Source organism: Chryseobacterium joostei (assembly GCF_003815775.1).
GTDB lineage: Bacteria > Bacteroidota > Bacteroidia > Flavobacteriales > Weeksellaceae > Chryseobacterium > Chryseobacterium joostei.
In genome coordinates this window covers 2,364,526-2,825,898 of sequence record NZ_CP033926.1, presented here as the reverse complement: position 1 = coordinate 2,825,898, position 461,373 = coordinate 2,364,526, and the positions used below count along the sequence as shown (strand labels likewise).

Annotated in this window: 395 protein-coding genes, 13 tRNA genes, 3 rRNA genes, 1 other RNA gene and 1 riboswitch (2 of these 413 cut by a window edge); of the genes, 224 read left to right on the top strand and 188 right to left on the bottom strand. The window is 34.9% G+C overall.

Features of this window, described 5'->3' with window-relative positions:
• The 22 genes from EG359_RS12830 to EG359_RS12725 form a co-directional block, all read left to right on the top strand.
• Positions 1-1,087 carry the 3' portion of a hypothetical protein gene (locus EG359_RS12830; protein WP_076356811.1) on the top strand. The gene continues 62 nt to the left of window position 1, outside the view, so 1,087 of the gene's 1,149 nt are visible here — the last part of the coding sequence; the start codon falls outside the window, past its left edge; the stop codon is at positions 1,085-1,087.
• Between the two features lie 54 nt (positions 1,088-1,141).
• Positions 1,142-3,703: a type I DNA topoisomerase gene (topA, locus tag EG359_RS12825; protein ID WP_076356809.1), complete on the top strand. Its 2,562-nt coding sequence runs from the start codon at positions 1,142-1,144 to the stop codon at positions 3,701-3,703.
• Positions 3,704-3,852: 149 nt separating this feature from the next.
• Positions 3,853-4,923 carry a formimidoylglutamase gene (locus EG359_RS12820; RefSeq protein ID WP_076356807.1) on the top strand — a complete coding sequence of 357 codons (1,071 nt, stop codon included), beginning with the start codon at positions 3,853-3,855 and terminating at the stop codon, positions 4,921-4,923.
• Between the two features lie 3 nt (positions 4,924-4,926).
• Entirely contained in the window at positions 4,927-5,928 is a 1,002-nt protein-coding gene (locus EG359_RS12815) for a glycosyltransferase family 2 protein (RefSeq protein ID WP_076356805.1), read from the top strand.
• Positions 5,929-6,035: 107 nt separating this feature from the next.
• Positions 6,036-7,154, top strand: a complete 1,119-nt coding sequence (locus EG359_RS12810) for a glycosyltransferase family 4 protein (protein ID WP_076357167.1) — start codon at positions 6,036-6,038, stop codon at positions 7,152-7,154.
• 28 nt (positions 7,155-7,182) lie between these two features.
• Positions 7,183-8,043 carry a polysaccharide biosynthesis/export family protein gene (locus EG359_RS12805; protein WP_076356803.1) on the top strand — a complete coding sequence of 287 codons (861 nt, stop codon included), beginning with the start codon at positions 7,183-7,185 and terminating at the stop codon, positions 8,041-8,043.
• A 3-nt stretch (positions 8,044-8,046) separates the two neighbouring features.
• Complete coding sequence (locus EG359_RS12800) at positions 8,047-10,539, top strand: exopolysaccharide transport family protein (RefSeq protein WP_076356801.1); 2,493 nt, start codon at positions 8,047-8,049, stop codon at positions 10,537-10,539.
• A 213-nt stretch (positions 10,540-10,752) separates the two neighbouring features.
• The gene (porG, locus tag EG359_RS12795) at positions 10,753-11,643 is read left to right on the top strand and encodes a type IX secretion system protein PorG (protein WP_076356799.1); all 891 of its coding nucleotides are present in this window, start codon (positions 10,753-10,755) and stop codon (positions 11,641-11,643) included.
• Position 11,644: 1 nt separating this feature from the next.
• Positions 11,645-12,394: an isoprenyl transferase gene (locus EG359_RS12790; protein ID WP_076356797.1), complete on the top strand. Its 750-nt coding sequence runs from the start codon at positions 11,645-11,647 to the stop codon at positions 12,392-12,394.
• 28 nt (positions 12,395-12,422) lie between these two features.
• On the top strand, positions 12,423-14,957 hold the full coding sequence (locus EG359_RS12785; protein ID WP_076356795.1) for a BamA/OMP85 family outer membrane protein: 2,535 nt from the start codon (positions 12,423-12,425) through the stop codon (positions 14,955-14,957).
• Between the two features lie 8 nt (positions 14,958-14,965).
• A complete protein-coding gene (locus EG359_RS12780; protein ID WP_076357165.1) occupies positions 14,966-15,520 on the top strand; it encodes an OmpH family outer membrane protein in 555 nt (184 codons plus the stop codon).
• 65 nt (positions 15,521-15,585) lie between these two features.
• Positions 15,586-16,089 (top strand): OmpH family outer membrane protein, encoded by a 504-nt coding sequence (locus EG359_RS12775; protein WP_076356793.1) that lies wholly within the window; start codon positions 15,586-15,588, stop codon positions 16,087-16,089.
• A gap of 70 nt (positions 16,090-16,159) precedes the next feature.
• A complete protein-coding gene (locus tag EG359_RS12770; RefSeq protein WP_076356791.1) occupies positions 16,160-16,645 on the top strand; it encodes an acyl-CoA thioesterase in 486 nt (161 codons plus the stop codon).
• A gap of 48 nt (positions 16,646-16,693) precedes the next feature.
• Positions 16,694-17,557 (top strand): dTDP-4-dehydrorhamnose reductase, encoded by an 864-nt coding sequence (rfbD, locus tag EG359_RS12765; RefSeq protein WP_076356789.1) that lies wholly within the window; start codon positions 16,694-16,696, stop codon positions 17,555-17,557.
• A 4-nt stretch (positions 17,558-17,561) separates the two neighbouring features.
• A complete protein-coding gene (locus tag EG359_RS12760) occupies positions 17,562-18,239 on the top strand; it encodes a hypothetical protein (RefSeq protein ID WP_076357163.1) in 678 nt (225 codons plus the stop codon).
• A gap of 921 nt (positions 18,240-19,160) precedes the next feature.
• Positions 19,161-20,677 (top strand): 16S ribosomal RNA (locus EG359_RS12755).
• Between the two features lie 197 nt (positions 20,678-20,874).
• Positions 20,875-20,948: transfer RNA gene (locus tag EG359_RS12750), tRNA-Ile, on the top strand.
• Between the two features lie 87 nt (positions 20,949-21,035).
• Positions 21,036-21,109: transfer RNA gene (locus EG359_RS12745), tRNA-Ala, on the top strand.
• Between the two features lie 204 nt (positions 21,110-21,313).
• A 23S ribosomal RNA gene (locus tag EG359_RS12740) occupies positions 21,314-24,076 on the top strand.
• A 144-nt stretch (positions 24,077-24,220) separates the two neighbouring features.
• Positions 24,221-24,328: ribosomal RNA gene (rrf, locus tag EG359_RS12735) — 5S ribosomal RNA — on the top strand.
• Together the 16S, 23S and 5S rRNA genes with 2 tRNA genes alongside form the textbook arrangement of a ribosomal RNA operon.
• Positions 24,329-24,839: 511 nt before the next feature.
• Positions 24,840-27,731 (top strand): SusC/RagA family TonB-linked outer membrane protein, encoded by a 2,892-nt coding sequence (locus EG359_RS12730; protein WP_076355244.1) that lies wholly within the window; start codon positions 24,840-24,842, stop codon positions 27,729-27,731.
• A gap of 16 nt (positions 27,732-27,747) precedes the next feature.
• Positions 27,748-29,643, top strand: coding sequence for a SusD/RagB family nutrient-binding outer membrane lipoprotein (locus EG359_RS12725; RefSeq protein WP_076355242.1), 1,896 nt, complete (start codon positions 27,748-27,750; stop codon positions 29,641-29,643).
• Between the two features lie 112 nt (positions 29,644-29,755).
• Here EG359_RS12725 and EG359_RS12720 read toward each other — a convergent pair whose 3' ends face one another.
• The 10 genes from EG359_RS12720 to EG359_RS12675 all read right to left on the bottom strand — a co-directional run bounded on the left by EG359_RS12720 (position 29,756) and on the right by EG359_RS12675 (position 45,146).
• Positions 29,756-30,331, bottom strand: a complete 576-nt coding sequence (locus EG359_RS12720; RefSeq protein WP_076355240.1) for a hypothetical protein — start codon at positions 30,329-30,331, stop codon at positions 29,756-29,758.
• A 9-nt stretch (positions 30,332-30,340) separates the two neighbouring features.
• Positions 30,341-30,865, bottom strand: a complete 525-nt coding sequence (locus EG359_RS12715; RefSeq protein WP_076355238.1) for a hypothetical protein — start codon at positions 30,863-30,865, stop codon at positions 30,341-30,343.
• Positions 30,862-33,597, bottom strand: a complete 2,736-nt coding sequence (locus EG359_RS12710; protein ID WP_076355236.1) for a hypothetical protein — start codon at positions 33,595-33,597, stop codon at positions 30,862-30,864. The genes EG359_RS12715 and EG359_RS12710 overlap by 4 nt, the downstream gene beginning before the upstream one ends.
• Entirely contained in the window at positions 33,590-34,396 is an 807-nt protein-coding gene (locus EG359_RS12705; protein ID WP_228435069.1) for a WxL protein host-binding domain-containing protein, read from the bottom strand. The genes EG359_RS12710 and EG359_RS12705 overlap by 8 nt, the downstream gene beginning before the upstream one ends.
• 102 nt (positions 34,397-34,498) lie before the next feature.
• On the bottom strand, positions 34,499-35,077 hold the full coding sequence (locus tag EG359_RS12700) for a hypothetical protein (protein WP_076355234.1): 579 nt from the start codon (positions 35,075-35,077) through the stop codon (positions 34,499-34,501).
• Between the two features lie 183 nt (positions 35,078-35,260).
• On the bottom strand, positions 35,261-37,609 hold the full coding sequence (locus tag EG359_RS12695; RefSeq protein WP_076355232.1) for a phosphocholine-specific phospholipase C: 2,349 nt from the start codon (positions 37,607-37,609) through the stop codon (positions 35,261-35,263).
• 82 nt (positions 37,610-37,691) lie between these two features.
• Complete coding sequence (locus EG359_RS12690; RefSeq protein WP_076355230.1) at positions 37,692-39,212, bottom strand: SusD/RagB family nutrient-binding outer membrane lipoprotein; 1,521 nt, start codon at positions 39,210-39,212, stop codon at positions 37,692-37,694.
• 19 nt (positions 39,213-39,231) lie between these two features.
• On the bottom strand, positions 39,232-42,390 hold the full coding sequence (locus EG359_RS12685) for a SusC/RagA family TonB-linked outer membrane protein (protein ID WP_076355228.1): 3,159 nt from the start codon (positions 42,388-42,390) through the stop codon (positions 39,232-39,234).
• A 257-nt stretch (positions 42,391-42,647) separates the two neighbouring features.
• A complete protein-coding gene (locus tag EG359_RS12680; protein ID WP_076355226.1) occupies positions 42,648-44,252 on the bottom strand; it encodes an autotransporter assembly complex protein TamA in 1,605 nt (534 codons plus the stop codon).
• Between the two features lie 105 nt (positions 44,253-44,357).
• Positions 44,358-45,146, bottom strand: a complete 789-nt coding sequence (locus EG359_RS12675; protein ID WP_076355224.1) for an SDR family oxidoreductase — start codon at positions 45,144-45,146, stop codon at positions 44,358-44,360.
• Positions 45,147-45,541: 395 nt separating this feature from the next.
• On the opposite strand from EG359_RS12675, the gene EG359_RS12670 reads away from it, so the two are divergent.
• The 3 genes from EG359_RS12670 (at position 45,542) to EG359_RS12660 (ending at position 51,868) form a co-directional block, all read left to right on the top strand.
• Positions 45,542-48,430, top strand: coding sequence for a SusC/RagA family TonB-linked outer membrane protein (locus EG359_RS12670; RefSeq protein WP_076355222.1), 2,889 nt, complete (start codon positions 45,542-45,544; stop codon positions 48,428-48,430).
• 27 nt (positions 48,431-48,457) lie between these two features.
• Positions 48,458-49,966: a RagB/SusD family nutrient uptake outer membrane protein gene (locus tag EG359_RS12665; RefSeq protein WP_076355220.1), complete on the top strand. Its 1,509-nt coding sequence runs from the start codon at positions 48,458-48,460 to the stop codon at positions 49,964-49,966.
• Between the two features lie 75 nt (positions 49,967-50,041).
• On the top strand, positions 50,042-51,868 hold the full coding sequence (locus EG359_RS12660) for an alkaline phosphatase (RefSeq protein WP_076355218.1): 1,827 nt from the start codon (positions 50,042-50,044) through the stop codon (positions 51,866-51,868).
• Between the two features lie 158 nt (positions 51,869-52,026).
• On the opposite strand, the gene EG359_RS12655 is transcribed toward EG359_RS12660, so the two are convergent.
• From EG359_RS12655 to EG359_RS12630, 6 genes are all read right to left on the bottom strand, one after another.
• Positions 52,027-53,025, bottom strand: coding sequence for a phosphatidylinositol-specific phospholipase C (locus tag EG359_RS12655; RefSeq protein ID WP_123867380.1), 999 nt, complete (start codon positions 53,023-53,025; stop codon positions 52,027-52,029).
• Between the two features lie 160 nt (positions 53,026-53,185).
• Positions 53,186-53,869, bottom strand: a complete 684-nt coding sequence (locus EG359_RS12650; protein WP_076355216.1) for a hypothetical protein — start codon at positions 53,867-53,869, stop codon at positions 53,186-53,188.
• Between the two features lie 16 nt (positions 53,870-53,885).
• The gene (locus EG359_RS12645) at positions 53,886-54,374 is read right to left on the bottom strand and encodes a hypothetical protein (protein ID WP_076355213.1); all 489 of its coding nucleotides are present in this window, start codon (positions 54,372-54,374) and stop codon (positions 53,886-53,888) included.
• An 83-nt stretch (positions 54,375-54,457) separates the two neighbouring features.
• Positions 54,458-55,681: a 3-phosphoshikimate 1-carboxyvinyltransferase gene (locus EG359_RS12640; protein WP_076355209.1), complete on the bottom strand. Its 1,224-nt coding sequence runs from the start codon at positions 55,679-55,681 to the stop codon at positions 54,458-54,460.
• Positions 55,682-55,774: 93 nt separating this feature from the next.
• On the bottom strand, positions 55,775-56,101 hold the full coding sequence (locus EG359_RS12635) for a nucleotide pyrophosphohydrolase (protein WP_076355206.1): 327 nt from the start codon (positions 56,099-56,101) through the stop codon (positions 55,775-55,777).
• Positions 56,101-57,510, bottom strand: coding sequence for a hypothetical protein (locus EG359_RS12630; RefSeq protein WP_076355204.1), 1,410 nt, complete (start codon positions 57,508-57,510; stop codon positions 56,101-56,103). The genes EG359_RS12635 and EG359_RS12630 overlap by 1 nt, the downstream gene beginning before the upstream one ends.
• A 185-nt stretch (positions 57,511-57,695) precedes the next feature.
• Between EG359_RS12630 and EG359_RS12625 the strand changes: the two genes are divergently transcribed.
• The 8 genes from EG359_RS12625 (at position 57,696) to EG359_RS12590 (ending at position 66,217) form a co-directional block, all read left to right on the top strand.
• The gene (locus EG359_RS12625; RefSeq protein WP_027375398.1) at positions 57,696-57,947 is read left to right on the top strand and encodes a type B 50S ribosomal protein L31; all 252 of its coding nucleotides are present in this window, start codon (positions 57,696-57,698) and stop codon (positions 57,945-57,947) included.
• Positions 57,948-58,049: 102 nt separating this feature from the next.
• A complete protein-coding gene (locus EG359_RS12620) occupies positions 58,050-59,210 on the top strand; it encodes a putative sugar nucleotidyl transferase (RefSeq protein WP_174567028.1) in 1,161 nt (386 codons plus the stop codon).
• A 99-nt stretch (positions 59,211-59,309) separates the two neighbouring features.
• Positions 59,310-59,819 carry an RNA polymerase sigma factor gene (locus tag EG359_RS12615; RefSeq protein WP_076355200.1) on the top strand — a complete coding sequence of 170 codons (510 nt, stop codon included), beginning with the start codon at positions 59,310-59,312 and terminating at the stop codon, positions 59,817-59,819.
• Positions 59,794-60,465 (top strand): hypothetical protein, encoded by a 672-nt coding sequence (locus tag EG359_RS12610; protein WP_174567027.1) that lies wholly within the window; start codon positions 59,794-59,796, stop codon positions 60,463-60,465. The genes EG359_RS12615 and EG359_RS12610 overlap by 26 nt, the downstream gene beginning before the upstream one ends.
• Before the next feature lie 48 nt (positions 60,466-60,513).
• Positions 60,514-61,794: a DUF4252 domain-containing protein gene (locus EG359_RS12605; RefSeq protein ID WP_076355198.1), complete on the top strand. Its 1,281-nt coding sequence runs from the start codon at positions 60,514-60,516 to the stop codon at positions 61,792-61,794.
• Positions 61,795-61,804: 10 nt separating this feature from the next.
• Positions 61,805-62,305, top strand: coding sequence for a DUF4252 domain-containing protein (locus tag EG359_RS12600; protein ID WP_076355288.1), 501 nt, complete (start codon positions 61,805-61,807; stop codon positions 62,303-62,305).
• A gap of 213 nt (positions 62,306-62,518) precedes the next feature.
• Positions 62,519-63,979 (top strand): IMP dehydrogenase, encoded by a 1,461-nt coding sequence (gene guaB, locus EG359_RS12595; RefSeq protein ID WP_076355196.1) that lies wholly within the window; start codon positions 62,519-62,521, stop codon positions 63,977-63,979.
• Positions 63,980-64,351: 372 nt separating this feature from the next.
• Positions 64,352-66,217 (top strand): GEVED domain-containing protein, encoded by a 1,866-nt coding sequence (locus tag EG359_RS12590; RefSeq protein WP_076355194.1) that lies wholly within the window; start codon positions 64,352-64,354, stop codon positions 66,215-66,217.
• A gap of 115 nt (positions 66,218-66,332) precedes the next feature.
• Here the strand turns inward: EG359_RS12590 and EG359_RS12585 are convergent, their stop codons facing one another.
• The 4 genes from EG359_RS12585 to EG359_RS12570 form a co-directional block, all read right to left on the bottom strand.
• On the bottom strand, positions 66,333-67,016 hold the full coding sequence (locus EG359_RS12585; RefSeq protein ID WP_076355192.1) for a T9SS type A sorting domain-containing protein: 684 nt from the start codon (positions 67,014-67,016) through the stop codon (positions 66,333-66,335).
• A 10-nt stretch (positions 67,017-67,026) separates the two neighbouring features.
• Positions 67,027-67,620 (bottom strand): phage tail protein, encoded by a 594-nt coding sequence (locus EG359_RS12580; RefSeq protein WP_084180470.1) that lies wholly within the window; start codon positions 67,618-67,620, stop codon positions 67,027-67,029.
• Positions 67,621-67,726: 106 nt separating this feature from the next.
• On the bottom strand, positions 67,727-69,589 hold the full coding sequence (locus EG359_RS12575; RefSeq protein WP_076355190.1) for an AAA family ATPase: 1,863 nt from the start codon (positions 69,587-69,589) through the stop codon (positions 67,727-67,729).
• 14 nt (positions 69,590-69,603) lie between these two features.
• The gene (locus EG359_RS12570) at positions 69,604-70,674 is read right to left on the bottom strand and encodes a DUF4407 domain-containing protein (RefSeq protein WP_076355188.1); all 1,071 of its coding nucleotides are present in this window, start codon (positions 70,672-70,674) and stop codon (positions 69,604-69,606) included.
• Between the two features lie 223 nt (positions 70,675-70,897).
• Here EG359_RS12570 and EG359_RS12565 point away from each other — a divergent pair, with 223 nt between their 5' ends.
• On the top strand, positions 70,898-72,811 hold the full coding sequence (locus EG359_RS12565; protein ID WP_076355186.1) for a zinc-dependent metalloprotease: 1,914 nt from the start codon (positions 70,898-70,900) through the stop codon (positions 72,809-72,811).
• 31 nt (positions 72,812-72,842) lie between these two features.
• Here the strand turns inward: EG359_RS12565 and ruvC are convergent, their stop codons facing one another.
• From ruvC to EG359_RS12550, 3 genes are all read right to left on the bottom strand, one after another.
• Positions 72,843-73,397 (bottom strand): crossover junction endodeoxyribonuclease RuvC, encoded by a 555-nt coding sequence (ruvC, locus tag EG359_RS12560; protein WP_076355184.1) that lies wholly within the window; start codon positions 73,395-73,397, stop codon positions 72,843-72,845.
• Positions 73,398-73,519: 122 nt separating this feature from the next.
• Complete coding sequence (locus EG359_RS12555; protein ID WP_076355182.1) at positions 73,520-74,044, bottom strand: 2'-5' RNA ligase family protein; 525 nt, start codon at positions 74,042-74,044, stop codon at positions 73,520-73,522.
• 106 nt (positions 74,045-74,150) lie between these two features.
• Positions 74,151-75,257, bottom strand: a complete 1,107-nt coding sequence (locus EG359_RS12550) for a serine hydrolase domain-containing protein (protein WP_076355180.1) — start codon at positions 75,255-75,257, stop codon at positions 74,151-74,153.
• A 175-nt stretch (positions 75,258-75,432) separates the two neighbouring features.
• On the opposite strand from EG359_RS12550, the gene EG359_RS12545 reads away from it, so the two are divergent.
• Entirely contained in the window at positions 75,433-76,839 is a 1,407-nt protein-coding gene (locus EG359_RS12545; protein WP_076355178.1) for a pyridoxal phosphate-dependent decarboxylase family protein, read from the top strand.
• A 31-nt stretch (positions 76,840-76,870) separates the two neighbouring features.
• On the opposite strand, the gene EG359_RS12540 is transcribed toward EG359_RS12545, so the two are convergent.
• The 4 genes from EG359_RS12540 to EG359_RS12525 all read right to left on the bottom strand — a co-directional run bounded on the left by EG359_RS12540 (position 76,871) and on the right by EG359_RS12525 (position 82,496).
• On the bottom strand, positions 76,871-77,581 hold the full coding sequence (locus tag EG359_RS12540) for a Dph6-related ATP pyrophosphatase (RefSeq protein WP_076355176.1): 711 nt from the start codon (positions 77,579-77,581) through the stop codon (positions 76,871-76,873).
• A 60-nt stretch (positions 77,582-77,641) separates the two neighbouring features.
• On the bottom strand, positions 77,642-78,334 hold the full coding sequence (locus tag EG359_RS12535; protein ID WP_076355174.1) for a hypothetical protein: 693 nt from the start codon (positions 78,332-78,334) through the stop codon (positions 77,642-77,644).
• Positions 78,335-78,551: 217 nt separating this feature from the next.
• Complete coding sequence (locus EG359_RS12530; protein ID WP_076355172.1) at positions 78,552-79,130, bottom strand: hypothetical protein; 579 nt, start codon at positions 79,128-79,130, stop codon at positions 78,552-78,554.
• Positions 79,131-79,148: 18 nt separating this feature from the next.
• Positions 79,149-82,496, bottom strand: a complete 3,348-nt coding sequence (locus EG359_RS12525; RefSeq protein WP_076355170.1) for a methylmalonyl-CoA mutase family protein — start codon at positions 82,494-82,496, stop codon at positions 79,149-79,151.
• Positions 82,497-82,753: 257 nt separating this feature from the next.
• Between EG359_RS12525 and EG359_RS12520 the strand changes: the two genes are divergently transcribed.
• The gene (locus EG359_RS12520) at positions 82,754-83,086 is read left to right on the top strand and encodes a hypothetical protein (RefSeq protein ID WP_076355168.1); all 333 of its coding nucleotides are present in this window, start codon (positions 82,754-82,756) and stop codon (positions 83,084-83,086) included.
• A 39-nt stretch (positions 83,087-83,125) separates the two neighbouring features.
• Here the strand turns inward: EG359_RS12520 and EG359_RS12515 are convergent, their stop codons facing one another.
• On the bottom strand, positions 83,126-84,232 hold the full coding sequence (locus EG359_RS12515) for a DUF3667 domain-containing protein (RefSeq protein ID WP_076355166.1): 1,107 nt from the start codon (positions 84,230-84,232) through the stop codon (positions 83,126-83,128).
• A 345-nt stretch (positions 84,233-84,577) separates the two neighbouring features.
• On the opposite strand from EG359_RS12515, the gene rplM reads away from it, so the two are divergent.
• From rplM to rpsB, 3 genes are all read left to right on the top strand, one after another.
• Positions 84,578-85,033, top strand: coding sequence for a 50S ribosomal protein L13 (gene rplM / locus EG359_RS12510; protein ID WP_047385928.1), 456 nt, complete (start codon positions 84,578-84,580; stop codon positions 85,031-85,033).
• A gap of 6 nt (positions 85,034-85,039) precedes the next feature.
• Positions 85,040-85,426, top strand: a complete 387-nt coding sequence (gene rpsI / locus EG359_RS12505; protein WP_034706090.1) for a 30S ribosomal protein S9 — start codon at positions 85,040-85,042, stop codon at positions 85,424-85,426.
• A gap of 183 nt (positions 85,427-85,609) precedes the next feature.
• On the top strand, positions 85,610-86,371 hold the full coding sequence (rpsB, locus tag EG359_RS12500; RefSeq protein ID WP_045501217.1) for a 30S ribosomal protein S2: 762 nt from the start codon (positions 85,610-85,612) through the stop codon (positions 86,369-86,371).
• A 120-nt stretch (positions 86,372-86,491) separates the two neighbouring features.
• Here rpsB and EG359_RS12495 read toward each other — a convergent pair whose 3' ends face one another.
• The 9 genes from EG359_RS12495 to tsf all read right to left on the bottom strand — a co-directional run bounded on the left by EG359_RS12495 (position 86,492) and on the right by tsf (position 101,198).
• Positions 86,492-86,929, bottom strand: coding sequence for a DUF6759 domain-containing protein (locus EG359_RS12495; protein WP_076355164.1), 438 nt, complete (start codon positions 86,927-86,929; stop codon positions 86,492-86,494).
• A gap of 2 nt (positions 86,930-86,931) precedes the next feature.
• Complete coding sequence (locus tag EG359_RS12490) at positions 86,932-87,615, bottom strand: DUF6759 domain-containing protein (protein WP_076355162.1); 684 nt, start codon at positions 87,613-87,615, stop codon at positions 86,932-86,934.
• A gap of 18 nt (positions 87,616-87,633) precedes the next feature.
• Positions 87,634-88,311, bottom strand: coding sequence for a tRNA (guanosine(46)-N7)-methyltransferase TrmB (trmB, locus tag EG359_RS12485; RefSeq protein WP_076355160.1), 678 nt, complete (start codon positions 88,309-88,311; stop codon positions 87,634-87,636).
• A 97-nt stretch (positions 88,312-88,408) separates the two neighbouring features.
• On the bottom strand, positions 88,409-89,182 hold the full coding sequence (locus EG359_RS12480) for a DUF6759 domain-containing protein (RefSeq protein ID WP_076355158.1): 774 nt from the start codon (positions 89,180-89,182) through the stop codon (positions 88,409-88,411).
• A gap of 260 nt (positions 89,183-89,442) precedes the next feature.
• A complete protein-coding gene (locus EG359_RS12475) occupies positions 89,443-90,234 on the bottom strand; it encodes a hypothetical protein (RefSeq protein ID WP_076355156.1) in 792 nt (263 codons plus the stop codon).
• Between the two features lie 194 nt (positions 90,235-90,428).
• The gene (locus EG359_RS12470; RefSeq protein WP_076355154.1) at positions 90,429-93,824 is read right to left on the bottom strand and encodes a T9SS type B sorting domain-containing protein; all 3,396 of its coding nucleotides are present in this window, start codon (positions 93,822-93,824) and stop codon (positions 90,429-90,431) included.
• A 113-nt stretch (positions 93,825-93,937) separates the two neighbouring features.
• On the bottom strand, positions 93,938-96,748 hold the full coding sequence (locus EG359_RS12465) for a T9SS type B sorting domain-containing protein (protein ID WP_076355152.1): 2,811 nt from the start codon (positions 96,746-96,748) through the stop codon (positions 93,938-93,940).
• 78 nt (positions 96,749-96,826) lie between these two features.
• Positions 96,827-100,174 carry a T9SS type B sorting domain-containing protein gene (locus EG359_RS12460; protein WP_076355150.1) on the bottom strand — a complete coding sequence of 1,116 codons (3,348 nt, stop codon included), beginning with the start codon at positions 100,172-100,174 and terminating at the stop codon, positions 96,827-96,829.
• A 196-nt stretch (positions 100,175-100,370) separates the two neighbouring features.
• Positions 100,371-101,198 (bottom strand): translation elongation factor Ts, encoded by an 828-nt coding sequence (gene tsf, locus EG359_RS12455; RefSeq protein ID WP_076355148.1) that lies wholly within the window; start codon positions 101,196-101,198, stop codon positions 100,371-100,373.
• 143 nt (positions 101,199-101,341) lie between these two features.
• Between tsf and EG359_RS12450 the strand changes: the two genes are divergently transcribed.
• Positions 101,342-102,124, top strand: a complete 783-nt coding sequence (locus EG359_RS12450) for a DUF6759 domain-containing protein (RefSeq protein ID WP_076355146.1) — start codon at positions 101,342-101,344, stop codon at positions 102,122-102,124.
• A gap of 53 nt (positions 102,125-102,177) precedes the next feature.
• Here EG359_RS12450 and EG359_RS12445 read toward each other — a convergent pair whose 3' ends face one another.
• The 18 genes from EG359_RS12445 to pdxA form a co-directional block, all read right to left on the bottom strand.
• Complete coding sequence (locus tag EG359_RS12445; RefSeq protein WP_076355144.1) at positions 102,178-103,134, bottom strand: acetyl-CoA carboxylase carboxyltransferase subunit alpha; 957 nt, start codon at positions 103,132-103,134, stop codon at positions 102,178-102,180.
• Between the two features lie 49 nt (positions 103,135-103,183).
• The gene (gene gltX / locus EG359_RS12440) at positions 103,184-104,692 is read right to left on the bottom strand and encodes a glutamate--tRNA ligase (protein WP_076355142.1); all 1,509 of its coding nucleotides are present in this window, start codon (positions 104,690-104,692) and stop codon (positions 103,184-103,186) included.
• Between the two features lie 220 nt (positions 104,693-104,912).
• Positions 104,913-105,785: a glycosyltransferase family 2 protein gene (locus tag EG359_RS12435; protein WP_076355139.1), complete on the bottom strand. Its 873-nt coding sequence runs from the start codon at positions 105,783-105,785 to the stop codon at positions 104,913-104,915.
• Positions 105,778-106,794, bottom strand: a complete 1,017-nt coding sequence (locus EG359_RS12430) for a hypothetical protein (protein ID WP_123867378.1) — start codon at positions 106,792-106,794, stop codon at positions 105,778-105,780. The genes EG359_RS12435 and EG359_RS12430 overlap by 8 nt, the downstream gene beginning before the upstream one ends.
• Positions 106,795-106,799: 5 nt before the next feature.
• A complete protein-coding gene (locus EG359_RS12425; RefSeq protein WP_076355136.1) occupies positions 106,800-107,837 on the bottom strand; it encodes a glycosyltransferase family 2 protein in 1,038 nt (345 codons plus the stop codon).
• Between the two features lie 6 nt (positions 107,838-107,843).
• Positions 107,844-109,034: a glycosyltransferase gene (locus tag EG359_RS12420; protein WP_076355134.1), complete on the bottom strand. Its 1,191-nt coding sequence runs from the start codon at positions 109,032-109,034 to the stop codon at positions 107,844-107,846.
• Complete coding sequence (locus tag EG359_RS12415) at positions 109,035-110,021, bottom strand: glycosyltransferase family protein (protein ID WP_076355132.1); 987 nt, start codon at positions 110,019-110,021, stop codon at positions 109,035-109,037. It lies immediately after the preceding gene.
• A gap of 4 nt (positions 110,022-110,025) precedes the next feature.
• Positions 110,026-110,772 carry a glycosyltransferase family 2 protein gene (locus EG359_RS12410; RefSeq protein ID WP_076355130.1) on the bottom strand — a complete coding sequence of 249 codons (747 nt, stop codon included), beginning with the start codon at positions 110,770-110,772 and terminating at the stop codon, positions 110,026-110,028.
• A gap of 53 nt (positions 110,773-110,825) precedes the next feature.
• Positions 110,826-111,590 (bottom strand): polysaccharide deacetylase family protein, encoded by a 765-nt coding sequence (locus tag EG359_RS12405; protein WP_084180468.1) that lies wholly within the window; start codon positions 111,588-111,590, stop codon positions 110,826-110,828.
• A gap of 1 nt (position 111,591) precedes the next feature.
• Positions 111,592-112,374, bottom strand: coding sequence for a glycosyltransferase family 2 protein (locus tag EG359_RS12400; protein ID WP_076355126.1), 783 nt, complete (start codon positions 112,372-112,374; stop codon positions 111,592-111,594).
• The gene (gene rocD, locus EG359_RS12395; RefSeq protein ID WP_076355124.1) at positions 112,375-113,622 is read right to left on the bottom strand and encodes an ornithine--oxo-acid transaminase; all 1,248 of its coding nucleotides are present in this window, start codon (positions 113,620-113,622) and stop codon (positions 112,375-112,377) included.
• A gap of 363 nt (positions 113,623-113,985) precedes the next feature.
• Positions 113,986-115,017 (bottom strand): MAC/perforin domain-containing protein, encoded by a 1,032-nt coding sequence (locus EG359_RS12390; protein ID WP_084180466.1) that lies wholly within the window; start codon positions 115,015-115,017, stop codon positions 113,986-113,988.
• Positions 115,018-115,150: 133 nt separating this feature from the next.
• Positions 115,151-115,702, bottom strand: a complete 552-nt coding sequence (locus EG359_RS12385; RefSeq protein ID WP_076355120.1) for a YdcF family protein — start codon at positions 115,700-115,702, stop codon at positions 115,151-115,153.
• A gap of 84 nt (positions 115,703-115,786) precedes the next feature.
• A complete protein-coding gene (gene accC, locus EG359_RS12380) occupies positions 115,787-117,142 on the bottom strand; it encodes an acetyl-CoA carboxylase biotin carboxylase subunit (RefSeq protein WP_068944864.1) in 1,356 nt (451 codons plus the stop codon).
• 91 nt (positions 117,143-117,233) lie between these two features.
• Positions 117,234-117,713 (bottom strand): acetyl-CoA carboxylase biotin carboxyl carrier protein, encoded by a 480-nt coding sequence (accB, locus tag EG359_RS12375; protein ID WP_076355118.1) that lies wholly within the window; start codon positions 117,711-117,713, stop codon positions 117,234-117,236.
• Positions 117,714-117,840: 127 nt separating this feature from the next.
• Complete coding sequence (gene rpmF / locus EG359_RS12370) at positions 117,841-118,044, bottom strand: 50S ribosomal protein L32 (RefSeq protein ID WP_076355116.1); 204 nt, start codon at positions 118,042-118,044, stop codon at positions 117,841-117,843.
• Between the two features lie 67 nt (positions 118,045-118,111).
• On the bottom strand, positions 118,112-118,648 hold the full coding sequence (locus EG359_RS12365) for a YceD family protein (RefSeq protein ID WP_076355114.1): 537 nt from the start codon (positions 118,646-118,648) through the stop codon (positions 118,112-118,114).
• A gap of 84 nt (positions 118,649-118,732) precedes the next feature.
• On the bottom strand, positions 118,733-119,824 hold the full coding sequence (gene pdxA, locus EG359_RS12360; protein ID WP_076355112.1) for a 4-hydroxythreonine-4-phosphate dehydrogenase PdxA: 1,092 nt from the start codon (positions 119,822-119,824) through the stop codon (positions 118,733-118,735).
• 48 nt (positions 119,825-119,872) lie between these two features.
• Here pdxA and EG359_RS12355 point away from each other — a divergent pair, with 48 nt between their 5' ends.
• The 3 genes from EG359_RS12355 to EG359_RS12345 are packed head-to-tail and all read left to right on the top strand — an operon-like array spanning position 119,873 to position 122,620.
• Positions 119,873-120,457, top strand: a complete 585-nt coding sequence (locus EG359_RS12355) for a riboflavin synthase (RefSeq protein WP_076355110.1) — start codon at positions 119,873-119,875, stop codon at positions 120,455-120,457.
• Between the two features lies 1 nt (position 120,458).
• Positions 120,459-121,913, top strand: coding sequence for a sensor histidine kinase (locus EG359_RS12350; RefSeq protein ID WP_123867376.1), 1,455 nt, complete (start codon positions 120,459-120,461; stop codon positions 121,911-121,913).
• Positions 121,913-122,620, top strand: coding sequence for a tRNA1(Val) (adenine(37)-N6)-methyltransferase (locus EG359_RS12345; protein ID WP_076355106.1), 708 nt, complete (start codon positions 121,913-121,915; stop codon positions 122,618-122,620). Before EG359_RS12350 ends, EG359_RS12345 begins: the two co-directional genes overlap by 1 nt.
• A 42-nt stretch (positions 122,621-122,662) precedes the next feature.
• Here the strand turns inward: EG359_RS12345 and EG359_RS12340 are convergent, their stop codons facing one another.
• Both EG359_RS12340 and rpmH read right to left on the bottom strand, forming a co-directional pair.
• Complete coding sequence (locus EG359_RS12340) at positions 122,663-123,373, bottom strand: cell division ATP-binding protein FtsE (RefSeq protein WP_076355104.1); 711 nt, start codon at positions 123,371-123,373, stop codon at positions 122,663-122,665.
• 154 nt (positions 123,374-123,527) lie between these two features.
• A complete protein-coding gene (gene rpmH / locus EG359_RS12335) occupies positions 123,528-123,686 on the bottom strand; it encodes a 50S ribosomal protein L34 (RefSeq protein WP_034701860.1) in 159 nt (52 codons plus the stop codon).
• Positions 123,687-123,921: 235 nt separating this feature from the next.
• On the opposite strand from rpmH, the gene EG359_RS12330 reads away from it, so the two are divergent.
• On the top strand, positions 123,922-124,926 hold the full coding sequence (locus EG359_RS12330) for a DHH family phosphoesterase (protein ID WP_076355102.1): 1,005 nt from the start codon (positions 123,922-123,924) through the stop codon (positions 124,924-124,926).
• Between the two features lie 90 nt (positions 124,927-125,016).
• On the opposite strand, the gene EG359_RS12325 is transcribed toward EG359_RS12330, so the two are convergent.
• From EG359_RS12325 to tilS, 5 genes are all read right to left on the bottom strand, one after another.
• Positions 125,017-125,829 carry a patatin-like phospholipase family protein gene (locus EG359_RS12325; RefSeq protein ID WP_076355100.1) on the bottom strand — a complete coding sequence of 271 codons (813 nt, stop codon included), beginning with the start codon at positions 125,827-125,829 and terminating at the stop codon, positions 125,017-125,019.
• Between the two features lie 62 nt (positions 125,830-125,891).
• Positions 125,892-126,674: an alpha/beta fold hydrolase gene (locus EG359_RS12320; RefSeq protein ID WP_076355098.1), complete on the bottom strand. Its 783-nt coding sequence runs from the start codon at positions 126,672-126,674 to the stop codon at positions 125,892-125,894.
• Between the two features lie 124 nt (positions 126,675-126,798).
• Entirely contained in the window at positions 126,799-127,323 is a 525-nt protein-coding gene (locus tag EG359_RS12315) for a biopolymer transporter ExbD (RefSeq protein WP_076355096.1), read from the bottom strand.
• A gap of 276 nt (positions 127,324-127,599) precedes the next feature.
• Positions 127,600-129,666: a protein-disulfide reductase DsbD family protein gene (locus EG359_RS12310; protein WP_076355284.1), complete on the bottom strand. Its 2,067-nt coding sequence runs from the start codon at positions 129,664-129,666 to the stop codon at positions 127,600-127,602.
• Positions 129,656-131,005, bottom strand: a complete 1,350-nt coding sequence (tilS, locus tag EG359_RS12305) for a tRNA lysidine(34) synthetase TilS (RefSeq protein WP_076355094.1) — start codon at positions 131,003-131,005, stop codon at positions 129,656-129,658. The genes EG359_RS12310 and tilS overlap by 11 nt, the downstream gene beginning before the upstream one ends.
• 87 nt (positions 131,006-131,092) lie before the next feature.
• Between tilS and EG359_RS12300 the strand changes: the two genes are divergently transcribed.
• Positions 131,093-131,926: an OmpA family protein gene (locus EG359_RS12300; RefSeq protein WP_076355092.1), complete on the top strand. Its 834-nt coding sequence runs from the start codon at positions 131,093-131,095 to the stop codon at positions 131,924-131,926.
• Between the two features lie 65 nt (positions 131,927-131,991).
• On the opposite strand, the gene EG359_RS12295 is transcribed toward EG359_RS12300, so the two are convergent.
• The gene (locus EG359_RS12295; RefSeq protein WP_076355090.1) at positions 131,992-132,240 is read right to left on the bottom strand and encodes a hypothetical protein; all 249 of its coding nucleotides are present in this window, start codon (positions 132,238-132,240) and stop codon (positions 131,992-131,994) included.
• A 166-nt stretch (positions 132,241-132,406) separates the two neighbouring features.
• Here EG359_RS12295 and EG359_RS12290 point away from each other — a divergent pair, with 166 nt between their 5' ends.
• The 5 genes from EG359_RS12290 to EG359_RS12270 all read left to right on the top strand — a co-directional run bounded on the left by EG359_RS12290 (position 132,407) and on the right by EG359_RS12270 (position 135,854).
• Positions 132,407-132,565, top strand: a complete 159-nt coding sequence (locus EG359_RS12290) for a CCPGW family putative bacteriocin (RefSeq protein ID WP_109622380.1) — start codon at positions 132,407-132,409, stop codon at positions 132,563-132,565.
• A 113-nt stretch (positions 132,566-132,678) separates the two neighbouring features.
• Entirely contained in the window at positions 132,679-133,326 is a 648-nt protein-coding gene (locus tag EG359_RS12285; protein ID WP_076355088.1) for an O-methyltransferase, read from the top strand.
• A gap of 87 nt (positions 133,327-133,413) precedes the next feature.
• Positions 133,414-134,130 carry a C40 family peptidase gene (locus EG359_RS12280; protein ID WP_076355086.1) on the top strand — a complete coding sequence of 239 codons (717 nt, stop codon included), beginning with the start codon at positions 133,414-133,416 and terminating at the stop codon, positions 134,128-134,130.
• Positions 134,131-134,133: 3 nt separating this feature from the next.
• On the top strand, positions 134,134-134,604 hold the full coding sequence (locus EG359_RS12275; protein ID WP_076355084.1) for a DUF1648 domain-containing protein: 471 nt from the start codon (positions 134,134-134,136) through the stop codon (positions 134,602-134,604).
• An 11-nt stretch (positions 134,605-134,615) separates the two neighbouring features.
• Entirely contained in the window at positions 134,616-135,854 is a 1,239-nt protein-coding gene (locus EG359_RS12270) for a 3-deoxy-D-manno-octulosonic acid transferase (protein WP_123867374.1), read from the top strand.
• Here the strand turns inward: EG359_RS12270 and EG359_RS12265 are convergent.
• Genes EG359_RS12265 through EG359_RS12255 form a run of 3 tightly spaced genes read right to left on the bottom strand, consistent with a single transcriptional unit; the run spans position 135,846 to position 138,230 of the window.
• On the bottom strand, positions 135,846-136,472 hold the full coding sequence (locus tag EG359_RS12265; protein WP_076355080.1) for a calponin homology domain-containing protein: 627 nt from the start codon (positions 136,470-136,472) through the stop codon (positions 135,846-135,848). The genes EG359_RS12270 and EG359_RS12265 overlap by 9 nt on opposite strands.
• The gene (locus EG359_RS12260) at positions 136,472-137,227 is read right to left on the bottom strand and encodes a glycosyltransferase family 2 protein (RefSeq protein ID WP_076355078.1); all 756 of its coding nucleotides are present in this window, start codon (positions 137,225-137,227) and stop codon (positions 136,472-136,474) included. The genes EG359_RS12265 and EG359_RS12260 overlap by 1 nt, the downstream gene beginning before the upstream one ends.
• A 25-nt stretch (positions 137,228-137,252) precedes the next feature.
• Positions 137,253-138,230, bottom strand: coding sequence for an acyltransferase family protein (locus EG359_RS12255; RefSeq protein ID WP_076355076.1), 978 nt, complete (start codon positions 138,228-138,230; stop codon positions 137,253-137,255).
• A gap of 199 nt (positions 138,231-138,429) precedes the next feature.
• Here EG359_RS12255 and EG359_RS12250 point away from each other — a divergent pair, with 199 nt between their 5' ends.
• From EG359_RS12250 to EG359_RS12190, 13 genes are all read left to right on the top strand, one after another.
• Entirely contained in the window at positions 138,430-138,909 is a 480-nt protein-coding gene (locus EG359_RS12250; protein WP_076355074.1) for a lipocalin family protein, read from the top strand.
• A 181-nt stretch (positions 138,910-139,090) separates the two neighbouring features.
• Positions 139,091-141,904 carry a leucine--tRNA ligase gene (gene leuS / locus EG359_RS12245; RefSeq protein WP_076355072.1) on the top strand — a complete coding sequence of 938 codons (2,814 nt, stop codon included), beginning with the start codon at positions 139,091-139,093 and terminating at the stop codon, positions 141,902-141,904.
• Between the two features lie 240 nt (positions 141,905-142,144).
• Positions 142,145-143,008, top strand: coding sequence for a MotA/TolQ/ExbB proton channel family protein (locus EG359_RS12240; protein WP_027375464.1), 864 nt, complete (start codon positions 142,145-142,147; stop codon positions 143,006-143,008).
• Positions 143,009-143,069: 61 nt separating this feature from the next.
• The gene (locus EG359_RS12235) at positions 143,070-143,678 is read left to right on the top strand and encodes an ExbD/TolR family protein (protein ID WP_076355070.1); all 609 of its coding nucleotides are present in this window, start codon (positions 143,070-143,072) and stop codon (positions 143,676-143,678) included.
• 11 nt (positions 143,679-143,689) lie between these two features.
• Complete coding sequence (locus EG359_RS12230) at positions 143,690-144,256, top strand: ExbD/TolR family protein (RefSeq protein WP_076355068.1); 567 nt, start codon at positions 143,690-143,692, stop codon at positions 144,254-144,256.
• A gap of 29 nt (positions 144,257-144,285) precedes the next feature.
• Positions 144,286-145,125, top strand: a complete 840-nt coding sequence (locus EG359_RS12225; RefSeq protein WP_076355066.1) for an energy transducer TonB — start codon at positions 144,286-144,288, stop codon at positions 145,123-145,125.
• Positions 145,126-145,202: 77 nt separating this feature from the next.
• Positions 145,203-145,400, top strand: a complete 198-nt coding sequence (locus tag EG359_RS12220; RefSeq protein ID WP_174567026.1) for a DUF308 domain-containing protein — start codon at positions 145,203-145,205, stop codon at positions 145,398-145,400.
• Entirely contained in the window at positions 145,390-146,262 is an 873-nt protein-coding gene (locus EG359_RS12215; RefSeq protein WP_076355062.1) for a PstS family phosphate ABC transporter substrate-binding protein, read from the top strand. The genes EG359_RS12220 and EG359_RS12215 overlap by 11 nt, the downstream gene beginning before the upstream one ends.
• Positions 146,263-146,353: 91 nt before the next feature.
• Positions 146,354-148,006: a tetratricopeptide repeat protein gene (locus EG359_RS12210; RefSeq protein WP_076355060.1), complete on the top strand. Its 1,653-nt coding sequence runs from the start codon at positions 146,354-146,356 to the stop codon at positions 148,004-148,006.
• Between the two features lie 81 nt (positions 148,007-148,087).
• A complete protein-coding gene (gene bshB1, locus EG359_RS12205) occupies positions 148,088-148,804 on the top strand; it encodes a bacillithiol biosynthesis deacetylase BshB1 (RefSeq protein ID WP_076355058.1) in 717 nt (238 codons plus the stop codon).
• A gap of 38 nt (positions 148,805-148,842) precedes the next feature.
• Positions 148,843-148,918 (top strand) — tRNA-His (locus EG359_RS12200).
• A gap of 335 nt (positions 148,919-149,253) precedes the next feature.
• Positions 149,254-149,688 carry a hypothetical protein gene (locus tag EG359_RS12195; protein ID WP_076355056.1) on the top strand — a complete coding sequence of 145 codons (435 nt, stop codon included), beginning with the start codon at positions 149,254-149,256 and terminating at the stop codon, positions 149,686-149,688.
• 26 nt (positions 149,689-149,714) lie between these two features.
• Positions 149,715-154,760 (top strand): DUF4132 domain-containing protein, encoded by a 5,046-nt coding sequence (locus EG359_RS12190; RefSeq protein ID WP_076355054.1) that lies wholly within the window; start codon positions 149,715-149,717, stop codon positions 154,758-154,760.
• Between the two features lie 127 nt (positions 154,761-154,887).
• Here the strand turns inward: EG359_RS12190 and EG359_RS12185 are convergent, their stop codons facing one another.
• Positions 154,888-155,223 carry a DUF3276 family protein gene (locus EG359_RS12185; RefSeq protein WP_034679055.1) on the bottom strand — a complete coding sequence of 112 codons (336 nt, stop codon included), beginning with the start codon at positions 155,221-155,223 and terminating at the stop codon, positions 154,888-154,890.
• 99 nt (positions 155,224-155,322) lie between these two features.
• Entirely contained in the window at positions 155,323-156,984 is a 1,662-nt protein-coding gene (locus tag EG359_RS12180; protein WP_076355052.1) for an ABC transporter ATP-binding protein, read from the bottom strand.
• Positions 156,985-157,075: 91 nt separating this feature from the next.
• Here EG359_RS12180 and EG359_RS12175 point away from each other — a divergent pair, with 91 nt between their 5' ends.
• From EG359_RS12175 to EG359_RS12145, 7 genes are all read left to right on the top strand, one after another.
• Positions 157,076-157,981: a transcription antitermination protein NusB gene (locus EG359_RS12175; RefSeq protein ID WP_076355050.1), complete on the top strand. Its 906-nt coding sequence runs from the start codon at positions 157,076-157,078 to the stop codon at positions 157,979-157,981.
• 1 nt (position 157,982) lies between these two features.
• Positions 157,983-158,495 (top strand): DUF1573 domain-containing protein, encoded by a 513-nt coding sequence (locus tag EG359_RS12170; protein WP_076355048.1) that lies wholly within the window; start codon positions 157,983-157,985, stop codon positions 158,493-158,495.
• 4 nt (positions 158,496-158,499) lie between these two features.
• Positions 158,500-158,853 (top strand): preprotein translocase subunit YajC, encoded by a 354-nt coding sequence (yajC, locus tag EG359_RS12165; protein ID WP_076355046.1) that lies wholly within the window; start codon positions 158,500-158,502, stop codon positions 158,851-158,853.
• Between the two features lie 98 nt (positions 158,854-158,951).
• Entirely contained in the window at positions 158,952-159,686 is a 735-nt protein-coding gene (locus EG359_RS12160; protein ID WP_076355044.1) for an SDR family NAD(P)-dependent oxidoreductase, read from the top strand.
• Between the two features lie 395 nt (positions 159,687-160,081).
• A complete protein-coding gene (locus tag EG359_RS12155) occupies positions 160,082-160,936 on the top strand; it encodes a mechanosensitive ion channel family protein (RefSeq protein WP_076355042.1) in 855 nt (284 codons plus the stop codon).
• A gap of 145 nt (positions 160,937-161,081) precedes the next feature.
• Positions 161,082-161,651, top strand: a complete 570-nt coding sequence (locus EG359_RS12150; protein WP_076355282.1) for a Crp/Fnr family transcriptional regulator — start codon at positions 161,082-161,084, stop codon at positions 161,649-161,651.
• 207 nt (positions 161,652-161,858) lie between these two features.
• Complete coding sequence (locus EG359_RS12145) at positions 161,859-163,127, top strand: adenylosuccinate synthase (protein WP_076355040.1); 1,269 nt, start codon at positions 161,859-161,861, stop codon at positions 163,125-163,127.
• Between the two features lie 25 nt (positions 163,128-163,152).
• On the opposite strand, the gene EG359_RS12140 is transcribed toward EG359_RS12145, so the two are convergent.
• The 3 genes from EG359_RS12140 to EG359_RS12130 all read right to left on the bottom strand — a co-directional run bounded on the left by EG359_RS12140 (position 163,153) and on the right by EG359_RS12130 (position 166,077).
• Positions 163,153-163,770 (bottom strand): hypothetical protein, encoded by a 618-nt coding sequence (locus EG359_RS12140; RefSeq protein WP_076355038.1) that lies wholly within the window; start codon positions 163,768-163,770, stop codon positions 163,153-163,155.
• Positions 163,771-163,826: 56 nt separating this feature from the next.
• Positions 163,827-165,581 (bottom strand): aspartate--tRNA ligase, encoded by a 1,755-nt coding sequence (gene aspS, locus EG359_RS12135; protein WP_076355036.1) that lies wholly within the window; start codon positions 165,579-165,581, stop codon positions 163,827-163,829.
• Positions 165,582-165,717: 136 nt separating this feature from the next.
• Positions 165,718-166,077 (bottom strand): ankyrin repeat domain-containing protein, encoded by a 360-nt coding sequence (locus EG359_RS12130; RefSeq protein WP_076355034.1) that lies wholly within the window; start codon positions 166,075-166,077, stop codon positions 165,718-165,720.
• Positions 166,078-166,188: 111 nt separating this feature from the next.
• Here EG359_RS12130 and EG359_RS12125 point away from each other — a divergent pair, with 111 nt between their 5' ends.
• Both EG359_RS12125 and EG359_RS12120 read left to right on the top strand, forming a co-directional pair.
• On the top strand, positions 166,189-167,583 hold the full coding sequence (locus EG359_RS12125; protein WP_076355032.1) for an MATE family efflux transporter: 1,395 nt from the start codon (positions 166,189-166,191) through the stop codon (positions 167,581-167,583).
• 125 nt (positions 167,584-167,708) lie between these two features.
• The gene (locus tag EG359_RS12120) at positions 167,709-167,828 is read left to right on the top strand and encodes a 30S ribosomal protein THX (RefSeq protein WP_076355030.1); all 120 of its coding nucleotides are present in this window, start codon (positions 167,709-167,711) and stop codon (positions 167,826-167,828) included.
• A 60-nt stretch (positions 167,829-167,888) separates the two neighbouring features.
• On the opposite strand, the gene EG359_RS12115 is transcribed toward EG359_RS12120, so the two are convergent.
• The 3 genes from EG359_RS12115 to EG359_RS12105 all read right to left on the bottom strand — a co-directional run bounded on the left by EG359_RS12115 (position 167,889) and on the right by EG359_RS12105 (position 170,391).
• Positions 167,889-168,536, bottom strand: coding sequence for a DUF937 domain-containing protein (locus tag EG359_RS12115; RefSeq protein ID WP_076355028.1), 648 nt, complete (start codon positions 168,534-168,536; stop codon positions 167,889-167,891).
• A gap of 83 nt (positions 168,537-168,619) precedes the next feature.
• Positions 168,620-169,879 carry a protein O-mannosyl-transferase family gene (locus EG359_RS12110; protein WP_076355026.1) on the bottom strand — a complete coding sequence of 420 codons (1,260 nt, stop codon included), beginning with the start codon at positions 169,877-169,879 and terminating at the stop codon, positions 168,620-168,622.
• Between the two features lie 2 nt (positions 169,880-169,881).
• Positions 169,882-170,391 (bottom strand): DUF2480 family protein, encoded by a 510-nt coding sequence (locus EG359_RS12105; RefSeq protein ID WP_076355024.1) that lies wholly within the window; start codon positions 170,389-170,391, stop codon positions 169,882-169,884.
• Positions 170,392-170,548: 157 nt separating this feature from the next.
• Here EG359_RS12105 and lpxB point away from each other — a divergent pair, with 157 nt between their 5' ends.
• From lpxB to EG359_RS12055, 10 genes are all read left to right on the top strand, one after another.
• On the top strand, positions 170,549-171,652 hold the full coding sequence (gene lpxB, locus EG359_RS12100; protein WP_076355022.1) for a lipid-A-disaccharide synthase: 1,104 nt from the start codon (positions 170,549-170,551) through the stop codon (positions 171,650-171,652).
• 37 nt (positions 171,653-171,689) lie between these two features.
• On the top strand, positions 171,690-172,781 hold the full coding sequence (locus EG359_RS12095) for a glycoside hydrolase family 99 protein (protein ID WP_076355020.1): 1,092 nt from the start codon (positions 171,690-171,692) through the stop codon (positions 172,779-172,781).
• A 152-nt stretch (positions 172,782-172,933) separates the two neighbouring features.
• Entirely contained in the window at positions 172,934-174,706 is a 1,773-nt protein-coding gene (locus EG359_RS12090; RefSeq protein ID WP_076355018.1) for a ComEC/Rec2 family competence protein, read from the top strand.
• Positions 174,707-174,853: 147 nt separating this feature from the next.
• Positions 174,854-175,516 (top strand): succinate dehydrogenase cytochrome b subunit, encoded by a 663-nt coding sequence (locus tag EG359_RS12085; RefSeq protein ID WP_076355016.1) that lies wholly within the window; start codon positions 174,854-174,856, stop codon positions 175,514-175,516.
• Between the two features lie 15 nt (positions 175,517-175,531).
• Positions 175,532-177,544, top strand: a complete 2,013-nt coding sequence (locus EG359_RS12080) for a fumarate reductase/succinate dehydrogenase flavoprotein subunit (protein WP_076355014.1) — start codon at positions 175,532-175,534, stop codon at positions 177,542-177,544.
• A 24-nt stretch (positions 177,545-177,568) separates the two neighbouring features.
• Positions 177,569-178,336 (top strand): succinate dehydrogenase/fumarate reductase iron-sulfur subunit, encoded by a 768-nt coding sequence (locus EG359_RS12075; RefSeq protein ID WP_065395283.1) that lies wholly within the window; start codon positions 177,569-177,571, stop codon positions 178,334-178,336.
• A 310-nt stretch (positions 178,337-178,646) separates the two neighbouring features.
• Complete coding sequence (locus EG359_RS12070) at positions 178,647-180,176, top strand: TlpA family protein disulfide reductase (protein ID WP_076355012.1); 1,530 nt, start codon at positions 178,647-178,649, stop codon at positions 180,174-180,176.
• 159 nt (positions 180,177-180,335) lie between these two features.
• Positions 180,336-181,742, top strand: coding sequence for a 23S rRNA (uracil(1939)-C(5))-methyltransferase RlmD (gene rlmD, locus EG359_RS12065; protein WP_076355010.1), 1,407 nt, complete (start codon positions 180,336-180,338; stop codon positions 181,740-181,742).
• A gap of 29 nt (positions 181,743-181,771) precedes the next feature.
• Positions 181,772-182,248: a DUF6452 family protein gene (locus EG359_RS12060; protein ID WP_076355008.1), complete on the top strand. Its 477-nt coding sequence runs from the start codon at positions 181,772-181,774 to the stop codon at positions 182,246-182,248.
• Positions 182,214-182,879 (top strand): DUF6048 family protein, encoded by a 666-nt coding sequence (locus EG359_RS12055; protein WP_076355006.1) that lies wholly within the window; start codon positions 182,214-182,216, stop codon positions 182,877-182,879. The genes EG359_RS12060 and EG359_RS12055 overlap by 35 nt, the downstream gene beginning before the upstream one ends.
• Before the next feature lie 71 nt (positions 182,880-182,950).
• Here the strand turns inward: EG359_RS12055 and EG359_RS12050 are convergent, their stop codons facing one another.
• Positions 182,951-183,400, bottom strand: coding sequence for a hypothetical protein (locus EG359_RS12050; protein WP_076355004.1), 450 nt, complete (start codon positions 183,398-183,400; stop codon positions 182,951-182,953).
• A 96-nt stretch (positions 183,401-183,496) separates the two neighbouring features.
• On the opposite strand from EG359_RS12050, the gene EG359_RS12045 reads away from it, so the two are divergent.
• Together EG359_RS12045 and EG359_RS12040 are read left to right on the top strand one after the other, a co-directional pair.
• A complete protein-coding gene (locus EG359_RS12045) occupies positions 183,497-185,512 on the top strand; it encodes a M43 family zinc metalloprotease (protein ID WP_084180464.1) in 2,016 nt (671 codons plus the stop codon).
• Between the two features lie 290 nt (positions 185,513-185,802).
• Positions 185,803-190,977 carry a fibronectin type III domain-containing protein gene (locus tag EG359_RS12040; protein WP_084180462.1) on the top strand — a complete coding sequence of 1,725 codons (5,175 nt, stop codon included), beginning with the start codon at positions 185,803-185,805 and terminating at the stop codon, positions 190,975-190,977.
• A 295-nt stretch (positions 190,978-191,272) separates the two neighbouring features.
• Here the strand turns inward: EG359_RS12040 and coaE are convergent, their stop codons facing one another.
• The 4 genes from coaE to ruvB are packed head-to-tail and all read right to left on the bottom strand — an operon-like array spanning position 191,273 to position 194,460.
• Positions 191,273-191,899 (bottom strand): dephospho-CoA kinase, encoded by a 627-nt coding sequence (gene coaE / locus EG359_RS12035; RefSeq protein WP_076354998.1) that lies wholly within the window; start codon positions 191,897-191,899, stop codon positions 191,273-191,275.
• A 9-nt stretch (positions 191,900-191,908) separates the two neighbouring features.
• Positions 191,909-192,775, bottom strand: coding sequence for an MBL fold metallo-hydrolase (locus tag EG359_RS12030; RefSeq protein ID WP_076354996.1), 867 nt, complete (start codon positions 192,773-192,775; stop codon positions 191,909-191,911).
• Positions 192,776-192,788: 13 nt separating this feature from the next.
• Positions 192,789-193,400, bottom strand: coding sequence for an FMN-binding negative transcriptional regulator (locus EG359_RS12025; protein WP_076354994.1), 612 nt, complete (start codon positions 193,398-193,400; stop codon positions 192,789-192,791).
• Positions 193,401-193,437: 37 nt separating this feature from the next.
• Positions 193,438-194,460, bottom strand: a complete 1,023-nt coding sequence (gene ruvB, locus EG359_RS12020) for a Holliday junction branch migration DNA helicase RuvB (RefSeq protein WP_076354992.1) — start codon at positions 194,458-194,460, stop codon at positions 193,438-193,440.
• A gap of 323 nt (positions 194,461-194,783) precedes the next feature.
• On the opposite strand from ruvB, the gene hutI reads away from it, so the two are divergent.
• The 3 genes from hutI (at position 194,784) to EG359_RS12005 (ending at position 198,493) form a co-directional block, all read left to right on the top strand.
• Positions 194,784-196,010, top strand: a complete 1,227-nt coding sequence (hutI, locus tag EG359_RS12015) for an imidazolonepropionase (RefSeq protein ID WP_076354990.1) — start codon at positions 194,784-194,786, stop codon at positions 196,008-196,010.
• Between the two features lie 130 nt (positions 196,011-196,140).
• Positions 196,141-197,067 carry a formimidoylglutamase gene (hutG, locus tag EG359_RS12010; RefSeq protein WP_076354988.1) on the top strand — a complete coding sequence of 309 codons (927 nt, stop codon included), beginning with the start codon at positions 196,141-196,143 and terminating at the stop codon, positions 197,065-197,067.
• 133 nt (positions 197,068-197,200) lie between these two features.
• Positions 197,201-198,493, top strand: coding sequence for an aldehyde dehydrogenase family protein (locus tag EG359_RS12005; RefSeq protein ID WP_076354986.1), 1,293 nt, complete (start codon positions 197,201-197,203; stop codon positions 198,491-198,493).
• A gap of 113 nt (positions 198,494-198,606) precedes the next feature.
• Here the strand turns inward: EG359_RS12005 and pyk are convergent, their stop codons facing one another.
• Genes pyk through EG359_RS11980 form a run of 5 tightly spaced genes read right to left on the bottom strand, consistent with a single transcriptional unit; the run spans position 198,607 to position 202,787 of the window.
• Positions 198,607-200,052 carry a pyruvate kinase gene (gene pyk, locus EG359_RS12000; protein WP_076354984.1) on the bottom strand — a complete coding sequence of 482 codons (1,446 nt, stop codon included), beginning with the start codon at positions 200,050-200,052 and terminating at the stop codon, positions 198,607-198,609.
• The gene (locus EG359_RS11995; RefSeq protein ID WP_076354982.1) at positions 200,045-200,518 is read right to left on the bottom strand and encodes an IPExxxVDY family protein; all 474 of its coding nucleotides are present in this window, start codon (positions 200,516-200,518) and stop codon (positions 200,045-200,047) included. The genes pyk and EG359_RS11995 overlap by 8 nt, the downstream gene beginning before the upstream one ends.
• Positions 200,496-201,260: a ribonuclease III gene (rnc, locus tag EG359_RS11990; RefSeq protein ID WP_076354980.1), complete on the bottom strand. Its 765-nt coding sequence runs from the start codon at positions 201,258-201,260 to the stop codon at positions 200,496-200,498. The genes EG359_RS11995 and rnc overlap by 23 nt, the downstream gene beginning before the upstream one ends.
• 9 nt (positions 201,261-201,269) lie before the next feature.
• Complete coding sequence (gene fabF / locus EG359_RS11985; RefSeq protein WP_076354978.1) at positions 201,270-202,514, bottom strand: beta-ketoacyl-ACP synthase II; 1,245 nt, start codon at positions 202,512-202,514, stop codon at positions 201,270-201,272.
• 33 nt (positions 202,515-202,547) lie between these two features.
• Positions 202,548-202,787, bottom strand: a complete 240-nt coding sequence (locus EG359_RS11980; RefSeq protein WP_002976354.1) for an acyl carrier protein — start codon at positions 202,785-202,787, stop codon at positions 202,548-202,550.
• A 662-nt stretch (positions 202,788-203,449) separates the two neighbouring features.
• Between EG359_RS11980 and EG359_RS11975 the strand changes: the two genes are divergently transcribed.
• The 11 genes from EG359_RS11975 (at position 203,450) to EG359_RS11930 (ending at position 219,812) form a co-directional block, all read left to right on the top strand.
• The gene (locus EG359_RS11975; protein WP_076354976.1) at positions 203,450-204,754 is read left to right on the top strand and encodes a phage integrase SAM-like domain-containing protein; all 1,305 of its coding nucleotides are present in this window, start codon (positions 203,450-203,452) and stop codon (positions 204,752-204,754) included.
• 16 nt (positions 204,755-204,770) lie between these two features.
• Positions 204,771-205,322 (top strand): hypothetical protein, encoded by a 552-nt coding sequence (locus tag EG359_RS11970; protein WP_139325902.1) that lies wholly within the window; start codon positions 204,771-204,773, stop codon positions 205,320-205,322.
• 67 nt (positions 205,323-205,389) lie between these two features.
• Positions 205,390-205,674: a helix-turn-helix domain-containing protein gene (locus EG359_RS11965; protein WP_076354972.1), complete on the top strand. Its 285-nt coding sequence runs from the start codon at positions 205,390-205,392 to the stop codon at positions 205,672-205,674.
• A 2-nt stretch (positions 205,675-205,676) separates the two neighbouring features.
• Entirely contained in the window at positions 205,677-207,005 is a 1,329-nt protein-coding gene (locus EG359_RS11960; protein ID WP_164463066.1) for a DUF3987 domain-containing protein, read from the top strand.
• Between the two features lie 125 nt (positions 207,006-207,130).
• A complete protein-coding gene (locus tag EG359_RS22460; RefSeq protein WP_164463065.1) occupies positions 207,131-207,286 on the top strand; it encodes a hypothetical protein in 156 nt (51 codons plus the stop codon).
• Positions 207,287-208,074: 788 nt separating this feature from the next.
• A complete protein-coding gene (locus EG359_RS11955; protein WP_076354968.1) occupies positions 208,075-208,812 on the top strand; it encodes a hypothetical protein in 738 nt (245 codons plus the stop codon).
• A 110-nt stretch (positions 208,813-208,922) separates the two neighbouring features.
• The gene (locus EG359_RS11950) at positions 208,923-210,488 is read left to right on the top strand and encodes a VPA1262 family N-terminal domain-containing protein (RefSeq protein WP_076354966.1); all 1,566 of its coding nucleotides are present in this window, start codon (positions 208,923-208,925) and stop codon (positions 210,486-210,488) included.
• Entirely contained in the window at positions 210,481-211,071 is a 591-nt protein-coding gene (locus EG359_RS11945; RefSeq protein ID WP_076354964.1) for a hypothetical protein, read from the top strand. The genes EG359_RS11950 and EG359_RS11945 overlap by 8 nt, the downstream gene beginning before the upstream one ends.
• 5 nt (positions 211,072-211,076) lie before the next feature.
• Positions 211,077-213,026, top strand: coding sequence for a hypothetical protein (locus EG359_RS11940; RefSeq protein ID WP_076354962.1), 1,950 nt, complete (start codon positions 211,077-211,079; stop codon positions 213,024-213,026).
• 26 nt (positions 213,027-213,052) lie between these two features.
• Entirely contained in the window at positions 213,053-214,126 is a 1,074-nt protein-coding gene (locus EG359_RS11935; RefSeq protein ID WP_076354960.1) for an SMEK domain-containing protein, read from the top strand.
• An 82-nt stretch (positions 214,127-214,208) separates the two neighbouring features.
• The gene (locus EG359_RS11930) at positions 214,209-219,812 is read left to right on the top strand and encodes a reverse transcriptase domain-containing protein (protein ID WP_076354958.1); all 5,604 of its coding nucleotides are present in this window, start codon (positions 214,209-214,211) and stop codon (positions 219,810-219,812) included.
• Positions 219,813-219,911: 99 nt separating this feature from the next.
• Here EG359_RS11930 and ssrA read toward each other — a convergent pair.
• Positions 219,912-220,313, bottom strand: a transfer-messenger RNA (tmRNA) gene (gene ssrA, locus EG359_RS11925).
• Positions 220,314-220,969: 656 nt separating this feature from the next.
• Here ssrA and rpsU point away from each other — a divergent pair.
• From rpsU to EG359_RS11715, 42 genes are all read left to right on the top strand, one after another.
• Positions 220,970-221,167 carry a 30S ribosomal protein S21 gene (rpsU, locus tag EG359_RS11920; protein ID WP_045501128.1) on the top strand — a complete coding sequence of 66 codons (198 nt, stop codon included), beginning with the start codon at positions 220,970-220,972 and terminating at the stop codon, positions 221,165-221,167.
• A 75-nt stretch (positions 221,168-221,242) separates the two neighbouring features.
• Entirely contained in the window at positions 221,243-222,130 is an 888-nt protein-coding gene (locus tag EG359_RS11915; protein WP_076354956.1) for a tyrosine-type recombinase/integrase, read from the top strand.
• The gene (locus tag EG359_RS11910; RefSeq protein WP_076354954.1) at positions 222,127-222,417 is read left to right on the top strand and encodes an HPF/RaiA family ribosome-associated protein; all 291 of its coding nucleotides are present in this window, start codon (positions 222,127-222,129) and stop codon (positions 222,415-222,417) included. Before EG359_RS11915 ends, EG359_RS11910 begins: the two co-directional genes overlap by 4 nt.
• Positions 222,418-222,526: 109 nt before the next feature.
• Positions 222,527-222,600 (top strand) — tRNA-Thr (locus EG359_RS11905).
• Positions 222,601-222,618: 18 nt separating this feature from the next.
• Positions 222,619-222,699, top strand: a tRNA-Tyr gene (locus EG359_RS11900).
• 88 nt (positions 222,700-222,787) lie between these two features.
• A tRNA-Gly gene (locus EG359_RS11895) sits at positions 222,788-222,860 on the top strand.
• Between the two features lie 89 nt (positions 222,861-222,949).
• A tRNA-Thr gene (locus tag EG359_RS11890) sits at positions 222,950-223,023 on the top strand.
• Positions 223,024-223,043: 20 nt separating this feature from the next.
• Positions 223,044-223,124 (top strand) — tRNA-Tyr (locus EG359_RS11885).
• 85 nt (positions 223,125-223,209) lie between these two features.
• Positions 223,210-223,282, top strand: a tRNA-Gly gene (locus EG359_RS11880).
• 41 nt (positions 223,283-223,323) lie between these two features.
• A tRNA-Thr gene (locus tag EG359_RS11875) sits at positions 223,324-223,395 on the top strand.
• Between the two features lie 233 nt (positions 223,396-223,628).
• Complete coding sequence (locus tag EG359_RS11870; protein WP_076354952.1) at positions 223,629-224,309, top strand: response regulator transcription factor; 681 nt, start codon at positions 223,629-223,631, stop codon at positions 224,307-224,309.
• A 4-nt stretch (positions 224,310-224,313) separates the two neighbouring features.
• Entirely contained in the window at positions 224,314-225,678 is a 1,365-nt protein-coding gene (locus EG359_RS11865) for an ATP-binding protein (RefSeq protein WP_076354950.1), read from the top strand.
• A 220-nt stretch (positions 225,679-225,898) separates the two neighbouring features.
• On the top strand, positions 225,899-227,140 hold the full coding sequence (locus EG359_RS11860) for a TolC family protein (protein ID WP_084180460.1): 1,242 nt from the start codon (positions 225,899-225,901) through the stop codon (positions 227,138-227,140).
• Between the two features lie 4 nt (positions 227,141-227,144).
• Positions 227,145-228,230 carry an efflux RND transporter periplasmic adaptor subunit gene (locus tag EG359_RS11855; RefSeq protein WP_076354948.1) on the top strand — a complete coding sequence of 362 codons (1,086 nt, stop codon included), beginning with the start codon at positions 227,145-227,147 and terminating at the stop codon, positions 228,228-228,230.
• Positions 228,231-228,290: 60 nt separating this feature from the next.
• Positions 228,291-231,389, top strand: coding sequence for an efflux RND transporter permease subunit (locus EG359_RS11850; RefSeq protein WP_076354946.1), 3,099 nt, complete (start codon positions 228,291-228,293; stop codon positions 231,387-231,389).
• Between the two features lie 255 nt (positions 231,390-231,644).
• Positions 231,645-232,856 carry an elongation factor Tu gene (gene tuf, locus EG359_RS11845; RefSeq protein WP_034687396.1) on the top strand — a complete coding sequence of 404 codons (1,212 nt, stop codon included), beginning with the start codon at positions 231,645-231,647 and terminating at the stop codon, positions 232,854-232,856.
• 55 nt (positions 232,857-232,911) lie between these two features.
• Positions 232,912-232,982: transfer RNA gene (locus tag EG359_RS11840), tRNA-Trp, on the top strand.
• A 12-nt stretch (positions 232,983-232,994) separates the two neighbouring features.
• The gene (gene secE, locus EG359_RS11835) at positions 232,995-233,201 is read left to right on the top strand and encodes a preprotein translocase subunit SecE (RefSeq protein WP_002976410.1); all 207 of its coding nucleotides are present in this window, start codon (positions 232,995-232,997) and stop codon (positions 233,199-233,201) included.
• A 19-nt stretch (positions 233,202-233,220) separates the two neighbouring features.
• A complete protein-coding gene (gene nusG / locus EG359_RS11830) occupies positions 233,221-233,763 on the top strand; it encodes a transcription termination/antitermination protein NusG (RefSeq protein WP_065395256.1) in 543 nt (180 codons plus the stop codon).
• Between the two features lie 590 nt (positions 233,764-234,353).
• Entirely contained in the window at positions 234,354-234,974 is a 621-nt protein-coding gene (locus EG359_RS11825; RefSeq protein WP_076354944.1) for a hypothetical protein, read from the top strand.
• Positions 234,975-234,985: 11 nt separating this feature from the next.
• Positions 234,986-235,627: a hypothetical protein gene (locus EG359_RS11820; RefSeq protein ID WP_076354942.1), complete on the top strand. Its 642-nt coding sequence runs from the start codon at positions 234,986-234,988 to the stop codon at positions 235,625-235,627.
• A 6-nt stretch (positions 235,628-235,633) separates the two neighbouring features.
• Complete coding sequence (locus tag EG359_RS11815; protein WP_076354940.1) at positions 235,634-236,302, top strand: hypothetical protein; 669 nt, start codon at positions 235,634-235,636, stop codon at positions 236,300-236,302.
• A 499-nt stretch (positions 236,303-236,801) separates the two neighbouring features.
• The gene (rplK, locus tag EG359_RS11810; RefSeq protein ID WP_034723381.1) at positions 236,802-237,248 is read left to right on the top strand and encodes a 50S ribosomal protein L11; all 447 of its coding nucleotides are present in this window, start codon (positions 236,802-236,804) and stop codon (positions 237,246-237,248) included.
• A gap of 11 nt (positions 237,249-237,259) precedes the next feature.
• The gene (rplA, locus tag EG359_RS11805; RefSeq protein WP_076354938.1) at positions 237,260-237,952 is read left to right on the top strand and encodes a 50S ribosomal protein L1; all 693 of its coding nucleotides are present in this window, start codon (positions 237,260-237,262) and stop codon (positions 237,950-237,952) included.
• A 17-nt stretch (positions 237,953-237,969) separates the two neighbouring features.
• Complete coding sequence (gene rplJ, locus EG359_RS11800) at positions 237,970-238,554, top strand: 50S ribosomal protein L10 (protein WP_076354936.1); 585 nt, start codon at positions 237,970-237,972, stop codon at positions 238,552-238,554.
• A gap of 46 nt (positions 238,555-238,600) precedes the next feature.
• Positions 238,601-238,966 carry a 50S ribosomal protein L7/L12 gene (gene rplL / locus EG359_RS11795; protein ID WP_047493581.1) on the top strand — a complete coding sequence of 122 codons (366 nt, stop codon included), beginning with the start codon at positions 238,601-238,603 and terminating at the stop codon, positions 238,964-238,966.
• A gap of 272 nt (positions 238,967-239,238) precedes the next feature.
• Positions 239,239-239,751 carry a hypothetical protein gene (locus tag EG359_RS11790; protein ID WP_076354934.1) on the top strand — a complete coding sequence of 171 codons (513 nt, stop codon included), beginning with the start codon at positions 239,239-239,241 and terminating at the stop codon, positions 239,749-239,751.
• A gap of 131 nt (positions 239,752-239,882) precedes the next feature.
• Positions 239,883-241,010, top strand: a complete 1,128-nt coding sequence (locus EG359_RS11785; protein WP_076354932.1) for a hypothetical protein — start codon at positions 239,883-239,885, stop codon at positions 241,008-241,010.
• Positions 241,011-241,047: 37 nt separating this feature from the next.
• Positions 241,048-243,645, top strand: a complete 2,598-nt coding sequence (locus tag EG359_RS11780; protein WP_084180458.1) for a T9SS type A sorting domain-containing protein — start codon at positions 241,048-241,050, stop codon at positions 243,643-243,645.
• Between the two features lie 277 nt (positions 243,646-243,922).
• Complete coding sequence (locus EG359_RS11775) at positions 243,923-246,226, top strand: DUF11 domain-containing protein (protein WP_076354928.1); 2,304 nt, start codon at positions 243,923-243,925, stop codon at positions 246,224-246,226.
• 13 nt (positions 246,227-246,239) lie between these two features.
• On the top strand, positions 246,240-246,773 hold the full coding sequence (locus tag EG359_RS11770) for a hypothetical protein (protein WP_076355278.1): 534 nt from the start codon (positions 246,240-246,242) through the stop codon (positions 246,771-246,773).
• A gap of 428 nt (positions 246,774-247,201) precedes the next feature.
• On the top strand, positions 247,202-251,023 hold the full coding sequence (gene rpoB, locus EG359_RS11765) for a DNA-directed RNA polymerase subunit beta (RefSeq protein ID WP_076354926.1): 3,822 nt from the start codon (positions 247,202-247,204) through the stop codon (positions 251,021-251,023).
• Between the two features lie 83 nt (positions 251,024-251,106).
• Positions 251,107-255,369 (top strand): DNA-directed RNA polymerase subunit beta', encoded by a 4,263-nt coding sequence (rpoC, locus tag EG359_RS11760; RefSeq protein ID WP_076354924.1) that lies wholly within the window; start codon positions 251,107-251,109, stop codon positions 255,367-255,369.
• A gap of 87 nt (positions 255,370-255,456) precedes the next feature.
• Positions 255,457-255,762 (top strand): DUF3467 domain-containing protein, encoded by a 306-nt coding sequence (locus EG359_RS11755; protein WP_002976436.1) that lies wholly within the window; start codon positions 255,457-255,459, stop codon positions 255,760-255,762.
• Positions 255,763-255,957: 195 nt separating this feature from the next.
• Positions 255,958-256,608, top strand: a complete 651-nt coding sequence (locus EG359_RS11750) for a Crp/Fnr family transcriptional regulator (RefSeq protein ID WP_076355276.1) — start codon at positions 255,958-255,960, stop codon at positions 256,606-256,608.
• Between the two features lie 126 nt (positions 256,609-256,734).
• Positions 256,735-257,577: a DUF5777 family beta-barrel protein gene (locus EG359_RS11745; protein WP_076354922.1), complete on the top strand. Its 843-nt coding sequence runs from the start codon at positions 256,735-256,737 to the stop codon at positions 257,575-257,577.
• Between the two features lie 2 nt (positions 257,578-257,579).
• A complete protein-coding gene (locus EG359_RS11740) occupies positions 257,580-257,927 on the top strand; it encodes a hypothetical protein (RefSeq protein WP_076354920.1) in 348 nt (115 codons plus the stop codon).
• 10 nt (positions 257,928-257,937) lie between these two features.
• Entirely contained in the window at positions 257,938-258,483 is a 546-nt protein-coding gene (locus tag EG359_RS11735) for a YceI family protein (protein WP_076354918.1), read from the top strand.
• Positions 258,480-259,004 (top strand): ankyrin repeat domain-containing protein, encoded by a 525-nt coding sequence (locus tag EG359_RS11730; protein WP_076354916.1) that lies wholly within the window; start codon positions 258,480-258,482, stop codon positions 259,002-259,004. Before EG359_RS11735 ends, EG359_RS11730 begins: the two co-directional genes overlap by 4 nt.
• Before the next feature lies 1 nt (position 259,005).
• Positions 259,006-259,752: a T9SS type A sorting domain-containing protein gene (locus EG359_RS11725; protein ID WP_076354914.1), complete on the top strand. Its 747-nt coding sequence runs from the start codon at positions 259,006-259,008 to the stop codon at positions 259,750-259,752.
• Between the two features lie 262 nt (positions 259,753-260,014).
• Entirely contained in the window at positions 260,015-260,857 is an 843-nt protein-coding gene (locus EG359_RS11720) for a GNAT family N-acetyltransferase (RefSeq protein ID WP_076354912.1), read from the top strand.
• 94 nt (positions 260,858-260,951) lie between these two features.
• Entirely contained in the window at positions 260,952-262,235 is a 1,284-nt protein-coding gene (locus tag EG359_RS11715; RefSeq protein WP_076354910.1) for an alkaline phosphatase family protein, read from the top strand.
• 101 nt (positions 262,236-262,336) lie between these two features.
• On the opposite strand, the gene EG359_RS11710 is transcribed toward EG359_RS11715, so the two are convergent.
• Positions 262,337-263,215 carry an NAD(P)H-binding protein gene (locus EG359_RS11710; RefSeq protein ID WP_076354908.1) on the bottom strand — a complete coding sequence of 293 codons (879 nt, stop codon included), beginning with the start codon at positions 263,213-263,215 and terminating at the stop codon, positions 262,337-262,339.
• A gap of 171 nt (positions 263,216-263,386) precedes the next feature.
• On the opposite strand from EG359_RS11710, the gene EG359_RS11705 reads away from it, so the two are divergent.
• Complete coding sequence (locus EG359_RS11705) at positions 263,387-263,755, top strand: winged helix-turn-helix transcriptional regulator (RefSeq protein WP_076355274.1); 369 nt, start codon at positions 263,387-263,389, stop codon at positions 263,753-263,755.
• Positions 263,756-263,932: 177 nt separating this feature from the next.
• Here EG359_RS11705 and EG359_RS11700 read toward each other — a convergent pair whose 3' ends face one another.
• Positions 263,933-264,985, bottom strand: coding sequence for an NAD(P)-dependent alcohol dehydrogenase (locus EG359_RS11700; protein WP_076354906.1), 1,053 nt, complete (start codon positions 264,983-264,985; stop codon positions 263,933-263,935).
• A 29-nt stretch (positions 264,986-265,014) separates the two neighbouring features.
• Positions 265,015-265,419 (bottom strand): cupin domain-containing protein, encoded by a 405-nt coding sequence (locus EG359_RS11695; RefSeq protein WP_076354904.1) that lies wholly within the window; start codon positions 265,417-265,419, stop codon positions 265,015-265,017.
• A 131-nt stretch (positions 265,420-265,550) separates the two neighbouring features.
• On the opposite strand from EG359_RS11695, the gene EG359_RS11690 reads away from it, so the two are divergent.
• The 3 genes from EG359_RS11690 (at position 265,551) to EG359_RS22455 (ending at position 268,245) form a co-directional block, all read left to right on the top strand.
• The gene (locus EG359_RS11690; RefSeq protein ID WP_076354902.1) at positions 265,551-266,453 is read left to right on the top strand and encodes a helix-turn-helix domain-containing protein; all 903 of its coding nucleotides are present in this window, start codon (positions 265,551-265,553) and stop codon (positions 266,451-266,453) included.
• Positions 266,454-266,585: 132 nt separating this feature from the next.
• Positions 266,586-267,929 (top strand): carboxylesterase family protein, encoded by a 1,344-nt coding sequence (locus tag EG359_RS11685; RefSeq protein ID WP_076354900.1) that lies wholly within the window; start codon positions 266,586-266,588, stop codon positions 267,927-267,929.
• Between the two features lie 148 nt (positions 267,930-268,077).
• Positions 268,078-268,245, top strand: a complete 168-nt coding sequence (locus EG359_RS22455; RefSeq protein WP_164463064.1) for a hypothetical protein — start codon at positions 268,078-268,080, stop codon at positions 268,243-268,245.
• Positions 268,246-268,316: 71 nt separating this feature from the next.
• Here the strand turns inward: EG359_RS22455 and EG359_RS11680 are convergent, their stop codons facing one another.
• The 6 genes from EG359_RS11680 to lpxK all read right to left on the bottom strand — a co-directional run bounded on the left by EG359_RS11680 (position 268,317) and on the right by lpxK (position 273,923).
• Positions 268,317-269,777, bottom strand: coding sequence for an alpha-amylase (locus EG359_RS11680; protein WP_228435065.1), 1,461 nt, complete (start codon positions 269,775-269,777; stop codon positions 268,317-268,319).
• 57 nt (positions 269,778-269,834) lie between these two features.
• Entirely contained in the window at positions 269,835-270,932 is a 1,098-nt protein-coding gene (gene dinB, locus EG359_RS11675) for a DNA polymerase IV (RefSeq protein ID WP_076354896.1), read from the bottom strand.
• Positions 270,933-270,974: 42 nt separating this feature from the next.
• The gene (locus tag EG359_RS11670) at positions 270,975-271,430 is read right to left on the bottom strand and encodes a GNAT family N-acetyltransferase (protein ID WP_076354894.1); all 456 of its coding nucleotides are present in this window, start codon (positions 271,428-271,430) and stop codon (positions 270,975-270,977) included.
• Positions 271,431-271,450: 20 nt separating this feature from the next.
• On the bottom strand, positions 271,451-271,966 hold the full coding sequence (locus EG359_RS11665; protein ID WP_076354892.1) for a TlpA family protein disulfide reductase: 516 nt from the start codon (positions 271,964-271,966) through the stop codon (positions 271,451-271,453).
• Positions 271,967-272,098: 132 nt separating this feature from the next.
• The gene (locus tag EG359_RS11660) at positions 272,099-272,914 is read right to left on the bottom strand and encodes a purine-nucleoside phosphorylase (RefSeq protein WP_076354890.1); all 816 of its coding nucleotides are present in this window, start codon (positions 272,912-272,914) and stop codon (positions 272,099-272,101) included.
• Complete coding sequence (lpxK, locus tag EG359_RS11655) at positions 272,898-273,923, bottom strand: tetraacyldisaccharide 4'-kinase (RefSeq protein WP_076354888.1); 1,026 nt, start codon at positions 273,921-273,923, stop codon at positions 272,898-272,900. Before lpxK ends, EG359_RS11660 begins: the two co-directional genes overlap by 17 nt.
• A 109-nt stretch (positions 273,924-274,032) precedes the next feature.
• On the opposite strand from lpxK, the gene truA reads away from it, so the two are divergent.
• The 3 genes from truA to EG359_RS11640 all read left to right on the top strand — a co-directional run bounded on the left by truA (position 274,033) and on the right by EG359_RS11640 (position 277,064).
• Positions 274,033-274,764, top strand: a complete 732-nt coding sequence (gene truA / locus EG359_RS11650) for a tRNA pseudouridine(38-40) synthase TruA (RefSeq protein WP_076354886.1) — start codon at positions 274,033-274,035, stop codon at positions 274,762-274,764.
• Positions 274,765-274,797: 33 nt separating this feature from the next.
• The gene (locus EG359_RS11645) at positions 274,798-275,142 is read left to right on the top strand and encodes a hypothetical protein (RefSeq protein ID WP_076354884.1); all 345 of its coding nucleotides are present in this window, start codon (positions 274,798-274,800) and stop codon (positions 275,140-275,142) included.
• 164 nt (positions 275,143-275,306) lie between these two features.
• Positions 275,307-277,064, top strand: a complete 1,758-nt coding sequence (locus EG359_RS11640; RefSeq protein WP_076354882.1) for an ABC transporter ATP-binding protein — start codon at positions 275,307-275,309, stop codon at positions 277,062-277,064.
• A gap of 96 nt (positions 277,065-277,160) precedes the next feature.
• Here EG359_RS11640 and EG359_RS11635 read toward each other — a convergent pair whose 3' ends face one another.
• From EG359_RS11635 to EG359_RS11610, 6 genes are all read right to left on the bottom strand, one after another.
• Positions 277,161-278,945, bottom strand: coding sequence for a M43 family zinc metalloprotease (locus tag EG359_RS11635; RefSeq protein WP_076354880.1), 1,785 nt, complete (start codon positions 278,943-278,945; stop codon positions 277,161-277,163).
• Between the two features lie 58 nt (positions 278,946-279,003).
• Positions 279,004-279,621: a class I SAM-dependent methyltransferase gene (locus tag EG359_RS11630; RefSeq protein ID WP_076354878.1), complete on the bottom strand. Its 618-nt coding sequence runs from the start codon at positions 279,619-279,621 to the stop codon at positions 279,004-279,006.
• A complete protein-coding gene (locus tag EG359_RS11625; RefSeq protein WP_076354876.1) occupies positions 279,618-280,208 on the bottom strand; it encodes a hypothetical protein in 591 nt (196 codons plus the stop codon). Before EG359_RS11625 ends, EG359_RS11630 begins: the two co-directional genes overlap by 4 nt.
• Positions 280,198-280,668: an RNA polymerase sigma factor gene (locus EG359_RS11620; RefSeq protein WP_076354874.1), complete on the bottom strand. Its 471-nt coding sequence runs from the start codon at positions 280,666-280,668 to the stop codon at positions 280,198-280,200. The genes EG359_RS11625 and EG359_RS11620 overlap by 11 nt, the downstream gene beginning before the upstream one ends.
• A complete protein-coding gene (locus EG359_RS11615; RefSeq protein WP_076354872.1) occupies positions 280,668-281,519 on the bottom strand; it encodes an alpha/beta fold hydrolase in 852 nt (283 codons plus the stop codon). Before EG359_RS11615 ends, EG359_RS11620 begins: the two co-directional genes overlap by 1 nt.
• A 202-nt stretch (positions 281,520-281,721) precedes the next feature.
• Complete coding sequence (locus EG359_RS11610; RefSeq protein ID WP_076354870.1) at positions 281,722-282,396, bottom strand: DUF4919 domain-containing protein; 675 nt, start codon at positions 282,394-282,396, stop codon at positions 281,722-281,724.
• Between the two features lie 225 nt (positions 282,397-282,621).
• Between EG359_RS11610 and EG359_RS11605 the strand changes: the two genes are divergently transcribed.
• The gene (locus tag EG359_RS11605) at positions 282,622-282,837 is read left to right on the top strand and encodes a hypothetical protein (RefSeq protein ID WP_047494121.1); all 216 of its coding nucleotides are present in this window, start codon (positions 282,622-282,624) and stop codon (positions 282,835-282,837) included.
• Between the two features lie 57 nt (positions 282,838-282,894).
• On the opposite strand, the gene EG359_RS11600 is transcribed toward EG359_RS11605, so the two are convergent.
• Positions 282,895-284,187 (bottom strand): MFS transporter, encoded by a 1,293-nt coding sequence (locus tag EG359_RS11600; protein ID WP_076354868.1) that lies wholly within the window; start codon positions 284,185-284,187, stop codon positions 282,895-282,897.
• 109 nt (positions 284,188-284,296) lie between these two features.
• The gene (locus EG359_RS11595; RefSeq protein ID WP_076355272.1) at positions 284,297-285,049 is read right to left on the bottom strand and encodes a DUF3575 domain-containing protein; all 753 of its coding nucleotides are present in this window, start codon (positions 285,047-285,049) and stop codon (positions 284,297-284,299) included.
• 166 nt (positions 285,050-285,215) lie between these two features.
• Here EG359_RS11595 and EG359_RS11590 point away from each other — a divergent pair, with 166 nt between their 5' ends.
• Positions 285,216-287,300: a TonB-dependent receptor domain-containing protein gene (locus tag EG359_RS11590; protein ID WP_076354866.1), complete on the top strand. Its 2,085-nt coding sequence runs from the start codon at positions 285,216-285,218 to the stop codon at positions 287,298-287,300.
• A 75-nt stretch (positions 287,301-287,375) separates the two neighbouring features.
• On the opposite strand, the gene ribB is transcribed toward EG359_RS11590, so the two are convergent.
• The 22 genes from ribB to EG359_RS22450 form a co-directional block, all read right to left on the bottom strand.
• A complete protein-coding gene (gene ribB, locus EG359_RS11585; RefSeq protein WP_076354864.1) occupies positions 287,376-288,023 on the bottom strand; it encodes a 3,4-dihydroxy-2-butanone-4-phosphate synthase in 648 nt (215 codons plus the stop codon).
• 92 nt (positions 288,024-288,115) lie between these two features.
• A riboswitch (FMN riboswitch) is annotated at positions 288,116-288,241 on the bottom strand.
• A gap of 197 nt (positions 288,242-288,438) precedes the next feature.
• On the bottom strand, positions 288,439-288,927 hold the full coding sequence (locus EG359_RS11580) for a GDYXXLXY domain-containing protein (RefSeq protein WP_076354862.1): 489 nt from the start codon (positions 288,925-288,927) through the stop codon (positions 288,439-288,441).
• Positions 288,914-289,981: a DUF4401 domain-containing protein gene (locus EG359_RS11575; RefSeq protein ID WP_076354860.1), complete on the bottom strand. Its 1,068-nt coding sequence runs from the start codon at positions 289,979-289,981 to the stop codon at positions 288,914-288,916. Before EG359_RS11575 ends, EG359_RS11580 begins: the two co-directional genes overlap by 14 nt.
• Positions 289,971-290,927, bottom strand: coding sequence for a DUF2157 domain-containing protein (locus EG359_RS11570; protein WP_076354858.1), 957 nt, complete (start codon positions 290,925-290,927; stop codon positions 289,971-289,973). Before EG359_RS11570 ends, EG359_RS11575 begins: the two co-directional genes overlap by 11 nt.
• A 163-nt stretch (positions 290,928-291,090) precedes the next feature.
• On the bottom strand, positions 291,091-291,837 hold the full coding sequence (blaCHM, locus tag EG359_RS11565; protein ID WP_076355270.1) for a CHM subclass B1 metallo-beta-lactamase CJO-1: 747 nt from the start codon (positions 291,835-291,837) through the stop codon (positions 291,091-291,093).
• A 357-nt stretch (positions 291,838-292,194) separates the two neighbouring features.
• Positions 292,195-292,608 carry an NAD(+)--rifampin ADP-ribosyltransferase gene (gene arr, locus EG359_RS11560; RefSeq protein WP_076354856.1) on the bottom strand — a complete coding sequence of 138 codons (414 nt, stop codon included), beginning with the start codon at positions 292,606-292,608 and terminating at the stop codon, positions 292,195-292,197.
• Between the two features lie 43 nt (positions 292,609-292,651).
• A complete protein-coding gene (locus tag EG359_RS11555) occupies positions 292,652-293,155 on the bottom strand; it encodes a DinB family protein (protein WP_076354854.1) in 504 nt (167 codons plus the stop codon).
• A 31-nt stretch (positions 293,156-293,186) separates the two neighbouring features.
• Entirely contained in the window at positions 293,187-293,570 is a 384-nt protein-coding gene (locus EG359_RS11550) for a 5-carboxymethyl-2-hydroxymuconate Delta-isomerase (protein ID WP_076354852.1), read from the bottom strand.
• A gap of 11 nt (positions 293,571-293,581) precedes the next feature.
• A complete protein-coding gene (locus EG359_RS11545) occupies positions 293,582-294,034 on the bottom strand; it encodes a nuclear transport factor 2 family protein (protein WP_076354850.1) in 453 nt (150 codons plus the stop codon).
• Between the two features lie 575 nt (positions 294,035-294,609).
• Positions 294,610-295,149 (bottom strand): dihydrofolate reductase family protein, encoded by a 540-nt coding sequence (locus EG359_RS11540; RefSeq protein ID WP_076354848.1) that lies wholly within the window; start codon positions 295,147-295,149, stop codon positions 294,610-294,612.
• 77 nt (positions 295,150-295,226) lie between these two features.
• Positions 295,227-295,946: a phosphodiester glycosidase family protein gene (locus tag EG359_RS11535; protein ID WP_076354846.1), complete on the bottom strand. Its 720-nt coding sequence runs from the start codon at positions 295,944-295,946 to the stop codon at positions 295,227-295,229.
• Between the two features lie 15 nt (positions 295,947-295,961).
• On the bottom strand, positions 295,962-296,903 hold the full coding sequence (locus tag EG359_RS22760) for a DUF6985 domain-containing protein (RefSeq protein WP_076354844.1): 942 nt from the start codon (positions 296,901-296,903) through the stop codon (positions 295,962-295,964).
• Positions 296,904-296,911: 8 nt separating this feature from the next.
• Positions 296,912-297,577, bottom strand: a complete 666-nt coding sequence (locus EG359_RS11525) for a hypothetical protein (RefSeq protein WP_076354842.1) — start codon at positions 297,575-297,577, stop codon at positions 296,912-296,914.
• A gap of 15 nt (positions 297,578-297,592) precedes the next feature.
• On the bottom strand, positions 297,593-297,871 hold the full coding sequence (locus tag EG359_RS11520) for a hypothetical protein (protein ID WP_076354840.1): 279 nt from the start codon (positions 297,869-297,871) through the stop codon (positions 297,593-297,595).
• Between the two features lie 43 nt (positions 297,872-297,914).
• Positions 297,915-298,340 carry a DUF1801 domain-containing protein gene (locus EG359_RS11515; protein ID WP_076354838.1) on the bottom strand — a complete coding sequence of 142 codons (426 nt, stop codon included), beginning with the start codon at positions 298,338-298,340 and terminating at the stop codon, positions 297,915-297,917.
• A gap of 22 nt (positions 298,341-298,362) precedes the next feature.
• Positions 298,363-299,733: a hypothetical protein gene (locus EG359_RS11510; RefSeq protein ID WP_076354836.1), complete on the bottom strand. Its 1,371-nt coding sequence runs from the start codon at positions 299,731-299,733 to the stop codon at positions 298,363-298,365.
• 90 nt (positions 299,734-299,823) lie between these two features.
• Positions 299,824-300,231, bottom strand: a complete 408-nt coding sequence (locus EG359_RS11505; RefSeq protein WP_076354834.1) for an NUDIX hydrolase — start codon at positions 300,229-300,231, stop codon at positions 299,824-299,826.
• A 60-nt stretch (positions 300,232-300,291) separates the two neighbouring features.
• A complete protein-coding gene (locus EG359_RS11500) occupies positions 300,292-300,735 on the bottom strand; it encodes a hypothetical protein (protein ID WP_123867372.1) in 444 nt (147 codons plus the stop codon).
• Between the two features lie 294 nt (positions 300,736-301,029).
• Entirely contained in the window at positions 301,030-301,596 is a 567-nt protein-coding gene (locus tag EG359_RS11495) for a hypothetical protein (RefSeq protein WP_076354830.1), read from the bottom strand.
• A 179-nt stretch (positions 301,597-301,775) separates the two neighbouring features.
• Positions 301,776-302,276, bottom strand: a complete 501-nt coding sequence (locus EG359_RS11490) for a DUF2004 domain-containing protein (RefSeq protein ID WP_076354828.1) — start codon at positions 302,274-302,276, stop codon at positions 301,776-301,778.
• Positions 302,277-302,476: 200 nt separating this feature from the next.
• On the bottom strand, positions 302,477-303,001 hold the full coding sequence (locus tag EG359_RS11485; protein WP_076354826.1) for a hypothetical protein: 525 nt from the start codon (positions 302,999-303,001) through the stop codon (positions 302,477-302,479).
• 136 nt (positions 303,002-303,137) lie between these two features.
• The gene (locus EG359_RS22450) at positions 303,138-303,281 is read right to left on the bottom strand and encodes a hypothetical protein (protein ID WP_164463063.1); all 144 of its coding nucleotides are present in this window, start codon (positions 303,279-303,281) and stop codon (positions 303,138-303,140) included.
• A 352-nt stretch (positions 303,282-303,633) separates the two neighbouring features.
• Between EG359_RS22450 and EG359_RS11480 the strand changes: the two genes are divergently transcribed.
• Positions 303,634-303,942 (top strand): helix-turn-helix domain-containing protein, encoded by a 309-nt coding sequence (locus EG359_RS11480; RefSeq protein WP_076354824.1) that lies wholly within the window; start codon positions 303,634-303,636, stop codon positions 303,940-303,942.
• Positions 303,943-304,036: 94 nt separating this feature from the next.
• Here EG359_RS11480 and EG359_RS11475 read toward each other — a convergent pair whose 3' ends face one another.
• The 10 genes from EG359_RS11475 to EG359_RS11430 all read right to left on the bottom strand — a co-directional run bounded on the left by EG359_RS11475 (position 304,037) and on the right by EG359_RS11430 (position 315,473).
• On the bottom strand, positions 304,037-304,927 hold the full coding sequence (locus EG359_RS11475; protein WP_076354822.1) for a hypothetical protein: 891 nt from the start codon (positions 304,925-304,927) through the stop codon (positions 304,037-304,039).
• A 326-nt stretch (positions 304,928-305,253) separates the two neighbouring features.
• On the bottom strand, positions 305,254-306,303 hold the full coding sequence (locus EG359_RS11470) for a DUF4917 family protein (RefSeq protein WP_076354820.1): 1,050 nt from the start codon (positions 306,301-306,303) through the stop codon (positions 305,254-305,256).
• 474 nt (positions 306,304-306,777) lie between these two features.
• Complete coding sequence (locus EG359_RS11465; protein ID WP_076354818.1) at positions 306,778-307,734, bottom strand: hypothetical protein; 957 nt, start codon at positions 307,732-307,734, stop codon at positions 306,778-306,780.
• 177 nt (positions 307,735-307,911) lie between these two features.
• On the bottom strand, positions 307,912-308,811 hold the full coding sequence (locus EG359_RS11460; protein WP_076354816.1) for an alpha/beta hydrolase family protein: 900 nt from the start codon (positions 308,809-308,811) through the stop codon (positions 307,912-307,914).
• Positions 308,812-308,891: 80 nt separating this feature from the next.
• Positions 308,892-310,517: a chaperonin GroEL gene (gene groL / locus EG359_RS11455; protein WP_076354814.1), complete on the bottom strand. Its 1,626-nt coding sequence runs from the start codon at positions 310,515-310,517 to the stop codon at positions 308,892-308,894.
• A gap of 96 nt (positions 310,518-310,613) precedes the next feature.
• Complete coding sequence (locus tag EG359_RS11450) at positions 310,614-310,892, bottom strand: co-chaperone GroES (RefSeq protein WP_034696138.1); 279 nt, start codon at positions 310,890-310,892, stop codon at positions 310,614-310,616.
• A gap of 470 nt (positions 310,893-311,362) precedes the next feature.
• Positions 311,363-312,082, bottom strand: coding sequence for a DUF3108 domain-containing protein (locus EG359_RS11445; RefSeq protein ID WP_076354812.1), 720 nt, complete (start codon positions 312,080-312,082; stop codon positions 311,363-311,365).
• Positions 312,083-312,163: 81 nt separating this feature from the next.
• Positions 312,164-313,384 (bottom strand): cation:dicarboxylate symporter family transporter, encoded by a 1,221-nt coding sequence (locus EG359_RS11440; protein WP_076354810.1) that lies wholly within the window; start codon positions 313,382-313,384, stop codon positions 312,164-312,166.
• A gap of 91 nt (positions 313,385-313,475) precedes the next feature.
• Positions 313,476-314,762 (bottom strand): CitMHS family transporter, encoded by a 1,287-nt coding sequence (locus EG359_RS11435; protein WP_076354808.1) that lies wholly within the window; start codon positions 314,760-314,762, stop codon positions 313,476-313,478.
• A gap of 18 nt (positions 314,763-314,780) precedes the next feature.
• Positions 314,781-315,473 (bottom strand): DUF2490 domain-containing protein, encoded by a 693-nt coding sequence (locus EG359_RS11430; protein ID WP_076354806.1) that lies wholly within the window; start codon positions 315,471-315,473, stop codon positions 314,781-314,783.
• A 517-nt stretch (positions 315,474-315,990) separates the two neighbouring features.
• On the opposite strand from EG359_RS11430, the gene EG359_RS11425 reads away from it, so the two are divergent.
• Positions 315,991-316,731, top strand: a complete 741-nt coding sequence (locus tag EG359_RS11425) for a sensor histidine kinase (RefSeq protein WP_228435061.1) — start codon at positions 315,991-315,993, stop codon at positions 316,729-316,731.
• Positions 316,731-317,429 (top strand): LytR/AlgR family response regulator transcription factor, encoded by a 699-nt coding sequence (locus EG359_RS11420; protein ID WP_076354804.1) that lies wholly within the window; start codon positions 316,731-316,733, stop codon positions 317,427-317,429. The genes EG359_RS11425 and EG359_RS11420 overlap by 1 nt, the downstream gene beginning before the upstream one ends.
• Before the next feature lie 84 nt (positions 317,430-317,513).
• Here the strand turns inward: EG359_RS11420 and EG359_RS11415 are convergent, their stop codons facing one another.
• From EG359_RS11415 to EG359_RS11405, 3 genes are all read right to left on the bottom strand, one after another.
• Entirely contained in the window at positions 317,514-318,404 is an 891-nt protein-coding gene (locus tag EG359_RS11415) for a hypothetical protein (protein ID WP_076354802.1), read from the bottom strand.
• 20 nt (positions 318,405-318,424) lie between these two features.
• Positions 318,425-320,809, bottom strand: coding sequence for a M1 family metallopeptidase (locus EG359_RS11410; protein ID WP_076354800.1), 2,385 nt, complete (start codon positions 320,807-320,809; stop codon positions 318,425-318,427).
• 67 nt (positions 320,810-320,876) lie between these two features.
• Positions 320,877-321,455: a HupE/UreJ family protein gene (locus EG359_RS11405; RefSeq protein WP_076354798.1), complete on the bottom strand. Its 579-nt coding sequence runs from the start codon at positions 321,453-321,455 to the stop codon at positions 320,877-320,879.
• Positions 321,456-321,592: 137 nt separating this feature from the next.
• On the opposite strand from EG359_RS11405, the gene EG359_RS11400 reads away from it, so the two are divergent.
• Both EG359_RS11400 and EG359_RS11395 read left to right on the top strand, forming a co-directional pair.
• Complete coding sequence (locus EG359_RS11400; protein ID WP_076354796.1) at positions 321,593-324,826, top strand: S8/S53 family peptidase; 3,234 nt, start codon at positions 321,593-321,595, stop codon at positions 324,824-324,826.
• 82 nt (positions 324,827-324,908) lie between these two features.
• A complete protein-coding gene (locus tag EG359_RS11395) occupies positions 324,909-325,424 on the top strand; it encodes a DUF6702 family protein (protein ID WP_076354794.1) in 516 nt (171 codons plus the stop codon).
• Here EG359_RS11395 and EG359_RS11390 read toward each other — a convergent pair.
• The 4 genes from EG359_RS11390 to radA form a co-directional block, all read right to left on the bottom strand.
• A complete protein-coding gene (locus EG359_RS11390) occupies positions 325,421-326,014 on the bottom strand; it encodes an acyl carrier protein phosphodiesterase (protein ID WP_076354792.1) in 594 nt (197 codons plus the stop codon). The two genes, EG359_RS11395 and EG359_RS11390, sit on opposite strands and share 4 nt — an antisense overlap.
• On the bottom strand, positions 326,011-326,718 hold the full coding sequence (locus tag EG359_RS11385; RefSeq protein ID WP_076354790.1) for a VanW family protein: 708 nt from the start codon (positions 326,716-326,718) through the stop codon (positions 326,011-326,013). Before EG359_RS11385 ends, EG359_RS11390 begins: the two co-directional genes overlap by 4 nt.
• Entirely contained in the window at positions 326,715-327,386 is a 672-nt protein-coding gene (locus EG359_RS11380; protein WP_076354788.1) for a class I SAM-dependent methyltransferase, read from the bottom strand. The genes EG359_RS11385 and EG359_RS11380 overlap by 4 nt, the downstream gene beginning before the upstream one ends.
• 105 nt (positions 327,387-327,491) lie before the next feature.
• Complete coding sequence (radA, locus tag EG359_RS11375; protein WP_076354786.1) at positions 327,492-328,841, bottom strand: DNA repair protein RadA; 1,350 nt, start codon at positions 328,839-328,841, stop codon at positions 327,492-327,494.
• Between the two features lie 133 nt (positions 328,842-328,974).
• Here radA and EG359_RS11370 point away from each other — a divergent pair, with 133 nt between their 5' ends.
• Positions 328,975-329,541, top strand: coding sequence for a YceI family protein (locus EG359_RS11370; RefSeq protein ID WP_076354784.1), 567 nt, complete (start codon positions 328,975-328,977; stop codon positions 329,539-329,541).
• An 87-nt stretch (positions 329,542-329,628) separates the two neighbouring features.
• On the opposite strand, the gene EG359_RS11365 is transcribed toward EG359_RS11370, so the two are convergent.
• From EG359_RS11365 to EG359_RS11340, 6 genes are all read right to left on the bottom strand, one after another.
• On the bottom strand, positions 329,629-331,329 hold the full coding sequence (locus tag EG359_RS11365; RefSeq protein ID WP_076354782.1) for a bifunctional alpha/beta hydrolase/class I SAM-dependent methyltransferase: 1,701 nt from the start codon (positions 331,327-331,329) through the stop codon (positions 329,629-329,631).
• Between the two features lie 3 nt (positions 331,330-331,332).
• Positions 331,333-332,703: a phosphatase PAP2 family protein gene (locus tag EG359_RS11360; protein WP_123867370.1), complete on the bottom strand. Its 1,371-nt coding sequence runs from the start codon at positions 332,701-332,703 to the stop codon at positions 331,333-331,335.
• Positions 332,616-333,371 carry an SDR family NAD(P)-dependent oxidoreductase gene (locus EG359_RS11355; protein ID WP_076354778.1) on the bottom strand — a complete coding sequence of 252 codons (756 nt, stop codon included), beginning with the start codon at positions 333,369-333,371 and terminating at the stop codon, positions 332,616-332,618. The genes EG359_RS11360 and EG359_RS11355 overlap by 88 nt, the downstream gene beginning before the upstream one ends.
• A 114-nt stretch (positions 333,372-333,485) precedes the next feature.
• Positions 333,486-334,529: a patatin-like phospholipase family protein gene (locus EG359_RS11350; RefSeq protein WP_076354762.1), complete on the bottom strand. Its 1,044-nt coding sequence runs from the start codon at positions 334,527-334,529 to the stop codon at positions 333,486-333,488.
• A gap of 4 nt (positions 334,530-334,533) precedes the next feature.
• Positions 334,534-335,337 carry a phosphatidate cytidylyltransferase gene (locus EG359_RS11345; RefSeq protein WP_076354760.1) on the bottom strand — a complete coding sequence of 268 codons (804 nt, stop codon included), beginning with the start codon at positions 335,335-335,337 and terminating at the stop codon, positions 334,534-334,536.
• Positions 335,327-335,929 carry a CDP-alcohol phosphatidyltransferase family protein gene (locus EG359_RS11340; protein ID WP_076354758.1) on the bottom strand — a complete coding sequence of 201 codons (603 nt, stop codon included), beginning with the start codon at positions 335,927-335,929 and terminating at the stop codon, positions 335,327-335,329. The genes EG359_RS11345 and EG359_RS11340 overlap by 11 nt, the downstream gene beginning before the upstream one ends.
• A gap of 153 nt (positions 335,930-336,082) precedes the next feature.
• Here EG359_RS11340 and EG359_RS11335 point away from each other — a divergent pair, with 153 nt between their 5' ends.
• Positions 336,083-337,690, top strand: coding sequence for a CTP synthase (locus tag EG359_RS11335; protein ID WP_076354756.1), 1,608 nt, complete (start codon positions 336,083-336,085; stop codon positions 337,688-337,690).
• A gap of 178 nt (positions 337,691-337,868) precedes the next feature.
• A complete protein-coding gene (gene yidC / locus EG359_RS11330) occupies positions 337,869-339,668 on the top strand; it encodes a membrane protein insertase YidC (RefSeq protein ID WP_076354754.1) in 1,800 nt (599 codons plus the stop codon).
• Positions 339,669-339,751: 83 nt separating this feature from the next.
• Here the strand turns inward: yidC and EG359_RS11325 are convergent, their stop codons facing one another.
• The gene (locus EG359_RS11325) at positions 339,752-340,336 is read right to left on the bottom strand and encodes a ribonuclease HII (RefSeq protein WP_076354752.1); all 585 of its coding nucleotides are present in this window, start codon (positions 340,334-340,336) and stop codon (positions 339,752-339,754) included.
• Between the two features lie 631 nt (positions 340,337-340,967).
• Here EG359_RS11325 and EG359_RS11320 point away from each other — a divergent pair.
• From EG359_RS11320 to argS, 4 genes are all read left to right on the top strand, one after another.
• Entirely contained in the window at positions 340,968-344,048 is a 3,081-nt protein-coding gene (locus EG359_RS11320; protein WP_076354750.1) for a SusC/RagA family TonB-linked outer membrane protein, read from the top strand.
• A gap of 11 nt (positions 344,049-344,059) precedes the next feature.
• On the top strand, positions 344,060-345,487 hold the full coding sequence (locus EG359_RS11315) for a SusD/RagB family nutrient-binding outer membrane lipoprotein (RefSeq protein ID WP_076354749.1): 1,428 nt from the start codon (positions 344,060-344,062) through the stop codon (positions 345,485-345,487).
• A gap of 168 nt (positions 345,488-345,655) precedes the next feature.
• Entirely contained in the window at positions 345,656-345,790 is a 135-nt protein-coding gene (locus EG359_RS23000) for a bacteriocin-like protein (RefSeq protein WP_423775415.1), read from the top strand.
• Positions 345,791-345,973: 183 nt separating this feature from the next.
• Positions 345,974-347,734, top strand: coding sequence for an arginine--tRNA ligase (gene argS, locus EG359_RS11310; protein WP_076354747.1), 1,761 nt, complete (start codon positions 345,974-345,976; stop codon positions 347,732-347,734).
• 59 nt (positions 347,735-347,793) lie between these two features.
• Here the strand turns inward: argS and EG359_RS11305 are convergent, their stop codons facing one another.
• The 5 genes from EG359_RS11305 to ccoN all read right to left on the bottom strand — a co-directional run bounded on the left by EG359_RS11305 (position 347,794) and on the right by ccoN (position 359,579).
• On the bottom strand, positions 347,794-348,741 hold the full coding sequence (locus EG359_RS11305) for a YihY/virulence factor BrkB family protein (RefSeq protein ID WP_076354745.1): 948 nt from the start codon (positions 348,739-348,741) through the stop codon (positions 347,794-347,796).
• A 1-nt stretch (position 348,742) separates the two neighbouring features.
• On the bottom strand, positions 348,743-351,070 hold the full coding sequence (tamL, locus tag EG359_RS11300; protein WP_076354743.1) for a translocation and assembly module lipoprotein TamL: 2,328 nt from the start codon (positions 351,068-351,070) through the stop codon (positions 348,743-348,745).
• Positions 351,070-356,100: a translocation/assembly module TamB domain-containing protein gene (locus EG359_RS11295; protein WP_076354741.1), complete on the bottom strand. Its 5,031-nt coding sequence runs from the start codon at positions 356,098-356,100 to the stop codon at positions 351,070-351,072. Before EG359_RS11295 ends, tamL begins: the two co-directional genes overlap by 1 nt.
• 293 nt (positions 356,101-356,393) lie before the next feature.
• Positions 356,394-357,281: a cbb3-type cytochrome c oxidase N-terminal domain-containing protein gene (locus EG359_RS11290; RefSeq protein WP_076354739.1), complete on the bottom strand. Its 888-nt coding sequence runs from the start codon at positions 357,279-357,281 to the stop codon at positions 356,394-356,396.
• Between the two features lie 18 nt (positions 357,282-357,299).
• Positions 357,300-359,579, bottom strand: coding sequence for a cytochrome-c oxidase, cbb3-type subunit I (gene ccoN / locus EG359_RS11285; protein ID WP_076354737.1), 2,280 nt, complete (start codon positions 359,577-359,579; stop codon positions 357,300-357,302).
• A 185-nt stretch (positions 359,580-359,764) separates the two neighbouring features.
• Between ccoN and EG359_RS11280 the strand changes: the two genes are divergently transcribed.
• Entirely contained in the window at positions 359,765-360,061 is a 297-nt protein-coding gene (locus tag EG359_RS11280) for a helix-turn-helix domain-containing protein (protein WP_076354735.1), read from the top strand.
• Positions 360,062-360,081: 20 nt separating this feature from the next.
• Here the strand turns inward: EG359_RS11280 and EG359_RS11275 are convergent, their stop codons facing one another.
• Entirely contained in the window at positions 360,082-360,891 is an 810-nt protein-coding gene (locus EG359_RS11275; RefSeq protein WP_076354733.1) for a hypothetical protein, read from the bottom strand.
• Between the two features lie 178 nt (positions 360,892-361,069).
• On the opposite strand from EG359_RS11275, the gene EG359_RS11270 reads away from it, so the two are divergent.
• The 5 genes from EG359_RS11270 to EG359_RS11250 all read left to right on the top strand — a co-directional run bounded on the left by EG359_RS11270 (position 361,070) and on the right by EG359_RS11250 (position 366,164).
• Positions 361,070-362,488, top strand: coding sequence for an amino acid permease (locus tag EG359_RS11270; protein WP_076354731.1), 1,419 nt, complete (start codon positions 361,070-361,072; stop codon positions 362,486-362,488).
• Between the two features lie 194 nt (positions 362,489-362,682).
• On the top strand, positions 362,683-363,471 hold the full coding sequence (locus tag EG359_RS11265) for an AraC family transcriptional regulator (protein WP_076354729.1): 789 nt from the start codon (positions 362,683-362,685) through the stop codon (positions 363,469-363,471).
• Between the two features lie 104 nt (positions 363,472-363,575).
• Positions 363,576-364,190: a hypothetical protein gene (locus EG359_RS11260; RefSeq protein WP_076354727.1), complete on the top strand. Its 615-nt coding sequence runs from the start codon at positions 363,576-363,578 to the stop codon at positions 364,188-364,190.
• 4 nt (positions 364,191-364,194) lie between these two features.
• Complete coding sequence (locus EG359_RS11255; protein ID WP_076355266.1) at positions 364,195-365,298, top strand: agmatine deiminase family protein; 1,104 nt, start codon at positions 364,195-364,197, stop codon at positions 365,296-365,298.
• 233 nt (positions 365,299-365,531) lie between these two features.
• Positions 365,532-366,164, top strand: a complete 633-nt coding sequence (locus tag EG359_RS11250; RefSeq protein WP_076355264.1) for an HdeD family acid-resistance protein — start codon at positions 365,532-365,534, stop codon at positions 366,162-366,164.
• Between the two features lie 82 nt (positions 366,165-366,246).
• Here EG359_RS11250 and EG359_RS11245 read toward each other — a convergent pair whose 3' ends face one another.
• Both EG359_RS11245 and EG359_RS11240 read right to left on the bottom strand, forming a co-directional pair.
• Positions 366,247-366,810 (bottom strand): DUF6705 family protein, encoded by a 564-nt coding sequence (locus EG359_RS11245; protein ID WP_076354725.1) that lies wholly within the window; start codon positions 366,808-366,810, stop codon positions 366,247-366,249.
• A gap of 12 nt (positions 366,811-366,822) precedes the next feature.
• Complete coding sequence (locus EG359_RS11240; RefSeq protein WP_123867366.1) at positions 366,823-368,106, bottom strand: hypothetical protein; 1,284 nt, start codon at positions 368,104-368,106, stop codon at positions 366,823-366,825.
• A 145-nt stretch (positions 368,107-368,251) separates the two neighbouring features.
• Here EG359_RS11240 and EG359_RS11235 point away from each other — a divergent pair, with 145 nt between their 5' ends.
• From EG359_RS11235 to EG359_RS11210, 6 genes are all read left to right on the top strand, one after another.
• Complete coding sequence (locus tag EG359_RS11235) at positions 368,252-368,440, top strand: hypothetical protein (RefSeq protein WP_076354723.1); 189 nt, start codon at positions 368,252-368,254, stop codon at positions 368,438-368,440.
• Between the two features lie 1,163 nt (positions 368,441-369,603).
• The gene (locus EG359_RS11230; protein ID WP_076354719.1) at positions 369,604-371,115 is read left to right on the top strand and encodes a hypothetical protein; all 1,512 of its coding nucleotides are present in this window, start codon (positions 369,604-369,606) and stop codon (positions 371,113-371,115) included.
• A 1,560-nt stretch (positions 371,116-372,675) separates the two neighbouring features.
• A complete protein-coding gene (locus EG359_RS11225; RefSeq protein WP_076354715.1) occupies positions 372,676-373,056 on the top strand; it encodes a hypothetical protein in 381 nt (126 codons plus the stop codon).
• A 764-nt stretch (positions 373,057-373,820) separates the two neighbouring features.
• The gene (locus EG359_RS11220) at positions 373,821-374,165 is read left to right on the top strand and encodes a hypothetical protein (RefSeq protein ID WP_076354713.1); all 345 of its coding nucleotides are present in this window, start codon (positions 373,821-373,823) and stop codon (positions 374,163-374,165) included.
• Positions 374,158-374,445, top strand: coding sequence for a hypothetical protein (locus EG359_RS11215; RefSeq protein ID WP_076354711.1), 288 nt, complete (start codon positions 374,158-374,160; stop codon positions 374,443-374,445). Before EG359_RS11220 ends, EG359_RS11215 begins: the two co-directional genes overlap by 8 nt.
• 242 nt (positions 374,446-374,687) lie before the next feature.
• Entirely contained in the window at positions 374,688-375,926 is a 1,239-nt protein-coding gene (locus tag EG359_RS11210; RefSeq protein WP_123867364.1) for a hypothetical protein, read from the top strand.
• Positions 375,927-377,206: 1,280 nt separating this feature from the next.
• Here EG359_RS11210 and EG359_RS11205 read toward each other — a convergent pair.
• Together EG359_RS11205 and EG359_RS11200 are read right to left on the bottom strand one after the other, a co-directional pair.
• On the bottom strand, positions 377,207-377,518 hold the full coding sequence (locus EG359_RS11205) for a DUF6922 domain-containing protein (RefSeq protein WP_076354705.1): 312 nt from the start codon (positions 377,516-377,518) through the stop codon (positions 377,207-377,209).
• Between the two features lie 40 nt (positions 377,519-377,558).
• The gene (locus EG359_RS11200) at positions 377,559-378,242 is read right to left on the bottom strand and encodes a nucleotidyl transferase AbiEii/AbiGii toxin family protein (RefSeq protein ID WP_076354703.1); all 684 of its coding nucleotides are present in this window, start codon (positions 378,240-378,242) and stop codon (positions 377,559-377,561) included.
• 797 nt (positions 378,243-379,039) lie between these two features.
• Between EG359_RS11200 and EG359_RS11195 the strand changes: the two genes are divergently transcribed.
• Entirely contained in the window at positions 379,040-380,206 is a 1,167-nt protein-coding gene (locus EG359_RS11195; protein WP_076354701.1) for a hypothetical protein, read from the top strand.
• A gap of 363 nt (positions 380,207-380,569) precedes the next feature.
• Here the strand turns inward: EG359_RS11195 and EG359_RS11190 are convergent, their stop codons facing one another.
• Complete coding sequence (locus EG359_RS11190; protein ID WP_076354699.1) at positions 380,570-380,914, bottom strand: helix-turn-helix domain-containing protein; 345 nt, start codon at positions 380,912-380,914, stop codon at positions 380,570-380,572.
• An 827-nt stretch (positions 380,915-381,741) separates the two neighbouring features.
• On the opposite strand from EG359_RS11190, the gene EG359_RS11185 reads away from it, so the two are divergent.
• From EG359_RS11185 to EG359_RS11170, 5 genes are all read left to right on the top strand, one after another.
• Positions 381,742-382,557, top strand: a complete 816-nt coding sequence (locus EG359_RS11185) for an RNA polymerase sigma factor (protein ID WP_084180452.1) — start codon at positions 381,742-381,744, stop codon at positions 382,555-382,557.
• 1 nt (position 382,558) lies between these two features.
• Positions 382,559-383,653 carry a hypothetical protein gene (locus tag EG359_RS11180; protein WP_076354695.1) on the top strand — a complete coding sequence of 365 codons (1,095 nt, stop codon included), beginning with the start codon at positions 382,559-382,561 and terminating at the stop codon, positions 383,651-383,653.
• 438 nt (positions 383,654-384,091) lie between these two features.
• Positions 384,092-384,253 (top strand): hypothetical protein, encoded by a 162-nt coding sequence (locus EG359_RS22445; protein WP_164463062.1) that lies wholly within the window; start codon positions 384,092-384,094, stop codon positions 384,251-384,253.
• 45 nt (positions 384,254-384,298) lie between these two features.
• A complete protein-coding gene (locus tag EG359_RS11175) occupies positions 384,299-385,873 on the top strand; it encodes a recombinase family protein (RefSeq protein ID WP_076355262.1) in 1,575 nt (524 codons plus the stop codon).
• 143 nt (positions 385,874-386,016) lie between these two features.
• Positions 386,017-387,471: a tyrosine-type recombinase/integrase gene (locus tag EG359_RS11170; protein ID WP_076354693.1), complete on the top strand. Its 1,455-nt coding sequence runs from the start codon at positions 386,017-386,019 to the stop codon at positions 387,469-387,471.
• Positions 387,472-387,871: 400 nt separating this feature from the next.
• Here EG359_RS11170 and EG359_RS11165 read toward each other — a convergent pair whose 3' ends face one another.
• Positions 387,872-388,459 carry a recombinase family protein gene (locus tag EG359_RS11165; RefSeq protein WP_076354691.1) on the bottom strand — a complete coding sequence of 196 codons (588 nt, stop codon included), beginning with the start codon at positions 388,457-388,459 and terminating at the stop codon, positions 387,872-387,874.
• Between the two features lie 59 nt (positions 388,460-388,518).
• Entirely contained in the window at positions 388,519-389,061 is a 543-nt protein-coding gene (locus EG359_RS11160) for an antirestriction protein ArdA (RefSeq protein WP_076354689.1), read from the bottom strand.
• Between the two features lie 398 nt (positions 389,062-389,459).
• Between EG359_RS11160 and EG359_RS11155 the strand changes: the two genes are divergently transcribed.
• From EG359_RS11155 to EG359_RS11085, 15 genes are all read left to right on the top strand, one after another.
• A complete protein-coding gene (locus EG359_RS11155) occupies positions 389,460-391,355 on the top strand; it encodes an HsdM family class I SAM-dependent methyltransferase (RefSeq protein ID WP_076354687.1) in 1,896 nt (631 codons plus the stop codon).
• A 1-nt stretch (position 391,356) separates the two neighbouring features.
• Complete coding sequence (locus EG359_RS11150) at positions 391,357-392,391, top strand: restriction endonuclease subunit S (protein WP_076354685.1); 1,035 nt, start codon at positions 391,357-391,359, stop codon at positions 392,389-392,391.
• Positions 392,392-392,795: 404 nt separating this feature from the next.
• A complete protein-coding gene (locus EG359_RS11145) occupies positions 392,796-393,212 on the top strand; it encodes a hypothetical protein (protein ID WP_076354683.1) in 417 nt (138 codons plus the stop codon).
• Positions 393,213-393,217: 5 nt separating this feature from the next.
• Entirely contained in the window at positions 393,218-393,538 is a 321-nt protein-coding gene (locus EG359_RS11140) for a hypothetical protein (protein WP_123867360.1), read from the top strand.
• A gap of 349 nt (positions 393,539-393,887) precedes the next feature.
• On the top strand, positions 393,888-395,360 hold the full coding sequence (locus EG359_RS11135) for a hypothetical protein (protein ID WP_123867358.1): 1,473 nt from the start codon (positions 393,888-393,890) through the stop codon (positions 395,358-395,360).
• Positions 395,360-396,463 (top strand): hypothetical protein, encoded by a 1,104-nt coding sequence (locus tag EG359_RS11130; protein WP_076355260.1) that lies wholly within the window; start codon positions 395,360-395,362, stop codon positions 396,461-396,463. Before EG359_RS11135 ends, EG359_RS11130 begins: the two co-directional genes overlap by 1 nt.
• A 4-nt stretch (positions 396,464-396,467) precedes the next feature.
• The gene (locus EG359_RS22645) at positions 396,468-397,739 is read left to right on the top strand and encodes a TreTu family toxin (protein WP_076354675.1); all 1,272 of its coding nucleotides are present in this window, start codon (positions 396,468-396,470) and stop codon (positions 397,737-397,739) included.
• Positions 397,740-397,741: 2 nt separating this feature from the next.
• A complete protein-coding gene (locus EG359_RS11120; protein WP_076354673.1) occupies positions 397,742-398,029 on the top strand; it encodes a hypothetical protein in 288 nt (95 codons plus the stop codon).
• A gap of 28 nt (positions 398,030-398,057) precedes the next feature.
• Positions 398,058-398,579 carry an O-acetyl-ADP-ribose deacetylase gene (locus EG359_RS11115; protein ID WP_076354671.1) on the top strand — a complete coding sequence of 174 codons (522 nt, stop codon included), beginning with the start codon at positions 398,058-398,060 and terminating at the stop codon, positions 398,577-398,579.
• Between the two features lie 10 nt (positions 398,580-398,589).
• Entirely contained in the window at positions 398,590-398,895 is a 306-nt protein-coding gene (locus tag EG359_RS11110) for a hypothetical protein (RefSeq protein ID WP_076354669.1), read from the top strand.
• Between the two features lie 101 nt (positions 398,896-398,996).
• Positions 398,997-399,242, top strand: coding sequence for a hypothetical protein (locus EG359_RS11105; protein ID WP_076354667.1), 246 nt, complete (start codon positions 398,997-398,999; stop codon positions 399,240-399,242).
• Positions 399,243-399,416: 174 nt separating this feature from the next.
• A complete protein-coding gene (locus EG359_RS11100; protein WP_076354665.1) occupies positions 399,417-399,776 on the top strand; it encodes a hypothetical protein in 360 nt (119 codons plus the stop codon).
• On the top strand, positions 399,776-400,354 hold the full coding sequence (locus EG359_RS11095; protein ID WP_076354663.1) for an ABC-three component system protein: 579 nt from the start codon (positions 399,776-399,778) through the stop codon (positions 400,352-400,354). The genes EG359_RS11100 and EG359_RS11095 overlap by 1 nt, the downstream gene beginning before the upstream one ends.
• Positions 400,341-400,859 carry an ABC-three component system middle component 5 gene (locus EG359_RS11090; RefSeq protein WP_076354661.1) on the top strand — a complete coding sequence of 173 codons (519 nt, stop codon included), beginning with the start codon at positions 400,341-400,343 and terminating at the stop codon, positions 400,857-400,859. The genes EG359_RS11095 and EG359_RS11090 overlap by 14 nt, the downstream gene beginning before the upstream one ends.
• The gene (locus tag EG359_RS11085) at positions 400,849-402,774 is read left to right on the top strand and encodes a coiled-coil domain-containing protein (protein WP_076354659.1); all 1,926 of its coding nucleotides are present in this window, start codon (positions 400,849-400,851) and stop codon (positions 402,772-402,774) included. Before EG359_RS11090 ends, EG359_RS11085 begins: the two co-directional genes overlap by 11 nt.
• A gap of 87 nt (positions 402,775-402,861) precedes the next feature.
• Here EG359_RS11085 and EG359_RS11080 read toward each other — a convergent pair whose 3' ends face one another.
• The 6 genes from EG359_RS11080 to EG359_RS11055 all read right to left on the bottom strand — a co-directional run bounded on the left by EG359_RS11080 (position 402,862) and on the right by EG359_RS11055 (position 406,756).
• Entirely contained in the window at positions 402,862-404,391 is a 1,530-nt protein-coding gene (locus EG359_RS11080; protein WP_076354657.1) for a hypothetical protein, read from the bottom strand.
• A gap of 71 nt (positions 404,392-404,462) precedes the next feature.
• The gene (locus EG359_RS11075; protein ID WP_076354655.1) at positions 404,463-404,885 is read right to left on the bottom strand and encodes a hypothetical protein; all 423 of its coding nucleotides are present in this window, start codon (positions 404,883-404,885) and stop codon (positions 404,463-404,465) included.
• A 71-nt stretch (positions 404,886-404,956) separates the two neighbouring features.
• A complete protein-coding gene (locus EG359_RS11070; RefSeq protein ID WP_076354653.1) occupies positions 404,957-405,277 on the bottom strand; it encodes a helix-turn-helix domain-containing protein in 321 nt (106 codons plus the stop codon).
• Positions 405,278-405,456: 179 nt separating this feature from the next.
• Positions 405,457-405,726 (bottom strand): helix-turn-helix transcriptional regulator, encoded by a 270-nt coding sequence (locus tag EG359_RS11065; RefSeq protein WP_076354651.1) that lies wholly within the window; start codon positions 405,724-405,726, stop codon positions 405,457-405,459.
• A gap of 699 nt (positions 405,727-406,425) precedes the next feature.
• A tRNA-Gln gene (locus EG359_RS11060) sits at positions 406,426-406,496 on the bottom strand.
• Between the two features lie 189 nt (positions 406,497-406,685).
• A tRNA-Gln gene (locus EG359_RS11055) sits at positions 406,686-406,756 on the bottom strand.
• 99 nt (positions 406,757-406,855) lie between these two features.
• Here EG359_RS11055 and EG359_RS11050 point away from each other — a divergent pair.
• The 5 genes from EG359_RS11050 to EG359_RS11030 all read left to right on the top strand — a co-directional run bounded on the left by EG359_RS11050 (position 406,856) and on the right by EG359_RS11030 (position 410,816).
• Positions 406,856-407,884 carry an AMP-binding protein gene (locus EG359_RS11050; protein WP_076354649.1) on the top strand — a complete coding sequence of 343 codons (1,029 nt, stop codon included), beginning with the start codon at positions 406,856-406,858 and terminating at the stop codon, positions 407,882-407,884.
• A 43-nt stretch (positions 407,885-407,927) separates the two neighbouring features.
• On the top strand, positions 407,928-408,320 hold the full coding sequence (arfB, locus tag EG359_RS11045) for an alternative ribosome rescue aminoacyl-tRNA hydrolase ArfB (RefSeq protein ID WP_076354647.1): 393 nt from the start codon (positions 407,928-407,930) through the stop codon (positions 408,318-408,320).
• Between the two features lie 45 nt (positions 408,321-408,365).
• Positions 408,366-409,010 (top strand): hypothetical protein, encoded by a 645-nt coding sequence (locus EG359_RS11040; RefSeq protein ID WP_076354645.1) that lies wholly within the window; start codon positions 408,366-408,368, stop codon positions 409,008-409,010.
• 294 nt (positions 409,011-409,304) lie between these two features.
• Entirely contained in the window at positions 409,305-409,685 is a 381-nt protein-coding gene (locus EG359_RS11035) for a GreA/GreB family elongation factor (protein ID WP_076354643.1), read from the top strand.
• Between the two features lie 156 nt (positions 409,686-409,841).
• Positions 409,842-410,816 (top strand): deoxyhypusine synthase family protein, encoded by a 975-nt coding sequence (locus EG359_RS11030; RefSeq protein WP_076354641.1) that lies wholly within the window; start codon positions 409,842-409,844, stop codon positions 410,814-410,816.
• A 262-nt stretch (positions 410,817-411,078) separates the two neighbouring features.
• On the opposite strand, the gene EG359_RS22440 is transcribed toward EG359_RS11030, so the two are convergent.
• The gene (locus EG359_RS22440; protein WP_164463061.1) at positions 411,079-411,225 is read right to left on the bottom strand and encodes a hypothetical protein; all 147 of its coding nucleotides are present in this window, start codon (positions 411,223-411,225) and stop codon (positions 411,079-411,081) included.
• A 91-nt stretch (positions 411,226-411,316) separates the two neighbouring features.
• Between EG359_RS22440 and EG359_RS11025 the strand changes: the two genes are divergently transcribed.
• Complete coding sequence (locus tag EG359_RS11025) at positions 411,317-411,613, top strand: MGMT family protein (RefSeq protein ID WP_076354637.1); 297 nt, start codon at positions 411,317-411,319, stop codon at positions 411,611-411,613.
• A 107-nt stretch (positions 411,614-411,720) separates the two neighbouring features.
• On the top strand, positions 411,721-412,518 hold the full coding sequence (locus tag EG359_RS11020) for an alpha/beta hydrolase (RefSeq protein WP_076354635.1): 798 nt from the start codon (positions 411,721-411,723) through the stop codon (positions 412,516-412,518).
• Positions 412,519-412,582: 64 nt separating this feature from the next.
• On the opposite strand, the gene EG359_RS11015 is transcribed toward EG359_RS11020, so the two are convergent.
• Positions 412,583-412,987 carry a helix-turn-helix domain-containing protein gene (locus tag EG359_RS11015; protein WP_076355258.1) on the bottom strand — a complete coding sequence of 135 codons (405 nt, stop codon included), beginning with the start codon at positions 412,985-412,987 and terminating at the stop codon, positions 412,583-412,585.
• A 427-nt stretch (positions 412,988-413,414) separates the two neighbouring features.
• Positions 413,415-415,307, bottom strand: a complete 1,893-nt coding sequence (gene htpG, locus EG359_RS11010; protein WP_076354633.1) for a molecular chaperone HtpG — start codon at positions 415,305-415,307, stop codon at positions 413,415-413,417.
• Between the two features lie 81 nt (positions 415,308-415,388).
• Here htpG and EG359_RS11005 point away from each other — a divergent pair, with 81 nt between their 5' ends.
• Positions 415,389-416,885: a hypothetical protein gene (locus EG359_RS11005; RefSeq protein ID WP_164463060.1), complete on the top strand. Its 1,497-nt coding sequence runs from the start codon at positions 415,389-415,391 to the stop codon at positions 416,883-416,885.
• A gap of 55 nt (positions 416,886-416,940) precedes the next feature.
• On the opposite strand, the gene recA is transcribed toward EG359_RS11005, so the two are convergent.
• The 3 genes from recA to EG359_RS10990 all read right to left on the bottom strand — a co-directional run bounded on the left by recA (position 416,941) and on the right by EG359_RS10990 (position 420,184).
• The gene (gene recA, locus EG359_RS11000; RefSeq protein WP_076354629.1) at positions 416,941-417,942 is read right to left on the bottom strand and encodes a recombinase RecA; all 1,002 of its coding nucleotides are present in this window, start codon (positions 417,940-417,942) and stop codon (positions 416,941-416,943) included.
• A gap of 180 nt (positions 417,943-418,122) precedes the next feature.
• On the bottom strand, positions 418,123-419,307 hold the full coding sequence (locus EG359_RS10995) for an oxygenase MpaB family protein (RefSeq protein WP_076354627.1): 1,185 nt from the start codon (positions 419,305-419,307) through the stop codon (positions 418,123-418,125).
• 79 nt (positions 419,308-419,386) lie between these two features.
• Positions 419,387-420,184 carry a helix-turn-helix transcriptional regulator gene (locus EG359_RS10990; RefSeq protein WP_076355256.1) on the bottom strand — a complete coding sequence of 266 codons (798 nt, stop codon included), beginning with the start codon at positions 420,182-420,184 and terminating at the stop codon, positions 419,387-419,389.
• A 198-nt stretch (positions 420,185-420,382) separates the two neighbouring features.
• Here EG359_RS10990 and EG359_RS10985 point away from each other — a divergent pair, with 198 nt between their 5' ends.
• On the top strand, positions 420,383-422,173 hold the full coding sequence (locus EG359_RS10985; protein WP_123867353.1) for a hypothetical protein: 1,791 nt from the start codon (positions 420,383-420,385) through the stop codon (positions 422,171-422,173).
• 78 nt (positions 422,174-422,251) lie between these two features.
• On the opposite strand, the gene gap is transcribed toward EG359_RS10985, so the two are convergent.
• From gap to EG359_RS10965, 4 genes are all read right to left on the bottom strand, one after another.
• Positions 422,252-423,256 carry a type I glyceraldehyde-3-phosphate dehydrogenase gene (gene gap / locus EG359_RS10980; RefSeq protein WP_076354623.1) on the bottom strand — a complete coding sequence of 335 codons (1,005 nt, stop codon included), beginning with the start codon at positions 423,254-423,256 and terminating at the stop codon, positions 422,252-422,254.
• Positions 423,257-423,289: 33 nt separating this feature from the next.
• Positions 423,290-424,276, bottom strand: coding sequence for a 6-phosphofructokinase (gene pfkA, locus EG359_RS10975; RefSeq protein ID WP_076354621.1), 987 nt, complete (start codon positions 424,274-424,276; stop codon positions 423,290-423,292).
• Positions 424,277-424,359: 83 nt separating this feature from the next.
• Positions 424,360-425,232, bottom strand: coding sequence for a DUF4846 domain-containing protein (locus EG359_RS10970; protein WP_076354620.1), 873 nt, complete (start codon positions 425,230-425,232; stop codon positions 424,360-424,362).
• A gap of 114 nt (positions 425,233-425,346) precedes the next feature.
• On the bottom strand, positions 425,347-425,691 hold the full coding sequence (locus tag EG359_RS10965; RefSeq protein WP_076354618.1) for a winged helix-turn-helix transcriptional regulator: 345 nt from the start codon (positions 425,689-425,691) through the stop codon (positions 425,347-425,349).
• Between the two features lie 96 nt (positions 425,692-425,787).
• Between EG359_RS10965 and EG359_RS10960 the strand changes: the two genes are divergently transcribed.
• Complete coding sequence (locus EG359_RS10960) at positions 425,788-426,429, top strand: peroxiredoxin-like family protein (RefSeq protein WP_076354616.1); 642 nt, start codon at positions 425,788-425,790, stop codon at positions 426,427-426,429.
• Positions 426,426-427,226 (top strand): DNA alkylation repair protein, encoded by an 801-nt coding sequence (locus EG359_RS10955; RefSeq protein ID WP_076354614.1) that lies wholly within the window; start codon positions 426,426-426,428, stop codon positions 427,224-427,226. The genes EG359_RS10960 and EG359_RS10955 overlap by 4 nt, the downstream gene beginning before the upstream one ends.
• A 969-nt stretch (positions 427,227-428,195) precedes the next feature.
• On the opposite strand, the gene EG359_RS10950 is transcribed toward EG359_RS10955, so the two are convergent.
• Genes EG359_RS10950 through EG359_RS10940 form a run of 3 tightly spaced genes read right to left on the bottom strand, consistent with a single transcriptional unit; the run spans position 428,196 to position 430,681 of the window.
• Complete coding sequence (locus tag EG359_RS10950; protein ID WP_076354612.1) at positions 428,196-428,954, bottom strand: TIGR03915 family putative DNA repair protein; 759 nt, start codon at positions 428,952-428,954, stop codon at positions 428,196-428,198.
• 36 nt (positions 428,955-428,990) lie between these two features.
• On the bottom strand, positions 428,991-429,419 hold the full coding sequence (locus EG359_RS10945; RefSeq protein WP_076354610.1) for a hypothetical protein: 429 nt from the start codon (positions 429,417-429,419) through the stop codon (positions 428,991-428,993).
• A 2-nt stretch (positions 429,420-429,421) separates the two neighbouring features.
• Positions 429,422-430,681: a putative DNA modification/repair radical SAM protein gene (locus EG359_RS10940; protein ID WP_076354608.1), complete on the bottom strand. Its 1,260-nt coding sequence runs from the start codon at positions 430,679-430,681 to the stop codon at positions 429,422-429,424.
• 156 nt (positions 430,682-430,837) lie between these two features.
• Here EG359_RS10940 and EG359_RS10935 point away from each other — a divergent pair, with 156 nt between their 5' ends.
• The 7 genes from EG359_RS10935 (at position 430,838) to EG359_RS10905 (ending at position 437,963) form a co-directional block, all read left to right on the top strand.
• Positions 430,838-432,166 carry a hydroxymethylglutaryl-CoA reductase, degradative gene (locus EG359_RS10935; protein WP_076354606.1) on the top strand — a complete coding sequence of 443 codons (1,329 nt, stop codon included), beginning with the start codon at positions 430,838-430,840 and terminating at the stop codon, positions 432,164-432,166.
• A 166-nt stretch (positions 432,167-432,332) separates the two neighbouring features.
• Positions 432,333-433,421 (top strand): hypothetical protein, encoded by a 1,089-nt coding sequence (locus EG359_RS10930; RefSeq protein ID WP_076354604.1) that lies wholly within the window; start codon positions 432,333-432,335, stop codon positions 433,419-433,421.
• Position 433,422: 1 nt separating this feature from the next.
• Positions 433,423-433,809: a DUF423 domain-containing protein gene (locus EG359_RS10925; RefSeq protein ID WP_045500850.1), complete on the top strand. Its 387-nt coding sequence runs from the start codon at positions 433,423-433,425 to the stop codon at positions 433,807-433,809.
• A gap of 69 nt (positions 433,810-433,878) precedes the next feature.
• Positions 433,879-434,562: a hypothetical protein gene (locus EG359_RS10920; protein ID WP_076354602.1), complete on the top strand. Its 684-nt coding sequence runs from the start codon at positions 433,879-433,881 to the stop codon at positions 434,560-434,562.
• A 79-nt stretch (positions 434,563-434,641) separates the two neighbouring features.
• Positions 434,642-435,919: a chloride channel protein gene (locus tag EG359_RS10915; protein WP_076354600.1), complete on the top strand. Its 1,278-nt coding sequence runs from the start codon at positions 434,642-434,644 to the stop codon at positions 435,917-435,919.
• A 277-nt stretch (positions 435,920-436,196) separates the two neighbouring features.
• The gene (sucC, locus tag EG359_RS10910; protein WP_076354598.1) at positions 436,197-437,387 is read left to right on the top strand and encodes an ADP-forming succinate--CoA ligase subunit beta; all 1,191 of its coding nucleotides are present in this window, start codon (positions 436,197-436,199) and stop codon (positions 437,385-437,387) included.
• A 78-nt stretch (positions 437,388-437,465) separates the two neighbouring features.
• The gene (locus EG359_RS10905; protein ID WP_076354596.1) at positions 437,466-437,963 is read left to right on the top strand and encodes a hypothetical protein; all 498 of its coding nucleotides are present in this window, start codon (positions 437,466-437,468) and stop codon (positions 437,961-437,963) included.
• A gap of 157 nt (positions 437,964-438,120) precedes the next feature.
• Here EG359_RS10905 and EG359_RS10900 read toward each other — a convergent pair whose 3' ends face one another.
• Positions 438,121-439,008, bottom strand: coding sequence for a mechanosensitive ion channel family protein (locus EG359_RS10900; RefSeq protein ID WP_076354594.1), 888 nt, complete (start codon positions 439,006-439,008; stop codon positions 438,121-438,123).
• 96 nt (positions 439,009-439,104) lie between these two features.
• Between EG359_RS10900 and EG359_RS10895 the strand changes: the two genes are divergently transcribed.
• Positions 439,105-439,740 carry a peroxiredoxin gene (locus EG359_RS10895; RefSeq protein ID WP_076354592.1) on the top strand — a complete coding sequence of 212 codons (636 nt, stop codon included), beginning with the start codon at positions 439,105-439,107 and terminating at the stop codon, positions 439,738-439,740.
• Between the two features lie 98 nt (positions 439,741-439,838).
• On the opposite strand, the gene EG359_RS10890 is transcribed toward EG359_RS10895, so the two are convergent.
• From EG359_RS10890 to EG359_RS10880, 3 genes are all read right to left on the bottom strand, one after another.
• Positions 439,839-440,429 carry an outer membrane beta-barrel protein gene (locus tag EG359_RS10890; RefSeq protein ID WP_076354590.1) on the bottom strand — a complete coding sequence of 197 codons (591 nt, stop codon included), beginning with the start codon at positions 440,427-440,429 and terminating at the stop codon, positions 439,839-439,841.
• Positions 440,430-440,739: 310 nt separating this feature from the next.
• A complete protein-coding gene (locus EG359_RS10885) occupies positions 440,740-441,255 on the bottom strand; it encodes a hypothetical protein (RefSeq protein WP_076354588.1) in 516 nt (171 codons plus the stop codon).
• Positions 441,256-441,344: 89 nt separating this feature from the next.
• Complete coding sequence (locus tag EG359_RS10880) at positions 441,345-443,582, bottom strand: TonB-dependent siderophore receptor (RefSeq protein ID WP_076354586.1); 2,238 nt, start codon at positions 443,580-443,582, stop codon at positions 441,345-441,347.
• 182 nt (positions 443,583-443,764) lie between these two features.
• Here EG359_RS10880 and EG359_RS10875 point away from each other — a divergent pair, with 182 nt between their 5' ends.
• Positions 443,765-444,820 (top strand): Gfo/Idh/MocA family oxidoreductase, encoded by a 1,056-nt coding sequence (locus tag EG359_RS10875; protein ID WP_076354584.1) that lies wholly within the window; start codon positions 443,765-443,767, stop codon positions 444,818-444,820.
• Positions 444,821-444,886: 66 nt separating this feature from the next.
• Here the strand turns inward: EG359_RS10875 and EG359_RS10870 are convergent, their stop codons facing one another.
• The gene (locus EG359_RS10870) at positions 444,887-446,782 is read right to left on the bottom strand and encodes an ABC-F family ATP-binding cassette domain-containing protein (protein ID WP_076354582.1); all 1,896 of its coding nucleotides are present in this window, start codon (positions 446,780-446,782) and stop codon (positions 444,887-444,889) included.
• A 203-nt stretch (positions 446,783-446,985) separates the two neighbouring features.
• On the opposite strand from EG359_RS10870, the gene EG359_RS10865 reads away from it, so the two are divergent.
• Together EG359_RS10865 and EG359_RS10860 are read left to right on the top strand one after the other, a co-directional pair.
• Positions 446,986-447,498 (top strand): 5' nucleotidase, NT5C type, encoded by a 513-nt coding sequence (locus EG359_RS10865; RefSeq protein ID WP_076354580.1) that lies wholly within the window; start codon positions 446,986-446,988, stop codon positions 447,496-447,498.
• Positions 447,499-447,643: 145 nt separating this feature from the next.
• A complete protein-coding gene (locus tag EG359_RS10860) occupies positions 447,644-449,293 on the top strand; it encodes an alpha/beta fold hydrolase (protein WP_076354579.1) in 1,650 nt (549 codons plus the stop codon).
• Between the two features lie 82 nt (positions 449,294-449,375).
• On the opposite strand, the gene EG359_RS10855 is transcribed toward EG359_RS10860, so the two are convergent.
• Complete coding sequence (locus tag EG359_RS10855) at positions 449,376-450,239, bottom strand: glycoside hydrolase family 25 protein (protein WP_076354578.1); 864 nt, start codon at positions 450,237-450,239, stop codon at positions 449,376-449,378.
• A 65-nt stretch (positions 450,240-450,304) separates the two neighbouring features.
• Here EG359_RS10855 and EG359_RS10850 point away from each other — a divergent pair, with 65 nt between their 5' ends.
• The 5 genes from EG359_RS10850 (at position 450,305) to deoC (ending at position 454,790) form a co-directional block, all read left to right on the top strand.
• A complete protein-coding gene (locus tag EG359_RS10850; protein ID WP_076354577.1) occupies positions 450,305-451,567 on the top strand; it encodes an NAD(P)/FAD-dependent oxidoreductase in 1,263 nt (420 codons plus the stop codon).
• Positions 451,564-452,235, top strand: coding sequence for a tRNA (guanosine(37)-N1)-methyltransferase TrmD (gene trmD / locus EG359_RS10845; RefSeq protein ID WP_076354576.1), 672 nt, complete (start codon positions 451,564-451,566; stop codon positions 452,233-452,235). Before EG359_RS10850 ends, trmD begins: the two co-directional genes overlap by 4 nt.
• Positions 452,236-452,608: 373 nt before the next feature.
• Entirely contained in the window at positions 452,609-453,544 is a 936-nt protein-coding gene (locus tag EG359_RS10840; protein ID WP_076354575.1) for an endonuclease/exonuclease/phosphatase family protein, read from the top strand.
• Between the two features lie 27 nt (positions 453,545-453,571).
• Entirely contained in the window at positions 453,572-454,042 is a 471-nt protein-coding gene (locus EG359_RS10835) for an Lrp/AsnC ligand binding domain-containing protein (RefSeq protein ID WP_047379047.1), read from the top strand.
• A 4-nt stretch (positions 454,043-454,046) separates the two neighbouring features.
• Entirely contained in the window at positions 454,047-454,790 is a 744-nt protein-coding gene (gene deoC / locus EG359_RS10830) for a deoxyribose-phosphate aldolase (protein ID WP_076354574.1), read from the top strand.
• Between the two features lie 60 nt (positions 454,791-454,850).
• Here the strand turns inward: deoC and dusB are convergent, their stop codons facing one another.
• Positions 454,851-455,846, bottom strand: coding sequence for a tRNA dihydrouridine synthase DusB (gene dusB / locus EG359_RS10825; RefSeq protein WP_076354572.1), 996 nt, complete (start codon positions 455,844-455,846; stop codon positions 454,851-454,853).
• 218 nt (positions 455,847-456,064) lie between these two features.
• Positions 456,065-459,292: a hypothetical protein gene (locus tag EG359_RS10820; protein WP_084180444.1), complete on the bottom strand. Its 3,228-nt coding sequence runs from the start codon at positions 459,290-459,292 to the stop codon at positions 456,065-456,067.
• Between the two features lie 150 nt (positions 459,293-459,442).
• Here EG359_RS10820 and EG359_RS10815 point away from each other — a divergent pair, with 150 nt between their 5' ends.
• The 3 genes from EG359_RS10815 to EG359_RS10805 form a co-directional block, all read left to right on the top strand.
• Positions 459,443-460,198, top strand: a complete 756-nt coding sequence (locus EG359_RS10815; RefSeq protein WP_076354570.1) for a T9SS type A sorting domain-containing protein — start codon at positions 459,443-459,445, stop codon at positions 460,196-460,198.
• 92 nt (positions 460,199-460,290) lie between these two features.
• Positions 460,291-461,094, top strand: coding sequence for a T9SS type A sorting domain-containing protein (locus tag EG359_RS10810; RefSeq protein WP_076354568.1), 804 nt, complete (start codon positions 460,291-460,293; stop codon positions 461,092-461,094).
• A gap of 180 nt (positions 461,095-461,274) precedes the next feature.
• Positions 461,275-461,373: the beginning of a lamin tail domain-containing protein gene (locus tag EG359_RS10805; RefSeq protein WP_228435059.1), read on the top strand. 714 nt of this gene lie beyond the right edge of the window; only the first 99 of its 813 coding nucleotides appear in the window; the start codon lies at positions 461,275-461,277; its stop codon lies off the right edge, out of view.

Here is a 461,373-nt window from a genome sequence, read left to right as displayed (position 1 = left end):
AATAACAGCTATTTATACCCTTGCATTTACATTGGCATTTAACCTTAAAGACGATGGGTATATTTTAGCCGACTGGCTTATCAATTATGAAGATGGGGGCTTCAAAAGAAGAGGATTATCCGGGAGCTTTTTTTTTATTCTTCAGGACATAACAGGATTTAGTCTTAATTATATTGTGTACTTCTTTCAGTTTACGATCATTTCCCTGTTCTTTTGGCTTTATACAAAAATCATAAGATATAAAGTTACAGATCTTCTTTATCTGTCATTATTGTTGTCATCCATAGGTTTTGTAGGGCTTCTTAATACAGTAACCTATGTAGGAAAGAAAGAATTCATTGTTTTTCTTTTGTTTACTTACTTCGTGTATCTTTTAGATAATAACAGGCTTACAAAATATAAGGAATACATTTTCTGTATTCTGTTGTTCATAAGCACATTGCTTCATGAAGTAACACTATTCTATACTCCATACTTTGCCATTGCATTATATGTAAAGAGTGGAAAGATTGAGGTGAGAAGATATATCAAGTTTTTTCTTTCCGTATTCATTCCTGCTGCTGCTATTATTTTATTAGGGAAAAATGTAAATGAGGGAATGTCTCTGGAAATTTTAAGCAAGAGAGGAGTACATCCTACTTACGGAATCTTCTATTGGAATATTGATGAAAGACAATATATTAAGGAACATCTTAATGAATATCTGCTTTACTTTATAAGTTTAGGAATAAGTATTGTACACATCGCCTATTATTTAAAATATCTAACTAACAGAAAGATTCTATTTATTTTATTATCCGGAGCTTTTATATTCTCTTTACCCTTATTTTATCTGGCAATAGATTGGGGAAGATGGATGTATATTCATATGATGTTATTGATTGTTCTTTTTGCCCTCTTACTGAAAAAAGGAGACTCCATATATGTCTATGAACCAACACTTATCAATAGGAAATTTTACATTACCATGGCCTTCATAATACTCTCTTTAATTTACAGAGTTGAGATGTCCGGAAAGGGCTTTACATTTGAGGGAATCCTGTACAGACTGTTTGTTGCCCCTCTGGAATTATTAAATAAAATGTGATTTCAAAAAAGGATATAATAAAAAAGCTTTACTTTTGCAAAAAAATTTTTTAGAATGTCGAAAAATTTAGTAATCGTAGAGTCCCCGGCAAAAGCAAAAACTATTCAGAAATATCTAGGTAAGGATTTCGAAGTAAAATCCAGTTTCGGTCACATCCGAGATCTGCCTAAAAAGGGTATGGGAATAGACCTTGCCACCTTTAGTCCTGATTACGAAGTTTCAGCAGACAAGAAGAAATTGGTGACAGAATTAAAGGCTGCAGTAAAGAAAGCAGAAATGGTATGGCTGGCTTCCGATGAAGACCGCGAGGGAGAAGCTATTGCATGGCACTTAGCGGATGAATTGAAATTGAAGCCTGAAAACAGAAAAAGAATTGTTTTCCACGAGATTACTAAAAATGCCATTCTAAAAGCAATTGAAAACCCTAGGGATATTGATCAAAACTTGGTAAATGCCCAGCAGGCAAGAAGAGTACTGGACAGAATTGTAGGTTTTGAAATGTCTCCGGTTTTATGGAAAAAAGTAAAACCAGGACTTTCAGCAGGAAGAGTACAATCCGTAGCCGTAAGATTAATTGTTGAAAGAGAAAAAGAAATCCGTGAATTTACCCCAAAGGCAAGCTTTAAGCTAGACGGAATCTTCTTAAACAATAATGAGCAGGAAATTGCTGCAAAGCTTAAAAAAGACTTTGAGAAAGAGGAACAAGCAGAAAAATTCCTCGAGCAGGCAAAAACTACAGAATTTAAAGTTCTCAATGTTGAAACAAAACCTGGAACTCGCTCAGCATCTGCCCCCTTTACTACTTCTACACTACAGCAGGAAGCTTCATCAAGATTAGGGTATAATGTGACCAATACCATGCGTCTGGCACAAAGACTATACGAAGAAGGGTTCATTACCTATATGAGAACAGACTCCGTAAACCTTTCTCAGGAAGCAATTGAAGGAGCAAAAAAACAGATTATTTCAGAATATGGAGCAGAGTATTCTTCTCCAAGAAACTATACTACAAAATCTGCATCAGCACAAGAAGCTCACGAAGCAATTCGTCCTACAGACTTCGGTGTGAAAAGCATAGGAGATGCTCAGTTGAATAAGCTGTACCAATTGATCTACAGAAGAACATTGGCATCCCAAATGTCCAATGCGAAGATTGAAAAAACAGTAATTGAGATTGGAAACGCTTCATTGCCACATCACTTCGAAGCACAAGGAGAAGTGATCATCTTTGATGGTTTCCTAAAGGCTTACGGTATTGTAAAAACCGAAGATGAAGATGAAGAAAACAATGAAAAACTATTACCAAAGGTAAAAGTTGGAGAAGTATTAAGCTATAAAACCATCACTGCTACTGAAAAATTCACAAGACCAAGTGCAAGATATACTGAAGCCGGATTGGTTAGAAAATTAGAAGAGCTAGGGATTGGTAGACCATCTACCTACGCACCAACAATTCAGACCATTCAGAACAGAGAATATGTGGACAAGCGTGAAATTGAGCCACAAACTCGTCAGGTGATCAAAATGTCTTTAGTAAAAGACAGTATCAAAAAAGTAGTTCTTGATGAAAAGTTTGGAGGCGATAAAAATAAATTTATTCCTACAGATATAGGAGAAGTTGTAAATGACTTCCTTACCGATAACTTTAAGGAAATCCTGGACTACGGCTTTACCGCAAGAGTAGAAGAAGGTTTCGATGAGATTGCAAACGGAGATCAGAAATGGAAGGAAATGATGACAGACTTCTATTCAAAATTCCACCCAAGAATTGAAGATGTAGAAGAAAATGCAGACCGTGCAACAGGAGACAGACTTTTAGGAGTTGATCCAAAAACAGGGAAAAATGTTCACGCCAGAATCGGAAGATTTGGAGCTATGATTCAGATTGGAGAAACAGATGATGAAGAAAAGCCAATCTTTGCTTCATTAATGTCCGGTCAGAATATTGCAACCATTACTTTTGAAGAAGCGATAGAACTGTTTAAGCTGCCTTTTGATCTGAATGAATTTGAAGGACATCCGGTTTCTGTTGGAGTTGGAAGATTCGGACCTTATGTGAAATGGGGAGAAACCTTCATTAGTATTCCCAAAGGTGAAGATCCGCTTTCAATCAATCAAAACCGTGCAGAAGAAATCATTAACGAGAAGAAAAAGGCAGATGCACCCATTGCAACTTATAAAGGAGATCCTGTAACCAAAGGAACAGGTAGATTCGGACCATTTATCAAATACAAGGATCTTTTCATAAACGTTCCGAAGAAATATAACTTTGATAATCTTTCTCAGAGTGACATCAACGAATTGATTGATGCCAAGCTGGAAAAAGAAGCCAACAGATACATCCAGCAATGGGAAAAAGAAAAAATTTCCATTGAAAACGGAAGATGGGGACCTTTCATCAAGTTTGGAAAAGCAATGTTTAAAATTCCAAAGAAAAGTGATGATACCAAATATGATGGAGAAGAATTGAAAGATATTTCTCTTGATGAAGTTAAAAAGTGGATCACTGATCAGGATAAAAATGCCTTTGCGGAAAAGAAAAAACCAGCTGCAAAAAAAGCAACCACTGCCAAGAAAACTACAGCTGCTAAAAAACCAGCTGCAAAAAAGAAATAATATTAAAATAATTATACATAGCCGTTAACTAACAGTGTTAACGGCTTTTTTTATGAATAAAAAATACCACAGCCTAGTCAGTTGTGGTGTTTTTTTGTATGTTTGTTATATCAAGAAATTAATAAAATAGCACATTCTTAAATTAAAATATGGATTTTGAAGACTTTATCATTTCACCAAGAAATTTCAAAACAGAAAGCTGGCAGATTGGAAGTCGGATCACAAAGGATATAAAAGAAGACAGTATCGTTCTTTTATTTGTGTCAGATTACAGAGGAGCAGGCGGAGATGCAGAAGTACAAGATTATACAGCAGTTAGAAAGGAATTTTATAAGCTTGCACAGTTGGATTTTGAAATTCCGATTGTAGACCTTGGCGATTTGGTTTCCGGGAAGTCTGTTCAGGATACCCACTATATTTTGCAGGAAGTTTTATCTGCATGCCATTATAAAAGAGCACTTCCGGTAATTATCGGTGGTTCTAATGACTTTGCTTTTTCATTGTTTTCTGCAATAAATTTCCATCAAAAAAGTCTCAATTATACCCAAGTCAGCAATATTATTTCTCTTAAACAAGGGGAAGAAATTAATGAACACACTTTTTTAAGCAAGATTTTTGGGGCCAAGACTTTTTCTATTAAAAACTATCACCATTTAGGGTATCAGAAACATTTAAATGAGATGGATTCTGTAAAGCTGATTAAGGAAGTGGAGTTTGATATCATCCGTTTGGCTGAAATGATGAATTCTACAGAAAAAACAGAGCCTTTCTTCAGAAAAGCAGATCTGGTTACGGTAAACTGTGATGCGATAGAAAGCTTCAGTGAACCTTTTTCAGTAAATCCGCAGGTTAATGGGCTTAATAGGAGAGAAGTTTGTGCCTATATGAAAGAAATAGGGCTAAGCGAAAACCTGAAATCTGTAGGCATTTTTAATTATAATATTTACTCAGAGAATCAGCTGAATCATCAGCTATTAGCCCAAATGCTCTGGTATCTCATTGAGGGAATCAACATTCAGAGATCTCACCCTAAGGAAAGACACTATGAATTGTTCTATGTTTTAATAGATGACAGACAATTTGCTTTTAAGCGCGATACTTTCAGTAATTTGTGGTATTTTGGCGATGATGAAAATATAGAAAATTGCATTCCATGCTCAAGAAAAGATTTTGATGAAGCCAAAAAAGGCTGGCTGAATGCAAGACTGATGAAATTTTAATATATGACGAACGTTCCCTCAAGAATTTCCATTATTGTTCCCGTTTATAATGTCGAAAACTATTTGACAAAATGCCTTGACTCCTTAGTGAATCAAAGCTACCGAAACATTGAGGTTCTTGTAGTGGATGATGGAAGTAAAGACAAATCTGCGGAAATTATCAAGAGTTTTGCCCTGAAATATCCGGAGAAAATAAAGGCTTTTACCAAGGAAAACGGAGGATTAAGTGATGCACGGAACTTTGGTATTGAGCGGGCAACAGGAGATTATATTGGTTTTGTAGATAGCGATGACTATGTAACGGAAACAATGTTTGAAGAAATGTTGCTGCTGGCAGAAAAACATCAGGCAAAAATGGTGATCTGCAATATTCAGAAAGTAAATGAAAATGGACAGGTAACCCAAAAGCTGACTCAGCTGCCCAATATGCAGGAAAAAATTAATCTTGAAGATCATTTTTCTGTTTTTTCGGATATCAGTTATTTTGCTTGTAATAAATTGTTTAGAAAAGAACTTTTTGAGCATAAAAGATTTAAGAAAGGAGTTCATTTTGAGGATATTCAACTCATTCCACAGCTTTTATTGGAATGTGAGATCATTGCACAGACTCAGAGTTTTCATTACCAATACCTTGAGCGTACCGATTCTATTACAAAGACGCATACAGAAAAGGGGCTTGACATATTGAAAGCGGTGCAGGATGTAGAAAATGAGTTCAAGGGATCCAGATATTCCAATAAAAAAATAGAATTGAAGAACTTTCAGATCTTTGAGGGAGTTTATTCTTTTCTGGCATATCTGGCGTTTGTGAAGAATGAAGAGATGTTTTACAAAATGTCTGATAAACTGACTGTTTTTATGAAAGAAAGACAAATAAAAATTCAAGATATATTAAGGTATAGTCGTTTTGGTAAGAATTATCTTTTATCTTTGCCGGTGAAAAAAAAGATTTTTTATCTGTTATTTTTTGCCGGACAGAAAAAGTTGATAAGAAAATTGATATAAACACAAATGTAAGTACTATTGTTTCGGACAGTAGAACATGAGATGAAGCACATGTTTGCATCATTGGTTCTAATTGAAGGGAGAATATGTACTGGATAAGAAAAAGAATGAAAAATTTTGAATTGTTCTTAAGCGGATCGGGGATACCTATTTTCTATATAAAAGTAGGATTAGGTTTCGTGTTCTCCTTTTTAATTACTTTTTTCTCCATACCTACTATTGTAAAGATCTCCAGAAGAAAAAATCTTATGGATGAACCGGGAGTTAGAAGTTCACATCTCAGAAAAATTCCTAACCTAGGTGGTATTGCCATATTTTATTCCATTGGGATATGTGCCTCTATTTTTGCCTACGAGCTATTTGACCTCTATAAATTTCTGTTTGCATCACTCATCATACTCCTTTATATAGGTGTAATGGATGATATTGTGGTCATGAGGGCCTATAAAAAACTTGTGGCGCAGATTCTTGTGTCCTCATTGGTCGTAATTGGTTCAGATATTAGGATCAGAAGCTTATTTGGAATCTTCGGGGTGTATGAACTTAGCTATCTTGTGAGTGTTCTATTCAGTATTATTACTTTCATTATTCTGATTAATGCATTCAACCTTATTGATGGGATTGATGGGCTTGCAGGAGGTTATTCTGTGATCTGCAGTGCATTGTTTGGAATAAGCTATTACAGGTTGGGAGAATATAACTATCCGTTGGTTGTTCTGTCTGTAGTTATCATTGGAACTGTTTTGGCATTTTTATATTACAATCTTTCTAATTATAGAACCAATAAGGTGTTCATGGGAGATACAGGTTCCATGCTATTGGGCTTTCTCTTAGCTTTTACTTCCATTTGCTTTATTGATATTTTTATTGATAAAAAGCTTATTGACGTACCAAGATATCACTTGCAGTCGGCTCCGGTTGTGGCTGTGGCAATTCTTATTTTGCCTATTGTAGATACTTTGAATGTGATTTTTGTAAGACTTTACAATAAAAAATCTCCCTTTGATGCCGATAAGAACCATATTCATCATAAGCTGCTAAAACTTGATCTTACTCACAGAAGATCTACATTCTATATTATTGTTTATTACTTAATGATTGTAGCGGTAGCCTATTATTTGAGACATATTAACGTGAACCTATTATTGCTGATTGTTGTTTCATTAGGTTTTTTGGGGGCTTATTTGCCGGATTTGATATATCGATTAAGAAATAACAAAAATTAAATATTACTTTTGTAACCAATATTCAAATATGATGAAGAACTTTAAGTATTTATTTTTAATATTATTACCTTTCCTGGTTACCTCGTGCATCACTACAAAAGATGTAAGATATTTACAGCCAAGTGAAAGTCTTGTAATTAACGAAGAAGGTCTTGTTCCCTACAATATTCCTATCTACAGAATTACAAAAAATGACATCCTTAACCTTAATATTGTTACCACTCCCAAAGGAGATGCTGCACAGTTTTATTCTTCCCTGAATACTTCTGGAGGAGCAGGTGGAGGAGCCGTGAGTAATGTTACTTCAGGAGGAGCAGGTGGCGCATCAGGCGCCGGAGGAAATGTCAATTTCTATTTTAATGGTTTGAAAGTGGATTCCAACGGCGATATTAATGTATTCGGAATAGGATACATCAAGGCTGAGGGAAGAACGCTTGATGATATCACAAAAGAAATACAAGGTAAGGTAAACGAAAACTTCCAGGAGGGAAAATCTGAAGTAAGATTAAATACTGACGGAATCACTTATTATATCCTTGGTGATGTGGAATCAACAGGACTTTCAGGTGAAAAAGTGGCTCATAAAAATACCCTTACCATTACTGAGGCATTAGCTATCAACGGAGGTTTGAACAGAACTATCGACAAAAAAGATGTTGTTATTCACAGAAAGCTTCCGGAAGGAATCAAAATAGCTAAAATAGATCTTACCCGCGAAGACCTGATGAATTCTCCATACTACTATATTCAGAATGGAGACGAAATCTATCTTAATACAAGAAAGAAAAGCTTGAACGGATTCGGAAAAGATCCTATACAGACTTTATTGACAGGTGTTACAGCAATTACGACGGCATTAACTTTATATACAATCCTACAAAGACTTTAATCCATGATTCCAGGAAAAGAAACTCAAGTAGGAAAAAGTGAAACCCCAAAAGAAAAGTATGGGTCTTTTGCATTGTTTGATATTGAACATTTTTTAAGAAGAATACTTAAAAATTGGTATTGGTTTGTTTATATGTTTATTATAGGCTATGCCATTTCTTGGGTATACAGTAAATACTATGCCCAGAATGTATACTCTTCAGAGCTATCTCTGAGTATATCCAATAATACATCAAGTTATTTTAGTCCCAATCAGTCAATTAACTTCATCTGGGGACAGGGAGGAAACCAGGATGGGGTCTACCTGAAGAAAATGCTTTTTTCAAGATCGCACAATGAATTTTTGGTTAAAGAATTAAATCTTTTTGTGAACTATTCTACCAAGGGTCTTATCAAATCTACTTATTTGGATAAGGATGATTCTCCGGTTTTTATTGAAGTTGACAAAAAACATCTTCAGCAAGTTAACTATCCGATTACGTTGGTCCCAAAAGGTAATGGAGCCTATGAAGTTGTACTTCCGAAAGAGGGCCAGTCTACAAGCTTGTATAGCTATGAAACAGAGGGGTTTCAGAATATTACCCCCTACAACAGACCGGGAAATAAGATCGTAAAAGTTAACGAATGGTATAACTCTCCCAATCTAAGATTCAAGCTAATTCAAAATCCGGTTACGCCTAATATTAAACAGGATAATATTATTATTAATCTAAGTCCAATTAACCAAAGTGTTACCGATATTGTATCAACCATATCTGTAAATTTTGACAAAGAGATTAGCACCATTATGGTAATCACCAAGAAAGGGTACAATCTTAACAGTACTGTAAACTTTCTTAATAAATCAGTTGCAGAACTTCAAAAAAAGAGACTGGAGGATAAAAACATTGTTAATAAAAATACAACAGCTTATCTACAAAATAATCTAAACGATATTCGTAAGAAACTGGACTCAGCTGCCGTTGTCTTAAACTACCTGAAAACATCAGAGAAGCTATACAATATTAAAGACAGAGATGAAAAATCTCTGGAAAAAATAAAAGATCTTGAAGCGAAAAAGGCAGATCTTGTAAGTAAAATAAGTTCGCTGAATAATATTAAAAATACACTTCAGTCTCAGAACTTTGATAAAATGATTGCTACCAATGCAGCAGGTTTTGAAGATGGAATGTTTTCTGCCTCTGTAAGCGAACTTAAGGCTCTATATACCAAGAGATCAGAATTGGCATCAATCTACAAGCCAAATTCTGAACCAATGAAAGAGGTGAACAGGCTTATTAATGAAGCAAGAACCGGATCTTTCAATAGTTTAAAAGGGTATTACACTAAATATTATGATGAGATCAACAGAATTGATCGTGAAGTTTCTGGTGCAAATTCAGATTTGACAACCTATCCTGAAAAGGAAAGAAAATATCTTGATGCAGAAAGAGGCTATAATATGATTGAAGCTACATACAACAGTCTTTTGAATAGACAGAATGAGGCACAACTGAATGTAGCAACAAACCAGTCTGACATTAGTGTAATTGACCCAGCCAAGAATTTAGGACAGGGACCTATAAGCCCGAACGTTAAAACAACAAAGGCTGGAATAATATTTGGAATGCTATTGCTTCCTATATTATTTATTTTAATTGGTGAACTGCTTGATAATAAGATTAGGAATATTAAGGAATTACTAAGCGCAACGAAAATTCCACTTCTTGGAGTGATCGGAAACAACAGTAATGAAAATATGCTGACGGTTTTGGAACAGCCAAAATCGTCTGTTTCAGAAGCCTTTAGAGGTATCAGAGCGAGCGTTAGATTCCTAATGACCAATGAAAGTGAAAAAGGTAAGGTAATCCTGATAACATCTTCCGTAGGGGGTGAGGGGAAAACCTATGTATCCATCAATCTTGCATCGGTACTAGGACTAAGTGACAAAAAAACAATCCTATTGGGAATGGACCTTCGAAAGCCTAAAATCTTTGGAGATTTCAAAATTGATAATAAATATGGTATTTCAAACTACCTTACGGGAGAAGTGGATATTGACCAGATCGTGAATAAGACTAAGATACCAAATCTTGATGTTGCAACTTCAGGACCTATTCCACCCAACCCGTCAGAGTTATTAATGAGCCAAAGAAATATTAAGTTTATAGAAAAGCTGAGAGAAATATATGACTTTATTATCATAGATTCTCCGCCAGTGGGATTAGTAGCAGACTCCTATGAACTTATGAAATATTCCGATGCAAATATTTACATTGTTCGCCACGAGTATACTGAAAAGTATATGCTAAGAATGATTACAGAGAAATATCATAATAATGAGATTGAGCATTTAGGACTTATTTATAATGATTATGCTACGAAGCAGGGATATGGCTATGGATATGGTTACGGCTATGGTTATGGATATGGCTATTTTGATGAAGATAAAAATTACAAAGAACCACTGTTAATCAGAATACGGAACAGGATGCAAAGAATGTTTAATAAAAAATAGAGCCTTAAACCCTCATTCGATGGGGGTTTTTTCATACTTTATTTTTTTTCATTCTATGAAAAAAAGAATATTTTTGCCACTTTGCCGTTTACTTTATAACAAATTATGTTTTTTTGTTTATTTTTAACTAAACATTAAGATTATCATTAATATAAAAATGTTTTATATTTGCAAAAATTAAATTTTAAAATAACCATAAATCCATATTCTTTTATGAATAAAAAATTATTGTTTAGCTTCCTTGCCTTCCTTGGAGTGGTGAGTGTTAAAGCTCAAAGAAACGAATTGGGAGTTCGTCTAGGTATGAGTAACCTAGTGGGAGATGTAGGAAGAACAAATTATATTTTACAAAAGCCGTTGGATTTAAATAGAATATCGGATTGGGGTATCCCATTTTATGGAGGAATATTATATAGATTTAATTTTAACCCGCATCAAACTATTAGATTGGATTTAGGATACAACCAAATTCAGTTTAGTGATAAAGCTGCGAAAGAAGAATATAGAAGAAATAGAAACTCATACGGTAAAAATAACGTGTATGAGGCAAGTTTAATGTTTGAATATAACTTTTTCCCTATAAATAACGAACAGGTAAGTATGGTAAGCCCATATATTTTTGGAGGTGTAGGTGCCTTAATGTTTGATGCACCTAAAGCTAATCTTGTGAATGACTTCAGAAGAGATGCAGATGGTGTGGCGCTAGCTCCAATCAATGAAATGGACTTTAAAACAACAACCGAATACACGTTAGGAAAAAAAGTTACCATGCATATCCCTTTTGGGGTAGGTTTAAAGTATAAATTTAACCATACTTGGGCTATATTTGCAGAAGCAACCTTTAGATATACATTAACAGATCAGCTTGATCACAGTAAGATCCTTTCCAGTGATGTAAAGAATTCATTTAATGCCGATATCTTGGATCCGGCTACAGGGGGTTCCTTATTACAGTCAGGTAATTATTATGCTGTTGCTAAAGAAAGAGAAGAAGAGTTTATTAAAAAGAGAAATATTGGAGATGATAGATCTAATGACTGGATGAATACATTCAGTTTAGGATTGACTTTCTCGTTTGGAAGACCTCCATGTTATTGTGATTAATATGTCGTTGATTAAAAATAAAATAAATTCTGAGAATTTACCGAAACACGTAGCCATCATTATGGATGGCAATGGAAGATGGGCAAAATCTCGTGGCGAAGACAGAACCTTCGGTCACAAAAATGCCATTAATGCTGTAAGAAATGCAATTAATGCATGTAATGAGATCAATATCCCCTATTTAACACTTTATACGTTCTCTTCAGAAAACTGGAGTCGTCCGGCTGAAGAAGTGAGCACCCTTATGAATCTGCTTGTAGAAACTTTACTGCTTGAAGCAGAAGAGATCTTTAGCAAAGGGTTAAGAATGCATGTAATAGGAAACCTGAATAAACTGCCTACTTTAGTAAGAGAGCAGTTGCAGCGTGTGATGGATCTTACAAAAGAAAACACAAAAGGAAACCTTGTATTAGCGATAAGCTATGGCTCACAAAATGAAATACTGGAAGCCGTAAAAAATATAAGTTCTGATGTAAAAGAAGGAAAAGTAGACGTAGAGAATATTGATGAAAAACTATTCGAAGATTATCTCTATACCAAGAATTTTCCTCCAGTAGATTTACTGATCAGAACAAGTGGCGAAATCAGGATAAGTAACTTCCTCCTTTGGCAGATTGCTTATGCTGAATTACAGTTTTTAAATGTTCTATGGCCGGATTTCACTAAAGATATTTTCTTCCAATGTATTGTAGATTATCAAAATAAGGAAAGAAGATACGGATTAACCGGAGAGCAGATACAAGGCCAATAAATTTAAAAGAAAAGAAAGACTCGATAAAATGAAGTTTAGACTATTACCCATCATTATGTTTGCTGCTTCTGCGCATTTTTATGGACAAGTAACTCCACAGGACAGCACCAAAGTAAGTAATGCTGTACACACAGAAAATGAGGTAGGCACTTATACACTTAAAGACATCGTTGTAGATGGGGTGAAAAAATATACACCAGCTCAGATCTTAAGATTTACAGGCTTATCTAAAGGAGAAAGCGTAGACATTCCAGGACAGAAGATCAGTAATGCTGTTAAAAAGCTTTGGGATACCCAATCTTTTTCTGAAGTGGAAGTATACGTTCAAAGTATTGAAGGACAGACAGTCGTTCTTAAATTCTATCTTCAGGATCTGAAGGAACTTGGAGAAGTAAAATTCAAGGGCAAAGGAATAGGGAAATCTAAAAATGAAAAACTAGCTAAAGACAACAATCTGAAGCCGGGAACAAAGATTACTCAAAACCTCGTTTCAAGTCTTAAGACGAACATCCCAAAAGACTATATTAAAAAAGGTTTTGCTGACGCAAAAATCAGTATCGAGGATAAAATCAATGCCGGAGATCCTTCTTTGGTAGATTGGACCATTAATGTAGACAAAGGAAGAAAGATCAAAATTGATCATATTGAATTTGAAGGAAACACAAGCGTAACCGATAGAAAGCTTAGAAATAAAGCTTTTAAAGAAACAAAACAAAGACGTTTCGGAATTGGTGGGATCTTGAAGTCTTCAAAATTCATTGAAGAAAAATATCAGGAAGATAAGCAAAGCTTGGTTAATTATTATAACTCTTTAGGGTATAGAGACGCAAAAATAGTTTCTGACTCTGTATGGAGAAATAAAAGAAATAACTATGAGATCAATGTAAAGCTTAACGAAGGTAAAAAATACTATATCGGAGACATTACATTTACAGGTAATACAGTATACTCTACAGAATATCTACAGAGACTGCTGGGATATAAGAAAGGAGATATTTACGATGCAGTAGGATTCAACAAAAAAGTAGGAGAAGACGGTGGTAAGGAAGATGATTCTGATATCAAGTCAGTATACATGAATAATGGTTATCTTTTCTCCAACGTAACACCAGTTGAAAAATCAGTTTCAGGAGACGCTGTAAACCTTGAAGTTAGAATTAACGAAGGAGAGCAGGCAACTTGGAATAAAGTAACATGGCAGGGGAATACAACTACCCATGACCACGTAGTTCTTAGAGCTTTAAGAACAAAACCAGGTGAGCTTTTCAAAAAAACAGAAATCAAAAGAACGTATTTTGATTTGGCAGGTATGTCATTCTTTGATCCACAACAGGTGGGACAAGATATTCAGCCTAACCAACAGGATAATACTGTAGATATCAATTGGAAACTGGTAGAAAAAGGATCTTCTCAGGTTCAGCTTCAGGCTGGATATGGAGGAAATAGTTTTATCGGAACCTTGGGGTTAACGTTTAATAACTTCTCATTAAGAAACTTCCTTAAATTTAAGGATTTTAAACCAGTACCACAGGGAGATGGGCAAACTTTCTCTATTCAGGTACAGGCAGGACAATATTTCCAGAACTACGGAGTATCATTTACGGAACCTTGGTTGTTCGGTACAAGACCAACTGCACTTTCTGTAAGTTTGAATAACTCAAGAGTAAAATACAGCGACGGACTTGGAGGATCCCAGAAACTAAATATATTCTCGGCATCAGTAGGTTTAAACAGACTATTGAACTGGCCGGATGATTATTTCTCCCTATATACAGGAATACAGTTCCAGAAGTATGACTTTAATAATTACCCATTCCAGTTTGGGGAAACTACAGAATACTATGGAAATGCAAATAATTTCAGTATCAATTTAGGTTTAAGTAGAAACTCTGCTGGGATAGACCCTATCTTCCCAACAATGGGTTCCAATATTGAACTTTCTGCGAAGTTAACGCCACCATACTCATTGTTCAGCAATAAAGATTACTCTACAATGAAGCCTGTTGACAAATATAAGTGGATGGAATTCTACAAAATTAAGTTCAAGGCTGATGTATATAACGAAATCATCGGAAAATTGGTATTAAGATCTTCTGCTGAAATGGGATTCATGGATGGTTACAACAAAAACCTTGGTGCACCGCCATTTGAAAGATTCTATGTAGGAGGTACAGGATTATTCGGAGGTAGATATGACGGTAGAGAGCTAATTCCTTTAAGAGGATATGAGAATGCCAGTACATACGGTGGAGAATCAACTGATATTACCCAAAAAGGTGGGGGTACAATCTATAACAGATTTACACTGGAATTAAGATATCCGATTTCATTGAACCAAACGGCTAAAATTTATGCATTAACTTTTGCAGAAGGAGGTAACGTTTGGAACTCTTGGGGTAATTATAACCCATTCCAGCTGAAAAGATCAGTAGGGGTCGGAGTAAGAGTTTATATGGGAGCATTCGGATTAATCGGATTTGACTTCGCTTACGGATTTGATAAAACTCTATCAGGAGATCCATCTGGATGGAGAAACCACTTCTTGATGAACCAATCGTTATAATTATTAATATGAAGAACTTTAAAATAACCATCACTTTTGTATTACTTTTGCTTTTTGGATTTTCAAATGCCCAAAAAATAGGAGTAGTAGATACTAATGAAATTTTAAATAAATTACCTCAGTATAAAGAAGCCGAAGCGAGATTGAATTCTCAAATTGATACCTGGCAGTCTGAACTTCAGAACATGCAGTCAGAATATGAAAGGAAAAAAGCGGCATTCGAAAGTGAAAAAGTGTTATTGATAGGGGATCAATTAAAGCTTAGAGAAAAAGAGGTTGTAGACCTTGATAAAAACATCAAAACAACTACAAGCTTACGTTTTGGAGCCAACGGTGAAATTACGAAACTAAGAACAAACCTTGTTTTACCATTTCAGGATCAGATATGGGGAGCAATTAAAACAATGTCCGAAAAAAACGGATTGGGCATAGTTCTTGATAAAAGCAATAACATTAGTGTTATTTTTCTTCAGGGAAAATATGATTATACAGAAAAAGTATTAACTATTTTACTGAAAGGAACAGATAAGAAAGATAAAACTAGTACCAAAAGTAAAAAGTAATTTTTTAATTAACTTTTACTTAAATTTAAAATCTAAAAACAAATTAAATTATTTATTTACCAATTATGAAAAAATTAAGTGTATTATTTGCAGCAGTGATGATGTTTGTTTCTGTAGGTATGGCAAAGGCTCAAAAAATGGCTACTTTAGATGTATTGGGAGTTCTTAATGCAATGCCTGAAAAGAAAAAAGCAGATGCTGATCTTAAGACATTCTTAGATACTAAGCAAGCTGAGATTAAGAAAAAAGCAGATGCTGGACAAGCCAAATTAAAGCAGTATAGCGAAGAAGCTCCAAAGAAAACTGCAGACGAAAACAAAGCTAGAGAAGCAGAATTACAAAAAATGCAGGAAGAAATAGCTCAAATGCAGGACAAAGCTCAAAAAGACCTACAAGCTAAACAAGAAGTAGCTTTCGGACCGATTGAGAAAAAATTGAACGATGCAGTTGAAAAAGTAGCAAAAGCTAATGGTTATGACTACATTATGGATGCAAATTCACCAGCATTCCTTTACAAAGCAGGAGCTGATGCTACTGCAGCTGTTAAAAAAGAATTAGGAATTCAATAATTTCAGCAAATTAACAAAGATTTATAAAACCAACCGTCTCTTTTAGAGGCGGTTTTTTTATTTTTGCGGAATGGAAAAAGAAGTATCAACTACGGTAAAGGTTAGGTTTAGTGATTGTGATCCTATTGGACATCTGAACAATGTGAAATATCTTGATTATATGTTCAATGCCAGAGAAGATCATGTAGAGACATTCTACGGATTTACTTATGAAGAATATACCAAGCAGACCGGCTGTACATGGATTGCAATTCAAAATGAAATTGCCTACCTGAAAGAAGTAAGATACAATACCCAAGTAGTCATCAGTAGCAAGACTATCGAAATACAGGATAGAACAGCCAAGGTTGAAATTCTGATGAAAAGCTTAGACGAAAAAACAGTTCATGCTGTACTTTGGGTAACCGTTATTTACTTTAACTTGAAAACCAGAAAATCAGAAGTACATCCGGAAGACATAAAAGAAACATTCCACAAATTTTATGTGGACCTAGCTCAAAAAGACTTCCAGTCAAGAGTGAAGTTTTTAAGATCTCAAAATGCGAAAAATTCTTAATGAATATCTTTATAAAGAATTTTTTGACAATTTAAAAATTAATAGTATATGAAAAAAATAGCAGTAGTAGGCAGCAACGGTCAGTTAGGAAACTGTATCAGGAAAATAGCTCCCGATTTTGAAAACCAATACGAGTTTTTATTTACAGACTCTACAACCCTGGATATTACAAACCAAGATCAGGTAAACGACTTTTTCTATGATAACAAACCAGACTATTGTATCAATGCCTCTGCATATACGGCAGTAGATTTGGCAGAAAAAGAAAGAGAAAAGGCATTTGCTGTAAATGCAGACGGAGTAGCCAATCTTGCTCAGGCATGTACAGATTTTAAATCTATCCTGATCCACGTCTCTACAGACTATGTTTTTGATGGAGATACAAATCTGCCTTATTCAGAAGATGATTTTACAAATCCAATCGGTGCTTATGGTGAATCAAAAAGAAAAGGAGAGGAGTTGGCATTAGAAATTAATCCGAAGACTATTATACTAAGAACTTCTTGGCTTTATTCAGAATTTAATAAGAATTTCGTTAAAACCATGTTGAACTTATTCTCCCAAAAAGAAGAATTAGGAATCGTAGCCGATCAGTTTGGGCAGCCTACCAATGCCAATGACCTTGCCGAGGCAATCATGAAGATTATTGAAGCACCCCATAAAACTTTCGGAATATTCCATTTCTCAAACTATCCTGAAACAACTTGGTTTGAATTCGCCAAAAAAATTGCTGAATTTTCAAAATCTTCAGTAAAGCTAAATCCTTTAACTACTGAGCAGTATCCGACACCAGCAAAAAGACCTGTTAGAAGTACCATGTCATTGGATAAAATAGAAGAAACCTATAAAATAGAACCAAGACACTGGGAGCATAGCCTTGAAGAATGTGTTGATGTTCTTTCACAGCAATAATATTATGAAGAATATAGCCATCATCTTTTCCGTATTGTGTATCCAGCTTTGGAGTGCACAAAATGTCTATCTGACCAAAGTTGAAAAGACAAATGATAATTCAGATAAGTTCTTATATAAAAAAGATGCAACGGAGACAGATGCAATCTACTTAGGTGAAGTAGAAGTTCAGGGGTTTTCAAAAGATGATGCAATGGTATTTTCATTGGTCTATAAAAAAGCAAAAGAAATTGGGGCTAATACTTTTGGCATAAAGCCTTTTGAAAATATTGATGGTTCACCCCAGGAATTTAATGCTTCTAATTATAAAGTAGCCCTATATTATACTCCAAAAGATAAACTGACCGGTCAAAATGGAGCAATGTACATATTTGCGTCTTCAGATAAAGATCAAAAAATAAACGTGAATAGAAAAGACTATACTTTATCACCTCGATCTTTTTTTAAATTAAAAATTATTCCTGGAGAAGTTTATACAATTTCTACTAAGAAACTTTTAGGTTCAACTATAAAAGTTCAACCTAAGAGCAATGATGAAAATTTGTATTTTCAGATCTCCTCCCTAAAAATTAAACCAGATACTTCTGGAGTAGGAGGTCTAAACTTTAAATCAGGTGATGTTGTAGGCTTAGAGAAATCTTACGCAGAGTTTTTAAGCGCTATTTATAAAGAACAACAATAGTAAATATAACGATAGCCTTTCTTTCAAGTCTGTAGGTCTTGAAAAAAATATAATCTCACTTATAAAAATTCCGTGGAAATCCTAAAAATTGAAATTTCCACGGAATTTTTTATTCACTGTCTACTATAGTATATATTGTGAACACCTAGCCTATCACTTATATAAAATCCCCATCAAATTTGGCCCTAGTCCCGCCTAAAAAATAAAAACGGCATCCCGAGAAGTAGGAGAGGGATTATTACCAACCTCCTTATATACTATAATAGGATATCTTCCATTACCCATTACCCATTACCTATTCCCCATCCCTTATATAATGACTGCAAATGCCCCCGTTTCTCCCCACTTGCCCTCCTGCCTCCAACCCTCCCACACTTCCCTTCGCTCTTCCAAACAAATGTTTAAAATTTTTGTCCCTGCATTCCAGGGGCTTATGGAAAAAAGGGATGCAAATATGAACTTTATGTTAAATAATCTTGCGGGGTATGGTATAAGTTTCTATCTTTGCCCCACTGAAAACGAGAGTACATTCAGTAGCGCAGAGAGCCCTTTGATGGGCATAAACATTATACACTACGAGAGAGACAGGCGAAAAAAAAACTTTCAAGTTTTAGTCAATAAAACTTGCGGGATAAAAAAGAGTTTGTATCTTTGCAGTCCCAATAAAACGGGAGCGCAGGAGTAGGTTGATTGAGGTTTAGGATAAAGTTTAGGGTTACTTAAAAAACTTTAAATTTATTTCAGAAACATTTGGTCATTACAAAATAAAGTTTTACTTTTGCACTCGCAAATATGGGGCGCCACTGACAGAGAAGAGTGCTTCATTAAAAAGCGGAAGATATAAAGATCATTGACATACAATATAACAACCAAGTAAGGAAAAACTAAAGCGTCAAAACTTTGAGTGAGTCAGACAAACATACAATGGAGAGTTTGATCCTGGCTCAGGATGAACGCTAGCGGGAGGCCTAACACATGCAAGCCGAGCGGTAGAGATTCTTCGGGATCTTGAGAGCGGCGCACGGGTGCGGAACACGTGTGCAACCTGCCTTTATCTGGGGGATAGCCTTTCGAAAGGAAGATTAATACCCCATAATATAAGAAACGGCATCGTTTTTTATTGAAAACTCCGGTGGATAGAGATGGGCACGCGCAGGATTAGATAGTTGGTGAGGTAACGGCTCACCAAGTCAACGATCCTTAGGGGGCCTGAGAGGGTGATCCCCCACACTGGTACTGAGACACGGACCAGACTCCTACGGGAGGCAGCAGTGAGGAATATTGGACAATGGGTGAGAGCCTGATCCAGCCATCCCGCGTGAAGGACGACGGCCCTATGGGTTGTAAACTTCTTTTGTATAGGGATAAACCTTTCCTCGTGAGGGAAGCTGAAGGTACTATACGAATAAGCACCGGCTAACTCCGTGCCAGCAGCCGCGGTAATACGGAGGGTGCAAGCGTTATCCGGATTTATTGGGTTTAAAGGGTCCGTAGGCGGATCTGTAAGTCAGTGGTGAAATCTCACAGCTTAACTGTGAAACTGCCATTGATACTGCAGGTCTTGAGTGTTGTTGAAGTAGCTGGAATAAGTAGTGTAGCGGTGAAATGCATAGATATTACTTAGAACACCAATTGCGAAGGCAGGTTACTAAGCAACAACTGACGCTGATGGACGAAAGCGTGGGGAGCGAACAGGATTAGATACCCTGGTAGTCCACGCCGTAAACGATGCTAACTCGTTTTTGGGTTTTCGGATTCAGAGACTAAGCGAAAGTGATAAGTTAGCCACCTGGGGAGTACGTTCGCAAGAATGAAACTCAAAGGAATTGACGGGGGCCCGCACAAGCGGTGGATTATGTGGTTTAATTCGATGATACGCGAGGAACCTTACCAAGGCTTAAATGGGAAATGACAGGCTTAGAAATAGGCTTTTCTTCGGACATTTTTCAAGGTGCTGCATGGTTGTCGTCAGCTCGTGCCGTGAGGTGTTAGGTTAAGTCCTGCAACGAGCGCAACCCCTGTCACTAGTTGCCATCATTAAGTTGGGGACTCTAGTGAGACTGCCTACGCAAGTAGAGAGGAAGGTGGGGATGACGTCAAATCATCACGGCCCTTACGCCTTGGGCCACACACGTAATACAATGGCCAGTACAGAGGGCAGCTACACGGTGACGTGATGCAAATCTCGAAAGCTGGTCTCAGTTCGGATTGGAGTCTGCAACTCGACTCTATGAAGCTGGAATCGCTAGTAATCGCGCATCAGCCATGGCGCGGTGAATACGTTCCCGGGCCTTGTACACACCGCCCGTCAAGCCATGGAAGTCTGGGGTACCTGAAGTCGGTGACCGTAACAGGAGCTGCCTAGGGTAAAACAGGTAACTAGGGCTAAGTCGTAACAAGGTAGCCGTACCGGAAGGTGCGGCTGGAACATCTCATTTTAGAGCGTCTTTGGACGATAAACAAAATTAGTATCGCAAGATACACGCACTTGCTTAAAGAGAAGCTTTAGTTTTTTATTTGGTTGATATATATATAAAATACAAAACCCACTAGAAATTAGTATTAGGGAAAGAGATTGGGAAGTGAATGTATGAATTGGGAATTTCCTTTTACACATCACTCACTACCATAACAAAGTCTCGTAGCTCAGCTGGTTAGAGCGCTACACTGATAATGTAGAGGTCGGCAGTTCGAGCCTGCCCGAGACTACTAATTATAAGACGGGAAGACATCAGATATGAGACGTCAGACATTTAGGTCTAAAGTCTGTAATCTGACATCTGAAGTCTACTAGAGGGGGAATTAGCTCAGCTGGCTAGAGCGCCTGCCTTGCACGCAGGAGGTCAAGGGTTCGACTCCCTTATTCTCCACAGTTTTGGAAGTTTGATTTAAAAGTTACGGATAGAGCCAAAAACAATATCTGTTCATCAGACGGACAAGAAGACATTAAGATCATTGACATTAACGGTAAAGACATCACAAAGAGATAACCGAGCACTTTCGAGTGCCGAGTTTATAAAAATATCGATAAATGAGAATTTATCAAAAAATACTGAACTAATATAATTATTAGGAAAGAAATCGTTAAGGGCGTATGGCGGATGCCTAGGCTTTCAGAGGCGAAGAAGGACGTGGTAAGCTGCGAAAAGCTGCGGGGATTGGCACACACGAATTGATCCGCAGATGTCCGAATGGGGCAACCCGTCTGGTTGAAGACCAGTCACTCCAATTTATTGGAGAGCAAACCCGGAGAACTGAAACATCTAAGTACCCGGAGGAAAAGAAATCGAAGAGATTCCGTAAGTAGTGGCGAGCGAAAGCGGATTAGCCCAAAAGCTAATTTATGTTTAATAGAACGTTCTGGAAAGAACGGCCGTAGAGGGTGATAGCCCCGTATATGAAAGGCATATTTAAGTGATAAATGAGTAGGGCGGGACACGTGAAATCCTGTCTGAATATGGGGGGACCATCCTCCAAGGCTAAATACTCCTGAAAGACCGATAGTGAACAAGTACTGTGAAGGAAAGGTGAAAAGCACTTCGAATAGAAGGGTGAAATAGAACCTGAAACCGTACGCCTACAAGCGGTCGGAGCACCTATATGGTGTGACGGCGTGCCTTTTGCATAATGAGCCTACGAGTTAATTTTACTAGCGAGGTTAAGGTATTAAGTACCGGAGCCGGAGCGAAAGCGAGTCTGAATAGGGCGCTTAGTTAGTAGGATTAGACGCGAAACCTTGTGATCTACCCATGGGCAGGTTGAAGCTCTGGTAACACAGAGTGGAGGACCGAACCGGTTGACGTTGAAAAGTCTTCGGATGACCTGTGGGTAGGGGTGAAAGGCCAATCAAACTGGGAGATAGCTCGTACTCTCCGAAATGCATTTAGGTGCAGCGTCGTATATAAGTTTATTAGAGGTAGAGCTACTGATTGGATGCGGGGGTTTCACCACCTACCAATTCCTGACAAACTCCGAATGCTAATAAATGTTCTACGGCAGTGAGGGCATGGGTGCTAAGGTCCATGTCCGAGAGGGAAAGAACCCAGACCAACAGCTAAGGTCCCCAAATATATGTTAAGTTGAAGCAACGCGGTTGGACTGCATTGACAGCTAGGATGTTGGCTTGGAAGCAGCCATTCATTTAAAGAGTGCGTAACAGCTCACTAGTCGAGCGGTCCGGCATGGATAATAATCGGGCATAAACATATTACCGAAGCTATGGATTTGTACTTTATAGTACATCTGGTAGGAGAGCATTCTATTTGCGCCGAAGCAGTACTGTGAGGTATTGTGGAGCGGATAGAAAAGAAAATGTAGGCATAAGTAACGATAAAGCGGGCGAGAAACCCGCTCACCGAAAGACTAAGGTTTCCTCAGCCATGCTAATCAGCTGAGGGTTAGTCGGGACCTAACGCGAACCCGAAAGGGGTAGTGGATGGACAATGGGTTAATATTCCCATACTTGCTCACACTAAAAAGGGGACGGAGTGCCGTACCTGCTGGAGACTGACGGAATAGTCAAGGCCTAGCCTTCGGGCGAAGCTGCTGCAGGGAAAGTGCTTCCAAGAAAAGCCGAAGTGAAGCAACCCGTACCAAAACCGACACAGGTAGTCGAGGAGAGAATCCTAAGGTGCTAGAGTGAATCATGGTTAAGGAACTAGGCAAAATAGTCTCGTAACTTCGGGAGAAGAGACGCCATCAGCAATGGTGGCCGCAGTAAAGAGGCCCAGGCGACTGTTTATCAAAAACACAGGACTCTGCAAAATCGAAAGATGCAGTATAGGGTCTGACACCTGCCCGGTGCTGGAAGGTTAAGGAAGGTGCTTAGGGTTAAACCGAAGGCATTGACTGAAGCCCCAGTAAACGGCGGCCGTAACTATAACGGTCCTAAGGTAGCGAAATTCCTTGTCGGGTAAGTTCCGACCTGCACGAATGGTGTAACGATCTGGGCACTGTCTCAACCATGAGCTCTGTGAAATTGTAGTCTCGGTGAAGATGCCGAGTACCCGCAATGGGACGAAAAGACCCTGTGAACCTTTACTATAACTTCGTATTGACTTTGAGTAAGTAATGTGTAGGATAGGTGGGAGGCTTTGAAGCGGGCACGCTAGTGTCTGTGGAGCCGACGTTGAAATACCACCCTTTACTTACTTGGAGCCTAACTTCTTTTAGAAGGACATTGCGTGGTGGGTAGTTTGACTGGGGTGGTCGCCTCCAAAAGAGTAACGGAGGCTTTCAAAGGTACCCTCAGCACGCTTGGTAACCGTGCGTAGAGTGTAATGGCATAAGGGTGCTTGACTGTGAGACCTACAAGTCGATCAGGTGCGAAAGCAGGACATAGTGATCCGGTGGTTCCGTATGGAAGGGCCATCGCTCATAGGATAAAAGGTACTCCGGGGATAACAGGCTAGTCTCCCCCAAGAGCTCACATCGACGGGGAGGTTCGGCACCTCGATGTCGGCTCGTCACATCCTGGGGCTGGAGAAGGTCCCAAGGGTTGGGCTGTTCGCCCATTAAAGTGGCACGCGAGCTGGGTTCAGAACGTCGTGAGACAGTTCGGTCTCTATCTATTGCGGGCGTTAGATGTTTGAGAGGGCTTGATTCTAGTACGAGAGGACCGAATTGAACAAACCTCTGGTGTATCAGTTGTACCGCCAGGTGCACCGCTGAGTAGCTACGTTTGGAAGAGATAAGCACTGAAGGCATATAAGTGCGAAACTCGCCTCAAGATGAGACATCTTTTAAGGGTCGTTGGAGATGACGACGTTGATAGGCTACAGGTGTAAAGACAGTAATGTCATAGCCGAGTAGTACTAATTACCCGTAGATTTATAGCCTAATATGGCGCACGGAAGTGCAGCAAGGTTACCTCTTTGTGAAGGTTTTTATCGAATATAAACCAGGTAGCAGATGTTGGCTATTAGGAAGCAGGATAAGCCTGCATCCCTTTGCCTCTAACCTGCAACCTTATATACAGCCTTTAGGGTGGTTTTAGCGGTGGGGCTCACCTGTTCCCATTCCGAACACAGAAGTTAAGCCCACCAGCGCCGATGGTACTGCTAACGCGGGAGAGTAGGCCGCCGCCAGTTTTTATTTTATTTTTAAAAGTCTCATACAGTAGTGTATGAGACTTTTTTTTGTGCCATACCATAAAAATGGACAAACGAACTAGAGCCCACTTCTATTGGATGATATGATTGGGAATCCCAATCATTACTCATTATACCATTTATTCATTGCCTATCACTAGCCCCGATAGAAACGGTTACCCCACAGCAGGACGGCAGATAGGGACAGGGAATGGAAAGGCTGTGGCGCGAGGAGTATGAGTGGATAGCGGGATAAAGCTCCCTATATTTAATTCGATTGATTGGCCCACTTTTGTAGATTTTATTTTTTAAAGTAGATCTTATTTATCATTGACATTTTTTGCATTCTGGAATCTCAGTTTTTCTTGAAATTCAATGTAAATCAATTAACATTTATAACCTTAAATTTCATAATATCAATTATATTTTTATTATTTCTATTTGTTTTTTAGTATTGTGTTGCTAAATACTGTTAAAATATTATATTTGTAATAAAAACATTGATTGAATTATGAATAGAACATTTATTAAGATAGGACTTCTCCCATCTTTATTTTTTTGCTTCAATGGACTGTATGCACAAAATACAGATTCTGCAAAAGTATCAAAGATTGGCGAAGTGGTTGTAACTGCCTATGGCGTTAAAAAAGAAAAGAAAGCCTTGGGATATTCTTTCCAAGATGTCAAAGGTCAAACACTTGTTGACGCTAAAGAGACAAATGTAACAAATGCTTTAGCCGGTAAAGTGTCGGGACTTCAAGTAATAAAGGCTGGCTTTGGGCCAGCATCTTCATCAAGGATTAATCTGAGAGGATTCAATTCATTTAAAGGAGATAATCAACCTTTAATTGTAGTTGATGGAGTGCCATTAAGTAATAATTTAGGTACTAAGCCTAGAAAGAATGATGGCAATTACAATAATGACTTTTGGAATCCAGATTTGGATATGGGAAATGGTCTCAGTGATCTAAATTCTGATGATATAGAAAGTATTTCCGTCCTTAAGGGAGGTGCTGCTTCTGCTTTGTATGGTTCTAGAGGGGGTAATGGGGTTATTTTGGTTACAACGAAAACTGGCAAAAAGAAAGGAGGATTAGGTATTAATTATTCTACAAGTTTAGGCTTTGAAACTATTTTTATGAAGCCAGATATGCAGCATAACTTTGGGAGGGGAAGTAATGGAGTGTATGACCCTAATAAATCTGAAAACACATCATCATGGGGACCTACTATCCAAGGAAAAGTTTACGATAATCTTAATAGCTTTTTTAAGACAGGTGTTAATTCACAACATAATTTAAGCTTCCAGAGTAATTTGGGAGAAGGCACAAGTTTGTATACTTCTGCTGCTTACTTGAGTGACAATAGTCAGATTCCAAATTCAAAATACGAGCGATTCAATTTTATGGCCAAAATGAATTCAACTTTTGGAGCTAATAAAAGATGGACCTCAGAAATGAAAGCACAATATATCAGTACTAAAGCTAAAAATAGACCTTCAGGTGGTCAGGGTGAGGGGAATTATTACCCAAATTTGTTGCTTATGCCTCAAGATATTGATATAAGGGATTATCGTGAAGGACAGACTCAGAATGAGGTAAAATCTCGTTGGATTACCCCTAGTGGTATTAATCCTTATTGGACTGCTTACAATGCGCTTAATGGGGACAAAAAAGACCGTTTCGTTTTAAATGGTTTTCTTAAATATCAATTCAACGATTGGCTAAGTGCAGATGTAAGAGTTGGAACTGATTTTTATTCTTTAAATTCTGATGCTCGAGTTTGGACAGGAACTTCTCGTAGAAATTCATATGCTACCAATGAAGAAAAATTTTATGAAAATAATTATATAGCAAGTCTTACAGCTAAAAAAGATAACCTTTTTGGAAAATGGGGAGGATCTGTCTCAGTATACGGACAAATGATGGAGAGTAGAACTAAAGCTATATATTTTTCTACTCAAAATCTGATTCTACCAAATGTTTTTAGTGTAAGTAATACGAGTGACCTGGCGGCAATAGCAAATAATGAAGTTGATTTATGGAAGAAAATTAACTCGGTTTTTGCTTCTGCGGAAATAAATTATGATGGTTATTTTTTCATTAATACAACTGCAAGGAATGATTGGTCTTCTACTTTAAGTCTAGAAAATAGGTCTTATTTTTATCCTTCTATAAGTACTTCACTCGTATTGACAGAAATGTTGAATAAGATGAGTGGCACAACTTCTAAAGTTCTGACTTTTGCTAAACTGCGTGCTGCCTATGCCATAACTGGAAATTCTCTCAATCCATATGAACTGTATAATGATTATGTGCCTTCAACGGATCCTAATGGGCATATTATATTGAGCAGGAAAAAAATTCTGTACAATGCAAATTTGCAAGCTGAGAAATTAAAGACATTTGAAGTTGGATTTGATCTTAAATTCTTTGACAGAATTTCTCTGGATGTAAGTTATTTTAGTAATAACGCTACAAAGCAGCTGATTGATTTGCCAATGAATCCACTTTCAGGATATGAAAAAATGAAGATCAGTTCTGGAGGACTTCATAATAGCGGGATAGAAATAGTTGCGAATTCAGATATTTTTAGGAATGAAAATTTCAAATGGAATATCAATGCTAACTTTTCTAAGCTAAAAAGTGTGATAGATGAGATTAATGACCAAGTAAATATATATCCTTTAGGAGGATTTGATAATGTAGGGTTCTTTGCAGAAGTAGGAAAGCCTTATGGGGCTATTTACGGAACAAAGTTTTTAAGAGTAGAAGATGCTAATAGTCCTCATTTTGGAAAACTTATTGTAGACAAGAATGGATTACCTCAGGCAGGCAGTATCGGATATTTGGGAGATCAAAATCCTAGAGCATTGTTTGGAGTTACTAATAGTTTTGTCTATAAGAACTTTGGACTTTCTTTTTTAATTGATGGTAGAATAGGTGGGAAATTTTTCTCATCAACTCAGCTTGCTCTACAACGAGCAGGGCTTGCTGCAGACACGGCTCCTGGAGGCAAACGAGATAATTTTGTTGTTGATGCAGTGATGGAACAAGGAAGTAGCTATACTACTAATACCAAAGAAGTAACTCAACAAGACTATTGGGCTGCAGTAACCAATGGAAATCTTGGGATTACAGAAGAGAATATTTATGATGCCACCAATATCAGATTAAGAAACATTCAGGTCTCTTACAGCTTTCCTAAAAGTATTTTTCAAAAGCTAGCTTTACAAAGTGCTAAGGTTTCATTCACAGCAAATAACGTATGGATGATTTATAGCAAGGCTAAAGGGATAGATCCAGAATCAGTATTTGCAATTAACTCAAATGCTGTTGGATTTGAAAACCTTGCATTTCCTACAACAAGATCATATTTATTTACAATTACACTAGGCTTTTAATATCAAAATTAACATCATGAAAAAATATATTCTATCTTTAATAACATTGGCAGCTGTTTGTACTGCGTGTAATGATTTTGAAGACATCAATAAGGATCCTTTCTCTGTTGATGTCGGTAAATCTGAACCAGAGTATTTTTTAAATAACTCTATTTTAGGTGCACAGCAGGATCCTAATATTGCAGAGCGAGTGTTTGTTCTTTATTGGAAAACTGCAGCAAGACAACATCTTACCACAGGGATTGCAGGGGGATCATATGATGACTCATGGAGCTCAGAGTACTGGAAGTACATTTCTGAATGGTTAAACAATGCAAATGCTGCAATTCAGATTGCCAATGAAAAGAAGGCTTTAGGACAAAGCAAGCCTTATTATGAGAATATTATTCAAGTTTCCAGAATCTGGAGAGCTTATCTAATGAGTGAATTTTCCGATAATTTTGGGCCACAGCCTATTCAGGCATTTCAGGGTATAAACCCAACGTTCAATTCGGAAAAAGAAGTGTACTATTTTATTTTAGATGAACTGAAAGATGCAGTTGCTAAAATGGATACCAATCAAGGTACTCCAAGTAATCCAAACGCTTATGATATGGTATATGGTTTTAATTGGAGTAAATGGGTAAAATATGCCAATTCAATGAGAATGAGAATGGCTATGAGAATTGCTGAAGTTGATCCTGCAAAAGCGAAAGCTGAATTTGAAGCTGCCGCCAATTCCAATATGTTGATCACTACAAGTGCAGAGAATTTTACGGTGGCCGAAAAGCCGGGATGGGATGCTTTGACAGGAGTTATGTCTAGAGAATGGAACTCTCAAATTTTATCAGCAACCCTTAATAATATGTATATTGGGTTAGGAGGAATCAATTCTACAGATCAATTACCTGCAGCTCAGCATACAGCAGTGAAAGCTTCCGATTATGTTGGAATAAAATATGATCAGCAATTCACTACAATGACGAATGATCCAAGTGCCGGATATTGGCTGGATGGTTTACCGAATAAAATAGACCCGAGAGCTTATAAAACATTTTATATTCCCGGAGATCTTACAAGTCCTATCTATTCTTTATATCCAAGCTATACCAATCAGGCTACAACAAACTATGGTGATCTAACCTTTGCAGACAACTCAAAAATTACAGTGAATGCAGTAAATACCTGGAATGCTTATACCATTGGAAACTGGGGGGTAAAAGGGCAAAGAAATGCATTGAGAAACGTGGTTGGGTGTATGCCTGCTCTAGGTAAACAATATAGAGAAAGTGGAAACTCAAGAATATTTTTTGCAAGCTGGGAAACCTATTTCCTGATGGCTGAAGCAGCTTTAAAAGGCTGGGCAGTTCCAATGAGTGACGAAGCGGCTTATAATAGAGGAATCCAGGAAAGCTTTGCTTATAATGGCGTTTCACAATTCTATGGACAATATATTATCTCAACAGATTATAACAGGGACGGAACTTCTGTTTCATACAGTCATATTACAGAGCCGGGACTAAGCCATACGATGAAATATAAAGATCCTGCTACAGGAAACTTGGTTTCAGTAGATATTAAATATCCGGTCAACACTATTTATAAAAATGGATCGGTGAAAAATGATAAATTAACGAAAATCATTACGCAGAAATACATTGCCAATATGCCATGGCTTCCGTTGGAATCGTGGAGTGATCAAAGAAGATTGGGATTACCATTCTTTGAAAACCCAGCGATAGAAACGCCGTTGGTAAACCTACCTAATCTGAATTCGGGAAATTATATGGTCAATTCTATTCAGAATTTCCCTCAAAGATTAAGGTACCCAAGTACATTCAGAAATACTGACCAGGTCGGATATGATAAGGCTGTTCAGCTACTGGGCGGAGCTGATGCTGTATTAACTCCTCTTTGGTGGGCGAAACATTAACTGTAAAGTATAGAAGAAAAAATCCTTTTCAAATTTTGAAAAGGATTTTTTTTTTAGGTAATCATTTGAAAATATAACTTTAAATTCTCATTATTTTCCTTTATCACTGGTATTAATTTGCCACAATGGTGAAAACTATTCGTGCACTATAGGTAGTTGCAGGAATTGTAACCGAAACACCAGATAACTGTATGATCAGGTTAATATCCGAGAAATTTGCGGTATTATTAATCCCTAAAAGTCCACCAAAGGTTAAAGTGACTAAAGTTGAATCTGACATTTGTTGTATGGGAACAAAGGCCGCTCCTCCATTGATTGTAGCTGAACAGATAAGACAAAATCCGGAGACCGAACCCGTTCCCCCAGTTCTCCTGGCAGCAAGACCTAAAGAGCTGTGCCAGGCATTGGTAGTATAATGCATGGTCATTTTTGCACCTGTACCTGAAAGAAGATTGAGGAAATTTCCGGGTAGTGTAGCTGATAGTGTTATTGGATTAATAGTGGTGGTAGTATTATCATAAGTTCCAGTATAATTATTCCCTGCCTCTGTAATGACTGGCAGGCTGGGATTCCAGTTTCCGGAAACCGTTACTACCTGTGCTCTTAGGTAGTTGCTAATGATTAAAAGAATAATACATAGATACCTTTTTACGAAGACTTCTCTGAGAAAGGGGGTATTCATTTTCATGTTTCAGTTTTATTCTGTGATGGTATAGACTATGGTAATCACGGTGTTAGCCTGGGGGGATAAATTGGCATACGTACCGGGAACCAGAGAAATAGTGAGACGATGCCCATTATTGACTCCATTACCTGTGTAAGCACCCCCAATTCCACTTATGATCGTGATAGGGGTAGTGGTAAGGGTTACCTGTGCTGAGGGCGTCCCTAATGCACCTCCTCCTGTTCCGGATGCTGTCGCTGCCTGCAGTCTGATATTCACGCCGGGGATAGGCTGGTTAATAAGCGCTGCTGTAATTCTTCTGGAAAGTCCTCCGGTAGCAATTGCAGAAGTATAATTGATCCATTTTGATGTATTGGGAGTGGGGTTTACAAGTGGGTTTCCTGCTTCAGTAGGAGCTGTAAAGTTTAAGGTCATATTTCCTGCAGGTTCTACATCCATTAAAGTTACAACAGGTAGGGTGAAAGTGACCGTAGCCTGGGAATACAATAAACCAGAGAAAATAAAAAAGATTAATAATATGGAACGGATCAAAATCATTTCTTACTTTTTATTTCATTATATCCAACCTTTAGAGTTTCCTGCTGGTATTTAATCTCTAGTTGTTGTTTGACTATTTGGATGTTTATTTTTTTGATTTCCGCAGGTTTTAAACTAAACTGAAATTTATCGGTTGAAATCTTATACCGTTTGTCAAGGCCATTTCTGTAGATTTTAACCGTCCAGTCTCCGGGCCGGAGATAAGTAAAATCAAACCCCTCACCTATGAAACATATTTTACGATAAGTCTGATCATCACTTACTACTTCCACAATGATGCTTTCTTTTTTCTTTTTATCTTTCAGAGAAGAGAATGGTTTAGTATCTGTTTCCTGTAAATGAATGTGTCCCTGTAAATTAGCAGCAGAAGTTAATCCGAAATTAAAAACATTTTCTTTATTGAAAAGAGAAAGAGCTGCCGGAAAAGCCGATGTTGAAATATCATTGATTTCTGTTGTCGACCGATCTATTTCCAGGAAATAATTTCCGGGAATAACATTTTTAAATATGTAATTTCCCTCTTTATCTGTGACGGATAAATAACTCCCAAGCATTAATCTTATGCCCTCTGTTCTTTTTATCCCAAGATTACGGATATTCCCGGATAAAGAAATATATTCTGCCACTTTCTGTACCGGAATATGAGGACGCCAGGTGTATCGTATTGAAAATATAAAATCTTTATTGCCTATTTCACCCCTTTGCAACGAATATCTACCCGAGAGATCCAGCTCATTTCCAGGAAATAGCTGTTGATGGAATAACAGTTCAAACAGATTTCTATCTTTGAAATATTCTTCAGGTACATAATTATTCTGGTAAAAGATACTTAAGCTAGTCTTTTCAGAAAATTTGCTGAAAACCCTTGCTCCGTAATAGAGCTGTTTTTGGTTTTGCAGCTGATATCGGGAAGTAATGGCATAGCTTCCAAAGATATTAAAAGAGGTTCTGAATTTTTCAAATGAGAGGTTAGCCGAATAGAAACTGGAATTGCCATTAAATCCGGTTAGATAATTGTCTGTTTTTCCAATTTGCCCCTCAAAATTGATTTGGAATATTCCGATCTGTTGATTCAGACTTACTCTGAAAAAACGTTCATAATAATCAAATTGTCTGGGCTCCAGGCGATCCTGATATTTCTGATAGCCGTTATTAAGCATGATAAGGCCATTAGGAAGATATTTATACTGTATTCCATATTGGAAGTATTGTCTGTAGGGAGCGGCCAGGAATAGAGTATCCCGCTCAAAATTTTTAGCATCTTGCGTATAAGTGGCCAATACACTTATTTTCTTAGATAATCTGTATTGAATATTTCCGTTAAAAGTATTGGTGTTGGTAAAATATCCTGCAAACATCGGGCTTGCTCTCATATACATTAGATTTCCACTAAGCTTTTCAAAATTCACTTCAGACTGCAGCTTATACGCTGTCCCATCAGTCTGTCTGGTGTTGCTGTAAGCAAATTCTCCGGAAACATTAATGTGTCTTGATATTTTGAATTTTCCTTTGATATAAGGAAGATGAGCATCAGAATCTAATCTTACATCTCCGAATCTGTTTTCTTCCTTTCTTGGAGTTTTGTAAAGATATCCTGCAGAAATTTCAGACTCTTTCCGGATCTTAAAAGTTGAATAGACATTCAATTCATCTTTTATATCTCTGAAAAATCTGGGATGATTATAAAAGCCACCCAGGCTTACTCTGTTAAAATCATATCTGATTTCTGCTCCACGGCCATACCTTGCAAACTCAGTTAAATAAGAAGAAGAATACATTTTGTCCCCAAGATGAATAAAAAAATGATCCCGTTTATAATTAACAAAATATTCTTCGTACGGAGTGAATGAATTTAACTCAATAGGATTGCGTGTCAAGGCACGAAATTCAACCTGGTTTTTACTGTCTTTATCCAGAGTTCCTTTTCCGTAAATTTCTCCCTGGAATCCATCGTGGTAAACACCCATATTCTGCATTCCAATAAAAGATAATGAAGCAGCAACAGGAAGTCTGTGATAAATGTCGTTTTCTGATGGTTTTACTGATATAATCTGAGTACTTACATAGACGATTTGATTTTCTTTAGGGTTGTCTTTTGAATATACCGAAAGATTAAGATTCTGAAACTCATTTTGTCTAAGCTCAGAATCAGTTACCTTATGTATAGTAATCACTTTTGATTCATTAGGAGCTAAGATAAGGGAAGCATCATGATCAACAATGGCATTTTTACTTTCCAGAACAAGCGTTTCCGTTACATTTCCATTATTTTTTAAAAGAAATGAAGCCCGTATTGTTTCTCCTGCTCTTGTAAACTCGGGCGGGTCTAATACCGTTACGGAAACTTTTCTGTTTCCGGAAACTGTTATCTGTGAGCTTTTAGTAAAAATAATTCCATTACTGAGGTCTGTAATATTCAGCGTTATGGAGTAGTCTCCTTGAGGTGTTTCTGATGCAATACGCAAGGGAACCAGGTAGACCGAAGTCTCATGATGGGCAATTGGAAATTTGCCTTTTGATAAAATAGGGGTAATCTGCGGACTGGATGTGAGAACTGAAATGTCATAGACTTTGTTTTCCCCGGAACTGTTTTCTAATGACAATGGAATAGAAGTAGACATTCCCGGCATTAGGCTATCTTTTTTACTGATCAATCGGTCTGATTGCTGCTGAGAAAAAGTAAATACCGGGAATAATAGTATGATAATAAATAATGTCCAAGTTTTAATCATTTTTCACTTCTAATTCCACATTAAGTGCAAAAGCATTTTCCTCTTCGTCTGTGGTCATTATGGTAGCAGTATATTTATCCGGTGGTACCTTACTGATATCAATGCTAAATGTTTTAGAGGTAGAAGGCAGCAGACTCATCGTTACACTTGAGTAGGTTCCTATTTTCTGTCCTGTTTTACGGTTAAAAATCTCAATAGATGCTGTAGGTTTGCAATAAAGAGTTCCGGTATTGGCTATGGCAATTTTTACGGTTTGTTTACCTTCCTCTTTTTCTACTTTTACACTTTCAAATGTAAGATCCGGTTTGGCCTTTTCTGTTTCAAAATCTGTAATCACCTGAATCGCATATCGTATTACAGAAGTGATGTTCACTCCTGGTTTATTGTCGCTTGGCTTTATATCCTCTACAGGTTCTACGATAATTACACTCCAATAGCTGCCGGGATCTACCGTTTGATTAGGAACCGTAATTTCATAAAATACTTCAGTTTTTTCTTTGGCTTTTAGGGTAACTAAATTTGTATTGAGCTTGATCCAGTCTCCATTTGTTCTTTTATTGGTTCGTATTGTCGTATAATTGATTGTTCCATCAGCATGATAACTTAAGTCCTGTAAAAATAGTTTTACATTCTGAGAGCTGTTGCCTGTATTTTCAATCGCAATTGTTCCCTTGTAAACTTTTCCGTTTTCTATCTTGTAGGAATGCGTAAGCCCGTTGAGAACTACAATACCGGCATGTAAAAAGCTGAACTGCAACATCAGGGTGATCAAAAGAAGAATACGCTTTATCATCATCATTATTTAAAGTTTGGAGTTAATCATTAATAATACAAAAGCAGGAAGAAACTGAATGCCAGCTTCTTCTTGTTTTTGAATGCAGAAAAGAATTTTATTTAAATTCTAATTATCTGATATTGTATACGTAACGGTAGCTACTGTAGTGGCTGTTGCCTGTAAATCTGCGTAAGCTGCCACCCCTCCAGGGCCGCTTCCCGCAGCAAGAGCATACGTAAGGTTGTGTCCGTTATTGGCACCATTTCCTGTATAAGCACTTCCGATACCTGAAATAATCGTTTGGCCGGCAGCACTTAAAGTCAATAGACCTGCGGATGTTCCTAATGTACCAGCTCCGGATCCGGTAGCTGCAGCAGCAGTTACATGAAGATCAACTCCAGGGATGATAGCATTCATGCTTACACTTACATTACGGGTAGGATCTGCAACAGATTTGATGGAAGAATAATTAAGCCATAAGGTAGTATTGGCCGTAGCTGGAATAATAGGATTCCCGGCTTCTGTAGGAGCTGTAAATCCAAGGGTAATATTTTTTGTGGCCGCAGGTTCAATATCTACCAAAGCAACTTCAGGGATAGAAATTGTGACTGTATGGTTGTCTGTATTGGTATCCTGCGCGCTTAAATTTGTAGATGCAGCAACTGCAAATAGTGACATTGCGATCGTTAAGTTTAATTTTTTCATGATGCTATAATTAGTTAAGTGAATATAACAAAATTCAACATATTATGAAAAAAATATATTATAATTTTTATATTGTTGATTATTTGATTTTTTTAATGCATTATAATTGTGAATTATTATATATTTGGAAATGAAAAATCCTGTACTGAACGTACAGGATCTTTAGTCTTTATTGAAATAACTCTAAGCCCAATGAGGGTCCGAAACAGAAACTTTACCTGTTTCTATTCTGCCTGCAAAATGCCAGATATGATTTTCAAGAGTGACTTTAAGGTCGTACCAACCCTTGTATTTACTAAGATCAATCATTATTTTCTCTTCAGGCTTCTGTACAGATATCGTTTTTTTACTTCTCTCATACAGGTTTTCCAGCGTTAGATTGATATTACTTTTTTTATGATTCTTAAAGATTAATTCAACCTGGCTTTTTGAACTGTTATTAATCAGAATAGCCTCAATTTCCGGTTTTTGGGTTCCCTTGAACTTTCGGAAAAAGCCATTAGGACCAAATACTTCATAATCATATGTTCCGGACTGTACCACGGGATGTGATAATTCCTGCTTGGAGTATAATGCATAGGAAAAATAATAGTTATTACTGTTCAACTGTGTTCTATTATAAAGATGAAGCGGAACCCCGTTTTCCTTTACATTGGTCATCTTAATCTTATCTCCATCCAAATTCACATAGAAATCATAAGGAAGCGGATTGGATGGTTTCATTCCCTTTTCCTGAATATCAAGCAGACTGTTATTAAGCTCATTTTCAGAATACCATTTCAGTTGGGGAACAGGTTTGTTTTTGGCAGCATTAATGGTTTTCGCAAAATCCTTTTGATCCAGATAATCCATTTGTGGAGCCTTTACATTTGGTGTGTTGAAAGCAGAAGTCAAATCTCCGCAAACAGCTCTTCTCCAGTCGCTGATATTATCCACATGAACATTTTTATTAAACTTCTTCATGATAAATTTCTCCAGAAACTGCAGCACAGAGGTATGATCTGAAACCTCAGAGTTGACAAAGCCTCCCTTAGTCCATGGAGATGCAATAATCATTGGAACCCTGTAGCCAAGGCCAACAGTTCCTTCTGTTTTTTCATAATCCTTTAAGGTAGGATCAGACATATATTCCTGTGACTTGTCCACATATTCAACTCCATCTTTTCCGTTTATATCAACTGGTTGACTTGGGTTCAAAGGAGGAGCAAAAGGGATCACGTGGTCAAAATAACCGTCATTTTCATCATAATTGATAATAAAAATAGTTTTTTTCCACGTTTCAGGATCTTTAGTCAGAATATTTAAAACCTCAGAAATATACCATGCTCCATACCAAGGGGAACCAGGATGATCAGAGAAATGTTCGGGCGCCACCAGCCAGGAAACCAACGGAAGCTTTTTCTCTTCCACATCCTTACGGAACTGAAACAAAACATCACCCTTCGGAACGACCAGTCTTTCTCCGTTTTCATCTTTACCAATTTCCAGATTGTGATAATCGGGATCATTTGAGTTGGTAGTGAAGGCATTTTCATGGAGGTTTTTCTCCTGTTGTGACAGCTTTGAATAATTATCCGGATGATAGGTTACCTGATCTTCCTGAAGTTCAGAAATGATTGCTTCCAGTCTTTCTTTTCGGGTAGGGTTTTGTACGATTTCCTGTTTCAGTGAAGCAATCATTTTGGGAATATTCTCGTAATATCCCTTTGAAAATTTTACATTATATTTTGAAAACCACTCAATCGGGTTGTCTGTAAAGTTGCTTAGCCATGCTTCCTGCTCTCCGGACATTCCTTTCGGCAGGCTGATTTCATTTTGGTAGATACGCCATGATACGTTTTGCTCTTCTAAAATCTCAGGGAAACTCTTCCATTTTGCCTGTCTGGCTTTATCATAATCAATATCATCATTAACAACATTGGCCTTTGATTTACCGTTTTGCTGCTCTCTTAAAGTTCCGGACCAAAGAAATAATCTGTTGGGGGTGGTTCCCGTAAGTGAAGAACAGAAATATTGGTCAAATATGGTAAAAGCATCCGCCATTTGATAATAAAAGGGAAGATCTTCACGGTTGTAATATCCTAGAGTAAGCGGAATATTTTTATAATCCTTATTTCCGGAAGCCTTTGCCTGAAGCCACTGGTCATATTTTCCTTTATTCAATGCGTGTTGTTGGTTTTCCCAAGAATGGGGAAGCGAGCTCATCCATGTAGACTTGGTGTTTCTAAGATCCAAACGAGCCGGTGAGGCATATTTTCCACTATTTTCCTTTTGAAAGAAAACAGAATGCCCATCCTGTTTTACAAAAGCTCTTTTATCTAGAAAACCTCTCACTCCTTTTAAGGCACCAAAAGCATGATCGAATGAACGGTTTTCCTGCATTAGGATAACCACATGCTCAGCATCATAAAAAGTAGATTGTGCGGCCGGATCAATAGCTAGGGCCTTTAAGATTGCAGGATGAAGAACACTTGAAGTTCCTAGTCCGGCTAATAAAATACTTGATTTTTCTAAAAATTCTCTTCTGTCCATGTTCAGTCGTAATAAGAAAGAAACCGCAAGTTAATAGGATTTTCTTGCGATTTCTTTGTTTTGTTTAAAATAAATCAGATTTCTACTGTAGCCACCAAGGTTTAGAGTTAATATTATCATTTCCCCCATACTGAGTGGTAAGTGCTGCCTTTAAGTTCGCGTTGTTATAGCTGTATTCTGATTGAGGATATCTAAATCTGAATGGTGCCGGAACTCCTGCCTTTAAAGGATAATTTGGATATCCTGTTCTTAAATAATCATAATAAGAAGTCCACTGGGCCTGATGGAACATGGTCATGTACTTTTGAGTGATGATTTTTTCCACTTGAGTTTCTAATGGGGCAGAATTATTATATACTACCAAAGGAGTTGTAAGGTATTGGTTTACATCAAAACCTGTGAAATATTGCCCAGGGTTTTTTACATATGTTTGATAGAAAGTAAAGCTTGCCTTGATCGCATTATCGTAATGTGTTTTTGCAGATCCGGAAATCCATCCTCTGGCAGCTGCTTCTGCTAAAATAAATTCTAATTCTGAATAGCTTAATACTGATGCTGGTTCGTTGGTAGCATCTTTATAAAAACGATCATTTACCTTAGAAATATTTTTCGCTGTGATTAACGCGGCATTATCAGAGTAGGGTGATGTAGGATTTCCTCCATTGTATCCTGTGAAATCTGTAATCGCTTTTCCGGCTTCTTTGGCACCGGTAGTTTGTGCTGCAAATGTGAATAAACGAGGATCATGTCTGTCTTTAAATAGATTAATGAAATAATCAGCCATGTATAAACTAGATCCATAACCACTGTTGTTGAACATGCTATATCTGCTGTCTGCAGCATCGGCAAATTTAAGTTCTCCGTTATCTGAAATAGAAGTCATCAAAGGCTGGCTGGCTGCAATGGCTGCAAATTCTGTTGCAATATTATAGCTTCCAACTGTTGTTTTTTTAGATAAAGTAATCAGTATTTTCAAACGGAAAGAATTGATCAGTTTTTTCCATTTTAAAGCATCACCACCGAAAACAATGTCTCCCTCAATTTTATCATTGGTATTGATCAGATCATTAGCTTCCTTTAATTCTGATAAGATTCCGGACATAATAGCATCCTGAGTATCGTACTTGGGTTGTGTAATTCCGGATTCACCCTTTGCCGCTTCAGAATAGGGCGCACTTCCTACCTTTAGGCTTATGTTGAAGAAATGATAAGCCCTGAAAAACTTACCGATGGCGATATAATTTTTATTATTGATCTTCTCCGCTTCCTGAATCATTTTTCCTGTATTCAAAAGGCCTTTGGTATAAACCTCGAAAGAAGCATCATTCCATTTCATATACTGATACGTGTTTTCACCATCTGTACCAATCATCATTCTGGAAGCATACATATTATCACCATCTACCTGAAAAGTATATTTTGAAACAAACGTTAAAAGATATTTAGGATCAATACTGGCTGGGTCATTTGGATTTTCATTGATGGTATCCAGACTAGATTCGCACGAAGTTAATGCTAATGCTCCTGCAAGAAGTATAGATTTTATATTGAACCACTTTGCAGTTTGTCTTGCTCTGGCAATTACATTTATATTATTTTTCATTGTATAGACGTACTTTTAATTAAAACTTAAGATTGAATCCTATTCCAAACCATCTGCTTGATGGATCCTGAATATCATTCGTGATGTCACCCGTTCTTCCCGATCTGATTTGGAAGTCAGGATCAGAATATAGATTCTTGGATTTCTTCCACATGGCAAGGTTGTAGGCAGAAATATTTGCGGTAAAACCTTTGATCATTCCCTTTGGATTCAATAAAGAAGAGAAATTGTATTCTAATACTACAGATCTTAGCTTGATGAATGTTCTGTCGAAAACATTTGCAAATTCTTCACTTTCATCCTGTGTTACCCTTGCCTGATAAGGATAATTTTGTGCCCAGTCCTGGAAGCTGATGGCCTTTGTGTGTGGAGTATAAAGCCCTGTAGTAGGATTGTAGTTTACCCCATCCGGTACAAAATAATAACTTCCTGGGTTAGCATATTCAAGATCTCTGTAGGCTACAGAATTAGGATGTTTCCCGCCCCACCACATTTTTTCAACTACCTGAGATCTCATAATACCACCGATGCTTCCATCAATTCCGATATTTAGAGATAACTTTTTATATTTGAAGCTGTTGTTAAAGCCAAAAGTCCAGTCCGGATTGAAATGTCCCAGGTTGCTTGGTGCATTTGCTCTGGTTGGCATTCCTGATTTAGCATCCAGAATTACTTTTCCATCCGGAGATTTTTGCCATGTATAATCATAGTAGCTGTCCATTCTTTCACCTAACTTGATATTCTTGTAGTTGGGCATATTATCATAAATAGAAGTCAGCTTTTGTTCGTATGTACTCCAGTTGATTAAAGTTTTCCATGTAAAATCAGATGTTTTTACAGGAACCAATCCAAGGGAAATTTCGAATCCTTTTGTAGTATACTCATTCCCGTTTACATACTGGGAAATGAAGCCAGATGATTCAGCACTCGGAAATTCAAGGATATTGTTGTAATCCAAGGTACTGAAGTAGGTGGCGTCCAACGTAATTCTGTTATTAAGGAAACCGGCACTTAATCCCAACTCATAAGACTTTGTCTGTTCTGGTTTTAAGGAGTTTTCAACATTCAGAATTGTTGGATAATAATAAGTAGGGCTGCCATTAAAAGTAATCCCTTTATTATTCAGATAATAATTTCTGATTGAATAAGGCTGGAAGTCATAAGCTACTTTTGCCCATGAAGCAGAAAGTTTTAGCATATTGATAGACTCCGGAAGCTTTACCAGATTGGAAATTACAGCACTTACGGACGCAGACGGATAGAAATAAGATCTGTTGGCTTTAGGTAATGTAGAAGACCAGTCGTTACGTCCGGAAATATTGATAAAGAAAGCATTGTATAATCCAATATCAATTGTAGAATAGGCACTGTAGATCAGCTTTTCCTTTAGATAAGTATATTTTTTGATTGCTCCGATAGAGTTTTCCATTGTATAGACTTCAGGAATCTTCAAGCCATCTGTAGAGGTTTCATTATTGTTGTTTTTGTAGTAAAATGTAGAACCTCCGGCATTGATGGTAAAGTCGAAATTTTCAGATATTTTTTTCTTATAGGTAGCTAATACATCATAGTTGAGATTCCAGGTTTTTACATCCTTCAATATATATCCTCCACTTCTTGGCGCACTGTAGTTGAAATAAGAATAAGGGCTGAAAGTTTCCGTCTTACTGTGATTTTCTACAATGGATGCTTTACCCTTTACAGAAAAATCCTTAGTGGCTTTATATTCCAGTCCGGCCTGTGCATTGATAATATTGGTTCTGTTTTGATTTTTATAGTATTCAGCACCAAACCAAGGGTTGTTGTACCATGCATAGTTCCAGTTGGCTTGTGAAGTTCCTTCTTTTCCGGGAACCCACATATGGTTTCTTAGTGCATTTCCATCTACATCGCCACCCATCCAGATCAGGATCGTGTACATGTGTCCGCTGGGGTTGTAGTCGTAATTGGGAACATTGGGAGTAAAGGCCTGATTGAAGTTGAACTTCGTATCAAATACAAACTTATCTCCCAAGTGATTTTCAGAAGAGAAATTCACCCCATATTTCTGAAGATAAGAATTAGGAACCCTGTCATCATAATTCATGAAGTTTCCGGAAAGCCTGTATATGTCCTTATTATTCCTATAACTGATTGCGAAATTATTGTTATTGATAACCGCAGGTTTCAAAAATGTATCTAGGTTATCATGATATTTCCAGTCAATCGGAACCCTTTCGTATCTTGATTTATCATTATACTGAGTTCCTGTAACAGCTCCATACCAAGGCGTGATTTGTCCTGTTACTTTATCTCTGATAGGGCTGTTCCATTGTGCGATCTTCAGTCCCGGAACGAACTTTGGTCCCCAGATCATATCCCCATCATTCACTCCACCATCGGCGCCGTCCCAGAACTCATATTTTCCGTGGGATCCGTTACCATATTCTGTTTGAGTCTTTGGAAGATTGGTAAACCCTCCTGTAATCATAGTGTTTTGAGAGAATTCAACAGAGAATCCTTTCTTCTTGGCACTTTTTGTAGTGATCAGAATAGCTCCATATCTACCTCTTGAACCATATAGAGCAGAAGCCGGAGCCCCTTTCAGTACGTTGATGTTTTCTATATTGTTAGGATCCAGATTTTGAAAAACTTCCTTTTCTACAATTACACCATCAATTACAAAAACCAAATTAGAGTTTCCTCTCAATGTAAACTGTGGTGCCTGCTGCATTCCCGTTGGATTGGAAACATTAAGACCAGCTACCTGTCCTGAGAATAGATTCCCTATACTTGGCGTAGTAATGGTTTCAAACTGTTTGGTTCCTACCTCCTGTGTAGAATATCCAATCTTTTCTTTCTTTTTAGCAATCCCCAAGGCAGTAATGACAACTCCTTCAATTTGCTTTTCATTGGTCTTCCTTAAGACAACGGAATACTCCTTTTTTGAAGAAACTTCTACGGTGTAAACAGAAAAATCAGGTGAAAAAAATTCCAGAATGTCTTTTGGATTGGCTGAAATGGTAAAATTCCCATTTTCATCAGTCATGGCGGTCTTTCCTGTGTTTTTGTCGGTGATATTTACACCCGAGACACTGGCGCCGTTTTCGGATTTTACATTTCCGGAAATGTTAATTTCCTGAGCCGTAATATATAAGGGAAGTAAAAAAACTGCAAATGTAGCTAAAGCTTTCTTCATTTTTTTTGAATGCAAATTTAGCTGGGCATTATTACCTATACTTTACGATCATATTAAAATAAAAATACGATTTATATATTTTTTAACATAAATAATTAATGAAATGGTAAAATTGAAACGAGCTTTTGTATAGGTGTTTTTGCTTTATTATAAACTATATAAACAGTAAAAGTCACAAAACTTTAGTATTAAAATAGCTTTTGTGCCTTTTGTGGTTGAAAAAATTGTTGGTGAAGAATAATATAAATTCGGGCAATTTAAAATCTGCTCAGAATACCCCAGTGGATTTTTATATCATTGAATTTGAATGGGTTTCCAAATTCGTTACCATTAGATAGCTGAAAACTCATCAGCCCGATCGGTATAAAGAAATTGAAACCTAGCCCAACACTGTAAAGCTTGGGTTTTACATTCAACGATTTGTTATTGAGCTGTCCATATTGCCCAAAGAGGTCGAAGAAAGCCTGATTGCCGATGAGGTACCGATATTCTAAGCTTCCATAATAATAAAAATCTGCGGCGAGGGAATTTTCATTAAATCCCCGCATGGAATTCCAGCCTCCAAATCGATACAACTCGTTGGCAGAAAATTCTATTTTAGAATCCATCATGGCGCCTTCCCCTTTAATATTCAGGAAATGGTTTCCGGAAATATGATAATTATGTTCCCCAAAAAAGTAAAACTGATTTTGGGTAGACTTGATATTTCCTTTGGTATAGGTTGTTGTTAAATAATCGTATCCCGCATTGATCCTTGTTTTGTAAAGAAAAAGATCAATATCGGTAGGCTCGGTCATTTCAAACCAGATCCCAATCCCTCTTTTGTTGTAATCCTTTCCCTGAACATACAATGAATCAATAATCGTAGAGGTTTCCAGAGTCGCTCGAAGACCAATCTTATTACGGTTGTTGATGTGATAATAAAAAGCAGGAAGAAACTTTACGTTGGCAAAGGTAGAATCCTGCCTGTAGATATTCACCTTGGTATTCATCCCCACATTGGATTTAAACAGGTAAGGAATGTCTACCTGAAGATCAAAGGTTTGCCCTTTGTCAGGGTTTCTCTGCCAATAAAGATTAACCGCCTCAAAACCGTTGAACATATTCCTGAAATTAACATTCATGGTTCCGTTTAGGGTAAACTTGTCAGACTTATCATTTCCAAAACCAATTACCCCATCAAAGGTATTGGTCTTTTTTTTCTCTAAAAACAGGTAAATATTTGTAGAATCTTTGGTGAACAGGGTCTGTGGTTGTCTTTCAAGCGTAACAAAAGGGTGGCTTTGAAAATTCTTATTAATGGCCAATAAGTTTTTGTCATCATAATTTTTACCCTTAAATTCCTTTTCCAGATTTTTGATGAATCGTTTTGGAACCTTATCGTAACCTTTTATAACAAAACCGTTGATCGTTCTTTTATCATTTTTATTGATGTCCAGTTCTACAATCGGAAATCCATTTTTTTGTCCCTTATACTTAGACTTAATTCTACTGAAAGAATACCCTTCGTCAATATAGCTTTTGTTGATGCTTTTTTTTGTTGAATCTAAGTTTTTAGTAAAAAAATCTTTCTGAACTTTCAGCTTCTGAACAATGGAATCGGAAAGGTTTACATAGGTTTCATTGAAATTCTTCCCTTTGTCATAAAAAATTTCAGTGCTGTCTCCTTTTATTTTTACATCTTTCAGCTGAGTGAAGAAGTAATTGCTTTGAGCCAGAGAATCCAGATATTTTACTGCAGACACGGAGTCTTTTACTTTTTTTCTGACCTTGGTTTCAGTATCAATGAGCCAATACTGCTTTTTCTGCGCTTGTATAAAAACGCAGAACAGGACAAAAAATATTTTTAGAAACAGCTTCAATTCTCAGTGTATTTAAACCATAGATGGATTGCTAAATTTTAAATAAAGCTTCATGCTCCTTAATGGTTTAAAGTAATTATTACATAACTTTTTATAAAACTGAAACTAGTCCAGTTTATTATATTTCTTCATTAAATTCTCATAAACTCCCTGCGGAAGAATCCATTTCAATGGAACTCCTATCTTCTGCCCGAATTTACCAAAATAATAATGAGCTTTCCATTTATTCTTACCTAAAAGTTTTTCAATATATTCTGCCACTTCTATAGGCTCGGTGCCATCATTCACATGGGCATTCATTAAAGAATATACTTTGTCAAATACATTTTTATAAGGCTGGGAAACCTGTGCAATGACTCTGTTTTCTGCAATATTGGTTTTAATGTCTCCCAAGTGAAGAGAGCATACCTCAATATTCCAAGGGTAAACTTCATACCTCATTGCTTCAGTTACTTTATCCAGAGCCGATTTTGATGCCGAATAAAATCCACGGAAAGGCAATCCCATTTCACTTCCGATACTGGAAACATTGATAATTTTTCCGAATTTATTTTCACGCATCTTTGGAAGTACGGCACTCATCATCTGAACAGGTCCAGCCAAATTCAGGCTGAAAAGTTTTAGAATATCTTCCTTGGTAGAATCTTCTACGGCACCTACCATTCCCATTCCGGCATTGTTGATAAGAACATCAATTCTGGTTTCGGTTTTCAGAACCTCAGCAATGGCGTTTTGAACAGCAGTGTTGTCGGTAACATCAGTAGGTATCGATTTGAAGTACTGACTTTCCGTATGTTTTCTGCTTAAACCATATACTTTGTTCCCTTTTTTACCAAAATATTCGGCTAATGCAAATCCAATCCCTGATGAGGTTCCTGTAATGATAATGGTCATTTAATCGTATGATTTTTATAATGTTTTATTCTTTCCTGCACATTGATAGCCTGTTTTTGAATATCTATGGGCAGGTGAAAAATCTATTTTCAGCAAATGTAAAAAAAGAATAATGAACTATGTTACTTATTGTATCTGAAAATATTTTTAATCCCAACAGGTTTATTGTCCCGAATTGATTATAAACTTAAAAGAAAGTTAATGTCAACTATGCATAGAATATCAATGGAATGATTACTTTATTTGTGTATGTTGTTGTTTTACAGTGTTTTAATTTTTATTTATGAAAGCTGCTTTTTGATAACTGCTAAAATTTCTTAATAAAAACATAAGGAAACCTTAATGAGGCAAGGGTAGGTGCTGGTCTAATTTTGCATCTAATTAAAAAGGATGTCATGAATGTATTTAAAATCCCTGTCTCAGTAACTTATTTAACGGGTAGGGTATTACTTATTGGTGCAATATCTGCTTCACCGATGTTCCTATCTCAAAAAAAGGACAGCTTAAAGGAAAAAACCATCGATGAGGTTGTTGTTATAGGATACGGAACACAGAAGAAAAGTAAAGTATCCGGTGCTGTTGCAGAAGCTTCGCTGGATAAGCTTAGTTCGAGATCTTTATCCGGAGTAGGAGAAGTACTTCAGGGAAAAGCCGCCGGAGTAACGGTAGTAAACGAAGGGGGAGATCCCAATGGCTCACCTAAAGTAAATATTCGTGGCTTGGGAGGGGTGAACGGAGAAACTCCGCTTTATGTTGTAGATGGAGTGGTTTTTAACGGAACTCCTGCCATTAACCCTAATGATATTCAGGATATCTCTGTGCTTAAGGATGCTGCTGCTGCAATTTATGGAGCAAGATCTTCCGGCGGGGTAATCCTTATTACCACAAAAAGAGGTAAAAAAGGGAGTTTGACTATTGATTTTGACGTTAAATACGGAATCAATCAGGCATGGAAATTAAAGGAATCTCTAAATGCTGCAGAATTCCAGGATGTGATGCGCCAGGCATATACTAACGCAGGGAAACTCAATAGCCTTCCACTGGCTTTCAATTCTGAAAAATATGCTGATGGCGGAATTACCAGAACAGACTGGATGAAAGAAATTTTCCGTACAGGAACCATCCAGGAATATAATGTAAACCTTAGTGGTGGAAGTGAAAAATCCAGATTCTTTGTAGGAATGAATCACAGGAATCTTGAGGGTATTTTATTGAACACTCAGGCAAAAAGATATAATTTCAGGGTAAACTCTGAACATAAAGTGAAAGACTGGTTAACGTTCGGAGAGAATATGTATTATAACTATTCCCAAGGAAATACAGCCAACACAAAGAATGGCTACACAGGAGCTTTGGTTGCCGCGATGTATTATCCACCCAATGTTCCGGTATATACACCAACGGGAGCTTTTTCCGGATTACCGATTGATGTGGCTGGAGGGTATGGAGATATGATCAACCCTGTTGCTTATCTTAAAAGGATCAGCATTCAAAATCCAACGCATGAAATTTTGATCAATCCTTACGTAGAGATTGCGTTGGCTAAAGATTTAAAATTCCGTTCTAATTTTTCCCAGACTTTTAAGATCGGAAATGTTAAAGAATTTACTCCCAGAGTACTGGAGATCGGAAAAATATTTGATACCAATAGCCTGGAATATCAGTCTAACAATATATCCACTTCTCTTGCCGAACAGCTCCTTACATATAAGCTAACAACAGGTAAGCATAATTTTGATTTCCTTGCAGGTTTTACTTTTCAGAAAACAACTGAAGATGGGTTCAGAGCAAAAGCTTTTGATTTCAGAAGTGAAGCAGAAGTCTTCAGATATCTTCAAAATGCTGCGGATACCAATAAAGAAGTATACAGTTATAAATATCAGCAGTCTCTGGTGTCTTATCTGGCAAGGGTTAACTATGACTATGCAGGAAAATATATTATCAGTTTGCTGGGAAGAAGAGATGGAACCTCTCTGGTTGCTAAACAAAATAGATTTGCTAATTATTATTCCATTTCTGGAGGATGGGTGGTTTCCAAGGAAAACTTTATGAACGATATTGCCTGGCTTTCCAATCTAAAGCTGAGAGGAAGTTACGGGATTTTAGGAAATCTGGGCGGGGTTTCTTATCAGGCAGTTAACCCTTTAATGGTAAGGGATAATAATGTTATTTTCGGGCAGGATCCGTCACAGAATATTGCTTATTATGCTACAACATTTCCTAATTCAGATATAAAATGGGGAAAATCAGAGCAAACCAATTTTGGGGTAGATGCTTCTTTCTTGAGAAACAGCCTTTCTTTACAGTTTGATTACTTTGTCAAGAACTCACGAGATCAGATTTTTAACGTTAACCTTTCAAGTACATCCGGCTATATAGATCAATATGTGAATGCCGGATTGTTTCAGGATAAAGGATTCGAATTAGGAATTAATTATAACAGCAAAAATACAGGCGACTTCAACTATTCAATAGGCGCTACTTTTAGTCAACTAAAAAATACGGCGAAGCAGTTGGCCGGTGTAGATGAGATCTTTATCAATAGTAATAATGTTCGTGGAGTATTGAAACCTACCCGAATAAAAGTAGGAGAATCTCTCTATTCTTATTATGGTTACAAAACTGACGGTATTTTCCAGACTCAGGCAGAAATCGACAATTACAAGGATGCCAATGGTAATCTTATTCAGCCTAATGCTAAACCGGGAGATATTAAATTCCTGAAAAAAGATGGGAATACCGGAGTATTGAACAATAATGACTTTGTCAACCTTGGAAATCCATATCCTAAATTCTCTTACGGATTATCCTATAATATGTCATGGAAGAACTTTGATCTTAACCTTTTCTTCCAGGGGGTATATGGAAACAAAATATTCAACGGATTGAAATTTATTTCATTAAACCCAGGTGGAACAGGGCAGAACTATAACATGGACAGGGATATTCTGAACGCATGGACTCCTCAGAATACCAATACCAATATTCCAAGAGTGGTACAAGGTGATCCAAGTGGTAATTACTCCAAAGTGTCGGATTTCTACGTAGAAGACGGTTCTTATTTTAGATTGAAAAACCTTACGATAGGATATTCATTGCCCAGAGAACTTTACAAAAAACTTGATGTGAATAAAATAAGAATGTATGTGACGAGCAATAACTTGTTTACCATCACAAAATATACAGGCTTTGACCCTGAAATAGGAATGGAAACGTACGGAGTTGATACCGGAAGATATCCTCAGGCCCGTTCGTTTATTTTCGGACTGGAAGTCGGGTTTTAATCTAAAATAAATTTAAAAAGTAAAAAGATGAAATTTTTAAATACAATAATTGTAATAACAGGGCTATCCGCATCATTGCTGTCATGCACCAATGAACTGGATATACAGCCAGAGGGAACTCCGACGGAGGCTAGCTTCTGGAAAACAGAAAATGATCTGATTACCGGAGCTAACGCTATGTATAAGCCACTTTCTGATAGTGAATTCTATGGGCGAGGTTTTTTCTGGTTTATCAATGCCAGTGACGATATGGTAACAGGAAGATCAAAAAGTGAAGCGGATAATGTGAAGAATTTTAGCAGCAATTATATCGCAGCAGGAGATCTGGAAACACAATGGAATAAAAGATATACTGTGATAGGAGTTGCGAACCGTGTTATTCGTAACGTTAATAATATTCAGGCTTCACAGGCGGTTAAAAATAAATATTTGGGAGAAGCTTTATTTATGAGCAGCAGAATGTATTTTGAACTTGCATATAGTTATGGAAATGAAAAGGCGGGTGTTCCCATTGTAGACCGTACTAAAGAGCCGGATCCAAACCCTATTCCAAGAGCTTCCAATGTAATGGAAAACTATAATTACATTGTCAATGATCTGAAAAAAGCAGCCGAATTATTACCAAGTCAGGCAGAACTTCCGGCTAAAGATTACGGAAGACCTCATAAAGCAGCGGCATGGGCACTTTTATCAAAAGTATATCTGTTTATGAAAGATTGGCAAAATGCAGCATACTGGGCGAACGAAGTAATGACAAAAGGAAATAGAACCCTTTTGAACAATTATTCAGATGTTTTCAAAGCTGAGAATAATTATAGTACAGAATATATCTGGTCCATTCCAAGTACTCCTAAGTTTAATTCAGTGGGAAGCATTCTTCCGGGAGTCATGTTAGAAAATAAAGGATGGGGAGAATATAACGGCTGGGGATATTTTCAGCCTACCAAAGAATTGTATGACGAGTATGAAGCCGGAGATCTTAGAAGAAGTGCAACTGTTCTTAAACTAGGAGATAAATTCACTTTTAACGGAACAGAAAGAATATATGCATCTTCTAACTCCCTTACAGGATACCAGTTTAATAAATATATGGATGCTTTTAAATATCCGTTGAGCAGTGGCCATGTAAGCGCTAATGGAGACTATCCTTGTACAGATCTTGCCGTTCCGATTATGCGTTACGCTGAGGTTATCCTGATCAGGGCCGAAGCTCTGTTGATGTCTGGCGGAAATGCAGATGCAGAAATCAACATGATTAGAAAACGTGCAGGACTAGCTCCCAAAACGGGATGTACAATGGCTGATCTGAAGCATGAAAGACGCTGCGAACTAGCAGGTGAATGGGCAGACAGACATAGAGATCTTGTACGTTGGGGAGATGCCCAGTCAACCTATGCTCAGCCTTTGCACGGGATAGACGGAAAAGTGGTATGGGCAGCAAGAAACTTCAATCCCGCAACTCATAATGTTTGGGCAGTTCCGCAGGCAGAAATTGTTAATAGCCACGGTGTTATTAAGCAAAACGAAGGTTGGTAAAATTTTAATCTTAAATAGTATTCACTATGTCATTGCAGAAATATCTGTGATGATATAGTTTTTTAAACAGGTCTTATGAAATTATCAAAAATATTGGGATTGCTGGCTTTGGCAGTTTTTTCCGAAAATCAGGCACAGAATTATTTGAATTATAATGTAGGGAATGCACATTCTCATAATGATTATATGCAGGAAATCCCTTTTTGGCAGGCTTATTATGCGAACTTTGGATCCATTGAAGCAGATGTTTTTCTAGTTAAGGGTAAACTCTGGGTAGCCCACACAGAAAAAGAACTTTCCGGAGACAGAACCCTTGAAAATCTTTATCTGGACAATATTTCAAAGCAGATAAAACTGAACAAAGGGAATATTTATCCTGACGCAAATAAAAAATTACAATTGCTAATCGATATCAAGCAGGAGTATAAAACTACCTTGAATGCATTGGTCAGTACATTGAAGAAATATCCTGAAATTACGGGTAACTCGGGAGTGAAAATTGTGATTACAGGAGGAAGACCTCAGCCTGCTGATTTTAAAAACTATCCCAATTATCTTTATTTTGATGGAGATCTTGATAAAAACTATTCTGCGGACCAGTTGAAAAGAGTAGGGATGTTCAGTGCAGATCTTCCTGAACTTGTAAAATGGAACGGAAAAGGAATTCCAAGGGATGAAGAAACTGAAAAGATAAAGAAAGCTGTAGATAAAGCCCATGTTCAACAAAAGCCTATGCGTTTTTACGGAGCTCCTGATTTTCCCAACGCTTGGGTGAATCTAATGGATATGGGAGTGGATTACATCAATACAGATCATATTCCGGATCTTAAAAAATTCATGAATACGATCCCGAAAAATTTCTACAAAAATACAAAGGAGTACGCCACTTATACTCCAACCTATAAAACAGACGGAATCAGTAAAAAGGTGAAAAATGTAATTCTTTTGATTCCGGACGGAACTTCCCTGCCCCAATATTATGCTGCTTTTACGGCAAACAGAGGAAAGCTGAATGTCTTTAATATGAAAGCAACCGGTTTATCCAAAACCAATTCATCCAATGCTTATGTGACAGACTCGGCGCCCGGATCTACAGCATTTGCAACAGGAGTAAAAACAAAAAATACATTTGTGGGAGTGGATGGTACAGGGAAAGCTCTGGCTCAGATTCCTGATATTATTTCTGCTAAAGGAATGTTATCCGGCCTTATTTCTACAGGTGATGTTACCGATGCTACTCCGGCAGATTTTTATGCACATTCAGATAACAGAAACAGTTCGGAGCCTATTTTAAAGGATTTTGCCAGTTCAAAAACTAAAATTTTGATCGGAGGGCCTACAAACGGATTAACAAAAGAAACTGAACAGAAGCTTAAAGAAGCAAAGGTAGATTTATTTCAGGACCTCAAATCTGTTGGGAAAATAAACAATAGGACCTTAATTATTGATCCTCTGGCGTCACAAAGAATAACCAATGGAAGAGGAAACTGGCTGGCTGATGCCTTTGATCTTACTTTAAATGATCTAAAGAACAATAAAAAAGGGTTCTTCATGATGGTGGAAGCTTCCCAGACTGATGGTGGTGGGCACAGCAATAATATAGAGCAATTAGTCACCGAATTACTGGATTTCGATCATGTAGTTGGGAAAGCCATGAAGTTTGCAGATGAAAACAAGGAAACATTAGTAATCGTTGTAGGAGACCATGAAACAGGCGGCTTAACCCTTTTGGATGGAAGCTTAAAAGACGGATGGGTATTCGGAAACTTCAGTACAAACGATCATACCTCTATTCCGTCAAGTGTTTTTGCTTATGGTCCAAATTCAAAAGAATTCACAGGTCTATTTGAAAATACAGAAATATTCAACAAAATACTCGCAGCCTATGGCATAGAAAAGTAACTCATATACTTCAATTTTATTCTTCAAAAAATGTAGTCTTCAATAGCTGAGGACTGCATTTTTATTTTGAAACAACTTACACCATCGCCAATATGAGAAATATAAAAGGCTGCCTCAGTAAAGAAGCAGCCTATCAACTACAATTATATTTAACTACCTTAAAAATTAGTTTTAACAATAAGCTCCGCTAGCTCTGCATTCATAAAGTCTATTGGCATTGTTCCATAAGAACCATGGGTATTGGCTTGGAAGAATGCCTTAAGCTTAGGGTTAATATTGTTTGAAACAGTAGGAATGCTTGGGATTCCAAATATTCCCGGCTTATATCCGCTTGTAAAGTTGATGAAAAGTCTTTCGTTATTGCTGTTTTTTGCTTCATTCAAAAGACTGGAAACACCATTCCACTTATCATCATTGTTAGTCACCTTATAATAATCCTGAACCTTAAGTGACGCACCTGAATTATTGATTTCAAATGTGGTGTTATCAGCCCATGCTGTTGCATTAATTCCTTTTGCGGTTTCAGCAGAGAATCTTCTTAATAATCTGATTTTCCCCCTTACCTCTCCAAGAGTGGGAATATTGGTTCCCAGATTCCATTTTGATGGATTTTTCTGAACATAAGAATCAAAAGTTTTTTCGAAACTTCTGGTGGTATTGGAGGGATCATGCTCTTCCTTTACAGACATAATGATTGTTTCAGACGGATGGCTTTCCAGAAATGCATAGCAGGCATTAAGCACATCATCAAAGTTGAGGTTCTGATAAATAGGCCCATGATGAATGGTAAAAGAATTATCAATGTGTCTGCATCGGATATCAAGAAAACGGACGCCGGCATTAAGCTGTTCAGCAATACTAAGGTCCTGTGTTTTTGCTGTACCTGTTACTACAGGAGCATCTACACGTGCTCCGGAATCATGCGTTCCGGGGATTGAGATTTTTGACATTGAAATATTATCCTGAAGACCAGACATCCAGCTGCTCATTTGAATAGGAACTAAGGAAGATGCCTTATAGCTTGCTTTTTCAATAGAAGTAAGGTTTGCTTCATTGGAGTCTCTTTCAATAAGCCCATCTGAGCAGGAAAAAAAGACAGTTGCAGTAGCAATGCTAAGGGTAAAAGTTTTTACATATTTCATGTGGTGCTTGAACATAGTTTATATTTTTAATTGTATTTAAAATTAAGAATATATCAAGCAGTGAGGAGTTAACTTAACTTTAAGAGAAGATTAAGTTGTTGAGAATAGAAAGAGAAATACATCAAATAAAAAAATCTAAATAGAAGAAGTTTATTATAGCGTGAAAATTGTAGCTCTAAAAAGTGAAATCTTCTTTCAACCCGCGAATTTTAAATTGATGTTCCCCGATTTTGAAATTTTCCATTTTTATAAGGTCTTGAAACTTATGGGTAAACTCTTTATAAAAATCTTTAGGTACTTTTTCGTTGTCATCACAAGAAGAAAATTTCTTGTCAACAATAACTTTTCCGGTAGAGAAATTGATTTCATAGGTAAAATCAAATTCACAGGTGTCAGCAAAATTTTCAGATGAACCGATCAGGTAAAAATCACCATTCTGAAATCTGAAAGTATGTTGATACGTTAGAGTATGTCTGGAATTGGTATTAAACTCCTGCGTGATTGCAAGAACATTGGTTTTTATAGAAATTTTTGGGGGACTATTGTATTCAGGATAGAAGCCGGTGCCACTAGAAAATATGAGGATAGAGTTTTCTTTCCATATCTTAAGTTTTCCATGATCCTGTTTCAGAATATAGAGAATCCTTTTAAAATCTTTATGTTCTGGATCATCTTTGTTTTCTGAAGCTTTTTGATTAGTCTCCAATATAATGACCGTTTCATCCTTTCCATCTTTATCCAGATCACCTTTCTCTTCTGTAATTTTTGTGTATCCTTTTGGAACCGAAAAGTCTTTCAGATTTTGGGCATTAGAAAGGGTGATGAATAGAATTGTAATAAGGGAAAACAGGCTTTTCATAGAGATGGTATTGAAATTATAACCCGGTATCTTCTTTTTCTATCAATCCGGATTCCTCTATATGACACATACAGCCTTTTATGGTTTTGTAAATTCCGGCAATATTCGTTTCCTTACCCTTACTATCCGTTACAGTGATTCCTGTAGAATAGGATTCGTCCTCTGCATAATAACTTCTGAATAGCTGATATTGATACCCATTATTAGTAAACGTAAGATAATTAAGCTCCATTCCTGCATTTTGCTTTCCTCCCCCTCTGAGATAGGAATTGTACTTGAATTTTTTCCAGCTTTCTTTTGTTCTTTCCGTAGGAAATTCCATGTCTACATGATTTTTACTTCCAAAACGGTACTGAATGTATTCATTATTTTTATCCTTTACCAACGTCATTTTTTTTCCTGATTTTGTTTCAAAGGAATACATAATTTCTTCATTGGGAAGAAGATACTGTGCCCAAATGCATAGTGGAAAGGTTAAAGCAAATAGGATTAAATACTTTTTCATGGAATGGTGCTATTAATAAATGTAGTAATTTAAAAAAGACTCAACAGTTCATTCTTAAATTACCACATTCTAAAATTGTTAAATTATTGTATCGTCACACTGGCAAGGTCTTCCCAGAACATAGGATAAGATTTTTCAACTACATCCTCATCCTCAATGTTGAGTTCCTTAATCAGGCAGAACGGAGCAAAGCTCATGGCCATTCTATGATCCTGATAGGTCCTGATAGAAATATGTTCCTCAGGTTCCCCAAAGCTTACAGAATCAATGGTTAGATCCGTAATTTTGGTATCAGTACCCAGCTTTTTTAGTTCATTGTATAAAGCCTGAAGCCTGTCGGTTTCCTTTACCCTTAATGTTCCCAAGCCTGATATTTCAAAAGGTATTTTTAATGCTGCTGCCGTTACGCAAAGAGTTTGAGCAATGTCCGGACAGTTATTCATATCCAGAACGATTTTTTCAGGAAAAGAAAAATCAGGTTGAGGTTCTAACGTCAGTTTGTGTTCCTCCTCGGAGAACGTTGTTTTAATTCCGAAGAAATCCTCGTAAATTTTTGCAATCGCAGAATCACCCTGAGTTGATGATTTGTAAAAGCTTTTCAGATGAATGGTTTCTCTTCCCAAAGCACAGATCGAGTAGAAGTAGGAAGCCGAGCTCCAGTCACTTTCAACCTCATAGCTTACCACTGCAGTTGCATTGTCAGGATGAAAAGGTTCTACCTTAATAGTATTGCCTTCAAAGCTGTTTTTAATTCCAAATCTTGTCAGAATATCAAGAGTCATCTCAATATAAGACCTTGATGTTACTTCACCTACAAGATGAATTTCCAGACCTTTTTCAAGTTTTCCGGCAATAAGTAACAGAGAAGTAATAAACTGGCTTGAAATATTAGCCGGAACATTTACCGAAGTCTGAGTGATCTTTTTACCCGTAATTTTTAAAGGTGGGAAACCTTCGTTTTCCAGATATTCAATCTCTACACCAAGATCTACTAAGGCATTCACTAAATTCTTAATAGGTCTTTCTTTCATTCTCCCGGAACCGGTAAGGACAGTTGTTTTCCCATCCTGAATAGAATAATAGGAAGTAAGAAAACGCATGGCCGTTCCTGCATGGTGAATGTCCACCACATCTGTGTTTTCAGATAATGCTTTCTTCAGTAATTGGGTATCCTGAGAATTGGATAAGTTCCCGATTTTAATAGTACTAAATAAACTTTCCAAAATCAATAAACGATTCGAAATACTTTTCGAACCGCTGATTTGTACTGTCTTATTGCCTATTAATTTTGATTTTTCTAGCTTCATTATTTCTTCAGATTTAAGAAGTAAGCCCTCAGATAACAGGAATCAGATGAAAGACGTTAGCCAACTCTCTGGGAACTGTTATCTGAGAACTCTCTATTTTAATTTTTCATTATTCTGATGCCGTTCCTTGTCACGGTCAGTTTTGATCTTCATTTTTTTGTCAAATGCTTCCTGTAGATTCACTCCGGTCTGATTGGCCAGACATAGCGTTACAAAAAGTACATCTGCCAGTTCCTCTCCCAGGTCTTTGGTTTTATCACTTTCCTTTTCACTCTGTTCACCATATCTTCTTGCAATGATTCTGGCTACTTCGCCTACTTCTTCAGTCAGCATGGCCATATTGGTCAACTCATTAAAGTATCTTACACCGATGGTTTTGATCCATTCATCAACCTGTTGTTGTAATTGGGTAATTTCCATTATTGATAAGCTCCAAGAGTAGGATTAGTGGTTCTGGATACATTTACAATATCAAAAGGTACAGTTCCTGCTACAGAAACATTTCCCTTTCCGATAGCCGGAGAAGTTGTTTTTACCCTTAAGTTCATTTTTGCCATAAAATAGTTCACAAACTGAGGGTCTGTATTTCTGATCGTTTGCACGATATTTACATTATTATCAAAAGTGAAACCAGCTTCAGATGGACCTGAATATTTTATTAAACAATTCTGAATAAGGTATTCAAACTGTTGTCCGGGTGTAGGTTCAAACTGAACAGAATTATCTCTGTCAGAATAAACAATACTGTTTCTTATATTAAGTTGCTGTAAAGCGCCCTGCTCTGTTTGGCCTGCATCATTTTTCCACTCATTCGTAGCAAAGATTCCATTTCTGTCGAATGTTCCCATTGATTTAGAATAGTTGGCAATTGTTGCATGGGTATAATTATGATTTCCACCTTTGAAAATTCCGATACATGATAATCCGCAATTGTTCATGACAAGATTGCTGGCCGTTACCTTAGAATTTACCGCATAGATTCCATATTCAAAGAAAGTATGGATGAATGAATTGGTGATGGAAGCGTTGGTTTGCTTCATTTCCAGACCCCTTGTTCCTCCGAAAAGTCTTGCATGATTCATATTAAGGATAGAATTGGCTTCCATTCTAATGGAATTCCAGTTTTTAGAAATAGTATCATAATAAGGATCATTTCTATCCCCACGAAGAATTACTTGGTTATCCTTTGTTCCGTTAATATTTAAAACTGCGTTGGAAGAAACTTTCATTCCACTGTTTTTATGGAAATATACCTTAGTACCCGGATCTATATCTAAAGTTACATTAGGAGCAAGGCTAAGATCCCCGTAGATAATCTTCGCTTTATTATTGGTCCATGTTGTAGAGGTGGAAATGATATTGGGGTTGGTAGGAGTCTGTATAAAAAATTCTGCATCCTGAACTACTGAGAATAGCGTAACATGCTGTTGTCCGGTAGGTCCGGAGAAAAGAACTCTGTCCTCAGCAATGGCTTCAGGTCCGGTTGCCTGTGGTGCTATTTCAACATATATATATAGACTGTCTTTTTTTCTCAAAGGAACATCCTTAAAATCATATCCCGGCTTCCCATCTACATTAATTCTATATAATGATGCAGCTCCTTTTTCAAGATTTACTCTTGGGATAAGAACATCCTTGTCTTCATTATTATATACCTTTACTACATAGGTTTCTGAACGCACCTGATGATATACCGTGTCACAGAATACCGTGTCTCTTGAAAATCTTAACTCCTGCGAGGGAGCATCAAAGGTAATATCATCCTTATTACATGATACTGCAACAAGTAGCATCCAAAAAGAAAAAGCCAGTAATAATTTGAATTTCATCGAAATTAAAGTTTAAGTAAGTTCCAAATTTAACGAAAATACTTTGAATTTCTTATCATTAAAAAAATATTGGATTCAGTATTTGGAAATTAGAAAAAATGTTGTATTTTTGCAACCTAAAATTTAGCAGAGAAATATCCATTACTATTTCGAAAGCAAACTTAATTTTTTTAAAAAAAAGTATTATGAAAAACGGAATCCACCCAGAAAATTATAGACTTGTTGTTTTCAAAGATATGAGTAACGACGAGGTGTTTCTTTGCAAGTCTACTGCAGAAACAAAAGACACGATCGAGTTCGAAGGACAAGAGTATCCTCTAATCAAAATGGAGATCTCTTCAACTTCTCACCCTTTCTATACTGGTAAAGTGAAATTAGTTGACACTGCAGGTAGAGTTGATAAGTTCATGAACAAATACAAAAAATTCGCTAAGTAATTTTTTGAAATTAAAAATATAAAAGTCTTCCAGTTTTGGGAGACTTTTTTTATTGTAAATTTGTTCATCTTGAACTTTAAACCTTAAACTTAAAACTGAATGATGCAATTAGTATTTTCAGACGCACAATATTGGGAAGATTTTCTTCCACTTACATTTACCAGACCCGTTGCAGCAATGCGATGTGGTATTCTTACATTTTCAGAAAGGTGGCAGAGAATTCTGGAGAATACAGAAGTTTCTTATTTTACAGAAATGTATCTGCAGGATAAATTTAAAGCTCCCGAAGAAAAAGAAAGTCTTTTTCTGGTTCCGAACTTCCTGCCTACAGAAACAGTAATTCAACAGATTAAAGATCTTAAACAAGGAGAAGCTTTAGTTTACGAAGATGAATTGGTGGCCGCGAAAATTAATATGAAAGGATTTTCCTTACATCAGATTGAAAAAATGACTGATATTAAGGAGGAACTTATTTTCTTTAAAAAGCCAACCGACTTATTTACTTATAACCATCACGCAATTGATTTTGATTTTGACCTGATTACCAAAGGAAGAACTTCGCAGGAACTATCTTCAACAAATGGTTTTTTAGGAGACAAAAAAGATTTGTTTATTGAAGAGGGTGCTCAAATTGAATTCTCAACATTAAATACCAAGACCGGAAAAATCTATATTGGCAAAAATGCTGAGGTTATGGAAGGGTGCAATCTCCGTGGGCCTATTACATTGGGTGATGATTCTAAATTTAACCTTGGGTCAAAAATTTATGGAGCAACAACCATTGGCCCGCACTGTAAAGTAGGAGGAGAGGTAAATAATATTATCATCTTCGGATATACAAGCAAGGGGCACGAAGGGTTTATAGGAAACTCCGTAATTGGTGAGTGGTGTAACTTTGGAGCAGATACCAATTCTTCCAACCTTAAAAATAATTATAGCCACGTTAAGCTATGGAACTATAGAACCAAGGCCTTTGAAGATACAGGACTACAGTTTGCGGGTCTGATTGTGGGAGACCACTCCAAGACAGCAATCAATACCCAATTGAATACAGGAACAGTAATCGGGGTTGCTTCCAATATTTTCAAGCCAGGTTTTCCACCTAATCTTGTGGAGAACTTCTCATGGGGAGGATTAAAGGATGATGAAAGGTTCAGATTAGATAAAGTTTATGAAGTAGCAGAAAGAGCTATGGCAAGAAGAAAAGTCCCTCTAGCAGAGGAAGATAAGGCTATTCTAAAACATATTTTTGATACGTATTAATCGAATTATAATAAAAACTTCAATTTTTTTTGAAGTTTTTTTATTTTTGATGTAATAGATTTGAAACAGCAGTTGTCTTACCTATAAGAAACAAAACTCATGACCCAAGAAACTTTCAAGAATACGGTGTTTATTCTCAAAGACGAGATGTATCGTTTTGCGAAGCGATTCGTTATGAGTAGTGATGAGGCAGAAGATGTAGTACAGGATCTTATGATGAAGTTTTGGCAGAAAAGGGATGAGCTTGAGCAATTTGGAAACTTTAAATCCTATGCGCTGAAGTCTGTTCGGAATGAATGCCTAAACCGGCTGAAACATCACGATGTGAAGATAGGCTTTGCGGATATGCAGCTTCATCGGTCAGAGCTCTACAGTATGGACGTTGATAACCTTAAGGATTATATTATAGGATTTATCAATCAGCTCCCCGAAAAACAGAAGATGGTCATCCACTTGAAAGATGTAGAAGAGTATGATGTTTCCGAAATTTCTGAAATGCTGGAAATGGAGGAAAATGCAGTAAGGGTAAACCTTATGCGAGCGAGACAAAAAGTAAAAGAACAAATCTCACAACTGATGAGCTATGAAAAAAGATCAATTACAAGATAAATACAACGAAGTCTTCCGGGATATAAAGGAAGAAAAAATGGACTGGAGCTTTGAAGATTTTCTTCAGAAAGCAGAAGGTGCAGAGCCCGAAGAAAATAAAACTCCCATTATTCCATTGGAAGAAACGAAAAAGCCCTCCTTTCCCAAATGGTTTTGGATGGCGGCCAGTGTAATGCTGGTCTTTGGTATCGGATTTTTCCTTAAGAATAATTCCGGAACAGTGGGCCAGGATCAGGAAAGTATGGTTAAAAATGAAGTGTTGAAACAGAAGTCTGGTTTTATTGAAGAAAATAATAACCATAATGAACAGGTGGCAGTAAATCATACTGATTCTATCTCAGGAACCAAGAAAGACTCTATCTTTCATGAAAATAATGTCGCTGAAAAAGATGTTATGGATGAAATATTGCCAAAAAGAGGTAGACTTAAAAGAGAAAAAAAGCCAAGATATGCTGATAATTCTCCTTTTAAAAATAAAACATCTAAAGATTCTACGGGCTATGAAAATTCTTACGTTATTGTAAACGGAAAAAGAATTGATAATGTAGAAGAAGCAATTAATGTAACAAAATACTCATTCCAGATATTTGCAAATAACGTTAGTGAAAAATTGGCACAGCCTACGGTGGTAGATGATGATTATTAATCAGAACAACAGTTGCCATCATTAACTTAAAAAAAATAAAATTGACTCATGAAAAAACTATTCATAATATTCGCTCTTGCTTTTTCCCATTTCTTTAATGTATATGGACAAAAAGATAAATTTGACCAGCTTTTTGACAAATATCAGGAGGTAGAAGGAGTAACATCTATCAAGATTGCCAAACCAATGTTCGGAATGCTTAGCAGTCTCAATATTGATGATTCACAGCTAGATCAGATTAAGCCATTATTGTCAAAGATTAACGGACTTAAGATTCTGATCACGGAAAATCAGGAAAAAGGAAACACTGCTGAGGGGCGAAAGATTCAAACGAATATGTCTCAGCTTAGTAAAGATATTTCCTCTTACTTAAAGAATCTGAACTATAGCGAAATCATGTCGGTGAATAATGCCGGAGCTAAAGTGAAGTTTTTATCCGCAGAAGCTAAAAACGGTATTCTGGATGATCTGTTATTAAGCATTGACGGAGGAGGCGGTGAAAGTATTTTTGTAATGCTTGATGGAAAACTTTCCATGGATGATGTAAGCAAGATTATTAATTCTAGTGAAACCAAAAAGAAACCAATTTCCAGCACAAGAAATAATTTTACCTCAGATAATAATTCATCTTACCTTAACGGGGAAGCCAGAAACGTAGGTGATTTTTCAGGCATCAGGGTAAGTACAGGTGTAAACGTAATCTTTAAACAAGAAAAACCAACCAGTGTAAAAGTGATTGCTGATTCTGATAAATTAGAATACATTATTACCAAGGTGGAGAATGGTATTTTAAAAATTTATATTGATAATAAAGGGGTAAGAAATCTGAGATTTAAAAATTTAAGCGTCAACGTATCCTCTCCAAGAATGGAAGATATTGAGGTGTCCTCTGGCTCTAACCTTACCATTGTAAACTCTATTCAGGAAAAAAATATGAAAATTGATGCTTCATCCGGATCTAATATTACCGGTGATTTCAAGGTGTCAAATGCTGCCACTATTTCAGTATCTTCAGGTTCCAATATCAGAGCAGGGATTACAGCCGGAAATATCGGTATTAAAAGTTCAAGCGGTTCCAATATCAGCTTGAGTGGAAAAGCAGATTCAGGAACTATTGATATCAGCAGTGGAGCATTGTGTAAAGCCGACGATCTGAAATTTACTTATCTTGAAACAGAAGCTACTTCCGGAGGAAACCTTACTGTAAATGTGTCAGATAAATTGAAAGTAAGAGCATCATCAGGAGGATCTGTAAGATATAAAGGAAGACCTGAAATAGATGCAAACATCAGCAAAACCTCAGGAGGATTATTAAAACCAATGGACTAAAATGATCACCATGAAAACTCTTAAAAGCTTTTTTCTTGCTATCTTGACAATAGGAATGCTTCAATCCTGTATTGTTTCGGAAAAACCTAATATGGCTTTCTTTTCAGATTCCGGCTATAATTTTAAGGATGCCAAGTTTACAAGTTTTAACGTGCCACTGCTGTTGGCCAAGCCATATATCAAAAAGGCCCTAAGGAAAGACGGAGAAAGTGAAGAACTCATCAGGCTTATCACAAAGGTTTCTAAAATAAAAATCCTTACGGTAGAAAACGGAAGCAAAGAGATGCTGAATGATTATGCAAAGTTTTTAAATAATAATCATTATGAAGACTGGGCAACCATAAAGCATAATGGTGAAAACGTAAACCTGCGTGTAAAGCAAAAAGGAGAGTCCATTAAAAACATGTTGATTACAGTAAATTCAGAGAAAGAATTAGTTTTTGTAGATGTAAAGGGAAATTTTACACCTGATGATATTTCAAAAATGATTAATTCTGTCTCAGATAAATAAAAAATGATTTTAAGAGTATCTTTTTCTTAAATCATAAAAAAAATTAATTGTTGCAAGTAGTTTCAGACATACTAAATTTATTTTGTAAAGGAAAACCGTTCTTAAAAAGAGCGGTTTTTCGATTTAACTTGTTGATTATTAATTTTTATTTAAACTATTAAAAATGATTTTCATATGTCATTAAAATAACCTAATTTTGCAAAGAAAGTAAAGATGTCTATTCATAACAAAATTGTAGAGACAGCCATCACTTTCGATGACGTTCTTCTAGTCCCTTCTTATTCAGAAGTTTTACCTAACCAGGTTTCATTAAAATCAAGACTTACCGACAAAATCACGCTGAATGTTCCGATAGTTTCCGCTGCGATGGACACCGTTACTGAAGCTGATCTGGCTATTGCATTAGCAAGAGTTGGAGGGTTAGGCTTTATTCACAAAAACATGACGATTGCCGATCAGGCAGCGCAAGTAAACCGTGTGAAGCGTTCCGAAAACGGAATGATTTCTGATCCGGTAACTCTTTCAAAAGATCATACTTTAGCAGAAGCTAAAGAAATGATGTCGAAGTTTAAAATTTCAGGTCTTCCGGTAGTAGATCCAAATAATGTTCTTATTGGAATTATCACCAACAGAGATGTAAAGTATCAGGAGAATCTTGATATGAAGGTGGAGGAGATTATGACCAAAGAAAATCTAATCACTTCAGACAAAGATACCAACCTTGAAAAAGCGAAGGAAATTCTTCTTAAAAACAGAGTGGAAAAATTACCTATCGTAGATAAGGATAATAAACTTGTTGGATTAATTACCATCAAGGATATTGATAATCAACTTGAATATCCAAATGCTAATAAAGACCAAAACGGTCGCCTTATTGTAGGCGCTGGAGTTGGGGTTGGAGAAGATACATTAGATAGAATCAAGGCTCTTGTTCAGGCAGGTGTGGATATCATTGCAATTGATTCTGCACATGGACATTCTAAAGGGGTATTGGACAAGATTTCTGAAATCAGAAAAACTTATCCAAACCTTGATATTGTAGGAGGAAATATTGTAACGGCTGATGCAGCAAAAGATCTTATCAAGGCAGGAGCAAATGTTCTTAAAGTAGGAGTTGGTCCAGGTTCTATCTGTACAACCAGAGTAGTTGCAGGAGTTGGTGTACCACAGTTGTCAGCTATTTATAATGTCTACGAGTATGCAAAGTCTCAAAATGTAACTGTAATTGCTGATGGAGGAATTAAGCTTTCAGGAGATATCGTAAAAGCTATTGCAAGTGGAGCAGGAGCAGTAATGCTTGGATCACTTTTAGCAGGTACTGATGAGGCACCAGGAGAAGAAATTATCTTCCAGGGAAGAAAATTCAAGTCTTACCAAGGAATGGGAAGTCTTTCTGCAATGAAGAGAGGAGGAAAAGAAAGATATTTCCAAAGTGAAGCTAAGAAATTTGTTCCGGAAGGAATTGAAGGAAGAGTGCCACACAAAGGAAAGTTAGAGGATGTAATCTTCCAACTGACAGGTGGTCTAAGAGCCGGTATGGGATATTGTGGAGCCAAGGATATTGAAGTTCTGCAAAAAGATTCCAAATTGGTAATGATTACAGGAAGCGGATTGAAAGAATCGCACCCACATGATGTAATTATTACGCAGGAAGCTCCAAATTATTCTTTGTAAAAAATAATTTAAATAATACAGTAAAAGCCGCACATTTGTGCGGCTTTTATTTTTAAGTGCAATTAGATTTAATTAAGTTTTTTACTGTTTTTTTGTATTGATAATGAGTTAGTTGTTTTAATGTGTTGTTCTTTTAATAAATTGTTTAAAAAGTGAATTTTATATTAATTTGAGTTTTTTATAATTTGATTTTCAAGAAAATATTTGAATTATTATCAAATAAAAAAATAAAAAGTGTAACAAAAAAGAGTTTTTTTCTACTAACTGTATTAATATTTGATTTTTATTCATTTTTAGTTTGTTTTATTTATGTAAAACTGTATTTAATTTGAATAAAATTGTAAATTTAAAAACTTTTTAAAAATTATTGAAATGAAGAAAACTTTCCTTTATGGTGCAATGTTATTTTCTCTTACATTATCAGCTCAACAAAAAAAAGACTGGTGTGACTTTGATACTGAGCAAAGAGGGAATAAAAAACAGAATCAGGAAATTGACGAAATGATTCGCAATATCCGTAACCGTATTGTGACGTCCAACCAGAACAGCAATGCGAAGAATGGAGGTGCTTTTAAAACTGTGAATGGAGTTTACGAAATTCCAGTGGTTGTACATGTGATAGCGCCTACTGATGCTGCTATAGGTTCTGCTTATAATAAAAGTGATGTTCAAATTCAGGCATGGTTGGATCGTTGTAATGCAATGTATGCAGGTACTTATCAATGGGCTCAGGGAGTTCCCGCTGATTTTGGAAATGCAGCTACAATGCCAATAAAATTAGTTTTGGCTAAAAGAGATCCTAGTTGTAATGCAACTACAGGGATCATCAGATATAATGGAGGTACACTTACGGGGTATAATGAGTATGGAATAAAGCGTAATGGAACAAATGGAGTTACTACTGCACAAGTAAAAACGATTGCTCCCCATTGGCCGGAAGCTTCTTATTTTAATATCTATATTATGAATAAAGTAGATGGTGGTGGGCAATACGGAATTATGGGATGGGCAGGACTACCTCAGAACCCTGATTCGTCATACGAATCTTTCATGAAATCTTTTGTAGTGACACTACAGGATGATATTACTTTAGCTCATGAGTTTGGGCATAGTATGGGATTACTTCATACTTTTGGAAATGTAAACCCTGATGCTCCACAAGGAGATACTACTACTACTTTTTGTCCACCAACTACTAACGATTGCTCTGTAGATGATGATGGGGTTTGTGATACAGAAAGATCAAGAAGTTTACTTAACGATCCGGCACCTACCAATAATGATATGAATTATTGTACAGGGACCAATTATCAGGGAGTACAGTATAATATGATGAATTATACAAACCCGATAGCATTCAAATTTACAAATGGGCAACACGACAAAGCAGCTCTTAATTTCTTCTTATTAAGAGGAGCGTTAAGTACTTCATTAGGTGCAACTGCACCTTCTGCGACTACTTCGATTGGAACTCCTATTGCTGCTACATGTAATCCAACTGGGGTAATAACTCCTGCTAATTATTTTGTAGGACCTACTTTGGTAAAGTTAGGAAATATAAATAACGGTTCTGTAGGATATTGGGCTGGTGCACCTAAATTTTATGAAGATTATACAGGGGCAAGCTGCTTGAAAGCTACATCTACTGAACTTTCAGCAACTGGTACACATAATCTTCAGATTAACGTGTCGGGTTCAGAGAATGATGTGAGAGTTTGGATTGATTTTAATAATAACGGAACATTTGAAGCTTCTGAGCTTGTTGGTTCTGGTGACAATATTGTTGCGGATCCAGCTACAGCAATAGGTTCCTACAGTACTACAGTTACAGCTCCTGCTACAGCAGTACTTAATACTCCACTTAGAATGAGAGTGCTTGTAGATGATGAGAATCCAGGTATGTCTCCTTGTGGACAATTAAAGTATGGTCAGATTGAAGATTATACAGTGAAATTTGTTACCAACCTAGGAACAAGTGAGGTGAAAGCTGATAATGGTGATTTAACAATTTACCCTAACCCTGTTGCTACGGGAGATAAAGTTTTCATCAAGGCTAAAAATGCTAAGAATTTGAAAGTTTCAATTTCTGATATGGCGGGAAGATTGGTGGCAAGTCCATCAGTATCTGAAGAAGGAAATGGCGTTTTCAAAGTAAACCAGCAGCTTGAAAAAGGAGTTTATATGATTCAGGTTTCTAACGGAAAAGAGAACAAAACTTCTAAATTGATTATTAAATAGTTTTAATCAATATAAAAAAAGAATGCCTCCATTTTAAGGAGGCATTTTTTTTGGTACTAATAATAAAAACTTTTGAAATTCCTGACACTTATGTAAATTTTCAAAGAAGCATTATTTATTTTTTTAAAAATTTAAATTCATAAGATTGAAAACTTTTAGTTGTAATTCTTAATATATACATTCCTGAAATAAGCTGTGAAATATTAATTCTTGAATCAAAATTTTCAGATCTTATGAGGCGTCCGTCGATATTATAAATTTGAATAGTCTGGCCATCATCAATGCCTGAAACTCTAATGATGTCCACAACCGGGTTGGGATAGATTTGGATTTTACTTTTTGTAAGCTCGAGGGTTCCTAACGTAGGACTTTGAACATCACCTGTCATTGTTGAATTTACAGCATTCAGATTTCCTCCACATTGACCGTTTGTTTCTGCAATATTTTCAATCCAAGAGCCAATACTATTGCCAGGAGGTAAAGCAAGCGCATTATTCCCGGTTGAATTATAGTACATTAAGGTGGGATTGGTAAATGTTCCGTTTCCTTCATCTGCAAGAAATTCCCATCTCGTTAAAGTGTTATTCCACTGGATTTTAAACTCACAGCTTCCTAGTCCTCCACAAGGCTGTCCATCAATAGGAGTCGTCATATAAATATTTTTACTGTTTGAATCCGTGCCGGTTTTATTGAAAATAAAATTCTGATTATCAAACAGGTTATGACATCCATTAAAGGTTATTGTTTGGGCTGTAGCTGAGCCTACAAAAGCCAAACATAATAAATAGAGATTTTTCATGACAATTAGATTAATTGTGTGATGGAAAAATGCCATTCAATGCAATGATACACTTTAAGGTAATAAAAGGAGGCCTGTTTTCATGAGGCTGGTTTCCTCCTGCTGGCTTTATCATAGAGCTTCCCATCGTTGTATTGGATGTTGCGTCAGAATATTCCTTATCAAGAAGTTTTGTGTCTGCAGGAATATTACCGGTAGGAGTATTTTGATTCCCCTCAGCGGTTACGGCACTTACTGTATGAGAATGAGCCGGCATTTGTGTAACTGTTAATGTTACGCTTTCTGCTCCGCCGATTTCTCCCATGGTGTAGGTAGTTCCACTCGAGGCGCTTTGGCCACTATGGACAAGTACCCTTCCTCTCATGTCCGGCAATGCGAATGTTGTGGTTCCATTACCACCATAAGTAGTTCCTAGAAGTGAGAAAAGAGCGGTGTTTTGGGCAATCGACATAATCTGTCCGTTGCATTCAGCCCATCCTAGCGGGGCAAAATTATAAGGTACAAATGCAATTTGTCCTAAAAAAGGTTCTGAGCCTTGAGCTTTTAATGTAGGAGAAACTGTACAGCTAATAAGCAGTACCCATGTGAAAAGTAAATTTTTCATGATTATTTATTTTTAGTAGTATAAAATTAAAAATAAAAACCCTCTCAGAATTAACTAAAAGGGTTGAATTTTTAAATGAGTTTTTCTATTTCTATAGATTTTTTCTCTAGGAATTTAGTAGGTTATGATAATTAGCAATGTGTAAATAGCCTTCCTCTTGAATACTAACCTTTAATGTATATTTTATAGCAATGTCATAAATTTCTTTCGGAGACATGCTTCCTTTTTCACTAAGTATTTTGCTCAGGCTTTTCAGTAGGTCTATATGTAAGGTAAGGTCTTCCCTCGTTTTTTTTGCCAGTTCCTGCATTAGCTTTTCAACTCTTTCATCAGTAATGTGCTGCTGCATGCGGTGAGGATAGTCTTCCAAATTGTAGGTTGCCTGGTAATTTTCTTCAAAACCATATTTTCTGATATAATCTATGGCAAGCGTTGTAGCTTGTTCCCTGTCATGGCTTCTTCCTATACTGGCATTCATATCACCAAAAATAATTTCCTCAGCAATACCTCCCGCAAGATAAATCTTAATCCTGTCCAACAAACTTTCCTTGGTGTCATGAATCTGATGTGGAAAAGTGAATCCTGCAGCATAGCTACTGGCCACCTTACTTTTTAATTGTAATGGGGCAAAGCCTGTGTAGAGCATGTAGGAAACAGCATGGCCGCACTCATGAACACTGATGTTAGCTACCGCATCCTGTTGATTGGCCTGTCTTATCTTGTCAATTCTTCCCAAATAAGGAATTTCAATGATTCGGGTGCCTATTTTTCCTGCAATTATTTTTTCTTTTTGCAGATAATCGATTTCTATCGTTTTATCATCATGAATGATGGCTTCAAACAAAAATTTACTGAGATTAGTATCTAAAATATCAACTACACTACTGAATACAGGACGAACTCCCTGTACGGGAAATACTCCGTTTCTATAGATCAGATCATTGATGTTTTTATTTATTTTTAATGCAACTCCAAATTTATTTTTTGTTTTATGCTTCAGACTGTTGATTTCTCGTTGGATTAGCTTTTGGAAATCCTCTGTCTTTAGTGAAAAATAAATAAGGTGAATATTCCCGAATCTGGCTACCTGCTCAGGACGAAATTTCCTTGCCAAGGCATTTTTGATGTCAACTACCGTTATTTTTTTAGTAAATGCATGATAAATATTGGCATCTACATCAGCCTCACTGGTTTCTTTAGACATTTGGAATGCTTCATCAAGGTTTCCGCTGATGATGATAAGCATTTTACTGTAGTCCACAGGTTCGTAGATTTTCTTTTCTTTTTGCTTTTTACGGATCAGCTTTATCATATCTTCCTCTTTCATATCAATGATACTCATGACATCATCTTCAATGCTGAGGTATTTCTTAAGCTCCTTTGCATCCCATAGGTTGAGGTATGGGTTTTCATCCACTTCAGTTTCCCCCTGAAGTTTCCGTCTGTCATTTTCCTTTTTTCTGAAAAGGTAGGAGAATAAATAATGTTCCAGGTCATCACGCTCTCTTTTACTGAGACGTCCGTCACTTAAAAGTTCCCAAAAATCAGTAAATTTAGTCTGTGGAACAGGCGTGCCATCACTGTCAAGGGTATTGAAACGCTGGATTTCATCAAAAAGAGCTATGCTGGGCTTCTCATCACTGAGTCCATTACTTTGGAAAATATCTGCTACACTTTTGCTCCAGGATGTTTCATCGGTATTGCTCAGTTCTATTTCTATAAATCGGTTCTGATAATCCAGAAAACGAACCATTTTTCGCACCAGATCTGTTTTCCCCACTCCTGTCATTCCCCATAGATTAATAACTACGGGACGAGTTAAGATCTCGGGCATCAGGTACCAGATTTGTAAATATTCCATTAAGTCATCGATAATTTTATCTATCCCGATGAATTCTTTTTTAAGGAAAGCCTTACAATCGTCCAGCTTTTTCTTTTTCTTCTGAATTTCTTCTTTATCAATAATCATGCATGAAAAATACACTAATTTTTTAAATTATCCTTGAAATCTTCAATCCTGAAATCAGTCAGGGCATTACTTTTTTCAATTTTTTCTTTAGAATAAAGTCTGAAGTCATTTTCTGTTTTTTCCAAAAGATAATCATAAGGACCTACGTGGGAAATTAATTTTACCAAAACTGGTGAAATTTCAAGACAGATAAACAATCCCATGATAAATGTTGCTGCAAGGCCTATAATGGCTGAATTCTTTCCAAGTTCATCCAAGGCTTGAAGTCTGGCAGCAAATCCATTGAATTTATCCTCAAAGGTTTCCGTAGATTTTCTTTCTGTTTCCAGATTTGTATAGACTTTTGAAATTTCCTGATCCAGATATTGCAATCTTGGGGCTGCTTGCTTCTGATAATTTTCCAGATCTTGTCTGCGTTGTTCTTTTAATTGTTGCTTACGTTTAGCATTAGGGCCAAAGCCTTCCTTTCCGCTGGTTAAACCAGATTGTTTTCCTAAGATTTCTTTTTCCAGCTCTACAGAAGCAGAATCATATGATTTCTGATACTGCGCTATTTTTTCAGAGATTTGGTTCTTTTCTGTTTCAAACGGTCCGCTTTGTTGAAGAATTCGTCCACTCATTTCTCCCTGAAGTTGTTTCTTATTCCTTTGAATAATGGTATTTAGCTGTTTATTGACTTCCTTTTCAAATATTTTGAGTTCCAGAGGTTTTGAAATAATAATTCCTAGAAATGTAGCAAGAATTAGACGGGGGATAGACATCAGAATCTGATTCCACCATGTTCCTGTTTTTTTTATGGAGGAAACAATATATCGGTCAAGATTAAAGATCATTAATCCCCACAGAATTCCAAACCCTACAGATGCCCAGATATTATCAAATACCGTATACATGGCATAGCCTGCAGATAAAGTGGCGAATACTGCAGTAAAAAGCACAATTCCTCCAATACCTGAAAATTTATTCCATTCACTTGGAGTTTTTCTTAAAATATGGATGTTCCCGCCAGAACAGACCATTAGAAACTTTTGGAACCAGTTTATTTTATGATTCGCTTGATTTATAGTTTGTTGGTTTGTTTTCATAACTGAAAATTTATACAAATGTAGTATTAAAAATCATACCAATGTAAAAGATAGTATTATGTTTTACCAAGTAATTTGATTTAAAATTTCAAAATATTGATTTATAATGTGTTGGATTGTTTGAGTGGAATTGGCTGAAAATGAAAAAAAAGCATTTTGTTTTTGAGCTAATTGAATTTAAAATGATATTTTTGCTGCTATATAATCAAAAAAAAAGATCAATATGAAGAAAATTACTATTGTTTCTGCGGTTTTGTTGTTTATTAATGTTTTTTCACAAAGTCACGAACACGCTTGTGGTTTTGATGAGGAATTGAGAAGAATGGATGCTCAGTTTCCTGAGTTGAAAAAGAGGAGAGAAGAGACGGAACAAAGACTGAGAAAAATTGATAAACATGACTATTTGAATAAAGTAGGTGGTGGTACATCCTGGAACGGGTTGTATACCGGTGAGGTCTACGAAATTCCGGTTGTAGTACATGTTATTGAGTCTAAAGCGGCCGCAAATGCAAATTTATCACTGACCGATCAGGAAATTACAAACTGGATTGACAGGGCAAATAAAATGTATGCAACTACTTATGGAAATGGCTTCTATTCTGAAGGACCAGGTATAGATGGAGGAAATGTAATGCCTTTTAAATTAGTTTTAGCTAAGAGGTCACCAACCTGTACAGCTACCACTGGTATTGTAAGATATAACGGTAGCCCAATTCCTTTATATGATACAAACGGTGTAAAGCAGGGTGCCGGAGGTAGTGGGGCAAGTGATGCAGATATTAAAGCATTGGCTCCACATTGGCCAGAAGGTTCTTATTTTAATATTTATGTTATCATTGGATTTAACGGACAACAGCTAAATTCTGGAGGATTGATGGGATATGCGAGATTCCCAGAAACTTATGACTACTTTTATGAAAGTTTCATGAAAGTGGCTACCATTAAAAACTCAAATGATACAACACTTACGCATGAATTAGGACATGCATTTGGTCTTTATCATACTTTCCAGGGAGGGAATTATGCGGCAGCAAGTGGAACTACTGGATATTGCCCTCCTGCTCAAACCGACTGTACAATAGATAATGACAGGGTTTGTGATACGGAGGTTTCTGGTGCTGCTTACTATCAGAACCCGGCACCTGCTAACACGGCTATTAATCCTTGTACAGGGGTAAATTATCAAGGTGTTCAGTATAATATTATGAATTATAGCAATTCTAATCGCAAATTTACTGCAGGTCAGAGAGAAAGAGCGATCATGTTGATGATGGAGAACAGAAAAAACCTTCTTAATTCAACAGCAGGTAAAGATCTGTCTGTTGTAATTCCGTCTCCGGTTTCTGTGGTGGCTGCTCAATGTAATCCGGCAGGAATTGTGAATCCGGCTAACAATAATTTTGCAATTGGACCAACAAGAGTGAGTTTTGGTTCTATTGGAAGTTTAACCAACGGATATGATTCAGATGAACCAGCTCCTAAGTTTTATGATGACTATACTGCCGCAACCTGTATAAGACCTGCTTATTACACTGATATTCCTTTAAATGGAAGCACGGTATTGAAGGTTGGTTATGATAATGGCTTTAATCAGGCAGATAAATTTAAGACTAAGGTTTGGATAGATTATAATAATAATGGTTCTTTCGAAGAATCTGAGTTAGTGGTAAACAATACTTCTGCTACTATAGCATTAGGAGGAGGGACTACCATTACCACCAATATTACTCCTCCGGCAGGAGCTGTAACCAATACTTATCTAAGAATGAGAATTGCGGTAGATGCAGCAACCTATGCTGGAGCTGCACTTCCTGATGTTACTGCTTGTTCTCAATTACAATACGGGCAAATGGAAGACTATGCAGTTAGAATTATGGGAGGATTGGGCACTTCTGAGGTTAGTAGTAATACAGAATCAAAACTAGTATATCTGAAAGCTGAAAATAAATTAAGATTAGCTGGAAGAAACGAAGTATTTGGAGATTATCAGATTTATGATCTAAGTGGTAAGATTATCCAGAAAGGAAATACTAAGACGAATGAAGTTCAGATTGATAGATCGCTTCCTAAAGGAGCATACATCATTAATTACTCTGATAAAAATAAGAAAGAGTCTAAGAAATTCTTAAATAACTAAAATAAAAAAAGCCCTTTTAAAAGGGCTTTTTTTATTTTAATCTATTTGGGTTTTGCTTTAAAAAGCTTTCCCATCCTGAGTAAGATTTTGTATCTGCAATGGTTCCTGAATTAAAGTGATGGCATACCGCAACAGCAAGACCATCAGAAGCATCCAGATGTTTTGTGGGAAATTCTTTTAAATTAAGGAGGTTTTGAAGCATTCCTGCTACCTGTTCCTTACTGGCATTACCATTTCCTGTAATAGCCATCTTGATCTTCTTAGGAGAATATTCCGTAATAGGGATGTTCCTGTGAAGGCTGGCGGCCATGGCTACTCCCTGTGCGCGTCCCAATTTAAGCATACTCTGTACGTTTTTTCCAAAGAAAGGAGCTTCCAATGCAACTTCATCAGGATGAAACTCATCAATAAGAGCAAGTGTTTTCTCAAAAATATATTTGAGTTTGGTTTCGTGATTGGGGTATTTTTTTAGGATGAGCTCGTGAATAGAAATCATTTCCATTTTACCTTTTTTAACGGAAATAAGACCAAATCCCATGATGGCGGTGCCGGGGTCAATACCTAAAATTATCTTCTCTGAAATCATTGGTTCAAAGATATGACTTTATAAAATAACAATAGAAGCAGAAAATATTTCAGTACTTCAATTTAAAGAGAGCTTAAAGGGTTTTATTGTATCTAAAACAATTTTTCAGCCCATTCATATTTTTAATCTGTTAAGTATTTTTCCGCAATGGGAATCCATTTACCATCATAACGAAGCAGCAGAATTTTATCAACTATAAATTTAGTTTTATATTCTTTTTCTTTATACTTTTCCCATGCTTTCAGATAGTTCTCCCATGTTAGATCTCTATATCCTACTGTCATATGAGGAGTAAATGAATAATTTGTAAAATTAAACTGCTGTTTTACTCTCTGGTAAAGCTCGGTTAAATGAACATTATCTTCAGGATGTACAAAAATTACAGGGTTTTTAGGATTGGGGAAACTGCCAAATCCATTTAAGTCCATTTCAAATGGTGATAAACTTGTATCTATTTTTTGAAAAGCAATGTGAATATCGCTTTCCAATTCCAATTCTCTGGAAAAAGGAGGGAAAAGAGTGATATGGGCATCATTCTTCAATGCCTTGGTATTGCCATAGGAAACAGCAAGATCTTTTTTAAATGTCTTTACTTCTTCAATAATTTCCTGGGGCGGATAAATGGCAATGAAGTACATTTTTTTCATAAAGCAAATTAAAAAAAACTATATACATAACAAAATTATGGATATAAATATGCTATAAACAAATCATCTGTATTTCAGAAATATTGCAAGAATTGAATAAAGAAGACTAATGTTTTGATCTGAGCTGCACTAATGTGTTTTCAAGATTATCCGTAATCTTTTTTACCTCAATGTGGGGTTTGAAGACAAGGCCTTTGCCTTTTTCTTCATCTGCAATGTTGGACAGGATAATAACAGAGGTTTTCGTTTCAGGATAGTAGATATTTAAGGACGGAGACCCTTTTACATACCCACTGTGAAAATAAGAATTGGGCTTGCCGATGTTCAACATGATTCCGTAGGCATAGCCCATTTTCCCAAAGATCGCATGTCGTCTTTCTGCACTTTTTGCCATAAACTGTTTCAAAGTTTCAGGCTTAAGGATTTTTCCGCTATAAAGGGCATTGTTCCAGGTATGAAGATCCTGAATGGTAGAAAGTATTCCTCCTGCAGGCGTTCCGATTTCTTTTCCGCTTAATCTTTTCGGCATATTCGGAACTTCTTCAGCCTTATTGGGGTTTCCAAGATAAGCTGAAGCGAAATTAGTTCCCTTAAAAACTTCATCTGTAGAGGAATGGCTCATTCCCGCCTTTTTAAAAAGCTCCACAGCATTTTCATCATATGATTTTCCGGACACTGTTTCTACAATCTTCCCTAATGCGTTAAATCCATCATTGGAGTAGTAGAAATCAGAACCACTTTTAAACATCAGTTTTCCACCTAGCATATTCAATCCGGAAGTATGGTTCAGAAGCTGGTGGATAGTGATGTTTTCATATTCCTTGATCTGGAATTCCTTTAGATATTTTGAAACCTTGTCCGTAACGTTTAGTTTTCCCTGTTCCATCTGAAGCAGAACCAAAACAGCGGTAAACTGTTTACTTACAGATCCGATGGCAAAAATAGTACTGCTGTCAATTTTTATTTTTCTTTTAAAATCTGAATATCCGTTTTCTTTTCTGTATAGTGGTAAAGAATCTTTAAAAACGGCAATGCTGCCATTGAATTGATATTTTTTAAAGACAGAATCAATCTGTTGTTCTAAAAGTGTTTTTTGAAAAGCCGTGATCGTGGAATCAATAACTGCTTTTTTATCTATAGGAGGGAGAGAAGTTTCAGTTTTACAGGAAAGTAAAAAACAGAAAGGTAAAAGGAATACTAAATTTTTGATCACGGGTGTTTATTTTTTAATTAAAATTGATATTCTTAAAGATACTGAAACTTTTAAGAGCATTGGAATATGCAAAATGTGTGCTAACAAAGACTTTTTGGGGCATTTAATAAGTATTTAATAATTCTTTGAGGAGTATTCAATACATTTGAATAAATTATCTGTAATCCGAAAAATCATGAAAGAACATTTGAAAAATGATGCTGCCCAAATGGATCACATTCTGGACATCATCAAAAAGCAGGGAACGGAATACCTAAATTCTATTGAAGACAGGCCTACAACTATAAATGAAGCTTTTGAGCCAGCTCATACAGAACTATCACAAACGGGATATGGGACTGAAGAAACCCTAAAAATATTTAATGAAAGATTCGAACCCATTATGGTGGGATCATCAGGACCCAGATATTGGGGATTTGTAACCGGCGGTTCTACTCCTGCTTCCATTGCAGGTGATTGGCTGGCAACTATTTATGATCAAAATCCTCAATCTGTAAAAGAACAAGGGGATATTTCTGCCAATATAGAAATGGAAACAATACAACTGTTGTTGAAGCTTCTTCAGCTTCCAAATAACTTTTTGGGTGGCTTTGTAACAGGGGCTACTATGTCTAATTTTACATGCATGGCGGTGGCCCGTCAATGGTTGGGGAAACAACAAGGGAGAGATATTGCTAAAGATGGTCTTTCCGAACCTGTGAAGGTTTTGACGGCTACGGCCCATTCGTCTTCGATAAAATCTCTTTCATTGTTAGGAAGCGGAAGCAGCAATATAATCAGGATAAAAACAGAAGATGATCGGGAAGCAATTTCCATTTCAGATTTAGAAGATCAGATCCTTCGACTTAATGGTGAACCGTTTCTCCTGATTTCAAGCGGAGGAACTGTAAATACTGTTGATTTTGATAATTTTGTGGAAATAAAAAGATTAAAGGAGAAATATAACTTCTGGTGGCATATTGATGCCGCTTTTGGTGGTTTCGCTGCGTGTTCAGAAGGCTATAGGCATCTTTTGGAGGGCTGGGAATATGCCGATAGTATTACCGTTGATTGTCACAAATGGCTGAATGTACCTTATGAAAGTGCTGTTTTCCTGATTAAGGATCAGTACAAAATTTTACAGGTAGAGACTTTTCAAAATTCTAATGCGCCTTATCTTGGAGATCCGTTGGATAGTTTCGGTTATTTAAACTTTCTTCCTGAGAATTCAAGGAGATTAAAGGCCTTACCGGCGTGGTTTTCTATCATGGCTTATGGAAAGGAGGGGTATCGGGATATCGTAGAAAATAATGTATCGTTGGCAAAGCAGTTTGGACAATTTGTTGAGAGCAGTAATGATTTTAAATTACTAGCTCCGGTACGGCTTAATACTGTTTGTTTTACTTTAAAAGATGATAATAAGCAGGATGAGGTTATCCGTTTTATGGAATTGCTTAACAATACAGGAAAAGTTTTCATGACTCCTACCTTTTATAATCAACATACAGGAATTCGGGCCGCTTTTGTAAACTGGCAAACCAATGAAAGTGATATCCGCCTGGTATTTGATCTAATGAATGATATAATTACCACCTTAAAATAATATTGAAAAGCCCGTTAAGAAATTTTCGGGCTTATTTTAATACCAGATCACAGAACCAAAAAATATAGTCTTCATCCTGATCTTCGGAGTTGGCTTTAGGCTTGGGATAGGTTTTCTTTACAATTTCTCCAACTTCAAAATCAATCGGATTCTTGAAAATAGGGCCATCAAAGGTGAAAGTATGGAACTCACCATTTTCTCCGCAAGGATCTACATTATCGGGCAAATCATCAAGAAATTGCTGATCAATAATACGTCCTGCAAAGCTTTGATCTAAATAGGTTCCGTTCACGCAGGTTACAATTGTTTTAAATCCAAGATCGAGAAACTCATGGATGAGGTTTAAAGTATCTTTTTTCCAAAGAGGAAATACGGCTTGCATTCCAATGGCTTTTAGTTGGTCCTCACGGTATTTACGAAGATCTTCCAGAAAGATATCCCCAAAAATAGAGTAGGTGATGCCCTGAGCTTGTATTTCAGACATGGTTTTACTCATGATTTGCTGATATTCTTCCATAGAGGGTTCCTTGGGAAGTTCCATTTTAATTAAAGGAATTCCTAAACTTTCAGCTTGTTTTTCCAAAAGGGAAACATGTACACCATGCATGGAAATTCTTTGAAACTCCTTATTAATACTTGTCAATAGAGTAGAGACCTCATACTGATCCTCTTGTAATATCTTGTAAAGAGCAAGTGTAGAATCTTTCCCGCTGCTCCAGTTGAATAAGGCTTTTGGCTTCATGAGAATAATTGTTCTGCGAAAATAAAAAATCCCCGATCATTTTCAGGGATTTCTAGATTTTTACTTAGAATAAAGTAAATAAAGGTTTTCTATAGAACTTTTTTTAGACAGCTTCTTAACAATTACTTCATCATAGAATGCTAAATACTTATATTCAGGATGTTTCTCTTTTGTTTTTTCAAATTTTCTTTTGCCTATTCTTTTTCCATCTAGGAAATAATAATCAGGAGGTTGATAGTCGGATATGTAAAGACCTCCTACAGTTAAATACTTTTCCTCAATTTCAAAGTTTTGTTTTCCCAATAATTCATTGGTTTTAAAGATAGAAGATTTAAAATCAGTAAATTCTTTATTATCTGAACCTATAGTCGTATAGTCAATTCTTACGATGTTATATTCAGTTAATACTTTTTCCGGAAAAGATAAAGTGAAGTTTCCGTTTTCATCAGACTTTGCACTGTAAAGCTTATCTAGCGTTACTAATGATATTTCTCCTGCTGCTAATTTTACATTTCTTGAAGAAACCAGTTTTCCTTTTATGGTAATCTCTTTTTGATAGACATTTTCAGTAATAGACTTATTTTCAGTTTGTGCATTCACATAGATTGAAGAGGTAAGTGTTAAGGCTAAAAACACACTTGAAAAAGTAGGCTTTAAATATGTTTTTTTTGCACAAATAGACTTATTGCTTTGTAAAACCTTATCAATTTCTGTTTCAGGAAGATGATCGAAATCCCATACCTTTTTTTGCATTCCTCACAGAATCTGCCCTCTGAAACCTGCTCCATGCTCTCCCAGTCCTGATTGCAGGGACTCGAAATTTGAAATTTTTCTTTCATGATTATATGTTGAAGAATAAAAATACAAAAAAACCTCAAAGAAATTCTTTGAGGCTTTTATATTTTCTGAAAATTATTCAAAAATAGGATGTTGATAAATTGTTTTCAGTAAAACTGTTGGAATATTTAATTTATAAACTTCCTGTCGCTTTTTCTGCATTCACAAAAACACCACCACTAATGGTTCTTGTCTGATTGGTTGTTACCCCATAATACTGATGATTCACCTTTGTTTCTATTTTACCGGACATCTTTTTCCCATCAAATGAAGTGATGGTAATTTTTCCGGTCGGTTTCCCATAGAAACTATTGGTACATCCCCAATATGATGAACAGTTTGGTGCTGCACAAGTTTCAGAATAGTTGATGTCCATATTCATTGAGGTAGGGACGTCTGTATGTACATAAACATATTCCTTACCCACTTCAATATTGTCTGTATAAATTTTAGAATCTAAATAAAATCCCTGGTTATAAGCATATATGAAAATTCCATAATAATCGCGATTATGCGAATCCTTTGATTTTCTCCATTCTACATAATGGGTAGTTCCTTTATTTTCGACTTTTTTGTCTACACCTTCAATTTTTGCCTGAAAATACCCTTCAATTGGTGGTTCAGTCGGTTTATTGTCTGATGAAGTGTCATCATCTGATCCACTACATGAAAATAAAACAAGGCAACAAATAATTTTAAAAAGAGTTTTCATTGTTAGTTTTTTTATATTCTACATATTTCTTCTGTATTTCCCACCCACTTCAAACAAGGCGTTGGTGATCTGTCCCAAAGAACAATATTTCACGGCATCCATCATTACTGCAAATAAGTTTTGCTGATTAATGGCTGCGTGCTGTAATGTTTTTAAAGCGGCTTCAGATTTATCTTCATTAGATTTTTGGAAATTATGAAGCGTTTCAATCTGAACCTGTTTTTCTTCCTCAGTTGAACGGATAACTTCTCCCGGACGAACCGTTGGCGAACCATCTTTTCCAAGGAAAGTATTTACCCCGATGATAGGATATTCTCCTGTGTGCTTCAACCATTCGTAATGCATTGATTCTTCCTGGATTTTTGAACGTTGATACATCGTTTCCATTGCACCTAAAACTCCGCCTCTTTCCGTGATTCTGTCAAATTCTGCATAAACTGCTTCTTCAACCAAATCCGTCAACTCTTCAATAATAAATGAACCCTGAAGCGGATTTTCGTTTTTCGCTAATCCTAATTCTTTATTAATAATCAACTGAATCGCCATCGCTCTTCGTACAGACTGCTCAGTCGGAGTGGTAATCGCCTCGTCATAAGCGTTTGTGTGAAGTGAATTACAGTTATCATAGATTGCATAAAGTGCCTGAAGCGTTGTTCTGATATCGTTGAAATCAATTTCCTGAGCGTGAAGCGAACGACCTGAAGTTTGGATGTGGTATTTTAACATCTGGCTTCTTTCATCTGCTCCGTACTTTAATTTCATCGCTTTTGCCCAGATTCTTCTTGCAACACGTCCGATTACTGAATATTCAGGGTCGATACCGTTGGAGAAGAAGAATGATAAGTTAGGAGCAAAGTCATTGATATCCATTCCTCTTGATAAATAGTATTCCACATAAGTGAAACCATTCGCTAAGGTAAATGCCAACTGAGAAACCGGATTTGCACCAGCTTCTGCAATGTGATACCCTGAAATAGAAACTGAATAGAAGTTTCTCACTTTTTCTGTGATGAAATATTCCTGAACGTCACCCATTAATCTAAGGGCAAATTCAGTAGAGAAAATACAAGTATTCTGTGCCTGATCTTCTTTTAAAATGTCAGCCTGAACAGTACCACGAACTGTAGCGATAGTTTTAGCCTTAATTTCAGCATATGCTTCCGCAGGAATAACTTCATCTCCGGTAAGTCCTAATAACTTTAATCCTAAACCGTTATTTGATGGTGGTAATTCACCGTTATATTTAGGTCTTTCTAAGCCTTTATCATCAAATTTTGCTTTTAAAGCTTTTTCAACATTAGCTTCAAGCTTGTGCTCAGCAATATATTTTTCAACGTTCTGGTCGATAGCTGCATTCATAAAGAAAGCCAACAACATCGGTGCAGGTCCGTTGATAGTCATTGAAACGGAAGTCATTGCATTCACCAAATCAAATCCGGAATACAATTTTTTAGCATCATCCAATGTTGCGATAGAAACTCCTGCATTTCCGATTTTACCATAAATATCCGGTGGTAGAGCAGGGTCTTGTCCGTATAAAGTTACAGAGTCAAAAGCTGTTGAAAGACGTTTTGCATCCATTTCTGCAGAAACGTAGTGGAATCTTCTGTTAGTTCTTTCTGGACCTCCCTCTCCGGCAAACATTCTTGTAGGATCTTCACCCGTTCTTTTGAAAGGGTAAATTCCGGCTGTGTAAGGGAATCCTCCCGGAAGATTTTCCTGACCTTTCCACTTGATCAAATCACCCCAGTCGTTGTATTTTGGCAATGAAATTTTTGGAATTCTTAAATGGGATAAAGATTCTGTTGAAGTTTCCACCTTAATTTCTTTTCCTCTTACAAAATAAGAATAGAATTCTTCGTGGAAAGCTTTTTTAGTATCATCCCAAGTTTTCAGGAAATCAATATTTTCCTGTTGAAGATCTTTTTCAGCTTTTTGGTATTCAGCATCTAAAACCTCATTAGAAAGGAAATTTCTCACCCCCTCAATGTGATACATTTTTCTGGCTAATTCTGCCTGTTTTTCAATATTAGCATCATATTGTCTGTTGTTTTCAACAATCTCAGAAAGGTAACGAACTCTTTTTGGAGGAATAATCGTTACTTCATCTGTGATTTCCTGTTCAACAAAACCTTGTAAGTTTAAATCGGAGTATTTCTCATTAACTTTTTCAACTAATCTATTGTATAATTCCGTTGTTCCGTGATCGTTGAATTGTGATGCTTTCGTTGCATACACAGGCATATCATCCAACGGACTTTCCCACAATAAATGGTTTCTCTGGAACTGTTTTCTTACCGCCTGAAGCGCATCCAAAGCGCCTCTTTTATCAGATTTATTTAAGGCAACTAAATCTGCATAATCTAACATATCGATTTTTTCCAACTGTGTAGAAGCTCCATATTCAGGGGTCATCACATACATTGAAACATCAGCAAAATCAGAAACTTCTGAACCAGATTGTCCGATACCCGAAGTTTCAAGAATAATTACATCAGGATGAGCCAATTTCAAAACATTTAAAGCTGAATGGATGAATGGAGAAACGGAAACGTTGTTCTCTCTCGTCGCCATAGAACGCATATAAACTCTTGGATCATTAATTGCGTTCATACGAATTCTGTCTCCCAATAATGCGCCTCCGGTTTTCTTTTTTGAAGGGTCAATAGAAATAATGGCAATCTTTTTACCAGGATTTGAACGAAGGAAGCGTCTTACCAATTCATCCGTCAAAGAAGATTTTCCTGCACCACCTGTTCCGGTGATACCGATAATTGGAATATTTAAATCTTTTGATTTTTCGTCAATGGCTTTTACTAATTCAGGTTTTTCTTCTGAAAAGTTTTCAACAGCAGAAATAATTTTAGCAATGCTTGTAGAGTTTTCAAAACTAATGGAATCTAAATCTTCCGCAGTTACTTCTTTTCCTGTTGCAAAATCTGATCTTTTCACCAAATCATCAATCATTCCTTGTAAGCCAAGTTCACGACCGTCATCCGGAGAATAAATCCTGTCGATTCCGTAAGACATAATATCTTCGATTTCTTCGGGTAGGATTACACCGCCGCCGCCGCCGAAAATTTTGATTTGTGGGGAATTTTTTTCTCTTAAAAGGTCGTAGATATATTTAAAATATTCATTGTGACCACCTTGATAGGACGTTAATGCAATGGCATTGGCATCTTCCTGGATCGCTGTATTTACAACTTCCTCTGCAGATTTGTCGTGTCCTAGGTGAATAACTTCACATCCAGTTCCTTGGATGACGCGTCGCATAATATTGATTGCAGCATCGTGACCATCAAATAATGAGGCAGCTGTTACGATTCTTACCTTGTTGGTTGGAGTATATTTTTGGGTTTCCATAAAAATTCTAGAAAGTTTCTAAGTTTCCAAATATAATAATAAAAAAAGAACCCTGTGTTTGATTTTATAGTATTGATTATCACTATTTTGGTTAGGGCTATTTAATTAAATGTCCCCTTTTTTTTGTTGAAGTGTTTAAAAGTTTGAAAGATCGGGAGTTGCAGAGTTAAAATGAGTTACAGGGATTTCATTTTCAAATTAGCTCGGCTTCAAATTCTCAAATTAAATTCTCTACTTTTGCAAAATATTTTACAGACATGCAAAAAGCTTTGATGTACTTCGCATTGGGAACGGTAATAAGCTTCCTCATCAATTATTTCTTTTTAAGTTCAGAGAACATCGCATTGGATATTTATTATGCCTTTGCCTTTGGAGCTGCTTGGGGAATTGCTTATTATTTGGATACTCCCAACTTTACATTACCTCAAAAACTAGGCTTATCTTTTGTAGCCATGGGAATTCTTGTTATGGTGGGAACCTTAATTTTTAAACTAGAATTAGCGATTCCATCCATTCTGAAGTTTTCTACGGTTTTTGTGGCGTATTATTTATTTGCTAGCTTCAGGGGTAGCAAGTCATTAAGAAAATAAAAAATGAGGCTTTCTTTTTTGAGAGCCTCATTTTTTTATTTAGTGAATCATCATGAAGCTTATTAAGGCAAGACCTACAACTAAAAATGTAAATGCAAACAAGTTTAGGGAGAATAATGCTGCTCCAATAATAAAACTTACTAGCCCGTGCGCGTGATAAACCCTACGGTGAGCAATAAAGAAATATGCCATACTATATACTGATAAGGCTATTACCAGAAAATATAAAATAGTATTAGCCAGCCAAAAGTCTGTTAGGCCTATCAATTTGGTGAGTAAGAATATAAGTAGGACTGTTAATAATAAAAATGAGAAATAGTGCAGGGTGAAAATCCCGTGGTCAAAGTACCACCATTTTTTCTTGCTGTGAAAAATCCATAAAAAGAATGCAAAGAGCGGAAGATAAATGAAAAGAGCTTTCGGTAGGTTGTGAAACGACTTTTGTATCATATTGACAACAATTTCCTTTTTTGTTACTCCTTTTTCTTTGAGTTCAAAAAATTTATGAGCTATCGGCTTTTGAATGGCATCCAAAACTGAGGGATTTTTAGCTAAAGCCGAGTCGTAAGATTTTCTCGTTTTGTATTGTCCATACTCAACATCAGGATCTATTGTCTTGTTCAGTTCCAGAATTTCTTTAACATCATCTATTTTTGCAGAGTCTGGCAGAGCACTTAGACCTTTAATGGTCATCGAATCCTCAGCAGTTAGATTTTCTTTGGCCTTTATACTATCCAATATTTTCTTTGTATCCAGAGATTGCATTTGGGAGATAACACCTGTCTTTTCTGAATCTTTGTGGCCTTTCTCTCCATCAAAATTAAAATTCACCATAGGAAAAAGGGCAAACACAAAAAAAGTAATAAAACTGACGAAGATGTAGAGCTTTACAGGCGGAACAAATACTTGTCTCTTGCCTTCCAGATAAATGTTTGTAAGTTTTCCAGGCTTAAATAATAGATTTTTTACCGTACCCCAGAATTGCCCGTCATAATGGGTGAAGTCTTCAATAAAGTGGGTGAAAAGGAAATAGAAAGGTTGTCGTCTTTCAGTATTTTCCTGTCCACAATGGGGACAGAAGCGTTCTTCAACTTGATGCCCGCAGTTCAGGCAGGTTTTATCTTCTCTGATCTTTCCGTGGCTCATGAGTAAAAGTTTGTGGGACAAATATAATTATTTCAGTGATAAAATAATGGCATCAATAAGCTTTTGCGGAAATCTTTAAGATAAAGTTAATAAAGAAAGAGTTGAGGGACCAAACTCTTACTTTATCAGTTGTGTTTTTAGAATCTTCTAAACGTTTTTTTTCATCGCAACAACATTTTACAAGTTTTATGCCAAATGTATAAATAGTGTTAAAATCTATTGCTATAGAGTTGAATAGCAGATATTATATAGATTAAATGAAATATGTTTTTGGGTTACAAAAATTATTTGTACCTTTGCACACCCTTTTAGGGGTAAATTATGTTTAATCTTTAACTAAAACGTGTGAATACATTAAGTTACAAAACTGTTTCAGCGAACAAAGCTACTGCTAATAAAGAATGGGTTGTGGTAGACGCTGAAGGACAGCCGTTAGGAAGACTAGCTTCTACGGTTGCAAAGATTTTGAGAGGTAAGCACAAAACGAACTTTACACCTCACGTAGATTGTGGTGATAACGTAATCGTTTTGAATGCTGGGAAAATTACGCTTTCCGGAAACAAGTGGGCTGATAAGACTTATATCTGGCATACAGGATACCCTGGTGGACAGAAGTCTATGACTGCGGCTGAACTTCAAAAGAAAGATTCTTTAAAGGTATTAGAGAAGTCTGTAAAAGGTATGTTACCTAAAAACAGATTAGGGTCTGCTATCCTTAAGAACCTTTATTTATATGAAGGAACTGAGCACAAACATGAAGCTCAACAGCCTAAAACAATTAATGTTAACGAATTTAAATAATTAATTATGTCTATAGTTCACAAAATCGGAAGAAGAAAAACTTCTGTAGCTAGAGTTTATGTAAAACCAGGTTCTGGTGTTATTACAGTAAACGGTAAAGATGCTGCAACTTATTTCTCTACAGACGTGATGGTTTACAAATTAAACCAACCGTTTATCCTTTCTGAGACTGTTGGTCAGTATGACGTTACCGTAAATGTTTTCGGTGGTGGTAATACAGGTCAGGCAGAGGCTATCAGATTAGGTATTTCAAGAGCTTTATGCGAAATCAACGCTGAGTTCAGATTAGCATTAAAGCCAGCTGGTTTACTTACAAGAGACGCAAGAATGGTGGAAAGAAAGAAGCCAGGTCAGAAAAAAGCAAGAAAGAGATTCCAATTCTCAAAACGTTAATTTTCAGACTTCAGATTCAAGATTTCAGATTTCAGAATTTATTCAATCTGTTGTCTTTTATCTAAAATCTATTTATCTAAACAAAAAAATTGCCCGTTACGTTTAGCATCCAAACGCTTCTCCCATCTAAAGAAGTTGTTGATTGTTTAAAAGACGGAAAGTAAACTAACAAAAACAGAAAACATGGCAAAAGCAAATGTAAAAGACCTTTTAGAGGCTGGCGTACACTTCGGTCACATGACTAGAAAGTGGAATCCAAATATGGCTCCATACATTTTTATGGAGAAAAACGGTATTCACATTGTAGACTTACATAAAACAGCAGTTAAATTAGATGAGGCGTGCAGCGCTTTAGAAAAATTAACTTCTGCAGGTAAAAAGGTTCTTTTCGTAGCTACTAAGAAGCAAGCGAAAGAAGTGGTTGCAAAACACGCTTCTGAACTTAATATGCCTTATATTACAGAAAGATGGCCAGGAGGTATGTTAACGAACTTCGTTACTATCAGAAAGGCGGTAAAGAAGATGAACTCTATCGACAAAATGAAAAAAGACGGTACATTCGAAACTTTATCTAAAAAAGAAAGATTACAAGTTGACAGACAAAGAGCTAACTTAGAGAAAAACTTAGGTTCTATCTCTGACATGGTTAGACTTCCTTCTGCAATCTTTGTAGTTGATATCTTAAGAGAACACATCGCGGTAACTGAAGCTAAGAAATTAGGTATTCCAGTTTTCGGTATCGTTGATACAAACTCTGACCCTAGAAAAGTTGACTTCGTTATCCCAGGAAACGATGATGCTTCTAAGTCTATTGATATGATCTTGAGCATTGTTTCTGATTCTATCAAAGAAGGTCAGTCTCAAAGAAAAGCTGATAAAGAAAAATCTAAAGAAGAAGGAGAAAAGGTATCTGCTGATACAGATGCTGATTTCGATGCAGAATAATTAAAGATTTTCTTTAATATAGAAAAAACGCTGAGCTTAGGTTCAGCGTTTTTTTGCTTTTATAGATGTTTGTTAGCTTGTAGCTGAAAAAGAAAGACCACAGAATTCTGTGGCCTTATGTTAGTTTCTAAGCGTTATAGAATAGGAACTTGTTATATATTTTGTGGACTGATAGGATGAGTTACAAACCATACCTGAAAGCCTGTAGTTTTGATTTTTAGGAACCATGGTATAGCCTATCTTTCCTGCCCCAATGGGAATCTTTTTAAAGAAACCGTTTCCACTTACCGTAAGTACCATATTACAGGAAGATTTATTCTCTACTGAAATGGAGGTTCTGGGATTACCAGGATCGTCATCATTAAGAAGATCACTAAGTACTTCTGCTGTTTCAGGTTTATAGGTTTTTATAAGCTCGTTATATTCTCTTGCTGTATTAGCTGCGCTTCCACCGGAGTTATTGGTAGGATAGGGATTTCTTATGGGGTAACCGCCATAGTTGGCACTACAGCTGGTAAGAATCAAAGAAATTCCTGTGAGAACTAATAGCTTTTTCATACCTATTTTCTTTTTTTGCTTTTCTTTTTTAGGTTTTTTTCCGGTGTAGTAACAGGGTTTTGTTCAATTGCCGGATGTCTCGGATTATCAATGGTTACAAAGATACTTTTTTTTATATCTTTTTGAGAAAAGTACTTCATATCACAAACGTTACTGTTGAGAGTATACGAGCCTTTGTTTATGATAATAAAATTCTCTCCATGTGCAGGAACAGCAAGGTTATAGTAATCTTTTCCTTCTATCCGAAGAACAATGTTGCAGTCTGAGTTGTTTTTAAATAAAAGAACAGCTTCTTTTTTAGTAATATCCTCGTTTAACATTGCATTCAGAAGCATTTCTGTTTTCTGCTTATGCTCAGTGGATGTTTCGGCAATTAAGCGCTTGAATTCCTCCGCCTCTTTAGAATTGGGGTCTTTCATTGCATTCTTAGGAATATCAGCCAATACGGGTCTTGCTTCCATTGGTTTAGCCGTAAGTGCCCCTTTAGTCCATTCAGAATTTTTTAGAGCAATGAGTTTAGGTTTTAGTACACTCTTTTTCGGATCGTCAGGGTGTGCGTTCTTTAGATATTCTTCAATTTCCTTGATATTTGTGCTTTTTAAAATATCTTTACTGCTTTTTTGCGCATAAGTAAAGGCTGGGGTAAGGAAAGTGAAAAATAAAATCGTCAAAATTTTTTTTTTCATCAAAAGTTATTTATTTCATCAGCTTATACGAAATTTTATATACGTAATTGTTTTTCCTTTAGCCGAGAATAGTTCCTCATAATATGTTTTGATGTCTCTCAAATGTTCTGTATTAGGATCATATTCCGGTGCTCCATAGATGTCATGGTGAGCAGAAATAATTTCATGTCCTGCACCTTGCAGGTAACCCAAGGTATATCCGTGAAGAAACTCTGAATCTGTTTTTAAATGGATAATGCCACCAGGCTTAAGGAATTTTTTGTATCGGTTTAAAAAGTCCGGATGAGTTAATCTGTGTTTTGTTCTTTTATATTTGATCTGTGGATCCGGGAAAGTGATCCAGATTTCATCTACTTCATTCTCAGCAAAGAAATGGTCAACAAGTTCAATTTGTGATCTTAAAAAAGCTACATTATTCATGTTATTTTCAACAGCCTCTTTAGCTCCAAACCAAAATCTGGCACCTTTAATGTCAATTCCGATAAAGTTTTTTTCAGGAAATGTTTTTGCCAGCCCTACAGAATACTCTCCCTTTCCACAACCTAGTTCCAGAACTATTGGATTGTCGTTTTTAAAGAAGTTTTTTCTCCATTTTCCTTTAAGATCGAAGCCGTTTAAGGTATCTTCTCTAGTCGGTTGGATTACGTTTGGTAATATTTTGTTTTCTGCAAATCTTGCTAATTTATTCTTGCCCATTGAGATTTTAAAATGTCTGCAAAAATAGTAAAATTTGCATAGAATATAGACCTTTTAAGGCTAAAAGACCTATGGAGAAACTATGATATTGTTTTGGTTACTTTGCTGTTGCGCTCCCCAAGGCTACCATAATTGGTTTTTGAATGGTTTTTTGTGAGGCATACTGCGCTCCACAGACTAAGCTTGTGAAAAGATATTGTCCTTTTTCTATCACTATAGAGTTGTCACCGTGAGCTGGAATAGCAAGCCTATATTTGGTGGTTCCGACACCTTCCATTCTTACAATGATATTACAGTCAGAATTATTTTGAATAAGAATAATGCATTCCTTAGCGTTAGGATCATTATCAAATAGGGAATTGAGGATTTTTACTGTTTTATTTTGATGCTCAATAGGAGATACTGTCATCAGCATATTGAATTCCTCAGCTTCAGCATTGGGTATAGCGGCATTTGCGGCCGTATTTACAACAAAAGTATTTTGTGTTGTACTTGGGGTATAAACAGTGGTAGATTGCTTTGCAGCGAGTTCAGCCTTATATTTTGCAATTTGTTTCTGTTTGATGATGGCATTCATTTCATCAAAAGTAATCTTCGTAGAAGGTCTTCTTCTTAGCAAGGCAAGCATTTCCTGCATATCTTTTACTTTCTGATCTTCCGGGTGAGCGTTTTTGATGTATTCTTTCATCAGTTCCATAACCCTTGGTTTCAGTACAGATCGTCTTGGATCATCAGGATGAGCGTCTCTTAAGAAAGCATTGATTTCATAGATGTTATTGCTTTTTATAATTTCGCTGTAGTCTTTCCCTTTTTTTTGGGCAGACAAACTGAAAAACAAGACTGAGCTAATAAGTAAAAGTAATTTTTTCATTAATAAATATTAAGTTAAAAATGGTGTACTTTCTCTTAATTTGTTGTTTAGGTCAATTAGTTTTTACTATGATAACGAGATCGTATTGTTTTTATTTTAAACACTTGATTGTGACATAAATTTAAACATATTTTTGAATATTAAATGAAAATATTTGATAAAAGTTAAATAATTAAGATTAGTTGGAAAAAAATAATCCATGTAGCACTTACATGGATTATTGTCTATATGAAATATTGGTTTCTTTTCCAGATGTAATTTTACTTGGTGACTACCTCCTGAAGATGAGAGTTTCTTAATCTTTTTTGGTAGATAGGCACATATTTCTCAATAGGTATTTTTATCGCTTCGAAATTTCCGGCTAATACATAAGGTTGGATGTTCTCAGAGGTATAAACAAACTGCAGAAAGTTATCAATAAGGTTTTCAGGAATTTTGAATCTGGTGAAATAATCTTTCCCTAAATAATTTTTTATCTGGGTAACAGAAGTGTTCATCTTTTCATAAGCCTGATAACGTTGTTTTTTCTTTCTTTCTCCTGAAAGCATATCATAAATGCTTCCAAGGCTTAAAGTAAGTCCGCCATCCCTTAATCCCGCAACCGGAAGTTCAGGAGGAGTACCATCTCCTTTAGGCTCTGGAAGTCCGATTACTTTTTTAATTGCTAACCCTTTGTCTTCTTTCCTTAATGAATTTACATCATACCGAAGATTTCCGGTAGGCTTGAATCTGTTCAGTACAATTTCCTGGATCTCATAATACGCAATCTTTAGCTCTATAAGATTTTTCTGTCCCAGCAATTGTGGAGTCATCTTGATATCTTTTCTCTCAGTAACAATAGAGGTAAAACGGATAACATCCCCGGGATTTGCGGGAACATTAAAATTACCATTGTAATCTGTAAGAACAGTTTTTTGTGTGTTCAGATTGGTAACATATACCTGGTTAAGATACAAGATAGAGTTATCCCTTAGAAATACTTCTCCGGAATACATTTGAGCATTGATTTTTGCCAGAAAAACCAATAGCAACAGAGTAAACAGTTTCTTCATATAATTGGCAAAATTACATAGAAATACAGCAATTTGTGTCTAATTGGATAAAGAATAGTGGTTAAAGTTATATTAAACTTTAGGATTAAATTGTTAATGAGTGTTATAAACTTCATTTTACTTCAAATTATGGCTCAAAAGTAAAAGGCTGAAAGAAAGTTGTATTGAAATACTTTCCTTCAGCCTCTGATCTTTTACCTGTGTTTTACCAGCAGCCAGCTTGAATATTTTATCGAAACTGTAGATCCGTATTCTGTCCATGTAATAAAATACCAATAAGTAGCAGTAGGAACATATCTGCCTCCAATTCTTCCGTCCCAGGTATATCTATTTTCTGGGGTTCCCCTGAAGATTTCAGCTCCATATCGGTCAAAGATTCGGAATACAAGATTATCATTGGCCATTAAAGCAGAATAATCAATGCCCTCATTACGACCGTCACCATTAGGCGTAATGGTATTGATCAGATTAATAATGGCAAATTCCTTTTTAACTTCTCCACATAGCTTAGAATCTCTTACCATAACATTGTGGGCCCCCCTTGGTACATTGTAGAAGATATTTGAATTCTGCCAGATAACGCCATCCAGTGAGTACTGATAGGGTGGTGTACCACCGGTAACTCCAACTTTTACAGTAGTTCCGTCAATTTCAATAGAAGTAATCTGAGGAAGCTGATATTCTGTAACATTTACCAGTTGTTTGTAAACACATCCATTGAAAGTAAGTTCTACCCAATAGCTTCCGGCAGGAACATTGATAATAGAATGAGTGGTTGCACCTGTACTCCAAAGGTATTTTTCAAATCCAGGACCGGCATCCAATGTTGTGGTTGTTTTTGGACAAATGGTTTGGTCTATCAGTAAATCTGACTTTTTAGGGACTTTAATGGTGATTTTAATGGAGGCAACTTCCGGGCAGACACCATTTTTTTCAAAGCGAATATAAAAAGTCTGAGGAGTTGTAATACTGATTGTTGCAGCAATTGGATTGATATCATTTTGAGCATCTGACAAGCTCCCATGAAATGTATACGTTACATTAGGGTCTGTCGTGAACATCGGGATGAACTGAGCGAGGTTTACAGACTTTACTCCATCTAGGTCATCATCACACACGGTATCTGTAACAGATCTGCTTGATAATGGTATTCTTGCCCCAATACTGAACTGTAAAGGTTTAATTACTGATGCGCAACCATCAGGAGAATCCACTCTGATGTAAATGGTAGTTGTGGTTGTATAGCTCCAGATATTAGGAAGTGTGTTGGCGTTTCCTGCATTGGCATCGGCTAAGTTTGCATAATATCTTACTGCAAAATAGGTTGGATTATTAAGCACAATACCTGTGATGTTTGATAGTATGATATTTACGGTTCCATCCATATTATCATCACAGAAAGTACCATTGTAGTTATCCACAACTATGGCTTTATTGTAAAGGGAAAGAGTGATCTGTGCAATGCTTTTACAGCCCAGACTATTTTTTACCACAGCATATACAATGGTGCCGTTAGGGGCGGTATAGGAATTGGCTGTCGTAATCAGGGCAGCAGGATTTTCCGTTTGAGCGTCTAGCAGAGTCGGATAATAGGTAATATTAACGGGGCTATTTGCTGTTACATTGGCTGTAGTTAGATTAAATGTTCCTTGTCCGTTTATATCACAGGCTTTCATGGTTACATTGGTAACGGTAATTGCCTTGATATTAATGGTAACTGTTACGGTTTCGCAATCCGGAAAGTCAGGATCGTTTCCGCAGAAAGTATAGGTGAATGTATCTGTTCCTGCCGTACCGGGAGTATTAACTGTATAGGTAATGATTCCTGTGGTAGGGTTAATAACTGCTGTACCAAGTGCCGGTGGAGTTGTAATCGCAACGGTGGCAGGTACGGGAGTTTGGGATGAACTACTGAATGTAGGTGGTATAACCTGGCTGGTACATACATCATATGAGGTAGCTGTAAGCTTTGTACAGTTCAATACTTTAAACTGCTCCGTAACCAATGGAGCACAGCTGCCCATGGTCACAGAACATGTATAATATCCGGATTGTGTGGGAGTAATGGATGAACCTGTAGCACCAGAAACAGGATTTCCGTTTCTATACCATTGATAGGTATCGTAAATGATAGGATCTACAGTAAGGACAATTCCCGGAGAACAATCGCCTCCTGATTTTATAATAACGGGCTGTGTGGGAAAGCCTGCAAAGAATCCTCCATATCCTACTGCATCACTACCTGCAGTAATTCCGGCAGTAATTGCTTTATTGGAAACTATGGTTATGGTTCCTGTAACATTGGGAATTCCATAGGTGACCCAATTGTTGGTTCCCGTCATGTTGTATGGCCCGGTTGAGGCTGGCGGATTTACACCATTTACAGTAACCGTTGCTCCTCTTTCTGTAATAAGATTCAGCTTGGTTGGAATGTTGAGAATTCCTAGAGGATTTCCATTGGAATGCACAAAGTTTTCATCAATAAAACCAAGCTCATTAATCTGCTTTGGAAGATAACAGTTTAGAGCGGGAATAAAATTAAAACCTCCGGTAGCCACTTCGTTTCCGGTATTGGAATCTCCTGACAAGATTTGGTAAACGTAGGCATTTTTAGAAGTTTTAATATATAAATTATAATGTCCTCCGCCCTGAAGCATGTATTTGGTATCAGGGATCACAAAGTATTTTCCGGTGTTGAGGGTAGCAACAGGAACCAGTTCATTATTTACATAGATCTGAGTATTGTCTTGGGTTGCGACAACGATAGCTCCTTCCATATTGGAGCCAATAGTTCCGTTGCCTTTTACAAGGGCAAATTCATTACCAAGTCGGTCAACAGGTACTGCCTGATCCATTAAAATATCAGAGCTTGTAGAGAAATTTCCGGCATATTGTCCATTGAAGTTTCCATTGGTAACGTTCACTGGTTTATTCGAAGTGATCTTAGCTCCTAAAAACCCATCAAGATTTCCGGCCATGTCTCCAATTCCGTCAATGATATAAGATTGTCCTTTGTTTAAGGTGAAAGTCATTGTGGGATTAGTTGCTCCTGTGGTTCCATTTGAAAACTGTACCTGTGGGCTGTAGCCGGTAATGGTAACAGTAGTATTGTCTTCGGTTGCCAGAATACTGGTCATGAAGTTTAGGATGCTATTGCTTACGGTAATAGGAGCAAAAGCGGTGAAGAAATTTTTTCCGGTAGAGGGAATTCCTTTGGAAGTAATAATTTCCGCATGATTATGTACCGAGAACCTTAAGTTGGCATAAAAAGGAAATTCTGCCTTTAGGTATAATCCTTTTGTTGTAGGGGTAAATAAATCTGACTGCTGTGTGGTAATAATATAATTCCTTAAAACGTCAAATTTTTGGGGATTGTTTTTACTGATATTTACAGTTCCGATCAGAACATTATTGTTATAAATATTTACAGGGAAAGGAGTTGTTCTGCTGGTAGACAGATAAAGTTTCTGGTAGGGGCTGGGCGCTCCTGATCTATCCACCATTGGAGCAAACCAATGTTCTCTGTCCAATTGTGCAAAAGCAGAGGTGAAAATATAGAATATAAATAAAAAAGATAGAATTTTCTTCATTCAGTAAGGGTATTTATCACAAATTTAATAATAAAAAGCATTGAATAGTTGAAAAGGCAATAAAAAAACCGCGATTTTAAGATCGCGGTTTTGAATGTTTTATTTTGAATTTATTATTCTCTGTTTTTTACTAAAATCCAGCCTGTATATTTTACCTGAGTCTTTTCTTTATTCGCCTCATTCCAAGAAATGTGATACCAGTAGGTACCGGTTACAAGTCTCTTGTCAAAATGTTTACCATCCCACTTGAAATTGTTGAATTTAGTTCCGGTAAATATCATGTTACCATATCTGTCATATACTACAAAAGACAGGTTGTCTTTATAGGCAAGTTCACTGTAATCGATGAAGTCATTTACATTATCTCCGTTAGGTGTAATGGCATTCAATAGATTTGGAACTGTAATTTCTGTTGCAACAGGAGTACAATTGTAAGCATCTTTTACGTAGAATGTATGCTGACCTCTTGTTAATCCTGTGAAAGTGTTAGAATCCTGCCAGTTTGCAGTTCCGTCCACAGCAAATTTATAAGGAGCTTTACCGCCCACTGCAATTACTGTTGCACTATTGTTGTTGATTTCGATTTGTTGAATTACAGGATCTTCGGCTTTTTTCACTCTTACTATTTGTGTAAGGAAACATCCATTTTTACTAAGTATTACAGAATATTCACCAACTCCAACATTTCTGATTCCGGATGTAGTAGCACCATTGCTCCATGCATAAGAATCATATCCAGGTCCGGCATCTAAATCTGTTTTAGCATCAATACAAATGTATTTATCTACTAATATCGGAGACTTCTTGATTGGAAGTGGAATAAGTTCAATTTTTGAAATAGCACTACATCCTTCAGCAGTAGATACTTTTACATACACAAATCCACCAGTTGAAGGGAAGTTGTCAGGTGCTGTTATTTCATTGATACCCGCATTAAGGTCAGTTAATGAACGGTAGTATTTTTTTATTGCTGCTCCGTAATCTGTAATCTTAGCCTTAGTTAAATCAAAATAAGCATAAGGAGCTACGTCATACCAACAAGCTTTAATAATATCATCTTTTACAACAAAAGGAATAACATTAAGTTCTAAAGTAACTTCTTCACAATCTGTAAACTCTACAGAGTCTCCACAGAATGTATAAACGATTTTGTCTGGTCCCTCATAATTTGCGTTTGGTGTATAGGTAATTGTTCCGTTTGAATTTACAACTGCCGTACCTTTAGTAGGGGGAGTAAGTATTTTTACTGTAGTTGCTACCGGAGTCTGTGTTGAAGACGTGAAGGTAGGTGTAATGATTTTGGTAGCACAAACTGCAAGGTTTTGTTTTGTGATTTTTAAGCAGTTTTGTACTTTATATACAGGTGTAGTAACAGGAGGACATGTTCCCATTGTTACCTTTACAGTGTAATTTCCAGATTGGGTAGGAGTATAGCTATAAGATGTTGCTCCTGGGATAGCCACGCCATTTCTGAACCATTGGTAAGTTTCATATCCATCATCCACTTCAAGAATAAGCCCTGGAACACAATCTCCTGTTTTCTTAGCAATTACAGGAATTGAAGAGAATCCGGCAAAGTAACCTCCATATCCAGCAGAGCTGTATCCTCCGTTAATACCTGCTGTTACAGCCTTGGTAGAGGTAATGGTAAGGTTGTCTACCACTCCGGATATTGCATAAGTTACCCACTGAGTATTTCCTGTAAGAGGATATGGTCCTTCAGCTGCACTAGGAGGGTTACTATTTACCAATACGGTAGCTCCTGCTTCAGTTAGAATATTTAGTTTTAATGTAATTGGATCCGTAACGCCAGGCATTTCATTAATCTTACCAATTTCATCAATTTTTCTTGGTAAGAAACAGTTCAATGGCGGGATATAGTTAAATCCATTCGTTGCTGCATTATTATCTATTCCTATAAATTGATATAGATATACATTCTTGGATGTTGAGATAAACATATTGGAATGATTTCCTGCACCAGCTTGAGTTACATAGCTTGTTTCATTAATTCTGTACCAACCTCCTGCGTTAATAGTTTCAACAGGTGTTGTAGATCCATTCAGATAGATTGCAGTATTGTCTTCAGTTGCAATAATAAGTCCTCCCTCCATATTAAGTGAAGGATTGGTAGATCTTGTTTTTACCATGGCAAAAGTGTTTCCAAGTCTATCAACAGGAACAGACTGATCAAGAATAGGGTCAGAGCCACTTGTAGGTGTTGAGAAGTTACCATTACAACTACCATTGGTAAGGGTAACAGGTTTGTCTGCAACCACCTTGGCGCCTATAAATCCGTTCTTATTAGCAGCGGTAGATCCACTTCCGGTAAAAATGAAAGATTGTCCTTTATTTAAAACAAATGAATGTGTGTTTCCGGGAGGTGTTCCGTTAGTGAATACAAGTCCCGGAGTATTCCATGATACTGTTACACTGGTATTGTTTTCAGTAGCCATAATCCCTGCTGTAAAGTTATAAAGGCTATTAAGGTCTGTATTGGGACTGGCAGCTACATAAAATTGTTTACCAATTCCGGCTTTTCCTTTACTGGTAATAATTTCACCGTGTACAGATTGTGCCAATCTTAAACTACAGTAAAAAGGCTTCTCTCCTTTTAGATAAAGCCCTTTGCTGACTACATTAAAGGCTTGTGTAGTCGCATTAGCAGAGATAATAGATGCATCTACATCAACAGTCTGCGGGTTTCCTTTACTGATGGTAACCGTTGTAAGAACGTTATTATTATTAAATACTTGTACAGGAAAGGGGGTTGTGGAATCTGTGGATAGATATAGCCTGTTCTCAAAGTCCCCTACAGAGGGAGCTGTGTAGTAAGGGGCTATCCAATGTTCAGTATCCCTTTGCGCAAAGAGGGTATTAATTGATAAAAAAAGTAACACCAAACTGAGTAGAAATCTTTTCATGTGTATGGAATTAGGATTTCTACAAAATTAAAATAAAAAATCAAATACCTTTAATAAATTACAAACAAATGTTAAAAATTACTCTCGATTTTTAATTAAAAGCCATCCTGAGTAAGAAACTTGTAATTTTGAATCTGGCTCAATCCATCTTATTACATACCAATATGTTCCTGTGGGAAGATTTCTTCCGTTTGATCTTCCATCCCAAATATAATTTTTATCTGAAGACTTATAAACAGAGGCTCCGTATCGGTCTGCAACCTCTATAGACACGTCTTGTTTTATTCTTAATTCAGAATAATTAAGAACATCATTGATGCCATCTCCATTAGGCGTAATTGTATTGATAAGATTAATGACTAAAAATTCCTTGGTAATATAACGACAACCATCAGAGCCTAATACATATACTGTATGAAGTCCTCTTGATAGTCCTGTAAATATATTAGATGGCTGGTAATCTAAGCCATTTAAAGAATATTTATATGGGGGAGTTCCTCCAGTTACATGAACGGTTGCCGTAGTACCGGAAACATCTATTCTTGTAATGGTAGGAGATTGTGCCGTTGTTACATTTACCTGTTGGCGGTATACACATCCATTGAATCCAAGGTCTACATAGTAACTTCCCGCATTGGCAATAATAGTTTGGGCAGTTGCTCCATTGCTCCATAAGTAAGAAGAGAATCCAGGGCCTGCATCCAATAGAATCTTTTCATTGGAACAGATGATCTGATCATGAAGCGTACTAGATTTTTTAGGAGATTTTAAAGTAAGAGTTAATACACCGGTATCAGGACATCCTGTACTACTCTGGAATCTTACATAAAACACACCCGTGTAAGTAATAACCTGTGAAGCTGCAATGGGGTTGGTTCCTGCCTGAGCATTGGCAAGGGAAGTATAAAATGATACAACTACTGCCGGATCTATTGTAAACAAAGCTTTGTAATCATTAAGATTTACAGATTCTGAGCCATTAAGATCATTGTCACAGATATCTGTTTTTGCATTGTTTGTTATTAAAGGAATTTTATTTCCAATGGTGAAATTAATTTGTCCCAAAGCTGGCGGACAGTCTCCTACATTGGCGGTCACCCTTATGTATACAGTAGTACTGGCTGTATAAGTCCAGTTGGTGGGAAGAGTATTATTGTTTCCCGCATTAGCATCAGTCTGATTCAGGTAATATTTTACTGTAAAGTTAGCCGAGTTCGCTACGATTTGTGGGGTTACATCGTTGAAATTAACATTCACTATTCCATCTAGATTTTCATCACAAATATTTCCATTGAAGGTACTTGTATTGATGTTTGGAGTAGGATAAGTGCTTAATGTAATTGTAGACACCTTAGAGCACCCATAGATAGACGTTACATTAGCATATACAGTTCCTGATGGTCCTGAATAAGCAGTAGGAGTGGCTATTGGTCCTGTTAAATTGGCGTTTGTAAAGTAAGCTACCGTTGCACTTGTATCCGGAGTTACATTGGCATTCTTCAGATTAAAGGTTCCGTTTCCGTTGGCTGAAGCACAAGAAAACATACTGTCATTTGTGTTCTGAAGAACATGGGTATTTACTACAATATTAAAATATTCAAATGCTGCCGGAGTTCCATTTCCCTGAATATAATATGTAAATGTATCCGTAATATCTGCAGTAATACCTGCATTGGGAGTATAGGTAATTTGCCCGGTTGTAGGGCTTATTGCCACGGTTCCATTAGTAGGCTGTACAATAATGCTTGTATTAGCCGGAATCACTGTTTGACTTGAGCTTGTAAATGTGGGAGTAATTACTTTGGTATTACATGATCCGATATCATAGGTTGTTGTAGTAATAGGCGGACATACCGTATAATCATACTCTGCAGTCATTCTGGATTCACAACCGGTTTTAGTAATATAGCAGGTATATATTCCGGATCCGTATAAATCAGGATTGATGGTAGGAGTTGTAGCCCCAGGAATTTCAACTCCGTTAAGATACCATTTGTAGGCATCATGTCCCGGATCTACTTCCAGAAGTACCCCATTGTAGCAATCACCGGTTTTGGAAATCACTGGAATAGAAGAGAATCCTGCGAAATATCCTCCATATCCTACGGCTCCATTTCCCGCAGCAATTCCTGCTGTAACTGGTTTTGTAGAAGTTACCGTAACATTTCCGGTTACATTTGGCATGGAGTAGGTTACCCAATTTGGATTTCCGTTTACAGGAGCAAATCCTGTCACCGGATTTCCATTAACGGTTACTGTTGCTCCCGTTTGAGTAATGATATTAAGTTTTGTATTATAAGCAGTACTGCCTATCATATTAATGAGTCCTATCTCATTGATTTCTTTAGGTAAAAAACAGCTTAATGGTGGTATAAAGTTCATTCCTCCTGTCTGATACACTGTGCTTCCTGAAGCTCCGGCAAGAAGTTGATATACATACACATTTTTGCTGGCTGAAATATTCATATTGTAATTTCCGTTACCCTGATTGATGTAGCTTGTAGCTTCAATCATACGATATTCTCCAGCATTAAGATTAACACCGGGTAAAGGATTTCCGTTGATGATAAGGGTAGTATTGTTTTCTGTAGCAACGATAAGGGCTTTCTCCATTCCTACAGTATTTGGCCCATTTCCTTTTACCATTACAAAATCTTTTCCAAGCCTCTCTGTAGGAACAGCTTGATCCATTAATATATCTACATTGGTACTGTTTTGGGTGGTATAAAGGCCGTTGAAGTTTCCATTAGTTACGGATACCGGTTTATTGGCAACGAGTTTTGCACCTAACAGTCCTCTTCTGTTATTCACTCCCCCCATATCACTATTTACATCAAGGATATAAGATTTACCCTTATTAATAGTAAATGTTCTTGAAGGCATTACACTGCCGTCAGCAAAAACAATATTAGCACTATATCCGGATAAAGTTACCGTGGTATTATCTTCTGTGGCAGTAACTCCTACGGTGGAATTTACATAATCTTTTGGAGAGGTTGTGGGAGCAGTTCCTATGAAAAAAGTTTTTCCGACTCCGGCCATTCCTTTAGAAGTAATAATTTCAGCTTGTTGTGGAACTGAAAACCTAAAGTTAGCAAAGAATTTTTTAGATCCTTTTACATGCAGCCCCATCGTATTTTGGGTAAACAGATTGTTCATGGTAGAAGCAATCATATAAGTACTAGGAACTGTAAGTTGTACTGGGTTCCCTTTGCTTATCTGTACGGTAGAAAAAACAATATTGTTATTAGATACCTGTACAGAAAACGGAGTCGTCTCGTTGGTTGAGAGATATAAATAACATTGCGGGGGAGTATTTCCCTGAAGCGAACTTGCTGACATTGGGGCAAACCAGTGCTCAGTATCCAATTGTGCATTAACAATTAGGCAAATAAAAGTGCAAATAGCTAGTAGAAATTTTTTCATGTATTATTATAAGGGGCCGCAAATCTAAGCATTAATAATCATATTTTTACGTAAAAAAAACTTTGAAATCTAGATTATGCTACAATTGTTGAATATTTAAAACTCACTTCATTTTGCGTTCATATTCATCAAATTTATTCCATAAAAAAATCCCGATGAAACTCATCGGGATTAAGTATTTTCTTTGAAAGAAAGATTAAGCTAAGCTAATTCTTACAAATCCTGTTACTTTAAGGTCTGCATTTACAGATTTTACATAGTCAGCTACAGAAATAGAGCTGTCTTTGATGAAATCTTGGTGTACCAAAGTGTTGTCTTTGTAGAATCTCTGCATTTTACCTTTCAAGATATTGTCGATAATGTTTGCAGGCTTACCTTCTTCAACAAGTTTGTGTCTTTCGATCTCTAATTCTTTATCAATAGTTTCCTGAGAAACAGCAGTCTCATCAAGAGCAATTGGGTTCATTGCAGCAGCCTGCATAGAAACAGCTTTAGCAGCTTCGTCAGCTCCTTCTACTTTAGCAGAAAGTGAAGTGATAGCAGCAATTTTGTTTCCAGCGTGGATGTAAGCTCCTAAGAAAGGTCCTGTAATTCTTTCGAATGCACCGATCTCAATTTTCTCACCGATAACTCCTGTCTGTTCGATTAATTTCTCAGCAACAGTCATTCCGTGGAAATCTGTAGCCAATAATTCTTCTTTAGTAGCAGCGAAAATAGCCATTTCAGCTAATTCGTAAGCAAGTTCGATGAAAGCTTCGTTTTTAGCAACGAAGTCAGTTTCACAGTTTAAAGAAATTACAACACCTAAAGTGTTATCTTCGTTTACTCTTGCGATTACTGCACCTTCACTTGAATCTCTGTCAGCTCTGTTAGCAGCAACTTTTTGTCCTTTTTTTCTAAGGATATCTACCGCTTTTTCGAAGTCTCCTTCAGCTTCAACTAGAGCTTTCTTGCAGTCCATCATACCTGCACCTGTTTGGTTTCTTAATTTAGCTACGTCTGCAGCAACTGGTGTATAAGACATAATATCTATTATTTTTTATTTAAGATTAGTATTAATTTTTAGCTTAATTTTAGAGCAGTGCAAAGATAATGATTTTAATGATAAACTAAAAAATGACTTTTCACGTTATTAATATATTTAATACTATTTTAAAGATTTGATTAATGAAAAAAATCTTCCTTCTCCTATTTATATGCGTTTTTTCTCTTGGATTCTCTCAAAAAAAGAAAAAATCAAAATCTAAAGCTGTTGTAGAAAAAGAAACTGTGATCATTTATACAGAGCAGGAAGCTGAAACTTCTAAGGAGGCTAGAGTAATAGCTGGCTTCATAAAGCAGAATCCAGGCCACGCAAAAACAGATTACCTGAAAAAAAGATTGATGGATATTATCATGGCAGATAATTCTCCTGAGGCTAAGCCAACGATAAAGCCAATCAGTAAAGACAAAATTGAAAAGATTGTAAAAAATAATGAGCTAAACAGTGGTAAAGTGCTTGCCAGCAACAATGCATCGGGTAATACTAAGGTTGCCACCACAAGTAATACCAAGAATACTGATAAAATTAATGATGCTATTAATGCTTTGAAAGAAGAAAGACGAGTAACTTATGCCTCAGCAGGATCTGCTAAGAGTGCCGGAACTGCAAAATCAGAACCAAGCAGCGATGCTAAAAGGACAGCAGCAATGTTGACGCATATTTTTAATACTGATATAAGTTCTAACGAGGCTTATATTAATATTAAAAATAGATCCAGCTGTAATTTAGTTGTAAAAATCAGTGGTAAGAAATATTACAATCTAACTGTTCCTGCAAAAGGACAAAATTTTATTTTGATAGATAAAGGAGAATATGTGCTGACAACAATGGTATGTGATGCAAAATATTCTTCATTAAAGAAAATTACTCAGGATATTGAGATTGCGCTCAATGTTGCTGAGGATTAAAGAAGAAGACTAAAGTAAAAAAGGTTAAGAAATTTTCTTAACCTTTTTTATTTTTATCCTTTAAACTGACCCATCGCAATGAACTTGTCCTGTCTCTGGGTTTCAAGCTCCTGTCCTGTAAATTTGGAAAAAGCCTTGATATTTTGTAAAATAGAATTTTTCAAGTTTAAATAAGTGGTCTCCTGATCATAGTGAGCGCCTCCAAGTGGTTCTTCAATGATTCCATCAATGAACTTTTCCCTTAAGGCATCCTGAGGAGTAAGGTTTAATGCATTCGCTGCATCTTCCTTATGATCCCAGTTTCTCCATAGAATAGAAGAACAGCTTTCTGGTGCAATTACAGTATACCATGTGTTTTCCAACATATATACCTTATTACCTACACCTATTCCTAAAGCTCCACCACTTGCTCCTTCACCAATGATGTAAGTAAAGATTGGAGTCTTCAGCTGAACCATTTCAAAAATATTTCTTGCAATAGCCTCACCTTGTCCTCTTTCTTCAGCTTCTAATCCTGGATAAGCTCCCGGTGTATCTACCAATGTAACAATAGGGATATTGAATTTTTCAGCAAGCTTCATTAGTCTTAAAGCCTTTCTGTATCCTTCAGGATTTGGCATTCCAAATCTTCTGTGCTGCCTTTCCTTAGTAGTCCTTCCTTTTTGAGTCCCTATGATCATTACTCTCTGACCATCAAGGGTAATCAATCCTCCAATCATTGCCGGGTCATCAGCGAAATTTCTGTCTCCATGAAGTTCTAAGAAACTGCCTTTGTCTGCCATTCCGTTGATGTAGTCCAATGTATAAGGACGATCCGGGTGACGGGACAGTTGTACTCTTTGCCAAGGTGTAAGATTTCCATAGATTTCTTTTTTCTTTTCTAAAATCTTGTCCTCAATCTGGCTGCATGCTAATTTTACATCAACACCACTTTCTTCTCCTACTAAAGAACACGTCTGGTATTGGTCCATCAATTCTTTGATAGGAAGTTCGAAACTTAAATATTCCATTTCTTGAAGTAAATTAAATCTTTCAAATGTATGAAAAATTATGTTAATTCTATTTAAAATTATTTATAGCATTGCTTATTCTAGAGGTACTTTCCTCTTTACCAATGATTTCCAGAATATCCGGAACATCTGGTCCTTTCAATTCTCCTACCAAAGATAAACGTAGAGGCATCATTACCTTACCCATTCCTAAGCCTTTGCTTTCCGCGAAATCATGCATAGCCTGCTTTAAGGTTTCAGCAACAAAGTCTGTAGATTCAAATATTGTGGATAATTCTCCTAAAATAGCAGATGTTTCGTCATTCCATGCTTTTTTAGATGCCTTTTCATCATAAGAAATGGGAGCTTCAAAGAAGAATTTTCCATTTTCATAGATGTCTTTAGGGAAAGTAGCTCTTTCTTTCATCAGGTGAATTACTTTTAAAAGCTTTTCATCAGAAACAGCAGAAAGATCGAGATCTGTATTTTTAAGGATCTGAAGAAGCTCTTCATCAGACTTCATCTGAATATACTGGTGGTTAAACCATTCTGATTTTTCCTTACTGAATCTTGCCCCAGCCTTGTGTACTTTATGAAGATCAAACTCCTTAATCATTTCTTCTAAAGGAAGAATTTCCTTATCATCAGCAGGAGACCAGCCCAATAACGCTACCATATTGATAAACGCATCAGGAAGATAACCATTTTCTCTATATCCTTTAGATACTACGCCCGTTTCAGGGTCTTTAAAGTCTAGCGGGAATACAGGGAATCCGAACTTATCACCATCTCTCTTGCTTAGTTTTCCTTTTCCTTCAGGTTTTAGAATTAAAGATAGGTGTGCAAATTGTGGAGCTTCCCACTGCATTGCTTCATATAATAAAGTGTGTAATCCTAAAGATGGTAACCATTCTTCACCACGAATTACGTGAGAAATTTCCATTTCGTGGTCATCAATGATGTTGGCGAAGTGGTAAGTAGGCATCCCGTCATTTTTTACAAGAACCTTGTCATCCAATGTATTGGTATTTACCGAAGATTTTCCACGGATAATGTCCTCAAGATTTAAAACTCTGTCCACAGGCATTTTAAACCTTACTACATACGGCGTTTTTTCATCTAATAATCTTTGAACTTCCTCTTCAGAAAGGGCAAGACTATTTCTTAAACGGTTTCTTGTTTTGTTGTCATAAGAGAAAACATCACCTTTTGCTTCAAATTCTGCTCGGATGGCATCCAGCTCTTCTGGTGTATCAAAAGCGATGTAGGCATAATCTGTTTTTAGAATCTGCTCTGTATATCTGTCATAGATGTCTCTTCTTTCAGATTGTCTGTAAGGGGCAAATTTTCCTCCTTTCTTAGGACTTTCATCAGGGATGATTCCACACCATTCTAAAGCTTCTTCAATGTATTCTTCAGCTCCCTCTACATATCTTGCAGTGTCTGTATCTTCAATTCTTAATACAAATTCTCCTCCTTGATTTTTAGCAAAAAGATAATCATATAATGCGGTTCTTACGCCTCCCAAATGCAAAGGTCCGGTAGGACTTGGAGCAAAACGTACTCTTACTTTCTCCATTTCAATTTAAATTTTTGCAAATTTACTTAAAATTATGCGTTTAAGAGATGATTTATCACTTCGTCTTGGCTTTTTTGTTTTTAAGTTCTAAATCTAAAAAAGAAGAAGAGGTTGGGAAATGACTTTGTAGAAAATGATATTGAATCTGGCGGACCCTAATTAAAATTTTGAAAAAGGCTGCCAAAATAATTCGGACAGCCTTTTTTGTATTGTTGTAATATTAATCCCTTTTTATTCCTATGACTTTTAAAACCTTGTTGATTTTATACTTCATAGTTCTTTTATAGCCTAGCAGCTTAATTCTTTCCATCAGTTGTAGGTTTTCCTTCATGGTAGCCAAAAGATCCTGTTTGAAGAATTCCCTCAGTAAATCTTTATCTGAGATTACCTGTTCCAGCTTATCAAGGGCTTTTATTCTATTTTCCTGCATGAAAAACAAATTGTGCGTCATACCAGCAGAATTCATTCTATAAGCCAAAAGATATTCTGGAACAAAGTGAGTTTCCGGTGTATTTTCATAAGCCTGAAGCCAGAAAAACCAATCTTCTTTAGCTTTAAGTTCTTCGTTGAACTTATATTTTTCTACAATATCCCTGGAAAAAATAGCACAGTGAATAGGAATTGAAAAAGTATTATCCCACTTCAGTAAAATTTCTTTTTGGCTGAAATATTCTGTCTTCAAAATGCAATGGGGAGGAAGAACCGTTTGTGTAGCACTGTCAAATCGCTGGAAATCTGTGATCACAATGGCATTTGTTTGATTATTGATCTCTCTAACAGATTTCTCAAATTTTTGATTGTATAAATAATCATCACAATCCAAAAATTGAACAAAGTCACCCGTGATATTTTGAATTCCTGCATTTCTTGCAGAACTTAAGCCTCCGTTTATCTTTTTGATGTACTTTATCCTGTTGTCCTTTTTCTGCCAGTTCAGGGCTATATCTTCAGTATTATCTGTACTTCCGTCATTCACCAAAATACATTCCCAGTTTGAATACGTCTGGTTAATTAACGAATTGATACAGTCATCAAGAAAAATAGCCTGATTATAACAGGGAACGATGACAGATATCTTGATGGAATTATTCATGTTTACTGGTTCTTTTATTGTTTTTTTTGTCCTGGATTATTTCTCTGATCCAATTACTGAAGCCATATTGTTTTACAATTTCCTCCGGTAATTCGTGATAGGGGGTATGTAAAAACTGATCAATATTTTTATAATTGTTATTTTCTACAACAAAGATATTATCGGGATGGTAGAAATTGTATTTTTTTACCATTGTATTATCAGTGATCACTTTTTTCTTGTAGTACATTCCTTCAAAAAAACGAATGGAAAGTCCGTTGTGTAAAGGATCTACAAAATCTAAAAGTATATCAGAATCCTTTACCAATTTCAGATTTTCTTCAAAGCTTATCCTGTTCTGAATGTATTTGATCTTATCATTTCTTTTTTCAGGTTCCTTAAAGTATTGGATGAAAATGGATAAGTCAACGGGAAGATCAGAAACTTCCGCAATGAATCTATTGATCTTTTCTTCACGACTTTTCCAATATAATCCCACGAAATACAGTCTCGGTTTCTCTGTGTTGTATTCCTTATGTGCAGGAGGGAGATGATCAAAATAAAAATTAGTAATGGACTTAATATTGGGTTGAGACTCTACATTTTCAAAACAGAAGAATGAGTCAAACAGATTGAAGTAATTTTTAACTTCAGGAAACTTCTCAATGCCATCCCATTGATAAGCAATGAGTTTTTTTGTTTTCTTTTTTAAATTTTGGATAAAGGGAATAGGAAAATTGTCCGGACGAATCACTAAGATATAGTCCAATTCTCCTTCAATGGCTGAAATGCTTTTATTAAGGTCTTCAAGAAAGTGTCTGTTAATAAGACCTTGCTTGTATTCCTTGTTTTTGAGAATATTTTTAACGAAAAAATTTTTTATACTTTCAGCGCCTTTGTATCTAAATTTTGAAACTTTATCTGTAATTAAATAGGTTTCAAATCCCTCTTTTTCCAAATTATCTAAAAATAGTTTGGGAAAATCAGAATAATCCGGCATTACCAAAAGAAATTTTTCTTTCTTTATCACGTTACTTATTTTGAGTTAAAGATACTGAATAATACTATTTTATAATGTTTTCTGATACTGTTGACAGGGGAATTGAAATATTCCTTTTTTATAGTTTCAGCATCTTTTAAACTTATAGTATTGAGATATTTAAAATACCTTTTTTCCGTAGTACTCAGCTTAATATTATCCTTAAACTTAGGATTTACTTCCCGGAATGTTCTTTCCATTTCCTGAATGGCTTCTGCTGAGTAATTTCCATGATGCTTATAATTTCCAATGATGATCTTTTTCAGATAAACTATATAATAAGCAATAATATTCTTATCAGGAAACTTCAGATAATATTTCTCGTAAATGGTTTTGATTACGCTAAGATATCCAAACAGGTTTTTATCACTGTTTTTTTTGGTAATCGACTGAGAGTTGTCGGCAGTGTAGTGGTAAGTGACATCGGGTATAAAAGTTACATTTTCTGCGGCAAACATAACCTCGAAAAACCAAAGCTCATCCTCGTGATAAATTTTACTCAGAAATTGTAACCTGTTTTTTTTCAGAAACTCTGTTTTGTAAAGCTTATTTTGAGCCATTGGACTTAATCCTTCGGTTATGTTTTTAATAAGAACCTCAGAGTGTTTGTTTTCAATAGCCTGTATTTTTTCCGGATGTGGTAGGTAGGAAAGAATCTTTTTTTCTTCCCAGGATACAACTGCAGTTTTTCCTACAATAATATCTTCTTTGCCTGTATAGGCTGATAGCAGAGATTCTATGGCATTTGATGGAAGGAAGTCATCACTATCACAAAAAAATATAAAATCTCCAGTAGCTTTTTCCATTCCAAAGTTACGGGTGTCAGATAGGCCTTTGTTTTCCTGGCTGTAAACCTTGAATCTTGTGTCAGAAAAAGTATTAATGATATCCAAAGTATTATCTGTGCTCCCATCATTAATGATGATACATTCAATATTTTTATAAGATTGGCTTTGAATGCTTTCAAGAACCTCTTTTACGTAATAGGATGCATTATAGCAAGGAACAATGATGCTTACTAGAAAGTTACTCATGGGTGGTTATAATTTTTTTAACGTAGTACTTACGGCCTCTATTGAAAAAGGTTTTAGGCTATCAACAGAATTTTGGCTTAATGTATTCCAAAGTTCTTCACTATTATTCAATTGAATAATAGCTTCTGCAAAACTCTTTTCATCATTAGCAATCAAGACGTTTTTTTTGTCGATCAACTGCATTCCTTCAGCTCCTATATCTGTGGTAACCACGGGAAAAAAGTATTCAAAAGCCTGTCCGATCTTTCCTTTTACACCAGCCCCAAATCTTAAAGGGGCAACCATAATTCGGGAATTCATAAAATGCTCTTCTACACTTTCTACAAAGCCCAAAAATTTAAACTTAGGATATTGATTGATATCCAGCTTGTCTGCAACATTCCCAATGACACTTACCTCAAGTTCCGGATTAGTTTTCCAGACGACAGGCATTATTTTTTCGTATAAAAATTTTACCGCATCAATATTAGGCTCATGGATAGACCCGATGAAAATAATCCCCTTGCTTTCATGGAAGCCTTTTCTGTCTGAAATATTAATCTTAGGGTAGTGGATGTTAGAAATCGTAATGATTTTATTTTGATCCGCGTATTGGCTCATAATCTCCTTTTCCTTGTCAGAAATAGCGATGATATAATCTAATTGTGGAGCCACAACAGTTTCCAGGTGGAAAAAGTGCTTATAGTTTTTCTTTAAAGAAATACGGGTGGGTTCTATTTCAATAGCTCTTTTATATCTTAAAAAATGAATATCCACCATGTCATACATAAACTTTGTATGGGTCAGGATGTTTTTCATTTTTTTGTAAAAAAGATTCAGAGCGAGAGGCCCATTAAACCAAACGTAGTCTATATTTTTAGAAGAAGAAAGAAAAGCATAGATGTTTTTATATTTATTATTCTCTACAAAAACAATGATTCCATGCTGCTGGTAAAACTTTACGTAGGTGCTGTCCTCAAACATATGAGGTGCAAATAAAATACAGTTATACCCTAATTCCTTATAAATTAGAATGATTTCTTTCAGCCTGTTGGAACCGGAATCCTTATCATGAGTTGGAAAATCTCTTGAGGTGAAAAGAATTGTCTTTTTCGATTCATCATACAGGTTAATATTGATGATATCCTGAGTTTGAAGATCTTTAAGTCTCTTCTTTCTTTTAAAATGTTTTTTTATATCCTTTAAGATTCCCATCATTTAGCTTTTATTATCTAATCCAAAAACCTTGTTTATCCAGCTGTCCAAAGTGTATTTTTCGTAGACATCCTCCGGAATACTTTGATAAGGGCTTTCAAAAAAAGATCTGTCAAGATTAGTGATATTTTTATTTAAAATCAAAATATTGTTTGGGTTGTAAAAATCATAGGTTTTAATGGATTCATTATCCGTGATGATTTTCTTTTCCAAAGACATGGCTTCAAAAACCCTGAAGCTTAATCCATATTGGCCCTCGCGCATCAAATCAAGTAAAACTCTGGAGTTTTTATAATATTTCGGAAGATCGTTATGCGGTATTTTTTTGATGCTGAAAATTAAGAAAAGATTTTTTGGGATCTTGATAAACATGTTGGTCAACTGATGTCTCCATGATTTTTTTCCAATCACCATGATCTGGAATTTCAGCTCCAGTTCCATCAGCTTTTTCGCCAATAATTTCACCATTGAAACTCTTCTGCTATCGTAAGAGGTGATGTAGAAAAGGTCCATTTCAGGATTTTGGTTTTCCTTTGGAATATGGGGTAGATAGATGTAATTGGTTATTTTTTCAAAACCATGTTGCTTTACATCTGCAATATCAAAGGAGAATATTTTATCAAAAAGATATAATTTATCTTCTACAGGTACTCTTTCAAGATTATCATAAAGATACGTGATGAGTCTGTCTGTATATTTTCTGATCTTTTCAAGAGTGGAAAGATCAAAGGTGTCTGGATTTAAAACTAATATCTGATCCTGATGCCCCAGTTTTTCAAGGGAATCAAGAACATACTTTTGCCTTTTTTCTGTCTTAAGGTTCTTGTTTAAAAAAGTCTTGCTTAAGGCATTTACAGCCCTTTCGTTAAAGTTGGAATGGGTTACGGTACTTATTTTTATATGATGGGACTCAATACCTCGTTTGCATAGTGCTTCAACAATATACTTATCATAATCCCAGAAGTCATAACTAATGATACAAATCTTCATTCAACTAATTTTGCTCTTTTTTTAATGATTCATAGGTTTCAAACACACTTAAGGATTGCAGATAAGAAAGCTGGTAGCCCTCTTTTCCGTCTAGAATACCAAGTCTCATTATGTAGGCTTTAAAGAATTTAAAAGCAGTTTTAAGATATTGAACTAAAACACTGTACTTTTTCCCTTTTGCAGCCAGTTCTTTTCCCTTTAATACTCCGTAATGAATCATTTTCTTTTTGTAGGATTCATAATCTGAAACAGAGTAATGTAATAATTTATTTTTTAAAATCCCAATGCTTCCGTTTACTTCAAGCGTTTCATGCACCTTTTTGCCTGCCATATACCTCGCCTTCGATTTTCTGAAAAGTCTGAAGTTTTTATCAGATTGAGTTCCTGAAAAATGTATCGGTTTTTGGGCAAAAAAGAATTTCCTGTAAAAATAATAGGCATCTTTTTGCTCGGGCTTGTTCAATTCATCTATAATCTCTTGCTTTAGAGCGGGAGTAATTCTTTCATCTCCGTCTAGAAACAAAACCCAATCATGAGTTGCAGTATCCAGGGCAAGGTTTCTTTGCTTTGTAAAGTCCTCAAATTTGTTTTGAATCACCCTTACATTAGGGAATTTTTTTGCAATATCTACAGTTTTGTCCGTACTAAAAGAATCTACTACTATTATTTCATCACAGAAATCAAAAGACTCTAGGACCTCCTGTATATTTTTTTCTTCATTATATGTTATGACTAAACCACTTATATTCATCACAACGCTTTGTTTGATAGAGAAGTAAGTAAAATACCTCTTTAAAATTTTTTTTAAAATAGTTTTAATCTTCCAAAGATAAGTTTTAATTTGAACTTTATTATCGAATCTTTGCCTTTTATATCAACTCTGCATAGCTCGTATGGGTGCTGGGTTGGGTAGTAATTAACTCTATTTCCAATTCTTACTGCAAAATCAATTCCTATTTTTTTCAAAACAGAAAAAAAAACAGATTTTTCCTCTTTTTTATTAGGGTATTTTCCATACGGGTATGCTAAAACCTTTGAATAGGGTATGTTCTGGGCATCCAGAATTTGCATATTTTTTTCTAGATCTTTTTCTATAAAATCCAAAGACCTGTTTTTCAGGTTTTCATGTGCATGAGTGTGAAGAGCAATCTCAAAATAATTTCTATCCAGGCTTTTGATTTCATCAAAGGTCATCATCGGATAATTTTTATATCCTTTTTCTATGAATCCTGTGGGGATAAAAATGGTTGCCTTCAGATTATATTTTTTCAATAAAGACGGGAGGTACTCAAGGTTGTTTCTGTATCCGTCATCAAAGGTTATGATAATGTTTTTTCTCGTAGAAATATTAAGTTCTGAAAAAAAATGAGGAGTATATTTTTTACGGCTTAAATAGGAAAATTGTTGTTCAAGATTTTTTAGGCTTACTGTAAGATCTTCATGGCTTTCCTTTTCAACCTGATGATACATGAGAATAACCAGTCTGTTGTGTGGAAATACAAAGAGATAAAGACGAAAATATACTACAATAAATGTCGCCAATAAAACAAGAATAAGATACAGAGCCATGCTATTTTGCTGTATGTTGTTGAATTTCTAATAATCTTATTTTTTCACGCAGTTTAATGTATTTCAAAAAGGTGTAATAAGACATTGTTTTGGCAATATAAAATCCAGGAAATCCATCCAGAAATCCCAGTTTGAAAATAAAAACTTTGATAAATTCAAAAATAGGGCTTACAATGATTTTAAATCTATTGATTTTTTTTCCTTTCTCAAACATTTTTTCAGCCATCATATCAGAATACTTATTGATTTTCGAGACATGATGATGGATACTTTTGTAGGTATAATGATCGAGTTTTCCTTCCAGAAGACTGGATTTCTGATCGGTAATCAAAAATTCATGCACTTTATCATCAGAATATCTTGCGATTTTTTTTCTGAAAAGCCTTTCACGGCATACATTTCCCCATCCTCCATGTTTGATCAGATGAATCCCAAGATGATTGTTAAATTTTGCCTTATAGACATTGAATTCCGGATTTTCTGAAGAAACGATCTTCTTTATGGATCTTTTCATGTCTTCATCGGGAACTTCGTCAGCATCCAGAAACAGAATCCATTCATTAGAACATAAATTAAGGGCATGGTTTTTTTGTTCACCATACCCATTAAATTTTTTCTCAAAGAATTTTATCTGAGGATATTTTTGAGTGCAAATCTCTTTTGTCTTATCTGTGGAAAAGCTATCAACAATAATAATTTCATCGGCAGTATCTGCCAGAGAATCTAAAAGTCTTGTGATATTCTCTTCTTCATTATAAGTAATGATTGCAAGGGAAAGAGCCATTTATTTATACTCGAGAATAGTCTTTTCAATAATCTTCACACAATCCAGTAATTGCTCTTCAGTAATTACCAATGGTGGTGCCAATCTGATGATGTTACCGTGTGTTGGTTTTGCCAATAATCCGTTTTCCTTTAATTGTAAGCAAAGGTTCCATGCAGTGGAACTGTCTGGGGTATCGTTAATCAAAATAGCATTTAAAAGTCCTTTTCCTCTTACTTTGGTAATAAGATCAGTTTTTTCAATTAGCTTGTCAATTTCAGCTCTGAATAATTGTCCAAGCTGTTCTGCTCTTTCAGAAAGTTTTTCATCTGCAACCACATCTAATGCTGCTACAGCTACTGCACAGGCAATTGGGTTTCCTCCAAATGTAGAACCGTGTTGCCCAGGCTTGATGACATTCATGATTTCATCATTGGCTAAAACTGCTGATACAGGATACATTCCTCCAGAAAGTGCTTTTCCTAGAATTAAAATATCCGGTTGTACATTTTCATGGTGACAAGCAATAAGCTTACCTGTTCTTGCAATACCTGTCTGAACTTCATCTGCAATGAAAAGAACATTGTGCTTTTTACATAGCTCAGAAGCATTTTTAAGGAAGTTTTCATCCGGAACATATACACCGGCTTCTCCTTGAATAGGCTCTACCAGGAATGCTGCAATATTTCCAGCTTCTCTGCTTAGAACTTCTTCTAATGCTGCAATATCATTATAAGGAATCTTGATAAATCCAGGGGTAAAAGGGCCGTAATTTTGGTTAGCATCAGGATCATTAGAGAAAGAAACAATGGTTGTAGTTCTTCCGTGGAAGTTGTTTTCACAAACAATGATCTTTGCCGCATTTTCTGAAATACCTTTTACTTCATAGCTCCATTTTCTGGCAAGCTTTACAGCAGTTTCTACTGCCTCAGCTCCGGAATTCATTGGTAAAACCTTATCAAATCCGAAAAGAGTGGTGATCTTTTGCTCATATTCTCCTAATTTGGAGTTGTAGAATGCTCTTGAAGTTAAAGCCAGCTTCTGAGCCTGTTCTACCAATGCCCCTACAATTCTAGGATGAGAGTGTCCTTGGTTCACAGCAGAATATGCTGAAAGAAAATCATAATACCTTTTGCCCTCTACATCCCAAACGAAAACACCTTCGCCACGGTCCAGAACTACTGGAAGGGGGTGATAGTTGTGTGCTCCATGTTTGTCTTCAAGGTCAATAAAATACTGTGAGTTTTTTGTTTGTTCTGCTGTTGACATATGTTTGGTTTTTTACAAATTTACATAATATTAATGAGATGAATGAACAAATACCCAGTGCGGTTAACGGTTGCAATTGAAGTGAATTTTAAGACGGAATAAAGCTGATTTAGAAAATATTTTCTTTTTTGAACGGCTATTTCAGGTATTATATCTTTACAAAAATCAAATTTTTATATATTCTTTTTAGATTAATTTTTTGTTAATCTGTAACTAAATGATATGTTGTAATTTAACATAATGGTGTTTCTTGTTATAAGACTTGCCTTTAAATCAAGGCTCTTGTTAATAGCATATTTTAAGAAAATAAAAGAGACTGTTTCAAAAGTGAAACAGCCTCTTTTATATATAAATTTACTAGTCTTAATGAGATGCTAAAAGTACCTGGTTACTTGTTAGATATTGATCAACATATGATTTTAGTTGAGCCTTTTTTGATGGATCACTTACTAGATCATAAATTAATACCAAACCATTAGGTCCGAAATCTACCAGAACAGAATTGTCCTTAGTAGATGTACTTTGCCAGTCGGAAATATTAATTTTAGAATTGGGCTGATCAAGATTGAACATTTTTGCAAAACCTTTTGATTGGTCTCCACCTCTTGTAACACAGTATAGCTTTTTAGAATAATTTTTAGAGGCCTCCTGTGCATCTGTGTCATTTGATACGTTTGAGTTCAAAGTATTAATAACTGTTTTGACACCAGCTCTGGCAGCACTTTGACGATCAGGATTGGTTGTTTGAGCCTGAAAAATCATGTCTATTTTAGCACCTGTGTAAATATCCACTGTAACGTGTGTTCCATAATCACGAACAATTTGTTCCGGTGTTTTAGACTGGATATCTTGTAAGAAATCTTGAGTAAGGTAATTGCTAAGCATATCCGCAGTAGCGTTTATACGATATCTTTTTTGCTTAATGAGAAGATTGTAACTTCCATAGATATATTTAGCATCAAAAAGATTAGAATTATTTGTTGTAGCTGAATTAATTATACTTGATATTGTTTTTCCGTAAAGCTGCATCTGCTCTGTAGCACCTACTTTGTTTGAAATTACTTTTGAGAAAGCAGCTGCATCTGCACCATATTCCTCTGAATACTCCTGAGACAATGTATTTTCATCCAGTAATCTTGCTCCCTGTTCTGCTTTGAATAGATCAATGTTGATTACTTTAGAGCCTGTAGCATTAGCGTTTGCATATTCTCCGGTTACATTGTAGCCATATCCAAGGGCATTATAAGCTCCGAATTCTTTATTGTTTACAGGTAATGTAAGGTTTTCACTGGTGGGATTTTGAGTTTGTGTCTCAACAAGTGTTTCATCATTTGAACATGATGATGCAGATAGCATAAGTAGAGCACTCATGCATGATAAAATTCGCTTTTTCATAGTTGTCAAAATAATTTTACCAAAAATAGAGATAAATCAAAAACCAGGGAAGTAATGATGTGTGATAAAAATCATGATGTGTGATTTTTGAAATAGCGCTTCAAATAAAAAGAGATGGTAAAAAGTAAGGGTTTTATAGATAATAAGCGAAAAATTCTCTGAAGACAGAATATAAATCTCTTATTTCAAAATATGTTGGGCTTGAGCTTTCTATATTTTTGAAATTGTGTTCTCTGAATAGTTTTTTTATACGCGTTTGATGGTAGAATTGTGATACGGAAATAACCTTGCTGAATTTTAGACTGTCTGCTATTTTTATGGTGTTAATGACCGTTTTTTCGGTATTATTTCCAGAGTTATCCACCAAGATCTTCTCTGTTGGGATTTTGTTTTTAATAAGATACTTTTTCATTTCTGTACCCTCCCAATATCCCTCTTTGCCTAGCCCGCCACTTACAAGTATATTCTTGACCTGTTTATTATGATAGAGTTCTATACTTTTATCAAGTCTGGCTTTCAGTCGAGGGGATAGAGTTCCGTCTTCATTTACTTTATTTCCAAAAACTACTGCCAGATCTGCTTTCTGTTGTGGCTCGGTAAAACCATCATATGTAATATAAAGCGAATGAATGATGAACCAGAATAATCCTGCAATAAGAATGTATTTTAAAATTTTTTTCAGCATGTTGTTTCATTATTAGATACCACCTGCAAAAATAAAAAACTGCCTCAAAAAGAGACAGTTTAAAGTTTTTATTTTAAAATAATCTTAGTGATTATCATATTTTCTATCCATTACAAAATCTTCCATGAATTTTGTAGTATAGTTTCCTGCAAGATAATCTTCATTATCCATCAGTTGTCTGTGGAAAGGAATAGTGGTTTTTACACCCTCAATATAGAACTCCTCAAGAGCACGTCTCATTTTTGCAATAGCTTCCTCACGGGTTTGAGCCGTAGTGATAAGCTTAGCAATCATAGAGTCATAGTTGGAAGGGATTGTATATCCTGAATAAACGTGAGTGTCTACTCTGATTCCGTGTCCACCAGGAATGTTTAATCCTGTGATTTTACCTGGAGATGGTCTGAAGTCTGCGTAAGGATCCTCTGCATTGATTCTACATTCAATTGAATGTAATTTAGGGTAATAGTTGATTCCTGAAATAGGAGTTCCTGCAGCAAGAAGAATTTGTTCTCTGATAAGGTCATAATCAATTACCTGTTCAGTAATAGGGTGCTCTACCTGAATTCTTGTATTCATTTCCATGAAATAGAAATTTCTATGTTTATCTACAAGGAATTCAATAGTTCCCACTCCTTCATATCCAATGAATTCGGCAGCTTTTACAGCAGCGTCACCCATTTTCTCACGAAGTTCATCTGTCATGAACGGAGATGGAGTTTCTTCAGTTAATTTCTGGTTTCTTCTTTGTACAGAACAGTCTCTTTCAGAAAGGTGACAAGCTTTACCGAATTGGTCACCTGCAACCTGAATTTCGATGTGTCTAGGCTCTTCAATCAGTTTTTCCATGTACATACCTCCGTTTCCAAAGGCAGCCACAGCTTCCTGAATTGCAGATTCCCAGTGATCTTTAAGGTCTTCAGCTTTCCAAACAGCTCTCATCCCTTTACCACCACCACCAGCAGTTGCCTTGATCATTACCGGATATCCTGTTTCTTCAGCAACTTTTACAGCGTGCTCGTAAGATTCGATCAAACCGTCAGAACCAGGTACACATGGTACACCAGCTGCTTTCATGGTAGCTTTAGCATTTGCTTTATCTCCCATTTTCTCGATCTGTTCGGGAGAAGCACCAATAAATTTGATACCGTTCTTTTCGCAGATTCTTGAGAAATTAGCATTTTCAGATAAGAATCCATAACCTGGGTGAATTGCATCAGCATTGGTAATTTCCGCAGCTGCAATAATGTTAGGGATTTTAAGGTATGAGTCTTTGCTCATTGCAGGACCAATACAAACAGCTTCATCAGCAAATCTTACGTGAAGACTGTCTTTATCAGCAGTAGAGTATACCGCTACGGTTTTGATCCCCATTTCTTTACAAGTACGTAAAATACGCATTGCAATTTCGCCACGATTGGCTATTAATATTTTTTTGAACATCTTTTTAGATTTTAGGTAATAGGTAGTAGGTACTAGAAAATTAAGTCTGCAAAACATTTTTTATTCTGCAACCTAAAAACTGCAACCTAAATTAAGATGGATCTACTAAGAATAAAGGTTGGTCGTATTCTACCGGAGTAGCATCATCAACTAGAATCTTAACGATTTTTCCGCTGATTTCAGACTCAATCTGGTTGAATAATTTCATTGCTTCAATAACGCAAACTACTTTACCTACAGAAACCTCGTCACCTACATTTACAAATACATCTTTATCTGGAGATGGCTTTCTGTAGAAAGTACCGATCATTGGAGACTTGATTGTTACATATTTGCTATCATCAGATGCAGCTTCAGCCTTTTCAGATGGAGCAGCAGGAGTAGCAACAGGTGCAGGAGCAGCTACTGCTTGTGGAGCAGTGTGGTATACCGCAGGTTGTGCATAAACAGCATCGTTTCCAGCTAATGGAGTTTTAATAGTGATTTCGAAATCCTTAGTCTTGTACTTTACTTCTGAAACTTCAGCCTTAGATACAAACTTAATAAGATTCTGTATGTCTTTAATGTCCATAAATTTGATATTTGATTTTGGTTCAAAGATACCAAAAAAACGTAAAAAACAACAAAAAACCGCCAAATTTTATCAAAATTGGGCGGTTTTTGTATTAAAATGAGGCTTTTTCAATGAAAAGCGACTCTTAGTTTTCTTCAGTAGTAGCTACTTCTTTTTCCAATACTACTTTACCTCTGTAGTAAAGTTTTCCTTCATGCCAGTGAGCTCTGTGGAATAGGTGAAGCTCTCCTGTTGTTGCATCTTTAGCTAATTGAGGAACTACAGCTTTGTAGTGAGTTCTTCTCTTATCTCTTCTTGTGGACGACTGTCTTCTCTTTGGATGTGCCATTTTCTAATAACTTTTTTAATTGATGAGCGATGAGATTCATCATCTCATCATATTTAAATTATTCTATTTAATTATTGTCTCTTAATTTTCTTAATGCGTCCCATCTTGGATCGCTCTCATGTTCTTTTTCTTCTTCCTCAGCTTCTTCAATTTCTTTTGGGCTGAACTGGTCAAGAATTTTTAGATCTTCTTCATTGATATTAGGTGATATTTTTTTCATCGGAATAGAAAGCATTACATTTTCATATATCAAATGTGCTACATTGAATGCATGATCTCCCGTAGGGATGGTAATGACATCTTCATTGCTGTCATCATACTCTTCTCCGAAATTCACCAAAACCTTGATTTCATTCTCAATAGGATAGTCAAAATCTTCATTTGTGATATCACAAACCAATTCGACCAACCCGTTTATTTTAATCTCAAATTCTAGAAAAGTAGTGTGTTTATCAAGTAATACATTTACTATTATTCTAGGATTTGTAAATTCCTGCTCAGTGTCAAATAATTGAAAGAACGTTTTATCTATCTCAAACTTGAACTCGTGTTTTCCGTTTTTAAGTCCGGAAAAGCTTACGTCATAGTTTCTTAACTTGTCCATAAAATGAGTGTGCAAAAATATGCATTTTTTTTATAATAACAAATAAAATCTAAAACAAATTGCTTTAAAATTTGTTTCAACGATTTATGCTTCAGTTTCCTCAGGTAGATCTTCATCTATACCATTATCTACAGCTACTTTTCTTGGCTGAAGACGGGTACTCATTAGTTCGCCGTATTCGCTTCTGTTCTTAAAAATCTTAATGGCAGTGAAAATAGCTTCTGTAAAACTCTGCTCATCGGCAATGTTTTTCCCTGCAATATCATAGGCTACTCCATGATCAGGAGAAGTTCTGATAAATGGAAGTCCCGCTGTATAATTTACTCCTTCTTCATAAGCCAGTGTTTTGAAAGGGGCTAATCCCTGATCGTGGTACATGGCTAAAACGGCATCGAAGTTCTTATATTTGTTAGGTTGGAAGAAACTATCTGCCGGGAATGGGCCAAATGCCAATACTCCGTTATCCGATAATTCCTGAATTGCCGGACTGATGATTTCAATTTCTTCATTTCCGATCACACCACCGTCGCCTGCATGAGGGTTCAATCCTAATACGGCAATCTTGGGCTTCTGAACGCAGAAATCTTCAATCAAGGTTTGGTTAAGTACCCTGATTTGTTTTTTTATTTTTTCCTTGGAAATATTCTCTGCAATCTGAGAAATAGGAATGTGGTGGGTGGAAACTGCTACTTTCAGATCTTCAGTTACCAGGAACATTAATCCTTTTTTGCTGAATTTTTCTTCAAAATATCCGGTATGTCCTGCATGCTTAAAGCCCATTTTCACCATTTCATCCTTGTTGATAGGAGCGGTTACAAGAACATCAATGTCTCCTTTCATCAAGGCTTCAGTAGCTGCTTCTAGAGAATCAATAGCCATTTTGGTCGATTCTTCAGTGGGAACACCAAGCTCTACGTTTACGTTGTCCTTTGTCAGGTTTACCATGTTGAGTTTTCCTGCCTGAGCCTGCGAAGCTTCATTAACGTAGTTAAAATTAAGATTCAGCTTGAAAATATTTTTCTGATAAGTGAATAATTTCCCCGAACCAAAAATTACAGGAGTGAAAAAATCTGTAATGGTTTTGTCTTTCAGAGATTTCATGATGATCTCCGGACCGATGCCGTTGAAATCACCGATTGAAATTCCTACTCGTACTTTATGGTTTTTTGGGCTCATTTTGATTATCTTTGAAGATTATAATTTACAAATTTAGCAAAAAATAATATGTTCACAGGAATTATTGAAGCAGTTGGTGTTATTGAAAAGATTGAAGAAAAAGGAAGCAACATAGATTTCACCCTGACATGCCCTTTTACAAACGAACTTAAAATTGATCAGAGCTTGGCGCACAACGGATGTTGCCTTACTGTGGTGGAGATTAAAGACAATCAATACGTGGTAACAGCCATCAACGAAACATTGGAAAAAACCAACCTTGGAAAATGGGAATTGGGAACTGTTGTTAATCTTGAGCGTTGCATGAAGATGGACGGAAGATTAGACGGCCATATCGTTCAGGGGCACGTTGATAAAACCGGAGAGGTTGTGGGAATTGAAAATAAAGATGGAAGCTATTTTATTACAATGAAGTATGAAGCAGACGGAAACTTTGTGACGGTACCTCAGGGTTCCATCACTGTAAACGGAATCAGTCTGACTGTTGCAAAAAGTGAGCATACACAGTTTTCAGTAGCCATTATTCCTTATACGTGGGAGTTTACCAATATGCAACACTTGAAAATTGGTGATAAAGTTAACCTGGAATTTGACATCATTGGTAAGTATATTGCTAGGTTAATTAAAAAGTAGGATGTCGATTAATAAATATAAAGGATATAGCTTAAGGAATCGGGTGTTTTTCGGTTTCTTACTGGTATGTTTTTTAAGTGTTGTGGCAACTTCGCTTGTTCCTTATTTTGTTTTAAGGAATAATTCTCTGCAGCAGAGTAATATCGATATGCAGGAGAAAACCAATGCCGTAATGAGGTATCTGGATTATGCAGTAAGCCGAACACTTGTAGAAACAAAAGATCTTCCGAAAGTTTTAGGAAATAAAATCTTTGAAATAGCAGATATTAACCAGCATGATATTGTTATTTATGATCTGAAAGGCGACTATGTTCTTTCCAATAAAGATGAAAGCCTGATTGACCAAAAGAGACTGCCAATAGAAATTATTAATAAGATTCTGGCTACAGACGCAAGAGTTGATATGACAAGGTATGATGCAGCTAAAGATGCTAAGCTTACCTCTTCCTATCTTCTGTTGAAAAACAATGAGCTTGAGCCTATTGGTGTGGTCTATATTCCTTTATATCATAATGAATCTGCCTATCTGGATGTTCTTCATCAGTATGTAAAATACATTCTTTTAGTAGATATATTCCTTATTTTATTCAGTGTCTGGATCAGCGGGGTAACTTCCAACGGTTTGGCAAAAACCATTACTAAGTTCTCTGATATGATTACCCGTATTACATTGTTTGAAAATGAAATGCGCCCTATCAGATACTATAAAAATGATGAGTTGAATGCCTTGGCAAGAGCTTACAATAGAATGATTCTTCAGATTCAGGATCAAAAAGAGAGGCTGCGTTTCAAGGCTTCAGAAGAGGCATGGAGAGAAATGGCAAAGCAGGTTGCCCATGAGGTGAAAAACCCACTTACTCCTATGAAACTTACCATTCAGAACTTTGAAAGAAAATTCGATCCTGAAGCTCCAAATATCAGAGAAAGGGTAAAGCAGATGAGTAAGACAATGGTAGATCAGATTGATCTTATTGCTACGGTTGCGTCAGCTTTCTCAGAATTTGCTAAACTTCCTGAAAAAAATAATGAAGTCATCAATCTGAATACAGAGGTTGAAGATATTCTTCGTGTATTCAATGACGATAGTATTTTCATGCATGCCAATAAGAGTAATATTATGATCAATATGGATAGGATTTATCTTTCCAGGATCATTACCAATCTTGTTACCAATGCTAAACAGGCAGAAAGTGATGAAAGAAAACTCATCATTAATGTAGATGTGGAGCAGCATCAGAGAAGAGTAATTGTTTCCGTTCAGGATAACGGTATCGGAATTCCTGAAAATATGTACGAAAGAATCTTTGAACCCAATTTTACTTCCAAAAATAGTGGAATGGGGCTTGGCTTATCCATGGTAAGAAAGATGATTGAAGATTATAAAGGGGAAATTTCTGTGAAATCTGAAGTAGGAAAGGGGTCAACATTCATTATTACATTACCTACTAACTTATAGTGAAGTCTTTTAAGTTTAAACAATTCGAAATTCAGCAGTCTAAGAACGTCTTCCGTGTAGGAACGGACGGGGTTTTGCTTGGTGCTTTAGCTGATGTTGGGCATGCTTCCCATGTTTTGGAGGTTGGAACGGGAACGGGATTGATTTCTTTAATGCTGGCGCAAAGGAATTTACAGGCAAATTTTTTAGGACTGGATATTAATGAAGAGGCTACGATTCTTACAAAAACGAATTTTGAAAGTTCTCCTTTTTACCCGAGGATGAGTAATATTCATCAGGATTTTAAATCTTTTGAAACAGATAAGAAGTTTGATCTGATCATCTCTAATCCACCTTATTTTGAAGAATCTGAGTCTGAAAAAGATAAGATTGCACGTCAGACTGTTGAATTAAACTTTAGACAGTTAATTGAAAAATCAGCTGGGCTTTTATCTGAAAATGGAATTTTCTCAGTTATTATTCCAATTGAGGCAGGTGAGGTATTTATTTTAATTGCAAAAGAAAATCAACTGTTTTTGAATCGTAGAGTAGATATCAAAGGCATTGAAGGTTCCAAGGCAAAAAGACTTATTCTGGAATTTTCTCTCATAGAAAAAGATCTTGAGGAGACTGAATTTATTATAGAAAAAAGTCCGAGAATATACTCGGACCAATATCTTGAACTCACTAAGGAGTTTCATGTCTTTAAAAAAGAAAGTAGAGGATAGAAAGGTTGCTGTAGAACTTTCTAATTTCTAAATCTTACATTTTTATTCAAACAATTCTGCTGTATCCAATACAGATACTTTTCCATCTTCACATCTGATAGCTTCGCCAGGGAAGTTTTGAATCATATGGTAGTCATGTGTTGCCATTACTACTGCGGCTCCGTTTTCAAGGGCTACCTGCTTCAATAGCGTCATAATTTCATTGGAAGTTTCCGGGTCAAGGTTTCCTGTTGGCTCATCCGCTAGTATAAGATCCGGGTGATTAAGTAGTGCTCTTGCGATGGCAATACGCTGTTGCTCACCTCCGGAAAGCTCGTGTGGCATTTTGTGCTTTTTGCTTTTCATGTTCACGCTTCCCAATACTTCATTGATACGGTCTTCTATTTTTACCTTATCGCTCCATCCTGTAGCTTCCAGAACGAACTTCAAGTTTTTCTCAACCGTTCTGTCAGAAAGCAGCTGGAAATCCTGGAATACAATTCCTAGTTTTCTTCTAAGGTTAGGAATGTCAGACGGCTTTAGCTTTGCCAGCTCGAATCCTACCACAGCTCCATGTCCTGATGCTAATGGAATGTGACCATAAAGCGTTTTCAGAAGTGAGCTTTTTCCAGAACCTGTTTTTCCGATAAGATAACAGAATCTCCCTTTTTTAATGTTAAGATTTACATCAGTAAGGACCGTAAAGTTTTTCTGTGCAATTTTTGCATGTTGCAAACTTATGATATTGTCTCCGGAGATATTTGTATGTGGCATAATTTAATTTTAAAGGCTGTTTCTAATAAAAATATTTCAACTTTTAAAAATAGAAAAAATAAGTCTATTTGACTTAAATTTTAGTAAATTTTAACAACAAAAAATGCCTGAAAAGGTACTTTTCAAGCATTTTTTGTATATGATAATAAAAAGATTATCTCTTAGCGCGTGCAGCACTTACAGTTAAACTCTTTCTGCCTTTAGCTCTTCTCGCAGCCAAAACTCTTCTTCCATTTGGCGTAGACATTCTTTCTCTGAAACCGTGTTTGTTTCTCTTTTTTCTTTCTGATGGCTGGAATGTTCTTTTACTCATTACTATATGTTTAAATCGTAATTAATCTATTAATTTTCAGGTTGCAAAGATATAGAAATTTTTATAAGATACAAACTTTGATTATCTTTTTTTGAAAATATTTGAAATGTTTTTTTAGTCAAACATTTCCAAACCCTGATAAGAAACGAATTTCTGCCTACAAAAATAATATTAAAATGATTTATATAAAAGCTCTATCTTTGAAAACTTAAATTTTAACGAAAATAAACACAAGATGTTTACACCAGCAGAACTTTTAGAGATCAATACATTACTTAAGCCTGAAAACAAAATAGTTATCCTTACCCACTATAACCCGGATGGAGATGCTATAGGGTCCAGTCTTGGATTGAAGCATTATTTAGCAGCTAAAGGAATTCACGCTGAGGTTGTTGTTCCGAATGATTTTCCTAAGTTTCTGAAATGGATGCCGGAATCCAAGAAAGTAATTATTGCAGAATATAAAAGAAAATTAGCTTCCGATATGATTTTCGGGGCGGATGTGATCTTCTGTCTTGATTTTAATTCTCCATCAAGAATAGGATTATTAGGAGATTGGCTGTTAAAGGCTCAAGGAAAGAAAATTCTTATTGACCACCACCAACAGCCGGAACCATTTGACTTCGTATATTCAGATACCGTAATCCCTGCCACTTCACAGATGATTTATCATTTCATTGAGGCAATGGAAGATGAGAAATTGGTGAATCAGGATATGGCGGAATGTTTGTATACAGGGATTATGACTGATACAGGAGGTTTCCGTTTTCGTTCTACCAGCGCTACTACCCACAGAATTATTGCTAACCTGATTGAAAAGGGAGCAGATCCTGCCATGATAACATCCAATACATGGGATACAAATACCGTTTCCCGTCTTCATTTGTTGGCTTTGGTATTAGGGAGAATAGAAGTGGTAAACGAGGGTAGAGTAGCCATCCTAAGCCTTACGAGAAATGAACTTAAGGAATTTGGCTTCCAGAAAGGAGATACAGAAGGTTTTGTAAACTATGGTTTAAGCATTGCCGGAGTGAAGATGTCTGCTTTTTTCATGGAGGATCTGTATGAAGATTTTATTAAAATTTCATTCAGAAGTAAGGATGATGTAGATGTAAACCAGTTCTCCAGAAAGTATTTCAACGGAGGAGGCCATATTAATGCGGCAGGAGGAAAATCTGACGATTCTTTATCAGGAACCATAGAAATTTTCAAAAACAGATTGATTGAAGAAAATTTGTAGTAGATAAAACGTAATTAACCTATTTTAGGTATAAAATATTGAGTGTTATAGATTTCTATAGCACTTTTTCTTCAGTAGAATTTCAGGTTTTTAGTTTGTCAAGCCTTTTTTATAGCCTTTTTCTTCCAATTCCATACAGGCGTATTCATAAACCTGCTGAAACATTTCCTCCAGATATTTCTTGTTAAAAAGACTGTATTTTGTCATTTTTGGCGGATCTAAAAATATATTACAGTATTTCACCTTGGAATAGACAGATTTTGCAATGGCTAAGTGAAGAATCCTGTCAAACTCTTTCATTAGACTCATTTTATTGAGTTCATCATAGCTTATTGAGTTCACATGAGAAGCTATCAGAAAGTCACATTTGTCCATGATCGGTTCAATGGGAAGATTGTCCAGAACTCCGCCGTCTACATATATTTTACCACCCATTCTTACAGGAGGAAGAATAAATGGAACACTTGATGAGGCCAGAAGAGGCGTGAAGAGTTCTCCTTCGGAAAAAAAATCAATAATTCCATGAGTCATTTCTGTAGCAGCAACGTAAACAGGAATTTTTAGGATATTAAAATTATCCTCAGGAAAATAGTCCTTGAATAACTTTAAAATAAAACTCGAACTAAAGATTCCGTTTTTGGATAATTTCAGTGCAGATCGGGAGAAAAAAGAAGTGTGTTTTACGATTTCCATCATTTCATCCGGAGTTTTCCCGAAAGAATAAAAAGCACCAATAATAGAACCTGCACTTGTTCCTGAAATGATGTGTGGTTTCAGATTGTATTCCTCCAATGCTTTTAGAACGGCAATATGGGCAATTCCCCGCATTCCTCCGCCAGAAAGTGTAAGTCCGATAACCGGTGGTTTCGGTGGTTCCTTTTTTTTGAAAGAGAATAAACCCATTTCTAAAAATTATTCTTTACTAATATACCGCATTTTTTATGAAAAATTCTTTGTTCCGAACCTTATAGAACCAGTTTTTTAGGAAGATTATGAAGAAGCTCAGTATTGATAATTTCCGCACAAATACCCGGTTTCTCCCAATGTCCGTTGTGACCGCAATCTAAGATGTAGGATTTTATATTTGTTCTGTCCGGAAGATTCTTAATGGTAACATCTGTTTTTACAGCATTGTCGTGCTTTCCGGCCAGTACTAAAATTTTGGCTTCCAGATTTTCCATGATGTGCTTTTTATCAGTTCTCTCTACCATTCCTTTTACGCAGGCAAGGGCTCCCATATTATTTGTGGAAAGTGCTGTTTCAAGTGCTGTTTCAATTTTACCCTCCAGAATATCCCTTTCATTGGGATTAAACAGGTTAGGAACTCCGGCTCGTGCATAATGAGCAAACGCATCCTTGATGATCCTGTAGCTTTTTATACGCTGTTGTTTTTTTTCTTCATCATCTGCAAAATAGGTTGAAAAAAATAAGGTTAAACTTTTTAACGTATTGGGGTACTTTTCAGCAAAAGCTAATGAAGTATATCCTCCCATAGAATGTCCCAATAAGTGTACTTTTTCTAGATTTTGATTATCCAGGACTTTTTTTACTTCATCAGCCATCAGTTCCATGGTATGAATTTCTCCAAGGATATCAGACTGCCCATGTCCGGGAAGATCAATTTTCAACAGTGAAAAATTCTTGGAAAGATGTGGTTCCATATCACTCCATATAGATAGATTTTCCATAAAGCCATGAAGGAGTACTAATGTTTCTTTTCCGTTTCCTTTTCTTTCAAAGTTCAGCATGATTTCAAAATTATAAAAGTTAAAATAATACAGTTTACCTTGTATGAAGTAAAGGCATACTGCGAATAGATTTTACTTTCAAATGTAAACAAAAAAAGAGCATTTTAAAAATGCCCTTTATCTTTTATTGAGTTAATTCCTTGTAAATTTTTGTTTCCCAAGGTTTGATGTCTGTAACACCATAGCGTTCTTTTTTGGAAATAGCCAGATTATCCAGCATATCTACAAAGTTTTTATAATTGGCCTCATCAGTAGGCTTCACTATAACAGTGAATTTATTTGGTTTAGGAGCATTTTTATAAGCTTCAGCAATGATTTTAGAGATTTTTATTCCACTAAAGTCAGTTTCCTTAAGATTTGTGGTATTGAGATCTTTCTCATTGCTTTGGTGATAAAATACCCGGTTGTCTTTTCCAAGGATAAATGTGACCTGGTTTTTGTCTCCAATAACGGGAATATTAATAGGATTTGGGTTGGGATCTTTTGCCGGTAGTCCCAAATCCATTACATTGGGTTTTGTAAAATTGGTTGTGAACATAAAGAAAGTGATCAGTAGAAATCCCAAATCTACCATGGGAGTCATGTCTACTCTGATTAATTTTTTCTTTTGCTTGCTGCCCTGCTTTTCTTGTGCAATTACTTCAGCCATAATTAATATTTTAAAATGTTAAACGGTATTTGATGAAAACTTTAAAAACTCGATCGTGATTTTGATGAATTGATACAAAGTTCATACCTAAAATTTAAAATATTTAATAAATATTCATTTTTATTAAATGATTACACTTAAATAATGTTAAAGTCAATGTATTAAGGTTGTGATTGGCAAAAAGAGTTCCTTGTTTATTTTCTGTTACTAATTTTATTTTTAGTCATAAAAAAACTCACACTGAAAAGTGTGAGTTTAGAGATTTATGTAAATGATTTACTTACTTTTTTTATAGAAATTTACTCCGCATTCAAGGAACTTCTTAAAGTCCTTTTTTGGCATGTAACCAGAAACCGGGGTGTTGATTACTTTTCCGTCAGGAGTTATTAAAACATAGTGCGGCTGAGAGTTATTATTAAAGTTAACCTGTTGGAATAAGCTCCATCTGTCACCAATTGTTTTTACCTTTTTAATTTGTCCTTCTCCAAGATCAATCTTTGTTTTTTGATCCTCAGGAAGTTCTTCCTTGTCGTCCACATATAGAGAAGCTAAAACAACATCATTTTGTAAGACCGGTAAAATATCCGGCTCGCTCCATACAAACTCTTCCATTTTTCTACAGTTTTCACAGCCATAGCCGGTAAAGTCTATTAAGATAGGTTTGTTTTCCTTTTTAGCAATTTCAATAGCCTTGAAAAAGTCATGTTCCGGATGCATTCCTAAAATTCCGTCTTTTTCATCATGGAAGTAGCTTACATTCAATGGAGGCAAGATTCCGCTTAATAACTGAAGTTTTGGACGGTCAGATGGAATTAATCCTTGGATCAGGTAGATCACAAAACCGATTCCCAATGCCCCCAATATTTTTCTTGTAATGGAGATTTTAGGCTTTTTGTCATCGTGTGGGAATTTGATTAATCCAAATAAATATAAAGTTAATCCTAAAGCAATGATAATCCATATGGCGATGAAAAGCTCTCTTTTTAAGAAGAACGTTTTAGATACCAAATCTGCCTTAGATAAGAATTTTAAAGCTAAAGCTAATTCTACGAAACCTAAAATCACTTTTACCGTGTTCATCCATCCTCCTGATTTTGGAAGACTTTGTAAAGCTTGCGGGAATAAAGCCAATAGTCCGAAAACAATAGCCCATGCTAACCCAAATCCTGCCAATGCAAATGTTAATAACATCGGAACATTGGATGATCCTGTTACTGCACTTCCCAATAAACTTCCCAAAATAGGGCCTGTACAAGAGAAAGAAACAATAACCAGTGTAAGTGCCATGAAGAAAATACCAATGATTCCTCCTGCCTCTTCAGCTCTTGATGATTTGTTGGCAATTGAACTAGGCAATGTAATATCATAATACCCGAAGAAACTTCCGGCAAAGAAGATAAATATAATAAAGAAAGCAATATTCAGCCATACGCTCGTTGAGATCTCATTGAAGATATTTCCGGCAATTCCATCAATAATGTGGAATGGAATACTCAATAAAACGAAAATAAGAAGAATGAAAAATCCATAGATTATTGCATCTCTTTTACCTTTTGCCTTGTCCTTGCTACCCTTCGTAAAGAATGAAACAGTTAAAGGGATCATAGGAAAAACACATGGTGTTAAAAGCGCAATTAATCCTCCAATGAAACCAAGGAATAAATAAGTCCAATAGTTTTCCTCCACTTGGGTAGTAGCTGTTCCGCAATCTGTTAATGGATTTTTGAAGTCCAGTGTTTCAATTTTTAACTGCTTTGGATCTAATTTTGATGTCTCAGTAAGTGTTGCTTCTGCCTTTGTTGGGTTTTCAGTAACGGTTTCTAGAGTTTTTACAGAATCTTTTGCTGCTGTTACTTCTTCAGTCGCAGCCTCTTCAGTTGCTCCTTTGGGAGTAACTTTCTGATTGAATTCTAATGTATTTGGAGCAAGACAAACTCTGTCGTCACAAGTTTGATAGGTGATTTCAGAAATAACTTCCGCTGGTTTTGTAGGATCCTTTAGCTTGAATTTCTGCTTGAATCCGGCCGAGTTGGAATAATAAACAATGGTTCCGCCAAAAGCTTCAGAAAATTCTTCATGCTTTTTACCAACCTCGGTAAACTTTCCTATAAGTTCAATATTTTTTCCCGAAACCTTATACTCAGTCGGGATTCCTGTGTCTTCAGGAAGATCCTTGGAGTAAATATGCCAGCCACTTTCCATAGTAGCATTCAGAACTGCTTCATACTGGTTATTGCCCAGATCATTAACAGTGAATTTAAACTTTACAGGATTCTTAATCTGTGCGTTGATTCCTGTTGCTAAAAATAGTAGAATTAATAAAAACCAATTTCTAAATTTCATTTTTCGTTTCATTAAAAATTTTGAGAATACATTTTGTTTTCTCATCCTTTGCATATCTTCTATCCTGTCTGAAAGGTAATACTCCAAGTACGGAATTGTTACTGTCAGTCAGTATCCAAATTTTTTGCCTCGCTAAAATAGATAATTTTTCGTCCCTAAAAAACTTAGAAACTTTCTTTTTCCCTGAAAAACCTGTCGGGAAAAATTCATCACCATCCTGCTGTTTTCTTAAATGCAGCGGGAAGTGAAGTTTTTCAGCATCAAAGTCCCATTCAAAATTCTTATCGATTCCATCAATGTCTTCAATAGAATTCGGAATGTTAATACCGATCTGGTTTTCTGAAAAATCAAAATGATCGATCAGTAGAGTTTTATGATTGATTTCCTGTTTGTGGTTTCTATCAATAAAGATCAATTCATTTCTGTTGACAATCAACTGATACTCTTTAGAAAAAAAAGAACTGTTGTTTTCTGCCTTGAAAATCTTAGGAATTTCTTCTTCCTGATTGAACCCGTATTTTTTTAAAATTTCAAACTTGACAAAATCGCTTTCCTGATCCAGCTTTTCCTTTGATAATATTTTGTGCTCTTGGTTAAATACCATAAGCTTATTTTCTATTTCCTGGATTTGATTTTGAACAAAATCGTTGGCCTGGTTCAGATAAAAAGAACTCTTTTTGAAGTTTTCCAGAAAGTGATCATTCGTCTCCTGTAGCTTTGGAACGATTTCATTCCTGATTTTATTCCTCAGGTAATCACTTTTTTTATTGGAAAGATCTTCTCGAAACTCAATATTATTTTGTTCCGCGAACTGATAAATTTCTTTTTTTGAAAAGCTTAACAGGGGACGGAGTATACAATTTGCATTGGAAGGTATTCCACTTAATCCTTTAATGCCTGCCGCTTTTGAAAGATTAATAATAAATGTTTCCAACTGATCGTTCAAATGATGAGCTGTAACGAGAAATTCCAGTTTTTCCTTTTGCTGGATTTCTTTGAAAAATGCATAGCGCAGCTCCCTTGCCCAAAGCTGAATAGAATTTTCCGGTTTTTGATCCTTTTCCGAAACTTCATACAAATGGAATTTAATATGATTTTTCTCACAAAAATCCTGTACTACCTTTTGATCAAGGTCTGAATCTTTTCCGCGAAGTTTATAATTGATGTGGGCAATTTGAAATGAGTGCTCTTTACCTTGTGTATTGTACATTAAATCCTGAAATAAAGAGGCTAGAACCATAGAGTCAGCTCCTCCGCTCACAGCTAGAAGATAGGTGTGATTTTCAGGGTTGTGAACAAGATTTTCTAATTGGCTTTTAAAGCTTAATTTTTTCAACATATATGTTGAGAATTTCTTTTATGCAAAGATAAACCATATAATTCAATTGAATTTCCCTAACTTTGAGTAGTCTAAAAATGATTACTTATGAAGATTTTTAAAGTTTTAGCAGTTTCTGCAATGGCGTTGGGAATGACTTCTTGTGTGAGCAAGAAACAATATGATGCCTTGAGTAGTAACTATAAGCAGTGTATTGAAAATATCGGAGAAAGACAGAGAGAAATTCAGGATCTAAAATCCCAAAACTCTGCATTGACAGGTGAAAACAATTTGTTGAAAAGCCAACATGATGCTTTAAAGTCATCACTTGATGCGTGTCTTTCAAATACAGGGAAAAGTTCTGCTAACATTGATAAGCTGGTAGGGGAAATTAATGCTTCTAACACTTATATTAAGCAGTTGATTTCTAGTAATGCTAAAAATGACAGTTTGAACCTTGCATTGTCTAACAAACTGAAGAGATCTTTGGATAATGTATCAGATGAGGATGTACAGGTGAAGGTATTGAAAGGTGTAGTAATGATCTCCCTTTCAGATAAAATGTTATACAAAACAGGAGATTACAACATTTTGCCTGCAGCTCAGGAAGTGTTAGGTAAAGTTGCGAAGGTAATTAATGATTATGATAAATATTCTGTATTGATTGAAGGAAATACAGATAATGCTGCATTAAATTCTCCAAACCTGCCAAGAGATAACTGGGATCTTTCTGCATTAAGAGGTACCTCTGTTGCTAAAGTTCTTCAGACTCAGTTTGGTGTAGATCCTGCAAGAATTACAGCGGGAGGACGTTCTGAATACAATCCTAAAGCTACAAACATGAGTGTTTCCGGTAGAGCTGAAAACAGAAGAACAGAAATTATCATCATGCCTAAGCTGGATGAGTTTATGAAACTGATGGATATTGCTCCAAAGAAATAATCAGATAGAGAAATAATCAAATCTTAATAAAAAAAATCCCGAAGCAATTCGGGATTTTTTTTTAATCAAATTAATTCTTCTTTTTTTAAAAGAGAAATAATTCGCTGTAAAAATGAATTGGATATTTCAGTCTTGGTTTTTTTTGCAGAAGACTTCGTACCACTTTTTGGTGATACGATTTTTTGATTCCCATGGTTAGTTTGTGTCTCTCCTGCAATCATTTTGTTTCTCTTAGTGTTTTTACCCCTTTGTTCTCTCTGCAAACTTATAACTAATACCACAGAAAAAACATCCGTATTTTCACGGTATTTCATATGGGGTTTTTCCCTATAATGAGTATTGTTGTTAATAGCTTTTCTGAATTCTAATTCTTTGGTTTATAAAATAATGCGTATATTTAATTCTCCTTAAAAGGAAATAACATAAAGAGGTATCCGAAAATCTTATAGAGTAGGAAAGCTAAATCAACAAATTATTACTATGAAAAATCTACAAAAACTTTCAAGAGAAAAAATGAAAAATGTACAAGGTTCTCTAGGCGATGACTATTGTAATCCTCAGATTATTTGTCAAAGAACTAGTGACTGCTGTCCGGGATGGGTATGTGGAGGAAAAGGAGAGTATTGCATTGCTTATTAATAATTAAATAAGTATATATAAGAGAAGAGAGATTGATTTCTCTCTTTTTTTGTTTCAATATGTTATTCAAAAAGAAGTTTTAAAATTCTTAAATTTGTTTAAATTAAAATTGTATGAGTTTTTTTGAAGAAAAGAATCCTGAAATGGATAGGTATTTGGAATCGCATGCTTCTTCGGAATCTGAAATTCTGAAAAAGCTGAGAAGAGAAACTTATCAGAAGACAACACAACCGCACATGATCTCTGGATATCAGCAGGGGAGATTATTAACTATTATTTCTCAAATGTTGCAGCCTAAAAATGTTCTTGAAATAGGAACTTTCACAGGTTATGCTACCTTGTGTCTTGCTTCGGGATTGGCAAAGGATGGTAAAATCACAACATTGGACGTGAATGAAGATCTAGCTTACCTTCCAAAAAAATATTTTGAATCCAGCGAATATGCGGATCAGATTGATTTTAAACTTCAGGATGCGAAAGAGTTTTTAAAGGAAACGAATGAAGTATTTGATTTAATCTTTGTAGATGCAGATAAGGAAAACTATGCAGACTATTTCAGATTAATAAAACCTCATACAAAATCAGGGTCAGTAGTGATGTTTGATAATGTTCTGTGGTATGGAAAAGTGTTGGAGGAAAATCCAAAATTGAAATCTACACAGTCTATCCAGGAATTAAATGATTTAGTGGCAAAAGACGATGATTTTGAAAATCTTATTCTACCTTTGCGTGATGGAGTAAACTTTCTTCGCAGGAAGTAACTAAATAGTAAAGGATTAAATATTCAAAACGTTTATAGATCGTGATATTTTAATCTTTTAATTATTCAATCTTTTAATTTAGAGTTAATGAATAAAGGAATTTGTATTGTTACAGTAGCGCCGGTTCGTGCAGAAGGTTCTGATAAAGCCGAAATTGTTACTGAAATATTGTTTGGAGAAAGCGCGGATATTCTGGAGGTAAATAAAAACTGGACCAGAATAAAAATGCATTATGATGGCTATGAAGGATGGATGGATACCAAACAGCTAAAACCTGTAACAGATGAAGAGCTGGCGAATAGAAAAGTTACTGTGGTTACAGAGGACTTTTCTTCCGTATTGATGAATGATGGAAAAACATTGCTTTCGATGGGATCTGAAGTAGAATTTCCTGTGGTGGCCTCAAGAAGAAGTCATGACGTAAGGGAAAGCATTGCTTTGGCATCAAAAGAATTCCTTAATGTTCCCTATTTGTGGGGTGGCAAAAGCTTTTTTGCCGTAGACTGCTCCGGATTTACACAGCTGATTTATAAAATTCATAATATTAAACTTCCTAGGGATGCTTCTCAACAAGCTGAGGTAGGCGAAGCGCTTACCTTTGTGGAAGAAACCCAGCCGGGTGATCTTGCTTTCTTTGAAAATGCTGATGGGAAGATTATCCACGTAGGAATTATGCTGGAAAATCAGAAGATTATTCATGCATCAGGAAAAGTAAGAATCGATACTTTGGATTCTACAGGAATTTTCAATAAAGAAATGAATAAACATACTCATAAACTTAGGGTTCTTAAAAGCGTTATTTAAAATATGAAATTGTCCAGCATATTATTAATAGTGAACACTCTTTTGCTTATTGTAATTTGGGTTTTTACAGGAATAAAATATGCTGAGTTACCAGATATAATTCCTACTCATTTTGACTTTCAGGGAAATGTAGATGGTGAATCCGGTAAAGGAACGATCTGGCTTTTGCCATGTATTGCTAGCTTTATTCATCTTCTTTTTATTGGAGCAACCAGAGATCCCAATTCTCCTATGCTAAACGTACCACAAAGCTTCCGCAATAAAGAAAGACTGGAACTGTACTTGTTCTTTCTGCAGCTTCCTGTGATGATTCTGTTTTTGGATATTATTGTTGAAAGTATCCGGGTTGCAGAGGGGAAGCAGACTGAATTAAGTGATGCTGTTTTCTTTATTTTAGGATTATTATTTGCTATGGTTGGAGTATTTCTTGTAAGATGTATAAAAGAGAGTATAACAAAAAAGTCTAACGACTAAATCAATCAAAATTGAACTTGCTTTATAATATATTCATCAGTCTTCTCATTGTTGGAATGAAGGTTTTTTCATGGTTTAATGGTAAAACTAAAAAAGGCGTTGAGGGTAGAAAGCAATCTTTGGATAAAGTAAAATCTGCGTTTTCAAAAACTGATAAGGTGATTTGGATGCACGCAGCAAGTCTGGGCGAGTATGAACAGGGATTGCCAGTTTTAGAGAAGCTTAAAGAACAATTTCCTGATCATAAAATTCTGATCACTTTCTTCTCACCATCCGGATATGAGAATGTTATTAAAAAGAAACATATTGCAGATGTGATTTGCTATCTGCCTTTTGATAAAAAGAGTACTGTAAGAGAATTTGTATCACAATTTGATACTAAACTATTTTTTACGGTGAAGTATGATTACTGGTATAACTTGCTTGCCGAGCTCAAAAATAAGGGAGCAAAGATTTATGTAATTTCTGCTTTATTCTACGAAAGACAATCTTTTTTCACATCTTACGGTAAGTGGTTTGTGAAGCAGCTTCAGAAGAACATAGATTGGTTCTTTCACCAGACTCAGTTTTCCCTTGCATTGGCTAAAAGCGTAGGATTGACGAGATCTTCTGTAACTGGAGATACAAGGTTTGATAGGGTAAAACAGCTTCGGCTGCGAGATAATCATGTTGATCATGTTTCAGATTTTATAGGGCGACATAAGAGTATTGTTTTTGGAAGCTCCTGGCAAGCTGAGGAGAAAATTGCAGAAATGATTTCCCGTAAAAATAATACTGTAAAAATAATTATCGCACCCCACGATTTGAAGAGGGTAGAACATTTAAAAAATATGTTTCCGGATGCAATACTGTATAGTGAAGTACAAAGTTCAAACCTTTCAACGTTCAGTTCTCAGATCTTAATCATAGACAGCATAGGACTATTATCAAAACTATATTCCTATGCAGATATAGCAGTTGTTGGCGGAGGTTTTCATGACGCAGGATTGCATAATATTCTGGAGGCAGCGACATTTGGGGTTCCCGTAATCTTTGGAAATCGTTACAAAAAGAATCCTGAGGCAGATGATCTTATTTCCATGAATGGAGGAAAGTCCTTTGCAGACGAGCCAACAGCCGCAGAATTCGTTTTATTTCTTGCCAATGAAGAGAATAGAGAAGAACTCACGGAAATGTCTCAGAATGCAAAGAATTTCGTTGATGGGAAACCAAATTCCACAGAAATGATTCTGCAGAAAATTCTATCTTAAAAAGCCTTGGCTTTTTATCTCTTTCATTGTTTGCTCAATATTTTCAGGAATGTTGTCACACTCCAGCCAGTTAATGTCCAGCCCGTTATTGATGCATAATTTTTGAAGATAATGGTTTTCTGATATTTTGGCTTGAGTATCCCGTAGAAACTCGTCAATTTCCATCCAGTAATCCTCATCCAGTTTTTTAATTAATATCAGGGATTTGAATACTTTGTTGATGATATAGATGTACAGTTTATAAACATTGTCAAACCTCTGTCTGCTCAATTCATTATTATAATCTAGAATCTTATTAATCATCAGCAAATTAATTGAAACTTCCCCAAATTTGTCGGTTGTTATTTTGACATGTTCGGTAATTTCAGCACTTATTTTTCGGATGATCGTCAGGAAATATTTGGCGTTACCAATATATTTTGAAGCTAAAAGAATTTTTTCCTCTACATCTTCTTCCATTGTACTCCTCTTATCATCCGTGGTAGCCGGATCAATAAGCTCGAAGTACAATTTTTTAGACAGTAATTTATCCTTTCTCAGTAATCTGAAGATAAGTTTATCCTTTTCGGTACTGGAAAAAGCACTCAATGCTGCCTTAAACTCTTTTGAATACTCCATTAGTTGAAAATTTTTGAATATTTTAGAAAGCCATTCATGGCCCAGTTAGCAGTGTAATATAATGATTTTAAAGTGGAGAATCCCATGAAGTCTTTATACACAAGGTACTGATCCTTGATGATATTTTTTTTATTTCTGGAAACACTATTCTCACGCATTCTGTATTTTGCCATGGTTTTATTAATAGGCATTCCCTCAGGGATTACCTTTAATAGATTTAGCCACATCACATGATCTTCCCGTTTGCTTTTGACAGGGAATAAAAACTTCCCAACCCTTTTAGTGTCATACATTGTGGAAACAGGAGCCAATCGGCATGTCTTCAGGAGATTGGAAAATGTAACCACTTTGTCTGCAAGGAAATCCTTTAAGATAGGCTGAAGCTGCTCATCACATCTTGAATAGTTGCAATACACAAGCTCTGCATGATGTTCCTGCATATAATCCGTCATGGTCTCAATGTATTCAGGATACCAATAATCATCAGAGTCCAAAAATGCAATATATCTGCCCTTGGCTCTTTCAAGGCTATTATTTCTTGCATTTCCGGCACCGCCATTTTTCTCCAGAACCTGCAGCTTTATTCTTGGGTCATTATATTTCCTGATGATTTCTACTGTATTATCCTTGGAAAGATCATCAGTAATCAGCCATTCCCAGTTTTCATAGGTTTGACTAAGGACGGACTGTATGGTTTCCTCGATAAATTCTGCAGAATTATAGCAGGGAGTAATAATGGAGACAAGGTCTTTCATTTATGTTTTTAAATATTGTTCAAAATTATAAAAATCTTTTTTCATAAAGGTGCCATGAGCTTACACCTACAGCAATAACTACTAACATACATACCAAAGCCATTACAAATGGATTGTAATCTTCAAACAATCCTAAAGTCTGGAAAGTTCTGATAATAGGAAAATGGAAAATGTAGATTCCGTAGGTGAAATCACCATATTTTCCGAAATTATTTAAAAATTTGAATGAATAGGCAATGTACATTACGATAACACCGATCATCATTGGAGAAAAAAGCTGAATTTTTAAGTATAAATCAATCCACACAGTGGCGATAGCAATGATGAAAATTATATTTTTATGTTTGATGAATTTATCAAAATTAAAGTAAATCAGCATTCCGGGGATAAAATAGGATAATGTTCCGGGAAGCTGTTTGGCAAGTGAAATTTTATTTAAAGATTCAAAATAATTTAGATAAATAAGTGATAGAAAGTATAAAATAACCAAACTTATATTTCTGTATTTATTATTCTTTCCGAACAGCAAAAACAACAAAGGAACCGCAAAATAGTAACACATTTCTATTTTCAGCGTCCATAGTGCACCATTTACTGCTTGATTTCCAAAAACTCCGGGAAGCCAAGGTGCTTTAAAATTTAAAAATAATGAATTCCAAAAAAGGTATTTGTAAACTTGTGTATTACTGAAATATTCTGTGAAAGAATATGTACTTACCAAACTTAATAAAATCGCACATAAAAAAATAACCAATAAGTAAGCGGGAACAATTCTTTTGATTCTCTTTTTTAAATAACTTTTCAGGCTTGAAGACCTGTCATAGCTCCTTGCAATAAGAAATCCGCTCACTGCAAAAAAACCGAAAACGGCAATTTCTATAGGGCTGTACTCAAAAATCTTGAGATCAGGAGATGCACTGAGGGTGCCAAGATGGCCAAGAAAGACAATAAAGGCGAGGAGAACACGTATAAAGTCAAAATTGTTTTTCGTTATATCTTGCATTTTTTTTCTTTGACTACAAAAATAACTTTTTTAATAAAACAGGGGGATTTTCGGAGGTTCAATATTTGTTAAATAAAGGGAATATGACCTCTGACTGTTTTAAAATATATACAAATAAAGGTCGATAAAATAATTTTTCACAAAAAATAGTAATATAAATCAAAAAAATTATAATTTTAGCCCTTGAAAAAATTAATCTATGAAGAAATTAGCACTACTATTTTCAGGCCTATCATTATTGGTGGCCTCCGGATGTTCTACTAGTAACGATTATGTTGAGGAAGCTCCACTTATTGGGTTTTGGCAGCCGTTAAAAGAGGTGGTTACTACTGTAGAGGTAGGCGAACAACCAATTTCGGATGTGATTACCTATACAGATTGTCAGAAAGAATCCAGATGGTGGTTCAGTAATGAAGTAAAAGGAAAAAGGATTGATGTGAAAGATCCTGTTACACCAGGGCTATGTGATATTCAGCCTGATGCCAACTTTACTTATACCTATGATAATAGCAGCAAGAATATGCAGATGAAATATCAGGGAGTGGTAGCTCCTGTTAATGCAAAAGTGATAACTCTGAATCAAACAACCCTCAATCTGGCTGTAAGAGAAGAAACAGAAGATCCGGCTGTGTTTAAAACAAGAACTTATACTTTCAAGAGAGTAAATCCTCAACATTAATAAGTGTACTTCAAGATATAAAAACAGGTCTCATCTTCGGATGAGACTTTTTTGTTGAACAGGGAATTATAATTCATCATAAATTAAATTTTTATTTCTTTTAAAATCATTAATTTTGTGAATCTTGTAAAAAAAGAAAAAATCTAAATATTTAAAGTCTAACATATAACATATATATAAAGTGTTTTACGATCATCAGCAGATAGAAAAAAAGTGGCAGAAATATTGGGAGGATAATCAAACCTACAAAACCTCCAATAATACAGATAAACCTAAATTTTATGTACTCGATATGTTCCCGTATCCATCAGGGGCAGGACTTCACGTAGGTCACCCGCTTGGATACATTGCATCGGATATCTATGCAAGGTACAAAAGACATCAGGGATTTAACGTTCTCCACCCGGTAGGATATGATAGCTTTGGGCTTCCTGCTGAGCAGTATGCAATCCAGACAGGACAGCATCCGGCAATCACTACAGAAAAAAACATCAACAGATACGAAGAGCAATTAAGAAAAATTGGTTTTTCATTTGATTGGAGCAGAGAGGTAAGAACTTCAGACGCATCTTACTATAAATGGACACAGTGGATCTTTATTGAGCTATATCATTCTTGGTATAATAAAAATACAGACAAGGCAGAATCCATCGATACCCTGATCAAGCATTTTGAAGAAAAAGGAACAGAGGGATTAAATGCTAATCAAAACGACGAATTAAGCTTTACCGCAGAAGAATGGTCTAGCGCTTCTGAAATTGATAAAGAAGATATCCTATTGAATTATCGTCTTTCTTACAGAGCGGATACTACCGTAAACTGGTGTCCTGCATTAGGAACAGTTTTGGCTAATGACGAGATAAAAGATGGAAAATCTGAAAGAGGAGGATTCCCGGTATTCCAAAAGAAAATGATGCAGTGGAGCATGAGGATCTCTGCATACTCTGAAAGGTTATTACAAGGGCTTTCTAAATTAGATTGGCCACAACCGTTGAAAGATGCTCAGGAATACTGGATTGGAAAATCTCAGGGAGCACAGGTTCAGTTCAAAGTAGATGGGCATGATGAAATCGTTGAGGTTTTCACCACAAGACCCGACACTATTTTCGGAGCAACATTTATGGTTTTGGCTCCGGAAAATCCTTTAGTAGAAACAATTACTACAGACGCTCAAAAAGTAGAAGTAGATACCTATATTGAAGAAACTTCCAAGAAAACGGAAAGAGACAGAATGTCTGACGTGAAAAACGTGAGCGGAGCTTTCACAGGAAGTTATGCAATCAATCCTTTCAGTGGAGCAAAAATGCCGATCTATATTTCAGACTACGTATTGATGGGATATGGAACCGGAGCTGTAATGGCGGTTCCTGCACATGATGAACGTGATCACAGATTTGCAAAGAAATTTAATCTTGAAATTAAAAAAGTAGTTGAAACTAAAGAAGACGTTCAGGAAAAATCTTTTGATTCCAAGGACTCAGTATGTGTAAACTCTGATTTCTTAAACGGATTAAGTTATAACGATGCGAAATCAAAAATAATTTCAGAAATCGAAAACAAAGGAATTGGCCACGGAACAACCAATTATAGACAACGTGATGCCATCTTCTCAAGACAACGTTATTGGGGAGAACCGGTTCCTATATATTATAAGGAAGGAATGCCTTACACATTACCAACATCTGCATTGCCGTTGGAACTTCCTGAAGTTGAAAAATATTTGCCAACAGAAGATGGAGATCCACCACTAGGAAATGCTAAAGAATTTGCCTGGGATGAGGTGAACCAAAAAGTAGTTTCTACAGATTTAATAGACGACAAAACTATTTTCCCTCTGGAATTATCCACAATGCCGGGTTGGGCAGGTAGCTCATGGTATTTCCTTAGATATATGGATCCTCAGAATGATGGAGAATTCTGTGCAAAAAAACTTTCAGACTATTGGGGGCAGGTAGATTTATATATTGGAGGTAGCGAGCACGCAACCGGTCACTTGTTGTATTCCCGTTTTTGGAACATGTTCTTAAAAGATAGAGGATATATTAACCATGATGAACCTTTCCAAAAATTGATCAACCAAGGAATGATCTTAGGAATGAGCGCATTTGTGTACAGAATTGATGGAACCAACCAATATGTTTCTAAAAACTTAGCTGGTAATTATCAGACGCAGCAGATTCACGTAGACGTATCCTTATTAAAAGGAACATCAGATGAATTAGACACAGAAGCATTCAAAGCTTGGAGACCTGATTATGCAAATGCAGAATTTATCTTGGAGGATGGAAAATACATCACAGACCGTGAAGTAGAAAAAATGTCCAAGTCTAAATATAATGTAGTAAACCCTGATGATATCTGTGAAGAATACGGAGCAGATGGTTTAAGACTATATGAAATGTTCCTGGGACCGTTGGAGCAATCCAAGCCATGGAATACACAAGGATTAAGTGGAGTATATAGTTTCCTTAAGAAATTCTGGAACCTACACTTCAATGGAGAAACCTTTGAAATTTCTGAGGAAGAACCTACAAAGGCAGAATATAAAGTATTACATACCTTAATAAAGAAGGTGGTTTATGATATAGAAAATTTCTCATTCAACACTTCCGTATCTTCATTCATGATTGCTGTAAACGAGCTTCAGAAAATAAAATGCAACAAACGCAATATTTTAGAACCGTTAGCCGTTATCATCTCTCCGTATGCTCCTCACATTTGTGAAGAACTATGGAGCCTATTAGGTCACGATACTTCAATAGAATTTGAACAATTTCCTGTATTGAATGAGGATTATCTGGTTGAGGACGAAATTGAGTATCCGGTAAGCGTAAATGGTAAAATGAAGTTCAAAATTTCACTTTCAGCTCAATTATCTGCGAAGGAAGTCGAAGATTTGGTGATTTCAAATGAGAAAATGCAACAGATTTTGGAAGGTAAAACCCCTAAAAAAATCATTGTTGTCCCTCACCGTATTGTGAATATCGTAATTTAAAAAAAAATTAACATTGGGAAATTAAAAAAAATGGGTGTCTTATTTTTATGATTTTTTAACTCAAATGTTAAATTTGGGAAAAATAAATAAAATATTTAAGAATAATTATTATATCGAAATCGTATTAAATTTTCTTTATCAAAAAAAAGCAAAATGTTTAATTAAGACTCTTGCATTTTAATTAATTTTGCCTTTAATTTACACCCTGTAAAATTTTAAAACAATATAATTTAGTTAAATATGGAAATGAATGTTTCAAAAAATGATGAGCAAGTAGTTGCTAGAAAGGCAGGAGGTTTAAATCCAGCTGTTATTATTCCTATTCTATTTGCTATAGGAGTATGTATTTATTTATTCGTTCTTGGGAGCCCAGGAAACTTTAAAGATGCAGATAAACTAGGAAGTGGTTCTGTAGCTTTTTCAAGCATTGAAGGAAAAGACATTCATCCAGAATCGTTCTTAGGTATTATCTACAAAGGAGGTGTCATTGTACCAATCTTGATTACTTTCATGATTACAGTAATCGTTTTCTCTTTTGAAAGATATTTCGTTCTTGGTAAAGCTGCTGGAAAAGGAAACCTAGACAACTTCGTAGTACAAGTAAGAAGCTTACTTAACCAAAACAAAATTGACGAAGCTATCGAAGAGTGTGACAGACAACAAGGTTCTGTAGGAAACGTAGTAAAAGAAGGTCTTACTACTTACAAAGCACTTTCTCACGATAACACATTAAATAAAGAGCAGAAAATGGTAGCGCTTAACAAAGCTATCGAAGAAGCTACTACTCTTGAGATGCCAATGCTTGAGAAAAACATGATGATCCTTTCTACTTTAGGTACAGTTGCAACGTTAGTAGCACTACTAGGAACGGTAATCGGGATGATCAAGGCATTCTTCGCATTAGGTTCAGGAGGTGGTACTCCAGATGCTGCTGCTCTATCTACTGGTATCTCTGAAGCATTGATCAACACTGCATTAGGTATTGGTACTTCTGCAATCGCTATTATCCTTTATAACTTCTTTACATCTAAAATTGATGGATTAACTTACAAGATCGACGAGATCTCTATGAGTATCCAACAGTCTTTCGCTGAATTCAACTAAGAATTAGCAAGATATTTGCATTAGCAATTAAAAGAAGTTTAATTAAAAATATTTTATAATAATGGCGAGAGTCAAACCAAAAAGACATGGAGTAGTGACGGACATGACCGCAATGTGTGACGTTGCGTTCCTACTTCTTACGTTCTTTATCTTGACCACTCAGTTTAAAAAACCTGACGTGGAGCAGATCAAACCGCCATCTTCAATTTCGGAAAAATTGCTTCCTGATGCTAGTTTAATGACTATCAACGCTACTCCGGACGGAAAATTCTATTTCCAACCAGTAGAAAACGCATCAGAAAGAGTTGCTCTTTTGGATAAAATGGGACAAAAGTATGGTATTACTTTTGACAATAACCAAAAAGCTGCTTTCCAGAAAGTTCAGGCAATTGGAGTTCCAATGAACCAACTTAAAGGTTACTTGGATATGTCTGGAGATGAGCAGAAAAATTATAAGAGTCCTACAGGTATTCCTATGGACAGTACAAATAAACAATTAATTGATTGGGTAAAAGAAAGTTTAAGCGTTAACCCTGACTACAAGTTAGCCATTAAAGGAGACGTTACAACTCAGTATCCTAAAGTTAAAAGTCTATTTGAGGGTTTAAGAGATATTGATTTTCTTAAATTTTGGTTGATTACATCACAAGAAGGTAAACCTAACGAATAATATCGATAGAAATGGCAGAAGTACAAGTACAAGAAAAAGGCGGCAAGGGCGGCAAGGTCCGTTCCAAGAAGCAGAACACCAGAGTCGATATGACTCCGATGGTAGACTTGGGTTTTCTATTGATTACCTTCTTTATGTTCACAACTACATTTAGTAAACCGAATGTTATGGATTTGGGTCTTCCGGCTAAACCGAAAGATGAAACAAAAAAACCACCTCCAACAGAAATTAAACTTTCGAACTCAATTTCTATCTTATTAGGAAAAGACAATAGAGTATTTTGGCACCAACAGGATGCAACTTCCTTGAATGACCAAACTCTTATGGAAACTACTTTAGATAGAGAGGGTATTAGAAAAGTAATTCAGCAGGCAAAATCTAGAGCTGCAGATCAAACGAAATTTACCGTGATCATTAAGCCAACTGACGATGCTGTATATAAGAACTTTGTTGATATTCTTGATGAAATGGCAATTACCAAAAGTGAGCAGTACGGTGTTACTGATATCAAACCTTGGGAGAAAGCTATTTATGAGAAGAAAGTAGGTGGTGCTGCTGCACCGGCTGCTACAAAGTAATTTAACCATAAAATTGTTATATCTAATCTATGGCAGATGAAAATGTATACAATCAGAATCTTACTTTAGACGAGATTGTATTTGAAAATAGAAACAAGGAATATGGTGCCTATGATCTTAGACATCAGTATCCGAGACTTTTAACAAAGTCTTTTATCATCGGAACAGCTTTATTCCTTTTGGCAGCTTTGTCTCCGTTCATCTATCTTACGATTAAAAATCTTACAGCTCCGCCTAAGCAAGAAGTAAAGGCAGATCTAGTAGATATTATCGAAGAAGATCCGATTATTGAGCAGCCTAAAGAAGAAGAACCACCTCCACCACCTCCTCCAAAAGAAGAGGAAAAAATTGAGGTAATTCAGAACGTAGTTCCTGAGCCTGTAAAAGCTCCGAAAATTGAAACTCCACCTCCACCAATTTCTAAGCAGTTGGAAACTACAACTGGTTTGAATAATCAGGAAGGGGTGAAAGCTCCGGCTTATACGCCACCACCACCACCACCATCTACAGGTACTAAAGCTACCACAGTAGAAGTGAAGGCGAATAACCCTAACGAAATCTACAAAGATGTAGACCAATCTGCAGAATATCCTGGAGGTATGGGTGCATTGAGAAAATTCTTAGGAGATAACTTCGATACTTCCCTAATGGAAGGAGGTGAAGGGACGCTTAAAGCTAAGCTTAAGTTCGTTGTAGAAAAAGACGGAACTGTTTCTGCAGTTACTATTGAAGAGAAATCTCCAAATGGCGACTTCAACAGTGAAGCTGTACGTGTAGTTAAGAAACTTAAAAAGTGGACTCCTGCTAAGAGAAATGGAGAAAGCGTTAGATCTTACTATAGTGTACCATTTACTATGAACTTTGAATAATTAGACTTATTTATTCAGAATATAAATAAAAAGGGAAGCATATGCTTCCCTTTTTATTTTTTTTGTATTTTTGTTACATGATGTTCAATTGGTTATCCCTGGTTACGGGATTGTTTTATATCGTTTTAGGAATTGTAGTAATTATCTATAAATTCTTCTTTACCATTTTAGAACCTGCTATTGCTTATGCATTGGGTGCTCTTTTAATTGTTTATGGTATATTTAGAATCTATAGAGCTGTTTCTAAAATCAAAAAATCGAAAGATGAAGAATAGTTTTAAAATTGCACTTGTCTTAGTAATAGGAATTATACTGGCAGGCTGCAAAAAAGAGGAGAAATCTCCTTCCTATCACAAAGGTGATCTTACGATTTTTACAGACGAATCTTTTCAAAGTGTTACAGAGGCATTAGCTGACGGCTATATGATCAATTATCCCGAAACACGCATTAAAGTAGAGACAAAAAAAGAAGATTTAGGTCTTCTCGATTTATTGAAAGGAAATGCAAAGGTGATTGTAATGTCCAGAAACCTTAATCCAGAAGAAGTAAAAACCTACGAAGAAAGAACAGATTTAAAGTTTCTTCCTGCTAAATTTGCAGCAGATGCTGTGGTTTTTGTAGTTCCAAAAGACTCTCCAAAGGAAAGTATTTCAATGGATGAAATCAATAGTGGGCTTCTTTCAGAGGAGAAGAAGTTTATTTTTGACGGAACCAATTCAAGTAATCTGAACTTTGTTGCAGAGAAGTTAAAAAAACAACCCAAAGACCTTAAGTTTTCCATTATTCCTGGAAATCAGAAGATTATTGAGGAACTAGGAAAATATCCTGATAAGATAGGAGTAGTAGGACTTAATACTTTCAGTCGTCCTTACGATAAAACTTCTGAAAAACTTAGAGAGATGGTGAAGGTACTTCCTGTAGTAGATAAAGGAAAATCATACACGGCTAACTTCGAGGGGCTTCGTTCTATGGAATATCCATTCACTAGAGTACTTTATTTCCTTATTAACGAAGGTAACTTCAATATCGCTAATGGCTTTATACGATTTTCATGTACTCACTTAGGACAAAAAATTGTTCAGAAAGAGGGTTTACAGCCATATAACATCTATAAAAGAGAGGTACAAATGCGTTAAAAATATTAAATTCACAATTTATTGCCATTAAAAAAAATGTTTTGGTCTGAAAGTTGTGTAGAATATAACTCAATTATTTAGAAAATATAAAATGAAAGATATAATGAATATGAATGTAAAAAAGATTGCTTTTGGAGCAGCTGTGGTATTTTTTACCGGTTTCGCCTCTGCACAAACACTGCAGGATGGTATTAACAGTATAGACAGTGATAAATTTGCTCAGGCAAAAACCAATTTCACTGATATGATCGCTAAAGAGCCTACTGCTGAAAACTACTTCTATTTAGGAAATACTTTCTTAAGACAAGGAGAACCGGATTATGCTAAGGCTACTGAAAGTTTTAACAAAGGATTAGCAGCTGACGGTAAAAGCTATCTTAATAGAATCGGTCTTGCGGCTGTTAAATTAGGTAAAGGTGATAAAAGTGCCATTGCTGAAATTCAAAAAGTGGTAACTGATTCCAGAGAAAAAGATGCTGAAGTATTGTTTAGAGCAGCAGAAGCTTTGACTTTATTTGAAAAAAACAGTTCACCTGATCTTGCTATCCAATTCCTGACTAAGGCTATTGAGAAGGCTGAGAAAAAAGGAGTTCCTGCACATTATTATTATACATTAGGAGACGCTTATAGACTAAAAAGAGCACCGGGAGAGGCTATGTCTGCTTATGACAAAGCATTACCTTTAGCTAAAAATAAAGCTTCTGTTTACACAAGAATGGCTACTTTATGGATGGCTGCTCAGGTATGGCAAAAAGCTAAAGAAAGTGTAGATAAAGCTATTGCTGTAGACCCTACTTATGCTCCTGCATATAAAGCTTTGGCTGGTTATGATATCAGATACCAACAAAATGCTAAGGCTACACAAGACCTTATCAACTATACAAAATATGCGGATGAAGATCCATATACTCAATTAGAAATTGCAAAATTATACTTCACAAACGAAGATTACGCAAACTCTAAGACAGTATTAGACAAGATTTTTGATAAAATTGAAGATCCTATTAAGTTCAAGTTAAGAGCTTATCAGTCTTATGCAGATAAAAATTATGCAGAAGCAAAGCAAAATATGGATACTTTCGTTTCTCAAGCTGAAAAATCAAGAGTACAGCCTGCTGACCAAGGTTTGCAAGGACTTATTGCTGCTGGTTTAGCTAAAGACGAAAAAGATGCAGCTAAAAAATCTGCTTTAATGACTGAATCTCAACAAAAAATTGCCATTGCAAAGGCTGCAAAAGACGAGACAATGAAGTGGGATCTAGAATTAGCGAACATCGCAGGAGGTGGTGGTGCTTCTCAAGCAGATGCTGATAAAGGACCTACAAACCCTACCATTGAAGGATTGAAGAAGCAAGTTGCTGCTAACGCTCAGGATTCTGATGCTTTATTTAAATTAGCTACAGCTTATCAGGATGCTAAAAACTGGAATGGGGCAATCCTTACATGGCAAAAAATGTCAGCTCTTCTTCCTGATTGGGCTCCGGCATATTACAGCCAAGGATATTCTTACCAACAGGCAGGAAATAATGATGCTGCAAAATTAGCTTACGAGAAATTCATCAGTACAGTGAAACCTGCGGATCAGGAAGCTAACAAGCAAACTCTTGCTTATGCTTATTTCGCAGTAGCTTACATGAGTAAAGATTCTGATGCTGCAAAAGCAAAAGATTATGTTGCAAAATCTTTACAGTTAGATCCTACTTACCAGGATGCTGTAAAATTAAATGCAGAGATCAACAAGTAATTTAAAATTTAAATTATAGATATTAACACTTCCCATTCGTAATGTTTGGGAAGTTTTTATTTAAAACTTATCTTTGATTCTATGAAAACTGATATACTTGCTTTTGGAGCACACCCTGATGATGTAGAGCTGGGATGTGGTGGAACTATTGCCAAAATGGTTTCAGAGGGTAAAAAATGTGTAGTGGTAGATCTTACCAGAGGAGAGCTCGGTACAAGAGGTACGGATGAAACAAGAAAGGCAGAAGCGGCAGATGCTGCTCATATCCTTGGACTCTCTGCAAGAGAGAACCTGGGAATGAAAGATGGCTTTTTGGTAAATTCTGAAGAATATCAAATGAGGATCGTAAAAATGATTCGCAAATACCGCCCGGAAATTGTCTTGGCGAATGCAATTGATGATAGACATCCTGATCATGCAAAAGGAGCGAAATTAGTGTCAGATGCGTGCTTTTTGTCCGGATTGAGAAAAATTGAAACAACAGAGGATGGAGAAATTCAGGAGGTATGGAGACCGAAGCATGTGTTTCATTACATTCAGTGGAAAGATATCAAACCGGAGTTTGTGATTGACATATCAGAGCATCTGGATAAAAAACTGGAAGCATGTATGGCTTATAAAACCCAATTTTATGATCCAACTTCTAAGGAACCTGAAACTCCAATTACGACAAAGGACTTTTATGAGAGCTTAACCTACCGTGCTCAGGATTTAGGGCGATTATCGGGAGTTACTTATGCTGAGGGATTTACGTCTGAGAAGTTAATTTCTTTGAAAAATTTTGATGGAATTGTTTGATAGTTGAGGAAATTGTCCTATATTTGCACTCAGAAAACGGTGATTGTAGCTCAGTTGGTTAGAGCGTCGGATTGTGGTTCCGAAGGTCGGGGGTTCGAGACCCCTCATTCACCCAAAGAAAGTACACTTTTTGAAAGTGTACTTTTTTATTTTGTACCTATTTCAATCCGAAAATAACCCCCACTTTTTAATTTATTCTTAGTAGCTTTTTCCCGCTATTCACTCATACTGCTCACGCCGACACCTAAAAAGGGCATTATATGTGGTGAGATAACTGTTTCTATCGGATCTAATGATCAAACAATTTTAGTCAAAAAAGAATATTAATAATATTCTTTACCACTCATATTTAAAGTTCCATCTCCTTTTCTTTATATTCATTATAAAATCTCAAATTGATACAATAGCACGGTGAAATTTTACTATATTTAGTCACACTAAGTTCAAATATGGAAATAAAAGTCACTGTAAAGCAGTTGGGGAAGAAACACCCTGTTCTTTCGGAACAAAATATTGAGATCGCCTACGAAGAGGCCAATATCACCTTAGAAAATTTATTAAAATTAATCGTTCAACAGCAAGTAGATGAGTTTAATGCAAAATCTTTTGAGCAGGAGGATGAAGACTATACTAAAATTCCGCAGAATAATTACCTGAATTTACTTACAGATACAGGTAAAGTAGGTTTTGGAAGTATCTATAATCTTAAGAAAGCGGATCTGCCAAAAGCACAGGAAAATGCCATTCAGGCTTTTGAAGACGGAATGTTTGCTGTGTTTTACAATGAAGAAGAACTTGAAAGCCTTACCCAAACCATCGATTTGGAACTAAAACATACATTTACCTTTATAAGACTTTCATTTCTTGCAGGAAGCTATTGGTAATCAAATTATATTAAGTAATACCATACATGGAAATCACAAAAAAATTAGAATCGAAAAAATTAATCAAGAATTATTACGAAAAACTAAGAAAAGATCTGTTAGAGCAAGCTGAAAAAGGGTTGTCTACAGAGGTTTTTCCGGATAAACCCATGCTTAAGAAAGAAGTAGCAGAATTAGGTTTATTCTTAATGGGTAAGACCAACTATTATCAGGCAATGACCCTGGGTTCAAAAGAAGCAGAGAAACTGAAAAATTATATAAAACCTGATATTTGGGAAGATGCGGATTACTATAAACTCTTGGTTTACTACTTTGGAGAGAATGCTGATCTGGTAAAATATGCATGGAACAGGATGCCTTACAAAATGTATCAGACGAGTTATTTCCGTCGTTCGTTTCGTGCTCCTCATAATGAAAGATATATACTGATGAATCAGGCTAACCTGATGAGAGAACTGGTTCGGGCCCCAAATGTTTATTCCTATGATAGTCATGATCAGAATTATGATTTATCATTGGAAGAGCAGATTATATATGAGAATGAGGTGTCAAATAATTCAAGTCAGTTCTATGTTTGGTCAGCGGCAATTGATACGGGTAATACAACCATTTATCAATTAATTGAAGATATTATTTTTAATAAACATACGGAGGGAAAGGTTTCCAGAAACATTATTAAAGCTTTACTCAACAGTGAAAAGAAACATTGCTGGGAATTGGTGGGAAAACTTTTACTGGCGGCACAGCGACAAGAGGGTCTAAGACAAACTATATTGGAAGCTCTGGATGAAACCAGTATAGGAGCTTTGGAATATATGACCAATGTAATTGTGGAACATAAACTTACCCGTTTTTCATCTGTTGTACGTTCTATAGATACCTGGACCGGATTGGGCTGGGAATCAGAAAAAGAATCAGTAGTAAATAATATTGTATCACTGGCTCATACATACTTCAGTAGTCCGGAACTTGTTCCTGATGCTATTACAAGTAAGAATAATAATGAAATCTATATGGCTCTTTGGGTACAGGGGGTATGGGATGTGGATAAAACTGTTCCTTACTTACACTACCTATTTGACAAAGGAAGTGTAGAGAAAAAATGTCTTGCGATAAAATTTGCCACAGAAACCGATGATCCTTACATTCAAATGCCTTTGTATTATAAGGCTGTGTTGGAGGGAAACTTGGAGGTACTGGCATTTGCAGGAAGCCAAATGTCTGAATTATTAGCGTCCAATACGAATTCTAAATTCTTTATCAGTAATGCAGATTATCCGGACTTCTTTGAAAAAATTCACGAGCTGACGCAGAAAATAGAGGTAAAAGAAAAGAAATTTGAGGGAAAAATATTCTCATGGCTTAATGTGACATTCAAGAAGAGTGATTTGTATGCTTCCATGTTTTATCTTGTAGGAGAAGACAGCAATAAGCTGGATATAGTTTTGTCTTACTTTGATCAGTTTGATCTTGCGTTACGTGAATTACTAACCCGGAATATTTTAGGTGAATTTTATTGCTATTCATTTTCCTACGGACTAGGAAAGAAGAAAAAAGAAGTAACCCCTTTTCAAAAGGAATTTGCTTTTAAAATTATAAAAGACAGGGGAGAAGCTTTGATTGCTTCAGGAATTAATATTTTGCTTCAAAATCCTTTAAACAAAGATGAGATTATGATTTTCTTTGATATGTTTAAAAGAAAAGGTGGTGTACTCCGTAAGAAGCTTATAGAACTTGTTACAGAGCAAGAAGATGACGTAGTGACACCATTGGTTGAAGAATTAATGACTAAAGGCGATGTGGAACAGAGAGCTGCATCTTTGGATATTATGCTTCAGCTTCAACAAGGAAAAAGAGTGTCTTCTCAGATTATCCGTTGGACACAGCAATATTCTGAAAGATCAAAAATTTCAGAAAGAGAAAAAGGCTTGCTTGAGCAGATTAATCCATCAGGAGACCCAACCATACTTTCCGCTGAAAATGGATTCGGATTTTATGATCCTTCCGTAATTTCAAAGTTTGCATTACCAACAGTAGAGGCAGATTCAATTTATATACAAGCAACTAAAAATAATAAGTATGGTTTTACAATATCCATTGCCAAGATAAAAGAAGAATTAAAAAAACTCAATGATTTATTCCTGCAGCATAAAGACCATGAATACGAGTCAGGGGAGTGGGATAATTCTGTTGCCAAAGTATTAATGGGAAATACTTTCAGGGAGATAAAGCGAAATACAGAAGGGTTTACTCCTCAGCAGTTAGCTGAAAACTATCCTTTGCATGAAGTATGGGAACAATGGTTTAAAGACTCAGGAATGCTACCTAGAGATTTATTTTTGTTGACATTTGCTGAAAGTTGCGACCGAAAAGTCTTTAGAAACTTTCTGGAAGAGTATGTATTCTATCATAAAGAGATTATTCCTAACCCGACAAAAGGAACTTATTATTGGGAGAACCCAATTATGAGGATTTTGAGTTCATTAAAATATAAATTCGTCTTCGAGGAAGTGGTCGATTTTGCAATAGACGCTTGTAGCACACTATTTGCCAATCTTCCTGAAGATGTTATTAACTATAAGGGAAAAGATAGCGGAGATTATTATTACCGAGACCAAGGAAATGGCTGGCAGCAATTGGATTTTTTTAATGTTTTTTTACGGGTTATTCCTATGAAGAACCTTACAGATGAACAGCACATTAAACAATGGAATTTGTACCGATGGATGCAGTATAGCGGTTTGCCGGAAAACATTAAAAAGTCTGTTCCTAACTTCTATTTCTTCTGTAAAGCATATGAACTAAAGCTTATTACAAAGGAAGAGCTGTTTGAGGGAATTTTGACTGCTGATTCAGCTATAAGTGACCTTACAGCAATTAAATCTAATTATAATAATGAGAAATATTTAGAATTGTTTCCTTTCCTGAAGCCTATGATTGAAGAAATTCAGGATAAGTTTCTGGATATAGAGCTGATTCGTGGAGACGCTAATACTTCGGTTTCACATTTTGTACAACAGTTTAGATCTATATATGGAACCCATCGGTTCGTTCAGATCTTGAAAGGATTAGGTAAGTCCGGATTATATGCCAATTATATATACAGTTATGGAAATGAAAGCATGACCAAGCAAAAACTTTTCTCCTGGCTTATTTCTAACTGCTATCCTTTAGAAAGTGATACTCAGAAATCATTTGATGAGATTATAAAAAAAGAAAAGATTACAGAACTTCGTTTAATACAGGCTGCAGTGTATGCACCGCAATGGCAGCAGTTTATAAGCAATTATTTAGGTTGGAAAGGATTAGATTCAGCGATCTGGTGGATGCATGCCCATACTAAAACCGGTGCCTATGAAGCCCAAAATGCAAAACTGGAAAGCGAAGTTGCTAAATATTCATCCGTAGATATTCAGGAATTTAAAGACGGTGCGGTAGATAAAGACTGGTTTACCAAAGCCTATAAAGAACTTGGTAAAACCCGTTGGGAAATGCTTTATGAGTCTGCGAAATATATATCAGATGGAAATGGGCACAGAAGAGCAAGACTTTATTCCGATACATTGGCAGGAAGCTTAAAAATAAAAGAGGTAACAGCAAAAGTAAAGGATAAGCGTGATCAGGATTATCTTCGTGTGTACGGACTTGTCCCTTTAAGTAAAGCCAATCCGGAGAAAGATGTTCTGAGCCGATATGAATATATTCAGCAATTCAAGAAAGAAAGTAAGGAGTTTGGCTCCATGAAGCAAACAAGTGAGGCTTTGGCTATTCGTGTTGCACTAGAAAACCTTGCCAGAAATGCAGGATATCCCGATCCTATCAGATTAACCTGGGCAATGGAAACCAAACAAATTCAGTCCCTATTATCAAAAGATACCCAGATTACCATTGATGGGGTTACAGTAGGTTTAATTATAGAAGATAATGGAAAAGCTGAATTGGTCGTATTCAGGGATGATAAACAACTAAAATCTATTCCGCCAAAGATTAAGAAAGATAAAGCAGTTGTGGAGTTGGGTAATAACCGTAAGATCATGCGTGAGCAATGGACCCGTTCCCGAAAAGGACTGGAGGAAGCTATGATAAGAGGTGATGAATTCCTTTTAAAAGAAATCAAGACCCTTTTTGAGCATCCCGTTATTGTAAAGCATCTGGAAAAACTTGTATTTATTTCCAATGACCAGAAAATAGGATTCTTTCATGATGGAGGTTTGGTAAATGCTCATGGTGAAATTCAGGAATTGAGTGAAGAAAGTACCCTGCGTATTGCTCATTGTGTAGATCTGCATCAGCATTCTGTTTGGAGTGATTATCAACATTATTGTTTTAAAGAAAAGCTTGTACAGCCATTTAAGCAAATATTCAGAGAATTGTATGTTCCAACGCCGGATGAATTAAAAGAAAAATCTATTTCACGTCGTTATGCAGGACATCAGATTCAGCCAAAACAAACTTTGGCACTGCTTAAAACAAGAGGCTGGAAAGTAGATTACGAAGACGGATTACAGAAAGTGTATCATAAAGAAGGTTTTCAGGTTAAGCTATATGCAATGGCAGACTGGTTCTCTCCAGCGGATGTTGAAAGCCCAACTTTGGAAACAATAGAATTCCATTCATTAAAGGATTACAAAAATATACCTTTTGAAGAGATCAATCCAAGGTTGTTTTCAGAGGTTATGAGAGATGTAGATCTGGTTGTTTCAGTAGCTCATGTAGGAGATGTAGATCCTGAAGCAAGCCATTCTTCTATTGAAATGAGGGCAGTACTAATGAAAGAAACAGCACGTTTATTTAAGCTGGATAATGTAAGGATTGATGGCTCACATGTACTTGTAAAAGGGCAGATAGCAGAATATAGTGTGCATTTGGGAAGTGCTGTTGTACATCAGGTTCCGGGTAGGTATCTTTCTATACTACCGGTTCATTCCCAACATAGGGGTAGGCTGTTCTTACCTTTTGCGGATGACGATCCGAAGTCAGCAGAAGTAATATCCAAGGTCTTATTACTGGCTAAGGATAATGAAATACAAGACCCAACCATACTTTCGCAGATAAAGCGGGAATATGTATAAAATAAAAAGGTGTGCTTTCCTGAAAAGCACACCTTTTTTATGTTTTTAAATAAAGAGTGAATATCTTGTTTTCAAGGCATAAAAAAAGCACCTTTTTCAGATGCTTGTGTTTTTAGATATTCTTTTTTTAAACTTCGTCGTCAGAATCTATTGTGTAAGATTTGCTTTTGAAGTCTTTGTCATGTTTTTCTGAAATTACATCCTCACCCTTTTCATTAATGATGAAATCTGTGGACTCATTAAACATCTCCTGAAAACTCTTAAAATCTTCCTTGTAAAGGTAAATTTTATGCTTCTCGAATGTAGCTTCCCCATTCTCTCCGAAATTTTTCTTACTCTCAGTGATTGTAAGATAATAATCTCCTGCTTTCGTCTCGCGCACATCAAAGAAATAAGTTCTTCTCCCTGCTTTTAACACCTTCGTGAAAATCTCATTTTCATGGCGTTCCTTGTATTCACTCATTGTTAGATATTTTTTAATCTTGTTAAGAACAAATATAAAAGAATTCTTTTAATCACAAAATTTTTTTTATGATTTATTTAACAATTGAGAACGAAACAGCTAAGCGGTTACAGAATTGGCAATTTCCGTCAGATTGATGATTTGATCTGCTTTTTGAGCGCTAGACTCTCTGTGTGTGATAATTATGGATGTCGCATTACCAATTTTTTTATCAATATTTTCAAGAATATTCTGCTCTGTTTCCGTATCTAAAGCGGATAAAGAATCATCAAAAATAATGATATTTGGGTCCTTTATTAATGCTCTGGCTATACAAATTCTTTGCTTTTGTCCTCCCGAAAGCATCACTCCACGTTCACCAACAAGTGTTTTATATTGTTCCTTAAACTCAACAATATTTTTGTGTACATCCGCAATCTGGGAATACTCTACCACCTTTTCATGAGATGGATGATCAATTGCAAAACCTATATTGTTTTCAATGGAATCTGAGAATAAATAACTCTCCTGAGGAATATATCCAATGAAGTTCCTGTAATTAGTCAGATTGTGGTCTTTCAGATTTTTACCGTCAATCAAGATTTCTCCTTCAGTAGGATCTATCAGCCTGCATAAAAGGAGTGCAATGGTAGATTTTCCGCTTCCTGTTTTACCCATGATGGCCAATGATTTACCGGCTTTAATGGTAAAGCTTAAATTATCAAGTGCCTTGATTCCTGTATTAGGATACACATACGATACATTTTTGAATTCAATATCTCCTTTGATAGGATAATTCTCGAAATTCGTATTAACAATTTCCGATTCTTTATCCATGAATTCATTAATCCTTTGCATGGAAGCCTCAGCCCTTTGATTGACTGAAGTTACCCAACCCACCATAGAGAATGGGAAAATCAAGGTATTAATATACATGAAGAAATCAGCAATTTTACCGATGCTTAATTCTCCGGCAATATATTTTGTTCCTCCAATCCAGATAACGGCAACATTCAATAATCCAATTACAAATAAAATAATAGTAAAGAAATAGGCTTCAGTTTTAGCAAGATCCAATGCCTTGTTTTGATAATCAGTTACCTTGATCCCGTAATTTTTTTGAATGTATTTTTCCCTTGCGAAGAACTTTACAACACGAATCCCCGAAAAACTATCCTGTACAAAAGTTGAAATAGCAGACTGGCTCTTCTGCATTACCTTCGATTTTTTATTGATAATTGAACTTACCTTATAAATAGCATAGGATAAAATAGGAAGAGGAAGCAAGGTCCATAAAGTCATGGAAGCATCTGTTTTCACCATATAAATGGCTGTAATCACAACAAGAACGATCAGGTTGGCAACATACATTACCCCAGGACCTAGATACATTCTTACCGCTACAACATCTTCACTTAACCTGTTCATTAAGTCTCCAATGGTTGTTTGCTTATAATCCGTTAAGGACAAATCCTGATAATGTCTGTAGATTTTATTCTTAAGTTCATATTCAATTCTTCTGGAAGCCACAATGATGGTTTGCCTCATCATAAAGGTGAAGAATCCTGTTAAAAGTGAACAGCCCACAATGATTCCAACATAAATTAAAACCTGGTGGTTGAAGCCAAGATTCCCGTTTTTAGTAAGCTCGTCTACAGATTTCCCTACAAACTGAACTTTATATATATTGAAAAAATTACTGGCAATAATAAATAATACCCCCCAAAACAATAGTATTTTGTGCTTCCAAAAATAGGGGTTTAAGGTTTTTAGCGCTTTCATATAGTTTTACAAATTTACAAAAATGTAGTCAGACTACGAATTCAATCAATTTTAAATTTTGTATCTTTGCAGTCATAAAAAAGCTCTTTGAATGTTAGGAAGACGACAAATCCGTGAAAAAGTAGTACAGACAGTGTATTCATACTATCAGAATCCTGTGAAATTTGATGTTTTAGAGAAAAACATGTTCGCTGGAATAGAGAAAATCTATTATCTCTATATCTATCAGCTTAATTTTTTAGTAGGACTTAAAGATTTAGCGGAACATCAGATCGAAATTGGGAAAAACAAGTATCTGAAAACTGATTCAGACATCAACCCTAACCAAAAATTCATCAATAACCAAGTATTGCTTAAACTGGAAGAAAATCCAGAAAGATTGTTCTTCACAGGTCAGCACAAGCAGCTGAAATGGGATATGCATGATGATTTATTGGTAAAGACTTTCCAAAGAATTACTGCGGGAAAACGTTATCAGGATTTCATGAAAGAAGAAGGATTCTCCTTTGAAGAAGACCAAAAATTTATCGGGAAATTATTCTTAAGATATATTGCTGAAAATGATGATTTTCATGATTATCTTGGGGATAAGGAACTTTCTTGGTATGATGATATTCACATTGCCAACTCAATGGTACAAAAGACAATCGGGTTCCTAAGAGAAGATGAAGAAAGCAGAACTTTAATCAAGATGATTAAAGATGAAGAGGATAAAACTTTCGCCGGCAAGCTATTGAGAGATACCCTGAATAACTGGGAAAACAACGAGAAAAAGCTTGGCGAGAGATTAGAAAACTGGGACCTGGAAAGAGTTTCTCTAATGGATAAAGTAATTTTGTCTACTGCAATTGCAGAACTTGATAACTTTGCGTTAACCCCTTCAAGAGTTATTATTAATGAATATATCGAGATTGCTAAAGTATTTGCAACCGACCGTTCAAATATCTTCATTAATGGTATTTTAGATAAATATTGTAAAGATCAAAATAGAATATAAAATGAAAAAGACGTTATCAATTATCGCCTTGTCAATTATAGGCTTTGGTTTAGTTTCATGTAAAAAAGAAAACAAAGAAACTCAAAGCCCTGAAACTATCGTTGCTGACTCTGCAACTGCCGGAGCTCCAGTAATTACAGATTCTGCAACTGCTGCTGCTCCTATTGCAAGTGAAGCTGCTGCACCGGTTTCTAACGAGCCATCTACTTCTATTGCTTTATCTGAAAGCAACTTCGATTTTGGAAAGATCAAAAAAGGAGATAAAGTAGAGCACGTATATGAAGTTACCAACACAGGAAAAAATCCTTTGGTTATTTCTGAAGTAAAGCCTGGATGTGGATGTACTGCTCCTGACTTCACAAAAGAACCAATCATGCCTGGTAAAAAAGGAAAAATTACTTTGCATTTTGACTCTTCAAACTTTGACGGAAACGTTCAAAAGTATGCAGATGTTTTTGCAAACGTAGAAAAAGCACCAATTAAATTAACGTTCACTGCGAACATTCAACCATAATAATATGTTGACATTATTTTTACAGGCACAAGGATCTTCACCAATGATGCTGATTATGATGGGTGTGATGTTTGTTGGGTTTTACTTCCTGATGATAAGACCTCAGATGAAAAAACAGAAGCAGGAAAAAAACTTTCAGGAAAACCTTAAGGTAGGAACAAGAGTAGTTCTTACATCTGGTCTTCACGGAAGAATTGCTCAGGTTCAGGATGATGGTTTTGTAATCGAAACATTATCAGGAAAACTGAAATTCGAGAAAGCAGCTGTTTCCAGAGAAATGACAGAAACTCGTTTTGGAGATAAAGCAAAAACTGCTGATAAAAAAGAAACTGTTACTACAACTGAAGAAAGTAAATAATTCAGTTTGAAAAATACCAGCTGCGGCGGGTGAACGAAGTTCACCCGCCGCAGCTTTTTTATACCCCATACTTTTAAAAAAGAAATTATCTTTGCCTTATGAATCAAAACACAAACAAAACTGTTCTTATCCTTGGTGCTAATTCAGACGTGGCGAAGCAATGTATCAAGCAATATCTTGAAAAAGGCTTTTCGGTGATGGCTGCTTCCAGAAATACAAAATCCCTTGAAGATTTTATTCAGGCCAATAATTTGAATCCATCTAAGTGTTCAGTTTTTTATTTTGATGCCGCCGATTTTGATTCTCATCAGAAATTTTATTCAGAACTTTCCGTAAAGCCTCATATCGTTGTATATGCTGCCGGTTTCTTGGTTGATAATCAAAAAGCACTGACTGATTTTAAAGGGGCAAAGCAAATGATGGAAGTCAATTATATGGGTGGAGTTTCTATCCTGAGCATTATTGCAATGGATAAAAACAACAGCAATCTGGAAAGAATCATCGGGTTGTCTTCATTATCAGGAGTGAGAGGGCGCAAAAGTAATTTTGTTTACGGAAGTACAAAAGCTGCTTTTACACAATATCTGGCAGGTTTAAGACAGGAATTAGCTTCCCGTAAAATAGCGGTTAATGCCTTGGTTATAGGCTATATCAGAACAAAGATTAATGAGGGATTGGAACTGAATGAATCCTTGATAATGGAGCCGGACTATGTGGCAAAATTTATCGTTAATGCCGGAAATTCTTTCACTATCGTTCCAAATTTTAAATGGAAAATAATTTATCATATTCTTAGGCTTTTACCGGAAAGTCTAGCCGCAAAACTTCCTTAGTCAAAAGGATGAGAAATCATATTTTTGCAATTAAAAAACAGCTATTCCCCATTTCTATTTATATGTTTCGAATTAGAAAAAATTGTTGGCTTTTTTAATAAATAAAAGATTTTAATCTCTGAAAAAGATACTTCGGTATTTTTTTTGTTATTATAGAAGTCAAATTATTTCTTCCCGGCAAGAAATTTCTAAAATGATCATTAGTAAAGCGGAAACAATCTGTTCTGCTATCAATCTATTTTCAGTTATAAAATACTATTGACTTTAACTCTAAAGGTTAAGGTTAAATTTTCTTTTAAAAACAGATTGTGTTTTTGTTCAATTTCATTTTAAAATCCTTTTTGCCAAAAGAATTAATAGATGACAAGCTAATACAAAAATAAGTAGTATATAAAATGGACGATTTAAAATTGAATAACATTCAGCAGCATTGGGATACCCTAATTACTTCAGCAATTTCGTGGGCACCAAGAATTTTTACGGCAGTAGTTTCTGCATTACTGATTTACCTGATTGGCTCCTGGATGATAAGAATGATTAAGAAGCTTGCCGCAAAAGGTTTCAAGAAACGTAATATGGAAGCTTCATTACAGCATTTTCTTTTAAATATTATCAATTGGGCTCTTAATATTTTGCTTTTCATTGTTGTAGTAACTCAATTAGGAGTACAAACCTCAGCGTTTGTTGCCATGATTGGTGCGGCAGGTTTAGCAGTAGGTCTAGCATTACAGGGATCTTTGACTAATTTTGCTGGAGGAATTCTTATATTATTATTAAAGCCATTTAAAATAGGAGACTTTATCTCTACAAATTCTGGTGTTTCAGGAACAGTACAGGCGATAGATATTTTTCATACGAAGTTGGTTACACCGCAAAATCACTTAATTGTTATTCCTAATGGAGTGGTTTCAAACAATAGTATTACTAATTTTACTCAGCTAGGTACCCGAAGAACAGCATTAGACATCGGAGTTGCTTATGATGCTGATCTTAAGAAGACCAAAGATATATTAATGGGAGTCATTAAGAATAATCAACATGCTCTTACAGATCCTGCACCACAGGTAGTGGTAACAACGCTTGGTGATAGTGCAATTAATTTATCAATAAGGGTTAGTTCTTCTACAGAAAACTTTTGGAAAATGAATGAAGAGCTTATCATTGATTGTAAAGATGCTCTTGATAAAGCGGGAATTGGAATTCCATTTCCACAAAGAGATGTTCATGTTTATAATAAACAGTCGATATAACTTTAATTTCAAATAATAGAAAAATCCTGCATTATTATTAATGCAGGATTTTTCTTTCATAAATAAAAGACTTTGTTGTCAAATGACAATTGTTTTTACAGTTCACTTTTATACCTTTATATTTCCGCAATTATGGGTGAAAACTATGGAAGAACTTTTTAATTACATCAAGAAATTTGGTCTGCTGAATGAGCAGGATGAGCTACTCATTGCTGAGGGTATTCAGGAGGTTTCTGTACGTAAAGGAGAAGTTTTTGTTGAAGCAGGAAAAGTAAGTCAGAAGATTGCTTTTGTGAAGGAAGGGGTCTTTCGGTCTTTGTATTATAATAAGCAGGGGGATGATTTTACCCGTTACTTTATTTATGAGGGAAGATTTATCGGAGATTTTCAAGGATTTACCGATCAGCTGCCTGCCCACGAATATATTGAAGCCATTACGGATGCGGTACTCCTTGTTATTGATTTAAGGCATTTTAAAACCCTTGAAGAGAAGATTACCATCTGGCCTGTTTTATTTGCAAGAATTCATGGTTTTGTAACAGAGAATAAGCTTAAGGTGGCAAGCATCATGCTTAATCAGGATGCAAAAGCCCGTTATACTCATTTTCTCAATCATTATCCAGGCCTTGCCAACAGGGTTCCACAATCTATGCTGGCTTCTTATCTGGGGGTTACTCCATCTTCGTTAAGCCGAATCAGAAGAAACATTCTATAGAATCATAAGGGTAATTTAGATCCGCAAATTTCACCATTATCCATAAAGTTGGTCTTTAAGCATTCAGTAGCAGTGTGCTTTAATTGTTCATAAATATCAATAATAAGTACTTTTTATATCCTATATTATACAAATTAGCCCTTTTTGCCAAATGACAATGGCCTCCCTTTTAAACCTCCATAGCTTTGCATCATAAAATTTAAATATATGGATATCGTATTAGGATTGCAGTGGGGTGATGAAGGAAAGGGAAAGTTTATTGATTTGATCAGTGAAAACTATGACATTACAGCACGTTTTAATGGTGGTTCCAATGCTGGACATAGTATAGAACGAAATGGGCAGAGAATTACGCTTAAAATGATTCCCTCAGGAATTTTTATGAAAAATGTTCTGAATGTTATCGGTACAGGAACTGTTCTTGATCCTGTAAGCTTTAAAAAGGAAATTTTAAATCTTAAGGTATTTGACGGAACTATTCAGCCGGAAAAAAATATAATCATTTCTAGAAAAGCACATTTTGTACTGCCTACCCATAAGCTTCTGGATATTTTCATGGAGGAAAGCCCGGAGTATACAACGATTGGGACAACAAAAAATGGTATTGCACAGGCTTATTCAAATAAAATTTTAAGACAAAATCTAAGAGTTGGAGATCTATTTTCCCCGGATTTTAAAAGTAGGGTAGAACAGGTAATGGAAAGGGAATACAGATTTATTGCCGGAGGAAATAGAGAACTGCCGTCTCTAGAAGCTATTACTAACGAATTTTTTGAAGCGGTAGAATTTCTAAAGCAATTCAATATTACGGAAACAGAAATTGTTTTAAACAAAGCTTTGTCTGATGGTAAAACAATATTGGGTGAAGGTTCCCAGGCAGCAATGCTGGATATTGATCATGGTACCTACCCTCATGTAACCTCTTCTTCAACAATAGCTGCAGGGGCTTGCAGCGGATTAGGTGTATCACCGAAAAAAATAGGTGAGATCTTTGGTATTGCAAAAGCCTATTGTACCAGAGTAGGTAACGGTGTATTTCCAACGGAACTTTTTGATGAGCTAGGAAATGAAATCAGAATAAAAGGGAATGAATTTGGTTCCAATACAGGACGTCCCAGAAGAATTGGCTGGCTGGATCTGCCTGCTTTAAAATATGCAGTGATGATCAATGGTGTTACACAGTTAGTACTAACTAAGGCTGATGTTTTAAGTGGATTGAAGTCTGTAGCGGTTTGTACACACTATGAACTGGAGGACGGAACCATTCAGTCTGTTTCCGGAATACTTCCAGAAACTGCCAAGCCCATCTTAAAATGGATGAATGGATGGGATGCAGATTTTTCAATTATTGAAGAACCAACTGCTCTTCCACAGGAACTAATGGATTTTCTTTCATTTCTGGAAGAAGAATTGGAAATTCCTGTGACCTATCTTTCTACAGGTCCGGGAAGAGAACAGATACTGAAAATGAAATAATTTTCTATAAGTATAAAAGCGGGAGTTACTTCCCGCTTTCATTTTGTTTTTCCCAGTCTTCCAAAAATTCAAGATCAAGATAATAGTTGGTAGGAATGTATTTGTCAAAGTGAACTTTTGTTGAGGTATATTGCTGAAGAATTTCGTTTAATTTCGTCTTATCAATATTTGTAAAAGCTGTGAGCGTTATTAATGATTTGTCTTTAATATATTCAATGGTAATTTTGGATTTTACAAACTCAATACCTTCTTTATTATAGAAAATATTGGCATAGCCATTCTGATCTTTACCAACTCCAAAAACATAGTTTTCTATCATACAGCGACTCAAATCTACATTTTCAGTGATTTTGTGACGTTTTATATCTTGAATAACAATTTCTTTATTAAAATTTTCAAGAGGAAATCCTTTCTCACTTTCAATAATTGAATAAATATAATAGTAAATAGGGGCCAGAATAAGAATTCCGATTACAAAATAGCCTGCTTTAAAGTCTAAGCTACTTTCATATTTTGAATAACCAATTCCGTGATAAAAGCAAAGCAGACCAACCAACCAAATGATAAAGATTGCCAATTTCCATGGTGTCCATTTTTTATTTTTAGGAAGCGGATTGTTTATCTTTTCCTCGGATTTATTCATCTGTTGAATTTTCTATTTAGATATAAAAAAAGCGGGGCAAATACCCCGCTTTAAATTTATGCTTTTAAATTCAATTTCAGTTCAAGTTCATCGAGCTGTGCATCAGCGATAGAAGCCGGCGCGTCGATCATTACATCACGACCTGAGTTATTCTTAGGGAATGCAATATAATCTCTGATCACTTCATTTCCATCAAGGATCGCCACTAAACGGTCAAAACCGAATGCCAAACCACCATGTGGCGGTGCTCCGTACTTAAATGCATTCATTAGGAATCCAAACTGAGCCTCAGCTTCTTCTTTTGTGAATCCTAATAAATCAAACATTTTAGACTGTAGGTCTCTGTCAAAAATTCTTATAGATCCACCTCCAATTTCGTTTCCGTTCAGTACCATATCATAAGCGTTCGCTCTTGCTTTACCGGGATCTGTTTCCAATAAGTGAATATCTTCCGGTTTTGGAGAAGTGAAAGGGTGGTGCATTGCGTGGTATCTTTCAGTATCTTCATCCCATTCCAATAGAGGGAAATCAACTACCCAAAGTGGGGCAAACACATTTCCTTTTCTTAATCCCAAACGGTTTCCAAGCTCCATTCTCAATGCAGAAAGCTGGGCTCTTACCTTATTTTCGTTTCCTGAAAGAATCAACATTAAGTCACCTTCTTTTGCTCCAAATTTCTCAATGATCTTAGAAAGGTCTTCTTCATTATAGAACTTGTTAACAGATGAGGTTTTTACTCCATCATTCTGGAATTTTGCCCAAACCATTCCTGAAGCTCCAACCTGAGGACGTTTTACCCAGTCTACAAGCTCATCAATCTGCTTTCTTGTATATTCTGCACATCCTTCTACATTGATTCCTACAACCAGTTCTGCTTCATCAAATATTTTAAAGTCTTTTCCTTTTACAAGTTCATTAAGCTCTACAAACTCCATCCCGAAACGGATATCCGGCTTGTCATTTCCATATTTTCTCATCGCATCCGCGAAAGTCATTCTTGGGAAATCTCCGAATTCCTGACCTGTGATATCTTTGATAAGAGTTTTAGTCATTCCCTCGAAAACATTCATTACATCTTCCTGCTCTACAAAAGCCATTTCGCAGTCGATTTGTGTAAACTCCGGCTGTCTGTCTGCTCTTAAGTCCTCATCACGGAAACACTTTACAATCTGGAAATACTTATCCATTCCACCTACCATCAAAAGCTGCTTGAAAGTTTGTGGAGACTGTGGTAAAGCATAAAACTGTCCCGGATTCATTCTGCTTGGCACAACAAAGTCTCTTGCTCCTTCTGGAGTAGACTTGATTAAAACAGGAGTTTCTACTTCAATGAAACCTTCATCAGATAAATAATTTCTTACTTTCTGAGCCATTTTGTGACGGAAAATCAATTTATCTTTTACCGGATTTCTTCTGATATCCAGGTAACGGTATTTCATTCTTAATTCCTCACCACCGTCAGTTTCATCTTCAATGGTAAATGGAGGAAGCTGCGAATCGTTAAGAATTGTTAGTTTCTCAACTAAAATTTCAATTTCTCCTGTTGGAATATTAGGGTTTTTACTTACTCTTTCAATGACTTTTCCGGTAGCCTGAATTACAAATTCACGCCCCAATTTTTTAGCTTCTTCCATCAATTGAGCCGAAGAACGGTCCTGGTCAAGAACCAATTGGGTAATTCCGTAACGATCTCGAAGATCTACCCAAATCATAAATCCTTTATCACGGATAGTCTGTACCCATCCTGATAGTGTAACTTCTTCATTCAGATTTTTCAGAGATAGTTCTCCGTTTGTGTGCGATCGAAACATAATTATTTGTTTAAAGTTCAATGTTTAAGGTTCAGCTTAGAACCTTTTTTTTCGTTGGCAAAGATAAGATTTTTACAGGTTTTATAAATAAAAAAAACTCCCTTTCGGAAGTTTTTGAATATTGTTTTTTGATTTTTTAATCTCTGTTACCACCTCTGGCAGTTATTAATTTTATAGTCTCAGGATTTTTTCCTAACTCTGCCAATTCAAGTGGTGTTTGGTTTTGGCATTTTTTATTAACATTTACTTTATTATCTAATAGAAAAGCTATAATGATGTTTTTCCCAGATAAGGCACTGAAGCCAAGTGGAGAGAAATATTCGTTTCCTACCAAGAAACACTTATTATAATCCCCCGGTGTAAACTGCTTTTTAAATGTTGCAATATCATCAGAATGGATGGATTTCATTTTATCCTGAGTCATTCTCTGAGCTGACAGCATATTGGCAGATGCTAAAACTCCAAATAGAAAAATTGTAGAGATTATTTTTTTCATAAGAATAATTTTTAAGAATGTACAAATCTAATTAATTTTTATTATCATTTGCCAAGTTTTGGTAATAAATGGATTTGTATTTTTGAATTTATATAAATTATTGATTGACAAATGACAAAATATATTGACTTTTTGAAAAAAGCCTTTAGTGGAGAAGAAACCGATTTTACAAAGGTTAATATTAGAAGCGCCGTTCTTCTCTTAGCGATCCCGATGATGCTGGAAATGGCTATGGAATCAGTATTTGCCTTGGTTGATCTCTACTTTGTAGGACACTTGAAAGAGAGTGGTTTTGCTATTCAGACGGTGGGACTTACAGAATCTGTACTTTCCATTATGTATTCCATTGCTATTGGGATGAGTATGGCTGCAACTGCTTTGGTGGCAAGGAGAATTGGTGAGAAAAATCCGGAACAGGCATCCAGAAGTGCAGCACAGGTTTTGATGGTGTCATTTGCTGTAACTTTTGTTTTAAGTTTATTCGGGGTGATCTATGCCGAGGAAATCCTGATTCTTATGGGATCGAAGCCTGAAGCTGCAGCCTATGGAAAAGACTTTACAAGGATTATGATGGGTAGCAGTACAATTATAATGCTTTTATTTCTCATCAATGGTATTTTTAGAGGGGCAGGAAATGCGATGATTGCCATGAAAAGTTTATGGATCGCCAATATTGCGAATATTATCCTTTGTCCTGTTTTGATAAAAGGATTGGGGCCTATTCCTGCTTTGGGACTTACGGGTGCAGCATTGGCAACAACAATAGGGAGAAGCATAGGGGTAATTTATCAACTGTACCATCTTTTAGTGGCAGATACCCAGATTCGTATTAAGCTGGATTATTTTAAACCCAAGTATGATTTGATTGGATCTATCATAAAAATTGCAACTCCCGGAATTTTTCAGTTTGTGATTGCTTCATGCAGCTGGATTTTTCTTGCTGAACTTGTGGCAACTACAGGAGGGGAAAATGCCTCTGCGGGTTATCAGACTGCATTAAGATTAATGATGTTCTTTATACTTCCTGCATGGGGATTAAGTAATGCTGCTTCTACATTAGTAGGACAGAATATGGGGGCCAATGAAATGCTAAGGGCAGAACAATCTGTGATGAAGACCGTAAAGTATAATGTGGTTTTCATGCTGGTTGTAAGTTTGATATTTATTTTTTTTGGGAATATTTTAGTTAGCTTTTTTACTAAAGAATTAGAGATTAAGGACTTTGCTAAGAATGCGCTTCATATTATGAGTGTTGGTTTTGTTTTTTATGGAGTTGGAATGGTGATGATCAATGCCTTCAATGGTGCAGGGGATACCTGGACGCCAACGTGGGTCAATCTTTTTGGGTTTTGGCTGTTTCAGATTCCCTTGGCTTATTTTCTTTCAAAATATATGGAAATGGGGCCAAAAGGAGTTTTTATTTCAATTCCGGCAGCAGAGACTGTGATTACCATCGTAGCTTTTATTTTATTTAAAAGAGGAAAGTGGAAAACAGTAAAGGTCTAAAAGAGATTAAGGGAAAGATGATTATAAACAAATTTTCACTTATTTTATAAAATTTTAACAACTTAATTCGTTGTGTTTTAAAATGATGTTTCCTAAATTCGTAGTAACAACAAATATTTATTACTATGGGAAAAGGAGACAAAAAATCTAGAAGAGGTAAGATTAATTCCGGAAGTTATGGAAAAAGAAGACCTAAAAAGACTTCAAAATCTGTTGTAGCAGTAGAAGAAAAGTCTAAAAAGTAAGATCAATAAAAAAGACCAAAGAGTATCTCTTCGGTCTTTTTTTATTAAAAATTAAATTAATTATTTTCCAAAAATATTTCCAAGGATACCTCCTAATCCGCCTTGTTGCTGCTGATTTCCACCACCAAGTACGCTTCCTAATATATCATTCAAAGGGTTGCCTGATGATTGAGATTGTCCACCACCCAGAACACTTCCAAGAATGTCATTTAAAGGATTGGATTGTTGAGTTTGAGCCTGGCTGGAAGCATTTCCAAGGATTCCTCCTAAAAGATCTCCTAAACCTCCTGCACCAACATTGCTTTGTTGCTTTTGTTGGCCAATATATCCCATTACTACTGGTGCTAACATGGCAAGGATAGGTCCGATTTTATCTATTGAAATTCCAGTGTTTTGTGATAACTGGTTTTCTACAGTACTTTTTTGTCCGCCAAAAATATGGTCAAGGATAGATCCGCCTTCTGCTTGTCTTGCTTCAATTTGTGAAGGATCATTTAAGATGCTTCCATTATGGTCTTTATCAAGTGCATTGTTTAAAGCTTCTGCTTCTTTTGCATCTTGTGATTTATTTCTAAGATAAGAAATGATAAGAGGGGTAGCAACGGCCAATAGAGCAATTACTTGATTTCTATTGATTCCGAATTTGTTTTCAGCCTGTTCTGCAACCTGGCTGCTAGTGTTCCCTGTAAGTAGGTCAATTAAGCTCATTGTTTGTGTTTGTTTAAAGTATTAACTGAACCAAAGTTATCAAAAAATATGCCTCCCAAAATATTTTGGATTCATAATTATTGTTAAAGTTTTCGGATCTGCTCTTCAGTATAACCTTTGCTTTTTAAGACCTTTATATATTCCAAGGCACTGAATGTCATCCAATGGATAGGTTCAGGAGCTGTTTTCTTATCAATGGTAAATTCAAGGATACCTGCATTGTTGTTCATCCATGGAAGCAAGTAATAGTTCAGGCCTCCCTTATATTTTTTAAATGCATGAGCTTCCTTTCCTTTTTCTGTAGAGAGCGCAATGTTGTAGCAGATAACATATCCTAAAGGAATAAACAGGCAAATCCATGAAACTTTTTTGAATGAAGCGTATTTTGCTGAAGACAACCCATATCCTATGGAAAGCGCAAAAATAATATTGAAAGGGATAAAGAATACATAATTGTCTGAAACAATATAGAATGTGGAAAAACCATATACCAATACGGCAGCAATAAAGAATACATAAAACATTTCCTTGTTTAATCGATATAGCAAAGCGATTCCTGCAGCTCCGAAGAATATAAAAATATTGAAGTTATAAATGAGGTAGAAAAAAGATAAAAGAAAGTCTTTTATCAATTGTACCGGGGTCTGTTTCAATGAATCCTGAACCCACGTTCCCTGATCTGAAGAGTAGGGGGATTTAAAAGGCAATCCCTGAGCAATATTCAGAATAAACAAGGATGAAAATAATACGATAAAAAGAGCAAGCGATGAATACATGTACTTTTTTTCTTCTTTGAAATAAAATAAAAAAAGAAGCAAAGCAGGAATCATCAAAATGTTCTGGATGTGCACCCAGAGACTAATCCCCAGGAACAAACTGCTTAGTATAATATGTGCGTTTTTCTTTTCACTAAAGACTTTTGTCATGGAATAGAAAAAAAGACTTACCCATAAAGAATTATAGGTGTATACTTCCACAATTTCAGCATTCCTCCAAAAGGAAAAACTGAAACCAAAGACAATAGCCGCTGTAATGGCTGCCCATTCGGTCTTTGCAATGCTTTTTACAGTAAGATAAATAACAGAAACCGTTGCTGCGCCTGAAGTAACAACAAGGAACCGACTGGCTTCAATCGCATTAAGACCTGTCAGGTTTTTAATTAAAATAGCGGTGTTGGTATATAAAAAATGACTGGTAGCTGTAGCTGTGGTTTCAAACTCACCATTTTCTACAGAAAGAACAAATCCTACACAATCAGCAAAGGGAATTCTTGTAAAACTCCCGATATAATAAATGACTAAAAAAATAAAAAATAAGACTATAGCAGATAGATCTCTCTTCATTCTTAGTTCTTTACAATTGGAACATTGGAGCAGGCCTCTCCAAACATCAGAGATTTTACAAGAGGTTTTAGCTGCTCTACCAGCTCTATATAAGCATTTTCAGGAATTTCTTTATCCGAACAGCCTTTTACCAAGACTCTTTTTCCTCTCATATCTTCAAAATCATAAGTCTGGATGGCATTGTGCATCAAAAGAACTTCAAGATCTTCGCGGTTTCCGAAAACTATTTTTTTGGTAACATCAGTAATCTTTGCTGTTAGTACAAAATAAGCCCAAAGCGGAATAATGGTGTCCACAGAATTATAGATGTATACATAACAGTCACTGTATTCTTCAACATTGATGGCTTCTACCTTTTCACGGAAATCTTTCTCCTTCAGGATCATTTCCTGAAAAAGAAAATCTTTAAGGTCAATACCTTTTCTTTCACCCTTTGGAAGTAGAGTAGAAAGATCAAAATTTACAAGGCCACTCTCAGCAACTTTATTTCGGATTTCAAATTCTTCTGACATTTTTATCATTATCTTTGAACAAATTTACGAATTAAGATCAATATATATTTTAATTTGTTCTCTATCCTTACCATAGAGACCACCCATGATCCAACAATGAAAGTATTGGGATGTTTCTGATGGTCATTAAAAACAAACAACAAAGATTTCGGAGGAAATGAAATATTACATTATTGCAGGAGAAGCTTCTGGTGATTTGCATGGAAGTAATTTAATGAAAGCCTTAAAACACAAGGATCCAAATGCAGAATTTAGATTTTGGGGTGGAGACCTTATGGCAGCTCAGGGCGGAACGTTGGTGAAGCATTACCGTGATCTTGCTTTTATGGGATTTTTGGAAGTGGTGATGAATCTAAGAACCATTTTGAATAATATTAAATTTTGTAAAGAAGATATTACTCAAAACAAACCTGATGTTTTGATTCTGGTAGATTATCCTGGTTTTAATTTAAGAATTGCCAGATTTGCCAAAGAGCTCGGGATTAAGGTGATTTATTATATTTCTCCACAGCTTTGGGCATGGAAAGAGGGCAGGGTAGAAATTATCAAGAAATATGTAGATGAAATGATGGTCATTCTTCCATTCGAAGAAGATTTTTATAGAAAACATGGAGTGCATTCCCATTTCGTAGGCCATCCTTTATTGGATGCCATTTCTGACTTAAAGGAAATCAGTATTGAAAAATTTAAGGAAGAACACGGACTTAACGAAAAAGAAATTATCGCACTTTTACCAGGTTCCAGAAAACAGGAAGTTGAGAAAATGCTTGAAATAATGCTTTCCGTAAGACCGTATTTTAAAAATTATCAGTTTGTGATTGCCGGTGCGCCAAGTCTTTCCAAAGAATTTTACCAAAAATATGTGGATGATAGTGTTCACTTTGTTTCCAATAAAACATACGATTTGTTGAGGTGCTCAAAAGCAGCTCTGGTTACTTCCGGAACTGCCACTTTGGAGACCGCTTTACTGAATATTCCTGAAGTGGTTTGCTATCGTGGAAGTAAAATCTCCTATGCTATTGCCAAAAGATTGGTAAAAAATATCAATTACATTTCTTTGGTTAATCTGATTATGGACAGAGAGGTGGTAAAGGAGTTGATTCAAAATGATTTGAATACCAAAAACCTTGTGGATGAGCTTAATAAAATCTTAGACGGAGCAAAAAGAGATCAGGTCCTGAATGACTATAGCCTTTTAAGAGAAAAGCTTGGAGGTAAGGGAGCAAGTGATCATGCTGCTGAGGTGATCTTGAGCGTTTAAAATATCTTTTGTGAGAACTTAAATTACTTTGTTAAAAATGAATTGTTTTAAAAATCTTTTGTTATTCATTGTTTGTACGTTTTTTTTCTCCAATAGTTTTGCACAGCAGAACAACCCAAGAGATAAGGTTCAGATCTTCTATTATGGCTGGTACGGAAACCAGTTGACGGATGGTAGTTTACAGCATTGGAACCATGAAATAATCCCGCATTGGAGTAATCCCAAGTGGAATAATCTTGGTCATTATAAAGGAGGCGATGATATTGGTGCTAATTTTTATCCGGCTTTAGGCAACTATAGCTCCAGCGATGTGAAAATCATTAAAAAACACATGAAGATGATGAAGGAAGCTGGAGTTGGTGTGGTTATTTTAAGTTGGTTAGGTAAAGATTCCTTTACGGATAAAAGTGTGAAAAACTATCTGGATATTGCAGATCGTTTCAATTTAAAAATAGCTTTTCATATAGAGCCATTTTATAAAAATATTACGGAGCTTCGGGATCAGCTTTCTTATCTTGTAAAGACTTATTCTAAACACCCCGCTTTTTACAAAAAGGATGGAAAGCCTCTGTACTACGTATATGACAGTTATAAAATTACTCCGGAAGAATGGTCGAAACTCTTGTCCAAAGATGGAGGCAAAACAGTTCGAAATACAGAACTAGACGCTCTTTACATTGGATTATGGGTAGAGAAAAACGATTCTGCTTTTTTCGATAAGGCAGGTTTCGATGGTTTTTATACCTATTTTGCCAGCGAAGGATTTGTTTTTGGCAGCACTACTTCTAATTGGGATTTCCTTTCCACCTATGCAAAAGAGCATCATCTTATTTTTATACCTTGTGTAGGTCCTGGATACTCTGATACGAGAATAAGACCGTGGAATGAAGCCAATTTCAAAAGCAGGTATAATGGTAAGTACTATGAAAAGATGTTTGATGCTGCTATAAAAGTAAATCCGGAGTTTATTGGGATTACTTCATTTAATGAATGGCATGAAGGAACACAAATAGAACCTGCTATTCCTAAGAAAGCTGGAAATTTCACCTATGAAGATTATGGTAGCGATCCATGGTTTTACATTAAAGAAACTAAGCAATTGACCAATAAATTTTTGAAAACTAAATAAATTTGAATTTTTTATTGTAAACCTTATTTTTTTATGCAAAAAAATAAGCGTTCTATTGCTCTGTTTAATAAGAACTGATCCGTTTATTTAGTAATCATAGAGCCTATATTCAATTAATTAATTTCCTATTTTGGAGTTATAATTAATTAAATTTGAATAGACAACCTCTCCTTATTTTAGTCATATGCTTTATCCTTGGAATCTTTTTTCAGGACAAAATCTTGTTGGAGAAAAATGCAGTGTATGGAGTAGGTTTCATTAGTCTCAGTATCTTAATCTCAATATTTTTTCAATCTTATTTTTTACATAAGGTCAGAGCTATTTTGCTAGGGTTGCTATTTTTTGGAATAGGCATCATAATTCATTTTTCTAATACTTTTTCCACACCAGTGGAAGTGCCTGTAAAAAAGAAAGAAACTGTTACTTTTAAAATTTCCCAAAAATTAAATTCTACAGAAAAATATCGAAAATATGAAGGGGAAGTACAGGCAGGATCTATGAGTTTTAGCGCTGTGCTTTATCTTTCAAAAGATAGTAAGGAACTGGACTTTGCACATTATTATAAATCAGAAGCCTATATCACAAAACCCAAGCCTCCACAATATGATTTTCAGTTTAACTATGCCCGTTATTTGAAAAGGAAAGAGATTGAATATCAGATCTATTTTTCAAAGGAAATACTTTCTGTAGAAAGAAAGGATATGAGCTTTACAGATCGTATAAAGCAGCATAGGCTCAGTGTTTTAAAGAAAATTGATAAAGCAGGAATATCCGGAAAAACCAGAGCGTTTTTAAAAGGAATTATTCTTGCGGACAGAACGGAGATGGATGCAAATACAGTACAGGATTTCAACAGATCAGGATTGGTGCATTTTCTGACAATTTCAGGAACTCATATCGTTGTGATCTTCGGGATCTTTTACTTTTTGATCGTTCGCTTTACTCCTTTACAGTTCAGAAAATATGCCATTATTTCAAGCTTGGGGTTTATCTGGTTATTTGCAGCTTTTATTGGTTTTGGGAATTCAGTGTTGAGGTCCTGCATCATGCTGAGTGTTTATTTTATCTTCGTATTGCTTCAGAGAAAACCGGATTTACTTCACTCATTAGCACTATCAGCATTTGTTATTCTGATTTTGGATACCCAGCAGCTTTTTGACGTTGGATTTCAACTTAGCTTTGCTGCGGTGCTGGGGATATTCTGGCTAAACCAACCTTTACTAAAATATTTCCCAAAGCAAGATCATTATTTTAAGAAATTGATTTTTAATACTATTACAATCTCTCTTTCTGCACAGTTAGCCACTCTTCCTTTGGTTTTGTATTATTTTCATCAGTTTTCCCTTATTTCGATCATTGCTAATTTTATCATAGTTCCTTTTTCGGAAATAATTATTGTCTTTTCATTCCTAATGACAACTCTTATTGCTCTTGGAATTAATTTTATATTTATTGATAAAGTGTACGACTTTGTTATTCAGATTTTATTGAAGGTCATTCACTGGTTTGCGGAGGTTGATTTATTATTTATTAAAAATATTCCGATGAATCTGATCGAAGTATTGGCTCTATTAGTGATTGTATATTTGCTAAGACCAACGATTTTAAAATTTAACTTCAAAAATAGCATGAAATTGACAATGGCTTGTTTACTCTTTTTCATGATAAGGATGGGATCTGATATTTTTGAAAATCAAAAAGAAGAAATACTGCTGCATACCTTTAATAAAAGTAAAATTGTTTCCCTAAAAAAGGGAAGTAAAGCCTGTTTTTGGATTCCGGATATAGCAGACCAGGAAAAGGTTTCACGATTTATTGTTGCTCCTTATTGTTCCTCACGAAGAATAGATGATTTTGAAATAAAAATAATCCCTCCTTCGGCTCAAAAAATAGTTTTCAGAGATCACATCTACGAAATAAAATAAGGTTTTCTCTTTTTTTAATTTTCCTTTATTTTATAATATGCAACGATCTTATTTAGAAAGATTACAAACTGCCTAATTGTGAGATTTCTCACTTTTCGATATTGTTAACATTTCTTAATTTTGTGGGAAATTCAAATTTAAACTTATATGGCAGGTTTAACGAGTTCTACGATAGGTAGAAAATACGCTATGGCATTATCAGCTATGTTTTTGCTGATTTTTCTTATACTGCATTTGACAACCAATTTGTTATCAGTCCTGAACAGGGATGCTTTCAATACAGCATCTGACTTCATGGGCTATAATCCTTTTGTGCAGTTCTTAATGCAGCCTATTCTTGGTTTTGCAGTAATTTTCCATTTTGCGATGGGGTTTGTACTGGAGATCAAGAATAATAAAGCACGTCCGGTAAAGTATGCATCCAACAACGCTTCTGTGAATTCTTCATGGATGTCTAGAAATATGATTATTTCTGGAGCTGTTGTGCTGGCTTTCTTGGCGCTTCACTTATATGATTTCTGGCTACACGAAATCACTTACAAGTATGTTGATGGTACAGCTCCTGATGCAGAACGTTTCTGGCCGGAACTTCATGAGAAGTTTGCTGATCTTTGGAGAGTGGCTTTATATGTGATCTCTTTTGTATTATTGGGATTACACCTGGCTCACGGATTCCAGTCTTCATTCCAGTCAATTGGAGCAAGACATCCAAAGTATACGCCGGTAATTAAGGCTTTTGGGAAATGGTATTCAATCCTTATTCCTGCAGGATTTATCATCGTTGCAGTTTTTCATTTTGTAACTCAATAATATCAATATACTAGTATGAGTAAGTTAGATTCAAGAATTCCAGCGGGTCCTCTAAAGGATAAATGGAAAAATCATAAAGACCATATGAACCTTGTTGCCCCAAACAACAGAGATAAGATTGATATTATTGTTGTAGGTACAGGTTTGGCAGGAGGTTCTGCTGCAGCTACCTTAGCTGAGCAAGGATATAATGTAAAAGCATTCTGCTATCAGGATTCTCCAAGAAGAGCACACTCTATTGCTGCTCAAGGGGGTATTAACGCAGCTAAGAATTACCAAGGAGATGGTGACTCTACCTACAGATTGTTCTACGATACTATCAAGGGTGGTGACTATAGAGCAAGAGAGGCTAACGTTTACAGATTAGCAGAAGTTTCTGCTAATATTATTGACCAGTGTGTTTCCCAAGGGGTTCCTTTCGGAAGAGATTACGGCGGTCAGTTAGATAACCGTTCATTTGGTGGGGTTCAGGTAAAAAGAACGTTCTACGCAAAAGGACAAACAGGACAGCAATTATTATTAGGAGCATATTCGGCAATGAGCCGTCAGATCGGTAAAGGTAGAATCAAGATGTACAACCGTCATGAAATGCTAGATCTTGTAATTGTTGACGGAAAAGCAAGAGGAATTATCGCAAGAAACTTGGTGACAGGTGAAATTGAAAGACATTCTGCTCACGCTGTAGTTATTGCTTCTGGAGGATACGGAAACGTATATTTCCTTTCAACCAACGCTATGGGATCAAACGTTTCTGCAGCTTGGAAAATTCACAAAAAAGGAGCTTACTTCGCAAATCCTTGCTACGTACAGATTCACCCGACTTGTATCCCTGTTCACGGAACACAGCAGTCTAAACTGACTCTGATGTCTGAATCATTAAGAAACTCTGGAAGAATCTGGGTTCCTAAGAAAATTGAAGATTCAGTAGCGATCAGAGAAGGTAAATTAAGACCTGAAAACATTAAAGAAGAAGATAGAGATTATTATTTAGAGAGAAGATACCCTGCATTTGGTAACCTTGTACCTAGAGACGTTGCTTCTAGAGCTGCTAAGGAAAGATGTGATGCCGGATTCGGAATTGAAAATAACGATACTCATGAAGGTGTTTACCTTGATTTCTCTACAGAAATCATGAAAAAAGGTAAAGAAGCCGCTATCGAAAAACATGTTCATAACCCTACAGATCAGCAGATCTACGATCTTGGTAAGAGCTGGGTTGAGGAGAAATACGGTAACTTATTCGTAATGTACGAAAAAATTACTGCTGATGATCCTTACAAAACTCCAATGAAGATCTATCCTGCAGTTCACTATACAATGGGTGGTGTATGGGTTGATTATAACCTACAGTCTACAATCCCGGGATGTTTCGTAATCGGTGAAGCTAACTTCTCTGATCACGGTGCAAACAGATTGGGAGCTTCTGCATTGATGCAGGGTCTTGCAGACGGATATTTCGTACTTCCTTACACTATTGCAGATTACCTTTCTGCGGATATCAGAACAGGAGCTATTCCTACCAATTCAGGAGCGTTTGACGAAGCTGAAAAAGGAATTCAGGATAAAATTGATTTCTTCCTGAATAATAAAGGAACTCATTCTGTAGATTACTTCCACAAGCAACTAGGAAACATTATGTGGAATAAGGTTGGTATGGGAAGAACTCCGGAAGGACTAAAAGAAGCAATCAAAGAAATCGAAGAAGTAAGAAACGATTTCTGGAAAAATGTAAAAGTACCTGGTGAAAAAGACGGAATGAACACTGAGCTTGAAAAAGCATTCAGAGTGGCAGACTTCCTTGAACTAGGACAATTAATGGCTATCGATGCACTACACAGAAATGAATCGTGTGGTGGGCACTTCCGTGAAGACCATTCTACACCGGATGGTGAAGCGGAAAGAGATGACGTAAACTACAAATACGTCGGAGCTTGGGAATATCAAGGGAACGATATCAATGCGGAAGTGTTGCATAAAGAAGACCTGATATATGACAACATCGAGGTTAAAACTAGAAGTTATAAATAATCTCCAACCTATAAATATAACATTATGAGTGCAAAAAAAGGCTTACATCTTACGCTGAAAATTTGGAGACAAAAGAATAGTAAAACTAAAGGTCAGTTTGAGACCTACAAAATATCAGATGTTTCTACAGATTCTTCATTCTTGGAAATGTTAGACATTCTGAACGAAAACTTAATTAACGAAGGAAAAGAACCTATTGCTTTTGACCACGACTGTCGTGAAGGAATCTGCGGAATGTGTTCTCTTTACATCAATGGTAGAGCACATGGCCCGGATACAGGTATTACAACCTGTCAGCTTCACATGAGAATGTTCAAAGACGGTGAAACTATCGTTATTGAACCTTGGAGAAGTGCTGCTTTCCCTGTTATTAAAGACTTAATGGTAGACAGAAGCGCATTCGACAGAGTAATGGCTGCAGGAGGTTTTATTTCTGTAAATACTTCTGGTAATACGCTGGATGCTAACGCAATTCCGGTTCCTAAAGAAGATGCAGATAAAGCAATGGATGCTGCTGCTTGTATCGGATGTGGAGCTTGTGTGGCTACTTGTAAAAACGGATCAGCAATGTTATTCGTTGGAGCTAAGGTTTCTCAGTATGCTTTATTACCTCAAGGTAGAGTAGAAGCTAAGAGAAGAGTTCTAAACATGGTGAAAGCTATGGACGAAGAAGGATTCGGTAACTGTTCAAATACCGGTGCTTGTGAAATTGAATGCCCTAAAGGTATTTCTCTTGAAAACATCGCAAGAATGAACAGAGAATACATGGCTGCTCTTGTAGATCAAGGATAGAATTGATTCAAAATAGATAAAAAGACGCCTTCATTTCGGAGGCGTTTTTTTTATGTAGGCTGTTGAGTTGTTAAAGTTTGTTAACTTATTATCAGAACTTAGGTTTTCTTTATTTAATAAGTATATATTTGGAGGGTAGTTGAATTGTATTAAAAACATATATTTCAATTATCATTTTGCTGAAAAAAATGACAAATAAAGTAATTGAAATGTCCCTTTTAATAAGTAATAATAAAAATTTTAAAAAAAATAATTAGTGTGAATTAAGAAGCCCTAAAAAGCGTATTTTTGTGTAATATTAAAAATTAAAATGAAAAAATATCTTTTATTGTTTATCATTGCGGTTTTCGTGATGTCTTGTTCAAAAAAAGTAGAAGTAAAAGGAAAAATTACCGGAAGCTCACCATTGGAAAGAATTGAGTTTGTTGAAGCTTCAGGAGTAGGAACCTTGCCTTTAATTAATATAGGTTTAGATAAGGATGGTAACTTTTCAGGCAGCTTCGAAGCTCCCAAGGATGGAATGTATGTGATCAATTATGCAAACAAGCAGAATCTAATCTACCTTGAAGGAGGACAAAAAGTTAATATCTCAGGAAATGCAATGACTTTCCCGAATGAATATATCATTACCGGGGATGCTAAAAAGAACAACGATTTCCTTCAGGGTAATCAGAAGTTTTTAGCAGAATATGGTAACAAAGTTAATTTAGGACAATTAATGGCTGGTGATGAAAGTACATTCTTAAAAGGAATGCACAAAGTAGAAGCAGATATTAATAAAAATGTAGAAGACCTTGCAAAGAAAAATAATCCAAACAAAAACCTTTTGGAATGGAAGAAAAATGATGTTAAGGTAACTATTCTAAATTTGCTTGCCAATTATGAAATGTCACATGGTCCAATGGCTGGAAATCCATCTTACAAAGCTTCTAAGGCTTTCAAGGATTATGAAGCACAATTGGATAATAATAAAGAGGCAATGGTGAAGTCTATTCCGCTTTACAGACAATATTTGCTTGTAAAAATGACTCCTGACTTCCAAAAATATGCAGAAGCAAACAGCAAAGGAAAAACTGGAGTTACTACTTCGGAAATGTTTGCTCAGTATTTAAAAACTAAAAAAGATTTGCCGCAGATTGCGAAAGATTATCTTTTAGCATTTGTAATGGCTCAGTCAGATATTCACCCAACAACTCCTGGTGCTAATATTGACAAAATCAAAAAAATTATTGATACGGATATTAAAGATGCTACCATTAAAGCTGACCTGTTGAAAATGCAGATGGCGATTACCGGTCTTAAAATTGGTGAAGTAGCACCTGATGCTTCCTTAGTAAAACAAGATGGTAAAGCTTATAAACTTTCTGAAAACAAAGGAAAACCATACATGGTATTTTTCTATGCATCTTGGAACCCTTACATTGGGGAAGCTGCAGTGCCTGTTTTGAAAGAGATTGTTAATTTCTACAAATCTAAAATGAACTTCGTATTTGTAAATGTAGACGATACAAAAGACCAGTTTACAAAAACTAGTAATTCTTTATTAAAAGGAGTTCAGGGAGTAAATGTGTATGCAGAAGGAGGAATGGAATCTGATATCGCTAAAAAATATGGCGTATACGGATTCAAGTTACCTTGTTTCGTAATCATTGACAAAGATGGTAAAATTGCAAGTAGATCTCTTGTAAACCTAGGAGAGCCGGAATTGGTAACGATCTTGGATAAACTAACCGGTCTTTCAGCTCCAAAAGTAGATCCGAATATACAAATGCAACAGCAATTACAGGTTGATCCGTCTATGCAACAGCAGACAAATCCGCAGCCGGCTCCAACAAAATAATAAACTTTAACACAGTATAGAAACCTTATCTTCGGATAAGGTTTTTTTTATTGTATTTTTGCAAACGAAATTAGAACAGAAAGGTTTCAAAGTTTATTAGAAAAAATAGAAATAGATGAAGTATAGAGTAGAAAGCTATCTTCGTCAAAAGAAATTGATATGAGAAAGAAGAAAGATGTAATTCTTGAAAATATAAAACTTTTTGCAGCAGGAGCAAAAGGTGTAGCTATCGGAAAAACTGAAGAAGGGAAAACTGTTCTGGTTTCCGGTGCGATTCCTGGAGACGTTGTAAATGCAAGAGTTAAAAAATCAAAGTCAAAATATTTTGAGGCTGAAGTAAAAGAAATTGTTGAGAAATCGCCATTCAGAGTTGATCCAAAATGTGTTCACTTCGGAACTTGTGGTGGTTGCAAATGGCAGAATATGAGCTACGAAAAGCAGCTTGATTTTAAACAAGAAGAAGTTTACAATAATATTAAAAGAATTGGAGGAATTGAAGATTTTGAAACTATTCCAATTTTAGGTGCTGAAGAACAATACTTCTATAGAAATAAAATGGAATTTTCTTTTTCTAATGCAAGATGGTTGACCCAATATGAAATCAGTTCTGAAGAAAACTTCGGAAGCAGAGATGCGCTTGGTTTCCATATTCCGGGAATGTGGAGCAAGATTTTAGATTTAAAAGAATGCTTCCTTCAGGAAGATCCGTCGAATGCAATTCGTTTGGCAGTTAAAAAATTTGCTGAGAATAAAGGGTTAGATTTCTTTGATGTGAAAAACCAGGAAGGTTTCCTGAGAACTTTAATGATGAGACAAAACTCTAAAGGAGAATGGATGGTTTTATTCCAGCTTTATAGAGAAGAAAAAGAAAACCGCACTCAGCTTTTTGATTATTTATTGGAGCAGTTCCCACAGATAAAAACGTTAGTATATGCCATTAATCCTAAACAGAATGATTCTATTTATGATTTAAATATCAATGTGTATTTCGGAGAAGGTTACCTTATGGAGGAAATGGACGGGTTGAAATTTAAGATAGGACCAAAATCATTCTTCCAGACCAACTACAAACAAGCGTTGGAGTTATATAGAAAAACCTTGGAATTTGCTGACCTGAAAGGTGATGAAGTTGTTTACGATTTATATACAGGAACTGGAACGATTGCTCAGTATGTTGCCAGAAATGCAAAACAGGTTATCGGAATAGAATCTGTGCAGGAAGCAATTGATGCAGCAATCGAACATGCTGAATTGAATGGTTTAACCAACACAACTTTCTATTGTGGAGATATGAAAAATGTCTTTAATGATGAGTTTTTAGAAAATCATCCAAAAGCAGATGTTTTGATTACCGATCCACCAAGAGACGGAATGCACCAGAAGGTTGTAGAACAGATCTTAAAGCTTTCCCCTGAAAAGGTAGTATATGTAAGTTGTAACTCTGCTACACAGGCAAGAGATCTTGCCCTAATGAAGGATCATTATACCTTAGTAAAAATATTACCGGTAGATATGTTTCCACAAACTCATCACGTGGAAAACATTGCATTATTGATTAAAAAATAATTTAATTAAATTTGAATTCAAATTTTAGTATGAAGTATTTTAAATTTCTCATAATGTTCTGCTTGATGGGAATGCTTGTTTCCTGCGGTGGGGATGATGACATCTGTGAAAGTGGGGAAGGAACTCCCAGAATGAAGGTTGCTTTCAGAACACTATCAACTGGAAAGGAAGCGACAGTAGATACCCTGTATGTATCAGTAGACTATGGTGCAGGGAAGGTAGACCTGGGAAAACTTGCGAAAGTTGATTCTAGACTAATTCCTTTAAGGGTAGATGATTCACCTTATACAGATGTGTATTTTAAAACTCGAATCAAAGGGGCAGAATCCCAGGTAAGAGTAAAATATACTACGAAGTCAATCTATGTATCTCCCGGATGTGGTGCCAAGAAAAACTATGAAAATTTAACTTCAGAATTAATAACTTCGAATCCTGTTCAAAAGGTGGAAATCGGACAAAATCAAATAGAGAATGAAGACAAGACTAATCTTTACCTTTCTTTTTAGTTTATTTTCAGTAATAAGCTGGGCACAGGATAAAAAAAAGGAAGAAGTGAAAAAGGCTCATTGGAAGTATGAACCTAATTTTATGGTTGGACTTGATGTTTTGAATACCGGATTAGGATTCTTTTCGGACAGAAAGATGTATCAAGGATTCATTTCTTCAAAAATAAATGGAAATGTTCACGCAATAGCAGAGGCAGGATTTGAGAAGAATGTATACCAGAAAAATGGCTATGATGCTAAAGTAAATGGTCCTTTCGTTAAATTAGGAGCATTTTATATGCTGGCAAAGGATGCTGAAAATGAGTTTAATGGATTCTATGCAGGAGGAAAGGTTGCCGGATCATTTTATAACCAAGAATATATGGCCATTCCTATTCGTGGATTTGGAGGGAGTAACTCTTCAGAGTCATTTCCTGCATCATCGCAATCCTCTTTCTGGCTGGAGGGTACTTTAGGTGGTAGAGTACAATTGTTTGAATCCAATTTTTATATTGATGTGAATCTTCAGCCTCGCTATTTGGTATATACATCCAAGCAAGATGAAATTTCCCCAATGATTGTTCCTGGATTTGGAAGAAGCTCTTCAAAATTTAATATGGGCTTTGCATGGAATATTGCATACAAATTTTAGAAAACAGATTATCAATTATTATATTAATAAACCCAGGACAATCTCCTGGGTTTAATGTTTTTTATTAATTATCATTTTGTAATAACCTGATACAGTTTTTCCAGTTCTTTTGGAGGAACTCCAGAATCAAAACTTGACGAGGTGTAGGTTTGGCCATCGGAAGTAATGTAAACCGTTGCACTAAGCGCTCCATCTGAAAATCGGGCAGAAGTCGGAGCTTTCAAGGTTGATATTTTTGATAATTCTATCTGATTTGCTTGTTCAGTGATTTTTTTCCATTCATTAGAAGAAAGAGGAAAAATAGTAGCCTCTCCATTTAAGGATACGACTTTTGAGCTGGAAGTGAATGTTATAAGCTTTCGTGTTCCTCTTGTTTGTTCTTGTAATTCTATTTTCTCAATTTTTGATTTTTGAATATCAGATGTTGAGGTATTTTTGTTTATTTCTGCTTTTTGTTGAGAAGTGCAATTTATGTTTAGTAGGGTTGAAAAAGCGAGTATTAATAACGATTGTGGTTTCATTTTATTTAAATTGTATTGTATTTTTATTATTTTTTATATATCTATTATGAATTATATTTAAAACTAATATATTTGTAAAGTTAATAAAAATAAGAAATGCAAAAATCTACTACTTCAAAATCCCTCTTTTTATTACCTTTATTATGTGCCGGTCTAATGAGCGCACAGAATATTAATGGAATAGGAAAGAAATTTGAATTTACTCAAAAAACTCCACAACAATTAGTTCAGTCCCATGGTTTCGAAAAATGCGGTACTGTTGAATATGAAGAGTTTTTAAAAAGAAACTTTCATGGAAGAATGAGTACGGATCAATTTGAGGCTTGGATAAAGCCATTGGTTCAGAAAGCTAAAAATGAAAGATCTCAGAACGGAGGTATTGTTACTATTCCTGTAGTTGTTCACGTTATTCACGGTGGCCAGCCTGTTGGTACTGCTCCCAACATTATAGATGAGCAGGTGATGTCACAAATAACAGTAATGAATCAGGATTTTCGTAAACTGGCTGGAACTCCGGGATTTAACAATAATGTTGTAGGTGCTGATGTACAGCTTCAGTTTGCGTTGGCAAAAGTAGATCCAAATGGAAACCCTACGAATGGAATTGATAGAGTAAACTTTTGTGCATCAAGCTTTAATAAATTAACCATTGATACGACTATAAAACCAGAAACAATCTGGGATCCTACTCAGTACATGAATATGTGGAGTGTTGCATTTGCCGCTCCAAATGATGATTTACTGGGATATGCTCAGTTTCCTGATGGTTCAAATCTTCCTGGATTGGATCCGTTAATGGGATATGGCATGACCGATGGGGTAGTGGCAAGTTATAATGCTTTTGGAAGCAGTGATTTAGGAAATAATTTTATATTGAATCCTTTTTATAATAAAGGGAGAACAATGACCCATGAAGTAGGACACTTCCTTGGTTTAAGACATATTTGGGGAGATTCTCCATGTGGAGATGATTTCTGTGCAGATACTCCTGTAGCTCATAAGGCCAATTATGAATGTTTAGAAATTGTAAGCTGCAATGATCCATCGGTATTGGAAATGGTTCAGAATTATATGGATTATACCAATGATGCTTGTATGAATATCTTTACCATTAATCAGAAAGATAGAATTACAGCTGTTATGAACAATTCTCCTAGAAGAGCATCATTAAAGACTTCCACTAAGGATCTTCCAATTCCATTATTTCCAAATGATGCTGAAGTTAAGTTGGAAAGAACATGTGCACCGATCGTTTGTGCAGCTTCTCAGAACGTTCCGGTATCATTATTTAATAGAGGAACAGGTGCGCTTACAGCTGCTACGATTAACTATACAATTAATGGTGTTGCGCAGACTCCTTTCACTTGGACGGGTAACTTGGCACAAGATAAGTCTCAATTGCTTAGTCTTCCTGTAGCAGCAGGAACTTTGGGTGGTCCAATGACGATCAATATTGCATCAGTAAATGGTGGAGCAGATCAAAGAGCTTCCAATAATACTGTTAACTCAACTTATGTTGGCGCGCCAATTGCGGTAGGGGTTAACGTTGTATTTAACCTTCAGCTAGATAGATATGGATCAGAAACAAGCTGGGAACTAAAAAATAGCGCTGGGAATGTAGTATATAGTGGTACTGGTTATGCAGATTCACCAGATAATTCTCCATCGCTCCCTGATTTAATTACTTTAAACTGGGTATTAAATCCTGATGAATGTTATACGTTCACTATTTCTGATGTTTATGGGGATGGTATTTATCTAGAAGGTGGTTATTATAATATTAAAAACCAGGCAGGAACTACCTTAATCTCTGGTTCAAGCTATGGCTTTAATCAAAGTAAATTCATGAAAGCTCAGACATTAGGGACAAGTGAAGTGAATAAGAAAGATAATAATTTTGGAATTTATCCAAACCCTGTAAATGATATCTTAAATATTACCAAGGTTTCTCATAAGGCAACCTTTGAAATCCATAACACGGTTGGTCAAATTGTTAAAAAAGGATCAATTGATAATAATAAGGTGAATGTGGTAGAATTGTTAAAAGGAAATTATATTATTACCGTAAAAGATAATAATATTTCAGAGAGCTTTAAATTCATTAAAAAATAAGAATAACATTAAATATTCATAAATCCTCAGAATTTCTGAGGATTTTTTTATTTGTAATCATATAGGGTATTGTGATTGAATTTTTGCAAAAAATCATTTTGATGAATGTATTATAATGAAAAAATGATTAGATTTGTGTAATTATTAAAATATTAGCGTATGAGGTAAAATTATTTTTTCACTACAGATGCTCTGTAAAAAGGGATGTTTCAAAATCGTATTTGAATCCCACAAAATAGGAAATACTATAATTCTTTTATTATCGTTATCATTATTAAATTAAGAAAAATATGAGTGGACTTTTACTCTGTAAAATGAGCCGGCCTTTTAAGGTGCTCATTGCATTGCTATGTATGGTCGTCGGACTGTCCATGCAGGCACAAACAATTACAATTGGTACAGGAACAACAACTACAACTCAGAAATATCCTTTGGGCTGTAACTGGGGATTTGAGCGATCGGCATCGCTTTATACTGCTGCAGAAATAACTGCTGCGGGAGGAGCTGCTGGGAATATCTTATCTGTAGGATGGAAAGCTACGGCAAGTGTGAACGTTGCCCTTCCTGTAAAAGTTTATATAAAATCTGTGCCAAGTACAACCACCACCCTTACTGCACAAAACTGGGCTAATGCAACTACTGGAGCAACCTTGCTCTTCAGTGGAAATATAGACAGTATTCCAGTGGGATGGTATACTATTCCGTTACAGCTTCCTTATAACTATAATGGAACTGATAACTTAGTGGTATTAGTTGAAACCAATTACGGTGGATCCGGGGGAGGAACTACTACAGGAGCTAAATTTACTTACTCCAATGCAGCTTCAGGTCATATGACTCTTCAGGCTGATACCAACCCTCCTACAGGAAATGGTACAGTTGGAAACAACAGACCTGATGTTCAATTAACTTTTGGTACACCTCCAACATGTTTACCAATGCCTCCTGGAGGAACAATCACTACAGGAACAATAGCAGCTACTAATGCTGTTATTAACTGGACACCTTATACCCCCGCACCTGCTGGTGGGTATGATGTATATTATAATACAACCAATGTTGCTCCAACGGCAGCAACTGCACCGTCACAAACTGTGCCGGGACCAACAGCAACTCTTACTCCACTTGCACCAACCACAACCTATTATGTATGGGTTAGGGCAAGATGTAGTGCAACAGATCAGAGTGTATGGTCAGGGCCAAAATCTTTTGCAACGCCGGCTACATGCCCGGCTATGCCTACCAGCGGGACAATAACTACAGGTACAATAACACCCACGACTGCAGTATTAAACTGGACTGCTTACTCTTATGTACCTGCCGGAGGATATGATGTATATTATAGTACTACTGCTGCCGCTCCAAATGCTGCAACAATTCCTTCGCAAACTGTTCCAACAGGAACAACAACGACACTTACACCGCTAATTCCTGCTACAACCTACTATGCTTGGGTAAGAGCAAGATGTAGTGCAACAGATCAAAGTACGTGGTCTGGACCAAAATCCTTTGCTACACCGCCTACATGTCTGCCTGTTCCATCAACCGCAGGTTCATTAACGGTAGGTACAGTTACGCTTACTAGTGCGGTAGTTAACTGGACTGCTCCTAACCCTGTACCAGCTGGAGGATATGAAGTATATTACAGTACTTCCAACACGCCGCCAACTGCTGCTACAGTGGGGACTGTGGTTTCAGGTACTACAGCTACCTTATCGCCATTGGTTGCAGGAACTACCTACTACTGGTGGGTAAGAGCAATCTGTACACCTACGGATAAAAGTACATGGGTTGCTGGACCTAGAGTTGTTCCTGGCCAAATAGGTACAGGTACTATTACAAGTACACAACTTCCTGTGAACTCTAACTGGGGATTCAATTATTCTCAACAACTTTATAAAGCAACTGAACTTTCAGCAGCATTAGGTACTGCCCGTTTGATTACTGCAGTAAAGTTTTATGTAGAGACACCTCAAACTCCTCAGACAACATATAACGACTGGATCGTTTATATGGGAAATACGTCTAAGGCTACTTTTACAAGTGATACAGACTGGGTGCCGGTAGGTACTATGTCTCAGGTGTTTGCAGGAACAGTTGCTGCAATGACTGCAGGAAACTGGGTGACAATTCCTTTAGCTGCTCCATTTGTATGGGATGGAACAAGCAATGTTGTGATTGCAGTTGATGAAAACTCACCTGATTATACATTGGGAGGAACAGCTACATGGGGAGCTTATACTGCAGGAACAAACAGAGGAATATTATATCGTAACGATAATTCTAATCCAGATCCTGCATCTCCACCAACTGCGTCTGGAAGATATGCTGATATCCCAAGATTATTGCTTTCAGGGGTAGACTTACAACCTTGTACTACAGCTCCTCCTACTGGTATTACCGTTACTAATATTACGGCAAGTACAGCTATGGTGAGCTGGTTACCTACTACAGGAGCTACTTATCAAATTAGATATAAAGCGGTAACAGCTGGTACTTGGCAGCCTACAATTAACGTAACGGCTCCTTTTGCAAGTAGTCAGATTCTTATTAATCTAGCGGATCAGACTCAGTATGAAGTTCAGATTGCTACGATTTGCCAAGGTACTACAGGAGCATTCTCTCCGAGTACTTTATTTACAACGCCAGCTCTTACGTATTGTACGAATGTACCTCCTAATCCTACATCTGACGGATATATCAGTAAAGTAGTTGTTACCCCTACAAATGCGCCATTAATGGTTAGCAATTCTGGGTATGATGGGTATAAAGACTACTCTGCTGATCCTACAAGATTAGTTACTTTAGTGAGAGGTACAACAGGCAATAAAATAAGCATCACTAAATTCTGGCCAGGTGCTACATCCAGTTATGGGGTAGGAGTATGGATAGATTTAAATAGAAATGGAATTTTTGAAGCTAGTGAAAGAATGCTTACAGCAGCTAGTAACACTACAACTCCTGTAACAAATGGAACAGCGGGATTTGATATACTACTTCCTCCAAATGCAGCTACTTATACAGGTACTCTTCTTACTCGTATGCGTGTAGTAATGATGGATGGAACGGTAACTTCTCCTTGTGGACCATTTGCATCATATAATGAAGGTGAAGTTGAAGATTATGGTGTGAAGCTTATCGATCAGCCAGCATGTTCAACCAATCCTCCAACAAATATTACAGTATCAAACATTACTGATGTTAGTGCTACGTTCTCATGGCTAGCTGCTACGGGAGCTACATATCAATTAAGATACAGAGAAACAGGAACTATCCCTTGGACAACAGTGACTACTATTCCTGCTCCAGGGAACGTTTATACTATTCCTACTACAGCACCTTTAAAAGAACAGACTCAATATGAAGTTCAGGTATCTACAAAATGTACAACTACATTTGGTGCATTCTCTGGATCTGTACTATTTACGACATTACCATTACAGTATTGCCCGGTAACAGGAAGTGGAGCTAACGATCACATTTCAAATGTAACAGTTATTTCTTCTAACTTAGGGGTACCTACAATGAGTAATAATAGTGTTCAGAATAATTACACTAGTTATACATCTCCGGCAACACTTATTACTTTAGATGCTGATTCTAGTAATAATAAGATTTCTGTTGCTAAAGGATGGACGGCTTCATCAGGTAATGATGCTGTAGCAGTTTGGATTGACTTTAACAGAAATGGTCAGTTTGAAACCAGCGAAAGAATTCTTAGTTCTGCGGGAAGTACTACTACACCGGTTACGGCTGTATTTCCTGTTCCTCCTGTACCAACATCTTATGTTGGACCGTATACTACTACAATGAGAGTTGTATTGAAGCGTTCAACAGCTGTTCCTACTGCGTGTGCAAATGCGATTGATGGAGAAGTTGAAGATTATGCTGTAAGAATCAGACCATGTAGCAATGTTACTCCAAATGCACCTACATTTGGGACAACTACGCATACTTCTATAGTAGTTAACCTTACCGGAGTACCTACAACGTCAACTTACCTTGTACGTTATAGAGTAGCAGGAACTACTACATGGACAGAAGTATATGCTTCTTCTGTATTAGGGAATGTTCCACTTACTATTAGTGGATTAACTCCGGCTACAACTTATGAAATTGAGGTAGCTGCAGTTTGTGGAGGTACTATCGGTACAGCTACACCAATCAAGACATTCACTACAAGATGTGATCCTACACCTCCGAATGTTACGATCAGTAATATTACTCCAACTTCAGCTTTGATTACTTGGGCGCCACTTGCAGCAAGTTCTACCTATAAGATGAGATGGAGAAAAGTGGGTACTACAGGATGGCCAAATGCAGAAATTGATTTACCGGCTGCACCAGCAAATACTTATGTATTAGGTAGTGTAATTCCTTTAGAGCCATTCGTTACTTACGAGGTTCAGATTGCCAATAAGTGTAATGGAGAAACTCTATTTAATGATTATTCAAACCCTAAGGTATTTACTACAGAAAGAATATGTCAGATTCCACCTCCAGGTTTAACAATTACTCAATTATTGCCAACATCTGCAGAAATCACATGGGATCCGTTCCCAGGAGCAACATATGTTCTTAGATATAGAAAAGTTGGTATTCCAAGCTGGACAGAAGTTCCTACAGTGGTTAATAATATTGTATTGACTGGCCTTGTAGAAATGACTAAGTACGAAATGCAGGTAGTGAATATCTGTAGTGGTACACCAGGAAACTATACGCCTCCTTACTACTTTACAACACCTACTGTAATTTATTGTAAGATGGCATCAGGAAGTGCAACTGGCGAACATATTTCTAAGGTAACCGTTATTCCAAATGGAAAACTACCAATGGAAAATGCTTCAGGTGCATCAACCTATACAGATTATACAGGAGTTCCTAAAACGTTCATCGAATTGATCCAAGGATCTACAGATAATGAAATTATTATCGAGAAAAAATGGACAGGAAATACGTATAATGAAGGGGTTGCAGTTTGGATCGATTTCAACAGAAATGGAGACTTTGATATTAATGAGAAAGTATTTACTTCATCTCCAAATACAACAAGTCCAGTATCAGGTAAATTCAGTGTACCAACTGATGCCTTTGTAAGTACCACAGACTACAAATACGTAGTAATGAGAGTTGCAATGGAAAGAGATGGTGTTCCTGTTAGCTGTACAAACTTTAAGAATGGAGAAGTTGAGGATTATACAGTGAGAATTTCTAAAAAATCAGTTGCTAACCCAATTGATCAGACAGATATCATGATCTATCCTAACCCTGTAAGTTCAGTATTGTTTGTTAAGAATATTAGCAAGAAAGCTAAATACAAAATTTACAATGCTGCAGGACAGGTAATCGGAAGCGGTATACTATTAAACAACCAAATCAACGTAAGCAAATTGATTAATGGTGTGTATGTAATAGATATCGAAGACAACGATAAAACTGTTCAAAAGAAATTTATCAAAGAATAATAAGCTAAATTTCAGATAGAATAAGCCTCCAGAAATGGAGGCTTATTTTTTATTAAGTATGTGGATTATTGTCTGGCGATTATGAGGTTTCGATTTAATATCCTACTATTTTTTACAGTAGTAATTTATATAGAGAAGCTCATAATAAATAACGTAGGGGATTCATAAGAATTCGAGTGATTCTCCGCAATTTGCTTTTAAATAGGTATGATAATGGTCAAAACTAGATAATACACAAACGCCCTCATTTTTGAGGGCGTTTGTGTATTTAAAACTAGAAAGTGATTCTTCTGGATTATTCAATAGAGAAGATCATTTTTTCGGTTTGTTCTTTTAATTCTTCCAGATTTGTATTATTATAAATGATACAATCTGCCATTTTTATTTTATCCTTTTCGGACATTTGTTTCTCCATAATAGCCTCTACTTCGCGGTAGGTTTTATTGTCCCTATCCATTACCCTTTTGATTCGGATATTATCCTCAGCTGTTACCAGAAGAGACTTGTAACATTGTCTGTTAAGTCTTAACTCAAATAATAAGGCAGTTTCCTTGAAAACTAAATATTTGGTTTGCTTTTTTACCCAATCTTCAAAATCAATGCGAACGGCAGGATGAATAATTTCATTTAATTGCTCAAGAAGATCTTTATTTTTAAAAACCTTATCAGCAACAAATTTCTTATCATAAATTCCGTTTTCATCATAAGATGCTTCGCCTAGAAGTTCCTTGATTTTAATTTTAAGATCATCGTTTTCATTGACGATGGCTTTAGCTCTGTCGTCAGAATAATAAACCGGGAAACCAAATTCCTCAATAAATTTAGCAACCGTAGTTTTCCCCGAGCCAATTCCTCCCGTTAAACCTATAATCTTGGGTGCGGGTGGCTCTGCCTGTTGTGCTTCTGAATGTAATTCTTCCATAATTAAAAATTAATATCCAAAAACATCATTAAAGCTGAACGTTTCATCAAGTCTCACGCCTTTCTCAGTCATTTTAAGGCTTGCCAATTCATTATGGGCATCATGTTCAAAGAATAATAAATATTCGTTGTCTACACACTGTTTTAGGAATTTTCCTTTTTCTTCCAGTGTTAAAAGAGGTCTTGTATCATATCCCATCACATACACCTGATTGACATGTCCGGCAGTAGGGATAAGATCAGCAGCAAAAACAACCGTTTTTTCCTGATACTGAATAACAGGAAGCATTTGTTTTTCCGTGTGTCCATCCACAAAAATGACATCCATTTTCAGGTCCGGAGCAAAACCATAATTTCCAGTTGTTGGGAGTGGCAAAAAGTTAAGCTGACCACTTTCCTGCATTGGAATAATGTTTTCTTTCAGGAAGCTTGCTTTCTCTCTGGCATTAGGTTCAGTTGCCCATTGCCAATGGTTTTCGTTTGTCCAGAATTGAGCATTTTTAAAAGCAGGTCTGTACCCTGTTTTGTCGTCATTCCATTCTATGGCACCACCACAGTGGTCAAAGTGAAGGTGAGTAAGGAATACATCTGTAATGTCTTCCTTTACAAAACCATATTTCTTTAAATTTTTATCCAGATTGTCATCTCCCCAAAGAGAATAGTGTCCGAAGAATTTATCATCCTGTTTGTTCCCAAGACCACAGTCTACAAGAATCAGTTTTTTTCCGTCTTCAATAAGCAGGGAGCGTGTTCCCAACTCGATTAAGTTTTTTTCGTCTGCCGGGTTGGTTTTCTCCCACAGACTCTTTGGGACGACTCCAAACATGGCACCGCCATCCAGTTTAAATTTTCCACATTGTATTGGATATAGCTTCATATGTATATTTTGATTATTTCTTTATTAATTTCATTTTTTCAGCAACTTTCCGGGCATTATCATCCGATTGTTCAAGTTGTGAAATAATATTTTGAAAATCTGCCTCTTTTCTGTTTTGAGATAGCTTTTGCTTGATAAAAATCTCAGTTGGATTTATTTTAATACCAAAAGCTCCTTTCATTTCCTTTTCTACAAACTCATTTCCCATATCTTTTACCATCATTGGACATTGCTGAAACTTTTCATACTTCGAAGTCAACTTGTCCAAATGGGCATAAAGCTCATCATGATCCATCAATTCCACCTTTCCATAAATTTGTACTGCTTCATAGTTCCATGTAGAAACATTAATATGGTCATACCAGCTGCTGGAAATATAAGTGTGTGCCCCTAAAAAATCACACAATATTTCATCTCCGTTCTTTAAGCTTTTTGCCTGAGGGTTAGCTCTTGAAATATGAGTTTCAATATAAACATTTTCCGGATCACTTTCATTCAACATCATCATGGAATGGGTGGCCCGGATCTTATCAACAGAAGAGATAAGTAAAGCAAAAGAGTTTTCTCTGATAATTTCTCTCATCAGATGCATATCTTCACTTCTGTATAACTTAGGAACAAACATAAATAACTTGTTTTCTTAAAATCCCTGAACTTTAAAATTAAAAAAGTTCTCCCGGATTTCTGGGTCTTGAAATATTTAAATGCTGATAAGCCTTGTCAGTAACCTCTCTACCTCGTGGTGTTCTGATAATAAACCCCTCCTGAATCAAAAATGGTTCATATACCTCTTCCAGGGTTTCCGGATTTTCCCCAATGGATGTTGCCAGTGCAGATATTCCTACAGGTTTTCCCTTGAAGTTTTCAATCATAACACGCATGATCTTATTATCCATTTCATCCAGTCCAAACTCGTCTACGTTCAGAGAGTTTAGGGCGTATTTTGTAATGTTGATTTCAATTTCTCCATTCCCTTTAATTTCAGCGAAATCACGTACCCTTCTCAATAATGCATTGGCTATTCTTGGTGTCCCACGGCTTCTTCTTGCAACCTCAATGGCTGCATCTTCATAAATGGTTACTCCCAATACCCTTGCACTTCTTTGAATAATCATGGACAAAAGCTCGATAGAATAGTATTCCAGCCTGCTTTGAATACCAAATCTTGCAAGCATTGGCTTAGTTAGCATACCGCTTCTGGTTGTAGCCCCTACCAAGGTAAAAGGGTTCAATCCAATTTGTACACTCCTTGCATTAGGACCAGTTTCCAGCATGATATCAATCTTATAATCTTCCATAGCAGAATATAAGTATTCTTCAACCACAGGAGAAAGACGATGGATCTCATCAATGAAAAGAACATCATTCTCTTCCAGATTAGTCAATAGACCAGCCAAGCTTCCTGGTTTATCCAATACAGGCCCCGAAGTAATCTTACAATTAACACCAAGCTCATTGGCGATAATATTAGCTAAAGTCGTTTTTCCCAGACCTGGTGGACCATGCAAAAGGACATGATCAAGGGCACCACCACGTCTCTTGGCAGCGGTAACAAAAACCTCAAGATTTTCCAGCGTTTTCCTCTGGCCCGCAAAATCCTTAAAGCTTTGGGGGCGAATCTGTTCTTCCTGCATCAGCTCCTCTCGTGAGTAGTTTTCCTTATCTGGATGTAAAAAATCTGGCATTAATTCATTTCATTTACTTCAAAGATAGCAAATTTAGGCTAAGGTTGAAATCAAGATTGAGAAAAGGTGAGATTGATGCTCCGGTTAAGGCTGGGATTACTGCCAACCTCCTGAATGACTCATTCAAAAATGTAGTCAATTGATATATTTTAAGTATTTTTGAGAGGAAAATAAAGTTTGAATGATCAGGAGTTGAATTTATTTACCTTGTTCAGATTCCTAAGAAATGACAACCTAAACATTGTTTTTGTTATCATGAAAGCATCTGAATATTTGAAATGATAAAACGTGATCATTCATTTTCTAACCTTTAGCCTAAAATAATGAAATTAATAGGACCATTTAAGCAAGTAGTAACACTTGCCAACTTACCATTAAGAGGAAAGCTTGCCGATGAGCAATTGGAAATTATTGTTGATGGAGGAATTGTAGTGGATAACAATACTATTCAGCATATCGGAAGCTTTGAAACTTTAAAAAATGAAAATCCTACCATAGAAATCGAGCAGATTGAAGGAGAACAGACTGTTCTTCCGGCTTTTGTAGACTCACATACTCATATTTGTTTTGGAGGTAACCGTGCCAATGACTTTGCAATGCGTAATGCAGGTAAAACATATCTGGAAATAGCCGAAAGTGGCGGAGGAATCTGGAGTTCTGTACAACACACAAGAAATGCTTCTGAAGAAGAGTTACTAACAACCTTGCTAGAAAGAATTAGCTTTCTGATTGATCTAGGTATTACAACAATTGAAGTAAAAAGTGGCTATGGTCTAGATGTGGAAAACGAGTTGAAAATGCTTAGAATTATTAAAAAAGCTCAGCAGTCCACAAAAGCTACCTTAGTTCCAACTTGTCTTTCTGCCCATTTAAAACCAAGAGATTTCGAAGGAAGCAATCCTGAATATCTGGAATATATCCTTACCGAAATTTTACCAAAAGTAAAAGAAGAGAACCTTGCCAATCGTGTAGATATTTTTATTGAAAAATCAGCTTTCCAACCAGAAGAAAGTAAAGACTTTTTACTTAAAACTAAAGACTTAGGTTTTGAGATAACCGTTCATGCTGATCAATTTACACCGGGAAGTTCAAGAATTGCAGTAGAGGTAGAAGCAAAATCAGCAGATCATTTAGAAGCAACAATTGATGAAGATATAGAGTTTTTAGCACAATCCAATACCGTTGCAACAGCTCTTCCTGGAGCAAGCTTAGGATTGGGAGAAAAATTTACACCAGCCAGAAAACTTTTGGATGCAGGAGCTATTGTCGCCATTGCTAGTGACTGGAATCCGGGATCAGCACCAATGGGGAACTTAATTACTCAGGCTTCCATATTGGCAACTTTTCAAAAATTAACTACCGCTGAGGTATTGGCTGGGATGACATTCCGTGCCGCATTTGCACTTAATCTAGAAGACAGAGGAAAGCTGGAAGTTGGTAAAAAGGCAGATTTTGTAACCTTTAAAACCAATAATTTCCAAAATGTACTTTATAATCAAGGAAGTTTGAAGGCTGAACATGTTTATATCGATGGAAATCTTGTTGATTAAACATAGAGAATATTGATTAATAATAATCTTTAAAAACTTACTTAGATAAACGTAAGGAGTTTTTTTATATAAACAATATTAATTAGCTTTACTGGATATAATGATGTGACTAAAATTGAATTTTTAAAGAATGATGCTTCAAAATATTTGGCAGGGTAGATTGGATGGAGAAGAGCTTCTCTTCCACAGACTATTTCAGAGAGTAAAAGAAGAACACAATTACGACAATATTTCAACGGGTGATTTCGTTTTACACGGATTCGCTGTTGATGAAGGAGTAAGGCGGAATAAAGGTCGCCAAGGAGCAAAAGAAGCTCCGAATGTGATCAGGAAAAATATGTCCAACTTCCCGGTGATTCTTCCGGATTTCAAGCTATTGGATTTTGGGAATGTTACCTGTGAAGACGGCAACCTGGAAAATACCCAGAATAACCTTGCTAAAAATGTATCCAAGGTACTTTTAAAAGGAGGTAAATCCCTAGTGCTTGGTGGAGGTCATGAAGTAACCTATGCCCATTATTTAGGCGTTAAAACGGCTTTTCCCGAACAAAAGATCGGAATCATCAATATAGATGCCCATTTTGACAACAGACAACCGGAAAAAGGAGTAGGGCCCAGTTCGGGAACCGGATTTTGGCAGATTGCTCAGGATGGACCCATTAATTCTCTACATATCGGAATTCAAAGGAACTCCAATACCCTAAAGCTTTTTGATACAGCCCATCAATATGGAATGAAATACGTTCTTGCTGATGAATTATTTTTTGAAAACCTAACATCAATTTATCAACGTATTGATGAATTACTGAATAATGTAGATTTTGCCTATCTTACCATTTGTATGGATGTTTTTAATGCTTCCATTGCTCCTGGAGTTTCAGCTTCAGCATATAATGGTATCTTTGCAGATACAGCTTTTATGCATTTTTACAGACATATCTTAAAAAGCAAAAAATTGGTTGCACTGGATGTAGCAGAAGTAAACCCGTCATTCGATATTCAGGATAGAACGGCGAGACTGGCAGCTTGTCTGGTGAATGAATGGCTAATGATGTAACAAGTATATTCTTCCGATAGAGAAAATCATTATTTTATTTACCCTTAAGGAACAGAATTTGCTGACTTTTTCGTGCTTTTAAAATAAAAGCGCTCATAAATTCATTAGCTGAATTTAAAACAGAAATTATATTATGGAACAATTAATTGAAAACAAGCTTATTAAAGCAGATGATGCGTTTTCAGTATGGAGAAAAGTGCCGTTTGAGGAAAGGCAGAAGTTAATTGCCAAAGCAGCAGAAATTTTAAAAAATAATTCAGAGAAGTTTGGGAAGATCATTACCACTGAAATGAATAAGCCAATTACGGAATCAATCGCTGAGGTGGAAAAGTGTGCACTAATGATGAATTATTATGCAGATGCTGAGAATGCTTTAAAACCCGAAAAAGTTGAATCTGAATTTGCTTATTCTGAAGTTCATTATGTTCCGAAAGGTGTAATTTTAGGAGTAATGCCATGGAATTTTCCTTTCTGGCAAGTCTTAAGATTTGCTACACCAGCAATTTTATCAGGAAATACAGTCGTTTTAAAGCATGCTTCAATATGTTTTGGAAGTGGAAATGCCATTGAAGAGGCTTTCCGTGAAGCAGGATTCCCAGAAGGTGTTTTTCAGAACCTTGAAGTGGGACATAAAGCCGTAAAAGAAATCCTTGAGCACGATGTTGTAAAAGGGGTAAGCCTTACAGGTAGTGGAAAAGCAGGGGGAGAAGTAGCTTCAATAGCTGGTTTAAATATCAAAAAATCTTTACTTGAATTAGGTGGAAGTGATGCTTTTATCATTTTTGATGATGCAGATCTGGAGCAAGCAGCAAAGTCCGGAGTAAAATCAAGGCTTCAAAATTGCGGGCAGACTTGTACAGCTGCAAAAAGATTTATTATTGATGAAAAGATTGAAGATAAATTTTTACCAATATTCATTGAAGAATATAAAAAATATGAGGTGGGAGATCCTTTAAATAAGGAGACTAACCTGGCAGGAATGGCAAGACCAGATTTGGCTGACGAACTGGAAGCTCAATTCAACAGGGCATTGGAAAATGGAGCAGAAATCATTATTCCTTTAGAAAGAATTTCCGAGAACGAGTTTATCCCAGGTTTAATCAGAGTTAAGGAGGGGAACCCAATTCTAAAAGAAGAGCTTTTCGGACCTCTTGGAATGGTAATGACTGCTAAAAATGATGAAGAAGCTTTACGAATAGCAAATGATATCCCTTTCGGTCTTTCAAATTCTGTCTGGACGAAGAATGTAGAACGTCAAATATTCTTTATTGAAAACCTTGAATCCGGAACTGTAAATATCAACAGAATGACAAGTTCTGATCCACGTTTTCCATTCGGTGGAAGCAAGGCTTCAGGATACGGAACTGAGCTTTCTTTATTGGCATTAAAAGAGTTTGTAACGGCAAAAACGATTGTCGGAAATTAATTCATACAATGAACATGTAAAAAGTATTGATAATAAAAGATATACTTAATAAATAAAAGACTCCCGAAAAGTAATTTTCGGGAGTCTTTTTATATTGAGCGAAGCGATGTAGCTTAAACTGTTGTTAATCTCAACGTATTTGTTTTTCCACCTTCATATGATGGAGTCGCATTAATATTGATTACAAAGTCACCTGTTTCGATATACCCATAATTATGCGTTAGCATATTTACCTGAATAATGGTTTCGTCAGTAGACTTTTTCATATCATAGTAGTAAGCGTGAACTCCCCAAAGAAGATTCAGCATAGTGATCACTCTTTTGTTTCCACTGTATACAATAATCTGAGAGTTTGGTCTGTGAGCAGCTAGCTGGAAAGCTGTATATCCAGAGTGAGTAAGCGTTACAATAGCAGATACATTGGTTGTCTTAGCAATTCTTACCGCGGCAAGACATACTCTGTTCGTAATGAATCTTTCGTCAATACAGTTGTAGTCTTTTTCAATCGGTTCATTCTTGTGCTGATAGAAATGAGTGGTTTCAATGTTTTTCACAATTTTAGCCATGTTTTCTACAACCTGTACCGGGTATCTTCCTACAGAAGTTTCACCGGAAAGCATTACAGCATCAGCGCCATCCAATACAGAGTTTGCAACGTCGTTTACCTCTGCTCTTGTAGGCGTTAAGCTATTAATCATCGTTTCCATCATCTGGGTAGCAATAATTACCGGCTTAGAATAGAATCTTGCCTTTTCTACCAGATTTTTTTGGATCGCAGGAACTTCTTCCATTGGAACTTCAACTCCCAGGTCACCACGGGCAACCATTAATCCGTCACATTCCAATAAAATTTCCTCAATATTTTTAACCCCTTCCGGCTTTTCAATCTTCGCAATAATTGGAGTTTTGAATTTACCGTTCGGATGTTTTGAAATTAACTCTTTCAGGTCAATAATATCCTGTGCATGACGTACGAAAGAAAGAGCGATCCAGTCTACTTCCATGTCAAGCATGAAATTAGCATCCTGAACATCCTTTTCTGTCAAAGCAGGAAGAGAAACATTCGTATTAGGTAGATTAACTCCTTTTTTAGAGCTTAGTGGCCCTCCTTGAATAGTTTTTGCTTTTACAGTATCTATTTCATTGGTTTCGATAACCTCCAACATTAGTTTCCCATCATCAATAAGGATTCTTTCACCTACTTTTACGTCTTGTGGGAACTGTTGGTAAGTCATATATACCTTAGTAGAGTCACCCTCTATCTTTTCATTGGTGAAAGTAAGAATATCTCCAGGATTTAGGTAAGAACCTTCCTTTACAACACCTACTCTTAGTTTAGGCCCTTGAAGGTCTCCCAAAATACCTACTGAATAACCATACTCATTATTGAGTTCTCTAATTATTTCAATATTTTTTCGAACTAAGTCGTAATCTGCATGTGAAAAATTTATTCTGAAAATATCAACACCCGCTTTCATTAAATCTAACATAACCTCCTTCGATGACGATGCAGGTCCTAGTGTTGCGATAATTTTTGTCTTCTTTAAATACTTATTCATAATATTGGATAATTTGATAAAGTTCCTCATCAGAACTCAGTGTATAATCTTGAATTGGAAACACAAGATTTTCAGGGAGCAAAATTACGGAAAAATCAGGAAACTGTTCCGAACTATGTAGAATATATTCTACATCTACCTGATTATTTAATAAAAACTTAATATTTTCTTCTTCTGTAAAGAGTTCTGTTTGAACTTTTTTTTGCTTACTTTCCGAAGATTTATTAGAAATAAAGGTAAAGCAGGTCTTTGAAAACTTGTGATAGGCCTCATATCTTGGAAAAAAATAGTCAAAATAATCCCCGTGAAAGACAAGGTCTTTTTTTCTTGAAAACGAGAGGTTGTTATTTTGATTTATTTTGTAGAAAAACTCATGAGCGGGTATATCTTTTGCTAATCTTACCAATCCTATGGCAATATCTTCAAATTCTATATCATCAAGATCATAAAGTTTTTGAATTTCCAAGTATATTTTCTTTTTTATTTAAAATATAAAATGCCCTTTGTGCAGCTTTTTCTTCTGCTTTTTTCTTGGAAGTTTCTGATGCATTGGCAATCTTTTCATCTCCCAGCCATACATGACATCGGAATACAATGGCTTTATTGGCCTGTATTTCCTCACAGGTTTCGTACTTTATATTTACCTTCTTCTTTTGGCTCCATTCAAGTAGGAGGCCTTTGTAGCTTACAATTTTGTTTTCAAGCTTGTTAATCTCGGATGGAGTCAAAAGTTTCTCCAAAATAATTCTTTTGCAAGCATCATAATGGAAGTCCAAATATACAGCACCGATTAGGGCTTCAAATAAGTTTCCGGAGATATTTTCCCCTAAAGCCGAAGAATTATTCTGCTTTTGCAGAAGAGTCGTAAGCTTAAGGTCTTCTCCTAATTTATTAAGATTTTTCCTATTAACAATCTTAGATTTCATCTGTGTCAGGTACCCTTCATTGGCTTGAGGGTATGTCTGGAACAAATGACAAGATATAATTGTACCCAAAACAGAATCTCCCAAAAATTCAAGTCTTTCGTAATTACTGTCTTGATTTTTAGAAGAATTTTTTAAAGAAAAAGCCTCACGATAAAGAGCAATATTTTGTACCTCTGTACCTAGAACTTTTTTAAGTTCGGTACTGAGAAAATAGTCTCTTTCCGTTAATTGTCTTTTTCTTTTTTTGAGAAGGAATTTAGAAAAGTATTTCTGTAACTCCATTCATTGAATTTAGATTTTCTTAAATAGAACGCAAGCGTTATGCCCGCCAAATCCAAAAGTATTGCTCATGGCTACTTTTACATCTTTCTTCACAGCAGTGTTAAACGTAAAGTTTAGTCTGCTGTCAATATTTTCATCATCAGTAAAATGGTTGATGGTAGGAGGAACAGTACCATGAATAATAGTTCCCAATGCAGCGATAGCTTCAATAACACCTGCAGCACCTAAAAGGTGGCCAGTCATTGATTTTGTAGAATTAATCTGAATATCAAAAGCATGCTCGCCTAGTAATTTTGAAATTGCATTGGATTCTGCGATGTCTCCTAATGGAGTAGAGGTACCATGCATATTGATATGATCTACTTCATCAGCAGTTAAACCTGCATCTTCCAGACAACTTTTCATTACAAGATAAGCACCAAGACCTTCAGGGTGTGGAGCGGTCATATGATGTGCATCAGCACTTAAACCTCCTCCCAGTAATTCTGCATAAATTGTTGCACCACGTTTTATCGCGTGCTCATATTCTTCAAGAATAATGGTTCCTGCACCTTCACCTAATACAAATCCATCTCTGTCTTTGTCAAAAGGTCTTGAAGCTGTTTTTGGATCATCATTTCTTGTAGAAAGTGCCATCATTGCATTAAATCCACCGACACCACTTGCTGTAACGGCGGCTTCAGAGCCTCCGCATACAATTACATCTGCTTTTCCTAATTGGATCAGCATTTTGGAATCGATTATAGCATTTGCTGAAGAAGCACATGCAGATACAGTAGTATAATTGGGCCCATGGAAACCATATTCAATAGAAATATGTCCAGGAGTAATATCCGCAATCATTTTTGGAATAAAGAACGGGTTGAATCTCGGAATTTCCGTATTAGCCCAACCTAAAACTTCTGTTTCAAAAGTCTCTAAACCTCCGATTCCGGAACCCCAGATTACACCGACTCTGTTTTTATCCACATTGTCTTCCATAATTCTGGAATGTGCTACTGCTTCTCTAGCGGCAACAAGTCCCAATTGAGTATTTCGGTCCATTTTTTTAGCTTCTTTCTTATCGAAATGCTGTAACGGATCAAAATTTTTCACCTCGCAAGCGAACTTTGTTTTAAAGTTTGTGGCATCAAAAAGAGTAATCGGAGCGGCTCCGCTCTCACCTTTCACAAGATTTTCCCAGTATTCTTTTGCATTATTTCCAATTGGTGTTATTGCTCCAAATCCGGTTACAACTACTCTTTTTAATTCCATAAACTTTGTTTAATTTCTTTTTGTTGAAGAATATTATTTATTTACTACTTCTTCGATGTAAGCGATAGCGTGCCCTACAGTAGTAATTTTTTCAGCTTGATCATCAGGGATTTGAATGTTAAATTCTTTTTCAAATTCCATGATTAGTTCAACTGTATCTAGTGAATCAGCTCCTAAATCGTTAGTGAAGCTAGCTTCAGGAGTTACTTCTGTTTCTTCAACGTCAAGCTTATCAGCGATGATAGCTTTTACTCTTGATGCAATGTCTGACATAGTAAATTATTTTTTTTAATTGTTAGATGGTGCAAATATATAAAATTCTTTACGATAAAACATTTTTTTAGTCTTTTTTGTGGAGAGGGATCTATCATTTTAGGTTAGGCTGCTTTAGTGTTTTAGTTTTCAGCTATTTATATTGCAGTCCATTATAGGGGATTAGTTTTTATTTTGTGTTTAGCTGACTTATTTAAGGTGGGGAATGTTTAAAAATGATCGATTTTGATCTTATTTGAGATAAAAAGAGTCGAAATAGAAAGATTTTTATCAATATTTAGTCGTTGCGAAATTAAAACATTGTTTATTTAAAGAATAGACTTTAATTGTGACGTTTGAAGACTAAAAGTGATGATTTTTGATAGGAATGGTATAAATATGTTGATGATTAATGAGAGTAAGAAAAAATACACCATGATTTTTAAAATAAAAAAAAACACTGAAAATATCAGTGTTTTTTGTGGAGTTGGAGGGAGTACTTTTATTGCAATCTTAAAATTACGGTAAATCTAATTTATGTTTGTAATATGCTTATTTTAAAAGGTTTTTCGGTGTTTTTATATGCTGTAATGCTTGTTTTTAATTGCAGATTATTTTATTTGATTGTATTTTATAGTACAAGTTTAGTACAAATTTATAACTTTGTATCATAATTCGAATTTATGGCAAGAGTTATTTTTATTTATCGTTCCCAAAAAGCTAATTCCTTTTTAACATCAAGGCTAATTTTAGGAAAGTTCTCAAAAGATGAGAAAGAAAATAGTGAGAAAATATTTGATTGTAAGACTCAAGTAGAGGTTTCAAAAGATTATTGGAATAACTACCTAAGGCAAACAAAAGAGAAAAACGGAAAATTATATAAAGCGAATCATAAAACCATTAGAGATATTAAATTATCTAATTTTGATTTACAAGTAAAAACTGAATTAAATAATATTAAAAATTTTGTTCTTGAGGCTGTTGGAAAAATTAAAGAAGAGTCCATAAACAAAGAGTGGTTTATTAATATTATTGATGGTTACTACAATCAAGATAAATCGAATACAGAAATTACGAATGAGTTGGTGAAATTTGTTGATTATTATATTGATGAAAAGCAAGACGAAATTACTCAATCCACAGTTAAAAAATTGAAAGTTGTTAAACATAAACTTGAACGATTTCAGAAAGAAAAAAAGAAAATTTTACTCATCTCGGAAATCAATGAAACCTTTAAAAATGAATTTATTGATTACAGTAAAAAAGAGAATTATGCAATAGGTACGATTCAAAGGGATTTAGTATTTATTAAAACTTTCTGTAATTATGCTCATGAGAAAGGTCTTGAAGTAGATAGAAATATAAATAAGGTAAAGATTAAAGTTAAAAAGGAAAGTAAACCTATATATTTAACAGTTAAAGAATTAGAAAAAATTGAAAAAGTTGAATTAAATGAGAGCTTCGATAATGTTAGAGACTGGCTTATTATTTCTTGTTATACTGGACAACGAGTTTCTGATTTTATGAAGTTTAGAACTGATATGATAAGAGAAGAAGACAGTAGGTATTTATTGGAATTTAAACAACAAAAAACAAACAAATTAATGACAATCCCTATTTTGCCTAAAGTAGAAGAGGTTTTAAATAAAAGAAATTGGAATTTTCCTAAGGCATTGTCTGATCAAAAATATAACGATTATTTAAAATTAGTTTGTAAAGAAGCTGGAATTACTGAAAAAATAAAAGGAAGTAAGAAAAAAGAAATAGAACCTGAAAGTGGCAAATACAGAAAAGAAGAAGGGGTGTATGAAAAATGGGAATTGGTTTCTTCGCACATAGGAAGAAGGTCATTTGCAACTAATTTTTATGGTATTATTCCTACAAATTATATTATTAATATGACTGGACATAGTACTGAAACTATTTTTTTAGATTACATAGGAAAAAGTAATAAAGATTTGGCAAAGGAAGTTTTTAAATACCTTTAATATCTAAATAAATATTATGATGTCTGACGAAGAAAGCTATGAATCATCAGAAAGGTTAAGACAGTGGACTTCTGAATCTGCAATGATGAAAAAATTATTTCCCACATTTCAGCATATTGAGCGTATTATGGCCAATAAAGATTATCCAGCTTTAGGAAATATAACTATTGCTAGTAATAAATTTGCTAATGAAAGAATTGAGGAATTAGAGTTGAAAATTGAAAAATTAGAGAATAATAAAAACTATTTAGATGAAAAATTATTTGATAATCCATATCCTCATATTTTTCAAGATATAAAAGCTTTTCAATTCTTTGAATTATTACATCAAAATTATAAAAATAGTAATAAAGCTTTAGCAGATTATAGTTTTATATATAGAAAGATGTATGAAGAAAACCTAATATTAGAAACGTTCAAGCCTGAAATGTTCAGGAGTTGGATTGCAAAAGAGCCGTACTCTAAAGATAGTCTTGATAAAATTAAAACATTAAGTAACTGTTCAACATCTGATAAAATTATTATCTACAATAATTTGAAACAAGAGATTTATTATAACGTTCCATAAAAAGAACGTTATTGTTCCGTTCCCTTGAAAAATCATATAATAGATTTGCAGTATAATATTTGCAACTATGAAAAATGGTTTTTTACAAATGATTCAGACAACTCCAAATGAATTGTCTGATTTATTACAAGAGGGAATTAAAACTCAATTAGAAAACTTCAAAAAAAGTTTTGATTTACAAAATCAAGAAGTATTACTTACATATGAAGAAACTTGTGAGTTTCTAAAAATCAATCATACTACACTTTGGAGGTGGGTTAAGGGTGGCAAAATTCCATGTTACTCAATTCATAATAAAAGATACTTTAAACGTTCAGAAATAATGGAATGTCTAACAAAATTAAAGCAATGATTATGTTAGATAACGAAAACACAGACCATAATCTTTTTCCTATTGATGCCTTTCCTCAACTTTTTAAAGAATTAACTCTTGAATTAGATAAATCATTAAATTATCCTATTGATTATACTGCATCTGCAATTCTCGTTGCTACTTCAGCAGTAATGGGAACGAGTGTCAAAGTTAACGTACGACCTTTATGGTCTGAATTTGCATCACTTTACTGTTGCATTGTCGGAAAGGCAGGAGCCAATAAATCACATCCAATAAGTACTATTTTTGATCCATTAAGGCGTATAGACAGCATTAACCATAAAGTTTTTGAAACTCAACGTAAAAAATTTAATGAATATGAAAGTCTTACAAAAACGGAAAAGAAAAATGTTCCAAAGGTAGAAGAACCGATGCTAAAGAAGCTTATTCTTACAAATTGCACTCCTGAGGCCTTATTTAAAAGATTGAACGAAAACCCTAGAGGTTGTACTATAATTAGTGATGAATTGCCAACTTTTTTAGATGGTATTAATAATTATTCTAAGAGCGATCAGCAAAGTAATTTTCTTACAACATGGAGTAATAAACCTACAACAATTGACAGAATTGGTCAACCAATCCCACTATTTATAGAAACTCCATTTTTATCTATTATTGGTGGGGTACAACCAAGAATGTTGGGAAGATTATTTACCTCACAAAAATTGGATAATGGATTTTATCAAAGATTTTTATTTGCTTATCCTGATAATGTTCATAAACAACCAATTAACGATAATGAGATGGATGAAAATTTATTTAATGACTACACTCAATTTATTACGGATTATATTGATAATTCAAATATTATTGAAAACAAAGGGATATTAAATACCAAAATATTGGAGTGGAGTGATGAAGCTAAAGACTTTTGGTTAGGATGGAATAAAAACAATTGCGATTTAGTAAATGAACATCACGATAGTATAAAAGGTGAAATATTGTCAAAATACGATAATCATTTTATACGTTTAGCTTTGATACTGCAAATAATGGAAAATCCTAAGAGTAACAGTATAGGATTGAAAGCAGTTGAAGGGGCAAAAAAATTATGTAATTATTATATTAATTGCTCTTTTAAAGTTCTTCAAATCATCCAAAACCCAACAACTTATTTGAAATCTTTGACAGAGAATAAAAGAAATTTTTATGAAGCTTTAAATAATAAGTTTGCTACTGCAGATGCCACTAAATTATGCATGTCATATAATATTGGGGTAAGACAAACTAAAGAATTCTTAAAAGACGAAATTTTATTTAAAAGACTTCAACATGGTTTTTATGAGAAAAAAATTGTAAAAACTACATAAGCACTCTGCACTTTCAACATTATTTGCATTTTGGAAAACTTAAAGTGTTAAAAGTGCTAAAAATGCAAAGTGCTAAAATAATTTAATTCACCGAAAAATTCAAATTAATTAAAAAAAATAAAATTATGAAAACTATTAAAGTAATCCGCGACACTAATTTAAAAGACTTTGAAACAGAAATCAATAAACATTTTTCAAATGGCTGGATGTTAAAAGGAAATCTCTGTATTGATAGTGATAATTTCCTTGTTCAGATGCTCCAAAAGAAAATAAAAAAATAACAACAATTACAAAAAATATAACAAAATTGAAATCCGTGCAAAGTAAAAATTATAGGCAGTGCGCAACGTACTGCACTGTCTTAATTTTTTGCTTACAGTAACTTATTGATTGTTACATGAGGAACATTCATTGTAGCGTTAACACTCATACACAGACACTATGGCATAGGAGTTGGCGATAAGACAGAAACAAGGCGTACAAATATATACAACAAAACGAGAAAAAGCCTATATGACAATCTAAAGACATTGGCAGCAGCCATGACAATACATAAAAACACAGAATTCTCACGTCAGCACATACCAACACAATCTTTTATGAGAGCATACATGCCTGAAGATAGACAAATATTTACATATAATAAACGCATACATACGGATAAGGCATTAAATCTGAATTAAAGAAATCAAGTAGGCAGGGTACTCGATTGATGTCTCCGCCAGTTGTTATTACAACAAAGCAATACGTAGACAGTGGCATTGTACTGCATACGTTCAAAAGACCCTTACAGCGACTAAAAAATAATTCTCTTTGACATAATTACTATATATTTGCAATATGAAATAAAAGCAAAAAATAACATACAAGCGTACTTATTCTTGTCCAACTAAACCGACCAAGTTTTTATAATACACTAAGAATAAGATTTGCACACGTAAAGGCGTGGGCTTTCTTATTATGTGTATGCGTTCTTGGTCGGACGTTGTTGGCAGATAGGAAATGTCCCACGCTGATTATTTATACTAACATCCAATTTGGGACATTAAGGATATAAATAATATGCAAAATGGAAAAAAATCCAAAAGCCAACAAACCGACCAACCCAAAACCTAACAAAGCAGTAATTTTTATTCTCCTTATTTTTACTGCCTTAATTTTTTTTCTTGTAAAACTCATTTTCGAAGGCAGTTCAAGTGCCACTATCGGCAACTACACAAAAGAAGATTTACCTGAAAATTTTGAGTACAGAATTATCAAGGATGAAAGTAACCCCAATGTTGAAAAAAATCAGTATCAGGTAGAAATCAACCAAAAGCTCACAGAAGGGCAATTGGCAACTTTAGCTGAAGAACTTTACAATAGTAAAGATAAACAAAGACGTTTTTATATTTTCTACAATTTAAAAGATAATGAGAATAGTATTTTAGCATGGGCAACAAGCCATTTTGATCCTGAATTAGAGGTTTCCATTAATGGCTCTACTAACACAGAAGATAATCAAATGCTATTTAAAGCGCAAAAAGTCGAGGGCGATATTATTGGAATTTTTAACGAAAAAGATTATACATTCTCTCTATATACCATTTATGAGCATAACGGAAAAACATTTATTAGAACTACTTTTAAAGATGGAGAATTTATGGATAATGAAGTTGAAAAAATAAATTCTAAAAATGGAATAAGATATAATTACAAAGAAGATGTGAGTCAAGGAGAATATTTTGTTTTGAATAATGATGTTCTTGAATTTTATAATAATGATAATAAAAAGTTTACTCATGCAGTAAGATGGAATAAGTATTAAACTAGAAGTTTTAGTCCTAACAATATGAAATTTTGTATAATTAAATTTAATTTTATGAGTTGAAATACTTTACATCATATTTTTTTTATAAATTTCATTTTTGGTAAAAAATGATAGAAAAATTAAAAAAGTATTATACAAAAGCTATAAGGACTTCTCTTTTAGCGCAAGATTTAATTAGTAAGAACTGGATTCATTTATTTTCTGTTATTGAATTGCAAAATGAAGATGAATATCCATATAGTATTCCAAATGATGAATGGAAAAAAAATTTTGTTAGGGCTAAAAAATCTAAATTAGGAGATTATAATTTCTATATTGTTATTGATGAAATAAATTCAGTGGACGATGCTATTAGTATCTTTAATGCTCCTTTTGAAAACTATAAAATCAATGATGAAAAAATATATTTTACAAACTCATCTTTTATTCCTGAGCCTACAGGAAAATATCCTTTAATTCTATCTCCAAATTTTCATGGAGATGGCCTAGCATCTATATTACCCAAAAGGAAGTCGGGCATATTAGTATGGTGTCAAATTGATTTTGAACGTAGAGTTGAAAATCAATTTATATCATCAAGCATCTCAAAAGAGATGTTGGCTTTACAAAGTTTAACACTTGACTGGTTAGGTTTTGATATTGTTCAAAAAAGAGAACATTTAGGAAATATATATTTGTCTGCCCCCAACCCTTATTTTACAGATATTGATATTAGCCTTTCTTTGAATCCTGTCGGGATTTTTTATAAAATATATCAAAGGAAAAATTTATTTGAACCTATGATTTTTAGGATCATAGACAAGCATGGTGACGCTATAGCTTTGGATAAAACTTTTAAAATTGAAAATACAATTGGATTAATAGAGCTTCCGCATGAGCCTAATCTGTTTGAATTAAGAGTTTATAATCAAGATAATGATTTGATAGCTGTGCATGAACCGGCAACATTTTTAAAAAGTATTAAATTTAACACCTTAATAAAAAATAGTGATTTTCATGTAAAAATCGAAACAGAAAAAGGTAGTGAGGAATTTACAATAGAAAAATTTTCTGATGTCAATCCTTTTTCGATCGGAAATTCCGAAAAATTGAATTCCGAATATTATTTTAAAGATGCGGAAAATAAAAGGCAACACATACGAGATGAAAAATCTAAAGAATTCATATTTTACCCTGGTGCCAAAAGTGATCTTGAAAAAAATGAGCTAAAGGAAAAAGCAAAATTTTCAATTAGAGAAATCCTAAATAACGCTAAAGATAGTTGTTATATTTGTGATCCCTATTTTTCTGAAATGGATATTATTGATTATGCTTTTCATATTAAAAATTCTAATGTACAAATTAATATTCTAAATAGTAAACAGTTTATCTCAAAAATAAAAGCTAAAAAAATAACGGAAATAATTAAAAATTACAACGACAAACCATTCACTGATATTGTAGTTCGTACTCTTAGAGGTGAAAGTATTATGCATGACAGATTTATTGTTGTTGACAAATATATTTGGTTTATTGGGAGCTCTTTTAATGAAATTGGAAATAGAGCGACTTGTATTGCAAAAATACCCAAAGCTTCTGGAACATTAATCATTAAAGAAATTGAAAAATGGTTTCATTCAGAGGAATATTCTCAGAATATAGTTGATTACGCAAATGAGCTGACTAATGAGTAAGGATTTTTCAACAGATCCAGTTAATTCTGCTTTAAGAATGCACGAATGTGGGCAAAATGAATATTGGTTTTATCATAAAGGTTCTTACCCTTCGGATGCTCCTTTATTATATCAGCAATTGATTAATAATGCGAATAGTGAGATTATTATTTGGGATCCTTATTTTAATGTGAAGTCTCCAGGTAATGATCAAGATATTTTTATCAATCTTAAAAATGATATTACGATTAAAATATTAACATCAAAAGGATTAGATGGTCCTGAGACATATCTTACTGAAGTGAAAAATGCATTAAAAATTGTAATTCCACCAATTAAAGATTGCAGATTTGGGTTAAGAGTTATAAATAGAGGGGATATATTAAACCAAGGAGATCGTTATTTTCATGATCGCTTTTTAATAATTGATGATTCTGAAGTGTATTTAGTAGGAAGCTCAGTGGGTTATCATATTAAGTCTGAACAATCAACAGGAATATTTAGAGTCCAAAATGATAATACAAAAAAATTTATTATATCAATATTTAAACAGTATTGGAATCTTTCTATGAGACATCAGATTCCATTAACATTTCTACACTAATAATTATGGATAAAGAAATCTTTTATAAATATGATTTTTATACTTTAGAACAAAAATATATTGAGTATGAATTTGTGGAATCTTTAGATCGAGAATTATGTTTACATGATCTTATAGAGCCATTTATTAAGATAAATATAGAATTTTTACTAACATCTGGTGATAATAAGAAAGAATTTTCTAACATCAATTTTTCTCAAATTGAAACTTCTTTAAGTAAAATATTATCTCAAAATTTTTTTTATAAACAATATTGTGAATCAAATTCAGAAAAGAATTTATTTCAACGCGTATTGAATAAGTTTGTTTCTAGAATTTTTGATAAAGACGGTTTTAATGATGAGAAATATATAATACAAAACTATATTCATACGTGGTTAGAGAAAAGGTTGGCTTTAGCTGTAGTTAAAGATTCACGATTTAGTTCGGTTAAAGTATTATTAGATGTAATTGAAAAAACTGAGATGTTATTTAGTTTTCAAAATTATTTAATAGAAAATATTCCGAGAGATTGGATTAAGAGTGAAGAGGAATGGACAAATGTAAAAGTAAATTCTGAAAATATTTGGAGTATTATAAGAACTTTCGATAAAACACTTTTAGATAGGCAACATATCATAGCAGACAACATAGATGATAAAATTTGGGAACATATACACAAGACAACAAGAAATTCAGATTATATTAGTCTTAATCGAGAATATAGTTTCAAATCACAATTACTTTTTAAAAAAAACATTTCATTATGGATTAAGCTTTGGGATAACTTACAATTAACAATAATTCAAGATTGTATCTTTCAAACTTTACATCCTTTTGATCCGAAAAAATATTTAGAATTATTACATATTCTAACATCTAAAAAAGTTAATATAGGATCAGATTTAAATATTCTCCTTTTAATTTTTGCAAGAAATTTTTTTGAAAAATCCCGCAGACTTACAGAACAATTAGCATTTTATGAAAATACAGATAGAATTACACCAACAAATGAATTTCTGTTTGTACAAGGTCAAAAGTGTTATAAAGAATGGCTATTAGAAAGACCTAAATATTATGAAGAATTTATAAAAACTTTAGTAGATCAAACTAAAAGCTCCGAGATTCAAGATTGGATTTTTAGTTATAAACCAAATGTTAATGATAGTCAGTTGGGCAAATTGTATAATGAAGAATTAGAATTGCTAACAAATACATACAAATTACATTTTAAGCATAAAGAAGATTTTGATCAAGATTCTCTTAATCTACAAAAATTCAATTTTTATGTGGATTTAATTAAAGATAATGAGTCAAATTTGTTTGTTTCTAACTTGCTTAAGAGTATTTTAAGTTTTGTAAATTCAGATAGATTCTTTTGGGATAAATCTTATTCAGAAATATATTTAAAGTCGATGAAAGGAATTGGCTTTTTAGTTAGTTTAGATGATAATCCAGTATTAAGGTCGCAAAGCATAATAAGACAGTTTAAAATAACTCATCAAGGATGGAATCCAAAAGGAATTGATTTTAATTCTATTATGAAGGAGACTTTTATTTATTGTGGAATTACATTCCTTTTTGAATATAAGGAAAGCTTTAAAGATGTTGTACCTGAAAATTTTTTCAAGGAGTTTTTAGATATATTATTAGTCCAAAATAAGTATTCACAAGTTGATAATTCTGAATATTATCAGCAGCCATTACATTTAATGTTACTTGTTAGTTCTCAGGTAATGCCAGAACTTAAAGAATATGCGGAACAAGAATTAATTTTAAATTATGATGATTTATTTTCATTATTATCAATATTGGTTAGTAATAAAGATTTGATTTCAAATCAATCAAAAAAGCTTTTAAAAGATAAATTAAAAATAGAATTCATTTTCGAAAAAAGGAAACTAAATAATAAAAATATGAAGGAAAAAGTTCAAAAAATAGAATATATGGTTAAACAATTAAATGTAATTATTTAAGTAATTTTTTATTAAATTATAATATATTGAAAAGAGAATTTTACTTAAAAGAAATAATAGAGGAGTTTGGGATTTTAAGGAATAAAATCGAAATGCTTTCTCAATCGAATTTACAGGATATAAATATAATTTCTGAGTATCATATACAAGAAATATTAAATATCTTATTTGATTTACAACTTAGTAATTCAAATGAATATAAACAGAATTTTAAAGCTATTGATTTACAAGACTCAATCAATGCTATTGCTATACAAGTAACTGCTAATTCTAGAAAAAGTAAAGTCCAGGAAACATTAGATAAATTTTTTGAAGATGGATTAGATTTAGATTTCGAAACATTAATTATATTTATTTTAGGTAAAAAACAGTTATCATATAAAAATTTGAAAGTTAAAGAAGGCTTTCTTTTTATTCCAGATGAACATATTTTAGATTTTTCTAAGATTATATCAAAACTTTCTTTTGCTCCAACAGGTAAGTTAGAGAAAATTAGAAATATCTTAAAAGAAGATAGATTTGCTCCTAAAAAGAAAATAAGTGATGTAGCAATCTTTAAAAAGAAACAAATAATTCGGAAGAAAATTGTAAAATCTTTAATTCATACATCGAATGATGTTTCAGAGGCAATATTTAATTATTATGACCCCTCGTACAAATTTAAATATGAAAAAATAATCATCAGATCTATAACGGATCAAGCTTATCCTTTCTTTGATGATCCTATAACTAAGCAAAGAGCGGATTGGTATAAGGTATTCAGTTTTGATCTCAATGAAAATTTCTTAGAAGTTCAGATTCAATATTACGATAAAATTGTTGTGAATAAAATGGGAGAATGGAATTATCTTAGAGATAGAGAAGAAGGTTCGATTTCTAATGATTTAAAAATTATTAGAACTGATGTAATAGAAAGAATTCCTCTTGAAAATATTATTGAAATAGATTTAAGTGAAGAGGATCCAATGATTTTTGTTGATTTTCAAAACAGAAAGGCTTACAGAGAACAAATACCTTTTATACGAGGTTATTACAAAAATGATAGTGATTATAGAAAAACGTATTATTTTGAATTATGTAAACAAGATATTAATTTATAGAAGATTAATTTAAAAGTAATTTATAATGTCAACACTATCTTCGCAAGTCCTATCTTTGAATAATAATAGCAAATTTTAAAAAATGGATAATAGTGATAACCTATATAGGATTCTATCGGATAAGTTATTCAGTATATTTTATGTAGACGATCTAAAATATGGAAGACAACAAGAGAATGGTAGTTATAAGTTAATTAAAGAACGTATAACACCGGTAACAATAGAAGATATGTTAAGAAACCAAAAAAGTTTATTAACTTATCAAGAGTTGCATATAGTTGATACTGCATTTATAAAATGGATATGTATTGATTTGGATATTTCTAAAAAGGAGATAGACGAAAATAAAATTAATCCAAGTAATTTAAGAGATGTCAAAACTGCGGCGGAAATAGTTGTAGAATTTTTAAATGAGAAAAATATACCTCATTTGGTAGAATTTTCCGGTAGAAGAGGATTTCACATTTGGATCTTTTTTGAACGACTTGTTACTAAAAGTGACGGCTATAATTTAATAAATTACATTTATTTTAATGTTAAAGATAAATTTGCTAGCGATATAGCTGTAGATAAATTTCCAAAAGTTCCTTTTGTTAATAAATATTCAAAAGGTGTAGGTTCAGGAATAAAACTCCCTCTTTCTCAAAATAAGGGTAGTAATAAATTATCTTTTTTTGTAAATATAAATGAAGAGTTTGATTTTGAAGTTGATAATTGGCTAAGTATTCCAAGTGAAAAATTTTTACAGAAACAACTCGAGATATTATCTCAAGCTCAACCTGCATCAATTAAAATTATTGAATCAGTTTTAAGTGACTTTGCAAAGACAGATAGTTTGCCAAGAAACTCATATTATAAAGTAAAAAAAGCTTCTAAAATTGCAGATAATTTATCTTTAGAAGAGATAATAAGTTCTTTAAGTCAGTGTGAGCATTTAAAATTGATTTTTAATGATTTTGAAAAAGGATTAGACAATAAAGAGAGAAGCATTTTAGTTGGATTACTGGGACAATTACAGACTCAAGAGAATATTAATTTTGGGCAAGAATTATTATTGGAGATTTTTTCTAGAGTCAGAGGATTTAATAAGGAAATTACCTTAAAAAATATTGAAACTCTTAAGTATTTAAAGCCGATAACCTGTAAAAGTTTAGGTAGGTGCTCTTCTTGTTTTCAATGCAAAACGGTATCTCCGGTTGAATTAATTAAGGGAGTTTCATTAGAAAAGATCTCCGATTATAGAATTATAAATATTGATTTTAACCTTTTTAACAAAATACGAAAGTCTTTATATCAATATTCATTAAAAAATGATGAAGTTCCGTTATTTCCTCAGTTGGAAACAATTAATACAATTGATTTTGAGGTTGTAAAGAAAAGTATTGAAGAAATATATAAAGGAGGTTACATCTTTGATATTGATAAATATAAGTTCGAAAGAAAAGAAAATTCAAAAATTCGTAAATTATTTAATATAGATCCTTTAAATAATATAATTTCAATATACTTTATTTTTGTTCTAAATACCCTATACTATAGTGAGATTTCTGGTAATTCTTATGGGTATGAATTTTCTAGTAGTTTTTATAAAAATAATATTTTTACTAACTGGTTTATTAATTGGGCAAAATATACTCGAAAAATAGAGAGTATCCTTTTTAATTTAGAATATTCGAATTATTATCTGATAAAGTTAGATATAAAAAGTTTCTACGATAAAATTGATCTTCAAAGATTAAAGATAAAACTTTTTGAAGAAGCACCTCTTCCAATTAAAAATAAATTGAAAGAGTTATCTAATGAAGATATTATTAAGTATAGAAATATAATTAGTTATCTAATTGATCTTTCAATTAAAACAACTGAAAATTCGAAAGTGGGCTTACCACAAGGTCCTGTGTTTGCGAGGTATTTAGCAGAATTATATTTGGGTAGCTTAGATACCTTAGTTGAAAAAATATTTATATCGGATCAGAAGAGGGAGTTTTATTATCGTTTTGTTGATGATATTTTCATTTTTGTAGAAAATGAAGACAGAGCTAAAAAGCTATTTGAAAATATGCACGAATGGTTATCAATAAATGGGCTACAATATAATGATAGTAAAACTAAAATAGTAAATGTTCAAACTTATGCAGATTCTGGGGAATATCAGAAATTTAAAGATGATATAAAATATGATATAAATAATGCAAACAAGAATAAAAATGTTTTATCCCAAACAGAAATTCAAGAAGCTATCTCTAAGCTTGAAATTTTGACGGACGATGTTAAATTTGGATTGAAAGATAATCTTAGATTTTTTTACAACCAATTTGATAATGATAGACGTTTAAATAGCATAAAGAAGAAGCTTGCGAAGAAAATACCATTTACAGATACTGGTAGAGGAGCTCTATATTTTTTATTCTATAATAATCTGATTTCTAATTTTCCTGATGAATTTTGGTCACTAACAGAAAGTGCAAATAAATTAACAGGTTTATCTCTAAGTCATTTTTTAAATACAATTTTGTTATATCAAGACGATTTATCTTCACATACTGAACATATTAAAATTTTGATAGAGAATATATATGATAGGAGAGATTTAAGCGATGCAGATAAATTATTGACTGCTATTTTATCTTTAAAAACTAATAATACCATAACACTAAATTATTCTGAAAAAATTATGTTTTCCGCTTTAGCACAACCTGACCTCAAGTTAGATGTTTCACATTGGGATTTGATGGAAAAAAAATTGGAATCATTTAATGATATTATTTTATTAGCTGAAGTAAATAAAATAATACTTACACAAAGTCAAACTACTGATTTTTTAAATGTTTTTGCAAGTTATTTATTTTTAAGATTTTCAGAATGGAAAAAGAATAATCACAATTTTCTCAAAAATGAAGAAGACCTAAAAGCGTACTATCAAATAATATCTTTTTTAACTTTATTTGAAAAATCAGAAGATAATAACAACCTTATTGCTTCTTGGAAATTGTTGTTAGAAATCTCAGTTGAGCAAGGGGAATATCAAGATAAAAAACATCAGTTTTTATGGGTAGATAAAATATCCGATTTGCACTATGAAGACTTTTCTAATAATAGTTATTCACTTATCCTTTCAAATAAAAGGGGTTCGAAAATAGGTGAGTATTTTTGTCTAAATGAGTTTTTAGAGCAGTATAGAAATCTGCTTATTATGATGCTTTTTAAAAAGGATCAGGTTAATCACTTCACTCATTTTAAGAGAGATGTATTAGAAGAAATTGATGCGGATGAGTCATTATTTTATGGCTGGATAAAAGATATGACTGCATTATTATATCCAGATACTAATGATATTAGTTTGAAAAATATAGCATTAAACGGATTAATTGTATTAAAGAATGGCGAGAAGATTTTTGTGAAAAAAGTTTACGAAAATATAGAAATTAAAAAATATGATTATTTAGATATTGATTCTTCTTTGGAGGAAACAAAAGAAATTGAATATACAGTTTCAACTGAAAATTTAAATAAAATTTTGGTTGCTCCTAATTTTTGTGTGTTTATTAAAAAATTAAAGTCTGTAATAGATATTCACATGGATTTTAATTCAAAATATAAGACATTCCCAATTTTTTATAAACCATACGAAAGTTTATCAAATTTACCTATTATCCCATTTTATTCTGATTATGAAAGAATAACCGATTTTAAAGGTGTTATAGCTGATGTAAATATTGCTACTTATTGGCAAACTATGGAAGAAATAATTTCTAGGTTAGATACTATTAATTTGGTGCAAAATAATTCAAAATTTAATTTTACACTAAATGAATTGAATACAAGATTCTATCCGACATCTCCTTTATTTGAAATGAATGATGAGTTTAAAATTGAATTTATTCAAAGATTTGTTGATAATATTATAACTGATGAATTAACAATATTTCAATACCAATCAATTTGGAGTACTACAGTATTTGAATTATGCTCAACATTTGATAATGGGCTTAAAGATGTCATAAATTATCTAAAAATTCATTTTGATTGCTATAAAGATGATAATGTAGATTTAGATTTATTGTTTTCTATTAATGAAAAGTTGATAATTAAAGATAATAATCTTTTAGAACTATATCAGACAATAATAGATTCTTTGGAAATTTTTATGGAACAAGTACCTGATAATAATATAAATTTTTCTCAAATTTTGAAAGAAATTTATATTACAGGATTATTCTTAGATTCTAAAACAGAAAATTCTATTGAAATTTCAAAATTTGTAAAAAATAATATTAGAGTTGAGGATACTGAACATCCTATTTCAAGAGACATTACTTATAAAGTATATTTAAATGATATAATATCTTCAGAAATTGAAAAAATATATTTATATAACCATGATTATGATATTTTCCAAGAAGAAAGTTTAGAAGAGATTGCTAATGCTTTAAGACTTAGAGGCGCTTTACAGTATTTATATAAGGAAGGTAATACATTGTACGTGTACATTCTTCAAAATGAAATATCTAAATGCTATGATCGTATTAATAGAAGGAAAGTATTATATAATAGTGTTTTTGTTGAAAATACAGAACAGATAAATTTAGATGCATATATTAGTTTATTTCCTAAAAATAATAATTTAGAAAGTATAGTTTCAATTATTGAAGGGTATACTAATTTTCAGGAGTTGAAGAAGATGCTTTCATGTCATTTAAAAAATCCGTCAGAATTATTACATAGAATATCTGGTTGGTTGTATTTATTTAATGACGAGAGTATAGCAGGAAGTGAATTAAAGCAATACATGGATGATAATGATTTGAATTTAGAATATTTATATAGAACAATCTTAGAAGTATTGTTTCGTCATAATTATATTTCTGAGGATCATATTAAATACTTTCAAGAAACTTTAAGCGCATATTTAGAGGATGGACAAAAAACGATACTTGTTCCTATTAAAAATCCTTTTGATGATGAAAATGGTCTTAAAAGGTTGCTTGATAAGTGTAATTTTGAAAGTAGGACTTTTAATTGGCTCTCCAATTTTAATGAGCTTTGTAGTGAGGTTGTGCCTGAAAATATAGTTTTTTTAACAGATATTTCTCTTACTGGCTATCAGACTATCAAGGCTCTTGAATATTACTTGAAAAATGATTATGAAAGTAATGATGATTTGAATTTTTATTTTACTCATAAAGAAGATGGTAAAAAGTCTCCTCAAGAAGAAAGGTATTTTTCATTCAGTAATTTAGACTCATGTAAAAATCTTCATAATAATATTTTTAATTGTCAAAAAATAGTGTTTTTATCAGCCATAAATACAGTTGATTTTGAAAGTGTTATCCGAAATTTTTTTGATAATATAAATAGTAATATTTCATTTTTAAAGTATGGAAATCCTTTACTTGAAGAAGGTTATCTCTATAACAAATTAGATTATAATACGGATGAAAAAAAATTATTTAAAGTTCTAATAAATGATACTAAATTATTATCTAAGTTGTTTGTGCTAGATAAATTTTACACAGATAATTTAGAAGAATGCAACATCATATTAAGGGTTAATTCTTTGCCTGCAAAGCATATAAAATTATTCACCCTATTACCATTAAAAGGAAAACCTCTATTAGATTATATTCAAAATTGGAAAAACAAAAGAAATTCTAAAGCTGCCAAGTCTAAAAAAAGTAAAGGTTGATAGAATAAAAGAAATGCTGGGTCTTATGAGAAAGATTTAGTACGATTTTAGTACAAGTTAAAAATAAAAACCGCTTTTAAATGGTTAAAAGCGGTTTTTAAGTGGAGTTGGAGGGATTCGAACCCTCGTCCAAACAAGCAATACATAAGCTTTCTACATGCTTATTCTACTATTGGTTTTCGATTGAAAGCAGAGAGTAGACACCCAACTTTCAACTTATCTTCTAAAGTTTTCGAATTTCAGCCGAAGCTTCCGAAACCTTATTTCTGCATTCCTATATCCCAGAATCAAACGCCGCAGAACAGAGCATTTGTGGAATATCTTGCTTCCCTACTGAAATCTTCGGGAAAACGCTTGATCTACTATACTTCGATATTAAGCTGCAAGAGCGAACTCTTCGTTGCCAGTTAAAATTTTGTAGCAAGGGATTATAGAGATCGCGCTACGGTTCTCTGCATGCTTACTTACCCATTGGTCTTGCTGTCGAAACCAGTCAACCCCATTAATTAAGTGGATGCAAAGATAGAATATTTTGTTTAAATACCGTTAATACTACCCGTCGCTTTTTTTAATAATAATCATTAAACGCGAATTGTTATCTGATATTCAAGAAAAATGTCAGTACAATTGTCGCTATTTTAATTTTATTCTTTGTTTTTCCCAGAACAGTTTGCACTAATAAGCTATTGTAGGTAATTACATTATATAGTATAACTGTTGAATATGTTGATTGCATTGTATTTCCTTTAAACTAGTTGGGACTAAGGATTGAAGTTCTTTTACTGCATGTAGTGCTAGATGGGTTATAATAGAGATGATGTTGGTGTAGTTTGTTGTCAAATTGTTATATAGTATATATGATATAAGGTTATTAATAGAAATTGTAGTAGTTGTATTGGTTGGTGAAAGTTTGATAGGTTAGTTATAAAAATAGAATTTCTCTGAAATATATCAGAAAAACAATGAGCTAGGATAGGAACGTTTTAATTCGGGTTGCTAGTTGATATAAAATGTGTGTATTTTTATATTGCTGTATCCTTTATTGTTTAATCCCTTTGTAGTAAAGGAATATTATATTTTTTTAAAGAAAAAGGTGATGATATTTTGTACTTTAAGAAAAAAGGTCTAGTTTTGCAATCCAAAATGAGATGTAAAATATGTTAATAATTCCAGTAAAAGATGGTGAATCCATCGACAGAGCTTTAAAAAAATACAAGAGAAAATTTGATAAAACAGGTACTGTTCGTCAATTAAGATCTAGACAAGCGTTTATCAAGCCTTCTGTAACTTTGAGACAATCTAAGTTAAAAGCTGCTTACAAACAAAGAGCACTTAGCAAGGAAGAGCAGGCTTAAGATTTTTTCTTAACCATATACTAATTCACTTCTTAAATTCTTATATTTGAGAAGTGAATTTTTGTTTTTACACCCATGCTGGATAAGTTCTTAGAATATCTACAATTCGAAAAGAGGTACTCACCTCACACCATTACAAGCTACAAAAAAGACCTTGATGACTTTTTTCATTTCTATCTCCGAACAGAGTCGTCTGAAGATGTAAGTAAGGCCGACAAGAAAATCATCAGAAATTTCATCGTTGAGCTAAGTGAAAACAATATTTCCAAAAGAAGTATCAACAGAAAGTTATCATCACTCCGAAGTTTTTATCTTTTCCTTTTAAAGATAGGCGAAATTAAGGTTTCTCCTACTGAGGGTATTTCTTCCCTGAAATTTTATGCAGAGAAGCAGATTCCTATGTCTAAGGAGGAAATGGGGGATCTGAATGACCGGGTATTCGGGCAGGTACAGGATTTGCTGGAAAAGTGCATCATGGAAGTCCTTTATCAAACCGGTATGAGAAAAGCAGAGCTTTGTGGCCTGATATTTGAGCATGTTGATTTAAACGAATATGAATTAAAAGTAGTCGGAAAAGGGAATAAAGAAAGGGTAATTCCTATTTCCGGGGATTTGTCTAAGCTTCTTAAAAGTTATCAGGAAATAAGAAAGCCTCAGACAGAATATGAATCATATTTTTTTGTAAATAAGAAAGGGAAAAAACTCAGCGAAAAATTTGTTTATGTGGTAGTTAATAAGTACCTTAGTCTTATAACAACGAAAGAAAAAAAAAGTCCTCACATCCTTCGTCATAGCTTTGCTACTCACGTATTGGATAATGGGGCGGAGATCTCCAAAGTAAAGAAAATATTAGGGCATTCCAGTCTTGCCAGTACTCAAGTCTATACGAATGCTAATATTGAACAATTGAAAAAAGTGTTTAATCAGGCTCACCCTCGAGCATCAAAAAAAGAAGAATTATGAAGATTTCAGTTCAATCAATTGGTTTAACACCACACGAACCACTAGAGTCACACATTGACAAAAAAGTTAGCAAATTAGATACATTCTATGACAAAATTCAAGAGTGTAAAATATTTCTAAAAGTAGAAAACAATGCTGATAAAGCCAATAAAACAGCTGAGCTTATTTTAGCCGTTCCAGGTGATGATATCGTGGTAAAGAAGACTTCTGCAAGTTTTGAAGAAAGTTTGGACCTTTGTGTTGATACAGCTAAAAAGCTACTAATCAAGAAAAAAGAAATGGCTTAGAAAAAAAAGTTAAAAAAAGTTTATAAAATATTTGAGAATTCAAAAAATCCGTTCTATATTTGCACTCGCAAAAAAGGAACAGCGATCTTTTGAATTCTTTTTTATATTTGCCTCCATAGCTCAGTTGGCCAGAGCACGTGATTTGTAATCTCGGGGTCGTGGGTTCGAATCCCTCTGGAGGCTCATAAAATATAAAATTTTGGGGAGATTCCAGAGTGGCTAAATGGGACTGACTGTAACTCAGTTGCTTCGGCTTCGTAGGTTCGAATCCTGCTCTCCCCACTTTATATTTTTATAAAAAAAACTTGCAAGATTAAATTAAATTTCTTAGTTTTGCACAGCGTTTACCAATAGTTTTGGAAACAAAATTGCGGAAGTAGCTCAGTTGGTAGAGCGTCAGCCTTCCAAGCTGAATGTCGCGGGTTCGACCCCCGTCTTCCGCTCAATTAAATCACATTTTAAAAGTGATTTTTTTTAACACTGAAACGTGTAGAGTAGAGTTTCTCTATCACTTTCAGTCAATTATTAAAATGCCTCCATAGCTCAGTTGGCCAGAGCACGTGATTTGTAATCTCGGGGTCGTGGGTTCGAATCCCTCTGGAGGCTCATTTTAATATAAAATATCTGGGGAGATTCCAGAGTGGCTAAATGGGACTGACTGTAACTCAGTTGCTTCGGCTTCGTAGGTTCGAATCCTGCTCTCCCCACATTTTATATTAAAAAAAACTTGCAAGATTAGATTTGTTTTCTTATTTTTGCACAGCGTTTACCAATAATTTTGGAGACAAAATTGCGGAAGTAGCTCAGTTGGTAGAGCGTCAGCCTTCCAAGCTGAATGTCGCGGGTTCGACCCCCGTCTTCCGCTCAATAAAAATCACGCTATTCAGTGTGATTTTTTTAATTAATGCCGACTTAGCTCAGCGGTAGAGTGCTTCCTTGGTAAGGAAGAGGTCACGGGTTCAAGTCCCGTAGTTGGCTCTCGAACCTCCCGAATTTCTTTCGGGAATTTTTTTTGCCCAAATTCTAACAATAATGTGATAATGATAAAGGCAATAAGATATACGGAGATGATACATACATTATTGTACTTAAAATAAAATCCGTTGTATTACTTTCATTTTTATCCACATTATATCTTAATTTTTTTTACTGAGACCAATAAAAAGAAGAATCCTAAAAATTTTCGTTAAATTCGTGTAAAATAATTTTTGATGAATATTCTTTTATTAGAAGATGATCTCATTCTTTCTGCGGAACTTTGCAGATTTTTAGAATCAAATAACTTTATCTGTGATAAGATCTATGACGGTGAGACCTTTCTTCGCCAGATTAAAGGCAAGACCTATGATCTGTATCTGCTAGATATCAATGTTCCTAAGATAAACGGACTGGATGTCTGCCAGACCATTCGTTCTTTTGATAAAAATACCCCCATCATTATTATCTCAGCTTATGGAGACCTCTCGGATAAAAAGGATGCCTTTAACAGGCTTGCGGATGATTACCTGGTGAAACCTTTTCAATTTGAAGAACTGCTTTTAAGGATCAATTCCTTACTAAGGAGAAAAATGCCATCAGATACCTCGGATCAGGATATTTTGAGAGTTGATGATCTTATTATCAACAAAACGGAACAGAAAGTGTACCGTGGTGGAATTGAAATCACACTTACTTTAAAGGAATTTCAGTTACTGGTTTATCTTGCAGAAGCGCAGGGAAGAACTGTTTCTAAACAGCAGATCACTGAACATGTGTGGGAACATAATTTTAATACCAATACCAATACTGTAGAAGTTTACATCAATTTTCTAAGAAAAAAGATTGATAAGGATTTTAAAATAAAGTTGATTCACACCCGCTCAGGGTTTGGATATTATCTAAGCCCATTATAAATAAATGTCTTTAAAAAGAAAGATAGCCTTAACGATCAGTATCGCCTTTTCATTGCTCTTTGGAATGGTGATGGCTGTCATTTATTTATCTTTTAATGATTTTAGGAGAGACGAATTTAAGGAAAGGTTTAGGCAGCGACTGGAATTTACCAGTCATTTTATCTCAAAGTCTAAAGATTTTGAAGAAGAAGCTCCGGTTTTTTTCAATGAAAACTCAGATAATATTCTTTTGAACGAAAAGATTTTAATTTTCAATGAAGAGAAAGAGCTTATCTATAGTACTATTAAAGACCGTAATGTTACCTGGGATAGTGCAATGCTTAAAGAGCTTGACAAAAAGAAAATCATTTATACAGAAAAAACAGTTCCTGAGATTTATGCTGCGCTTAGGAATATTAATGGAGAAAACTATTATATTCTTACGAGCGCCCTCGATACAAACGGTAAATCCAAATTAAGCTATCTTAAATATCTTTTGATTACGGCTTATGTGATGAGTACACTTCTTATTGGTTTTTTCAGTTATTATTTTGTGGAGAAATTTCTTAGGCCTTTGGAAGATCTGAATAAGGAGATTTCAGAAGTGACTGCTCATAAACTGACTACTCAGATTCCTGTTCAGAATTCCAGTGATGAAATCAGTGTTCTTGCAAAATCATTTAATACCATGATTGGAAGACTTGATGATGTATTTCAATCTCAAAAAGACTTTACGGCCAGTGCCTCACACGAAATAAGAACACCTATCACAAGAATGGCTTTTCAGTTGGAAAATCTAATTAAGTTTGAAGAACACTCCCCGGAAACACTGTCTTCCCTGCAACAAATACAGCGAGATGTTTACCAATTATCAGATTTAACCAATTCATTATTGCTGCTTACAAAATTTGATAAAGAAAATATTCAGAGTATTTATGAAGAAGTGAGAATTGATGAAGTTATTTTCGAAGCTTTTGAGGGGGTAGAAAAAAGTTATCCGGATCTTAAACTGGATTTCCTTATCACTGAGGACACCTCTGAAAATGCTTTCCTGACCATAGGAGGAATTCAGTCGTTATTAGTGATTGTCTTTATCAATTTATTTAAAAATGCAGCAGTATATTCTGATGATACAGAGGTAAAGGTCCTGATTACGGAGACCAATGAGAACCTTAGTGTTGAAGTTATTTCTCATGGTGATACTATTTCCGAAGAAGAACAAACCAAGCTATTCGAAGCTTTTACCCGTGGAAATAATGCCCAGAATATATCCGGTTCCGGTTTAGGACTTAGAATTGTCAAAAGAATTCTGGAATATCATGATGCCGAGATCATATATTCTTCTCCCTCCGCATACATGAACAAATTCACTATAATTTTCAAGAAATAAGTTCCTTTTATTTTTACTCTCAAAAGTTAAAGGCATTTTTTGTTAAACAAAAGATTAAACTTTAGAAAAAATTCAAAGGTTGGGGAATAAAATAATTCTCCCTATTTTATTAATTCTTTTTGGAAATACCCTGTTTAAGGCGATTTTAATATTTTTTTAAGCCTCATTTAAGTTTCTTTTAATCACATCCAAGCAATTTTGTATTTTAAAAAGAAAAATAATGAACAGAATTGCAGTGCTATGTCTAGCCGTTTCCTCATTCATGGCGGCACAACAGCAAATGTCTCTTTTGGATTGTGAAGAAGCATTTCAAAAGAACAACCTCCAGCTGCTCGCTGAACAATACAACATCAATATGGCTGATGCTGATATTTTGCAGGCTAAGATTTGGGAACTCCCACAGCTGAGCGGGCAGTTCAATGCTTATAATCCGCAGGGCAAGAAGTTTTTTGATGTTGGGCACTCCAAAGGGGCAGGAATCACTCAGTTAATTTATATGGGTGGTAAAAAGAAAAATGAAATTGCTTTTGCAAAATCCAATAAAGAATTAGCACAGCTTCAGTTTTCACAGCTTCTTGTTGATTTAAGAACTCAGCTACGTACCACGTACTTCAATCTTTACTACGAAAGACTAAAACTTGATAATACAGAAAAGCAGCTAGGGTATATGAATGATCTCCTAAGCGCTTATCGTATACAGTCGGCAAAGGGAAATGTTTCCCTTAAGGATGCTGTGAGGCTTCAGAGTCTTGTCATCCAATTGAATCATGACAAGCTTGAAATTAACAAGAATATTCTTGAATTTGAGCAAAACTTAAAAGTTCTTACAGGAATTACGGAAGATATAGAACCCTTGATGTCTGAGGCAGAAGCTAAGGAAGCCTTGGCGGCCCAGCCTTTTGGTGAAGAAGAGGAGTTGAAGAGCAAAGCATTAGAAAATAATGCAGACTATCGGTACAATTTAAAACTGATTGATAATAGTAAACTATATGCCCAATGGCAAAAATCATTAAATGTTCCGGATCTGAATGTAGGTGCAGCATGGGATCAGGCAGGAGGAACCTTTAATAATGAAGCAAACCTCACGTTGGGGATTCCCCTTCCTTTATGGAGAATAAACCAGGGAAATGTGGAAAAAGCCAACTATGCAATTCAGCAGAATCAAAAAAATGCAGACTTTCAAAAATTAACACTTGAAACCAAAGTGCAGTCTGCCTATAAAACCTGGAAAGCACAATACGATCAGTTATTGGATATTAAAACTACGGATCTGCAAAATATGGATCTGGTGTATAATGGGATGATGACCAATTTCAGAAAGGGAAATGTCAACCTTATTGAATTTACAGACTTTATGGATAGCTATCGTGAGACAGCTCTCCAGATCTATGATATGAAAAACGAGATTATGCAGTCTGCAGAACAACTTAATCAACTAGTACAAACGAAAATCTTCTATTAAAACAATGAAAACTTATATTATTCCGGTATTGATGATCTTATCATTGATGGCCTGCTCAAAAAAAGAGGGAGAGAAAAAAAATCAAGCCCAAAAAGGATTTGAGCTTAGTAACACCATGCTAAGTTCCATTTCCCTTGCAAAGGTTGAGAGAAAGAACATAGAAGATGAATACAGCTTTTACGGGAAAATTTCGGCAGACAAAAACAGTTATATAGATGTTTATCCACTGGTAGGAGGAAACGTGATGAGCGTAAATGTAGAACTTGGAGACTATGTAAGGAAAGGACAGGTTTTGGCAACCATTAGAAGTACAGAGCTTGCGGAAATTCAAAAGGATGTAAGCGATGCAAAAACCGATATGGTAGTAGCCAAGAATAATCTTCGTGTTGCCAAAGAGATGTACGAAGGAAAACTAAACACGGAAAGAGATGTACTGGAAGCAAAAAGCCAGTTGCAGAAAGCAGAAGATCAGCTACAGAGAGCAACGGCAGTAAGTACGGTTTATAATGTTAAAACAGGAAACATATACAGTGTCGTGGCACCTATTAACGGATACATTGTTCAGAAAAGTATCAATAAGGATATGCAGCTGAGAAGTGACCGAAGTGAGAATATTTTTGATGTTGCCAATACCACCAATGTATGGGCCATTATGAACGTCAATGAATCAGATATTGATAAAATTAGCCTTGGAATGAAAGCTCAGGTTTCAACACTTTCTTATCCGGATAAATTTTTTGATGGTAAAATTGATAAAATATTTAAAATCATTGATCCGCAAACCAATGCCATGCAGGCAAGAGTGGTCCTGGACAATGCCAATGGCTTGCTGATTCCGGATAGTAAGGCAACCATAAAGGTTTCTAGTTTGGAAAGTAATACCATGCTGACGGTTCCGTCTAAGGCAGTGATCTTTGATGATAACAAAAGCTTTGTTGTAGTCTTTAAATCAAGAACAGATGTGAAAGTTCGAGAAATAAAAGTATCAAAGCAGATGGGAGATGTGACTTACATTGCAGACGGCCTTAAAGAAGGAGAGGAGGTGATTACCAATAATCAACTGCTTATATATCGTTCTTTGAACAGCTAAAAATAGCAGCGATTTAAAATAAATCTTTCAACGACTTTTTTAGGTCATCAATTATCTATCATGAACAAATTCATAAAAAATATAATTGCTTTCTCCTTAAAAAATAAAGCATTTACCTTTATTTGGGTAGCTATTTTAGCGATTGCCGGTTTTATAAGCTTCAAGAACATGCCCATTGAAGCATTTCCGGATGTTACCAATACCCAGATTGTAATCATTACCCAATGGAATGGGCGTAGTGCAGAAGAAGTAGAACGTTTTGTCACTACCCCTATCGAGTTGGCAATGAGCCCGGTTCAGAAGAAAACAAGTGTGAGAAGTACAACAATGTTTGGGCTTTCCATTGTTAAAATTCTATTTGATGATGGGGTGGACGATACTTTTGCCAGAAATCAGGTCAATAACCAATTAAGAACCATTAGCCTTCCTGATGAGGTAGACCCTGAAGTACAGCCACCCTACGGGCCAACCGGAGAAATTTTCAGATATACACTGGAAAGTAAAACAAAGGATTCCCGTAAATTACTTACCCTGCAAAACTGGGTGATAGACCGTGCATTACGAGGTGTTCCCGGAGTTGCAGATATTAATGTTTTCGGAGGACAGGATAAAGTCTTTGAATTAAGTATTGATCCAAGAGCTTTGGATAAATATAACCTTACACCGCTTCAGGTGTATGATGCTGTTACCAAAAGTAATCTGAATGTAGGAGGAGATGTAATTGAAAAAAATGGACAAGCCTATGTCGTAAGAGGAATTGGTTTGGTAAAATCGATTACAGATATTGGGAATATTACCATTCAGAATGATAGCGGAAACCCGGTTTTAGTAAAAAATGTTGCAGAAGTTCACGAAAGCTCTATGCCTAGAGTAGGACAGGCAGCCCTGAATAACCATGATGATACCGTAGAAGGAATTGTCGTAATGAGGAAAGGAGAGAACCCAAGAGAAGTTCTAATAGGTGTGAAAGCTAAAATTAAAGAGCTGAATGAAAAAATTCTTCCCAAAGATGTAAAAATGGTAACCTTCTATGACAGGGATAACCTGATGGACTTTACCACCCACACCGTAATGCACAACCTGATTGAAGGTATTGTATTGGTAACGGTCATCGTTTTGATCTTCATGGCAGATTGGAGAACAACATTAATTGTTTCCATCATCATTCCACTATCCCTATTATTTGCCTTTTTATGTTTAAAACTGGCGGGGATGAGTGCCAACCTACTTTCATTAGGAGCTGTAGACTTTGGAATCATCATAGACGGAGCCGTGGTCATGGTGGAGGGGCTCTTTGTAATGCTCGACCACAAGGCACATAAATATGGAATGGAGAAATTCAATAAGTTGGCGAAAGGCGGTTGGATCAAGCAGACAGGAACAGGTTTAGGAAAAGCAATCTTCTTTTCAAAGCTAATTATCATTACTTCCCTGATTCCTATTTTCTCATTCCAGAAAGTGGAAGGGAAAATGTTTTCACCATTGGCTTTTACCCTAGGATTTGCATTGATAGGAGCTTTGATATTTACATTAACCCTTGTTCCGGTGCTTTCACATATTCTTTTAAATAAAAATGTAAGGGAAAAAAACAATCCATTTGTTAATTTTTGGGATAGAATCGTACTAAAAGGCTTCAATACTACATTTAAGCATAAAAAAACAAGTATGATTGTTGCCATCTCATTCCTTGCATTGACATTGTTCTCCGGAAAATTTCTCGGAACAGAATTCCTGCCGCAGCTTAATGAAGGCTCACTTTGGATTACTGCAGAAATGCCGATGAGTTCTTCATTGAAAGAATCATTAAAAACTGCAGATCTTTTGAAAAAGGATATTATGAGCTTCTCTGAAGTTACAGATGTCTTAGCTCAGACAGGGAGAAGTAATGATGGAACAGACCCGAACGGGTTTGGATTTGTACAGTTCGCCGTAAACCTTAAACCAAGAGAGGAATGGAAGCGAAAGATCACCTATGATGAACTTATTACTGAAATTGATCAGAAGCTTAGGAGTTATCAGGGAATCACATTCAACTATTCTCAACCGATTTCAGATAACGTGGCAGAAGCTGTAGCGGGTTTTAAAGCCGAAAATGGAATTAAAATCTATGGTGATAATCTGGAAACCTTGGATAAATTAGCTCAGGAAATCTTGGTTAAAATTAAAGATGTAGAAGGAGTAAAAGATCCGGGTATCATAAAAAATATAGGTCAGCCGGAAGTAAGTGTTGTATTAGACCGAGATAAAATGGCAGCCTATGGAGTAATGCCTGCCGATGCACAAGCTGTACTGGAGATGGCCTTTGGAGGAAAAACCGCTTCCGAAATGTTTGACGGAGAAAGAAAGTTCCCGATCCGTCTTCGTTATTCTCAGGAATATAGAACCAATGAAAATGATATTGCAGCTTTGATGGTTCCTACACAGGACGGAGCAAAAATTCCTTTAAAAGAAATCAGTACCATCGTTAAAGATAACGGGGCAGCATTCATTTACAGAGATAATATTAAAAGGTATATTGGAGTAAAGTTCTCTATTCGTGACCGAGATTTAGGAAGTACCATTGCTGATGCACAGAAAAAAGTAGCAACTATAGAGCTTCCAGATGGGTATTCCGTTGGTTGGACAGGTCAGTTTGAAAACCAGCAGCGTGCATCACACAGATTGGCACAAGTAGTTCCGGTAAGTATCGTGATGATCTTCTTCCTGTTATTTATTCTCTTTGGAAACATGAAGGATTCACTTCTTGTCCTGGCGAATGTTCCTTTTGCATTGATAGGAGGAATTATTGCGCTGCATGTTACCGGAATCAATTTTGGAATCTCTGCCGGAGTAGGCATGATTGCCTTACTGGGAATCTGTATACAAAATGGGGTAATATTAATCACAGAATTCCATCAAAACGTTAAAGACGGAATGGATATAGATACAGCTATCTTAAATGGTGTGAAATCCAGAACAAGACCGGTAATCATGACAGCACTTATGGCTTCCATTGGGTTAATGCCCGCAGCTCTGTCTACAGGAATTGGTTCAGAATCACAAAAACCTCTGGCCATTGTAATTATTGGGGGGCTTATTACAGCAACGGTACTTACACTGCTTATTTTCCCAATTATTTTCTGGATCTTCAACAGAACCAAAAAACTGCGTCATAGCTGATTTATCTTTCATTTTATATATTAATTGAGCCTGGAATATTCTGTATTTCAGGCTTTTTCATAAAAGGTTTTAGAAAGTTTTTTTCAATTCAGAAAAATGTGTAAATTTGCAGTCTCAATACATTGAAATATAAGGATTGTATTTCATTGGATGCAAATATTGAATTTTTTTCCAATAAAAAGATTTTGGTATCTAAAAAATCATTATATTTGCACACCGAAAATTTGAAAAACAATAAATAAATAATTTTAAATCATGGCAAAGGAAACGTTTAATCGTAACAAACCACACTTGAACATTGGTACTATTGGTCACGTTGACCATGGTAAAACTACTCTTACAGCTGCTATTTCTGCTGTATTAGCTAGCAAAGGTCTTGCTGAGAAAAAAGACTTCTCTGCAATTGACTCTGCTCCAGAAGAAAAAGAAAGAGGTATTACTATCAATACTGCTCACATCGAATACGAAACTGAAAAAAGACACTATGCTCACGTTGACTGTCCAGGTCACGCCGACTATGTTAAGAACATGGTAACTGGTGCTGCTCAAATGGATGGAGCTATCGTAGTATGTGCTGCAACTGACGGTCCAATGCCTCAGACTAGAGAACATATCCTACTTTGCCGTCAGGTAAACGTACCAAGAATCGTTGTTTTCATGAACAAAGTTGACATGGTAGATGATCCAGAGTTATTAGAGCTTGTTGAAATGGAGCTTAGAGACTTATTATCTACTTACGAATTTGACGGAGACAACTCTCCAGTAATTCAAGGTTCTGCACTAGGTGCTCTTACTGCAGCTACTGCATCTCCTGCTAACACAGAAGATAAGTGGTTCAAGAGCGTTGAAGAATTGATGGATGCTGTTGATACTTGGATCGAGCAACCACCAAGAGATACTGAGAAGCCTTTCTTGATGCCAATTGAAGATGTATTCTCTATTACAGGTAGAGGTACTGTAGCAACTGGTAGAATCGAGGCTGGTGTTATCAACACTGGTGATCCAGTTGATATCGTAGGTATGGGTGACGAAAAATTAACTTCTACTATTACAGGAGTTGAGATGTTCAGAAAGATCCTAGATAGAGGTGAAGCTGGAGATAACGTAGGTCTATTGTTGAGAGGTATTGAAAAAACTGACATCAAGAGAGGTATGGTTATCGCTAAGAAAGATTCAGTTAAGCCACACAAAAAATTCAAGGCTTCTGTTTATATCCTTTCTAAAGAAGAAGGTGGACGTCACACTCCATTCCACAACAAGTACCGTCCTCAGTTCTACGTAAGAACTACTGACGTTACAGGTGAAATCTTCTTACCAGAAGGTGTAGAAATGGTAATGCCAGGAGATAACTTAGAGATCACTGTAGAATTGTTACAGCCAATCGCTCTTAACGTAGGTCTTAGATTTGCGATCAGAGAAGGAGGTAGAACAGTTGGTTCAGGTCAGGTTACTGAAATCTTAGACTAATCATCTTAAAATAAATAAAGCTTCCGAAAGGAAACTCTCGGAAGCTTTTTTAACTACGGGCATCGTCCAATGGTAGGATACCGGTCTCCAAAACCGTTGATCAGGGTTCGAATCCTTGTGCCCGTGCAAATATAAATTATGAGTTCATTTGTCGATTTTTTAAAAGGTTCTTATAACGAATTCAGACATAAAGTTGAATGGCCAAAATGGGCTGACCTGCAGTCTTCTACAATTGTAGTGACTATTGCGACAGTTATTTTGGCATTATTTACCTTTGGAGTTGATGAATTGTTTTCAAAAGCAATCAGCAACATCATCGGAATGCTAATCAACTTGTTCAATTAATTAAAAGTATTTTCCCATAATGAGCGAATTGAAATGGTATGTGCTGAAAGCTATCAGCGGACAGGAAAATAAAGTGAAAAACTATATTGAGACAGAAATCAAACGTTTAGGGTTTGAGCAGTACGTTACTCAAGTGGTTATTCCTATGGAAAAGGTTATTCAAATTAGAAACGGTAAAAAAGTTCCTAAAGAAAGACCTTACTATCCTGGATACTTAATGATTGAAGCTGAGCTGATGGGGGAGATTCCTCACGTTATCAAAAACATCCCTGGTGTTATTTCTTTCTTAAGCTTAACGAAAGGTGGTGATCCTGTTCCAATGAGAAAATCAGAAGTGAACAGAATGCTTGGAAGAATGGATGAACTTTCTGAATTCGCAAGCGACGTTGAAATTCCATATGTTGTAGGTGAAAACGTAAAAGTGATCGATGGTCCTTTCAACGGGTTCAATGGTACAGTTGAGAAAATTCTTGAAGACAAAAAGAAAATTGAAGTTTCTGTATTGATCTTCGGTAGAAAAACTCCAATGGAGCTAAGCTACATGCAAGTAGAAAAAGTATAATAATTTACTTATATAATATAAAAAGACTGCTATTTAAGCGGTCTTTTTTGTTTTATATGATGCTCTCTTTTTGCAATGTAATAGCCTTTATCTTACTTATAGCCTAATATGCTGTTAATAAGGGTGTCATTGTACTTTTGGAGGGCTTGATCAATAATAATTCTATTAGATTAAATGACAACCAATAGTCGTATTTTTCTTGAAAATATATGAATATCGAAAAATAAGGCTAATATTTATTCTTATTATTTTATTTTTCATAATTTTTTAAATATTATTTTATTGAAAATATAATGTTTAAATTTTCGTATCATGCTTCTGCACAGTGTTTAGCTTAAATGTAATAATCACTTTTATGGGATAACGTTTATATTTTCATGTATTCATAGACTTTTCCAGTCATTATTTCATCTTTGATGGCATGTTTATTGCAACCTAACCTGCATCAACCCATAAAACTTTTTGTTTTTTTCATTTGGTGCACTGTTTGGCAGATGTACAAAACCATTTTGTGTTTTATTTTTAAATGATAGCATAAATGGAATGAATTGATGTTGGGTTGAAAGTTTTAAAATAAACACATCCCCATAATGACAAAAATTACTTCAATGATCCTTTTAATGGGATCTTTAGGATTTACAAACGCTCAGGTTGGCATTAATACTACAAAGCCGGAAAAGGAACTGACCGTGAATGGTACTATGAAGACATCCGGAATGGTTTTCAAAAACCCAATGGAAAAGCTTGGTGCTGATGAGAATTATACCTTTATCATTAAGTCTCCCGCACCGGAAAATAAAATTACAGCTTATAATGATACTTTTGTGCCTAACTCTCCGGCACCGATTAACATTATTCAATTTAAAATTACCTGTGATCCTTCAGATAAGGACTGGGTAAATCAATTTGATACGAAGATCAATTCCCAAAAATTTCTGGTGGTAATTTCCTCTTTTGGATTTACGCAGCCCATAAGAACTAGTAGTGGAGATTGGTTGACACCTGTACCTCAGATTTTTGCCTATTCCTCAGGGGGAACCTGGAAGCTGAAAGCCGATTATGATGGGTTTTCTCCCCTTTCAACCTTACCTACCGGAGAATGGACGCTTAATTTATTGGTGTATGACAGGTCATATGCCAAGGAAGTAAACTCAACACAAGATCTTAAAGCTTCTACAACAGGTGCAGCAGCAGCACCCTTAATTCAATAAAAAATACAATAATGAAAAAGATTACTGCATTATTTCTTGTAGCAATTGCCTCTTTAGGTATGAAAGCACAAGTGGGGATCAATACTCCAAATCCAAAAGGTACCCTGGATGTAGAAGGTGAAACATTGGTTGAATCTTATTTGATAGATACGGAAAATACTACAGCAAAAGGAAATTATTTATTACTTACACGTTCCAAGGATACTTCTCCCGTAGGAAAGGTTAAACTCCTTGATATTACACTTCGTAATGTTGCTCCGGTAAACATGTATAGAGTTGTTTTGAAAAATGTGAAACAGGATGAAGTCATTAACCTGAACACGGGATTGGATGCTGATAAATATGTAGTGGCAATTACAGGGGCTGTTTTTACAGGAGCTGTATCAGCTGCGAACACTTCGTCGAACCCAAGATCTTACGGTGCCTATTCTACGGAAGTAACTAAAATATCGAAAGGTGGAAAAAATTATCAGGCAGTTAATTTAAGTTTTAAAGGAGCGAGTACTACATCTGATCAGAATGGAACCTGGACTCTTACCCTGAATGTATTTGAAAAATCTTTGGTAAAAGACTGGGGAACATTTACAGGTTCTGTTTCAGCTGCGGCTTCTTTTTCAGGAGTATCAACCAACACGCCTTTAGGGCTTCAATAGAAAAACATGAGAATAAGAATTTATATTACAATAATGATGGGTCTGGGAATATTTATGAATGCCCAGATTGGTAAAGTAGGAATCAAAACAGATAAGCCTACAGAAACTCTTGATGTAAACGGAAAAACATATACGAACTCTTTATATCTTAGAAACCCTGGAGAACCTACGATGACTGGAGGAAGCTTTCTGGCAACATCAGAAAACGCTATGCAATTGTATGATCCAAATCAGGAAAGCAGCGGACTATTCAATTATATCAAGCTTTCACTAACAGGAGTATCTGGAGAGGGAATTACAGATTATGATACAAAAATAGATGTGAATAACTTCTTGGTTATTCTCCACAATTATTCTTTTAGACTTAATAATGGCAGCACGAATGTAATGCTCGATTATGGAGATAACGGAATTAATGACAATAAACAGGGCTCTCCTGATGTTGTTGCATTCAAAAGCAATGGAACCTGGCATATCAGGGCAAAATTTACAGATAGTAGGATTATTGCTAATATTACAGGTGGACCATCCAGAACCTACAATAATTTTACGGTAGATCTTTACTTAATGGCTTACAAAAGGCTTATTACAAAACAAAATATCAATGATATTAATACTGATTTAGGAGGAACTAATGGTTCTACACAGACAATTAATAAACCTTCAGGCTTTTAATATTATTAAACTATATATTGATCTTCAAGAAAAATCAGGCATTTGTCTGGTTTTTTGCTTTTGATAACCTTTTGTTTTCAGCTGTGCTTTATTTTAACAAGAATAAAAAAGAGTATGAGCAATATCTGAATAATATCAATGAATTAAAGATTAAAGACTAAAAATAAATAAGATTACAATTGGGAAGGGGGAGCGTATGTTTGCCTTTCTTTTTCTTTTATATGAATGTTGGTCAAAATATTTATACTCTATAAATCTTGCCGTTAATTTAATTTCTCAATAATACCTACATAAACCTTAGATAAAATTTAGAATGCAAAATATTTTTACAAAGAAAAAAATGTAAAACTTTTAAAAATCAGTAATATCCGTTTGTGGTTTCAAAAATATTTTATACTTTTGCAGTCCAAAAAGTAGGTTTATTGTTATGTGAGTGCATAACCTACTGAATAATAAATGCTTCCAAACTCATTAATTATTCAAATTTAAAAAACAAACAATGGCTAAGAAAGTCTTTAAAATGGTAAAGCTTCAGGTGAAAGGTGGCGCAGCTAACCCTTCTCCACCAGTAGGTCCAGCATTGGGTTCTGCAGGTGTGAACATCATGGAGTTTTGTAAGCAATTTAACGGAAGAACTCAAGATAAGCCAGGACAAGTTTTACCTGTAGTAATTACAGTATACGAGGACAAATCTTTTGAATTCGTAATTAAAACTCCTCCTGCAGCAATCCAGTTAATGGATGCGGCTAAGATCAAGGGTGGTTCTGGTGAACCAAACAGAAACAAAGTAGGTTCTGTATCTTGGGATCAAGTGAAGAAAATCGCTGAGGACAAAATGACTGACCTTAACTGCTTTACAATCGATTCTGCAGTTTCTATGGTTGCAGGTACTGCTAGATCTATGGGATTAAGAGTAACAGGAACTAAACCAACTTTTAACGCTTAAAACCTAAAGAAATGGCAAAATTAACAAAAAAGCAAAAGGAAGCTTTAAGCAAAGTAGAAAAAGGAAGAATCTATAACCTTGAAGAAGGTTCAGCTCTTGTAAAAGAAGTGAACACTACAAAGTTTGATGCTTCAGTAGATATCGCTGTAAGATTAGGTGTAGACCCAAGAAAAGCAAACCAAATGGTAAGAGGTGTTGTATCTCTTCCTCACGGTACTGGTAAAGATGTTAAAGTATTAGCTCTTGTAACTCCAGATAAAGAAGCAGAAGCTAAAGCTGCTGGTGCTGATTATGTAGGTCTAGACGAATATTTACAAAAAATCAAAGATGGTTGGACTGATGTTGACGTTATCGTTACGATGCCAGCTGTTATGGGTAAATTAGGTCCATTAGGTAGAGTATTAGGTCCAAGAGGTTTAATGCCTAACCCTAAATCAGGAACTGTAACAATGGAAATTGGTAAAGCAGTAACTGAAGTGAAAGCAGGTAAAATTGATTTCAAAGTAGACAAGTATGGTATCATCCACGCTGGTATTGGTAAAGTATCTTTCGATGCTGCTAAGATCAAAGAAAACGCGCAGGAATTGATCTCTACATTGATCAAAATGAAGCCAACTGCTGCTAAAGGAACTTATGTAAAAAGCATTTATTTGTCTTCTACAATGAGCCCTGGTATTGCAATTGATACTAAATCTGTTAACTAATATAAATCCTTAAGACAATGACAAAAGACCAAAAAGTTGTAGCAATACAAGAGATCAAAGACTTGCTTCAGGATGCAAAAGTAGTATACGTAGCAGATCTAGACGGATTGAACGCTGCTAAGTCTTCAGAATTCAGAAGACAGGCTTTCAAACAAAATATCAAAGTAAAAGTTGTAAAAAATACACTTTTGCAAAAAGCAATGGAACAAATTGAAGGAGTAGATTACTCTGAAATGTTCCAAACTTTTAAAGGAAACTCTGCATTAATGATTTCTGAGACTGCAAACGGTCCAGCAAAATTAATCCAAGGGTTCAGAAAGAAAGAAGAAAAGCCAGCTTTAAAGTCTGCTTTTGTTCAAGAAACTTTCTACGTTGGAGACGAAAACTTATCTGCACTTGCTAACATCAAGTCTAGAGAAGAAATGATCGGAGAAATCATCGGATTACTTCAATCTCCAATTCAAAGAGTTGTTTCTGCTCTTCAAAACAAATCTGAAACTGTAGAAGCTAAAGCTGAAGAAGCTGCTCCTGCTGTAGAAGAAACTCCTGCTGAAGCTCCAGAAGCTGCTGCAGAAAGCACTGAAGAAACAAGTGCTGAATAATTATACTCAAAAAATTAAATAAATAATCAACAAAAACATTACAACAATGTCAGATTTAAAAAATTTAGCTGAAACGCTAGTAAACCTAACTGTAAAAGACGTAAACGAATTAGCTACTATCCTTAAGGATGAGTACGGAATTGAGCCAGCTGCTGCTGCTGTAGTTGTTGCTGCAGGTGGTGGAGAAGCTGCTGAAGAAAAGACTGAATTCGATGTAATTCTTAAGTCTGCAGGTGCTTCTAAATTAGCTATCGTTAAATTAGTAAAAGATTTAACAGGTGCTGGTCTTAAAGAAGCTAAAGATATCGTAGATGGTGCTCCAGCTGCAATTAAGCAAGGAGTTTCTAAAGACGAAGCTGAAGCTCTTAAGAAGCAATTAGAAGAAGCTGGTGCTGAAGTAGAATTGAAATAATTTTCAATTTTATTATAAATATAAGAAGCCCGGGCAAATGCCCGGGCTTTTTTTGTTGTTATCTCTTAAAAACCAGGCATTTAATTTACATATGTATTAGAATATTATTGCTTTGTATTGTATAATATTTAATTATCTTTATTTATTTATCAATAATGATGATTTAAATTTGAATATAATACATGTGTTTAATGTTTTTGGTGTATTTTATTTATCAAAATGTTGTTTTTATTGAAAAATTATTATATTTGCATTAGAGAAAACACACATAATTGGATAGAAATTATTTTCTTTCCTATAGTCAAATAGCATTTTTATTGCTCATTTCGGCCGTAGGAAAACTAAACGCTAGGTTTATATCTGTTACAATCAGTAAGTTTGAACTGCTGCATTATACAGATGGAAATAATGCTGGTTTATATATACAATCAACAATTGCCTTTTCAGATCAACTGATCGGGAATATAAAGGCTCAGAATAATATGAATGGCAGATTTTTTCATTATAATAAAGCTGAGAATAAATGCCAGTATACCTTATTTCATAACAATATTTCAAAAAATAGCCATCCTATCTTTAATGACAAAGATTTCTTTCTATTCTTTGCGAAGAATATGGATTTTCTTTCTATACATTACAAGTGGAGAGAGCTATATTCCGGTGGTTATCAGAATGCTAAAATAATATTTGAAAAGGTCAAGAAGTCTAATATTGATTCTTTCAGAGTGATGGATGGTTTTAAATGCATCATCAAAATTCCGGATAAGCTAAGTTCCCTTACATAGTTATACATTCCATTTTTTACAATTCTTTGGCTAATTTATAAACGTTTTCATTTACAGTTTTAAATGAGAAAGGTAGAAATCTGTCCTTAAAATATAAATAAACACAAAAAAAACAACAAATTTTAATTACAATGAAAAGCAAATTATTCACACTCGCATTCTTATCCATAAGTCTCTCAACATATGCACAGGTTGGGATTAATACACCAATGCCGCAGGCCTCTCTTGATGTGGTGGGTTTCCCATCAGATAGTAATAAACTGGATGGTGTTATCGCACCAAGACTTACAGGAGTACAATTAAAAGCTAAAAACTATACAACAGCCCAAACAGGTGCAATAGTGTATGTTACTACAGCAGAAGCAGATCCTACCGGACAAACGGTTGATGTTGTAGTTCCCGGTTATTATTATTTTGATGGGACAAAATGGAGCAATTTAGGTTCTGACTGGCGAACAACAGGAAATGCAGGAACTGTAGCTACTACTGCAGTTTTGGGAACAGATATTTCCACCGGAAACTATTTAGGGACAAGTGATGGACAGAATCTGGTATTAGCAACCCAGAAAAATGTAAAAGGAATTTTAGATGTGAACGGAACCCTACGTGGAGGAAATTCTAATAGCACCACAGGAACTTTTGCATCTTTCACATGGGGATCGAATAATACTTTGACAAATAGTACTTCTTCCAATGTGGCATTAGGAAAAGATAATACGGTTTCTGCACAAGGAAATTTTCCGGCAGTTGCAATCGGATTAGGAAATACAGCAAATAATGGAGCTAAGGTTATTGGGAATTCCAACAATGCATCGGGGGCCAATAATTTAGTCTTTGGAAATCTAAATACAATAACAGGAATTACAGGGCTGACCCTGGGAAATAGTAATACTAATAACGGAGGTATTATTGTGGGAGCTGGAAATACAGCGGTAACCAATACCGTTGCCATAGGTTCTGCAAATGATGTTTCAGGAGGACAGGCAATAGCAATAGGATTTACAGGTAAAGCCTTAGCAGGACAGTCTGTATATGCTAATAAAGCCCATGCCTTTTTCAATATAGGAAACGGAACAGATGCCGTTGTAGGGATTAATATGGTGCCTACTGCTGATACAGCATCAGGAGCCGCTATTCAAATGAAAGGAATTGCACCATCCAATAATACATGTACAAGCAAGGAAGAGGGGGCAATCCGGTACAATGCTACAGCTAAAGTGCATGAAGGATGCAATGGAACAATATGGAAAGCCTTCTAGTAAATAAAAAATAAACACAAACCTTAAAAATAAAAAAATGACCAAAAAATTATTCGAGAAGTTAGCCGCAATGCTCATGACATTAGTAATGTCTGCAGTGGTATTTGCTCAACAAGGTTATGAGCCTATCCGAGGGATGGGAGTAGAAGCAAAACCTGTGAACAATTCAGGGATTTGCCTGGCATGCTATAACGGAAGTATGAATCCGGTAGTAGATGCCAGCTTAGATAACAGTGTAAGCATGGGAAACTTTGCATCTCTGGTAAGCGGTAATGGAATTTCTGTGAAGAACAAGAATACTTCTTACCCGGCAGGATATATCACCGGGTTTAATGTAGATCTTGGGACAAGTTTTATTACGATTGATTTATTAAGCTCTTTAAGAATCAGTACTTATAGAAATGGAGTTCTTCAGGAAACAACTACCAGCAGCACTCTTTTGTCAGTGCCGGCATTTGGAGGAAGTAAAAACAGAATATTCTTACACTTAAAAACTACTAAAGAATTTGATGAAGTAAGATTGTATCAAACAAACGTTCTTTCAGTTTTTAGTGCAATGAATGTGTATTATGCGTTTGCGTTTGATCCTACAAAAGTACCAACTGATAATAATGGTATTTGTGATGATATTATTGCAGGAAGTGGTGTTGACGGAAATGTTTCAGGAAGCAGCAGTTTCCTTGCTCCGCTTTCTTATGTTCAGAATAGAGAAAATATTGGAGACGGAAATAAAAACTCTTTTGGGAAAATAGTTCTTCCAATCGGATTATTGGGATCCTATTCAGTGGGGGTCTTGGATAAAAATCAGATATATCCTGCTGGTAATAGAACGGGATTTGTAATAGAGCCAGATGATCAGGGAAAACTTTTAAGTGCTGAGTTCTTGAAAAATATTACCATTGAAACTTATTTATTCGGACAACTTCAGGATTCAAGACAATTATCTGACGGTGGAGGATTAATCAATATTAAAGTTCTTGGCTACGGTTCCGGAAAACAAAAAGTTACCCTTACTACTACCAAGCCGTTCAATGAAGTAAGATTGAAAATTACCCAAACTGTTGGGTTCAACTTAGGAGCGCTTAAAGTGTATTATGCTTTTGAAGAACCATTGTCTTGTGAATGTGATGATAAAATACAGACAAGTGGTTCTGCTATCCCAGGAAATCTGGTAACAGGAGGAAGCTGGACTTCGGGTCCGGGGTTTTTGGGACTTATTTTAGCCAAAATGACAAATCCGGAAGCAATTGTTGATAACAATCCATCCAATTATGCAACAGCAACGGTTCCGGCTGCATCTATTTTTAGTATTTTCTCAGCATTTGCTACAGTAAGCAGTAATTCTATGCTGCCTGTGAATACAATGGCTGGATTTACAGTAGAAAAAGCAGGAAATCTTCTAGGAGTAAGTGTTCTGGAAAATATCACTGTGACATTGTATAATGGAAATTCCGTAACAGATATCTTTACGAGTTCCGGAAGCCTTATCAGTGGAAACTTCTTCACAACCAATTCAAATAAGTTCTATGTAGGCGGAAAAGCCACAAAACCTTTTAACCGTATGAAGATTACCTTCAATAGCGGAACAGCGGTTCGTATTCCTCAGAACTATTATATCTATAATGCTTTTGCAAGTAAAGATGATGATAACGATGGAACGCCAAACTGCTTCGATCGTTGTCCTGATGGAGATGACAGTATTGATAATAACGGAAATGGTATTCCGGATTGTGCAGAAGGATGTACAGCGGTTAACGATAAGTCGCCAACATTAGATACAGACGGGGATGGTATTGTGGATGCTTGTGATTTTGATTCTGACAATGATGGTATTCCGGATTCAATGGAAGATTTTGATAAAAACGGAAAATTTGAAGATGATGATATGGAAGGAGATATTTTAGTTACCCCTATACTTGGAGATGCAATTCCAAACTATCGTGATCTTGATTCTGATAATGACGGAATTCTGGATCTATTCGAATCAGGAATTCCTACTTCAGTAATCAATCAGATTGATGCAGATCGTAATGGTGTCATTGATGCCGGCGTGGCGGTAGGAAACAATGGTTTAGCTGATGTATTGGAAACTTATCCGGATTCCGGTACTTTGATATATCCTCTTAAAAATACAGACGGCGACAGCCAGCCTGATTTCCTTGATCTTACTTCCAATGGTTCAGATCTTGACCTGTACCAAATCGGAAAAGGTAATCTGGACACAACAGGAGGTGGATTTATATCTACTATTGATGATAATGATAGAGATGGTATTCAGGCTGTTATAGATACAGATCTTGTGAAGAGAGGATCGCCTAATTCTCCGCTTTCTCCTTATGCCTCATTACTGAAAAATGCATCAATGAATTCCGAGAAAATTACAAAAAGCTCAGAAATAACTGAAGCAGCAAATGATGCTAAGATATATCCAAACCCGGTAAAATCAGGTGAAAATCTTATGATTACAGCTGAAGAAGGTGTTTATACATTGTTTTCGGCTCATGGTCAAGTGGTGAAGTCTGATAAATTTACAGCGCGTACAGGAATTAATACCTCTTCATTGCCTGCGGGAATTTATATTATTAAGATAGAAACGAAGTCTGGTGTAAAATCCTATAAGGTAATTGTGAAATAATTAACGTAATTATCTGATTGATAAATAAAAGGCTGCTCATTTTGAGCAGCCTTTTATTTGATAGATCATTGATTTTTAAAATATATTCTGATATTTTTCAGGAACTAATCATTATATATTAATATTTTTGCAAAAAAAACAATACAAATCGTTAATTTTAATATTAAATCTTGATGTAAAAAATATGAATTTAAACTATTTTGTCTTATCTGGGAATCGAAAATTTTCGATTCATAGGAAACTAGTCTTTTTAATAGGACTTTTTTCAATCTTCCATTTGAATGCACAAAATGCTTCTTTGGAAATGACTGACGGGGATGGAAATCCTACGGCGAATGTTACCAATTCAGTAGGAACTACTACTATTAGGCTTAGGAACAATACCAATAACCCTACAGGGAATACTTTTGCTACCTATGCAAATCCTACCCCATTAAATGTTACCTTCACCCTGAGTAACCAGCAATATACACAGGCAAACTTTGCAGGGTATAATGGGGCTGTTCTTATGGGATATCCAGGGGAACCTGTTTTAACATTAATGAATTCTTTTGGAAATACAACTGTCAGCACTCCTTTTACGAGCAGCGGTGCATCGGTAGGGAATGGGATTGACATTACTGTTAACAGAGCGATTAATCTTTTTACGAATGTCCAGCCATTAAGTGCAGCCACCAGAGCAACAAATCAAAGGTGGCAGATGGCGGATATGACTATTACTTTCAGCAGACCTGTCAATAACCCATATTTACAGGTTAATGCATTAGGAGGAACGTCTAATGGACAAAACTATTCTGCAGAGTTTGATTATTTATCCTCTAATGTACCCGTAACCTTTTCTAAAATTTCCGGATCAGCGCTTCTAAATGTTACTTCAACCCAGATCCTGAACTCTGCAACAACTCCGGATGGTGCAGTTGCCAATGTTTCAAGAGGTACAGTGCTTGTTGCTGGAACAGGAATTACAACGCTTACATTGAGAGTGTATACCCGTGGTGGAACAGCCAATACCGGGACGAACTGGCATGGGACAACCAATACCGCAGGAGATGGATATATGCTTGCATTTACGGTGCAGGAATCTAACTTAAAAGTGACGAAAACTGTAAATAATGCATCACCGGCGACAGGTAATAATGTTGTGTTTACGGTAACTGCTACTAATAATGGAGCTTCTAATAATACAGGAGTACTGGTTAATGATCTGCTTCCTGCAGGATTAACATTTGTGAGTGCTACACCGTCTGTAGGTACATATAATAGCTCTACAGGACTTTGGACAATTGGGAATCTTGCCTCAGGAGCAAATTCTACTCTTACAGTAACAGCTACAGTGAGTGCGCCTGGAAGTTATTTGAATACAGCAACCATTACCGGAGATTTAAATGATCCTGATACTACAGATAATACAGCTAGTGTAAGAGTAACCACGGCAGATACAGATGGAGATGGAATAGGGAACTCTTCCGATTTGGATGATGATAATGATGGTATTCTTGATAATGTTGAATGCCCGGGAAATAATATTGTAACAAACGGGACATTTACGGGAAATGCTAATGGATGGACATTGGCTCCAGAATGGGTGGCAAGTGGAACAGATATTAGTATTACTACAGATAACGTTGCCAATAAAGACGCTTCTCAGACGTTAAATAACTTAACGAATACCAATAATTTTATTCCTCTTACGCTTACTTTAGGGGCGCAGGATGGAAGTAACGCTTCAGGATCTACAGCAAGTTTACAGATATTGTTAAATGGTACTCTTTATGCAACAATTAGTAACGGCACAACGAGAAGTACTACCGTGAATAATGTTACCATTGCACTGAGTAATGGAGCTACCTCTAGCTTTGTGCCTTTTACAACGGCTAATCAAACAGGATTTACTACACAAACATTTACATTGAATATTCCTAATGCTCCTATTCCGGATACTGCTGCACTCACCTTCAGATCTACCAATGGACTAGACGACTGGTCTTTGGATAATATCTCAGTCTTGGCATTTACTTGTGATACGGATGGAGATGGAGTATTTAATCATCTGGATTTGGACTCTGATAATGATGGATGCTTTGATTCTCTTGAGGGAGATGAAAATGTGAAGTTGCAGCAGATTAATGCAAATGGATCAATACCTGGAGCTATAGATGCTCAGGGAGTTCCTGCTTTAGTTAATAATGGTGGAGCTGCTGATATCGGTGGAGACCAGGGACAAGGGCTTGGATCTTCCCAAAATGCAGCAGTTAATGCTTGCCTTTGCTATAAACCTTCAGTAACTTCCGGAACGATCCTGAATACAAACCAAGGAATTACAGCTCTGAACAGAGCAGGGGCAGATGGAGCCAATTGGCCTATGGTAAGAAAAGGAGGATGGATGGCGCTGGAAGCTAAAACTAAAGGATTTGTTTTGAATAGGCTTACTACACCTCAGATTGTTCTGATTCCTGCGGCTAACCTGGTAGAGGGAATGATGGTCTACAATACAACGGTTGACTGTCTTCAGATAAATACAGATGGTACTCCTTCCGGATGGAAATGTTTTAATACACAAACTTGTCCTGATGTTAACTAATAAATTGAAAATTATGAAAAATAGTATAGTAATCAGTTTTGTTTTATTTTCTTTCTTTACCAATGCACAGGTTGCTATTGGTAAAACCACGATTGCTTCTCCATCTGTATCTCTTGATTTTGGATCAGGTAATAGGGGATTGATTTTGCCATGGGTAACTAATGTAGCTTCTGTTGCGGGAGTAGTTAATGGAACAATGGCGTATGATCTTGCCGATAAAAAAGTAAAGGTAAAATATGCTTCAGGATGGAAAGATCTTACCGTAAATACATTCGGAACAACCGTTGATCCTATCACAACTGTAGATGGTGTTACTATTCAAAATTCGGCAACTGAAAGTTCTACGGCTAAAGTTGGTATTGGAACATTAACATCAACCCCGGGAGTTCTTGTACTGGAAGATACGAATAAAGCTATGGTTCTCCCTAAAGTTGCTAATCCTCAGACTAATATTATCAATCCTTCACCAGGAATGATAGTTTATGATACAGCAACCAAGCTTTTAGCTGTTTTCAATGGAAGTAGCTGGACTTTCTGGAAGCCTTAATCTTTATTTAAACAAGAAATAATATTTAACCACTTCATTTTGAAGTGGTTTTCATTTGTTATTGTAATAATATTTTTGTATATTTGCACCTCTTTTGGCGCGAAAATTTGTATATAAATTTATAAAATATTGAAAATCAACTCTTTCATTGTGTAAAAGCATGAAAGGGGTTTCGTGTTTATAGATATTGCAGGTAATATAGCCTCAAAAGTAATAAAAGTATTTTGCATTACACTGTGAAAAGATATACCAGTGTTGCAGTTAGGAGTTAGGTAGAAGATCTAAAGAACATAGAATAAAGAACAAAGACCGATAATTGCGCCAAAATTTTCTTCTCTTTTTCTTTTTTTTATTACTCTTTTTCCCTTTTTCTCTCCTGATATTTTTTAATGAATCAAAATATTTTTTAACCCTTTCTTAAAAGTTTTATGAGTAAAACAAAATCAACAACTCAAGGAAATCCGAGAATTAATTTCTCATCAGCGAAAGGAAAAATTATCACTCCAGACTTCTTGGATATCCAAATAGAGTCTTTCAGAGAATTTTTCCAGCTTGATACGCTTCCTGAAGCCAGAAAGACTGAAGCTCTTTACAAGACTTTCCAAGAGAACTTTCCAATTACAGATTCTAGAAATCAGTTCGTATTGGAATTCTTGGACTATCTGGTAGATTCTCCACGTTATTCAATCGATGAATGTGTGGAAAGAGGACTTACTTATTCAGTTCCTCTAAAAGCAAGACTTAAATTATATTGTACTGACCCGGAACATGAAGATTTCCAAACTGTGGTTCAGGATGTATATCTAGGTCCGGTTCCTTATATGACGCCAAGTGGATCTTTCATCATCAATGGTGCAGAAAGAGTTATCGTTACCCAGCTTCACCGTTCACCTGGTGTATTCTTTGGACAAACTTACCACGCTAACGGAACCAAACTTTACTATTCAAGAATTATCCCTTTCAAAGGATCTTGGATGGAATTTACAACGGATATCAACAGCGTAATGTACGCGTATATCGACCGTAAGAAAAAATTACCATTAACGACTTTATTAAGAGCTATTGGTTACGAATCTGATAAGGATATCCTTCAGATCTTCGACCTTGCTGAAGAAGTGAAAGTTTCTAAAGCTGCCCTTAAAAAAGTAGAAGGAAGAACATTGGCTGCGAGAGTATTGAACACTTGGTTCGAAGATTTCGTAGACGAAGATACTGGTGAAGTAGTTTCTATTGAAAGAAACGAAATCATCTTAGACAGAGAAACTATTCTTGAAAAAGAACACTTAGATCTTATCTTGGATGCTGGTGTGAAGTCTATCTTGATTCACAAAGAAAACAGCAATGAATTCTCTATCATTCAGAATACATTACAAAAAGACCCTACTAACTCTGAAAAAGAAGCAGTAGAGTATATTTATCGTCAGTTAAGAAATGCAGATCCACCAGATGAGGAAACTGCAAGAGGAATCATTGAAAAATTATTCTTCTCTGAGCAAAGATATTCTCTTGGTGAAGTAGGACGTTACAGACTAAACAAAAAGTTAGGTCTTAATATCCCAACTACAACTGAGGTTCTTACAAAAGAAGATATCATTGCAATTGTAAGACACTTAATCGAACTTGTAAACTCTAAAGCTGAGGTTGATGATATTGACCACTTATCAAACAGAAGAATTAAAACTGTTGGTGAGCAATTAGCAGGACAGTTCGGTGTAGGTCTTTCAAGAATTGCAAGAACTATCAAGGAAAGAATGAACGTTAGAGATAACGAAATCTTTACTCCGCTTGACCTTGTAAATGCTAAGACTTTAACATCTGTAATTAACTCGTTCTTTGGTACCAACCAGCTTTCTCAGTTCATGGACCAAACCAACCCATTATCAGAAATCACGCACAAGCGTAGACTTTCTGCACTAGGGCCTGGTGGTTTATCAAGGGAAAGAGCAGGTTTCGAGGTTCGTGACGTTCACCATACTCACTACGGAAGAATTTGTCCGATTGAAACTCCGGAAGGACCAAACATCGGATTGATTTCATCTTTAGGTATTTATGCTAAAATCAATAGACTAGGTTTCATCGAAACTCCATATAGAAAAGTAGAAGACAGCAAGATTGATCTTAATGCTGACCCTATTTATCTTAATGCAGAAGACGAAGAAGATAAGGTAATTGCTCAGGCAAACGTTGAATTGAGTGATAATGGTGACTTCTTAACAGACAGAATTATTGCAAGATTAGATGGTGATTACCCGGTAGTTGAGCCATCTCAGGTAAACCTTATCGATGTTGCACCAAACCAGATTTCTGGTATTTCTGCTTCATTGATTCCGTTCCTAGAGCATGATGATGCGAACCGTGCATTGATGGGATCTAACATGATGCGTCAGGCCGTTCCTCTATTGAAGCCACAGGCTCCAATTGTTGGTACAGGGCTTGAGCAGCAAGTTGCAAGAGATTCAAGAATTTTGATCAATGCTGAAGGTACTGGTACTGTAGAGTACGTAGATGCTGACAAGATCACTATTAAATATGAAAGAAGCGAAGACGAAGATTTAGTACAATTCGAGTCTGCTACTAAAACATATAAACTTACTAAGTTTAGAAAAACTAACCAGAGTACAACAATCACACTAAGACCAAACGTAAGAGTAGGTGATGTAGTGGAGAAAGGACAAGTACTTTGCGACGGTTATGCTACTGAAAAAGGAGAATTAGCTCTTGGTAGAAACTTAGTGGTAGCGTTCATGCCTTGGAAAGGGTACAACTTCGAGGATGCAATCGTAATCAACGAAAAAGTTGTACGTGAGGACTGGTTTACTTCAATCCACGTGGATGAGTATTCTCTTGAAGTTCGTGATACCAAATTAGGTATGGAAGAGCTTACAGCAGATATTCCAAACGTTTCTGAAGAAGCTACTAAAGATCTTGACGAGAACGGTATGATCAGAATCGGTGCTGAAGTGAAGCCTGGAGATATCATGATTGGTAAAATTACTCCAAAAGGTGAATCTGACCCGACTCCTGAAGAAAAGCTTCTTAGAGCAATCTTCGGTGATAAAGCTGGTGATGTAAAAGATGCATCATTAAAAGCTGACTCTTCATTAAGAGGAGTTGTTATCAACAAGAAATTGTTCTCTAGAAACATTAAAGACAAAAAGAAAAGAACTGAAGAGAAACTTAGACTAGAAGAGATTGAAAACACTTATAAGGCTAAGTTTGATGAGTTGAGAAACACTTTAATTGAAAAATTAAATACACTGGTAAGCGGTAAAACTTCTCAAGGGGTACAAAATGACCTTGATGAGGAAATTATCGGTAAAGGGGTGAAGTTCACTCACAAATTATTGACTTCAGTTGAGGATTATGTAAACGTTAGTGGTGCAGACTGGACAGTAGACGCTGACAAGAATGAATTGATCAAACAATTGATTCACAATTACAAAATCAAATATAACGACATCCAAGGAGTTAAAAACCGTGAGAAATTTGCAATTTCAATCGGAGATGAGCTTCCGGCAGGTATCATGAAGTTGGCTAAAGTTTATATCGCTAAGAAACGTAAACTGAATGTAGGAGATAAAATGGCAGGACGTCACGGTAACAAAGGTATCGTTTCAAGAATCGTTCGTGAAGAAGATATGCCATTCCTAGAAGATGGAACACCAGTAGATATCGTATTGAATCCACTAGGGGTACCTTCTCGTATGAACATCGGTCAGATCTATGAAACAGTTCTTGGATGGGCTGGTCAGAAGCTGGGTATGAAGTTCGCTACGCCAATCTTTGACGGGGCAACTCTTGATCAGATTACTGAATATACAGAGAAAGCAGGTCTTCCTAAATTCGGTCACACTCACCTTTATGATGGTGGTACCGGAGAAAGATTTACTCAGGCTGCAACGGTAGGTATTATCTACATGTTGAAACTAGGACACATGGTTGATGACAAAATGCACGCACGTTCTATCGGACCTTACTCATTGATTACTCAACAGCCGTTAGGAGGTAAAGCTCAGTTCGGAGGTCAGAGATTCGGAGAGATGGAGGTTTGGGCACTTGAAGCATTTGGTGCATCAAACATCTTGAGAGAAATCTTGACTGTAAAGTCAGATGACGTGATTGGTAGAGCGAAAACTTATGAAGCAATTGCTAAGGGTGAATCTATGCCTGAACCAGGTATTCCAGAATCATTCAACGTATTACTTCACGAGTTACAAGGACTTGGACTTGACGTAAGACTTGAGGAATAATTTTAAATTTTGAATGTCAAATTTTGAATCAATTCAGAATTTTATAATCCAAAATTTATAATCCAAAATCTAAAATCTAAAAAATGTCAAATAAAAATAAATCAAGTAGATTTAATAAAATAACCATCGGTTTAGCTTCACCTGAGTCTATTTTACAAGACTCAAGAGGGGAGGTTTTAAAGCCGGAAACTATTAACTACAGAACTCACAAACCTGAAAGAGACGGGTTATTCTGTGAGAAAATTTTTGGTCCTGTAAAGGATTACGAATGTGCTTGTGGTAAATACAAGAGAATTCGTTACAAAGGGATCGTTTGTGACCGTTGTGGTGTAGAAGTTACTGAGAAAAAAGTAAGAAGAGAGAGAATCGGACACATTAATCTTGTAGTTCCTATCGCTCACATCTGGTATTTCCGTTCTTTACCAAACAAAATCGGTTACCTTCTAGGAATTCCTTCTAAGAAATTAGATATGATCATCTACTACGAAAGATATGTAGTGATTCAACAAGGTATTGCTAAGAAATTAGACGGTTCTGATTTTGAAAATATGGAATTCCTTACAGAAGAAGAGTACCTTGACATCATGGAGACTCTTCCTGTAGAAAACCAGTATCTTGATGATTCTGATCCAAACAAATTCATCGCCAGAATGGGTGCTGAAGCTGTAGAAGATCTATTAAAGAGAATTGATCTTGATGCATTGTCTTTCGACTTAAGACACAAAGCTCACAATGAAGGTTCTAAACAAAGAAGAACTGAAGCTCTTAAGAGATTGAACGTTGTAGAAGCATTAAGAGGTGCTAATACAAGAATGATCAACAGACCAGAGTGGATGATCATGCGTGTACTTCCGGTTATACCACCAGAACTAAGACCATTAGTTCCATTGGATGGAGGACGTTTCGCAACTTCTGACTTAAATGACCTTTATAGAAGAGTTATCATCAGAAATAACCGTTTGAAGAGATTATTGGAGATTAAAGCTCCTGAAGTAATCCTAAGAAACGAGAAGCGTATGCTTCAGGAATCAGTAGATTCATTATTTGATAATACAAGAAAATCTTCTGCAGTAAAATCTGAATCAAACAGACCATTGAAATCACTTTCTGATTCATTGAAAGGTAAGCAAGGTCGTTTCCGTCAAAACTTACTAGGGAAAAGGGTAGATTACTCTGCGCGTTCGGTAATTGTTGTAGGTCCAAACTTACAGCTTCACGAGTGTGGTATTCCTAAAGATATGGCAGCTGAACTTTACAAACCGTTTATCATTAGAAAACTAATTGAAAGAGGAATTGTAAAAACAGTAAAATCTGCGAAGAGAATTATTGATAGAAAAGAACCTGTAGTTTATGATATCCTTGAAAACGTGATGAAAGGTCACCCTGTTCTACTGAACAGAGCACCTACGCTTCACAGATTGGGTATTCAGGCTTTCCAACCTAAGATGATCGAAGGTAAGGCAATCCAGCTACACCCGTTAGTAACAACAGCATTCAACGCCGATTTCGATGGTGACCAGATGGCGGTACACTTACCGTTGGGGCCAGAAGCAATCCTTGAAGCTCAGTTATTGATGCTAGGTTCTCAAAACATCTTGAACCCGGCAAACGGTTCTCCAATTACAGTACCATCTCAGGACATGGTTCTTGGTCTTTATTTCATGACTAAAGAATTGAGTTCTACAGAAGATATGAAAGTGAAAGGTGAAGGTCTTGCATTCTATTCTCCGGAAGAAGCAGAAATCGCTTATGCTGAAGGTAGAGTTTCATTGAACGCTAAAGTAAGATGTAGACTTCCTATCAAAGAAGATGGTGTAATTGTAACAAGATTGATCGAAACTTCTGTAGGTAGAATCTTATTCAACCAGATTGTACCTAAACAATCAGGATATATCAATGAACTTCTTACTAAGAAATCATTGAGAAACGTTATTGGTAAGATCCTTGCTGATACGGATTTCCCTACTACTGTGAAGTTCCTTGATGCAATGAAAGACCTAGGGTATTCAAACGCATTCAAAGGAGGTCTTTCATTCTCACTTGGGGATATTGTAGTTCCTGTTGAGAAAAAGCAGATGATTGCTACTTCAATTGAAACTGTAGACGAAATTAGAGCTAACTATAACATGGGTCTAATTACCGATACAGAACGTTATAACCAGGTAATCGACGTTTGGACAAATACCAACGCTGGATTAACTGAAATGATCATGAGCAGAATGAAAACTGACCAAGGTGGTTTCAACTCTGTATATATGATGCTTGACTCTGGAGCGAGGGGTTCTAAAGAACAGATCCGTCAGTTATCAGGGATGAGAGGTTTGATGGCAAAACCGCAAAAAGCCGGTTCTACCGGAGCGGAGATCATCGAAAACCCGATCCTTGCAAACTTTAAGGAAGGTCTTTCGATTCTAGAGTACTTTATCTCTACCCACGGTGCTCGTAAGGGTCTTGCGGATACCGCTCTTAAGACAGCCGATGCTGGTTACTTAACGAGAAGATTGGTAGACGTTGCACAGGACGTTATCGTTACAGAGGACGACTGTGGAACTCTAAGAGGTACAGAAGTTACTGCACTTAAGAAAAATGACGAGATTGTTGAAAGAATCTCTGAAAGAATTTTAGGTAGAGTATCTCTTCATAATATTTATGATCCTGAAACTGACGAGCTAATTGCAAGCGCAGACCAGGTGATTATTGAAGCATTGGCGAAAAGAATCGAAGAAGCAGGATTAGAAGCTGTGGAGGTTCGTTCACCATTAACTTGTGAAGCTAAGAAAGGTATCTGTGCGAAATGTTACGGTAGAAACTTAGCAACAGGTAAAGTGATCCACATGGGTGAAGCAGTAGGGGTAATTGCAGCACAGTCAATTGGGGAACCAGGTACTCAGCTTACGTTGAGAACCTTCCACCAAGGGGGTACTGCAGGTAACGTTTCTGAAAACCCATCTATCGTTGCTAGAAGAGATGGTATCGTTGAAATGGATGAAGTAAGAACAATTACTTCTGAAGATGAAAACGGTAATACAGCTGAGGTTGTAGTTTCTCGTTCAACAGAATTTAGATTAGTTGCTGCCGAGTCTAAGACTCCATTAATGGTAGCTAACGTACCTTACGGATCTATATTAGCTGTAAAACCAGGTGATAAAGTGAAGAAAGGAGATGTTATCTGTAGATGGGATCCGTATAACGCGGTTATCATTGCTGAAACTTCAGGTAAGGTAGAATACGAAGATATTATTCAGGGTATTTCATTCCAACTTGAAATTGACGAACAAACAGGATTCGAAGAGAAAGTAATCTCTGAATCTAGAAATAAGAAAGCCGTACCTACATTGAAGGTGGTAGATTCTAAAGGTGTTGAGCAAAAAGCATACAACTTACCGGTAGGAGCCCACTTAATGGTAAATGATGGTGAAAAAATTAAGGCTGGTAAAGTCTTAATCAAAATCCCAAGAAAATCTGCGAAAGCAGGGGATATCACCGGAGGTCTTCCGAGAGTTACCGAATTATTCGAAGCAAGAAACCCTTCAAACCCAGCGGTTGTTACTGAAATCGACGGGGTAGTTTCTTACGGAAAAATTAAGAGAGGTAACCGTGAACTTATTGTTGAAGCTAAAACTGGAGAAAGAAAAATTTACCTAGTAAAACTTTCTAACCAGATCTTGGTTCAGGAGAATGACTTCGTAAGAGCAGGTTCTCCACTTTCTGACGGTTCTATTACACCGGATGATATCCTAAGAATTAAAGGCCCAACTGCGGTTCAGGAATACTTAGTAAACGAGATTCAGGAAGTTTACCGTCTACAGGGGGTAAAAATCGACGACAAGCACTTCGAAATCATCGTAAGACAGATGATGACAAAAGTATCTATCGTGGATGGAGGTGATACTCAATTCCTTGAAGGAGCTCTTGAACATAAGTATGACTTCTTGGAAGAAAACAACAGAGTATTTGGTCTTAAAGTAGTTACTGAAGCTGGTGATTCTAAAGAATTCAAGCCAGGTCAGATGATCACTGCAAGAGAATTAAGAGATGAAAACTCTAAGTTGAAGCGTGAAGATCAGGCTTTAGTAGAAGTAAGAGAAGCACTTCCTGCTACTGCAACTCCTGTTTTACAAGGTATTACAAGAGCGGCACTTCAAACTAAGTCATTCATGTCTGCAGCATCATTCCAGGAAACTACTAAGGTTCTTAATGAAGCAGCAGTTGCCGGTAAAGTAGACGCTCTTGGTGGTCTTAAAGAAAATGTAATTGTAGGTCACAGAATTCCTGCAGGTACAGGTCTTAAAGAGTATCAGAATGTTATCGTAGGTTCTAAGAAAGAATTCGAAGACCTTAACTAAAATTAATGATTTGAAATTTGGGATTTGAATTTATTTTTATATTTTCACAATCTCAAATTTCGAATTTTAAAAACATAATTTATAACAATGGACAACAATCAAAATCCACAAGACGGAAACATCAACATCGAATTAAACGAAATGGTAGCTGCTGGTATCTATGCTAACCTAGCTTTAGTAAACCACTCTCCATCTGAATTTGTAGTAGACTTTATTCAGTTGATGCCAGGTGTTCAGCAAGCTAAAGTAAGATCAAGAGTAATTCTTGCTCCACTTCACGCTAAAAGAGTATTAAACGCTCTTCAACAGAACATCGCTAACTACGAGCAGCAGTTCGGAGAAATTAAAGAAGTTGAGCCTTTCGTATTAGGAGGAAACAACGTACAAGCTTAAGATTTCTCTTTACAATAAAATAGAATACTCCGGTTTTACCGGGGTATTTTTTTTGACCTATATGAAAAAATAATTAATCTTTTAAAAGTGGATTTATTTTATTGAATTGTTAATAATATTTAATAAATTAAAAATATACCTTATCAATATTTCATTTTTATATATTTGTTTTCAGAAAAAGTAGAAAATATTGATATGGTTAATAGTTCATTTATCTTAAGTAAATTTGGTTTTTTAGGAAGTGATTTCTTAAATGCACTTCAGCAGCATGCCATTACTACAAATATAAAAGCCAAGACAGAAATAATAAGAGAAGGTCAGAAAAATAAATATGTTCCCTTTTTGATTAAAGGATCCATAAAGGTTTTTACCCTCAACGACGGAAGAGAGTTGATCTACTATTACATTAAAGAAAATGACAGCTGCCTTATGACCTTTTCATCTATTTTTACGGATTATGTAAGCAGGGTATATGCCATTGCTGAAGAAGACTCCGAAGCCCTATTAATCCCTGTTTCCATAATGCATGATTGGCTGCTTAGATTTCCTGAGATCAATAAATTGTTTTACCGCGAATATGACAAGCGATTCTCAGAAGTAATGAGTATGGTAAACGATGCTGTTTTCCACAGACTGGATAAACGAGTACTTAATTATATCAAACAACAAATCTCTCTTACCGGAAACAACCCAATAAAAATTACCCATCGCGAAATTGCTAACAGTTTAGGGTCATCCAGAGAGGTGATAAGCCGTGTCATGAAAAAAATTGAAAATGAAGGTGAAATTGTACAAACCAAATCAGGGATAAAAGTTCCTGTAAATGAAAATGTTAGCTCTTTCTAATTTTAATTGTTTTGGAAGCCTATTTCTATAATTTATAAAAACAATTCCATTGGTGACTTTTATCACATACTTTTGAATTAATAACTCTATAAGTTTGTCATACTATAATTTAATTCAAAATTGTTTATGACAAAAGCTCTCTTATTTTTGTCAATATTTTCATCAGGTCTTGCCTTTGCACAGGAAGATCTGCTGAAAGATATTGATACCATTACGACCCATACAGATGCCTCACAACCTGCCTTTAAGGCATTGCAGATTGTTACCGGGCAATCTACTAAACTTGCAGCAAAGAAAGAATGGTATATGATTGTTGCGCACCGATTTGGTGATGTAAGTGCAGGGTTTAAAGACTTTTTCGGACTAGATAACGCCTCTACCAAATTGGGAGTTATTTATGGCATTTCAGACGGCCTATCGGTAAGCCTGTCCAGAGAAACAAATATGAAAACCTTTGAGGGTGCTGCAAAGTACAGATTAATCAGGCAGGATGAAAATTTTCCGGTTGATATTGTAGGGTACAATGTAATGGGAGTGAATACCGAAATAGATAAAGATACTTATCCACATCTTAGGTTCAGCGATAGGCTTTCTTATCTTACACAGGCTTTAATTTCCAGAAGATTTAGTGATAAACTTTCATTGCAGCTTACTCCGTCATATGTACATAAAAATTTATATGAACCAACTATCGAAGATAAAAATCAATTTTTAGCAGGAATTGGCGGGCGCTATAAAATTTCAAAAAGAGTTTCTGTAAATGCAGAATATTTTGTGAATTTCGACAATCACAGTTTCTATAAAAATCCATTATCACTAGGGGTGGATATAGAAACAGGAGGACATATTTTCCAGCTTTTATTTACGAACTCCCAGATCAATTCAGATATCGGATATCTTACGAATGCATCAGGAAACTGGGGAAAAGGACATATTTTCTTTGGGTTTAATCTTTATAGAGTTTTTTAAATATGAAAAAGTTAATATACCTACTTACAATATCTTCCGGATTGATAATCATTGCTTGTGAGAGCAGAACCTACGAAGAAATTTCAGACAATACCCCAGTCATATTGCCGGTAAAATATACATCGGACATAAAACCAATAATGGATAACAGCTGTAACGGCTGTCATTCTGCAGGAAGCTTTAAACCACTCGTTACCTATGATCAGGTGAAAAATAATATAGAGGGAATTCTGGATAGGATTCAAAGGCCAAATGGTGATCCACTAAAAATGCCTAAAGGAGGCTCATTCTCTGCAACCCAGATCAATACTTTCATTAAATGGAAAGCTGATGGATTAACTGAAAATTAAAAAAATTGATATGAAAAAAATAGCACTGCTTAGCGTTTCCTTACTTTTTGCCGGTTACGCTTCAGCACAGAAATACAGTTCCAAAACAGGTAAAATAGTTTTTGAGGCCTCAGTGCCACTGTTTGAAGATATTTTTGCACAGGATGATAATAACCTTGTGATCCTCAATACTGATAATGGTGAAATGGCTTCCGTTTCTGCAGTCAAAAACTTTCGCTTTAAAACCAAATTAATGGAAGAGCACTTCAATGAAAGCTATGCAGAAACTTCAAAATATCCGAAAGCTACTTTTAAAGGAAAAATTGCAGGTTTTGATAAAACAAAGATTGCTGCCAGCCCACAGAAATATACTGTTCAGGGGACATTGAATTTTCATGGAGTAGATAAAGCAGTGGTATCCACAGCAACAATCTATACTAAGGACGGAAAGATCTATATGCAGGGAAATTTTATAGCAAAACCTGTAGATTATAAAGTAACAATTCCTAAGATGGTTACTAAAAAAATAGCAGAAAATGTAAACGTTGAGTATAATTATATCTTGATAAAATCATGAGAAACCTGATTTTAGTAGTAGGTCTGTTTCTGAGTTCCCTGCTGTTTGCTCAGGAAAAAGTAAAGTCAATATTCGATATTGCCAGAAGCGGAACAGTATCAGAAGTAAAAGATCTGATGAAACAAAATCCCGACATTATTAACCAAATCAATGAGAGTGGTTTCTCACCTCTTATTTTGGCCTGTTATAGAGGAAATGTAGAAGTTGGCGAATTTCTGATAGAACACGTAAAGGATGTAAACTACAAAAGCAAGGAAGGAACTGCATTGGCTGGTCTCTCAGTAAAGTATAACAAAAAATTGGTGGAAAGTTTACTGAAGAAAAATGCAGATCCCAATATTGCAGATGATACAGGTTCTACCCCTCTTTTTTGGGCGGTGAAGCTAGGTAACAAAGAATTGGTTGAATTACTGCTTACATACAAAGCAGATAAATCAATCAAAGACTCAATGGGAGTAACCCCTTTTGAATATGCCTTAAAAACAGACAACAAAGAAATCATTAGCCTTTTAAAAAATTGATATGAAAAAACTTTTACTAACATTCAGTATGGTCCTTGCGAACTTTGCCTGGGCCCAGTTTTCATCAGGAATAGTGCCTCTTACGGCTACTGCCATGACGGTGAAATTAGACACTACCCCCACAGGAGTAACCATTACTATGACGGGAGACAGCAATTCAATGCTGGGCATTGGTTTTGGAAGTGTAGGAATGGCTACCGGATCCGATGGATTTATATATAACTCTTCTTCCAACAGAGATTATACATTTCCCGGCCCAATGATACCGCCTACCATTGATCCGTCACAGGACTGGACCGAAACCTCCAATACAGTATCAGGAAGTACGAGAACTGTAGTGGCTACAAGATCTCTATCCGGAAGTGCAGGAGATTTTGCTATTTCCAATACTGCAGCCACGATTAATATCTTTTATGCACGAAAAACAGGTACAGGAATAGGATATCATGATGCAGGAAGAGGGTATGCAACTTTAACAATGGCGGCAACCACTTTATCAACAAATGAAATTGTTGCTGGTGACAAGAAAGTGAATTTTTACCCTAATCCGGCTAAGACAACGGTAAGCCTTAAAAATTTTGACAAAATAAAATCCATTGATATTTATGAAGCTACCGGTAGAAAAGTAAGATCAATAGAACCTGATCAGCAAAATATCAATGTTGAAGACCTGAAATCAGGTATCTATTATTTAGAAATCAAATTGAAAGACGGAAGTCTGTCCTACGAAAAACTGATCAAAGAATAATTAAAAGAACACAATCGAAATATTTAGAATAATACCTCTGCTTTTTCAGGGGTATTATCATTTTTAGATTCTTGTAAAACTCTTAGAATGCTTAATTCTAAAGGGATTGACTGAATTTTCTTATATTTGTTTATTAACCAGATATCCCTGAAAATTGCCTTTGAAAAATACAATCTGCGTTCAATAATAGACATTTAACGTTGAAAAATATCTTGATAGGGAATGATGGTTTGTAAATGAATAATTTTTTAAATAAAGATCAATGGAATTTAAAACCTTAAAGAATTTTGATGTAGAGGAACTTTTATCAGTATTCAATCTTTCCTTTTCAGATTATGTTGTTCCTTTTCATCTAACCAGAGAACTTCTAAACTTTAAAATAGCTACTGAAAAAATAGACCTGAGCTTATCTGTAGGAGCATTTGAAGATGACAAACTGGTGGGATTTATTCTTCAGGCAGAAAAAATAGAAAATGGAGTGGGAATAGCTTACAATGCCGGAACAGGAGTTATTCCTGAGGGCAGAGGAAAGGGTCTGGTGAGGAAAATGTATGATTTTATAATACCACTTCTAAAGGAAAGAAATATTAATACTTTGGTTCTGGAGGTGATTGATGGAAATCAAAAGGCGATCAGGGCATATGAAAATCTTGGGTTTACCATTGTCAGAAGATTACTTTGCTTTAATGGAAATATTAATTCAATAGAAAATAATTCAGAAATTATTATTAAAGAATTGACAGATTTTCAATGGGAAACATTCCGTTCATTCAGGGATATTGAACCATCATGGCAGGGATCTGATTTTGTATTGAAAGACATGAAGAAAGATTGTACAATTCTGGGTGCATTTAAGGGAGAAAAACTCGTAGGATATACTATTTATAATTCCATAGTAAGAAAAATATATCAGGTTGCAGTTGATAAAAACCATAGAAAACAAGGGATTGCCACTGTGCTTTTTGATGCCATTAAGAATGATATCAACGGGCAGGCAGTTTCTCTAAATAACGTAGATGAAATTTCTGAGGATACCAGTAGTTTTTTAAGCAAAATAGGCCTTGAAAACAAGGTGTCTCAGTTTGAAATGAAACGAACGTTCTGATGAGAATTAAAAAATAACAGGTTTTAATATACTTTTAATCTTCTAAACTTTTCAGGGAGCAGTAGAGAATGTAACTTTGTCAAAAATTTTAATAATGAAGCGAGGAATACATTTTTTACTGCTGCTTATTTCCTTAACGGCTTTTGGCCAGCAAGCAAATGTTGATACGGCTCAGGTAGTCGTTCCCGAGAGACAAAACAGCCCGGAAACCCAATCTAAACCCTATGTGATCATGATTTCTACAGATGGTTTCCGATACGATTATGCTAAAAAATACAATGCGGAAAACCTGTTGAAACTTTCCAATAGCGGGGTAAGAGCAGAAGCAATGATTCCGAGTTATCCAAGTATTACCTTTCCCAACCACTGGAGTCTGATCACAGGACTTTATCCATCCCATCATGGTTTAATTGATAACTTCTTCTACGATTATAAGAGAAAAGAAGCTTATGCTATGAGCAATAAAAAGAATGCAGAAGATGGAAGCTGGTATGGCGGAACACCGCTTTGGGGATTGGCAGAGAAACAGGGAATGGTTTCTGCCTCATTAATGTGGGTAGGATCTGCCAGTGATGCAGGTGGAATGAGACCAACATATTATTATCCATACCACGAAAAATTTACCCCATCCGAAAAAGTAGAAAAAGTGGTAAACTGGCTGAAGCTGCCTGAAGACAAAAGACCGCATTTTATCTCCCTATATTTTCCTGAAGTAGATGGAAGCGGACATCATTATGGACCTGATGCCAAGGAAACGGAAACTGCTGTTCACCTGATTGATCAGGCAGTAGGTAATCTAGTTCAGAAAGTAAATGATTTGGGATTAAAAAATGTCAACTTTGTTTTTGTTTCCGACCACGGAATGATTAAGGTTGATGGCGGGACACCATTGGAAATTCCGGCTATCCTTTTTGATAAAAACAGGTTTGATTTTTACAATTCTCAAACCCTTTTAAGAGTATATGTTAAAAATCAGGATGAGGTAAAATCTATATATAAAGAATTAAAAAAGAACAAAACAGATGACTACGAAGTTTATTTGGATAAAAAGCTTCCTAGATATCTGCATTTTGCAACCAGAGATGATCAATACAACAGAATAGGACAGATTCTTCTGGTTCCAAAAGCTCCGAAGATTTTCCTTGAAAAAGGCAAGAAAACATCAGTAGGAAAGCATGGATACAATCCTAGATTGGTTCCTGAAATGAAGGCGACATTCTATGCATGGGGGCCGGAGTTTAAAAATAATCTGGTCATTGATGAGTTTGCCAATATTAATGTTTATCCTTTGGTTGCTGAAATTTTAGGATTAAAAATTGATCAGCCCATTGATGGAAAAATAAAGGTGTTGAAAGAGACCCTAAAAGAGAATAAATAATTATAAAGTTGAGGTAAAAACAAAAGTATAATTTGTAAAACTAAGTTCGGCGCACCTTTGGTGCGCCGAATTCATTTCTTTATTAAGTCAAAAGAAATGAATTAAAAATGGCTTGAAAATTCTTTAGCAAAATCTTCTAGCTTGATTGTTCCTGTAACAGGAGATCCATGTTCAATAAACCCTTTTTGTACCACTCCGGTTCTCATTCCTCGTCCCATCTCAACATATAATTCTGCCATATCTTTTGGAAGACCTGCCTGCAGCATTCCGTTTAGTGCATCTTCATCAGAGAATTCCACCCAAGGCAATTCTGGCTTTTCTACAGAACTTCCCAAGACCTTTGCAAAGTCAGAAGCTTTTCGGGAATCACTTACAATATATCGGATGTTTTTTCCTTGTTCATTTTTTACCAGTTCTTCAGCTGCAGCATTAGCAATATCAATAGGATGAACTACAGGTATTTCTGTATTCTCAGAATAATTACCACCAATAATTCCTGCATTTTTAACCAGTGGAATATCATTGAAGAAATTAGTATAAAAATATCCGGCTCTTAAAAATGTAAATGAGGTATTTTCTAACTCATTGTAAATTTTTTCAATATGATGAAGACCTTTAATAGGACCGTTTTCTACAGGAGATTCAGCACCTACACTGCTTAGCATTACTGCTTTTTTTACATGAGCTTTTTGTAATGCTTCTGCATAGTTTTTTCCTACGTTGATTGTATTCTGAACAATGTTATCAGGGCTTATAGCGGGAGGTGTCATCACAAAGACAGCATCTGCTCCGTCAAAAGTTTGGGTTAAGAAATCAATATCTGTAATCGATCCGATAGCTGAGGTTGCTCCCAATGATTCAATATCGTGCTTTCTCGCTTCATTACTACTGACTACGGTTACATCATGCCCTTGTTTTACAAGTTGTTGGGTTAAAGGCTTGGCTACATTTCCTAGTGATCCTGTGATTATAATTTTCATATGTAAATTTTTTATTGTTTTTAATGATCATATGTAATCACTGCATATTGATCAGTATTTATGGATTGATCAAACAACAATGATTTCATAATAAATATTTTTTTATTTCCTAAGACAAAGTTATATTTGTACTTACTTTTATACAAGTACTTACCCTAAAGTATGTATCCTATGACAGCCATTAAAGAAAATTCAACCATTCAGGAAAACAAAAAAATAGTACAGGATTGCCCTGTAATGTATGTAATGGAGAGGATAGGTGGTTTTTGGAAACCTATTATTCTGTTTAACCTTTATTCAGGAGAAAAAAGATATAGTGAACTGAAAAGAGCAATTCCTGCAGTAACGGAAAAAATGTTGATTCAACATCTTAAGCAGCTGGAAACAGATGGACTGGTGATCAGAACTGCAAAACCTGTAGTACCACCACATGTTTCCTATAAATTGAGCGAAGCAGGAAATGAGCTGGCTCCCGTTATTGATGCCATGGCCGCATGGGCATTTCAGGATATGGAAAGATATGTACAATGCGAAAAGTAAAATGTATCAATAAGAAGACAAGTTGTACAGGGATGGGATATATTCAATAAAAATGGGCTTTAGCCCGTTTTAAATAAATTAAAATAATTCCATTGGCTTTAGCCAAAACCTAAAAAATATAAACGAAAAAGACTCTCCAATCCAGAGAGCCTTTTATTTTTCATAAGTAACAGCTGTTTATAAAGATTGCATATCAATAACGAAACGATATCTCACATCACTTTTCAGCATTCTTTCGTAAGCTTCGTTAATTTCCTGCATCTTAATCATCTCAATTTCGGAAACAATATTATGCTCTCCGCAGAAATCCAATAATTCCTGAGTCTCAGCAATACCACCAATCACAGATCCGGCTACAGATTTTCTTCCCAAAATCATAGGAACAGTATTCAGCATAGGTTCCAGTCCCCCTAAGTAACCCACAAGAACATGTGTTCCGTCGATATTTAGAGTGGTAACATAAGGGTTTACATCATGTACATAAGGAACCGTATCAATAATCAGATCAAATTTCCCTTTTACAGACTTCATTTGTGCTTCGTCTGTGGAAATGATAACATGATCTGCTCCCAACTGCTTAGCATCCTCAGTTTTTCCCGGAGTTCTGGAAAATAAAGTAACTTCAGCGCCCAATCCTTTTGCTAATTTGATGGCCATATGCCCTAATCCTCCTAGTCCAACTACAGCAACCTTAGAATCCGGACCTACATTCCAGTGTCTCAAAGGTGACCATGTAGTGATACCTGCACATAGAAGAGGTGCTACAGCAGCCGGATCAAGGTTTTCAGGAACTTTTAATACATGCTGAGAATCTACTACTACTTTTTGAGAATATCCTCCAAAAGTATGTCCTCCCAAGTGTTTGTCCTGTCCGTTATAAGTTCCGGTGAATCCATTCTCACAATATTGTTCCAAATCGTGTTGGCAGCTTCCGCAATGACCGCAAGAATCTACGATGCATCCTACACCAGCAAGATCACCTACTTTAAACTTCGTTACATCACTTCCGATTTTTGTAATTCTTCCTACAATTTCATGTCCCGGAACAGCAGGGTAGATGGTTCCGCCCCAGTCATTTCTTGCGGTATGAAGGTCAGAGTGACATACCCCGCAATATAGAATTTCAATCTCTACATCTTTTGAGGTTACTTCTCTTCTTTCAATATTCATTTCTTTCAGATCTGCCGTGGTAGATTCTGCTCCATAGGCTTTTACTGTAAATGTGCTCATTTGATTATTTATTTTTAATTAAGTTTAATTTATAAATTGTTGTATTCTTCATCCGTTACAGGTTCCAGCCATTCCACAATTCCGTTTTGGGTATTGGGGTTAATAGCAATATGTGTAAATTCACTGTCAGGAGCTGCACCATGCCAATGGATCACATTCGGAAGAATATTAACCACATCCCCCGGATGTAAAACCTGTGCCGGTTTACCTTTCTCCTGATAAAAACCTGTTCCTGAAGTTACGATTAAAATCTGTCCGCCTCCATGAGTATGCCAGTTATTTCTGCATCCAGGTTCAAAGACTACATTTCCGATCTGGCAGTTCAGTTGATCTTCATTGGGTTTTATAATCTGAACCCAAGCCGTTCCTCCCGAGAAATATTCGGATGGAGCCTTTTCTCCTTTCGGGAAAATGTTTGTATTAAAAGTTTCCATAACGATACAAAAGTCGAAACTTTTCAGTAAACCAAGCTTATACAGATTACCGAATTACTTACCAATTTTACAGACACCATTTCAGTTACAAAGGAAAGTGGTAATTTTGAATAGTAATAAAAATATATTTCATGGAAAATCAGGAGGTTGAAATCTATAATAGTGTCTCGGAATACAACAAAATGGCCAATCAGGAAACCCTGCATCCGTTGGTAAGTGTCATAGATTTTTCCAAATCCGATCCTATCTGTCAGCACAAAAGAAAATTTGGATTTTATACCGTTTTTCTGAAAGATGTGATGTGTGGAGACATGCAGTATGGGAAACATAGCTACGATTATCAGGAAGGAACGCTGGTTTTCATCGCTCCCGGGCAGACCTATGGAATTTATAACAAAGATAAATATGTTCAGCCTGCAGGTTCTGCATTAATTTTCCATCCTGATTTAATAAAAGGAACAAACTTAGGAAAGCACATCAAAGATTATAACTTCTTTTCCTACGATGTACACGAAGCCTTACACCTTTCTGAAAAAGAACGAGAAATTGTATTGGAATGCTTTAAAAATATCAAACTGGAGCTGGAACAAGCCATTGATAAACACAGTAAGTCTTTAGTAGTAAATAATATTGAACTATTTTTAAATTACTGTATGCGTTTTTATGACCGTCAGTTCATCACAAGAGATCATATTAATCAGGGAGTAATTGGTAAATTTGAAAATCTTGTTGATGATTATTTAAAATCTGATAACCCTAAAAATATAGGCTTTCCAATGGTGAATTACTTTGCGGAAAAACTTAATTTATCTGCCAATTATTTTGGTGATTTAATTAAAAAGGAATTGGGAATTTCCCCGCAGGAATTTATCCACAATAAATTAATCGATATAGCCAAAGAACAAATTCTGGATCAGGGAAAATCCATCAGTGAAATTTCCTATGACCTGGGTTTCAAGTATCCACAACACTTTACAAGGCTATTCAAAACAAAAGTGGGTCTTTCTCCAAGCGAATACAAAGTCCTCAATTAAAAAAACAAGTTATATTGTTTTTATTTATGGAATCTATCAATAAGTATTTGTGTTTAAAAGAATCAATTAAATTTTTTCTTCTCAAAAAACCGAATTAATTTTAAGGATAGAAGTTTTCATAATTTTTTTTAAATGAAATCACAACAGAAAGGGATCCATATTTTTGATGCCCGTTTTGGAAAAATTGCAGCATTAAAGAAAGACGGAGTTATCAAGGCTAAAAGCATTCGCTATGCCCGCTCCGAAAGATTTCAAAAACCTGTTCCAATAGAACGCTCCACTTCAGATATTCTTTACCCTGATAAAACGCCGGTTTGCCCACAGAAACTCAGTCCTCTTGTAGAAAAAATGATTGGGAGAACTCCTGTTGAAGAATTTGAAGCAGAAGAAGCTACCCAATATCTTTCGATAACCCGTCCTGAAAATATTACTGAAAACGAAAATCTTCCCGTTTTGGTCTGGATTCATGGAGGTTCCCATGAAATTGGCTGTGGTGATCTGACCACTGCAGATCCTACAGAATGGGTAAAGGAACAGCATATCATTGTAGTTACCGTTTCATATCGTTTAGGGCTCTTTGGCTTTTTAGGTGGTGATGAGAAAAGACCTGCAAACCTGGGATTATTTGATATGATTGAGGCGTTGAAATGGATAAAGGCCAATATTGCAGATTTTGGTGGAGATCCTGAAAATATCACATTACTTGGGCAATCCTCAGGAGGAGATGCTATAGCGCATTTAATGATATCCGAGGGAGTTGATGATTTATTTAAGCGGGTAATTATTCAGAGTGCACCTTTAGGTCTGCGTCATAAAAGAAAGAAAATGTCTGCTGAATTTCTGAAAAAAACAGAGGAAATTAAAGATGAGACAGATGTTTTAAAAATGATGGATGAATACGATAAATTTGTGCCATCTTTCATGAAGTTTGGTTTGAAAGCCGCCATGCCCTTTGGTACACAATATGGTTTTCCTCCGTTATGCACGGAAGAAGAGTCCGTTGAAAAATGGCAGGAGAATGCCAAAAAATACGATGTGTTGATTGGTTTGAATAATGATGAAACAGCATTTTATCTTAAAACTTCGGACGCTTTAAACAAATACTTTGGAAAAGGTCTGGGACTAAAGATCATGGATAAAACAGTAGAGAAAACTACAGAATTTATCTACGGTGCTCCGGCTCGAAAATTTGCAGAAGATTATGCTAAAGCAGGAGGAAATGTTTATTTATTCAGAATACATTCCCAACTAAAGGAGAATCCTATAGGTGCTCCCCATTGTATTGACCTCCCCTTGATCTTCGGTAATGAAGCAGCCTGGAAATCATCTGAAATGCTAAAGAATATACCATGGGAACGTATTCATGAGAACGGTAAAAAGTTAAGGGCGCTTTGGGCAGAATTTGCCAGAACAGGTAAGATTTCTGATCAATCGGAACGACCCGAGATTCTAAAAATACAAAAAATACATTTTTAGATAAATAATAATAAATAGTTTTTAATTCTAATTTTACTGTTCTTTCTTTTATAGTGTTGTTGTTCTATTGAGTTGTTTTGTAGTTTGTTATGTGGTTTTGTTAAGTTTTTTTATTATATTCATAAACCAAATTCTAAAACATTAAACTATGAAATCGACAAAACTTCAAAACGCAAGAAAAATTAACAGAGAAGAACTTAAAAATTTAAAAGGAGGAATCATTATTAGAGACAGAATATGCTGTTTTTATAACGAAGACAATTATTGTTGTGAATGGGCTCAGGATCTATGGAGCTGCCGTGGAATTAAATGCTAATATTCAGTATTATAATAAAATAAAGCGTACATCACTGATGTGCGCTTTTTATATTTTATTTACTATTGTTTTTATTCGGAAACCCAGACACTTACATTTCCTGCGGGTACAGGAAAATCTCCCCAACCATTTTCATCAATGGTGACTTTATCCTTGAACCGATTTAACAGATCCTTAAACTTTTTACCCGCATAGCGTTTTCCCATTTCCATAGGCTTGTTGTAGCTATCTTTATTACTGAGTACAACCGCACATCCCATATGCTGATCATCTCCTCCACGTACCCATCCGAGGCAGTTGGCATCTTCAAAATAATCCCGTTGTTCTCCATAAGCATGATCTTTTCTGGCTTTAAGCAGTTCTTCAATCCCATCTACTTTCGGCATAAATATTTCCTGATCATTTCCGGCCCTGTCCTTATCTACATAATGAGCACCATACAGGTCAGGATAAAATACACACGGATAGCCATCTTTTCTTAGTAAAATCAATGCATAGGCAATAGGCTTAAACCAAGATTCAACAGGAGCTTCCAGATCTTGAAGAGGTTGAGTATCATGGTTGGCAACAATACTTACGGCGTGTAAAGGATCTGCCTGAGTAAGCGTTTCGTCAAGAATTCTTCTGAGATCATAAGACTCTCCTTCTTTTGAGGCATTATGAAAATTGTTTTGTAATGAACTATCAAAAAGACTCATACACCCTTCAGTTACTTCAATATATTTTTGGAGAAGATGGAGATATCCTGGTGCCCAATATTCCCCTACAGCAAAGATATTTTTGCCTGAATTGGAGCGAAGAAGGGTGATCCACTCCTTATAAAAATCATGAGAAATGTGTTTTAAAGCATCAAGGCGGACTCCATCAAAATCTGTCTGATCAAAATACCACTTTGCCCATTCATTAAGTTCTTCCCGTACAAAAGGATTTCTGTGTTCAATGTCATTGTACATCAGGTAATCGTAATTTCCTTTCTCATCATGAATCATTTCCTCCCAGTCGTCTCCATATTCGGATTGTATTTTATAAATGTGAGAATCCATGCCCTCTGCATAGTCAACACCGCTGAAGCAATTGAAGTTCCATTCAAAATCAGAGTATTTTTTTCCTCTTCCCGGAAATGTAAATTTAGTATAGGATTCTATTTCAAGAACATCAGAAATAACTTTATCCCTGTTGTTTTCATCCACTTTTACCACCTTGAATTTTTCCAGTTCATCACCACCGGCTTTATGGCCTAGGACAATGTCTACAATGACTTCTATATTTTGTTTTTTTAAAGCTTTAATTGCTTTTAAATAGTCATCCTTGGTTCCATATTTGGTGGCAATAGTCCCTTTTTGATCAAATTCTCCCAGATCATAAAGGTCATAGGCATCATATCCTACAGAATACCCCCCATTTGTTCCTTTGTAGGCTGGAGGAAACCAGACAGAGGTAATTCCCAATTTTGCTAAATATTGAGCTTGTTTTTGAGTATCTTTCCACAACTTTCCATCACCTTCAGAATACCAGTGGAAAAATTGTATCATCGTTGAGTTCATAACTTTTGCTGGTTTGGTTTTTACAAGTTAGCGAAAAAATATGACCTATTGATTTTCGAATTCTTCAAACGGGATTTTTAGTTGAACTGAAATTTGCTTTTTTTCCTCTGTATTAAGGTGAGAGAGAGACAATCCGAGAAGACGGACAGCTTTATCATAGGGACGAAGTTCCCATAATTTTTTTCCGGTGTTAAAAAACTGTTCAGGAGATGTAAAATAATCTTCTCGGGTTATACTTCTTGTAAAAAGAGAAAAATCCTTATACTTGATTTTTAAGGTTAAGGTTCTTCCCAGAATATTATTTTTCTGTAACCTTTGGTGAAGCTCCTGACTCAGGCTTTCCAGTTTTTCATTGATCTGCTGTTCATCAAAAAGATCTTCAAAGAAAGTTCTTTCTACAGCTACACTTTTCTGGATCCGATGAGGTTTTACCTCCGAAGTATGAATGCCGCGCACCACATTGTAATAATGCTTTCCGGATTTCCCGAAGAGCCTTACCAAGTCTTCCAACGATCTTTTCTTTAAATCTTTTCCTTTGTAGATTCCTAAACTAAACATTTTGTTAGCCGTAACCTTTCCTACACCATAAAATTTTTCAACGGGCAATTCTTCCAGAAAACTTTCTACCTTATCAGGATGAATGGTTTTTTGGCCATTGGGTTTATTGATATCCGAAGCTACTTTTGCCAGAAATTTATTTACAGAAATTCCAGCAGAAGCAGTTAAACCCGTTTCTTCAAATATTTTCTGACGAATTTCTCTGGCGATGAGGTTGGCAGATTCCATTCCCTTTTTATTTTCGGTAACGTCCAGATAGGCTTCATCCAGGGATAATGGTTCTACCAGATCAGTGTATTCATAGAATATTTCACGAATCTTTTTTGAAATTTCCTTATATCGGGCAAAGCGGGGCGGTACAAAGATAAGATCAGGGCATCTTTCCTTTGCGGTTTTGCTGGGCATTGCAGAGCGAACACCATACTTTCTGGCTTCATAGCTTGCTGCAGCCACTACACCTCGGTGCTGGCCACCCACAGCAATGGGTTTCCCTTTCAGTGTTGGGTTGTCATGCTGCTCCACGGAAGCATAGAATGCATCCATATCTACGTGAATAATTTTACGAAGCGGCAAAGAAAAATCCATATCACAAAGATATGGATTCCTTTATTTACGGTAAATTATTCGTTAAGATTTCAATCTCATTGTAAGAATTAGGGGTTCAAACCCTGCTTTTTCATAGGCTTTTATTGCAGAAGCATTTTGTGCATAAACATCAAGCCTTACTTCTGAAATATTTCTGGATTTTGCCCAGTTTACCAATTCATCGGTAATCACCTTGTTGATTCCTTTTCCTCTGTATTCAGGTTTTACATACATAAAGCCCAGATAAGCATAGCTTTTAAAATTGTTGTAGTCTTTATCAGACTTCTTAATCAGGGCATAACCTGATGCTACAATTTCATTATTGTCTTCCACAACAATTAATGTTGCATCTGGTGATTGTATGAATTCATTCAGATCATAATAATGAATTTCTCCTTCAATCAGTGTACTGTTAAAAGGTCTTTCGGCAGAAACTATTCCCTGCTCAAATTCTAAAAGAATCTTTAAATCCTCCTTCGTAGCTTCTCTTGTAATCATGGTGTAAAAAATAGGTGGAATTATTTTAAAAGGTTGTCTATGGTTTTTTGAATTTCAGGATCTTCCGGAGATATGGCGTAGTATTTTGCAATAGACGATTTCTGATCAATAATCATGTATCTTGGAATCCAGTTCAGGTCAATATAATTGTTGAAATCATTTTTCCATCCAGATGCAAACCAGTAGTTATCTTTCTCTTTCATGTTGAATCTTACAAGGCTTTTATCAAATCCTTCTTTTGATCTTTCTAATGATAAGAATACAAAATCAACATTTGGATTATTTTTTTCCAGTACTTCGGCTTTTGGAAGAGCCTGCAAACAATCTCTGCACCATCCTGCCCAGAAATCAATCACCAGAACTTTTCCTTTATGTTGATCCAGAATCTGTTGGATGGTAATTGCTTTTCCGTCTTCATCTTCCAGTTTTTGCTTCAGGGCTTCCTTGGAAAATCCGGTTTTAAGAACAGTAGGAATTTTTTGTGAATAGCTTAATCCAAATATTCCTACCATAAAAATTAATAACAACTTTTTCATTTCTTACAATTTCATTTATACAAATCTAAACAATGAATTGGAATCTGAGATTGATTTTTCATGAATTAGGAAAAATTTATAAAATTGAAAATTTCTATGGATAGATTAATGAGTGCTTAAAAAAGAGCGGTTCTATTGATAGTTCTTGATTAATCCTTTCACTACCGTAATGACATTAGGCATAGCTTTGTTTGCAGCATTTAAAACTTCTTCATGAGAAACGGCAAAAGCGATATCCGGTCCGCCAAGATCGGTAATAACAGACATACAAAATACATCTATTCCCATGTGCTTGGCAACAATAACTTCAGGAACGGTGCTCATTCCTACCATATCACCCCCAATGGCTTTAATCATTCCATATTCAGCGGGAGTTTCAAAGGTTGGACCTTGTAATGCAACGTAGATTCCCTGATGGATTTTAATGTTATTTTCTGAGGCTGCTTTTTCGGCTACAGCAATCATTTTTTTGTTGTAGGGTTCACTCATATCCACAAATCGTGGTCCGAGTTCATCAATATTTTTCCCACGAAGCGGGTGCTCAGGCATCATATTAATGTGATCCTTTAAGATAACGACATCTGCAATGCTATAATCAGGATTTACTCCTCCACAGGCATTGGACAGAATTAAATTTTGAATTCCCAATAGATGAAAAACCCTTACAGGAAAGGTTACCGTTTCCATGGAATGACCTTCATAATAGTGAAAACGGCCACTCATCATCAGTACTTTTTTCCCTTCCAGTATTCCGTAGATAAGCTTACCGGTATGGCCGGCAACTGTAGTTTGTGGAAAGTTGGGGATGTCTTTGTACTCTAAAACATGGATCGGTTCTACTTCATTCTGCAGTTTTCCAAGTCCGGATCCTAAAACAACAGCAAAATCAGGTGTTTCCTGAATGATATTCTTGATAAAATCAGCTGTCTCATTAATTTTTTCTAACATAATCTAAGATGATTTGATTGAATTCCTCCTTTTTATCAATAATGACATTGATAGGCCAGTAGTAAACAATATCTCTAAGATAGTCAAAAGTTTTCAGACGGACATAATCTTTCTCTGTGGTTAATATCAGTTTATATTCTCCTAATTTTTTATACTCAGCAAGAATTTTTTTAATATCCTCATCGGTAAAATTATGATGATCCCTAAATTTTAGATGCTTAACTCTTTTTGAGAATTTGGCTAAATGTTCTAAAAGTGGTTTAGGATTGGCAATTCCTGTGATCAGTAGAATATCGTAATAATTTAAGTTGTTATCCGGAAGCATTTTATCTTTTCCGTATACATTCTCGTCATAACTAATGGATGAAAAGAATACTTTTTGGTTATAAGTAGGTTTGATCCTTGAAATATAATACCTTTTGGTTTCCTCCGTAAGTTCATCAGGACATTTACTGACCATGATAATGTTTGCTCTGTTTGCTCCCGCTCTGGATTCTCTAAGGTCTCCGGCAGGAAGAAGGTAATCCTTGAAGAAAGGATCATTAAAGTCAGTCATCAAAATATTGAAACCTGCCTTAATCGCTCTGTGCTGTAGGGCATCATCCAATACCAACACTTCCAGATCCATATCATCAATTACCTTTTTGGCACCAGGAACACGTTCTTCTGATACAGCAATAACAAAACGGTTTTTGAAACGTTCAAAAAGCTGCATAGCTTCATCACCCACTACCTTATAATTACTGTCGTAGTTGGTAACCTCGTACCCTTTAGTCAGTCTTCCGTAGCCCCTTGAAAGGACTCCGGTTCTATAGTGTTTGGATAAATATTGAGCGAGATACATCACCATTGGCGACTTGCCACTTCCGCCCACAGAGAGGTTCCCGACATTGATTATCGGTGTCTTGAATTTTGTCGACTTAAAAATTCCCCAATCGTACATTGTGTTTCGGATACCCGTTACCAAATGATAACCAAGGGAAAAAGGATAAAGGTACCATCTTTTCATACGATTGCAAAAATAGGAATTTTCATAGGGATTTAGTATAATATTCTCAAAGACTTTTCAACAAATATTTCGTTAAATTAAAGTATTTTTGTGGAGTTATTATAATACATTGAGATACTTTATTGAATTTTCTTACAACGGAAAGAATTATTTCGGCTATCAGATACAGCCGGACGCCATTTCTGTACAGGAAGAACTGGAAAAAGCACTTTCCACAATTTTAAGGGAAGAGATTAAAACTACGGGTGCCGGAAGAACGGATACAGGGGTTCACGCCAAAAAAATATTTGCTCACTTTGATACGGAGCATGAGCTGAGTGATGAATTTCCTCGCCGACTAAACGGGTTTCTACCTCCTGATATTTCCATTCACAGGATTTTTAAGGTGAGAGATGACTTTCACGCACGTTTTGATGCAACGTATAGAACATACGAGTATTATATTTCATTAGCGAAAAATCCATTTACTCAGGAGTCTGCGTGGCAGCACTGGAAAAGATCATTGGATATAGATAAAATGAATGAAGCCTGCAAAATCTTATTCGAGTATGAAGATTTTACAAGCTTTGCAAAATTAAAAACAGACAACAAGACAAACATCTGCAAAATGTATAAGGCGCATTGGGAGCAGGAGGGAACAGAGCTTAAGTTCACCGTTTCTGCCAATCGTTTTCTGAGAAATATGGTTCGTGCTATTGTGGGGACCATGGTGGAAGTCGGTACCGGAAAACTGAAGCCTGAAGATATGCGTAGGGTAATTGAAGACAAAAACCGTAATGCAGCAGGAACTTCAGCACCGGCCCATGGACTGTATTTAGTAGATGTAGGCTACGAATTTTAAAAAAACTAAAAACTAAAAAACAAAATAATAATCATGTTATCAATTTTTATCCTTATCGGTGCCTACCGATATTATGCCCAGCTGGCAGAAAGGTTTGGGAAAACAAAGTGGCATTTTGGCCTTTTGGCAATAGGAATTTATCTTGGATCCCAAATTTTTTTAGCATTTAGTTTCGGGATGTATCTAACTATAACCAACCCGGAATCTTTGAATAATGTAAACTATACAGGGTTTTCTGCGGTTAATATTGTCGGTTGGCTTATTTCCATAGTTTTAGTCTGGGGAATTCATCAGTTTCTTGAGAAAAAATTTAAAAAAGAGAATATTCAAAAACCATCTCTTGAAATAGAAAAAATAGGTGAAATTTCTGAACATTAGTAGATCTATACAAGAAAGGGAAGCATCAGCAGACGGAAGATATTCATTCTGTAAATGATAGGTATCTGAAATTTTCTATAACGATTTGCAAAAGTTCTAAAGGCTGGCAATTTAGAAAGTCTTATTTTTGCATAGAATTTTAATTCTTTTCTTCGATTCGTACAATGAAAAAACAAGATACCTGGGGAATTGTAAAAAGGCTGTTCTTTATCGGAATGAAATTTCGTTCTTGGTTCATCCTTACTTTAATAATCTCCGTAATACTTTCAATTGTTTCTACTTACAGACCATACCTTACCATGGAAGTGGTGGATAATGACATCACAAAGCTGCAGGACAAGGCTTTGATGATGAAGCATATCTATATTCTGGTGGGATTGGTTTTTGCAGAAACCGTTTTAAACTTTTTTTTAGTTTATTTTTCAAATTTTATCTCACAAAATGTAATCAGGGATATTAGAGAGAGGCTATACTCTAAATTGATTTATTTCAAAACATCTTTCTTTGATAAAACTCCTATCGGGCAATTGGTTACCCGTGCTGTAGGTGATGTAGAAACTATTGCAACGGTTTATACCGACGGTTTCCTGATGGTTTTTGGGGATATCCTGAGAATTGTGTTTGTATTGGTGATGATGTTCAGCACCAATGTTCACCTGAGTTATATTACGTTGGCAATTTTACCTTTAATGGTAATTATCACAAGATTCTTCCAAAAGAGGCTAAAAAAAGCATTTGGAGATGAAAGAAACTGGACGGCTACACAGAACTCCTTTGTACAGGAAAGATTGGCGGGAATGTCGATCATTCAGGTTTTCAACAGACAGGAATCAGAATTTAAGAGATTTGATGATATTAATATTACGCTGAAAGGCGCTTTATTGAGAACAGTTTTTATTTTCTCATTATTCTTTCCGGTAGTGGAACTTATTTCTTCCCTGTTCATCGGCTTTATTCTTTTTTATGGAGGATATATTACGATCAGTGCCGGGGTGGTGATTGCGTTTATTCAGTACATTTCAATGCTAATCCGTCCTTTGAGGCAGATTGCAGACCGCTTTAACAATATCCAGAGAGGTATTGTAGGGGCAGAAAGAGTATTGGGATTAATGGATGAAGAAATTTCGATGCCGAATACAGGAACCGTGAAAAAAGATCACTTTGCCGGTAAAATAGAATTTCAGAAAGTACATTTTGCTTATGACGAAAAGCAGGAAGTATTGAAAGGAATTGATTTTAAAGTAAATCCGGGAGAAACCGTAGCGATTGTTGGGGCAACTGGCGCCGGAAAATCTACGATTATCAGCCTAATTACCAGACTTTATGATATTAATTCCGGAAATATTCTCATTGATGATGTGAACTTAAAAGATTATGAATTGTACAATCTTAGAAGTCATATCGGTGTGGTATTGCAGGATGTTTTCCTTTTCCACGGAAGTATTTTTGAAAACCTTTCCTTTGGAGATGACAGTATCACTTTGGATAAAATAAAGGCCGGTGCTAAGGAAATTGAAGTAGATCAGTTTATAGAACAGCTTCCTGGTGGTTATGATTATGTGGTAAGCGAAAGAGGTTCATCAATCTCCTTAGGCCAAAGACAATTATTATCTTTCCTTAGGGCTTATTTATCTGATCCGAAGATTTTAATTCTGGATGAAGCAACGTCTTCTATTGATCATGAAAGTGAAAAACTAATTCAAAAAGCAACTGAAAAAATCACCAAAAACAGAACATCAATCATTATTGCCCACAGACTTTCCACCATTGAAAAAGCAGATAAGATTATTGTAATGGAACATGGGAAAATTGTAGAAGAGGGGAAACATTTGGATCTTTTAGATAAGAACGGTTATTATTCTACACTTTATAAAGCTCAGCTACGCCATGAGGTAGAAGTAGAAGTGGAGAAAGAGTCATAACCCAATAAGATAGTATTCCAAGTAATAAAGATAAGGCTTGGATTAAATTAATAAAAAAAGAGAGCAAAATGCTCTCTTTTTTTATGGATGAAGTTGTTAGAATTTTAATTTTTGGGTAATTGTTTTCCCGTCTTTTAAAACAATGGCAACCGTTAAGATTGTATTTTTCTGATCTATCGGAACTCTCAATTCTGAGGTATTGATATCTGTCTTATGAGTAAGTAATCTTCCCGAGGCATCGTAGATATGCAATGTTGAGATTTTAGAATCACTTTTTACATACACAGAACTTTCATCTTTAGTAATGAACGAATTCTCTTTTTGTAAACCATTTTGTACAGATAATGAAGTCTGAGGTTCAATAATTACAGAGTAATCTTCTACCTGTCCATACTTTGGTGTGTAGCAGGCCGTAATGGCTGTTCCGTTATAATCTCCGATCACTCTCATTCTTAAAGGTGTATTGGTTACAGCACCCGGTGGAGGAGTGACAGAAGCTGTGGCCAATGCCCCATTACTTATCCCACTTTGATTAAGTATCAATTCTGTAGATTCATTAAATTGTCCATCATTATTATAATCAATGTATGCTTTTATAATATGCGAATTGCTTGTTCCGGGAGCTACAGTAATGGTAGTTGCTGTGTTTTGGGGAATCGTAGTTTTTGAATAACCAAAACAGTAGTTGCCTGTAAAATTTTCATAAAAATTATTAGAAGCTTGTTTATAATTATTGGAAGAATTATTGATGTTGCCAAATTTTACATAGGTAATACCAATATTAAATCCTCCAGGATTGGTTATGGATGTTGGTGTACATGCATTGGTAAGAGATGCATTGTTGTTGATGGCTGTTGCTGAGGCTACAGGAGAATTGATCAAAGATTGTCTGTACTGAAGAAGCTGTGCCGTCGCTCTGTCTGCTTGCCCCTGTGTGAATAAATCTCTGAAGCAGTAGGTGTAGGCCATTACATTTCTTTCTCCACCTGCATAAGTTTGATTTGTACAGGGATTAATCTGTCCTGCCTGGCAAGTGTGAGGAACGGAGGAGTGGTAAAGGCTTTTCATAGGCTCTGTATCACAAACAAGATCTCCATCCATTGTGCAATCATTGTTTACAGGGCAGGCACCAGAGGTGGTATTATATCCTTCATGGGTATGTCTAAGTCCCAAAGCATGGCCAAATTCATGGGCGAGGGTCTGTGCATTTACCGTTGAAGCACTGGTAGACATAAAAGAATAATCATTGCTTCCTCCCGGATAGTAAGCATAGCCGTTCAGAGCTCCTGAATTGGAGGTTAGCTTTTTGACAACATAAATATTATAATATTTGCTGGTATCCCATAATCCTAAGGATGTAATATCTGTTGCAGGCACAGCGTTGGTCGTATTATCATCATTTACCCCTCCGCTTACATATTTTAGAAGATGAGACGCATCAATCCTGTTGATTCCATTGGTAGCATTACAGCTGGGATTTATTTTAGCAAAAACAAATTTTACAGGTAGAATAGAGCTTGTAGAAGACATTCCACTGGATGAACTTCCTGCAAAAACACCGTTGGTGTAATTAACCCATGAAATAATATCCGCATCAGATCTATTATTAACGGTTCCTATAGCACTTCCATCACCTACAACATGTACAACAATCGGAATCTCATAGACCTGATTTTGATTGAGTCTTGAGGCCAGTTTTCCACTTTTGATCATTTTGGATAGTTCCAGATTAAAAGTATCGTCCTGAACTTTTTGTTCCGGGAATCTGGCATAATGTTTTTTCATTAATTCATCAGTTCCGCATGCCTCAAGTTCTACCTTCTGTGAATAAAAATTTGATGACAAAGCACCAGTAATGCAAAGAAATAATAGTTTTTTCATAGTTTTTATATTAATGTTTTTTGTTTATTAAAGATAATTCAAAAATACTATAAAATGACTAATGCTTCTTAAAGGTGCAAAAAACAAAATTTTGAGTGGTTCCGAAAGGAGTCATATGATCTTCAGTAATGCAGTTTATTTTTTCAAATTCTGTTTCAAATTTTTCAGACAATGATATTTCGTCATACTGCTGAATATCCAGTCCGCTGCACTTTGTAGGTCCGTTTTTAGAAAATGTTCCTAAAACCATAAAACCCGTTATGTTTTTTTCTGCAATACTTATATATTTTGAAACCTGCTCACGGGTAATCAGAAAATGAAAAGCAGCCCTGTCATGCCAGATATCATAGGTTTCCGTTGGCTCAAATGCTGTGATATCTGTAGCAATCCATTTGATTTTATTGGCTGAACTTCCAAGTCTTTCCTTTGCTTTTTCCAATGCTTTGGCAGAAATATCCAAGACAGTGATATTTTCATAGCCTTCTTCAAGCAGATAATCAACCAAATTGCTGTCTCCACCGCCAATATCTATAATTTTTGCCTCTTTACCCAATCCAAAAGAACGGATAAGTTCAAGAGAAGTTTGAGGTTTTTTCTGAGTCCAGCTTACCTGTTCAGCATTCTTGGTTTCATATACATTTTCCCAGTGGTTTTTATTTTCGGAAGAGCTTATCATTCTTTTAACTGATTATTGATTTCTTCAAATTTATCAATTAATTCGTCAATTTTTAATTGTTGTTTTCTGATTGTTTTCGGTCTCAGGTAAAACCAATTGATTCCTATCCAGATAAATGTTAATCCATAAGCCAGTATTCCGTACATGAGTGTCATTCTTGAGGCATATTCATACATATATAAACAGATTCCAAGAAACAGCATGATGAAATATAAATTGAGCATGGTGGTTTGCATAAACTTCTGTTTATTCTTCACCAGATAAAGGTTTTGAAGATAATCGCTATTGGATTGGGTATCGTCAATCTTATAAAAGAGCATGAATAGTTTATTGTAGGCCAATAAGAAAATAACCATTGCGAGAATAACAAGTATAATCCCAATTTTGGTTGTAACTAGCTGAGGTTGATAATGATACCAGATGAATGTTATACTCAGAGATGTTGCAATCAGTAAAAGATTGGTTAGGATAAGCTTGCGCAGGTTTTCATTCTTAAATTTTTTCAGCTTGCCCAGAAGTTCTTCAATATTGGGCTTATTGGAAGTCTGTTGCTTCCAGATGTTTTTGAAATCTATATTAGTATCCATTTTCTTTAAACTTTTGTGTTAATTTTTCTTTTATCCTGTGGATCTTTACCCGTATGTTGGATTCCGAAAGTCCTACGATATTTGCTATTTCAGCTTGCTTTACCTCTTCCAGTTCCAGAGAGATGATAATCCTGTCCGTTTCCTGCAGTTCAGAAATAAATTGGTAAAGCATTTGTATCTGAGGTTCCATTGATTCCTGCTTCTTCTCTTCCAGATTGATGGGAAGATCTGTTTTAGCGAATCTTTTTTCCTTTTCAATTTGTCGGAGGCAATTGTTGGAAGCAATCCTGAAGATCCATGTTCCAACGCTGGATTCATTCCTGAATTTCGGAAGCTGTTGCCATACAATGATAAAGGTTTCCTGAGCAAGATCCTGAGCCAATTCAGTATCATTTACATATCCCATGCACAAACGGAATATTTTCTGCCAGTAGAGTTCGTATATATCCTCAAATGCCATTATTTCGCGGATAAGAAATTATTTAACTGGTTAAAATACCATTCCTTGTCATCATACATAATGAAATGTAATCCTTTTGTGGAATATTGAAGATTGGCATTTTTAAGATTTTTATACTGAGCTTCAATGGATGGCTTCAAAGAAACAAAGTAGGCTTCAAGCAGAATAAGGGAGGGACATTGGATATTTTTTATTGTTTCTCTAAGGTCTGTATTAGAGAAATCACAGAACATTTTCGCAAAAGTTTTTCTGTCAGACCTCATGCTCCAGTCAATCACGGTGTCCTGCATAGAAGTATCTGCCAGAAGACGTGGAATAGACTGATTCTGCATTTTTTTGAATTGCTCATCCGGCATTGCTGTAAAAGTACTCATCATTGCCGAGCAGTCATTATTTTCCTTGGAAGTAAAAGCAGGATTAGAAATAGCAGCCAGGCAAGGTAAAGTATCTACAATAACAATCTTACCCACAAGTTCCGGATAATCTGCTGCAATGGCTAAAGCAAGGCCACCACCCATACTGTGTCCAATAATAACAGGCTTTTGAATTTTATGATCTTTTATATAAGCTGCAATTCCTTTTTCCCAGTCTTTAAAGGTAGGGTTCGCCTCGGGTTTTGCTCCTGCAAATCCTGCCATCGTTAAGGTATAGCAAGTGAAGTCTTTCTCAAACTTAGCCGTTGTTTCATTCCATACATCTCCTGAAGAAGCAAATCCCGGAATAAATAGTAAAGACTGTTTTCCTTTTCCTGTTTTCTTTACTTCAAACGGATATGTTTTTTCCTGGCCAAAAATATTGCTTACAGCAGCAAAAAATAACATGATGATAAGAAGGAACGTGAATTTTTTCATGATTTCTAAGGTTTTAAAGTTTATTTGTCTTTTAGAGACGAACCTTTAAAAAATGTTACACTAAGGTTTATTCTTTTTTGATAAAAAATATTTTTACTTCTTAGAAACCCTTATTGTTAGGGCAAAATCACATGATATTTATTTTTGTAAAAATTGATAATTTTTATTTTAAGGGATAAAATGATATAAAAAACGAAGACTATTAATCTAATATTCTTCCATAGAATCTACTGATGTCAAAATAAAATCCCGGGATTTTATATTTGCCTTTTTCGAATTCCTGATAATCACATTTTCCGATGTGGCTTTGTGCTTTGGTCTCCATTTGAAACCTGTTTAAAAGTACATACTCATCTGTAACGGAAATGACATGAAAGCCGGTTTCGCACTTCATACCATCACCGGAAGTAAGAATAGCGTTTAATAATCCATGAAAATTTCCGGCAATTTTCTCTGCTGTAACATCATCATTATTTAAATGATATAAATAAGCAAGATAGTTCATAGCCCGTAGATCCAGTGGATTTTCTTCCAAAGCATCAAGAAACAACTGGATTCCTTTAGACAGATCTTTTTGCGAAATACCCTCCCCGCGATAGTATTTGGCAACCTCCTCGGCCTTCTTGCCAATTTTATACGGCTGATACCCTTTCTGGAAAGTATAGCCAAAGTAAAGATGACGGTATTGATTGCCTGTAAGAAGAGTATCGTTCTGTTGTAATCGTTTTAAAAGTTTCGGATAATAATATTCTGAATTTTTATCCTCGATATTTTTTTGAATCAATAAATAATCTGGTGCCTTAAATTCTATTTTTTGGGCATGAAAGAAAGCAAGCAGAAATAAAAGGAATAAAGAGAAAAATGCTTTAATATTCATGGTTTGTATAGCGTTGTTACAATTTTTCGACAGTTTAAAAATACGGAATATGTATTAATCAAATAATATTGACTGACTATTTGTAAAAAAAATAATAAAATATTATCAAAGTGTTACTTTGTGTTAATAAATTTACTAACTTTATTCGGAATTTGAGACACTACCCCTAGTGTTGGGAGGGTGCCCAATGTGAATAGTAGTTTTTAATTAAATCCCAAAATATAAATGAGTAGTAGCATCCAAGATGAATTTAAAGTCTTTAAAGACGAATTGAAGAAGTTGAATATCGAAGTACAGAAAGTTGTAAAAGTAGGAAATGGAAGTATGGATTTCCATGAGGTTTTCTACAAATCTCCAAGGTATGAAGAGGTAAAAAGTGTGTATGTCCAGCGTCATAATCTGGACAGTATGATAGAAAAATTTAAACAAGCTTATCATTAAAAATACAACGAGCGCCACAGATTTTCTGTAGCGCTCGTTTTTTATATAGTTAATGGCTTAATCCTTATCCAATGTGGAGGTCTTTTTTGTGTCTTTCATTCCCATATATACCACAAGGGAAAATAAGATACAACCTGTAATGTACCAATAGAAATATTCTTCAGAACCAATTTTTTTAAACCAAAGAGCAATATATTCTGCCGTTCCTCCAAAAACAGCCACCGTAATGGCATAGGGAAGTCCTACCCCCAAAGCGCGGATCTCGGACGGAAAAAGTTCTGCCTTTACCACAGCATTGATGGAAGTGTAGCCGCTTACAATGATTAATGCCGCCATGATAAGGAAAAAAGCACTCCACATTGAGGTTGTAGTACTTAATGCAGTCAAAAGCGGAACCGTACATAAAGTTCCCAGAATACCAAAGCCCAAAAGGAGCGGGCGTCTTCCGATTTTATCAGATAATCCTCCAAAAACAGGCTGAAGACAAGCGAATATGAATAAAGATATAAATGAAATTAATGTAGATTCTTCCTTGGTAAGATGAACAGTATTAACCAAAAATTTCTGCATGTAAGTGGTATAGGTGTAAAAGGCAAGAGTACCACCCAGGGTTAGCCCAACAACAGTAAGTAAAGCTCTTGGGTGCTTCAGAAGTTCTTTTACCGTTCCTTTTTTCTCGTCACTGACTTTTTTCTTGTTCTCAAAGGCTTCTGTCTCATGAAGATTGGCTCTAAGATATAATGCAATAATAGAAAGCATTGCTCCAATCACAAAAGGAATTCTCCATCCCCAATCTTCAAGCTGAGCTTCAGTCAACAATAGTTTTTGTAAAATAAGCTGAATTCCCAAAGCAATAAGCTGTCCACCAATTAATGTTACATACTGAAAGCTTGAGTAGAATCCTCTTCTGTCCTGAGTAGCCATCTCGCTGAGGTAAGTGGCTGAAACTCCATATTCACCACCTACGCTCAATCCCTGAAGTAATCTGGCAAGCAGTAATAATGCCGGTGCCAAAATCCCTATTGATTTATAGGTGGGCGTAAGGGCAATAAGCAACGAGCCGAAAGACATCAACAATACGGAAAGCGTCATCGCTCTTTTTCTTCCAATTTTATCGGCAATACTCCCAAACATCCATCCGCCAATGGGTCTCATAAGAAAGCCGACTGCAAATATACCCGCGGTATTCATGAGTTGTGCATTGAGGTCTGAATCCGGAAAAAAAGAGTTAGAAAAATAAATTGCAAAGGCTGCATAGGCATACCAGTCATACCATTCTACAAGATTTCCGATGGATCCGCCTATGATGGCTTTGATTCTTTGGCTGGTGGTAATGGAGGATGAATTCATATTTATTATTTTTCGGAAAAATCTGTAATAATGGCATCTAAAATACAACTTTTAGAAAAAAATAAACCACTCTGAAAAAGAACGGTTTAATATTATAAGGTTGTAATTTTTAAAATCTATATCCAATGGAAAGCCCGCTTCTAAAACCAGCCCATGGCCCGTCTACTTTTATTTTGGCACCATTGGCATTGGTTTCCACGGTATATTTTACAAATGGAATATCAAGATTTTCTATTTCTTTTTTGAGTTGTGACTGCATGTCGGGAGTCAAAACGTAGTCGCTGGTCATTGTAAAATCACCTTTTCCACTTCCGTAGTGAGCACCGGCAATCCAGAAATCCAGGACAAGGTTTTGGTTTTTGGTAAGAAAGAATTGTACCCCTACCATTAGACCACCACTGTTTCCATTGGTATTTCCCTGGCCTTTAAGAGGAATTTGATAGGTAACATTCCCAGGACCATTGTAGTCGTAATAAAAATCAAAAGTATTGGAAGATACATCAGAATATCGATAATAAGGTGCAAAATAAAATCCTTTTCCATATCCTTTTCCAATGTAAAATCTTGGTTCTATCGTAAAATTGGTGGCTTTTACTTTGAGGTTTTGAAATCTTTTTTCATCCTCATCTTTCAAAAAAGCATTGATGAAAGGCACTTTTCCCTCAGGCATTGTTCCGAAGCCTACATTTACCGAAAACCACTGGTTGATCGCTCTTTCATAGGTGAGATTAATATTTCGGAACGCATAAGCGGTAACATTGGTCTTAATGATATTCATTTTCTCTGCCGAACTATTTTCAATTTCCTGCGCACCCATTGCAGAAAACAATAAAAATGGAGTGAGTGTGACTAATTTTTTCATAGCATTATATTTTGTGATGTTAAAAGATATCAGCAAAAAGCGAGATGAATTTAACATAATAATTTGAATTTTGATAAAAATATTTGAATTTTTTTAAATGTCAGAAAGAGTAAATGTAATATACATCAGTAATTGATTGTCCTAAAAGTATAATTCCATTTCTGATATGAAAAAAATGATATATACCATATGCTTTCTTTGTGGAACATTCATATTTGCGCAGGAAAAGAAAAATGACTCTACTGATACTTTAGCAACAAAGGAAATTCAGGAGGTTATTTTAAAGTCACAAAGAAAAAAACAGTTTGCGGATAAAGCGGTTTATACCTTTGATAAAGAAGCTTTGGAAAGAGCACGCTATGCAAAAGATTTACTTCGTACACTTCCAGAGCTACAATTGGATCCTGTTTCAAATACGATTACCAGCACAAAGGGAGGAACTACATTATTTTTAATCAATGGAGTTGAAGCTACAGATTTGCAAGTTCGAAGTGTGGCACCCAGTGAAGTGGTGAAAGTTGAGTATTATGATATTCCACCGGCGCGATGGGCAACGAGGGTAGATACGGTAATTAATATTCTGACAAAATCTACGGAAACAGGGTATGTTTTCGGGGCTGATGTATTTTCTGCTTTAGATACAGGGTTTGTTAATGGCTCTGCCTATGCCAATTATACCAAAGGAAAAAATAACTTCGGATTAGAATATTCCCTAAACCTTAGAGACTATAATGACAGACGCGTAAATAGTATTTATGATTATCAGTTGAATGGAAATCATTACCGTTCGGATGAGAACAGGAAAGATCATTTTGGTTATACTTTTCAGAATATAGCGCTACGATATACCAGGCTTGTTCCGGATGATTATGCTTTTCAGGCAAAATTAAACATGGATATTTTCAGCAGATTTTCAAAAGGGGTTGGACAAAGTGTTTTCACGGAAGATAATCTTAGTGAATCGCATGCTATGTTTAAAAATAATGGTTCAGATTATGTGATCCCAAAATTGGACTTGTATTATTCTAAAAAGATTGGTGAGAAAGATGAGCTAAGCATTAATGTAGTGGGATCTCATTACACTACTAATACTTCAGAAACCGCTAAAGAATGGATTGTATCATCCGGGCTTTCAGTATATGATAATGATATGATGCTGAAAGCAAAGCAAACGAGTGTGGTTGGGGAACTTGCTCATGTTCATGATTTTAAGAGTGGGAGATTATCATCAGGGTATCGTATTTCAAGATCTTCTATTTCTAATGATCTGAATAATCTGACAGGGTATTCCCAATATAGCGTTACTTATTTGGAGCAATATTTTTATACAGAGTTTTCAGGGAAAATAAATCAATTCAGTTATCGTGTTGGAGCTGGGCTTACCAATATCCATAATAAGAGTGCTGAAAATATTTTTGATGAATGGAGCTTTACTCCCAAAGTTGTTTTAGGGTATCAGTTGAAAAATAATCAGAGCATTCGTTTCACGGGAAGCTACAGTCCGATAAGTCCTTTAAGTAATGCGTTAAGCAGTAATGTAGTACAGTTGGCTCCTAATATTGTACAAAGAGGAAATCCTTTTCTGAAATCACAACAGATGTTTTCTAATAATCTGACTTATTCTTTTAATAATAAGTATTTTGATTTCAATGCTGCTTTATTTTACCGCTATACAGATCGGGTAATCAACCAATATTATGTTCAGGATAATGAATTGGGAGGTTACGCGTTGACTTATGAGAACGGAAAAAGCGGACAAAGGTATGGAGTACAGCTTACAGGATCTTATAAGCCCTTTGGAAATAGTCTGCTTGTCATAAAAGCAGTATTGGTTCCTACTTCTGAAACGGTAAGAACAAGTAAGGGGGCATTAATCAAGAATGATTATCTGGGGAATTATTTTGTGCTGTCTTCAGAATATAAGGCTTTTTCTCTTCAGTATCAGTTCAATATTCCAACGTATAGCCTTAATGGAGCATTTCTCAATACCAATGAGAATCAGAATAATATTTTTGTAAGCTATAAAAATAAAAACTGGACGCTTTCCACCGGAATGTACTGGATGGGGATGCCTTCTGAATATAAAACGAAGAGTTTACCGGAAAGCTTGGTAGATTATAAGGTTCATACTCAAATCATGAATAATAAATCAATGTTTGTATTGGGGATAAGCTATGATTTTTCAAAAGGAAAGAAAACTGAAATTCAGAGAAAATTAAATAATGAAACAGCACCAGCTGCTACTTTTTAAATTAATAGATTTTATATTGAAAAAACAGCCGTCCGAAGTTATTGGACGGCTGTTCTGTGCATTAAATATATACGTTTAGTTGCTCATGATCATTTTGCGGTAAGCATGAATGTCTTCAATGGTAACGACACTCATTCCTTTCTTGATGGCAAAATCTACAATTTCCGGAAGTCTTGCCATGGAGCCATCCTCATTGGTTAGCTCACAAAGTACGGCATCATCACCAAGATTTGCCATTTTTACAAGATCTACACTCCCCTCAGTATGTCCACGTCTTTCAAAGACTCCGCCTTTTTTGGCGATCAAAGGGAAAACATGTCCAGGGCTGGCAATATGCTCTGCCTGAGCATTGGCTGCTATTGCTGTTCTGATGGTTGTTACACGATCTTTTGCTGAAACACCGGATTCCACTCCTTCTTTAGCTTCAATCGTAATGGTAAATGCTGTTTGATTTTTTGAATTGTTGTTTTCCACCATTGGACGCAGGTTGAGGTGCTTACTTTTTTCCTCGGAAATACATAAACAAACGATGCCACTGCATTCGCGGATCAAAAGTGCCATGTCCTTTTCTGTAATAGTGGATGCGGGAAAGATGATATCGCCTTCGTTTTCACGATTTTCATCATCTACTAAAAGAATGCCTTTTCCCTGTTGTAATGTTGAAAGTGCTTTTTCTACACGTTCTTTGGAGGTAGCTCCGAATTGTTCTAATAATTTTTCCATGTTATTTTACTTTTAAAAGTTAAAATAGTCTTCGGTACATGGAAATGAAATACGTCACAACAAGAATCCGTAAGGACTCTTACTGTTCGTTTCATTTTCTTCTCCCATCCAGACTTTAACTGTCGGTTTTGGAATTTCACCAAATCAGTCCTTTCAAAAGAAAGGAGTCGCGGACTGTAACCGCCGGTAGGGAATTTCACCCTGCCCCGAAGAAAACTTATACTAAGTTTTGCTGTATGTTTTAATTTAAATTTTTATTTCATTGAATAAATTTAATGCACAGGCCGCTAATTTCGGGAAGTTTTTTGATATGAAGAAGATTCTTTGATTTTTTTATCAATGAATATAAAAACCTCTGCTATTGTTTTGTATTCAATCAATAGCAGAGGTTTATAATTTTGTAAAAGGGATTGCTTTATTTAATTTGTTTTAATTGCTCGTCATAGAGCCCTACTAATAAACTGTTTCCATTTTTATCAGTTCTTATTCCTCCGTAAGCTGCTTTTTCATATTTTTCTGCATGCCCCTCCTGAAAAAAGAAAGATTCTGCCCCAATATTAATGCTCCATTGGTTGGGTGAAGTATACTTGATCAGATGCTCTCCTGCTTTCAGGGGTGTTGGATCTTTTTGAAATCTTACGGCCTGGGCAATTCCTTTTGTATCAAGCGTTACAACACAATAGCCACGTTTGGGAATCTTTTCGGCATCTATATTTCTTGAAATATCATATCTCAGACTCATATAGTCGCCCTGCATCAATGAGCGGGGATCAACGGGAGCCAGTTTTAATAAAACATGTTGTCCATCCTTTAGTAATGTCTCTTTTTCTGCTACCGAATAGTTGAAATATACCAGCAACAGGACCAGATTTAAGAGTATGATAATCCATTTATATTTTTTCATCTGCTGTCAGTTTTTTATGGGTGAAGAAATAAATTGCCAGAAAAATCACTCCGGAGATGAACAGGAGTATTGATTTGGTTAACAATGTAAAATGAAGGTCATAGTAAAACTTTCCAAGAAAGTAGACCAAGGCAATAATGGCTAAAGCAAATCCGGTTCTGTAATTAACAAAAAAGCTTAATAAAATAATAAGAATAGCTCCTGATATAGTAGGCGTTAATAAGGTTGGTGATAGAAGTAAAACAGTAAGAACATAAATAATGCTCTTGTGTGTTGTATTGGTAATATGTAAAGTTTTGAATAAAAGCGTTACCACATAAAGAATAGCCATAACGATAACAACCGAAGAGATGCAGTTGTAAACAACGGGCGCGGGAACAAGAGATTCCAAACTCAGAGATGCAAGTGTAGATAGGAATGAAAATGCCATTCCTGTCCTAACCGGATCATACAATTTGGAGAACGTTCTGTTCTTTGTTATGATTTTTGCTTCCTGTAAAAACAGAAAAGTAGTGGCAATGGCTTGTAATGCGATAATAATATAAGACAGGCTATACATATTATTGTCTGCTGCAAATGCTATAATACATCCGTTAATAATCAATACTGAAATAAAGGAAAGGATATAGCTCTGTACAAAAAATAATGTACATAATGCCAAGATTATAAATACAATATAGATGATATTTTCATCTTTGGAAAGGCCGAAGCCAAGAAGAGCGAACCCTGTAACAAAAAAGGAGACACTCAAGGTATCCATGATTGTTTTTTTTGATAGCCTGCTGATAAAGGCGGATCCTGCAATACAGATCACTCCAAGTAGGGTAAGTCCTATTTGAGAATCGAAGATTTGGGCAATAAAAATAAAGCCTAAAAATGCAAGACAGGCCATTATCCCTCCGAAAATAGATAATATTTTGACGGATAATGGCTGATGGTCAGTGCTTTTTTCCTGATAAGCCGCAATAATGGCTTCTTCATCAAAATGAATTTCTCTACTGTTTGTCGTACGAAGATCATCCAGTAAATTTTTTATATTTTCCTTATTTCTCATTTTTCCATTTTTTTTGAAGGTCCATCAGATTTTTAATAATGAAGGTAATGCTCACAATTACAAAAAGGCAAACCAGGAGAAATACAAATTCATTATCTGCTATACGGAAGAGTAATGAACAAATAATAATAACAATGCTAAGTGGAATAATGGCAAAATAAAAGCTGTTTTTGGTTTTAAAGCCATACCAGATCCCCAAGGCATATACGCCAGCACTCAGTAAGCATAAAAGATATAATGATGTTTCATTTCTATCCATAATTCCTACAGAGATTCCGAAAGTGGATATACTAACGACAGCCAGAGACAGGATGTTAGTAAACCAATTGGGAATATTTACTGCTTTTTTATAGTGAGAAATAAGAAGAGAACCAATCAAAATGACTGTATTGAGTGCAAAAAGCAAGAGGTTTAGATCTATGGTATCCCAGTCTTTTGCTACTTGTTGGGAATATAAAACCAGAGTGGTATTAATTAAAGCCACATAAAGAAGCCATAAAGGAGCAAAATCTGATATGAGTACCCAGAGCGTTATAAAAATAGTCCATGCCAGAAAGAAATCATAGGCATCAGCTCCGGTTTGATAAATCTGCCCAAATACTGCAAATAAAACTCCCACGAGGGCTGAGGCTCCGGTGAGAATAATATTCCGGATGTTGATGTTAATTTTGGGTAGTAAAACCAGTCCAGTTGTTGCGATTACTAATGCTTCTGTTAATCCTAACTTTGCAAATTTTGGTAACTCTGCCCAGTTATAGGCAAAGAAGAAAATAATTCCGGATACCGTAAAGCCAATTCCAAGACTGATAAGAAAAAACCGAAGAAACTTCTGCCAGGCATCTTTACTGCTGTAAACGTTATTTGTAAGAATTTCGGTGATATCTTTTTCGCTCAGATCGCTGTGCCGGTTAAGGATTTGAATGTCTTCTCTTTGTATGTTCTTCATTTAAGTTTTTTTATGGTAGTCTATTTTTTTAGTCTTTAGACAATATTGAGGATAGCTAAAATCATTCCCTCAATAGAAAACTTCTCAGATATTGTATTTTTAAAGAAGTTAATGTGAAAAATGGCTACAGAGCACAAAAATTTCTCTTTTCACAACCATTTTCTTATGGAGTTTTAAATAACTTAATGGTATAATCAAGTAATTTTTTATCTCCATACTCCCCGTGTCCGGGAATTACAATTTTTACATTGGGATACTCTTTTTTTACTTTTTCAACAGTACTGGACCACGCTGAAACATTGGCGTCTCCCAAATATCCCTTGCTGGCTTCTAATTCCTTTAACAAACACCCTCCAAACAAAATATTTTCGCTTGGAAAGTAACCAACAGTATTATCCCTTGTGTGTCCTTCTCCGAAAAACTTTGCAATCACTTCTTCATTACCTACTTTTAAAGTTATGAAATTATTAAAGCTGTTTTTGGGAACCACAAAATTATTTTCCTTTCCAAGCTCAATGGTTTTAGAATATGAATAGGAGGGAATGTTATGATTGTGAAATGCCTGTAGCCCGCCCATACTGTCATCATGAAAATGAGTGGGGATAACAGCGTTGATCTTAGAGTGAAGTGTTCCGGTAATCCATTGTATCAATTCTTCAGAATCTTTGTCATTAGTTGGAGTGTCAAAAACAATTGTTTCGTCGTTGTTTTTAACGATGAGGCCATTGCAGGGAACATTTCCGAAGTCATTGGTTTGTTTAAAAGAAGTGTGGATAAATGAGTTTTCAGAAATTTGGGTAATAATCAGATTCTCGGATTTATAAATTTCCTTTGCCCTGAACTTCTCAGCATGTTGAGAACTACAATTCAAGAGCATAAAAGAAAATAAAATGATGAATATATGCTTCATGGGGAATCTTATTGGTTTGTATTTTTTTATAATCATCATAATGATGGGTTTTCTGTAGAGTAAATTAATAAATTTCAAGAAGTAATCATCATCATAAAAAAGTTATTCACATAATTTATCCACAAATTAAAAATAAGTGTGGATAAGTTATGTGAATTAATTATTTTAATTTAAGATATTATTTATTAGTCTTTTGGTTTTTATTTTTTCTGTCTGTAAAAAGTTATCCACATTTTATTCGTAAGAAAATGTCGGGTGTAGAAAAGTTATCCACACAATATTTTACTTCATAAACAGACTGGGTAAATAAAACCATATACTTATTTTTTATTAAAGACTAGAAATAAGAATTATTAATCAGTCTTCAATAGCTTCAATACCTTGTTTTTTAAGCTCCTCAAGATGATCTTTCATTACTTTTAGTTGTTCCGGAGAATGTCCCTGCCATTCTTTAACTTCCCCGATAACCTTGAAGGGATGTTGTGAACGGTAGGATTTTGTTGGATTGCCCGGGAATTTTTTATCTGTTAAATTAGGATCATCTTCAATTGAACCTGTGGGTTCTACCATGTAAATTCTTTCTTTACCCTCTCCCTGTGCTAGTTCCGCACCCCATGTTGCTGCTTCCAACGTTGCGGTAAGATAAATATATTTTGCTTTTCTCTGTGTTCCGTAGTTGGAACTGAAGCCCACTTCAATGAGGTCGCCAATCTTGAGATCTGCCTTGGTACCGTGGTAATAGATGGTCGTTTCTTCAGAAGTTGTATTCATTGTTTTAAAATTTGAATCAATAGAAAATGGTAAAGGGAATTTTTTATTTCTGATCCTTATAAATATTCCAGAAATTATAATCTGTCATAGGGGCATCCGTTATCCCTACATTTCTTCCCATCGTTACAATCTGTCCTCTATGATAGGTGCCATGAAGAATGACATGCTGGATGTATTCATACTTAGAAAAATCACACTGAAACCATTGAGATTCTATTTTTACATTTTTGATAAGATCTTCCTCAGATAAGTTTTCCACATAATCCACCAGCTTTTGTGAATTACTTTTGATATTTCTAAAAATCTCTTCCTTACCGGTTTCAGCAGTTGTTTTGGCAAAATCGAAGTCGTTGTTTTCAGCAATGTGGCTCCACCAGTATTCCTGTGTCTGCCAAATATGATGCAGGGTTTTTAAAATGGTCGGAAAGCTTGAAATTACTTCCTGATTGAGTTGTTCATCAGATTTTGTGGATAGCCAGTCGATGTATTTATTGACTACCCAATTATTGTACTGAACGGTTTTGTTGATTAATGTTTTTAAGCTCATATTATTACTATTGTGTTGGTTTCAAATAAAGTTAAAGCCCAAAATGACGGTCCTGATTTTTATTTTCAGGATTGACTAGTGCTTTATTGCTGTAAGTTGCAGCTTCAAATTCACTGATATTCACAGATAGAAAGGAAATATCCGGCAATAATTCTGTGAGCCGGATGCTGATCTGCCTAGATAGATTGGCCTTTTGCTCCGTACTACGTCCTTCCATAATATATCCGAAGACATGTATGAAGTTTTTCTTTTGGTCACCCAAACGGTAATATTGGAATGGTTGCAGCCTTACTTTAATGTCATTGATGGCAAATAAACCTGTGAAATTGGCAACTTTGTATACAGCATCCATAATCTCTTCAGGACTATTTTTCAGGAGAATATCTTGTGAACAATCTATGATAAAATGAGGCATGGCAGTTGCTTTTAATTGGTTTGTCGTTGGGTATCATTGTATTGCCAAAGAACATTGACAATCTTCCATGTATCATTCAGCTTCGTAAGATGCATGTAATCAATCCATTCATCAGCGATTAATTTAACTGAAGCTGTTTTCTCAGAAATATCAAGAAATTTGACTTCTTTTCTCGGAGAAGCAGGAAATTTATCCTTGTTTTTATTATAGCTTTCTGCGAGTAAAATCATGGATTCTGCATTGGTTTCGCGGAGATAATCTTTACCTGTGGCTTTATCTTTCCAGAAAGTTCTTTTTACCATTCTGGGGTGTAAAGCACGTTCCATTCTGGATGCGTTTGGGGTATGCTGGGATTCAATATAATCCAGCGCTGCCTGTTTTATAGCCAATGAATCCTGTCGGGACTGGCCTGAAACAAGCTGGTTTATTGAACAGAGAAGAATGGAAATGAAAAAATACTTCATATACAATTTATTAATGATGATCTGTGCTTCCAATGATTTGACTATGGGTAAGATAGCTGATTAGAATACTGTCGAAATTAATAAAAAAGACAATACAAAAAACAACAATTTTTCAGATGTTATTTCAATTTCCAGAAGTCTGAAAAAAAAATGTACTCTGCAAGCAAAAACTATTGATCATCCTGATTTCCACGTTCTAAAATGGTATTAATAAATAAGAAGTTGAAAATATCCTCATCACATTCAAAACCATCACATAAACTATAAAATAAAATCATAAGGTAACTTAAAGCCAATTTTACTTTCTAATTCCAATATTTTTTTTGAGAGGGAGCATTAAGTCTAAATCCATTTTTTGAATTTTTGTTTTCAATATATTGTAATATTTCGTGCATAATGCTAAGGATAGGTCTTTAATTGTAAAGAAGAATTATGAAAATTTTTATTGGATTGATATGAGCTATAAGTAGATATGCCAATAATTAAAATTAAATAATATAGAACTGTAAAGGCTATATTTAAAAATTCAGCGCCATGCTTTTTTTACTTCATCTACTATTTCTCGGTTTTATATTTTATGGATGGTAAATAAGCTGTACAACACCGGATTTGAATACGTTGGTCTTAACGAGCTTTAAATTTAATCTTTCCTTTAGATCTTCAAAAAGAGGCTTCCCCTTCCCTAAGGCTACCGGATGAACGGAAATTCTGTAAACATCAATCAAATTGTTTTGAATAAAGGTTTTGATAAGACTTGCACCTCCATACAGCCAGATATCTTTTCCGCCTTGCTTTTTTATTTCTAAAACTTTTTCTACAAGATCAGAATGAATGAAAATCGTATTTTCATCTTCCCGGTTTTGGCTTGAAAAGACATATTTCTTTTTTGAATGAATGGTTTTCCAGAAGTCATGTTCTTCCGGTTCAGCATTTTCATCGGGACGATAATTTCCCCATGCGTCATAGCTTACTCTTCCATAGAAAATAGTATCAATACCTGAGATGAAGCCCTCAAAATCCATGTCATCATCCATAATGCACCAATCAATTTCTCCATTGGGGCCTTCAATAAATCCGTCTAATGTTGTGGCAAGGTCTAATATTATTTTTTTCATGGTAAGTACTAAGTAATTGAGTGTTAAATAAGAGTTTTAAAGGTAAGAATATTTTAATTTTTAATGATCATCAACCTTTATTTTGGTTCTGTAACTCCTATGATGACTCCGAAATTTCCATCTTTCTGTATCCAGTTTTTCTCAGGAAGATATGCTCTTGAAACATATCCATCCAGATACAGCGCATTTTTGCAGCCCATCTCCTTGAAAAGCTCTGCAAGGCTATAGAAATTGACTTCTTTTTTAGACATAGCAAAAATAATTTCCCCATTTTCCAGAATTCCGACTCCGTTTCTGATATTCAGATTTTTAGAATCTTTTTGAAAGATTGGATTTATCTTTCCATCCATTAGTAACATGGGGCCGGATTGAGTGGCATACTTGATTCCTGTATTTTGAATGTATTTTTTTGTTTCAGAAATTCCCGGCTGATTGTTTTGGTTCACATAAAATACCCCATTAGGCTGAAGATAAAAGTTACCCGAACCCTGCAGAGTATCTATGGATTTCAGGATTTTAAAATCTTCGATATAAAGACCTTTCGGAGATTGATCAGGTTCAAACATTCCGCCGTTCATGGCAAATACAAGCTTTTCATTTTTGGCTTCTACTTCATTTTTTAAGTGATCGATATTTTTCAGAATCTCATTTTTATCATTTTTCCAGTAAAATTTTAAATTCTGTTTTTTTGGATTGACCTGATAGATCACAAACCTGTTTTCATCCTGTATTTTTTCCTTACAACATAGACAAAGTAGGAGTAGGAGGGAGAGGAGATGGTGATATTTTATTTGCATAAATAATCTTCTAGTTTATAGATCTTCTTCAACAGCCCAGCTACTAAAGGCAGTATCTGCACCTCCAATCTCAATTATCCTGTCTTTATGAGTCATTATTCCTAAGCCGTGTTCATCATCCCAAGAACAGGAAAAACTAATCCCAATGTAGGGGTAATTATCCTTAATTATAGATGTGATGTAAAAACAATTGGGAGATAAAAGAGATGCAAAGCCTTGAATATCTTTTAAATCAGGCATGAAATCAACCTTATCTTTTTCGGAATAATCATATATTTTTTGCAGTTCCGGATATTTTTTCAAAAGTTCATTCAGGATATTGTCTAAGATTGTTTTCTGGTTTTCCTGCAAATAATCAAGGCCATTTTGTTGCTCTGGGGTAGGTTCTTCAGCATAATCATCATCTTCATCCAATATTTCATAGCTCAGTTCTTCATCCTTTTCATCGAAAAAAGATTGCCAATATTCTAAGTTGAGTGGAGGGTAGTCAATGGATTCATATTCACGAATTTCACTTTGAGATAAGTCTCTGGGGTTTTCAAGATGTTTATTAAAAAATTCATAGCAGAAAGGAGCACGGGAAAAAATATAATCAGGATTTTCTGCATAACATAAATTAAAATACTCAAGTGCCTTTTCTTCATTGCCACATTCCAGACAGCATTGGCCTGCATAATAATTCCGGATATAAAGAGCATTGTTCTGAGATGCTTTATGGAGATCTGAAATTTCCAGCCATCTCATCATATTGTTGAAATCCTTTTTCCAGATATATTCCTGGATCATTCTGTTAATTATAATATAAGCCGTATAATTATTATACTTTTCATCATCGGCTTCTCTCCATTTTTCTTCAATATAATTAATGACTTCTTCTTTAGTTGTTTTAGAAGTTTTCAACATTGATTTTTCTAGAAATACATTGATTTCTTCAATCGTTTTTTCTGCGTTTGACATTGGTGTTTTTACTTTTTTTCATATTTTTTGATCAGATCATAATCATATGGAATCATGATTGATAAATCTTTGGCTTCCCAGATATCTCCTTCAGAGGGCTGATAAAAATCATAGGAATTAGATAAAAAGTTATCCCCGTCAGGAGCTTCCTGCCAATCTTTTTTATCCCTGTTATACAATAAGATCATACAGCTTACACAGTTGAAATTCCCCTCTGTATTTGGGTTCTCGTAGCATTTTCCAATTTTTATATCCAGTTTTTGATTGATAATGACATCAGTTAAACGTCCCTTTGTCAACCTGATTAAAGCAGCCTGAGCTTCATCATCAGACGGTTTATTTTTGGCCGGAACTAGGTTTTCAAAGTGAGCATTCTGAATTTTTTTTAACTCTTCTTCCTTTGCGCTTGGCGTTAAGAGGTTGACATCATAGGGATGAAAATCTACTACCGGTGCTGCTACATCTGTTTGGTTGGTACTTACGGGGTTCTCGGCCAGTAACTTCTCATTTGTTTCGTAGTTCTTCCAGTCTTCTTTGCTATAAGTTGCATATTGCTGGATTTTGTAAAGAAGATTCTCTCTTTCGTTGAGCCATATAAAGTTGCTGGCTATAAGAAATAATACAATGATTCCCAGTGTGATTCCTATTACCTTAAGTAATTTTTTTACGTTCATAAGTTATTTAGTTTTTTATTGAAGTTGTAATCTTATCCAGTTAAGGATAAAAAGTAAAATAAATATTCCAGCGATGTAGAACTGTACTTTATTGACTTTTTTAGGGCCGAATTTCCAGACACAAATCCTGTCCAATATAATGATTATTATTACAGGAATAAGCCCGAATAGCGCATAAATTCCTGCCAGTCCATCCACCGCAGAAACACTATTGAATGCAACGACGGCAAAGATCAATCCGATAAGAACTGATAATAGACCTAAAATGAAAAATAAGGTAAGTTTTTTTGCCATTGTAATGGATGGAGTATGTTATTGTTAGAAATTAGTTTTAAAATTATGACTTTTGTTCAGTTCTATATCGTATGGCAGCTTCAAGTACCTCAATGTTGATATCTTTCAATGCTTTGAACTTAATACAATATCCGGTCACGCTTGCTTTGCCTATTTTTTCTCCAAAAGTTTTGGATAGATAGGTTTTATCATCAATACCCATAATATAGACCGAGATTCCTGTTGTATTAGCGCTCATTCCGACTTGATAAAACTCTTTGGTTGTTCCATCAGCATAGGAGATGTTGTAAAGCCCATAGCCTATATTGGGATTGGAAACCGTTTTATTTTCACTGTTTTTACCATCCAGAAACCATAATTTACATTCCGGCATAAGTTCCAGAATCATGTGATGCAGTTTTTGCATATCTGCACGTTTGGGTTCAGGCTGGCTGGCAATGTATTCTTGGATTTGTTCCTGGATGCTCATATTTTGTTAATTGGTAAGATTTCTATTTGAAATTTGCAAAAAGAGTTTGAAGACTTGATTTTTGTTGATTAATGATCAGAAGCTGACTTTTATCGTCCAAAAGAATTTTGTACTGGAATTCTTTGTCAGGTGTAAATTTCCATTGCTTTAACTCCTTAAACTGGCTCTTAATTAACTTAAGTGTTTCGTTATTATTTTGTGATACAATAATAATCTTTGTTAAAGGTGTTTTTTTCATTTTTTCAATAGTGAGCATAGAAATTTCAGTCTCGGCTTCCTCGCTTGAACGGGCGGGATACATTTGGCCTATGGTATTAAAATCTTTTTTATTTTCAGACAATATATATCTGTAAGTCATAATGTGGTCTAGCTCATTGATCCACCCAGGGAAATTTTCCTCATAAAGCCTGATATAAGTATCAATAAAATTTTTATCCATAGGTTTCTTCTGAGCAATATATTCTTTTACCATAGGATATATTTTCTTTGCCATCAGATCTATGTATTTGCTGTTATACCAATGATCGGTTTCGGCTTTCCCATTTAAACTCTCATAAACATATCCGTTTCCTAAAGCGGTTGCCAGAGACTCATTCATTAATTGATAAGCATAATTGCTGTGTTTTGATGGATTCTTTTTGAAATTTTGGGCAATATCATTTTTCACCGTCAGAGACTGTTCGTCGTAAAGAATATGATAGGTTTCATGCAGCATAACACTGAACAGATCTTTATAATCTCTTAGGTTCGTTTGAACGGCACTTATAAAATTGTTATAAAAAGCCTGTGCCGTAAAGCCTGTTGAATTGGGCAAAGGATACAATGCAATTTCAAAAGGGATAGTAGGATCCCAGCTTGAATTATAAAAAATCAAACCTGTTTGGAAATAAGATTCCATATTTTTTTCACCGGAATATGTACTCATAGCTTTCAGTTGAGCTTCAAATTTTTCTTTATTCGGAATGTAAATAAGTTCATTATAGATAGGCGTAAATACTGAAATAACTTCAGCGAGGCTATGTATTGTCGCATTAGGAAGAATTCCGATGGAGCGAAGTTTAAAATCACTTAAATTATTGGTCTCAATAAGGTTTTTTTTCAGAATATCTCTCGTCTGCATGGGGATTTTTGAGCCATAAGGATATTCATCAAATGAATAACTGTAGTCGATAGGCAACTTATCAAAGTTTGAAATGAGATCCTTATATTTTTGAGTATTATATTTTGATTGATTGAACTCTGTTTTAAATACGTTTTCCGGATAGTGATCAGAAAGGTTTTGTATAAAAACAAATACGGCTAACTGCTCAGAATATTTAATATTGAAATTAATTTTCTGCCCAAATGCGAAAAAGGACAGTAAAAAAAATAATGCGAAAAATTTTTGTTTCATGGTGTTCGTTGTGTTTTGGTTAATGGCTAATGTTTTTTAGATTGTGTTATTGGCAGGGTTTTATATGATTCAGGTGTGAAATGATGAAAATTAGTCCAATAAATTATTCTGATGTAAACTGTCAAAAATTATTTTATCAACCTCAGATACCCTGTCTTTGTCCGAATAATTAAGCCATTTCATTTCTTCAATTTCAGAGCTGGCTTTTAGCTCTCCAGAATATTCTCCGGAATAGCAGGTCATTTTTACGATAATACCATCTGCATGTCCGTGGGCTTGGGCTTCAAAAGTTCCGATATAATGCAATGTTTTACTATCAATTGTGACATTTAATTCTTCCCATATTTCGCGAACTAGAGCTTGCTCATCCGTTTCTCCCGTCTCTCTTTTTCCTCCTGGAATATAATATTTATCTTTTCCGTAGCTTTTTGTGGAGAGAATGGATTTATCTTTTAATTCTATCCATGCGAGTTTATCAATGATTGTTTTGTTTTGCATTTTTTTAGCTATAATATTTGATATGAAAAGTGTTCTATTGTAGGTCCAGCATCATTTTTTTTATGAAATCCAGGTATGTTCAACCTTTATAATTTTCCATTTATTTTTCATTTTTTTGATATGGACCTGATATCCAACTCCACATTTCGAACCACAAAAATAAGTGACTTCAAAAACTCCGGTTTTCCTTGTTTCATCAAAATAAATTTTAGAAAAACTTAAACTCCCAGAAAATTTTGGATATTTTTTTTGCCACTGGGTTAATTCATCTGTAAAAGGCTGTTCAGAAACATTTTTAAACTTGTACTTCGAGGAATTATATTTTTCTAGACTAAAACTCCAAATAGAATCATTGGCTGGTTTATACTTTTGAGTACTGCCGGTTGAAAAGTCAATTGGAGGCATGTAGTTTACTGTATTAAACGCAACAACCCGATTTAAAGTATCTTTTTGAATGGAGTCCCGTTGTTTTTCGGAATATTGAAATCCAATGTAGGTCCTCATATCAATCAAAGTTGAATCAACTGTTGGTATGAAAATATCATCAAATACCTTTTTCTCAAAATTGACAGTATTATTTTCCTTTTTATGACACGACATAAATAGAATGAAAATCATTAAAAGGATAATTCGTAATGTTTTCTTGCTTGTCAAAATTTATTGATTTTAAGAAATTTGAATATTACTATAAAAATACAAATATTAGGAGTTTTAGTTACGGACTATTTAAATATCATAGATATATTTGTTAATATTGTTACTCATTTGTAAGTATCATATTGATTTTTTCTTGCTGATCTATTTTGGAGTCCACTGCAGCTCAACATATTTTGTACAATCATTTTTCATATCATTAAAACCATCGAGTAAAATTGCTGATCCTCCTTTTTGCACAATCTCTTTCACGGTTTTATAAATCTTTTTTGCATCTTGTGGACTTACCCCAACTATATCAAAAATAATGTTGTCCGTTTTTGAAAGGGTAGAGTATAATGATAGTAGACGTCTTGGATTACCCGGAAGTGTATTTAGTTTTGTCTTTTCATTGATCCATTCAAATTCATAGATCTTTTTTGCATAGGGACTGTCTAAATTTGCATTCTTTCTTAAATATTCTCCTACGGTTACAGGATAAAAAAGTCGTCTAAGAGTAGGCTCTATAAAATGTTCAACAAATGTCAATTTTTTATGAACTGTAACATCTTGGTCCCTCGTGTTACCACAAAAAATATCTTTAAGGAACATCTCTGTTTCGTAGAAATGGTATCCATTGTATAAATATATAACGACAAAGTCCCCTGCGTCTAACTCGAAAGGTGGTATGTAGAATGTTTTTGTTTTTATTCCTTTATTTTCGATGAGCATTTTGTAGTTTTATCATGCTAAAATAATATTAATAATTATTTGAAAGAATTAGAATTATTGAAATTTTCTAAATCGAGAAAGAATTTTTAGGGCCAAAAAAAAACCGCTCTGATTTTCATAGCGGTTTAGTATTAATAAATATCTTTAAAAATTATTTCTAGACATCAATAGGGGAGTATTTAGCTTTCCATTGCCATATAATCCAATTGCCCGTTTTGATCTGTATTGATGACAACCAGATAATTGGTGATCTCTTTTCCGATTGAATAATCTAAAATGGCAAAACCCTCTTCATTGTCAGGATAAAGTCCGATTCTAACTAATTCTAATTTTTTTAAAAGTTGTTTTTCTGGTTCAACGGTTACATCATCAAAGTTGATAAGTGTTGAAAGTTCTTCCTGCTCAACTTCTTCAAGGTGGTGCTCCAAATAAAATTTTACAGTGTCCCCCTCTTCATTGTGATAGTCTTCCAGAATGTAGCTTTTAGCTAATCTATTAAATTTTTCAATGTTTTCAAGATAGTTTTTTACCTGATCCAGCTTTGTTCCGTCAGTACTCTCACTTTCAAAATTTAAATCTACTTGAATTTCATTTCCATTGAAATCAATATTAACATCATAATATTCTTCTACGTTGTCTGTTGAAAGTTGTCCAAAGTAGGGTAGTGTGTATTCTGCCATGATTATTTTTTAGATTTATTTTCAGGTTTAATTTTTGTCTTTTGTGGTGTAGTAGTAAAGTGCCATTTGTGAAGTATTTGTTTGGAATTATGGCTAACTATCAAATATATGAAACTTCTTAATAAAAATATATGAAAGGATGTGATTATTCTTCTTTATATTAATCAGTAAATTGTGCATGTCTGTTTAATAATGTGAAATTATTTTTTCTCTCTTCTTTCAAGAATAAGATACGCTGCATCCAGCATTTTAATCAGGTGGATGTACGGATTTATGATATTCCTTTCCGGAAGATTATCGTAGACACCTAATGATAAATAAACCATTCCGGACATAAAATAATCAAATTCCTTGATGCTGTATTCTTTGAACGCTTTTTTGAAAACCAGCAGAGGATTTTGGTATTCCTTTTCCGAAAGCAGGCCAAGACGCCATGAAGAAATATTTTCTAATTGAGTATGTATGGCCCATTTCCTTTCTTTCAGCATGATGAGATAGCAAGCCTGCACAAACGACTTCATCGACTGATGAAACTGAAAGATGATCAACGGATCTTCATTGATCCAATTATTTCTCTTTACCGCGTAACTCATAATATTGTGTAACCGTTCTTTAGATTCAGCAAGGTCATTCATCTGAAAATAGGTCTCCATCAGCTGTAATCCGGAGCGCTTTTTACTTACTGGCCTGTATGGGGGCTCAAAGTATGTTCTGGTCTTTTTCATGGGTTTGTATTTTTGTGATCAATTTCTTTTTCATCATTCATGTTTGTATCGGATTGAGCATAGTTCTTGTTGCATCATGAAAATTTCATGATATCAATGAAAGCAGAATTGTATTGTCATTCTTCTGTGCTAAATACTAATTGTTTTTTACTGGCTGTAAAGGAGGAAGCTCTGGCAATGGTTGAGCTTCCTGCCCATACAAACCAAAAATAATATGATAGAATTTGTGTTTTTCTAAAAGCCCTAAGGCCGCAATGGATTGTACACCCCATTGTAACATATCATGATACTTTATGTGGTAAAACGGGCTTAGAAAAAGATGATTGTAGAAAAGCAGAACAGCATGAAAATAAAAACGGCATGGGACTCTACAATATCTGAACTAGAGGTACTGGTATACCGTGCAACAGATAAGAGAGCCCACGCCTAGGTCGTGAGCTTCATACTTATCATCTTGTTGCTTTAAAAATTACCAGTTTTCTAGTACAAGACTCTAAGCAATAGCTTCTATATTTCTTTGAAGTATCGCAAAGCTACATTTCTTGTAGCTTATTGTACAAATATAATAAAAAAAAATAATACAACACATATATGTGTTGGTGAAAAACTTTAGAAAGCCCAAAATTTACTAAATGTATAAATGGGATATAGAAGAATTAAAATTTCAAATTGGCAAGCTTATTCAATTACATAGGCTAAAGAGGAGTCTTTCACAGTTCCAACTTGGAAATGAACTTAATCTATCAAGTAATCATGTTGGTAGAATTGAGCGAGCTGAAACTAATCCAACAATAGAAAATATTGTTAAATTTTGCAATTTTTTTGATATTGATATGTTGCTTTTATTTACGAAGCTAACTGATAAAGAATTAAAGAATATTGAAAGTGAGATTGAATCTCTACAAAAAGAATTTAAAAATAAAAATAAAACAAAATCCTAGCGAGAGCTGGGACTTTGTTTTTTTACTACAGAAAATCAAATTTTCAATTCAAAATTTAGTCTTGCATTTTGGCAATACAATGTTAGCTGACATATTATTTTTGATTTTTCTCATTGTCAATTGAAGTATCTTTTTTGGGTAAGTTGTCAAAGTAGTTATTAACAACAGAAGAAATCTCTTCATTTGTCGGTTCAAAATTATGTCGCTCCATTATTTCTTCCTTAAATAATTTGATGAAAGAATTTGAACAAGCTTTTTCTCTATCAATATGCCTATTTACATCAAGTATTTCTTTTATTACATTTCTTACAAATCTTCTCCTAGAATAAGATGAATAAACCTGTTTTTCTGTGACAATTCCTTGATTAAATCTTAACAATTGTACTTCATTCGTTAAACTTTCAAGTTTGTCAATAATATATTGGCTTTCCGGGATTTCAGTTTGGTGTATTTTTGCTGGAACGATTGTTTTTCCAAAACTTTTTAAAAATGGTGAAAAGTTCTTTTCAGCTTGAGATTTTTGATACGTTGCGTTAATTTTCTTTATTAACTCCTCTTTAAAACTTACAATTTTATTAAATCGTAATGATGATGGATAATTTAGGTGTTCAATGACACCTGTATCAAATGAATATCCTGTATTCTCATCTTTAATTATGATAGTTGGTTTGTCGAATGCTAGTCTCATTCCTAATTCAAACATTACATTTGGATTTTTAGAACTAACATCACAAATAATAATATCATCATTATATATATTATTAACAATTCTTTCATGTATTAAACCAATTGCAACATCATCACTAACTAACCTTGCTTCAAATTCAGTTTCATTTACAGCTTCAACTAATATATTTAAAACTTCTTTCCAATGTTCTTTTGGATAATCTGGATTTGATGCTATAGGCATAATAATTCCACATTTTTTCTTTTCTAAAGGCTTTTCAATTTTTTCTTGTTTTTTTGAATCTCTACTATCGGTCATTATGTTGTTTTTATAATATGCCAGCTAACAACCACATTTACGCATTGCGACAAAATACAATATATATAATTGCGCTAATGTTATTTTGTTTTTAGCTATCTATTTGTTAATCATTAAATATAAATATACTATTTTCCTTACAGAAAACCATGATTTAAACAAAAAACTGCCCTACAAAAGCAGAGCGATTAATATATTAAATTTGTCTCAATGACATGTTGTTACATCATTACTGGCATTCCACCACCCATTGGCATAGCTGGGAGCTTAATTTTGTTCTTCTTTACATTTAACTAATCATTTACTTAACCAATTTCAGTTTTGTTTTATGACCAAATATTCGCAGTTTTAGCATCATAGATATTTACCTTACATTGGAATTTATCAGAAATACTTGAAATGTAGTTATAATCTTGTTCAGAATAAACACCAATATAAACACTATGCAGTTTATTTCCTCCTCTTTTTCCTCTTTTTGCAGCTATATTTATGGCATCAATTATATGCTCATCATATTCACCAAAATTAAAACCAAATGTTACTAATGAGCCTTCAATACTCATTATTTTATCTAAACAAAAATTTAAATACTTATTATGAGTAATCTGATTTAGTTTTTGATTTCCATCACCAGCAGTTACAAAAACTGGATATTCTCCTCTTGTAATTCTTTCTTTTACATTTTCCAAAAGATAATGTTCGTTGTCATATTGAACTTTTACAATATTTATTCCATCATCGAATATTGGTAAACTTCCATGCAAATAAAAAACATTTTGTTCGTTGCGATATTTTCCCCAACGTAATTCAGAATAATCCAAGTCATTAATATCTTTTGTATGGTATAAATCTGTCTCTAAATCACGTCCAAAACCATCAACTATAAATCTTGATTCATTTCTCATTAATATCCAGTAGAATAATAAATCGTAATTTGTTGAAAAGACGTAACCACCTTTTGATAAATATTCTTCTAAAAATTTAATACAAGCCTTACTTTTTTCTTCTGGAACTTCAAAAACGTGGTTAGGGTGTAACTTAGTTACGGCATCAATTAAACTTTTTTTCAGTTCAGTAATAACTTCATTAATCCTATTTTGTGTTTCTTTATCGTCACTAAAAATATGTGCAATTTTTGAGAAGTTCTCAAGTTGTCTCATAATTAATTCAAAATTTGTTGTACTTAAAGTTTTAAATAAATCTTTCACTGAATTATTTCCATTTTCTTCAATAAACTTACTTAAAGCATTGTACGAGAAAATAGAGTTGTCGTATGCTATACTAAACCCGTTTCCAAATAATAAATGTTTTTGTCTATTTTTTTTTTCTAACTGTTCTAGAATCTCATTGTAAGTTTGCAAATTTTTATAACTCATAATTATTAATTTAAAATTAGTCACGGCAAAATTATACCCCAAATAAAAATTTCGTAATTACTCTTTTTAAAAGATGTTTTATTTTAATGAATATTTATTTTCTTATAATATATTTATATCTTATTAATTAATGTATTGCTAAATTAAAATATCAAAATATTATTACATTACGGGAAACCATATTTATACAAAAAAACGTTCAACAAAAGTAAAATAGTTACTATATTAACTTGTTTCGGTCGCTGATGGTTACATCATTTCTGGGATTCCATCTGGTTCTTTGCGCTTCACTTCAATGATCTACTTCAAGCATGTTTATATATTCTTTACTTTGAAGATTTAGATTTTTACTATTCAATGCTTTGTGTTTTACCCATGGTATGGCAGTATAAACAGGGGCTGTATCATTGCTAGAAGAAGTATAGGAAAAAAAGTATATTTGCAATCTTGCCAAACGTCTGTTGTACGATGTTTTTATTTTTCCAATGTTTCAAGTAGCCAATTCAGGCAAACTTCGGAATCCATAATTGACCAGGAATGTGGATTTTTCGTTCCGTCTAATCGAACTCCTTTTCCTTGGCTAACGATTACTCTGGCGTTTTCATTTCCCATTATTTTTAATTGGTTTATCATTGAGATGATATCAATTCCATTCCAATCATATAAGTCACGATGTCTTTGATTAATTAACCAATCTGTATCCAAATCAGTGAACATTAAAAGAGGTATTTTTTTTAAATACTTTGCGTTTCCGCCATCTTTTGCTCCATAAGAATAAATAGAATTTTCCAGATATTTTTCCGGAAATTTGTCTGGAGATCCTCCATAAATACTGTCCCAATTATTCTTTATCCATTTTGCTTCATCTACTGCAGGCTGATAAATATTTCTTTCGATTTCTCTTTCGCAATATTTATAAAATCTAGCTTGGTCTAAAGGGGCGTCTAATGCAAAAACTCCTTTTGGTATTAGAAAAAACTTTTCCGGATTTTTAGTTGCCTTTTCAGCGTAGGTTAAAGAAATCATTGCGCCACTTGAAAGGCCCCCGATTATAAATTTATCTTTCGATACTTTATGCTTTGCGACAATTTCACTGAAAATTTTATCAAGTAATTTGAATTCTGCTTCTCGATTATCTGTTCCCCAATTGATTGATGGAACAATGACCATCATTCCTTTTTCAACTGCTATTTTTGGCAGAGTTATTTGTTTTAATGTATTTTCAACGAGTTCTCCACCAGAAGGAATAATCACTAAAACACCTTTAATACTAATTTTTGGTACATATTTATAATAAAATAATTCTGTAGAATCATCATCATTAATGTACAGGTCAGAATCATCTGTTTTTGAAACAGATAGTTTTTGAAATTCTTGTGCTTTACAAGATAAAAGATTAAAAATTAGAGCAAAAATTAATATGTTTTTCATTTTTAGTTTTTTTAGGTCAAAATATCGTACAACATCCAAATTTACGTATTGCGCTAATGTTGTTTTGGTTTTAGCTATCTATTTATTAATCATTAATTGTAAAATATAAAAGCCCAAACCACGCGGTACAATCACGCGGTAGCGAGGGGATCTGCTTCAAGCATGTTTATATATGTTTTACTTTGAAGCTTTAGATTTTTTAATATTTAATGCTTTCTGTTGTATCCATTGTACGGCAGTATCAACAGGGGCTGTATCATTGCTGGAAGAAGTATTGTGTCCCAATTGAGGAAACGAAGAATATTCGAAAGGTTTGCCTTGTGCTTTAAGGGTGTTCAATTGTTCTATACACAACTTTACCGGAATCTGTATGTCTTTTTCACCAAAAAGCCAAAGCCCGGGAATTGAAAGGGTATTCAGATAGGTTTTGGGGTCGGTGGCTACAAATTGATATTTGTCCGGATCATTTTTAGTATGCTCAATGGCATCTGCTTCGGTATGATTTTCCCAGAAATTGTTGTTTCCATTGGTATAAAACTGAAATCGAAGTTGTTCCAGAGTGGTAATGGTAGGGCCGCTAAATAAAACCATAAAGTCAATTTGCGGATTTTTGCTTGCCGCCATAGGGATGATCCATCCTGCCTGACTGAAGCCAACTAATCCAATGGGTATTTTTTTATCTTTCAAATAGGTTTGAAATGTTGCCGCGGCTGCATTGGCATCCTGAGCCAATAAAGTAAGGTTAGCAGGGTCTATATTATTGGTACCCACAGATGGTCCTACATATACACCTCCTGATTCTCCAACTCCGCGTTTGTCGTAGGTGAATACAGCAATGCTTTCTTTGGCAAGACGTTTTGCAAATTCCATTTCTCTTTTTACCGGATCGGATCCATGAACAATCACAACTGCTGCAACTGGTTTTTTAGGCTCTAAAATAGAGCCTGCAAGAGTGACATTCTGACTTTCAAATTTTACATCCTGAATGGTAAAGTCAGCAGATTGTGAAAATACCATTTCTGGTAAAGCTATTAATAACAGCCAAATAAATAGGGTAGAAAAAAAGTTATTTTTCATGGGTAATAGTTACGGGTCAAATATAATAAAAAACCGCCCTATAAAATAGAACGGTTTTGGTTTATATATAGTAGTTAAGACTACATCATTCCTGGCATTCCACCACCCATTGGCATAGCTGGTTCAGCGCTTTTCACTTCAGTGATCACACATTCAGTGGTAAGAAGCATTCCAGATACAGAAGCAGCATTTTCAAGAGCAACTCTTGTTACTTTCGTAGGGTCAATGATTCCTGCTTCAAGCATGTGAACATACTCGTCAGTCTTCGCGTTGTACCCGAAGTCTCCTGTTCCTTCTGCTACTTTAGCAACAATTACAGAACCTTCTCCACCTGCGTTAGCAACGATTTGTCTTAATGGCTCTTCGATTGCTCTTTTCACGATTTTGATACCCGTGTTTTCGTCAGAATTAGCACCAGAAAGGCTGTCTAGAGATTTAATTGCTCTTACTAAAGCAACACCTCCACCAGCTACGATACCTTCTTCAACAGCTGCTCTTGTAGCGTGAAGTGCATCATCAACTCTGTCTTTTTTCTCCTTCATTTCAACTTCAGAAGCTGCTCCTACGTAAAGTACAGCAACACCACCAGCTAGCTTAGCTAATCTTTCCTGAAGTTTTTCTTTATCGTAATCAGAAGTAGATGTTTCCATCTGAGCTTTGATCTGAGCTACTCTTCCTTTGATTTTAGCTTCGTCACCACCACCGTTTACAACAGTTGTGTTGTCTTTGTCAATTGTTACTTTCTCAGCAGTTCCAAGCATATCTAAAGAGATGTTTTCCATAGTGAAACCTTGCTCTTCAGAGATCACCTGACCTCCTGTAAGGATAGCGATATCTTCTAACATTGCTTTTCTTCTGTCTCCGAATCCTGGAGCTTTTACAGCAGCAATCTTAAGAGAACCTCTTAGTTTGTTTACTACCAAAGTAGCTAAAGCTTCTCCTTCAACTTCTTCAGAGATAATTAATAGAGACTTACCACCTTGTGCAATTGGCTCAAGAACCGGAAGTAATTCTTTCATTGAAGAAATTTTCTTCTCTACTAAAAGGATATATGGGTTTTCTAGTTCAGCTAACATTTTCTCAGGGTTAGTCACGAAGTAAGGTGACTGGTAACCTCTGTCAAACTGCATCCCTTCTACAACGTCTACCGTTGTATCGATACCTTTAGCTTCTTCTACAGTAATTACACCTTCTTTTCCAACTTTTCCGAAAGCTTCAGCGATTAAAGCACCGATAGTTTCGTCATTGTTAGCAGAAACTGAAGCAACCTGCTTCACCATTTCTGTAGAATCTCCAACAGTTTGAGACTGTGTTTTTAGGTTTTCAACAACTGCAGAAACAGCTTTGTCGATTCCTCTTTTAAGATCCATTGGGTTAGCACCAGCAGCTACATTCTTAAGACCTTCTCTTACGATGGCCTGTGCCAATACAGTAGCGGTAGTAGTACCATCTCCTGCAATATCATTAGTTTTGGACGCAACTTCTTTTACCATTTGCGCACCCATGTTTTCTACTCTGTCTTCAAGTTCGATTTCTTTTGCAACAGACACACCGTCCTTAGTTACGTGTGGAGCACCGAAAGATTTTTCGATTACTACGTTTCTACCTTTAGGACCTAAAGTTACCTTTACTGCATTAGCCAATGCATCTACACCTCTCTTTAAAGCGTCTCTTGATTCAATATCGAATTTTATTTCTTTTGCCATAATTTTTTATTGTATTAATATACTTTGTACAATGTATTAATGATGTTGTATCCCGAAAAATATCATTTTACATGAATACATTTTACTTTTTACAAATTAACCGATGATTCCTAATAGATCAGCTTCTCTTACGATTAAATAATCTTTTCCTTCAAGCTTTAATTCAGCACCTGAATATTTTCCATAAAGAACTTTGTCACCTACCTGAACAGTTGTAGGCTCATCTTTTTTACCAGGACCTACTGCCACTACAGTACCTTCTTGCGGCTTTTCCTTTGCAGTGTCCGGGATAATAATACCTGAAGCTGTTTTAGTTTCTGCAGCAATTGGTTCTACCAATACTCTGTCTGCTAATGGTTTAAAGTTTACTGACATAATATATTTATTTTTTAATTATTCCTGTCTAATAAGACTCTAAATGTATGCCATGAGGCACTGTTGGATGAAATGGCAGAATTTTGTTTCCGAATGTGAAAATTTGGCAGAAAAATAAAAAAAGCCGGAATTCTCCGACTTTTATTTTTGTATGTTATGAGTTTGTTTTACTATGGGCAGTACTGTCCTGGGCCAATCCACAGGATACATTGTCCTTTGTAATTGTACTCGCAGCAAAAGCGTCCTGCCGCTCCGCCGTTGATTGTTTTCTGAGCGTCTCTGCTTAATAATTTAGCATTTTTCATAGTTATTAATATTTTATTTGTACAGTTCCTGAGCATTTAAAGTCAATCAGGTTTTTGACATTTGGTGTTGAAGTGTTAATTCAAATATAAAACTTTTTCCTTAATATGTGATATATTTTTCTGATTTATTTTTTAATTAAATATTTGGTTATCAGTTGTATGGTTCTATTTTATGGTTTCCATATACATTTTTTTTCCATTCATCTCTATGTCTTGCTTCATAATTTTTCTTGTTTCGGGATCAATGTAATAGGTAACATTGGTGGTCTTATCACTGATGTCATCGGTAGTTTTTACGGCCCAGACCTTCTTACCGTTCAGATCGGTTTTCTTTACCTCCAGAATGTATGCTTTGATTATTCCTTTTTTAGCCCGTGGATTATAATCGAAAATGGAAAGCTCTGCGGTAGTATTTTCTTTCAATGGAAAAAAACGGATCAACATAGGGTAGCTGCTGCTGTCAAAATAATTTTCTGCAGGAATTTCTATATCTTCTTTTTGCTGGGTCTTTTTATCAAGGTAATATCCGGTTACTTTATCTTTATTATAGATAAGGGCCATATTTCTCATCATATTAAAAGAGGAATGCTGTACCGGCTGAAAATTAGCACTCTTTACAATGGCGGAATCTATCCAGCTGGCATCAGGCATCTGTTTCATTTTGACTGTTGTTTTAATGAGCAGATCGGTTTTGCTGAGCTTTTTAAATTCTGTGATAATACTTCCGATTTCTGTTTTGGAACCGGCATTTTCAGTATACCATATGGCCTCTGATGTTTCGTCTTTTATCAATTTGGAATTGATATCTACATTTTTAGGGGTAAGAAGTTGCTGTGAAAAAAAATTAGTGCTGGTAACTAATAAAAGAAAAATAAATGTTCTCATGATCTTTTTAATAGTTAGTTGCACTGATCTTTAAAAAGTTACATGATGAAATGAGAAAAGGGTAATAATTATAAAATGGAACTAAGCAGAATGTGTTTTGCTTTTCTGATGCTGATTGATTTTTGAAATAATGGCTCCTGAAACTGCAATTCCTATAAAGTTGGTGACAGATCTAGCTTCATTCATGAAGCGATCTACACTATAAAGAAGCGCGATATCTGTCAAAGGAATCTTTCCGAATCGGTTTAAAGTAAAAATAAGGGCCAGAAATCCTGAGCCAGGTACTCCGGACGCTGTTTTTGAAGTAATGGAAATAATAATAAACAACCATATATAATCTTGAACGTTCAATGAAATATTATAAAACTGAACAAGAAAACAACAGGTTACAGAAAGGTAGATACAAGCTCCGGCAAGATTGAAATTATAGCCCAAAGGAATAATAAATCTTAAAATTTTTCTGCTGTATCCTTGAGATTCCATTTTCTCAAAAATTAAGGGAAAGGCTGTTTTTGAGGAAGAAGTACTGACAACCAGAATGATTTCTTCCTTGATATCCAATAAGAATTTCCAGAGATTAAATTTAAACAGATAAGAAACAAGCCCCAGAACTCCAAAAATGAATACAATATCGGCAATATATACGGTAGCAACCACTTTACTCAAAGGTAAAAGAGTATTAATGCCATATACAGAAACACCATAAGCGATATTACAAAAAATAATGAGTGGAAGAATGATGTAAAGATATTTAATGACCGTGTAGAAAATGTTTCCGCCACGATCCAGTATACGCAGGAACTTTTCTTTTTTGGGAGTAAGGTTCATGGCAATTCCCATCAAAATAGAGAGCAGAAGAAAAATACCATGTCTGTTAAGATATAAAAGGGTAGATAAACTGCCGTCTTTGATTTCAAATGTCTTGGGAAGAGAGGTCTTGATTCTGGTGACATCAATTCCCGTATCAGATCCGGGCTGCATCACTAACCCAAAAATGAAGCCGATCATGATGGCTACCGAACTCATGATCAAAAAATATAAAATGGTTTGTCCAATCACATTTTTTGCATTTTTGATTTCGGACAGTTGACTGATTCCATACATGACAGCCATAAAAATAACGGGAAGAATGAGTGTTTCCAGAATCATAAAAAAATACCGACTTACCACTCCCAGCTTGATGCTTTGCTCGGGAGCGTAGTGGCCCGCCAATACTCCGCCCATCATTGCTGTAAAAACATACAGTGTAAGGTTTTTAAGGTATTTGCCGGTGAATGTTTTTTGAGATTCTAGAGGATTCATCTGGAGAAATAGGCTGTCTTTATAAAACTAATTTTTAAGTTTGATTACTATTTTGTGAAGTTGAAGATAACAATTATTCATCAAATTCTTATTATATGGTTCCAAGAAGCAAGGCTCCTATCAACATGATAATCGATGATCCGATGGCCCATTTTAACGTGTATTTCAAATGATCTGAATATTCTACACCTGCTAATGATACCAACAGATAAGTGGAGGGAACCAACGGACTTAGTAAATGGGAAGCCTGTCCTACAAGACTTGCCCTTCCTAATATTTCCGGAGCAATATCCAGCTGATGTCCTGTTGCCTCAATAATAGGGAGTATCCCAAAATAATAAGCATCATTCGTGAGGAAAAATGTAAGAGGAACACTGAAGATGGCTGTAATAATATTCAGGTAGCCGCTCCAGCTTTTAGGAACAATATCTATCATACTGTTACCCATGGCCTGCATAATGCCTGTTCCATTAAGAATACCTGTGAAAATACCTGCTCCAAAAATCATCCCTGCTACAGATAATGCATTGCCTGCATGCTTCGATATAATTTTCTGCTGATCTTTCAGTTTAGGATAGTTGATCACAGAGGCAATACAAAAGGCAATCATAAAAGCGATCCCTAATGGAACAATATCTAGTATCATCACCGTTAATAGAACAAGGGTTAAAATCAGATTCACCCAGATCAGTTTTGGACGGAGAAGTTTCGGGTCAGATTCTCCTGCAATATCGCCAGCGCTGTATTTAGTATATTTTCCATATTTAGCGATGCGTTTTTTTTCTTTTTTCCCCAGAATATAGGCAACAAATATTACCCAGATAATTCCTAAAGCCATAATGGGAATCATAGGAACGAAAATTTCTGTATGCCCTAGTTTCAGGGAGCTCATTACTCTTGCAGTGGGGCCGCCCCAAGGTAAAATATTCATAATTCCTCCCGCCAGCATAATAATGCAGGTAAGGGTAAGAGGGTTCATTCCTTGTTTTTTATATAATGGAAGCATAGCGGCAACTACAATAATATAAGTAGAAGAGCCATCACCATCCAACGAAACCAATGTGGTAAGAATAGCTGTTCCAATAGTAGTCTTTACTGGGTTGTCTCCAACAGCTTTTAAAATAAGATTGACTAAAGGCTCAAAAAGCCCGGTATCTATCATTAAGCTAAAATAAAGGATGGCAAAAATGAGCATCACCCCGGTAAGGGCTATTTCTTTTACTCCATTCTTCATCATTTCCCCCAATTGAGATCCAAAACCGGCTAAAAGTGCTACTGTTACAGGAATAATGACTAGGGCGGTAAGAGGTGTCATCTTTTTATTCATGATAAGCACCATAAAAATGATGATCATCAAAAATCCAAGGAGTGTAAGCATAAGTAGATGTATTTTTAGTTATTTGTTTTTATTTTTTCTCCAGTCAAAATTGTTTCGATAGCCGATATACGCATAGTTACTGGTAGATCCTGTTTCCAGCTGGTTGATAAACGCTACTTCAATTGCTGAGTTTTTTCCTGTTTTTATTCCTATTCCGGCTGTTATACGGTTACTGTCGAATGTCTCTTCTTTGCTTGCATTCATTCGGATCTCGTTTTTTAGAATGCCATAGAATTTTTCTTTTTCTCCGGCCCTATTGAATGGAATTCTCAGAGAAATAAGGTATCGGAGTCTTACGATAAACTCATCCGGATTACTGATAAACCGCTCTTCTACACGGAAACGATGTGAGATTGTAGTTCGTCCTATATTTCCACCCAGACTTACCTGTTGGAAAGGTCTTTTCTCATACCTTTCTTTTTTTGAATTATCAGATTTATACGAATCCAAAATAAGGAACATCATTCCTAAAGCCGGCCTTACCTCATGGGCAACCTCGTAATCTACATAAGTGGAAACCAGAAAAAGCCTGGTATCATAAGCCAAATCAAAAGACCTGTACTGGGAAAGGGCTGTCAGTGTACTTTTGTCTGTCAATTTTGCAGACATCAGGTACTGGAACCACATATTATAAGTGTCCCTGCTTTGAGCATAGGTAAACTGGCTGATCACCAAGAGGAAAAAGGTGATTAATGATAATTTAATTTTCATGTAATACTGAATTAATATCCTGCTTTCTCAAATATATTTATAAGAAACACCCGTGAACTTATTTTTCAATCAATGGCAGTTTTTATCAGTGAACTGCAATCCGGGGAGAAAAAGGTGTTATATTTGGAAGATTGAAAATTGGATATTTTAGATGTTTTTTATTATAAATATTGTGTTTATATTGTTGGTTTTTAGGATTTTACTTAATGGTAAAATTTTGAAAAAGCTGATGAAATATCATTGGGGGTTTTTGCTGAAATTTCAGCATGCTTTATTCTTTTTATTCTTTTTTATCATCACTTTTTTCACCGAAAATTACTTTTTAGATGTCCCTGAACTCATTTGGTCTGTATTATTTGTTATAATTTTCAATATTGGAATTTATTATCTGGTCTATTTTTATCTTGTCCCCAGGTTCTATCTTTCCAATAAGTATCCGGAATTTATTTTGTATGCCTTTATCTGTTTTTTGGTTTCAAGTCTTTTTAGGATTTTGCTGGAACCTGCGGTTTTCCACATGAAGTTTAATGAAACTCTTTCCAATACAAAATTTCTGTATAATGTATACACTGCCCAAGGGATTGTCATATTGGTGGCTTCCTTTTTAGGGATTACGAAAGATAAATTTTTGATTGAGCAGGATTTTAAGGAATTGGGTGAGGAAAAAGATCAGTTGTACCTGAACCTTTTGAAATCAAAGCTAAATCCGCATTTTTTGCTGAATACGCTTAATAATATCTATTCTAAAAGCTTTAACCCGTCCGAGAATACTTCAGAATCTATTTTACAGCTTAGCAGACTGTTGCAGTATGTTATTTATGATACCAATAAAGAGAAAATTACCCTCATGCAGGAGTTTTCGTCCATTAAATCCCTGATAGGACTTTACCAGTTAAAGTATAATAATTTGTTGGATATCAATTTTAAAATAGAAGATGAGGAAACATTGGAACTCATTGAGGTTCCTCCATCTGTTTGCCTTACCTTATTTGAAAATGCCTTGAAACATTCGGCGGTAGGAATTGAGGATGATAGTTTTATCAGGGTATACTACAAAGTAGAAAATCAGGAATTTTTATTCGAAATAAAAAATTCTGTAGCAAGGAACCGAAATCTTATTGGCAACTTTAATGATAATGGATTGGGGAATGAGGCAGTTATCAGTATTTTGGAGAAATATTACCCGGAAAGATTTACTTTTATATCTGAAGAAATTGAAAATAATACATACGAGACTATGTTAAAAATTAAATTATAATGGCAAACCTTACCATCGTAGGAGTGGATGATGAATATCCTGCATTAGAGCTTATCCGACATTATTGTGATCAGATAGAAAATGTGGATTTGTTGGAGGTATTTCAGAATCCGGAAGAAGCCCTTCAATATTTACAGAAGAATAGGGTAGATCTTGTTATTCTGGATATTAATATGCCTTATATTAGTGGGATTGATCTTTTATTAAAGTTGCCCTATAAACCATTATGTATATTTCTTACGTTGGAAACTCAATATGCCGTAAAGGCATTTGAACTGGATGTTGTGCATTATCTGGTAAAACCCGTAGATTTTGAAACATTTAAAAGAGCGGTCTATAAAGCAAAAGATTTTTTACAGTTTAAAAAATCTGCTGAAGATAAAAAACATGAAGATTTTATCATGTTTAAGTCTAATTATATCATGAATAAGGTTCTGTTAAAAGATATAAAATGGATCCAGGGCTTTGGAGAATATATTATTTTGATCACCCATTTGAAAAAGTATATGATTCTGGAAAGGATGTCTAATTTTGAAGAAAATTTTCAGAATCTGGGATTCATCAGAATTCATAAATCATATATTGTTCTCTTTTCACATATCAGTTCATATGACGCTAATACCATTTATCTGAAAGGTGGGGAGCAGCTTCCATTGGGGAGAACCTATAAAAAGCAACTGAAAGAATATTTTGGATAAAAAATTGAAAATCAAAGTTTATTTTTTAGATAATCTTATTGAAAAATAAAAGCTCACTGTATCGGTGAGCTTTTCTAATATATTTTAAGGACATGACTGCTTATAATCATCAAGGAGTTTTTTGTACATTTTGGTGTATAACTCAGTTTTGTAATGCATATTGATTCTTGCGGCTTCAGCTCCCTTTTTTCCCTTTACCATTGCCTTTCTTTCCACATCGGATTCTTTTCTATTTTCCTTAAAGGTTTTATTGGAAAAATATTCGTTCTTTCTGGCCTCATCCACTTTTTTCAGAAACTCAGGGCAGTCGGCTCCTACAATTTCGTAAGCCTTATAAAACTTTTTATAAAGCGTTTTCATGTTGAATAATGCCAAAGGGCTTAATGAACTGTAATCTACCGGGGCAACAGCAACTGTTTCACCTGGCTTGCTGAGGTAAATCATGACATACGTTAACTGGCAGTTGTCTTCATTTCCATCAAACCCTGTTGCAAAATTATTTCCATAGTTTGCCTTGCACATCATACTTCTGTACCCGTAAAGATTGATTGGCCCTTTCTCCATCAAAGGAAGCATTAATACTCTTCCTTCTGATTCCATTTCCAAGTCATTATTGATCTCCTTTACAATTCTTTTATCCAGTTGAAAAACTTCATTGGTGTCCTCGTTGGTATAGATAAGACTTTTGATATCAGATACAGGAATCAGTTGTATGTCTTTATCTTCTTTCGAGGATTTGAACTTCACTTCTTTTCTGTCCAAATGGGCACTTTTCTCACTATTTCCTCCTATAAACTGGAACGTTGCAACATCGGGAAGCATAAAATCCTGAGCGACTCCTTTTTTCGTACTTCCGTCTTCCATAAGGATTTCGATAGGAAGAAAATCTCTTTTGCCTGTATAGAATTGCAGAGATTGGGCACATAGGGTAGAGGCTGTCACAAAGGACAGTAATAAGATCGTAAGTTTTTTCATGGTTATTGTTAATGATTGTATTAGCTTTTTCCTGCAGCCTGCATTGGATTTACTTTTCCATTTGAGCTTCCTCTCACAGGGCCTCCTTCCTGTTTTTGTTTAAAGAGCTGGAACTTTGAAGTTTCTGTACCAGAACCATTATTGCTCCAAAGATTATTAGTGGTATCAATATCAGCTGTTTCTCTCATTGGATCAAGCTGGATCGATTTAAGTTTTTTATCAAAATAATAAGTTTTGGAAACTTTCTGTTCATTCAGCCTCCAGATCTGTGCAGATGACTTATCATATAATTTTGTACCATCTTCAAATGTGAACTCAAGGATGATAGGCATTACCAGTCCGCCCTTATTCACAAAGTCAATTTGATAGGCTGTAATATTTTTGAATTTTTCCTTATCCTTAGCATCCAAAGGCAGAGTAGCATCTGTTTTAGCAGTGTATTCTTTTGTACTTGGTTTTTCCTGTCCTCTGTCATATCGATAATAGAAATCCTGAGCATCTTTATCTCCGTCTACATAAAACTTAATATTCTTGTCTTCTCTATTTCGGATTTTTGAGATATCTTCAAAACTGCTTACTAATGGTTTTTCAGCTTGATATTTTATTTCTTCAACGGCCTTTGGATTAGTATCCAGATTAGGAGTTGCTATTGTTACCTTATCAATGGCAATATCTACAGGATCTGTTCCGTAGAACCATCCTCTCCAGAACCAGTCAAGGTCCTCACCACTCGCATCCTCCAACGTACGGAAAAGATCTGCAGGTTCAGGATGTTTGAAGGCCCATCTTTTTGCATAGGTTTTGAAAGCTTTATCAAAAAGTTCTCTTCCCATAATCGTTTCACGAAGAATATTCAATCCTGTAGCAGGCTTTGAATACGCATTCGGACCATACTGAACAATGTTTTCAGAATTACTCATGATGGGTTCCAACTGATCTTTCGGGAGTTTCATATAATCCACGATTGTCCATGCCGGACCTCTTTTGGAAGGGAACTTGTTGTCCCATTTTTCCTCCGTAAGATATTCTGTGAATGTATTCAACCCTTCATCCATCCATGCCCACTGTCTCTCATCTGAGTTAATGATCATAGGGAAGAAGTTGTGTCCCACTTCATGGATAACTACTCCAATCATTCCATTTTTAGTTCCCTCAGAATAGGTTCCGTCTTTTTCAGTTCTTCCAAAGTTGAAGCAGATCATAGGATATTCCATTCCGCTGGCAGCTTCTACAGACTGAGCAACGGGGTATGGATAAGGAATAGTGAATTCCGAATATGTTTTAATGGTATGTGCTACTGCCTTTGTGGAAAACTTTCTGTAAAGACCGTAAGATTCTTTCGGATAGAAACTCATAGCCATTACTTTATTATTGTTTTCGGGTATTGTTACACGCATTCCGTCCCAAACAAATTTTCTGGAAGAAGTCCATGCAAAATCTCTCACATCTTTAGCCTCAAAAACCCATGTTTTTCTTTGTTTTGAATGATTTTTCTCTGCTTTTTTAGCCTCATCCAGTGTTACAATTTCAATAGGCTCAGAAGCATTTTCAGCCTTTCTGTATCTTGACAGTTGATCAGAAGTTAATACCTGATCATAGTTTTTACATTCACCTGTTCCGCCTACAATATGATCTGCCGGTACATTCATTGAAACCTTAAAATCTCCGAAAACCAAGGCAAATTCGCCTCTTCCGGTAAACTGATGATTTTGCCAGCCCTGGAAGTCACTATACACACACATTCTTGGATACCATTGTGCCATAGTATAAAGATCATTACCATCTTCAGGGAAATTTTCATAACCACCACGGCCGCCCATCTTCATTCTGTTGGAGATATTGTAGTTCCAGTCTACCTTAAAAATGAACTTCTCTCCCTTTTTTAAAGCTTTTGGAAGATCAATACGCATCATGGTTTTGTTAACTGTAAACTTTAAAGGATTTCCTGAAGCGTCCGTTACTTTTTCAAGACTTACCCCATAGCCATTATCTTTTACAGGAAGCTCTGTAACTTTTAATTGGATATCATTAGTTGAAGCAGGGAGCTTTGTAGAGGTATCATATCCGGCATTTCTTATGCTTGAATGTTCATTTTCATCAAGCTGAAGCCAAATGTAATCCAGTTCATCCGGAGAATTATTATAATAAGTAACCGTTTCTGAACCTTTCAGATTCCTTTTGTCTTCATCAAGGTAAGCAGTAATGTTGTAATCAGCTCTGTTTTGCCAGTATCCATGTCCTGGGGCACCAGAAGCTGTTCTGTAAATATTGGGTGTTGGCAGAATGGTTCCCAGCTGCTCAAACCTGTTTCCATGATTGCTGCCCGGGTTATTCTGAATATTTTGTGCGGTGAAACCTGTATACGCGAATACAGAAAGTGAAAGTATAGTAACTTTTAGTTTCATAACCGAAAAGATTTAATAATTATCAAAGATAGTAATAAGCTGTTGAAATAATGAAAATATTTCACGTTTAGAAAGGAATTCTTTCTAATGCCATTTTTAAGGATAAAGCAAATACTCCGGATGATACAAAGAGAATCCAATCCTTTTTATTTACCTTAAAAATATTGAGAAGAATGAATAAGACTACTAAAATGGCAAAGACAATAACGATTTGCCCAAGCTCCAATCCAATATTGAAACCAAGCAACGGAATCGCTATACTTTGGCTTTTTGCAATCATGACCCTTGCCGTATTGGCAAAACCCATCCCATGAACAAGTCCAAAGATGAGAGCAAGGTAATAATTAGCCCGCATTAAAGTCTGTTTTTGGTTTTTCATGATGATATTATCCAGAGAAGTCAGAACAATAGTCAGCGGAATTAAAAACTCAACCCAATCAGATGGAACCCTAAATACATCCAGAATACTTAGAGCTAAGGTGATGGAATGGCCGATGGTGAATGCTGTTACGAGGATCAGGATTTTTTTCCAGTCACTGTAAGAATAAACAGCAATAAGTGCCAATACAAACAGTTGATGATCCAACGCATCCAGAGAAATAATATGTTCCCATCCAAGGTTTAAATAAAATAGAAAATCCTGCATTTAGTAATAGATTGTTAGTTTTGTTGATTGTGTTAAATTCTTAAAATTGATGGTTTTTAGATTGTAATATTTGTTAATATTTTAATGAATAAACAATACAATAAAATTTGTATTATTGTATTGTTAAAAAAAACGGCATGAATTTAAAGAAATTATTTTTTACAAAAGTAAGCATTTCTCATGGTGGAGCGAAGCTTCTTAAGAATGCTACAGTTGCTTTTTTAGGGTTATATTCCTATGGTTTTTACGGACAGGTTCAAAAATTGGATTCTCGGTTTGATATTTTGTTAAAGAACAAAGAGAATCTGGCTAATGGGAAAACCATAAAAGGTTTGGAATCTGCTGATATGAAATTGGATCAGCACTTGGTGGTGACTTCGAAGGGAGCAAAAACAATGTACTCATGTATTATTTATACTAAAGAGCCTGAAAAACTAAAGTCCGATGGGTTTTTAGTGCAAAGTCAGCTGCCAACTTTCTCTACAGCGTTGGTTACGATCGAGGATATTGAAAGACTGATGAACCTCCCTTACGTAACATCTGTGATGGCTCCTACCTTTGATGAGCTGCATAATGATGTGAGTAGAGCTCAGTCCGGAGCTAGCCTTTTGCAATCAGGTGTTTTTAATAATACGGCTTATAATGGAACAGGTATTTTGGTGGGGGTTTATGATACGGGAATTGACTGGAAACATCCGGATTTTAGAAAAGTAGACGATCAAACAAAAAGTAGAATTGTTTCTATTTGGGATCAGACTTTAACAGCTCAGGGTGCTGAGGTTTCTCCTACAGGATTTTCAACAGGGGTAGAATATACAAGAGCCCAGATTGAAGATGAATTAGATGGTACTCCTACAGGATTTGTTCGTGAGAATGATACCAATGGACATGGAACCCACGTGACGGGAACAGCAGCAGGAAATGGAGCTGCTTTTGCAGATAAGAGACACAAAGGGTTTTCAACGGATGCAGATATTGTTTTTGTAAAAGGTGGGAATGGATCTTTTCCTGTAACCAATACCATTAATGCTTTGACATACTTCAAGAATGTAGCAACAGCCTTAAATAAACCTATTGTTGTCAACATGAGTATTGGAGGGCAGGGAAGTGCCCATGACGGAACATCCTCTCATGAAGTGGCTGTTGATAATTTTACGTCCTCAGGCCCGGGAAGAGTAGTGGTGATCTCTGCAGGAAATGATTATGGTATCAATCTTCACAGAAAAGTAGATATTGAGCCAAGTGGTGCACAATCTTATGTTTTTACAGTCGGAAGCAGTACTTCTGCTGCTACTGTATTTAGCTTTATCATGTATGCTAATAATAATACACCTGTTACAGCGAAATTAACAGCTCCTGATGGTCAGCAATATGTGCAAAATATTAGTACAGATACTACCCATAGTATATTAGGAGGCGGATTTACGGCTACTATGTATAACTATTGGAGTGCAGATAATAACAAACGCTATGTCCAGTTAGTGATCAACAGAGTTACAGGATCCACTGCCAATTGTCAGGGAAATTATACGCTGGAAATCACAAATAATGGAACACAAACAATTAATACACACGGTTGGCTTTCTAGTCAAGGAGTAGCAACTACCTTACAAAATGGTGATAACGAATATATCGTAGGAACTCCTGGAAATGCATCAAGTGCAATCACCGTAGCATCTTATATGGGGAGAGCGAGTTGGTATACGTCCGCAGGAGGATATTTATATACAACTCCACAAGAATCCATCTCTCCATTTAGTGCACAGGGACCAAGAGTTGATAATTTTCAGAAACCGGATATCACAGGTTCCGGGCAGGTTGTTATTTCTTCAAGATCTAGTAACTCTGCACCAGCAGCTACAGATATTATTGCAAATACCAATTATTATGTAAAAAATCAGGGAACCAGTATGTCGTCTCCTGGAGTTGCCGGAGCTGTAGGGTTATTGCTTCAGGCAAATCCGACATTAACTGCAGCCCAGGTTAAGGCACGTCTTACTTCCAATGCAAGAAAAGATGGAGCAACAGGAAATATTCCAAATACAAGATGGGGATACGGAAAGTTAGATATCTATAAGGCAGTTACCGATGAATTAGGATGTGTAAAATCCAATTTTGAAGTCGTTACTTATGACGAACCTTATATTATTGCCAATACAGAAAGTAACAGTGCTGCCAGCAATTTTGATAATATGGCATTGGCTGTTCGATATACACCAACTTTAACCGGTAAATTGGGTGGCTTTTCATTTACATCCGGATCTGGTACAATTCCTACTGACTTGGCAGTAGATATTCAAATAAGAAAAGTAAATGCCAATGGTGATCCGGGAGATATTATTGCTACAAAAACGGTTTCTTCATGGGTTAATGATGTACAAAGATTTACCTGGAATTATGTTGATTTGGCTAGCCTAAACGTTCAAATGGTGACAGGAAAAGATTTCTATATTGTAATCAACGGTCTGGCAGGAAGAGTGGCCATAAAAAATGAATCTACAGCAGTAAGTGGTCGTAGCAAAACATCAACGGATGGAACAAACTGGCTTACAAGAACTTTTGATCTTAAAATGAGAGCTACAGTGTATGAAGATGTAGCTGAGGTAAAAAATCTGGCAACTTCTAATCAGACTAAAACAGCTTCAGCAGCAGCCGGATATAATTATTTTACGAATGCATGTCAGTTAATTTCAAGAGTTGAAAAAGAGACGGCAAGTACAGTAACAGGAAGTGTAACTTCAAAAGTATGGGTTGATAATGTACAGCCGGATTATGTTTCAAGAAGATATGAAATAAACCCTGCAACAAATCCTACAACAGCTACAGGAAAAGTAACTTTATACTTTAAACAGGCAGATTTTGATGCATACAACCAGACAAGTGTTATAAAACTACCTACTTCTGCTAACGATAATGGGAATAAAGCCAATCTGATTATTGAAAAATATGCAGGAACAAGTACAACAGGTACGGTAGCTTCATATGGAACTCCTGCCGCAACTATTAATCCTAATATTGCTGATATTGTATGGAATGAAACTTATCAATATTGGGAAGTAAGCTTCCAGTCAGTAGGTTTTGGTGGGTATTTTGTGAAAACAAGCCCAACTTTAGGTACAACAGAAGTAAAACTGAATTCAGAAGTGAACATCACTCCAAATCCAGCTAAAGACTTTGTAAATGTTATGTTAGGAAGACATTCTAAAGGTACAGTAACCATCTATGATGCTTCAGGAAAATTGATTAAAACTGTGGGTGTTAATACAAACTCAAACAGAATTAATGTTTCAGAATTAGTGAAAGGAACCTACTTGTTTACCATTATGTTGAGCGACAATACTACAATTACTAAAAAAGTAGTTAAAGAATAAGTTTCAATTCACTTAAATAATAAATAAAAGCAGCAGTTTCCATAACTGCTGCTTTTTCTATATTTGCCATAAAATAAAATGAATGTTTAATAAAGTTTTTTTCTCATTTTTTTTATGTCTTACGGTTATCTTTCAAAGCTTTGTAGAGAGTAAAGCTGTTCATCCCTATCATGTAGGGTCTGTGGAGATCAATTATAATTCAAAATCCAAAACCTTTGAAGTGACGGGGCATTTTTTTCTGGATGATACGGAAAATGGATTGAGCAAAAAATATGGTGGATCTTTTCACTTTAATGATGAAAGATATAAAACTAAACTCAATGAATACCTGCAAAAGTATTGTCAGGAATACTTTAAGCTAAAGGCAGACAATAAATTTTTAAAAATAAATTACATAGGATATGAGGAAGATCAGGAATCTGTAAATGTCTTTCTCGAGTCAGAGCCAGTCGCCAGTCCCAAAAAAATAGAAACAGCAGTAAGTTTTCTGTATAATCTATTTGATGATCAGATTAATATTGTCCATATTATTGTGAATGGAGAGAGGAAAAGTGAAAAGTTATCTTATCCCAACCGATATCTTTATAAGCAGTTTTAGTTCTCCAGTTGAATCAAGATATTGATTTCTTTAGCGTGTGCCAAGAGATCTGGAAAAAAATCATCATAGCATTTCTGAAGAAATGTTTTGTTTTCTAAAAATGCCTCAAAAACAGGAATGTCCTTATCCAGATATTGAGCCTTATTCAGAACATTTTGAATACTGAACTTAATGCCCCAATCTTCACGATAATTATACAACCAGTCATCATGTTCCATTTTCACCAGCATTTTTTTGAAGTTCTCAGGTAGCCATTCTTCATTCGAATTCAATACTTTGTAAACACGGAGAGAATGTGCTTTCCATTCTGTAAGGGAATTTAGGGAAAGATCATTGGCAACAAAATAATCCATAGAGACATCTACAAATGCTCCGGCATACAGTCTTACCAAGGGTGCGAAAACCTTTTTAGCCTCATGAATAGCAGGGTGGGAGTCGGTAAATGTGTCAATAGCTCTGTGAAGGGTAATTCCATCCTGAATATCCTTAGGGAAAGAAAATCGATCCTTGTTTCGGATAAAGTCTTCCAGAAACTGACCAACAATTTGTCCGTCGGTAAAAGTGAGAAAGGAATGAGCCAAATAATTCATAAACGAATATAGAAATTTTTAAACAAAGTTTTACTATTGCTTAAGGTTTCCACCCAAACCCCTTTTTCTGTTTCAAAATATTTAAATTCAACTTCCTGTACCCTTAATTCTTTGGGCGAAATCAGGCTGAGGTAAAGCTCGTCATCATTAATCATGCATTTAATTTGAACAGGAAATGGTAAAATATTCTGAATCTGCAGATCCTTATAGCCATAAACCACCGTACAGTCTGAACCCAAAGGCGTAAAACGTTCTTCTTCTTTATAGATATCTATAGAATGAGGGAATCTTTCCAAAATCTTTAATCCTGACTGAAGAGCCATAAAATATAAAATTGAAGAAAACTGACATATTCCGCCACCAACATCACTTGAAATATTATTTTTTATTAAATTTCTTCCCTCTTTAAAATCGTTTTTTTTACTAGGTTTTCCAATTATTTTCCAAAATGAAAATACCTCACCGGGATGAATCACCAGATTATTAATCTTATTTCCTACAACTTTTAAATTATGAATTTTGTTATGATGAAACGCTCCTTTTTTAATGATTTGCTGGATTTTAATGGAATGTTCACCAATATTTTCCGAAAGATATTTCTTAGGATAAGAATGGTTATTTTTCCTTTCATCAACATACCGTTGCAAAAGCTTTATCTGTAGTTTCCATGAATGAGGAATCCAGTTTTTTAGTTGTTGTTTCATATCTTTTCTAAAACGGTAATATGATAAGACGCCCAGTTTTTCAGGAAAGTCCTGCAAAGTAGAATATCCAGTGGCAAAAAGAATTTTCTTACCGCTTTTGGCAATCTGTGAATTGGAAAAAAGAGAATTCCTGTTGTATTTTTAACTTTCCATCTGTCTTTTGATATTTGTGAAATTTCTGAAGGTGAAAAACTATTTCCTGCATGCCAATCCGCCTGTGGAGAAACAGCTTTTTTTCTGGTTTTCAATGGATAATCGAAAATTAAAGTTCCGTTTTTACTTAATTTCTGATGACATTCATTTAAAAATGCTTTTGTCTCTTCCTGATTTTGGTGCATAATCACATGAAAACAGAAAATACACTCAAACTCACTGTGAAAAGGGATCTTAGATATTTCTCCTACATCCAGAATTTTTTCAGGATATTTTTGTCGTGCAACGTTCAGCATGTTCTCGCTGAAATCTGTTCCATGAGTAGCAAAGTTGAGCAATCGGCCTGTTCCGCATCCCAAATCCAGAACCTTAGTGTATTTTTTATTCTGAAAAAATGAGGTTAAAAATGATCTTTCCTGTTGATCAATATATTTTCCATAGGAATTCCCAAAACGATTGTCATCGTAGGATTCTGCGAGGTTGCTGTAATATTCCCGGATATTTGTTTTCATCATTAAAAAAATCTTCTGTTAAGATCTTTAATTTTACTGACTTCTACAATTTTTATTCCGATTTATTGATTTTTTAACCTGAACAGATTTGCTATATTGTCTTTTTTTCTAAAAAAGTCTTTCATGGAAATCTTCAATTTTACTTACTTCCTCAATCTTAATCCCAAATTTTCTTTTCGGAATTTTATTAAGATTAGAAACGAATATCTTTTCATACCCTAATTTTTCAGCTTCGGTAATTCTCTGTTCAACTTGGGCAACCGGACGAATTTCTCCGCTTAATCCAATCTCTCCTGCAAAACAGTAATGTTCAGAAATGGCAATGTCTTCACTAGACGAAAGAACAGATGCAATGACCGCTAAATCCAAAGCTGGATCATCAGTTTTTATCCCTCCCGTAATATTAAGGAAGACATCCTTTGCTCCCAGTTGAAAACCTGCTCTTTTTTCCAGTACAGCCAACAGCATATTCAGCCTTTTTGAGTCAAATCCGGTAGAACTCCTTTGTGGGGTACCATAAACAGCAGTACTTACCAGCGCCTGTATTTCCAAAAGCATAGGTCTGTTTCCTTCCAGAGTTACTGCCACTGAATTTCCCGAAAGTTCCTCAAACTTCTTTGTGATAAGAATTTCAGATGGATTTTTAATTTCCTTTAATCCTTGGGAAATCATTTCGTAGATTCCGATTTCAGAAGTGGATCCAAAACGGTTTTTATTGGCTCTCAGTAATCTAAAAAGGTGATTTCGGTCTCCGTCAAAGTTCAAAACCACATCCACCATGTGTTCCAGTACTTTTGGTCCCGCAATTTGACCGTCTTTGGTAATGTGACCTACCAGAAATACAGGAATACTGTTCTCCTTAGCATATTTAATAATTTCATTGGAACACTCTCTAATTTGAGATACAGTTCCCGGAGAACTTTCTATAAGTTGTGACTGAAGCGTCTGGATGGAATCGATGATCATAAAATCCGGTTCCAGTTTTTTGGCTTCGTGAAGAATTTTTTCAAGTGAAGTTTCTGTGAAAAGAAAACAGTTTGGGTTTTGAATATCCGTTAGTCTATCCGCTCTCATTTTAATCTGAGAAGCGCTTTCTTCCCCTGAAACATAGAAGACTTTCTTCTTCATTTTTAAGGCAAGCTGCAACAGAAGAGTAGATTTTCCGATTCCGGGTTCACCACCGATTAAGGTAACAGAACCTAATACAATTCCGCCTCCTAGAACACGGTTCAGCTCTTCAGATGGAGTTTTTATTCTCGGTTCCTCACTGGTTTCTACCTCGATGATATTGATGACATGCTGCTTGGTTTTTGAGAATGGTACAGCCTTATGAGAGGTCTTTTCTACAACTTCTTCCACCAAGGTGTTCCATTCTCCACAATTTTTGCATTGTCCCATCCATTGAGAATATTGTGTTCCGCAGTTTTGACAGAAATATGCCGTTTTCAGTTTTGCCATACTGCGAAGTTATAAAAAAAGCATTTTTCTTCCGAGGTTTAAATGTCAAAAAAATAACATAGGTCAACGATAGAAATATCTTTCATATCTTAGCTTTGCTAAAATTAAAATATTAATGTAAAATATAATTACAATGAAAAAACTATTCTTATCCTTTGTATTCGCATTTTTAAGTGTTTTCTCTTTCGCACAGAATAATTGGGAAATAGATCCAATGCATTCTTCCGTGAACTTTACCATAAAACATATGGGAATAAGCTTTGTGCAGGGCCGATTTGATAAATTTGGAGGAACAGTTGCAACAAAAGGTGCTAATCTGGACAATGCGGCATTTGATATCAATATTTCTACAGAAACCATTAATACCGGGGTAGAGATGAGGGATAATCATCTTAAAAGCAAAGATTTTTTTGCAGCCGGAAAATATCCTGATATGAAATTTGTAGGTACTTCTGTTGCGAAAGATAAAGGTTCGTATGTATTGAACGGAAAACTGACCATTAAGGAAACGACTAAAGATATCAGTATACCTGTAACAATGGGCGGGATAGCGAAAAATAAAGACGGAAAAGAGGTAATGGGAATTCAGGGGAAATTTACAATCAATCGTCTGGATTATGATATCAGCTATGATCCAACCGGAACTGGTATTGCCAAAGATGTTGATATCAACGTTTATCTTGAATTGGTTAAGAAATAATTTCTATATAAATAATAAAAGAGGCTTTTCAAACAAATTGAAAAGCCTCTTTTATTTTTAATCTTTTTATGATTTTGGAGAAATAAATCAGTTCAGAACATTTATTTTTCCTGAGGAAACAGTGAAGATTCCAAAATCGTCAATCAACATGCTGTCCTTTTGAACAGAATTGAAAGACATAACTCTATCCAGTTCTTTTTGTGAACGTCTTCTCATGATCCAATCTTTGTTTTGATGATTATTCAGAACATAGGCGATCATTTTTAATTGTGGATGCCAAGGCTGGCCGGTGTAAACAATGTAGGAATTCTGTTCTGAGATGGAAGCCACTCCACGAATAGCTTTACTGGCCATTTCATTATCCCCAAAAAGTTCAAGAATACCTGATACAATTGTGATATTAGGTTCAAAATCCAGTTTTTTATAGGTTTCAGGATCAAAGCAGTCAAAATTGGTGAACCTTATTTTTTGATAGTTTTTTTCTTTAATAACCTTTTCTCCAATTTCAATATTGGATTTTACAAATTCATTGATGACAATATCAGCTTCAGGATACTTCTTTTTAATGTCAAATAAATAATTTCCCGTGCCGCCTGCAACATCCAGAATTTTAATCGGCCTGCCTTGCTGTTTCAGAATTTGAATATTTTGCTCTAAAAGTTGAAGTAATTGTTGTTTTCTGATGCGGATTCCTTTCCAGCCAATGGCGTTGAGGTAATTCTTATCCATCATTTTCCCAAAACCAAATTTTCCACTCGGCTTATTCTGATAAACATAATCCAATGAAGCACCGGAATCAAAGCCATATTGTAATCCGATGGCCATCCCGTCACTTATTTTTCCGATATTTCCGAGTGAAAGTTTCTGAAACTTAAAATTCAGATTATTTCCAATATTATTTTGAAGATCCTGATATTCTTTTACAGAAAATGAGTCAGGCGAAAGATTCGGCTGCTTGGGAGACCTGTTGAAGCATTTTTCTGCAAAATCCACAATTTTATCATATACCTTTTCTCTTCCGGAGTCAAATAAAATTCCATGGAAAAAATCTGGCAGAACTTCGTAATTTTTTAAATCTGTATCCAATTTATCATGGAAGATTTTTTGATCCTTGTTGAAAACAACATGATCTTTTTCAGCAGCTAAAATCAAGGTTGGAGTATCTATAGCCTCAGCATCTTCTACTAAACGCTTTCCGGCTTTTGCGAGGTCAATCAGAAGTTCAGCATCAATGGATCTTGAGATCAATGGATCCGTATCGTAAGCTTTTTGTTGTTCAGGATCATGAGTAAGCATTTTAGATTTCACATAGCTTTTGATAATCAATCCTTTTTTTAGCTTGGTTCCCAGAGTAATGATTTCATTGGCCAAAGGAACAATAAGGTTGATTCTGAATGCCGGAGCAAGAAGAGCCATTCCTGCAATTTTGGGCGCAAAATCATGGGCCCAGGCAGAAGCAACAACTCCACCTATACTGTTGGCAACTACAAAAATATCCGAAATATTTACATCATATTTGGAATAAAGAAATTTGGAAAATGCATCCAGATCTCGAACATAATCCATAAAAACAGATGAAGTTTTGGTTTTTGTAAGACCATGTCCGCGGAGATCAAATGCGAAAATATTGTATTTTGAAAACTGTGCGGATTGTGCAATATCATTAAGCCTCTCGGAATGCTCATGGCCACGATGGATCATGATGATGCTCTTCTGCTGTGGCTGATAGTTCCATTCGCGATAAAAAATATCTTGGTTATCAAAACTCGTAAAATGTCCGCTGTTCATAGTTTAAATTTTTTTCAAAAAATCCTGCAGATAAGAATGAATGATCATATTCTTGTTGCTGATTTTCATTGTGGTTATTGCTTCCTCTAAAGGTAAAGATAAAATATTTTTGATTACTAAAATTCCAATTACAGAACTTCTGGTAAAGCCCATAGTACAATGAATAAGAATCTTTCCGTCTTTCGGAAGGTGTTTATATTGTTCAGAAATTTCAGTAACAAGTTTTTGGGTATCCTCAATATCAAAACTGCCAATATCCATAATAGGATGGAAATGATAGGAAGATTGTCCTTTTAAGAATGATATTTCCTCAATTTCAGGGGATAAATCATAGATGAAAATATTTTTGTTGATTGTAAATCGTTCTACAATGTCATGATCCGGCCTTGACGAAATATAAAGATGGGGAGTAGGCTCAATAGGATTTTTATTTTTCCTTAAAAATTTCCAAAGCCCTTGATACATTAAAAGATATGGGGAATAAAATATTTTCCTTATCCACGGAATGTTTCCGTTTTGATTCTTTAAAAAGTAAATATTGTTCTTTTGATAATGATATCCAATGAAAAGCATCATTAAAGCCGGCCACAGAAAAAATAATCCGGGATATCCTGAAAATTGATTCAACAATAAGGCAGTCAGAATAAGCATCCAGCCTAATAAAAAATAATAATTGGCAACTTGAAAATTTCTATACCTGAAATCTCTTTTTCGATAAGGAAAGAGAATGAAACTGATATGGGCAACCAAGGTTCCTGTTATAATATCAATAAAATGATGTTGATAGGTCGTTAATGTTGAAATCCCCAAAAGAATAAGCCAAAGCATTATAAAAATCTTTCCTTTTTTTATATTTCTGAAAACAGACCAGAAAATAAATGCATAGGCAATATGTAATGACGGGGCCTGATTAAAAGGAGAATCAAAAGCCTTTAAAAACTGAAAAGAATATCCAAAAAAAAGATTTCCAGTTTCAGGTTTCGAAAAAGAAAATTGTAAAGGAAATAAAAGAAAGCAAATTCCTGCAACAATGGTTACAAAAAGCATTCTTTGGGTTAAAACCTTAAGCTGTTCTGTACTATTACAGAGAAAAAATACCATACAGAAGAATAATCCACTCGTCATATAAGGAATAATTGTCCAAGGGATGAATGGTATATGTTTTTCAAAATCAAAAACAAATGATGGAACCTCTGCCAATGTTGAAATATACCACGCCGCACCATTGTAAACCATCATGAATACAACGGAACAAAGAATAAGGGCATAAAGCTTTTGCTTTATTGTCAATCGTTTTTCATCCATTTGGCTTTTCTGAACATGATCATATTTAATAAAGAAGAGGGAAGCAGGGATAAGGATCTCATCATCCACTTCATTTTTGTTGGGAAAATAATTAATTTCTCTTTATTTTCGATAGCTTCGGATATAATATGAGTCGCTGTTTCCAGATTGGTGAGGAAAGGTTTTTTACCTAAATTGTTCTGGTTTAGCTGTCTTAATTTTTCGGTATCTACATATCCGGGAGCAATAGTGGTCACAGAAATCCCGAAAGGCTTCAATGCACGACGGTAAGCCTCTGCAATCTGTATCACAGATCTTTTTGTCTTGGTATAAAGACTGGAATTTTCATATTCTAATATCCCCGAAACTGATGCTACCACCGTTATGCTACCATTTTTCTGATTTTTCATGGCTTTTCTGGAAGCCTCAAAGCAATTAACAGTTCCTGAAATATTGGTTTGAAGCATTTCTTCTGCTTCTTCATAGGAAATATTTCCTGCCACATCCTCAGCATAGCTTCCTGCGCAGTTAATAAAAATATCCAGTCCTTGTTTATCCAACAGAAAAGATTCTAATACGGATGAAATCGAATTCATATCAGAAACATCTGCCTGAAACGCCTGTAAGTTCTTAAAGTTGTTCTCCTCTATTTTTGCAAGGTTTCTTCCACAGATTCCTACACAATATCCTTTTGAAAGATAGTGCTTGGCCAGAGAATAGCCAATTCCTGAGGTTCCGCCTGCAATAAAAACATTCATGGGTATTCTGTGATTTTCAATTTTATGTAAAAATAAATTTTAAAAGTGAAAGTTGGATAATGGCAGGGATTTATTATCACTTAAAAATGTTTATGACTTTTATGGTTAAAAAAATTAGAGTTTGTCTCTTATATTTTTCACTGTTTGATCAAAGCCATATTGCCACTGCATTTCCATATCCTCCACAAATTGTGGATACGTTTTCGGGAATGAAAAATCGATCTCCAGCTTTTTCCAATTGATTTTTTTTTCCAGATAATGTCCTTGAAGATCTTTCTTTATACCGGTAGTGTCAATTTGAAATTCTGAGATAATATTCTCCGTTTCCATTAACCTCTCATTAGCGCTGAAGCCAAAAACAGAACGGATAAGTGCTTCTTCTATAGAGGTATAGGATTGTTTTTTTTCTGTAATCACCTCTTTGGAAAGATGTCTTGCCAATTCAATGGGAACCAGGTCTATCACCCCGCCCATGAAATATCTGTTGTGAAGAGCGAGCGGTTTTACATAAAACATATCAGAAACAGAAGCTCTGGTACTTTCAAGCATTGAAAAATCGGTGATAATTTTTGAGGTTTCTTCAACGGCACTATTTTTAAAGCTTTTTGGATGGGTGGAAATATATTCTTCACCAATTTTTTTAGCAGTTTCAATATCTGTGAAAATTACTTTTTGAAATAGTTTTTTCCCGTTTCTTAACTGTTGAGAATCCTGAGGTGTGAAAAGAAGTTCAGAGCCTATGATAACGGTTGGGATTTCTTTCGAAAATGAGGTGTTTTTTATTGATGGAAAACATTCAGTCAGATCCTGAGGCATTTCAACAAGATATCTGTTGAAAATATCTTCAATAAAAGGAGCTTTCCTTTTGTCAAAACATTTTTTTAATGAAAAAATTCCTATTTCAGAAAGCTTTTTGTACCTTGTTAATGTAGTTTGCGATACAAACTGGAAATATTCCTCAGATTTTAGATATTCTTTTCTTGAAAAATGATCCGGAAAAGCATTGATAACAGCTGCCGCAAATGATCCACCACATGATGCAATAAGAATATCAGGCTTCATATTCAATTCATCCAGGGCTGCAAAAATTCCAAGGTAGATCATTAACCTTGTTCCGCCTCCTGAAAAAATTACTGCTCTTTTAAATTTTTCATCCATGATTTTAATTCTTAATCAGAAACGATAATATCCAGAAAAATAAAGGAGCATTGAAGATCAGGCTGTCCATTCTGTCCAAAAGTCCTCCATGTCCGGGAAGCAGAGTACCCGTATCCTTTACATCAGTTTTTCGTTTTAAATAGGACATAAAGATATCTCCGCAAAATCCGAAAACTCCAAGTGTTATTCCTATAATGCTATTGGTTATAATATCTGTTTTAAGTAAAAAGAATCCTAAAATATTACTTAAAATCAAGGTAATTAAAACTCCACCAATAAATCCTTCAAGTGTTTTATTAGGACTGATTGTAGGGACTATTTTATGTTTTCCAAAGAATTTACCCATTAAATATTGAAAAACGTCATTCAATTCTGTCACAACAACAATAAATATGATGGAACTGAGGCCATTGGAACTATTTCGTATCCAAAACAAATGAGGAAAAGCAAAAAGACAGACCATTAAAGCAATGAAAATACCCATCAATTGTCGGGTAGATGATTTTAAAATGAAAAAATAGAGTAGCACAACAATTCCTAATATAGAACTGTACAAAAAGTAATTTTCAATACTTAAAAATTGGAGCAGGAAAAACTGTGAAACTCCAATGAATAAAGATGGAATAATAGGTTTTTCATAAATTTTAAACATCCTTGAAAACTCAAAGAAAGATTGCGCGCCTATCCATGAAACAAAGATAGCTGTGGCAAGGGGATGCGAAATTCCGAGGGCAAAAACAATGATGATGTAGATCCACGTTTTTACTCTTAAAGGAACATCTGCAAATTTATTTTCTTCAGGCTTCATTCAGAGATTTCTTGAGTCTAGTGTAAGTACTGATGAAGAGAAGAAGAATAATGGCGCCAAAAATATAGCTTGAAATAGTTGTGATACTGACTCCAAAAAATATCAATAAACCATACAACCCTAGCATAAGGGCACGATCACTTTTTCCCATGGGTCCATCATAACGGCGCTCTTTTCCTACAATTTTTCCCATCAACCCTGCAAATTCATTAATGATACTTAAAACAATGAAAATGACAATCAGGTATAAACTTTCAGGCTGAAACTTAAGCAAAGGAAAAAATATAATGACATCAGAAATAATATCACCCACTTCGTTCAAAACTTCCCCTAATTTACTGGTTTGATTAAATCTTCTGGCCATCATTCCATCCAGTGCATTCAGGGCCATTCTCAGAAGCAGCCCAATGGGAAGACTCAGGAAGAACCATTTTGAAGTGTCTGCATTCCAAAATAATACTCCGATTATTACAGATAAAAGGATTGAGCTAATGGTAATCTGATTGGCTGTAATCGCATTTTTATTCAAAAATAATAAAACAGGAGCGAGCAGCTGCTGGAATTTTGGTTTTAGTTTATATACCGAAATCATGGTTGTTTTTAATTTTTGTCATTTGCTTATATCAAATATAGATAAAAATTTTAATCTGGTTTTATAATTGTTTGAAGCATGTTTTCTCATTTTCAAAACCTAAAAGATTGCTTTGTGTTTCTTTTTCCCATAACTTTGCACAAACCTAATCTAATGAGTAAAAAGAATACAAAGTACATCTTTGTGACAGGAGGTGTAACTTCATCTTTGGGAAAAGGAATCGTGTCTGCTTCTCTGGGACTATTGCTAAAATCACGCGGTTTTAACGTAACGATCCAAAAACTTGATCCTTATATCAATATCGACCCGGGAACATTGAATCCTTATGAGCACGGAGAGTGCTACGTGACTGAAGATGGTGCGGAGACGGATCTGGATTTAGGCCACTATGAGCGTTATCTTGATGCTCCTACATCCCAAAATAATAATGTTACTACAGGAAAAATCTACCAGACTGTAATTGAAAAAGAAAGAAAAGGAGACTTCCTTGGAAAAACAGTTCAGGTAATTCCTCATATTACTAACGAAATCAAACGTAGAATTAAAATGCTTTCCAAGCAGAACTACGATATCATTATTACTGAGATCGGAGGAACTGTCGGAGATATTGAATCTTTACCTTATATTGAAACTGTTCGTCAGTTGAAATGGGAGCTGGGAGAGAAAAATTCTATGGTTATTCACCTAACATTATTGCCATATTTGGCTTCAAGTGGAGAATTAAAAACAAAACCATCACAGCATTCCGTTCGTCAATTGATGGAAAGCGGAATTATGGCTGATGTGTTGGTTTGTAGAACAGAACATAAAATTCCAAAAGATCAGAGAGCAAAACTGGCTCAGTTCTGTAACGTAGCTTTAGAAAATGTTATTGAATGTAAAGATCTTGAAACAATCTATGAAGTTCCAATGTATCTTCAGAAACAAAACTTTGATGATGTAGTATTGAAAGAACTGGATCTGAAAAGTGATAAAGTTGCTGATCTTAAGGATTGGAAGAGTTTCCTTAAGAAATTCCAGAACCCTAAGAAAACCGTTGAAATTGCATTGGTTGGAAAATATGTTTCTCTTCAGGATTCGTATATTTCTATCGCTGAGGCATTTAAGCATGCTGGGGCAGACCTTGAAACTGAAGTAAAGGTAAGATGGGTATACAGTGGTGATATTACAGAAGATAATATTAAGGACGTACTGAAAGGTGTAAATGGTATCCTTGTTGCTCCAGGCTTCGGAGACAGAGGAATTGAAGGAAAAGTTCTTACTGCAAAATACGCCAGAGAAAATAAAATTCCGATGTTGGGAATTTGTTTAGGGATGCAGATCATGACGATTGAATTTGCTAGAAATGTTTTAGGACATACAAAAGCAAACTCAGTGGAATTTGATACAGCAACTCCTGATCCTGTAATTTCATTAATGGAAGAGCAGAAAAATGTAATTGATAAAGGAGGAACAATGCGTCTTGGTGCTTGGAAATGTACCCTGAAAAATGGTTCTAAATTATTTGATATCTACGGAAGCAAAAATATTTCTGAAAGACACCGTCACCGTTATGAATTCAACAGTGATTATCTTCAGGAATTTGAAAAGAATGGTTTCCTTGCTACAGGTACAAACCCTGAAACAGGACTGGTAGAGGCTTTAGAACTACCTGATCATCCGTTCTATGTAGGTGTTCAGTATCACCCGGAATATAAGAGTACGGTAGCTACGCCACATCCTTTATTCAGAGCTTTTATTAAGGCTTGCGAAAAGAAATAAGGTAATTTTTTATTATAAACGTCTACTAATAAACTCAGGCTGATTATTCTCAGCTTGAGTTTGTTATATAGTAACATAGTAAAGCATAGAGTTTTGATAAAAAAACAGTATTTTTGTCAGCTCAAATTACGTATGCTAGTACGTACATTTTAAATTTAAAATTTTAATATAAAATAAAATGCAACAAAACAACGGAATCGATAAGAAGCAGATGATTAGTTTCGCGGTTTTATGCCTGGTTCTCTTTGGCTTTATGTTCTATTTCCAGAACAAACAGGCAAAAGAAGAGGAGTTGAAAGCTCAGCAGCAAAAAACGGAACAGGTAAAAAATGCCGTAAAACAAACTCAGGCAACCAATATCAATCCAAATGTAACTCCTGGCTCCATTCAGACAGCGAATTTGTCAAACAAAGAATTGAATATTGAATTCTCTAGTTTAGGAGGTCAGGTTTCTAAAGTTCAGCTTTCTGAATATAAAGCATATGATCACAAAACAGATCAGGCAGATCTTCCGCTTTATCTGATCAATAAAAATAATTCAAACTACGGTTTCCAGTTTAAGGACAAAACAGGAAAAGTTGTTAATACTAAGAACTTAGTTTTCTCACCTTCTGTTAACGGAAATGCAGTAACCATGACAGCAAATTATAATGGTGCTGTTATTCAGTTTATTTATACTTTATTGGATAAATATACATTAGATTTTAAGGTAAGAACCCAAGGCTTAGCCAATATTACTTCTGATAACAAAGCAGATTTTATCTGGGATTACAGTGTAAGAAACCTAGAAAAAGGTAGAGCTCAGGAGCAGTCTCACTCAGAATTCTCTTATGCTTTCAATAATTATAAAGATTATGATTATGACGGAAGAACAACCATGGAGGAGGAAAAAGAGACACTTAACTGGATTGGGGTAAAACAACAGTTCTTTACTTCTGTTATTGAAGCTAAGAACGGATTTACTCAAAGTAAAGGAAACCAGGAGAATGTTGAAGAAGGTGAGTACCTGAAAAAACTAAACTATGAAGGTTTCGTTCAAATGACAGGAAGTGAATTGAATCAAGACTTTACTTGGTACTTTATGCCGTTAGACTTGAAATTATTGAAATCTTACGATAAAAACTTTGATGAGATTCTTCCATTAGGATGGTCATTCATCGGGTGGATGAACCGTGGTTTCTTTATGCCGATGTATAACCTTATCGCGGATTGGGGACTAACCGCAGGTTGGGTAATTTTCCTAATGACAATCATTGTGAAATTAATTCTTTCACCTATTATGTACAAGCAGCATAAGCTAAGTGCAATGATGAAAGTGATTCGTCCGGAAATTGATGAGGTGAACGCTAAGTTCAAGGATGCTGATCCAATGAAGAAGCAGCAGGCTACCATGGAAGTTTACAGAAAGGCTGGTGTTAATCAGTTGGCTGGATGTTTCCCTGCTTTGGTTCAGATTCCGATCTTCTATGCATTATTCCGTTTCTTCCCGAACTTTATAGACCTGAGAGGACAAGGATTCTGGTTTGCAAAAGACTTAACTGCTTATGACGACTTGATCAAATTACCATTTAAAGTTCCTTTCCTTGGAGATCACTTAAGTATTTTTGCTCTGGCATGTACTATTGTTATCCTTATTTATACAGTAATGACTTCAGGAAACATGCAGCAGCCACAGCAAGAAGGAATGCCAAACATGAAAGTGTTAATGTATATCTTCCCGATTACATTCCTATTCTTCTTAAATACTTCGGCATCAGGTCTTTCTTGGTATTATTTTGTTTCGAATGCGATTAACATCTTAATTATCCTTGTTATTAAATATGTGATTCTGGATGAAAAGAAAATCCATGCACAGATTCAGAGTAATAAGGAAAAGCCTAAGACTGAAGGTAAGTTCCAGAAACGAATGAGAGAAATGATGGAAAAAGCTCAACAGCAACAACAGGCTCAGGAGCAACAAAAAAATAGAAAGAAATAATCTATCATACAAAAAAGAGAAGCAATTTTGCTTCTCTTTTTTTATTTGAATACACTCTAAAACTTTAAGAGTATCATCGTTTCTTAATCATATTTAAGCCTGAAAGACTGTCTGTGGTGTATGGTGGGCCCATGCTTGATAAGGGCTTCCTGGTGTTTTTTTGTGGCGTACCCAAAATTGGTATTCCATCCATATTCAGGGAATTCTTCATGAAGTTCAATCATGAGTTTATCCCTATAGTTTTTTGCAAGAATAGATGCAGCAGCTATAGATAACACTTTTGAGTCCCCTTTAATAATACATTGATGAGGAATATAATTGTAGGGATGGAATTTATTTCCGTCCACTAAAATAAGCTCAGGTGTTATTGTTAACTGGTCCAGTGCACGATGCATGGCATGAATACTAGCATTAAGGATATTGTGTTCATCAATGAATGCAGGAGGTAATTCTGCAATGGCGTAGCATTTTACATTATCCTTGATATAGCTATCCAGCTCCATCCTGGTTTTAAAGGTTAATTTTTTTGAATCATTCACCAAGTTCTGTTGAAAATTATCATCTAAAATAACAGCTGCGGCCACAACCGGCCCACTTAAACAGCCTCTTCCTACCTCATCACATCCTGCTTCAATGTAGGTATCCGTCCACTTTTGTAATAATTCCATGTTTATGCGTAATATAAAAGGGTAAAATTAAAGAAAAACAAATGTAATTGCCCTATCTTTTTTACCTTATAAATCTATAAGTAGGTAAGACTATTTAACGGCCATATTGGTGGTTTTTAATAATAATTCTACTTTTTATGATTGGTTATTATCAAGAATTTTGAATGCCAATATGTTTTTTTTAGATAGGTCATATTGATGGTCTTATTATATTAAGATATTCATATATTTTCTGTTTTTTTGTTACGATTATAATTTGTTAGTCACCGTCTATAGAGCTTTTTCTTTCCCTTTTCTCCGTTGCAAAAAACTATGTGTTACATGGTATGTTTTCATAAATGATGTATTTTATTCCAATAAATGTGATTTATATTATTGTAAACCAGATTGTTATTAGGTTGTTTAGAATGAATCTTGATAGATGGTGTCGATAATTGATGTTGTTGATGTTTATGAAAAAAAATATCGATTAATTTTTTTTGTTTTTGTTAAAAACAGTTTTTTTAACTTAATTTAATAATTTATTCATTGTTTTTATTAATGATTATTGAATAGTTTGTATTTTTTTTAAAAATTCCTTTGTGTTGTTGAGAAAGTTTTACAAATTTGTAGGGTACAAAATTAATTTGATATGAAGAAACTAACAACAGGTCTTCTTGTTTTAGTATTGTCTTCTTCTATTGCTGTAGCTAATGCTCAAGAAAAGAAGGATACACTTAAAACAAAAGAAATCGAGGGCGTGGTAGTAACTGCACTCGGAATTAAAAGAGAAAAGAAAGCACTTGGATATGCATCTCAGGAAATTAAAGGAGATGTTTTGAGAGAAGGAGCTAATACTGGTAACATTTCCAGTCAAATGGCTGGTAAGGCAGCAGGTGTTCAGGTTGTCACAAGCACAAACTTCGGTGGAGCTTCCAGTGTTGTAATTAGAGGGATGAAGTCCATTGGAGGAAATAACCAGGCTCTTTTTGTGGTAGACGGTGTTCCGATTAATAACAATAACAGCACGATTTCTGGCGCTTATACTATTTTTGACGGAGGTAACTCGATTTCTGATTTAAACCCCAATGATATTGAAAGTGTTAACGTACTAAAAGGAGCGGCAGCTTCTGCTCTATACGGAGAAAGAGCATCTTCAGGGGTTGTGGTAATTACTACAAAAAAAGGAAAATCCCGAAAAAATGACGAATGGGGAGTTACCCTTTCTACAGAATATCAATACGGAGAAATTGATAGATCTACTTTTGCTAAATATCAAAATAAATATGGTGCAGGGTATGGGCCGGCTTCTACTTTCTTGAAAAGAGATGTGGATGGAGACGGAGTTCTTGATCTGGTAGTAGGAACAAGTAACGATGCTTCTGTAGGTACTGCTTTTGATCCAAATCTTATGGTTTATCAATGGTACTCATTGTATCCACAATTATCAGGATATCATAAAGCAACTCCTTGGGTAGCGGCAAAACATACGCCGGTTGATTTCTTTGAAAGTGCACAAACTACTTCAAACTCAGTTACTATTGAAAAAGGAAATGAAAACGGAGGTATTTTATTAAACTATAATAACTTTATCACTACAGGGGTTCTTCCAAATTCTGAGCAAAAGAAGAATACAATTTCTGCAAAATTTGATTACAAAGTAACGGATAAACTTACTGCGACAGTTTATTCATCTTTAACCATGCAGAATACGGTAGGTAGAAATAGTACAGGATACAACGATAATATTCTTACAGGTTTCAGACAATGGTGGCAAACCAATGTTGATATTTTACAACTTAAGGATGCCTATTTTGGGACAGGTGGACAAAACATAACATGGAACCCTTATGGGTATGACGACCCGGATAACTTCCAGGCACCAGCCTATTGGAACAACCCTTATTTTGATCGTTATCAAAATTACCAAAGTGATTACAGAACCAGATTCTTTGGGTATGGGATGTTAAACTATAAAGTTTCCAATGCAGTTAGTATAACAGGAAGGTTGTCATCTGATTTTGCTTACCAAAAAACTGAGGTTAGAAAAGCGGTAGGCAGTCACCCGGAATCTTTTGGAATTGTTCCAGGTTTACCATCAACGTTAAACCCACAAGCCAATGCATCTTCGGGATATTACTTAGGTAATATGTATACTAATGAAATCAATTTTGATTTATTTGCTAACTATAACAAAAAATTTGATAATGGTATCAACTTAGGAGCCGTACTAGGTACTTCCCTAAGACGAAATACTATTGAAACAACAGATGCTTCTACTCAACCAGACCCATCTGGAGCAGGATTAATTGTTCCAGGGTTATATGCTCTTAGAAATTCTGCGGGACAGGTAGTTCCTACTCAGGAATTTACTGCTACTGCTACACTACCTAGAGCGTATGGTCAGATTTCCCTAGGATATAAGGATACTTATTTCTTGGAAGGTACCGGAAGTGTTGATAAGTCTTCAAATTTACCAAGTGGTAATAATGTATATTTTTATCCATCTATCTCAGGATCTGTGGTGCTATCTAACCTTATCAATCAAGATTGGCTTTCTTTCTTAAAAGTGAGAGGAAACTGGGCTCAGGTTGGTAAAACTACCGATAACTTCAGATTGATAGATACTCAAAATATCAAAAATTTATACAATGGTATTCCAATTGTAGACCCAAACAGTTATAAAAATAATCCTAACCTGAAGCCTGAAAGATCTACTGAGGTGGAAGTGGGTATGGAAGCTAGATTCCTTAACAATAGAGTAGGATTTGATGTGAGTTTATACAAAACAAATTCAAAAGATCAGATTCTATTAGTACCAATTTCCGGAGCTTCTGGTTATACAAGTAAATGGTTTAATGCCGGTGAGCTGGAGAATAAAGGGATAGAAGTTCAGTTAAATTTAGTTCCAGTGAAGAACGAAAACTTCAGATGGGATATGAACTGGAACTGGGCTATTAACAAGAACAAGGTACTAAGCCTTAATGAAGGGATGACAAACTTACAGCTAGGAAGAGCTGTTAATGATGTAACTTTCAATGCACCTGCAGGTGAAGCTTATGGACAGATTTGGGGAACTGATTATGTGTATTCTCCTGAAGGAGAAAGAATTGTTGATCCAAATACAGGGAAATACATGATCACAACTTCAAAAACCAATGTACTTGGTAATATCATGCCACAATATACTTGGAGTGTAAGAAACAGTATCACTTATAAGGCATTTACATTTACTTTCCTTATTGATGGACAACAAGGAGGAAGCGTATTCTCCGGAGATATGTTGTATGGAACAGATACAGGTATTTATCCAGAAACATTGGCTATCAGAGAACCGGGAGCAATATTACCAGGGGTAGTAATGCAAAACGGACAGTATGTTCAGAATAATGTTCCAATAAAGACGATGTCTGGATCATTACTACGTACAGGAAATTATGCAGCAAAAGAATTTGTATATGATGCTTCATTTATTAAGCTAAGAGAGGCTGCGATATATTTCGATGTTCCAAAGAACTTATATGCCAATACCTTTATCAAAGGGATGAAGTTTGGAGTCTTTGGTAGAAACCTATGGATTATTCACAAGAATTTACCTTATGCAGATCCTGAAGCAGGATATACAGGAGGTTCAGCTACAGGTGTACAAGGAGCGAACCTTTCTAGAGGTTACTCTATTGGTGCAATGCCAACAACAAGAACCATTGGTGCTAACTTTACTGTTAATTTTTAAAAGAAGTCAAAATGAAAAAAACAATATTAAGCCTTTTTATAGCGAGCATGGCTTTAATATCATGCGAAAGGGACATTACCACATTAAATGACGATACTAAAAACCCAGCTACTGTAAACCCGGAATTTACATTTGCATCGGCAGAATTGGGATTGGTAACACAAATGACCAGCCCAAGTGTAAATATTAACATCTTCAGATTCTTTACACAGCAATGGTCTGAAACTCAATATACCGATGAATCAGTATATAACCTTCCAAAGAGAAGAGTTCCGGACAATCATTGGAATATTCTGTATGCACAATTATTAAAATTGGAACAGGTAAAAGCAGCAACCAATACAATTGCAGATGCCTCTCTAAAAGCAAGTAGAATAGCAACTATTGAAGCCTTAGAAATATATACATACAGTATATTGGTGGATTCTTATGGAGATGTTCCATATTCTCAGTCTATTAAAGTTGATCAGTATCCAAACCCAGCCTATGATGATGGGAAAGCAATTTATGTTGATTTGATCAAAAGAGCTGATGCAGCTCTTGCTTTACTGGCAAGTACTTCTGCTGGAGGTTTTGGTACAAGTGATGCTATTTTTGGAGGAGATAAAAATAAAATTAAAGCATTTATAAACAGTACAAAACTGAGACTGGGCTTAAATTTAGCTGATGTAGATAATGCTTTGGCAAAATCAACTGTTGAAAGTGCTGTAGCTAGTGGAGTAGTACTTACAAATGCTGATAATATCGGATTAAAATTTGCAGCATCAGGTCCATTTGTTAATCCTATTTTTATAGAAATGGTATCTAGTGGTAGAAATGACTTTATACCATCTGATGTATACTTAGATGCGATGAACGCAGAATCAGACCCAAGACGTGCCAGCTATTTTACAAAAGCTCCGTCAGGGCAGTATGTAGGTGGTGTGTACGGTTCTGAAAATGTATATGGAAGTTTTTCACATGTTAATCCTGAAATTTTGAAGCCAGATAATTATGCTTATCTATTTGATGCTGCAGAAGTTAATTTTATGTTAGCTGAAGCTGCTGAAAGAGGCTATAGTGTTGGAGGTGCAGCAGCAACTTATTTCACCAATGGTATTAAAGCTTCAATGGATTTCTGGGGAGTATCAGCTATTGATCGTGATGCTTATATTTTAGCTCATAGCTATGCTGCATTGCCAGGAACATGGAAGCAGAAAATAGGAAATGAAGCTTGGATTGCAACTCATAACAGAGGCTTTGAATCATGGGAATTCTCAAGAAGATTAGATTTTAGAGTATTTGTAAAACCAGAAACGAGAGATGTACCTACAAGACTTTATTATCCAATTAATGAAGGAAGTGTAAATGGTGCTAACAGAGCAAATGCATGTGTAAAACAATGGGGTTCTGTAAATGGAGATGTACAAGGAGCAAAAGTGTTCTGGGATAAACTTTAAATAATATTTATCTATAGCAAGTTAAAACCGCCTTTGGGCGGTTTTTTTGTTTACAAAGGTTTTTATTCTAGAATATTAAAAAAGATATTAGGTTTATGTTGAGCTAAAAATTTATCTCTATTTCATAATTATTTATTATATTTAATATCACACAAAAAAAATAATAATATGAAAAATTTGAAAAAACTGTCAATCCAAAATTTGAAAAATATTCAAGGTGGTTCTGCACCGGAATGGTGTACAATTAATGGAGGCTGCTGGGATCCTATTAAAAAAAGGTGTTATGCGGTAGATTGTCCTTAACATAATTTTAAATAATGTGCCTGGAAATAATGAAAGGACATTAGTTTTAGAAAAGAATAAAATTCATAAAAAAACCGCCTAAAAGCGGTTTTTTTATTTCCGTATATTTGTACTTCAAAATTGAAGATGAAACACCTCTATAAAGGTATATCATCTTGACCATTAAAAAGAGAACTTAGAGACATGAATATTAAAGATATTATAGAACAAAAGCTTTCAGAGGTTATTTTAAATGTATACCAATTAAAAGACATTAAGCTGGAAATTCAGGAAAATAAAACCGAATTTGAGGGTGACTTTACCATTGTTACTTTCCCGTTGGTTAAACAATTAAAGAAAAACCCTGAAAGTATTGGGGTTGAATTAGGAGAGGCTTTGACAGAGCAGACGGACATTTTCGAAAGCTTCAACGTGGTAAAAGGTTTCCTTAATGTTAAAGTGAAAAATCAATTGTTTGTAGATAATTTCAGATCTGTACAGAATGGTTTTTCAACAATAGAAAAGAAAAATGCTACCGTTATGGTAGAATACTCTTCGCCCAATACCAATAAGCCGCTTCACTTAGGACATATTAGAAATAACCTGTTGGGGTTCTCCGTAGCACAGATTTTAAAAGAAGCCGGATATGATGTGATCAAAACACAGATTATTAATGATAGAGGTATTCATATCTGTAAATCAATGTTGGCTTGGGAGAAATTCGGAAAAGGCGAAACTCCTGAAACTACGAATACAAAAGGAGATAAATTTGTTGGAAACTACTATGTAGAATTTGATAAAAATTACAAAACAGAAATTGCCGACCTTGTAAGCAAGGGGATTACTGAGGAGCAGGCTAAAAAAGATGCTCCAATGATTAAGGAAGCTCAAAAAATGCTTTTAGACTGGGAGAATGGAGATGAAACAGTAAGAAATCTTTGGGCAGAAATGAACTCTTGGGTATACAAGGGATTCAATGAAACGTATAAGAGATTAGGTGTTGACTTTGATCAGGTTCAATATGAAAGTAATACTTATATCCTAGGAAAAGATCTTATCCAGACAGGTTTGGAAAACGGGGTTCTATATCAGAAAGAAGATGGTTCCGTTTGGTGTGATCTAACTGACGAGGGTCTTGATCAAAAATTATTATTGCGTTCTGACGGAACTTCTGTTTATATGACGCAGGATTTAGGGACTGCTGTGGAACGTTTTAAGCAAAATAATATCCAAAAATTGATCTATACTGTAGGAAATGAACAGGATTATCACTTCCAGGTATTGTTTAAGATCCTGAAAAAATTAGGATATGAGTGGGCAGATCAATTGTATCACCTTTCTTATGGAATGGTAGAGCTTCCTGAAGGAAAAATGAAATCCCGTGAAGGTACTGTAGTAGATGCTGATGACCTGATGCAAGAAATGTATGAAACTGCAAAATCTAAAGCTCAGGAACTAGGAAAGCTGGAAACTCTTTCTGATGAAGATAAAGAAGTATCCTATGAAACGGTAGGATTGGGTGCATTGAAGTACTTCATGCTAAAAGTAGATCCGAAGAAAAAAATGCTTTTCAATCCTGCAGAAAGTATTGACTTTAATGGAAATACAGGACCGTTTATTCAATATACTTTTGCTCGTATCCAGTCATTATTATCTAAGGCTGAATTTGCACATAAAGAAACGGCAGATGTAACTTTAAATCAGTTTGAAAAAGAATTGATCATGCAGTTGGCGAACTTTAAAACGATAGTAGCAAAATCAGCAGAAACATTAAGCCCTGCTTTAGTAGCAAACTATGTATATGATCTTGTAAAATCATATAACTCATTCTATCAGAATAATCCAATTCTGAATCAGGATGATGAAAACATAAAGCAATTCCGTTTGAATGTATCAGATCTTACGGCGAAAACGATCAAAAAATCGTTGGAACTACTGGGAATCGGAACAGTAAACAGAATGTAATAAAAAAGCCTCCTGAATTTTCAGGAGGCTTTTTTTTGATATAAAGTGTATTAATAATTTTAAATTTTCTCATTACTAATTTTCTCACCGGGCGTCTGCTTCAGGCTATCTGCATACAATTTGGCAGCGCTCCATCGGGCGTGTTTAGAAAGAGTGACTTTATAGCCTTTCTTGTACGTATACACCTTGGTGAACTTGGCTCCAAAAAAAATCAGCATACAAGAATAATTGATCCACATCATAATTAAAATCACAGTTCCGGCAGCACCAAACGCTGAAGTAGGTTTTACCTGGCTGAAATAAAGACTTAGCAAAAATTTACCTAATGTGAATAAAACTGTGGTTAGAAAGGCTCCTCTCCAAACAGACTTCCAGGCAATCTGAATATCCGGAAGAACTTTAAACATTAAGGCAAACAACAGCATCACAAGACCAAATCCAATCGAGAAATTGACAACCTCGACAAGCAGATAGGTTTCAAATCCAAAGTATTGGGTAATGATTGTATTAAAAAGGCTGATGAGTGAAGATAAGACCATCGTAATCATCAGTAGGAAACCAAGAATAAGGATCATGCCAAGCGAATTGGCTCTATCCAGTAAAAATTTAATTAATGCCTTTTTAGGGGCAGACTCTACATCCCAAAGTGAATTCAAGGTATGCTGAAGCTGAAAGAATAGGGTAGTAGAACCAAAGACTAAGGCTCCAACCCCAATGGCTTTCATAAAGATGTTTTTTTTGTCGATGAGGGCGCCAGCAAGCATTCCTTCAATACTTTTAGCCACGTCAGGTCCCATAATGCCACTAATCTGAGTACTAATTTGTCCTCGGATGGCTTCCTCACCAAAGAAATTCCCAAGAACCCATATGATAATGATTAATAATCCCGGGATGGAAAATATAGCATAATAAGCAAGACTTGCCGAATCTTTTGATGCGGAAGAATTGTTCCATTCTGTAAAGGTGTCCTTGAGGACTTCCCAGAAAAATTTAATGTTATTGATCATATTAAAAAGGATATCCGATGGCAATATTGAAAACAAGATTATCTTTTCTCCAGTTTGAATCTCCGAAATTAATTTTATCGAAGGCCCATCTGTTTCCTTTTTCATAGTAAGGTACTCTCAGAGGCATCGCTAAGTCTAATCTTAAAATTAGAATAGAAAAATCAAGTCTTAGACCAACTCCGGCACCTACGGCAATTTCGTTCAAAAAGTCTTTCGTAAATTTTGCGCCGGGCCTGTTTTTATCATCATGAAGCAACCAGATATTTCCGGCATCTACAAAGACTGCAGCATTTAAAAACTTATAAAGGTTAGCTCGGTACTCCGCATTTAATTCCAGTTTAATATCTCCGGACTGGTCAAAATAAGTTCCTGGATCTATTGTTCTTGGATCAAAACTTCCGGGACCCAGTGTTCTTGCTCTGAAGGCCCTGATGCTGTTACTTCCTCCTGAGAAAAACTGTTTCGAAAAAGGAACAAACTCTGAATTCCCGTAAGGATAAGCTATTCCACCAATAAACCTTGTAGCCAATGAAGATTTCTCTGTAAACTTATGATAGAACCTGAAATCATTTTCAATCTTTACATACTGACTGAAAGGGATTCCAAAAATCTTTCTTTCCTTATCTTTTTTTACATCGGCTCCTGTAGCCAGCCCTGTGATGTTTCCTGCCAGATCAAGTGTCCCTTTATAATAAATGGTATTGGTCTTTGGCTGCATAGTATTGGTATACGTATAAGAGTAGGTGGGCCCAAAAATAAGTTGCCTTTCTACAATTCGCTTCATGGCAGGGTTGCCTTCGGACATCGCTTCATAGGCTGCTGTAACCTTTGCCGGAGAAACCAATGTAATATCAATTACTTTCAGCTCATGTTCTTTTCTGGCGTTTTCTTTCCATAAATAGCCAAATGATCCTGTAAAATTATTAAGGGTATAATATTTTGTTCTGTTTTGGAATTCATATCCCAATGTGATATTTGTTCTCGGAACAAATTCGCTGGAAGAATGAAAACGAAAAGGTGCAACAATTCTTGGGATGGAAAGCTGTACATTCGTTCCTGCGCGGAAAATATTATTGGCGTCCTGAGCACCTCCCATCTGGAAATCAAAAGCTCCGTATATGGACGCTTTAAATTGTTCTGCACCTCGAAAGAAATTCCGGTGGGTCCAGTTCAGGTTAAGCTCACTACCCGCATAACTTGCAGAGTTTGTTCTTCCTAATGCTTCCAGACGCAATGACTGGATTTGCCTTGGGGTCAATAAATAATAAGCATCAAATTTATGACTTAAAGAATCGGATGTTACAAATTCATTTTTTACAAACTTAAATACTCCCAGACTGATCAGTCTGTTCAGGGTAAGGTTATGGTTTGATCGGTTATAAAGATCTCCTTTCTTAAAGTATAAAGCCCTGTCAAAGATCTTTGGTTTGAACTTATGCTGCGGGTCAATGACATAAATGTCATCAAATGCATATTTACCAAGAGAATCCTTGTCCATAGGAATAGAGTACTTCCCATCTTTTACATCCTGAATATTATAGTTGGGAAATACAACAACCTTATCAATGCTAAATTGTTGAGTAGCTAAATGTGGAGTATTTTCTTTAAGCTTTACATTCAGCTCTACTTTGTGATTTTTGTTCACAGTGCTGTCTGCCTGCACAATAATATTATCAGGGTGAAAATAATAAAATCCTCTTTCCTTTAAGCTATTATCAATTCTTTCTCTTTCTGCTTTAATCACGTCAAGATCAAATGGTCTTCCATTTTTAAGAATGGTTTTATTGGCTAAGTTTTGAATTTCCTGATTAATGAGGGTAGAATCTTTCTGAAATTTCACTCCATCCACAAGATACCTGGCACCAGGCCTTACCGTATAGATAACCTGTGCTTTTTTGTTCTTGGAAACAGTATCATAGGTAGCCTTTGCATTGAAATATCCTTTGTTTTCAGAATAGTTCTCAATAATATCCTTGTTGAACTCGCGGTCTACATCTCCCAGCAATACGGGTTTTTCACCCATTTTATATTTGAGCCAGTAATTAAACCCTTTATCCTTTTTGGGTTCCTTGGCAATATTGTAGAAATACAATTTAGGACGCATTCCCAAAAAAGTAGAATTGGGTTTTGGGGTAAGATTTGCTTCCAGAGCAGACTGAAGTTCTTTTTTTTCTTTTTTTGAAATGGTATCGTTTTCAATCTTTACGGTTGCTCCGGTATATAGCATCTGATTTTCTTTCAAAAACCTTGTGTTGCTGCAGGAGACCACAGATGATGCCATCCCGGAAACTAACAGATATTTACAATATGTATGAAATGTGTTACTCATTATTTAAATTCTACCACTTGATTGTTTTGATTCTTTTTAGGCTTCTTTTCTCTTGTTTTCTGGAAGATTTCCCGGAATTTGTCATAATCTAACGTAATGATAAATCCAACTCCGGTTTCTATGATCTGCCCCTGAAGAGCTACCTGATATTCATCCTTACGGTAAGCACGCAGCATATATCTTCCATCCTTGGAAAGACTGTAATCTACAGAAACGTTACCTGCAATATTGGTCATGTTTTCATTCTGGCGGGCTTGGCCTTCCAGTCCGAAGTTACTTCCTACCGTTACTTTCAATCGGTCATTCAATAGTTTTTTACTGATATCTACATTAAGGTCGGTTCTTGTATTTTTTTGTCCCGTAGAATAATCCTCTGAAGAATCCAGACCAAAGTTAAGGTCTACCCCTTTTATTAAACCGGAAGCAAGATTATTAAGCTGCTGAGATAAAATCTTACTCACACTTTGCCTTGCCATGGTTTCTGCAGACATTCCTGCACCACTTTCAAACGGGTTTTCCCCGATAAAACGGTTGAGAAGCAGTAATGCAAATACCTGTTTATTCAATTCAGACTCCTGTGTTCTGAGCTGGGCCAGTTTTTGATCAACAACATCCTTTACATTTGTAGATACAGAATTATTTTTTTCGTCTGTGGTAACATCAAAGCTAAGTTGAGGTTTCAAGAGTTCTCCTTTCATTTTCAATAAAGCATTGAATGGTATCCTCTGCTTAAACTGATTCATCAGGGATGCTCCGCCTTCAGTACCTATCTGCTGTTCTACAAGGTCAATAGGGGCTGCTTCCGTTTTATAAACAGCCGTAATGTCCATGATAGCCATGGTAGGTTCACCGGTCCAGGTAATGGTACTTCCTTTCTGAATATCAAACTTACGCTTTAGGAAGCTTACGGAAAGGTCATAACTTCCTTTCTCTACTTGGTACACTCCTACCAGTGTGGTTTTCCCCGACGGGTCTATTCCTCCTGTAAGTTCTGCTTCTCCTTGTAACTGTACAAAATCGCCATTCGCCTTGTCGATAACAATGGAAAGTTTTGCTTCCTTACTTACTTCAATATTGACACTTACGTCCATTCCTTTAATACGGCTTTGAGCATTAAGGGAATCTGCTTTCACTGTTTTATTTAAAACGACCTGATCCTGATCTACAAATTCTACAATACCATCTCTTTCCTGTAAAGATGGAGTAGACTGTGGAAGAACAAAGGTGAAGTCTGTATTATCCGCAATACTTAATTTTCCGTCTACCTTTGGTAAATCCAGATTTCCACGGATACGAAGTCCTGCATCAATGGCAAGAACACCGTACATCATGGCATCATTTGATTTTTGAGAGTTGACAACCTTGAAATCCTTGGCACTTACATTAAGATTAAACGCAAAATCCCTGTAGGTTTGTGTAAGCACCTGTCCGTCTACAACCAGAGCATTTCCGTCTTTATCGTTAATTTTAAACTTATCGAATTCAATTCCACGACTGGTAAAGTCTATTTCATCATTCAGTTTTCTGAAATCACTTCCTGTTTTGGCTATTTCCAGCCCAGCATCATTGAACTTTACTTTTCCTAAAACATTGGGTTGATCAGTGGTTCCTGTAATTTTTAAATTTCCTGAAAGATAACCTTCCGTATTGGTAAGCGCATTCATTGAAAAACCTTGAATACTTTTCATTTGAAGCTGGTTGATGGCCATGTTCAGGTCAAAAGTGCTTGACGAAGTATTGTAGTCACCCAGAATCCTCACATCATTATTGTTTCCGGAAAGGGCAATGTCAGCATTTAAAAGTTTCGGTGAAGAATTGTTCACTTTAATGGCTAGATTTCCAATAGCACTTCCATATACAATCAGATCAGAAATATTTAAGTCAGAGGTGAAAGTCATATCCTTTGTTACATCTCTAAGCTGAGCTGTCCCGTTGATGGTTCCTCTTGCCAGAACTGTATCTTTTTTAATAAGCTCTGTAATGGTTTCAATTTTAAAGTCTTTTAATGCTATGTTTAAAGGACTACTTGGGCGGTCACTTTCTGATTGTATGGAGATTTGGCTGGCACCATTCGTTAATGTGAAGTTATCTGCCAGTATTCCTTTGCTGCTGATTTGAATTTTATTGTTTTCTGCAATATTCCAATCCGTATAGTTTAGTTTTAAACCATTAGGATTTAGGGAAACCTCTGTAATATCATTCATGGATTTTGCACTTCCTGCAATGAGGAAGCGGGTAGCGTCCTTGTCATCCTTTGTGGTGACATTATAGTTGATCGTATTATCTGCAACATCTCCATTGATATCAATCTTGTTTATGGAAAAGCTAGAACTTCTTAAAGCGGCAACGTTAAGACTGTACTGCAATGCCTGATTTTCATTGGTTACTTTTAAAACACCTTTTTCAATCGTATTTTCACCATATAGCAACTGTGGAATTTGTCCGTCGATTTCAATTTTTTGAGAATCGGCATCATAATTTCCGGTTAGGTTAATCGTTTCAAAACTTTTCAGATCCGGAACGAATTTTCTGATTAAGTCATCATTTTTCACCTTTGCATTAAATGTGAAATGCTGTCCCGGATCTATTTTCTGTGTTTTATCCGGTTTCTGGAACTGGTAGTATTGATTAATCGTTTGGGTTAAAGAACCAAAGATCTGTGTAAGTTTATATTTTCCTTTCAGCTCAACATCTGCAATCTGAGAATTGAAAAGAATCTGTGTAGAGTCAGCAGTAGAGGATGCTTTCAGGTAGACTTCCTGTACAGGGTAAACCTCCTTGGTATCCGAAAATGCAAAGTCCTTAAGGTTTAAATAACCATTCAGGTTATTAGGGTCAAGGCTTGTAAAGTCTCCATCAATTTTTCCGGCAAGAATCATTGGTTTTTCATAAAAGCCAAGTTTATTCACATCCAGTTTGATGACTTCACCATTTATTTTTACGGTAGGATTTTTTTCATCATAAATGCCGGAGGCGGTTAATTGTAAGTCTGCATTTGGATCTTTTGAATTTAAAATAACATGATAAGCACCTTTATTGATCTTACCTGTTAAGTTCATATTTTGATAACGATAGCCTTTATATACTGCAGAGGCAACATGTCCTTTTAAATCTGCATTGGCATTTTTAAAATCAAAGCTTTCTCCTTTTGCTGCAATTTGAGCAGTAATGGGACCTATATCTTTATTCTGAATAATTTTTCCTACCTGAACTCCCTGAAAGTTGGCTTTTACGTCATACAGCTCATGATTTTTTCTACGCATGTCAACATTGACAATGATTGCGGCATTTCCAAGGGTAGAGTAGAGGTTGAGATCGGTAGTAACCATTTTAGTGGTTCCCTTTGCATTTCCTTTTATGCTGAAGTTAGATGGAAGAGCAATATTGGATGGGATTGTATTTTTTGGAACAAGATTGAAAATAGTTTTGGCATTGGAAGAAAATTCTCCAATCCTTACATCATAATACAACTGATCAGGATTCATTGCATTTTTGATTCTTCCTGATGCAGCCACTCTCAATTGGTCCAATCCTGAAACTTTGAGATCCTGAATCAAAAGATCATTCACACTTCCTTTTACATTGGCATTTACATTGAGTATTGCATTCGGATATTTATTGAAAGGAACTGTATTTTTTAAAGTAGGAACCAGATTTAAAATATCTGAAAAACCAATTTTTGAATCCTTGATATTGGCTGAAATCTTTACAGCACCAAGGTTTGAAGTAAGTTGATCTATTGAATTGTAGTTTAAAATAACCTCATCACGAAGGATTGTTTTCGGAGTTTGCAGATAAAGATCCTTGAGATAAGCTTCTTTTTCTGCATACACAAAATCCGTATTGAATTTTTGAATATCCAAACCTCTTGCTTCCCGAATTTCTGCTGAATTAACTGTTCCTGCAAAAGTATTGTTCTCCATTTTGAAGCTTCTTACTTCCACATTCATTTTGGCAAAATTCAGGTGATTGAAGTCCATTCCCTGCTTGGTCGGAGCAATGGCTGTATTGTTGTAGGTTGCTTTTACGTCATTCAGAACCAGTTTTCCTAGAAGAAGATTCATTGCTTTGCCCTGGTCAGAAACTTTTGAGGGTTCCGGTTCTTTTGTATTCTTCGGATTAGCGTTTTGTGCAGGAAGATAAAGGTTGGCGTTAATGTCTGCTCCGGAAAGGAATACATTGGCAACATTATAGGAATTATTTTCAAGATCAAGTTTATTAACCTTTGTGCTTAATTCTTTAAATATAACCTTGGCAAACGTTTTTGTATTTTCATCACCATAATCAATATCAAAATGAGTAAGCTTGATGCCTCTCATTCCAATACTCATAGGTTTCTTCTCGTTGAGTGAATCTACTTTCTTCTCAACCTTTTTAGAAACTTCTTCTACAATTCCTTGTTTTAGCTTTAATTTTAATCCATCAAGGTTAATATCGTTGACTGCGTATTTATTTTTGTTGAGATCAAAGGTTTTAACACTTGTATCAAAAGATTTAAAATAGAGCTTAATATCATTCTTTGACTGCTGATCATTGAATGTAACACCTATGTCCTTTAATTTAATTTTATCAAGAGAAATAATGAATGGCTTGGAAGAACTTTCTTCCTTGTCACTGGTAGCAAAGGCATCAATAATATAATCAAAATTGAATTTGCCATCTGGTTTTCTTACAACATTGGCACGTGTTCCCTCCATTTCTATAGAGGTAATATCTGCCGTAGAATTGATAAGCTTTAGCATGTGTAAACCTACATCCAGTTTCTTTACAGCCAAAAGAGTATCTACATCCTGTCCTTTCAGGTAAAGGTTTTCCATCACAAGACTGTTGGGGAACCCAATGTAGACTTTTTCAAGGCTTACCTTGGTCTTGATTTTTTTCTCAAGGTAAACTATAAGTTTGTCCTTGATGAAATTTTGAACGGCAGGAAGCCTAAGGCTTAATATCAACAGGGTAAGAAAGACCAGTATTGAAATAATGGTGATGGCAGTGCGCCTTAAAATTTTTGTAGTGTTGATTTTTAGTTTCAAAAGCGATGTGGTTTCTAACAAAGATAGTAATACTATTTGATTTGGTCTTTGTTGTGGTACCCTTTGCAAATGCAAAAATCCTGCCTTGGCTGTCCTATTATGGAATTTTTAGTGTAGTAGTTGTCAAGTGAATAGTTGAGTAAGACGAGCCAAGGTGCGGATTTTGTTTTTTAAAAAGCCCCCTTTATATCATTTTTTAATGTTGAAAAGGTTAGTTAGCAAAAATGAAAATTCAAATGTTAGTGTAGTTCTAAAGGGGGCTTGGCATGGTTTATATGAGAAGATAATAAATTTTAGTTGTTTCCGTTTTCCCATTTTGCAACTTCTCCCTGCGGAGCAGCGCCACCTTGGGCTGGTGTAATAGGAGCAGTTTCCTGATTGATATGATAAATATAGGCTGCAATTTTTTCAGCATCTCTTCCTGTAATGGTACCCTCCTTAATGAAAGGTCTCATGGTAGGATTGTTTGGAGAACCATTTTCAAGCATCCAGAAAACATTTTTAAATAAACTTTTTTCTTTGATATTGATCCAATGAGTATCGGTAAGATTGGGACCAATACCTCCTTTTCCGGCATCTCCGTGGCAGGTTACACAGTTGGTTTTAAAAAGTTCCTGACCTTCTACAATATTGTCTGCGCTGTATTTTGCGGTTTCAAGATTAATTTGTGGAGCCGTCTTTTCATATTCTGCGATGGAGGCCAGCATAGTTTTTGTTTCCTTAGTGTATTCAGCTTCAGGGTGAGCATAATCTGTGAAAGAAAAGGCCATCAAATACACCACACAGAAAATACATCCAAACCAAAACAAGCCAATCCACCATTTTGGAAGTGAGTTATCAAGCTCCGTGATTCCATCAAAACCATGGTCAATAAGAATATCTTTTTCTTCAGTAACAGACTGTTTTTTGAATGCTGAGTTCCAAAGTTTTTGATAATAAGGAACACTTTTTTCTGCCAGATACTGTTTTTTTTCTTCCTCGGATAATCTGCTGAAACTTTCGTTTTCAATCATGTCTCCAATAGAATTCATGATCATCAGTAGTATAACGGCAATCAATATCAATGCCCAGAAAAATGGAGAGGAAAAATATCCTGAATCACTGGCGAACATTTCAAAGGCCATGATTGTTAAGCCTATCGTTGTTGCGATATATATTGAAATAGGGGTTCTCGTTTTCATTACATCAATTTTTAGTGATTACTTTACACTTGCTGTTTGAATCTGTGTTGTTTTAATGTCAGTACCTAATCTTTGCAGGTAAGCGATCATTGCTACAATTTCTCTTTGCTCAAGTGGTACATAGGCAGCTCCTTTTGCTCCTTTTTCCTTGATCATCTGATCTTTTACATCAGTAGCTTCCGAATAAATTCTCTGTACAATGGCTTTAGACTGGTTGTCTGCCCATTGATTTGCAGAATCAATCTGAGCTTTCGTATATGGTACATCAAAAGAGTTTTTCATCAGCTTCATCTTATCTACCATTTGTGTACGGTCCAGTTTATTGGTAATCAACCAAGGGAAACGTGGCATAATGGAACCTGCAGAAGTAATTCTTGGGTTGTACATGTGCTTAAAGTGCCATGAATCCGGGTTTCTGCCTCCTTCTCTGTGAAGATCCGGGCCGGTTCTCTTAGATCCCCAAAGGAATGGTCTGTCATAGATAAACTCTCCCGCTTTGGAATACTGTCCGTTTTTTCCTTCAAATCTCAATACTTCATCACGGAAAGGTCTGATCATCTGAGAGTGACATGAGTTACACCCCTCACGAACATATAAATCTCTTCCTTCCAACTCCAGAGGAGTGTATGGCTTTACAGCGGTAATGGTAGGAACACTTTGCTTAAGTGATAAGGTTGGAACGATTTCTACTAATCCACCTATTGCTATTGTAATAAAAGCTAATATGGAAAGTAGCATAGGCGTTCTTTCTATCCAAAGGTGTACTCCCTCTCCTTCTTTTCTTGAACCTCCAATGTTGGCTAGTGCAGGTGCCTCTGCAGGAACATTTTTCTGGAATGAACCGGCTTTAACAGTTTTGATAACATTAATGACCATCAAGATTGCTCCGGAAAGATAAAGGATACCTCCTAAGAATCTCATTTTAAAGTATGGAATAATAGCTGTTACAGTATCTAACCAGTTTTTCCATAATAATGTTCCGTCCGGGTTGAACTGTTTCCACATCAATCCCTGTGTGAATCCTGAAATATACATCGGAACGGCATAGAAAATAATTCCTAATGTTCCCAGCCAGAAGTGCCAGTTGGCTAATTTTTTAGACCAGAGTGGTGTTCTCCACATAATTGGAACCAGATAATATACTACCCCGAATGCCATGAAACCATTCCATCCAAGAGCTCCTAAGTGTACGTGACCGATAACCCAGTCAGTATAGTGTCCAATTTTATTTAAAGATTTTGTGGCCAATAAAGGTCCTTCGAAAGTGGCCATACCATAACAGGTAACAGCTACCACAAAGAATTTAAGAATAGGATTTTCTCTTACTTTGTCCCAGGCTCCTCTTAAGGTAAGAAGACCATTGAGCATACCTCCCCATGACGGTGCAATAAGCATGATGGAGAATCCTGTTCCCACAGCCTGCGCCCATGCCGGTAATGCTGTATATTGCAGGTGGTGAGGCCCGGCCCAAAGGTATACAAAGATTAACGACCAGAAGTGAATAATGGATAGTTTGTATGAGAATACCGGTCGTTGTGCCGCTTTTGGCATAAAGTAATACATCAGACCTAATACAGGGGTGGTTAATACAAATGCTACCGCATTGTGTCCATACCACCATTGTACTAATGCATCTTTTACACCCGCATATACAGAATAAGATTTCCAGCTTGTGAAAGATAATGGAACTTCCAGGTTATTGAAGATGTGAAGCATTGCCACGGCAATCCAAGTTGCCAGATAGAACCATATTGCTACATATAAATGTCTTACTCTTCTCTTGGCAATTGTTCCGAACATATTGATTCCGAAGATCACCCATGAGAATGTAATTAATATATCAATCGGCCACTCATGTTCAGCATATTCCTTAGAAGTATTGATTCCCATAAGGAAAGTAATAACTACAGCAACAATCATAAGCTGCCAAGACCAGAAATGGATCCATGAAAGTGCGTCACTGTACATTCTGGTTTTAAGAAGTCTTTGCATGCTGTAATAAGCACCACAGAAAAAGGAGTTACAAACAAAGGCAAAAATTACGGCACTCGTGTGAAGCATTCTGATTCTTCCGAAGCCCATAGCTCCCTGAGTGTTAATTAATCCCTGAATATTACCCGAGGCTAAACTTTTAATAGTAGTATCATCTGTACCGAATAAAAATTCAGGTAATTCGGGATAAAAAAGCATCAATGCAGCAGTAAGTCCCAGCAGAAATCCGACGAGTCCGAATACGATAGTTGCATAGAGGAATGCTCTGACAATATTATTGTCATAATTAAATTTTTGCGTCTCCATAAATTCCAATAGTGTTTACCGAAGTGATATTTTCTCTGAAAGCAGGCTCTGTTTTGTGCCTTTTTCTCTACCGAAAATAAATATCATGTAACGTGTATAATGTTTTGCCAAAGGTATTTATTAACTTTGTTGGAGGCTAATAGATAAACTTCTAAACTATACCGAAAACTACTAAAACAAAAACGATGAAAGTATGTGGACAAAATATCAGGAAAATTCGTAGGAGCAGGGATCTTACGCAGGAGTACATGGCTTTTGAAATGGGGATTTCCCAAAAGGCCTATTCGGATATTGAAAATTCTAAGGTGAAAATCAATCTGGAGATACTGACTAAAATATCTGATATTTTAGACATTAAGCCTTCCGATATTTGTAGTATCTCACATAAGTGCGGTACGGATGACGGTTATGAAGACAAATATCAAAACCTTCTGGAGTATATGAAAAAGAATAATATCTCTATTCCGAAAGAATATCTTTAAAGATGAATTTATAATAAATATTAATAAGTATTCTGGATCTGATCATAAATTTTAAATATTGCTTGATTTACGCCGTAATGCTGATTTAAGCTCTTAATTATAAAATCTTTATTCTTGATTACATTCGTAGGGGTTATCAAAACATTATAAGTTAGAAAATTTATTATTTCAGGCGTTGTTGCTATTTCAAATTTTATTATAAAATTATTGATAATATTTAATTGCTCTTTTTCGTTTATTCCGAGTTGGCTAGACTCACGTATAAGGACATCTATGAAAATGATGAACTTTCTGGAAGGGTTATAATACATAAACCAATTCTCAATTTTAGTAATACTATATAGACCTTTAGAGTTTAGTAAGTTTAATATTGTATTAATAGTAAGTCCACCTTGTTTTTTTATTAATGGAATATGTTCTTCAGTGAAATTTTCAATAAATTCATTTATAGTGTTATTGATTTCCATGACCTTCATCGTGTCAGATATGTGGTTATTGGTTTCAATTAAGTTAAAAGTTTGATTAAATTCTGCTATGAATTCATTAAGATGTTGTTTTTTTATAAATACTGATTGTTTTCTATTAAAATCGTACTGTACATAAAAAGCAATGAAAGTTAGAATGCATGTAGTTATACCTATGAAAGGAGCAGATATACCACCAATTGCATCTCCGATTAGGTTTTTATCACTCATATTAAATCCCCAATTCAGATGCGAGGCGATGTAAATGTATGATAATAATACTGTTAGGAATATTGCTAGTGCTACTATAAAACGTGTCAGATTTTTTCCACTGAAGAAATCTGTTTCATCAGGTATATTTTTCATGGTATTATTTTGTTTGGCAATTTAAATATATTTCCCATAAATATGGTATATATTGAATTTAAATATCTATGGTCAAAGAAGTTTGATTGGTTTAAACTTCAAATTACCGGTTTTGTCCCATGGAATGAGAATTTCTGTTAAAAGTTTTTATATATTTAGCGACCGAATAATTCATTCTATGAACAGCGAGAAGAAAACAGAACAAAATGAAACTTTAGTTAGAGGATTAACAAACCGACATATCCAATTAATTGCTCTTGGCGGTGCCATAGGAACTGGATTATTTCTGGGAATTGGACCTGCAGCAGTATTGGCTGGCCCATCAGTAATTCTAGGGTATGCCTTAGCCGGAATTATTGCCTTTTTTATCATGCGTCAGCTTGGGGAAATGGTTGTTCAGGAACCGGTATCGGGGAGTTTTAGTCACTTTGCCTATAAATATTGGGGAAATTTCCCCGGGTTTGCATCAGGATGGAACTACTGGATTCTCTATATTCTCGTAAGTATGGCTGAACTTACAGCCATTGGCCATTATATTCATTTTTGGTGGCCGGAAATTCCTCTCTGGGTTTCCAGCTTATTCTTTTTTGTAGTAATTAATGCCTTGAACCTTGCTTCTGTAAAGGTTTATGGGGAAACAGAATTCTGGTTTTCCATTATTAAAGTAGTTGCCATTATCGCAATGATTATCTTCGGGATCTATTTGTTAGCCAGCGGAACAGGAGGAGATAAGGCAAGCGTTTCCAATCTATGGAATGATGGTGGATTCTTTCCCAAAGGATTATTCAATAAAACTGAATCTGGATATTCCGGGCTGTTTGCAGCAATGGCAATGATTATGTTCTCTTTTGGAGGGCTGGAATTGATCGGAATTACAGCTGCTGAGGCGAAGAATCCTGAGAAAACAATTCCACAGGCAACCAATCAGGTAATTTATAGGATTTTGATTTTCTATGTAGGAGCTTTGGTAATCCTGTTTTCATTGAGTCCTTGGAGAGAGATTACAGAAGGATCAAGCCCGTTTGTAATGGTTTTTCAAAACTTAAATGGATTAGAATTCAGTCTTTTTGGTAAAGTAATTCAATTCAATTCGTTGATTGCAAATGTCCTTAACCTTATTGTATTAACTGCTGCTTTATCTGTTTACAACAGTAGTGTGTACAGTAATAGTAGAATGCTTTTTGGGTTGGCACAGCAGGGAAATGCACCAAAGTTCTTGAAGAAATTGAATAAAAATTCAGTTCCAATTAATGCAATTCTTATTTCGTCTTGCTTTGCAGGAATCTGTATTATCATTAATAAATTGGTTCCGGAAAAAGCATTTGAATACCTAATGGCTCTTGTTGTATCTACCTTAATCATCAACTGGCTGATGATATGCTATACCCATTTAAAGTTCAAAAAATCAATAAACAGTTCAGGAATTCAATCGAAATTTCCATCTATATTTTATCCTATATCCAATTATATATGTATTGCCTTTTTGGTTCTTATTTTAGGACTGATGAGTATTACAGGAATGGAAATTCAGGTAATTCTGATTCCTGTCTGGATAGGATTTCTATTTGTAATGTATAAGCTGTATAAACCCAGCTAAAAAATAGTAAATCATATTTATATGTTTTGAAAAGGTGAAAGTCAATAGATGATTTTCACCTTTTTTATTGTCATTTTTCCGTAAATTGGTAATAGATTATATTGAAATTTCAGGAAATAATATTTTGAATCTCTGTTTTTGGTTTCAAAATAGAATGTTCCTTATAAGTAGTTATTATTTTAATAATAGATGGAATGGAGTCTAACTTTAATGATATCCAGAAAATAGTCAGCCATATTGAAGCCAACTTTGATAGGGAAATAACCGCTCATGAAATAGAGTCTATATCTCATTATTCTTACCGTAATTTTCAACGGGTCTTTTTCAAAATTTTTAACGAAACTATTTCCGGATTTCAGAAGAGGCTGCGTCTTGAAAATTCATATAAAAAATTGATCTATACAGAAGATCGTATTTCCGAGATTGCATGGCAGGTTGGATATTTCAACATTCAGTCTTTTTCAAAAGCATTTAAAAAGCAATATTCTATTTCTCCGGCAGAGGCAAGAAAGCAAAAACAAGGAGTATTTCAAAAATTTATAGAAAATAATCATACAGATTTAAAGCTTGATGTTAAGTATAAAGATGCTGTGCCTGTTGTTTGTAAATTTATTAAGGCTAAAGATTATAATAATCAGGAAATTGATGAACTGTGGAAAGAAATAGAACCGGAAACTGAAATATTTGAGGCAGCCTACGGAATTATCCGCGACCAGCCTTTAATAACAAGTTACTCACATTGCAGATATGGTGCTGCGGTAACATCTGATGATGGGCTAAAAGGATTTCTTAAAAGAGATATTTTTGGTGGAAGATATGTAAAGTTTACCCATTATGGCCCTTATGCGGATATCTTGGAAACCTATCGTTCCTTTTATCGTTATTGGCTTTCTGATCAGCAGTTTTTGCTCGATAATTCAGATGTTATTGAGGAGTATGAAAGTCCGGAAGTTACTCACATCTATTTTCCGCTGTATGGATAGAATGTCCTTTTAGGACAAGTTTTGTTTTTTTAGGAATCTAATTTTGCACCAGTAAATGACCGTAAAGGGATTTTATAATGTAAAACTTAAAAAGACAAAGAACAATGAAAAGAAATGTACTTCTCTTAGTCCTGCTACTTCCTTTTTATGGTAAGTCCCAGATTACTGTTCAGGCTTTCGCAGGAAATAAAGAAGCTGAGGTGTTGGGAATCTACAACAAAGACTTTAATCATAAATGGAACTATTTTGCATCGGGAACTGTATCCTATGATTATGATGCAAAAAAAGTAAACCCGGAAATCTATCAGAATATTAATTATGGAGTTGGAAAAAACTGGGGTGTTTCAGCAGGAGTTCATATTTCAAGAGAAGATATTATGCCGTCTGTTGGTGTAGCCTACGGAAAAGAAAATGATGTTTTTAGCATCAACGTTTTTCCTGCACTTACCTATTCTACAGATGCAAAGAATTTTGGGTTGGGATTGTATACCTTACTGGAATATACTCCGAAGATGAATGAAAAGCTTAACTTTTATAGTATGCTCATTGTGGAGTCTGATTTTAGCTTTAAGGAACATCAATCCAGTAGTCAGGTCATTCGTATTGGCTTAGAAAACAAGGAAAAAATGCAATGGGGGATAGGGAGCAATATTTCTCAGACAGGAAGCAGTTTTGATACTGATATTAACTTTGGATTATTTATTGGAAAAAAAATTTAATTATATGAACAAATTATTCACACTCACTTTTGTATTGAGTTTTATATGCACTATGGCACAGACTTATCATTTTCCTGAAGAATCTTCACGTCATGAAGGAACCTGGCTGCAATGGCCTCATCACTATCAGCACGGTACAACCTATCGTCAAAGAGTAGAGCAAACCTGGATTGATATGACAAAGGCTCTGCAATCTGGAGAAAAAGTTCACATCATAGCCTATGATGAGGATGAGAAAAAAAGAATTGTAAGTCTTCTAGAGAAAAATAAAGTTCCCATGAAGAATGTGGACTTTAAGATTTATCCTACAGATGATGTTTGGGTAAGAGATAACGGACCTATCTTCGTTAAGGATAGCAAAGGGAATGTATTAATTGAAGACTGGGGATTCAATGGCTGGGGAGAAAAATTTGATTTCGAAAACTGTGATGAAATTCCAAAAAGTATCGGGAAAGATTTAGGCATAAAAGTAATTGACCTTAATGAAGAAATGGTGAATGAAGGTGGATCTGTAGAAACTGACGGAAATGGAGTTCTTATGGCATGTAAAAGCTCAGTAATCAGTCAGGAAAAAGGAGCAACAAGAAACAAAGGGATTACACAGGAAGAAGCTGAGGAGATGTTTGAAACCTATTATGGGGTCTCCAAAGTAATATGGCTGGATGGCGTTACAGGATTGGATGTTACTGATATGCACATTGACGGTTTCATGAAGTTTGCAAACCATAATACCATGATTACGATGAATGAAGATGATCTTTTGGAGCTTGGTCTTTCAGATAAAGATATCAACACATTGTATACTGCTTCCAATGTTGATGGCAAAGAATATAAAAAAGTATATCTGCCTGCCACCAAAAATAAAGTGAAGACAGCTTATGGAAAGCAACTGGATGAAAAAGGATCTTATGTGAATTATTATGTAGCCAATACGGTAGTTTTGGTTCCTAATTATGGAGATCCAAATGATCAGATAGCCAATAAAATTATTCAGGATCAATATCCTGGCAGAAAAGTAATAGGAATAGATGTAAGAAATCTATATGAAAACGGAGGAATGGTGCATTGTGTTACACAGCAGCAACCTGAAGGAAAATTAATGAAATAAAATCTGAATTTTAGGTTTTATAGAAGGCATTATGGTGATATTTATTCTACTATGATACCTTCTTTAAATATGTATTTCTATTATTAGCTCAAAGTTTGATTACTTAATCTATTTTTTGTAAATTGGTAAGAGGTTATTATTCAAACTCAGGTGAAATTATAATCTGTTTTTTGAAATTCCGGCGGACAAGCCGAACACCGCAGCACAAAGTAGGCAAAACAAAAAACACTCCTATGGCCAATTTATTTCAAACACTTACCAACACAGTAAAGCATTGGTATATTCCATTGATCTTCGGAATTCTTTTCCTGATCTGCGGTTTCTATGTATTTAGTGTACCCCTTGCAACCTATGTCACGCTTTCCATTTTTTTTAGCGTTTCATTCCTGTTTTCTGGGATCACGGAAATATTCTTTTCCCTGCAGAATAGTAAATCCCTGCAAGGCTGGGGGTGGTTTCTCGTAAGTGGATTACTAACTACAGCAATAGGAGCCTATCTTATAGCTTATCCACAAATTTCAATGACCGTACTTCCATTTGTTGTTGGATTCACGTTACTGTTTCGTTCCTTTCAGTTATTAGGTTTTGCTTTTGATCTGAGAAGCATGAAAATAATGAGCTGGGGAAATGTAGCTCTTGCCAGTGTAGGAGGAATTATCTTTTCTCTATTGTTGATATTTAATCCTGTGTTTACAGGAATTTCCTTAGTTACACTTACAGGTGTTTCCTTTATCTTTATGGGAATAGCTTCCATTATGCTGGCCTTGGATTTAAGAAAGGTGAAAAAGATTCCTGGGAAAGTAAGCCAGGAGCTTAGAGATAGAATTAAGTCTATACAGGAAGAAATTGACGAATTGAAAAAGTAGTTAATATAATTTTATAATCAATCAGGCTGTCTTGAAAAAGACAGCCTGATTAGTTTAATCTCGGAAAAATACCATAGCTTATTTATTGCTTTGTGAAGATTAGGTCCTTTGTTTCAGGTAGATAAATATTAATATCAGTTCCTGGAGGGCACTTGCTATCATCAAGAATGATATCATTAGGTCTATATTCCCATGAGATTTGGGTAGGATTTATTTTCTTTAAAAAGATTTTGCCCCAGCCAACACTACAATTAGTTCCACCATAATAAAATAACATTAAATTTCCGTTATCTTCTGCCCATTGACTAAAAATAGTATGCCTTAACTGATTTGATTGTATAGTCATATTTTGAGTATTTTGCAGAATATTTCCCGCTGAATTCTTAACAATATATTTAATGGATAAAACATCTTTATAGTATTTGTTTCCACCAAAAGGTTTATGGATTTCTTTTGTTATATACAACGTAATTGTATTATTGTTATAATTTGCTTTCCATGTACCTACAAAAGAATCTAATTCATTTTTAGTGTCTTTTAAGTATGAGTAATTTGGTACTTCTGTGTGATCAGTTTTTAATGGATATTCTTGTGCATTACAAGCTATCGTATAAAAAAATGTAAATATTAATAGTAATTTATTCATGATTTTTTTTATTTAAGGACAAGGGTTTGCCGTTATTTTTCCGTTGTTATCTTTAGTTACTGTTTTTACAGTACCATCATTTTCTATTCTTTGTAGGGTTACTTTTCCATCAAGTTTCATATCTGATAATGTTTTAAAAAATAATTTTTCTAGTCCTTCAGGAGTCTTAGAAGATTGATACAAATAGTTTCGTGTTTCAAAATCGCTAGTAAAGGTATCTAAGTCCTGTTGAGAAAAAGTCACTAATGCATCATTATAACTTCCATTGAATGTAGCTACATAATACATGCCATTTGGTGCGACCATCCCTATAAATGCGTTACTTGCCTTTGTAGGGGCTCCATTTCCTTGGGCTAATGCAAATTGTAAAAGCTGGTCTATATCTGGAGGAGATAGCATGGGTATACCCGTTGGTGTATGATTGTGATACCCTCCCTGATAGCCCCCTTTATCACCAAAATTTACGCTATGTGCTTGTCCATGTATTACTTTTGATGGAGTTCCATCTCCCTTTATTTTATAACCATCTTCTCCACCTTTTGAAGACTTTGCTTTTAAAGAATCTATGGCTGGCTTTGATTTGGAATTATTAACAATGTTTTTCGTTTGCTCACAAGGGTTCGTATTAGTAGGTTGATTAGGGGTGCTAGCTCCTCCACCTCCACCTCCATAATCGCCAGGACCACCACCCATATCATGTCCTCCGCTACCAATACCTCCACCTCCACTCCATACGTCATACATCGTCAGTTTTATCGGTCTTGTTACGGTGATGATAATTTCGTCAATTTCAGTGGTGTCACTTTTATTCAATGACCTTGAGTTGTAATATTGTTGAAATTTATTAATAAGATAAAAAACATCAGAATGAGTGTTTTGATGAACGTCAAAATAGAGATAGTCTCTTTCTGCGTTGATTACTCCTGCTATTACAGCCGTTACTTTTCCATCCTTGAGCATAGGGAAAAATAAGAGTTTTCTATTATCCCCCTCATCTCCTCCGATATCCTGGGAAGAAACCTTGAGGTCTACAATTCCATACTTGTTTTCCAGTTCTGTTTTCTTTTCGGGATACTTCTCAAAGTAGGCTAACATGGAGTTTCCAAAGGGTAGTGCATAGTTGGTGGAGGAAGCATTCTTTGAAAGTTTTTTTTCCTGTTCAAAGCGTTCAAAAAAGGCGATTTTTTCCTTTTGTGCTTGTTCGGAGCCTGTCATCATCTCATCTGTCCTACAAGAATTGAGAGAGACGGATAATGTAAATAGCAATAAAAGTCCATAGACTAAATTTTTCTTCATATTAATGTGTTTTTATTGATTGTAAATATATTATAATTCTTCAACAATTCTAAAATAAGTGATATATTTTGCATTTACTGTTTTCCGTATTTTTTATACTGATCTCAATTTAGTTTTGTTGAAATTTTAATATATAAAACTAGATATGAGAAAAATTGTATTACTTATTATATTAGCATTGGCAGCATATTCTTGCGGTGGAAGTAATAATTCAGAATCTTGTACATACAATGGGCACGTACTTTATGTTGGTGAAAAAGGCGGATGCTATTATTTTTCTTCTGGGGGGAGTAAAGAATATGTAGATAAAAATTACTGTAAAGAATGTAATTAAAAAATGATTTACACGAAACTCTATATTAAATTATGAGTAAAGTTTCTCTTCAATCAATGAAAGATTAAAAAAAACAAAAACCATCCTTAAAAAGGATGGTTTGTAGTCTATAACGAACAAATATCGAACCGAATGGTCAATGATTTGATGATGTTTCAAAGTTTAAGTTGTGAGTTTTAATAGAAAATGATAACGCTACTTTCTTGATTATCGATATTATACAATTTTTAAATACGATTGCTTTTTTAGCTCAATATAAAAGCGAGTTAATAAGACTAGAAACAGATGGTGGATTGCGGTCTGTTAGAGTAAGGGATAAATTGAGATTCGGATCAAAAAACCTAGGTGGAAAGAATTTTCAAACTATTATTAGTGCGTTCTATTTATAAATATCCTACTAAATGTCCAGAAGATATTTACAATACTTATTAGGATTAACGAAGTAGCATTTATTCATATGCTAAAATTCTGGATAATAATAAAGACGAAGAAATTCTTACAATTTAATTTTAAGAACTTAAATCGCCAATTGCATTAGCTTTATCAAATAATTGATCGAGTATTATTATTTCGATATCATAAATAGATCGCCTAAATAATTTAGAGATGATTATTTTTTTATAATGAAACAATAATAATTTGATGATTTTGTTAATTTATACGATTATTTAATTTTGTGTTATAAATTTTTATATTGTCGATTTTTTAAATCATATTTATTATTTTATATTTATTTAATTGTATTTTTTGAATTATTTGTTATTTTTGGATGATTTTTTTTTTGTTGACTTTGTCTAAATTTTAATAATATTTCTAATATATTTAGTGGGGTTGTTAGGTCCTGTTTATAATAAATAATAACTATGAAAGTACTAATAAAAACTGTAATTTTTTCTTTTGTATGGTTCATTAAAATTTTTCAGCTGTTGTAGTAAAATTTATACACTTTGCCAGCAGTCTTTTAGAAAAAAGGTGTTTTACCTTCAATGAATTGAGATTGAAGCTCTTCTAATTGCACAGCTAAGTGGAATGATCCTTCCTAAGTTATCAACAAACTGTCGTGAATTTTAATTAATTCTATGCAAAAGATAACTTTATTTTTTCTCTCCTCTTTTAAAATTATATAACAGAATAGTATTAGGTATAATTAAAAATGTTTTTCAATGGCTATACCCTCACAAAATAGTAATGTTCAGGAAAATAATGTAGGTAAATTATTCCTGGCAGTAAACAGGATATTCTTACTCTTTTTTTTATTTTTATCTTGTGTATACTATACTCAGAAATGGTCTCCTGAAAAAATAGATCGTTTACAAAACAAAATAGGAACCCAATACCTACAAGGCGGCAGGATTCATGATGGGATTGAACAAACTAAAAAAACAATACGATTATCAGAGGAAATAAATTATACCAAAGGTCGGGCAAGAGGATATATTCATATGGCAGATTTTTTCCATTCTTTGGGGAAATACAATGAAGAACAAGTATACCTGCAAAAGGCGGAAGCTCTTTATTATACATTTGATGACGATCCTGCATTGTTAACAGCATTTTTTGCCGCATATGCAAAAAATTATCAAGAATTAGGATTGATAGGAAAATCTAATGAAAGCTTTGATAAAGCACTAAAGGAAGCTTTAAAAATAAAAGATGAACCGCGAAAAAGGAATCGTTTGCATTATATTTATGGAAGTAAGGCTATAAACTTCGGACTGATTGGATATAATGATTCCATGCACTATTATGTACACAAAGCTTACCAAATTTTACCCAGAGTGGTGGAAGCAACTAATCTTACGAGTTATTTTCTTGAAAATAAGAAAAATCTGGACTCTGCAAAATTTTATCTTCATGAGGCTGAAGTTTTACTTAAAAACTCTAAGGAAACATTCGACTATTTGGTCTTTAATTATATGTCTGGCCAGTATTATGAAAATATAAAAAACTATAATAAGGCTTTGGAGTTCTACGAAAAATCTCTCACTTTATCAATTAAGATGAATAGGTCTAAAAATATGATGAAGAATTATAAAGAAATAGCTGAAATTTATAATCTTCAGAACAATGTTTATAAAGCTAATGAATATCTGCAAAAATATACAAAAATTCGGGATAGCTTTGAAAAAGGTAATTTGATCGCTTTGCAAACCTCTGGAAGAAAAATCATTGACGATGAAAAGAAACAGATCCACGAGTCAAATAAGAAATGGTATTACATTATTGCAGGATTATTTTTAGGGATAACAATTCTAATAGTTTTACTGTATACTACCTATTACAAGAAAGTACAGGAAAAAGATCTATTATTGAAAGAAAATACAACAACTATTTTGCAAAAAGATTTACGGGTGAAAGTATTAGAGCAAAAAGTAAATGAAACTTTTAATGAAATAATACAATTAGCAAAAGAAAGCCCTCCTGAGTTCTGGGGACGTTTTCAAGAGGTTTATCCCGATTTTCGCAGTAAAATTCTCAGTATTAATCCTACTTTAAAAGTTTCCGAACTTGTATTAGCTGCCTATATTTACTTAGGATTCAATACAAAAGATATTGCTAATTATACCTTTAAGGCCGTCCAGACTATAAAAAATAATAAATACAACTTAAGGAAAAGGTTAGATATCCCTGCACAGGAAGATATAGTAGTTTGGATAAGAAATCAGACAGGGTAAAGAATTTAGGATGGATTTAAAATATTTCTGAAAATAGAATATAGCTCCAGGGTTAAAAAGTATGTTCTGAGTGATATGTTTTCCACAATAATTTTGGTAAGGTGCTTTGTTGGTACCTTATTTTTTTATTTAATCGATGGCTTGTTTTGCTTTGTTTCTTCAAAGTTTTGAAACTGAAACTCTAAATTTCCTCCCCACGTAAAAAAACATTAATGAAAAATAATTGATACTTTGATCTTAAAAAATTCATGATTGAACATGTATATAAAGCCTTAGAAATATTATACAAAGATTGTATTCGTGATCTTTATAATATATCATAATTATCATTGTTTTTAAGAATACTAATTAAATCTTTCTATTGGGATGAGTTCGAAACAAAACAAAAAAATTATAAAAAAAAATAAGATTTATTATATAGCTATTCGAGGTGTTACTGCAGCGGGTTCATTAATGTATTATTTTTTATTTTCTTCAAATGACAGGAACACGGAAAAAGCAGATCTATTGATTGATAAAAACAAGCACAATATATTTGATGAAATTATTCAACTGACAAAGAATAACAGTGCCCGATTTTGGACGCATTTTCAGAAACAGTATACTGACTTTCGGAAAAAAAATGGAAATTAATGCTAACCTTAAAATTTCTAAACTTATCTTCTGGACATATATCTTTTTAGATTTTACAACTAAGAATATAGCTATGTACACTTTTATAGCACAGAACATATCAAAAACAATAAAAGTAATTTAAGAAAAAGGCTTAATATTCCTTTTCAATATGATAAACCTTATGGTTAAAAAAACTTGAAGAATAGTTTTTTTATTGATTATCAGTATTTTGAAATATTGAGTACTTTGTTGGTACCTAAGTTTTTTGGTTACATAGAGTAATTTTAGGTGATTTGTAATAAGTAACACTGTAATTATCCAGGTTTACTACTAATATAAATTAAGATAAAAAATTATAATTATATTCTCGCTTTTGCCATTCCAATTATAGCAGAATATATCTAATGGTAAAACACAATTCTAAAAACATGTACAATGCAAAAAAAAATTTATTTATGGAGCTGCATTAGTTCCAGTGTTTTCTTTAGCTCAAGTAGGTAAGGACAATTTCTCCTAATGCGAGCCTTCATATAGAGCCGACAAATAGTTCGGCCCCAACGGGGAATGGAGATGCTTTTTTATTATTTAGATGGCATAGGCTGTTTTCCTTTTTTAGCAATTATGGCCGGCTTTATGATGATGGTATTTGTGCAGTACCGGATTTGATTATTCTGCTTCCGAAAATACACCTATAAGTGTTAATTGCATGGGGCATCTCAATGCTGGGTATAAAGTCTATTTAAAAATGAACTGGGGGGCACTAAAATAAGCTTAGCATAGATGCTTATATTACAACCCCTGGCTCTTTGTCGGAAAGTCGAAACTTTTCTTTACAGCAATTATCTACGCAATAATTATTTTGAAAATTGCTGTAAAAAGCAATTTCCAGCTTTTAAAAATTAATATACAAACACACAGAATTTATTAATTAGCTTTAATACTAAGATGAACATAGATTTAAAAAATATTAATATTGGATCACTGATCAAACAAAAGGTTTTGGAAACTGGAATTGAAACAGAACGTATTTGCAGGTTTTTCAAATGCACTATTAAGCGAATAGATCAAATGTTTTTACAGAAACAAACAGATATTGCTGCTTTATTAAAATGGTGCAAATTACTTGAATATGATTTTTTCAGAGTCTATTTTCAACATCTATTATTATATTCTCCACCGGCAAGACATAATTACGGTACTGTTATAAAAGAAAAAGAATCTCAGCTTCCGAAGTTTAGAAAAAGCATTTACACTAAAGAAGTAATCGATTTCATTTTTGAATCCATTGAAAACAAAAAAATAGAGGAACAGATCATAAGTGAATAAATATAAGATTCATAAAACAACTTTATATAATTGGATAAAAAAATATGCTAAAGGAAAAAAAGGTAGAAACTCACATTAATAAGTTAAAACTAAATATAAAATAATATTATTAAACACAATATGCAAAAATCAACTCCAGATTATAATCAGATCTGTAATGACATAATCAACAAAAAATGCCATCTAGAAAGTAGGAATGTAAATTTTTAATAAAGAAAGCTTATCTATATTAGATGTAATTGAGTTTAACAGTCGAATTTTTGGTTTATCAGATCAGATAAGGGAAGCGTTTAATCAAAGTCATCGATCTTACGATAAATCTTCCATACTAATGATTTTAGAATATCAAAAAAATTACTAATTCACAGCTTGCAAAATAATTTAATTTAAGCAGGAATACTATGGCTAAATATAAGAGGTTGATTATGAGTATGATGAAGGATGTAGATGAATGTTACGAGGTTAGAAAAATTGCAGTTAATTGATACACTCTTATCTGATTCGTAATATGAAAATTATAAACAATATTCTTGAAAGAACCTCTAGTAATTTAGTATTTGATCGAGAAAGAAATTTAATCTTTAATTACTATATGTAATTAAAAAAATAGTTTACTCTTTAAAATGTATAATTCTGATTCTAAAAACACATAAAATTTATTTAAACACATGAAAAATCTTTTTTTATTCTGTATAATATTGCTTTCTGTTTTTTAAAAATCACAAGTTGGTATCAATACTTCAATACCTAATGCTACATTAGATGTGGAAGGACAAGACACAAACTCAACCATAATAGATGGTTTTAAATCTCCCAGATTAACAGGAGATCAATTAAAAGCAAAAGATAACGTTTATTCAGCTAATCAAACAGGTTCTATTGTTTATGTTACCGCAGCAACAAATTCACCTTCGGTAAAAACTATCAATGTAACAGATATAGGATATTACTATTTTGATGGAGCTGTATGGAAATCTCTTGCTACCCCAACTTCCTGTGGTACTGTAGTAGGATATAGTGCACTAGTATATGGTAATACTGTTGCATGGACTGCTGACAATAGTAATAATACATTTGATATAAGTCAAGGAAACGGTAGTCTTGAATAATAATACCACATTTACTGTTCCTGCTAATCAAGGGGGAGGATATATAATTTCATATACAGCAGGGCTTTTAATAAATGGTAATGTTCCCACTACTTATTCTTTCATGGCTTATTCTGCTAAGAACGGAACTCAGATAGGTAATCGTTCCACAAACGCAGTGCCTAAAGGGGCTGGAACAAATTATGCAAATGAAACAGTTTCCAATACTTGGAGTGTAATAGTAGATTTAGTATCTGGGGATCAGATTCAAATGAAAAAAATAAAAGGTAAGTCGTCCTGAAATAGGTTGACATAAAATTAAAGGAATATTAAACTTAGAAAAACTTTTTTTCTGCATTTAGAGATATCTAGAATGGTCGAATAATTTCATAAAACTCATTATTTATAATAATAAGAAATATAATCCCAATAAACATTATTGATTTTAATTTTATATCATTTACATTACTAACAAAAACTAAAATGAAAAAAACATTTTTACCTATTACTGTTTTATTTTTAAACAGCATAGTATATGCGCAAGTGGGAATGAATACTTCCAATCCAAAGTCAACGATGGATATTGTAGCCAAAAATTCTAGTGGATCATCAACCCTGGCAGATGGATTATTAATACCCCGAGTTGATAGAGAAAGAGCCATAAATATGGTATCTGTTCAACCCTCCACCCTTATCTACGTCAACAGTATTACCACTGGTAGTGCTACAGGACAGGCATCCAATATTGATGCAGTGGGTTTCTATTATTTTGATGGATCCACAAACAAGTGGACAAAGCTCAGTACAGATACTAATATTTACAATACTGATGGCGTTTTAACAAGCAACAGAGTCATGGGGTTAGGTAATAACTCTTTGATATTCAGAAATGGTGTTGAAGCCAGTTTGTATTTTGAAAGATCCGGTACTGGTAATTTACAGAGTGGTCAGAATGTAGCGAATCTTTATACAAGTGGTTATGTTGGAAATACAAATAAAATTTTGTCAGGAATCAGAACATATTATCAGGGTGATGGAACTAATAGTAACAGTTCCATGAAATTAACTGTTAACGGAAATATTAACAATAATGTAGTATTAGCCGCTAATAATAATGTTGGAATAGGTACAGAGACGCCTTCCGAAAAATTAGATGTGGAAGGAAATGCACGAATCAGGACTCTAGTAGATATTGAAGGAACGAACCAAATACCAAGATTTACTAGGAGAGTAATGTCTGATGCGAACGGGGTCCTGGGATACGAACCTAATATATCCAAATCAACATATGGATTGGATAATATATATGAGAATGCGATGAGTAATCAGATATCTACCACTATAACTAACGGAAATGTTCCTTTAAATTTATCAAATACTATCGTTGTTCCTGCCAACACGGAGGCTTTAATTGTAATTGATTACAATATCCCAATTTTAAAGAAGGGTGGATATGTGGCATATATGGGAATTACTTTGAAAAAATCTACTAACGGCGGAGCTGATGTAGAACTGGAACAAGGTTCCAGAAAATATACTACACCAAGCTATTCTGATAATTCTGCGCCAGCTCAAGGATTTCCTATAGTTGGTAAAGCTGTAGATCATATCACGAATAATACCAGCTCTCCTATCACCATTGTTTATAAGCCTTTAGGTTATGTTGAAGATAATATAACTACTGTCTATTTTGGAATGTGGACTAATTCCGGGACGGGAGCAAATTTTAATTGGGGTAGAGGTTCAATGACTGTTACAAGTTATCTCAAGTCATTACAGTAATTTTTAGCCTTAATGATTACTAACCCTAAATGATTACTAACCCTAAATAATCGTTACAAATTAATAAGATACAATTCAAATATTTATGATATAATTGTCGGGATATTCCGACAATTATATCTGTTTTTTAGGTTCTTATTTTTGCACTATTTAGTTGCTGAAAAGACTTTTTAAAGATATTTTCCATTTCTTCGGAAAAATATTTATATAGGGGAAGTTATTGATTTTATTTTAGATCTTATCATTGAATTAGTGCTACTGTGGGGATTCAAAAATAAAAGGGATGGTAGTGTAGAAAAATAGAATCTTGTAATGAATTGAAAAATAGGCATTAACGAGGTTGTTGAAAAAATGAAGTATTAATAATCGACTAGAAAAACTATTTAAAATTATGGTGTAAAGTTTAAAACCTTTATCCATGAAAAACAGCAAAAGCAAGCCAAAGCTCACAAAGATTAGCTTAAAATCTATTTAGAAGCGGGTCTGTAACAAAAACGGCTTTACGCTATGGAATTGCAAGATCAAAGAAGAAGGGGAACAAGGACTGTCAGATAAGTTGAGACATCCTAAAACCCTTACCAATACTAAGGTTACAAAAGAAACTGAATCTATTAACCTTGATTTAAGAGAGAAAAAAGATGGGGAGCTACAAGTATCTCAATTCATCTACTTCGAAAAGTAATCATACTTTATGTAATGACTGTTTGGCTGAGACTATTTAAACACAAAATTAATTTTGTAGTCAAAAGGGGTAAAAAATCTGATTACAAAAGATACAGCTAAGAAGCTCCAAGGGATAGAGTTCTGCTGGATGTTACCAAAATCAGGAATAAAGCCTACTCTATTTACAGCTATTGATGACTGTACAAGAATAAAAGTTATTAGAATCTACTTTAATAAAAATGCAGAAAGTATTATACAATTTTTAAATGCAATCTTGGATACATTCTATTTTCCTATAAACCATATTCAAACTGATTTGGGAATAAAATTTTTTAATTATCCACCTTCTAACAAATTTTAAAATCCGCTCTGTGAGGCTTTTCTATAATTATAATTAACTACCATGTTTCCATTTCAATCTCCAATACGATTATTTAAAATGCAAGAAGACCGCTAAAAAACGGATTAATAACATTTTTTATCAAAAGGAAAAACAAGCTAATTTTTACCAAGCATTGCCTCACCCAATGTAGCACGTTTCAATTTTTAATACGAGAAATTGTTTTTCTCAAAATATAATTTGTTTTGAGTTATAGCTGAAATAAATAGTTTCTAAGCTATATCCAATGATATGGTTTATCCTTACGGTTAATATAGCAGTGCATATCCTCTTTCTTAAGTTCCGGAAAAAAATCCATTGCTCGGTCAATGGCGTAATTAGGTAAAAAATGAATTTCTTTCAGGATTGTCTCAACAATTTTTTCTCGACCGTAGTATTTTATAATTTCATCGATCTCATTTTGCCCACCCCTCTCAAGAATTCGAGAAATAATAGGGATATATGCTTTCTCCCAATCAAGTTTCCTAAAGTTGGTATCCCAAAAGAATTTTGGATGTATTTTTGGCAAGACTTTTCTCTTTAATCCCATACCTTAAATATAGTGATTTTATCTCGTTATGACAACAAAATTATCTTCTAACTCCCTTTCCTTTGTTTTTTAGAACAACTTTTTTTTCAGCTGAATTTCCAAATTTCAGATTAGGATTTAGTACAGCTTTCTTAAGTCTTTCCTGCATTCTTTTCCATTTGTGCTCTTTTCCGTGAACCATTGAAACATCATATTCTTTTCTTATTCCATCAAAGTAGATCAATGAACGTGCGGATAAATATGGATTTCCGTTGTATTTTATCTGGTAGCTATTTAAATATGACTGCAAGGGTTTTTCTTCGAGAAGAAAATACATGTCTACAAAATCCTTTAACCTTTCTCCACTTTGAAATATTGCATGAAGTTTCATAGCACCAATGTCGTCATTAGAAATCATTCTTATATTTTCTGAGATTTTATCCATTGCTATGACAGGATATTTATGAGCTAAAAGATCAACTTTTATATCATTAATATAAGTCATTATGGTATTCTCAAAAACAATTTCGTTAGTCGCTTCGTATTCTTTTTGTAAGTGGTGTATTAAGGCGCTTGAGTCAAAATCCCTTGTAGTAAACAAATCAATATCTACAGATAATCTATGCCCTAATTTTAAGGCTAAAGCGGTACCGCCTACCAAAATAAAATCTTTTAGCATTTTATCTTTCATCAGTCGCTGTAGAAGTTCCCACATGTCCTTAGTGACAGTTTCTTTATATAGCATATTTCATTTTTTAGAAAATTAAATCTGCAAATGAGGTATGCCTTTACAATGGCGTTGTAAGAAACTATTTGGCTTTGATAATTAATGGAAATCTAAATTATCAGCCTTTCATTGATGGGGATATTAATGATTGAGTTTTAAAAAAAATCTGTTGTTTGCTACATAAATATATACCTATTTTTAGAAATTCACCTTTTAGTTGCAAACCTTAAAATCGGTTCGTATTTTTTTAACCCTTAATCAAAACTAAGGGAGCTTTGTAAAAAGTAATTTACGTGAAATTTTGTTTTAAATAATGGATCTATTGTCTATTAAAAATGTGTGCGATTTTACAACTATGCGGAAAAGTTAGGAGCTCATTCGCAACTTTGAAAGTCCTTACGTCCTAACAAAGTTGCTGCTTCGCTCTGTGAGACTTTTTATTTAGGAAGATTAGTGATTTTGAATAAGCAATCACTATTTATTTAGAATATTTATTTTTTAGAAAAGCATTTATTGCTAAACTAACTTTATTTTATTACCGTGAGATTTGATTTGCTGTATTTTTTATGCATGACATGCAAGGTTTTTATGTTCTGCAAGTTGAAATTGTATCTGAATTATTCTCAATAAGAAAGTAAAAAGCATCCTTTTTTGAGTCTTTTATTCAATGCTCTGTTTTCAAGTTAATTTTTTTACAAATTATATAAATCTGTATCTAACCGATGCTAATTATTTTATTAAGCCAATGAGTGAAAATCGAAGCCCAATAAGTTTTATTATCTAAAGATAGTGATAATGTGAACTAATTTATTGCTGTGAAAACATCTATCAATTTTAAGGCAGTCAAAACAGGTTCTGAAGCGCACAATTTCAGAAAAAAAAACTTCGATTATATTAAAACGGATCTTACCGGAAAAAATGAGTATTGGGTAGGAGATAAAGTTTCAGATAGATTTAGGTCAATAGAAGCGTATTGCAAGGAAAAGTCTGGAAGAAAATTACAAAAAAATGCATTGCCAATTCGTGAAGCTGTAGTTGTAATTAAAGAAAATACAACGATGCAGGATTTGCATAAGCTTTCTAAAAGGCTTGAAGAAGAACTGAAAATAAGAATTTTTCAAATTGCAATTCATAAGGATGAAGGACATTACGATAAAGACTCTAAAGAGTGGAGACCTAATTATCATGCTCATTTGGTAGCCGACTGGCAGGATTTAGAAACTGGAAAAACATTGAAGCATCAATCCTTTCACTATTCCAAAATGCAGGATATTACCGCAGAATGTCTCGAAATGGATAGAGGAATTTCGGGCTCTAGAGGGCGGCTTGAAGCCATAGAATTTAAAATTCAAAAAAAAGAAGAAGAGCTTTTGTTGCTAAACAATAGAATAACTGAAATGAAGGCACAGCTTGATTCTAAAAAGTTTGAAGATCTTATTGTAAAGGAAAATGACTTCTTAGGCTTTAGAAAGATCAAAACAGATAAAACGATTGAAAATTACGAGAGAGTTTTTAAATCATATAATGCAGAACTACTTAAAAATAAAGAAATTCTTCAATCCAAAACTAAAATAATTACTGAACTTCAACAAAAGAATATAGACTTAAACAAAGAAGTTTCACTATTAAAAAACAAGCTTTCTTGTATTCTGTCTAACATTACAACATATAGCAAGGAAAAGGAGATTTATTTCAATTCAGTAAAGGATACGATTATAAAAGTCATACAGTTTGAAAAATTTAAACAGCCAAAATTATTCGATACAACCAAAGAAAAAATTATAGCAATACTTGACAGTATTTGTAAACAAGTTTCTGAAAAAAATAATATTCCTTTTTCGTCACTGGAGGAGATTTTTAAAAATCCTGACAGTAGCTTAGAAATCTTTTCATTGCTGAGCATTGATAATCGTGGGATACATTATAATACCGAAGATGTTCCGGTTCAACAAAAAAGGAAAAAGATAAAAAGGTCCCAGTAGAACTGGTAAAAATTCATAAAAGAAAACAAAGGTATTATTTAAGATTTTTAAAAGACAAGTTCCCGTCCAAAGGATATGCTAAAAAATCTCCACCTTGCAGGTCGTATTTTTCATCATAAACTTGCTTTTTAAAATCTTCCTTAATGAATTTGGGCTTTCTTTTTTTCCTTTTTCTTTTGAAAAATATAATTGGTCGTCGCGGAATTAGGGGTAGTAGCTTCAAATTCTATGGAGAAGGCACATCTAAGGACTATTTTCCTTGAGAATTATATAAATTTTATTTCCTAATACATCAGAACCCAAAAAGCCCTTTAGAAAAATTTCTAAGAGATTACAAAATATGCAATTTGTGACGAATTAATATTAGAGCGCTTCTATTTTCATGACTTCATTATGAACCACCTTGGTGCCACTCTCATTCAGAGTTTGCTTAATGGTAACTTTTATTTTATCATACTTGGGAGTTGGGAAGTCTAATAATTGAGAAATATTATCAAAATCGAAAGCGTTTGCCAACAATGTAATATGTCTAGTGGAATATTTATGTCGTTGAGTATAAGATTCAACATTTCCAACAAATGTTTTTGAAACTCCCATTAATAAACTTAGCTTTTCTTTGGTGATATTTTTTAATTTTCTCAAAGTTTTGATATGCTCTATTAGATCCAAATCAAATTGAGTCGTTTCAAATTGAATAATTTTCTCCATTTATTATTTTTTTATCATCCAACATGTTGGATATTTAAATATTAATCTTATATTTGCTTTAGCGATTTGATAATTATGCCAATTGGCATTAATTGACGATGTTTTCTCAGCTCAAAACGACCAATTTCCAACTGAGATGACCGTGATATCGCTCCATGTCTAAAAGTTGACTAACTTTGCATACGGCATGAGGGCGGTTCTCACGTTAATTTGTGGTTGGAACTTTTAAATCTTACGGTTTAAAGTTGGGTTGGTCGCCCATGAGCCCAAAACGTGTGACCGCTCCTTGCTTTTTTACAAGGAAATTTTTCATACAGAAAATATCGTTCTATACCAACATTTAAAATAGTTAATATGAGAACGAAATTATCCAACATTCCAATTAAAGAACCACCGGCAGGTTAATCCACCATTTGCAATAAAAAGACCATTAGCTCCATACCTAACATTAAAGTGAGGTATGTTTCAACATGGATTTACAAAATACCCCAGCTCTTAAAGTCGGTTATCTTTTAAACTCTCACCTTAAAAGTAGTATTTTGCGCTACAACTACCAAATTTTGATGCTTTAAAGGTAAAAGAATAGGAGTTTATAGATTTTTTTAGGCGAAAAAAATATTACTGATATCAATCAAGATGTCCAAGCCTAAGAAAGAAATTACTCCCCCTAATGGGTAGAGAAAGCAACTAGTTATGAGATTAAAAACTTAAAACCAGACAAATTTTTGCCAATAGTACATAAAATCTCTAAGTTCGGTATATCACAATAGAAAATTTGGAATCAGATTGAAATTCTTCCAGCAATAATTTAGCTAAAATATACTGCTATGAAAAGAACACACTCTTTGCCTCGTATGTTGAATGATAACCAGCTATATGAGTTGCTGAAAAAAGGTAATCCGATCTCTTTGGAACATATTTATTTACGATACAAAAGACTTCTTTTCTGGCTCGGAAAACAAATGCTTGATGATGATTTTGTAGTAGAAACGCTTGTTCAGGATACTTTTCTCAAACTTTGGCTACATCGTGATTCCATTGAAACTCCGAATCATATTCTTGGCTTTTTACGGTTTGTTTTGAAAAGAGACTGTATGTCGTATTTTACTGCTCCGAAAAATAAATTCGAACGCTTAACGGCATCACTTGAAAGTTTTGAGAACTATCAGGATTATCTTATAGGTTTTGATCCCCAGAATGATAAAGAGAATCTTCTGAATCAGGAATCTGAACAAAAGAAATTTAATGAAGTTAAAAAGGTTGTAAACATACTCGATCCCAAAAGAAAACACCTTATTGAACTTTGTCTTGAATATGGTTTTCAATACAAACCGATCGCAGAAGCAATGGGAAGTAGTGTGACAGGCATCAGCAATGAGGTGAGCAGAGCTATAAATGATCTTCGGAAAATTCTTAATAGAAGTTCTTTAGAACATCCACCGGAAAAAGCTTTCGGTAACAAAGAGCAAACTGAAAAACTCAGTAGTCAGCAACTCGACATTATAAATAGAAGATTTGAACAGAAATCTTCTTTTGCTCTCATTGCACTAGAACTGAAACTTTCTGAAAAAGAAGTTCACCAGGAGTTTCTTTATGCTTATCAATATTTACAGAATCGAAACAACTCTGAAATAATTACTTGATATGGAAAAATCCACAACAACACTGACCCGAAAAATTCAGTTATTGATCGATGTTCCATCCGATCAAAAAAAAGAAATGTGGGAAAAACTTTATCGGTATCAGAACCGCTGTTTCCGAGCGGCAAACTTAATAGCTTCCCATTTGTATGTTCAGGAAATGATCAAAGATTTCTTTTACCTCACCGAAGAAATACAATACAAGTTAGCTGATGAAAAAAAAGATCAGATGGGAATGTTTGACCGTTCGAAAACAAACAGCACAGCAAGAATGGTTTTTGACCGATTCAAAGGGGAAATCCCGACAGATATTCTGGGAAGCCTTAACAATACAATTCAATCAACTTTCTCTAAAAACAAAGCCGATTATTGGCAGGGAACAAAATCACTTAGAAATTATAAAAGAGACATTCCAATCCCACTTCCGATTAAATGCATCAGTAAAATGAGATATGATCCTGAAAAAAAAGCATTTTGCTTCAACATGTTTGCTATTCCGGTTAAAACGTATTTAGGCAGAGACTTCTCCGATAAGCGTCTTATAATAGAGCGCCTTTTAAGGGAGGAAATAAAGCTTTGTACATCACAGATACAACTTAATGACAGGAAAATCTATTGGCTCGCAGTATTTGAATTTGAAAAAGAAGAACATCTTTTAAAACCCGAAATTATTGCTGAAGCATCCTTGTCTCTGGAACATCCAATAGTTGCAAAAGCTGGCAATGTGCGAATCAATATTGGCTCAAAAGAAGAGTTTTTGTATCGCAGGCTCGCAATTCAGGCAAGTCAAAAAAGAATTCAAGACGGTGTAGTCTATGCCCGTTCAGGAAATGGAGTAAAACGGAAACAAAAGGCATTGTATAAAACAAAGAATCTGGAAAGTAGATACGTAAGCAATCGTCTTCATGTGTACAGTCGGCAGCTTATAAATTTCTGCATCCGGCAACAAGCGGGCACACTCGTTATTAAAAATCAGGAAGACAAGATCGGGATTGCAAAAGATAACGAATTCATACTTCGTAATTGGAGTTATTATGAATTGCAGACCAAAATAAAATACAAAGCTGAAAAAGCCGGAATTGAATTGATCATTGGATAGAAAAAAATAAGAGGGTGCTTGTACACCCGCAGGGTGAGGTCTTAAAAACACTCACTAAATACTTACTGTATATACAACGGCGTGGGCTCTTTTTTTGTATGTATGATATGGAAAGAAAATACATCAGAGAAGAAACATAAAAACGCTTTAGAGAAATGTTAGGAATAAAGCAAGAGGGTTAGCCATTGATTAGATGATAAATGTAATCAGGAGAAATTTACTTTCTCTGAATAAAGGAAGAGATTAATTAAAATTTCTTCATGGCTGTAGATGGATAATAATCCAATTTAAATGTTTTTAAGGTGGAACCTTCGATTCTTTTGTGGATGGAAAATACTAGTTTTTAAATAAAGCCATTAAAAGACATAGATATTCCTTCAAAGCCGAATAAAATTATTATTCAATTTCGCTAATAATTTTATTTGAAATTTATACGGAGTGCTGGAGGATAAGAAAATAAAAAAAATACCTATTGAGGAGGTGATAGAATTCTTTCAAAACGAAGGCGTGGAAATAACTGAGGAGGAGACAGAATTGATCATGGAGTTTCTGTACACTCTTACCTCGGCTGTTATTAGACAGTACTTCGGTTCTGAATAATGTATTTCTAAAGCTATCCTCTAATATTTACTAAACATGAAAATTATGAAGGTAGCAGATTTATACATCCGTGTTTCTACTGATGAACAGGCAGACAAAGGATATTCACAAAGAGATCAGGAGGATCGGTTAAAAAAATATTGTTCATCTAACAATATCTCTGTTGGACAAATAATCTACGAAGACCATTCCGCAAAATCATTTAACCGCCCCGGCTGGATGAGACTTTTAACTACACTTAAAAAGAAAAGTTGTAAGACAAACCTTATTCTATTTACTAAATGGGACCGTTTCAGCCGTAATGCTGGGGATGCATATCAAATGATAGGTACACTTGCAAAATTGGGAATAGAACCACAGGCTGTTGACCAGCCTTTAGACCTTTCTATTCCTGAAAATAAAATGATGCTTGCAATTTATTTGGCAGCGCCTGAAGTCGAAAATGATAGAAGGGCGCTTAACGTTTTTTATGGAATGCGTAGGGCAAAAAAAGAAGGAAGGGTTATGGGAAAGGCACCATTTGGCTATGTTAATAAAAGTAGGGAAAATGGTGAAAAGTATATTGTACTGCAAGAACCTGAAGCATCAGCAATGAACTGGGCTTTTAATGAGATTGCAAAAGGGGTATTGGCCTCTAACCAAATCAGAAAAAGGGTCAATGAATTAACAATTAAAAAGGTGAGCAGAACATCTTTTCATGTGGCAATAAGAAATCCTATATACTATGGGAAAGTATTTTTAGAAAAACACAAAGATGAAGAAGCGCATTTTGTAAATGGTCAGCATGAAGCTTTAATTAGTGAAGATCTATTTAACAGAGTGCAAGAAATACTAGATGGTAAAAGGAGACTTCAGCGACCTAATACTAAAATTCTTTCCGGTGAGCATTTTCCATTACGGGGTTTTTTGATATGTCCTAAATGTGGAAAAAATATTACTGCAAGCGCTTCAAAAGGGAGAAATAAAAGATACTACTATTATCATTGCAATGCAACTTGTGGATTCCGCCTTAGAGCAGAATTGATCAATTCAGTTTTTGAAGAAGGATTAAAGCAATTGGAAATGACTGAGCCTGCAAAAAAGCTTATAGAAAAAGTATTTCTGGATAACTATCAGAAGTTTATAAAAGCGCCACAGGATGAAAGAAAAAAGATATCCGATGAGATAGATAGGTTGAATTCAAGGATTTCTCTGGCAAGAAATAAATTGCTTTCTGAAGTAATTACTGATGAAGAATATCTTGAAATAAAAAAAGAATATAAAGACCATGTTGAAAAACTGGAAACCCAATTAAATGACAAGCCAATAGAAAATAACGTAGATATACCAAAGCTACTGGAAAAAGCATTAGGAACGCTTACAAATATCTGGAAAGTCTATACAGAAGGGGATATTGCGGTCAAGCGACAAATTATTGGTTCGATTTTTCCTGAAAAGCTTGAATTTGATAAAAATCATTATCGAACCACGAGAATTAATGCTGTAGCTCACTATGTTTTTCAGATTAACAATGGATTATCACAAAATAAAAACAGGAGGAATGATAATAATAATCATTTCTCCTGCTATGTAGACCCACAGGGAATAACACTTTACATTTGTTTGCAGTTTATTGAATAAATTTTATGGCTTGTATTTCTGATTAATAGGTGACTAAATTTTATTGGATGTAAATAAATTTAAATGCATTCAAAATTTACGGTGACCAAAATAGTGACCAAACTTGAAATATTCGTATATTTGTTATGCAGATATTTTTATTTATGGCACAGTATAACAACGAAACAGGAAGCGTAAATTTCAGGCTGAAAGAACCAAAAGCAGAAATCTCCCGAATAATGGGTAGATATTCGTTCAAAGGTTTGCAGGCGGATTTTTCGACAGGTTTAAAAGTTGTTCCCAGCAGTTGGGATAGCGAGACTAAAACAGTGACTTCGGGAACAGATAAAAGAGAAATCAACCAAAAGTTAAGTAAATTCAAAACTTCCATTGTGGATGGTCATAAAAATTTCAATGAACATTACAATCGTGTGCCGACAAAAGAAGAACTAAAGACAATTGTTGATAATGCAGTAGAGGGGAAAGAACTCAACACGGTACAAAAGAATAAGAAATCTTTTGATGATGTTTTTCAGGACTTCACGAAATTAATTGAGCTAAAAAATACCCGTGCCGTTGCATCAGGACAAAAGCCAATGCATAAAACCTATATATCATCTTTTAACGTGATGTATAAAGATTTAAAAGATTTTGCTACTAATAACAGTATCTTTTTAGATATTGATAAATTTGATGAAACACAGTGTTTAGAGTTTCAAAATTGGCTTATTGCTACGGAAAGAGTTAAAGAGCTAAGTACACTCAGAACACGGATCAAAAGACTGTCACAGGTACTAAAACGTGCATTTGAAAAGGCTTACACGCAAAACAGAAGTTATTTGCAAGACGAATTTAGTGTTAAAGTTCCGCCAAGTTTCCACACGGTGCTTACTGAACCTGAAATCAAAATATTGTATGAACATGATTTTTCTAATTCTCCGAGATTGGAGAGAGTTAGAGATTTGTTTGTTCTTGGCTGTCATTGCTCACTAAGGTTCGGAGATATAACCAGAATTGAAAGCGGACATATCGACATAGCTTCAGGCACTCTAAGCATATTGTTAAATAAAGGTTCACGAATTGATAAATACAAAACGGTCAATTTTCCAATCTTTGGCTATGCAGGAGAGATTTTGAGTAAATATGACAATAATATTAAAAGCATTGCTATATCTAACCAAAACACTAATGAGTACCTGAAAGAACTGTTTAGAGAGATTCCGTATTTCAATGAAAAGGTAATCACCCGTGAAAGACCAACCAACGAGGGAGTTGTATTTGAAACAATCAATTTCGCTGATAGGGTGGCTTTTCATGATTCTAGGAGAAGTTTTTGTACTAACAGATATATTGAGGGGTGGGATTTATTAGAGATATGGCAGTACACGGGTCACACAGACGAATCTGTTTTCAAAACTTATTTCAAACCGACCTTTGAACATGAGCAGGTGAGACAGGAAAGTATCAAGACGAGAAATGAAAAGCTTCAAAAGGTTGATTTACAGGCAAAACAGATTGAGGATCTTAAAACCCAAATGGAAAAAATGAAAGAACTTATTGAAAGTGGAAACATGGAGCAGTTAGCTGAAATCATTAATATTAATAAAAATGCTTCTTAAATACTCCCAAGAAATTTATCATTGCAAAAGTGGCATTTTGCGTATCATAGAATATATAATGAGCTATAATCTTTAATAATGCATTTGATTCGTTTTTCAATATATACATCATTGAATAATCAATCATACATAAGAAAACATACATATAGATATTTTAAGAGCCTGACCTATTACAATTGCATAAGTCAGGCTCTTTTATGGAAGTTCAAAAGCTTAAAAAATTGAGGGATATTATTATTTTGAAAAAAACAACAGGTAGCTAAATTAAGTACCATATTAGCTATATAGAATAATAAAAGCAACTCTAATATCCTGATAATAAAAACAAGCCGTTTTGCTTCATTTCTGATCTGTCGATAGTGATAATTATATTTTCTAGGAGTGGTCTACCCTGGTTACATCAGATATTATTTTTCACTTTCTGAACCGTTCCAATACTGACCGAACAAATTTTAGCCGTGTCCCTGATAGAATTTCCTTTCTTTAGGTTTTTAATTACCTCTTTGTACTTGAAAAGGAAATCTTCAATGCTTTCCGTAGAACCTTTTTCACGCCCTTTATAGATTCCCTTAGCCTTTGCAAGTGCAATTCCCTCTCGTTGACGCTCTAAAATAGTTTCTCTCTCCATTTCTGCAATGTTAGCCATAACAGAAATAATAAGTTTAAACGCTTGGTTTTCTTTCCCTTTGATTAGGCTTTCTATTCCAAGATTATCTACTTTGAGAATAACACCCTTTTCTTTGAAAAACTCCAGAGTTGTTAATATGTCATAGAGATTACGTCCTAACCTATCAATAGAACTGACAGAAACGTAATTAATCACATTATTTTCAATTGCTCTTATCAGTTCCTTTCCCTGCTTTCTATCTTTAAACGAGGTAGAACCGCTGACAATATCAGTAAATATCTTTTCGCCCTTTGCTTGTCGTTCCTCCTGTCTTGCGGTGTTCTGCGCTCCTGTGGAAACTCTAATATATCTTGCTTTCATCTTTAAAATAGTTATAAAGCACCCTGCATTTAAGCAAGGTGCAAAAATTGGTATTGTAATTAGTTTCTGAAATAATATCCATTAGAACTCATATAATCATACATCAAATGTCTGGCGGTTGCTTCCCAATCAATGTAAATGTAAGAGGGCAGATTTTCAGGGATTGAGCCGTCCTGTTCTAAAGTAGTCTGGGCAAAATCCTCATCTGAATCGTACTCGCCATAATAAGAATCTGAAAGACTATCTAATAGGTCGCTTACGTCCTTATAATAGTAACTCATGCACTCTGCATAGGCCTCTATAACCTCGAAATCATAATCTGAATTGTTGATCTCTTCAGCTATCTTATAAATGTTTGCTGAAATGTGGCATTCACTGATTAGCTTTTGCCTGATAAAGAATTGACTACATTCATAGTCCTGAAACATAAATTCAGGGTCTTGCTCGTTTTGGTGTAGTTCCTGCATAGCCTGTAAAAGCTCGTCATAATTTGAATAATCTGAAAGGTTTAACCATTCACCATAGATTGAACTTTCATTGTACTTTTTGTAGGTTCCGACATAGATACTGAAAGTATCAAGACAATTTGTTAACTTTGCCATTGTAAATAAGTTTTAATTACCGTTAGAATTTTTTACACTTCCCCATTCAATATTAGTAGTATTGATGGGGTTTTTTATTGGGTTATAGTAGTCGAAAACTATGCCAAATGTTATAAAAATAGGGTGATATTCAATGAAATAGCATAAATATTTTGAATCCGTAGAAAATCTCTTGAATCCTGTTCTAACTTTGGGTTGTAGTCTAAAAATCTTCAAAAAAAGTGCTGAGGTTTTTAGACCGATTGAAAACTTTTGCCCGACTTTCAACAGGTGGGGGTACTATCAAAAACTTGTCCTATGGTGGGGTGCTTTTGTTTAGATAGGTAATAATTTGATACATATCCAAATAAAATTTTGTTATATTTTATCATATTTTTGTAAGTTGCAATTTTTGAAATATGACTAACGAAAAGAAAACTGATATATTTATAAGTAGACTTCTTGAAAACGCTGAAATCCAATATACTCCAAATGGAAGCGACATTAAAGAAGTTCAAGATGCATTAAAAACAGCATCTAAAAAAGGGACAGGTAAAATTGGTTTTCCTGAATTTGTTGCTATTTCTAACGACTTTATTTTAGTAATTGAGAATAAATCCAATATAGAAAAACAAGCATTATATGAAGATGATGTCCAACAAATACTCTCTACTGATAAAAAAGCAATAACCAATTATGCCGAAAATGGTGCTTTGCATTATGCTAAAGAAATAGTTGCCAAAACTAATTTCAAAAAAATATTTGCTTTCGGTTGTTCTGGTGATGAAAAACACCATATTATTCGACCTTTATATGTAGATGAATATGGGTGTAAATTATTAGAAAAAATTGAAAATTTTGAAAACTTCAAAGAAAGTAAAATTGAACAATTTTATAGGGAACAAGTTTTGGGAGAAACACCTCCCAAAGTACTAGAAACTGAAGAGTTAATAAAAAAAGCTTCTGATCTTCATGAAGCATTACGAAACTATGGACAGTTAGGAGATAAAGAAAAACCTTTAGTAGTTTCTGCGATTTTATTGGCTCTTGCAGATGTTAATAATTTTAAATCACAACAATTAACAGGTGACAATATAGATACAGATGGTAATAAAATTTATCGCAGTATTGAAACCTATATGAAAAAAGTAAATGTAAAGCCTGAAGAAAAAAAACAAACGGTACTTAATCAATTTATCATTATAAAAGACAGAACATTACTTAATCAAATAGATGATAGACTTGCAAAAACACCATTAAAATATTTTACTGAATTTATAGAAACCAATATTTTACATTCCATAAAAGCCAATAAAAAAGGTGATGTACTAGGTAGTTTCTATGGAGAATTTATGAAATATAGTGGTGGAGATGGTCAGAGTTTAGGTGTAGTTCTTACTCCTGATTCTATTACTGAACTATTTTGCGATTTAGCCGAATTAAAAATTACTGATAGAGTTTTTGACCCTTGTTGTGGTACAGCTTCTTTCCTTGTGGAAGCCATGCATCGTATGGTAAATTTAAGCGATAATGAACAGCAAAAAATAGAAATAAAATCTAATCAATTACATGGTATAGAAATACGAGAAGATATGTTCTCTATTGCTACCACCAACATGATTTTAAGAGACGATGGAAAAAGTAATTTAACTAATGAAAATTTCTTAAAAAAAACTACGAAAGAATTAAGAAAGAAAAACTATACTGTAGGTTTTATCAATCCTCCTTATTCGCAAGCTAAAGGTAAAGATACGGCTCATTTATCTGAAATTCATTTTATAGAACATTTACTAGAAAGTCTATCAAATAATGCTATTTGTATTGCTATTGTGCCACAAAGTACCATGGTAGGTAAAACCAACGAAGATAAAAAAATAAAAAAAAGAATTTTAGAAAAACATACTTTAAAAGGTGTAATTACACTCAATAAACAAACATTTTACAGAATAGGAGTAAATCCTTGTATTGCTGTGTTTACTGCACACAAACCACATGATGTGGCAGCTCGATGTAAGTTCATCAATTATGAAGACGATGGCTACATCATTAGTAAACACATAGGACTTACAAAAACAGTCCGTAATGAAGAAAGAAAACAATTGTTATTAGATTGCTGGTTTGATAAGAAGGATACAGAATCTAAATTTATGGTAAAAACAACCATTGAGCCAGATGACGAATGGTTGCATTCTTTCTACTATTTTAATGATGAAATTCCGAAAGAAGAAGATTTTGAAAAAACAATTGCTGATTATCTCACATTTGAGTTTAATATGATTATGCAGGACAGGGAATATTTATTTGAAAATGATTAGTATGATGGAATTAGATTTGAAAAATATTCAATGGGGTGAGTTTAAAATTAGTTCTATTTTCCAAGTAGAGAAGGGAATTTACTTGAATGCTAAGAACATAAAAAAAGGTAACATTCCCTATATCTCAGCCAAAAGTACCAACAATGGGCTAAACTCTTTTATTGGAAACCCATATTTGTTTAAAGGAAATAAAATAACAATTGAAAAAATCAATTTGTCAGCGTATTATCAGCCTAGTGATTTTTATTGTTCTCATGATGTAACAGTAATTTCTCATGATAAATTAAATAGATATAATGCTATTTTCGTTTGCAATATGATAAATAGACAAGGATTTAAATATTCATATGGGAGACAGGCACAAATGAATATATGTAAAAATGAAATAATTTATCTTCCAGTAAATTTTCAAGGCGAACCCGATTATGCTTTTATGGAGAAGTATATGAAGCAGAAAGAGCAAGAAAAAATTAAAAAATTCCAAGATTATATTGCTAAAAGAATAGAACGAGTAAAAGGTTATAAGGAAGTAGAGTTACTTGATAAAAAAGAATGGGGAGAATTTTTTATAAATGAATTGTTTTCAAATATTCAAAGAGGTAAACGCTTAAAAAAAAATGATCATATAAAAGGAAGAAAACCTTATGTATCTTCTTCAGCCATGAATAATGGAGTTGATGGCTTTATAAATAATAAAGAAAAAGTAAGAATTTTTAAAAATTGTCTTTCAATTGCAAATAGTGGTAGTGTTGGTTCAACTTTTTACCAGCCGTTTGAGTATGTAGCGAGTGATCATGTTACCAAATTAGAAAATCCAGATTTTAATGAATTTGTTTATCTTTTTATATCAGGTCTAACTTCAAGATTGTCTGAGAAATATAGTTTTAACCGTGAAATAAATGATAAAAGAATACAGAGAGAAAAAATTCTTTTACCTATTGATTCCAAAGGACAGCCTGATTATGGATATATGGAAAACTACATCAAAAAATTAGAATATGAAAAACTCACAAAATATTTGAAAATAAAACAATAACTATGACAGGATTATATATAAGTGAAAAATTATAAGCAAATTTTTGCAATATGAAGTTCTGGTTATCAATGACCTTATAAATAGATGTTAGGGGGCATATATTGAGAGAAATTCAAAAAATAAATTATTCATTCTTTAAACTAGAATTGAATTAATAAGGCACAAAATTTGTATTTTTGCGCTCAGACATCAACGAAAAAATAAAAGTGTAAAACTTTTGCTTTTGTCTTGTGAATCGGCAAAATTCTTAATACTACAAAATGCAAACAGTTTAGCGCACTTGTCATATGGGCAAGTGGCTTATCCTGTTTTTATGTAGTATAGGCTTTGCCGAGCCTTCAAGACTAAAAGCAAGTGAGAACCACTTGCTTTTTTTGTTGCCTACAATCAAAAAAATAGAAATAATGATATTAAGCATCAAACAACAAAAATTCTTATTCTTCTGGATCATATTCAATACTATCGGATATGTAAGCTATCTCACAAATTGGCATCCCATGTACACAAATACTCTACGAGGTGAGGGAATTGTAATCTATGAAGAGTATTATCTAATTACCCCTGATTATATTCCCTGCCCTTTATGTGATGTTAACTACTCACCAGCTACTCACTTTTACCCTTTCCATACTTTTACCTATAAAACCTATAAAGGAAGTTATGTTTATGATGGATTTATTGGAATCTGGGGCTACTACGATCATCAGGAATACGTTATCTATGTAATCCTTCCTCTTATCATTCTGTTACTTATATACATCTATAAAAGACTGTTTTCTAAAAACAGTAAGTCAAACACAACTATTAACAATCAAAAATAATTACAATGAAAAAATTAATTTTCACTTTAATGTTCGCATTACCAACGCTTTATTTTGCACAGGAAGAAAAACCGAAAGAATCGCAAACTGCTAAAGAGTGTGACTTACCAAAGGATTTTAAAGAGCCAATTAAAAACAACCGTCTTAAAAAGTTTGTAGCCATCGACAATGGAGTTAGCGAAAAGGAAGTAATCATTATCCGAGCGCAAAATGGTTTTGGTAGTGGGATTTATACAGTATGCGTTAAACAGCAACCTGTTCAGTATCAAAAAATGGGAACAGTTTTTATGCGGGAGGGAAAAAACCCATTTAATAACGCAAAATGATACTGCAATTACAAGCGCAAACAAGTTGTTTTCCAGCAATCAAGTTTAAACCATACAGCATTTGGGATGATGTATTGCTTATCTTGATGATGGTTTCAATACTTATTTTGTATGTCGTTTGCTCATATTATCTTTTATATATTTTGAAATTTGTTACAGACAGACTAAAAAAATGTTTTAACAACGAAAATAATTGATAACTCAAAACCTGTTTGTAATACGACAGGTTTTGACGTTTTGTAGAATTACATTTACCACAGGAAAAAGATGTTAATTCAAAGTACAGGGAAAATACTTATATAATTATTGACCTATTTTTATTATAATTGCAACCAGAAAACACCATTCAATGCGAAAAATTTATTTCACTGCTATCTCACTATGCATGTACCAGTTAGGTTTTGCACAAATACCAAACTTACCTACAATTTCCAGACCTCAGACGAGTAGTTTAGGTAATTATTCCAGTAATGATTTTGGCAGTATGGCAGGTGGCAGAAGTTCCCAAAGAAGCTACACCCCAAACATAGCGAATCGTTCAAATTCCACACAACAGCAACAAAGTGACTATGGAACACAAGCAAGGTCACAGGGTAATGCTATTATGCAAGATATAGAGCGAGATATGGCAGAAGTTCAGGAAGCACAATTCCGTGAGTGGATAGAAAACGGCAGAAGTATACCATATAATTTACCATCATTATCAGAAAAAGCGGGAACACAGGCGTATTATGATGCTTTTAACAAGCTTTCTGGAATAGATTCCGAAAATTACTCGTTAGCAGATGTTAATTTCACCGTAGAAAATGCTTTTTATGATAACAAAAGGGATTTAAAAGGTTTCAAGTCTGGAATCCAGAAAACAGCAAAACAACTCTTGCAGAAAATGAAAGAACGCAAACAGGACACAGAAAGCAATGTTTCTAAGAACCTAATGCTGTTTGAATATTTTTCTAAAGACATGAATCTCGGAGGAACAACCCACAAAGCATTTGAATATGATTTTAAGGATTATATGGGTGAAAAAGATTATTCCAAGATGTTTGTATCGAAACTCCTTAAAACAGGTTCAGGACAATGCCATTCCATGCCGTTGTTGTATCTGATTATTGCGGAAGCAATGGGAACAGAAGCACATTTGTCATTAGCTCCGAATCATTCTTACGTCCGTTTTATGGATGATGAAGGACAATACAGGAATGTTGAACTTACTAACGGAATGTTTTCAACTGATACCTCATTATTAGAATCGGGTTATATCAAATCAGAAGCATTACAGAATAAAATCTATATGGAAAACCTAACCAAAAAAGAGCTGTTAGGAATGGCATATTTTGATTTAGCAAGAGGTTATGCCAAAAAATTCGGATATGATGAATTTGTAGATAAGACAATCGAAAAGGCATTAGAACTTTATCCAAATGGACTTGCTCCGAACATGGAAAGAGCAAATGTTAGTCAGGCGAGATTTGCAAATGTGATGAAAAAACTGGGCATAAATCCTGAAAACAGACAAGATTTGCAGAGAATCGGATATTTCCCAAAGGCGGTCGAACAGTTGAATGATGTTAATCAGCAATTTAACAAAATTGATGAACTCGGTTATACAGAAATGCCTGCATCCGCTTACGAATCATGGTTGGCAAGTCTGAAAACAGAGAAGAACAAACAGGAAAGCGAAGCACTCGCACAAAAAATCCATTTGTATCAAATTCAAAAACAGAAAGAAAAGCAACAGCAGGAAGCGCTGAGGAAAGCACAGGAAAAGAAAAAGAAAGATGAATCACCTAAATATTTTCCAATTGATCCAAATAAATTATGATGAAAAAATTATTACATATTACACTTTTTATAATGCTGTTTATCAGTAGTATTATAAGCGTAAAAGCACAAAATAATCAGTTCTATAATGATTCCTACCAGACCATTGATAATATGCTTAACGACAAACAGCCGTACAGTTTCAAAGAAGCTGTTTTTAGCGTGGAAAATGCGTATTACCAGGGGAAGTTAGACACGGAAAAATTAAACGGAGAAATAAGCTTTTTAAAGAACTTCGCAAACTCAATTTTAAAGAGCCGAGATCTAACTTATAAAGAATCTGACAAAGACAAGGTAAGCAAATACGCAACAGTATATTCCATTATGTGCCAAACACTTCCAATTGCATACAAAGACACTGTAATACAGTACAAACCGTTTTCTTATGATTTTACAGATGTGTTCGGACATAATGATATTAGCAACCTGTTCGTTTCAAAACTATTAGCAACGAAAAAAGGTAATTGTAATTCAATGCCGTATCTGTATAAAATTTTAGCTGAAGAAATCGGAGTAGATGCAAATTTGGCGTTAGCACCGAATCACGTTTACATCAAGCATAACATCAAAGCAGGAGGTTGGTTTAATACAGAGCTTACAAGTGGAATATTTCCCATTGATGCTTGGCTGACGGCTTCAGGCTACATTCATTTGGATGCCATTAAAAATGGTGTGTTTATGAAAGCCTTGAACAATAAGGAAAGTTTGGCATTATGCTTATTTGATTTAGCACAGGCATACAACCGAAGCTTCCCGAATAATGACGGAAAATTTGTTTTGAAAACGGTCAACAGAGCCTTAGATGTTTATCCGAATTTTGCCAAAGCATTAATATTAAAAGCTGAAACCCACAAAGAACAGCTTGAAAAGCTTATGGATAGGCATAACCTGAAAACAGATAATGCTGAAAACTTGAAACTCGTACAACAACAAGATCCAAAAGCCAAAGAACTGTTTGAATTGATGAACAAAGAATACGGACATATTTATGAGATAGGCTACCGACAGATGCCCGAAGAAATGTATTTGGATTGGTTGGTTTCCCTGAAAACCGAAAGAGAAAAATTTGAGAACAAAAAATTATTAAATAACTTTACAAAATAACCAAATGAAAAAAATATTATTAATTGTTTTTGCCATATTTGTAGTATTCGTACAGGCACAGACGAAGAAACAGACTGCCACAAAGCAAAAAACAGAAAAGAAATGGGTAAATCCTGTTAAACTGACAAAAGAAGAGCGTAGCCGTCCGTATATGGATGAGGTTTTGAAAACCCGAGATTCATTAACACCGCAGGAAGCAGAAAGACGTAGAAAGAATATTGCAGTTGGAAATCCTTTTGCGAAGTATGGAATTTATCCAAAAATTGCAACATTGAGCAAAGGTAAATATTTGGAATTTCACGATATGGATAGCATTGTGAGTATTGGTTCAGTAAGATTCAACAGAAAGACAAAATCTATCACAGAATTTAGGGAGATTGATTTGAGCGACCCCGATACACAACCATATTTAGATACGGCAGGTCGTTGGATTAGTCCAGACCCATTAAGTGAAGAGTTTCCGAGTTGGTCGCCATATCATATTGGTTACAATAATCCTATAAGTAATATTGATCCTGATGGAAGAGCAGCTTTTGACTGGGTACACAATAGAGAATCAAATAGTATTTATTGGAATTCGAGCGCTACAAGCCAAGCTACAGCTGGTGCTAATGAAACATATTTAGGAAAATCTGGAACATACACAACTCAAGACGGTTCTACAACAGCCTTATTTGCCAATGGTACAGGGCAAGATAATTCTTTATTGGGAGCTTTGGGAGTCATGAATAATTTAGACCCGTTAATTCAAGCAGGTGATTCTGCACCAATGATGAGTGCAATGGCTTTTGGAGATCCGAATGCTCCAACGATAAGTGGAATTCCCGAATCACGGGGAAAGACTGAAATTCAAATGTTAGTTGCTGAAAATCCATTGGTTCAAAGTTCTGCTTTAGGTTTACTTACAGGAGGAATGGGAAGTTTAGTACGAAGTATTTTTACTAAAGCAGCAACTCAAGAAATGACAACAGTAGGTCGGTGGATGTCACAATCAGAATATGGAACCATGTCGAAAACAGGTCAGATGGTTGAAGGTGCAGGAGGACAAACTTTTGTAACTAAAGCAGGTGCAGATTCGTTTACTGCTGCGGCTAAAGGTTCAGTATATGCTGAGTTTCAAGTTCCTGCAAATAGTCTCTTACAAGGAGGAAAAGAAGGCTGGTTCAAAGCAATTGGTCCAAGTGCTGGTAAAGCAATGCAAGGAGCTCTACAGAAGCAGGGAGGACAATTACTCCCACAAGTTAAAAATTTATCACCTATTTTACATGCTAAATAATTATGGATAAAATAAAAAATATAGATTGGTTTAAAAATGAAATAGCCAATAATTTGAAAGGATATGAATTAATCTATAAATCTTTTGAGGATGGTGATTTTGGTTCACTAAATCAAGTTGAATTTAATTCAGAAAAAATTAGTGGAAATATTGACTTTTGGGGATTAGGCTGGTTAGGAATTTTCGTTTGGGACTCTATAGAAGAGCAAGAATTACTTAATATTTTACTTGAACCCCACCAAAATGAAGAAAAAGAAAAGGCATTGAAAAAGATGCAGGAGTTATTATAATCAAAAATAAATTTAAGACAATTGAACTATGATTCAGGTCATAAAAGGAGATATTACAAAAATAGAAGTTGAGGCAATTGTAAATGCAGCCAACACATCATTACTTGGAGGAGGAGGAGTTGATGGGGCAATACATAGAATGGGAGGAAAGTCAATTCTTGAAGAGTGTCAAAAAATACGGAGTAAACAAGGTGGTTGTAAAGTTGGAGAAGCAGTTATAACAACAGCAGGAAAATTACCTGCGAAATTTGTTATTCACACAGTAGGACCTGTTTGGAATAAGGGAGGAAATAATGAAGAACATTTATTATACTCTGCATATTCTAATTGCTTAAAACTTGCAATTCTAAATAATATTACATCTATTTCATTTCCCAATATTAGTACGGGAATTTACAAGTTTCCAAAAGAAAAGGCTGCGAAAATAGCGATTAAAGCTATAACTGATTTTGTCGAAATTAATCATAATGCCATAAAAAGAATAATTTTTGTATGCTTTGATGATGAAAATTATACAATATATTCTAATCTTTTAAATATAGAAAAATAATAAAAAACACATGGAAACAGACGAATTAATTAAACAGCTTAGAAAAATCGCTGACGACACAAGTCATAACATAAGAATTAAAAGGAGTCCTTCAGCAAAAAATGTAGAGAAAGAAGATGCTGATAAAATGATTTCTACTCTTAGTGAGAGGACTGTAAGTTTATTTAAGCAAAACAATTTATTGGATTTAATAAGACCTGATAGAGACAAAGGCTATGACAGACAATGGTATGAAGAAACATTTGGCAATGGTGCTGTTGCTGATATAAAAGAAGCCATAAGAGCATTAGAAAAATTAAATTCCGAAGAAAAATAAAATTATATCTCTCTGAAAAACAAATACTTAATTTTCAATTTAAGCAAAAAGGTAACCAGCTAAATCGTGTTGTATAATTGTATTAATTAAATTTTATTAAAATGAAATTAAACATTAATCACAATGGAGCAATTTATGAAGCTCAGGTTACAAAGGAAAAGTATTTTTACATTTTCAGATTGCGAAGATACGATGGAATTATTGATTATTATGAGCCATTTAGCTTTGGCAGATTTTCATGCTCATTGCAATGTAGATTAAAACATTACAAAGATTTTAAGAAAAGAGTTTTTAACAGCAAATTAGAGAACCCTTTCATCAATGACTCGCTGATTTTAGCAAATTAGATTATATTATGTAAAGTGATATTTTGATTTTATGGCTTCCCATAAATATTATTAACAAATTATTTATATTTTAGATGCAGTAAAAAGTATTTAAATAATTTTGGATAAATAAGTTCAGAATTCTTTCGTTAATTTAAACACTTTAGCAGACAATTAAAAAACAATAACGTTAAAATGGAACCAATTACATTGATTACAACAGCATTAACTTTAGCTACTCCATTCCTGCTTAAAACAGGAGAAAGTATAGCAGAAAAAGTTGGTGAAGATATTTGGGCGGTTATCAAAAGTCCCTTTACAAAAAAGAATATTGAAATGCCAATAAATATTAATTCGGAGGAAGAAAAAAATAAACTATTTAATCTTATTCAGAACGAGATTGCTGAAAATGCGCAGTATAAAGAAGAATTAACTGTTGCTATTGAAAATGGAAAGCAACAGTTAAATTCATATTCTCAACAAAATATTAATAATAACGCCGAAGTTCAAAAACAAATTAATATTCAAAGTAATACAGGTAGCATTCAAATGTAATGGGTCAGAATGTAGAAAATAAAGACAGCCAGATCCAGCAACAATTGAATATTTCGTCAAACGAGGGTGCAATTTACTTAACTAGGCAGACACGATTTTCAAAAAGATTCGAAAAGCTTAACAAAGAAGTTGCTACTGATGTAAGATATGATGGAATTATGGAATCGCTAAAATACTACCTTACTAGTCGGGATGGAATTGATATGCCTACAAAATTGAAAGATGGAGGCTTTAGAGATAGTGAGATACTTGAAGCTACTAGAAAAAAAGAAAAATACGCAAAAAAACTAGAGCTAAACAAGTTTTTTGAATCCGCACAATGGATTGACAGTCAGTTATTTGGAAAAATAAAAATGGATTTTGAAACCCATATCCTTCCTCTTATCAACAATCAAACCTGTAAAGATGATATTTTAAAAGAAGTTGTTAAAAAAGTTGTTGAACCTGTTTTAGATGTGATTAATATTGAAGGAGAAAATGATGAAGTTCTCAACTATAATGCTGAAGATATTTTTGGAATGATCTATTATTTAACTGGACAATGTCATTTAAATTGGACAAATTATGATAGTATATAATCAAGCTTTTGATCTTTATCATACAATTTTTAGAATTCTCCATTTTTTAAACAAATTTGAAAATGGAACTAAAATAGAAGTAGAAAGAATTAGAATTTGGGATTTCTATTTATTATTCCCGAGCAAAATACACGAAATTAAACTGAGACAAACAGAATCAGATATTAGAAAACTTCGTAAAGAATTTATAAAGGATTCAAATAATCCTTATGAAAAGGTGTATGAGAACAGAAAAGTTTTTGAAAAAATAAAACCTTATCAACTTGCAGCCTTAAATTGTATTGCTTCTTACGGAATAATTGACAAATCATCCATTAACCTACAAAGAGTTAAAATATTAAATAAAGATATTTTAGCTGAATTTGTAAATAATTTTGATGAACTGACGCCCAAAGAAAAAAATGTCATCTCGTTGATGACAGGGCATTTCAATCAAATCTCTTTATTTGGTGAAAATGGACTAAAAAGTAGAACAAGTTTAATGGAAAGTAGATATGATGCGTAATAATCTTTTTTTATTAAGACTTTACATACAGACAGAACTCGGAAAAGTGGCTTATGATGAAAGATTTCATAAAGGAATAAATATCATTCGAGGAGATAACAGTAGTGGAAAATCAACAATAACACATTTTATTTTCTTTGTTTTAGGAGGTGCTTTTGGTGACTTTGTTCCCGAAGCACGTTTATGTTCTTTTGCTATTGCAGAAGTTGAAATGAATAGCGTTATTTTTACTGTAAAACGGGAGCTTATTAAAGATGAAGATGGAAAGATAAATACACAAGCTCCAATGTATTTTTATTGGGGAACAATGGAGGAAAGTTTTTCACCTCCTGAAGGAAAGACTTGGCAAAAATTTGGATACAGAACAACAGATAATATAAGAAGTTTTTCAAATATATTATTTGAACTTCTTGATTTACCAAACGTTAAAGGGGATAGCAATATAACATTTCATCAAATTCTTAGACTTTTATACATCGACCAAGATTCTCCTACGAGTTCTTTATTTTACTATGAACATTTTGACAGTCAACTTACAAGAGAAACAATATCAGACTTATTGTTAGGGGTTTACAGCGAAGATTTGTATGAAAACAAGAAGCGTTTAATAATTGCAGAAAAAGAATTTGAATCAACCAAAAGCGAGATAAAAGCAACATCTAATTTCTTTACCGATGCCTTATCGCTAAACCCAACACACATTGAAACACAAATACAAAATAAAGAGATAGAGATTTCATCAATCCAAGAGGAAATTATTGCAATTCGTACAAAAGAAAAAGAAGCTGACTATAAAGAAGATACAAAATTAGAATTTCAAAAACTAAATGAAGAATCCATAATCCAGAGAAAAATTGTTTCTGAATTAGAAAGTACTATTAATATATTAAATAACGAAATACAAGACTCCGAATTTTTTATAGAAACTTTAAACAAAAAAATAAAAGCATTAAAAAATTCTATTAATACAAGAGAATTTCTAGGACATTTGCCATTAGAATATTGTCCAGAATGTCTATCAAAAATTAAGCCCAGCAATGAATCTGCTTGTAAGCTTTGTAAAGAGCCAATAGATGAATCTTTTGGTGTCGTTCAGGCAAGAAGAATGGAAATTGAAATCGGGTTCCAAATAAACGAGTCTACAAAGCTTTTAGAGCTCAATAAAAGAAGCTTATTAGAGCTAAAATCCAAATATATTGCTGAAATTGGGAAATTACAAGATTTACAGAAACAAGTTAATGACGCATTGAAAGACGTTAAATCCTTTAGTGAAGAAACCATAGATCAGCTAAACAGTAATAAAGGCTTTATTGAGGGGGAAATTTTACAACTTAGAACCATGTTAGAAAATGCAGAATTCTACAATCAGCTTTTACTAAAAAGAGCCAGTCTTCAAAATGAAATAAATTTCTTAAAAAAATATATCTTCCAGACTGAAGCCAAGCAGGAAAAGTTGAAAGAAGAAATTACTAATATCGTCAGAGAAGAAGGTGTTTATTTATTAAACAATGATCTTGACAGACAAGATGAATTTAAAAATGCAAGTGATTTCTTTATCGATTATTCAAACAATCTAGTTTTTCTGTCAAATAAATATTCTAAATATTCTGCCAGTTCTAATTTCTATTTAAAAGTATCTGCTAGATTTGCTCTATTTCTAGCATCATTGAGAGTGCCTCAAATGCGCTACCCAAGATTTATTTTTGCTGATAATATGGAAGATAAAGGTATTGAAATGAAAAGAGCGCAAAATCTTCAACAGTTACTTATTGAGAGGTTGAAAGATTATGATCCATCAACTTATCAAATGATATACACAACATCTTATATTACGGAAGAATTAGAAAACAGTGATTTAGTTGTAGGTGAATATTACTCTAAGTTAAATCCAAGTCTAAAAAATATTCCAAAATAATTTTTTTTAAAGTATAAAAGAAAACAGGCATAAAAAATGCCTGTTTTTATTTTATTGCCGTTGACTTAAAGCGCACTAAAAGCCCTCTTAAAAGCCGTTATAAGCATACCATTCTGAATGTAATTCCACTTTCCTTTTATAGTCAATCTGATAATCATATTTCTTCCATCTTTCTTCTTCTATCTTTGGCATTAAACCTGTATATTCAAAGATGTATTTAGGCATTAAATCGGCCAAAATATGAGCGTACTTTTCTGTTGTAGATAAAGAGTCATGAATAGAAAATAATGGTATTTCTGGGTACTCATTAGCGATCTTCTTTGATACAAAATCAATAATACATTCTGATTCAATATTTTGTAATAACTTGGAAAAATCAGCATTATTTTTCATCTTGAAAATCTCTATCAAAGCAATTAAATTTGGAAAATCTTTTTTAAAGGTTTTGTAATTCGAGTTTCGTGTTTTTATTCCACTGAAAAATAAAGTAAAAATAACTCCTTTCATCAAAGCTCTAACATTATCCACTTTTTTTAGTTCTGTTACTTTTTTTATAGCATTATATTTATTAGCAAAATAAGAACCCAACTGCTTCTTAGGATTCATTACACTTTTCATATTTTCATAAATTTCACCATTAAGAACCCATGTTTTAAAAATTTCATACTCTTTCTGAAAATCCTCTGTAGAAAGGACTTCACGGAGTTTCTGCAACATAAAGGAATTATAATCCTTTATACTATATATTCTACTTAATATATTACTTATTCTATCATTGTTATTTATAATAGAATTTATTAAAAATATCAAGAAAAACGGTTGTGAATTTTTCAGATCATACCCTACTAGTTCTTGACCTTCGTATGTTACAAAAGGTTTAAATATCTTCTTCAAGTTTGTTAGAACTGTGTGTAAACGAAAATCACTTTCCTTATTTCTGGTAGCATAAAAAGCCTTGTGATGCAGAGTTGATATTTGATGATTCCAATGAACTTTTTTATGCGTTAAATCAAAAATTTCACCTTCATAATATGATAAATCTTTAATATAGGTTTTAGCCCCTTCAAAATCAATCTCTAAACCATCATTAAACCACTTCAAAAGATGTTTATTCTCCTCATATACCTCAGATTCCTGAATAGATCTTGCAACTATTACCGTACTAGACTCCAAGGCCTTCATTTCAATTATTTCAGAGACTGAATCTTCTTTTAGGGACGGCAAAATAAAATTGGCAAAGCAATATTTATTTGAAGAGAGTTCAGGCACGTAATTTTCAGCCTTAAAAATAATTTCTTGCTCAATAAGCCAGTCTATATACTCATTATAATCGGATTTAATCCCCCTTAGAATCGTTGCATTAAGCGCTACAGGAATGTTTTCAAGGGCTTTATTTTCATATGTATTTTGGCGCTTTATTATCGTTGTAACGATATAATAGAAAAACTCAACTTTTAGCTGGTAGGCAAAAGTCGGACGGTAAACCTTCACAAGTGTATCTATATAATTTTTAATTACGCAAGGAATTAAAGCTATATTAGCAATTGTAATCCTTTGTTTTTCTTTTCTAGTCAGCTTTCTTGCTGTTTTATTTTCAGATAATAATTTTTTTGACATAATGTTAATTTTTAAACAATGGAAATCCCACATCTAAAAAGAGATTCCCATTGCTGGTTAATATTTTTTTATTACGAATCTTTCCACTTGTCAAGATCTCTACTCATACAAGGTTCAATAGTTTCAAGCTTTTTAAATTGTTTTTTGCTCCACTCATTGAATAAAAAATCACGAAGCGCTTTATCAACCTCCTCAAAAGTGACATCAGAATAAGGGTTAATATCAGTTTCAACACTAATCTTATTTTTCCACTCTTCATTAACATAAATATCTGCTACCACTTCAGAATCTTTATATCCCCAAATCTGCTCTTCGCTATCAACTTCAAAGTAAAAGTCCTTAGCTTCTGATATTAATCTTTCTCTTTGTTCAAGTTGATAATTGATCTCAGCCATGATTATCTTTTTTTCAAGTTCTTTAAAATCAAATGTTTTAATTTTTTCCACATTAGATTTTTTGCTTTTAATTTTATTTTTTCTGTAAATATTTTTCATATTTCAAATTATTTTAATTGTTAAAAGGTTTTGACGTAACAATACCATCCTAAATTTTCATCTAAAGAGTATTAGTTTACAGGAATGAGCGATTTTAGAATCTCAGACTTTTTAAAATAAATTTGTGATCCGAGCATAAATGATTTTATCTCTCCAGATTTTCTTAGTCTCCAAAGCGTTACTTTACTCACTCCTAAAAATTCAGCTGCATCTTTAATTGGTAAAAGGTCTTCAGGTTTTCTTTCTTCAATACCATTTATTTTAGTTGTTAAATGAGATATTTTTCCTATTAAAGTTTCTTCCATTTCATAATAAAGTTGTTCTTTTAATTCTTGTAAAACTGCAAGTAATAGCATTTCAATGTGGCTATTTTTATTTTTGTTTAAATTCATAATTGATTGATTTTAAATTGTTTATTTTTTTATTTCTTAAAATTTGGACGTGACAATCCCTCCCGCAATAACCATTACGGATATATTTACACGTTATTTTTTTATTATACTAAGCGGAAATATTATTAGTTTCCTGATATTTTATTTATAAAACTCTGCCTGATTAACAGTCTCATTTTTCACTTCTGTTTACATGCTAAAACTTCTTTTCTATCATAATATACTCTATGCCCGATTTTTCTTGGAACTAAAATCTTTTTATTATTCCAGTTAAAAAGCGTTGAATAAGTGACACCTAAGAGTTCCATAACTTCTTTTCTCGAATAAAGCTCTTTTTCTTGTTCGGTTTGCTGTCCGATTTTAAGAGTTTCTAATACTTTCATAACTACTTTTTCAATCTCAGTAATTAATTCCTCTTTTGGTACGTGTACTAATTGTAATGTGTTCATTTTAAAATATTTAATTGGTTATGTTATTTTATGCATAATAAAATTTTGGGTATAAAAAAAAGACCCCTTTCTTTAAAAGGTCTTTAGTCTATCTTAAATTTATTATATGTTCTTTCTTCTTTCTTCTTTCTTTATTCATTTTTAATTAAAGGACGTAACTCTCCCGTTAGACAATAAAAATTCAATTACTGCCTTTAAAGCAAAAAACCTATGAATGCTAATATAACATTTATAGGTTTTCTACATTATTTTAACTTTTCCTTTGTCAAAATAATTACTGAAAGCTTTTTTATATAATAATTTAATAAAATACTTCTAAGCTCTCTAATTAAGCTAATGTACAAAAATCGTGCCAAATATTTTATTTTTGAAAAATAATAATTAACTACTTGAATTACTGATGTGTATGGGTGTATTAGTGCTTTTCAACATCTGTTTGTTGAGAATTATTTAGAAACATGGGTGTACTTGATGAGTAAATCAATGTATAGCGACTATAGTAAATATCATGGATGGTTATTGAGGTGAAACGGTCATTGTTTCCGTTACTGAAATGCAATCAGATTCAAATAAGTTAAATGAGATGTAAGCGGGGCTTTTTTACAAAAAACAGTGACCAAAATCGTGACCAAGTGACCAGAAGTGACCAAAATAAAAAAGCAACTTGCTGTAGATTAGCGAGTTGCTTTTATTTGGTTGTAGACCCACAGGGATTCGAACCCCGACTGACGGTACCAAAAACCGGAGTGCTACCGTTACACTATAGGTCTGTTTTATTTTTGGTGGTGCAAATCTACAACTTTTTTCCTTATATGCAAAAACTGTTTTTGAAAAATTATGAATAAAGTATTTATTTTATCAAATAACCTTATTTCATGCTATGGTTTTTAAGCTGAATTTTGAATGAATTTAAACTGATTATTCTAAAAACAAAAACCATCCTAAAAAAGGATGGTTTGTAGACCCACAGGGATTCGAACCCCGACTGACGGTACCAAAAACCGGAGTGCTACCGTTACACTATAGGTCTGTTTTATTTTGGTGATGCAAATTTACAGCTTTTTTGTTTAGATACAAGAATTTTTTAAAGTTTTTTTTAAATTTACATCACTTTTTATGTATCACAATCATGCTTATAGACTTCAATAATCTCAATATTAATAAATTATCATTCCATACAGAATTTGAAAAAAAAGTAGAAAACTTTTTAGAAGAATGGGTTTCTGATGGTGAAATGGTAAAAGTTCAGACCTCAGGGTCTACGGGAGTTCCAAAGATTTTCGACATCGAGAAAAAGAAAATGATCAATTCTGCAGTGATGACCTGTAATTTTCTGGGATTAAAAGAGGGAGATAAAGCTCTATTGTGCCTGCCTGTAGAATACATTTCAGGAAAAATGATGATAGTACGCTCTATGGAACGCAATCTAAAGTTGATTGTTACAGAACCATCTTTAAATCCAGTAGGACATTTGGATGAAGAAATAGACTTTTGTGCGATGACTCCGCTTCAGGTAGAAAATTCATTGGATCAATTACATTTGATTAAAAACTTGATCATTGGCGGAGCTGCAGTTTCTGAAAGTCTCAAAAATAAAATTCGTCATATAGATCTAAAGAGTTCAAACTGTATTTTTGAAACTTATGGAATGTCAGAAACACTTTCCCATATTGGTCTGAAACAGTTAATGCCGGAATCCGAAGATTATTTTACTGTGTTTGAAAATGTTTCTATTTCCTTGGATGAAAGAGGATGTCTGACCTTATTTGCACCCAATGTAAATGATGAGGTATTGAAAACTAATGATTTAGTTGAAATTAAAAACGATAAGCAATTTAAATTCCTGGGAAGAATAGACAACGTAATTAATTCTGGTGGAGCGAAAATTTTTCCGGAAGCGCTTGAAACCTTAGTCAAAAAAGAAATACCTAATGAAGCTATTTTTGTAGGCTTACCCGATGAAAGTTTAGGGCAAAAACTAGTGCTGATTGTTGAGGGAAAAGAATCGGACGGCTTAATTAGAGCCATTTCCCAGATAACATTTGAGAAAAAATTCCATAAACCAAAAGAGATTATTTTTATTAATACAATTCCAAGAACACCTAACGGAAAAGTTAACAGAATAGAATTATACAAAATGATTAGTGAAAATATTTAGTTATATCTTGGCTCTCGTAGCCTGAATTTCAAAATTTAAAACAATGAAAGACTTTTCAAAAGAACTCAGTTTCAAAACTTCCCGCAGCAGTGGAGCCGGAGGACAGAATGTAAATAAAGTGGAGACTGCTGTTACCGTGCTTTGGAAAGTAGAAACCTCTGTTTTTTTTAATGATGATGAAAAAATATTAATTCAGGATAAACTGAAAAACAGGATTAATGCAGATGGGTGGCTGTTTCTAACAGTTTCTGAAAGCAGAACCCAACTCATGAATAAAAATAAGGCTATTGAAAAAATCATTGATTTAGTAGATAAATCCTTGTTTATTCCTAAAAAAAGAACTGCTACAAAACCATCAAAAAGGCAGAAGCAGAAGCGCTTGGATACCAAAAAGAAACTTTCGGATAAAAAAGAAAACAGACGTTTTAAATTTTAGATCTCTTTTCCTGGAAAATCTTATTTTTGCCAAAATTTTTAACCAATGATAAAAAAACTATTTCTGTTAGGGGCTTTTTCAAGTTCATTAGTTTCGTTTGCTCAACAAAAGATTTCAATTATTCCATCTGTAGGATATGCATGGAGAATTGCTGAAACACCGTCTGGGCTTTCTAAAGCAGAGAAAGATTATGTAAAAGGATTAAAAACGGGTGTTCATTTTGATATTTCTGCCTACTATAACTTGAAAAATATTGGTCTGGGGGTTAAGTTTTCCAACTTCAATGCATCAAGCAATGGCTATATATTGGGATATTCTGGAAATGGAACTCCTATTTCCGTTCCTGTTACAACTAAAGATAATATTACATTTTTTGGTCCTTCCCTAATGTATTCTAATTATAACGAGGCTACAAAACATAAACTATTTTTTGATGTGTCACTTGGAGTGATTTCTTATACTACAAAAACAGCCAATGTAAAAGGAACCGGTTCCAATCTTGGGTTAGATGCAGGTGTAGGGTATCAATATGCACTTTCTAGGAATTTTTTAATAGGACCTAAGCTTGGAATTACAGCGGGAACATTAGGAAAAATGAAATTTAATGGAACGACGGTTGATTTTGGTGACGATCAAAAAGAAGGTCTTACAAGAGTTTCCTTAAGTGCAGCAGCAACATTCCGTTTTTAAGTTATATATTTGTAAGAATAGAAATAATAATTATAATGACAGCAACAATCTTTTTATCAACGGAGCGCCGAAGAGCAGGGTTGTTGCTGTCATTACTTTATCTACACACAGATTCTTTTCTTAAAAGTTCTAAGGACTTTATCAATTAAGCCCTGTCAGGATCCAAGACAGGGGATTATTCCAGTTTTTTATTTATTGTTTTTTGCGGTTTTCCATGGAAATGAGTTTATATGCTTGATTTCTACATTGGATCATCGGGGAATACCTGCATTTTAATCTTAAAAATTGAAAAAAATGTCCAATCAAATTATTGTAACTACCGGAATTTATGATGCCATAAAAGATACCCTTAGAAGAAAAAAAGTAAGTATTCCCGAAGAGAAGAAATTAACGGAGGAACTTAGAAAAGCTAAGCAAGTTTTGAGGAGAGACTTACCGGCAGATGTAGTAACAGTTGAGAGAAAAGTAACCTTAAAAGATCATACGCTGGATTTTGAACACGAATATATTTTTGTTCCTTCAGCTAAGGAGAAGGTGAAAAAAAATAAACATTCCATTCTTTCCGATATAGCGTTGGCTGTAGTTGGGTATAAAGTAGGAGATATTATCGACTGGCCTTTCCGGGATGGTGCACGGAAGATTGAAATATTAAAGGTAGAAGCCTGGGAGGGATAAACTTTTGTTGAATATTATTATATAAAGAAGCGTGGCTCATTTTGGAGTCACGCTTTTTATTTAACAAATGATAAAAAAAGCAACCTCTATGATACTTTCTTCGAGTGCTTTGGCTGCATTCCATTTTTAAGTTTTATCTTTGCAAAAATTATAAAAATGAACAAACCAATTTCTGAATTTATAGAAAAATATTTTCTGCATTTCAATGCAGCTGCTTTGGTAGATGCGTCTAAAGGGTATGTTGCACATCTTAAAGATGGTGGGAAAATGATGATCACTTTGGCAGGAGCAATGTCTACTGCTGAATTGGGGAAAATTCTTGCAGAAATGATCCGTCAGGGAAAAGTGGACTTCATCTCTTGTACAGGAGCTAACCTTGAGGAAGATTTAATGAATCTTGTAGCTCACTCTCATTATGAAAGAGTTCCGGATTATAGAGATCTTACGCCTCAGCAGGAATGGGATTTATTAGAGAGAGGATTAAACAGAGTTACTGATACTTGTATCCCTGAAGAAGAAGCATTCAGAAGATTGCAGAAGCATATCGTTGAAATCTGGAAAGACGCAGAAGCTAAAGGAGAAAGATACTTCCCGCATGAATTCATGTACAAAATGATTCTTTCAGGAGTATTGGAGCAGTATTATGAAATTCCTAGAGAAAACTCTTGGATGATTGCTGCTGCAGAAGCAAACTTGCCAATCGTAGTTCCGGGATGGGAAGATTCTACAATGGGTAACATCTTCGCTTCTTACTGTATCAAAGGAGAGCTTACTGCTACTACAATGAAATCTGGTATTGAATATATGACTTATCTTGCAGATTGGTATACTAAAAACTCAGCTGGAAAAGGAGTTGGATTCTTCCAGATTGGTGGAGGTATCGCTGGAGATTTCCCTATTTGTGTAGTACCAATGTTATATCAGGATATGGAAATGCATGACATTCCTTTTTGGTCTTACTTCTGTCAGATTTCTGACTCTACCACATCTTATGGTTCTTATTCAGGAGCAGTTCCAAATGAGAAAATTACTTGGGGTAAACTTGATATCACTACACCGAAATTTATCGTTGAAAGTGATGCAACGATCTGTGCACCATTGATGTTCTCTTACATTCTTGAAAATTCTTAAGAAATAAAGATATCTCAAACGAGACTACAATAACAGCGCTTCAATTTATTTTGAAGCGCTGTTTTATTTTGCAGTATTAGCTTTGTCGTTAAGATATATTGGATGGGATAAACGTAATGGCGCAAAAAAAATCAAAGATTTACATAAAGGATTTAGCAGTACCAAATTTTGTCGGAGCTGAAATTTTACGTCCTATCGTAGCAATACTTTAAGTCAACTTGCGTCTTTGTGATTTCCAACAAATCGCAATATGTACAAAAAATTAATCCAAAGAATTTACCAGTACAAAATAACGGTATGCTAAAATCCCCTTTTCAACCTTTGTCAATTGATTGGGGTCTTTGTTACTCAACTTTGGGAGAACCTTTTTATTGATTGTATTCAGCAATCGGAAGAATGATTTTTTCATATCTTTATCTTTTAATGAAACATCATTGAGTTTATAAGAATTCAAAAATGATGCAAAAGCAAAACATGTTTCCTATTATACAACAATAATTATGGATGAAATTTTCAAGCAACAGGTATACGAAGTGGCAAAACTTATTCCCAAAGGGCGAGTTTCTACCTATGGAGCCATTGCAAAAGCAGTGGGCTATCCCAATCATTCACGTCATGTAGGAAAAGCAATGGGAGGCTGTCCGGAAGATGTTCCAGCACATCGAGTGATTTCCAGTTCAGGACTATTATCTGTTCCTGAATTTCAGCCAAAGCTCGAATCGGAAGGGGTTATTATTGAAAATTTTAGAATAAAAAATTTCAAAAAATTGTTTTGGGATCCAATCAATGAAATTTAGGTTCTGAGTTTTTACGATTCAGATAAATAATTATACAGCTCGGTTATATATTTTTTCAAATTTCTGCCCATTACAATACCTTTGGTTCATTATTAAAAACAAATATCATGAAACCAAGCTCAATTCTTACCCTTGTATTTCTTTTTCTGGCTGTATTTTCAAAAGCACAGATGGATGATAAATTCTATCAGCCCAACAAAATGATGAAGCCTTTTGAAATGAAAATTTCAGATTCTGTAAAATTTCCCGTAGAAGATAATATCATTACGGCTTTCATTGCAAAACCAAAACAAAAGGAAATTAAGAAGACCATTTTCTTTTTTCATGGTGCTGCAGGGAATGTTACAACGTATCAATTTATTACAAAACCCCTGGTAGATGCAGGATATCAGATTGTAATGGTTGATTTAAGAGGATATGGCTTGTCAACAGGGAAACCGACTCATAAAAATGTGGCAGAGGATGCACAAAAGTTTTTTGATGAACTGAGTAAAAGAGAGGATATTAAAAATACTAAAATTTATATCTACGGCGCCTCATTAGGATCTCAGGTATCATCACATCTTGCAAAAGATAATATTTCTAAAATTTCAGGACTTATTCTGGATTGTCCTATGGCTTCATTCACCGATATTGCGGCACATTTTTCACCCCAGTATAAAGATTTTATTTTGCAGACATTAGTATCTCCTTATTCTGCCAAAGAAGATGTTAAGTATTTAGGAAAGCTTCCTGTACTCGTTATTCATGCAAAAGGTGATCAAACGGTTCCTTACGAACAAGGGAAGTTGGTTTTTGATAATACTTCATCCGGAACTAAGGTTTTTATTGAATCAAAAGGTGACCATCTGGAAGGAATGATGAATAATAAAGAAGAAATTTTAAAAGCAATGGATAAATTATAAATGAAGACTCCAGCGGCGAAGCCGCTGGAGTCTTTTATAGTTACAAATATCTTAATATCAATATTTATCTTTTAGCTCTTGAAGTGCTTGTGGCACTCTTTAATTCCTCCTTTAGTCTTTCATTTTCTTCCTTTAACAAAGCAATATATCCTTGTAGATTTTCAATAATCTCTCCCGGAATATTTCCATAATTACTTTGAGTATTAATTAATCCTGCAGAAGTTCCTGAATTATCATTAAATACAGGATGATCATTATTAACTATAATTTTAGCGTCTTCTTCTTCATAGATTTCATCTAGCGGAACTTCCAAAAAGCGAGCAATTTTCTCCCATTCTTCAGGTATAATTCTTACATCACCGCTTTCTTTTCTGCTGTAGTTAGAGACATCAGTTGCGATAAAATCAGCTACCTGCTTTTGCGTATAGCCTTTTTGCTTTCTAATGATGCGTAATTTTTCTTTTTGCATGTCCGACATTTTATACAAAAATGGAGAAAAAGTAGAATGTATACAATAAAAAATAGAAAAAAATGCTTTAAAATGATGAGAACTAAGCGAAAAGGAAGATGAGATGTATAATATGAGCATTATTCAATTGAATAGTTGATGATTTTCTTTTGATATTTCTTTTATCCTGAAATAAAAGACCATCATTTAGATACTTAAATTATAAACCAGAAAAGTTTTATTTTTAAACACTTTAGCTCACATAAGTAAGGTCAAAAAAATAATATAAAAAGTTCACATCCGCAGAAAATATTGGATTTTCAAACCCTACGTGTACTTCATATCCATAAAGCTTGTTTCTTTAAATAACTTAAGTAGTTTATATCTTTTGTGGTAAAAAAAATAAGAAAGAAAAAAGGCTGTCTCATATGAAACAGCCTTTCGTGTATTATTTTTCAAGTTGCTTGTAGCTTCTTTGTATAAAATCTGTCAGGTCTTTTCCTTTCAGTAAGTTTTGAGATAACTTAGCCAGATCCAGTGCATATTTAATCAGGCTTTCCTTTTCCTCAGCATTCTCTGTTTTTAGGATCTGATTAGAAAGATCACTGTTAGAATTTACCACAAGGTTGTACATTTCAGGGAAACCTCCCATTCCAAACATACCGCCACCGCCTGTTGCCTGCATTTCTTTCATTCTTCTCATGAATTCAGGCTGGGTAATAGTAAACGGAGCATCATTGCTGTCCAGATCCTCAAGCTGTACTGTGAATTTAGTATCCTGAATAGCTTCTTCTACATTTTTCTTTAAAGATTCCTTTTCTGTTTCATTTAATTTTGAAATGACAGGTTCATCTTTTTTGATCAGGTTATTGATGTGATCTGCGTCTACTCTTGCAAATGAAATATTTTCCTTTGAAGTTTCCAGTTTTTGAATCACGTGTGGAATGATATGAGAGTCTAATAAAAGAACTTCATATCCTTTATCTTTTGCAGATTGAATATAGCTGTGTTGCTCGTCTGCATTAGTCGCATATAGAATGACCAGTTTGTTATTCTTGTCTGTTTGTGATGGAGTAATTTTTTCTACCAATTCATTCCAAAGGAAATATTTTCCGTCAGTTGTAGGATATAGGGTAAATTTATCTGCTTTTTCAGCAAACTTTTCTTCCGTGATGATTCCGTATTCAATAACGATCTTAATGTCGTTCCATTTTTGTTCATAGTCTTCACGGTTTTCATTGATTAGGGAAGCCATTTTGTCGGCAACTTTTTTAGTGATGTAGGAAGAAATTTTCTTGACAGCACCATCTGCCTGAAGATAAGAACGAGATACATTCAATGGGATATCCGGAGAATCAATTACTCCTCTTAGAAGCATTAAGAAATCAGGAACGATACCTTTTACTTCATCCGTTACGAATACCTGATTTTGGTATAACTGAATCTTATCCTTATCAATATTTAAGTTGTTGCTTAATTTAGGAAAGAATAAAACTCCGGTAAGATTGAACGGATAATCTACATTTAAGTGAATATTGAATAAAGGTTCCTCAAATTGCATTGGATAAAGCTCGTGGTAGAACTTCATGTAATCCTCATTTGTCAGTTCGCTTGGAGAAATTGTCCATGCCGGTACCGGATTGTTGATGATGTTGTCTACTTCTTCAGTTTCAGCAACAGCATCTTCCGGAGCGTCTTCCGGTAATGGAAGCGTATGTGTTTTTGTTCCGAATTTAATAGGAACAGGCATGAATTTGTTGTATTTTAAAAGTAATTCACGGATTTTACTTTCTTCTAAAAATTCTAGAGAATCTTCTGCAATATGAAGAATGATTTCTGTTCCTCTGTCTGTTTTCTCAGTCGTCTCTTCAAGGGTGAATTCAGGGCTTCCATCGCAGATCCATCTTACCGCAGGCTCATCCTTATAGGATTTTGTAAGGATTTCTACTTTCTCAGCTACCATAAATGCAGAGTAGAATCCAAGCCCGAAGTGTCCGATAATCCCAGAATCTTTGGCTGTATCCTTATATTTCTCCAGAAACTCTTCAGCTCCGGAGAAAGCAACCTGATTGATGTATTTCTCAACCTCTTCACCGGTCATCCCGATACCTTGGTCTATAATGCGTAATGTTTTTTGTTCTTTATCAATTTTAACCTCAAGTTTCGGATTCCCGTATTCAACTTTTGCTTCTCCAATACTTGTCAGGTGCTTTAATTTTAATGTAGCATCCGTTGCGTTGGAGATTAATTCTCTTAAGAATATTTCGTGGTCACTGTAAAGAAATTTTTTAATAAGTGGGAAAATGTTTTCCACAGATACGTTAATATTTCCTTTAGTCATAATATTTTAGATTTTTTAATTTTCTAATATTTCTCAAAAAAAATACCACAGCGATGAAACTGACAGAATGGCATTTTTTTTATGATGGGCAAATTCATCGCTTTTATTATATTTACCCCCAATTATAATAACAATATGGGAATCTTTGATTTTTTTAAGAAAAAGAACAACAGACAGGAAAATGTGAGTACTCCGGTTCAATATAATGAAATGCCAGAGGAAAAAGCGGTTGAAAAGAGAGTAGAGGAAGTGGTAGAAACCATACCGGAAGTTCCAGCACAGCCGATAGAAGAGGTGAAAATAAGTGAGCAGTACGAAAAAATCAGGATTTATAACGACTACATTATGTATTCCATCGCGCTTCAGCTTAGAGGTGATCTTGCCCCTATTTCTGCATTTGAAAAAGAAAATGGAGAAGTAGAAGGGTTTGCCTACATGGTGACAGAGGAAGGGTATACTCTTTCCGCTGAGGAAGTGATTGAAAGAATGGAAAAGAAGTTTGAAAGTGAACTTGAAGAGGGTAAAATCAAGTCTTATATGATTTTATACCATTCACAATTTGACAATGATGGTAATCATAGCCTGGCAACAAGAGAGAATGAATTTAAAGCTATCACAATGGCTTATCATTTTAAGGGTGAAAATCAGGACAAGATAGCATTACCTTATGTTTTCGAGAATGATAACATTACCTATAAAGGAATCGTAGAGTTTTCTCATGAAGAAAATAATGATATTATGAATACTCAGCTAGTTGAGGGTAAAAATTATTTTACCAATATGGAGCCTATCAAAGCACCTGAAATCACTAACGAAGCTGGTATCAAAGTAAGGAAATCTAATGTGCCTAGCCTTATCAATACCTGGAGCGGTATTTTTGGACATGATAACTTTCAGAATAATCCTTCTTATGCTGATCATCTGATTGCTCTTTTAAAGGAAGGTAAGGCTAATGAGCCGGATTTTGAAAATAATAAAGCAAGCAAAATGGAGTTTGCGGATGTGAAATTCAAGACTCTTTTTAATGAAGAATTTGGTACAATTTATCCGGAAATTAAGACTGATTTTTCATTGGATTTTGAAACTAAAGTTATCAGTGAACTAGAGAACGCTTCTAATGAAGAGGCTATTGTAGCGGGTCCTGCAAGAGATACCTTCGGCGTTTGGTTCTTTGCTACAGATTATGCAGAGAAAAGAGATCAATATTTAGTGCAGCCTCACTTACATATTAATCTTAGTGGAATTGCCTTTGTACTGGATGTTCATAAAGATTTTGATTTACCTGACGGAACCAAAATGAGTGAAGAGTTCACTACTTATATGCCAAGTAAAGATCTTCCTAATTATGCATGCTTTGATTTTATTGGGAAGGTTATTGATTTCAAGGAAACTGTATTGTTTGAAGATGGAAGCGTACAGGGTTACATCGTAAAGCTAAAGTTAATCACCCATGAAGAAATGGATGATTTCTTCACCATTGATGTTTTTGTCCATAAAGATAATATGAGATTTGAAACCTTAACAAAGGGAATGAAAGTCGCTGGACTTTTACAGTTGCAGGGTAAGATTGCAGAATAATGAAAAGCATATAAAATAAAAACGGTCTGAATATTCAGACCGTTTTTTTTATGAATTATTTGTTTTTCAATTCTTCCTTGATTTTGTTTTCCAATTCCTCGGAAAGTTCAGGGTTATCTTTTAAAACATCTTTTACTGCATCACGTCCTTGTCCTAGTTTGCTTTCTTCATAACTGAACCAAGATCCGCTTTTCTTCACAATTCCCATATCTACAGCAGCATCAAGGATTTCTCCAACTTTGGAAACTCCTTCTCCGTACATGATATCAAATTCTGCCTGCTTGAATGGAGGTGCTACTTTATTTTTCACAATCTTCACTTTCACACGGCTTCCGATAGCTTCATCACCTTGTTTGATTGGTGCACTTGCCTTTCTGATATCAATTCTTACAGACGCATAGAATTTAAGAGCATTACCACCGGTAGTCGTTTCAGGGTTACCGAACATTACACCGATTTTTTCTCTTAGCTGGTTAATGAAAATTACGGTACACTTCGTTCTTGAAATAGTAGCTGTTAGTTTTCTTAATGCCTGAGACATCAATCTTGCATGAAGACCCATTTTTGAATCTCCCATTTCTCCTTCAATCTCTGCTTTTGGAGTAAGAGCAGCTACAGAGTCAATAACTACAATATCAATAGCTCCGGAACGAATAAGGTTATCCGCAATTTCTAAAGCCTGCTCACCGTTGTCCGGTTGAGAAATGATAAGGTTTTCTAAATCAATTCCCAGTTTTGAAGCGTATGTTCTGTCAAAAGCATGCTCAGCATCAATGAAAGCGGCAATACCACCAGCTTTTTGAGCTTCAGCAATAGCGTGAAGAGTTAATGTTGTTTTACCTGAAGATTCAGGACCATATATTTCAATGATTCTACCTCTTGGATATCCACCTATACCTAATGCAATGTCTAGTCCTAAAGATCCGGATGGGATTACTTCTATGGTAGTGTCTACAGCATCATCACCCAAAGTCATTACCGTTCCCTTTCCGTATGTTTTATCTAGCTTGTCAAGCACTAATGCGAGTGCTTTTTTCTTATCATCAATGTTACTCATCTCTATTAAAATAATTTCTCAAAAATACATAATTTAAATATCAAAAACTAATATTATTTATCCCTGAAACAGGTTTTTAAAGTTAAAAAATGATAATTTTTAATAGCTGATGTTATTCATAACGAAGCAGATGCAGTATTCTTTTTGAAAATGTAATTTTTCTGAAATAAAGAGGATATTTTAATAAAAATTTGAATTCTGTGTAATGTTCAGATAATCTTTCAATACTTGCATTTGGTCTTTATTTCCTCTTTTAATCCTTGAGTCACGGCTCACAAGACTGTCGTAAATTTTATTGAAAAGTATTTTTGATTTCGGAAATAATTTTCTGTAGGAAACCTCCGGAATTTGTAATCTTTTACACACTTCATCATCCAATAAAAACCAAGTACAGCATATATGCAGATATCTCAGATTTTTCCTTTGAAATTCAAATTTTAAAATAGGGTTTTCCAATGATTCATTCAGTAAAGAATGGGCCAAAAGAACAGAATCTTTATCAGATGGTGGCTGGAGTGAAGTCCATAAATAAAAATATTCTGTAGCCTGCTTTTTATCATCGGGCAGCAGTTGTTCGGGAATTCCAAGTAAGTATCCCACATATTTCCATAGATGGAAAATTCCCTGTTCTTCTTCAACAGAGAAAGTGTTTCCTAATTTCTGAAGACTGTGGAGAAAAACAAGACTGAAACCAATATAGGTTGCCATCATATCCCATGAATTGATAGGCTCGCCCCAGTTTTCTGTATCCCAATCCTTATAATGCTTTTTAATGGAAAGTCTTGCGTAGGAATGGATCAAACGGGTTTTTATGGCAAATTCATATCCCTTTGCATGAATTTCCAAGGCATCATAGCGAGTGGCATTTACCCAAAAATCCAATGTTTCGGAAAGACGCTTTACAGCTCCTTTTTTTAAGGCTTCGGTAACAATAAGTGGTTTGTTGAGATAGGCGTAGTCATAGCCTCCTATTAAACAGTAATCCCTCAGGGAGATTAAGGAATCCAGATTGCTTCTCATGCAGAGCTCCGCACCGCTTTTTAATAAATTATAATCAAGCCAGTTTGGAACTTCCTGTGTTTGGGCAAAAAGTTTTTTGACACTTTCAGGAACGAAATCATTTTCAGAAACCCCGTTGCGGACATAATGTTCAATTTCCCTTGAAGCTTCATGGAATTTTTTCGTAAAATAAACATCTTTTACAACTTCATCACCGGTTTCATCCACATGATAAAAGAAAGGAGCATACTTTTCAAAATCCCGAAAACTCACTTGAGCTCCGGAAAATTCAATCAGTTGTTTCCCGTTCCCGTTTTCCCAAAAATTTCTAAAATGGGGAGAATCTTTAAACCGAGGTTGTATCATTGTTCATTCCTTTACAGATAAAAATACAAGTTTTACACCGAAATACTCTGGTGAGATTTATCAGTTTTAAAAATGAGTATTATAAATATCCCCATTCAAAGGCCATTTTTATAAGTTCTGAACAGTTTTTGCAGCTAGATTTCCTTAAAATATTTTTTCTGTGTGTACGTACCGTTTCTTCTGAAATATTCAAAAAATCGGAAACTTTTCCGGCTGAATATCCTTTTGCAATGTAGGTTATAATTTCAACTTCTCTTTTGGTAAATGTGAAGAGCGCAGTTTGGGAAACCTTATCGTGTTTCAACCACTGCATCTGATGAAAGTCTTCCCGCCCGTTGATTCCGGAAATCAAAACGGTGTAGGAGTTTTGATGGGTGATATGTTCAATGTTAGTATGGATGTTTATTGCCTGCAAAGCTTTTCCATACTCATCTTTAAATGTATGCAGGGATTGATGATGAAAAAGCTCATAGTTTCCTTTAGAGGTTTTCATCCGAAAACAATAGCTGAATTTCAGCTCGTGGAGATAGTCATTGGCTCCTATTTCCTTCATTTTATCCATGCACATTCTTTCGGCTTCCATCACAAATTCAAGATCATCGGGATGGATGAGGTCTATGATTTCCTTGAGGTGTACAGGATATTTGCTTAATCCATGTATTTTCAGAATATCTTCATGATGGTTGTAAATAGTACTGTCTGCAAAGTTGATCACATAATGATAAAACTTTCCAGGAGCAAAAACCTCCCCAATAATGCGCTCAACGGAGGGAACGGATAGCATTGTTTTCTCATTCTGAAGCAGTTCCGGATAATTATTCCAGACTTTAGTGAGAGGATGCGGCTTTTTTGCCTGGGTTATAAATTTCTTATCCATGGTTAATGTTTTCATAAAATTAATAAAATTATGTTAAAAAATCCCCCTTTTGTGGTATTTCATTTGGCCCAAAACTATTGTAGCTTTATATGAAACTAATGACCATGGAAGCTCAATTTCTAAACTGTTTGTTTTATGGTTGCGGCTTTCTATTCTTTATTTCAATCAAAAAAAACTTTAACCTGAAAACAAATAATCATGAAAACAAAAGCTTATTTTCTACTTCTCTTTATATGTCCGATTTTATTTTTTGGACAAAAGAAAAAGAATAACAATTTGGATACAAAAGAAAAAACATCTGGAATTTATATTTCTTCAGCACAGCATATCATCTATGATTTCAAAGCAGGGGATTATTTGAAAGATATTCACAAAATAAAAGTACATACGCCGGTTATTTTCAAAATCAAAAATGTAAATCCATTTGTATATAAAATCACTGTTACTCCAAAAGATTCTATAGTGGGTGAATCCAAGTTTGATAAAGATTTTATTGATTTTCTGACTAAGAAAGAATTACAAAATGGTGAAGATAAGCTTTCGCAAGAACAGACTGAATCGAGCAAAAATTCTCCCAAGCAGACCGATATAATAATGGATAAAGATTTGAAAGGTAACTCTGATGAGAAAAAAGAGAATGTAAAAGCAATTTCTGCAATTGTTCAAAACCAATTATTGAGCAAAGAAAACCAAAAAGCTAAAGATAATATAATAACAATCTTAAGTAAACTGAGCTCCTTAGGTATTGATATATCATCTTTAGGTATTGATATATTATATAATGATAGCAAGAAAATAACTGAAAATATTTTAGGGCAAAAGAAAATTAATGATACTATTTCAGTAGATACTTTAGCTAAATTAATTACTTCATATAATCAGAGTAAGAAAAAAATTAGTGATAATAGTGAGAAAATAAAAGCCAATGATATTATTATTAATGATAAAACTAAGGAATATCAGTTTTTGTTAGATGATTTCAATAAAAAACAAGGCAAGTTTATTGATGATTGTCGGTATGTTTTTGAATTATTACGTATTACTAAAAAGGTGAGTGCAATTGCAGATATATCTGACCTTGATTCGTTGCAGTATGTAACAAAATATAGAGAACAAATACAATCAAGCTCAAAAAAACTACTTGATGGAATAACACAAATTGATGAGTATAAGAAAAGTTATTCAGAATTGAATGATTCTTATGTTAAATTATTAACAATGAATAATTTAGATCTGATTATGGAAAAAAGTGGAATAGATAAAATTCTTTCTTACCCAAAATTTCAAAAAGAAAAGGCTGATCAACTTAATATATGGTTTGTAAAATATCATTCTGATGAAGTTATAAAACAAGCGTTTTTAGCAACAACTCAATTGGATAATTTGGAGAACTATACCGTAGAGTCTGATCCTTTCCAACCAGAAAATGATATGATACAGTTTAAAATTAATATTGAACCCCGAGATAAGACAAAGTCTGAAAAAAATTATAAACATAGAAACTTTACATATAGGCAAGCCATTTATGGAGGAACGCGTGTAGATTTTAGTTTAGGTTTGGCTGCTGCTTATTATGGCAATATTTCCCGTTATGAAATAGGTATTGATAACAAACTTACTACCTATGAAAAGAAATTTGTTTCATCATCACTTATTGGGATGGTTACTATGAGTTATAGAAGAACTGGTTATATTGCTTATGGAGGAAGTGCAGGAATGGGGATGGATGTTGTAGGAGGGAAAGTACAAATATCAAACTTTTTCGTAGGACCAACTATGCTGATGGGAAAGAAAGAGAGGATATTTCTTACGATAGGTGCATCATTAAAAAATATTAGAGAACTAAAAGATGGCTACGATGGTCTTCAAGTACCAGCTACTGATGACTTAACTTCTTATTCAAGAGATAAATATAAAGTTGGTGTATTCGCATCTTTAACATATAGTCTTACAAGAGATGCTAGAGCATTAATAAAAAACCTACGATAGCTAATAAAAAAAACTAAATAAAAAAACCTTCCCATCGGGAAGGTTTTATATTACTTATTGCTTATCGCTCATTACTTATTATAAAGAAGCAGCGTGTACAAGCATATCAACTAACTTGTTAGAGTAACCCATTTCGTTGTCATACCAAGAAACAAGTTTCACGAAGTTAGGAGAAAGCATGATACCAGCATCTTTATCGAAGATAGAAGTTCTCTTATCTCCTACAAAGTCCTGAGATACTACTGCATCTTCAGTATATCCTAGGATACCTTTCAACTCACCTTCAGAAGCTTCTTTAATAGCAGCACAGATCTCATCGTAAGAAGTAGCTTTTTCTAATCTTACAGTAAGGTCAACTACAGAAACGTCTACAGTAGGTACTCTGAAAGACATACCTGTTAATTTACCGTTTAATGAAGGAATTACTTTTCCTACTGCTTTAGCAGCACCTGTAGAAGAAGGGATGATGTTGTTTAGAGCAGCTCTACCACCTCTCCAGTCTTTCATTGAAGGACCGTCAACAGTTTTTTGAGTAGCTGTTGTAGCGTGTACAGTTGTCATTAAACCTTCTACGATTCCAAATTTATCGTGGATAACTTTAGCTAAAGGAGCTAAACAGTTGGTAGTACAAGAAGCGTTTGATAAAATTTTGATATCATCAGTAAGTTCCTTGTGGTTTACACCCATTACAAACATTGGAGTATCATCTTTAGAAGGAGCAGAAAGGATTACTTTCTTAGCACCTGCATTAATGTGAGCTTGAGCAGAATCTTTAGATAAGAAAAGACCTGTAGATTCTACGATATAATCAGCACCAATTTCGTTCCACTTTAGGTTGTTAGGATCTTTTTCAGCAGTTACTCTGATTTTTTTTCCGTTTACTACAAGATCATTTCCTTCTACAGAAACTTCACCTGGGAAAACACCGTGTACAGAGTCATATTTTAACATGTAAGCCATGTATTCTGCATTGATTAGGTCATTGATTCCTACAACTTCAATGTTGTCTCTTTCAGTCATTGCTCTGAAAACAAGACGTCCAATTCTACCAAAACCGTTGATACCTACTTTAATTGTTGACATAATAGTTTGTTTTTATTAGATTTATAAAAATAATTAGATTGCTAAAATTTCTGAAATCAACATTAGATCCTTGTTGATTTCATTATGTTTTTTAATGGCTTCTTCAATAGGCGTATATACCACATCGTTGGAACGCATTCCTGCCATTACATTGGTTTGCCCATCCATTAATCCTACTACTGCACCATACCCAAGTCTGCTTGCCAATACTCTGTCTGCACAACTAGGAGAACCTCCTCTTTGGATATGCCCTAATACAGCAATACGAATGTCGTATTGTGGAAACTCTTCTTTTGTACTGTTGGCAATATCATAAATACTGCCCAGTTTTTCTCCTTCTGCCACGACTACGATACTGGAAGCTTTTCCGGTTTTCTCAGCCTTTCTGAAGTTAGAGAAAAGATCCTGTAAGCTGTCTTTCTTTTCAGGAATAAGGATGTCCAGGGCACCTGTTGCCAATCCGCTGTTTAAAGCAATAAACCCTGCATCACGACCCATCACCTCTACAAAGAAAACTCTGTTGTGGGAAGTGGCCGTATCACGGATTTTGTCAATAGCTTCCATAGCAGTATTCAACGCGGTATCATATCCTATGGTGTTATCCGTTCCGAAAATATCATTGTCGATTGTTCCCGGAATACCGATAACCCTGATTCCAAATTCTTCACTGAAGATCTTTGCTCCGGTGAAAGTTCCGTCTCCACCAATACATACCAATCCATCGATACCAAACTTTACGCAGTTATCATAAGCTTTCTGACGGCCTTCCTTGGTTCTGAATTCAGCGGATCTGGCAGACTTTAGAATGGTTCCACCTTGGTTGATTATGTTTTTTACAGAACGGGCTCCCATTTTAAGGAAATCATTGCTGATAAGGCCATTGTAGCCTTCCCTTACTCCGTAACATTCAATATTATAGTAATTGGCGGTTCTTACCACCGCTCTTAATGCAGCATTCATACCCGGAGAATCTCCTCCCGAAGTAAGAACTGCAATCTTTTTTACAGCACTCTCTTTCATCTAGTAAAAAATTTCGAACACAAATTTACAAAAACAAGTTCAGATTATCGTAGTAACTTTCCAATAGTTTTGAATATAAATAATTAAAAGCTTCTGAAGTTTGTCGGTTTGAAAATATACCGCGCCGTTTTGGTTTCCTGTTCATTGATGTCAAGGTCATACCATGGCGAAATATTTTTATTGAAAGGGTTGGAAAGCAAATGAATAGACTGAGCCGGAGTAAATCCTTCACCTAATAAATATACTTTTTTTCCTTCTTTATTTTTAGATACCCCTGCAATGAAGACTATATGACCGGGACTTCCGGGTGTAATCAGAATATCTCCTGTTTTTAAATCTGAATTTTGAGTTACCGGCTTAGTTTCCTTGTTAAGAGAAATAGTTCCCGCATAATTAAAGATCAGATCCAGATAATTTCTGAAACCCTGATAAGAATCATCAAATGCGGACATTTTTCTGAAGCTTACAGAATTTCCGTTAACAATGGCTCTTGTCCCATTTTTATAGTCATTCCAGCTGAGGAGGTCACCACTCGTAAAGTGAAACTTAATTTCATCAAACCTCTTCATCTTATATAAATATTCAGCTCTAAAACGGATAACAGCATCAGCGCATTGCTGCAAATCTTTATTTCCTGTATCAATATCAAAAATAGCTTCGTGAAGATGTTGTGTGGCAATAGGAGAACCATCATATTTTAAGATTTGACTTCCATAAGGTTTCAGCTTAAAATTTTCAATAAAATATCCGAATGAATCAGATTTTTCATCTACCCATTCATAATCTTTAGGTGGTGAAAATCTTTCTCTGATGGTATTTTTATCCTTATTGATTGGTACTGAACTTTCCTGATGGAGATCTTTTGTTTCCTGAGAATTATGGCCAGATGAAGTCTTGTCATTGACACAGCCTGATAGAACAATGGCTATAACCATTCCGGAAATAATTTTTTTCATATACATTTGATTCAATTACAAATATGAGATTTTTTTTATTATGTATGATAGGAAATGTATTTTTTTAAGATGAAATTTTACAATTAAAAATTAACTCAATCTGCAGGGGTGAAATTATTTACTAAGTTCTTCTTCCGGAATCAACAATTTTCCCCAATCATTCAACTGCCAAAGAATGACAACGAGTTTTTCACCCAGTTCCGTAAGAGTATATTCAACCCTGGGAGGAAGTTCATTAAAGGATTGCTTGGTAAGAATACCATCTTCCACCATTTCGGTTAGTTGCTGATTAAGCACTCTTCTGTCGACCTTGGCAATCCCACGTAAAAATTCACTTGGTCGTTTCTTTCCCTCATTGATCTGCCAGACGATGGGGATTTTCCATTTTCCACTGATGGTATTAACGGCAACTTCCAGTGGACAGATTTTATTTTCTTCAGCTCTTTCCTTTGTTTCCATAAAATTGACTTTTTTATCCCTATGGGTTAAAAATATGCGTTATTGCCTATTTCTAAAGGCTTTTAGACCTTTGTAAAAATAATAAATTAAAAAATAATGAATACTACCTTGTCCATGCAGATAGAGCAATTAAATAGAGAACTTTCATCACAACTTCCACAGGAAATAGTAGAAGCATTTGCAGAATCTATTGAAGATTTAAAAAGTAAGAAGATGCAAGAAAATAGTATTCAGATTGGTGAAGAAATACCAGAATTTTCCCTGCCAAATACACAAGGTGAAATAATAAATTCTGTTGAAGTTTCTAAGAATGGAAAAATTATTTTGGCCTTTTACAGAGGAAGCTGGTGTCCTTACTGCAATTTGGAATTAAAATTTTTGCAGGATAATCTTTCAAGAATAAAAGATAAAAATGCAGTTCTGCTGGCTATTTCGCCACAAAGTCCGGAGCATTCTCTTGTCTTGGCTGAAAAAAATAATCTTGAGTTTGAAATATTGACGGATACGGATAATGCTTTTGCTGAAAAACTGGGGATTGTCTTTCAATTACAAGATTTTGTACTTCCATATTATCAAGCTTTGGGCATTCATCTTTCAGATTATAATAAAAATAACGATAACAAATTACCGGTTCCAGCTGTTTTTGTGATTGATGAAAATAGAATAGTTACCTATAAATTTTTAGATGTAAATTACATGAGCAGAGTAAATGTAGAAGAATTAATAGAAGCGCTATGACAGAAAAGAAAAAAGGAGCACGCTCCATCAAGGATATTCCCAGTGATATTTTGATACAATTAAATAAAGGTGAGCTTGAAACAGTTAATCTTACAGAATGGCTGGCGGTAAATCAAAAGCTCTTGCTCGAAAATTTATTGCAACAGAATAATCGGACAGAATATTTAAAACCTATTATAAAAAAGGTAGAGCAGTTGAAAAAGCAGACAGTTAATACAGTCAATGAAGCCATTGGACTTGGAATTCTGGAATTTGCACTCAAAAATAAGGATGAAGAGTTTATCTCCAGCTTATCAACTCATCAGGCAGATTTAGTACGATGCTGGGCTGCTTACACGGTGGGAAGAAATCATGCTTTTAACATAAAGGAAAAACTGGAACGAATACAGCGTTTTGCTTCTGATCATCATTTTGGGGTAAGGGAAATCAGTTGGATGACGGTACGTCCGGACATTTCAAAGAATCTTACAGAAAGTCTGTTAATTTTATCAGAATGGACTCAACATGATGACGAAAATATCAGACGTTTCTCAAGTGAATCTACCAGACCGAGAGGAGTATGGTGCGAACATATCCTGGAATTAAAGCAAAACCCAGGATTAGCATTGGAAATTTTAGAACCCTTGAAATCAGACTCCTCAAGATATGTACAGGATAGTGTGGGAAACTGGCTCAATGATGCAAGTAAGTCACAACCGGAATTCGTGATAGAAACCTGTGATGAATGGCTTAAAGAAAGCAATACAAAAGAAACCAATTATATTGTCAAAAAAGCGCTCCGTACCATTCGTAAATAAAAGTTATCCACAAACTCAAAAAAAACACTTGAAATCTTCTCTTTAGATTTTTGTGATTTCACTTTGGTAAATATGACTTCTGTTTTTCTTCTTTAGACAGAATTTATTAAATTTTTAAAAAGGAAATAACCGAGAAATCTGGTCAATTTCTAGACTAAAAAGTTATCCACAATATGGGATTGTAGATTAATAATTCCTATATCTTTCACAAATATAATGAGTTATAGAATCTCTGTGTAAAGGGGTTTTGCTGAAATTAGTCTAATTTTCAGGTGAGAAAAGTTATCCACAATATGGAAATATGGATTAAAGTTCTTCCATAGATTCTACAAAATTCATCGTGATAAGTATGATTTTAATTTTTCGTGTGTAAATAATATGTATTAAAGCTTTAAAAAGAAGGTATCTGTGAAAATAGGGTCAATTTTTACATTAAAAAGTTATCCACAATATGGGATTGTAGATTAATTCTTATTATATCTTTCATAAAATTAGTAAGTTATAAAGTATCCTTGTAAAGGGCATTTGTGAGAATTAGTCTAATTTTTAAGGAAAAAAGTTATCCACAATATGAAAATATGGATTAAATCAACCCGCTGAGACTTCAAGAATTTTATCATGATAAATATGACTTTAATTTTTTTCTGCAAATGAGATTTATTAAAGCTTTAAAAAGAAAATATTTGTGAAAATCAATTCAATTTTTTCACTAAAAAGTTATCCACAATATGGAATTGTAGATTAATGACTCCTATATCTATCATATATTTAGTAAGTTATAAAGTATCCTTGTAAAGGGCATTTGTGAGAATTAGTCTGATTTTTGTTGGAAAAAAGTTATCCACAATATGGAAATATGGATTAAAGCATACGCATCAGAAATTTTACAAAATAGATGAAGAAAGAATTTTAATATCATCTCTAAGAAGTAAAAAATTGGCGAAAAAATATAAAACTCAAATTGATTTGTCACCATTTCTCTGTCAAATACTTCCAATATCTCTTGGGAACATGCTGGATATGCAATTTCAAATTCTTTCGTTCCACAATGTTGGTCTTTGTAAAATATCTCTGCCACAGCCTTTGGTAATTTTTCTCATCATCATGGAATTTATCCTCATATCTATTTAAGTCTAATTTATCTTCAGGATAAAAGAAATCGCAATTTTCCAGATCATACAAGATTCCGTAGTTTCTGCGCAAATCATAAATCATCCATTTCTGATCCTGATATCGATCTTTAAAATGCTTTCTGATCAAGGGAAGAACATTGAAGTCCGGATCAATTTTTGAGAAAAAAACATGGTCCTGCATTTTTTCAAAACGTACGAAAGCGGTCATTCGGTGGCTTTCTCTACTCACCGACTTGCAGATCTTTGAGATCATCATAATATCTGAATCTGCAAAGTTTTCCAGAATATTTTCTGTGGGTTGTTTTATAGATTGCCTTACTGCGGATAGAATTATTTTTTCTAGTTCAGGATCTTCCGATAAAAAAACTTTTAAAAGCTTATGAATGCCTTGTTTTCCAAGATTTTGCTCTAGTTTATTTAAGACCCGTTCAGATTTATTGTTTTGAGTAATTACTTCGTGGATCTCAGCAAAAATATTTTCCTGATGAAATCTTTCCCTACTTACAATTTCCACATCCTGATAACGGTATTCAAAAATTTCAAATATCGCAGTAAAAAGACCATCAAAACTTCCGTCGTAGAGTAGGGTTGTCATAGTTTGATTTGAAAGAGTAACAATTTTGTTGCTTTGCTATTTTCTGTAGCAGATTAATTTCAATTCATTTTCGTCTGATTCCAAACAAAACTTACCAATGTTTTGTATAATTATGGAAATCTTTTCTAGATCCTGATAGGAACTTGAATTAATAACTCTAGGGAAAGAAAGAAATTCTATTTCATTGAATTGTAGAGGTTCTCCAAAAGAATTATTGAGCTCGAATCCTGCATGCCAGTATTCAAATCCATAAGAGGGGTTGTCTGCTATGTATAATTCTCCCATATTCTCATGCTGAATCTTTTTAAAGAAAATTTTTTGAACAGTTTCATTGTTATCAACTAATGTATCAATTAGTCTTACCCATTTTGAATTAGACATTAGAGGTTGAGAAAACTTGATAGCTTCTTTTTCAATTTCTCTCTTCCATTGCTCACCAGAATGTATAGTTTTTTTTGTGCTCATCTTTAAAATAAACTTAATTGCTGTGAAAACTGATTGTGAAATTTAGAAGAGCTTCCACCTACTAATAACTTTCTGAAGTTTTTATCCGTTAAATATTTCAAATAGGCGTTCCCTGTATTAAAGTCAATAAAATATTTTGCCCGGTTTACGGCTGTTCCTAACTTTTTCAGGTGGTCCATATTTAAAATCTGAAAACGTCTTGCGCTTACTATTTTTTGTGCTGATTTTACCCCAATTCCGGGAATCCTTAAAATCATCTGATAATCCGCGGTCTGAATATTCACAGGAAATTGATCCAAATGCCGAAGTGCCCAGCTTAATTTAGGATCAACCTCCAGATCAAGAAATGGAATATTGGGATCCAAAATTTCTTCGGCCTTAAATCCGTAAAATCTCATCAGCCAATCCGACTGGTACAACCTGTTTTCACGAAGCATCGGCACCTCCGTAGTTAAAGATGGAAGTCTTTTATCCTCCAAAACAGGAACATATCCTGAATAATAAACTCTTTTAAGATTAAAGTTTTTGTAAAAATGATCAGCAACCTTAATGATTTGCAAGTCGTTTTCCTGAGTAGCACCCACAATCATCTGAGTAGATTGTCCTGCTGGTGCGAACTTAGGGACTTTCTTTAAAATCTTTTTCTCATCCTGATATTGGATAATCCCTTTTTGAATGTATCTCATAGGGCTGATCATGTCCTGCCTGTTTTTTTCCGGAGCCAAAAGCTTTAATCCACTTTCTGTAGGAATTTCAAGATTGACGGATAGTCTGTCTGCATATAATGCCGCTTCCTGCATGAGATCGTCACTCGCTCCCGGAATAGATTTCAGGTGAATATACCCATTGAAATTTTCTTCCAAACGAAGTTTTTTGGCAACCCTCACAAGCCGTTCCATGGTAGTATCGGCATTTTTGAAGATTCCGGAGCTTAGAAATAACCCTTCAATATAATTTCTACGATAAAAATTAATCGTTAAGTCTACAACTTCTTCTACTGTAAATGCTGCCCTTTTAATATCATTTGAACTTCGGGATACACAGTATGCACAATCATAGATACAGTGATTGGTCAATAAAATCTTTAGTAAGGAAACACATCTTCCGTCTTCTGTATAAGTATGACAAATTCCGCTTACGGAGCTATCTCCTAAAGCACCTTTTTTATTTTTTCTTGTTCCTCCGCTGGACGAACAGGAAACATCATATTTCGCAGCATCAGCAAGGATTTCAAGCTTTTCTTTAAGGCGATCGAAATTCATATTTTAATGAATGGATATATTTTGTATCAATTTTAAATTAAAAACTTGTTCAAATTTAGTTCTAAAAATTGATAAATGTCAATCTTTTTTCATAGAAGTTATCAACAAAATAAAACCTCAAAATCATTATATTTACGGCTCATTAAAGTTTATATCATGAATCATAAACCAATCGAAGGTTTTTCCAAGCTTCCAAAGCAGGGAAAAATCGACTGGCTCGTAAACGAATACCTTGAGGGAAATCAGGAATATCAAAATATATTAAAGCAATATTGGAATGAAGATGCAGATCTTCAGAAACTTCACGATGAGTTCTCTGAAAATACAATTTCAAATTTCTATATGCCTTACGGAATTGCTCCGAACTTTTTAATCGACGGAAAACTAGTGGCACTTCCAATGGCCGTTGAAGAAAGTTCTGTAGTGGCTGCAGCTTCCAAGGCCGCAAAATTCTGGATTGATAAAGGAGGTTTTAAAACAACCATTATCAATACTGAAAAATTAGGACATACCCATTTTATTTTCAATGTAGAACCTCACAAGCTATTACATTTCTTTAATTTCAATTTAAAGAAAAAGCTTTTTGAAACTACAGACGATATTACTGCCAATATGAGAAAACGTGGTGGTGGAATTCTGAATATAAATTTGGTTGATAAAACAGCAGAAATGCCCAATTATTACCAGTTGAAAGCAAGCTTTGATACAGTAGACTCAATGGGAGCCAACTTTATCAATTCTTGTCTTGAGCAGTTTGGAAAAACGTTAAGACAGGAAGTGGCAACAAGCGAAGACTTTACTCAGGAGGAAAAAAATTCATTGCAGATTGTAATGAACATTCTTTCCAACTTTACGCCTGATTGTATTGTCAGAGCTGAGGTGTCATGTAAAATGGAAGATTTAAAGGATGATAGTGGAATTTCTCCTGAAGAATTTGCTTCTAAATTCAAGCAAGCCGTAACGATTGCAGAAATTGAACCTTATCGTGCAACCACGCACAACAAAGGAGTAATGAATGGGGTAGATGCGGTAGTAATTGCAACCGGAAATGACTTTAGAGCAACAGAAGCTTGTGCTCATGCTTATGCAGCAAGAGACGGACAGTATAGATCATTAACGCATTGTACAACAGACAACGGAGTTTTCAGATTCTGGATTGATCTTCCAATTTCTGTAGGGGTAGTAGGTGGTTTAACCAATCTTCACCCATTGGTAAAATTCTCCTTGGCCTTACTTGGAAAGCCATCAGCTCAGGAATTAATGAGTATTCTGGCTGTTTCAGGATTGGCTCAAAACTTTGGAGCGCTGCGTTCATTGGTAACAACAGGTATTCAGAAAGGGCACATGAAGATGCACTTATTGAATATCTTAAATCAATTGGGTGCTACGGAAGAGGAAAAACAATATTTTGTGGCCTATTTTAAAGATAAAACAGTGAGCCACCACGAGGTGATCAATGAGTTTAACAGAATGAGAGGAAACTAATGTTACAGATTATCCTACCTGTTATATTTCTTCTTTTTGGATTCTTTTTAAAAAAGACTACACTGGAGGGGTTTAAAAGTTCCAAAAGGTTCGCCAATATGTTTATCATACTGGGAATTTCTACCTTGGTTGCCAAGTTTATTTTAATGTACTTAAAATCGAAATAATGAAAAAGAGTATCCTGTTTTTTTTGTTGATTTCTAGCCTTGGTTTTTCACAACAGAAAAATGTAAAGATTAGCAACTTGCCACCAAAAACAGAGGATTCTACTTTTCCTGTGATCTCTTATCCTGAAAATCCAATGGTGGAGAATAAGATAAATACTTTTCTGCAGGTTGATGAGCTGGAATATGTTCCGAATTCAGGAAGTAACCCATTTAAGCTGGTCTCTACAGGAACAACTTCTTATTCCAACTACATTTATTTTTATAGCTGGGAAAAACTGGAAACCCCTAAAAATATTTTAAGCATTGGTTTGGATGGAGAAGCTTCCGGAGCTTATCCTGAAGGCTTTTCAGACTGGAAAAATTTTGATCTGAGAACAGGAAATTTTATCAATGCTCAGGATTTGTTTCAGTCAGGTTCAGTGAAAGCTGTAGAAAACATCCTTCAGCAAAAAGTAAAGAAAAGGGTGGATGACTACCTTAAAGAATTAAAATCTCAGAAAAACCGTACAGAAGAAACAGAAGAGCAAATAGGGATGTATGAGGGCTGTTTTACAGAACAGTCTTTGGATGATATCAGATACCATTTTGGAAAAGATAAAATAACATTTGTAGCAGGAAGATGTTCTAACCATGCGATGAGAGCTTTGGATGATCTGGATAGTCATGAGATCGAAATTCCATATAAAGATCTGGATAAATATTGGAGTTCTTATGCCAAGAATTTAATTTCAGGTTCTGAAAAAATAGATAAGACTAGTTTCCGAAATAAGTTGTATAAAGGAAAAATTGATGGAAAATATCCAATTACCGTTCTCATCAAGCGTTTTTATCCTGATAGTGATCATTCAGGAATGAGTTCCTTTAATGCAGAGTATTGGTATGATAAAAGTAAAAAGCTGATTAAATGGGATGGCCAATTGAAAGGAAATCATATTTCTATCACTGAAAATGACCGTTATGATGATGCTACAAGCCAATGGATACCAAGAGCATTAGTGGAAGCTGAAATGAAAGGCAGAACCATTACCGGAACCTGGCAGGATTATAAAACAAAAAAATATTTAACCCTAGAATTAGAAGAGTTATAAAATGAAAACAATTACCCTTATTTTTGGAGCAGTGTATGGAATGCTTTCAGTAATCCTTGGCGCATTCGGAGCACACGCCTTAAAGAAAATATTATCCGTAGAAAGACTGGAAAGTTTTGAAACCGGAGTAAGATACCAGATGTATGCAGCATTCTTTCTGCTCATTATCGGATATATTTTAAAATTTGAAACTTCCACTGAAAAATGGACTTCAATTTTAATGATTGCAGGAACATTATTATTCTCAGTGAGTATCTATTTTCTTAGTTTGCAGGATTATTTGGGAGCCAATCTTAAATTTTTAGGCCCTATTACACCGCTTGGAGGATTATTGATGATTCTAAGCTGGGGAATGCTTATTCTTTATTTTGCTAAAAATAGAATCTAATATTGCAATTCAGGCAAAAAAAAAGGATTTACGATATATTATGTAGATTGCTTACAGAAAAATAAAACCATGAATCATCGTTTTTTATTCCTTGTTATTGCTCTGACGATTTCTTGTATAAGTGTGCAAAAAATAAATGCACAAGGGAGGAATTTGCTAAACAGAAATATTTTAGTAGAAATAAAAGATATTCAAAAGTGTTTTTCCGATAGTATTAAACGTTATGACTACAAAAAAGATGAGGCTTTATATGCTCAAAAGTATAAATTTTTTTATGGTGAAAAATTAAAAAACCTGAAAGATTTATATCAAAGCATCTATGACAAAGAAGTAATAATCGGAAAAATAGATCCAAACCTATCATTTAAAGCAACCAACGGATTACAGATTGAAAGCAACGTACCTCAAGCAAAGGGTATCCCTCTGGAATCAGAGAAAAAGAAATCTGTTGATATTGCTGAGGTTGAAAATTATCAACAGCTTGCCGAATTGAAAAAACAGCTGACAGTGAATTTTCCTGTTTATTTAATGGAAGATTTTCCCGGCGGAATCTATCGTTGTAAGTTGAATTTTACCATTGATGTGGATGGGAAGTTCAAAAAAGTAAGGTATAGTGAGTCATCTGATACAGAGTTTAGTATCATCAGCGGATTGTTCCTATATGCTATTGGCGGTTTTGAAAAACCTTTGATTTATAAAGGCAAACCAATTATGCAAACCTTTGCACAACCTATTGTATTAACATTCGAATAAATAAAAAGTATACAGTAAAAGCTCTCATCATCAGTAAAGATAAATGATGAGATACTTTTACTATTTAAAATAAATTAAAATGAAAATCAATAGAAAGAGACGCTTAATCAAAACATTCAATCTCTTGGATCAGCCAATGAGGTTTAATCCGTTTGTGTTCAGTCGTACTTTTTTTATGTGGGCCATTACGGGTTTGGTAGGAGGTATTATTGCAGGAGGATATTGGATTGTACTTGAACATTTTACTGAATTTTTAGCCCATTTTCAAGGTTGGCAGGTAATTCCTACAATGGCAATTTGTGGTTTATTGGCAGGCTTGGTCATCCATTTTATCGGAGATCCCGGAGAAATCCATTTGATTGTGAATAACATCAGATTCAATAAAGGAAAGCTGGAACCGAAAAACAATCCGTCAATGATCCTTTCCTCTCTTTTTTGCGTAGCATCAGGGGGAAGCTTAGGTCCGGAAGCCCCATTGGTACAGGTGACAGGATCTACAGGAACGTGGTTGGGGAAGATTTTCAGATTAAAAGGAGAGGAATTACGTTCTTTAAGTATCGCCGGAATGGCTTCTGGTTTTACAGCCTTATTTGGAGCACCTCTGGGAGGAAGTCTTTTTTCCCTTGAAATATTGCATCATAAGCATGCAGTTGAATATTATAAAGCCATTATTCCTGCGTTGGTAGCCAGTTGTTTTAGTTATTTAATGTTTGCCTTGATTATCCATTTGGGAATTGGTGCAACATGGGATCTGAAAGCTTACCACTATACAGGAGTTTACGATTTTGCCTACGCTATAGCTTTTGGAATAGTAGGAACCGTCTTTGGGTGGATCTTCATCTTTGTTGTAAAATTCTTCAAAAAAGTTTTTGAATACAGAAAATTCCCGATTTATATTAAAACATTAGTAGGAGGAATCATTTTAGGGATTATTGCCTATAATTTTCCCATTACAAGATACTTTGGACATAATGAAATCAATCAGCTGATAGGCGGAAACTTTGGATTGAACTTTTTAATTCTTGTCCTTATCTTTAAAATAATAGCCATTGCCATTACAGTAACTTCCGGCTGGAGAGGAGGTTTTATTATTCCGTTGTTCTTTGTGGGGACAACATTGGGACTAATTATCCACAATTTATTTCCAAGTGTGGATACCACTTTAGCCATTGTTAGTTGTATGGCAGCCATCAATGCATGTGTAACAAGAACACCCATGAGTACAACAATCATTTTAGGAACACTTACAGGGTTTACTTATTTTGTACCGATATTATTTGCCAGCCTTACGGGATATTTCCTTGCTCCGAAGATTCCTTTCATCGGATCGCAGTCTGAGAAACTATCGGAAGAATAACATAATTTCCTTTACAATAATGATAAAGCTTTTCTTAATTGAAGAGCTTTTTTAATAGTTACCAGAATTATTATCGATTTTCTTAATAAGAAATTGAGAATTGTTAACTAAAGAATCAACGGATAATTGTATACACCCTTTCTTGCTTTTTTATTGAAGAAATATGATTTTTATTTCCCACGAATGCAATGCTTTCTTTAAAATAAAAATTGATATTTCATCTGTTTTTAGTAAATTTGTCAACCTTTAAATATTAAAATAAAATAATAAAAATAATATGAATCTTCACGAGTATCAATCAAAAGAGATTTTATCAAAGTATGGAGTAGCTATCCAACGTGGTTTCGTAGCAAACAACGTAGAAGAAGCTGTAGCAGCTGCTGAAAAATTGACTGCTGAAACTGGAGCTCAGGCTTGGGTTGTTAAAGCACAGATTCACGCAGGTGGTCGTGGTAAAGGTGGGGGTGTTAAGTTTTCTCCAAACATGGATAAACTTAAAGAAAACGCTCAGAATATCATCGGAATGCAGTTGGTAACTCCACAAACTTCTGCTGAAGGTAAAAAAGTACACTCTGTTTTGGTTGCAGAAGATGTTTATTATCCTGGAGAATCAGAAACTAAAGAATTTTATGTTTCTATTCTTTTAGATAGAGCTGAAGGGAAAAATACAATCGTATATTCTACTGAAGGGGGTATGGATATTGAGCACGTTGCTGAAGTAACTCCTCATTTGATCCACAACGAACTTATTGATCCTGCTTTAGGTCTTCAAGGTTTCCAGGCTAGAAAAATTGCTTTCAACCTAGGCCTTGAAGGAAATGCATTCAAAGAATTTGTGAAATTTATTTCATCTCTTTACAATGCTTACACAGGAATTGATGCTTCTCTTTTTGAAATCAACCCTGTATTAAAAACTTCTGATAACAAAATTATCGCTGTTGATGCTAAGGTAACTTTAGATGGTAACTCATTATTCCGTCACAAAGATCTTGCAGAATTAAGAGATACAAGAGAAGAAGATCCTATTGATGTTGAAGCTGGTGAAGCTGGTCTTAACTTCGTAAAATTAGATGGTAACGTTGCTTGTATGGTAAACGGTGCTGGTCTTGCAATGGCAACCATGGATATCATCAAATTATCTGGTGGTAACCCTGCTAACTTCCTTGACGTAGGTGGTACTGCAGATGCTCAGAGAGTACAAACAGCTTTCGGAATCATCTTAAGAGATCCAAACGTAAAAGCTATTTTGATTAACATCTTCGGAGGTATCGTAAGATGTGACAGAGTTGCTCAAGGGGTTGTAGATGCTTACAAAGCTATGGGTAGCCTTCCAGTTCCATTGATCGTAAGATTACAAGGAACTAACGCTGTAGAAGCTAAAAAATTAATTGACGAGTCTGGTCTTCCAGTTCACTCTGCAATTACTTTAGAAGAAGCTGCAAACAAAGTAAAAGAAGTTTTAGCGTAATCTAAAATTTTTAAATAAAATAAAGAACCGTTTCATTTTTTGGAACGGTTTTTTAATGTATATAAAAAAAGCTATTTCATGAAGAATCTATTCATTCCGGAACCATGTTCTGAAAACTGGGAATCCATGTCACTACAGGAAAAAGGCAGATTTTGTTCTGTTTGTAATAAATGTGTTATTGATTTTACCCAAAAGAAATCTCAGGAAATTCAACAAATTATTGAAGAGAGAAAAGATGAGCAGATTTGTGGTAGGTTTTACAACCATCAGTTAAAAGAAGATATAGATTCATCAGAAAGATTAAAAAAATATTTCTTTAAATATATTCCTTTCAGTTTTCAAAATAATAAAATGATACTAGGCTTATTTTCCTTAGTATTGTTTTTAATAGGCTGTTCAAAGCCAAAAGAAGAAGTTTGTAGTACAACAGGGATAGTTGATATAATGGAAGAAGATTCAGCAGTAATCAATAATAATTATGTTATGGGGGAGGCTGTTATAGTAGAAAATGATACTATTGCGAAAATTCCCGAAAAAGATAAAACGCGGGATTTAAAAGAGCATGCTAAGAAATAAATTAATCTTTTTAGTTTATTCAGATAAAATCTTTGCGTCTTAAAATTTTAAAAGTTGAGTAAAGAATTGCGCCTTTGTGACATTCAACTTTTATTAATAGTGTAAAAAATACCATTTCAAAAAATGAAATGGTATTTATATTTTTATAAATGATTTCTTACTTATCCTGTTGGCTTTCAGTAAAATTAGTTTCTCCACTCGTAATACTTATACTCGTTGGCGTTACCAATTGAATATGATCTGTATCAAAACGTTCTTTAATGCCTAAATAAGCCTTACTTTTTATCTGTGCCAGATTAGCTCCTACTTTTATCCAGAACTTTACCTGAAGATTGAATGATCCTTGTTTCAGATCCGTAAAAATTACTTCTGCAGTATCCAACTTATCCACATTGTCAAGATTTTGAACCACCTCCATAATGCTCTTTTGTGCCTTACTGATATCTTCATCTGCAGGAATTTCAAAGTTTAAGATAATTCTGCGCTGTGGAGAAGCCGTAATATTATAAAATGGTGCATTGAAAACCACCTGATTGGGTATATAAGCTTTCTTACCATCATCGGTTAATATTTTTGTAGTTAAAAAACCAATTTCCTGCACGGTTCCTGAATGAGTGCCTATCGTAATATAATCTCCAACCTTAAAGGCCTTATCAATCCCAATCAGCATTCCTGAAAAGATACTGGAGACAAGATCTTTTAAGGCAACCCCGGCTATAACTCCGGCCACTCCCAAGCTTCCTATAAACTTCCAAAGGAAACCACTGAACCCCATAATTTCAAGAGAAATAAAGGTCCCAAACAGCATGATCAGAAACTTGAATATACTGATTAAGGTCACCAATGAGCTTTCTTTTTGGCTTTTTGGGAAGAATCGATGAAATAGTTTTACTGAAATTTGGCTTAGGTACTTACTGCTGATAACGAAAAATGTAAATACTAAAATTCCCACAATTAATTTTGGGGTAAGCTCTGCAAATGTCATATACCAGCTTTCCAATACCTTATAAACAACGTCAATGTAGCTGAGTCCGGTTTTCTCCATGAATAAAATTTTACATTAAAGATATAAATTTTCTGTAAAAATTTTGCTAGTTCCAAAAAGTCTACTAAATTTGTAGACTAACAAGCACGAAACATTATGTCAATCAAACTAGGAGATACAGCACCCAACTTTAAGGCAGAATCATCTTTAGGGGATATTCATTTTTATGATTATCTGGGAGATTCCTGGGGTATTCTATTTTCACATCCGGCAGACTATACACCGGTTTGCACTACAGAACTTGGTTATACCTCAAAATTGCAGTCAGAATTTGCCCAAAGAGGAACCAAGGTGATTGCTCTGAGTGTAGATGGAGTAGAGGATCATCAAAATTGGGTGAAAGATATTAATGAAACCCAAAATACGGATGTGCAGTTTCCTATTATTGCTGATAAAGACAGAAAGATTTCAGAATTGTATGACTTCATTCATCCCAATGCCTCGGCTACGGCTACTGTTAGATCGTTGTTGATTATTGATCCTGCGAAGAAAGTAAGATTGATTATTACTTACCCTGCTTCTACCGGAAGAAATTTTAATGAAATTTTGAGGGTACTGGATTCTCTACAATTAGTAGATGCTCATCAGGTGGCGACCCCTGTCAATTGGGAAAATGGTGATGATGTAATTATTCCTCCTGCTATTTCTACTGAGGATGCCAGAAAGAAATTTCCCAAGGGTGTTACTGAGATAAAGCCGTATTTACGATATACTCCTCAGCCCAATATATGATTTATTTGATTTTTTATAGTTTAGTTTTAATTTGTACGAAAAGCGCCCCAGAATTTTATTTCTGGGGCGCTTTCATTTTTTTATAAGTATTTCAGTGATTACTTAACGTCGTTGATAATTTGCTTAGCTTTAGACGTTGGAAGATAAATCTGGAATCCTAAACCAAAAGTAATTTTGTTAGTATATCCACCGCTTCCGAATCCTGCATTGGCATCATATTTTACTAAACCTTCTAATCCGATGTTTGGAGTGATGAAGTAAGAATACCCAGGTCCGAATCCAAAGTTAAGACCGTTAGAAGAAGAGCCTCCTTTAGAAATAGAAGTTCCTCCAACACCTACATTACCTTCTAGAAACCATCTTCCGTGGTGTAGTAAGTTGCTTACTCCCTGCTCTCCCGGGTTAAGATAGTAACGTCCTAATGCCCCTACGTTATATGTAAAAGTAGTCGGTGCATCTTTGGCTCCTTTGAAACCTAAATCTACATATCCTCCTAATGCAATATTATCCTCAATGAAATAAGCTCCTTTCGGCTGAATATTAAAATCATAACCACCTCCTTTGTTTAAACCGAAGTTGGCACCTGCAAGGTTACCCCCTACCATCCAATTACCTTTCTGAATCTGAGCGTTTGCAGTTGCTGTTAAACCTGCTATAGCTAATACTCCTGTTAAAATAAGTTTTTTCATAATTTATTATTTTAATAATTAAATGTTTATTATTCACGAATTATAGAAAAAACAATAAATGTGCCAGACTCTTAATTTTAGACAATTTTTCTAAATTAATGTTAAGATTATGAGCGGTATACAATTCAATTTTTTAACAATATAACTGATGATTCTGTAATGATAAATAATTGATATTGTAAGTTGGGATTGGAATATTGTTGAACTTTTAAAAATTATTATATCTGTTTTTTTGTTATTAAATGACATCAAATAAAACAGATATAATTGATCTTATGTATTTCTTGTCTTATTTTTCAGCTTACTTAATTTAAATAAATAAAAGAATTACAGAAATGATTAGACCGGCAATAGTAAACTTGATTCCACGTTTGAATGCTTTAGTCTTAGGATTAAACATCCAGAAACTAGAAATAACAAAAAAGAAAAGAGCAACTCCGAAAAATACACTTAGAGGCGCTATGGCATCTTTAGACTGTGATTTGTGAAGAGAAACCATTTTATCGAGTACAAAAGGCAATTCCATTTTTGAATACTTAGCGACTCCTGTTGCTGAATCATAAGTTCCTTTTTTAAAATGAAGAATTGTACCTTCAGTCTTCTCCACTTCAAGACCTTTCATCTTTAACTCCTTTTTAAGTTCTTTTTCAGAAAGGTTAGCAGATAAAGTTTTTTCATATTTTTTTTCGCTCTTTAGAAAATCAGTGTCTCTGTATACCAAAATAATTCCACTTACTGCATACACCGCCATAATACCGGCTAGGAAATACCCCAGATAACGGTGCATAATTCTCATGAAAGTTCTCGTGTCTTTAATCTTATCCATATCGTATTGTTTTGTTTTTAAATTTCAAAAGTGGAAATTGCATTTTTGCAGTTTCCACTTTTAATGAAGAAGTAATTATATAATTAATTCTAAAGTTTGTACGTCAATGTGAAATAATAGTTTCTTGGCGTAATTGGGTTCACTGAATAGTTTTCGTGAACGTTGTAGTTTTCGACATTAAACAGGTTACCCACTTTCCCTTGAATTGAGAATTTTTTCCATTCATATCCTACAGATACCATTACAGTAGTATAATCTTTTAATGCAAATGATCTACTGATCCCGTTTCTTGCACCCAGTCCGGTTGAACCATTTTTTGTATCATTCCACCCTGCTAATCTATCCCCAATAAAGTAAGCTCCTGCACCTACTTTTAGGCCTTTTGCATAACGGGTGAATTTATAGAATACGGAAGCATTTGCTGTTGTAGCAGGTGTTCTTACCAATCTCTGTTTTTCGACATATCCGAATTCTTCTGGTGTATCTATATATACTGAATTATTGTAAGAGAAACCTCCGATGATGGATAAGTTTTCTGTTGGATTTCCTGTAATATCCAACTCTACTCCTCGGCTTCTCATTTTTCCAGCAAATTCTTTATAGAAAGAATCTGAATTTGCTTGCCCGTTTGCCAATTGGGGAGCTGTTTGGTAATAGTTATTATAAATAATCTGATATGCTGTTAGGTTAACAGCTAAAGCATTGTTCCAAAGGTTTTTCTTTACACCTACTTCATACTGATCAATTGTTGTAGGTTTTAATGCTTGTTCAAAAATATCCTTTCCTGTATTTTGTGCAAAAGAGTTTGTATACGTTGCAAATACTGAAAGGTTTTCATTTGGCATGTAGACTAAACCTGCTTTAGGTGAAAATGCTCTGTCTGATATAGCTGTATTTTTTTGATCAACATCCCCAAGGTTATTTGCAAAGGTATTCTTGGTGTTAGTCATTGTTTCTAGGTAAGACCATCTTAAACCTGCAATTACTTTAAATTGCTTGGTAAGGCTGATGAAGTCCTGAATGTAAATACCAAATCTCTGAGTAGGAATTCTAGTTCTGTCTTTTAGAGATGCATCAGGCATTTTTCCACTAGCCCAACTTGATGGATCATCTAGATAAAGGTTATTATTAATAGCTGAGGTATTGCCATTAGTTCCATAAACGGTTGGGTTGGTATAAGTATAGTTATTTTGAACTCCATAATCCCCGTCGGTACCCATTAAAACCTTGTGATTAATTTTTCCCGTATTGAACTCTCCATTAATATTAACTTGTAATGAAGTATAGTTTTGTTCGTTAAATGTTTTGTTTAAAGGTCTTGCCCAGTAATACCTGTTGTTCGGTTTGTCATATGACCATTGTACTCTTTCCGTTGAGTAGTAGTCTTTAGTATAACTTTGGAATGAAGCAACAGTATTTAAGCTCCATCTGTCACTAAACTGATGATTGAAAGTTACGTTGGTAGATAGTTGTTCTACATTTTGATATTGCCAGTCTGCTCCTAAGAATGCATTTTTAGGGAGCAAATCGTTTATTTTGAAACTTCCGTCAGGATTGATAATAGATCCAAGACCAAAATCAGGAGTGAAATTATTTTTAAGATAATCTGCCTCAACAATTAATTGAGACTTTTCACTTAAATTAAATAAGAATGAAGGATTGAAGTAATATTTTTCAGATTGTACAACATCTCTGAAGCTTTCAGCATATTCATAAGCTCCATTTATTCTAAACGCAATATTTTTAGATAAAGGGCCATAAAAATCTACAGTTGGTTTGTAGGAGTTCCAGCTTCCGCCATTTAATCCTATACTTCCGCCAAAGTTGAATTTAGGTTTTTTCGTAATCATGTTAATAATACCTCCGGCAGCAGTATTTCCATAAAGCATTGCGTTGGCTCCTTTTAAAACTTCTACTCTTTCAAGACCACTTACTTCAGGGAAGACTCCACTGTTTATCCTTGCTCCATTCTTGAAAATATTGTCATTTCCTAAGATAAAACCACGTCCTCCAAAGCTATCCTGAGAATTACCTCTGGATGAAGTAACGTACATTCCATTCACATTTTGAAGAACATCACTCAGTTGTTTTGCTTGCTGCTGCTCAATAATCTCATGAGTAACCATTGCGATGGGCTGAGGATTCTCCATTACCGTCAGGTTTGACTTTGTAGATAATGCTCTTGCCTGGTTAGGATTTCCTGTTTTATGAAGATTAATATCTTCAATGGTTTGGGTTCTGATGGTATCTGCTTCAGCATTTTTCATCTGAGAACTTGCTGAAACAGCGATAAATAGAAGACCTAAGGAAAGTAGTTGTCTTTTCATTTTATTTTTATGTAGAACAGTTTTAAATAAGGCGCAAATGTAAGTATTTGTTTAGAATAGATAAAAATAATTTTGTGATTTTTGTCATATTTTTTTAGGTGAAATAAATGGATTATTTCTATTGTTATTGTGGATGGGAAAATCTGGAGTTTTTATGAATATATTTGTTTTAAAAATAAATTATGCAATTGGTAAAAGCAGGGCTTTGCGCCTTTGGAATGAGTGGCAAGGTATTTCATGCCCCTTTTTTAAAAGAACATCCGGGGTTTTTTATTTCTGCTGTGGTAGAAAGAAGTAAAGAGGAATCAAAAGAAAAATATCCTGAAGCAACCATTTATCACTCAGTAGAAGAAATGCTTAAAAATGCAGATATAGAGCTGGTGATTGTTAATACACCGGTTCAGACACATTATGAATATGCAAAAAAAGCACTTGAGGCCGGAAAAAATATTATTGTTGAAAAACCATTTACAGTAAATGTTGCGGAAGCTGAAGAACTTGTAAAACTTGCTGAAGAAAAGAGTTTGTTTCTAAGTGTATATCAGAATAGAAGATTTGATCGTGATTTCTTACAGGTACAAAAGATTTTAACAGAAGGGAAACTTGGAAATATTAAAGAAGCTGAAATCCGTTTTGATCGTTTCCGTACTACATCAAGTGGAAAGCAGCATAAGGAAAATCCGGATCAGATAGGTTCAGGGTCACTTCATGATCTTGGTGCTCATCTTGTAGATCAGGCTGTACAGTATTTTGGTTATCCCGAAAAGCTTTTTGCGGATGTATTTTCCATGAAAGGTCCGGAATTCGCTAATGATTATTTTGAAATTCTCTTATTCTATAAAGATGATTTAAGGGTAAGATTGAAATCATCAGTATTCAGTAAAGAAGCTCATTATGCCTATACCATACATGGAGACAGAGGAAGTTTTTTACAGGAAAGAACAGATAATCAGGAAAGTGAATTGGTTGCCGGAGCAATTCCTGTCTATGGTAAAGATTGGATGGAGCCTTTGAAAGAGGTAGACGGAATTTTAAACTATTTAAATGAAAACTCTGAAACAGTAAGGACATTAACTTCAAGTGAAGCGGGAAATTATATGAATTATTACCAGCAAATCTACGAGCATATTGTCTTTGGATATCCTTTACCATCACCGGGAAAAGAAGTAATTCAGAATATGAAGATTATAGATGCTTCACTAAAAAGCACAAAAGAGCAAAGCATAGTTAAGCTGTAATATAAACTAAGAATTATGAATTGGTTCAAATGTTAATGACCAATTCATAGTTCCTAGCTCAAAATTTTATAATGCTTCCTGTAATTCAAGCCATCTCATCTCATGGTTTTCCAGTTTTTCGGAAATTGTTTCCAGCTCTGAGGAAAGACCGGCTATTTTTTCATAATCACTTTCATTATTAAGCTGGTCCAAGATCTTTGCACGCTTTTCTTCAAGCTCAGGCATTTCTTTTTCAATGGTTTCCAATTCTCTCTGTTCCTTAAAGGTCAGTTTCCTTTTTGGCGTATTAGAAGATTGAGGCGTTTCCGGAATAGAAATAGTTTCTTTAACCGGTTCGGGTTTTACAACGGTATTTTTTTCCAGGGCATCTTCTCTGCTTTTTGCTTCACGATATTCAGAGAAGTTTCCAACAAAATCTCTTATTTTTCCATCTCCTTCAAAAGCAAGGACATGATCCACAATCCTGTCCATAAAATATCTGTCGTGGGAAACAATAATTAAAGATCCCTGGAATTGCTGAAGAAAGTTTTCAAGAACCGTTAATGTGGGAAGATCCAGATCATTTGTAGGTTCGTCAAAAATCAAAAAGTTAGGATTCTGATAAAGAATATACATTAAATGCAGTCTTCTTTTTTCTCCACCTGATAACTTTGAGATAGGTGAGTATTGCGTTTGATCATCAAATAAAAATAATCTCAAAAACTGTGATGCAGAAAGACTTTTTCCATTCGCTAAAGGATAGAATTCTGCAATTTCCTTAATGAAATCAATAACACGCTCATCTTCCTTGTACGTAAGTCCTTTCTGTGCAAAATATCCAAAAGAAATAGTTTCTCCGGTTTCAATCTCACCTTTATCATATTTTTCAAAACCCTGAATGATATTAAGAAGAGTAGATTTGCCCGCTCCGTTTTTCCCAATGATTCCTACTTTTTCACCACGTTGAAATTGATAGCTGAAATCCTTTAATAATACCTTATTTCCAAAACTTTTATCAATATTTTTCAGTTCAAGAATCTTATTGCCCAGACGCTTCATTTCAAAATCTAGTTCAAGACCCTGTTTTCTGGTATCTGTTTTAGCAACTTTTTCAGTTTCGTAAAAAGAATCAATTCTGCTTTTGGACTTTGTGGTTCTTGCTTTAGGCTGTCTTCGCATCCATTCCAATTCCTTTCTGTAAAGGTTATTTGCTTTATCAATGGTTGCATTGAGATTATCCTCACGAATCATTTTGTTCTCAAGATAAGTGGCATATGAACCATTGTGAAAATAAAGGTTTCCATCCTCCATTTCCCAAATAATATCGCAGACACTGTCTAGGAAATATCTGTCGTGGGTAACCAGTAATAAGGTGATTTTTGCTTTGGTCAAATAATTTTCAAGCCATTCTACCATATCCACATCCAAGTGGTTGGTAGGCTCATCCATAATCAGTAGCGTATGTCTGTGTTCAGCTCTGGTTTCTGTTAATAATTTCGCCAATGCTACACGTTTGATCTGGCCTCCTGAAAGGGTTCCCATTTTTGCTTCAAGATCAGTAATCTTAAGTTGGGAAAGAATCTGCTTCATTTCATTTTCAAGGTCCCATGCTTTGTGAGCTTCCATATCAGCCAATGCTTTTTCAATAAAGTCATTATCGGTGGAATGAAGAGACTTATGATAATTCTTCAGGGCAAGAATAGGTTTAGAATCCAGTGTCATCATAAATTCCTCAATGTTGAGGTTGGGATCATAATCGATTTCCTGGTCAAATAATACCACCTGAATATCCTTGTTGATGATTGCAGTGCCACTGTCTGCAATTTCTTTACCCATTAAAATTTTCAGAAGGGTAGATTTTCCACTTCCGTTTTTGGCAACAATGGCAATTTTGTCTCCTTCATTGATGTGAAAAGAAATGTTTTCAAACAAAACTTTGATGCCGTAGGATTTGGTAAGATTTTCTGCAGAAACGTAATTCATTGGAAATTAATGGTTTGATTTTAATTTTGAATAGAACGGCAAAAATACGAAAATGTAACCATAAAACTTTCTGGAACGTCTTTTATAAAAATGATTATTTACGATTTTTTAATAAACTGTGTCCACTGCCTGAGAAAACTATTCAGTAAATTTGATAGCAGTGGATCAAAAATAATCGTTAATAACAAATAATATAATGAAGTATGAAAAAAGTAATTGTTGATATGGATGGAGTAATGGCGGATGTATATCATCAGTTGGCACAATTTGAAAAAAGAGATACAGGAAAAGATCTTGAAGTAGGTACTATGGTTGGGAAGCCTGAATTAGAGGTCTTTCCTAACGGGAAAAAGCATGTGAATGAGGTAGGTTTTTTCCGCACCTTGCCTGTAATGGAAGGCAGCCGTGAAGCGATGGAATATCTAAACAATAAATATGAACTCTACATTGTTTCTGCAGGAATGGAGTTTCCCAACAGTCTGAGGGAAAAATATGACTGGCTGGCTGAGCATTTTCCATTCATCACATGGGAACAGATTGTTCTTTGTGGAAGCAAAAGAGTAGTATCGGGGGATGTAATGATTGATGATTATCCAAAGAATTTAGATCATTTCTCAGGCGACAGACTGATTTTTACCCAACCCCATAATGAGCTGATAGAAAATGAGACCTACCAACGGGTAAATTCATGGGAAGAAATCATGAATATTTTGTAGAAATAGGATGATATTTAAATTTTGTAGAGAATTTCCCTTGAATACAGAGAATTTAAAACAACTTTAACTAAAAGGCAACCAAATTTAATAAGACCTTATGAAGATTGGTCAAGCAAAATAAATAAGTTTGCATCAAACTTTTAACATGAAAAAACTTAATGCCTTATTCTTTATTTTGGCTATTTACACACTTGATGCACAAGTCATTTCCGGAACAATTATTTCTAAAAATGAAAACCAGCCTATTCCTTATGTAAAAGTTGGAATTGAAAAAAAGACCAATGGAACAATTTCTGACGAGAAAGGAAATTTTTCAATAGACCTTTCGAAGCTAGACCCACAGCAAATCGTAAAGATTGAAGTACCGGGATATGAGTTGTATAAAGAAACGGTACAGGATTTTAAAAAGCATGATCAGCAGAAGATATTTTTAAAAGAGAAGATTAAAAATATTAAGGAAATTGCCATTAAGCCTAAAAAGCTGGTAGATAAAAACTGGGGTGTCAATACAAAGACAAAAAGTGTTTTATATTCAGTGAATCCGGCAATGAGTAAACAGGATTTTTTAGGAGAAACAGCTCTGGAATTTAATGCAAAGAAAAGATCCAAGATTAAGAATATTAATCTGAATATCGCCCGCTACACTTCCACTGAACCAGTTTTGATGCGATACAGTATTTACAGTGAGAAAAATGGTTTTCCGGATAAAAACATTCTGGATGAAGAAATTACCGTTGAACTTACCGAAGATATGATAAAAGACGGAACCTACACACTGGATGTCAATGATCAGAATATCTGGGTTCAGGGCAAGTTTTTTGTTGGAATTCAGTTTTTAAAAGAATTTAATGGAAGCATTAAGATTAGTGCGGAATTATTCAGGACAGGGTTTATAAGAGAATTTTACGGTGACTGGATGAAAATGTCAATCGCGGCGCCAGCTATTAATATTGATGTGAAAATGGATAAAAACGGAAAAGATACAAAAGAGGATGAGGGTGGATATTCGGATGATGATCTTCAGAATTGGATTTCTGACAATTCAAAATATATAGAGGAAGCAGATCAATCCATATACGGTAAAAATCAATCTGCAGGAAAATACCTGAAATTGAAAGATACTGATCTTTATTATGAGGTTTATGGGGACGGAGAACCATTGATCTTGCTTCATGGCAATTCAGGGAGTATAAAGGATTATTATCAGCAGATTCCTGTTTTATCTAAGCAATATAAGGTAATTGCAATAGATACAAGAGGGCAGGGAAAAAGTAAGGATACCTCACAGACAGATTTTACCTATAAATTGTTTGCAGATGATGTAAAAGCATTGGCAGATCATCTGAAGCTTGATAAAGTTAATATTGCAGGATGGAGTGATGGAGGATGTACAGGATTAGAATTTGCATTGAAATATCCGGATAATCTTAATAAGCTAATCATAATCGGAGCCAACGCTTTTCCTGAAGGAGTAGATGAAAAACTTCTTGCTCGGTTCTCTAGTCAAATGACCCAGCTAAATCAAGTAAATACTCCTGAAGTATTCAATGAACGTAGATTATTAAAGATTATGCTTACTGAACCTAACATCAGTAAAAAAGATTTGAATAAAATAAAAAGTCCGGTATTGGTTGTTGTGGGAGATAAGGATGTTATTAAGCCAGAGCATACAGAATTTATCGCAAAAGAAATTCCTAACACAGAACTGAAAATTTATAAGGATACTACCCACATGGTTCCTTTTGAAAAAGCTGATGAATTAAATGCCGATATTATAAAATTCTTGAAAAAATAATTAAAGCCTAAAGACAAAAAGATGGAGGTTGGGTATTGCTGTTTCGAATTACAATAAATTCCATCTTTTGGCTTCTTCTCTATCAATCCAACGTCAGTCTTTTTAAAGACCAGGAATTTCCATTGTAAATATCAAGATCAACCTTGGTATTGATCCCATGAACAATTCCGTTTTCAGTAAATTGCCAAAAATCCCACTGATCATTAGGAGACGGAGTAGGGACGTCGTTATAGTTGGCCAACCATAGTGGATAGCCCTCAAATTCTCCTTTCAGAAAATCTTTGTAATAATGATAGTAAGTATAAATAATGGGTTTCTCACCATACGTTTCCTCTACAATTTTACACCATACCTTTAAGTCCTCAATCAATTTTTTATTGGTTTTACGTTTTGGGATTTTTTCAATGTCCAAAATAGGTGGGAGATCTCCACTTTCCAATTTTACATTAGCTAAAAAATTGTTGGCCTGAATCACAGGATCCTCATCCGCTCTATAAAAATGATAAGCTCCACGAATGAGATTGTGCTTCTTGGCCATTTCCCAGAATTCATCAAAATGCTTATCAGCACTACGGTTTCCCATTGTTGCACGCATTACCACAAACTCCAACGGAATTGTTTTATTTCCAATGCTTAGGCTGTCCCATTTGATGTCTTCTCTGTTTTGATAATGAGAAACATCAAAGCCATAGGTTTTATCAAGATTATTTGCTAAAATTCTTTGAATCCTTGAAGCTTCCTTTTCGCTGTTATGAAGTTTTTTATGAGTAAATTTATTGAAGTACAAGGCGTAGTAATAACTTACGGATTGTTTGAGGTAAAAGCCAGTTCCAATTAAAGCAACTATTAAGATTGCTAATATCACCCATCGACGGAAAAAATAATTCTTTCGACGGGTCTTATGAATCTGTTTGGCAGTTTTTTTGGTGTACTTTCTTGGTGTCATAAAGTTTTGCAAAACTAACTTTTTTCACTGCTAAATGCTAAATAAAATCAGTAAATTTGTGTATTATGGAAACACGCGAAAAAATCATCATTATAGGAGGAGGATTTGCGGGGCTGCAGCTTGCAAAAACATTAAATAATAAGAACAAAAAGGTTATTGTTCTAGACAGGATGAACCATCATATGTTTCAGCCGCTTTTTTATCAGGTAGCCTCCGGGAGGATAGAACCCTCCAATATTTCTTTCCCTTTTCGAAAGATTTTTCAGCAATCCAGAAACACTCAGTTCCGAATGACAGATGTCAGGGAAATTGATACTGCAAACAATAAGGTGATTACCGATGAGGCAGAATTCACCTATGATAAACTGATTATTGCAACAGGCTGTAAAACTAATTTCTTCGGTAACAAAGAACTTGAGGGAAAAGCTTTCGGGATGAAAAATACGCAGGAAGCAATCAGCATCAGAAATCATGTTTTGATGACCTTTGAAAAACTGATTATTGAAAAGAGCAGAAGCGATGATGGAAACTGGAATATCGTTATTGTAGGAAGTGGTCCAACAGGGGTAGAGCTTGCGGGAGCATTTGCTGAGATGAAAAAAGATATCCTTCCGAGAGATTATCCTTACATGAACTTTGATCATTTAAAGATTATTCTGGTAAGTTCCACAGAAAAGCCACTTGCAGTAATGAGTAGTGAAGCTCAGGAAAAATCGGAAAAGTATCTTAAGGATCTTGGCGTAACTTTCATGAGCGGAGAAATTGTTACAGATTATGACGGAGAAAAAGTGCATCTGAAGAGTGGCAAAGAAATACCATCTAATAATGTTATTTGGGCAGCAGGTGTTACAGGAAATGTAATAGATGGCTTTTCGGAAGATAAATTAGTTCGAAACAGATATATAGTAGATCGATACAATAAAATAAAAGGCTACGACAACATTTACGCAATTGGTGATATAGCTTATATGGAGACACCAAAATATCCACAAGGCCACCCCCAGGTTGCTAATGTAGCTATTAATCAAGCAAAGAATCTGGGCAAAAATCTTTTAAAGAAAACCTCAGGAGAATGGAACGAATATGAATATGATGACAAGGGCTCGCTGGCCACTATTGGAAAGCATAGAGCAGTTGTAGATTTACCATTCATTAAATTTCAAGGATTTTTAGCATGGTATTTCTGGATGTTTCTCCATTTAATGCTAATTTTGAGCGTTCGAAATAAGCTGGCCATATTCTTTAACTGGATGTGGAGCTATATCAACAAAGATTCTTCTTTAAGATTAATTATTATACCTAGTAAGAAAAACGGAACATTACAATGAGAATTGACATAATAAGCGTACTTCCAGAATTGATGGAAAGTCCGTTTCATACCTCTATTTTGAAAAGAGCAATGGATAAAGGACTGGCGGAAGTGCATTTTCATCATCTAAGAGACTGGGCAATCAATAAGCATAGGCAAATTGATGATGAACCTTACGGAGGCGGCGCAGGAATGGTGATGATGATAGAGCCAATAGACAAATGTATTTCAGAGCTTAAATCCCAAAGAGAATATGATGAGGTTATATATCTGACTCCTGATGGAGTAACCCTGAATCAAAAAATAGCCAATTCTCTTTCTATTAAAAATAATCTGATTTTTCTTTGTGGACATTATAAAGGAATTGATCAAAGAGTTAGAGACCTGCATATTACAAAGGAAATTTCAATTGGAGACTACGTTCTTACAGGAGGTGAGTTAGCCGCCTGTGTGCTTGCTGATTCTATTATAAGATTGCTTCCCGGAGTTTTAAATGATGAACAAAGTGCATTAACAGACAGTTTTCAGGATGATCTTCTGTCTCCTCCTATTTATACAAGACCTGAAAGTTATAAGGGATTGGAGGTTCCTAAAATTTTGTTAAGTGGAAATCTTGGTAAAATTGAAGAATGGCGCCATGATGAAGCGGTAAGGATTACAAAGGAAAAACGTCCTGATCTGCTTTAAAAGCTATTTAAACACCTTTAAACACCGTTTTTTTATTGATTCCGTTTGTTAATATCTCAAATGGAATAATATTTGTTATTATTGTAAGTGAAAAGAAAAATATTAGCAACTTTGTTTTTAAGTTGAAATTTTATTTCATTTATTTCGCGTTTTGTATATTGTTTTAATTCCGATATATGGAATAGATTGATGAGATTGTTAGAAAATTAATTCTCCGTAAATAGTTTTTTAGTATTTTTTATTATATTTGAAGCTATTTATTATCAGAAATTGATTTTAAAATATTGTAGATAATCAATGAAATTTGAAAAAAAATAATAAATTTACATTTAAAAAAAAGGGCATATTAATTAAAGTATAGAAATTTGTGTTGATGGAACTGTTCTCTTTTTATAATGTAGAAAATTTATTCTTACCCGATCCTAAACCTGTTCATAAATTAGATCCTACCCAATCAGGTTTAAGAAACTGGGATGAAAAGAGATATAAAAATAAACTTTTTAAAATCTCACACGTATTTCAATTGATGAAGGAGGATAATGGTGTAATGCCATTTATAATTGGATTATCTGAAGTTTCCAGAAGGAAAGTTTTGGAGGATCTTGTGGAGATGGAACCTTTTAATTCAGAATATGGAATTGTACATTATAATTCTATGGATGAAAGAAAGGTAGATGTAGCCATGTTATATGATAAAAATAAAGTAGAGGTAATAGATTCTGAAACCATTACTTTCTTTTTTGAAATAGTAAATAAAAACACAGGAAATTACGATACAACTAGGGACGTACTTTTTTCTAAAATTAAATATAAAGGGGAAATTATTAATGTCTTTATCGCTCACCTTCCCTCAAAGCGCGAGAAAGATATCAATAAACCCAAAAGAGCCTTTATATTGAATGAGATCCGGCAACGGATCTTGAAAATTGTAGATGATGATAAGGAGCATGTCATATTGTGTGGTGATTTTAACGAAAACCCGGATGATGAAAATTTAGTACAAATTCTCTATGACAATGATCATGAAAAGGTTTTAATGAACCCGTTTCAGGAGTTGTTTTCTACCAGAAATTATTCTACTTTTCATTATAAGTCTGGATTGCTTTATGATCAGATTATTATGTCGAGATCCTTTCTCAACAATAAGACTCTGGCTTTTCAGGATGCTCACGTATTTAATTCTGAAAAAATCAGCAGCAGAACCAGAAATTTTGAAGGACGACCTTTCCGAACTTATGCCGGTACACGGTATTTAGGTGGATATAGCGATCACTTTCCGGTTTTTGTGAAGTTTAAAAGCTTACAGTAAAAAACATAAATAATAAAAAAGTAGAAAATGAAAAATTCGAGCAACACAAGCTATCATTTAGATTCAATCGACAAGGAAATCATCTATATGCTGATGGATAATGCTAAAACGTCTTTAGCCCACATCTCAAAAAACGTAGGAATTTCCACAACTGCGGTGCATCAAAGAATCAAGAAACTGGAACATGCGGGAGTTATTGAAAATTCAATTTCATTCCTTAATCCTAAAAAAATTGGATATAAGGTAATTTCGTACATCGGTGTATTCTTGGATCAGCCAAGCCATTATCCTGAAGTAGTAAAATCTTTGCATGATATCAATGAAGTAGTGGAAGCCCACTATACAACAGGGAATTATACAATATTCCTAAAGGTTCTTTGTAAGGATAATGATCATTTGATGCAAATCCTTAACAAACTTCAAAAATTGAAGGGGGTAACAAGAACAGAAACTTTTATATCTTTGGAACAAGGTATTTACAGACAATTGAAAGTATAACGATATGAACATAGCCCAATATTTGGATTCAACTTATTTGAAGACACCGGAACAATCTGGTATTTCACATGAAGAAACTCTTCAAATAAATAAAAAACTTGCTCAGGAAGCTATTGATAATGGTATTTTTGCCGTAATGATCCGTCCGGATTATGTAGCAGAGATCAAAAAATATATTAAGGAAAGAAATTCAAATGTTGCAGTAGGTACTGTAATAGGATTTCATGAAGGAACGTATTCAGTTGATGAAAAGCTTGCAGAAGCTTCAAAAGCAATAGAAGACAATGCTGATGAATTGGATTTTGTTATTAATTACAAAGCTTATCTTCAAGGGAATACAGAATTGGTGAAAGAAGAATTTGTGAAGTGTACCAAATTAGCTTTGGAGCATCATAAAATCGCTAAATGGATTATTGAAATTGCGGCTTTAACTGATGAACAGATTGGAGATCTTACCAAAAAAATTTCTAACTGGGCAGAAGAAAACTTCTCTGAAAATGATTTGTCTAAAATCTTCGTGAAATCTTCAACAGGATTTTATGAAACAACAGGTGGAAAGCCTAATGGAGCAACATTTGAGGGAATAAAGATCATGCTTGATAATGCAGGGAAACTTCCCGTAAAAGCAGCCGGAGGCGTAAGAACCCCTGAAGATGCAGAAAAAATGATTAATATGGGGGTAAAGAGAATCGGAACCTCTTCAGCATTAGCGCTTATTAAAAATGAGTCTTCATCAGGAGGGTATTAGTTATTATTGATATTCACGTATAAAATAAAAAACCATCAATTTAATTGATGGTTTTTTATTTTATACGTGAGCTTGATATTCTTCGTAGAATTGTTGAGTTTCTTTTATTAGGCTGTCCATTTCTTCCATAGTGAAAACTTCCAGGAATTTTTTTCTAAAATCCTTGAAGTGAGGAATTCCTCTGAAATAGTTGCTGTAGTGTTGTCTCATTTCAACCAGGCCTAGTCTTTCACCTTTCCATTCAGCACTCCATTCAGCATGCTGACGCACTGCTAATAATCGGTCTGAAATAGTTGGAGCCGGTAAGTGTTCACCTGTCTTAAAGAAATGCTTGATTTCATTAAATATCCAAGGGTAACCAATAGCTGCACGACCAATCATGATTCCGTCACATGCATACTTTTTTTTGTATTCCAATGCTTTTTCACCAGAGTCTATATCTCCATTTCCAAAAATAGGAATCTCAATATTAGGATTTTGTTTAATTCTTGAAATATGTTCCCAATCCGCTTCACCCTTATACATCTGTGCACGGGTTCTTGCATGTATGGTAAGAGCCTTAATTCCGGTTTCCTGTAGGCGTTCTGCTACTTCATCAATATTGATGGAAGTACTGTCCCAGCCTAGACGGGTTTTAACAGTCACGGGGAGATGGGTAGAGCTAACTACAGCTTTTGTAAGGCGAACCATAAGATCAATATCTTTTAATACTCCTGCTCCTGCTCCCTTGCAGACCACCTTTTTTACAGGGCATCCAAAGTTAATGTCCACCAAATCCGGATTTACCGTTTCCACAATTCTTGCAGACATGGCCATTGCTTCTTCGTCACCACCAAAAATTTGTATACCGACTGGTCTTTCGTAGTCGAAAATGTCGAGCTTTTTACGGCTTTTGATAGCATCACGAATTAAGCCTTCGGAAGAAATAAATTCTGAATACATTAAATCTGCACCGTGCATTTTACACAAACGTCTGAATGGAGGATCACTTACGTCTTCCATTGGAGCTAGCAAAAGCGGAAATTCCGGCAGTTCTATGTTGCCTATTTTTATCATGGTGCAAATTTACAAAATTCTAAATAGTGGAAAATATGATATTATCTATTATTGTGAGTGATGAATTTGAGCGGGGGAGAGTGTTAGAGTTTGAGTGTTTTAGAGTTGGGGATTTTGTGAGAATAATAAGGGAAATATAGCTTTATATCAATGTAAAACGTATCAACAAATGATACTTCTTTCAAAAGCAAATAGCTTTAAACTTGGAGCATTGAGCTCTAGAAACTCGCCTTTACCTGCATACTTCCAATATGAATAGTCCTTTCCCCAGAGTTTCTTCCTTCATAGTTTAAGTTTAACTGGATGAATGAATTAATTGCTTGTTGAATGAATACACTCCATACCTGGTTTTTCCCTGGCTTCAGACCGTCCAACATCTGATTACCGACAATACTGAAATTATTTCCATTAAAGTTGTTGTTGATAAAAGAAAAGTTTCCACGGATAGAAGTCTTTCTGTACTCCCATTGAATGGTTCCTGTAACATCAAATGCCTTTAATATTTCTTCTCCGTCTAATCGTTTCTTTTGGCGGTATGCAGAAGAAAGTTCGGTTTGAAGAGCATCCGTGAATTTATAGGTTGCTTTTGGCTTGGTTTCAAAATTATTTAAGCGGTAATCTCTTGTTGCGAACAGCTGTGAAGAGTTTTTAATATCATGAACGGAATTTTCCCAATCTACCCTGAATTCCTTATTGAACCAATATCCTAAATTCAGGAAATGAGAAGTCTGTTCACGCTCTTCATTACTGAAATTAGCATTGATGAGATTGTCGTTCGTAATGAATCTATAATTTCCATTCCATCCGGATTTATCCGTAGGATTGAATTGCACAGAGGCTAAGATATTTTGATTCTTAAGGATCTGATCACTATTTTTCTCAAATGGATTTAATACCAATACTTTATCCTTTTTATAGAATGAATTTTGAGAATTTAAAGAAATATTGAAATTCCAACGTTTTAAAAATCCATTTTCCGAATTAAAAACAATGGCAGGGTTAACAAACAAAGCAAGCTGTATTTTGTTCTTATTAGACGGAATATATCTGACAGAGTTAGTGTAAACCCTAATATATTGAGCTAAATCCGAATACTCAGCAATCTCAAATTCGTCGAGCTGCTGAATGCCGTCTCCGTTATAATCGGTCCATTTATAGACACCTTGTCCATCCGTTACTTTAATGTATTGGAATTCTCTTTGTGCTTCCTGCCCGTTTCCAAGCTCATAGAAAGCCTGAAGTCGCATACCGTTTCTGAAAAGTTGTTGGTTGTAAAGAATATTTCCTACAACAAAATCATTATTTCTGGTTACATTACCTTCTGCACTCTGATAAAAGAATTTTCTATAATGAATTAGGGCATTTAAAGATGTTCTTTCCGTCTTGATAATCTGACTTTCCGCCATGATTCCCAAAATATTGTTCATATTTTGAAGCCTGTTGTCACGTACAGAGTCATTATCTCTCATATATACCTTTGCAAGCAATTTGGTGCGCGTACTGTCTCCAATTTTCTTTTGAACAAAAAGCTCTTTCCAGCTGAAACTTGTGACATCCATAAGTTGAGTATCATTGTATTTCTTCTCATTATGCTCCATGCTTCCACCAATTGCCCAGCTTCCTTTTTTACCGGTAAATTCTGTAGATACTCCTCCACGAATGAACTTGGTATCCTGAAGCGTTGCAGTGGTGTTCAGGTAAGATAAATTTCCTTTTGTAAAGAATTTTCCTGTGATCCAACCGAAGTCCAGATCATTTTTAAGTCCTTTGTAAGAATCTTGCTCATTCAAATAATTGACACGATAATTTAACGTAGACTTATTATTCCATTTATTTAAAAAGCTGAATATAAATCTGTTTTGCGTCTTTTTGTTAAATTCCTGAACTAAGTTAAAATCTCTGGAGAATTCCACGTCATTAATACGATCAAGAATATGGAACTGTTTGTCAATATATTGATACTCAAAACTTGGAGTTCCTTTCCAAGAACTTTTTGTAAAGGTTTTATTTCCAAAGATACGCCATGCATACCCCATATTCTGATTAGAGTCCTTGGATGAGAATAAATTGACATCATAGTTACTCAAAGAGATATCAGTCCCGATTTTTCCTTCATTCAGTAAATATTCAGAATTAAGTGAGAAAACCTGAGATTTTTGAGGGGATGGAAGCTTTCTTACAGCTCTGTAATCTCCTGCATTAGGACCTGCATATTCAAAGACACGTCCGTTATTGGTAGTCTGTGACGTTTTATAATCTCCTTGATTAGGCCCAAAATAGGTAAAGGAAACCTGGTAGAGTGTTTCATTAGGATCCGTGGAGAATTCATAAAAACTTCCGGCAGGACTTAAGCGGTATAAAATCTTATTCACATCATACTCAGTCACAACCCCGGATGGTGCATACATCAGATTAGGATCATTTCCTGCATTAGCAAGGATTTGTTCATCCTCTTTGGACAAACTTAAGGAAAGAGGCGCATTTTTATTGTCGTTCTCCATAAACCAGTTCAGTCCAACCTTGAATTTTTCCCTTTGATGCTCCAGTTTTCCTGTAAATAAATACCTTGAATAATTTCTATTGGCATAGTTATAGGAAATGGTGATAAAATTCTGTTGGAAAATAGGACGGAAACTGGTAAAGGTAACTTCACCGGTGTTATAATTGATCACATAATCTTGGTTTTCACCACGTTTCATTAAGATCCCGTCAATGAAAACCTGTTCAGAACCGGAAATAAGAGTAATGAACTGTTCCCCATTTTTCCCGGTCAGACGATAAGGTCCCTGATTTCCCTCAATACCCTGAAAACGGACTCTGTGAAACTCACTTCGAGCTACCCCTGCAGAAATATCCACAAACGTTTTGTTTTCCTTTCCAAATTCAGTCTGAAACTGAATACCCATGCTTCTTCGCTGGTATTTGGCAAAATAGTTTTTAGATTCTACAAGATCCAAATGTCCGGCCCTAAGAATAGATTTATCCTTAATGTTAAGCTGCATATAGATCTTATCAAATTCCTCTAGGGTTTGCGTGTAACCATCTGCCTGAATAGGGAGATTATGATCTGAAATACTTGCTAAAATAGTGACATCCTTAGAAAGTCTTCCGGAAATCTGAAGGTCCATAGAACTTTGTACAGATTGCCCCTGATTATTACCAAAGGTGATCCCACGGATAATAGACCCCTTGGAATTAAGCTCACCTAAAAATCTTTTCTTGTCATTTTTAGCCAGTACGGCTTCATCAATAATAACCCGGTTGTTGGTTCGTATAAAGTCTAAGGTGTCTTTTGCGAAAATATCCTGTTCAAGCTTTGCCATAAGGATACTGTCTCTTTTAATACTGTCTTCAGGAACGTTAGGATTTTTCCATGAGAATACCTGAGCACTTCCTGAAAATATGCCTAAGAAAAATAAAACCAATAGGATAAAAAAATTCCGCAACTCCTGAAAAATAATTGGTAAAAGTAATTAAAAAATGTTAATGCTAAGATGCTTAGCATTATTAACAGAAAATTAATCCAATTATTGTGAATGCCTTAAAAATAGCTGTAATTTAGTGGTTGAAATTATTAATAATTAAATTTAAGAACCATGAAAAAACTTTATTCGTTATTTGCAACCGCTTTATGTGTAACCATAGCTTTTGCTCAAACTACTATTTTCAATGCAAACTTTGATGATTTAAACGGTACAGGTGGAAACGATAATATCTGGACAGGTAATATCGGAACAAACTCACTAAATAATTATTCATCTGCAGGTTGGGCATTTTCCGGAGCGGGTGGTGCAGCACAATGTATCAAGGCTGGCTCTTCCAATAGTGTAGGTGCTGTGACAACTCCGGCTCTAAATGGTCTTTCTGGAAATGCAACTTTAACTTTTAAGGCTGCTGGGTATAGTTCCGATAATACTAGACTTACCGTTACTATTACTGGTGGTGGAAGTATCAGTGGAACAAATAGTTTCACTTTAGTAAATTCTTCATTTTCTGAATACTCAGTAACTATAGTAGGAGGTACATCAAACACAAAATTAAAATTCTCAGCCGCAGCTACATCAAAACGATTCTTTATTGACGAAATTAAAGTTGTTACTGAAGCAGGGCTTGCTGTACATGATGCAAAACTGTCTACAAAGACTTTTGTAAAAAATACTTCTGTAGATAAAGAAATTTATTTTGGAACCAAATCTGATATTAAAATTTTCAATGTAAATGGTCAAATCTTAAAAACTGCTTCTGTTACTGAGAATGGATCTGTGAATGTAGAAAATCTACAGAGTGGGATTTATTTAGTGACGGGAAATATTAATGGCAACGCCGTTTTTGAAAGAATTATTAAAAGGTAATTTTAACAAATTGTTAAATCTATTAACCCAATGCTTTAAAAGATCGTTTTATTTGTACTTTTACAGCGTAAATTTTTAAAAAAAATTATTTTATGAAAAAGATCTTTACTATTTTAAGTATTACAGCTGTAGCTTTTATGGCAAATGCTCAACAAACAGTTGTTTTATCTGAAAATTTTGCTTCTTATACAGCTGGTGGGAATACAGCTTCAACAGGAACTAACGCTCCTGATGCAACAGATGTTTACAATCCTGGAACTGCTATAAACCCCCTTCCTCCTGTAGCTAACTTTCCTGCTGGTGCAAAAGCATACAGTGCGGGTGGGATGGTAAAGTTGGGAACAGGTTCTGTTATTGGAACGATGACTTCAAAGTCTTTAGATTTATCTACTGATGGAGGAAATGTAGTAATCACTTTTGATATTAAGGGATGGACTGCTGCTTCAGGTACTATTGTTGTAAAAGTAACTAATTTAGCAAATCAGACTGTGGCCTATACTGCTGTAATGAGTGGAACTCCTGAGTCTAAAACAGTGACTTTCACAGGAGGACAGGCAAACTCAACAGTTACATTTGAAACTTTAAATACTTCTTATAGAGCTTACTTAGATAATATCGTTATCAAAACGGTTGCTTCTGGATCTTTAGCTGTTTCAGATACTAACAAAGCAAAGACTGCAATTTTTGTTAAAAACACTCTAGTTAAAAACAACGGAATTACTTTCGGAGCTGATGCTAAGGATGTAAAAGTTTTCAATATGGCTGGACAAGTTGTGAAAACAGCTTCTGTAAAGCAAAATGAAACTGTAAGCGTTTCTGAATTGGCTAAAGGAAACTATATCGTAACGGGTACAGTAAACAACCAATTAGTATCTCAAAAAATCTTAAAAGACTAATTAAGTTTTTAGATCAAAATACGGTCCGGCCATTTCAAAGAAATGGCCGGATTTTTTTATTGTAATGAACTGACTATTTTGTTTATGAAAGTATACTTATTTATGGTGGTTTTTTTGTAAATTTCCCAATCAGGTGGTATTGTTTTTGATATTTTACCGCAACTTACCTCTTAAATTATTATGATGAGAAAAATCTTTACTATTGTTGGATTAATATTGGTAACAGCATCAGCGAATGCACAAATTGTGATCAATGAGATCTATGGAGGCAATGCTAGT

Coding starts and splice junctions, on each gene's coding strand:
- topA (WP_076356809.1), top strand. CDS start 1,142: ATGTCGAAAAATTTAGTAATCGTAGAGTCCCCGGCAAAAGCAAAAACT.
- EG359_RS12820 (WP_076356807.1), top strand. CDS start 3,853: ATGGATTTTGAAGACTTTATCATTTCACCAAGAAATTTCAAAACAGAA.
- EG359_RS12815 (WP_076356805.1), top strand. CDS start 4,927: ATGACGAACGTTCCCTCAAGAATTTCCATTATTGTTCCCGTTTATAAT.
- EG359_RS12810 (WP_076357167.1), top strand. CDS start 6,036: ATGAAAAATTTTGAATTGTTCTTAAGCGGATCGGGGATACCTATTTTC.
- EG359_RS12805 (WP_076356803.1), top strand. CDS start 7,183: ATGATGAAGAACTTTAAGTATTTATTTTTAATATTATTACCTTTCCTG.
- EG359_RS12800 (WP_076356801.1), top strand. CDS start 8,047: ATGATTCCAGGAAAAGAAACTCAAGTAGGAAAAAGTGAAACCCCAAAA.
- porG (WP_076356799.1), top strand. CDS start 10,753: ATGAATAAAAAATTATTGTTTAGCTTCCTTGCCTTCCTTGGAGTGGTG.
- EG359_RS12790 (WP_076356797.1), top strand. CDS start 11,645: ATGTCGTTGATTAAAAATAAAATAAATTCTGAGAATTTACCGAAACAC.
- EG359_RS12785 (WP_076356795.1), top strand. CDS start 12,423: ATGAAGTTTAGACTATTACCCATCATTATGTTTGCTGCTTCTGCGCAT.
- EG359_RS12780 (WP_076357165.1), top strand. CDS start 14,966: ATGAAGAACTTTAAAATAACCATCACTTTTGTATTACTTTTGCTTTTT.
- EG359_RS12775 (WP_076356793.1), top strand. CDS start 15,586: ATGAAAAAATTAAGTGTATTATTTGCAGCAGTGATGATGTTTGTTTCT.
- EG359_RS12770 (WP_076356791.1), top strand. CDS start 16,160: ATGGAAAAAGAAGTATCAACTACGGTAAAGGTTAGGTTTAGTGATTGT.
- rfbD (WP_076356789.1), top strand. CDS start 16,694: ATGAAAAAAATAGCAGTAGTAGGCAGCAACGGTCAGTTAGGAAACTGT.
- EG359_RS12760 (WP_076357163.1), top strand. CDS start 17,562: ATGAAGAATATAGCCATCATCTTTTCCGTATTGTGTATCCAGCTTTGG.
- EG359_RS12730 (WP_076355244.1), top strand. CDS start 24,840: ATGAATAGAACATTTATTAAGATAGGACTTCTCCCATCTTTATTTTTT.
- EG359_RS12725 (WP_076355242.1), top strand. CDS start 27,748: ATGAAAAAATATATTCTATCTTTAATAACATTGGCAGCTGTTTGTACT.
- EG359_RS12720 (WP_076355240.1), bottom strand. CDS start 30,331: ATGAAAATGAATACCCCCTTTCTCAGAGAAGTCTTCGTAAAAAGGTAT.
- EG359_RS12715 (WP_076355238.1), bottom strand. CDS start 30,865: ATGATTTTGATCCGTTCCATATTATTAATCTTTTTTATTTTCTCTGGT.
- EG359_RS12710 (WP_076355236.1), bottom strand. CDS start 33,597: ATGATTAAAACTTGGACATTATTTATTATCATACTATTATTCCCGGTA.
- EG359_RS12705 (WP_228435069.1), bottom strand. CDS start 34,396: ATGATGATGATAAAGCGTATTCTTCTTTTGATCACCCTGATGTTGCAG.
- EG359_RS12700 (WP_076355234.1), bottom strand. CDS start 35,077: ATGAAAAAATTAAACTTAACGATCGCAATGTCACTATTTGCAGTTGCT.
- EG359_RS12695 (WP_076355232.1), bottom strand. CDS start 37,609: ATGGACAGAAGAGAATTTTTAGAAAAATCAAGTATTTTATTAGCCGGA.
- EG359_RS12690 (WP_076355230.1), bottom strand. CDS start 39,212: ATGAAAAATAATATAAATGTAATTGCCAGAGCAAGACAAACTGCAAAG.
- EG359_RS12685 (WP_076355228.1), bottom strand. CDS start 42,390: ATGAAGAAAGCTTTAGCTACATTTGCAGTTTTTTTACTTCCCTTATAT.
- EG359_RS12675 (WP_076355224.1), bottom strand. CDS start 45,146: ATGACCATTATCATTACAGGAACCTCATCAGGGATTGGATTTGCATTA.
- EG359_RS12670 (WP_076355222.1), top strand. CDS start 45,542: ATGAATGTATTTAAAATCCCTGTCTCAGTAACTTATTTAACGGGTAGG.
- EG359_RS12665 (WP_076355220.1), top strand. CDS start 48,458: ATGAAATTTTTAAATACAATAATTGTAATAACAGGGCTATCCGCATCA.
- EG359_RS12660 (WP_076355218.1), top strand. CDS start 50,042: ATGAAATTATCAAAAATATTGGGATTGCTGGCTTTGGCAGTTTTTTCC.
- EG359_RS12655 (WP_123867380.1), bottom strand. CDS start 53,025: ATGTTCAAGCACCACATGAAATATGTAAAAACTTTTACCCTTAGCATT.
- EG359_RS12650 (WP_076355216.1), bottom strand. CDS start 53,869: ATGAAAAGCCTGTTTTCCCTTATTACAATTCTATTCATCACCCTTTCT.
- EG359_RS12645 (WP_076355213.1), bottom strand. CDS start 54,374: ATGAAAAAGTATTTAATCCTATTTGCTTTAACCTTTCCACTATGCATT.
- EG359_RS12640 (WP_076355209.1), bottom strand. CDS start 55,681: ATGAAGCTAGAAAAATCAAAATTAATAGGCAATAAGACAGTACAAATC.
- EG359_RS12635 (WP_076355206.1), bottom strand. CDS start 56,101: ATGGAAATTACCCAATTACAACAACAGGTTGATGAATGGATCAAAACC.
- EG359_RS12630 (WP_076355204.1), bottom strand. CDS start 57,510: ATGAAATTCAAATTATTACTGGCTTTTTCTTTTTGGATGCTACTTGTT.
- EG359_RS12625 (WP_027375398.1), top strand. CDS start 57,696: ATGAAAAACGGAATCCACCCAGAAAATTATAGACTTGTTGTTTTCAAA.
- EG359_RS12620 (WP_174567028.1), top strand. CDS start 58,050: ATGCAATTAGTATTTTCAGACGCACAATATTGGGAAGATTTTCTTCCA.
- EG359_RS12615 (WP_076355200.1), top strand. CDS start 59,310: ATGACCCAAGAAACTTTCAAGAATACGGTGTTTATTCTCAAAGACGAG.
- EG359_RS12610 (WP_174567027.1), top strand. CDS start 59,794: ATGAAAAAAGATCAATTACAAGATAAATACAACGAAGTCTTCCGGGAT.
- EG359_RS12605 (WP_076355198.1), top strand. CDS start 60,514: ATGAAAAAACTATTCATAATATTCGCTCTTGCTTTTTCCCATTTCTTT.
- EG359_RS12600 (WP_076355288.1), top strand. CDS start 61,805: ATGAAAACTCTTAAAAGCTTTTTTCTTGCTATCTTGACAATAGGAATG.
- guaB (WP_076355196.1), top strand. CDS start 62,519: ATGTCTATTCATAACAAAATTGTAGAGACAGCCATCACTTTCGATGAC.
- EG359_RS12590 (WP_076355194.1), top strand. CDS start 64,352: ATGAAGAAAACTTTCCTTTATGGTGCAATGTTATTTTCTCTTACATTA.
- EG359_RS12585 (WP_076355192.1), bottom strand. CDS start 67,016: ATGAAAAATCTCTATTTATTATGTTTGGCTTTTGTAGGCTCAGCTACA.
- EG359_RS12580 (WP_084180470.1), bottom strand. CDS start 67,620: ATGAAAAATTTACTTTTCACATGGGTACTGCTTATTAGCTGTACAGTT.
- EG359_RS12575 (WP_076355190.1), bottom strand. CDS start 69,589: ATGATTATTGATAAAGAAGAAATTCAGAAGAAAAAGAAAAAGCTGGAC.
- EG359_RS12570 (WP_076355188.1), bottom strand. CDS start 70,674: ATGAAAACAAACCAACAAACTATAAATCAAGCGAATCATAAAATAAAC.
- EG359_RS12565 (WP_076355186.1), top strand. CDS start 70,898: ATGAAGAAAATTACTATTGTTTCTGCGGTTTTGTTGTTTATTAATGTT.
- ruvC (WP_076355184.1), bottom strand. CDS start 73,397: ATGATTTCAGAGAAGATAATTTTAGGTATTGACCCCGGCACCGCCATC.
- EG359_RS12555 (WP_076355182.1), bottom strand. CDS start 74,044: ATGAAAAAAATGTACTTCATTGCCATTTATCCGCCCCAGGAAATTATT.
- EG359_RS12545 (WP_076355178.1), top strand. CDS start 75,433: ATGAAAGAACATTTGAAAAATGATGCTGCCCAAATGGATCACATTCTG.
- EG359_RS12540 (WP_076355176.1), bottom strand. CDS start 77,581: ATGAAGCCAAAAGCCTTATTCAACTGGAGCAGCGGGAAAGATTCTACA.
- EG359_RS12535 (WP_076355174.1), bottom strand. CDS start 78,334: ATGCAAAAAAAGGTATGGGATTTCGATCATCTTCCTGAAACAGAAATT.
- EG359_RS12530 (WP_076355172.1), bottom strand. CDS start 79,130: ATGAAAACTCTTTTTAAAATTATTTGTTGCCTTGTTTTATTTTCATGT.
- EG359_RS12525 (WP_076355170.1), bottom strand. CDS start 82,496: ATGGAAACCCAAAAATATACTCCAACCAACAAGGTAAGAATCGTAACA.
- EG359_RS12520 (WP_076355168.1), top strand. CDS start 82,754: ATGCAAAAAGCTTTGATGTACTTCGCATTGGGAACGGTAATAAGCTTC.
- EG359_RS12515 (WP_076355166.1), bottom strand. CDS start 84,232: ATGAGCCACGGAAAGATCAGAGAAGATAAAACCTGCCTGAACTGCGGG.
- rpsI (WP_034706090.1), top strand. CDS start 85,040: ATGTCTATAGTTCACAAAATCGGAAGAAGAAAAACTTCTGTAGCTAGA.
- rpsB (WP_045501217.1), top strand. CDS start 85,610: ATGGCAAAAGCAAATGTAAAAGACCTTTTAGAGGCTGGCGTACACTTC.
- EG359_RS12495 (WP_076355164.1), bottom strand. CDS start 86,929: ATGAAAAAGCTATTAGTTCTCACAGGAATTTCTTTGATTCTTACCAGC.
- EG359_RS12490 (WP_076355162.1), bottom strand. CDS start 87,615: ATGAAAAAAAAAATTTTGACGATTTTATTTTTCACTTTCCTTACCCCA.
- trmB (WP_076355160.1), bottom strand. CDS start 88,311: ATGGGCAAGAATAAATTAGCAAGATTTGCAGAAAACAAAATATTACCA.
- EG359_RS12480 (WP_076355158.1), bottom strand. CDS start 89,182: ATGAAAAAATTACTTTTACTTATTAGCTCAGTCTTGTTTTTCAGTTTG.
- EG359_RS12475 (WP_076355156.1), bottom strand. CDS start 90,234: ATGAAGAAACTGTTTACTCTGTTGCTATTGGTTTTTCTGGCAAAAATC.
- EG359_RS12470 (WP_076355154.1), bottom strand. CDS start 93,824: ATGAAGAAAATTCTATCTTTTTTATTTATATTCTATATTTTCACCTCT.
- EG359_RS12465 (WP_076355152.1), bottom strand. CDS start 96,748: ATGAAAAGATTTCTACTCAGTTTGGTGTTACTTTTTTTATCAATTAAT.
- EG359_RS12460 (WP_076355150.1), bottom strand. CDS start 100,174: ATGAAAAAATTTCTACTAGCTATTTGCACTTTTATTTGCCTAATTGTT.
- tsf (WP_076355148.1), bottom strand. CDS start 101,198: ATGTCTTATACACCAGTTGCTGCAGACGTAGCTAAATTAAGAAACCAA.
- EG359_RS12450 (WP_076355146.1), top strand. CDS start 101,342: ATGAAAAAAATCTTCCTTCTCCTATTTATATGCGTTTTTTCTCTTGGA.
- EG359_RS12445 (WP_076355144.1), bottom strand. CDS start 103,134: ATGGAATATTTAAGTTTCGAACTTCCTATCAAAGAATTGATGGACCAA.
- gltX (WP_076355142.1), bottom strand. CDS start 104,692: ATGGAGAAAGTAAGAGTACGTTTTGCTCCAAGTCCTACCGGACCTTTG.
- EG359_RS12435 (WP_076355139.1), bottom strand. CDS start 105,785: ATGAATAATTCCATCAAGATATCTGTCATCGTTCCCTGTTATAATCAG.
- EG359_RS12425 (WP_076355136.1), bottom strand. CDS start 107,837: ATGAGTAACTTTCTAGTAAGCATCATTGTTCCTTGCTATAATGCATCC.
- EG359_RS12420 (WP_076355134.1), bottom strand. CDS start 109,034: ATGATGGGAATCTTAAAGGATATAAAAAAACATTTTAAAAGAAAGAAG.
- EG359_RS12415 (WP_076355132.1), bottom strand. CDS start 110,021: ATGAAGATTTGTATCATTAGTTATGACTTCTGGGATTATGATAAGTAT.
- EG359_RS12410 (WP_076355130.1), bottom strand. CDS start 110,772: ATGAATATAAGTGGTTTAGTCATAACATATAATGAAGAAAAAAATATA.
- EG359_RS12405 (WP_084180468.1), bottom strand. CDS start 111,590: ATGGCTCTGTATCTTATTCTTGTTTTATTGGCGACATTTATTGTAGTA.
- EG359_RS12400 (WP_076355126.1), bottom strand. CDS start 112,374: ATGGCTCTTTCCCTTGCAATCATTACTTATAATGAAGAAGAGAATATC.
- rocD (WP_076355124.1), bottom strand. CDS start 113,622: ATGTCAACAGCAGAACAAACAAAAAACTCACAGTATTTTATTGACCTT.
- EG359_RS12390 (WP_084180466.1), bottom strand. CDS start 115,017: ATGAAAAAGCGAATTTTATCATGCATGAGTGCTCTACTTATGCTATCT.
- EG359_RS12385 (WP_076355120.1), bottom strand. CDS start 115,702: ATGCTGAAAAAAATTTTAAAATACATTCTTATTGCAGGATTATTCTGG.
- accC (WP_068944864.1), bottom strand. CDS start 117,142: ATGTTCAAAAAAATATTAATAGCCAATCGTGGCGAAATTGCAATGCGT.
- accB (WP_076355118.1), bottom strand. CDS start 117,713: ATGGACATTAAAGACATACAGAATCTTATTAAGTTTGTATCTAAGGCT.
- rpmF (WP_076355116.1), bottom strand. CDS start 118,044: ATGGCACATCCAAAGAGAAGACAGTCGTCCACAAGAAGAGATAAGAGA.
- EG359_RS12365 (WP_076355114.1), bottom strand. CDS start 118,648: ATGGACAAGTTAAGAAACTATGACGTAAGCTTTTCCGGACTTAAAAAC.
- pdxA (WP_076355112.1), bottom strand. CDS start 119,824: ATGAGCCCAAAAAACCATAAAGTACGAGTAGGAATTTCAATCGGTGAT.
- EG359_RS12355 (WP_076355110.1), top strand. CDS start 119,873: ATGTTCACAGGAATTATTGAAGCAGTTGGTGTTATTGAAAAGATTGAA.
- EG359_RS12350 (WP_123867376.1), top strand. CDS start 120,459: ATGTCGATTAATAAATATAAAGGATATAGCTTAAGGAATCGGGTGTTT.
- EG359_RS12340 (WP_076355104.1), bottom strand. CDS start 123,373: ATGCCACATACAAATATCTCCGGAGACAATATCATAAGTTTGCAACAT.
- rpmH (WP_034701860.1), bottom strand. CDS start 123,686: ATGAGTAAAAGAACATTCCAGCCATCAGAAAGAAAAAAGAGAAACAAA.
- EG359_RS12330 (WP_076355102.1), top strand. CDS start 123,922: ATGTTTACACCAGCAGAACTTTTAGAGATCAATACATTACTTAAGCCT.
- EG359_RS12325 (WP_076355100.1), bottom strand. CDS start 125,829: ATGGGTTTATTCTCTTTCAAAAAAAAGGAACCACCGAAACCACCGGTT.
- EG359_RS12320 (WP_076355098.1), bottom strand. CDS start 126,674: ATGCTGAACTTTGAAAGAAAAGGAAACGGAAAAGAAACATTAGTACTC.
- EG359_RS12315 (WP_076355096.1), bottom strand. CDS start 127,323: ATGGCTGAAGTAATTGCACAAGAAAAGCAGGGCAGCAAGCAAAAGAAA.
- EG359_RS12310 (WP_076355284.1), bottom strand. CDS start 129,666: ATGAAATTTAGAAATTGGTTTTTATTAATTCTACTATTTTTAGCAACA.
- tilS (WP_076355094.1), bottom strand. CDS start 131,005: ATGTTGAAAAAATTAAGCTTTAAAAGCCAATTAGAAAATCTTGTTCAC.
- EG359_RS12300 (WP_076355092.1), top strand. CDS start 131,093: ATGAAGATTTTTAAAGTTTTAGCAGTTTCTGCAATGGCGTTGGGAATG.
- EG359_RS12295 (WP_076355090.1), bottom strand. CDS start 132,240: ATGAAATACCGTGAAAATACGGATGTTTTTTCTGTGGTATTAGTTATA.
- EG359_RS12290 (WP_109622380.1), top strand. CDS start 132,407: ATGAAAAATCTACAAAAACTTTCAAGAGAAAAAATGAAAAATGTACAA.
- EG359_RS12285 (WP_076355088.1), top strand. CDS start 132,679: ATGAGTTTTTTTGAAGAAAAGAATCCTGAAATGGATAGGTATTTGGAA.
- EG359_RS12280 (WP_076355086.1), top strand. CDS start 133,414: ATGAATAAAGGAATTTGTATTGTTACAGTAGCGCCGGTTCGTGCAGAA.
- EG359_RS12275 (WP_076355084.1), top strand. CDS start 134,134: ATGAAATTGTCCAGCATATTATTAATAGTGAACACTCTTTTGCTTATT.
- EG359_RS12265 (WP_076355080.1), bottom strand. CDS start 136,472: ATGGAGTATTCAAAAGAGTTTAAGGCAGCATTGAGTGCTTTTTCCAGT.
- EG359_RS12260 (WP_076355078.1), bottom strand. CDS start 137,227: ATGAAAGACCTTGTCTCCATTATTACTCCCTGCTATAATTCTGCAGAA.
- EG359_RS12255 (WP_076355076.1), bottom strand. CDS start 138,230: ATGCAAGATATAACGAAAAACAATTTTGACTTTATACGTGTTCTCCTC.
- EG359_RS12250 (WP_076355074.1), top strand. CDS start 138,430: ATGAAGAAATTAGCACTACTATTTTCAGGCCTATCATTATTGGTGGCC.
- EG359_RS12240 (WP_027375464.1), top strand. CDS start 142,145: ATGGAAATGAATGTTTCAAAAAATGATGAGCAAGTAGTTGCTAGAAAG.
- EG359_RS12235 (WP_076355070.1), top strand. CDS start 143,070: ATGGCGAGAGTCAAACCAAAAAGACATGGAGTAGTGACGGACATGACC.
- EG359_RS12230 (WP_076355068.1), top strand. CDS start 143,690: ATGGCAGAAGTACAAGTACAAGAAAAAGGCGGCAAGGGCGGCAAGGTC.
- EG359_RS12225 (WP_076355066.1), top strand. CDS start 144,286: ATGGCAGATGAAAATGTATACAATCAGAATCTTACTTTAGACGAGATT.
- EG359_RS12220 (WP_174567026.1), top strand. CDS start 145,203: ATGATGTTCAATTGGTTATCCCTGGTTACGGGATTGTTTTATATCGTT.
- EG359_RS12215 (WP_076355062.1), top strand. CDS start 145,390: ATGAAGAATAGTTTTAAAATTGCACTTGTCTTAGTAATAGGAATTATA.
- EG359_RS12210 (WP_076355060.1), top strand. CDS start 146,354: ATGAAAGATATAATGAATATGAATGTAAAAAAGATTGCTTTTGGAGCA.
- bshB1 (WP_076355058.1), top strand. CDS start 148,088: ATGAAAACTGATATACTTGCTTTTGGAGCACACCCTGATGATGTAGAG.
- EG359_RS12195 (WP_076355056.1), top strand. CDS start 149,254: ATGGAAATAAAAGTCACTGTAAAGCAGTTGGGGAAGAAACACCCTGTT.
- EG359_RS12190 (WP_076355054.1), top strand. CDS start 149,715: ATGGAAATCACAAAAAAATTAGAATCGAAAAAATTAATCAAGAATTAT.
- EG359_RS12185 (WP_034679055.1), bottom strand. CDS start 155,223: ATGAGTGAATACAAGGAACGCCATGAAAATGAGATTTTCACGAAGGTG.
- EG359_RS12180 (WP_076355052.1), bottom strand. CDS start 156,984: ATGAAAGCGCTAAAAACCTTAAACCCCTATTTTTGGAAGCACAAAATA.
- EG359_RS12175 (WP_076355050.1), top strand. CDS start 157,076: ATGTTAGGAAGACGACAAATCCGTGAAAAAGTAGTACAGACAGTGTAT.
- EG359_RS12170 (WP_076355048.1), top strand. CDS start 157,983: ATGAAAAAGACGTTATCAATTATCGCCTTGTCAATTATAGGCTTTGGT.
- yajC (WP_076355046.1), top strand. CDS start 158,500: ATGTTGACATTATTTTTACAGGCACAAGGATCTTCACCAATGATGCTG.
- EG359_RS12160 (WP_076355044.1), top strand. CDS start 158,952: ATGAATCAAAACACAAACAAAACTGTTCTTATCCTTGGTGCTAATTCA.
- EG359_RS12155 (WP_076355042.1), top strand. CDS start 160,082: ATGGACGATTTAAAATTGAATAACATTCAGCAGCATTGGGATACCCTA.
- EG359_RS12150 (WP_076355282.1), top strand. CDS start 161,082: ATGGAAGAACTTTTTAATTACATCAAGAAATTTGGTCTGCTGAATGAG.
- EG359_RS12145 (WP_076355040.1), top strand. CDS start 161,859: ATGGATATCGTATTAGGATTGCAGTGGGGTGATGAAGGAAAGGGAAAG.
- EG359_RS12140 (WP_076355038.1), bottom strand. CDS start 163,770: ATGAATAAATCCGAGGAAAAGATAAACAATCCGCTTCCTAAAAATAAA.
- aspS (WP_076355036.1), bottom strand. CDS start 165,581: ATGTTTCGATCGCACACAAACGGAGAACTATCTCTGAAAAATCTGAAT.
- EG359_RS12130 (WP_076355034.1), bottom strand. CDS start 166,077: ATGAAAAAAATAATCTCTACAATTTTTCTATTTGGAGTTTTAGCATCT.
- EG359_RS12125 (WP_076355032.1), top strand. CDS start 166,189: ATGACAAAATATATTGACTTTTTGAAAAAAGCCTTTAGTGGAGAAGAA.
- EG359_RS12120 (WP_076355030.1), top strand. CDS start 167,709: ATGGGAAAAGGAGACAAAAAATCTAGAAGAGGTAAGATTAATTCCGGA.
- EG359_RS12115 (WP_076355028.1), bottom strand. CDS start 168,536: ATGAGCTTAATTGACCTACTTACAGGGAACACTAGCAGCCAGGTTGCA.
- EG359_RS12110 (WP_076355026.1), bottom strand. CDS start 169,879: ATGAAGAGAGATCTATCTGCTATAGTCTTATTTTTTATTTTTTTAGTC.
- EG359_RS12105 (WP_076355024.1), bottom strand. CDS start 170,391: ATGTCAGAAGAATTTGAAATCCGAAATAAAGTTGCTGAGAGTGGCCTT.
- lpxB (WP_076355022.1), top strand. CDS start 170,549: ATGAAATATTACATTATTGCAGGAGAAGCTTCTGGTGATTTGCATGGA.
- EG359_RS12095 (WP_076355020.1), top strand. CDS start 171,690: ATGAATTGTTTTAAAAATCTTTTGTTATTCATTGTTTGTACGTTTTTT.
- EG359_RS12085 (WP_076355016.1), top strand. CDS start 174,854: ATGGCAGGTTTAACGAGTTCTACGATAGGTAGAAAATACGCTATGGCA.
- EG359_RS12080 (WP_076355014.1), top strand. CDS start 175,532: ATGAGTAAGTTAGATTCAAGAATTCCAGCGGGTCCTCTAAAGGATAAA.
- EG359_RS12075 (WP_065395283.1), top strand. CDS start 177,569: ATGAGTGCAAAAAAAGGCTTACATCTTACGCTGAAAATTTGGAGACAA.
- EG359_RS12070 (WP_076355012.1), top strand. CDS start 178,647: ATGAAAAAATATCTTTTATTGTTTATCATTGCGGTTTTCGTGATGTCT.
- rlmD (WP_076355010.1), top strand. CDS start 180,336: ATGAGAAAGAAGAAAGATGTAATTCTTGAAAATATAAAACTTTTTGCA.
- EG359_RS12060 (WP_076355008.1), top strand. CDS start 181,772: ATGAAGTATTTTAAATTTCTCATAATGTTCTGCTTGATGGGAATGCTT.
- EG359_RS12055 (WP_076355006.1), top strand. CDS start 182,214: ATGAAGACAAGACTAATCTTTACCTTTCTTTTTAGTTTATTTTCAGTA.
- EG359_RS12050 (WP_076355004.1), bottom strand. CDS start 183,400: ATGAAACCACAATCGTTATTAATACTCGCTTTTTCAACCCTACTAAAC.
- EG359_RS12045 (WP_084180464.1), top strand. CDS start 183,497: ATGCAAAAATCTACTACTTCAAAATCCCTCTTTTTATTACCTTTATTA.
- EG359_RS12040 (WP_084180462.1), top strand. CDS start 185,803: ATGAGTGGACTTTTACTCTGTAAAATGAGCCGGCCTTTTAAGGTGCTC.
- coaE (WP_076354998.1), bottom strand. CDS start 191,899: ATGGAAGAATTACATTCAGAAGCACAACAGGCAGAGCCACCCGCACCC.
- EG359_RS12030 (WP_076354996.1), bottom strand. CDS start 192,775: ATGAAGCTATATCCAATACAATGTGGAAAATTTAAACTGGATGGCGGT.
- EG359_RS12025 (WP_076354994.1), bottom strand. CDS start 193,400: ATGTTTGTTCCTAAGTTATACAGAAGTGAAGATATGCATCTGATGAGA.
- ruvB (WP_076354992.1), bottom strand. CDS start 194,460: ATGCCAGATTTTTTACATCCAGATAAGGAAAACTACTCACGAGAGGAG.
- hutI (WP_076354990.1), top strand. CDS start 194,784: ATGAAATTAATAGGACCATTTAAGCAAGTAGTAACACTTGCCAACTTA.
- hutG (WP_076354988.1), top strand. CDS start 196,141: ATGATGCTTCAAAATATTTGGCAGGGTAGATTGGATGGAGAAGAGCTT.
- EG359_RS12005 (WP_076354986.1), top strand. CDS start 197,201: ATGGAACAATTAATTGAAAACAAGCTTATTAAAGCAGATGATGCGTTT.
- pyk (WP_076354984.1), bottom strand. CDS start 200,052: ATGAATAAGTATTTAAAGAAGACAAAAATTATCGCAACACTAGGACCT.
- rnc (WP_076354980.1), bottom strand. CDS start 201,260: ATGGAGTTACAGAAATACTTTTCTAAATTCCTTCTCAAAAAAAGAAAA.
- fabF (WP_076354978.1), bottom strand. CDS start 202,514: ATGGAATTAAAAAGAGTAGTTGTAACCGGATTTGGAGCAATAACACCA.
- EG359_RS11980 (WP_002976354.1), bottom strand. CDS start 202,787: ATGTCAGACATTGCATCAAGAGTAAAAGCTATCATCGCTGATAAGCTT.
- EG359_RS11975 (WP_076354976.1), top strand. CDS start 203,450: ATGGCAAGAGTTATTTTTATTTATCGTTCCCAAAAAGCTAATTCCTTT.
- EG359_RS11970 (WP_139325902.1), top strand. CDS start 204,771: ATGATGTCTGACGAAGAAAGCTATGAATCATCAGAAAGGTTAAGACAG.
- EG359_RS11965 (WP_076354972.1), top strand. CDS start 205,390: ATGAAAAATGGTTTTTTACAAATGATTCAGACAACTCCAAATGAATTG.
- EG359_RS11960 (WP_164463066.1), top strand. CDS start 205,677: ATGTTAGATAACGAAAACACAGACCATAATCTTTTTCCTATTGATGCC.
- EG359_RS22460 (WP_164463065.1), top strand. CDS start 207,131: ATGAAAACTATTAAAGTAATCCGCGACACTAATTTAAAAGACTTTGAA.
- EG359_RS11955 (WP_076354968.1), top strand. CDS start 208,075: ATGGAAAAAAATCCAAAAGCCAACAAACCGACCAACCCAAAACCTAAC.
- EG359_RS11950 (WP_076354966.1), top strand. CDS start 208,923: ATGATAGAAAAATTAAAAAAGTATTATACAAAAGCTATAAGGACTTCT.
- EG359_RS11945 (WP_076354964.1), top strand. CDS start 210,481: ATGAGTAAGGATTTTTCAACAGATCCAGTTAATTCTGCTTTAAGAATG.
- EG359_RS11940 (WP_076354962.1), top strand. CDS start 211,077: ATGGATAAAGAAATCTTTTATAAATATGATTTTTATACTTTAGAACAA.
- EG359_RS11930 (WP_076354958.1), top strand. CDS start 214,209: ATGGATAATAGTGATAACCTATATAGGATTCTATCGGATAAGTTATTC.
- rpsU (WP_045501128.1), top strand. CDS start 220,970: ATGTTAATAATTCCAGTAAAAGATGGTGAATCCATCGACAGAGCTTTA.
- EG359_RS11915 (WP_076354956.1), top strand. CDS start 221,243: ATGCTGGATAAGTTCTTAGAATATCTACAATTCGAAAAGAGGTACTCA.
- EG359_RS11910 (WP_076354954.1), top strand. CDS start 222,127: ATGAAGATTTCAGTTCAATCAATTGGTTTAACACCACACGAACCACTA.
- EG359_RS11870 (WP_076354952.1), top strand. CDS start 223,629: ATGAATATTCTTTTATTAGAAGATGATCTCATTCTTTCTGCGGAACTT.
- EG359_RS11865 (WP_076354950.1), top strand. CDS start 224,314: ATGTCTTTAAAAAGAAAGATAGCCTTAACGATCAGTATCGCCTTTTCA.
- EG359_RS11860 (WP_084180460.1), top strand. CDS start 225,899: ATGAACAGAATTGCAGTGCTATGTCTAGCCGTTTCCTCATTCATGGCG.
- EG359_RS11855 (WP_076354948.1), top strand. CDS start 227,145: ATGAAAACTTATATTATTCCGGTATTGATGATCTTATCATTGATGGCC.
- EG359_RS11850 (WP_076354946.1), top strand. CDS start 228,291: ATGAACAAATTCATAAAAAATATAATTGCTTTCTCCTTAAAAAATAAA.
- tuf (WP_034687396.1), top strand. CDS start 231,645: ATGGCAAAGGAAACGTTTAATCGTAACAAACCACACTTGAACATTGGT.
- secE (WP_002976410.1), top strand. CDS start 232,995: ATGAGTTCATTTGTCGATTTTTTAAAAGGTTCTTATAACGAATTCAGA.
- nusG (WP_065395256.1), top strand. CDS start 233,221: ATGAGCGAATTGAAATGGTATGTGCTGAAAGCTATCAGCGGACAGGAA.
- EG359_RS11825 (WP_076354944.1), top strand. CDS start 234,354: ATGACAAAAATTACTTCAATGATCCTTTTAATGGGATCTTTAGGATTT.
- EG359_RS11820 (WP_076354942.1), top strand. CDS start 234,986: ATGAAAAAGATTACTGCATTATTTCTTGTAGCAATTGCCTCTTTAGGT.
- EG359_RS11815 (WP_076354940.1), top strand. CDS start 235,634: ATGAGAATAAGAATTTATATTACAATAATGATGGGTCTGGGAATATTT.
- rplK (WP_034723381.1), top strand. CDS start 236,802: ATGGCTAAGAAAGTCTTTAAAATGGTAAAGCTTCAGGTGAAAGGTGGC.
- rplA (WP_076354938.1), top strand. CDS start 237,260: ATGGCAAAATTAACAAAAAAGCAAAAGGAAGCTTTAAGCAAAGTAGAA.
- rplJ (WP_076354936.1), top strand. CDS start 237,970: ATGACAAAAGACCAAAAAGTTGTAGCAATACAAGAGATCAAAGACTTG.
- rplL (WP_047493581.1), top strand. CDS start 238,601: ATGTCAGATTTAAAAAATTTAGCTGAAACGCTAGTAAACCTAACTGTA.
- EG359_RS11785 (WP_076354932.1), top strand. CDS start 239,883: ATGAAAAGCAAATTATTCACACTCGCATTCTTATCCATAAGTCTCTCA.
- EG359_RS11780 (WP_084180458.1), top strand. CDS start 241,048: ATGACCAAAAAATTATTCGAGAAGTTAGCCGCAATGCTCATGACATTA.
- EG359_RS11770 (WP_076355278.1), top strand. CDS start 246,240: ATGAAAAATAGTATAGTAATCAGTTTTGTTTTATTTTCTTTCTTTACC.
- rpoB (WP_076354926.1), top strand. CDS start 247,202: ATGAGTAAAACAAAATCAACAACTCAAGGAAATCCGAGAATTAATTTC.
- rpoC (WP_076354924.1), top strand. CDS start 251,107: ATGTCAAATAAAAATAAATCAAGTAGATTTAATAAAATAACCATCGGT.
- EG359_RS11755 (WP_002976436.1), top strand. CDS start 255,457: ATGGACAACAATCAAAATCCACAAGACGGAAACATCAACATCGAATTA.
- EG359_RS11750 (WP_076355276.1), top strand. CDS start 255,958: ATGGTTAATAGTTCATTTATCTTAAGTAAATTTGGTTTTTTAGGAAGT.
- EG359_RS11745 (WP_076354922.1), top strand. CDS start 256,735: ATGACAAAAGCTCTCTTATTTTTGTCAATATTTTCATCAGGTCTTGCC.
- EG359_RS11740 (WP_076354920.1), top strand. CDS start 257,580: ATGAAAAAGTTAATATACCTACTTACAATATCTTCCGGATTGATAATC.
- EG359_RS11735 (WP_076354918.1), top strand. CDS start 257,938: ATGAAAAAAATAGCACTGCTTAGCGTTTCCTTACTTTTTGCCGGTTAC.
- EG359_RS11730 (WP_076354916.1), top strand. CDS start 258,480: ATGAGAAACCTGATTTTAGTAGTAGGTCTGTTTCTGAGTTCCCTGCTG.
- EG359_RS11725 (WP_076354914.1), top strand. CDS start 259,006: ATGAAAAAACTTTTACTAACATTCAGTATGGTCCTTGCGAACTTTGCC.
- EG359_RS11720 (WP_076354912.1), top strand. CDS start 260,015: ATGGAATTTAAAACCTTAAAGAATTTTGATGTAGAGGAACTTTTATCA.
- EG359_RS11715 (WP_076354910.1), top strand. CDS start 260,952: ATGAAGCGAGGAATACATTTTTTACTGCTGCTTATTTCCTTAACGGCT.
- EG359_RS11710 (WP_076354908.1), bottom strand. CDS start 263,215: ATGAAAATTATAATCACAGGATCACTAGGAAATGTAGCCAAGCCTTTA.
- EG359_RS11705 (WP_076355274.1), top strand. CDS start 263,387: ATGACAGCCATTAAAGAAAATTCAACCATTCAGGAAAACAAAAAAATA.
- EG359_RS11700 (WP_076354906.1), bottom strand. CDS start 264,985: ATGAGCACATTTACAGTAAAAGCCTATGGAGCAGAATCTACCACGGCA.
- EG359_RS11695 (WP_076354904.1), bottom strand. CDS start 265,419: ATGGAAACTTTTAATACAAACATTTTCCCGAAAGGAGAAAAGGCTCCA.
- EG359_RS11690 (WP_076354902.1), top strand. CDS start 265,551: ATGGAAAATCAGGAGGTTGAAATCTATAATAGTGTCTCGGAATACAAC.
- EG359_RS11685 (WP_076354900.1), top strand. CDS start 266,586: ATGAAATCACAACAGAAAGGGATCCATATTTTTGATGCCCGTTTTGGA.
- EG359_RS22455 (WP_164463064.1), top strand. CDS start 268,078: ATGAAATCGACAAAACTTCAAAACGCAAGAAAAATTAACAGAGAAGAA.
- EG359_RS11680 (WP_228435065.1), bottom strand. CDS start 269,777: ATGATACAATTTTTCCACTGGTATTCTGAAGGTGATGGAAAGTTGTGG.
- dinB (WP_076354896.1), bottom strand. CDS start 270,932: ATGGATTTTTCTTTGCCGCTTCGTAAAATTATTCACGTAGATATGGAT.
- EG359_RS11670 (WP_076354894.1), bottom strand. CDS start 271,430: ATGATTACAAGAGAAGCTACGAAGGAGGATTTAAAGATTCTTTTAGAA.
- EG359_RS11665 (WP_076354892.1), bottom strand. CDS start 271,966: ATGAAAAAGTTGTTATTAATTTTTATGGTAGGAATATTTGGATTAAGC.
- EG359_RS11660 (WP_076354890.1), bottom strand. CDS start 272,914: ATGTTAGAAAAAATTAATGAGACAGCTGATTTTATCAAGAATATCATT.
- lpxK (WP_076354888.1), bottom strand. CDS start 273,923: ATGAAAAGATGGTACCTTTATCCTTTTTCCCTTGGTTATCATTTGGTA.
- EG359_RS11645 (WP_076354884.1), top strand. CDS start 274,798: ATGTTATCAATTTTTATCCTTATCGGTGCCTACCGATATTATGCCCAG.
- EG359_RS11640 (WP_076354882.1), top strand. CDS start 275,307: ATGAAAAAACAAGATACCTGGGGAATTGTAAAAAGGCTGTTCTTTATC.
- EG359_RS11635 (WP_076354880.1), bottom strand. CDS start 278,945: ATGAAAAAACTATTATTTCTTTGCATTACTGGTGCTTTGTCATCAAAT.
- EG359_RS11630 (WP_076354878.1), bottom strand. CDS start 279,621: ATGATAAGCTCTTCCGAAAATAAAAACCACTGGGAAAATGTATATGAA.
- EG359_RS11625 (WP_076354876.1), bottom strand. CDS start 280,208: ATGGATACTAATATAGATTTCAAAAACATCTGGAAGCAACAGACTTCC.
- EG359_RS11620 (WP_076354874.1), bottom strand. CDS start 280,668: ATGGCATTTGAGGATATATACGAACTCTACTGGCAGAAAATATTCCGT.
- EG359_RS11615 (WP_076354872.1), bottom strand. CDS start 281,519: ATGAAAAAATTCACGTTCCTTCTTATCATCATGTTATTTTTTGCTGCT.
- EG359_RS11610 (WP_076354870.1), bottom strand. CDS start 282,396: ATGAATATTAAAGCATTTTTCTCTTTATTCCTTTTATTTCTGCTTGCT.
- EG359_RS11605 (WP_047494121.1), top strand. CDS start 282,622: ATGAGTAGTAGCATCCAAGATGAATTTAAAGTCTTTAAAGACGAATTG.
- EG359_RS11600 (WP_076354868.1), bottom strand. CDS start 284,187: ATGAATTCATCCTCCATTACCACCAGCCAAAGAATCAAAGCCATCATA.
- EG359_RS11595 (WP_076355272.1), bottom strand. CDS start 285,049: ATGAAAAAATTAGTCACACTCACTCCATTTTTATTGTTTTCTGCAATG.
- EG359_RS11590 (WP_076354866.1), top strand. CDS start 285,216: ATGAAAAAAATGATATATACCATATGCTTTCTTTGTGGAACATTCATA.
- ribB (WP_076354864.1), bottom strand. CDS start 288,023: ATGGAAAAATTATTAGAACAATTCGGAGCTACCTCCAAAGAACGTGTA.
- EG359_RS11580 (WP_076354862.1), bottom strand. CDS start 288,927: ATGAAAAAATATAAATGGATTATCATACTCTTAAATCTGGTCCTGTTG.
- EG359_RS11575 (WP_076354860.1), bottom strand. CDS start 289,981: ATGAGAAATAAGGAAAATATAAAAAATTTACTGGATGATCTTCGTACG.
- EG359_RS11570 (WP_076354858.1), bottom strand. CDS start 290,927: ATGAAGAACATACAAAGAGAAGACATTCAAATCCTTAACCGGCACAGC.
- blaCHM (WP_076355270.1), bottom strand. CDS start 291,837: ATGAAGCATATATTCATCATTTTATTTTCTTTTATGCTCTTGAATTGT.
- arr (WP_076354856.1), bottom strand. CDS start 292,608: ATGAATACAACTTCTGAAGAAACGACCATCTATTACCACGGTACCAAG.
- EG359_RS11555 (WP_076354854.1), bottom strand. CDS start 293,155: ATGAGCTTAAAAACATTAATCAACAAAACCGTTCAGTACAATAATTGG.
- EG359_RS11550 (WP_076354852.1), bottom strand. CDS start 293,570: ATGCCTCATTTTATCATAGATTGTTCACAAGATATTCTCCTGAAAAAT.
- EG359_RS11545 (WP_076354850.1), bottom strand. CDS start 294,034: ATGAAGTATTTTTTCATTTCCATTCTTCTCTGTTCAATAAACCAGCTT.
- EG359_RS11540 (WP_076354848.1), bottom strand. CDS start 295,149: ATGAAAAAAATAATATTAGACCTTGCCACAACATTAGACGGATTTATT.
- EG359_RS11535 (WP_076354846.1), bottom strand. CDS start 295,946: ATGCAAATAAAATATCACCATCTCCTCTCCCTCCTACTCCTACTTTGT.
- EG359_RS22760 (WP_076354844.1), bottom strand. CDS start 296,903: ATGTCAAACGCAGAAAAAACGATTGAAGAAATCAATGTATTTCTAGAA.
- EG359_RS11525 (WP_076354842.1), bottom strand. CDS start 297,577: ATGAACGTAAAAAAATTACTTAAGGTAATAGGAATCACACTGGGAATC.
- EG359_RS11520 (WP_076354840.1), bottom strand. CDS start 297,871: ATGGCAAAAAAACTTACCTTATTTTTCATTTTAGGTCTATTATCAGTT.
- EG359_RS11515 (WP_076354838.1), bottom strand. CDS start 298,340: ATGAGCATCCAGGAACAAATCCAAGAATACATTGCCAGCCAGCCTGAA.
- EG359_RS11510 (WP_076354836.1), bottom strand. CDS start 299,733: ATGAAACAAAAATTTTTCGCATTATTTTTTTTACTGTCCTTTTTCGCA.
- EG359_RS11505 (WP_076354834.1), bottom strand. CDS start 300,231: ATGCAAAACAAAACAATCATTGATAAACTCGCATGGATAGAATTAAAA.
- EG359_RS11500 (WP_123867372.1), bottom strand. CDS start 300,735: ATGAGGACCTACATTGGATTTCAATATTCCGAAAAACAACGGGACTCC.
- EG359_RS11495 (WP_076354830.1), bottom strand. CDS start 301,596: ATGCTCATCGAAAATAAAGGAATAAAAACAAAAACATTCTACATACCA.
- EG359_RS11490 (WP_076354828.1), bottom strand. CDS start 302,276: ATGGCAGAATACACACTACCCTACTTTGGACAACTTTCAACAGACAAC.
- EG359_RS11485 (WP_076354826.1), bottom strand. CDS start 303,001: ATGAAAAAGACCAGAACATACTTTGAGCCCCCATACAGGCCAGTAAGT.
- EG359_RS22450 (WP_164463063.1), bottom strand. CDS start 303,281: ATGTTACAATGGGGTGTACAATCCATTGCGGCCTTAGGGCTTTTAGAA.
- EG359_RS11480 (WP_076354824.1), top strand. CDS start 303,634: ATGTATAAATGGGATATAGAAGAATTAAAATTTCAAATTGGCAAGCTT.
- EG359_RS11475 (WP_076354822.1), bottom strand. CDS start 304,927: ATGACCGATAGTAGAGATTCAAAAAAACAAGAAAAAATTGAAAAGCCT.
- EG359_RS11470 (WP_076354820.1), bottom strand. CDS start 306,303: ATGAGTTATAAAAATTTGCAAACTTACAATGAGATTCTAGAACAGTTA.
- EG359_RS11465 (WP_076354818.1), bottom strand. CDS start 307,734: ATGAAAAACATATTAATTTTTGCTCTAATTTTTAATCTTTTATCTTGT.
- EG359_RS11460 (WP_076354816.1), bottom strand. CDS start 308,811: ATGAAAAATAACTTTTTTTCTACCCTATTTATTTGGCTGTTATTAATA.
- groL (WP_076354814.1), bottom strand. CDS start 310,517: ATGGCAAAAGAAATAAAATTCGATATTGAATCAAGAGACGCTTTAAAG.
- EG359_RS11450 (WP_034696138.1), bottom strand. CDS start 310,892: ATGTCAGTAAACTTTAAACCATTAGCAGACAGAGTATTGGTAGAACCA.
- EG359_RS11445 (WP_076354812.1), bottom strand. CDS start 312,082: ATGAGAACATTTATTTTTCTTTTATTAGTTACCAGCACTAATTTTTTT.
- EG359_RS11440 (WP_076354810.1), bottom strand. CDS start 313,384: ATGAATCCTCTAGAATCTCAAAAAACATTCACCGGCAAATACCTTAAA.
- EG359_RS11435 (WP_076354808.1), bottom strand. CDS start 314,762: ATGCTTACACTCCTTGGATTTTTGATGATCATCATTTTTATGGTGCTT.
- EG359_RS11430 (WP_076354806.1), bottom strand. CDS start 315,473: ATGAAAATTAAATTATCATTAATCACCTTTTTCCTCTTGGTGATCAGC.
- EG359_RS11425 (WP_228435061.1), top strand. CDS start 315,991: ATGAAGTTTAATGAAACTCTTTCCAATACAAAATTTCTGTATAATGTA.
- EG359_RS11420 (WP_076354804.1), top strand. CDS start 316,731: ATGGCAAACCTTACCATCGTAGGAGTGGATGATGAATATCCTGCATTA.
- EG359_RS11415 (WP_076354802.1), bottom strand. CDS start 318,404: ATGAAAAAACTTACGATCTTATTACTGTCCTTTGTGACAGCCTCTACC.
- EG359_RS11410 (WP_076354800.1), bottom strand. CDS start 320,809: ATGAAACTAAAAGTTACTATACTTTCACTTTCTGTATTCGCGTATACA.
- EG359_RS11405 (WP_076354798.1), bottom strand. CDS start 321,455: ATGCAGGATTTTCTATTTTATTTAAACCTTGGATGGGAACATATTATT.
- EG359_RS11400 (WP_076354796.1), top strand. CDS start 321,593: ATGAATTTAAAGAAATTATTTTTTACAAAAGTAAGCATTTCTCATGGT.
- EG359_RS11395 (WP_076354794.1), top strand. CDS start 324,909: ATGTTTAATAAAGTTTTTTTCTCATTTTTTTTATGTCTTACGGTTATC.
- EG359_RS11390 (WP_076354792.1), bottom strand. CDS start 326,014: ATGAATTATTTGGCTCATTCCTTTCTCACTTTTACCGACGGACAAATT.
- EG359_RS11385 (WP_076354790.1), bottom strand. CDS start 326,718: ATGAAACAACAACTAAAAAACTGGATTCCTCATTCATGGAAACTACAG.
- EG359_RS11380 (WP_076354788.1), bottom strand. CDS start 327,386: ATGATGAAAACAAATATCCGGGAATATTACAGCAACCTCGCAGAATCC.
- radA (WP_076354786.1), bottom strand. CDS start 328,841: ATGGCAAAACTGAAAACGGCATATTTCTGTCAAAACTGCGGAACACAA.
- EG359_RS11370 (WP_076354784.1), top strand. CDS start 328,975: ATGAAAAAACTATTCTTATCCTTTGTATTCGCATTTTTAAGTGTTTTC.
- EG359_RS11365 (WP_076354782.1), bottom strand. CDS start 331,329: ATGAACAGCGGACATTTTACGAGTTTTGATAACCAAGATATTTTTTAT.
- EG359_RS11355 (WP_076354778.1), bottom strand. CDS start 333,371: ATGAATGTTTTTATTGCAGGCGGAACCTCAGGAATTGGCTATTCTCTG.
- EG359_RS11350 (WP_076354762.1), bottom strand. CDS start 334,529: ATGGATGAAAAATTTAAAAGAGCAGTAATTTTTTCAGGAGGCGGAACA.
- EG359_RS11345 (WP_076354760.1), bottom strand. CDS start 335,337: ATGAAGCCTGAAGAAAATAAATTTGCAGATGTTCCTTTAAGAGTAAAA.
- EG359_RS11340 (WP_076354758.1), bottom strand. CDS start 335,929: ATGATTTCGGTATATAAACTAAAACCAAAATTCCAGCAGCTGCTCGCT.
- EG359_RS11335 (WP_076354756.1), top strand. CDS start 336,083: ATGAGTAAAAAGAATACAAAGTACATCTTTGTGACAGGAGGTGTAACT.
- yidC (WP_076354754.1), top strand. CDS start 337,869: ATGCAACAAAACAACGGAATCGATAAGAAGCAGATGATTAGTTTCGCG.
- EG359_RS11325 (WP_076354752.1), bottom strand. CDS start 340,336: ATGGAATTATTACAAAAGTGGACGGATACCTACATTGAAGCAGGATGT.
- EG359_RS11320 (WP_076354750.1), top strand. CDS start 340,968: ATGAAGAAACTAACAACAGGTCTTCTTGTTTTAGTATTGTCTTCTTCT.
- EG359_RS11315 (WP_076354749.1), top strand. CDS start 344,060: ATGAAAAAAACAATATTAAGCCTTTTTATAGCGAGCATGGCTTTAATA.
- EG359_RS23000 (WP_423775415.1), top strand. CDS start 345,656: ATGAAAAATTTGAAAAAACTGTCAATCCAAAATTTGAAAAATATTCAA.
- argS (WP_076354747.1), top strand. CDS start 345,974: ATGAATATTAAAGATATTATAGAACAAAAGCTTTCAGAGGTTATTTTA.
- EG359_RS11305 (WP_076354745.1), bottom strand. CDS start 348,741: ATGATCAATAACATTAAATTTTTCTGGGAAGTCCTCAAGGACACCTTT.
- tamL (WP_076354743.1), bottom strand. CDS start 351,070: ATGAGTAACACATTTCATACATATTGTAAATATCTGTTAGTTTCCGGG.
- EG359_RS11290 (WP_076354739.1), bottom strand. CDS start 357,281: ATGAAAACGAGAACCCCTATTTCAATATATATCGCAACAACGATAGGC.
- ccoN (WP_076354737.1), bottom strand. CDS start 359,579: ATGGAGACGCAAAAATTTAATTATGACAATAATATTGTCAGAGCATTC.
- EG359_RS11280 (WP_076354735.1), top strand. CDS start 359,765: ATGAAAGTATGTGGACAAAATATCAGGAAAATTCGTAGGAGCAGGGAT.
- EG359_RS11275 (WP_076354733.1), bottom strand. CDS start 360,891: ATGAAAAATATACCTGATGAAACAGATTTCTTCAGTGGAAAAAATCTG.
- EG359_RS11270 (WP_076354731.1), top strand. CDS start 361,070: ATGAACAGCGAGAAGAAAACAGAACAAAATGAAACTTTAGTTAGAGGA.
- EG359_RS11265 (WP_076354729.1), top strand. CDS start 362,683: ATGGAGTCTAACTTTAATGATATCCAGAAAATAGTCAGCCATATTGAA.
- EG359_RS11260 (WP_076354727.1), top strand. CDS start 363,576: ATGAAAAGAAATGTACTTCTCTTAGTCCTGCTACTTCCTTTTTATGGT.
- EG359_RS11255 (WP_076355266.1), top strand. CDS start 364,195: ATGAACAAATTATTCACACTCACTTTTGTATTGAGTTTTATATGCACT.
- EG359_RS11250 (WP_076355264.1), top strand. CDS start 365,532: ATGGCCAATTTATTTCAAACACTTACCAACACAGTAAAGCATTGGTAT.
- EG359_RS11245 (WP_076354725.1), bottom strand. CDS start 366,810: ATGAATAAATTACTATTAATATTTACATTTTTTTATACGATAGCTTGT.
- EG359_RS11240 (WP_123867366.1), bottom strand. CDS start 368,106: ATGAAGAAAAATTTAGTCTATGGACTTTTATTGCTATTTACATTATCC.
- EG359_RS11235 (WP_076354723.1), top strand. CDS start 368,252: ATGAGAAAAATTGTATTACTTATTATATTAGCATTGGCAGCATATTCT.
- EG359_RS11230 (WP_076354719.1), top strand. CDS start 369,604: ATGGCTATACCCTCACAAAATAGTAATGTTCAGGAAAATAATGTAGGT.
- EG359_RS11225 (WP_076354715.1), top strand. CDS start 372,676: ATGAACATAGATTTAAAAAATATTAATATTGGATCACTGATCAAACAA.
- EG359_RS11205 (WP_076354705.1), bottom strand. CDS start 377,518: ATGGGATTAAAGAGAAAAGTCTTGCCAAAAATACATCCAAAATTCTTT.
- EG359_RS11200 (WP_076354703.1), bottom strand. CDS start 378,242: ATGCTATATAAAGAAACTGTCACTAAGGACATGTGGGAACTTCTACAG.
- EG359_RS11190 (WP_076354699.1), bottom strand. CDS start 380,914: ATGGAGAAAATTATTCAATTTGAAACGACTCAATTTGATTTGGATCTA.
- EG359_RS11185 (WP_084180452.1), top strand. CDS start 381,742: ATGAAAAGAACACACTCTTTGCCTCGTATGTTGAATGATAACCAGCTA.
- EG359_RS11180 (WP_076354695.1), top strand. CDS start 382,559: ATGGAAAAATCCACAACAACACTGACCCGAAAAATTCAGTTATTGATC.
- EG359_RS11175 (WP_076355262.1), top strand. CDS start 384,299: ATGAAGGTAGCAGATTTATACATCCGTGTTTCTACTGATGAACAGGCA.
- EG359_RS11170 (WP_076354693.1), top strand. CDS start 386,017: ATGGCACAGTATAACAACGAAACAGGAAGCGTAAATTTCAGGCTGAAA.
- EG359_RS11165 (WP_076354691.1), bottom strand. CDS start 388,459: ATGAAAGCAAGATATATTAGAGTTTCCACAGGAGCGCAGAACACCGCA.
- EG359_RS11160 (WP_076354689.1), bottom strand. CDS start 389,061: ATGGCAAAGTTAACAAATTGTCTTGATACTTTCAGTATCTATGTCGGA.
- EG359_RS11155 (WP_076354687.1), top strand. CDS start 389,460: ATGACTAACGAAAAGAAAACTGATATATTTATAAGTAGACTTCTTGAA.
- EG359_RS11150 (WP_076354685.1), top strand. CDS start 391,357: ATGATGGAATTAGATTTGAAAAATATTCAATGGGGTGAGTTTAAAATT.
- EG359_RS11145 (WP_076354683.1), top strand. CDS start 392,796: ATGATATTAAGCATCAAACAACAAAAATTCTTATTCTTCTGGATCATA.
- EG359_RS11140 (WP_123867360.1), top strand. CDS start 393,218: ATGAAAAAATTAATTTTCACTTTAATGTTCGCATTACCAACGCTTTAT.
- EG359_RS11135 (WP_123867358.1), top strand. CDS start 393,888: ATGCGAAAAATTTATTTCACTGCTATCTCACTATGCATGTACCAGTTA.
- EG359_RS11130 (WP_076355260.1), top strand. CDS start 395,360: ATGAAAAAATTATTACATATTACACTTTTTATAATGCTGTTTATCAGT.
- EG359_RS22645 (WP_076354675.1), top strand. CDS start 396,468: ATGAAAAAAATATTATTAATTGTTTTTGCCATATTTGTAGTATTCGTA.
- EG359_RS11120 (WP_076354673.1), top strand. CDS start 397,742: ATGGATAAAATAAAAAATATAGATTGGTTTAAAAATGAAATAGCCAAT.
- EG359_RS11115 (WP_076354671.1), top strand. CDS start 398,058: ATGATTCAGGTCATAAAAGGAGATATTACAAAAATAGAAGTTGAGGCA.
- EG359_RS11110 (WP_076354669.1), top strand. CDS start 398,590: ATGGAAACAGACGAATTAATTAAACAGCTTAGAAAAATCGCTGACGAC.
- EG359_RS11105 (WP_076354667.1), top strand. CDS start 398,997: ATGAAATTAAACATTAATCACAATGGAGCAATTTATGAAGCTCAGGTT.
- EG359_RS11100 (WP_076354665.1), top strand. CDS start 399,417: ATGGAACCAATTACATTGATTACAACAGCATTAACTTTAGCTACTCCA.
- EG359_RS11095 (WP_076354663.1), top strand. CDS start 399,776: ATGGGTCAGAATGTAGAAAATAAAGACAGCCAGATCCAGCAACAATTG.
- EG359_RS11090 (WP_076354661.1), top strand. CDS start 400,341: ATGATAGTATATAATCAAGCTTTTGATCTTTATCATACAATTTTTAGA.
- EG359_RS11085 (WP_076354659.1), top strand. CDS start 400,849: ATGATGCGTAATAATCTTTTTTTATTAAGACTTTACATACAGACAGAA.
- EG359_RS11080 (WP_076354657.1), bottom strand. CDS start 404,391: ATGTCAAAAAAATTATTATCTGAAAATAAAACAGCAAGAAAGCTGACT.
- EG359_RS11075 (WP_076354655.1), bottom strand. CDS start 404,885: ATGAAAAATATTTACAGAAAAAATAAAATTAAAAGCAAAAAATCTAAT.
- EG359_RS11070 (WP_076354653.1), bottom strand. CDS start 405,277: ATGAATTTAAACAAAAATAAAAATAGCCACATTGAAATGCTATTACTT.
- EG359_RS11065 (WP_076354651.1), bottom strand. CDS start 405,726: ATGAACACATTACAATTAGTACACGTACCAAAAGAGGAATTAATTACT.
- EG359_RS11050 (WP_076354649.1), top strand. CDS start 406,856: ATGCTTATAGACTTCAATAATCTCAATATTAATAAATTATCATTCCAT.
- arfB (WP_076354647.1), top strand. CDS start 407,928: ATGAAAGACTTTTCAAAAGAACTCAGTTTCAAAACTTCCCGCAGCAGT.
- EG359_RS11040 (WP_076354645.1), top strand. CDS start 408,366: ATGATAAAAAAACTATTTCTGTTAGGGGCTTTTTCAAGTTCATTAGTT.
- EG359_RS11035 (WP_076354643.1), top strand. CDS start 409,305: ATGTCCAATCAAATTATTGTAACTACCGGAATTTATGATGCCATAAAA.
- EG359_RS11030 (WP_076354641.1), top strand. CDS start 409,842: ATGAACAAACCAATTTCTGAATTTATAGAAAAATATTTTCTGCATTTC.
- EG359_RS22440 (WP_164463061.1), bottom strand. CDS start 411,225: ATGAAAAAATCATTCTTCCGATTGCTGAATACAATCAATAAAAAGGTT.
- EG359_RS11025 (WP_076354637.1), top strand. CDS start 411,317: ATGGATGAAATTTTCAAGCAACAGGTATACGAAGTGGCAAAACTTATT.
- EG359_RS11020 (WP_076354635.1), top strand. CDS start 411,721: ATGAAACCAAGCTCAATTCTTACCCTTGTATTTCTTTTTCTGGCTGTA.
- EG359_RS11015 (WP_076355258.1), bottom strand. CDS start 412,987: ATGCAAAAAGAAAAATTACGCATCATTAGAAAGCAAAAAGGCTATACG.
- htpG (WP_076354633.1), bottom strand. CDS start 415,307: ATGACTAAAGGAAATATTAACGTATCTGTGGAAAACATTTTCCCACTT.
- EG359_RS11005 (WP_164463060.1), top strand. CDS start 415,389: ATGATGGGCAAATTCATCGCTTTTATTATATTTACCCCCAATTATAAT.
- recA (WP_076354629.1), bottom strand. CDS start 417,942: ATGAGTAACATTGATGATAAGAAAAAAGCACTCGCATTAGTGCTTGAC.
- EG359_RS10995 (WP_076354627.1), bottom strand. CDS start 419,307: ATGATACAACCTCGGTTTAAAGATTCTCCCCATTTTAGAAATTTTTGG.
- EG359_RS10990 (WP_076355256.1), bottom strand. CDS start 420,184: ATGGATAAGAAATTTATAACCCAGGCAAAAAAGCCGCATCCTCTCACT.
- EG359_RS10985 (WP_123867353.1), top strand. CDS start 420,383: ATGAAAACAAAAGCTTATTTTCTACTTCTCTTTATATGTCCGATTTTA.
- gap (WP_076354623.1), bottom strand. CDS start 423,256: ATGTCAACAATTAAAGTAGGTATCAACGGTTTTGGTAGAATTGGACGT.
- pfkA (WP_076354621.1), bottom strand. CDS start 424,276: ATGAAAGAGAGTGCTGTAAAAAAGATTGCAGTTCTTACTTCGGGAGGA.
- EG359_RS10970 (WP_076354620.1), bottom strand. CDS start 425,232: ATGAAAAAAATTATTTCCGGAATGGTTATAGCCATTGTTCTATCAGGC.
- EG359_RS10965 (WP_076354618.1), bottom strand. CDS start 425,691: ATGGAAACAAAGGAAAGAGCTGAAGAAAATAAAATCTGTCCACTGGAA.
- EG359_RS10960 (WP_076354616.1), top strand. CDS start 425,788: ATGAATACTACCTTGTCCATGCAGATAGAGCAATTAAATAGAGAACTT.
- EG359_RS10955 (WP_076354614.1), top strand. CDS start 426,426: ATGACAGAAAAGAAAAAAGGAGCACGCTCCATCAAGGATATTCCCAGT.
- EG359_RS10950 (WP_076354612.1), bottom strand. CDS start 428,954: ATGACAACCCTACTCTACGACGGAAGTTTTGATGGTCTTTTTACTGCG.
- EG359_RS10945 (WP_076354610.1), bottom strand. CDS start 429,419: ATGAGCACAAAAAAAACTATACATTCTGGTGAGCAATGGAAGAGAGAA.
- EG359_RS10940 (WP_076354608.1), bottom strand. CDS start 430,681: ATGAATTTCGATCGCCTTAAAGAAAAGCTTGAAATCCTTGCTGATGCT.
- EG359_RS10935 (WP_076354606.1), top strand. CDS start 430,838: ATGAATCATAAACCAATCGAAGGTTTTTCCAAGCTTCCAAAGCAGGGA.
- EG359_RS10930 (WP_076354604.1), top strand. CDS start 432,333: ATGAAAAAGAGTATCCTGTTTTTTTTGTTGATTTCTAGCCTTGGTTTT.
- EG359_RS10925 (WP_045500850.1), top strand. CDS start 433,423: ATGAAAACAATTACCCTTATTTTTGGAGCAGTGTATGGAATGCTTTCA.
- EG359_RS10920 (WP_076354602.1), top strand. CDS start 433,879: ATGAATCATCGTTTTTTATTCCTTGTTATTGCTCTGACGATTTCTTGT.
- EG359_RS10915 (WP_076354600.1), top strand. CDS start 434,642: ATGAAAATCAATAGAAAGAGACGCTTAATCAAAACATTCAATCTCTTG.
- sucC (WP_076354598.1), top strand. CDS start 436,197: ATGAATCTTCACGAGTATCAATCAAAAGAGATTTTATCAAAGTATGGA.
- EG359_RS10905 (WP_076354596.1), top strand. CDS start 437,466: ATGAAGAATCTATTCATTCCGGAACCATGTTCTGAAAACTGGGAATCC.
- EG359_RS10900 (WP_076354594.1), bottom strand. CDS start 439,008: ATGGAGAAAACCGGACTCAGCTACATTGACGTTGTTTATAAGGTATTG.
- EG359_RS10895 (WP_076354592.1), top strand. CDS start 439,105: ATGTCAATCAAACTAGGAGATACAGCACCCAACTTTAAGGCAGAATCA.
- EG359_RS10890 (WP_076354590.1), bottom strand. CDS start 440,429: ATGAAAAAACTTATTTTAACAGGAGTATTAGCTATAGCAGGTTTAACA.
- EG359_RS10885 (WP_076354588.1), bottom strand. CDS start 441,255: ATGGATAAGATTAAAGACACGAGAACTTTCATGAGAATTATGCACCGT.
- EG359_RS10880 (WP_076354586.1), bottom strand. CDS start 443,582: ATGAAAAGACAACTACTTTCCTTAGGTCTTCTATTTATCGCTGTTTCA.
- EG359_RS10875 (WP_076354584.1), top strand. CDS start 443,765: ATGCAATTGGTAAAAGCAGGGCTTTGCGCCTTTGGAATGAGTGGCAAG.
- EG359_RS10870 (WP_076354582.1), bottom strand. CDS start 446,782: ATGAATTACGTTTCTGCAGAAAATCTTACCAAATCCTACGGCATCAAA.
- EG359_RS10865 (WP_076354580.1), top strand. CDS start 446,986: ATGAAAAAAGTAATTGTTGATATGGATGGAGTAATGGCGGATGTATAT.
- EG359_RS10860 (WP_076354579.1), top strand. CDS start 447,644: ATGAAAAAACTTAATGCCTTATTCTTTATTTTGGCTATTTACACACTT.
- EG359_RS10855 (WP_076354578.1), bottom strand. CDS start 450,239: ATGACACCAAGAAAGTACACCAAAAAAACTGCCAAACAGATTCATAAG.
- EG359_RS10850 (WP_076354577.1), top strand. CDS start 450,305: ATGGAAACACGCGAAAAAATCATCATTATAGGAGGAGGATTTGCGGGG.
- trmD (WP_076354576.1), top strand. CDS start 451,564: ATGAGAATTGACATAATAAGCGTACTTCCAGAATTGATGGAAAGTCCG.
- EG359_RS10840 (WP_076354575.1), top strand. CDS start 452,609: ATGGAACTGTTCTCTTTTTATAATGTAGAAAATTTATTCTTACCCGAT.
- EG359_RS10835 (WP_047379047.1), top strand. CDS start 453,572: ATGAAAAATTCGAGCAACACAAGCTATCATTTAGATTCAATCGACAAG.
- deoC (WP_076354574.1), top strand. CDS start 454,047: ATGAACATAGCCCAATATTTGGATTCAACTTATTTGAAGACACCGGAA.
- dusB (WP_076354572.1), bottom strand. CDS start 455,846: ATGATAAAAATAGGCAACATAGAACTGCCGGAATTTCCGCTTTTGCTA.
- EG359_RS10815 (WP_076354570.1), top strand. CDS start 459,443: ATGAAAAAACTTTATTCGTTATTTGCAACCGCTTTATGTGTAACCATA.
- EG359_RS10810 (WP_076354568.1), top strand. CDS start 460,291: ATGAAAAAGATCTTTACTATTTTAAGTATTACAGCTGTAGCTTTTATG.